The sequence below is a fragment of the Microbulbifer variabilis genome, assembly GCF_023716485.1.
In the GTDB taxonomy this organism is placed as follows: domain Bacteria; phylum Pseudomonadota; class Gammaproteobacteria; order Pseudomonadales; family Cellvibrionaceae; genus Microbulbifer; species Microbulbifer variabilis_B.
The window spans coordinates 4,076,887-4,538,259 of the sequence record NZ_CP092418.1; the positions used below are offsets into that span (position 1 = coordinate 4,076,887).

General features: G+C 49.1%; 353 protein-coding genes, 1 other RNA gene and 1 riboswitch (2 of these 355 cut by a window edge). Of the genes, 144 read left to right on the plus strand and 210 right to left on the minus strand.

Annotation, left to right across the window (positions count from 1 at the left end; all coding sequences use genetic code 11):
• A protein-coding gene (locus tag MJO52_RS18045; RefSeq protein WP_252083346.1) for an amidohydrolase family protein crosses the window boundary here: on the plus strand, positions 1-675 show its 3' portion. Its footprint begins 600 nt before the window's first position; 675 of the gene's 1,275 nt are visible here — the last part of the coding sequence; the start codon falls outside the window, past its left edge; it ends in the stop codon at positions 673-675.
• Between the two features lie 139 nt (positions 676-814).
• Here MJO52_RS18045 and ribA read toward each other — a convergent pair whose 3' ends face one another.
• From ribA to glyA, 11 genes are all read right to left on the minus strand, one after another.
• A complete protein-coding gene (ribA, locus tag MJO52_RS18050) occupies positions 815-1,432 on the minus strand; it encodes a GTP cyclohydrolase II (protein WP_252083347.1) in 618 nt (205 codons plus the stop codon).
• A 17-nt stretch (positions 1,433-1,449) separates the two neighbouring features.
• Complete coding sequence (locus MJO52_RS18055) at positions 1,450-2,085, minus strand: retropepsin-like aspartic protease family protein (RefSeq protein ID WP_252083348.1); 636 nt, start codon at positions 2,083-2,085, stop codon at positions 1,450-1,452.
• 16 nt (positions 2,086-2,101) lie between these two features.
• On the minus strand, positions 2,102-2,590 hold the full coding sequence (locus tag MJO52_RS18060) for a phosphatidylglycerophosphatase A family protein (RefSeq protein ID WP_252083349.1): 489 nt from the start codon (positions 2,588-2,590) through the stop codon (positions 2,102-2,104).
• A gap of 46 nt (positions 2,591-2,636) precedes the next feature.
• A complete protein-coding gene (gene thiL / locus MJO52_RS18065) occupies positions 2,637-3,584 on the minus strand; it encodes a thiamine-phosphate kinase (protein WP_252083350.1) in 948 nt (315 codons plus the stop codon).
• Between the two features lie 10 nt (positions 3,585-3,594).
• Positions 3,595-4,038 (minus strand): transcription antitermination factor NusB, encoded by a 444-nt coding sequence (gene nusB / locus MJO52_RS18070; RefSeq protein ID WP_152454909.1) that lies wholly within the window; start codon positions 4,036-4,038, stop codon positions 3,595-3,597.
• A gap of 65 nt (positions 4,039-4,103) precedes the next feature.
• Positions 4,104-4,574 (minus strand): 6,7-dimethyl-8-ribityllumazine synthase, encoded by a 471-nt coding sequence (gene ribH / locus MJO52_RS18075; RefSeq protein ID WP_152454910.1) that lies wholly within the window; start codon positions 4,572-4,574, stop codon positions 4,104-4,106.
• A 65-nt stretch (positions 4,575-4,639) separates the two neighbouring features.
• Complete coding sequence (gene ribBA, locus MJO52_RS18080) at positions 4,640-5,752, minus strand: bifunctional 3,4-dihydroxy-2-butanone-4-phosphate synthase/GTP cyclohydrolase II (protein ID WP_252083351.1); 1,113 nt, start codon at positions 5,750-5,752, stop codon at positions 4,640-4,642.
• Between the two features lie 99 nt (positions 5,753-5,851).
• Positions 5,852-6,514, minus strand: a complete 663-nt coding sequence (locus MJO52_RS18085) for a riboflavin synthase (RefSeq protein WP_252083352.1) — start codon at positions 6,512-6,514, stop codon at positions 5,852-5,854.
• Positions 6,514-7,659, minus strand: a complete 1,146-nt coding sequence (gene ribD / locus MJO52_RS18090) for a bifunctional diaminohydroxyphosphoribosylaminopyrimidine deaminase/5-amino-6-(5-phosphoribosylamino)uracil reductase RibD (protein ID WP_435583625.1) — start codon at positions 7,657-7,659, stop codon at positions 6,514-6,516. Before ribD ends, MJO52_RS18085 begins: the two co-directional genes overlap by 1 nt.
• Positions 7,656-8,123 (minus strand): transcriptional regulator NrdR, encoded by a 468-nt coding sequence (gene nrdR, locus MJO52_RS18095; protein WP_252083353.1) that lies wholly within the window; start codon positions 8,121-8,123, stop codon positions 7,656-7,658. Before nrdR ends, ribD begins: the two co-directional genes overlap by 4 nt.
• A 152-nt stretch (positions 8,124-8,275) precedes the next feature.
• Positions 8,276-9,544: a serine hydroxymethyltransferase gene (gene glyA, locus MJO52_RS18100; RefSeq protein WP_252083354.1), complete on the minus strand. Its 1,269-nt coding sequence runs from the start codon at positions 9,542-9,544 to the stop codon at positions 8,276-8,278.
• Positions 9,545-10,292: 748 nt separating this feature from the next.
• Between glyA and MJO52_RS18105 the strand changes: the two genes are divergently transcribed.
• Both MJO52_RS18105 and MJO52_RS18110 read left to right on the plus strand, forming a co-directional pair.
• Complete coding sequence (locus tag MJO52_RS18105) at positions 10,293-10,868, plus strand: hemerythrin domain-containing protein (RefSeq protein WP_252083355.1); 576 nt, start codon at positions 10,293-10,295, stop codon at positions 10,866-10,868.
• Positions 10,869-10,908: 40 nt separating this feature from the next.
• Positions 10,909-11,349, plus strand: coding sequence for an STAS/SEC14 domain-containing protein (locus MJO52_RS18110; protein ID WP_252083356.1), 441 nt, complete (start codon positions 10,909-10,911; stop codon positions 11,347-11,349).
• Between the two features lie 97 nt (positions 11,350-11,446).
• On the opposite strand, the gene fnr (MJO52_RS18115) is transcribed toward MJO52_RS18110, so the two are convergent.
• From fnr (MJO52_RS18115) to MJO52_RS18125, 3 genes are all read right to left on the minus strand, one after another.
• Positions 11,447-12,178, minus strand: a complete 732-nt coding sequence (gene fnr / locus MJO52_RS18115; protein WP_252083357.1) for a fumarate/nitrate reduction transcriptional regulator Fnr — start codon at positions 12,176-12,178, stop codon at positions 11,447-11,449.
• A 253-nt stretch (positions 12,179-12,431) separates the two neighbouring features.
• The gene (locus tag MJO52_RS18120) at positions 12,432-13,301 is read right to left on the minus strand and encodes an SDR family oxidoreductase (protein ID WP_252083358.1); all 870 of its coding nucleotides are present in this window, start codon (positions 13,299-13,301) and stop codon (positions 12,432-12,434) included.
• A 52-nt stretch (positions 13,302-13,353) separates the two neighbouring features.
• Positions 13,354-13,530: a hypothetical protein gene (locus MJO52_RS18125; RefSeq protein ID WP_252083359.1), complete on the minus strand. Its 177-nt coding sequence runs from the start codon at positions 13,528-13,530 to the stop codon at positions 13,354-13,356.
• A gap of 25 nt (positions 13,531-13,555) precedes the next feature.
• Between MJO52_RS18125 and MJO52_RS18130 the strand changes: the two genes are divergently transcribed.
• Positions 13,556-14,560 (plus strand): adenosine deaminase, encoded by a 1,005-nt coding sequence (locus MJO52_RS18130; protein WP_252083360.1) that lies wholly within the window; start codon positions 13,556-13,558, stop codon positions 14,558-14,560.
• Positions 14,561-14,670: 110 nt separating this feature from the next.
• Here MJO52_RS18130 and fnr (MJO52_RS18135) read toward each other — a convergent pair whose 3' ends face one another.
• From fnr (MJO52_RS18135) to MJO52_RS18155, 5 genes are all read right to left on the minus strand, one after another.
• Positions 14,671-15,399, minus strand: coding sequence for a fumarate/nitrate reduction transcriptional regulator Fnr (gene fnr, locus MJO52_RS18135; protein WP_252083361.1), 729 nt, complete (start codon positions 15,397-15,399; stop codon positions 14,671-14,673).
• 70 nt (positions 15,400-15,469) lie between these two features.
• Positions 15,470-16,852 carry an oxygen-independent coproporphyrinogen III oxidase gene (gene hemN / locus MJO52_RS18140; RefSeq protein WP_252083362.1) on the minus strand — a complete coding sequence of 461 codons (1,383 nt, stop codon included), beginning with the start codon at positions 16,850-16,852 and terminating at the stop codon, positions 15,470-15,472.
• Positions 16,853-16,976: 124 nt separating this feature from the next.
• Positions 16,977-17,672 carry an OmpW/AlkL family protein gene (locus tag MJO52_RS18145; RefSeq protein ID WP_252083363.1) on the minus strand — a complete coding sequence of 232 codons (696 nt, stop codon included), beginning with the start codon at positions 17,670-17,672 and terminating at the stop codon, positions 16,977-16,979.
• A 382-nt stretch (positions 17,673-18,054) separates the two neighbouring features.
• Positions 18,055-18,963 carry a 3-hydroxyisobutyrate dehydrogenase gene (gene mmsB / locus MJO52_RS18150; protein ID WP_252083364.1) on the minus strand — a complete coding sequence of 303 codons (909 nt, stop codon included), beginning with the start codon at positions 18,961-18,963 and terminating at the stop codon, positions 18,055-18,057.
• 57 nt (positions 18,964-19,020) lie between these two features.
• On the minus strand, positions 19,021-20,127 hold the full coding sequence (locus tag MJO52_RS18155; RefSeq protein ID WP_252083365.1) for an enoyl-CoA hydratase/isomerase family protein: 1,107 nt from the start codon (positions 20,125-20,127) through the stop codon (positions 19,021-19,023).
• A 181-nt stretch (positions 20,128-20,308) separates the two neighbouring features.
• Here MJO52_RS18155 and ettA point away from each other — a divergent pair, with 181 nt between their 5' ends.
• Entirely contained in the window at positions 20,309-21,973 is a 1,665-nt protein-coding gene (gene ettA, locus MJO52_RS18160) for an energy-dependent translational throttle protein EttA (RefSeq protein WP_252083366.1), read from the plus strand.
• A 2,372-nt stretch (positions 21,974-24,345) separates the two neighbouring features.
• Here ettA and MJO52_RS18165 read toward each other — a convergent pair.
• From MJO52_RS18165 to MJO52_RS18175, 3 genes are read right to left on the minus strand one after another with little or no spacing between them, the layout of a single operon-like run.
• Positions 24,346-26,484 carry an ATP-binding cassette domain-containing protein gene (locus tag MJO52_RS18165; RefSeq protein ID WP_252083367.1) on the minus strand — a complete coding sequence of 713 codons (2,139 nt, stop codon included), beginning with the start codon at positions 26,482-26,484 and terminating at the stop codon, positions 24,346-24,348.
• Positions 26,474-29,218 (minus strand): ATP-binding cassette domain-containing protein, encoded by a 2,745-nt coding sequence (locus tag MJO52_RS18170; protein ID WP_252083368.1) that lies wholly within the window; start codon positions 29,216-29,218, stop codon positions 26,474-26,476. The genes MJO52_RS18165 and MJO52_RS18170 overlap by 11 nt, the downstream gene beginning before the upstream one ends.
• Positions 29,218-30,405 carry an HlyD family secretion protein gene (locus MJO52_RS18175; RefSeq protein WP_252083369.1) on the minus strand — a complete coding sequence of 396 codons (1,188 nt, stop codon included), beginning with the start codon at positions 30,403-30,405 and terminating at the stop codon, positions 29,218-29,220. The genes MJO52_RS18170 and MJO52_RS18175 overlap by 1 nt, the downstream gene beginning before the upstream one ends.
• 1,123 nt (positions 30,406-31,528) lie before the next feature.
• Here MJO52_RS18175 and MJO52_RS18180 point away from each other — a divergent pair.
• The gene (locus MJO52_RS18180) at positions 31,529-31,849 is read left to right on the plus strand and encodes a hypothetical protein (RefSeq protein WP_252083370.1); all 321 of its coding nucleotides are present in this window, start codon (positions 31,529-31,531) and stop codon (positions 31,847-31,849) included.
• Between the two features lie 93 nt (positions 31,850-31,942).
• Here MJO52_RS18180 and MJO52_RS18185 read toward each other — a convergent pair whose 3' ends face one another.
• The 3 genes from MJO52_RS18185 to MJO52_RS18195 form a co-directional block, all read right to left on the minus strand.
• Positions 31,943-34,156, minus strand: a complete 2,214-nt coding sequence (locus MJO52_RS18185) for a TonB-dependent receptor domain-containing protein (RefSeq protein ID WP_252086027.1) — start codon at positions 34,154-34,156, stop codon at positions 31,943-31,945.
• Entirely contained in the window at positions 34,102-34,929 is an 828-nt protein-coding gene (locus tag MJO52_RS18190; RefSeq protein ID WP_252083371.1) for a carboxypeptidase-like regulatory domain-containing protein, read from the minus strand. Before MJO52_RS18190 ends, MJO52_RS18185 begins: the two co-directional genes overlap by 55 nt.
• Before the next feature lie 516 nt (positions 34,930-35,445).
• Complete coding sequence (locus MJO52_RS18195) at positions 35,446-36,147, minus strand: glutamine amidotransferase-related protein (RefSeq protein ID WP_252083372.1); 702 nt, start codon at positions 36,145-36,147, stop codon at positions 35,446-35,448.
• Positions 36,148-36,509: 362 nt separating this feature from the next.
• Here MJO52_RS18195 and MJO52_RS18200 point away from each other — a divergent pair, with 362 nt between their 5' ends.
• On the plus strand, positions 36,510-38,111 hold the full coding sequence (locus MJO52_RS18200) for an AbgT family transporter (protein WP_252083373.1): 1,602 nt from the start codon (positions 36,510-36,512) through the stop codon (positions 38,109-38,111).
• Between the two features lie 737 nt (positions 38,112-38,848).
• Positions 38,849-39,916 carry an AraC family transcriptional regulator gene (locus tag MJO52_RS18205; RefSeq protein WP_252083374.1) on the plus strand — a complete coding sequence of 356 codons (1,068 nt, stop codon included), beginning with the start codon at positions 38,849-38,851 and terminating at the stop codon, positions 39,914-39,916.
• Between the two features lie 101 nt (positions 39,917-40,017).
• On the opposite strand, the gene cobO is transcribed toward MJO52_RS18205, so the two are convergent.
• The 3 genes from cobO to MJO52_RS18220 all read right to left on the minus strand — a co-directional run bounded on the left by cobO (position 40,018) and on the right by MJO52_RS18220 (position 43,509).
• On the minus strand, positions 40,018-40,632 hold the full coding sequence (gene cobO, locus MJO52_RS18210; RefSeq protein WP_252083375.1) for a cob(I)yrinic acid a,c-diamide adenosyltransferase: 615 nt from the start codon (positions 40,630-40,632) through the stop codon (positions 40,018-40,020).
• 74 nt (positions 40,633-40,706) lie between these two features.
• Complete coding sequence (locus MJO52_RS18215; protein ID WP_252083376.1) at positions 40,707-41,525, minus strand: alpha/beta fold hydrolase; 819 nt, start codon at positions 41,523-41,525, stop codon at positions 40,707-40,709.
• Between the two features lie 124 nt (positions 41,526-41,649).
• Positions 41,650-43,509 carry a TonB-dependent receptor plug domain-containing protein gene (locus MJO52_RS18220; protein ID WP_252083377.1) on the minus strand — a complete coding sequence of 620 codons (1,860 nt, stop codon included), beginning with the start codon at positions 43,507-43,509 and terminating at the stop codon, positions 41,650-41,652.
• Positions 43,510-43,635: 126 nt separating this feature from the next.
• A riboswitch (cobalamin riboswitch) is annotated at positions 43,636-43,799 on the minus strand.
• 151 nt (positions 43,800-43,950) lie between these two features.
• On the opposite strand from MJO52_RS18220, the gene MJO52_RS18225 reads away from it, so the two are divergent.
• Positions 43,951-44,328: a hypothetical protein gene (locus MJO52_RS18225; RefSeq protein WP_252083378.1), complete on the plus strand. Its 378-nt coding sequence runs from the start codon at positions 43,951-43,953 to the stop codon at positions 44,326-44,328.
• Between the two features lie 42 nt (positions 44,329-44,370).
• Positions 44,371-45,468: a YHYH protein gene (locus MJO52_RS18230; protein WP_252083379.1), complete on the plus strand. Its 1,098-nt coding sequence runs from the start codon at positions 44,371-44,373 to the stop codon at positions 45,466-45,468.
• A gap of 11 nt (positions 45,469-45,479) precedes the next feature.
• On the opposite strand, the gene MJO52_RS18235 is transcribed toward MJO52_RS18230, so the two are convergent.
• From MJO52_RS18235 to radA, 4 genes are read right to left on the minus strand one after another with little or no spacing between them, the layout of a single operon-like run.
• Positions 45,480-46,268, minus strand: a complete 789-nt coding sequence (locus MJO52_RS18235) for an ABC transporter ATP-binding protein (protein WP_252083380.1) — start codon at positions 46,266-46,268, stop codon at positions 45,480-45,482.
• 2 nt (positions 46,269-46,270) lie between these two features.
• Positions 46,271-47,260 carry a FecCD family ABC transporter permease gene (locus MJO52_RS18240; protein ID WP_252083381.1) on the minus strand — a complete coding sequence of 330 codons (990 nt, stop codon included), beginning with the start codon at positions 47,258-47,260 and terminating at the stop codon, positions 46,271-46,273.
• Entirely contained in the window at positions 47,250-48,077 is an 828-nt protein-coding gene (locus MJO52_RS18245) for an ABC transporter substrate-binding protein (protein WP_252083382.1), read from the minus strand. Before MJO52_RS18245 ends, MJO52_RS18240 begins: the two co-directional genes overlap by 11 nt.
• Before the next feature lie 5 nt (positions 48,078-48,082).
• Positions 48,083-49,477, minus strand: coding sequence for a DNA repair protein RadA (gene radA / locus MJO52_RS18250; RefSeq protein ID WP_252083383.1), 1,395 nt, complete (start codon positions 49,475-49,477; stop codon positions 48,083-48,085).
• A 264-nt stretch (positions 49,478-49,741) separates the two neighbouring features.
• Here radA and MJO52_RS18255 point away from each other — a divergent pair, with 264 nt between their 5' ends.
• The 7 genes from MJO52_RS18255 (at position 49,742) to MJO52_RS18285 (ending at position 55,871) form a co-directional block, all read left to right on the plus strand.
• A complete protein-coding gene (locus MJO52_RS18255) occupies positions 49,742-50,185 on the plus strand; it encodes a pseudoazurin (RefSeq protein WP_252083384.1) in 444 nt (147 codons plus the stop codon).
• A 13-nt stretch (positions 50,186-50,198) separates the two neighbouring features.
• On the plus strand, positions 50,199-50,996 hold the full coding sequence (locus MJO52_RS18260) for an MBL fold metallo-hydrolase (protein WP_252083385.1): 798 nt from the start codon (positions 50,199-50,201) through the stop codon (positions 50,994-50,996).
• A 177-nt stretch (positions 50,997-51,173) separates the two neighbouring features.
• Positions 51,174-51,512 carry a hypothetical protein gene (locus MJO52_RS18265; protein WP_252083386.1) on the plus strand — a complete coding sequence of 113 codons (339 nt, stop codon included), beginning with the start codon at positions 51,174-51,176 and terminating at the stop codon, positions 51,510-51,512.
• Positions 51,513-51,627: 115 nt separating this feature from the next.
• Positions 51,628-52,119: a DUF411 domain-containing protein gene (locus MJO52_RS18270; RefSeq protein WP_252083387.1), complete on the plus strand. Its 492-nt coding sequence runs from the start codon at positions 51,628-51,630 to the stop codon at positions 52,117-52,119.
• 9 nt (positions 52,120-52,128) lie between these two features.
• Entirely contained in the window at positions 52,129-53,877 is a 1,749-nt protein-coding gene (locus MJO52_RS18275) for a copper resistance system multicopper oxidase (RefSeq protein WP_252083388.1), read from the plus strand.
• Positions 53,874-54,668: a copper resistance protein B gene (locus MJO52_RS18280; RefSeq protein WP_252083389.1), complete on the plus strand. Its 795-nt coding sequence runs from the start codon at positions 53,874-53,876 to the stop codon at positions 54,666-54,668. Before MJO52_RS18275 ends, MJO52_RS18280 begins: the two co-directional genes overlap by 4 nt.
• A gap of 291 nt (positions 54,669-54,959) precedes the next feature.
• Positions 54,960-55,871: a copper resistance protein B gene (locus MJO52_RS18285; RefSeq protein WP_252083390.1), complete on the plus strand. Its 912-nt coding sequence runs from the start codon at positions 54,960-54,962 to the stop codon at positions 55,869-55,871.
• A 170-nt stretch (positions 55,872-56,041) separates the two neighbouring features.
• Here MJO52_RS18285 and MJO52_RS18290 read toward each other — a convergent pair whose 3' ends face one another.
• The 3 genes from MJO52_RS18290 to MJO52_RS18300 form a co-directional block, all read right to left on the minus strand.
• Positions 56,042-56,881, minus strand: a complete 840-nt coding sequence (locus MJO52_RS18290) for an alpha/beta hydrolase (protein WP_252083391.1) — start codon at positions 56,879-56,881, stop codon at positions 56,042-56,044.
• Positions 56,882-57,470: 589 nt separating this feature from the next.
• On the minus strand, positions 57,471-58,265 hold the full coding sequence (locus MJO52_RS18295) for an SDR family NAD(P)-dependent oxidoreductase (protein ID WP_252083392.1): 795 nt from the start codon (positions 58,263-58,265) through the stop codon (positions 57,471-57,473).
• Between the two features lie 211 nt (positions 58,266-58,476).
• Positions 58,477-59,553, minus strand: a complete 1,077-nt coding sequence (locus MJO52_RS18300; protein WP_252083393.1) for an MBL fold metallo-hydrolase — start codon at positions 59,551-59,553, stop codon at positions 58,477-58,479.
• 138 nt (positions 59,554-59,691) lie between these two features.
• Between MJO52_RS18300 and MJO52_RS18305 the strand changes: the two genes are divergently transcribed.
• The 3 genes from MJO52_RS18305 (at position 59,692) to MJO52_RS18315 (ending at position 61,502) form a co-directional block, all read left to right on the plus strand.
• Positions 59,692-60,303 carry a TetR/AcrR family transcriptional regulator gene (locus tag MJO52_RS18305; RefSeq protein ID WP_252083394.1) on the plus strand — a complete coding sequence of 204 codons (612 nt, stop codon included), beginning with the start codon at positions 59,692-59,694 and terminating at the stop codon, positions 60,301-60,303.
• Positions 60,304-60,444: 141 nt separating this feature from the next.
• On the plus strand, positions 60,445-60,870 hold the full coding sequence (locus tag MJO52_RS18310; RefSeq protein ID WP_252083395.1) for an N-acetyltransferase: 426 nt from the start codon (positions 60,445-60,447) through the stop codon (positions 60,868-60,870).
• A 125-nt stretch (positions 60,871-60,995) separates the two neighbouring features.
• Positions 60,996-61,502 (plus strand): macro domain-containing protein, encoded by a 507-nt coding sequence (locus MJO52_RS18315; RefSeq protein WP_353505492.1) that lies wholly within the window; start codon positions 60,996-60,998, stop codon positions 61,500-61,502.
• 96 nt (positions 61,503-61,598) lie between these two features.
• On the opposite strand, the gene gbpA is transcribed toward MJO52_RS18315, so the two are convergent.
• The 4 genes from gbpA to MJO52_RS18335 form a co-directional block, all read right to left on the minus strand.
• On the minus strand, positions 61,599-63,110 hold the full coding sequence (gbpA, locus tag MJO52_RS18320; protein ID WP_286036986.1) for an N-acetylglucosamine-binding protein GbpA: 1,512 nt from the start codon (positions 63,108-63,110) through the stop codon (positions 61,599-61,601).
• Between the two features lie 667 nt (positions 63,111-63,777).
• Positions 63,778-64,632, minus strand: coding sequence for a DUF417 family protein (locus MJO52_RS18325; RefSeq protein ID WP_252083397.1), 855 nt, complete (start codon positions 64,630-64,632; stop codon positions 63,778-63,780).
• A 229-nt stretch (positions 64,633-64,861) separates the two neighbouring features.
• Entirely contained in the window at positions 64,862-65,230 is a 369-nt protein-coding gene (locus MJO52_RS18330; RefSeq protein WP_252083398.1) for a cupredoxin domain-containing protein, read from the minus strand.
• On the minus strand, positions 65,230-67,473 hold the full coding sequence (locus MJO52_RS18335) for a heavy metal translocating P-type ATPase (protein WP_252083399.1): 2,244 nt from the start codon (positions 67,471-67,473) through the stop codon (positions 65,230-65,232). The genes MJO52_RS18330 and MJO52_RS18335 overlap by 1 nt, the downstream gene beginning before the upstream one ends.
• A gap of 216 nt (positions 67,474-67,689) precedes the next feature.
• Between MJO52_RS18335 and MJO52_RS18340 the strand changes: the two genes are divergently transcribed.
• From MJO52_RS18340 to MJO52_RS18355, 4 genes are all read left to right on the plus strand, one after another.
• Positions 67,690-69,021: a DnaT-like ssDNA-binding domain-containing protein gene (locus MJO52_RS18340; protein ID WP_252083400.1), complete on the plus strand. Its 1,332-nt coding sequence runs from the start codon at positions 67,690-67,692 to the stop codon at positions 69,019-69,021.
• A complete protein-coding gene (locus tag MJO52_RS18345) occupies positions 68,933-69,598 on the plus strand; it encodes a replication protein P (RefSeq protein ID WP_252083401.1) in 666 nt (221 codons plus the stop codon). Before MJO52_RS18340 ends, MJO52_RS18345 begins: the two co-directional genes overlap by 89 nt.
• A 1,182-nt stretch (positions 69,599-70,780) precedes the next feature.
• Positions 70,781-71,884, plus strand: a complete 1,104-nt coding sequence (locus tag MJO52_RS18350) for an agmatine deiminase family protein (RefSeq protein WP_252083402.1) — start codon at positions 70,781-70,783, stop codon at positions 71,882-71,884.
• A 413-nt stretch (positions 71,885-72,297) separates the two neighbouring features.
• On the plus strand, positions 72,298-73,308 hold the full coding sequence (locus MJO52_RS18355; protein WP_252083403.1) for a serine hydrolase domain-containing protein: 1,011 nt from the start codon (positions 72,298-72,300) through the stop codon (positions 73,306-73,308).
• Positions 73,309-73,898: 590 nt separating this feature from the next.
• Here the strand turns inward: MJO52_RS18355 and MJO52_RS18360 are convergent.
• Positions 73,899-75,851 (minus strand): phytase, encoded by a 1,953-nt coding sequence (locus MJO52_RS18360; RefSeq protein ID WP_252083404.1) that lies wholly within the window; start codon positions 75,849-75,851, stop codon positions 73,899-73,901.
• Between the two features lie 101 nt (positions 75,852-75,952).
• Positions 75,953-78,583, minus strand: a complete 2,631-nt coding sequence (locus tag MJO52_RS18365; protein ID WP_252083405.1) for a TonB-dependent receptor — start codon at positions 78,581-78,583, stop codon at positions 75,953-75,955.
• Positions 78,584-78,846: 263 nt separating this feature from the next.
• Here MJO52_RS18365 and MJO52_RS18370 point away from each other — a divergent pair, with 263 nt between their 5' ends.
• Both MJO52_RS18370 and pstS read left to right on the plus strand, forming a co-directional pair.
• On the plus strand, positions 78,847-80,778 hold the full coding sequence (locus MJO52_RS18370) for a PhoX family protein (RefSeq protein ID WP_252083406.1): 1,932 nt from the start codon (positions 78,847-78,849) through the stop codon (positions 80,776-80,778).
• Between the two features lie 129 nt (positions 80,779-80,907).
• A complete protein-coding gene (gene pstS / locus MJO52_RS18375) occupies positions 80,908-81,993 on the plus strand; it encodes a phosphate ABC transporter substrate-binding protein PstS (RefSeq protein WP_252083407.1) in 1,086 nt (361 codons plus the stop codon).
• A gap of 1 nt (position 81,994) precedes the next feature.
• Here pstS and MJO52_RS18380 read toward each other — a convergent pair whose 3' ends face one another.
• The 4 genes from MJO52_RS18380 to MJO52_RS18395 form a co-directional block, all read right to left on the minus strand.
• A complete protein-coding gene (locus tag MJO52_RS18380) occupies positions 81,995-83,878 on the minus strand; it encodes a diguanylate cyclase (protein ID WP_252083408.1) in 1,884 nt (627 codons plus the stop codon).
• A gap of 315 nt (positions 83,879-84,193) precedes the next feature.
• Complete coding sequence (locus tag MJO52_RS18385) at positions 84,194-84,973, minus strand: sulfite exporter TauE/SafE family protein (RefSeq protein WP_286036988.1); 780 nt, start codon at positions 84,971-84,973, stop codon at positions 84,194-84,196.
• A gap of 138 nt (positions 84,974-85,111) precedes the next feature.
• Positions 85,112-86,077: a sulfotransferase family 2 domain-containing protein gene (locus tag MJO52_RS18390; RefSeq protein ID WP_252083410.1), complete on the minus strand. Its 966-nt coding sequence runs from the start codon at positions 86,075-86,077 to the stop codon at positions 85,112-85,114.
• Between the two features lie 522 nt (positions 86,078-86,599).
• Positions 86,600-87,208: a MarC family protein gene (locus tag MJO52_RS18395; RefSeq protein WP_252083411.1), complete on the minus strand. Its 609-nt coding sequence runs from the start codon at positions 87,206-87,208 to the stop codon at positions 86,600-86,602.
• A 166-nt stretch (positions 87,209-87,374) separates the two neighbouring features.
• Between MJO52_RS18395 and aceK the strand changes: the two genes are divergently transcribed.
• On the plus strand, positions 87,375-89,129 hold the full coding sequence (aceK, locus tag MJO52_RS18400) for a bifunctional isocitrate dehydrogenase kinase/phosphatase (RefSeq protein WP_252083412.1): 1,755 nt from the start codon (positions 87,375-87,377) through the stop codon (positions 89,127-89,129).
• Between the two features lie 56 nt (positions 89,130-89,185).
• Positions 89,186-89,686 (plus strand): hypothetical protein, encoded by a 501-nt coding sequence (locus MJO52_RS18405; protein ID WP_252083413.1) that lies wholly within the window; start codon positions 89,186-89,188, stop codon positions 89,684-89,686.
• Between the two features lie 65 nt (positions 89,687-89,751).
• On the opposite strand, the gene ppk1 is transcribed toward MJO52_RS18405, so the two are convergent.
• Positions 89,752-91,818, minus strand: coding sequence for a polyphosphate kinase 1 (gene ppk1 / locus MJO52_RS18410; RefSeq protein ID WP_252083414.1), 2,067 nt, complete (start codon positions 91,816-91,818; stop codon positions 89,752-89,754).
• A gap of 251 nt (positions 91,819-92,069) precedes the next feature.
• Between ppk1 and MJO52_RS18415 the strand changes: the two genes are divergently transcribed.
• The 3 genes from MJO52_RS18415 (at position 92,070) to MJO52_RS18425 (ending at position 95,666) form a co-directional block, all read left to right on the plus strand.
• Positions 92,070-93,542 (plus strand): Ppx/GppA phosphatase family protein, encoded by a 1,473-nt coding sequence (locus MJO52_RS18415; RefSeq protein ID WP_252083415.1) that lies wholly within the window; start codon positions 92,070-92,072, stop codon positions 93,540-93,542.
• 73 nt (positions 93,543-93,615) lie between these two features.
• Entirely contained in the window at positions 93,616-95,082 is a 1,467-nt protein-coding gene (locus tag MJO52_RS18420) for a protein adenylyltransferase SelO (RefSeq protein ID WP_252083416.1), read from the plus strand.
• 161 nt (positions 95,083-95,243) lie between these two features.
• Positions 95,244-95,666: a DUF2147 domain-containing protein gene (locus tag MJO52_RS18425; protein ID WP_252083417.1), complete on the plus strand. Its 423-nt coding sequence runs from the start codon at positions 95,244-95,246 to the stop codon at positions 95,664-95,666.
• A gap of 117 nt (positions 95,667-95,783) precedes the next feature.
• On the opposite strand, the gene MJO52_RS18430 is transcribed toward MJO52_RS18425, so the two are convergent.
• The 5 genes from MJO52_RS18430 to MJO52_RS18450 all read right to left on the minus strand — a co-directional run bounded on the left by MJO52_RS18430 (position 95,784) and on the right by MJO52_RS18450 (position 101,239).
• Positions 95,784-96,863 (minus strand): HlyD family secretion protein, encoded by a 1,080-nt coding sequence (locus tag MJO52_RS18430; protein ID WP_252083418.1) that lies wholly within the window; start codon positions 96,861-96,863, stop codon positions 95,784-95,786.
• Positions 96,856-97,311 (minus strand): MarR family winged helix-turn-helix transcriptional regulator, encoded by a 456-nt coding sequence (locus tag MJO52_RS18435; protein WP_252083419.1) that lies wholly within the window; start codon positions 97,309-97,311, stop codon positions 96,856-96,858. The genes MJO52_RS18430 and MJO52_RS18435 overlap by 8 nt, the downstream gene beginning before the upstream one ends.
• 144 nt (positions 97,312-97,455) lie before the next feature.
• The gene (gene parC, locus MJO52_RS18440) at positions 97,456-99,705 is read right to left on the minus strand and encodes a DNA topoisomerase IV subunit A (RefSeq protein WP_252083420.1); all 2,250 of its coding nucleotides are present in this window, start codon (positions 99,703-99,705) and stop codon (positions 97,456-97,458) included.
• Positions 99,706-100,386: 681 nt separating this feature from the next.
• Positions 100,387-101,004: a Fic/DOC family protein gene (locus MJO52_RS18445; RefSeq protein ID WP_252083421.1), complete on the minus strand. Its 618-nt coding sequence runs from the start codon at positions 101,002-101,004 to the stop codon at positions 100,387-100,389.
• A 34-nt stretch (positions 101,005-101,038) separates the two neighbouring features.
• A complete protein-coding gene (locus MJO52_RS18450; RefSeq protein ID WP_252083422.1) occupies positions 101,039-101,239 on the minus strand; it encodes an antitoxin VbhA family protein in 201 nt (66 codons plus the stop codon).
• 1,175 nt (positions 101,240-102,414) lie between these two features.
• Here MJO52_RS18450 and MJO52_RS18455 point away from each other — a divergent pair.
• Together MJO52_RS18455 and MJO52_RS18460 are read left to right on the plus strand one after the other, a co-directional pair.
• Positions 102,415-103,020 (plus strand): ABC transporter ATP-binding protein, encoded by a 606-nt coding sequence (locus tag MJO52_RS18455; RefSeq protein WP_252083423.1) that lies wholly within the window; start codon positions 102,415-102,417, stop codon positions 103,018-103,020.
• Positions 103,017-103,823, plus strand: coding sequence for an ABC transporter permease (locus MJO52_RS18460; protein WP_252083424.1), 807 nt, complete (start codon positions 103,017-103,019; stop codon positions 103,821-103,823). The genes MJO52_RS18455 and MJO52_RS18460 overlap by 4 nt, the downstream gene beginning before the upstream one ends.
• A gap of 448 nt (positions 103,824-104,271) precedes the next feature.
• On the opposite strand, the gene MJO52_RS18465 is transcribed toward MJO52_RS18460, so the two are convergent.
• The 6 genes from MJO52_RS18465 to MJO52_RS18490 all read right to left on the minus strand — a co-directional run bounded on the left by MJO52_RS18465 (position 104,272) and on the right by MJO52_RS18490 (position 126,572).
• Complete coding sequence (locus MJO52_RS18465; RefSeq protein WP_252083425.1) at positions 104,272-104,622, minus strand: hypothetical protein; 351 nt, start codon at positions 104,620-104,622, stop codon at positions 104,272-104,274.
• Positions 104,616-110,675, minus strand: coding sequence for a toxin TcdB middle/N-terminal domain-containing protein (locus tag MJO52_RS18470; protein WP_252083426.1), 6,060 nt, complete (start codon positions 110,673-110,675; stop codon positions 104,616-104,618). Before MJO52_RS18470 ends, MJO52_RS18465 begins: the two co-directional genes overlap by 7 nt.
• A 187-nt stretch (positions 110,676-110,862) precedes the next feature.
• Positions 110,863-115,515, minus strand: coding sequence for a fibronectin type III domain-containing protein (locus MJO52_RS18475; RefSeq protein ID WP_252083427.1), 4,653 nt, complete (start codon positions 115,513-115,515; stop codon positions 110,863-110,865).
• Positions 115,516-115,673: 158 nt separating this feature from the next.
• A complete protein-coding gene (locus tag MJO52_RS18480; protein ID WP_252083428.1) occupies positions 115,674-116,012 on the minus strand; it encodes a hypothetical protein in 339 nt (112 codons plus the stop codon).
• Between the two features lie 8 nt (positions 116,013-116,020).
• A complete protein-coding gene (locus MJO52_RS18485) occupies positions 116,021-122,116 on the minus strand; it encodes a toxin TcdB middle/N-terminal domain-containing protein (protein ID WP_252083429.1) in 6,096 nt (2,031 codons plus the stop codon).
• Between the two features lie 187 nt (positions 122,117-122,303).
• Positions 122,304-126,572 (minus strand): fibronectin type III domain-containing protein, encoded by a 4,269-nt coding sequence (locus tag MJO52_RS18490; RefSeq protein ID WP_252083430.1) that lies wholly within the window; start codon positions 126,570-126,572, stop codon positions 122,304-122,306.
• A 247-nt stretch (positions 126,573-126,819) separates the two neighbouring features.
• Here MJO52_RS18490 and MJO52_RS18495 point away from each other — a divergent pair, with 247 nt between their 5' ends.
• Positions 126,820-126,981 (plus strand): hypothetical protein, encoded by a 162-nt coding sequence (locus MJO52_RS18495; protein WP_252083431.1) that lies wholly within the window; start codon positions 126,820-126,822, stop codon positions 126,979-126,981.
• Positions 126,982-127,346: 365 nt separating this feature from the next.
• Here the strand turns inward: MJO52_RS18495 and MJO52_RS18500 are convergent, their stop codons facing one another.
• From MJO52_RS18500 to MJO52_RS18530, 7 genes are all read right to left on the minus strand, one after another.
• Positions 127,347-132,026: a fibronectin type III domain-containing protein gene (locus tag MJO52_RS18500; RefSeq protein ID WP_252083432.1), complete on the minus strand. Its 4,680-nt coding sequence runs from the start codon at positions 132,024-132,026 to the stop codon at positions 127,347-127,349.
• A gap of 151 nt (positions 132,027-132,177) precedes the next feature.
• Positions 132,178-136,845: a fibronectin type III domain-containing protein gene (locus tag MJO52_RS18505; protein ID WP_252083433.1), complete on the minus strand. Its 4,668-nt coding sequence runs from the start codon at positions 136,843-136,845 to the stop codon at positions 132,178-132,180.
• 151 nt (positions 136,846-136,996) lie between these two features.
• Positions 136,997-141,493 carry a fibronectin type III domain-containing protein gene (locus MJO52_RS18510; protein ID WP_252083434.1) on the minus strand — a complete coding sequence of 1,499 codons (4,497 nt, stop codon included), beginning with the start codon at positions 141,491-141,493 and terminating at the stop codon, positions 136,997-136,999.
• A 940-nt stretch (positions 141,494-142,433) separates the two neighbouring features.
• Positions 142,434-142,739, minus strand: coding sequence for a hypothetical protein (locus MJO52_RS18515; protein ID WP_252083435.1), 306 nt, complete (start codon positions 142,737-142,739; stop codon positions 142,434-142,436).
• A gap of 208 nt (positions 142,740-142,947) precedes the next feature.
• On the minus strand, positions 142,948-143,370 hold the full coding sequence (locus tag MJO52_RS18520) for a GFA family protein (RefSeq protein WP_252083436.1): 423 nt from the start codon (positions 143,368-143,370) through the stop codon (positions 142,948-142,950).
• Between the two features lie 64 nt (positions 143,371-143,434).
• Positions 143,435-143,800: a hypothetical protein gene (locus tag MJO52_RS18525; protein WP_252083437.1), complete on the minus strand. Its 366-nt coding sequence runs from the start codon at positions 143,798-143,800 to the stop codon at positions 143,435-143,437.
• A 391-nt stretch (positions 143,801-144,191) separates the two neighbouring features.
• The gene (locus MJO52_RS18530; RefSeq protein WP_252083438.1) at positions 144,192-149,369 is read right to left on the minus strand and encodes a DUF748 domain-containing protein; all 5,178 of its coding nucleotides are present in this window, start codon (positions 149,367-149,369) and stop codon (positions 144,192-144,194) included.
• 258 nt (positions 149,370-149,627) lie between these two features.
• Between MJO52_RS18530 and selD the strand changes: the two genes are divergently transcribed.
• From selD to cobB, 3 genes are all read left to right on the plus strand, one after another.
• Positions 149,628-151,913, plus strand: a complete 2,286-nt coding sequence (selD, locus tag MJO52_RS18535) for a selenide, water dikinase SelD (RefSeq protein WP_252083439.1) — start codon at positions 149,628-149,630, stop codon at positions 151,911-151,913.
• 170 nt (positions 151,914-152,083) lie between these two features.
• Positions 152,084-153,391, plus strand: a complete 1,308-nt coding sequence (locus tag MJO52_RS18540) for an NAD(P)/FAD-dependent oxidoreductase (protein ID WP_252083440.1) — start codon at positions 152,084-152,086, stop codon at positions 153,389-153,391.
• Positions 153,392-153,595: 204 nt separating this feature from the next.
• A complete protein-coding gene (cobB, locus tag MJO52_RS18545) occupies positions 153,596-154,300 on the plus strand; it encodes a Sir2 family NAD+-dependent deacetylase (RefSeq protein ID WP_252083441.1) in 705 nt (234 codons plus the stop codon).
• A gap of 19 nt (positions 154,301-154,319) precedes the next feature.
• On the opposite strand, the gene MJO52_RS18550 is transcribed toward cobB, so the two are convergent.
• Complete coding sequence (locus tag MJO52_RS18550; protein ID WP_252083442.1) at positions 154,320-154,913, minus strand: SixA phosphatase family protein; 594 nt, start codon at positions 154,911-154,913, stop codon at positions 154,320-154,322.
• 179 nt (positions 154,914-155,092) lie between these two features.
• Positions 155,093-155,572 (minus strand): DNA binding protein, encoded by a 480-nt coding sequence (locus MJO52_RS18555; protein WP_252083443.1) that lies wholly within the window; start codon positions 155,570-155,572, stop codon positions 155,093-155,095.
• A 545-nt stretch (positions 155,573-156,117) separates the two neighbouring features.
• On the opposite strand from MJO52_RS18555, the gene MJO52_RS18560 reads away from it, so the two are divergent.
• The gene (locus MJO52_RS18560; RefSeq protein WP_252083444.1) at positions 156,118-156,564 is read left to right on the plus strand and encodes a CBS domain-containing protein; all 447 of its coding nucleotides are present in this window, start codon (positions 156,118-156,120) and stop codon (positions 156,562-156,564) included.
• A gap of 2 nt (positions 156,565-156,566) precedes the next feature.
• Here MJO52_RS18560 and MJO52_RS18565 read toward each other — a convergent pair whose 3' ends face one another.
• Positions 156,567-158,417, minus strand: a complete 1,851-nt coding sequence (locus tag MJO52_RS18565; protein WP_252083445.1) for an SLC13 family permease — start codon at positions 158,415-158,417, stop codon at positions 156,567-156,569.
• 739 nt (positions 158,418-159,156) lie between these two features.
• Here MJO52_RS18565 and mnmH point away from each other — a divergent pair.
• The gene (gene mnmH, locus MJO52_RS18570) at positions 159,157-160,245 is read left to right on the plus strand and encodes a tRNA 2-selenouridine(34) synthase MnmH (RefSeq protein ID WP_252083446.1); all 1,089 of its coding nucleotides are present in this window, start codon (positions 159,157-159,159) and stop codon (positions 160,243-160,245) included.
• Positions 160,246-160,350: 105 nt separating this feature from the next.
• Here the strand turns inward: mnmH and MJO52_RS18575 are convergent, their stop codons facing one another.
• The 9 genes from MJO52_RS18575 to MJO52_RS18615 all read right to left on the minus strand — a co-directional run bounded on the left by MJO52_RS18575 (position 160,351) and on the right by MJO52_RS18615 (position 167,171).
• The gene (locus MJO52_RS18575) at positions 160,351-161,280 is read right to left on the minus strand and encodes an SDR family oxidoreductase (RefSeq protein WP_252083447.1); all 930 of its coding nucleotides are present in this window, start codon (positions 161,278-161,280) and stop codon (positions 160,351-160,353) included.
• 14 nt (positions 161,281-161,294) lie between these two features.
• Entirely contained in the window at positions 161,295-161,678 is a 384-nt protein-coding gene (locus MJO52_RS18580) for a VOC family protein (protein WP_252083448.1), read from the minus strand.
• A 54-nt stretch (positions 161,679-161,732) separates the two neighbouring features.
• Complete coding sequence (locus MJO52_RS18585; RefSeq protein ID WP_435583626.1) at positions 161,733-162,188, minus strand: DUF2750 domain-containing protein; 456 nt, start codon at positions 162,186-162,188, stop codon at positions 161,733-161,735.
• A 72-nt stretch (positions 162,189-162,260) separates the two neighbouring features.
• Positions 162,261-163,625 (minus strand): 23S rRNA (uracil(1939)-C(5))-methyltransferase RlmD, encoded by a 1,365-nt coding sequence (gene rlmD, locus MJO52_RS18590; RefSeq protein ID WP_252083449.1) that lies wholly within the window; start codon positions 163,623-163,625, stop codon positions 162,261-162,263.
• Positions 163,626-163,680: 55 nt separating this feature from the next.
• On the minus strand, positions 163,681-164,388 hold the full coding sequence (locus tag MJO52_RS18595; protein WP_252083450.1) for a M48 family metallopeptidase: 708 nt from the start codon (positions 164,386-164,388) through the stop codon (positions 163,681-163,683).
• 30 nt (positions 164,389-164,418) lie between these two features.
• Positions 164,419-164,850, minus strand: a complete 432-nt coding sequence (locus MJO52_RS18600; RefSeq protein ID WP_252083451.1) for a hotdog fold thioesterase — start codon at positions 164,848-164,850, stop codon at positions 164,419-164,421.
• A gap of 77 nt (positions 164,851-164,927) precedes the next feature.
• A complete protein-coding gene (locus tag MJO52_RS18605; protein WP_252083452.1) occupies positions 164,928-165,539 on the minus strand; it encodes a DUF2799 domain-containing protein in 612 nt (203 codons plus the stop codon).
• Positions 165,540-165,583: 44 nt separating this feature from the next.
• Complete coding sequence (locus MJO52_RS18610) at positions 165,584-166,234, minus strand: MBL fold metallo-hydrolase (RefSeq protein ID WP_286036991.1); 651 nt, start codon at positions 166,232-166,234, stop codon at positions 165,584-165,586.
• A gap of 43 nt (positions 166,235-166,277) precedes the next feature.
• On the minus strand, positions 166,278-167,171 hold the full coding sequence (locus MJO52_RS18615; RefSeq protein ID WP_252083453.1) for a hypothetical protein: 894 nt from the start codon (positions 167,169-167,171) through the stop codon (positions 166,278-166,280).
• A 493-nt stretch (positions 167,172-167,664) separates the two neighbouring features.
• On the opposite strand from MJO52_RS18615, the gene malT reads away from it, so the two are divergent.
• Positions 167,665-170,379 (plus strand): HTH-type transcriptional regulator MalT, encoded by a 2,715-nt coding sequence (gene malT, locus MJO52_RS18620; protein ID WP_252083454.1) that lies wholly within the window; start codon positions 167,665-167,667, stop codon positions 170,377-170,379.
• A gap of 234 nt (positions 170,380-170,613) precedes the next feature.
• On the plus strand, positions 170,614-172,251 hold the full coding sequence (locus tag MJO52_RS18625) for an alpha-amylase family glycosyl hydrolase (protein ID WP_252083455.1): 1,638 nt from the start codon (positions 170,614-170,616) through the stop codon (positions 172,249-172,251).
• 216 nt (positions 172,252-172,467) lie between these two features.
• Here the strand turns inward: MJO52_RS18625 and MJO52_RS18630 are convergent, their stop codons facing one another.
• Positions 172,468-173,055 (minus strand): FMN-dependent NADH-azoreductase, encoded by a 588-nt coding sequence (locus tag MJO52_RS18630; RefSeq protein WP_252083456.1) that lies wholly within the window; start codon positions 173,053-173,055, stop codon positions 172,468-172,470.
• 87 nt (positions 173,056-173,142) lie between these two features.
• Between MJO52_RS18630 and MJO52_RS18635 the strand changes: the two genes are divergently transcribed.
• From MJO52_RS18635 to MJO52_RS18645, 3 genes are all read left to right on the plus strand, one after another.
• Positions 173,143-174,024 (plus strand): LysR family transcriptional regulator, encoded by an 882-nt coding sequence (locus tag MJO52_RS18635; RefSeq protein WP_252083457.1) that lies wholly within the window; start codon positions 173,143-173,145, stop codon positions 174,022-174,024.
• A 177-nt stretch (positions 174,025-174,201) separates the two neighbouring features.
• Entirely contained in the window at positions 174,202-176,739 is a 2,538-nt protein-coding gene (locus tag MJO52_RS18640; RefSeq protein ID WP_252083458.1) for a plasma-membrane proton-efflux P-type ATPase, read from the plus strand.
• 49 nt (positions 176,740-176,788) lie between these two features.
• Complete coding sequence (locus MJO52_RS18645) at positions 176,789-177,664, plus strand: polyphosphate kinase 2 family protein (RefSeq protein ID WP_252083459.1); 876 nt, start codon at positions 176,789-176,791, stop codon at positions 177,662-177,664.
• A 65-nt stretch (positions 177,665-177,729) separates the two neighbouring features.
• Here the strand turns inward: MJO52_RS18645 and MJO52_RS18650 are convergent, their stop codons facing one another.
• From MJO52_RS18650 to MJO52_RS18665, 4 genes are all read right to left on the minus strand, one after another.
• Positions 177,730-178,554: an alpha/beta hydrolase gene (locus tag MJO52_RS18650; protein WP_353505446.1), complete on the minus strand. Its 825-nt coding sequence runs from the start codon at positions 178,552-178,554 to the stop codon at positions 177,730-177,732.
• A 185-nt stretch (positions 178,555-178,739) separates the two neighbouring features.
• Entirely contained in the window at positions 178,740-180,062 is a 1,323-nt protein-coding gene (locus tag MJO52_RS18655; RefSeq protein WP_252083460.1) for a phenylacetate--CoA ligase family protein, read from the minus strand.
• 16 nt (positions 180,063-180,078) lie between these two features.
• Complete coding sequence (locus tag MJO52_RS18660) at positions 180,079-180,939, minus strand: TauD/TfdA dioxygenase family protein (protein ID WP_252083461.1); 861 nt, start codon at positions 180,937-180,939, stop codon at positions 180,079-180,081.
• Positions 180,936-182,357: an aromatic amino acid ammonia-lyase gene (locus MJO52_RS18665; protein ID WP_252083462.1), complete on the minus strand. Its 1,422-nt coding sequence runs from the start codon at positions 182,355-182,357 to the stop codon at positions 180,936-180,938. The genes MJO52_RS18660 and MJO52_RS18665 overlap by 4 nt, the downstream gene beginning before the upstream one ends.
• Positions 182,358-182,536: 179 nt before the next feature.
• On the opposite strand from MJO52_RS18665, the gene MJO52_RS18670 reads away from it, so the two are divergent.
• The gene (locus tag MJO52_RS18670; protein WP_252083463.1) at positions 182,537-183,397 is read left to right on the plus strand and encodes a LysR family transcriptional regulator; all 861 of its coding nucleotides are present in this window, start codon (positions 182,537-182,539) and stop codon (positions 183,395-183,397) included.
• A gap of 54 nt (positions 183,398-183,451) precedes the next feature.
• Here MJO52_RS18670 and MJO52_RS18675 read toward each other — a convergent pair whose 3' ends face one another.
• Positions 183,452-183,769 carry a cupin domain-containing protein gene (locus MJO52_RS18675; protein WP_252083464.1) on the minus strand — a complete coding sequence of 106 codons (318 nt, stop codon included), beginning with the start codon at positions 183,767-183,769 and terminating at the stop codon, positions 183,452-183,454.
• A 2-nt stretch (positions 183,770-183,771) separates the two neighbouring features.
• The gene (locus tag MJO52_RS18680; RefSeq protein WP_252083465.1) at positions 183,772-184,653 is read right to left on the minus strand and encodes a LysR family transcriptional regulator; all 882 of its coding nucleotides are present in this window, start codon (positions 184,651-184,653) and stop codon (positions 183,772-183,774) included.
• Positions 184,654-184,767: 114 nt separating this feature from the next.
• Between MJO52_RS18680 and MJO52_RS18685 the strand changes: the two genes are divergently transcribed.
• The 3 genes from MJO52_RS18685 to MJO52_RS18695 all read left to right on the plus strand — a co-directional run bounded on the left by MJO52_RS18685 (position 184,768) and on the right by MJO52_RS18695 (position 186,356).
• Positions 184,768-185,442, plus strand: coding sequence for a type 1 glutamine amidotransferase domain-containing protein (locus MJO52_RS18685; RefSeq protein WP_252083466.1), 675 nt, complete (start codon positions 184,768-184,770; stop codon positions 185,440-185,442).
• 144 nt (positions 185,443-185,586) lie between these two features.
• Entirely contained in the window at positions 185,587-186,039 is a 453-nt protein-coding gene (locus MJO52_RS18690) for a DMT family transporter (protein WP_252083467.1), read from the plus strand.
• Positions 186,040-186,059: 20 nt separating this feature from the next.
• On the plus strand, positions 186,060-186,356 hold the full coding sequence (locus tag MJO52_RS18695) for a putative quinol monooxygenase (protein WP_252083468.1): 297 nt from the start codon (positions 186,060-186,062) through the stop codon (positions 186,354-186,356).
• Positions 186,357-186,560: 204 nt separating this feature from the next.
• On the opposite strand, the gene MJO52_RS18700 is transcribed toward MJO52_RS18695, so the two are convergent.
• Complete coding sequence (locus tag MJO52_RS18700) at positions 186,561-188,012, minus strand: aryl-sulfate sulfotransferase (RefSeq protein WP_252083469.1); 1,452 nt, start codon at positions 188,010-188,012, stop codon at positions 186,561-186,563.
• A 787-nt stretch (positions 188,013-188,799) separates the two neighbouring features.
• On the opposite strand from MJO52_RS18700, the gene MJO52_RS18705 reads away from it, so the two are divergent.
• Entirely contained in the window at positions 188,800-188,985 is a 186-nt protein-coding gene (locus MJO52_RS18705) for a hypothetical protein (RefSeq protein WP_252083470.1), read from the plus strand.
• A 65-nt stretch (positions 188,986-189,050) separates the two neighbouring features.
• Here MJO52_RS18705 and MJO52_RS18710 read toward each other — a convergent pair whose 3' ends face one another.
• Positions 189,051-189,305, minus strand: a complete 255-nt coding sequence (locus tag MJO52_RS18710) for a hypothetical protein (protein WP_252083471.1) — start codon at positions 189,303-189,305, stop codon at positions 189,051-189,053.
• Between the two features lie 320 nt (positions 189,306-189,625).
• On the opposite strand from MJO52_RS18710, the gene MJO52_RS18715 reads away from it, so the two are divergent.
• Together MJO52_RS18715 and MJO52_RS18720 are read left to right on the plus strand one after the other, a co-directional pair.
• Complete coding sequence (locus tag MJO52_RS18715) at positions 189,626-190,261, plus strand: outer membrane beta-barrel protein (RefSeq protein WP_252083472.1); 636 nt, start codon at positions 189,626-189,628, stop codon at positions 190,259-190,261.
• Positions 190,262-190,418: 157 nt separating this feature from the next.
• On the plus strand, positions 190,419-191,006 hold the full coding sequence (locus MJO52_RS18720; RefSeq protein ID WP_252083473.1) for an outer membrane beta-barrel protein: 588 nt from the start codon (positions 190,419-190,421) through the stop codon (positions 191,004-191,006).
• Between the two features lie 71 nt (positions 191,007-191,077).
• Here MJO52_RS18720 and MJO52_RS18725 read toward each other — a convergent pair whose 3' ends face one another.
• Complete coding sequence (locus MJO52_RS18725; RefSeq protein WP_252083474.1) at positions 191,078-191,302, minus strand: hypothetical protein; 225 nt, start codon at positions 191,300-191,302, stop codon at positions 191,078-191,080.
• Positions 191,303-191,642: 340 nt separating this feature from the next.
• Between MJO52_RS18725 and MJO52_RS18730 the strand changes: the two genes are divergently transcribed.
• A complete protein-coding gene (locus MJO52_RS18730) occupies positions 191,643-192,281 on the plus strand; it encodes an outer membrane beta-barrel protein (protein ID WP_252083475.1) in 639 nt (212 codons plus the stop codon).
• Between the two features lie 65 nt (positions 192,282-192,346).
• Here the strand turns inward: MJO52_RS18730 and MJO52_RS18735 are convergent, their stop codons facing one another.
• Together MJO52_RS18735 and MJO52_RS18740 are read right to left on the minus strand one after the other, a co-directional pair.
• Positions 192,347-193,249, minus strand: a complete 903-nt coding sequence (locus tag MJO52_RS18735) for a hypothetical protein (protein WP_252083476.1) — start codon at positions 193,247-193,249, stop codon at positions 192,347-192,349.
• A 135-nt stretch (positions 193,250-193,384) separates the two neighbouring features.
• Complete coding sequence (locus MJO52_RS18740) at positions 193,385-193,720, minus strand: gamma-glutamylcyclotransferase family protein (RefSeq protein ID WP_252083477.1); 336 nt, start codon at positions 193,718-193,720, stop codon at positions 193,385-193,387.
• A 628-nt stretch (positions 193,721-194,348) separates the two neighbouring features.
• Here MJO52_RS18740 and MJO52_RS18745 point away from each other — a divergent pair.
• Both MJO52_RS18745 and MJO52_RS18750 read left to right on the plus strand, forming a co-directional pair.
• Complete coding sequence (locus MJO52_RS18745; protein WP_252083478.1) at positions 194,349-194,588, plus strand: hypothetical protein; 240 nt, start codon at positions 194,349-194,351, stop codon at positions 194,586-194,588.
• Positions 194,585-194,992, plus strand: coding sequence for a L,D-transpeptidase family protein (locus MJO52_RS18750; protein ID WP_252083479.1), 408 nt, complete (start codon positions 194,585-194,587; stop codon positions 194,990-194,992). The genes MJO52_RS18745 and MJO52_RS18750 overlap by 4 nt, the downstream gene beginning before the upstream one ends.
• Positions 194,993-195,076: 84 nt before the next feature.
• Here the strand turns inward: MJO52_RS18750 and MJO52_RS18755 are convergent, their stop codons facing one another.
• A complete protein-coding gene (locus MJO52_RS18755) occupies positions 195,077-196,483 on the minus strand; it encodes an alanine/glycine:cation symporter family protein (RefSeq protein ID WP_252083480.1) in 1,407 nt (468 codons plus the stop codon).
• A 177-nt stretch (positions 196,484-196,660) separates the two neighbouring features.
• Positions 196,661-198,166, minus strand: a complete 1,506-nt coding sequence (locus MJO52_RS18760) for an MFS transporter (protein ID WP_252083481.1) — start codon at positions 198,164-198,166, stop codon at positions 196,661-196,663.
• Positions 198,167-198,351: 185 nt separating this feature from the next.
• Between MJO52_RS18760 and MJO52_RS18765 the strand changes: the two genes are divergently transcribed.
• Both MJO52_RS18765 and MJO52_RS18770 read left to right on the plus strand, forming a co-directional pair.
• Positions 198,352-200,793, plus strand: coding sequence for a TIM-barrel domain-containing protein (locus MJO52_RS18765; protein ID WP_252083482.1), 2,442 nt, complete (start codon positions 198,352-198,354; stop codon positions 200,791-200,793).
• 51 nt (positions 200,794-200,844) lie between these two features.
• Entirely contained in the window at positions 200,845-202,746 is a 1,902-nt protein-coding gene (locus tag MJO52_RS18770; RefSeq protein WP_252083483.1) for an alpha-amylase family protein, read from the plus strand.
• Positions 202,747-202,819: 73 nt separating this feature from the next.
• On the opposite strand, the gene MJO52_RS18775 is transcribed toward MJO52_RS18770, so the two are convergent.
• Positions 202,820-205,366, minus strand: coding sequence for an alpha amylase C-terminal domain-containing protein (locus MJO52_RS18775; protein WP_252083484.1), 2,547 nt, complete (start codon positions 205,364-205,366; stop codon positions 202,820-202,822).
• A 1,550-nt stretch (positions 205,367-206,916) separates the two neighbouring features.
• Between MJO52_RS18775 and MJO52_RS18780 the strand changes: the two genes are divergently transcribed.
• From MJO52_RS18780 to MJO52_RS18800, 5 genes are all read left to right on the plus strand, one after another.
• The gene (locus MJO52_RS18780; protein ID WP_252083485.1) at positions 206,917-207,216 is read left to right on the plus strand and encodes a hypothetical protein; all 300 of its coding nucleotides are present in this window, start codon (positions 206,917-206,919) and stop codon (positions 207,214-207,216) included.
• A 75-nt stretch (positions 207,217-207,291) separates the two neighbouring features.
• Positions 207,292-207,678 carry a Rid family hydrolase gene (locus MJO52_RS18785; protein WP_252083486.1) on the plus strand — a complete coding sequence of 129 codons (387 nt, stop codon included), beginning with the start codon at positions 207,292-207,294 and terminating at the stop codon, positions 207,676-207,678.
• Positions 207,679-207,773: 95 nt separating this feature from the next.
• Complete coding sequence (locus tag MJO52_RS18790) at positions 207,774-208,082, plus strand: hypothetical protein (RefSeq protein WP_252083487.1); 309 nt, start codon at positions 207,774-207,776, stop codon at positions 208,080-208,082.
• A gap of 441 nt (positions 208,083-208,523) precedes the next feature.
• Positions 208,524-208,973, plus strand: a complete 450-nt coding sequence (locus tag MJO52_RS18795) for a GNAT family N-acetyltransferase (RefSeq protein ID WP_252083488.1) — start codon at positions 208,524-208,526, stop codon at positions 208,971-208,973.
• Positions 208,974-209,168: 195 nt separating this feature from the next.
• The gene (locus MJO52_RS18800; RefSeq protein ID WP_252083489.1) at positions 209,169-209,660 is read left to right on the plus strand and encodes a hypothetical protein; all 492 of its coding nucleotides are present in this window, start codon (positions 209,169-209,171) and stop codon (positions 209,658-209,660) included.
• Positions 209,661-209,691: 31 nt separating this feature from the next.
• Here the strand turns inward: MJO52_RS18800 and MJO52_RS18805 are convergent, their stop codons facing one another.
• From MJO52_RS18805 to MJO52_RS18840, 8 genes are all read right to left on the minus strand, one after another.
• Positions 209,692-210,474 (minus strand): FTR1 family protein, encoded by a 783-nt coding sequence (locus tag MJO52_RS18805; protein WP_252083490.1) that lies wholly within the window; start codon positions 210,472-210,474, stop codon positions 209,692-209,694.
• Between the two features lie 10 nt (positions 210,475-210,484).
• Positions 210,485-210,871: a cupredoxin domain-containing protein gene (locus MJO52_RS18810; protein WP_286036992.1), complete on the minus strand. Its 387-nt coding sequence runs from the start codon at positions 210,869-210,871 to the stop codon at positions 210,485-210,487.
• Complete coding sequence (locus MJO52_RS18815; protein WP_252083492.1) at positions 210,864-212,207, minus strand: ATP-binding protein; 1,344 nt, start codon at positions 212,205-212,207, stop codon at positions 210,864-210,866. The genes MJO52_RS18810 and MJO52_RS18815 overlap by 8 nt, the downstream gene beginning before the upstream one ends.
• Entirely contained in the window at positions 212,204-212,872 is a 669-nt protein-coding gene (locus tag MJO52_RS18820; RefSeq protein ID WP_252083493.1) for a response regulator, read from the minus strand. Before MJO52_RS18820 ends, MJO52_RS18815 begins: the two co-directional genes overlap by 4 nt.
• Positions 212,873-213,019: 147 nt before the next feature.
• A complete protein-coding gene (locus MJO52_RS18825; protein WP_252083494.1) occupies positions 213,020-213,865 on the minus strand; it encodes an SDR family oxidoreductase in 846 nt (281 codons plus the stop codon).
• A gap of 1 nt (position 213,866) precedes the next feature.
• Positions 213,867-214,538, minus strand: coding sequence for a TenA family transcriptional regulator (locus MJO52_RS18830; RefSeq protein WP_252083495.1), 672 nt, complete (start codon positions 214,536-214,538; stop codon positions 213,867-213,869).
• The gene (locus MJO52_RS18835; protein WP_252083496.1) at positions 214,535-216,013 is read right to left on the minus strand and encodes an AMP-binding protein; all 1,479 of its coding nucleotides are present in this window, start codon (positions 216,011-216,013) and stop codon (positions 214,535-214,537) included. The genes MJO52_RS18830 and MJO52_RS18835 overlap by 4 nt, the downstream gene beginning before the upstream one ends.
• The gene (locus MJO52_RS18840) at positions 216,004-216,726 is read right to left on the minus strand and encodes a thermostable hemolysin (RefSeq protein WP_252083497.1); all 723 of its coding nucleotides are present in this window, start codon (positions 216,724-216,726) and stop codon (positions 216,004-216,006) included. Before MJO52_RS18840 ends, MJO52_RS18835 begins: the two co-directional genes overlap by 10 nt.
• A gap of 315 nt (positions 216,727-217,041) precedes the next feature.
• Here MJO52_RS18840 and MJO52_RS18845 point away from each other — a divergent pair, with 315 nt between their 5' ends.
• Positions 217,042-217,884, plus strand: a complete 843-nt coding sequence (locus MJO52_RS18845; RefSeq protein ID WP_252083498.1) for a universal stress protein — start codon at positions 217,042-217,044, stop codon at positions 217,882-217,884.
• A gap of 79 nt (positions 217,885-217,963) precedes the next feature.
• Here MJO52_RS18845 and MJO52_RS18850 read toward each other — a convergent pair whose 3' ends face one another.
• A complete protein-coding gene (locus MJO52_RS18850; protein WP_252083499.1) occupies positions 217,964-219,610 on the minus strand; it encodes an alpha-amylase family glycosyl hydrolase in 1,647 nt (548 codons plus the stop codon).
• A 280-nt stretch (positions 219,611-219,890) separates the two neighbouring features.
• Between MJO52_RS18850 and MJO52_RS18855 the strand changes: the two genes are divergently transcribed.
• The 5 genes from MJO52_RS18855 (at position 219,891) to MJO52_RS18875 (ending at position 227,812) form a co-directional block, all read left to right on the plus strand.
• Complete coding sequence (locus MJO52_RS18855; protein WP_252083500.1) at positions 219,891-220,745, plus strand: DUF3014 domain-containing protein; 855 nt, start codon at positions 219,891-219,893, stop codon at positions 220,743-220,745.
• Between the two features lie 323 nt (positions 220,746-221,068).
• Positions 221,069-223,066 (plus strand): DUF3857 domain-containing transglutaminase family protein, encoded by a 1,998-nt coding sequence (locus MJO52_RS18860; RefSeq protein WP_252083501.1) that lies wholly within the window; start codon positions 221,069-221,071, stop codon positions 223,064-223,066.
• A gap of 3 nt (positions 223,067-223,069) precedes the next feature.
• Entirely contained in the window at positions 223,070-225,253 is a 2,184-nt protein-coding gene (locus tag MJO52_RS18865; protein WP_252083502.1) for a hypothetical protein, read from the plus strand.
• A gap of 323 nt (positions 225,254-225,576) precedes the next feature.
• A complete protein-coding gene (locus MJO52_RS18870; RefSeq protein WP_252083503.1) occupies positions 225,577-227,457 on the plus strand; it encodes a VCBS domain-containing protein in 1,881 nt (626 codons plus the stop codon).
• 55 nt (positions 227,458-227,512) lie between these two features.
• Positions 227,513-227,812, plus strand: a complete 300-nt coding sequence (locus tag MJO52_RS18875) for a hypothetical protein (RefSeq protein WP_252083504.1) — start codon at positions 227,513-227,515, stop codon at positions 227,810-227,812.
• 151 nt (positions 227,813-227,963) lie between these two features.
• On the opposite strand, the gene MJO52_RS18880 is transcribed toward MJO52_RS18875, so the two are convergent.
• From MJO52_RS18880 to MJO52_RS18905, 6 genes are all read right to left on the minus strand, one after another.
• Complete coding sequence (locus MJO52_RS18880) at positions 227,964-229,484, minus strand: tryptophan halogenase family protein (protein WP_252083505.1); 1,521 nt, start codon at positions 229,482-229,484, stop codon at positions 227,964-227,966.
• Positions 229,485-229,605: 121 nt separating this feature from the next.
• Positions 229,606-232,470, minus strand: coding sequence for a TonB-dependent receptor (locus MJO52_RS18885; protein WP_252083506.1), 2,865 nt, complete (start codon positions 232,468-232,470; stop codon positions 229,606-229,608).
• Between the two features lie 313 nt (positions 232,471-232,783).
• Entirely contained in the window at positions 232,784-233,746 is a 963-nt protein-coding gene (gene glk, locus MJO52_RS18890) for a glucokinase (RefSeq protein WP_252083507.1), read from the minus strand.
• A gap of 227 nt (positions 233,747-233,973) precedes the next feature.
• Complete coding sequence (locus MJO52_RS18895; RefSeq protein ID WP_252083508.1) at positions 233,974-234,282, minus strand: DUF1272 domain-containing protein; 309 nt, start codon at positions 234,280-234,282, stop codon at positions 233,974-233,976.
• 410 nt (positions 234,283-234,692) lie between these two features.
• Positions 234,693-235,004: a cupin gene (locus MJO52_RS18900; RefSeq protein ID WP_252083509.1), complete on the minus strand. Its 312-nt coding sequence runs from the start codon at positions 235,002-235,004 to the stop codon at positions 234,693-234,695.
• Between the two features lie 59 nt (positions 235,005-235,063).
• Positions 235,064-235,360, minus strand: a complete 297-nt coding sequence (locus MJO52_RS18905; protein ID WP_252083510.1) for a hypothetical protein — start codon at positions 235,358-235,360, stop codon at positions 235,064-235,066.
• Between the two features lie 352 nt (positions 235,361-235,712).
• Here MJO52_RS18905 and MJO52_RS18910 point away from each other — a divergent pair, with 352 nt between their 5' ends.
• A complete protein-coding gene (locus MJO52_RS18910; RefSeq protein WP_252083511.1) occupies positions 235,713-236,306 on the plus strand; it encodes a TetR/AcrR family transcriptional regulator in 594 nt (197 codons plus the stop codon).
• A 69-nt stretch (positions 236,307-236,375) separates the two neighbouring features.
• On the opposite strand, the gene MJO52_RS18915 is transcribed toward MJO52_RS18910, so the two are convergent.
• The 3 genes from MJO52_RS18915 to MJO52_RS18925 are packed head-to-tail and all read right to left on the minus strand — an operon-like array spanning position 236,376 to position 240,725.
• Positions 236,376-237,560, minus strand: a complete 1,185-nt coding sequence (locus tag MJO52_RS18915; RefSeq protein WP_252083512.1) for a hypothetical protein — start codon at positions 237,558-237,560, stop codon at positions 236,376-236,378.
• Between the two features lie 11 nt (positions 237,561-237,571).
• A complete protein-coding gene (locus MJO52_RS18920) occupies positions 237,572-238,387 on the minus strand; it encodes an outer membrane lipoprotein-sorting protein (RefSeq protein WP_252083513.1) in 816 nt (271 codons plus the stop codon).
• Entirely contained in the window at positions 238,368-240,725 is a 2,358-nt protein-coding gene (locus tag MJO52_RS18925; RefSeq protein WP_252083514.1) for an efflux RND transporter permease subunit, read from the minus strand. Before MJO52_RS18925 ends, MJO52_RS18920 begins: the two co-directional genes overlap by 20 nt.
• 842 nt (positions 240,726-241,567) lie before the next feature.
• Here MJO52_RS18925 and MJO52_RS18930 point away from each other — a divergent pair.
• Positions 241,568-242,869, plus strand: coding sequence for an amidohydrolase (locus MJO52_RS18930; RefSeq protein WP_252083515.1), 1,302 nt, complete (start codon positions 241,568-241,570; stop codon positions 242,867-242,869).
• 49 nt (positions 242,870-242,918) lie between these two features.
• Here the strand turns inward: MJO52_RS18930 and MJO52_RS18935 are convergent, their stop codons facing one another.
• Positions 242,919-245,231 (minus strand): PKD domain-containing protein, encoded by a 2,313-nt coding sequence (locus tag MJO52_RS18935; protein ID WP_252083516.1) that lies wholly within the window; start codon positions 245,229-245,231, stop codon positions 242,919-242,921.
• Between the two features lie 318 nt (positions 245,232-245,549).
• Positions 245,550-247,016: a DEAD/DEAH box helicase gene (locus tag MJO52_RS18940; protein WP_252083517.1), complete on the minus strand. Its 1,467-nt coding sequence runs from the start codon at positions 247,014-247,016 to the stop codon at positions 245,550-245,552.
• Positions 247,017-247,462: 446 nt separating this feature from the next.
• Here MJO52_RS18940 and MJO52_RS18945 point away from each other — a divergent pair, with 446 nt between their 5' ends.
• Both MJO52_RS18945 and MJO52_RS18950 read left to right on the plus strand, forming a co-directional pair.
• Positions 247,463-248,065, plus strand: coding sequence for a GNAT family N-acetyltransferase (locus MJO52_RS18945; protein ID WP_252083518.1), 603 nt, complete (start codon positions 247,463-247,465; stop codon positions 248,063-248,065).
• Between the two features lie 384 nt (positions 248,066-248,449).
• Positions 248,450-249,454 (plus strand): alpha/beta hydrolase, encoded by a 1,005-nt coding sequence (locus MJO52_RS18950; RefSeq protein WP_252083519.1) that lies wholly within the window; start codon positions 248,450-248,452, stop codon positions 249,452-249,454.
• Positions 249,455-249,549: 95 nt separating this feature from the next.
• Here MJO52_RS18950 and MJO52_RS18955 read toward each other — a convergent pair whose 3' ends face one another.
• The gene (locus MJO52_RS18955; RefSeq protein WP_252083520.1) at positions 249,550-250,605 is read right to left on the minus strand and encodes a hypothetical protein; all 1,056 of its coding nucleotides are present in this window, start codon (positions 250,603-250,605) and stop codon (positions 249,550-249,552) included.
• A gap of 334 nt (positions 250,606-250,939) precedes the next feature.
• Here MJO52_RS18955 and MJO52_RS18960 point away from each other — a divergent pair, with 334 nt between their 5' ends.
• Both MJO52_RS18960 and mmsB (MJO52_RS18965) read left to right on the plus strand, forming a co-directional pair.
• Entirely contained in the window at positions 250,940-252,451 is a 1,512-nt protein-coding gene (locus MJO52_RS18960; protein WP_252083521.1) for a CoA-acylating methylmalonate-semialdehyde dehydrogenase, read from the plus strand.
• Positions 252,452-252,490: 39 nt separating this feature from the next.
• Positions 252,491-253,390: a 3-hydroxyisobutyrate dehydrogenase gene (gene mmsB, locus MJO52_RS18965; RefSeq protein ID WP_252083522.1), complete on the plus strand. Its 900-nt coding sequence runs from the start codon at positions 252,491-252,493 to the stop codon at positions 253,388-253,390.
• A 35-nt stretch (positions 253,391-253,425) separates the two neighbouring features.
• Here the strand turns inward: mmsB (MJO52_RS18965) and MJO52_RS18970 are convergent, their stop codons facing one another.
• Positions 253,426-254,148 (minus strand): SDR family oxidoreductase, encoded by a 723-nt coding sequence (locus MJO52_RS18970; RefSeq protein WP_252083523.1) that lies wholly within the window; start codon positions 254,146-254,148, stop codon positions 253,426-253,428.
• 121 nt (positions 254,149-254,269) lie between these two features.
• On the opposite strand from MJO52_RS18970, the gene MJO52_RS18975 reads away from it, so the two are divergent.
• Positions 254,270-255,187, plus strand: a complete 918-nt coding sequence (locus tag MJO52_RS18975) for a LysR family transcriptional regulator (protein ID WP_252083524.1) — start codon at positions 254,270-254,272, stop codon at positions 255,185-255,187.
• A gap of 46 nt (positions 255,188-255,233) precedes the next feature.
• On the opposite strand, the gene MJO52_RS18980 is transcribed toward MJO52_RS18975, so the two are convergent.
• The 23 genes from MJO52_RS18980 to MJO52_RS19090 all read right to left on the minus strand — a co-directional run bounded on the left by MJO52_RS18980 (position 255,234) and on the right by MJO52_RS19090 (position 287,722).
• Positions 255,234-255,542, minus strand: coding sequence for a hypothetical protein (locus tag MJO52_RS18980; protein WP_252083525.1), 309 nt, complete (start codon positions 255,540-255,542; stop codon positions 255,234-255,236).
• A 290-nt stretch (positions 255,543-255,832) separates the two neighbouring features.
• Positions 255,833-256,207 (minus strand): FAD-binding oxidoreductase, encoded by a 375-nt coding sequence (locus tag MJO52_RS18985; RefSeq protein WP_252083526.1) that lies wholly within the window; start codon positions 256,205-256,207, stop codon positions 255,833-255,835.
• Positions 256,204-256,692 (minus strand): hypothetical protein, encoded by a 489-nt coding sequence (locus MJO52_RS18990; RefSeq protein WP_252083527.1) that lies wholly within the window; start codon positions 256,690-256,692, stop codon positions 256,204-256,206. The genes MJO52_RS18985 and MJO52_RS18990 overlap by 4 nt, the downstream gene beginning before the upstream one ends.
• A gap of 529 nt (positions 256,693-257,221) precedes the next feature.
• Positions 257,222-257,992, minus strand: coding sequence for a hypothetical protein (locus MJO52_RS18995; RefSeq protein ID WP_252083528.1), 771 nt, complete (start codon positions 257,990-257,992; stop codon positions 257,222-257,224).
• A 377-nt stretch (positions 257,993-258,369) separates the two neighbouring features.
• A complete protein-coding gene (locus tag MJO52_RS19000) occupies positions 258,370-258,558 on the minus strand; it encodes a hypothetical protein (RefSeq protein ID WP_252083529.1) in 189 nt (62 codons plus the stop codon).
• 127 nt (positions 258,559-258,685) lie between these two features.
• On the minus strand, positions 258,686-259,147 hold the full coding sequence (locus tag MJO52_RS19005; RefSeq protein WP_252083530.1) for a hypothetical protein: 462 nt from the start codon (positions 259,145-259,147) through the stop codon (positions 258,686-258,688).
• A gap of 4 nt (positions 259,148-259,151) precedes the next feature.
• Entirely contained in the window at positions 259,152-260,078 is a 927-nt protein-coding gene (locus tag MJO52_RS19010; protein WP_252083531.1) for an RHS repeat domain-containing protein, read from the minus strand.
• 23 nt (positions 260,079-260,101) lie between these two features.
• Positions 260,102-260,998, minus strand: a complete 897-nt coding sequence (locus MJO52_RS19015; RefSeq protein WP_252083532.1) for a hypothetical protein — start codon at positions 260,996-260,998, stop codon at positions 260,102-260,104.
• 15 nt (positions 260,999-261,013) lie between these two features.
• On the minus strand, positions 261,014-261,994 hold the full coding sequence (locus MJO52_RS19020) for a dockerin type I repeat-containing protein (RefSeq protein ID WP_252083533.1): 981 nt from the start codon (positions 261,992-261,994) through the stop codon (positions 261,014-261,016).
• Positions 261,991-263,208 (minus strand): hypothetical protein, encoded by a 1,218-nt coding sequence (locus MJO52_RS19025; RefSeq protein WP_252083534.1) that lies wholly within the window; start codon positions 263,206-263,208, stop codon positions 261,991-261,993. The genes MJO52_RS19020 and MJO52_RS19025 overlap by 4 nt, the downstream gene beginning before the upstream one ends.
• Positions 263,208-272,792 (minus strand): PQQ-binding-like beta-propeller repeat protein, encoded by a 9,585-nt coding sequence (locus tag MJO52_RS19030; protein WP_252083535.1) that lies wholly within the window; start codon positions 272,790-272,792, stop codon positions 263,208-263,210. The genes MJO52_RS19025 and MJO52_RS19030 overlap by 1 nt, the downstream gene beginning before the upstream one ends.
• Positions 272,793-272,837: 45 nt before the next feature.
• Complete coding sequence (locus MJO52_RS19035; protein ID WP_252083536.1) at positions 272,838-273,224, minus strand: hypothetical protein; 387 nt, start codon at positions 273,222-273,224, stop codon at positions 272,838-272,840.
• Between the two features lie 1,277 nt (positions 273,225-274,501).
• On the minus strand, positions 274,502-275,680 hold the full coding sequence (locus MJO52_RS19040) for a TniQ family protein (protein WP_252083537.1): 1,179 nt from the start codon (positions 275,678-275,680) through the stop codon (positions 274,502-274,504).
• A gap of 425 nt (positions 275,681-276,105) precedes the next feature.
• Positions 276,106-277,578: a TniQ family protein gene (locus MJO52_RS19045; protein ID WP_252083538.1), complete on the minus strand. Its 1,473-nt coding sequence runs from the start codon at positions 277,576-277,578 to the stop codon at positions 276,106-276,108.
• 632 nt (positions 277,579-278,210) lie between these two features.
• The gene (locus tag MJO52_RS19050) at positions 278,211-279,212 is read right to left on the minus strand and encodes a TniB family NTP-binding protein (protein WP_252083539.1); all 1,002 of its coding nucleotides are present in this window, start codon (positions 279,210-279,212) and stop codon (positions 278,211-278,213) included.
• Positions 279,209-281,128 (minus strand): transposase family protein, encoded by a 1,920-nt coding sequence (locus MJO52_RS19055; protein ID WP_252083540.1) that lies wholly within the window; start codon positions 281,126-281,128, stop codon positions 279,209-279,211. Before MJO52_RS19055 ends, MJO52_RS19050 begins: the two co-directional genes overlap by 4 nt.
• On the minus strand, positions 281,118-281,750 hold the full coding sequence (locus MJO52_RS19060; protein WP_252083541.1) for a hypothetical protein: 633 nt from the start codon (positions 281,748-281,750) through the stop codon (positions 281,118-281,120). The genes MJO52_RS19055 and MJO52_RS19060 overlap by 11 nt, the downstream gene beginning before the upstream one ends.
• A gap of 115 nt (positions 281,751-281,865) precedes the next feature.
• Positions 281,866-283,752, minus strand: a complete 1,887-nt coding sequence (gene parE / locus MJO52_RS19065; protein WP_286036993.1) for a DNA topoisomerase IV subunit B — start codon at positions 283,750-283,752, stop codon at positions 281,866-281,868.
• Positions 283,753-283,764: 12 nt separating this feature from the next.
• A complete protein-coding gene (locus MJO52_RS19070) occupies positions 283,765-284,388 on the minus strand; it encodes a YqiA/YcfP family alpha/beta fold hydrolase (RefSeq protein WP_252083542.1) in 624 nt (207 codons plus the stop codon).
• 73 nt (positions 284,389-284,461) lie between these two features.
• Complete coding sequence (locus MJO52_RS19075) at positions 284,462-285,112, minus strand: hypothetical protein (protein WP_252083543.1); 651 nt, start codon at positions 285,110-285,112, stop codon at positions 284,462-284,464.
• Between the two features lie 438 nt (positions 285,113-285,550).
• Positions 285,551-286,375: a phosphodiesterase gene (locus tag MJO52_RS19080; protein WP_252083544.1), complete on the minus strand. Its 825-nt coding sequence runs from the start codon at positions 286,373-286,375 to the stop codon at positions 285,551-285,553.
• 41 nt (positions 286,376-286,416) lie between these two features.
• A complete protein-coding gene (locus MJO52_RS19085) occupies positions 286,417-286,938 on the minus strand; it encodes a DUF1249 domain-containing protein (RefSeq protein ID WP_252083545.1) in 522 nt (173 codons plus the stop codon).
• Between the two features lie 85 nt (positions 286,939-287,023).
• Positions 287,024-287,722 carry an NUDIX domain-containing protein gene (locus tag MJO52_RS19090; RefSeq protein ID WP_353505447.1) on the minus strand — a complete coding sequence of 233 codons (699 nt, stop codon included), beginning with the start codon at positions 287,720-287,722 and terminating at the stop codon, positions 287,024-287,026.
• Between the two features lie 116 nt (positions 287,723-287,838).
• Between MJO52_RS19090 and MJO52_RS19095 the strand changes: the two genes are divergently transcribed.
• Positions 287,839-288,879: a glycosyltransferase gene (locus tag MJO52_RS19095; RefSeq protein ID WP_252083546.1), complete on the plus strand. Its 1,041-nt coding sequence runs from the start codon at positions 287,839-287,841 to the stop codon at positions 288,877-288,879.
• A 38-nt stretch (positions 288,880-288,917) separates the two neighbouring features.
• The gene (locus tag MJO52_RS19100; protein ID WP_252083547.1) at positions 288,918-289,973 is read left to right on the plus strand and encodes a glycosyltransferase; all 1,056 of its coding nucleotides are present in this window, start codon (positions 288,918-288,920) and stop codon (positions 289,971-289,973) included.
• Positions 289,974-290,146: 173 nt separating this feature from the next.
• On the opposite strand, the gene MJO52_RS19105 is transcribed toward MJO52_RS19100, so the two are convergent.
• Genes MJO52_RS19105 through MJO52_RS19120 form a run of 4 tightly spaced genes read right to left on the minus strand, consistent with a single transcriptional unit; the run spans position 290,147 to position 294,421 of the window.
• Positions 290,147-290,695: a DUF4136 domain-containing protein gene (locus tag MJO52_RS19105; RefSeq protein ID WP_252083548.1), complete on the minus strand. Its 549-nt coding sequence runs from the start codon at positions 290,693-290,695 to the stop codon at positions 290,147-290,149.
• Between the two features lie 21 nt (positions 290,696-290,716).
• Positions 290,717-293,101 carry a PqiB family protein gene (locus MJO52_RS19110; RefSeq protein ID WP_252083549.1) on the minus strand — a complete coding sequence of 795 codons (2,385 nt, stop codon included), beginning with the start codon at positions 293,099-293,101 and terminating at the stop codon, positions 290,717-290,719.
• Positions 293,094-293,774, minus strand: a complete 681-nt coding sequence (locus tag MJO52_RS19115) for a paraquat-inducible protein A (protein ID WP_252083550.1) — start codon at positions 293,772-293,774, stop codon at positions 293,094-293,096. Before MJO52_RS19115 ends, MJO52_RS19110 begins: the two co-directional genes overlap by 8 nt.
• Positions 293,771-294,421 carry a paraquat-inducible protein A gene (locus tag MJO52_RS19120; RefSeq protein ID WP_252083551.1) on the minus strand — a complete coding sequence of 217 codons (651 nt, stop codon included), beginning with the start codon at positions 294,419-294,421 and terminating at the stop codon, positions 293,771-293,773. The genes MJO52_RS19115 and MJO52_RS19120 overlap by 4 nt, the downstream gene beginning before the upstream one ends.
• 355 nt (positions 294,422-294,776) lie before the next feature.
• Between MJO52_RS19120 and MJO52_RS19125 the strand changes: the two genes are divergently transcribed.
• Complete coding sequence (locus MJO52_RS19125) at positions 294,777-296,309, plus strand: TolC family outer membrane protein (RefSeq protein WP_252083552.1); 1,533 nt, start codon at positions 294,777-294,779, stop codon at positions 296,307-296,309.
• 49 nt (positions 296,310-296,358) lie between these two features.
• Here the strand turns inward: MJO52_RS19125 and waaA are convergent, their stop codons facing one another.
• On the minus strand, positions 296,359-297,657 hold the full coding sequence (gene waaA / locus MJO52_RS19130; RefSeq protein ID WP_286037027.1) for a lipid IV(A) 3-deoxy-D-manno-octulosonic acid transferase: 1,299 nt from the start codon (positions 297,655-297,657) through the stop codon (positions 296,359-296,361).
• Between the two features lie 174 nt (positions 297,658-297,831).
• On the opposite strand from waaA, the gene MJO52_RS19135 reads away from it, so the two are divergent.
• Together MJO52_RS19135 and MJO52_RS19140 are read left to right on the plus strand one after the other, a co-directional pair.
• Complete coding sequence (locus MJO52_RS19135) at positions 297,832-298,950, plus strand: glycosyltransferase family 4 protein (protein ID WP_252086034.1); 1,119 nt, start codon at positions 297,832-297,834, stop codon at positions 298,948-298,950.
• Positions 298,947-299,612: a YrbL family protein gene (locus tag MJO52_RS19140; RefSeq protein ID WP_252083554.1), complete on the plus strand. Its 666-nt coding sequence runs from the start codon at positions 298,947-298,949 to the stop codon at positions 299,610-299,612. The genes MJO52_RS19135 and MJO52_RS19140 overlap by 4 nt, the downstream gene beginning before the upstream one ends.
• On the opposite strand, the gene MJO52_RS19145 is transcribed toward MJO52_RS19140, so the two are convergent.
• Positions 299,609-300,499: an ELM1/GtrOC1 family putative glycosyltransferase gene (locus tag MJO52_RS19145; protein ID WP_252083555.1), complete on the minus strand. Its 891-nt coding sequence runs from the start codon at positions 300,497-300,499 to the stop codon at positions 299,609-299,611. The genes MJO52_RS19140 and MJO52_RS19145 overlap by 4 nt on opposite strands.
• Before the next feature lie 177 nt (positions 300,500-300,676).
• Between MJO52_RS19145 and MJO52_RS19150 the strand changes: the two genes are divergently transcribed.
• On the plus strand, positions 300,677-302,008 hold the full coding sequence (locus MJO52_RS19150) for a UDP-glucose dehydrogenase family protein (protein ID WP_252083556.1): 1,332 nt from the start codon (positions 300,677-300,679) through the stop codon (positions 302,006-302,008).
• Between the two features lie 44 nt (positions 302,009-302,052).
• On the opposite strand, the gene MJO52_RS19155 is transcribed toward MJO52_RS19150, so the two are convergent.
• From MJO52_RS19155 to MJO52_RS19170, 4 genes are all read right to left on the minus strand, one after another.
• The gene (locus tag MJO52_RS19155; RefSeq protein WP_252083557.1) at positions 302,053-303,426 is read right to left on the minus strand and encodes an O-antigen ligase family protein; all 1,374 of its coding nucleotides are present in this window, start codon (positions 303,424-303,426) and stop codon (positions 302,053-302,055) included.
• A 266-nt stretch (positions 303,427-303,692) separates the two neighbouring features.
• Positions 303,693-304,655, minus strand: coding sequence for a branched-chain amino acid transaminase (locus tag MJO52_RS19160; protein ID WP_252083558.1), 963 nt, complete (start codon positions 304,653-304,655; stop codon positions 303,693-303,695).
• 59 nt (positions 304,656-304,714) lie between these two features.
• Positions 304,715-307,558: a bifunctional [glutamate--ammonia ligase]-adenylyl-L-tyrosine phosphorylase/[glutamate--ammonia-ligase] adenylyltransferase gene (gene glnE, locus MJO52_RS19165; RefSeq protein ID WP_252083559.1), complete on the minus strand. Its 2,844-nt coding sequence runs from the start codon at positions 307,556-307,558 to the stop codon at positions 304,715-304,717.
• Positions 307,559-307,656: 98 nt separating this feature from the next.
• On the minus strand, positions 307,657-309,432 hold the full coding sequence (locus MJO52_RS19170; RefSeq protein WP_252083560.1) for a GspE/PulE family protein: 1,776 nt from the start codon (positions 309,430-309,432) through the stop codon (positions 307,657-307,659).
• Between the two features lie 144 nt (positions 309,433-309,576).
• Between MJO52_RS19170 and MJO52_RS19175 the strand changes: the two genes are divergently transcribed.
• The 7 genes from MJO52_RS19175 (at position 309,577) to ilvD (ending at position 318,990) form a co-directional block, all read left to right on the plus strand.
• Positions 309,577-310,254 (plus strand): TIGR00153 family protein, encoded by a 678-nt coding sequence (locus MJO52_RS19175; RefSeq protein WP_252083561.1) that lies wholly within the window; start codon positions 309,577-309,579, stop codon positions 310,252-310,254.
• 10 nt (positions 310,255-310,264) lie between these two features.
• On the plus strand, positions 310,265-311,539 hold the full coding sequence (locus MJO52_RS19180) for an inorganic phosphate transporter (RefSeq protein WP_252083562.1): 1,275 nt from the start codon (positions 310,265-310,267) through the stop codon (positions 311,537-311,539).
• A 196-nt stretch (positions 311,540-311,735) separates the two neighbouring features.
• Complete coding sequence (locus MJO52_RS19185) at positions 311,736-313,427, plus strand: thiamine pyrophosphate-binding protein (RefSeq protein ID WP_252083563.1); 1,692 nt, start codon at positions 311,736-311,738, stop codon at positions 313,425-313,427.
• Between the two features lie 176 nt (positions 313,428-313,603).
• On the plus strand, positions 313,604-314,482 hold the full coding sequence (locus MJO52_RS19190; protein ID WP_252083564.1) for a carboxylate/amino acid/amine transporter: 879 nt from the start codon (positions 313,604-313,606) through the stop codon (positions 314,480-314,482).
• On the plus strand, positions 314,460-315,623 hold the full coding sequence (gene argE / locus MJO52_RS19195) for an acetylornithine deacetylase (protein ID WP_252083565.1): 1,164 nt from the start codon (positions 314,460-314,462) through the stop codon (positions 315,621-315,623). The genes MJO52_RS19190 and argE overlap by 23 nt, the downstream gene beginning before the upstream one ends.
• Before the next feature lie 82 nt (positions 315,624-315,705).
• Complete coding sequence (argA, locus tag MJO52_RS19200) at positions 315,706-317,028, plus strand: amino-acid N-acetyltransferase (RefSeq protein ID WP_252083566.1); 1,323 nt, start codon at positions 315,706-315,708, stop codon at positions 317,026-317,028.
• A gap of 126 nt (positions 317,029-317,154) precedes the next feature.
• Positions 317,155-318,990 (plus strand): dihydroxy-acid dehydratase, encoded by a 1,836-nt coding sequence (gene ilvD / locus MJO52_RS19205; RefSeq protein ID WP_252083567.1) that lies wholly within the window; start codon positions 317,155-317,157, stop codon positions 318,988-318,990.
• Positions 318,991-319,034: 44 nt separating this feature from the next.
• Here ilvD and MJO52_RS19210 read toward each other — a convergent pair whose 3' ends face one another.
• From MJO52_RS19210 to lgt, 10 genes are all read right to left on the minus strand, one after another.
• Entirely contained in the window at positions 319,035-319,685 is a 651-nt protein-coding gene (locus MJO52_RS19210) for an energy transducer TonB (RefSeq protein ID WP_252083568.1), read from the minus strand.
• A 224-nt stretch (positions 319,686-319,909) separates the two neighbouring features.
• Positions 319,910-321,262, minus strand: a complete 1,353-nt coding sequence (locus MJO52_RS19215) for a tetratricopeptide repeat protein (protein ID WP_252083569.1) — start codon at positions 321,260-321,262, stop codon at positions 319,910-319,912.
• A 12-nt stretch (positions 321,263-321,274) separates the two neighbouring features.
• The gene (locus tag MJO52_RS19220) at positions 321,275-321,892 is read right to left on the minus strand and encodes an energy transducer TonB (RefSeq protein WP_252083570.1); all 618 of its coding nucleotides are present in this window, start codon (positions 321,890-321,892) and stop codon (positions 321,275-321,277) included.
• Between the two features lie 5 nt (positions 321,893-321,897).
• Complete coding sequence (locus tag MJO52_RS19225) at positions 321,898-322,299, minus strand: ExbD/TolR family protein (protein WP_252083571.1); 402 nt, start codon at positions 322,297-322,299, stop codon at positions 321,898-321,900.
• A gap of 116 nt (positions 322,300-322,415) precedes the next feature.
• Entirely contained in the window at positions 322,416-322,943 is a 528-nt protein-coding gene (locus tag MJO52_RS19230; RefSeq protein ID WP_152455321.1) for a MotA/TolQ/ExbB proton channel family protein, read from the minus strand.
• Positions 322,944-322,957: 14 nt separating this feature from the next.
• Positions 322,958-324,328, minus strand: coding sequence for a MotA/TolQ/ExbB proton channel family protein (locus MJO52_RS19235; protein ID WP_252083572.1), 1,371 nt, complete (start codon positions 324,326-324,328; stop codon positions 322,958-322,960).
• Complete coding sequence (locus MJO52_RS19240; RefSeq protein ID WP_252083573.1) at positions 324,325-325,107, minus strand: DUF3450 domain-containing protein; 783 nt, start codon at positions 325,105-325,107, stop codon at positions 324,325-324,327. Before MJO52_RS19240 ends, MJO52_RS19235 begins: the two co-directional genes overlap by 4 nt.
• 287 nt (positions 325,108-325,394) lie before the next feature.
• A complete protein-coding gene (locus MJO52_RS19245) occupies positions 325,395-325,904 on the minus strand; it encodes a dihydrofolate reductase (RefSeq protein ID WP_252083574.1) in 510 nt (169 codons plus the stop codon).
• A 14-nt stretch (positions 325,905-325,918) separates the two neighbouring features.
• Positions 325,919-326,752 (minus strand): thymidylate synthase, encoded by an 834-nt coding sequence (locus MJO52_RS19250; RefSeq protein WP_252083575.1) that lies wholly within the window; start codon positions 326,750-326,752, stop codon positions 325,919-325,921.
• 6 nt (positions 326,753-326,758) lie between these two features.
• A complete protein-coding gene (lgt, locus tag MJO52_RS19255) occupies positions 326,759-327,607 on the minus strand; it encodes a prolipoprotein diacylglyceryl transferase (protein ID WP_252083576.1) in 849 nt (282 codons plus the stop codon).
• Between the two features lie 95 nt (positions 327,608-327,702).
• On the opposite strand from lgt, the gene MJO52_RS19260 reads away from it, so the two are divergent.
• The 5 genes from MJO52_RS19260 (at position 327,703) to MJO52_RS19280 (ending at position 334,405) form a co-directional block, all read left to right on the plus strand.
• Complete coding sequence (locus tag MJO52_RS19260) at positions 327,703-328,539, plus strand: NRDE family protein (RefSeq protein WP_252083577.1); 837 nt, start codon at positions 327,703-327,705, stop codon at positions 328,537-328,539.
• A gap of 447 nt (positions 328,540-328,986) precedes the next feature.
• The gene (locus tag MJO52_RS19265) at positions 328,987-330,942 is read left to right on the plus strand and encodes a L,D-transpeptidase family protein (protein ID WP_252083578.1); all 1,956 of its coding nucleotides are present in this window, start codon (positions 328,987-328,989) and stop codon (positions 330,940-330,942) included.
• 183 nt (positions 330,943-331,125) lie between these two features.
• Positions 331,126-332,364, plus strand: a complete 1,239-nt coding sequence (locus MJO52_RS19270) for a L,D-transpeptidase family protein (RefSeq protein ID WP_252083579.1) — start codon at positions 331,126-331,128, stop codon at positions 332,362-332,364.
• Between the two features lie 27 nt (positions 332,365-332,391).
• A complete protein-coding gene (locus MJO52_RS19275) occupies positions 332,392-333,552 on the plus strand; it encodes a L,D-transpeptidase family protein (protein ID WP_252083580.1) in 1,161 nt (386 codons plus the stop codon).
• A 319-nt stretch (positions 333,553-333,871) separates the two neighbouring features.
• Entirely contained in the window at positions 333,872-334,405 is a 534-nt protein-coding gene (locus MJO52_RS19280; RefSeq protein WP_252083581.1) for a DUF882 domain-containing protein, read from the plus strand.
• Positions 334,406-334,459: 54 nt separating this feature from the next.
• Here the strand turns inward: MJO52_RS19280 and MJO52_RS19285 are convergent, their stop codons facing one another.
• On the minus strand, positions 334,460-335,641 hold the full coding sequence (locus tag MJO52_RS19285; RefSeq protein WP_252083582.1) for an imelysin family protein: 1,182 nt from the start codon (positions 335,639-335,641) through the stop codon (positions 334,460-334,462).
• 58 nt (positions 335,642-335,699) lie between these two features.
• Positions 335,700-336,365, minus strand: coding sequence for an HAD family hydrolase (locus MJO52_RS19290; RefSeq protein WP_252083583.1), 666 nt, complete (start codon positions 336,363-336,365; stop codon positions 335,700-335,702).
• 339 nt (positions 336,366-336,704) lie between these two features.
• Here MJO52_RS19290 and MJO52_RS19295 point away from each other — a divergent pair, with 339 nt between their 5' ends.
• The gene (locus MJO52_RS19295; RefSeq protein WP_252086035.1) at positions 336,705-337,211 is read left to right on the plus strand and encodes an RNA pyrophosphohydrolase; all 507 of its coding nucleotides are present in this window, start codon (positions 336,705-336,707) and stop codon (positions 337,209-337,211) included.
• A gap of 88 nt (positions 337,212-337,299) precedes the next feature.
• Positions 337,300-339,564, plus strand: coding sequence for a phosphoenolpyruvate--protein phosphotransferase (gene ptsP, locus MJO52_RS19300; RefSeq protein WP_252083584.1), 2,265 nt, complete (start codon positions 337,300-337,302; stop codon positions 339,562-339,564).
• Between the two features lie 66 nt (positions 339,565-339,630).
• On the opposite strand, the gene gcvH is transcribed toward ptsP, so the two are convergent.
• From gcvH to MJO52_RS19345, 9 genes are all read right to left on the minus strand, one after another.
• Positions 339,631-340,017, minus strand: coding sequence for a glycine cleavage system protein GcvH (gcvH, locus tag MJO52_RS19305; RefSeq protein ID WP_252083585.1), 387 nt, complete (start codon positions 340,015-340,017; stop codon positions 339,631-339,633).
• 67 nt (positions 340,018-340,084) lie between these two features.
• Entirely contained in the window at positions 340,085-341,173 is a 1,089-nt protein-coding gene (gene gcvT / locus MJO52_RS19310; RefSeq protein WP_252083586.1) for a glycine cleavage system aminomethyltransferase GcvT, read from the minus strand.
• A gap of 202 nt (positions 341,174-341,375) precedes the next feature.
• Entirely contained in the window at positions 341,376-342,500 is a 1,125-nt protein-coding gene (locus MJO52_RS19315; protein ID WP_252083587.1) for a CNNM domain-containing protein, read from the minus strand.
• A gap of 253 nt (positions 342,501-342,753) precedes the next feature.
• Entirely contained in the window at positions 342,754-344,805 is a 2,052-nt protein-coding gene (locus MJO52_RS19320; protein WP_252083588.1) for a S9 family peptidase, read from the minus strand.
• A gap of 428 nt (positions 344,806-345,233) precedes the next feature.
• Positions 345,234-346,199, minus strand: a complete 966-nt coding sequence (locus tag MJO52_RS19325) for a rhomboid family intramembrane serine protease (RefSeq protein WP_252083589.1) — start codon at positions 346,197-346,199, stop codon at positions 345,234-345,236.
• Between the two features lie 136 nt (positions 346,200-346,335).
• Positions 346,336-347,574: a UbiH/UbiF/VisC/COQ6 family ubiquinone biosynthesis hydroxylase gene (locus MJO52_RS19330; RefSeq protein ID WP_252083590.1), complete on the minus strand. Its 1,239-nt coding sequence runs from the start codon at positions 347,572-347,574 to the stop codon at positions 346,336-346,338.
• A gap of 80 nt (positions 347,575-347,654) precedes the next feature.
• Positions 347,655-348,896, minus strand: coding sequence for an FAD-dependent monooxygenase (locus MJO52_RS19335; protein WP_252083591.1), 1,242 nt, complete (start codon positions 348,894-348,896; stop codon positions 347,655-347,657).
• A gap of 66 nt (positions 348,897-348,962) precedes the next feature.
• On the minus strand, positions 348,963-350,291 hold the full coding sequence (locus MJO52_RS19340) for an aminopeptidase P N-terminal domain-containing protein (RefSeq protein ID WP_252086036.1): 1,329 nt from the start codon (positions 350,289-350,291) through the stop codon (positions 348,963-348,965).
• 26 nt (positions 350,292-350,317) lie between these two features.
• Positions 350,318-350,959: a UPF0149 family protein gene (locus tag MJO52_RS19345; RefSeq protein WP_252083592.1), complete on the minus strand. Its 642-nt coding sequence runs from the start codon at positions 350,957-350,959 to the stop codon at positions 350,318-350,320.
• Positions 350,960-351,079: 120 nt separating this feature from the next.
• Here MJO52_RS19345 and MJO52_RS19350 point away from each other — a divergent pair, with 120 nt between their 5' ends.
• The 4 genes from MJO52_RS19350 (at position 351,080) to MJO52_RS19365 (ending at position 352,472) form a co-directional block, all read left to right on the plus strand.
• The gene (locus MJO52_RS19350) at positions 351,080-351,283 is read left to right on the plus strand and encodes a TIGR02449 family protein (protein WP_152455364.1); all 204 of its coding nucleotides are present in this window, start codon (positions 351,080-351,082) and stop codon (positions 351,281-351,283) included.
• Positions 351,283-351,612 carry a cell division protein ZapA gene (locus tag MJO52_RS19355; RefSeq protein WP_252083593.1) on the plus strand — a complete coding sequence of 110 codons (330 nt, stop codon included), beginning with the start codon at positions 351,283-351,285 and terminating at the stop codon, positions 351,610-351,612. Before MJO52_RS19350 ends, MJO52_RS19355 begins: the two co-directional genes overlap by 1 nt.
• A gap of 73 nt (positions 351,613-351,685) precedes the next feature.
• Positions 351,686-351,866: non-coding RNA, 6S RNA (gene ssrS / locus MJO52_RS19360), on the plus strand.
• Positions 351,867-351,893: 27 nt separating this feature from the next.
• Positions 351,894-352,472 carry a 5-formyltetrahydrofolate cyclo-ligase gene (locus MJO52_RS19365; RefSeq protein ID WP_252083594.1) on the plus strand — a complete coding sequence of 193 codons (579 nt, stop codon included), beginning with the start codon at positions 351,894-351,896 and terminating at the stop codon, positions 352,470-352,472.
• Positions 352,473-352,640: 168 nt separating this feature from the next.
• Here the strand turns inward: MJO52_RS19365 and MJO52_RS19370 are convergent, their stop codons facing one another.
• Entirely contained in the window at positions 352,641-352,778 is a 138-nt protein-coding gene (locus tag MJO52_RS19370) for a hypothetical protein (protein WP_252083595.1), read from the minus strand.
• Between the two features lie 245 nt (positions 352,779-353,023).
• Positions 353,024-354,538 (minus strand): threonine ammonia-lyase, biosynthetic, encoded by a 1,515-nt coding sequence (gene ilvA / locus MJO52_RS19375; protein WP_252083596.1) that lies wholly within the window; start codon positions 354,536-354,538, stop codon positions 353,024-353,026.
• Between the two features lie 216 nt (positions 354,539-354,754).
• Here ilvA and rpiA point away from each other — a divergent pair, with 216 nt between their 5' ends.
• The 3 genes from rpiA (at position 354,755) to MJO52_RS19390 (ending at position 356,658) form a co-directional block, all read left to right on the plus strand.
• Positions 354,755-355,429: a ribose-5-phosphate isomerase RpiA gene (gene rpiA, locus MJO52_RS19380; protein WP_252083597.1), complete on the plus strand. Its 675-nt coding sequence runs from the start codon at positions 354,755-354,757 to the stop codon at positions 355,427-355,429.
• A 12-nt stretch (positions 355,430-355,441) separates the two neighbouring features.
• The gene (locus MJO52_RS19385; protein WP_252083598.1) at positions 355,442-356,065 is read left to right on the plus strand and encodes a transglycosylase SLT domain-containing protein; all 624 of its coding nucleotides are present in this window, start codon (positions 355,442-355,444) and stop codon (positions 356,063-356,065) included.
• Positions 356,066-356,277: 212 nt separating this feature from the next.
• Entirely contained in the window at positions 356,278-356,658 is a 381-nt protein-coding gene (locus MJO52_RS19390; protein ID WP_252083599.1) for a DUF4168 domain-containing protein, read from the plus strand.
• A gap of 178 nt (positions 356,659-356,836) precedes the next feature.
• Here MJO52_RS19390 and MJO52_RS19395 read toward each other — a convergent pair whose 3' ends face one another.
• Complete coding sequence (locus tag MJO52_RS19395) at positions 356,837-357,151, minus strand: helix-turn-helix domain-containing protein (protein WP_252083600.1); 315 nt, start codon at positions 357,149-357,151, stop codon at positions 356,837-356,839.
• A 452-nt stretch (positions 357,152-357,603) separates the two neighbouring features.
• On the opposite strand from MJO52_RS19395, the gene MJO52_RS19400 reads away from it, so the two are divergent.
• Complete coding sequence (locus MJO52_RS19400) at positions 357,604-358,638, plus strand: AraC family transcriptional regulator (RefSeq protein WP_252083601.1); 1,035 nt, start codon at positions 357,604-357,606, stop codon at positions 358,636-358,638.
• Positions 358,639-358,745: 107 nt separating this feature from the next.
• On the opposite strand, the gene MJO52_RS19405 is transcribed toward MJO52_RS19400, so the two are convergent.
• Complete coding sequence (locus MJO52_RS19405; RefSeq protein WP_252083602.1) at positions 358,746-359,987, minus strand: OmpA family protein; 1,242 nt, start codon at positions 359,985-359,987, stop codon at positions 358,746-358,748.
• A gap of 377 nt (positions 359,988-360,364) precedes the next feature.
• Between MJO52_RS19405 and MJO52_RS19410 the strand changes: the two genes are divergently transcribed.
• The 5 genes from MJO52_RS19410 to MJO52_RS19430 all read left to right on the plus strand — a co-directional run bounded on the left by MJO52_RS19410 (position 360,365) and on the right by MJO52_RS19430 (position 368,489).
• Positions 360,365-361,573 (plus strand): acetyl-CoA C-acetyltransferase, encoded by a 1,209-nt coding sequence (locus tag MJO52_RS19410; RefSeq protein WP_252083603.1) that lies wholly within the window; start codon positions 360,365-360,367, stop codon positions 361,571-361,573.
• Positions 361,574-361,582: 9 nt separating this feature from the next.
• Complete coding sequence (locus MJO52_RS19415) at positions 361,583-363,739, plus strand: 3-hydroxyacyl-CoA dehydrogenase NAD-binding domain-containing protein (RefSeq protein ID WP_252083604.1); 2,157 nt, start codon at positions 361,583-361,585, stop codon at positions 363,737-363,739.
• A 141-nt stretch (positions 363,740-363,880) separates the two neighbouring features.
• A complete protein-coding gene (locus MJO52_RS19420) occupies positions 363,881-365,029 on the plus strand; it encodes an acyl-CoA dehydrogenase family protein (protein WP_252083605.1) in 1,149 nt (382 codons plus the stop codon).
• Between the two features lie 242 nt (positions 365,030-365,271).
• Positions 365,272-366,465 carry a CaiB/BaiF CoA transferase family protein gene (locus MJO52_RS19425; RefSeq protein WP_252083606.1) on the plus strand — a complete coding sequence of 398 codons (1,194 nt, stop codon included), beginning with the start codon at positions 365,272-365,274 and terminating at the stop codon, positions 366,463-366,465.
• Between the two features lie 488 nt (positions 366,466-366,953).
• On the plus strand, positions 366,954-368,489 hold the full coding sequence (locus tag MJO52_RS19430; RefSeq protein WP_252083607.1) for a cryptochrome/photolyase family protein: 1,536 nt from the start codon (positions 366,954-366,956) through the stop codon (positions 368,487-368,489).
• Positions 368,490-368,731: 242 nt separating this feature from the next.
• Here the strand turns inward: MJO52_RS19430 and MJO52_RS19435 are convergent, their stop codons facing one another.
• The gene (locus tag MJO52_RS19435; RefSeq protein WP_226642070.1) at positions 368,732-369,148 is read right to left on the minus strand and encodes a VOC family protein; all 417 of its coding nucleotides are present in this window, start codon (positions 369,146-369,148) and stop codon (positions 368,732-368,734) included.
• Positions 369,149-370,075: 927 nt separating this feature from the next.
• Here MJO52_RS19435 and MJO52_RS19440 point away from each other — a divergent pair.
• The 8 genes from MJO52_RS19440 (at position 370,076) to MJO52_RS19475 (ending at position 379,630) form a co-directional block, all read left to right on the plus strand.
• Entirely contained in the window at positions 370,076-370,861 is a 786-nt protein-coding gene (locus MJO52_RS19440) for an outer membrane protein OmpK (RefSeq protein WP_252083608.1), read from the plus strand.
• Between the two features lies 1 nt (position 370,862).
• Positions 370,863-372,224 (plus strand): NCS2 family permease, encoded by a 1,362-nt coding sequence (locus MJO52_RS19445; protein ID WP_252083609.1) that lies wholly within the window; start codon positions 370,863-370,865, stop codon positions 372,222-372,224.
• 11 nt (positions 372,225-372,235) lie between these two features.
• The gene (locus MJO52_RS19450; RefSeq protein WP_252083610.1) at positions 372,236-372,799 is read left to right on the plus strand and encodes a phosphoribosyltransferase; all 564 of its coding nucleotides are present in this window, start codon (positions 372,236-372,238) and stop codon (positions 372,797-372,799) included.
• 335 nt (positions 372,800-373,134) lie between these two features.
• Positions 373,135-374,475, plus strand: a complete 1,341-nt coding sequence (locus MJO52_RS19455) for an aspartate aminotransferase family protein (RefSeq protein ID WP_252083611.1) — start codon at positions 373,135-373,137, stop codon at positions 374,473-374,475.
• Between the two features lie 264 nt (positions 374,476-374,739).
• Complete coding sequence (gene pepN, locus MJO52_RS19460) at positions 374,740-377,433, plus strand: aminopeptidase N (RefSeq protein ID WP_252083612.1); 2,694 nt, start codon at positions 374,740-374,742, stop codon at positions 377,431-377,433.
• 222 nt (positions 377,434-377,655) lie between these two features.
• Complete coding sequence (locus MJO52_RS19465; protein WP_252083613.1) at positions 377,656-378,123, plus strand: GNAT family N-acetyltransferase; 468 nt, start codon at positions 377,656-377,658, stop codon at positions 378,121-378,123.
• 39 nt (positions 378,124-378,162) lie between these two features.
• Positions 378,163-379,215 (plus strand): Kelch repeat-containing protein, encoded by a 1,053-nt coding sequence (locus tag MJO52_RS19470; RefSeq protein WP_252083614.1) that lies wholly within the window; start codon positions 378,163-378,165, stop codon positions 379,213-379,215.
• Between the two features lie 40 nt (positions 379,216-379,255).
• On the plus strand, positions 379,256-379,630 hold the full coding sequence (locus MJO52_RS19475; RefSeq protein ID WP_252083615.1) for a RidA family protein: 375 nt from the start codon (positions 379,256-379,258) through the stop codon (positions 379,628-379,630).
• Between the two features lie 17 nt (positions 379,631-379,647).
• On the opposite strand, the gene MJO52_RS19480 is transcribed toward MJO52_RS19475, so the two are convergent.
• Positions 379,648-381,813: a transporter substrate-binding domain-containing protein gene (locus MJO52_RS19480; RefSeq protein ID WP_252083616.1), complete on the minus strand. Its 2,166-nt coding sequence runs from the start codon at positions 381,811-381,813 to the stop codon at positions 379,648-379,650.
• 394 nt (positions 381,814-382,207) lie between these two features.
• Positions 382,208-383,710, minus strand: coding sequence for a hypothetical protein (locus MJO52_RS19485; RefSeq protein WP_252083617.1), 1,503 nt, complete (start codon positions 383,708-383,710; stop codon positions 382,208-382,210).
• A gap of 327 nt (positions 383,711-384,037) precedes the next feature.
• Here MJO52_RS19485 and MJO52_RS19490 point away from each other — a divergent pair, with 327 nt between their 5' ends.
• Together MJO52_RS19490 and MJO52_RS19495 are read left to right on the plus strand one after the other, a co-directional pair.
• A complete protein-coding gene (locus tag MJO52_RS19490) occupies positions 384,038-385,588 on the plus strand; it encodes a CocE/NonD family hydrolase (protein WP_252083618.1) in 1,551 nt (516 codons plus the stop codon).
• A 142-nt stretch (positions 385,589-385,730) separates the two neighbouring features.
• Entirely contained in the window at positions 385,731-388,466 is a 2,736-nt protein-coding gene (locus MJO52_RS19495) for a M1 family metallopeptidase (protein WP_252083619.1), read from the plus strand.
• Positions 388,467-388,594: 128 nt separating this feature from the next.
• Here the strand turns inward: MJO52_RS19495 and MJO52_RS19500 are convergent, their stop codons facing one another.
• On the minus strand, positions 388,595-389,176 hold the full coding sequence (locus MJO52_RS19500) for an HdeD family acid-resistance protein (protein WP_252083620.1): 582 nt from the start codon (positions 389,174-389,176) through the stop codon (positions 388,595-388,597).
• Positions 389,177-389,443: 267 nt separating this feature from the next.
• Between MJO52_RS19500 and MJO52_RS19505 the strand changes: the two genes are divergently transcribed.
• Positions 389,444-389,740, plus strand: a complete 297-nt coding sequence (locus MJO52_RS19505; RefSeq protein ID WP_252083621.1) for a helix-turn-helix domain-containing protein — start codon at positions 389,444-389,446, stop codon at positions 389,738-389,740.
• Positions 389,741-390,339: 599 nt separating this feature from the next.
• Here MJO52_RS19505 and MJO52_RS19510 read toward each other — a convergent pair.
• Positions 390,340-390,660, minus strand: coding sequence for an RHS repeat domain-containing protein (locus tag MJO52_RS19510; RefSeq protein WP_353505493.1), 321 nt, complete (start codon positions 390,658-390,660; stop codon positions 390,340-390,342).
• A gap of 369 nt (positions 390,661-391,029) precedes the next feature.
• Positions 391,030-392,292 carry a hypothetical protein gene (locus MJO52_RS19515; protein ID WP_252083623.1) on the minus strand — a complete coding sequence of 421 codons (1,263 nt, stop codon included), beginning with the start codon at positions 392,290-392,292 and terminating at the stop codon, positions 391,030-391,032.
• A gap of 117 nt (positions 392,293-392,409) precedes the next feature.
• Here MJO52_RS19515 and MJO52_RS19520 point away from each other — a divergent pair, with 117 nt between their 5' ends.
• Positions 392,410-392,577 carry a hypothetical protein gene (locus tag MJO52_RS19520; RefSeq protein ID WP_252083624.1) on the plus strand — a complete coding sequence of 56 codons (168 nt, stop codon included), beginning with the start codon at positions 392,410-392,412 and terminating at the stop codon, positions 392,575-392,577.
• Positions 392,578-392,640: 63 nt separating this feature from the next.
• Here MJO52_RS19520 and MJO52_RS19525 read toward each other — a convergent pair whose 3' ends face one another.
• The 7 genes from MJO52_RS19525 to MJO52_RS19555 form a co-directional block, all read right to left on the minus strand.
• The gene (locus MJO52_RS19525; protein ID WP_252083625.1) at positions 392,641-393,111 is read right to left on the minus strand and encodes a hypothetical protein; all 471 of its coding nucleotides are present in this window, start codon (positions 393,109-393,111) and stop codon (positions 392,641-392,643) included.
• A 1-nt stretch (position 393,112) separates the two neighbouring features.
• The gene (locus MJO52_RS19530; protein WP_252083626.1) at positions 393,113-393,544 is read right to left on the minus strand and encodes a hypothetical protein; all 432 of its coding nucleotides are present in this window, start codon (positions 393,542-393,544) and stop codon (positions 393,113-393,115) included.
• Positions 393,545-393,612: 68 nt separating this feature from the next.
• Positions 393,613-393,858, minus strand: a complete 246-nt coding sequence (locus MJO52_RS19535) for a hypothetical protein (protein WP_252083627.1) — start codon at positions 393,856-393,858, stop codon at positions 393,613-393,615.
• Positions 393,859-393,878: 20 nt separating this feature from the next.
• Positions 393,879-394,355, minus strand: coding sequence for a hypothetical protein (locus MJO52_RS19540; protein WP_252083628.1), 477 nt, complete (start codon positions 394,353-394,355; stop codon positions 393,879-393,881).
• On the minus strand, positions 394,352-403,927 hold the full coding sequence (locus tag MJO52_RS19545) for an RHS repeat-associated core domain-containing protein (protein WP_252083629.1): 9,576 nt from the start codon (positions 403,925-403,927) through the stop codon (positions 394,352-394,354). Before MJO52_RS19545 ends, MJO52_RS19540 begins: the two co-directional genes overlap by 4 nt.
• A gap of 2,246 nt (positions 403,928-406,173) precedes the next feature.
• Positions 406,174-407,487 carry an aminotransferase class III-fold pyridoxal phosphate-dependent enzyme gene (locus MJO52_RS19550; protein WP_252083630.1) on the minus strand — a complete coding sequence of 438 codons (1,314 nt, stop codon included), beginning with the start codon at positions 407,485-407,487 and terminating at the stop codon, positions 406,174-406,176.
• A 130-nt stretch (positions 407,488-407,617) separates the two neighbouring features.
• Complete coding sequence (locus MJO52_RS19555; RefSeq protein WP_286036994.1) at positions 407,618-409,063, minus strand: NAD-dependent succinate-semialdehyde dehydrogenase; 1,446 nt, start codon at positions 409,061-409,063, stop codon at positions 407,618-407,620.
• Positions 409,064-409,269: 206 nt separating this feature from the next.
• Here MJO52_RS19555 and MJO52_RS19560 point away from each other — a divergent pair, with 206 nt between their 5' ends.
• The 6 genes from MJO52_RS19560 to MJO52_RS19585 all read left to right on the plus strand — a co-directional run bounded on the left by MJO52_RS19560 (position 409,270) and on the right by MJO52_RS19585 (position 413,694).
• Entirely contained in the window at positions 409,270-410,190 is a 921-nt protein-coding gene (locus MJO52_RS19560; RefSeq protein WP_252083631.1) for a LysR family transcriptional regulator, read from the plus strand.
• A gap of 165 nt (positions 410,191-410,355) precedes the next feature.
• Entirely contained in the window at positions 410,356-410,733 is a 378-nt protein-coding gene (locus MJO52_RS19565) for a PH domain-containing protein (protein WP_252083632.1), read from the plus strand.
• Positions 410,734-410,829: 96 nt separating this feature from the next.
• Entirely contained in the window at positions 410,830-411,060 is a 231-nt protein-coding gene (locus tag MJO52_RS19570; protein ID WP_152455425.1) for a hexameric tyrosine-coordinated heme protein, read from the plus strand.
• A 333-nt stretch (positions 411,061-411,393) separates the two neighbouring features.
• Positions 411,394-411,912 carry a nuclear transport factor 2 family protein gene (locus tag MJO52_RS19575; RefSeq protein ID WP_252083633.1) on the plus strand — a complete coding sequence of 173 codons (519 nt, stop codon included), beginning with the start codon at positions 411,394-411,396 and terminating at the stop codon, positions 411,910-411,912.
• Between the two features lie 288 nt (positions 411,913-412,200).
• Entirely contained in the window at positions 412,201-412,662 is a 462-nt protein-coding gene (locus tag MJO52_RS19580) for a YccF domain-containing protein (RefSeq protein ID WP_252083634.1), read from the plus strand.
• Between the two features lie 204 nt (positions 412,663-412,866).
• Complete coding sequence (locus tag MJO52_RS19585) at positions 412,867-413,694, plus strand: DUF5694 domain-containing protein (RefSeq protein ID WP_252083635.1); 828 nt, start codon at positions 412,867-412,869, stop codon at positions 413,692-413,694.
• A 250-nt stretch (positions 413,695-413,944) separates the two neighbouring features.
• Here MJO52_RS19585 and MJO52_RS19590 read toward each other — a convergent pair whose 3' ends face one another.
• Positions 413,945-414,892: a DUF5996 family protein gene (locus MJO52_RS19590; RefSeq protein ID WP_252083636.1), complete on the minus strand. Its 948-nt coding sequence runs from the start codon at positions 414,890-414,892 to the stop codon at positions 413,945-413,947.
• 268 nt (positions 414,893-415,160) lie between these two features.
• On the opposite strand from MJO52_RS19590, the gene MJO52_RS19595 reads away from it, so the two are divergent.
• Both MJO52_RS19595 and MJO52_RS19600 read left to right on the plus strand, forming a co-directional pair.
• Entirely contained in the window at positions 415,161-415,757 is a 597-nt protein-coding gene (locus tag MJO52_RS19595; RefSeq protein ID WP_252083637.1) for an esterase/lipase family protein, read from the plus strand.
• A 76-nt stretch (positions 415,758-415,833) separates the two neighbouring features.
• Positions 415,834-416,289 (plus strand): phosphate-starvation-inducible PsiE family protein, encoded by a 456-nt coding sequence (locus MJO52_RS19600; RefSeq protein ID WP_252083638.1) that lies wholly within the window; start codon positions 415,834-415,836, stop codon positions 416,287-416,289.
• A 78-nt stretch (positions 416,290-416,367) separates the two neighbouring features.
• Here MJO52_RS19600 and MJO52_RS19605 read toward each other — a convergent pair whose 3' ends face one another.
• The 6 genes from MJO52_RS19605 to MJO52_RS19630 all read right to left on the minus strand — a co-directional run bounded on the left by MJO52_RS19605 (position 416,368) and on the right by MJO52_RS19630 (position 421,177).
• On the minus strand, positions 416,368-417,129 hold the full coding sequence (locus tag MJO52_RS19605; protein WP_252083639.1) for a TerC family protein: 762 nt from the start codon (positions 417,127-417,129) through the stop codon (positions 416,368-416,370).
• Between the two features lie 163 nt (positions 417,130-417,292).
• The gene (locus MJO52_RS19610; RefSeq protein WP_252083640.1) at positions 417,293-417,679 is read right to left on the minus strand and encodes an STAS/SEC14 domain-containing protein; all 387 of its coding nucleotides are present in this window, start codon (positions 417,677-417,679) and stop codon (positions 417,293-417,295) included.
• A 164-nt stretch (positions 417,680-417,843) separates the two neighbouring features.
• Entirely contained in the window at positions 417,844-418,158 is a 315-nt protein-coding gene (locus MJO52_RS19615) for a DUF2007 domain-containing protein (protein WP_252083641.1), read from the minus strand.
• Positions 418,159-418,227: 69 nt separating this feature from the next.
• The gene (locus MJO52_RS19620) at positions 418,228-418,626 is read right to left on the minus strand and encodes a hypothetical protein (RefSeq protein WP_252083642.1); all 399 of its coding nucleotides are present in this window, start codon (positions 418,624-418,626) and stop codon (positions 418,228-418,230) included.
• Positions 418,627-418,865: 239 nt separating this feature from the next.
• Positions 418,866-420,374 (minus strand): aldehyde dehydrogenase, encoded by a 1,509-nt coding sequence (locus tag MJO52_RS19625; RefSeq protein ID WP_252083643.1) that lies wholly within the window; start codon positions 420,372-420,374, stop codon positions 418,866-418,868.
• 140 nt (positions 420,375-420,514) lie between these two features.
• Positions 420,515-421,177, minus strand: coding sequence for a fumarylacetoacetate hydrolase family protein (locus tag MJO52_RS19630; protein ID WP_252083644.1), 663 nt, complete (start codon positions 421,175-421,177; stop codon positions 420,515-420,517).
• 150 nt (positions 421,178-421,327) lie between these two features.
• Here MJO52_RS19630 and serA point away from each other — a divergent pair, with 150 nt between their 5' ends.
• The 6 genes from serA (at position 421,328) to MJO52_RS19660 (ending at position 427,379) form a co-directional block, all read left to right on the plus strand.
• Positions 421,328-422,575: a phosphoglycerate dehydrogenase gene (serA, locus tag MJO52_RS19635; protein WP_252083645.1), complete on the plus strand. Its 1,248-nt coding sequence runs from the start codon at positions 421,328-421,330 to the stop codon at positions 422,573-422,575.
• Between the two features lie 204 nt (positions 422,576-422,779).
• Positions 422,780-423,688 (plus strand): EamA family transporter RarD, encoded by a 909-nt coding sequence (rarD, locus tag MJO52_RS19640; protein ID WP_252083646.1) that lies wholly within the window; start codon positions 422,780-422,782, stop codon positions 423,686-423,688.
• Between the two features lie 62 nt (positions 423,689-423,750).
• A complete protein-coding gene (locus MJO52_RS19645) occupies positions 423,751-424,830 on the plus strand; it encodes a sensor histidine kinase (RefSeq protein WP_252083647.1) in 1,080 nt (359 codons plus the stop codon).
• Entirely contained in the window at positions 424,827-425,609 is a 783-nt protein-coding gene (locus MJO52_RS19650) for a LytR/AlgR family response regulator transcription factor (protein WP_252083648.1), read from the plus strand. Before MJO52_RS19645 ends, MJO52_RS19650 begins: the two co-directional genes overlap by 4 nt.
• Before the next feature lie 143 nt (positions 425,610-425,752).
• The gene (locus MJO52_RS19655) at positions 425,753-426,904 is read left to right on the plus strand and encodes an MBL fold metallo-hydrolase (protein ID WP_252083649.1); all 1,152 of its coding nucleotides are present in this window, start codon (positions 425,753-425,755) and stop codon (positions 426,902-426,904) included.
• A gap of 25 nt (positions 426,905-426,929) precedes the next feature.
• Positions 426,930-427,379, plus strand: a complete 450-nt coding sequence (locus MJO52_RS19660; protein WP_252083650.1) for a cupin domain-containing protein — start codon at positions 426,930-426,932, stop codon at positions 427,377-427,379.
• A gap of 108 nt (positions 427,380-427,487) precedes the next feature.
• Here MJO52_RS19660 and MJO52_RS19665 read toward each other — a convergent pair whose 3' ends face one another.
• Positions 427,488-427,868 (minus strand): VOC family protein, encoded by a 381-nt coding sequence (locus MJO52_RS19665; protein WP_252083651.1) that lies wholly within the window; start codon positions 427,866-427,868, stop codon positions 427,488-427,490.
• Between the two features lie 545 nt (positions 427,869-428,413).
• Here MJO52_RS19665 and MJO52_RS19670 point away from each other — a divergent pair.
• Positions 428,414-428,854, plus strand: a complete 441-nt coding sequence (locus MJO52_RS19670) for a DUF6326 family protein (RefSeq protein WP_252083652.1) — start codon at positions 428,414-428,416, stop codon at positions 428,852-428,854.
• Positions 428,855-429,572: 718 nt separating this feature from the next.
• On the opposite strand, the gene MJO52_RS19675 is transcribed toward MJO52_RS19670, so the two are convergent.
• The 3 genes from MJO52_RS19675 to MJO52_RS19685 form a co-directional block, all read right to left on the minus strand.
• A complete protein-coding gene (locus MJO52_RS19675; RefSeq protein ID WP_252083653.1) occupies positions 429,573-430,553 on the minus strand; it encodes an alpha/beta hydrolase in 981 nt (326 codons plus the stop codon).
• 119 nt (positions 430,554-430,672) lie between these two features.
• Positions 430,673-431,737, minus strand: a complete 1,065-nt coding sequence (gene fba, locus MJO52_RS19680) for a class II fructose-bisphosphate aldolase (protein WP_252083654.1) — start codon at positions 431,735-431,737, stop codon at positions 430,673-430,675.
• A gap of 88 nt (positions 431,738-431,825) precedes the next feature.
• Entirely contained in the window at positions 431,826-432,989 is a 1,164-nt protein-coding gene (locus tag MJO52_RS19685) for a phosphoglycerate kinase (protein ID WP_252083655.1), read from the minus strand.
• 464 nt (positions 432,990-433,453) lie between these two features.
• Here MJO52_RS19685 and MJO52_RS19690 point away from each other — a divergent pair, with 464 nt between their 5' ends.
• The 3 genes from MJO52_RS19690 (at position 433,454) to MJO52_RS19700 (ending at position 438,827) form a co-directional block, all read left to right on the plus strand.
• Positions 433,454-433,852, plus strand: coding sequence for a globin (locus MJO52_RS19690; protein WP_252083656.1), 399 nt, complete (start codon positions 433,454-433,456; stop codon positions 433,850-433,852).
• Between the two features lie 332 nt (positions 433,853-434,184).
• Positions 434,185-437,004 (plus strand): M16 family metallopeptidase, encoded by a 2,820-nt coding sequence (locus MJO52_RS19695; protein WP_252083657.1) that lies wholly within the window; start codon positions 434,185-434,187, stop codon positions 437,002-437,004.
• A 320-nt stretch (positions 437,005-437,324) separates the two neighbouring features.
• Positions 437,325-438,827, plus strand: coding sequence for a S8 family serine peptidase (locus MJO52_RS19700; RefSeq protein ID WP_252083658.1), 1,503 nt, complete (start codon positions 437,325-437,327; stop codon positions 438,825-438,827).
• Between the two features lie 272 nt (positions 438,828-439,099).
• Here MJO52_RS19700 and MJO52_RS19705 read toward each other — a convergent pair whose 3' ends face one another.
• Complete coding sequence (locus tag MJO52_RS19705) at positions 439,100-439,987, minus strand: SPFH domain-containing protein (RefSeq protein WP_252083659.1); 888 nt, start codon at positions 439,985-439,987, stop codon at positions 439,100-439,102.
• A 124-nt stretch (positions 439,988-440,111) separates the two neighbouring features.
• Here MJO52_RS19705 and MJO52_RS19710 point away from each other — a divergent pair, with 124 nt between their 5' ends.
• Positions 440,112-440,342 carry a DUF350 domain-containing protein gene (locus MJO52_RS19710; protein ID WP_252083660.1) on the plus strand — a complete coding sequence of 77 codons (231 nt, stop codon included), beginning with the start codon at positions 440,112-440,114 and terminating at the stop codon, positions 440,340-440,342.
• 4 nt (positions 440,343-440,346) lie between these two features.
• A complete protein-coding gene (locus MJO52_RS19715; protein WP_252083661.1) occupies positions 440,347-441,171 on the plus strand; it encodes a transglutaminase-like domain-containing protein in 825 nt (274 codons plus the stop codon).
• A gap of 55 nt (positions 441,172-441,226) precedes the next feature.
• On the opposite strand, the gene MJO52_RS19720 is transcribed toward MJO52_RS19715, so the two are convergent.
• Positions 441,227-443,620 (minus strand): zinc-dependent metalloprotease, encoded by a 2,394-nt coding sequence (locus tag MJO52_RS19720; protein ID WP_252083662.1) that lies wholly within the window; start codon positions 443,618-443,620, stop codon positions 441,227-441,229.
• Positions 443,621-443,817: 197 nt separating this feature from the next.
• Between MJO52_RS19720 and MJO52_RS19725 the strand changes: the two genes are divergently transcribed.
• Entirely contained in the window at positions 443,818-444,594 is a 777-nt protein-coding gene (locus MJO52_RS19725) for a DUF2884 family protein (protein WP_252083663.1), read from the plus strand.
• Positions 444,595-444,910: 316 nt separating this feature from the next.
• On the opposite strand, the gene MJO52_RS19730 is transcribed toward MJO52_RS19725, so the two are convergent.
• The 7 genes from MJO52_RS19730 to MJO52_RS19760 all read right to left on the minus strand — a co-directional run bounded on the left by MJO52_RS19730 (position 444,911) and on the right by MJO52_RS19760 (position 452,681).
• Positions 444,911-446,752 carry a VCBS domain-containing protein gene (locus MJO52_RS19730; RefSeq protein ID WP_252083664.1) on the minus strand — a complete coding sequence of 614 codons (1,842 nt, stop codon included), beginning with the start codon at positions 446,750-446,752 and terminating at the stop codon, positions 444,911-444,913.
• A 709-nt stretch (positions 446,753-447,461) separates the two neighbouring features.
• Positions 447,462-447,758: a hypothetical protein gene (locus tag MJO52_RS19735; protein ID WP_252083665.1), complete on the minus strand. Its 297-nt coding sequence runs from the start codon at positions 447,756-447,758 to the stop codon at positions 447,462-447,464.
• A 377-nt stretch (positions 447,759-448,135) separates the two neighbouring features.
• Positions 448,136-449,071 (minus strand): alpha/beta fold hydrolase, encoded by a 936-nt coding sequence (locus MJO52_RS19740; protein WP_252086038.1) that lies wholly within the window; start codon positions 449,069-449,071, stop codon positions 448,136-448,138.
• Between the two features lie 65 nt (positions 449,072-449,136).
• Positions 449,137-449,478 carry a hypothetical protein gene (locus MJO52_RS19745; protein ID WP_252083666.1) on the minus strand — a complete coding sequence of 114 codons (342 nt, stop codon included), beginning with the start codon at positions 449,476-449,478 and terminating at the stop codon, positions 449,137-449,139.
• A gap of 186 nt (positions 449,479-449,664) precedes the next feature.
• Positions 449,665-451,056 carry a pyridoxal phosphate-dependent decarboxylase family protein gene (locus MJO52_RS19750; RefSeq protein WP_252083667.1) on the minus strand — a complete coding sequence of 464 codons (1,392 nt, stop codon included), beginning with the start codon at positions 451,054-451,056 and terminating at the stop codon, positions 449,665-449,667.
• Between the two features lie 141 nt (positions 451,057-451,197).
• Positions 451,198-451,821 (minus strand): GDSL-type esterase/lipase family protein, encoded by a 624-nt coding sequence (locus MJO52_RS19755; protein ID WP_252083668.1) that lies wholly within the window; start codon positions 451,819-451,821, stop codon positions 451,198-451,200.
• Positions 451,822-451,994: 173 nt separating this feature from the next.
• The gene (locus MJO52_RS19760; protein WP_252083669.1) at positions 451,995-452,681 is read right to left on the minus strand and encodes an ArsR/SmtB family transcription factor; all 687 of its coding nucleotides are present in this window, start codon (positions 452,679-452,681) and stop codon (positions 451,995-451,997) included.
• An 86-nt stretch (positions 452,682-452,767) separates the two neighbouring features.
• Between MJO52_RS19760 and MJO52_RS19765 the strand changes: the two genes are divergently transcribed.
• Entirely contained in the window at positions 452,768-453,100 is a 333-nt protein-coding gene (locus tag MJO52_RS19765) for an NIPSNAP family protein (RefSeq protein WP_252083670.1), read from the plus strand.
• A gap of 4 nt (positions 453,101-453,104) precedes the next feature.
• The gene (locus tag MJO52_RS19770) at positions 453,105-453,422 is read left to right on the plus strand and encodes an antibiotic biosynthesis monooxygenase family protein (protein ID WP_252083671.1); all 318 of its coding nucleotides are present in this window, start codon (positions 453,105-453,107) and stop codon (positions 453,420-453,422) included.
• Positions 453,423-453,498: 76 nt separating this feature from the next.
• Here MJO52_RS19770 and MJO52_RS19775 read toward each other — a convergent pair whose 3' ends face one another.
• The 6 genes from MJO52_RS19775 to MJO52_RS19800 are packed head-to-tail and all read right to left on the minus strand — an operon-like array spanning position 453,499 to position 459,513.
• Complete coding sequence (locus tag MJO52_RS19775; RefSeq protein ID WP_252083672.1) at positions 453,499-454,659, minus strand: DUF3570 domain-containing protein; 1,161 nt, start codon at positions 454,657-454,659, stop codon at positions 453,499-453,501.
• Positions 454,646-454,864, minus strand: a complete 219-nt coding sequence (locus tag MJO52_RS19780) for a DUF4266 domain-containing protein (RefSeq protein WP_020414172.1) — start codon at positions 454,862-454,864, stop codon at positions 454,646-454,648. The genes MJO52_RS19775 and MJO52_RS19780 overlap by 14 nt, the downstream gene beginning before the upstream one ends.
• A 4-nt stretch (positions 454,865-454,868) precedes the next feature.
• Positions 454,869-455,345: a TlpA family protein disulfide reductase gene (locus MJO52_RS19785; protein ID WP_252083673.1), complete on the minus strand. Its 477-nt coding sequence runs from the start codon at positions 455,343-455,345 to the stop codon at positions 454,869-454,871.
• 35 nt (positions 455,346-455,380) lie between these two features.
• A complete protein-coding gene (locus MJO52_RS19790) occupies positions 455,381-456,034 on the minus strand; it encodes an outer membrane beta-barrel domain-containing protein (RefSeq protein WP_252083674.1) in 654 nt (217 codons plus the stop codon).
• Positions 456,004-456,894, minus strand: coding sequence for an SH3 domain-containing protein (locus MJO52_RS19795; protein WP_252083675.1), 891 nt, complete (start codon positions 456,892-456,894; stop codon positions 456,004-456,006). Before MJO52_RS19795 ends, MJO52_RS19790 begins: the two co-directional genes overlap by 31 nt.
• 3 nt (positions 456,895-456,897) lie before the next feature.
• Complete coding sequence (locus MJO52_RS19800) at positions 456,898-459,513, minus strand: hypothetical protein (RefSeq protein WP_252083676.1); 2,616 nt, start codon at positions 459,511-459,513, stop codon at positions 456,898-456,900.
• A gap of 225 nt (positions 459,514-459,738) precedes the next feature.
• On the opposite strand from MJO52_RS19800, the gene MJO52_RS19805 reads away from it, so the two are divergent.
• Both MJO52_RS19805 and MJO52_RS19810 read left to right on the plus strand, forming a co-directional pair.
• Entirely contained in the window at positions 459,739-460,965 is a 1,227-nt protein-coding gene (locus MJO52_RS19805) for a hypothetical protein (RefSeq protein ID WP_252083677.1), read from the plus strand.
• A 5-nt stretch (positions 460,966-460,970) separates the two neighbouring features.
• On the plus strand, positions 460,971-461,373 hold the 5' end (the start) of the coding sequence (locus MJO52_RS19810; RefSeq protein ID WP_252083678.1) for a LamG domain-containing protein. Its footprint extends 2,081 nt past the window's final position; only the first 403 of its 2,484 coding nucleotides appear in the window; the start codon lies at positions 460,971-460,973; the stop codon falls past the right edge of the window.

Below are 461,373 nucleotides of genomic sequence, written 5' to 3' on the forward strand. Positions count from 1 at the left end.
GGCGCTGACTTTATCAAGATCACCTCTACCGGTGGCGTACTTACCGATCGCGCTACAGGTACCGGCCAGCAGATGGAAATCGATGAGCTAAAAGAAGTGGTCCTGGCAGCCCAGCGCATGGGGCGCAAGGTAGCCAGTCATGCGCATCAGGAAGAAGGAATTATCGCCGCACTGGAGGCCGGTGTAGACAGTATTGAGCACGGCACCTACGCAGGTCCCCGCGCCCATAAGCTATTTAAAGAAACCGGCGCTTACCTGGTTCCGACTCTTCTCGCCGGCGATACCGTGGTACAGCTGGCAAAAAATACCGATGTTTTATCTAAGGCTCAGAAGGAAAAAGCCATACGTGTTGGCACAGATATGCGCGGCAATTTCCGTAAAGCGGTCGATGCCGGAGTAAAAATTGCCTTCGGTACCGACTCAGGTGTATCCAAGCACGGCATCAATGCACGCGAGGCGGTCCTGATGAGTGAAGCCGGTATGGACAATATGGCCATCCTGCAGTCCGCTACCATTAACGCCGCAGACCTGATCGATATGAGCGATTCACTGGGCACCATTGAACCCGGTAAATACGCCGATATTATCGCCACCGATGGCTCGCCACTGGATAATATCGATGAGCTTTTAGATGTGGATTTTGTGATGAAAGGGGGCAAGGTCTTTAAAGATTAGAAGCCCAATATTTTAGGAGCCTCTGAATTATTCAAAGCCGAACTCCAAATACTCGAGCTCGGCTTTAATTAATTTCCACAAAAAAAAGGCCGGGATTATCCGGCCTTTTTTTGTGGGGGTGTCTGAAGGAGGTTAAAAGTTATTTTTCTTCTTTCCCTTCTTCATCCTCATTTTCAATCAAATGACCAAGCTTACCTTTCTTGGTGGACAAATACTTGGCATTGTGAGGATTGCGCCCGGACTGGTGCGGCAGACGCTCAGTCACATTTATACCTAAGTCCTCCAGCGCTTTTACTTTGCGCGGGTTATTAGTCATCAAGCGAATGGCATGAATACCCAGGTGGTCGATCATCGCTTTCAGAATTGAATAATCCCGCATATCGGCGCCAAAGCCGAGCTGCTCATTGGCCTCCACGGTATCCGCACCGCAATCCTGCAAATGGTAAGCACGGATCTTGTTTAAAAGACCTATGCCACGGCCCTCCTGGCGCAGGTAGAAAATAGCTCCACGCCCTTCCATGGCAATGCGGTGCATGGCATGTTGCAACTGGGCACCACAATCGCAACGCAGGGAAAACAGGGCATCACCGGTCAGGCATTCCGAGTGAATGCGGGCCAGTAGGGGCTCGTTGGTATCGAAGTCCCCCATGGTGAGCACCACATGCTCCTTGCCGGTCTCCACTTCCTCGAAGCCGTGCATTTCAAACATACCCCAGGAAGTGGGCAGCTTTGAGGATTCCACATAACGAATGGTCAACTTAATACCTCTTCACGTCAGTTGCGGGCGCGCAGTATCAGCACACCCCTCTGCTGTTCCATATCTAACCGGCCGAGAAAACTGTTTCCCAGAAGCACCACTTGGGGAAAGTTATCAGTGTGCACGGTAGCTTCTACATTGTGCAATTTAATGCCACCGATAGTGACACTGCTGAGATTGATCAAATAAGCACTGGTGATACCACTGGCGGTCGACACCGGTATGCGCTTGGCACCATTAAGATTTAAGCGCAGACGCTGGGCGGTGGGGTAATTGATTGCCAGAGCGGTCGCTCCGGTATCCACCATCACTGGAACCCGCATCCCATTAATCCAGGCATCGGTATTGAAATGGCCACGACTATCTCCCATCAAACGCACTTCGGCGCGCTCAGCCTGGGCATAACTTGCGGCGATGGGCGCATCCAGGGTGAGCTTCTGTTCGCGTCCATTCACGCGAACACGCGCATAACTGGTCGTCGATTCAATCAAGCCAACCCCTTCCGGTGACTGTTGGCCTGCCTTAAGAATGCGTTGGCGGCCATCGATTTCCAGCATGGCGCTATCGCCAAACAAACCCTTCAGCTGTACCTGTTGTGCCCAGGCTGTACAGGAAACCAGTAACCCCAGCAGAAGCCAAAATGCCTTGTGCATCGATAATCCCTATCCGCTAAGCCCCTACAAAAAACACGGTTATTTGCAATATTAAAGCCGCATAAACGGCGGCCAGTATATCGTCGAGCATAATTCCGACGCCACCCTGTACCCACCGATCTGCCCAACCGATGGGCGGTGGCTTGGCGATATCGAACAGGCGAAAAAGTACGAAACCGTAAAGTGCCCAAATCCAGCCAGCCGGGGCCATAAACATAGTGAGCCAGTAGCCCACCATCTCATCCCAAACGATGCCCCCATGGTCATGTACACCGAGCTTCTTTGCCGCAGCGCCACATAAATAACACCCCACTAAACCCGTCACCACTAGGATTCCCAGGTACCAAGATGGGGGGAGATCTTTCATCAGCCACCAAAAAGGTATGGCAACCAGAGTGCCAAAAGTACCCGGTGCCTTGGGTGCCAGCCCCGAACCAAAACCAAAAGCCAGCAGCAGAGTAGGATCGCGCAAAAGCTCGGAAAAACTGGGGTTATGTATTCTCATTGTCTTATTTCCAAAGCCACCACCGGCACTTCCGGGCCAATACCATTTAAAAATGCTGATAGCCAGTGACCGCTGGCGACCAAGGGTTGCCATTATGCCAGCAGCGCACCCCGGTACTGCCCTCAATGAGGGTGCCGATAGCAGTTACTTTCAGGCCCAGTTGGTCCAAATCTGCAACCCGCTGCTGGGGAACGGTAAAACAGAGTTGGTAATCATCGCCACCGCCTGTAGCCAGAGCCATTGCTTTCTCTGCGGCAAGAGTTTGCGCCAAGGGAGAAACGGCCAATCGCTCCAGATGAATATCAGCGCTGACACCGCTGGACTCACAAATATGTCCCAGGTCCGCGAGCAGACCATCGGAAATATCCAGAGCCGCACTGGCCAACTCGGCAATCGCCGCAGCCACAGGGAATTGGGGTTCTGGATAATAGAAGGCGCGTTCACACTGCAACTGCACATCGGCATTCACCCTCTGCTCTCCCAGCACCACCGGCAGAGCGGCGGCAGCAGCACCTAGAGGACCGCTGACATAAACGTGATCACCGGGACCGGCACGGTCTCGGCGCAGTGGCGATTCCGTGTGTCCGATCACCTGAATGGTGATCGACAAAGGGCCCGCAGTGGTATCACCCCCGACCAGAGAAACACCAAACTGTGCCGCGGTCTGCAGCAGGCCATCGGCAAATTTGCGCAACCAAACTGCATCACTGTCAGGCAGGGTCAGGGCCAGGGTAAACCAGAGCGGGCGCGCATTCATTGCCGCCAGGTCACTGAGATTAACCCTGAGTGCACGCGCGGCAATAGCAGCGGGGTCCGCATCAGCCGGAAAGTGGCGGCCTGCCACCAGGGTATCCATAGAGGTGGCCAGCTGCCCCGAGGCGGGTGCCTGCAATAGAGCGCAGTCATCACCTATACCCAAAGCAACCCCTTCGCCCACAGGAGCACTGGCGAAAAAATCGCGGATAATTTCAAATTCGCCCGGCGCAGTTCCCATCAGCGTGGCTTCAGGACTTCTTGTCTGCAGCCACTTCCGCAGCGCGCAGGTCTGCAGCAGTCTTATCCAGGATGCCGTTGATGAACTTGAAAGCGTCGGTGGGGCCAAATTTTTTCGCCAGTGCCACTGCTTCGTTAATCACTACTTTGTAGGGCACATCGATGCGGTTTTTCAGTTCATAAGTGGCCATGCGCAGCAGGGCGCGGGACACCGGGTCCAGATCTTCCACTTTGCGATCCAGATGGGAGGAGTAAGCGCCTTCTACTTCGTCGAGGTTTTTGGCAACCCCGTGGAAGATATCGCGGAAATATTCCACGTCGGCTTTGCTCATATCGTTGTCAGTATGGAACTCGGCTTCAATCGCATTGAGGCTGGCGCCGGCCATTTGCCATTGGTAGAGCGCCTGCATGGCGTAGTGGCGCGCCTTGCGGCGGGCAGATGCAGTTACGGTCATTGTCTTTTCCGGTAGATACTTCTCAGAATGGGCAGCGCCGGCGCAACTGGCCGGCGCTGTGGCAATTAGATTTTGCCGAGTAGGGAAACCATTTCCAGGGCGGTTTCGGCAGCTTCACAACCTTTGTTGCCAGCCTTGGTGCCGGAGCGCTCGATAGCTTGCTCAATGGAGTCCACAGTCAACACACCAAAGGTCACCGGAATACCGGTATTCAGGGATACCTGAGCCAGACCTTTGGTGCACTCACCAGCGACATATTCGAAGTGCGGAGTGCCGCCACGAATCACCGCGCCCAGTGCAATAATCGCATCAAATTTTTTGGTTTCCGCCAGCTTTTGCGCGGCCAGCGGGAATTCGAAGGCACCGGGGGCGTAGTAGATGGTGATATCCTCATCCTTGATGCCCTTGCGGCGCAAGGTATCGAGGGCGCCGTCTTTGAGGCTCTCAACCACAAAGCTGTTCCAACGGCTCACCAGCAGCGCGTACTTACCTGTACTGCCGACAAAATCCCCTTCAATCACTTGAATGTTGCTCATAATGTCCAATCCGTATTTCTTTCCATACCCGTGCCATTTCAAATGCGCCGGGAAACATTCTGTTATTACTCTTCGACGTTCAAGTACTCTTCCACTTCCAGTTCAAAACCGGAAATAGCGCTGAACTTAAACGGCGCACTCATCAGGCGCATCTTGCGCACCTTGAGATCACGCAGTATCTGCGAACCGGTACCCACCTGCTTGTACACCAAGTCCTGGCTGGGGCGCTGCTGCTTGCCGCTGATCAGCCAATCGATACTCTCCTCGATTTCCTCGGTGGTCTCGTTATGACAGATCAATACCACCACACCTTTGCCCTCTTTCTCGATGCGCTGCATGGCGCGGCGGAAAGTCCAGGGGACAAATTTTTCATCACCGCGCTGAATCGTGAGCACATCTCGCAGGGTGTTGCCCACATGTACGCGCACCAGGGTTGGCTCCTCTGGCGTAGGCTCGCCTTTGATAAAGGCGAAGTGGCGCTCGCGGCGGGCCTTATCGAGATAGGTGCGCAGTTTAAACTCGCCAAACTCGGTACGCACTTTGCGTTCGTTGACGCACTCCACGGTTTTCTCGTTGAGCGCGCGGTAAGTAATCAAGTCGGCAATGGTGCCGATCTTCAGGTTGTGCTCTTTCGCGAACTTTTCCAGATCCGGGCGGCGTGCCATGGTGCCATCGTCATTCATGATTTCAACGATTACCGCGGCCGCCTCGAAACCCGCCAAGCGGGAAAGATCACAGCCTGCTTCAGTGTGGCCGGCACGGCTCAGTACGCCACCGGGCTGGGCCATAATCGGGAAAATATGTCCGGGCTGAACGATATCGCTAGGTTTGGCATTTCTATTTACGGCGGCGCGCACGGTACGCGCACGGTCCGCAGCGGAAATACCGGTGGTTACCCCTTCGGCAGCTTCGATAGAGACGGTGAAGTTGGTGCTGAACTGGGCACCGTTATCCCGCGACATCAGCGGCAGGTCCAGCTGCTCACAGCGCTCCTTGGACATGGGCATACAGATCAGACCGCGGGCATGGGTAGCCATAAAGTTAATATCTTCGGCGCGCACCTGCTCCGCTGCCATCACCAGGTCACCCTCGTTTTCGCGATCCTCATCGTCCATCAGGATCACCATTTTGCCCTGGCGGATATCGTCGATCAGTTCTTCAACCGTATTTAATTCCATTGCTAACTCTGGATAAATTAATCAATTGCAAATTGAGCGGCTTTCCCTGCAGTTACACTCACCCGCCCTCACTGGCGCGGCATGCCGGGATAAAGCCAGCTAGCGCTTGTAAAACCCGTTCTGGGCGAGAAATTCGAGTGTCATACCACCGTCGCTGGATTTGGCCGCCTCCTCGCCAAGAAGCAGGCGCTCCAGGTAGCGTGCGATCAAGTCCACCTCAAGATTGACCCGGGTGCCAGCTGCGTAGCCCTGCATAATCGTTTCCTGCAGGGTATGCGGCACAATGGTGAGTTCAAACTCAGCGCCGTCCACCGCGTTCACAGTAAGACTGGTACCGTCGACAGTAATCGAGCCCTTGTGGGCAATATAACGAGCCAGATTATCCGGTGCGCGTAGGCGAAAACGCTCGGCACGGGCCTCAGATTTACGCCACACCACCTCGCCGATACCGTCCACATGGCCGCTGACAATATGGCCGCCAAGGCGGGTTTGTGGGGTCAATGCCTTCTCCAAATTGACCCTATCCCCGCGCTTCCAACTGCTGACACTGGTGACATCCAGCGTCTCCGCGGAAACATCCGCCCAATAGCCATCACCGGGCAGCTCCACTACGGTCAGACAGACCCCGTTTGTGGCGATACTATCGCCAAGCTGTACATCGGCGAGGTCCAGCTTGCCGCTCCTAACGCGCACGCGCAGATCACCACCGCGCGGCTGCAGATCGGCAATCTCGCCAACCGCTTCAATAATTCCAGTAAACATCAGCGCTCGATATCCGTGGTTGCGGTGATGCGCCAGTCGTGGCCGACCGCGCGCATATCGGTAATCGTAATCGGCAGCACCGAGCCCATACGCTCGATGGGCAATTCAAACAGCGGCCGCGCCGTGCTGCCGAGCAGCTTGGGCGCCAGATAGACAATCAATTCGTCTACGTGACCCCGGTAGAGAAACTCACCGGAAAGGATCGCACCGCTTTCTATCAATACTTCATTGCATTCGCGTCGGGCCAACTCTTTGAGCAGGGCAAGCAGGTCCACCCGACCGTCCTTGTCCTGAGGTAAAACGACAACTTCGGCACCCGCGTTTTCCAGTCGCTGACGGCGCTCTGGATCGGCGCGCTCAGTAGTGCATACCAGTGTGGGGGCGTCCCCCTGCAAAATAAAGGCCTTTGCCGGCGTGCGCAGCTGGCTGTCGACAATAACGCGCAGGGGCTGAACTTCTGCAGCCTGTTCCGCTTCGAGCAGCTCCAGCGCCATCTCATCGGCGCGCACATTGAGATTCGGGTTGTCGAATCGCACAGTCTCTACGCCAGTTACCACTGCACAGCTGCGCGCACGCAGACGCTGCACATCGGCGCGCGCAGCCGGGCCCGAAACCCATTTGGATTCACCGCTGGCCATGGCGGTGCGACCATCTAAACTCATCGCAGATTTGCTGCGCACCAGGGGTAACCCCAAGGTCATACGCTTGATAAAACCCGGGTTGAGCGCGCGGCAGCGCTCTTCCAGCACTGGCCCCTCTACCTCAATGCCCGCATCGCGCAGTTTCTGCAAACCGCTTCCGGCAACCCTGGGATTCGGGTCTTCCATACCGTATACCACGCGGGCGACACCGGCCTGCACCAGTGCCTCGGCACAGGGACCTGTGCGGCCACTGTGGCTACAGGGTTCAAGGGTCACATAGACGATGGCGCCGCGGGTTCGCTCGCCCGCATCGCGCAGGGCTTCTATTTCAGCGTGGGGTTCGCCAGCACGCTTATGCCAGCCCTCGGCAATTACTTTGCCATTAGCATCGGTGATCACACAGCCGACCCGGGGGTTCGGCATAGTGGTATAGAGACCGCGCTCCGCCAGCTGAATAGCACGGCCCATCAGTGCCTGGGCACTCTCTACAGCCATTTGACTCATTGCGTTTGGTTTTCCTTACTGGTCAGGCGCTCAATTTCTTCACTGAAGTCGCTGACATCTTCAAAGCGTCGATACACCGAGGCAAAGCGCACATAAGCGACCTCATCCAGCTCGCGCAACTGCTCCATAACCAGCTCGCCAATGGCCCTTGCGGGCAACTCGCGCTCACCCGTTGCGCGCAGTGCATGCTTGATTTGGGAGACTGCGGATTCCACCCGCTCGATACTGACCGGGCGCTTCTCTACCGCGCGCTGGATGCCCGCGCGCAATTTGTCTTCATTGAAGGGCTCGCGCTGGCCATTTTGTTTGATCACCCTGGGCAACAGCAGCTCTGCGCTTTCAAAGGTGGTGAAACGTTCATGGCATTCGAGGCACTCGCGCCGGCGGCGCACCTGATCGCCCTCCGCCACCAGGCGGGAATCAACTACTTTGGTTTCTTCTGCGCTGCAGAAAGGACAGTGCATGTGGGATCGTCCCCAGGGGAATGGAAAATGGGCCGCAGTTTATCACAGCCGTTGCCCCCTGTGACTGCACCACGCACCGCTGCGGTGCAGCACACCGTGATACAGCCATAAAAAAAGCGGCTCACCGAGCCGCTTTTTCCAGCAAAGCTAAATTAGGCTTTCTTGTACACAGGAAACTGTGCACAGATCTCCAGAACTTTTTGCTTCACATCGGCAATGGTGGCTTCAACATCGCCGCCTTCCAGTGCGTCCAGGATATCGCAGATCCAATGGGTCAGCTGCTGGGTTTCCTTCACGCCGAAACCGCGCGTGGTAATCGCCGGAGTACCGACACGCAGACCACTGGTAATGAAGGGGGAACGCGGGTCATTAGGCACCGCATTTTTATTCACCGTGATATTGGCATTGCCCAGGGCCTCATCGGCATCTTTACCGGTGTATTCCTTACCGATCAGGTCCACCAGCATCAGGTGGTCATCAGTGCCGCCAGAAACGATATTGATACCGCGGTCGAGGAAAGTCTCCGCCATAGCGCGGGCATTCTCTACCACCTTCTTCTGATAAGCCTTGTATTCTGGGCTCATGGCCTCCTTAAAGGAAACCGCCTTGGCCGCGATAACATGCATCAGCGGGCCACCCTGACCACCAGGGAATACCGCGGAGTTCAGTTTTTTCTCGATCTCTTCGTTGGCACGGGCCAGGATAATGCCACCGCGCGGTCCGCGCAGGGTCTTGTGAGTGGTGGAGGTCACCACATCGGCGTGGGGAATCGGCGATGGGTATTCACCAGCGGCAACCAGACCGGCTACGTGGGCCATATCTACAAACAGATAGGCACCCACTTTGTCGGCGATTTCGCGGAAACGCGCCCAATCCATGACTCGGCTATAGGCGGAAAAACCGGCCACGATCATCTTGGGCTTGTGCTCCAGAGCCAGACGTTCCACTTCCTCGTAATCCACCTCACCGGTTTCCGGGTTCAGGCCGTACTGCACCGCATTGTAGATTTTGCCAGAGAAGTTGACGCGGGCACCGTGGGTCAGGTGGCCGCCGTGAGCCAGGCTCATACCCAGCACGGTGTCGCCGGGGGCGCACAAGGCTTGATATACCGCTGAGTTGGCCTGGGAGCCAGAGTGAGGTTGTACATTGGCGTAATCCGCACCAAACAGAGCCTTGGCGCGCTCAATCGCCAGGGTTTCCACTTTATCCACATACTCACAGCCACCGTAGTAGCGTTTGCCCGGATAACCTTCTGCGTACTTATTCGTGAGGCTGCTGCCCTGGGCTTCCATGACTTGTGGGCTGGTGTAGTTCTCGGAGGCGATCAGCTCAATGTGGTCTTCCTGGCGAGAATCCTCTTCGCGGATAGCTTCCCAGATTTCGGGATCGTAAGAAGCGAGCGTGACAGATGAATCAAACATGGTGTTCCCTCGGTAATGCGGGCTGAGTAGAGACTGGTGTAACTCGGTACCACTGTGCTCAGGCCTTGCAACTTGGCCTCAGGCGCCAATAGGCCCCACTGACTACTCAAAGAATCCTGAGCATTTTAGAAAGGCGCGCATTGTACACCAAGGTCACAGGGATTGCGCGAAAACCAAAATCCGGCCAGTTAGCCGTGTTTTGGACTATTGATTGCCTTAGAAATGAGCAATTCAGGGGCCGGACTCATAAGCCACCTCTTTAAATGCTTGTTTTACTCAAATACCTTGTCACTGCTGGCCCTTAAGCTAAGCCAACACCAAAACCATACTAGGATCACCAGTCACTGCCTCATTCTCACACCAGTGACCTATACCCGCCACCAGCTTGTGTGGACCGGTAGAACACCAATAAAAATGTATGGCCTATCCTCCTATTGATTTAACCGTTGATCCCTGTGATAAGAGTGCACCACAGCACTCAGTCTACAAAATAAAAGTGATGACTTAATACTCAAACCCTGCGCGGCAATTAACATGACTTGAGCCCAATTTCATTATTTTACAGCCTTTGTATGACTCTAACTCGACAACTGGTTTTGGATAATTTTTAAAATGGTGCCCTTTAATTTCTTTACTGCGCCAAAATCCTCAGGTTGTACCACTTTTTTTTCGCTACTTGATCCACATCAATTCCTCTCTCGAGTCTGCTGGCAACAATAAGCTTCGAAACTGATCGCGGAGGTCTGGGATGAACAACATCTACCGACAACTCTGTTTAGACCATAAAAATATGCAGCAAATGCTCAATGCCTTTGAGCGCTTGCTACAGGACCTTTTTGGAACTCATGAGCGGGACCCTAACACCCTCTCTCTGATTCTTGACGCACTGGATTATTTTTCTGTTTACCCAGATAAATATCATCATCCGGTAGAAGACTTGATTCTTGCTCGCTTGCTGACCAAACCTGTGCATGACCGAAGTGCTATTTATGAAGCGCAGATGCAGCACGAAAAAATTGCTGCAACCACCAAGCATATGTGTGCACTTTTCTATGCCGTAGCCAATAACGCCATGGTTGAGAGGAGAGTGTTACAAGGAGCTAGTAATAGCTATTTGCAGTTACAGCGAAATCATATTGAGCTGGAAAATTCTGCGATTTTCCCTCAAATAGAGCAATATCTACAGGTAGAAGACTGGAAACAAATTTACAGACAGGTCAAGCAGTTAAAAGATCCTTTTTTCGATAAAAACACCAGAAATGTATATGAATCTTTACGCGAATATCTGACTCAACCAGAAACACCCTCACAAGTTTTTGCTTAAGATGACCGGGTCATTTCACAAACTATAAAAAGGAGGAGACATGAAAATCAAGCGTCACGGAATCTCCATTGGCATGGAAAGAATTGATGATGATTTCTTCCTGTATATCAAAGCTGTTGGGCAGTTGACCCATGAGGACTACGAATATATAACGCCTTTGCTAGAGTATGCTCTTGAGGGCGTTAAAAAACCACAGGTACAAATGCTGATTGACTTGCGGGATTTTGAGGGCTGGGGTCTGCACGCGATTTGGGATGAATTCAAGCTAACCCTTAAACATGGCAATGAATTCTGCCGCATTGCTGTACTTGGGGATGAAGGCTGGCAACAGCTGGCCACCAAAGTTGGAGGATGGTTTGTAAGTGGCGAAGTGCGTTACTTTGAGAAGCAGCACGAGGCCATGGACTGGCTGTCACAAGCACTGGAAGAAGTAGAGAAAAAAGGTGCAGAAAAGGAATTAGCTTTCTCCACACACTCCTGATAAGTAGTGGATTCCGGGGGCGTTTTCGCCCCCTTTTTTATTTTTTAATGCTCAAACCCTTATCCTTTCCAGAAAATTTTCGGCACTTCAAAGACTTCTAAACCTCGCCCTCATAACCACAGTGGGTTCCCGCTATTTCACTAAGCCCCAGTAAATTTTGAATCTGCACTACCCTGCCATTTACTTGGATAACCCCCTGCTTTTGAAAGCGAGTAAACAGACGACTCACCGTTTCTGCAGTTAATCCTAGGTAATTGGCAATATCTGTACGCGACATTGAAAGGATAAATTCATTGGGGGAATAACCGCGACAGGCATAGCGACTGGAAATATTCATAAGCAATGCGGCAAGGCGAGTATCTGCAGAACGCTTGCCAAGCAGCATTAAAATTTCATTCTCCTTGCGCAACTCTTCGGAAAAAATGCTGTAAATCTGTTGCTGCAGGGCCGGAACCTGTTGCGCCAGTACTTCCAGTTGAGCAAAAGGCAGGAGACAGACACTGCTGTCTTCTAACGCCTCGGCATAGCTAGAGTGAACACGGGTACTATAAGCATCGAGGCCAAGTAATTCTCCCGGCAGGGCAAAATGTGTTATCTGGGTATCACCATCTGCGGCAATTACTACATTTTTAAAACTGCCAGAGCGAATCGCGTAGAGATTTTGAAATGAATCGCCAGCCCGGTAGAGAGATTCCCCGGCCTTAATGACCTTCTTTTTTCCAGTGACCTGTTCGAGGCGATCAATCTCTGCCAGAGACAGGCCCGCAGGCAAACAGAGACGCCTGACAGAGCAATTACTGCAACTTACTGCCACTGGTGAATCAGCCATACCCAAATCGCCTTTTAACAATATAGGAAAATTGTAACGGCATTATTGAAAAGCGTCGCCACTCAGAAACAAAACACTAAATATTAAAAAATTAGTATCGAGGCTAACCATCTTTATAAAACAAGGGACCAATATATACTACGTTTACACAATTTCAGACATTACTCTTCTACATAAAAATAATGACTAGCGGGTGCTCCTGGGCTTATCTAAATAAACAAAGCCCTGCGAAAAAAATGAACTTTTCGGTAAATCATTGATTGGCAGATAACAGGGTATCTATCACCATTTTCTGCTGAGCTTTACCACTTGGATCTGCATGCGTTTTATAAGCACAAAATTCATTGGCCCAAGGAGAAGTACGGACCCGAACCGGTGGATCTTCACTTTCAACAACATCTAAAACTACCTGCGCCACCTGCCCGGCACTCTGATAAAGACGGGCCGTTTGTTCTGGTGTGCGCCTCTGGATACCACTCAGATATTGTTCGAATAAGCCCTGGTAATCTCCTTCTGGCACACCACCATCCACTTGCAGTTGAGATAAAACACTGTTGGCAAATTCAGAGTAAATGCCGCCAGGTTCAACCGCAGTGAATTGAATGTTAAAGCTGGGCTGGATATAGCTAGCCATAGCCTCTGTGTACCCCTCTACAGCAAACTTGGCAGCACAATAAAGTTCATTAAACGGCTGCCCCACTAACCCGCCCACAGAGGAAATGTTGATAATCCGACCGCTGCGTTCCTTTCGCATATGGGGGAGTACTGCCTTGGTGCAACGCACTACCCCGTGGAAGTTCACATCCATAACCCACTGTGTCTCTACCTCTGAGGCCATTTCGGTGGTTTTCACAAAGCCGGCACCGGCATTGTTAACCAAAATATCGATACGCCCCTGCTCCTCAATAATGGTATTCACAGCATGTTGAATACTTCCTGCATCCTGCACGTCTAGCGCTAAAACGTTGAGCTTGTGCCCAAGCCCGGCATCTTTCAGCAGTGGGCCCGCTTTGTCCAAATCCCTCATGGTGGCGTAGACAACATACCCCCGCTTCGCCATTTTGGTGGCCAAACTCTGTCCCAAACCTGTAGATGTTCCCGTAATCAGTACTACCTTGCCCATAGGTCCACTCCAACACTCAGAAAAAGTACACTGCCTGGTGTATGTTACACCTCTAACTCACAAAGTAAACCGCCTGGTTTACACAGCTGTAGTCTTGCGGCTTCACCAGCCATGCCCGGGCCGGCAGGTTAGCGAATGGCTTTTCAGCCATAAGGAAGAAGCTGTTACCATTACCGCCAATTTTTCCGGCTGTTGAATCGATGCCTCCGGCCCGGGTAACAGCTCCCACACTTATCTTCAATACAGTTATTACTATGAGCATCGCCGATCTGGATTTTATTAAGACTCTCCCCAAGGCAGAGCTGCATTTGCACATTGAAGGCTCGCTGGAGCCAGAACTAATGTTCGAGCTTAGCCGGCGCAATAAAATTGAAATCCCCTTTTCCAGTGTTGAGGAAATTAAGGCTGCCTATAAGTTTCACAACCTGCAGTCCTTCCTGGATATTTACTACCAGGGAGCCTCGGTCCTTATCCATGAACAGGACTTTTACGATCTAACCATGGCCTACTTGCTGCGCTGTCGTGAAGATAATGTTGTGCACACTGAAATTTTCTTCGACCCCCAAACCCATACAGAAAGGGGTATTGATATCGGTGTGGTTATTCGGGGCATCCACAGCGCTCTAAAAGATGCCGAATCTGAGTGGGGAATTAGTAGCCACCTGATTCTCTGCTTCCTGCGCCACCTGAGTGAGGAAGAGGCCATCACTACTCTAAAAGCCGCCAAACCTTACCTGGAATTTATTAAGGGTGTTGGCCTGGACTCCTCAGAACTGGGACACCCCCCCAGCAAATTCCAGCAAGTCTTTGCTATGGCTAAAGAATTAGGCCTGGAGAGGGTCGCTCATGCGGGGGAGGAAGGGCCAGCTGAATATATTAAAGAAGCCCTGGATTTACTCGATGTAAGCCGCATAGATCACGGCGTGCGTTGTGTGGAAGACGAGGCTCTGATTGAACGACTTATCGATCGGGAAATTCCCCTCACCGTATGCCCTCTGTCCAACACTGCACTATGTGTCTACGACGATATGAGCCAACATCCCATATTACAGTTATTGGAGCGTGGGCTCTGTGTCACAGTAAATGCGGATGATCCGGCCTATTTCGGCGGTTACGTTAACCGCAATTACCAAGCACTGAGTGAAAGTCTTGGTATGACCAAGAAACAGGCAAAAAAGCTGGCTATTAACAGCTTTAAAGCCAGCTATATTTCTCAAGCCCAACAACAAAAATGGGCGGAGGTTATCGCCGCTATTTAATTAATGCGACCCTAACGCAAATAATTTGAAAAATGTTATAGGGCCTGCTAATTATTTAGCCTGGGCCTTTTTAATCAACTAAGCTTATCAAACTTTGATAGAGTGCTTAATCAGTCTTCATCGTAACCGTAATGGGTTCCGGCCAGTTCACTGAGACTGATCATATCCATTATTTCCACCGCCCGACCACTTACCTTAATCAGTTTCTCTTTTTGAAAACGCGAAAATAATCGACTTACGGTTTCTGCAGTTAACCCAAGGTAGTTGGCAATATCTGTGCGCGGCATAGACAACACAAATTCACTGTGCGAATAACCGCGACGGGCATAGCGGCTGGAAATATTAATCAGTAAAGCCGCTAAGCGGGTATCAGCCGATCGCTTGCCCAACAGCATTAAAATATCATTTTCCTGGCGCAGCTCTTCAGAAAAAATACTATAAATCTGCTGCTGCAACGCGGTGACCTGATTAGCCAGTAATTCCAGCTGGGTAAAGGGCAACAGGCAGACACTACTGTCTTCCAGCGCCTCAGCGTAACTGGGGTGTACGCGGCTACTATAGGCATCCAGCCCCAACAACTCTCCTGGCAGGGCAAAATGAGTGACCTGCGTATCGCCATCCGCTGCGATAACCACAGTTTTAAAACTGCCTGAACGAATAGCGTAAAGGTTTGCAAAAGGATCACCGGAGCGATACAAGGTCTCACCGGCTTTTACAATTTTCTTACGGCGCGTAACCTGCTCTAGTCGATCGATATCTGCTTGAGATAACCCCGCAGGCAGGCATAAACGTCTAACCGAGCAGTTGCTGCAACTAACCGCTACTGAGGAATCCATCATACTAAACCAGTCGGTAAACTAATTTGCGGCTATTGTACCCGCTGTGAAGACAATCGTCTCCTGTAGAACATTAAAGAACACGAGAATATTGCGCATCAGTTTGCTGACTGTGTAAGTAAATATCAAAAGCCGAGGCAACATTGCGTACAAACCAGCGCCCCTGCTCCGTGACGGTGATCTTTTTTTCATCCTGATAAATAAGACCATCCTCAAACATGGGTTCCAGTCTTTTGAGCTCCTGGAAAAAGTATTGATTAAAAGGTACGCCAGTGCGACGCTCAACCTCAGTTTTATCCAGGCTTAACCGGCACATCAGTTCAGTAATAACCCACTGACGCAACTTATCTTCATCACTCATTAACCAGCCTCGACAGGAAGCATTACCCCGCTCAGTCACGGCCTGGGTATATTCTTTCAGACGGTGCAGGTTCTGCCAGAAACCATTACGGCTGTAGCTGATTGCCGAAGCCCCCAGTCCAACTAACGCATCGGCGGGCATTAATGTGTAGCCTTGGAAATTTCTCTGCAACATCCCTGCATGAGCAGCCTTGGCCAGCTCATCTCCCGGCCGGGCAAAATGGTCCATTCCCAGGAATTCATAACCGGCCTGGCCCAAGTGCTCTACCGCAGCCAGCTGCATTGCTACTTTTTCTGTGGCGGAGGGAATTAGTTCCGTATTGATAAGACGCTGGGCTTTAAAACGATGGGGTAAATGCGCATAGTGATAGAGGGCAATACGATCCGGCTGTAAATTTAGCACCTTGTCCAGGGTGCTGTGCAGACTGCTGAGGTTTTGTTTGGGCAAACCATAAATCAAATCATAGGAAATAGATTCGAAGCCCCGCTCACGCGCCGCAACCGTTAATTCAGTCACCTGGTCGGCACTGCAAATTCGGTTGATGGATCTCTGCACCTCGATATCAAAATCCTGCACGCCCAGGCTCAAGCGATTAAATCCGAGCTCTCTTAGGGTATCCAAGGTCTCCAGCTCCAAGGTGCGTGGATCGGCTTCAATGCTGTACTCCACTCCATCGCCCGGGCGTAAATCAAAAATCTCACCCAGTCCTTCCATCAAGCGGCGCATATCTCCATCGCTGAGAAATGTGGGTGTACCACCTCCCAAATGCAACTGGGTGACCGGTACCTGGGCCACCTTGTCCCGATACCAGCGAGCTTCCTGCAAGAGGTTATCCAGATAGCTGGAGGCGAGACCGTATTGGGAAGTAATTACCTTGTTGCAAGCACAGAAATAACAGAGAGAACGGCAAAAGGGGATATGCACATACAGGGATAAGCTGCGAATATTTTTAAGTGCATCCCAAGGTTTGATGCTGCCATCCAGAGGTTTAAATCTATCGGCTGTGGGATAAGAGGTGTAGCGCGGGCAGGGGCCACTGTATCGGGATAACAGTTGTTCTGATAGACCACCTATAGTGCTTTTAGTCTCTTGCATCATATTTCCACAACCTCAATCAATTGTTTGCGACAGCCTCCCGCACAAACTAAAAGGCAGTCGCCGAGCTCCCACGGGGAAAACCGCAACGACTGCCACACCCCAAAACTAGAGTGCTGCCACCTTAGAAGCGGTAGCCGAGACCCGCCATATAAACCAGCGGATCGATATCTACTTTAGCGGTGACATTACCCACACCAGGTACCTTTACAGTGGCGTCGGTATCAATATCCATCCAGAACACAGACATATTAAACAACCAGCGCTGATCTGCGCCGAAGGCGAAGTCGATACCCGCTTCAGCCGCCAGACCGAAGGAATTATCGAGAGATAGCTTTGCGTCGTCAGTAGCCCCTAGGGTTTCAAAGACCGCATTAGCAGTACTGCTGATTTCCTCATCGAAGAAAGCGGTGTAATTCACCCCCAAACCAATATAAGGCTGGATCGCGGACTGAGTATCCATGGGATACCACTGCACCAGCAAAGTAGGCGGCAGATGCTTGGTTTCACCCAGCTCAAAAGTTTCACCCAGACCTTCAGCTTGAATCTCATGCGTAAAAGGGGTGGCGGCTACTAGCTCAAGACCCCAGTGATCACGGAACATATACACACCGGTTAGGCCCAGAGCGGAGCCGTCATCCACATCTACCCCGGTGCCGTCTTGCTTAGCTCCACCAACATAAAGCGCGCTGGAACTGGTGTCGGGCGCTACTGTGGCCATACCACCGCGCAAAATAAAGCTGCCCTCTTCGTAGGCCAGTACCGGTGCAGAAAGTACGGCGGTCAGGGCGGCTGTCGCACAAGCAGTTATACGATTCATTAACTTCTCCATATAGCGATTTAGCATTTTTCCCGACTTTGGAAGGCCCCCTCCAGGCACAATCACAAGTCGCAGGCAGGTTAACCGCTGGCCGCAATCGTGAGCTTGATCCAAATCAAGCTGTAGAATTTCGCGGAATTAAAAGCAGCGTATTGCCCATAACGCTTGTCTGGCCAATCATCAGATGGCCTTCCGAGCGGGGCAGCGAAGATAGCGATAGGGGGGTAATGAAGGAACGGCTAGGGGGCTAGTAATTGGTACCTATTGCCAATTTTGCGAACTGGTCCAAATTTTTAACGTTAGGCGACACTGAAGCAAAGCTCCCTCTCCGGTACTGGCCAGAAACAATCAACTGAGGAGGGAGCGCGCGGAAGCTAGATATCTACCAGGTCAGACCACCTGCCGGGCGGCGGAACATATTCTGGATACTGGAGAAATCCAACTTCTGATTTTCATCGCTGGCTCCATGTAGCTGATAAAGGTTTTTTGCCAGAGCCCCCATAGGCGTGGAAGAGGCACTGGTAGCTGCAGCATCCATGGCGAGCCCCAGGTCTTTCAACATTAGCGCCACGGTGAAACCACCAGAGTAACCATTTGCCGCAGGTACATTCTCCATAGCACCTGGGTAGGGATTGTAATTGGACAGAGACCAATTGTTGCCAGAGCTCTGCATCATGATCTCGCTCAGGACCTTGGGGTCCAAGCCTTTGTCGACCCCCAACTGCAGGGCTTCGGCGGTACCGGTCATATGGATAGCCAGAAGCAGGTTGTTACAAATTTTTGCCACCTGCCCTGCCCCAGCCGAGCCGGCGTGAAAAATCTTGGCGCCCATCGCCTGTAACGGCTCCCGCGCAGCATCTACTGCCGCTTCTTCACCTCCACACATAAAACACAAGCTACCAGCCTGAGCTGCCGCGGTACCCCCTGAAACTGGCGCATCAATGGCGAGTAGGCCCCTCTCAGATGCGGCCTCATTTACCAGGCGGGCATCTTCCGCAGAGATGGTTGAGCAATCGATAACCAGAGTATTCTCAGCCAGGTGATTCAGCAGCCCCTCTTCTCCCAGGTAGAGGCTTTTTACCGCCGCACCACTGGGCAGCATTGAGACCACAATAGCGGCCCCCTCAGCCGCCTGCAGCGGGGACTCACAAGGCGTGCAACCATCTTTTTGCGCCTGCACCAGAGCCGTGGGATTGAGATCGAAAGCCGCCACGCTATACCCGGCCTTCACCAAGTTGGCCGCCATAGGGCCACCCATATTCCCCAGACCAAAAAAGGCTATCTTTTCCATAAAAGCCACTCCATATTTTGTTGTTGGTATCCCGTGCGTAAAGCGGCCCGGGTCGCTTTATAGATCCGCAAGCGGATGCGCTCCGCCCCAGGGCGCGCTAAAGCAGCTCTCCAGCTGTTGCGGGCTAATCTCCTCCAAGCTCTGAGGCTGCCACTTTGGCGTACGATCCTTATCGATCAATAGAGCCCGCACCCCCTCCTTCAAATGGCCACTGGCACAGAGGTTTACCGCGAGCGCCAACTCCATCCGAAACACATCGGCCAAAGAAAAGTGGCGCGCTCGACGCAACTGCTCCCATACCACCCAAGGGGTCAGTGGCGAACCACCGGCCAGGGTGGTGGCGGCGCGCTGCAACCATTTATCCACCCCTTGATAGGCGCTGATTGCCGCGCAAACCTCCGGCAGGCTGGCAAAGTCCGTGAGCTGTTGAATCTGGTCGTAGTGTTCGCGCAACTGAGACTCCGGCCGCTGCAAGGGAGAGAGCTCGCAACTCTTAAGGCAGTCACTAATTAGACGGTGGTTAATTGCGTTACCGGCTGAATAATCCAAGTCAGCCAGTGCCGCCAACACGGTCTCGCGTTGGTCCTGCGCAATAATTCGGTCGGCCATACCGGCAAACAGGGCATCGGCCCCATTAAACTGGGCCCCTGTCAGCCCCAAAAAAAGACCCAGGCGGCCCGGCATACGGTTCAGGAACCAGCTTCCACCTACATCGGGAAATAAGCCGATAGTGATTTCTGGCATCGCCATACGCGTGGTTTCAGTCACAATACGATGGCTGGCACCGGCCATAATGCCGATACCACCCCCCATCACAATACCGCCACCCCAGACCACGATTGGCTTGGTATAGGTGTGTATTTGGTAGTCCAGACGATATTCGCGCGAGAAGAATTCGGTCGTGTAACGATATTCCGGCGGCTCACCGTAGGCGGCCGATTGCTCGTACAGTGCCACCACATCGCCCCCGGCACAGAGGGCTTTATCACCACTGCCATCTATCCATACGGCGGCCACCGCATCGTCATCAGCCCATTGATCTAACTGGGCTGAGAGCAGATCAATCATCTGCAGGTTGAGCGCATTGAGCGCCTTAGGCAGGTTGAGGGTCGCGATCGCCAGTGCGCCGCGCCGAGAGAACAACACCGGGGAGTCCTGATCCATTGCTATCTGTCTTATTGCTCTTGTACTAATTAGCGTCGCAGTTAAGCACATATCAGATTCAACGTCAGCCACACGCGAGTACAGCGGCGACAGCCACAGGGGTGCAGTTGCACTTTTTACGCAAACTGATAAGTTGCGCGCAAAATCTGAGCGATTGCAACACCCAGTTACGGAACCCCAAATGGCTGAATACGTATACACCATGAACCGGGTGGGCAAAGTAGTGCCCCCCAAACGTGAAATTCTGAAGGACATTTCCCTTTCCTTCTTCCCCGGCGCCAAAATCGGCGTACTCGGTCTCAACGGCGCAGGTAAATCCACCCTGCTGCGCATTATGGCTGGGGTCGATCAGGACTTTAACGGCGAAGCCCGCGCAATGCCCGGCATCAAGGTCGGCTACCTGCCCCAGGAACCGCAACTCGATGCCAGTAAGAATGTGCGCGGCAACGTAGAGGATGGTGTACGCGAAGCCATTGACGCCCTCGCCGGCCTGGAACAGGTCTACGCCGATTATGCCGAGCCCGACGCGGACTTCGATGCCCTGGCTAAGAAACAGCAACAGTTCGAAGACATTATCCAGGCCTGGGACGCCCACAACCTGGAGCACCGCCTGGAAGTCGCCGCAGACGCACTGCGCCTGCCGCCCTGGGATGCGGACGTAAACAATCTGTCCGGCGGTGAAAAACGCCGTGTGGCCCTGTGCCGCCTGCTGCTGTCCCGCCCGGATATGCTGCTTCTCGACGAACCCACCAACCACCTGGATGCAGAATCCGTATTCTGGCTGGAGCGCTTCCTGCACGATTTCACCGGCACTGTGGTAGCCATCACCCACGATCGCTACTTCCTCGACAATGTTGCCGGCTGGATTCTGGAACTGGACCGCGGCCACGGCATCCCCTGGGAAGGCAACTACACCACTTGGCTGGAACAGAAAGAAAAGCGCCTGGAGCAAGAGCAGCGCGGCGAACAGGCCCGCGCAAAAGCTATGCAGAAGGAGCTCGAGTGGGCTCGCCAGAACCCCAAAGGCCGCCAGTCCAAGAACAAAGCCCGCCTGTCCCGTTTGGAAGAAATGCAATCCCAGGACTTCCAGGCCCGCAACGAGACCAACGAAATCTACATTCCGCCCGGTGAGCGCCTCGGCGACAATGTGATTGAGTTTAAAGAGGTGAGCAAAGGCTTCGGCGAACGCCTGTTGATCGACAACCTGACTTTCCGCGTACCCAAGGGCGCGATTGTCGGTATTGTCGGCGGTAACGGTGCCGGTAAATCCACCCTGTTCCGTATGATCAGTGGCACCGAGCAACCGGACTCTGGTGAAATCAAGATCGGTGAAACCGTCAAGGTCGCCTACGTTGAACAGGGCCGTGAGAACCTGGACGACAGCAAGACCGTCTGGGAGGCCATTTCAGACGGCCACGATATGCTCAAGATCAACAACTACGAAGTGGGCTCACGCAACTATGTAGGCCGCTTTAACTTCAAGGGCAGTGACCAGCAGAAGCGCGTAGGTGAGCTCTCCGGCGGTGAACGCGGACGCCTGCACCTGGCCTATACCCTCAAGCAGGGCGCCAACGTACTGTTGCTGGACGAACCCTCCAACGACCTGGATATCGAAACCCTGCGCGCCCTGGAAGAAGCCCTGCTCAACTTCCCCGGCTGTGCCCTGGTAATCTCGCACGATCGCTGGTTCCTGGACCGCGTTGCCACCCATATCCTCGCCTATGAGGGTGAGAGTGAAGCGGTCTTCTTTGAAGGTAACTACACCGAGTACCACGAAGACTTTGTGCAGCGTAAAGGCGAAGATGCCACACCGCATCGGATGCATTATAAGAAATTGAAGACCTGAGATTTACAAGTCGGTTTGACCAAAATTTCTATCAGTTAAGCTCTTTTGACTATATAGAAATAAAAACCGGAATCCCAAACAGGTATTCCGGTTTTTTCATTTAATCAATTACTAGTTACCATTCACTCAGAAACATTCCTAGCTAGTGTTAAAATATTCATTTTTAATTCCCATAGCTGATTTAAATTTCCCTACATGAGTCATGGATTTGATTTCATCAGCCTGGAAAAAAGCCTCATAGCAGGATTTTAGAAAGCTTAGAAAGTATGCCCGGCACTGGAGAGTTGAACAGATTTTTGCTAGGTAATTGGCACCGTTTGGGCGTTAATTGGGAATGCTATATATCCTATTATGCACCTTTTTTCTATATTGCATGGATGTTAATTATATTAAAAGAAGTAGTGAAATAGCTTATAGTAGATTACGCAACTCATTGAGTGTCAACATACTACTTCCAGGCGACAAAGAAGGTAACGGCTTTTGGGTCAGCAGCTATTATGAAAACTTTGGTAGTCCATTCACCTACTTGTTTTGTCTATGGCTTGCGGGTCGCTGCTTAGCGCCGGTAGCGTTAGAATACACCTTAACAACATGCTATTGAGGAATACCGGAGCTACCTGAAAATCGATTTCATGGGTTTACTGATGAACGGAGAAAAGATAATCCCATCTTTCTTTGTCCTATGACTGTTCCTCGTGAAGATGTTGTACCACTTTCCAAAATACTCAGGAAGGCCATGTCACTCACAATCGTGCTTGGCAAGTTCATAAATAGCGTTAATGATTTATATACTAGATATCTTTGCGGTTTCCATAAAAGCAAATTCCATCAAAATTGGTATTAACAGATCCTAGTATGAAACAAAAGTGCAAAACCCACCTTCACATTATTCGGCACAAAAAGTCAATTAGCCATCTTCAGGGCCGGCGCGCTTTGAAAATATAAGCGTGGAGATATGGTATTGACCAAGCAGGTTACCACCTCCCCCAAACATAATTAAAATTTTTAACATAACGTTTATATGCCAAATGGTAACATTTTTAACCAACAGCCTTTGAAGAAGCCTTATTTTTAGAGGTGATGGCATAGAATTGTTGTCAACACCACTACAAATCTCACTGAAATGGGCCAGAAAAGCACCCTATAAAACTATTAAAGCAGCCCTTCCCTGACCCAAATACTATTAAGCTAAGGCTAAAGCCGCAGGCGGGGGAGGCTCAACACCCCCTCTGGGACCTGCCTGAATATCAGTTTCGACTTGCATTATGTTTCTCCTTACAAGTTGTAGTTTATAAATGTGCTAACTATGCCTGGCCATCCAATAAAAGAACCAAGCACAACATAGCTTACCCCGACCACAGGCCGATAATCCAACAAAATCTTATTATTCTGAGGGAACAATCACAATTTACCAAGCCCGTTTACTTCATGCTCAGCATGCCTATGACACTTAGTTAGTACAAACCAAAAACATATACATCTGTACCATTTTCATAAACAGGCATCGTCCTATTGACACCCCCAGATTAAAAAAATAAAACAACCACATAGAACCTTAAACTACAACACCGAAAAATATAAAATAAGGCACCACAAAAAATCACCCCAAGCTCAAAAAATAAAAAAACACATCACTTTACACACAGAATACAGCCAAAGATATTTTGAGCTCACTAAAAAACACACAAAATTTATAATCAGCACACTCAGATCAAGTTAAGAACAATAAAAATCCTTCACTACAAAAACAAAAGATAAGACCACAGTAAACTACGACACCCAAGGCCACCTCAAAAAAATAATTCAGACACCTCACAGAAGGGATATTTTCGCCTTTAAAAAATTGATGCATACATTGCAATCAAACTTATAGAATTGCACCACCCACTAACTCCGAGGGAAAACATGGCTGAATTATGGTGATAACATAAAGATAACTTAGCCAAGACACCCACTACAAAAGAGCAAGAAAAACCGCAAAAAGCATAAATAAAACTTCTGAAGCAGCTTGACATGCAATTTCAACCAAACAGGAGGAGCCCTTTCCATGACAGCTTAGCAACAAGTACAATAGGAACTGAGATCTCGAAAAAAATGAGGCAATATTTTAAATTGAACTGCGATAATTGATCAAAAAAATGCCACGAAGGAGACATCCTTCACATGACATGTAAGTCAACAAAAATTCATTTGTTAACACATGAAAAGCCCAAAGGCTATATACCTCTCCAAGAGAGCTTAGCAGGATCATAAAATTGATCCTATTCATCACACACAGGAAAAATCCCTAAGATTGAAAACATTAAAACCCAAGGCAACAACACACTGAAAAATCATGAAGTGCACCAATTCATATGCTTTCAGAGCATAAGCTATGGGTGAGCGATTACAATTAAACTATTCGAATAGTTTTGCACACAATGAAACGATCGTCTTAAATTATCTGGATCCAAAGCTGCAAAACTCTCATCCAGTACCAACAACTCAGAATTCTGCAAAAGTGCCCGTGCAATAAACAAGCGGCTCATCTCACCATGAGATAATCTCCACCCCATTTCTCCCACCGTCTGTAACATCCCTGCAGGCATTTTTTTAATCAATGGGGTCAAACCTAATTCATCACAAATTTTATAGGCCCTACGAACACTTTCCATCTTTGGTGGCCATTCATCACCCATTAATAAATTAAATAAGAAAGAATCGCCAAGTACATGATTTTCATGAAATTGTGGCACTGATGCAATCAGTCTGCGCCAATGCTCAGCACCAATACTGGTTCTATCGTACCCATTGATAAGTAAGATGCCCTCTCTCTGCTTTTGGATGCCGGCAATCACATTTGCAAAAGTAGATTTACCTGAGCCAGAAGCCCCCTGTAAAATTACACGATCACCGGGATAAATACTCAGCTTACAGTTTTTTAAGACCGCCTTGTCTTGATTAGGGTAATTAAAACTTAAGTCACGGATATAGCACAATGGCTGCTTGGCCCCTTGTATGTCTGAATGAACTTTATCGGCCACTGAGATAGAGGTAGCGCCCCGCTTTAAAGCAGCTTCCAAGGAAAAAAGTTCACGTACTTTTTCCCAAGTCACCAGGGCGCTGAGTCCACTGGAATACCCTGTCATGCCTTTCAGTACTGCGCGATATCCAAGCAGTACCCCCCCCAAAGCCGCAGCAATTTGCCCACTCTCAGTATTGCTATTGACAAAAACAGGCACCAAGCCAGTTATACCCAATAGCAACCAGAAACGTGGCAAAAATGCAACTAGGCGAGTCATGTTGCCATCCATTACCGTAGAACTTCGCAAATACTCTTCCAGTTCCTGATCTTCCCCCCGGTGCCAATCCGAAGGTTTCTGCTGTGCCAATCGGGTCCGATGGCCAAGCATTTTCTCAATTAGACGGTGGGTCATACTCAAACGTTGACCAGTCCAGTATTGACGAGCCAAATACTGGGCACGCCCTAGAGCGATGGCTATAAGTAAAAATATGGTCAAAATCCCCAACGATATTGGAGTTCCAAGACTTAGCTGTAGCACCATGAAAGCCAATACCAGCTCTACACCACCGAGTAGTAGCATAAAGCTCGCCTGTAGCGCACTGGCTTCAATATTTTCTGCATCATAAACACGCCCAAGTATCTGTCCCGACCCCATATGGCGCACCTTGCCTGGATCTATTCGCAAAGCGCTGGCGAGTAAGCGCTGCTTCAACAGGGCACCGGTTTCTAGCGATATGGAACCTTGTAACCGAGCAGTTAAGAGTGAAAGGGGGATCTGTGTTATCAGTAATAATACCCAGGCTACCAGCCAGCCACTATCTACATGGCCATCAAGAACAGCTCGACCTATCAACCACCAGCTGGCTATAAACAAGAGTACTTGTATTGTGTGGCAGGTGATCATATTTAGAAAGCGCAAATGCTGGCGATGATGGCGCAGCTGCTGCCAAAAAGAGCGATGGGAAGGCTGCCGCAACAACCAGCAATCATCGATTTCTAGCCCTGCTAGATTTTCTCGTAATAATGCCTCGGTGGCTTTTTTACGTCGTCGTCCAGCTATTTCGGCACTGTCCAGTAAGCGTGCGATACGTTGACGCTGAGGTATTTCTTGTGCGCTTGTTAGTGCTCTCAACACTTGACTTGGACGCAGCTTTACGATTTGTTGTGATGGCGAAAGAAGATATAAAAAACGATGATTACCGCCACACAAAGCGATGAAATATTCCTCCTCCGCAAAGCGCAAACGCAGTATGGCTGGTGCGGCCCGGACCAGCATCTGCTCCAACTCCCCATATTTGCAGGTAACTCGCTCAATATTTAGATCGAAAGCTTCTGCCTGTAACTGTAAGCGCGCATCTGTATCCCCATACACTTGGGTATTGCTTTCGGGGTCAGGAACTGCAGGCTCAAGGCCGCTATGAAGAGCCAGGGCTTTCACTGCACCATCTAGCTGGACTGCAGGCCAACAGTGATGGCGCAGCTTGCTTATGGAAGCTTCAGGTTTCACTATGCACCTCTTGAGACTGCACAGTATCTCTATCTTGAGCCCGTTTTTTTATTGCAGATTGAAGCTCAGTAATTCGCCCTTGCTCCATACGCAGATGACGCCAGTCGGTACTTTGCCAACACTCTTGCCAGAGTCTCTTTTCCGCTGTGAGAAGTTGGGCATAACGAGATTCAGTTTGCGCTTCCAGATTTGTGGGTGCGTCATCCTCAATAATTTGCCCATCTTCTACCACCAATACGCGAGGAAAATCTTTGGTTTCTGAAATATCATGAGTGATGCAAATTAAGGTGGTGTCTTTCCATACTCGCCTCACACGAGCAAGTAAGCGCTGGCGTTGCCCGCGGTCTAGCCCGCGAAACGGCTCATCTAAAATGACACAAGCTGGAGACTCTCGGCCTAGAGCACGACCTAATCGCACACGCTGCCCCTCCCCTCCGCTGATAAGCGCACCACTTTCCCCCAAGGTGCTCTGTAAACCATTCGGCAAGGAGGCAACTAGGTTTAATAGATCGGCCTGTTGTAGTGTTGGGAACAAGGAGGAAGAGGAGTCATTACCGTAGTGTAGGTTATCCAGTAAACTGCTATTCCAAAGTTGTATTGCAGGGTCGACCCAAGCACAACTTAGACGAAAACGACACAGTAATTCACCCTGTAATTTCTCGCCATTTAGCAATAGGATTCCACTCTCAGGGTTATGCCAACCCAACAATAAACCGGCCAAGCTCGACTTGCCAGCACCAGATGAACCAACAATGGCGACATGCTCCCCAGAGGCAACATTCAGATTAATATTCTTAAGAATACTTCTACCACTGGCTTTAACACTGACATTATCAAAACGAAATGATACAGGCACCTTTAAAGGTTGAACCCCTTCATCATTAAAAGGCTCTTCACTAGCACCAACCGTAACCGCTTGCAGCGGCTCTAAAGCTCTCAACAAGGTATTCCTATGACGAGGGTAGCTCCGCATTAACTGTGCGATATCTTCCCCCAGTGGCGGCAGTGCCAATACCCAATAAATAAGCAGAAGTAAGTAGGGACTTGCCCCCAGGATCTGAACACAGTAAATCACCAGCACACAAGTAAGAACCCCATTCACAATCAACTGCACCGCTTGGCTATTAAGCTGGAAACGCAAAGAGGAATAGCCTGCTTTAATCCACTCGCTAAGCAAACTTTCATGTTCACGGCGAACAGACTCTCCAGCACCGTGTGTACGAATTGGTATTACTCCCAGCAAGGCATCCATATAAAATCTAGCCAGAGCGCCAGTATGGGTCTGGACACGCATATTATAATCACTAAGTACTGGCTGAAATAGCAGAGGAATAACTACCTGTAACCCCGTTATTAATAACACCAAAGGCGCGGTAGTGGGCGCTATCCAAACGATGCCAATAGCTGTTGCGAGCAGTGACAACCCTTTGAAGAGTATCCCTCCCCCCAGTAAAGGCAACTCTCTCAGAGCTGCTATACGATGACCTCTCTCTGCGGTATCTGAGGTTGGGCGGCTATGAAAGAAATGGTCTGGTATTTTCGGCAAGGCGGAAAGAAAGCGCATGCGAAAACGATTTTCCAAGTGCTTACCAATAATTAACTGCAGCTTGGTCATCGGCCATTGCACAAGTATGAGTGTCAACATAAATCCCAGTAATAAAATGACAGCGCCGATTCTCTGCACCTCCGTAGCTAGTTCCGAGTGGATATCGATCAAACCTCGAAATAGCAGTGCCTCAACCATCACACCAAGCACCGCAGCAAACATCGCAAGCATCACGATACTCGGGGCAAGCAAACCATCCTCTCGCAAAAACTCCCATAACTGACGGAGTGGGCTTATTGACTGTACTTGTAAAGCTTTGCTTAGAGCCTCCGATTTAGGTTTGATTTCTTTCCTTTCACGTACTCCCTTTACGCTGACTATTACGGCGCCGCTAAACTCCAACAGCTCTGGTTCAAGCTCAACTGTGTCAACTTCTTCAGTACCGGGAGAACTGGAAGGGCGTACACACCAATAGCTCTGTGGCACTAGTTGATAAGCGTTAATCGTGTCTTCTGAAAAGTCACTTATCAGCCTTTGCAACAATGCACTTGTTTCTGCCCCTCGTCGTACCGCACCAGAGCCAACGAGCGCTGCCAACATTCTTACACTGGCATCTAGAAAAGCCAGTGAGAGCCAGTCCCCTTTCTTCAAGGCTTGCTCACACATTACTTCGCTGATGGATTTAGAAATTCTCAGCTGTTCCATCCGCTCTTGCAGGGGATCGATAAAATCTTTTCCTCCAGCCCAACTTCTCCACCCTTGCGGCGGAACGCGCATAGTGTGGATATGCAACTCATCGAGAAAGTGTCGCGCACTGGGCCAACGCCTTCCCGAGGCTGGGTCCATAACCTGCATAATTCCCCGGTGATTACGCCAAGCCACAACAAAGTGAGTATTACCATTGGGCAAGCGCACCACCACCAGCCCCGGCAAGTAGCCAGCTGAACCTAACAGCAAGTGATCCTTAGGCACGACCATCTGTGCCGCATCCAACCCCAGCTCAACCGCAATTTTCTCTAGGGTATTAATAGAAGTGCCGTCTACATCAGTTTGACAGGCATCACGCAGGTGGCCGTAGTGTACATTTACACCAAAGCCTTCAAGCAAGCTTTTAAGGGATGCAGGGCCACAATCCATATTGGAAGTTTGCACAACTTCTGGAACCAACCAGCGAACTTGTCCCTTCACTACAGGGTCTCCAACGAATTTACGCTACTTTCTGCTTGCCCAGATAAGAAGTCGCCAGCACTTTGCAATAGCAACTGATATGGTGTCTTTACTCCAGTGGCAATCTCTACCCTTGCTGGTAGGTCATGCAATAGCGGCAACTGTGGGGGAATCTCTCCTCGGAGAGATAACTCAATGAGAATCTTTCCTTTTTGCACAGCACTAGCGACCCGCTCTACACGGGCCTGTAACTGACCATAACGCGCCCAGGAAAACCCATCTAATTTTACTCGCGCACTCTGCCCTGAACGAATATGTCCCAAAGCAAGGGCAGGAGAGAAAAACGCCTGTACGGTGATATTACCCTCAGCTTGTAGTGTGGCAATCTGTTGCCCTGCGACTAATACCTCCCCTTCCTGAATATCCGCCAGTGAAGCAAGCTTACCGGAGATAGGCGCACGCAGACGCTGTTCATCTACCGCCAAGGTGCTCTGCTGAATGCGAGTATCCACCTCCGCCAGCTGTCTTTGTAGATCTGCTCGACGCTGTTCCAATTCACTCATGGATAACTGGTACTCGCTAGCCAATTGCTCCCGGCGATCATGGGTTGCTCTTATTGCCGCTTTCGATGCGAGGGTGGCCATGGCCATTTGCTGATAGGTACGTTTAGCTGCAAGGTAATCAAGTTCAGAGCTTTGCTGTTTCTTCAGCAAGCGTTCATAGCGCTCCGCCACATCTGCCTGAATCTGCTGGTTGTTTATCTGAAGTTTATGCTGTTCTTGGAGTAGTTTCAGCTGATCACTTAAAGCCTTGTCGTCTTCAGTAAATTTTTTATCCCGTAAACGCCCCTCTCGCTCTATTCCCAGTAATTGATCCGAGAGGCTCTGAGATACTCGAAGATCACCATCTAGATCCAAATCAAATGCCCTGGTATCCAGCTCTATTAGCAAGTCTCCTTCTCTCAAGGTATCTCCTAGCGAGGCAGTAATAGCAACTACTCTTCCTGTACTCTGGGTGCTGACATGTACAGTATTCTGCTCTTGTTCAAGTCTCGCCTGGTCACTAACGCTATAAACTGTGATTTCTTTAAAAAAAAACCATATCCCCCAGCCCAGCAATAGAAATACCCCTAATGTGCTTATCAGCGCTAGAAAGTAGATTGAGTCGGAGTTGATCGCGCGGGAAGTTTGAATAAACGGTGTTGGCAATACGATTCACCCTGTTTGTACCAGTTAAGGCGAGAAAGATATTCATTGTATTTATGCGAAACCAGTGTGATCTGTGAGCCGCGGCGCCAAATCTAATTCTCTATTATCTGATAGTCAAATTCGAAGAAATTTTACTTACTGGAGAAGTTTCACATCCCGATCAAACCTGTGATAACAGCTCAAGCAGGCCTGGAAATACCTAAAAAGGCAAGGGCTGATAACTCACCCCTCTTTAGATATTTGAAATGTGAAATTAGGATATCAAGCAATACCTCTGGGGCCATCTGAGGACTTCTACGCTCTATACCGAATAGATAGACGATAAAATTACAGCCAATTACAAAAAGCCTAGTACTGATACACGGTCTGTTGCATAGTGGCTGGTACTGATCTAAAGTCAATCAAAGGCTCGCGCTGGGTCTTTAGCCTAACCCAAACAGGCCTAGGTGAGTGCCAACACCTCCTTTCCACTAAGGTGGGTATCAGTACTTTCTTTGACGATATAGTCAACCTGATAGCATGGGAGGATTTACAAGAAATACCGGTAGTGGGGCACCGCCTTGGTGGGATCACAGCCTCCGCTTTAGCTGATAAATTAAGAGACCGTATTCAGTACTTGATTTATCACAATGTTGCTATCGCTCAGGTGGGCCATTGCTTGTATGAATAGCTGCCATGAAAACAGGGCCCAGAGATTGGCTAGTAGCCTATTAGTTCGGGAAACCCAATGTTTTATGACTACCTCAGCCTCCAGTTTTGATATAAAAAATCCGAATGATATAGCTTAGGCAGAGAGCCACCTTACCCTATCCAGTTAAAACTTATCTAGACTCTGTAAATATATCGAAGTTTGTTGAATCAGGGTTAGATTGCACTTACATCGCATACAGTAAAATTCTACATCCCTCTCTTTAATTAAGCAGACAATGGCAAAGACCTAAAACAACAGAAAAATTAAATATACAGCAACAGGCACAGCGCCCCATTAATTATCCTGATATTGCTAGTGACCCCTAAAAGATTTGTAAAATTAGCAGCTTATTTTTTAACAGCTACACTAACTGTATATTAGCTGCACGAAGAAGCGAGAGCCTCTTCAATAGAGATACTAGGAATCCCGCATATGTCCAGCTGTAAAATATTTGTAGAAGTCTCGAAGATAATTCCTGACTCTGCAGCCAATATCTTTAATGAGATAGTGACCAAGCGCTTGGAAACAGAGGGAGAAAAAATTCCAGTTGTCGTGATCGAATCCAAGCAGGTTGAGCCGGCCGGTTGTTATATCGAAATTCTCTGTAATAGAACACCTCATCGCACTCATGAGGTGATACAAAGCATGGCCATTGAGCTTGACAATACGGCTAGAAGGATATTTCAGATTGACGAACCTATCGGAGTAAGGATTCAAATGGTAGATGATGATTTTTTATCCAGCATAAACTAGGCCTTGAGAGTAAACATGAACACTCTCGATAAAGGAGGCCTTCTTTTTATAGAAGACCTCCCGCAAAAAATATCAACTTACAATAAGTTTTAGCTAGAACCTAGCACTTGCCCCAAAGCGAAAATACCGAGGGACTTGATATTCTTGATTTACCCCCCAGCTTGGATCTAACACACCGGGACTTGACTCAGCAAACTCATAAACCTCTGTTTCAGCATCCGCATCAAGAAGGTTAAAGACCTCAGCTCTAAGCTCCACATCAGCCAAGCCAATGCGAGTACTATAGACAAGGGATAAATCTATCTGATTGACCCAGCTAGTTCGCCCTCTACTGCCTCGACTTGTCTTAATAAGATTTCCATTTGAGTCAGTCACATAATAAGTATCTCCATAAGCCGGGGTTCCATTGGGATGGCCAGCACCAAAGGAGTTAATTGGGCGCCCTGATTGCAAAAGAAAATTAGCCCCCAACAAAAGACTCTCCATCACCTGATAGTTCCCATAAATTTTTATTTTATGAGTACGATCATTTGGCAAATATCCGTTGGCTCCATCCATCAACTCAGGGAAATCAAAATCTTGGGTAATCCCAGCATCATCCTGGGCGTTGTCCGACTTAACGTACCCCTCACTATTCCCCTTACTCTGAGACCAGGTGTAACTCGCACTTAAACCCCAAATACCATCAAAGGCGCGCTTCGCGGAAAATTCTAACTCCTTATAAGTCCTTTTGGCCTCAGGATAGTTAAGCAGTTCAGCCGAAAATGTTGTCATTTCCAACTCACCCGTTCCATAACGATCGTAAGGTATGGTGATATCACTTCCCGGGTTTGCAAGCACATAACCATGGCCATCACCAGTGTGCTCATATCCCAAAGCATCTACCGCATGGTCAATACTCACATCATCAATATGTGATTTTAAATCACGATAGGTAGCTTTAATTCCCAATGTCCAGTCATCCGCAAAAAGCCTCTCATAACCAAGAATGAACTCATCCTGATACATAGGCTTGAGGTCTTTATCCGAGAGCTGAGCACTATCCGGCACATTACCATCTGAAGTTACCCTTGCAGAGCCAACTTCTTCAGATGTAGGAACACCATCGGCACCCACATTTGTAGGGGCATTTGTCTTCGGATCGTATTCGCCATCAAAAATGAAATACCTTTCAAATCCCAATTCACCGCCAGATAAGCGCACATTGGTATTGGAAGCGATAGGCATAAAGTAACGACCCCAATTGCCATATACTCTGGACTCGCCATCACCACCTGGATCCCAAGAGAAGCTTAACCGTGGCGCCCACTGATCATCAATTTCAATAAAAGTATCGCCCTCTCCATTAAAATTGGAGAAAGTTTCATTACGAATTCCTGCACTTAAAGTAAGTGTATCCGTAATATCCCAGGTATCTTCGATATAAAAAGCTTTTGACTCAACCTCAAAGTCCCCTTCTACATCGCCAACCCGATAAGAGACTATATGAACAAGAGAGCCATCTCCATTTACATTGTCAACCACCGTGCCATTGGGAAGCTCTTTACCAGGTTTATATGAATCATAAGTGTAAAACACTCCCCCATCTTCCCTAAAACCTGTTCCAGAATAAGTTTCTTTAGACGAAGAGGAGTTAGTTTCCTGATCGTAGCCGAAGCGTATTGTATGATCATTAATCACCCACTCAAAATCGATACGATCAGCTACCCTTTCATCACCCCCAGTTTGAACCCTAGAACTGGCTTGACAGCCAGGTCTGTCATCCGTATTTCCAGGTAAAGCACCGGTACTAAAGTCCCTTACATAAGGGCACTCCATATCAGTTGTACTAATCGTAGTAAGTGAGTATTCATTCTGGCCATGGAGCATAGAAACACTGAAATTATCTGTTATCTGACCATCATAACGAACCAGCCAGTTATCTCCGCCACGCTTATCCCACTTAGTGCCCGTATACTCTTTTTTATCTCTATTAAAATAGTCGTAATTGAATTGATCATTTTCCCTGGTGCGCTTGTCTGAAAACTGCATATAAGAGAGGATATGATTATCAGTTACATTCCAGGTTAAATTGACTCCCCAGAAATCATCATCAATACTTCTATCGTTGTATCTGCTTGGACTTCCTCTTGTGGTGAACTCTTCAACCGTTTCCTGCTGTTCGTAAAGGGCATAGAAAAATAATTTATCCGGAATGATAGGGCCACTAACATAATAATCTGTTGTGTACTTAGACTCCTCATTTTCCGAATTTAAGTCATAGAGAGTCCCATCTGCAGAGAGAGAGTCCGGTGCTTCTGAACGCAAGGCTGCCGGCTCATAATAGGCAACAACACCATATTCAAATTCGTTGGAGCCTTTCTTGGTAACGGCGTTGAACACTCCCCCCAAAGAGCGACCAAATTCAGCACTATACCCCCCGTTTTTATTTGGAACTGGTCATAAAATTCAAAAGGTACCGATGATCCACCCAACCCGTTGCGGAAATTAGTGACATTGAGGCCATCAATGTAATAGGCGTTTTCTCCTACGGAAGCCCCCCCAAACGATATAAGATCCTTATCTTCACCAAACCCAGAATCACCTAAAACAGTACCAGGAGCCAATAAAGCAACCGATTCAATATTACGAGCAACCGGTAACATCTCTATATCTGACAAGCCTATATTCAGTGCAGATTCTGCCGTGCCAGTGCGGATCTGGGGAATCGCCTCCCCCACTACAACCACTTCCTCCAGATCTCCCAATATCAACGGTATATCCAACTTGGTAGAGCTACCTATTGAAACGGCAACGGCTTCAACCACCGCGGGCTGGTAGCCATCTTTCTGAACTGTCACCTTATAGATGCCTGTGGGCAAATTCACACGGAAGTCACTATCCTCACCCGTGGACATAGTCCTTCTAAAGCCATTTTTATCATTTTCTATGATAATTGTAGCGCCACTCAGGTCGTTACCACTGCTACTAATAACTGTCCCATCAATAGACCCATTCACGTTGCCTGCTGCCAACGCTTGCCCCCCAATAACCGGCAAGCTAATAGATGCAGCCAGCAGCACTCGCTTGAAGTTCTTCATAAAGCCATCCTTTTGATTATCAATAAATTTATAATTTATTATTTACAAGCTTTACTTAAACCGATGATCGTCCCCCAGCGACCCCATTTTCAACTCTAATAAAATAGTGATTCAACCAGCTAAAATCGCCATATTATTCCCCTTCAAACAATTAACACAACAGGCATAAAAACTTATTTAGAATGAAAAATATTATTAACGCCAAAAAAATTGATTCTATATCCACCCCAACAAAAACAAATCAAAAAAATATTTAGAAAGCACTAAATGGGACGCAAATAAACACACAAACAAAACTTCAAAATCATCACGGGATAAAAAGAAAGGGAGGCAGAGGTAGTCCGTCTCAGGTCTAAATCAATAAACGAGGAGATTTTATTAAATCATCAGAAAGATGATCATCAATTCATCTTGTCAATTTAAGAATAAGAAGGAAGAAGGAAGAAGGAAGAAGGAAGAATATTGAAAACTAAATGGCGAACTCAAGGGGCAGTATTATCTACCCCTTGAATAAAGCTACTTGCGTAAAAACTCCAGCATCCATTTTGCAACCATATTCTCGTGAATATCGTTTTGCAGGGAGGCCTGGCCCTTTTCCACCACATCTGTACCAAAAGCTTCTCGACGTAACTCCATCAGGCTATTGGAATAAGGTTTGGTAAACTCCGGGTGGGCCTGGAAGGTGAGCATGTGGTCATCAACCTGGAGCATCGCCATTGGGCAGAATTCGCTGGAAGCCAGTACTCGACCGCCGGGAGGAAGGGTATCTACTTGGTCCTGGTGAGTAACCAACAGGTTGAAGCTATTCGTAGGCTCCGACATCCAGGAGGGGGTTTCCTGCATTTCATAGGAATGCACTCCCAACCCCCAGCCTTTATCGGATTTCCGAGCCCTACCACCCAATGCCTGAGCAATCAGCTGATGACCAAAGCAGATTCCAATAGTTGGTTTTTTTTGGTCATGCAGCTTGCGCACAAAGTCCATCAGTGGAGGAATCCATTCCTTGTCATCATAGACACCGGTTTTACTGCCGGTAATCAGGTAGGCATCCACCTCATCGACCTGGGCCGGGTACTGGCCGTGCTGCACTTCATAGGTGGAGAACTCCAGTGTGGGGTCCTGGCTGCGCAATAGATCTGCGAACATCTCCGGATATTCACCGTATTCGCCCACCAGCTCCTTGCGCACATCGTCGGTTTTTAAAACTCCAATCTTCATTATTTCACCGCTGGGTTGACTGCTGAGTTTTCGGATTATGGCATATTCAGGAATGCAAAGGCGGCTAGTCTGTCACTTGAACAAGTCATCTAAAACGTTAAATACCAGCTCTCAAGCTTCTATTCGCTACGCATAGGCGCTTTTCATTTCCCGCCGCCTGCCAATATAGCCCTCTTCCACGTAGGGCTTTTTACTTTCCGACTTTGCCGACCCGCTAACCAAGAACATTCCGGTGCGGGCATTCTTACCTAAAGGACTTTTGTGTATGATCGCGCACTTAGCACATTTTTCAGCCAATTATTGGGCTAACGGGTATCCCAGAGGCAATTAGGGCTACTCGCCAACTAAATTGAGGACACACAATGACCACAACGACCTCCCCCAGCGACCAGCAGGATAGCCCGCCCGGACGCAAAACGGCCTTTACCCGCTTCCTGGATGTGGTGGAATGGCTCGGCAACCTGCTCCCCCATCCCATTACGCTCTTTGCGCTCTTTGCTGTGGGTGTGGTGATTCTAAGCGGTATAGCCTCCTACTTTGGCCTTTCTGTAGCAGACCCACGCCCGGTGGGTGCTGCGGGACGCGATCCCGATGGGGTAATTGAGGTCTTCAATCTATTAAGTGGCGACGGCCTCCGGATGATCGTGACCGGTCTAGTGAATAACTTTACTGGCTTCGCACCACTGGGTACCGTTCTCGTAGCCCTTCTTGGAGTGGGTATCGCCGAGCACTCTGGATTGTTGAGTGCCGCCGTTCGCGGCTTGGTACTGCAAGCCTCCAAGCGCACAGTCACCGTGATCGTGGTATTCGCCGGCATCATCTCCAACACAGCCTCTGAACTTGGCTATGTAGTACTTATTCCTCTCGCCGCCATGATCTTCCACTCTCTTGGCCGCCACCCCCTTGCCGGTTTAGCTGCTGCCTTTGCCGGCGTATCTGGGGGCTACAGTGCTAACCTGCTACTGGGCACGGTGGACCCACTCCTATCGGGAATCACCGAATCTGCAGCCCATATGATTGACCCAACTTACAGCGTTGGCCCGGAAGTGAACTGGTTCTTTATGATCGTCAGTACCTTCCTGATCACCATTGTTGGCAGCTGGGTCACCATGGCCATCGTTGAACCCAAGCTGGGTAAGTACGATCCCAACGAGGCCTCCGTTGATCTCAGTCAGGACAAACTTGGTACCCTTACCGACGATGAAAAACGCGGCCTTAAGTACGCTGGTCTTGCGGTTCTGGCTGTCTCCGCGGTATTTGCCCTGACGGTTGTGCCCGAGTGGGGTGTGTTGCGCAACCCGGAAACTGGCCTGGTAGCCGGCTCGCCGTTCCTGAAAGGTATTGTGTCCCTTATCCTGGTGTTCTTCGCTATCCCCGGCTTTGTCTATGGCAAGGTGGTGGGCACCATGAAGAATGACCGTGATGTCATTGATGCCATGGCCAAAAGTATGAACAGCATGGGTATGTATATCGTGCTGGTATTTTTCGCCGCGCAGTTCGTCGCCTTCTTCAAGGTGACCAACCTGGGGACTATCTTCGCCGTACTGGGCGCCGATGCCCTGCAGAGCATCGGCCTGACAGGCCCGCTGCTATTCCTGTTCTTTATCATGATGTGCGGATTTGTGAATCTGATGCTGGGTAGTGCCTCAGCACAGTGGGCCGTTACCGCTCCAATCTTTGTGCCTATGTTGATGCTGCTGGGCTATGCGCCTGAGGTGATACAGGCTGCTTATCGAATTGGCGACTCGGTCACCAATGTCATTACCCCGATGATGAGCTACTTCGGTCTGATCATCACCTTCGCCGCCCGCTATAAAAAAGATCTGGGTATGGGAACACTGATCGCCACAATGATCCCCTACTCCATCTTCTTCTTTGTTGGCTGGACTGCATTGTTCTATATCTGGGTATTTGCCCTGGGCCTCCCCGTTGGTCCCGGTGCAGCAACTTATTATGGTGGCTAAAACCCACTTATTGAAAAGGCCCGCTTTTTAGCGGGCCTTTTCAATTGTGAAAGAAATATGCACATTTAAGCTCAATTCTGTAATTGAAAGATCTCGAGCGTCTCATCTAATCCTCCACGACCCCTGATATAATTGGTACCATTGAGCCAATATTAAATTTTTTATCCGTCCAGACTAAAAAATTTATATTCCCAGTGACGCAGTCGTCATAAAACAAAAAATACTTAAATTAAAAATTTAGGGATAAAATACCTAAAAAATAACAATAAAAAGACTTATTTCCCAAGGGGCTACTTCCGGGAAGTATCCCCAAGTTATCTTTGGCCTTTAAAACACCTAAATAAAACGAGTAACATTACGCAGTAATAACGTTTTGCGGAGATCGATACGCGGATTATCGCCAGCATAGACCTGCCCTGATCTAACTATCATTCATTTTTCCGCTCAGGACGAGCACCGTGGTTGTGCCCTACCTTGCCCTTTTGAAGGGTAAAGATTGCTATTGCCCTCCATTACCGACATTACAGGACGTCGACACAGAGCAGGCCCTGGCCAGAGAGACTGTCCTTTAAACCAGTCGAAAAGAAGCCTTCACTAGATAAACAGATTGAGCCATATGGCTCTTTTTTATCTTTGGCGTCCGCCCAGATCCGATCTATTCCGCTGGATTAACCCTTCTCCACCTGGGAAATGTATAAAAGTAATTTTTCCCAGGGGATTCACAGGATTTATAAAAATTGACTCAACAAATAAGAACGACCCTGTTAACAGGCTTTTACGAGTTGGTGAGCCAATTAAAAGGTAGCCCTGAAGCCCTGCTGATCAGCTCCCGTATTAACCCCCACCAGGTTGAGAGCCTTGATGGGTATCTGGCACTAGATCAAGTGGCTGAGCTGCTGAACAAGACCGCTAGCCAGTTGAACTGCGCCGACTTTGGACTGCGTCTTGCCTACAGTCAGGGCGCTGCCGCACTGGGTTCTCTTGGGGCTGCTGTACTACAGTCCCTTACTTTGGGTGAATTCCTTAACACAGCGATAAAACAGCTAGGCAATGCTCCCTATAATCTGCGAGTTGAACTCACAAAAAAGGGGAAACACACGCATCTAAGTTTTCTGTGTATCGATGACCTGGAAGCTCAGCTTGCCGAGGACGCTCCTCCCCCCCAGCAACAATCCCGCGAGTTTCTACTCGGTGTTTCATTGGTAGCTCTACAACACCTTTGTGGGAGTAATTTTCAGCTGGAAAGTGTTCACCTAAAAACCGAGCGCCCCGTACATAACCATTACGAAAACTTCTTTGGGGTTCCCGTACACTTCGGCAAGGAAACTGATGCATTTATCCTGAATAGCAGCTCCCTGCTGCAACCAACAGAGAAATGCAATCCCAGCCTGCGTCCACTATTGAAAACCTATATCGAAGAGCTTCTGCAAAAGGGGGAAGCCAGTTTGGTGGAACAGGTGCAGCAGCTGATTTATTGCCTGATGCCTTTAAAAAGGTGCAGCCTACAAGAAGTCGCCAATCAGCTGGGTATGCACAAGCGTACCCTACAGCGCAGGCTGAGGGACCGGGAATTGGTATTTGAGGATCTATTGGATCGCATTCGTCGGGAGCGTGCCGAGTATTATTTAAGCGGTAAACAACCCCCCATGTCCCAGATTTCGGATATGCTGGGCTATCGCGAACAGAGCTCTTTCAACCGCGCCTGTTATCGCTGGTTTGCCACCACCCCAATGCGAGTCAGACGCCAGCTGATGGCACAGATAGTAGCCCGCGAAGCCGCACAAGAGCTGGCTGAAGTCGAATAAGCACTGCTGACAAGAGGCTTTGGCTGCGTAAACCCTGCTTCAGCTTAAGTCTCTATTTAGCTCCTCTATTCAAAGCTTCTACTCATTGCACGACTTCACAATCACCACTCTATGCCTCTGCGAGCGGCAATACCGGTATTGAATGCGTGTTTTTCCGCACACATTTCGCTCACAGTATCGGCTACATCCTTGAGGTACTGCTTGGCCCCACGCCCGGTAATGACAACCGTCTGCTCCCTGGGCCGCTGCTGTATCGCTTGTACTACCTCTTCTTTGTCCAACCAGCGGTAATTCAGCGCGTAGGTGAGCTCATCCAAAACCACCAGATAAACTCGCTCATCCCGCAACGCCTCCCGCGCCTTCTCCCAAAGTGCCATTGCCGCAGCTTTATCGGCCTCAAAATCCTGGGTTTCCCAGGTGAAATCAGTGCCCATTTGATGCCACTGTAACGGGTGGGCGGCGCCCATTAGAAGATTCTTTTCTCCACACTCCCAGGTGCCCTTAATAAATTGAGTCACCACGGTAGAGTAACCGAAGCCCAGGGCACGGGTGACCGTGCCCATCGCCGCAGTGGTTTTACCCTTGCCATCGCCGGTATAGAGAATCACTATGCCGCGCTCCTCCAGCGCTTTAGAAACCGCCTCATCCACAATTTTTTTACGGTTCTGCATACGTGACTTATGTCGACTCTTTTTATCCTGTGATTCTGAACTCATAAAGACCATCAAACATTTAAAGTAAAGGGAGCGTGCAGATTGCACTCAAGTGTGCGTCGTTATTCAGAGGCTTCTCACTCTGTCATTGCTAAAAATGCAGAAATAAAATCCCAAATCAGATCATCCTGCCAGAGAACATTGTGGCCACCAGAAAAAATGCCCAAGCGCGAATTGGGAATCTGCCGAAATAAAGCCCGCTGATTTTCAACGGGAGCGACGCTATCGTAGCGCCCGGCACAGATCAGCGTCTCTACCTCCATAGTCGGTAGGCGAGCAAAAGTATCGTGGCCTTTTCTCGCCTGAAGCTGTCGAATACGGCACTGGGCTCCGTCAGGCTTGCTTGCCGCCAGTTCGCAGACTTGGCGATAATATTTACTTAAAAAAGCACAGAGTGCTGATTCAGAATGTATAACATCGGCACTTTGCAGGCGGCTATCACCCGCAGTCACCCATAGATTCACTTTTTCCTCGAGGCTCATAGCCTCAATATCGTACTGATGAAAAGGGAATGAAGCGCCTCCGCGGCCTCCGGAGCTGGTTACCAATAAAACCAGTTTTCGCACCAACTGGGGATATTGCAATGCAAATTCCTGAGCGACCATGCCACCAAATGATTCTCCCAGTAGATACGCATCCCGCCAATCGAGATGATCCATCAGTCGTTTAAGGTCTAGGGCGTAATCGGCCATATTGGGAGAATCGATGGGTGAATTAGACTGACCGATGCCACGGGGGTCAAAGGTTAAGATTTCAAACCGATTCGCCAACGGGGAGTCGAAAATAGTCGGGGCTACCCTGAGATCACTGAGGGTACCAGGGTGAAACACCAAGCGCGGGCCCCTTCCGCGAACTTCAAAATGCAATTCCACGCCATCATTACTAAATACCGCCACAAAATAGCTCCCGGAAAAAACTAGACGCTGCAATAGTAGCCGCCGGGAAGAGAAACACCGGGATTGAATCGTTAGAAGAGAGTGAACAGAGAGATAGCCCAAGGGGCTATCTCTCCAAACATTTTTATAGGCTAAATTCTATACCGGCATAAACTGCTGCGCCTGCTGTGTAATAACCCGCAACTTCGCGATAGTTCCGGTCCAACACATTTTCACCGCGTAGATTAACCCGCATATTAGGCGTGAGACGATACACTGCATTCAGGTCTAATTTGGAGTAATTTTCCAACGCAATTTCCCTAATGGAGCCATTGCTCTCCCTTATGCGATTAATACGATCTTCTACCCGTTGCCAATTAGCGCTTAACGTCAGCTTATCCTCCAACCATTGCTGGCTGAGGCCAAAGTTATAAACCCGCTGGGGAACGCCCTCACGCACAGCACCAGTGCTATTCTCTGTGTCGAGCCAAGTACCGCTAGCATGCCAATCTAAACCGTTATTCAAGCTACCATTCAGGGATAGTTCGATGCCTTCCGACTGGCTCTCGCCATCATCCTGCCTGTAGGCGCCCATAAAGCCTAGAGAGTCGTCATAAATGATCGCATCGGTGATTTCCTGGTCGAAATAGGTCAGCTCCGCCTGTAATAGCTGCGCCCACTGATATTCCAATCCCAACTCATAACCACGACTGGTCTCCGGACCCACTAATGCCACACCGGTAGAATTATTTAAACTGATTTCATTGGGGCTGGGCGCGCGATAGCCAGTTCCCAAGCTTGCGCGATACTTCACTTGCTGCTCTTCGCCAATAGCAATTGGGATAGCTGCGGATGCTCGCCAGCTGTTGTGGTCCTCAGTTTCCAGACTATCACGACGGTAACCCAGGGTGTAGAAAACTGTTTCGGCAAAATCACTGTGCCACTCGGTAAAAACACCAGTGCTTTCTAATACTTCTTTGGAAGGAGTAAAACTGCCGAATCGAGTGAAGAAGTCCGTTTGTTCGTATTCCCCACCCCAGAGTAACTTACCTGAAGCGAGTACTTTACTACCGATATAATTGGCTTCTCGAATTTCACCTTTCGTAGTGAACAACATTGCACCGGGACTGATGCCCTCAACCCGATCAATCTCCTGCTGCGACAGACTCAGCTGGTGATTCCAAGAATTTATTTGATAATTACCACTGAGACTAAACAGCTCCTGATCATAGCGGCTCAGGCAATCGTTGGGTGCCAATGAATAGCAGCCATCAAACTCTGTTTCGGCATCGGTTTTTCGATATTGTCCCTCCAGGGAAAGGGTGTCATTCACCTGATAGCCGAGGCGCGCACTTGCAGTAAAGTTTTCATAGCCATCCTCTTCCCCCGATGTATCCATTTCTCTCGCATTAAAACCATCGCTGGAAAAATCGGAGACACTCAGATCGTAATGCCAGGAGCCAGCACTGCCACCGAGGCTGGCACTTGTACGCTCGGTGCCGTAGCGGCCAGCCTCTACCCCAGCCGTTGCGCGTACCTCTCCGGTAGACTTCTTGGTGATAATATTGATCACGCCACCGGCACCTGCACCATAGAGCATACCCTGAGGGCCGCGCAGCATTTCAATACGCTCAATATCCGCAGCCTGCAGGTGTTGTAACTGGGCACCCACCTGCGGTGTGGTGGGATCGGCAATATTCACCCCATCCAGTAACACCAAGGTGCGGAAATTACTTTCCCCACGGATAAACAAGGAGCTGACCTTGCCCGCTCCGCCGCTATTGCTGACAGCAACACCTGGCAGAGTGCGCATCACATCCAGCAGGCTGGTATAACCCAATCGTTCAATATCGGCAGCATTAAGAATTGAAACAGAGACACCCAGCTGGCTCTTGGGCAGATCCAGACGGCTGGCAGTCACGGTGATTTCTTCCAGGTCCGCAGCCGCAGACAATAGCGGTTGCACCGCGGCAAAGACGGCAGCGGCTAATAAAGTTTTTTTCATTGTGGTTCCCCAATCTCGAACAGAAAAACGGATTGAGGGAGGGTGAGTACAATCGGTGCGCAACCCAGGCGGGCACACTGACCAGACAAAGCCCTCCGCTTTATCCTCGAGGCCAGATATAAAAACTCCGGCTTAGTGCCGAGGGCCGGTATCGGGCTTATCATTTTGCAAAGAAAAATGATTTACCGTTGCGGGGGCAGCGCCGGACTCTGTATACACATCACCGGACTTCCCGTTTACCCCAGCCAAGTGTAATTACACTGCTGGGCACCCAAAGCGGCGGCAAGTATAACAGCGTGGCTGGCGCTTCCCCAGCGAAAGTGAGACGTTAAATCCACGGGGTAATTTTCAATAAAAATCTGTTTTTCAAACACCACTCAGCCCTTACTCGCTTGCACACTTCTTTACCAAAAATCCACATTCCTTGCGCATTCCTGAACTATGTTGGCTATCAGCGGCTGGTTAAAAAACACCTCCCAGGAAGGGGGGATACTGGCCGCCGCTAATCTCCCGCGCCTGCTCTTCAGTGCAGGCGCTGTCCAGCTGCCTTCAATGGAGAGCACCATGTACAAGGTTTTATTATCTGTCGCCCTAATGGCCATGATTTCCTCTGCAAACGCACAGCCACGCAAACCTCCTCAGGAAGCCTTTGATGCCTGCAAGGCAATGTCGAAGGGTGATGCCTGCAAAGTGGAAACTCCGCACGGTACTCTGGAAGGCACTTGCCGCATGCCCCCTAGAGAAGAGCAACTGGTGTGTGTTCCCACAAAAATGGAAGGCCGCAGACCGGGCAAAGATCGGAAAGAAAATAACGAGTAAATCATTGGGGCCCTTGCGGGCCTCGCAGTTTGAGAATGCAGTATGAAAAAGTGGCTATTAGTGGGCCTCACTTGTGTCGCCCCGGCAGCTCTGGGACATCTGCCGGAAACAACCGTGGAAGCCTGCCAAGGGTTAACCTCCGGCTCCAGTTGTAGCATCGGTCACAGTAGCGGCCAATGCTTGCGCTTATCTGAAGATCAGGCTCCGGTCTGTGTGACGGGCACATTGGCTATTGCCAGAATCCCTTCTCAAGAGCGCGCTAACGGCAGACCAGCGGCACGCAGGCATCGGGTGGTGCAGTCGGAGGGATTACAATATAGGGTTCCCGCCAACCACAACCCAATCACCACCAGCCGCATTAAAGTCACAATCGAAGGGCCCTGGCGGGTGATTGAAGCCAACGGTATCTCCACGCATAAAACCGGTGCCTTCCCAAACTCCGGCAATCCCCACAAAATCGAAACCCAACGCTACAAATACCGAGTACCCGCAGCCCCCAAGTTGGCAAAAAAATCCACACCAGTAAGCCTGCAAAATTTTGGTATTGGCATTAACGGCGTGCCCTTTGATCCCAGCGCCGCAGAGTGGTACTTGGGTAATCGCGGCCTCTGGCGCTATGAGGCGCTCTCCGGTGCAGTTCCCCTCGGCGTTGACGACAACTACGCCCATGTACAGCCCAACGGGGCCTACCATTATCACGGTCTGCCCACCGGACTATTGGCAAGACTACAAGTTACCCCGCAGCAGCATTCACCACTGATTGGTTGGGCCGCAGATGGTTTTCCCATTTACGCACTATATGGTTATGGCGATGACATGAATGAGGAGACTGATGTAGTAAAAATGCACTCCAGCTATCGGGTGAAATCTGGACATCGGCCAACAAGTAACAAGCAACCTGGCGGCTATTACGACGGCACCTTTGTGGCGGACTACGAATATGTTGAAGGGGCGGGCTCCCTCGATGAGTGCAATGGCCGCTTTGTGCGCACCCCTGATTTTCCCCAGGGTATCTATGCCTATTTCCTTACTGAGGAGTGGCCAATAATTCCGCGCTGCTACAAAGGAACACCCTCCGAGGACTTCCGCCGCGGACCCGCAATGGGGCGGCCACAGCCCCCGCGCAGGCGATTTGGCTGAGACAGGAATTTCTAGCCACTGGATTTTCGCAACAAATCCAGTGGTACAAAGTCTGCGATACCGTCGCGCCAACGGAATTCACAACTCACCCCGTAGGCTTCGCCAATCAACGTTGGAGTCAGTACCTGTTGCGGTGTTCCCTGAGCTAACAATTCTCCATCCAGCATCAAGAGAATCCGATCGCAAAAGCGCGCCGCCAGGCTGAGGTCGTGCAGTGCCAACACCACGGTTTTGCCACTGTCGGCCAGGCTGCGGAAGTTCTGCATCAGCTGAAGTTGGTGACGGATATCCAACGCCGCAGTGGGCTCATCGGCGATCAGCAGCGGTGCCCGCCCCACTAACAGGCGGGCCAATTGCACGCGGCGCAGCTCGCCACCGGATAATTGAGTGACCGGGCGCTGGGCAAATTCCTGCGCATCCACCAATAACAACGCCTGCTGTACCCTTTGCTCCCGGTCTGGCAACCGTCCCCAGGGGAGTAGCCCCAACGCCACCATATCCGCCGCACTGAGAGACCAGGTCGGAGTTTCCGACTGCGGTAGGAAAGCCCCCAGCCTCGCACGCTGGGATGCCGGCAATTGCCCCGCATCAAGACCATTCAGCTCAACATGACCCGCATCGGGGGACAAGACTCCTGATAAACACTGCAACAGACTGCTCTTGCCGGCGCCATTGGGGCCCACCACGGCGGTCAGCTCGAAGGGCTTAAAAGCACAATGGATTCCCTGCAGGACACTCTTGCGCCCTCGCTGCAATTCCAGCGCAACGCAGGCGGCCTCAATAGTTTTCTCACTAGCCATATTCACAACCACTGCCCCCTGCGCGCCGTCAAAATCAGCCAGAAGAAAAAAGGTGCACCGATAAAAGCGGTGACCGCGCCAATGCGCAGCTCCTGCGCGCCGACAAAATTAATCACCAGAATGTCTGCCAGCAGCAACAGCAGCGCTCCAGCTAAAGCGCTGATCCACAGTAAACGGGCGGGGTCCTGGCGCACCAGAGGGCGCACCAGGTGCGGCACCACCAATCCGACAAAACCGATAGTGCCAGCTACTGCCACGGCACCCCCCACGGCACTGGCGATGCCCAGCAAAATAAGAAAGGGATAGGCGCGGCTCTGGAAACCCAAGGAAGCCGCACTGTCTTCACCCAAGGCCAGCGCGCGCAAATAATTGCGTGTGAAAAACAGGCACAGCACCCCCACGGCCAAAAAGGGCAATGCCAAAAACAGTTGGTCCCAGCCGCGATTGGCCAGCGAGCCCATCAACCAGAACACCACCTCCTGCATAGCGAACATGCTCGGCGCATAGTTAAGCGCCAGTGCAATCAGTGCCGATAGGAAAGCGTTAATGGCCACCCCCGCCAACACCAGCCGTCCGGCACTGGCGCCGCGCCCCGCCAACAACCACACCGCCGCCGCCGCGCTAAAGGCACCGCCAATAGCCAGAGCCTGCAACAACCAACCGGATTTCCAGGCCGCGCCGTAATAGAGAAACAGTACCGCCGCCAAAGCCGCACCGCTGGAAACACCGAGCAGCGCCGGCTCCGCCAGAGGGTTACGCAACATCCCCTGCATGGCGGCGCCGCCCATCCCCAAGGCAGCGCCCACCAGTATTGCCAACAGGGCACGGGGCAGTCGCAATTGCCACAGAATCACCGCATCGCTGCTCTGGCCACTCCAGCCCTCAGCCAGCGCATTGGAAAGGTCCACCGAAACCGGGCCACTACCCAGTGCCCCAAGCAAGGCCAGCGGCAGGGCCGCCAGTAATAACAAAACCGCGTTTTTATTGTACAAGCGCTTCCCTCTTATCCATCAACTGTTGCAGTGTATCCACCACCGCCAGTACCGGGCACAGGCTCAGCTGTTTCGGCAGGGTATAGGTGCGGCCGCTATCGATATAGCGCTGTAGTACCGGGTGGCGCGCGGCCAGGTAAGCCAGTGCGAAATGCTGTTCGCTGCCATAGAACACCAACAAATCCGGCTGCAGGGCAATCACCTCTTCCAGGCTGATCCGTGCCAGTCCCTGAGTGGTGGCGAGATTGTCAAAACCGGCGCGCTGCAGCAACTGGTGCTCCAGCATGCCGCTGCCGTAGGTGATGTTATTGGCGGAGAGAATCACCGCACTGGCGCGCTGTTTAGCAGCGGGCTGATCGAGTAGTTGTGCCAACGCGCGTTTCTGCTCTTGCAGCGGAGGAAGCGGGCCCAGTACGGCTTGTAAAGCACCGAGTTGTTGTTGCAACTGCTCCAGACTGTAGGCATCGGGGATGGTCACCACATTCATACCCAGTGCCTGCAGCCGCTCAGCCGCACGCTGGGCACCGTACTGCCCGGCAAGAACCAGATCTGGCTTTAATGGCAGCAGCTCCTCGGCGCGGGCGCGATTGAGCTGAACGTGTTCGGGAATCGGCAGGGAGCGATACTGTTCGGCGGCGGACAGCCAGGTCAGAGAGGCAATATCCGCAGGTTGTGCCCAGTTCAGCAGTACTTGGTCCAGACACAGGTTCAACGAAGCAATGCGCTCATAGGCCTGGACTTTCGCGGCCAGAATGAACACTGCACCGAGTAATAGTTGCCAGCAGAGAAGATGACGCCTGGACGTGCGGGTACTCATCCGACTCAGCTCATGTCAATCACGGCAAGGGCTTCCGCCAGGGTTTTTATCGAGTGCATCTCCATACCCTCGATATCGTTTTTCAGGCGATTGGCGGCGGGCACTATCGCTTTGCGAAAACCATGCTTAGCGGCTTCGCGCAGGCGCTCCTGGCCCGAGGGCACGGGGCGGATCTCACCGGAAAGTCCCACCTCACCGAAGACCACCAGATCCCGCGGCAACACCCGATTGCGAAAGCTGGAAACAACTGCCAGCAAAAGAGTCAGGTCGGCACTGGTTTCCATTACCTTGACGCCGCCTACCACATTGATAAACACATCCTGATCGCCGACCAAGACGCCGCCATGGCGGTGCAGCACCGCCAGCAGCATATTCAGGCGGTTCTGGTCGAGACCCACCGCTACCCGGCGCGGATTACCGAGGCTGCTGTCATCCACCAGTGCCTGCAGTTCCACCAGCAGCGGCCGGGTGCCCTCCCACACGGAAGTCACCACCGATCCCGCGGCGATCTCCTCGGCGCGCTGCAGGAAAATAGCGGAGGGATTAGAAACTTCTTTAAGGCCCTGCTCGGTCATGGCAAATACCCCCAGCTCATTCACCGCTCCAAAGCGGTTTTTATGGGCACGCAGGGTGCGGAAGCGGGAGTCGTGAGTACCTTCGAGCAATATGGAGCAATCAATAATATGTTCCAGCACCTTGGGGCCTGCCAAACTGCCGTCTTTGGTGACATGGCCCACTAAAATCAGCGCAGTACCAGTCTGCTTGGCGAAGCGGGTCAGGTAAGCAGCACTCTCACGCACCTGGGCCACCGAGCCCGGAGCGGACTGCACATCGCTCATATGCATCACCTGGATGGAGTCCACCACCATCACGCGTGGATTGACTTCTTTTGCCGCCAGGCAGATGCGCTCCACATCAGTTTCACTGAGGAGCTGCAGGGAATCAGTGGGCAGGCCCAGACGTTTGGCGCGCATAGCCACCTGCTGAAGAGATTCTTCACCGGTGATATACAGCGCCGGCATTGAAGTAGCGAGGTGGCACAGAGTTTGTAGCAATACCGTGGATTTACCAGCCCCAGGATGACCGCCGATCAGCACCACCGAACCCGGCACCAGGCCGCCCCCCAGCACCCGGTCGAGTTCCGAGGCGGAAGTGGGAATACGCGGCAGCTCACTCAGGTCGATTTCCGAGAGCTTCTGCACCTTGCCTGCACCGGCGGCGCCGGCATAGCCACTCTGGGCATCGGTGAAATTGGCCGCGCGGCTGTCTTTGTGCTCCGGCCCCAAACGCACTTCAGAGAGACTGTTCCAGGCACCACAAGCACTGCACTGCCCCGCCCACTTTGTATAGTCAGCGCCACATTCATTGCACACATAGGCAGTTTTGCGTTTAGCAGCCAAGGTTATTCCCCCAAAGCGTCACCCAGTCAAATTGGCACACAGTTTACCCCTTATCTCCCTTCAGAGGGCAGCGCTTAACAGACAGATATGACTCTCCTTTACCCAAGTGGTGTATTGGCACTTTTTCCCACTTTCTCTGGGATCTGCGCGATTGATCTAGATCAATTCTTCGTATTTTCACCGGGCTAATATCCGGCGCGTCTCGCCTCCTCCTATAGGCAGAGTCACTACAACATCACCGACTACTCAAAACAGGAAGTAAATATGTCGTCTACTACTCTTCGCAGTGCGCTTCTCGCACTCGTCATGGCCTCGACGTCCGCCCTGGCAGCAGATCACGAAGTTAAGATGCTGAACCAGGGCAAGGACGGCATGATGACTTTCGAACCCGCGTTCCTAAACGTTGCAGTGGGCGATACTGTCACCTTCCTGCCCACCGATATGGCACACAACAGCCGTTCCGTACTCTCCCCAGCCGAGGGCGACAGTTGGAATGGCAGCATGGGTGAGAAAGTCAGTGTGACCTTGAATAAGGAAGGCGTTTACCTGTACCAGTGCGATCCGCACCTGCCCTTGGGCATGGTCGGTGTAATTCAGGTAGGCCAGGCCGGCAACCTGGAAGATGCCAAGAAACACGCTCAAGGAATGAGTGAACGTATCGCCGTCAACAAGGAGCGCCTCAGCCAGTACCTTGACCTAATTAAATAAGAGAGGCCGCGGCGTGGACATTTTATTTGAGCAAGGCCCTCACCTGGTTGCGCGTTTCTGCGATCTGGTTAAAGAACAGAATGGCAGCGATGGAGTGCAGGCCAACCAGTTTGTGATTCGCCGCGGCACCCAAGGTGCGCTGATTGATCCCGGCGGTGATCTCACCTACACACCCCTAACCATTGAACTCAGCCGCCACCTGAACCTGAGCGATCTGGAATATATCCTGGCCTCGCACCAGGACCCGGACATCATTGCCTCACTGCCACGCTGGATGCTGCACTCGCGCTGCAAGGTAGCGGTATCCAAACTGTGGTCGCGCTTCCTGCCCCACCTAGTGTCTGGCTTTGTCGCCTCACGTGCCGGTAGTGAACGTTGGCAGGACCGTATCATTCCCATCAGTGACAAGGGCGAGGTGCTGCCTTTTGCCGACAGCGAAATCTGGGCCCTGCCCGCACACTTTATGCACTCCTGCGGCAACTTCAGTTTCTACGATCCAGTTAGCCGCATCCTGTTTTCCGGTGACGTGGGCGCCTCTCTCGGTGGAGAGGAGGGCGAAGTCATCGATTTTGATGCGCATATTCCATCCATGGAAGGTTTCCACCAGCGCTATATGGGAGGCAACTGGGCCTGCCGTCTGTGGGTGAAAATGGTGCGAGAACTGAACCCAGCCATGATTGTGCCTCAACACGGCGGGTATTTTGCCTCTGAGGAAGTTAAGGGAGGCTTCCTGAGCTGGTTGGAGCGATTGGAATGTGGACCCGATCTGCTGCGACATCAGGACTATCGCTTGCCGCTGAGGAAACCCTAAAGACCAGTCTAAAGGACAGTCTTTACAAGCGATAACCCTGTAGGCTCCGAATCAATACAGGCATAAAACCAAGGGAGAGCGGGACGCTTTCCCTTAACCTCCTCCACCCTCCCGCTGTGCTTGCACCCCCTGCTGCCCACACATACACTGACCGGCATACTTCTCCTGGGCTGCTTTATGTATATTGCCTACCTTCGCACCTTGCTGCTGATACTCCTGCTGGCCTTTGCCGGCCTGGCATCGGCCGTGCCCTGTGCGGAACCTGCAGATATGCTGAGCATGGAAAGCAGCGAACAGGGCCACTGCGAAGCGGATAAAGCCGATGATTGCCACAGTGAGCACCGCGGTGACTGTGGTATCGAATGCGGCTGCTGCCTGGGATTGAGCAATAGCCTCGCCGTAATCTCCGCCAATATCCCGAATTTTTCGCGGCCAATTTCCCTGGCAACTGCCCACACAGTATTTAAACCTTCCCCCGACCCGGAAAGCACCCTGCGGCCTCCTATTGCCACCTGAGCCTCGGCTCCAGCAGTAAACTTCGCCGATAAATCTTTTTTGCCCGCCACTAGCTGCACCTATGCTGCGCTGACGATGTGGTGGGTCAGTTGATATGAATGACAGGAGTAATTCCATGTACCGATCTTTTTTAGCCGCAATTGCCGCGCTTGTTACCACATTAGCCCTCAGTGCTTGTGCCGAACCCACCGAGCCCAAAGAACCTCAAGCGCAGAACTTAACGACCTATAAATCCGCTACCTGTGGCTGCTGCAAAGTTTGGGTGGACCACGCTCGCAACAGCGGCTTCAAAGTGGTGGCAAAGGATGTCGATGACCTCAACGGCGTCAAAAAACAGCACGGAATCGAACCCCGCTACCAGTCTTGCCACACCAGTGTGTCCAAGGAAGGCTATGTTTTCGAAGGGCATGTGCCAGCCAAGCTGATTCAGCAATTTTTGCAAAGTCCGCCTAAGGGTGCGCTGGGGCTGGCTGTGCCCGGTATGCCTCTCGGAAGCCCTGGCATGGAGATGGGCGATCGCTTTACCCCCTACCAGGTAATGCAGTTAAACAAGGACGGCAGCAGCGTGGTTTATACAGAAATCAACGCGGCCGGAGAACAGTTCTGAGGACTGTCGATGACAAAACCTCCGCGGTGCGGCTCGGTTTCGCGCCGCACCTTTGTAACCGGAATCAGCGCCGGCATGGCCCTCCTGGGCCTGCCCGGCTCCCCTACCCCCGCCAGGGCGCGAGTCCCGCCTCCCACGACTTTAACTGGCGAGAATTTCTCCCTGCAGGTAGACCAAAGGGCAGTCAACCTGACCGGACAACCCCGCAACGCAATTTCAGTTAACGATTCTATTCCCGGCCCAATCCTGCACTGGCACGAGGGGCAAACTGTCACTCTCAATGTCCTTAACCAATTAGATAAAAACACTTCGATTCACTGGTATGGCATCAGGGTGCCCAATCCTATGAATGGTGTACCAGGGCTCAATTTCTCCGGTATTAGGCCCGGGGAAAATTTTCGATACCGCTTTAAAGTCACACAAAGCGGAACTTACTGGTATCACAGTCACTCCGGCTTCCAGAGGCAGCAGGGACTCTACGGTGCTATCGTCATCAATCCAGCTGGGGGAGAGCCGGTGACCTATGACCGGGACTATGTAGTGTTGCTCTCCGATTGGAGCGATGAATCCCCCCAGCGGATTTATTCAAACCTGAAGAAAGATGGCCACTATTACAACCGGCGCCGCCACCGCACCACCACAGATCTCTGGCGAGATGTACGCGCGAAAGGCATAGAGCAAACCTGGCGTGAACGACACCCATGGAACTTCGCAGGCATGTCTGATCGAGATGTGTCTGATGTCACAGGCTACACCTACAGCTACCTGATCAATGGACAAACTCCGGAAGACAATTGGACTGCCCTATTTACCCCAGGTGAGATAGTACGGCTGCGTTTTATCAACGCCTCTGCCATGACAATCTTCGACCTACGCATTCCCGATCTGGATATGACCGTGGTGACTGCTGATGGCCAGAATATTCAGCCGGTGAGAGTAGATGAATTCCGCCTAGGTACTGGGGAAACCTACGATGTGGTAGTTAGGCCCAGTGGCGACAGAGCCTACACCCTTTTTGCCCAGGCGATCGATCGCGGCGGTTACGCTCGCGGTACCTTAACGCCCGCTCAGAGTCTTTCTGCCGAAGTTCCCCCCATGGATCCAATCCCTATTCTCGATAAGCGCGATATGGGATTCACCCGTGCCAGTGGTGCTAGAGCTGCTGATAGACAGTCCACTGCAGAAGAAGGCAATGCCAAACTGGCCCCCGCTGGCCTGGGAAGCCATAGCCCCATCATCCACCAGCCAACAGAAAAAGGCCATGGCGTAGCCCTGCGCGCGCTCGCGCCCCAAAATGGAATGGATGATCCCGGTGTTGGACTCCGTGAACACCAGCAGCGCTACAACCGCCGCATCCTAACCTACAGGGATCTTCGCAGTCTCACACCATCATTAGACCAGCGCCAACCGCAGCGAGAACTACAACTACATCTCACCGGTAATCCAGCTCGTTACCTATGGTCCATTGACGGTGTTAAATATAAAAACGCCACACCAATATTATTGGCTTATGGCGAGCGTCTACGTATCACTCTGGTGAACGACACCCTACTCACCCAGCCCATGCACCTGCACGGTTTATGGAGTGAGTTGGAAACTGGTGACGGACAGTATCTACCACGCAAGCACACGGTGATGGTGCAGCCCGGTGCCAAGATCAGTTACCTGGTAAATGCCGATAACCGGGGGCGCTGGGCATTACACTGCCAAATGCTTTATCGCACATACGGTATTTTCCGAGAGGTGCGCGTGGTATGAGGCGCACCCTCTGTACCAAAGCGGCAGTGATAATAGTTGTTACCCTGTGCTTGCAACTGGGTTTTCAAGCAGCTAAAGCGCAAAATCGGGAAGACCAGCACCACAGCTTCCAAGCCCCCTCAGAAGGTTCAGTCGCTGGAGAGGACAATGGTATGGCCGGGGAGGGGGACAAGCCGGTAGCCAAACTCAGCCTTGACCAATTCGAACGGCGCGGTATGAACGGCGCGGCAATCGAAGGCGATTTCAGTTATGGAGATGACGTCAATAAAGTAGTGCTGGAAGTAGACTTTGAGCGGGGAGGAGGAGAAACGGAAAAAAATGAGCGATGGCTGGTCTACAGCCGATCCATTTCCAAAGATTGGAATTTCCTCGCCGGCTTCCGACACGACCTACAGCGGGAAACTACCAGCCGCAATTGGCTGGCGATTGGGCTGGTTGGAGAAACCCCTTACTCATTAGAAATGGATGCAGTGCTATTTCTGGGAAGGAACGGCAGTACAGCTTTTCGTCTGGAAGGGGAATATGATGCAAAGCTCGCAGAAAAAGTGAGCCTTATTCCGCGCCTGGAGCTGAATTTCTTTGGCCAAAATGATGAAATCGCTGGCAGTGGCAGCGGATTGTCTCAAATAGAAATAGGCTTGCGCCTACTCTACGAAATTCACCCTAAATTTTCCCCCTATATCGGCGTTCACCATGAACGAGTTGTGGGCAATGCCGCAGATTTTGCCCGTGAAGAAGGGGAAAAGGTATATAGCACCGTATGGGTTGTCGGTTTTCGCGCCTGGTTTTAGCTCCCGGTTCTATAAAAAATTCTGTTCACAACAAACTATCCGCCAATTAAATGCAGCAGGAAACCAGAATTTTTCTTGGCTTACATTCGTAATTCACACTTTTTCTTAGGGTTCATTAATAGAGAGATTTTATCAAATTTGAAAGATTAGAAAGGCAATATGCTTATACTGGTAAACATTCCTTACAACAAGCAAACTCAAAATTTTTTAAAATGGCAGAATACAGAAACAACTTCTATTAAGTGTATGAAATTATTACATCAGGAAAAAATGGTATAGAAAGGGCAAAAAGTGTCGTACATAAACACTTCAGCTCTTGACTTTATTCACTCACCATATCTGCAGCAAGATTTCTCCTCATTGAACCTCATAGGTCGCACCAAGCCTATATGGGGTAAACGGGAGTCCAGACGATACGCAAGTGAAATTCTTCTACGTAAAGTATCAATAACTCCAGCGATTACTATTTCCTTACTAATGGGGATGCTGGCTATCGAAGGACAATCCCAAGAGGATTTACATCATGGCCTTCAGTATCACTCCACATCTGGAAGTAACAATGATGCAACCCTAGGAGAAGACAAACCCATCGCCAAGCTCAGCCTTGATCAATTTGAATTACAAGGTAATAACGGAGCCACCATTGAGGGGGACATCAGCTATGGTACAGACCAAAGCAAGCTATCCGCAGAAGTAGACTACGAGCGCTCCAACGGGGAGACCGAGGAGAATGAGCTATGGGGCATTTACAGCCACGCAGTTTCTGCTAATTGGAATATTCTCGCAGGAATTCGTCATGATTTTTACCTGGAGAATACCAGCCGCAATTGGTTTGCAATTGGTATTATTGGCGAGACCCCCTACTCATTTGAAATGGACGCTGTATTTTTCCTTGGTAGAAGCGGCAGCACTGCCCTTCGCATAGAAGGAGTTTATACATTTAAACTCTCAGAAAAGTTCAGTTTAGCACCCCGTGCAGAATTTGATTTTTTTGGGCAAAATGACAAAAATTCAGACGGAGGATCTGGTCTATCTGAAATAGAAATTGGCATACGTTTACGCTATGAACTTCATCCGAAATTCTCCCCTTATATTGGCATACATCAATATCGCAATATCGGAAAAACTGCAGACTTTGAACGCGAAGAGGGAGAAAAAGTATACGATACCGTGTGGGTTCTGGGGTTTCGAGCTTGGTTATAAACCAAAGATCACTCCCCCTTAGCGAACATTGGCACTATTAAAATAGCGGCACCTCTGAAAATTTACCATTTTCACCCTATGAACCTTAAATCTTTATGTGCCCAACATCAAACAAGATGGCAAGAATAATTCGCAGAGGTGCAAAAAAGGTCAGCCAAGCAGCTAAAGCGTTAATCTTCTTTAAATATTTCCCTAATTCCGAAATTGTAACCCACCACTGGAACCGTTAGGTGATTCTCCCCCTTAAATACTTTTTTCGACAATTTAAGGCTAGGATAATTGCGCGAATCTAACCTGCGCACAAGTTGTTTCATGTCCTTCACCATAAACCCTTCTTCCTTACCGACAAACATGAATATATGCTTATCCATATCTGTATTATATCCCGCATAATATCGTTCCTTGGCAAGGATCACTTTATCATCCCACCAGACACTAGGGCTTGCTATGATGTAACGATGAAAGCTATCTGGCTGAGTAAACAAAGTATGAAGAGCAAACAATCCCCCTAAAGAATGCCCCATAAAGGTCTGATCCTGTTGATCAGCAGGGAAAGTATTGTTAATAAAGGGCTTTAACTCTTTGTTAATAAACTCAAGAAACTGATTCGCACCACCCCCCTGAACTTCCCCATCCATATCCACAGCAGTTGGCGTCAAATCGAGACGCCGCAACTTTCCCAAACTATCATCAACATAATCAATGCCCACAAAAATAAAAGCCGGAATCTTTCCTGTTACACTCTGCTTGAAGAAATTTGGAGCCATCATTGGAAAATCGAGATAACCATCCACCATATAAACAACTGGATATTGAACGGTATCGTTCTCGGGATCGTACTCTTTAGGCAATAGCACATCAATTTGATACTGACGCGCCAAGAGGTCTGACTGGTAATGAAAAGACAATATTTCGCCACGAGTAAAAGAGACTGGCTCGGCAGTTCCTGCAGACACCGCCCTCACAGAAACGACAAGTATAAAAACAATCGTTGACAATAATATTCGCATAAACTTTCCCTAGCTGGATGAAATTACTATCACCAATGCAATCAGCGACACCCCAGTTTTTAATTCAGAGCAAACCATAATGTCAACTTAGACACAAAAATTAATAGCCATGTAAATAGATAGGCATAAAACTCACATTTATTTAAAAACAAAAAACTCGCGGAGTGTAGCCTTTCATAGCTTCAAGCAAAGCTAAACCAATACAACATCCTGCAATTTTGCAAAATAAGACGTCATTGTATCTTTTAAGACAACTTACCCAGGATCCACTCTAATCTTTATCCTATGAGTTGAATGTGGCGACACACTCGATTCTCAAATAGCCTAAATTCAATACCCAAAGCTACTGCTACCAGCTACCAGCTACCAGCTACCAGCTACCAGCTACCAGCTACCAGAAAATATTGAACCACCATTTTAACCCCAGAAATTTATGCAACCTTTACTAACTGAAGCGTAAAAATACCACTCAGCGGCAACCCAGTATTCTGACTCTCCAGAGTCAGCAGGAATACAATCCTCCCAGATTATCAATAAGGCCCACAGCAAGGCCAAGTGGATAATTCAGCTCTAGTGAAATAGAGGAATTTTATGTCTTTTCATTACTTACAATACGCTTAAATACTTTCCCCGATAGACGCAGCAGTTGCGCTCGACTCAGAAGTCGAGAAAGTAAAACCAGTGCCCACTTTTGCTTACCTGACAATACATAACTTTTTTGAGACAAGAATCCTTCTAACCCTACTTGAGCAACATACTCAGCAGTTTCGTAGATACTTTCATCCACCTTGACTTGATTATTCGCCACCTCGGCAAAATTTGTCTTGGTTCCACCGGGGCAAAGGCAGGTTACTGTTACACCGGTTCCTTGTAGTTCATTGTGCAGAGCTTCCGAAAAATTCAGTACGTAACTTTTGGATGCAGAGTAGACTCCAGCATAAGGTACCGGCATCAGGGCTGCTCCAGAGGCAACATTAATGATACCGCCTGTTTTTTTAAGTCTCATCTCTGGTAGAAATAAGTAACACAGCTCTGTAAGGGTGTTAATATTGAGCTGCAACATATCCCTATAGGTTTCAAGAGTGAAGCTTTCAAAGCTTCCCCACTTGCCAAAACCTGCGTTATTAATGAGAATTTCAACTTCAATACCCATCTCTTTAGTTTTATCAAAGAGCTTTTGCGCAGATCCTTCTACGCTTAAATCCATAGGAATAAAGTTTGTATCTACTGGGTATAATTCATTAATTTTTGTTGCGATATTCGATAAGGAGTCTTCAGATCGAGCAACCAAAATTAGGTTTGCACCCCTTTTAGCACATTCATACGCAAATGCTTCGCCGATTCCCGAAGAAGCTCCCGTAACTAAAACAGTCTTTGATTTCATTTACTACTATCCCAATACAACTCAAATCCTATTTATTTAGGTCGCCCATTCGATCCCGACATCGGGCAGGTGTGCAGACAAAATCCTTTATAGCCAGTGCTCAGGCAGAGCCCTTGCCCATATCCAACGAAGCTCCGGTTATCAATATAAATTGTTTATCCATCTGCATTTCCCTCTCGAAAGATACTCAACTGAGTTGGCAAGACCGTCTTTATGGTTGAGTAGCCAGCTCAACCTGTTCCTCTACAGTAAACTTCCTCCACCAGGCCTGTGTCGGGGCGGGCGTAAGCACATTCACCGGAGCACCGATAACAGGCGTAAGAACTGTTGCCCCATGAGCTTCTGCGGCCATTGACGCGCGCTCTAGGGGTTCAAACCAATCGTGCAGGGCAAGATCAAAGGTACTGTTGTGGATAGGAACCATGGCACGGCCACGCAAATCCAAATGAGCCTGCACACTCTCCTCCGGTAGCATATGGACTTCACTCCACAGATCGTTGTAAGCACCGGTTTCTATCAGGGTTAGATCAAAGGGCCCGAAGCGCTCCCCGATTTCCCGAAAGCCACCGAAATAACCACTATCACCGCTAAAGAAGATTCGTGCCTCGTGCCCTGCAATTACCCAGCTGGCCCATAAAGTTTTATCCCTATCAGTTAGGCCGCGCCCGGAAAAATGTTGCGCCGGAGTGGCCGTAAATTGCAGACTCCCTATTGAAAAGGACTGCCACCAGGCCAGTTCGATAATCTTGCCTGAAGCGACCCCCCATCCCCGTAAGTAATCGCCTACCCCTGTAGGAACAATAAAGCGTTCAACTTTCTTATCCAGGGTGCGCACGCTGGTTTTATCCAGGTGATCGTAGTGATCATGACTGATTATTACGGCTTTTAACGCCGGCAGATCTTGTAGAGACAAAGGTAGCGGATGGAAACGTTTCGGCCCCATCCACTGTACTGGTGAAGCCCTCTCACTGAATACCGGGTCAGTAAGCACAAACTCCCCATCAAGATGGATCAAAACGGATGAGTGCCCCAGGCGATAGATCGTGGGCTGACCCTCATTATTTGTGAGTATTTCCTTTGTGATCGTCTGTAGCGGAAGAGGTGCTCTAGGTACCGGTGCCGCCCTCTCAGCACGGGCATAGGCTGCAATGATGCCCACCATCTTACCCAGCCCCGCTTTATAAACGGTCTCCGTGTTTTGAAACTTTTGCGGCTGTGTAGCACAGCTATTAAATAGACCAACGGACATACCTATCACTCCTAGCAATAACCACCAGCGCTTCTTCATAGATGCCACCAAGTAAACTATACAGTGCAGTTTATTGTCGACAGAAGAAAAAGTAAACCAGTTAGTGTAAAATTAATCACTTAGACTAATTCCCCGCCAGGTAGCTTTCCTGACGCAAGCAGAGATATCGAGAGTCACATGAGTGAAAAGAAGCCGACCAGAAGCGAAATTAAGCGCCAGGCCATTATTGATGCCGCTAAGCAGGCCTTTCAGGAACTGGGCGTTCAGGGAACCAGTATGGATGAGCTGGCAGCACGTGCCCAGGTGTCCAAGCGCACGGTATATAACCACTTTGCCAGCAAGGAAGCCTTGATAATGTTTTTGATTGGCGAGCTCTGGCAGCAGGCAACCCAGTCCCCAGGCTGTGACTACAACCCGGATAGCGACCTTTATGCTCAACTACACACGCTTTTGGCGCTGGAAATTAAAACTATCTGCAACCCGCAGTATATTGAACTAAACCGTATGGCCTTCGACTACTTCTTCCACCAGCCGGAAGCCCTGCGTCAGGAAATGGAAAAATACAAAGCCCATGAAACCGGCGTACAACGCTGGATTAAAGCCGCCGCAGCCGATGGCCGACTGAAGCCACTGGACCCAGAAATCGCCAGCGGGCAGATACACAACTTAATTAAGGGAAGCTGTTTTTGGCCACAGATGTTACAACTCTCCGGCCCGCCTAGCTCAACCGAACAAGCCGCACTGGCGGAGCGTACTGCGGAGATGTTTTTGAGTCATTATCAGGTTTAATACTCTGATTGGCAGCTCTAAATAGCAATCAGGATTCCCCAGGAAACTCAACTGCAAAAATGAATCAGGTATGTCAATATCGTATTAATCTTCCCTTAGGCTATTGAGCCTAGGTTTAATGGCTCAGGATATATACTGACAATGATTAGAAGCTACAACCCAAACGACATAGAGCCCATCTTAAATATTTGGCTAAAAGCCTCCATTAGGGCACATAATTTTATCGCAGCTGACTTCTGGGAGTCTCAAATAGATAATATGCGCGATATCTATATACCAAACTCAGAAACCTATATCTATGATATACACTCAAAGATATATGGCTTTTACTCTCTAGCTGACAATACTTTAGCCGCGCTTTTTGTGGATCCAGAATTCCAAGGCCAGGGCATTGGGAAACGGCTTATAGCACACGCTAAATCACAGAGAAACCCGTTAAACCTAACGGTTTACAAAGAGAATGTTAATAGCTATCAGTTTTACCTATCTCAAGGCTTTCACTCACAAAAAGAGCAAGTAGATAATCATACGGGACATATTGAGTGCTTGATGAGCACAAAGATATAAAGTGCCTACCCCCAAAATATAAGTAAAAGACAATGCTCCCTGACAAGATATATTTAATCGACAAATCAAAAGAGCTGACTCAAGCATAGCACCAGGTTTTTAGTGATATTGAGATTTTTGAAATTATTGAGGGTGATTATTTCTCAAAACCTGCCGATGCAATGGTAAGCCCAGCAAACAGTTTTGGAATTATGGATGGAGGCCTCGACCTGCCGATTAGAAATGAATTAGGGTTTGAGGTGGAAGATCAGTTACAAAAGCGAATTAAATCTGATTTTCATGGTGAGCTGCCCATTGGATCAGCAATAGTGATTTCAACCTCGAATGCCAATTGGCCTTACATGATTTCTGCCCCCACTATGCGTATTCCTGAGGACATATCAAATACCATGAATGCCTACTATGCTTTCAGGGCCATTTTAAACTCAGTAAAACTATTCAATAAGTCAGACCCCACGAAGAAGATAAACTCCATAGTTTGCCCAGGCTTGGGCACTGGCATTGGGAATTTACCGGCTAGGCGTTGTGCTGGCCATATGCGAGCAGCCTACAATTACTTATCCAAACCTCCTAGAATTCCCAGCTTTAAAGAAATTCATGAAACCCATAGAAAACTGCAAATCACATACTAAATAGAGCCAATGCCCTATTGGAGTAGCTCAACGTAAGTAAAGCACATCGTAAAATACAAAAAGGCCCCTAGTGGGGCCTTGTTTGATTAGTTGGATTTATAATTTTTCCCAGGCCATCTGCCAGTAGCTACCTCTGCCAGGTTCATACTGGTTTGCACTTCTGCTCCACTGGACACAGTAGCCAGAATTAGGGAAGGGCTTACATTGATAAATATTCCCATCACTGCCCATTACTTTAGTTCCTGCCGTATAGGATTTTAGACCTTCGGGGAAAACAAAGTCGTAGTCACCTGCTGGCGGTGGAGAAGTTTCGTCTTCCATCAAGTGGAAATCTTGTGTAGTTTGATCAATCAAATTTCCATCAATATCTTTTGTCACAATAACGAGCATATGATGGCCAGGTTCAGACTTTGAAAGTGTCAAAGTCCTATCTAATCTCTGACCGTCACTCATATTGACTTCATAATTAGCCAGTGTTTCACGAGCATGGTTCAAGACTTTCAGCTCAGCCCTGATATTTCCTTTTGCGGTGAGAGCAAGCTGTAGTGAGAGTGGATCGTCAGATATTGTGTACATATCCTCAAGTCCTGACACATTTAAATCATAATCTGGTGTTGGGCTGTTGATTTCATAATTAATTTCAACACGCTCTAAACCGCTGCCATCCTGTAAATATATTGGATTTGAGCCAAAGACAGGGCTAAATTGATCTTCGCCATTAAACTGGCCTGCGCGAATACTGGTCTGTTCTTGATTGATTTTGGTTGCAAGATCATGTGCCCAGTTATTAGCCATACCCTGCTCATCAGTAGCAATTTCCAGCACTGTTGCATAAGCTGGCTCTTCATTACTGCTACTATAAACACGTGTGGAAACTTTATCGCCAACTTTTAAGTTTTGTGTTGGATTAATTGTTCCACCTTGATTCCATTCTGATTCGGGCACTCCATCGCCATCAAATTCTACGTCGATAACATTGTAAAAGGCCGCGGCTGTATCAGCCACATCCCACACAGCAAGGATAACTTGGTACCCATCTCGCTCAGGAACCACGCATTCGTGATACATATCAATGGGTGGCTTTTGATTATTTCCATCAATAGTACAGAATGGATTTAAATCAAATGAAGCTCGGGATAATGGTTGATTGGGGTTCCAATCCGGTTTGGTAATATAATATTTCCAGTCACGAGCTACGTGATTCGCGGTAAAGTGCCACTTAAAAGTTTGTTTACCAGCAGTTATGGGAGTTTTCAGCCAGCGGTCAGCAGTTTGTTCATTTAATGGTGACCATACATTACTACCGGCACTAGCGATCATGCCATCAGCCGGGCCACTCTCTGGAAACCCTTCGGGCCCTTCAACACTTTGCGGCTCCCATTGAACGGCTCCACAATTTATGTTTTTTTGACCTGTAGAGGCTAGAGGGTATTTACATAAAGTACCCCGCGCAGATGCCGCACCTCCATCATATTCTTCCACGTAGCCATGGCCAATTGTATTAGAGCTGACCCCCACCAGAATCATCGCCAATAGAGTTTTGTTTAATGCAGGTTTCTTCAGTGACGAAACCGCTTTTTTCATTCGTAAAGTCATATCAACAGCCATTATTTATGCATGTGCGATTTCCTTCCTGGGTTTATTTACTTCCTTATTTTTGCCCGACCAAGTAAACATCGCTTTATTTAAAAAATACTTGTGAGGCGTTATTGTCAGGTTAATGGACTTTGACCTTTAGATACGGTTCCAAATAATTTCGCAATTATGCAAACATAGTGAAAAATTGTCACCAAAAGCCATACTGCCATTTTAAGAAAGGAATAAATTATTCATGCAAGGGAATTTCTATTTAAGCTTACTGTCTTGAAAAAAGAAAAATAAAACCACGTATAAATATTTAGAAAGATCTAGACATATAGGCAACGGGAAGCAACTACCTAGACAGCAAGAAAATCTCTCTGAATATATGACTAAAAATTATGAATTGTTCTTAAAAAAATAATCAAGACTAGAAGACCAATAAACACCTCATTTTTATTTAGTAGTCACAAAGCTACACATCCCTGTGTTACCTAGACATATTCACTCAGTAGACGAGTCTTCTAAAAACTGGCTAAAGGGCAAAAAGATTAAATCATCCATATGTTATGCCGCCATAAAAGGTCTACTGAGAGGCAGGGGCAGAAGGAAATGAAACCCTCAAGGCCCAACAGCCAAAGTAGTGATTTATGCTCAAAAATAAAAAATACTATTCTTTACGCCTCAATATCTACGATTAGACGCAACCCTGTTGCTTACCGGTAACTGAGTGACTTAGATGTTTACGGATATCGATCATTATTAGCAGATTGGCGATAAACCAAAGATCTTTAATAATAAATATGCCACTAGAGGCCAAAACTCCAGGGCTTTGCCAGCTTCCGGGATAGCTGAACAGAAAAGTCTGAGTTGTCACAAACACCGCACCACAGAGCAGTATTCCCGGCCAAAACAGGGACCGGATAACTAACCCCAAAGCCAAAATGATCAGAGCGATCAAGTCATAGATGCCAATCAGATTGGAGGCCTGTTGTACATTGAAGAAACTATAGAGCCATGCCATCAAGGGTGAACTACTCACCAGGCCCTCAATACCCTGAGCTTCTATTGCAGTGAACTTCATTCCGCCAATCCACAACAGAACCAACCCCACCGGTAAATAGTTCAGCCAGATATAGCGCATTGACTGACAGGCACTGCAGCTCAACAGTGTCAGACCAATCGCGGTGAGAGCAAAGTACTTGATCACGCCCTGCCCGGAGCCAATAGCGGGAAACCCACCAAGGCTATCGATCCAATGCGCACTTCCGAAGAGACTTAATAGAGGGACCAAGGATATACATATAATCAGGAGTGCCAGGGGGCGAATATATTGTGGTTTTAACAGTGATAGCAGGGCTATAACCGCAGCTACCGCAAAGAGTAGCGCTACGGCAATTCTTACAATGTGCAAACCCGCCTCACTATTAACGCCATAAAATCCGAAAATGGAGGCCAGGCCCCCATTCTGGCCAAGAAGCAAGGCAGCAGCGATCAATGTAAATGAAAGGCCCAACAGGGCCCTAGAAGTTTTTTGCAAAAAGGTGTTCATTATTTAGGGACCAAATCGTAAATAGCACTTCTGGAAAACCTAGTGGCTTCCCTCTGTCTCCTCCGGGCACTTCCCTATGCTCCGATGACCCATTAAGTGTTCTAAGTCGGGTTAGCTGTGAAGGAAGTGCCTGAAGGCCTATTAATTTTGTCGGTCCTGACTGGAAATAATTACACCTTAATTGACTTGTTCGCAGAAAATAAACTGACCTCTTCCGGTTGAGTTCACTTTATTCCAGGGTAAGCGTCCCACGATACATCTGCATCTGGCAGCTAAAGGGATATTTTCCCGGTTTGGCCGCAGGGATTTCTACCGTGGTTTCTTTATTGAGCGCTAGCTCAGCACTGATTTCGAGATCGGGGAAAATCACCCACTCGGAGCAAGGGCTGGGATCTTCCCGTAAAAAATGCAGGGTGGCGGCATGACCCGAAGGCAGGCGAATATGATCCGGCTCATAAACCCCATCTTTGACCACTATTTGCAGTTGTTCACTGACCGCCACTGTCTTTGCCGCACCGCGCCTTGGACCCAGCCAGAACCACCAGATGATGGCAATAATTAGCAGTACTCCGATGGTATTTACCAGGGTCGCAATCATTAGTGCACCTCCGAGGGCTTAAAGAAGCGTAGACGGTTGGCATTGCTCACCACGGTGAGCGAGGAAAGTGCCATAGCGGCACCTGCTACGATCGGGCTCAGCAACATGCCGGTGAGCGGAAATAGTACCCCTGCGGCGATGGGTATACCTAGGGTGTTATAAATAAAGGCTCCAAAAAGGTTCTGTTTGATATTGCCGAGAGTCGCCCGCGATAATTCCACCGCATTGGCGACTCCATGTAGGGAGGAACGCATCAGGGTGACATCGGCACTTTCGATAGCGACATCGGTACCGGCACCGATCGCAAAGCCCACATCAGCGCGAGCCAGTGCTGGGGCATCATTGATACCATCTCCCACCATGCCCACACGCGCACCGTCTTTCTGCAGTTGCGCCACTATGCGCTCTTTGTCTTCCGGCAATAACTCAGCGTGTACTTTATCGATTTTAAGATGGCGGGCAACGGCCTCGGCACTGGCTTGGTTATCACCAGTCAGCATCTCCAAGCGCAGGCCCAACTTACGCAAACGGGCTATGGCCGCTGCGGCATCATCCCTAATCGGATCAGCCACAGCGATAATTCCCTGCATTACACCATCCACTGCCGCATACATCACCGTACGCCCTGCCTCCGCCAGATTGTTGGCGCGGGCCTTCCAGTCACCCAGGGGAATATTTTCCCGCTGCATTAACTTACTGTTACCGAGCAGTATCTTTTTACCGGAAATAACCCCCATCACCCCATGTGCGGTAATGGCTTCGAAATCACTGGGCTTTTGTAGATCAAGCTTTTTCTCATGGGCCGCAGTCACAACCGCCTCAGCCAGCGGATGCTCCGAGCCCTGTTCCAGGCTCGCCAGTAAACGCAGTAACTCATCGCTATCGCCTTCGCTCTCGATATCGGTGAGGCGTGGTGAGCCCTCGGTGAGCGTGCCGGTCTTATCCACAACCAGCACATCCAGATTGCAGGACTGCTGCAACGCCTTGCCGTTGCGCACCAGCACACCGTACTCCGCACCCTTACCCACGCCCACCATCACCGACATGGGCGTAGCCAGCCCCAGGGCGCAGGGGCAGGCAATAATCAGCACCGAGGTAAGAACCACCAGCATATGGGCGGCGCGCGGATCCGGTCCCAGGTTGAACCAGACCAGTGCCGCCACCACAGCGATGATCATCACCACCGGCACAAAAATGGCCGAGATTTTGTCTGCCAGGCGCGCAATGGGCACCCGAGAGCCCTGGGCGTTTTTGACCATCTCAATAATTTGTGCCAGGCGGGTGTCCGCCCCCACTTTTTCCGCCCGGAACAGCAAGCTGCCGTTCTTGTTCAGGGTGCCGGCAGCCAGATTGTCCCCCTCGCCCTTCTTCACCGGCACCGGCTCGCCGGTGAGCATGGATTCATCCACCAGGCTACCACCCTCCAGCACCATGCCATCCACCGGGATCTTTTCACCGGGGCGCACGCGCAACTGGTCACCGGCCTGAACCTGCTCAATCGGCAGATCCACTTCTTTACCGTCGCGCAGAACCCGCGCCGAGGTGTCCTGCAGCTCCAACAGTTTCTCCACCGCCGCACTGGTGCGCCCGCGAGCGCGCACTTCCAGTGCCTGGCCCAGGCTGATCAGGCCGATAATCATAGCGCTGGCCTCAAAGTACACATGGCGGGCTGCCTCCGGCAGCAGGTGGGGCACCAACACCACCAACATGGAAAAAAGCCAGGCCGTGCCGGTACCCAGGGCCACCAGGGTATCCATAGTGGCGCTGTGGTGGCGTAGCGCTTTCCAGGCCCCACTGAAAAATTGACCACCACAGAACACCAGAATCGCCAGGGTAATAAGCCCCATGACGCCCCAAGCCAGCTGATCTGCGAAGCTGTTGACGGACATCTTATCGGTGATCAGGCCCCAGGCCATCAACGGCAGGCCCACACCCAGGGCAATAGCGGAGCGCCACAGCAACTGGTGATAGTGGCGCTCTTCCTGGGCACGCTGCTCTTCGCGCCGCTGGCGCTCGCTACTCTTGGCCACCTCGGCGTCATAACCCGCCTGGCGCACCGCCTCGATGCAACTTTGCGGCGCCGCCGCGCCCTGCACCTTAAGGGTTTTATCGGCCAGGTTTATGCGGGCATCCTGCACCCCCGCAACACCCTGCACGGCGCTTTCAATCTTATTCACACAGCCGGCACAGCTCACGCCACTGAGGCGGAATAGTGTCTGCGCTGCTTGCTGTTCTCTCGCCATAATGCTCTCCCGCAATACCGTTTCTGGCGACAAAGTTACAACCTTACCCCAAGGGTAAGGCAACGGGTTACAGCCATAATTTTCCCTGCCCTATTTCCGGGTCGCCATTATTCAGCTTAGCGGCTGGACTGGCGCGCCTTGCTCTGGCAAAAGCAGGCTATAAAGAGCCACTGTAAAGGCCGCGCAAGCCCCACGCCGGAGTGTTATTATCGCGCCATGAAACACCCCCTGCTCCCCGAAAGACCCCTGAGTATCTCCCCGACTCTGGCCTCAACTGTTGGCCTGGAGGAAGCGGTATTGCTCACCGCCCTGGGCGACCTGATACCTTTCCTGCCCGCGGAGCCCTACGCTGGGCGGGACTGGTTTACCGCCACCGGCGAGCAACTTTATCTGCTTCTGCCGTTCTGGCAGGCAGCAGATATCCAGCGGGTAGCCACCAGCCTGCGCAATCAGGGCGCCCTGATGCTGGGCGCAGCTCCTTTCGGTAGCAGTGAAGTCCTCAAGTTCACCCTGCCCAGTGAACACCGCCGCCCTACAGCCCTGGCTCAAACCCCGGCACCGAGCCGCACCCCGGCACCAGCCAATCGCAGTGCCAACACCATTGCCCCCAGCTGGCAGCCAGATGCCGAAACTATGGCGCGCATCAGCCAGCTCGGTATCCCGGAACACTTTGTGCGGGAGCAGTTACCGGAGTTTGTCACCTACTGGCGCGAACGGGCCGAGCCACGCCACTCCTTTGGCTCACTGTTCCTGCGCCAGGTAAAGAGCAAATGGGAAGCCTTTCGTGCTACTGCCCAGCGCAAGCAGGCCCTGCCGGATAACTGGCAACCGAACAACGACACCCTGCGCAAACTGGCCGACGAGGGGGTACCCAGTACATTTGTCAGCCGCGGCCTACAGCGCTTCCTCGACTACCACCGTTCCAGCGGCAAGCAATCCATTTCTTGGGATCTGGAATTCAATGACTGGATCATGGAAGACTGGGAGAAACAGGAAACTCCATTTATTGAAAAGCGCAAACCCACTGCTATGACGCGCGACTGGCAACCCAGTGAACATACCTGGGAACAACTACAGCGCCTGGCAATCAACCCGCGCTTTGCCGCCGAACTGCTGCCGGAATTTATTTACAAGTGGACAGAGCGCGGTGGCCACAGCGCGCGCTGGGGCGAGCTGTTTATTGAGTACGCTCGCGAGGAATGGGCCTACTACTGCCAGGGTATTGAGAAAAACCCGGTAGCCAAACCCATAGCGCGCAACTGGCAGCCCGGCGGCGACTGCCTGAGCCACCTGGTGAACCAGTGCGAGATAGAGCGTGACTTCGCCCTATCACTGGTGCCGGAATTTATTATTTACTGGCGCGGCCAAAACGCCGCGCGCAAAAGCTGGGACGCCGTATTTGTGCGTCACGCTCGCCATCAATGGGCAGAGCGCAACAAGTTGGCAATAGGAAACTCTTATGGCAATCCACAAGACGCCCACAACAGCGCAAACCAGCGCACCCGCGACCGCTCAATCGGCGACATACTCACAGACACAAACTGGTAATGCACAAGATCAGGAACTACTGAACGAAAAAAAGCGCGCGATTAACGAAGTCTTCGCGTTGTTTAAACTGAATTACCACAACCAGTTCAGTGCCGCATTTCCGGATACCGAAACCCTGCATCACGCAAAACGCCTGTGGCTCGAAGCGCTGGCCGCTTTTGAAGCCCAGGATATTATGCAGGGCGCAAAGCGCGCGATACTGCAGAGCGAATACCTGCCCACAGTTCACAAAATGCTGCAGCTCTGTGCCGCCGGCGAAAGCGGCCTGCCAGAAGCCCGCTCCGCCTACCGCGAAGCCTGCAATGCGCCCAGCCCCAAAACCAATCACAATTGGAGTCACCCAGCGGTTTACCATGCTGGGCGTGAATCCAACTGGTATTTTCTCTCCAACAACCCAGAATCTATCGCCTACCCGGTATTTGCAGAGCACTACCGCAAGCTTTGTGCGCGCGTACTGGAAGGAGAAAAACTCGGTGCCCCGGAACAGTTAAAGCTGGAAGAAGACCCCGGTACTCCACTCTCCAAAGAAGAAAATGCGCAAAAGATGGCAGCCCTTCGGGCTGAATTAGGTATTTAAATTTACTTTGTCCGGCGCTTAGGAATACCCTGAGCGCCCTCCTCTAAACTCTCCCCACATACTCTCCTAAAATAGAACCGAATCTACTGGCCAGGCCGATCGTTTTTTATCGAGCCATGCTCAAAAGTAGAACATCCTCAAGAATTTAAATTATCTTAAAACTATTCGCTATCATGAGTTCGATTTAAATAATCACCTCTCTGACATGCATGATCGAACCATTTAGATAAAAAATTGATTCAATGTTGTTTTAGGGGAGTTGATACTAAATTAATCCCTTAGTGGCGGACTGGATACTCATTGTCTAGCTGATCACTATATAAAGATTATTTCAACTAAGTTTGTGAATGATGATACAGAGCTGCTTTTCATTGAAAATGATTAAATCTATTTATTAACTCATGGCAGTGCCCACAGAGGTGTGGATGCTGAATAAATGTAGAGTTTGGCTTGATTCAGAAGAAAAATTGTAGGAATTAGCTCCCTAAAAAAAACCTTGATAATACTGACTTCATAGCCTGCACAACCCATCGGCTACAGTTCTTTACCTCAAGTCTCAAGGAAAAATATTGTTGAGCATATTAAAGAAATTTAGAAAAAACGATAGAATGTTTTGCTTCTGGGTAGGAACTCCAACGGCAATTTACAATAATACTTTTGACATCAGTTGTAAAAAAAACATTAGAACAGAAATTAAATCTAATATTTAATGATACTCAGCAAGAACTTTGCTGCTCACATGATTGCTCATGGAATGACTTAGGAAAACCATATAATCTATTAAAACCGATATTAGACAAAAGAAGAACTAAAAAATCGAGTATTCAGAGGCATTTATTCCACTAGATATTGAGTATCAAAAGTTGAAATTAAATATATTCAATACAAAATTTCTGAAGGTTAGTTCACACCCACAATTAAGTCACGATACTGAGTTACTTGGTAAAAAACGTCACTGGCCAACACTTTCAAACACAGATGATTCTGAATTGCGTATTTTAAGAAGCAATGAATCACTTTTTTATGATGATTGTGAACTTTATACTTATTGTAAATTATTGGTAGCCATAAAAGAGGCTAATATACATGGATTACTGCTATGGGTTAGTTAACCTGATATCCTTTTAATCAACTTATCTTCTTCGGTAGCATCATTTATATTTAAGAAAGGGAGGTCACTTTATGACCAATCGTCGTAATTTCGTTAAGGTTCTAGGTACTTTTACTGCAGCCTCTCTACTGAATGGCACCAAGGAGTCATTTGCAGTAATGAATAGTAAAAGTACTTGGTACATGCCAGATGAGGGTGAGCCTCACCTGCGTACTTGGATGGCCTTTGGTGCAAGCCGCAAAATTTGGGGACGGAAACTCCTTAGGGAAGTCCAGCAGAATTTGGCAACAATTGCGCTGACGATTGCGGAGTACGAGCCCGTTTCAATGCTGGTTCGACAAGCAGATCTCCCACTTGCCCGGCGACTAATGGGAGATAAGATCGAACTAGTTGTTTGCCCTCTAGATGACTTGTGGATACGTGATACAGGCCCCGTTTTTATTGTAAATGAAAACGGTGATAAAGCGGCTATTGACTTCAACTTCAATGGTTGGGGAGAAAAGCAGGATTTTGATAATGATGCAGAAGTTGCTGCATTCACTGCTCAGTCGGCCGGTGTACCCAGTATCCAAACTAACCTGATACTCGAAGGCGGCGGGATAGAGGTTGATGGGTATGGTACCGCGATCATAACCGAGAGTTGTGTGCTCAACGATAACCGTAACCCAGGTGTTAGTAAGCAACAATGCGAACGGGAATTAAAGCAGCTTCTTGGTCTAGAGAAAATTATCTGGTTACCTGGCATTAAAGATATGGATATCACTGACGGACATACAGATTTTTATGCCCGTTTCGTACACCCAGGTGTAGTTGTTGCCGGCTTTGATCCCGATCCCAACTCTTTCGATCACGCCGTAACAAAGCGGCATCTTGAGATTCTACGCTCTGTAACGGATGCCAGTGGCCGCGAACTAGAAGTTATTGTATTAGAGGCACCTTCAATAATTCGAGAGCGGTTTGACAACAGGGATTTCGCCGCTGGATATATTAACTTCTATGTTTGCAATGGCGCGGTCATAGCACCTGAGTTCGGCGATCACTATGCAGATGCCTCAGCCAAGCGAAAATTACAAAGAGCATTTCCTAATCGCGATATTATACAAATCAATATTGATGGCATAGCAGCCGGTGGTGGAGGTATACATTGTACAACCCAACAGGAACCGGAAATTTAACTGCTCTTAACTTAAAGTGATTAACGGAGATTTAATATATCTAAATACTTGCTACCTTAGATATTCGCCATAAAGAAGTGTGTATTTATTTTGAGTATATTTGAGCAGCAATAATTTTGCCTATAAATACATTGACTGCATAAATATCCATGAAAAATAGAAATTACAAATAATTACATTTCTATAGTAAAACATCCTTCTTTCAAGAATCTATAGCAAGATAACAGTCTTACCATAATGATTGATCATATTCTTTATAAAAGAGACAATTCAGCTATAAAGCTCCCCCAAGATTGGAAAACAATAAGGATATATTGTTTATGAATTATACGCTTCGATTACTAACTAGACTACGCTTAACAATTCTAGCTGTTGTTATGATATCCTTCAGCTTTCCAGCATATGCAGACTCTGTGGATAAGCTGATCAAAAGCATCATGGATAAGCGCCAAATCCCTGGTCTCCAATTGGCCATCGTTAAAAACGGTGAAATAATCAAACTTGGAAATTATGGGTTATCTAATTTACAAGACAATGTGCCGGTAAGATCCAACACTGTATTTCCAATTAACTCAATGACTAAGGCGTTTACGGGTGTTGCATTGCTACAGCTCGCAGAGCAAGGACGCCTTTCCTTAGATGATGAGATTGGCAAACACCTTACTGACTTACCTGCCAACTGGAAGTCAATAAAGATAAAACATTTAATGGCACACACTTCTGGGCTGCCCAATATTTTCAGTGGTTACCTTGCTGATTTGGTTGTTCGTGGCAATCCAGATGCTGCATGGAACAAAGTAAAAGAGTTACCTTTAAAATCTGAAGTAAACACACAGTTTAGTTATAATCAGACGGGTTATGTTATTATCGGTAAAATAATCGATAAATACGTACAAGGCGGCTTCCCAAAATTTATTATCGATAATCAGCTTAAAATCGCCAATATGAAATTAACAGCTGATGCCGGCTTTGAACACATGACGCGTCCTATTAGCAATCATGCAAGGCAATATCTCTACGATTCCGATAAGGGCCAGCACAAAAATAACTACGTTGAATTCCCTTACATATTACAAAGTGCAGCTGGCATGAATTCAACAGCAACAGAAATTGCGCAATATCTTATTGCCTTGCAGTCTAAAAAGCTGCTCAAAAACCTCCATTCTCTTTGGACACCGATCACTTTAAAGAATGGCCAAACTGCTGGGTTTAATCATGTAGAGAATGGTTATGCTATTGGATGGCAAGTTATCGATCGGGAACATCACCGTGCAGTTAGTGCGAGCGGCGGAAATGCGGCAACTATGATTCACTATCCGGAGGATAAACTATCCATAGTTGTTCTTACAAATTTAATTGGCGGATTGCCAATCCAGTTTGTAGATAAAATTGCAGCTGAATATATTCCTGAATTTAAGCTTTAAAGTCGCAGGGGCAGTTAGTAGCTGGGATTTTAAAGAGCTGGTTAATAAGCAAACATATCACCTATACAAAACCTGTCCCAACAATTAATCCATTAATAAGTCAAAAATCATTATCGGGGATGCAGCGGAGCCTCTAAATAATTCCTTAATGCCTCTGCGAGCCTTAGGGATTACAGAGGTTAGCCGCGGATAGTACTAACCCTCTGTAAGAGCTGGAACGTGGCAGATATGGCCTGCCCCTCAAGGGTTTCAGAGCGATTTACATTTGGTATTGCAACTTCTTGGAAATTCTAGGTATTCCTGCAAAGCAGCATTTTGATTGAAAACTACTCTGAAGGCCAGAGGAATCGCGGAATTATTCAGAGATCCCCTAGATTTAATCTTTCACCAAATTTTGTTTTTTTGGCTCAGATGGAAAATTTAATCAAAATCACTATAACCAATAACGCTAGATCATAGCTTGGAGCAGGAAATATAAAAAACAATTTTTATTATGTATATCAGGTTTATAGCAAAGACGAACCCCGATATTTTTCATAGCAATTCTATAGAAAATTCCAACAGAGTTTTGTCACAATAAATATAAATGGTTAATTTTTAACAAAGACCGACAAATCCAATGCCTCACTCACCGTATACCAATCAATCAATTTAAAATTCTGCTTGGCATTGGGCAGACGATTCCTGCCATCTTGGACAACAAGCAAACCCATTGGATATTCCGGCCCAAGATACAGGCTGGTAACATCCAGGCCATCGGTTTCAGAACTTCCATCGATACCTGAGCGCACATTCATTGTTACCCTAAAATGACCAACAAAGTCATTACCATCACGTGTGAATAACGCATAACTGTCATTACCCTGGCTAGAGGCGATCAGGTAACCACTATCCTCTGTTAGGTAGAGGGCGAGCCCTTCCACATCATCCACCAGGGTCTGACCATCCACTTCAGCAACCAATTTAGCCTGGTATTCACTATTCTGTTGCTTTTTAAGGCCCAGTGACCAAATCCCCCGATCCTCCTCGGCAAAAAAGAGCCTCTGCCACTTATCATCGACGACACAGCCTTCAACCTGGCTATTTACGACTATTTCTGTATGCTTTTTTAACGAAAATTCTGTGGGATTCTCGCCGAGATCAATTTCAAACTGGTGCAAGGCAGCATCTTTATCCGATACCCAAGCAAATAGCTGATTATTGGTTTTCTGCAAACATAGGCCATAAGGATCTTGCAAATTTATAGCGCGTAGCCCCAGGTGCTCGACATGCCCCTCAGCCGTGATGGCAAAGAGGTTCACCCCGGCGGTCGAGCGGTTAGATGCTGCCGCTAATGCACTATAATGAGGATGTTCAATACTGCGGATATCCACATTGTTAACACGTCCCACAGCAAAATGTTCGAGCAGCTTTCCCGATAAATTGTAAATATTCAGGCCACTTTTTTTGTCCGTTGCCAAAATCAGGCTATTCTGTGGCTGGGATTTATTGGCCCAGATAGCAGGATCATCAGCAGCATCACCAAATGACTCTACCGGGTCCGTCTGATTGCGAGCAAATACACTGACGATTGAATCACCGCTCTCGGGATCAAATCCTGTAGACTCAGTTTCTAAGTAATCATTTTCCACATCATCAAAAACCAACAGCTGATCCCGACCAACATCCAGGGCCCAGAGCTGACCATTTAAGAAAACTGGGGAGACTGCTGAGTGGTTCTCGTTAATATGAAGGTGCCACTCTGGCTCCTCTGAGGAAAAAGGCAGTCGGTAGCGATGTATCTGATCACCTGCGCTCAGCCACAGACTTTCACTACGAGCATCAAACCATAGATTGCCGAAGTCTTCACCAAGCCAATGAGCACTAAGGAATAATTTACGCTGCTCATCCTTTTCCGCGTTTGTATTTAAGCTCAGGATTCCAATGGGTGGTTGAGATACTAGTAGGCGTTGGGAGCGTGGGCTTACTGCGCAAGCATTAACTTGCTCACCAAAATAGAGTGGACGTACTTCTTGCATCTGCCACTGTTGTTGGGCTGGGAATAATAAATATTCACGACCTATTCCATCTTCACCAATGCTAAACAAATGAGTGCGCTGTTCTTGTTGGGAAAAGCACAGGGCACTCTGTAGCGTTGGCATTTTCTGGCTACCCAGTAGCCTAAAATTTACGTTATTTGAAGCATCACTGTGGCGTATTTCATGTAAATTTATTTGCGCCAGGCGCTCATCGAAGGAGGCCACCAGTAAAGTTTCATTAGGCAGAGCTTGTACGGCTAGGCGTTCCACCCTTCCCTCTTGGGAGGCGAGTATTTCTCCGTAGGAATTTATTACAAGCAAACCGCGACGCTCGCTGGCAAGCAATAAATATTGCTCAGCCCCAACCCGTATTGGCAGAATCTGTTCTGCGTCTATCGCACCCAAGGGAATTGCCCGTTGCGGCAAGGCCTTTTTAATGCGTAAAACAGAATCCACATCGTGACCACAGCTAACGAGTAGCGCAGCGGCGAGCATGATCGCAATAATAAAATGCAGTTTTTTCATGGAAAGCCATTCAATTCCGGAGAAAGAGCCCCACCTGTGTGAGGCTCCTTGCAGTGCATAAACACCGTAATTTTATTAAAAATGTTTTAGATGTTGTCCCGCTAGAAAGTGCTGTAACTCAGGCCCAGGGCATAAGTCGACCCGTACTCTTCATATTGACCGTTGAAACCAGAGTTATGCACATAATAAGGCTCATCGGTCAAATTCACTCCGGTGAATGTCAGTAGTAAACCGTTGTTCAAGTGGTAGCGCACAGAGAGATCCAATTGTAAGTGATCCTCTTCATAACGATCACGGGATGCATCCTCCATATCTACCTCCAGCAATCGCTCGCTGCGAAAAGCAGCAGACAAGCGCAGGCTAAAAGCATCTCGCTCATAACCGACAATAAAATTTCCCACCAGATCTGCTTGGGATGACATAGAAATTTTGTCGCTGCGTTGACGACCCGGCCCCAATCCTAGACTGGCTTCAGAGTCTGTGAAGGTTGCGTTAGCACGCAGTAGGAAACCATTATCGAAGCCCTGTGTCCAAGCCAGTTCCGCACCGTTAATCCGTGCCCTTTTACCATTGATAGGTTGAAGTATTTCGGCCTCTTCCACTATCAGGTTACCGATATACTGAGTAAAGTCCGCGCTACTGGAAACATCGGACATCACTATAAAATTATCGATAGACTTGTGGAACAATCCCAGCGATAGCATACCCAGATGATCCGCGTAGTATTCTGCGGAGAAATCCAGGTTGCGAGATTCATAAGGTTGCAGAGCTGGATTGCCGGCTTCCACTTCTAGCTCACCATCGTCGTACTCAATTTGCGCCGGCGAGGGATTCAGATGGCCAAACGAGGGGCGCGACAGGGACTCGGTGTAGGCCGCACGCAGCACAATATTATCGCTGTAATCAAGCTTGAAGTTTACACTAGGGAAGAAGTGATCGTAATCGCGCTGATAATTGACCGCACTTGCATAGACCTCATCGGCAATGAAATCGGCACCGGGTACTGGCTCTTCGGATTCAATCACACGCATTCCTTTGGCACTGAAATCGGTGCGTTCATAGCGTACTCCAAAGACCCATTGAGCGCGATCAAGTTCGATGGTGTTCATTACGTAGAGCGCACTGATGTCTTCCTGCATCTGGTAATCACGCGCAGAAGAGAGGGCGGTTTCAGTTTCATCCATCTCAAAACTAGCAATCTTGCGATTAATAAATCGATTGAGATTGCCTGGATTAACTCCCGGTCCGAAGGTATCGAGACGGTAATTAATATCGTTACGAACAAAATCTGCCAAGGTATAGTCACCGGCAAAACCATCATAAACGCTGGCATTCAGATCACCACGTTTTTCCCTCTGGCGTTCGTGCAGGCCAAATTGCACAGTTGAGTCATAGCTGCCCCAGTTTATCTCCCTGGTAAAATCCAGACGTAAACTCAACTCTTCATCCTCGGTGAAATTATCCTCAATAACCAACTCGTCCAGTTGATAATTGGCGGGATCTAATATTTTTTCAGCGTCGCTACTGTCCACTGCCATACGCGGAGTTTTACCCGCTTCCACATAACCCAGGCGCAGCGGTTCAAGGACAAAGTCGGTATCGCGTCGATGTGGCTCAGATTCCTCCGCGTAAGAATAACCCAGCACGTAGGCAAGACCCCATTGTTCGAAATTATGCTCTCCACCCAATACTGTTGAAATAATCTCCTGTTCTTCCAGACGATCTTTCAAGGATTTTTCCAGTGCCGCCTCTTCCCAAATGGCGCTATGTCTGGAAATCGTCTCTGGCTCATCGCGCTCTGTATCCAGTTTCCAGGAATTGCGTTGACGGATCTCCTGATCTGAGAAGTCGGAATAGAGATTATGCAGATAGATTCGTGCACCACTACTCAATTTCAGGTCGAAATTCGCGGCCATACCGGTGCGCTCACGAGTAATGGTGTAATCCCGCTGTTCTATTTCAGTTGCCCCAATCCCCTCACTACCGTCCTCGGCCACAAGCGCTTCCCAGCTACCATCGGTTTCAATATTTTCAGAACCGAAATCTCGCTGCTGATGACTGACTGCCAGAGCGACACCAAAGCGCCTGTTGCCATCAAGATCGAAAACATTGGTCATGGTGGCTGCATATTTTGGACTGTGCTCCTCTTGCAGTTCGCTATAACTGTTTTCAACACTGAATTTATAGCGACTGCCATCGTAGTCCAGCGCGTTAATACTCTTGATTTCTATGGCCCCGCCGATGGAGTCTGCACTCATATCCGGTGTAAGGGTTTTGAATACTTCTAAGCTGGCAAGTAGGTCTGAGGGGATGACATCCAGAGCCACAGCGCGACTGCCAATTTCTGGTGCGGGCAGACTGACGCCATTGATGCTGGCGGCATTCAAGTTGGGATCAATACCGCGCACCCCCACAAAACGTCCCTCACCCTGGTCGCGGGCAATAAAGACTCCAGGCATCCGCTGCAGGGCCTCTGTTACATTGGCATCCGGCAACTCACCAATGGCATCAGAAGTTTGTACTGCCACCAGCTTGTTGGAGTCACGCTGACGATCCAGGTCGCTGCGCGCATTGTTGGCCTGAGCAGTAACCGTCACCGTTTCCATGGTGCGGGCCTGGCTCTCTTGTGCATAAGCATTGGCACTCAAGCCGTTATTAGCACAAAAAACTGCTATGGCAAGCGCGGTAACGGGGGTGTTGGGCGTTTGAAAATTGATGGTTGTGCTTTTCATGGCGTCCCACTCCAATTAGTCCCGGCGGCGTATTTATTGGGGCGCAGACTAGTAGGCGACTATGAACTTTACATGACGGTTTTTTTAAGCTGTCATCAAGCTTTCAGAAATAGCTGGAAAAATTCCCAGATAAATTAAATATTCTTATTTATCGCTTTTTATTAACCTCTTTTAATTAATCGATAGCGGAAAAGATATGTCATCGATTTAATTAGGTCAGGTTAATTTAATTTTATTAGGTTCCCCGCAACGGAGCAGCAGCAATGAAAGATTCCCCTAAAAACCCTGACCGTAGAAAGCTATTGAAGGCCATTGGTGGTGCCACGGCTGCGGGCGCCGCAACCAGCTTTATGTCTGGCTGCGGATCGGAGCATCATCGGGAGAATCTCTCATTTCAGGAAGTTCCCCACAGCTTGGACTTCAATCATCATTTACCGCAGGGTTACAGCGCCGATATCCTGCTACGGTGGGGCGACCCCATTGTCGCTAACCTCAAAGAATTTGAGCCGAAACAATTGACGGCGAAGGGACAATCTCAACGCTTTGGCTATAACAACGACTTTATCGCCTTTATGCCATTGGCGGAGAATACCCCTGCCGGGCACGGAGATATCCACTGCCAGAGTGGTAACAGCGATCGCGGCCTACTATGTGTAAATCACGAGTACACCCAACCACACCTGATGTTCTCTGGTTACAACGATGAGTACAGTGCCACGCGGGGAGTCAGTGCCGAGCATGTAGCCATAGAACTAGCCGCCTGTGGCCACTCGGTAATAGAAATTACACGTACCGACAAAGGCTGGCAGCCGGTTCTGGAGAGCCCCTACAATCGCCGCATCACCGCGACCACGCCGATGCAAATTAGTGGCCCCGCCTCCGGAGACAAACGCTTGCAAACAACCGCAGATCCCTCTGGCACCCAGGTGCTCGGTACCATTGGCAACTGCGCCGGTGGCAAGACTCCCTGGGGCACGGTATTGGTGGCCGAGGAGGGATTTGGTGGCGCCTTCCAAGGAGATCCCAACAAAATCGAGGATACTCGCGAGGCGCGCAATCACCTTGACTTCGGCGTAAGGCCCCACAATCGCAACTTAGGTGATTACGACCCGCGCTTCGATATACAGCAAGAACCCAACGAACCCAATCGTTTTGGTTGGATGGTGGAATACGACCCCTACGACCCGCAATCTATACCGCGCAAGCTGACCACCCTGGGCCGCTTTGAACACGAGGGCTTTACCCTGGTCTGTAAGCCGGGCCAACCGGTGGTGGCATATGGCGGCGATGACGACGAACACCAATTCGTTTACCGCTATGTCTCCAAAGAGGCTTATCTGCCCAAAGATCCAACCCACAATCGCAATTTACTGACCGAAGGCACCCTCTATGCGGCACGCTTTGATGCGGATGGAAGTGGGAAATGGTTGCCACTAGTTTTTGGGCAGGGCCCTCTAAACAGCAACAACGGTTTTCATAATCAAGCAGATGTCTTGATTGACGCACGCCAGGCCGCTGCACTGCTGGGCGCCACTCCCATGGACCGCCCGGAGGATGTAGAGACCAATCCCCACAACGACTGCACCTATGTGATGCTAACCAAGAATAAAAGCCGCGCCGAAGACGGTGTGGATGCGGCTAATCCCCGTCACCAAAATACTGCCGGGCATATTTTGGAAATTGTGCCCCCCATCAAGCCTGGTAAAAAAACCGGCCGAGATCACACCAGTGACCAATTCCGCTGGCAACAGTTTTTACTTGGCGGCAACCCCAATGCGGAGAACCCCAAGGAGCGCGGCGCTTACGGGCAGCAATCCACTTACAATATTTCTAATCACGGCTGGTTTACCAACCCGGACAATGTCGCCTTCGATCCTCATGGCAACATGTGGGTGGCCACTGACGGCTGCGAGCGTTTCGGCTTCCACGACGGCCTCTGGGCCATGGCCACCGAGGGGCCAATGCGCGCCGCGCCCAAACACTTCTTTGGATGCCCGCAGGGCGCTGAGGTGTGCGGCCCCGAGTTTACTCCCGATGGCACAACTCTGTTTATCGCAGTGCAACACCCTGCCGACGCCCTCAACTCTACTTACGACCACCCCTTACACCGCTGGCCGGATAACAACCCGGAACTGCCACCGCGCCCCTCGGTATTGGCCATCTATAGGGACGATGGCGGTGAAGTGGGCAGCTAGTCATCCCAGAACGGCGCACTTTCACACGAAGCCGCCGGTCCTGCTAGAATTTTTTAATCGAAGCCTATTTTTGGCGGCTCGTCGTTGGTCTCCAATAAGAGACCGGTGACCCTTCAGTTGAGGTAACCCATGTTATCGAGGTACACCGCGGTACTACGCCGCCTTGCAGCCATACTGGCGGTGACCGCTGGCATTTCACTCTTCGGCCTACAAGTGCAAGCCCAGGTGCCAGAAAACCCCGTTAATCTGCGGGGCAGTGGCGCCAGTTTCCCCTATCCGATTTATGTGGAGTGGTTTCGCCAGTTTACCCACCGCGAGAACAATATTTTTATTTTTTATGAAATGAGTAATAGCGGGGACGGCATCCGCGATTTCCTCGGCCATACAGTAAATTTTGCCGCCTCAGATGCGGCCATAGAAGTCGATCAACTCAAGAAACTCAAAGAGGGAGGTGTTGTATTACCCGTCACTGCCGGGCAAGTAGTGTTAGTGTTTAATTTACCGGGTATCAATAGACTGAAACTATCGCGGGAAGCCTATGTGGGCATTTTTATGGGCAAGATCCGCCATTGGGACGATCCAATCATCGCCGCCAGTAATCCAGATATTAAATTACCACGCACAGATATTTCAGTGGTTACCCGCTCTGAGAGCTCCGGAACTTCCTATATTTTTTCCGGCCACCTCAGCGCCGTTAGTGAAGAGTTCCGTGAGAATATTGGCCTGGACCGAACACCCGACTGGCCCCGACTGTCGACTTTTAAAATCGCACCAGGTAACCAGGGTGTAGCGGCCAAAGTACGAGAAATACCCGGTGCCATCGGTTATGTGGAGCACGGCTTTGCCAACATCGTCAATTTACCGGTAGCAATCCTGGAAAACCGCGCCGGTCAATTTATCGAAGCCAATGCCAAGAGCGGAGTAGCTGCATTAGAAGAAGTGGAATTTCCCGATAGCAAACTGCCCGTGAGTGGCGCGCCCAACCTGATCGCCTGGGTCTGGGACCCCAAAGGTAAAGATGCCTACCCGATTACTAGCTTTTCCTGGTTGCTGCTCTACGCCAATCAGAAAGATGATGTTGCCCAGGCTCTAAGACAGATGCTGGTCTTTATGTTGAGCCAAAATTCCCAGTCGGAAGCCGGCAATATCGGTCTGGTACCTCTACCGGAAAATGTGCGTATCAGGGTGCTCAACGCAGTGACCTATGTGCAGTAGCTCAGCCCTCCGCCACTGCATACTCTAAGACACGATTGCGACCTGTCCTTTTGGCCCGGTAAAGAGCGCTGTCGGCATGCTGCAATAATTCCAGCACGTCTCTCTCTCCCTGCAGCTGGGCCACGCCAATGCTAGCGGTAAACTGCACCGGCCCCAGAGCGGACTTGATCATAATTTTGGCGATATCTTCATGGATACGCTTGGCAACAGCCAGCGTACCTGGGCCATCGGCACTAACCAGTAGTGCAAATTCCTCACCGCCTATACGCCCAAACACATCCACCTCACGCACATGCTGGGCTATTACCCGGGCAGTGGCACACAAGGCCTGATCACCGATCAGGTGGCCATGGCAATCATTGATTGATTTAAAGCGGTCTATATCCAACATCAATATACCCAGGGGAATTTGCTTGCGTTGAGCCAATTTGAGCAAAAGATTGGACTCTTCAAAAAAACTGCGGCGATTGTGAATGCCGGTAAGTGGATCGGTACGTGCCTCCAATTCCGCCCTGGCCTTGGCAGCCTCCAACTCCCGAGTGCGTGACTGCACCAACTCCTCAAGATCAATCTTGGATACTTCCAGCTGTTGCAGGTATTTTTTTTCCGCCCGATCCTTCTGTAACCGCAGGCGCTGCACCATTAAACCGATCGCTGCCATAATCGCCAGCATCTCCACAAAAGAGGCCACCGGCGGCCAATAGTAGTTGACCGGGTTGTGCACCACATAACCGAGATCACGCATTGCCTGCACCAGTAGCCCCAGCACTAGGGTGGCCCACCCCAGGGCAAACACTCCTGCAGCATTCTCTCCCTGGCGCCAGCGAATCATCGCGATCGGCACGACCAGGGGATAACAAAGCAACGCGATGATCATGGATATTTGGGAAAGGGCCTTCAGCTCTAAAAACACGCAACCAATCAGGAAAGCACCGTTGAGTAACATCAGCTGTAAGAGGAAGTCCAACTTTGGCGTGTACTGACGGGTTTCGAGAAATGTCCGTGCAAAGACAAGCCCGGCCATAATTGCCACAGCCCCACTAAGAGAGCCGTATCCCCAGTGGAAGCTGCCGGTCATCAGGTATTGATGGGTATATCCAAGCACCGTACCCCACACCAGGATTTTGCTGGCGCAGTAAAAAGAATAGATATAGAGAATCTTTTCTTTGATTGCGATCGCTCCCACCAGGGCAAAGACCGCCATTAGAAAGTAGCCTCCAAACAGAAAAGCGATTAGGCTCGTCTCACCCTTACTATTTTGTTGCAATGCCTGGGGGCTCCAGATACGCAGACTGGGAAAGACCACACCCAATTCGCCAGAATCAAACCTTACCATTAGCTCCTGAGTGGCCTCCGGTGCGATGGTCACTGGAAAAACAAAACGGTTATGCGCCACCTGCCGACGGGTAAAAGGCTCATAAATAGAAAGGTTGCTCACCTCGCGGAAGAGATCACCACTGCCCGCCTTCCGACTAAAAGCTTGCAAACCGACCAGCTGGTGATCGACATACTCAATATTTAGGGTTAGCGGGTGGCTGTCGCGATTGCGCAACGTAAAGTGAGACCAGAAAACACCGGCGCTTAGACCGGTGGAACCCGCTGTTTCCAGAATGCGAAACTCTCCCAACTCATGAGCTTGTCGTGCACTATAAATATCGCTCTCTCCACCCTTGTCGTGCCATATCGCATGGAGTCCGGTGGAATTTTCCCCCTGCTCATTGGTGTTCACGTCCAGGGGAGTATGCGCCCATACCGGAACCTTGGACAGGAAAAGGGCATAGAAGGTTAATAGTAGAAAAACATAGAAAGAGGGACGAATGTACCAACATTTAAAAATAGAACGCCGCAGATCCAGTAACCGCAGTCTTATTATTCTGTCTTTCATAGTCTTGGCGCGCGGGGATAACACTTACCCCTTATAATGCCTTCCTCCAGAGCAGTAAATGACAGCCTCTCACTTAACGCGAGACATTCTGGCTAGCTAACGCTTTCACAGTGATCAATCCGCCCCCTCAATAAAGTTTTGCATATCTTTTGGCTCTCAATCGGAGCACCATAGGTACTAGCAACCACTAAAGTTCGAATTTACACAAAAGACACAACATTGCAGCAATTCCCTTATTAATTACTAATCCTTGATCACAGAGATTACTCCACTGTCTCAATGCTTATCCGTATACGCTCGTTTTGCGACAAGTATCTAACTGAGTAAGGTGATATCAGAAAAAATATCGGGTCTTAATTGAGCAATTTGTGTCAAAGATCGTGATGCGAGAAACACTCCACAAATAAACATTAGAGCGAGCATATAGTAATGAAAGCGCTGTGTACTCATACGCAAGATGCGATGCTTAGCAAGGTAAACTCCAATAATCCCTCCAATACCAATAGCAACGCCATAACTTGCCAAATTCATGGTGATAGCACCAAAGCTAAGGTAAGTCATTATTTTGGTGGCCTGTAAGACCATGGTGTTCAACGCCTTGGTTGCAATCAAATTTTCCTTATCAACGCCGTAATTGATAAAGAAGGGATTCTGCACCGGGCCAATAGCACCAATAATCCCAGAGAGAAATGCGACTACTACACCTAGGAAGAAAAAGTAGGGCAAACGCATTGGAAAAGAAGATTGTTTTCTACCGAGCCGATATTGAACTAAAGTGGACATCAAGAAGATGCCCACAAGGAGTTGAAGCCATATTGGGTGCATTTGACTATAAATATAGGCACCAACCATCGCCCCCAGAATACTACCGGGTAGCATCCAGCAAATAACGCTCCAGTTAATATATGGCCAAAAGAACAACACGCGGGAAGGTGCGGCAATAACACTGCCAATCGTAATCGTAGGAGCCACCAAATGTGGCCCAATCAAGAGACCGACTAGTGGAATCATCAGCATGGCCCCACCACCGGCAGCGAGGGTGCAGATATACCAGGAGAGGGTCCCAAAGATTAGTAAAACTGGGATTAGTATCATGCTCTTATCCGCAGCACAAAGATGCCTCTGTTAGGCAGGCAATAAATTTGCAGGCGATTGATAGCCCGAAGAGTCAGTCAATATAGACCATAGAAAGATCGGTAGAAATAACGAAGAAAAGTCACTTCTCCAATAGACTTAATCTTCACCGCGAATTACCCAGGGAGAATTTACTAGCGGTTGCCCCGTCTCAGCCACCTCACACTCCAGAATTGCGCCCTTTGCAAAGCCAGAGATATCTATAGAAAAACCGACGAAACCACCACGGCCTGCACCATTTGCGCGTAGATCAGCACGATATTCATTCGCTAGAACTTCGCCCTTATAGGCCCCATCAACTTTCACACGCAGTACAACCGCATCATCGCTTTGCTCGGGAATAGCACACCCTAGAATATGTTCCTTGGCCTGACCGCTAAGCAAGCCGGCCACAAATTTCATGCCGTTCTTGAAAAGTGAGACTCTCCATTCAAATTGTGACACTGCCTTATCATATAGATCAATTTCACGAGCATTCCTAATACACGTTTCATCTAATTGGTCCTGAGGAATATCATATTTCCCCTTAAGATCCTCACGCCCTAAGTTCATTGTTAAATACGGAATTTCTATTCCATATTTATTATTAAGCAACTGTAGGGATTCATCATACCTCTCAGTCAAACCAACAAAACCGAAAAGTGGCCAGGAAAACCTACGGAAAATTTTTAGCTGCCGATTGGTGAATGATGACTTTCTATAAAAAGACTTAAAACTGTCTTTATACCCATTATGTCGAGAATAGTGTTTATATTCTGACACCAACCTCTGTATTGGATCTCGCAAAATTGTTACTGTATTTTCCAGGCCAAATATTGGAAGATAACGTACTGAATTTGAATGACCTGCAAGCATTTTAACATTTTTGTATTTCATCTTCTGAAAAAATACCCATAGATCAGGATTATCACCCATCCAAGCTTTCACAATATCGCTGGTATGCTTCGATCCTGGGCCGTAATCAAGACAAATACTACCATCGCCAAAATATGTTGATGCGCCAAACCGAAAGCTTGTTCCTGCAGTTTTTGGAACATGAATAAATAAAAGTGGGTTCACCACCATAAAAATCCCTTAAGAATGGTGTGTAATATGTTCCCGATGCTCCCAAAATGACAACAAAAATACAGAAGGGGAACACATCAAGAAAATGATAAAGAATTGTCTTTTGAATATCTTATCTCTTAGCCAATTCGTTTCTTGTAAAACAATTACTTATCATTATGCATCACTTAATCATAGTTAGGTTTAGTGATGTGAACAACCATCTGACTATTTCCTAACAAACAAAGGGCATAACTGTGACTACAGTCTTCTTTTGGCAATTAGTTAATGATATTTAGACAACAAAACAATAAGTCATAGAATATTGCTCAGGTGTATTTTGACTGTACTGGCACAATAAAGCCACAGTGAAAGCATGCTTCACCACAGTACAACACAGTAATCAGTAGCATCTCGTTATTGAGTAAAACGCATCGTTCATGGGGGAATCGAAACACGGAATAATCGAAACGAGTCGACGAGAAAACTTGTGCAGACACCCCAACTGACGTTCGGGGTGCCTGTTCATTCTGACTGGGCAGCTTAGATGGAGAAGAACTGCTGTATACCCAGCAGTACATTGGTGGTGGCTACCGAGGCGAGTATCAGCCCCATCACCCGGCTGACGATACTGGCGCCAGCATCCCCTATAAACCGATAGATCCAATTTGCGGTTAGTAACAGTGCAATCACAATCCCCAATACCGCCAGCATCGCCGTGGCAGTGTTGAGTTGATGCATCATATCAAAGCGATGATTATCGGTAAGTACCACTGCCGCCAGCATGGCGCCCGGCGAGGCTATTGAGGGCACCGCCAGCGGGAATATCGCGGTCTCATGGCCCTCGCGGACAATCTCCATCTCCTGCTCAGGTTTACTATCACCAAATATCATGGTGAGGGCAAACAGGAACAACACTACGCCACCTGCCACCTGAAAAGCTGACAGCGGTACACCTATTGCCTCCAACAGGAATTGACCGACCAATAAAAAGAACAGCAAGATGCCAGCGGCTACCAATACGGCCAGCCAGGCGATTTTGCGTTTTTGCCATTCGGCGTGACGGGAAGTGACCGCAATAAATACCGGCAGAGTGCCCACCGGATCGATCACCGCAAAGAAAAAGACAAAACTACTGATCCAATCGTTCAACTGGTACTCCGGCGTGCCGTGCTACTATCCGCTTATTCCCTGCCGCGGGGAGATCGGCAAGCGCCGGGGCGGTGGAATCTGGTAAGGCGCGGGTTAACCCCGTCAGCCACCCCAAATGCTCCCCAGGCAGATGCTTAACCTGAAACTCAAAAACCAAGTCTAGTGCATGACCAATCACTCACCGACCGCCCGCCGCATCGCGAAGACCATCCTGAATGGTTTTGATGCGTATTTCGCAGACTATCAGAACATCACTCTGGGCGCCAAGGCGCGCTTTGAGACCGCTTCCTGGCAGGCCGCACATGAGGCCAACAAGGAACGCATCGACCTGTACAAAACCAAGGTCAACCAAGTGCTCAAACTGGTGCACTCAGTTACCAGTAAAGATACCAGTCAACTGGAACTGTGGCGGGATGCCCGCGCCACCTACGCACAACTAATCGCCAATCACAGCAACTACGAGATTGCCGAAACTTTCTTCAACTCTGTCTTTTGCAGCCAATTTCGACACGCGGATATTCACGACAAAAATATTTTCGTCAAACCCTCTCGCGCACCAGACGACAAACCGCTGCGGGATTACAGCATTTATATCAGCTATAGCGGGCGTGATGGACTCGAATATATGATCGAGGACATCCTCAAAGACTTCAGCTTTTCCGCCCCTTGGGAAAATATGCAGCGGGATATCGAAAATATCTGTGCACTTTTACGCGAGGCGCCGCTGGCCAAGCTGGAGAATGAAAAACAGCTGCGTGTAGATATGCTGGAGTCTGTGTTCTACCGCAACAAGGCCGCCTATTTAGTGGGTCGCATGATTTTTAATGGCGAAGTGGTACCTATTATTCTGCCCTGCTTGAATAACGGCCGTGGTGGTATTTTTGTGGATACCCTGCTGCACAGCAATGATTCCGCTAGTATTATCTTCAGCTTCACCCGCTCCTATTTTATGGTGGATGCGCCCATTCCTTCGCGTTTCGTGCGCTTTCTCTCCACTATTATGCCGCTCAAGGAAAAGTCGGAACTGTACAACTCCATCGGCTTCCACAAGCACGGCAAGACCGAATTCTACCGCCATATCCTTGCTCATATGAAGGTGAGCAACGACCAGTTTGTAATAGCACCCGGCATCAAGGGCATGGTAATGAGCGTATTTACCCTGCCCTCCTATCCAGTGGTATTCAAAGTCATTAAGGATCGCTTCGATCGCCCAAAAACCGTCACCGAAGAAATTGTGCGGGAGAAATATAAATTTGTATCCCGCTCAGACCGCGTTGGGCGTATGGCCGATACCCAGGAATACACCAATTTCATCTTCTATCGCAATCGCTTTAGTGAAGAACTACTGCGTGAGCTACAGGAGGTAGCACCCTCCAAACTGGTCATTAATGAGAAGTGGGTAATTATCCGGCACCTCTATGTAGAACGGCGCATGGAACCCCTCAATCTCTATTTACAAACCTCCAACGAAGAGGAAACTCGAGAAGCGATGGAGGAATATGGCAATGCCATCAAGCAGCTAGCAGCAGCCAATATCTTCCCCGGCGATATGCTTCTTAAGAACTTTGGTGTGACCCGTCACGGCCGCGTGGTCTTCTACGATTACGACGAGCTGTGCCCGCTGACGGAGTGCAATTTCCGCAAGATTCCCGAAGCGCAAACACCCGAGCAGGAACTGGCAGACAAACCTTGGTACACCGTGGATGAAGCGGACGTCTTCCCAGAGGAGTTCCGCCTGTTCTTCTCCGGTAATCCCACCGCGCGCTCAGCTTTTGAGAGGTTGCACAGCGACCTCTACGATTATCGATACTGGAGGCGCCTGCAAGACCGTATCCGCGCCGGGCATGTGGAGAGCGCCTTCCCCTACCGGCGTAAGTGGCGCTTCCATCGCCGTGCTCCGGCCATCGCCCGCAACAAATAAGCACTCAATCTATGGCTATATTGGTAGGAGGCCCCCACAATTCGAATAGGTGATCAGTGCGCATACTTGCATGGGCCGCAACTCTAGCGGCCCTGGCTCTATTAACAGCCAGTGGCTGCGGTTATCTGCCCAGTGAAATGACCATTCCCGGCAAGGAAAAGGCGCCGCCTCCTCACGCCCGTATCACTGGAAAACCCCAAGTAGTCAGCTGCGCAACTCCAGCACAGGGATTTCGCCCAATTCCATTCGACAACCTCTACACCTTCACCGGCAGTGAACCCCAGCCTTTTCAGGAAAAGGCCAGTGTGCCAATGCAATACGATGTACTGGCCTATGTTTGGGGTAGCGAGCCCTGCGCACCCAGCGCCTTTTGCAAAAGAGGGGATTACTATTGGCTGATCGGGCGAGGACCTGGCAATGATTTCCAGACCTGGGTAGTTACCCCACAGTTTCCACGTATGATTATCCAGTCGACTTGCTATGAATGGCTGCAAATCGGACAACGCTATCGCTTTTCATTCAGTCGAGGAAAGTTGGTGGGGTTCAGCCGGGACTAAGTGAGCCAAATTACTGTGAGTGCTTTTAAAGCTTGCAAACCAGTTCTTGTCGAAACCAACTAAGTTCAAGCGTCAGACTGCTTCTTCAAATAGCGGTATATAGCATCCTGGGAACGACAGTTTTTTTTGCCAGAGTTGGCAATTTTAGTATTACTCTGACTCGCATCCACAATCCGAGCTTTTTGATTATCACTCCATTGCAGCTCCAAAATTTTTCGAATCGTCTCACGGTGATCAGTATTCATAATTGGAAAAGTCACTTCCACCCGGTGATCTAAATTACGAGTCATAAGATCTGCTGAAGAGAGCCACATTACCTCCTCTCCACCGTTATAAAATATATAAACACGCGCATGCTCCAGAAATTTATCCACCAAACTGACAACATGAATATTATCAGAAAGACCCGCTGTCTCACACACTAAGGTGCACATACTTCGTACAATAATTCTTACTTTTACTCCTGCGGCACTTGCACTGTAAAGCCGATCCACTACCTGGCTATCCACCAAGTTATTACACTTAAAAAACAACTCAGCTCTATCGCCCCTTTGGGCGGCCTCAATTTCTCGATCTATTGCCCCCAAAAGCGCAGCACGGTTTGTCAGGGGTGAAACTGCGATATGCTGAAACACCGGACGACGTCGAGTACGCCGAATAAATTCGAAAACATTGTAGACATCCTGGCCCAACTCCTGATTATTAGTTAACAAACTAAAATCACAGTAAATTCGCGCAGTACTTTCATTAAAATTACCTGTCCCCAAATGACTGTAAAACCTATCTTTACCCTGTTCTCGACGAAGAATAGAAATCAATTTACAATGAACTTTCAATCCTGGAACACCATAAATAACCTCTACCCCCGCATCGAAAAGCTCCTTCGACCAGTGGATATTTGCCAACTCATCGAATCGCGCGCGTAACTCAACAACAGCAATGACTTTTTTATTATTCCGCACGGCATTGATCAAAGCAGCCACCACCCGTGAATTCTTTGAAACCCGGTAGAGATTGATCCGAATTTCTCGCACCTGTGGATCAATTGCTGCAGATGCGAGCAAATTGGTGATTACGCGAAAATCATGATAAGGGTAATAATAAAGCCGATCGGCACTGCGAATATGTGCAAAGGCGCCCCCCTTACCAGGTAACGTTGGCAGCGGTAATAGTGGCTTATAGATATAACTCCCAGAATCTGCGGGGAACTTCATCAGATCTTTGGAGTTGTGGTAGCGCCCACCGGGTGTATAAGTATCATAGCGCCCCATTTTTAACTTTTTCTTCACCATATTTAGGAGCACTTCAGGCATTTCTGCATCGTAAGCAAGGCGCACTGGATCGGCGCGCTTACGCCTCTTGAGAGATTTCTCCATACGGTCCACGAGGTTTTGGGTTATCTGCTCACCCAATTCAAGCTCAGCATCACGGCTAATCTTGAACATATACGCTTTGGCCGAGCGAATCGGCAAAACCTGGCGAAACACCTCCACCAAACAGGCCCGTATAATATTGTCGAGAACAATATATACTTTTTCACGCATTCCCTCACGGGGTGGAATCACAACAAAACGCGATAAAGTATTGGTGGGAATTTCCATTGCCGCATAACGCTGGATACCATCTTTTAAACGCAGAAAAATGGCAAAATAGATACTCGCCTCATTAAGCAGCGGCATAGTATCAAGGTCATCAATAAAAAAAGGCTCCAGCTCTGGCAACACTTCCCGATGGAAATATTCTTCGACAAAGGTGCGTTGGTGCTCAGTTAGCGTGGTTTCCCTAACTACATGGATATTGTGTTTATCGAGATCTGCCAGTGCTTTAGCGTAAGCTCGTGCATAACGTCGTTGCAGGCGCAGTACACGCTCATTAATTTGCCCGAGTAGTTTGGCAAAATGTCTTTTCTCCTGTTCAGCCCCTGCGAACGCGGCAAGACGGCGCACATCTGCTACACGTACACGGAAAAATTCATCGAGATTGTTAGAGAAAATTCCCAGGAAACGCACCCGATCAATAATGGGTACAGTTTCGTCTTCAACTTCCTGTAGCACTCGCTCATTGAAGGACAACCAGCTCAACTCTTTTGGGTATAGAGGGATATCGTTAGGTATTGAAGGTTTGTAATACATATTCAACCGGAGTGAATTTCCCTGCCCCAAGAATTCGATGCCAATTTAGGGGAAGTACATATCGAACAACTTATAGGGGCACAGGCATCAACCTATGACGAGCTATTCTCGCGAAAGGAAGATTTACGCGCATTTTCGTCACAACCAGGGGGAAGACCCCGCCAGATTGAAATAATCAACATGAGCACAAGGTTATACAGTTAATAGTAGAGTAGCTTGCCGTCTTAACTAACACGGGCCTAAGGATGTCGATGCAATCACCAAGTGAGCGCTACGTTGCGCTCGACCTCGGCTCCAACAGCTTCCACCTGTTGTTAGCGGAATTTCGCGATCAACGCATGGTACGCCTGCATACCGACCGCGCCATGGTGAGACTGGCAGAGGGGCTGGACGCCCACCGCCACCTAAACCCCGTGGTATCGGAGCGCGCCCTGACCGCTCTCACTCGCTTTCAACCTGTACTACAAAAACTACCAGTCGATCATATTCGCGTCGTCGGTACCAATACCCTGCGCGCCGCCGCGGCTAATGCCGATGGTTTTCTCGAAGAGGCCGAATCCATTCTCGGCGTGCCCGTGGAAATTATTAGCGGTATTGAGGAGGCACGCCTGATTTACAGTGGCGTAATGGCCGCCGCCGACGGCCCACCACGGCTTCGCTGCATTATCGACATCGGCGGTGGCTCCACCGAACTGGTGCGCGGCAGCGAATCCCCCCAACAGTTACAAAGCCTGGAAATGGGTTGCGTTTCCTACAGTAGACGCTTTTTTGCCGATGGCCTGATCAGTGAAAATACCGTCAACCATTTTAAGCGCGCACAGCGCGCCGCCCGCGCCGAGTTGCAAGGGTTACAACACATTGCCGCCGAGGCGGAAGTTATCGGCTGCTCTGGCAGCGTGAAGGCGGTTTCACGGGTACTGAATGGAGGAGAGGTGGCGGATATCGTGCACGAGGATATCGACCGTCTCGCCAAAGAAGTTGCCAAGGTGGAGCATATCGCCGAACTGGAGCTGCCCGATCTCGACGAGGAGCGGCACCCGGTATTCGCCGCCGGCCTGGCAATCCTGCACGCCATCTTCTGTGAATTGGATATCCAGCGCATGGAGGTTTCGCCCTATGCCATTCGCGAGGGCATAGTGCATGACCTGGCGGGGCGGCTGCACGGTGGCGATCGCCGTGCCAGTACTGTAGACGCTGTGGTACAGCACTGGCAGATTGACCAGAACCAAGTGCGTCGAGTGAACGACACCGCCCTCAAACTATTGCAGCAATTGCGCCCCGAATACCCGCTGGAAGGAAGGCAACGACTGCGCTGGGCCATCCAGCTACATGAAGTGGGGCTGGCACTCACCCACAGCAGCTTTCGCAAGCTCGGTGCTTATATGATCAAGCATGCAGATATGGCTGGATTCTCCAACGGCGAACAGGAGCACCTGGCCTACCTAGTGCGCAACCAGCGCGGTCCAATCAAAGCACCAAAAGAGCACTACGGTTTCCACCCAAGCCCAGATTTACTGCTGTGTCTGCGCCTTGCCAGCATTATTCATCGCGACCGCACAGAGCGCACTTTGCGGGGAATCAACTTGGCAGACCAGGGAGATGCCTATCGCTTGCAAATTGAGCGTGAATGGCTGGATAGCAGCCCGGCGATAGAGGAATTGCTTTACCAGGAGGAGCAGCACTGGCAATCACAGACACGCCCTCTACGCCTACTTGCGGTATAAGCGTCCCTGCGAATAGCGATTAATGCCGGTAACATGCCTGGCAACATTTATTTTTAGCCCAAACCCAAAATCTATGAAACTCAGCGAAGTTACCCTCAGCCACCGCTACGCCGATATGGGCGATGCCTTTGGCCGCCGCATCAACCCCACTCCCTTCAAGCATCCACAGCTTATCGATATCAATCCCGCTGTGCTGCAGCTGCTGGGTATCAATGCCGCTGAGGCGAGCAATCCCGACTGGGCCCAACTGGGGTGTGGTGCCAAATTGTTTCACGGCAGCCGACCCTTTGCCATGAAGTACACAGGCCATCAATTCGGCGTCTACAACCCGGATCTGGGCGACGGCCGCGCCCTGCTGTTGGGGGAAGTTGAACACCAAGGCAAAAGCTGGGAATTACATCTGAAAGGCGCCGGCCAAACCCCCTATTCCCGCTTTGGCGACGGCCGCGCAGTGTTGCGCTCCACCATTCGCGAATATCTCGCCGGCGAAGCCCTAAGTGGCCTGGGCATCCGCTCTACCCGCGCGTTGAGTATCGTCGGTAGTGACGAGCCGGTAACCCGCGAGCAAATTGAAAAGGGCGCCATGTTGATCCGCGTGGCCGAAAGCCATGTACGCTTCGGTCACTTCGAATACCTGTTTTACACCAAGCAGCTGCAAGCCCAACAACAGCTTATCGGCGAGATCTGTCGGCGTTTTCTCCCCGACTCCCAAGAACTCAGTATTGGTGAACAGGCAGAGGCCATGCTGCGCTTTACCACCAGACGCAGTGCTGAACTGGTGGCGGGCTGGCAGGCGGTGGGTTTCGCCCACGGCGTATTGAATACCGACAATATGTCGATTATTGGAGACACCTTCGACTACGGCCCCTATGCCTTTCTCGATGACTACGATCCCACTTTTATCTGCAACCATTCAGACCATACCGGCCGCTACGCCTTCGAGCAGCAGCCCGGTGTAGTACTTTGGAACCTGAATGCCCTGGCCCACTCTCTCTCCGGCTTTGTCAGTGTAGAGGCACTGCGAGACTGCCTGGAGCAGTTCCAACCCCAGGTGACCGATGCCTTTGCTGCGAGGATGCGCGCCAAATTGGGGCTCACCACCGAGGAGGAGGGCGATCAGGCACTCTGCGCAGATCTACTGCAGTTGTTACAACAGGGGGAGGCAGACTATACCCTCTTCTTCCGCGCCCTATCCCGCTACCGCGGAGAGCGTCCCGCCCAAGGACTTCAGGAATGTCTCGCCGAGGCTCAGCACAGCGCCCTTGAGCAGTGGCTGGGGCACTACGATCGACGCCTGGCGCGTGAGCACAGTGATTCCTGCGCCCGCAACCGAGCCATGCTGGCGACAAACCCCAAATACCTATTGCGCAACTACTTGGCACAGAAGGTTATTGAGACCGCCGAAACCGGTGATTACCAACCCTTGCATACCCTGCGCCAGCTACTGCAGAGCCCATTTGACGAGCACTCTCAACACGAAGTCTGGGCCAGCGCTCCCCCAGAATCCGGCAAGCGTATCCCGTTGAGCTGTAGCTCTTAATAGGGCCAAATTGGTACAACTTGCGAACAAATTGCCGGTATTTGCGGTCAAATGTCGTCTGTATGCGGTTATTTTTTTACCCGATGATGACTTATGCGGTGTCGCTGCAAGTGACTTGCTGTAAGATCTGGGTCACCCACTGAATAGAGGAAAACCTACAGATGATCAGAAACCTGCTCCTGGCCACATTCGGCCTGTTGTTCGCCCTGCAGGCCAATGCCGCAGATGTTGTAGGCAAGTGGCGCACTATTGATGACGAATCCGGCAAGCCCAGATCCATCGTGGAAATTTATGAAAAGGACGGTAAGTACTTCGGCAAGATCGTCCAGCTATTGCTGAAGCCCAATGACACCATTTGTGAAAACTGCCCAGGTGACCTAAAGGGCAAGCCTCTTGTAGGAATGGACGTGATCACCAATATGGTGCAGAAAGGCAAGAAATACGAAGGCGGGGAAATTATGGACCCGGTGAAAGGCAAGGTGTACGACTGCAAGTTCTGGTTGGAAAACGACAACACCCTGAAAGTGCGTGGGTACCTCGGTTTTCTCTACCGCACCCAGACCTGGCACAGAGTCGAAGAGTAAATTACAGGGCCCGCATTGCGGGCCTTTTTTTTGGCCGGCTGCCACTGGTTAGTCAGATTCTGACAGCCAAATCGACCGCTCCATCGCACAGCGCAAATCCCAGCCACTGAAGTGCTTCTAGAGAACCACCCTGCCACTCTCATCGGTAGAGGCGCGTGCGGATACTACCTTGGCATCCTCACTGGTATCGATACGCACTTTAGCGCTCATACCCGCACGGAGCGGCGGCGCATCCTTGAGGGGGTAGAGGCGCAAGCGCACCGGTACCCGCTGTACCACCTTGTGCCATTCGCCGCTGGCATTCTGCGGCGGAGTAGGTGAAAACTCACTACCACTGGCCGGACTCATGCTGTCCACCTGGGCCTGCCATTCAAAGTCCGGGTAGGCATCGAGGGTCACCTCCGCCTGCTGGCCCGTGCGCACCCTGGCCAGCTCGGTTTCTTTAAGGTTGGCCTCTACCCACAAGCCGCTGGTGCCCACCATAAACAGAAGGCTCTCGCCGACGGTGGCCATCTCTCCGACTTGTGGCAGGGTATTGGCGATCACGCCATCCATAGGTGCAATAATACGGGTACGCGACAGTTGATAATTGGCCTTGTCCAACTGCGCCTGGGCCACCTTGAGGTCGGCCTGCTCTTCCAGGGCCACACTGGGGTCGCCGCCCAGCTCGGCACGCAGGCTGGAGAGCTTTTCCGCATTAATGGTGATCTGCGCGCGGGCCCGCTCCAGCTGCTGGCGGGCGCTATCCAACTCCGCTTCAGAGAAGGCCACCTTGCCCAGTTTTTCATTGCGCTCCAGTTGGCGTCGGTAGAAGTCTGCATCTTTACGCGCCTGCTGCAGGGCGGCATCCGCCTCGGCATATTCGGCGCGGCGCGCCAGCAGATCATTGCGCACCTGAGCCAGGCGCGCCTCAGCTTCGGTCACCGCCAGCTCATAAGCCGTGCGGTCAATTTGAATCAACAACTGGCCCTTAAAAACCGGCTCATTGGCACTGACCAACACCTTGGTCACCACACCATGAACTTCTGGTGCCAGGGAAACTTTATCCGCCTTTACATAGGCGTTTTGCGTCTCGACGATATCGCCGCCGCCATACAGGCTCCAGCCGGCCGCCAGGGCGACAAACGCCAATCCCAGGGCGGCCCCCAGCTTGCGCATCGCACTCGGCTTTAGCTTCAGGTGCAGCTTGTCAGTCACATTCAATCTCTTCGCCTACCAGATTCTTGCGCAGCCGCCCGAGCAGCGTCTGCAGTTGTCCTATTTCCGCCGCAGTAAAGCCATCCAAGGCGTGACTGCGGGTCTCCTCCGCCAGGTCTCCCAGCAGCGCCATAGCCGGCTGTGCCCGATCGGTCGGATAAATCCTAAAACAGCGCCGATCCTCTGGATCGGGCCGTCGCTCCACCAGCCCTTCGCCCTGCAACTTGTCGAGCAGGCGCGCCAGGCTGATCGGTGCCATCTCCAGGCGTCCCGCAAGGGCTGTTTGCTTCAGTCCCTGCTCCCGTGTCAGATGCCAGAGCACCTGCCAGCGGGCATCGCTGAGGCCGTGATCCCGTGCTCGGCGGTCAAAGTTACGCCGCAACAGGCGCGCCGCGCTATGCAGCGCAAAGCTCATCTCGGTTGCGCTGTCTTTTCCGGACCCGCCCATCCCTGACATAGTCTCCCCCCTTTTTGAGGGCGCTCATTATAAGCCTGCTTATTATTTCATCAATGCGCGGCTTATCAATACTAAAAACTGGCAATAAAAAAGCGGTCGCAATGACCGCTTTTACCGTGCCACATTAGTAAAGGCTTATTTTTCCAGCACCTCGATGCTATCGACCTTCTGAAAGCCCCGTGGCAGCTTGTTGCCCCGTCGGCCACGCTCACCGCGGTAGTGCTCCATTTCCGAGATTTTGATCTTGGTATGGCGCTTACCGGCATGCACGACCAGCTGGTTTTTACCCTCCAACACGGCGATTCCCACCACCACTTCCTCGCGGCTAGCAGCGCGCGCGGCAGTGATATTGATAATCTTATTGCCCTTGCCTTTCGATAATTCCGGCAGCTCTGTAACGGGGAACACCAACATGCGTCCCTCCGAGGTTACCGCCGCCAACAATGCCTCTTCGGGACTGTCTAACAACTGCGGCGGCAAAACCTGGGCACCTTTAGGCAGGGTCAGCATGGCCTTGCCCGACTTGTTGCGCGACTGCAGGTCGGCGAGCTTGGCGATAAAACCATAGCCCGCATCGGAGGCCAACAGAACCCGCTGGTCGTCCGACCCCATGAGCAGCCCCTCAAATGTGGCACCGGAAGGCGGGTTGATACGGCCACTCAATGGCTCGCCCTGGCCCCGCGCTGATGGCAAGGTATGGGAGGCGATGGAATAACTGCGCCCGGTGCTGTCGAGCAACAGCGCCGGCTGGTTACTCTTGCCGTGCGCGGCAAAACCGAGATTGTCACCGGCCTTATAACTCAGTGCCGCCGCATCGATCTCATGACCTTTAGCGGCACGAATCCAGCCTTTCTCAGAAACCACCACGGTGATGGGGTCGGAAGATAGCAGCTCCGATTCGCTAAATGCCTTGGCTTCCTCACGGGCCACGATGGGCGAACGGCGTTCATCGCCGAACTCCTTAGCTGCAGCCAGTAATTCTTTCTTGATCAAGGTTTTAAGGCGGCGCTCACTGTCCAGAGTCTTGGTCAGGGTATCGCGCTCTTTCTCAAGCTCCGCCTGCTCACCGCGAATTTTCATCTCTTCCAGGCGCGCCAACTGGCGCAGCTTGGTATCGAGGATGTAATCCGCCTGTATATCCGTCAGCTCGAAGCGGTCCATCAGCTCCTGCTTGGGCTCGTCGCTGGTACGGATAATCTCGATTACTTCATCGATATTGAGGAAGGCTACCAACAAGCCGGCCAACAGGTGCAGGCGCTTCTCTACTTTATCAAGGCGGAACTGCAAGCGGCGGCGCGTGGTAGTGGCGCGGAAGGTTAGCCACTCGCGCAGGATCTTATCGAGGGACTTCACCTGCGGGCGGCCATCGATACCGATCATATTCATATTGACCCGGTAGTTGCGCTCCAGGTCGGTGGTAGCGAACAGGTGATTCATCACCGACTCCATCTCCACCCGGTTGGACTTAGGCACAATCACCAGGCGGGTGGGATTTTCGTGATCCGACTCATCGCGCAGGTCGCTCACCATCGGCAGCTTCTTCGCCTGCATCTGCTGGGCGATCTGCTCCAGCACCTTGGCGCCACTCACCTGGTGGGGAAGCGCGGTAATCACAATATCGCCGTCTTCCTTACCCCACAGGGCGCGCATTTTGATAGAGCCGCGACCACTGGTGTAAATCTTACGAATGTCTTCGCGCGGGGTAATAATCTCCGCCTCGGTGGGCATATCCGGACCGAGAATATGCTCACACAGTTCTTCCACTGTGGCCTTGGGGTTTTCCAGCAGTGCCACCGTTGCGTTAACCACTTCGCGCAAATTGTGCGGCGGAATATCGGTGGCCATACCCACGGCAATACCGGTGGTACCGTTTAACAGGATATTCGGCACCCGCGCTGGCAGCACACAGGGCTCATCCATGGTGCCATCAAAGTTTGGCTGCCAATCCACTGTGCCCTGGCCCAGTTCCGACAGCAGCACTTCAGAATATTTGCCCATGCGCGACTCGGTGTAACGCATAGCCGCGAAGGACTTGGGATCATCCGGCGAGCCCCAGTTGCCCTGGCCATCAATCAACGGGTAACGGTAGCTGAACGGCTGTGCCATTAACACCATCGCTTCATACACGGCACTATCGCCATGGGGATGGTACTTACCGATCACATCGCCAACCGTGCGCGCAGACTTCTTATACTTGGCAGTATTCTTCAGGCCCAGCTCGCTCATGGCGTAGACAATTCGCCGCTGTACAGGCTTCAGGCCGTCACCGATATTCGGCAGGGCGCGATCCAGGATCACATACATGGAGTAATCCAAGTACGCCTTCTCGGTGTACTCCTTTAACGGCAGGCGCTCTGTGGCCTCATAGACAGAGGTGTCGGTCATACAGCACTCGTTATTCGATTCGGAAGGAGCGGATTATGGCGGACTGGGGCGGGAGGTTCAAAGGGGGTTAAGTTACTATTGCTAGGCCAATATCTCTAGATTGGGAAGAACCTCGACATCAGTAAGCTTGAAAAGCAAAAATTATTTCACCCGGCTACCCGACTATAGACTGCTGCAACTTGCATCTACTGGGATTGCCAGACCCAAGCCTGAACCTGGTTACCTGTCCACAGCAAAACTTATAAGAAGTAGATCAAGCTTATTAGCTCTGCAACACTTTCATCTCTGGCAAAAGCTTCTACTTACAAGCTTAAAGCCTTTTAACTATCCATAAATCGCTTATTATTAATTTTTTACAAAGTAAATTTTTTCTTGTTTTAAAGCAACAACTACTATCTTTTATATGCCGAGTAAACAACATCAAGATCTTCAAAAAACTTCATACTTGGCAAAGCAATCCTGATTACCTACTTTTCACTCAACTCTTGATTACATATATACCGTAGGGAGCTCTAAAAAATGAGGCTTTTGTTTAGAGCTCCCTAAAAGCAGAGTGAACGCTCGGCGAACTTGATTGAAAGGGTAAGGTGTGAAGAGCAACGAACCCCTTCATCATGCTGGACTATTTGAAGAGCCTGCTAGAACCGCCAAGCTTGCTTTTCTACGAGCCGCTCGTCTTCACTACCAAACTTTCCTAACAACATTCAGCCCGATCAGCCTAGAAAGCTCTTTAGCTTCGGGGTCTACCGACCTTGCCGCTCGACTAGCATCAGCCATGGCTTGCCCACTTATCGCGGACCACTCCACAAAGTAACCGTTCTGACTGGCCAACTGATCTACAAATACCCGCTGCGAACGCCCATTGCCCTCACGAAAAGCATGGATCTTGTTGATCCAACCTAAATAGAAACCCGCTCTCTGGCCAAATGCTCTTGGATCGAGGCCCTGCAGATATCCTTCAGAGGCCAGCTGTTGGAAGCACTTGCTGCTCTCTTTCTCAATCAAGCTATAAGGGAGAAAAAGCTTATTACCTTTACTAATCTCTACTTTTCTTGTTTTCCCCGCGAATGGGTACACATGTCGAAATAAGCGTCGATGGATTTCACATAGATGTACAAGATCAAAGGTGGGAGTCACGGGAGAGGCTATCAGATCTGCCAATGTGCGCTGAGTGATCACCCTTTCCGCTTCGTTAAGAGATGACGTATCAGTAAATCCTAACAAGTTCTTTAGGCATTCTGAATTGTGCAACAAGTACGGGTCGTACTCAGAAATATCATACTGGGCGTAGGCATCCATGTCTAAAACTCTAATGGTCTAAAAGCTAATAAATTTATTCTTTCGTTTTGGTATTTTGGGCTTTGAAGGCATCCACTATTTTCTGAATATCTTCTTCCGCATCAACTTTTCCAGAAATGATATCTCTCATTCGCTCTTCCTCTTCAGGAGTCACCTTGAGGCCTTCTATTCGGCATGAACCCGCAGCCTGAGCAGCGAGGAATTCAGCGGTGATACGCTTATCCTGCGTTTTCATAAAATCCTCCCGTATTCTGGGGAAATACTGTTTTGGTCGTTCAATCTATTGTAAGGCTTACCTAGGACCTCTGCCCCTTCCTGTCTATCAGGTGGTTTGAGGTATATTTTATGATGACTAACACTCATTGCGCCACTATCAAATCCTAGACTAACTGGTTCTCAGGTAAGTCTTCATAAAGCATTGAGCCCCAAAGTCTCATCAGTAGTTTCCCACTTAGTCCATGTCTGACCGCGGCCTAACTGCCTTATCAGTCAATCTCCCTTTACCCAACTAGCCATATACACTGGATATGCTATCCAGAAGTACATTACATCCCTCTTTTCTTCCACCTAAGAACCCGTCTTGTGTCAACCCATTTCACTAATTCTAAGATTAACCTAAAAATTACATATCAAACTTGACTTAACTGAAAAGACAGCCGAAAGATTGATATATCCAAGCATTTTTAAGAAACTTATTTCTTGACCTAGAAAAGCAGCCAACTAGGTGAAAAAACCAATTAAACTAACTCATATTTATAGTTACATTAAGTAAATAAAAAGCAAAAACCTACACAAGCATGCATCTACCCCCTCAACAACACTAATTCAATATACTCACCGGACTCGACAACATTCAATTTGACACTTATTTTTTTACCTTTAAAACAAAGCAACAATTAAATTTTTTAGCAACAAAAAGCTTCTTCTACCCAAAGCAAACAGGATCATAAAGTTTTTTTACAATATATCTTCAAAACTTTCTCAAGCACCCTCAACCAACCACTTAAATAAATATTTTCAAAGCAGCACTAGATTCAGCCGCTTTTTATAGGCAGACCCCCGCACAATTCCCTACTGAGAGATTTTCACCTAACACTTTTTCGAGCTTGCTATTCTTTATCAGAGTTCATGCATACCAAAAGAAGATAGGCCTCCAGTGAGGCTCATAAATCCTGCCCCTATCAACCCATTCTGAAATCACATTAACAACTGACACAGATAGCAGCCACTAAAAATATTAGCATGAAAAATTTAACCAATTAATATGGCATTTAGCTTCCAAATTACTTCATCAGGGAAATTAATATTCTGGTTATAATATCGAAGCAGGTTTATTTATAGAGAACAGGGGCATCCCTCAGCCCTTAAGAAGCCTAGAAACCCAATAAATAGAAGTAAGCAGCAAGAGTCATGTCTAAACTACATATAGAAAATCTGAGTAACGATTTACTTCAGAAAGTAGATCTAGCTATAGCACCAGGCGAAGTTGTTTGCTTATCTGGCCCCTCAGGATCTGGTAAAAGCCGCTTACTACGTGCCATCGCCGATGTCGATCCTCACAACGGCCAGATCTCTCTTGGCAATAATTTACAAGAGGCTATGCCTGGTCACCAGTGGCGCCGCCAGGTTATGTTGGTACCGGCACAAAGTGCCTGGTGGTACGAGACGGTAGGCGAACACTTTAATCAGCCGATGGGGCAAACGTTAAAAATATTGGGGTTTCCCGAGGAGGCAACAAAGTGGCAGGTAAGCCGGCTCTCTTCTGGGGAGAAACAGCGTTTAGCGCTTATTCGTGCGCTTTCCTACACTCCACAGGCACTTTTACTGGATGAACCTACTGCCAATCTGGATGCCGATACTACGAGTAAAGTAGAAGCATGGCTTAAGGATGAAATCAGCAAGCAACAATACCCTGTCATCTGGGTGGCGCATAATAGAGAGCAAATCCAACGAGTAGCCAGCAGGCATATTGAAATTCAAGGCAGCTGTCTTGTGGAGCGGGAACTATCTAAATGAGTATGATCGATCTTTCCTGGTGGCAGTTATCGCTGGCTGCGGCGCTGGTAGTTGCCCTGGCAATTTGCACCCATATTGCCCGATTACAGCTCGGTAAACCGCTGATTATTGCGGCGGTGCGCACGGCGATACAGCTGGCGCTTGTAGGAGTCATACTGGAAGCGCTATTCGCCGTAGGCACCCTGTTATGGGTCAGCCTGTTAGGGCTGGCGATGTTATTGTTTGCCGGGCAACAAGTCGTCTCTCGGCAAAAATATCGCCTGCGCGGAGGCTGGAGTTTTGCCATTGGCACTTTATCCATGCTGGTTTCCGCATTTAGCGTCACAATACTGAGTCTAGTGGTGCTAATCGGCCCCCAGCCCTGGTACCAACCGCAATACTCTATTCCATTATTAGGCATGCTTCTGGGAAACACCATGACCGGCGTTGCCCTAGGCCTGGATCGACTAACAGAAAGTATGCGGCGCTCAAGTGATATTATTGAAAACCGCCTAATGCTGGGGGAGACCTGGCGGCAAGCCAGTATTGAATTTCGCCGGGATGCCATGCGCGCGGGGTTGATGCCAACGATCAATATGATGGCTGCAGCCGGTATTGTCTTTCTACCCGGTATGATGACCGGGCAGATACTAGCCGGTACCGCGCCTACTATTGCGGTTAAATATCAGATTTTGATTATGTTTACGATTGCTGCAGGTACGGGGTTTGGTACTTTTGTGGCAGTCGCATTGTGTGCGAAATATTTATTTGATGATCGTGAGAGGCTTTGCCTAAGTAGATTAAAAATAGAGAATAACAGCTAATTGAGACATTGAGTGCTGCCATCTTTTTAAGAAGGCTTATAGGTTCATATTAAGAAGAACAAACCCTAATTCAAACAGAAACATATGAGACATGAAGAAAAAACAAAAAATAAAAGTTTAATTATTCCCCCAAAAACCTACCCAAGCACCCAAGCACCCAAGCACCCAAGCACCCAAGCACCCAAGCACCCAAGCACCCAAGCACCCAAGCACCCAAGCACCCAAGCACCCAAGCACCCAAGCACCCAAGCACCCAAGCACCCAAGCACCCAAGCACCCAAGCACCCAAGCACCCAAGCACCCAGAAAATGTAATCACTGAGTACCTGGAAGCCTAATAAAAAAATGAGCAAGTAAGTTAGATCGGACCTTATCTCACACAGAAGTTTCACTAACTTCAGCCACTATCTGCACTATAAAAAGTCAACACGCTAACGTTTACCAAACCTCTATTTCTTATATGTTTTTTTCAACATTTCATGTTGTTTTAACCAAGTCTTATCTTGAGATTTTTTCGTAACACTTACAAGAAAATCTAAATTAGAGTACAAGTCACAGGAAATCTTCAAATTTGACTGACCTAGTGCCTCCACATCCTTCCCATAATATTTAAGGATCATCATAAGATTATCTCGAGTCTCTGCACTTAAATCTTCAGATCCCAGCTCATAAGGGTTCTCCCCAGGTTTTACATTCATAAAAACCGGACGAAACTCACACTCAAGATCTTTTGCGCACACCTCGATACCAGCCACCAAGAGTGCAAAAGCTATACTGCTCTTAATAATTGAACTTACCATTTCACGTTCTCCGTCCACTCTGATTGCATATCAAATTCCTTCGCCCTTCCACCTTCTACCAATTTATTTCCTGACTCATCGCCGACTCTTCCAAAAATTGGGACTGTCGCACTCAAACCATCGTGCCAATCATAGCGATCATACCAAACATGTCGAATAGTACCTGTAATGGTTACTGTCCCATCTCCCCCTGCTTCGAGATTGAAATATCCATATGATGTAAGAGTCGAGGTTCCGCTAGCATAATAAAACTCAGAAAATAAATCTGCCTTGACTAGCTTATCCCAATAATCAACATGCCAAGCTGACTCTCCGGATTTTAACAAATCGGCTTTTTTCATTACATCATCGTAAAAAAATTGTTTATTTATTTCTATCCCTTCTTTTATTGATGGTTGCTGAAGAAGCCATTCTGAAGGTATTTCAAAAGGATCCTTTTCTTGGCTCATAAAGTTTTCTAATACACCAGCAGCGATATCCCAACCTTTCCTCTTGGCTCCGACAATCATAGTTTTATACCTAGCTTCGATTGCTAGCAGTTCCGCTTTATTAGCTACCTTCCCTCTTCCATCATTTAGCTTAATGGCAGCTTCGCCATTGGGATCCACATAATTAATTGGATTATTCCGCGCATAGCGATAAGGCGTCCAACGCTGTGGATCCGTAAAACGTCCCGAGTGATTTAGCACCGGATCCGGGCTGATAAAGGTACCAAAGTCAGACTGCAGGTAACGTCGTTCGAAGTAACCTAAACCCGTGGACTCATCCAGCTCTTTGCCCGCATAGCGGTAAGGTGCTGCGGTACTATCACCGAAGACATTTTCCAGCTCGCCGTAAGACTTATAGGTAAAGGCATTAATGATCTTGCCAGCCTTATCCAGAGTCAGGTCGGTAGAACCTACGTGCGTGTGCAGGTAATACTCAGTCGGCGTGAACACTTCTCCACTCTGGTCACTGCGGGCAATACGTTTCTGGCCAACACTGATGTACTTCAGTAATTTGCCATCACGTACTTCACTATCTCCGTCGATATACAGAGTGACGCTGCGAGCTCCGCCTGTACGTTCGGTGATTTTAAAGCGGCGCTGGTGTTTAAAGTCATAACCGTACTGGTCAGCAGCTTGCTTATTACCGGCATAAGTCAGGCGCTGGTCGTGGTCCCAGTGGTAGGTCTGGTCGCCGGCTTGCGTACGATTACCGTTGTCATCGTATTCAATCAGGCCTTCAGCCCAGCTCAACGCTTGGGGTCCGGGCAGGCTGCCACGGCTGCTGCGGTTGGAGGCGCCAGTGTTGCCATTGTCATGGCTGCCGCCGTAACGCAGATCTGTGATCTGGGTATTTCCAGCGGTGGCCATATCTGCCAGGTCGACACTCGCGCGACCCACTTGCAGCAGGTTGCCGATTTTGTCGTAGCTGTAATAAACCTGCTCGATATCGTCGGCAACGCCGGTCAGGCGATAGACATCGTCGTAGCTGTAGACAATATTTTTTGCCAGGGAGGCTGCCTGGGCACTGGTTGCGCCGAGTTCGGCAGCCATTGCGGCGAGAGCGTCGCTGGGGCGTTTGTCGTCGATACCGAGTACATTGGAGACGGCATCAAAACGGTAATCCCACTGTTGCAGTGGCAGGGCGTCCCCGCTGCGCTGGGTGCGCAAGCCAGCCAGTCGCTGGCGCTCGTCAAAGCCCCAATCAGTTTCAACACCATTGGCCAGCCCTTGGTGCTGCAAAACCCCATTGGCGGTATAGTCCAGGCGTTCCACCACTCCCGGGATGCGCTCGAGTAAACCGCGGGTGTTGTATTCGAAGTTCACCCGGCTATTGTCGGGGTAGAACTGCTGTGTCATACGCCCGGCGCTGTCATAGGCGAAGCGCGTGGTGTAGAGGGGGCTATTAATTTGCGGGCCGATGATCTTGCGCTGGCGCTGTACCACTCGGCCGCGTGCGTCATAAACCCATTGCTCGAAGCCGGCTTGGTCGGTCACTTTGGCCAGGCGCCCAAGTAGGAAGGCACCGCCCTCTTCGCCGCGCTGATCGTACTGGTAGCTGACTACCGGTGAGGTGGAGCCCAGCTGCAAGCCCGGTTGCCAATTTGCGCCGCTGGGAGCTTCTCCTCGCGGCGATAATTGATACTCGGCAAAGAGACGGTTGGCGCCGTCGTAGCGATAGTGCCGCTCCTGCCCCAGGGCATCGCGGGTGGCCAGCAGGTTGCCGGCATCGTCAAAGTACTGCCAGCGCTGTCCGCGGTTGGGGTCGTCCAAGAAGCGCATGCGCCCCAGGTCGTCGTAGTGCATGGTGCGCACATTATTTTGTGCATCCTGCAGGCGGGTAAAATTACCATTGAGGTCGTAGTCGTAATAGGTGGACCAGGTGGCACCACCGATGCCGCCCTGGGTATTGGCTCCAACAATTTCATCCACTTGCCTCAGGCGGTATTCACCCTGCGCCGTTTGCAGGCCATCAAACACCAGTTTTTTGGCGGCGCCATGGTGAACACTGTTCGCACGAGTTTGCTCTTCATCTTCCAGCACCTGTGCCATGGGCAAATAGGTGATGCGATTGAAGACACTTTCCCCACTTTGCGCGGTATAGGGCTGATAAACCTCCTGGGTACGCCCTTGGGCGTCGTAAAGATATTGTCGGTGGTGCTGGCCTTTATCATTAGCGCGATAGGCGAGCCCCTGGGCAAAGTAAGGCAGTGCGGTCTGCACTACTTGGCCGCGCGCATTAAAGTTACTGTGATCGCTGACCACAACCTGTCCCGGTTGCTCGGCTTCACTGCGCACCATCAGGGTGCGGCCCAGACCGTCGTAAAAACGGCGGCTGTCGATGGTACCGCTAGCACCACTCCGCTCGCGCTGGCGAGTCTCTACCCAGCTGATACGGTGACCATCCACCATCTGCGCCAGTTGGTAATCGTACTCAACCGTGGGGAGTTGCAGGCTGTCCCCTGGCTTGGCCATGGCAGTGAGGCGCCCGTGGCTGTCGTAACCATATTGGGTCTGCTGTCCGTTAAAGTCGGTGTAGTCGGTAAGTACACCCAGACCTTTGTCGTAACCCGCACGAGCGGTGAGCCAGCGGCTGCCGGTATGCAAACCCACTTCTGTTGGGAAGGTATGATATTGCGAGTCGTAAGTGACTTTGGTTTGGTGGCCTGTGTTGGCGTCCCACAAGGGGTCATAACTTTGAATGCGGTTGCCGAAGGCATCGTAGCGGTGGCGCTCTGCGGCAACATAGGCATCTGCACTCTCAGCATCGTGCCAGAGTCGACGCAGGGTCAGGTTGCCCTTGGAGACCGCGCCTAAATTACCAGCGGAGAAACTTTCATCATCGTAGAACCACTGCTCTTTGGCCACAGCGCGGCCCGATAGGTCGGTAACCTTGCGCTCTAGCGGTAGGTGCAGGAACCAGTGGCCCTGTGCAGAGGCGGATTCCGCACTGAAGCGCAATTGGGTAATACGCTCGTCCTGCCAGTTGCCATCGGTACGGCCCAGCTCTTTGATATAAGTGGTATTGCCGTAATTATCGTAGTCATACTCCCAGGCAAGGGTCACTGGGGTACCGCTGCCTCGCTCCAGCATATGCTGCTGGCGTTCGGTCATAGCCGCAAACTCGACTTTGCGGCTTTCCTCGGCATAACCGGACAGCAGTTGGCGCAACTCCCACTGATTTTCCTCTCGCCAGAAAATTCCGCCGAAGGCATCGCGGGTTTCTATTTGTTTGATCTTGCCCTGTAGGGCTTCCTGTTCGGTGCCATCGGCTTTTTGGCCCAGGTGGAATTCGTAGCGGGTTGCCAGTGTCGGGGTACTGGCATCGCCCACGCGACGCTCTTCACTGTGTGCAAAGCCCTGGAATTCTTTATCGGCAGCATCGTAAAAGCCGTCCCAGTAATCCATCTCGGTGGTTTGCTGTTCACCACCGCGGCCATCATCCACAACAACGCGCTTAAGTACCTGCATTGCCACAGGGATACCCTGCGACCAGGGGCTGTTACCCTCGCGGTCTCTCACCATCTCCTCGACAACAGAGCCGTACTCCAGGGTCGTCAATGCACCCAGGCCATTGTCGATCGTTTTTAGCTGATTCGGTTGCTCATTGGGGAATAGCTCTGCGAAATAAAAAGTATTAGCACCGCGACCGGGGCTGTACCAAACAATATCCGTAGAGCCGTTACCATTAATATCGACTAGGCGCACCTCTTCGGGAGCCACATTGCCTTGGGCTTGAATTAATTGTGGCTGACTAAACTTTGCCAGCTGATGTTGCTTGGTATCCAGGCCCTGGTTCAACCATAGCGATACCTGAGTGCCATTGAGGTAAATTAGATCCGCACGGCCGTCGGCATTGATATCCGTAACACGAACATTCTTGAGGTTGTGTAACGTATCAGGACTATTGGCAAACACTACTGCGGGAGCAAAACCCTGCAGGCCACGGTTAGCATAGTAAGCCGCGTAGCCATTGCTGACCCAAACCAGATCAGGCAGACCATCTCCGTTCATATCCCGGAGAAAGACATTGGGATCACCCAAACGCATAGCTGCGGTGCCTGTGGGCATCGGCAATTGAATAGGCTGTGACCAGCCATCGGGGTGGTTCAGCTGCACCACATGGGATAAAACCTTACCGCTGCTATTGGTTATCGTCGCAAAGACATCGATACGTTTGTCATTGTTGATGTCCAGCATATCCACATGGGGACTATCGAGAGGAATATAGAGTCCATCTATAGCACCGCTATACTGCCAACTATAGTTATCATCAAGATGAAAGTAATGGGTACTACCAGAGCTATACTGCAATAGATTCACATCACCAGCGCCATCAATATCAGCCCAGGTGACCGAGTCACTGGAAATACGGCTGGTAGTGAAAGTATTCATTTCACGATAACTCTGCCATTGCGGCAGGCCATCTTTATCAGGACCTAAATTAAGCCAGTAAACGTCTTTATTCGGTGCCGTGTTAACAACATCTGGCAAACCATCCCGGTTAATATCCAAGAAGGCGACGTCGGGGTTATTCAGTGGTACCTGACTCGCAGCCGGCATCGGTGACATAAACACCTGATCCTGCTGATAGTGGGTGTAGCCATAGCGTACTGGTGGCAGGGTTACCGTAGATTCGCCCTCGCCTGCACTGGAATGGACTTCCTGTAACAAGGAGAGGCTTTGCCATTCCGTTAGCGGCTGATAGGAAAATTCGTATTTACGTAAGTGGCGCCCGGCAAATTGTGTTTCCACGCGCTGCAAGCGATAAGCGGTTTTAATCTCAAAACCCGCTTTATAATTTGTTAGGACGTCAGGGCGGTCTTCATAGTGAAACTGCACCGCCATATCGCCATTCGTATTATATTGAATCCTGTCCAGATAAATCTGAACGCCATCATCCAACTTGCGATATTGATAGTCGATACGATTGCCATGGGTATCTTCTACCGCCTCTAGATACCAGGAGAATACCGATGTGCCGTTGTTGCCACTGACTCGGCTATTAGAGTCTTGCCCCAAATACCAACGCAGGCCGTTGGATTGAGTCACCAGCCAACCCTTCGACAGACGCTCGTAGCGAGCAAAATCGCTGGCATTTTTGGTGCGATAAACACCGTCTTCCACCAGAACTAATTCTTCGCCCAGGTGATTGATAAACGTATCAAACTCATCAAACTCATCGGTGCGACCATCGCGGTCGTTATCCTGCCGATCAGCCTGACCCCACTCTGAATAATTAGGCAGGCCCTTGTCGGTTTGACGCTGGATATAGGGAATAACCAGTTTATGCCCCAGTCCTAATAGCCCGTTACCAAACCCGCTGTTGTATTCCAGTGATACATCCGGAGCCAGTCCATTGCGCCCAGGGGGCACAGCCAAGTTCACTAGACGTGAACTGGTGCCGGTATTTAAATTAGGGGTAAAAGCCTCACCGAGCCCGGAGATACTGCCCGGACCTGTCGGCAGATTGAGAACGGGTGCTTGCAAAGCGGTGTGTTCATTGGCGGCAACAGCAGCCGTAGATGACACAACCATGCAGCAAGAAAGCAATAAATTGCGTAGCATAAGCATCCTTGTTTTTAAAATCAGTGTTTCCTCAAAAAACACTTTAAAGACTCGTAGTATTTATCGATAGACTCCAGCGTGAGTCATGCTGTAAAAAATAATCTTCAATAAAGACGGCAACCCAGCAGTATGATTACTGCTCGGTTGCCGAATTAATACTCTAATTATTAGGCATTAAAAAAGAGAGTTAATGGACTACCGGCTCGCGCAGTAGTAACAGTGGACCAATATCATCATCACCACAGCTATCAACATTTCTCGGCTTGAAACGATGGTTAAAGATCAACTCAACATCCTTAACCGCATTGAGATCTACCAATGAGCCATAGCGATCTGCCAGCTTGAGTGACAAGCGCCAGCCAGTAGCGGCGACACTGCGTTCTTTAAACGCACTGGTAATCGTGGAATTTGAACCAGTGCCACTATTAAGCACATCCAAGTTCGCAGACATAGAAACACGGTAGCTATTTCTGAACGCCAGCCCAGTTCCCTCAACGGCATCCCAGAATCGAGTGCTATGAGTTATAAACTCGTCCTGAATACCGACTCCATCCGCATTTTCCACCAGAGTTCCCGGAGTTTTACTACGCAGGAAACTAGTGCCCCCATAAGTCAAAAATGCAGGCGTTTCGGTTTCACCACTAACGCTATATGCAAGGGGGATATTAAGACCAACGGTTTCAATTTTATCCAGGTAATTACCACCAGTTGCCAAGCAAGACAAATCACCGTTGTCGGCAATAACTGGCCCCAGGAAGAAGTTACTGCGCGGTAATTCTTTCACCGTACTAAATTCCACAGTTACCCAGGTATCACTGCCGTATTTACGCGACAACAGGCGCAGCTTTTCCTGCAAGGCTTGCTGCGGGCTTAAGCGCGGACCGCCTTGTTGAGCCGGATCCGGATGGACGTAGGTCTGTGCAATACCGTTGATATTATCTACATAGCCAAACACATCATCCTTCAGAGAGAAGGTGTCCGTCGCCTGCTCTATGCTTCCAAGCTTATGGAGTTGATCGAAAGCCAAAAGCTCACTATAGAAATCTCTAAGCTCCTGCCCATTACGCAAACGGAAAATACTTTCCTTTCTGAAGCCAGTGACTGAACCCACAAAAGATTCCTGCCACTTGTATTCCAGGGCACTGGCCGTGTAGAACAACCACTTCTGTGCTTCTTCAAAGTAACGCTCCGCACGCAGTACTTCAGTCGTCAGGCGGCTGGCATGGATCGGATCGGCAAAATAACGCTCAGCCAGATTGGCATTAGTAGTGAACATCTGGTTCATAACCCGCTGTGCCTGATTCAGCATGCCAGTCAAACGTTCCACTTCCTGCTCAACCGTAGCTTCCGCTTGGGCAATATCCAGCGCAATGGTATTTGCTTCCAGCCACATAGTGCGCACGCGAGCCTTACTCTCCACACCCAGTAGTCTATTTGAGCTGTCGTTTAAGGTCGCGCGCTCTTCCGCCGCTAGGCGGGCGCTCTCTGCCTCCAATTTACCAATATCTTTAATCGTTTTTATATTGCGGTTGTGCTCAGCAACGGTTTCTGCGGTTTCTTTTACCGTTTGCGCTAGTTGAGCCCAATTTTGACTCACGATAGCTGCTACCGACTTCACAATCCCTTTAAACAGGCTACCCCGCTTTCTAGACTGTTCCGCCTTTTTGCGAATTTTGGCAATCTGCTGCTTAATTGAAACCTGCTTGGAGCCGTAATCCAGGATGATCTTCGACATGCCGTCGACGATTCCCTCTTCCTCCGCACGTCGCTCGATTTCGATTTCAATCGCACTCAGCAGGTCTTCCATACGCTGCAGGTTGTTGCTCAGTGCAATTTCCGCAATATCGATATTGTTCGCCTGCAGAGAAATTTCACTACCGTTCTGCGCATCCTCCGTGACAATCACACAGTCCTCGGCAAAGCAGTTGCTCGGAAACTCCAGACCCAACAGGCTGTACAGCCAGTTGCCCAACTGCTGGTGGCGGTCGGTATATTCCGTGGCCAGCTTGTCGGCACTGTGGCGGTAGTTCTCGTAGCTGGTTCTTGCGGCGGCGAGACTATTCTGTGCGGTGGCAATAGGGCCACTGCTGTCATTACCGAGGAAGTCACTCAGTGCATTGAAGGAATCAAACACTGTGTTGCCATCAATACCGTAACCCTGTACCAGCAACACTGAGTCCTGCGGCAGGCCCAGAATGTTGGTTTCGCCCGTGAGCCAGCTCACGGAGTTTTCCAAATCACTGAGATGGGTTTGCCATGCATACACCGCTTCGGGCAGACCAGAGAAACCTTGCACCTGGGTGAAGTCGGTATTCGGGAAGATCGTACGCAATGATTGCTCTTTAGCAATCAACTCACTGCGCAGCGTATTCATCTCGTCAACCATTTGTGCCAGCAGGGTGGTATTGGTCTGTCCGGCAACGACGGCCAGACGCGCTTGCTGCACTTTAGTAGAAGCCAATTTGCTCATCAGCTGATAGAGCATGGTGACATCTTTGTAACCGGTGAACAGTAATTCTGCTGGGGTTACATCTTTTTGTGCCAGGTCGTTGGGGTCGTAGTAGCGGGGGCTAATTTGACCACGGGAGGGACCCCATTGTGCTAAAAACTCCGGTGCATAGATCAGCAGGGAGTTGTACTGCTCCAGGGCATCCTTCAACAACTGGTGTGCAGTTTCTATATGGCCAACTTCGACCTCTACCGCTTCGTTACGCAGGCGGCTAATACGGGCATTATCCAGGGCTTCATTAGCCAGGATCATTTCCGCTACCGCGCGATCGTAGTAAACATCCAGCGTGAAACGTTGCAGGTTTTCATTGTTGGGATGATGAGTGAGCTGCTCAAAAATAAACGCTTCCACATCTGTGGCACGATTACGCTCGGCAGTGTCATACAGGCTGGAAAACTCAACCGTGGCTTCACCACTGGCGTAAGGGTTAATCACCGTATTGGTGTTGGTATCAACGATATACATCAGATCCAGGTAGCGGAAGGCCGCTCTATCCCGGGAGAAAATACCCTGGGCAGGATTTTCCTGGGCCGCAGGTACCTGATCGGCTTCGTTGTAGTACAGCTGCTTGCGAATCTGTACCGTGGGATCCAGCTCCATCGTTACCGTGAAGGTATTACTAAAGTCGGAAGAGCCCGCTTTGTTCACGGCCTGTACACGATAATCGTGCGTACCGAATACTAATGGAGAGGCATTGTATTTATAGCTATTGCCAGCACCGTTATACACGGTTTTCCAGCTGCCATTATTCATACGTTGCTGCAGCAGATAACTATCAGTTTCGGCAACTGATGGCCAGCTCACAGTATAAGCTTCACCGGTAGAGGAAGGCACAGTGATATAGCTCGGCGCTGCTGGCGCTTGTAGTAAATCTACGGTGGCACAGGCTTCCGGTGAATAGTTGGACTGATCGGTTGAGGTCAGTGCACGTACCCGGTAGCAGTGGCGCCCGTCTTGCAAGTTACTCAGCTGGTAGCTGCGTGCAGTGCCGCGATAAAGCTGCTTATTTGCACTGTCTACCACTTGATATTCAACGGTAAGACCGCCTTTTTTAACTTCGCTCCAGCTAAGCTTGACCTTGCCATCCCAGCTGTTGGTTGGCGAAGCTGAGGCTACGGGCACACCAACAGCGCGATCGACTTTAACCGTTACTAACGAGGAGTAGTTGGAGCAAGTGCCCTTGGCATTACAAGCGCGAACCTTATAGCTATAAGAGCCATTGCTAACACCAGAGAAACTCTTACTTAAACCAGAACCATTGTACAGAGTGGAGCCACTGCCATCGACCAACTGATAACTGGTGGCAAACTGCTTGGTATTCCAGCTGACAGTATATTTACCATCGAGGCTGGTGGTGGTATTTAATTTAGGTGTTGGTACGCCAGGACGGAAATAGACTTCTAAATCTTTACTTTCTCGATAGCCAGAGCAAGTGCTATTACAGGCCCGCACTCTAAAGCGGTAAGTACTACCATGGCTCAGGGAAGAAACCGTTGTACTGGTGGATGAACCAGAATAAATATTGCCGGACCAATTGCCGTTATCCTTGCGCTGTTGTACCTCGTAGCGAGTAGCCCCGCTGCTGGCAGCCCAGCTGATGCTAACGCTACTAGAGGAGGTATAACTGGGAACAGTGATAGAGGTTGGGGTTGATGGAGTCAGCTCTACCTTTATGGTTCCGCCGTTCTTATAAGCACCACATAAATTCTTTGCGGTGTTACAGGCTCGTACACGATATTGGTAGTTACCACTAGAGCGGCCACTTTCATCAAAGCTAGTTTTAGAACCGTTATAAACCCTGCTCCAGGAGCCACTATTTACCCTACGGTAGAGCTCATACCGGCCTGCACCAGTACTGGAAGACCAGCTAACCTTGTAAGCCCCATCACTATCGAAAGTGCCGTAATTGATACTGGAGGGCGCTGCTGGTTGAAATATAACGTTAACGGTATGAGTGCCTAACTTAACCCTATTGAATCGGGAAGCAGGGCAAGATGTAACTTTATCTTCCCAATCATCAGGGGAGATAATATCTGGAGTACAGTGTTCATGCCAATACTCATAAAAGTATTTACCGGCAGAAGAAACGGTTACAGATTTAGTAGAGTTTGAACTGGAAAACCCATAGTCTAATGAAATATTCCGAGTAAAAGTTCCATTTTTATACTCTTTTAGATATACACCCATTATCCCAAGTGGCGCTACAGACTTATATGACAAGGAATATTTCCCATCAGTATCTGTGCTCGGCCCGCTCAGGGCAGACCCATAAGCAATAGCACTGGCACTTAAAACCTGCAGCACAAAAAAGTTACGAACAAGAGTCAACATTTTAAAAACCAAATTACTATGATTTACATAGACACAAAGCCAATAAGCTTTGACAACGTATAACAACTAAACAATAACTACGAAAAGGTCAAAAACCTCCAAAGCCATAAGCGCCAATTATTTTTAATCAGCGCCTACAGCTAAGCCCAAATATTTAATCAAAGCCCACCAATAAAATCCTTTTTACAACCTTTACTTATCACACCACAAAAAACAGATAAGCAAAAAACAAACAAACCAATATTATATCCATACATATATATCACCCACACAATTGGACTACCCGACAATGGCTTCTTGTACCCCAAATCAATAGACTCAATCTCAGGTAAATAAAACCTTAAGCCAACTGAAATAGACAGTAAAAAAGCACCTAGCAAGCCTGTCACTGAGAAACGGTTTAATGACTTCCGAACCCAATACCCCCCCCCAAGTAGAATTATCAACACCGTTAATAGGTGCGAAGCTAAACTAATTTTTTCTAAGAAAAACCACATAAAACCCCCTACTGAACTTTTTGGTTAGCCCGCAACTCTTCCACAAAGTCAGATGGCTTCACACCAAAATATTCCTCCAAAAATCCAGGCGAAGGATCCACTGTGAAAGATTTCAATCCTGTAGCATGAGTAGAAAGATCACCACTTCTTGTAACAGTTGTTTCTAAGACGGCACCGTATACATTCTTACCACCGCTTGGAGCATGAAATGAACACTGTCCTCCACTATTAGAGCAAGTATATAAAGCAATTTTTCTGCCGTCTTTTGTATAACCTGTCCCTGGCCATCTAGGATGATCAGGCGGAGTTGTTGCGCCACCTGTTCCATTTGCTTTACACGTGACGACGCCTGCTCCACACTGTTTAGGACGAGTGATCTGTTTTTTTTCTACTTCTTTTGGTCCCATTTCCAAATTCTCATGTAGCCCCTTTTCACTAGCCTCTTGCCCTACTTTCAAATTTTTATGCAACCCATTTCCTAAATTTTGAGAATTATTTTTCAAAGCCCCATGTGTACCTTTGCTTCCTCCCCCGCTTGAACCATCACGGGCAACTCCATTACCACTGGAATAACTAACCGACATACCACTACTTACTTGTGCTGAGGAGTTATTGCTTTGGTTATACTGCCTAATAGCCGTTTCACCATTGGGATCCACATAATTAATTGGATTATTCCGCGCATAGCGATAAGGCGTCCAACGCTGTGGATCCGTAAAACGTCCCGAGTGATTTAGCACCGGATCCGGGCTGATAAAGGTACCAAAGTCAGACTGCAGGTAACGTCGTTCGAAGTAACCTAAACCCGTGGACTCATCCAGCTCTTTGCCCGCATAGCGGTAAGGTGCTGCGGTACTATCACCGAAGACATTTTCCAGCTCGCCGTAAGACTTATAGGTAAAGGCATTAATGATCTTGCCAGCCTTATCCAGAGTCAGGTCGGTAGAACCTACGTGCGTGTGCAGGTAATACTCAGTCGGCGTGAACACTTCTCCACTCTGGTCACTGCGGGCAATACGTTTCTGGCCAACACTGATGTACTTCAGTAATTTGCCATCACGTACTTCACTATCTCCGTCGATATACAGAGTGACGCTGCGAGCTCCGCCTGTACGTTCGGTGATTTTAAAGCGGCGCTGGTGTTTAAAGTCATAACCGTACTGGTCAGCAGCTTGCTTATTACCGGCATAAGTCAGGCGCTGGTCGTGGTCCCAGTGGTAGGTCTGGTCGCCGGCTTGCGTACGATTACCGTTGTCATCGTATTCAATCAGGCCTTCAGCCCAGCTCAACGCTTGGGGTCCGGGCAGGCTGCCACGGCTGCTGCGGTTGGAGGCGCCAGTGTTGCCATTGTCATGGCTGCCGCCGTAACGCAGATCTGTGATCTGGGTATTTCCAGCGGTGGCCATATCTGCCAGGTCGACACTCGCGCGACCCACTTGCAGCAGGTTGCCGATTTTGTCGTAGCTGTAATAAACCTGCTCGATATCGTCGGCAACGCCGGTCAGGCGATAGACATCGTCGTAGCTGTAGACAATATTTTTTGCCAGGGAGGCTGCCTGGGCACTGGTTGCGCCGAGTTCGGCAGCCATTGCGGCGAGAGCGTCGCTGGGGCGTTTGTCGTCGATACCGAGTACATTGGAGACGGCATCAAAACGGTAATCCCACTGTTGCAGTGGCAGGGCGTCCCCGCTGCGCTGGGTGCGCAAGCCAGCCAGTCGCTGGCGCTCGTCAAAGCCCCAATCAGTTTCAACACCATTGGCCAGCCCTTGGTGCTGCAAAACCCCATTGGCGGTATAGTCCAGGCGTTCCACCACTCCCGGGATGCGCTCGAGTAAACCGCGGGTGTTGTATTCGAAGTTCACCCGGCTATTGTCGGGGTAGAACTGCTGTGTCATACGCCCGGCGCTGTCATAGGCGAAGCGCGTGGTGTAGAGGGGGCTATTAATTTGCGGGCCGATGATCTTGCGCTGGCGCTGTACCACTCGGCCGCGTGCGTCATAAACCCATTGCTCGAAGCCGGCTTGGTCGGTCACTTTGGCCAGGCGCCCAAGTAGGAAGGCACCGCCCTCTTCGCCGCGCTGATCGTACTGGTAGCTGACTACCGGTGAGGTGGAGCCCAGCTGCAAGCCCGGTTGCCAATTTGCGCCGCTGGGAGCTTCTCCTCGCGGCGATAATTGATACTCGGCAAAGAGACGGTTGGCGCCGTCGTAGCGATAGTGCCGCTCCTGCCCCAGGGCATCGCGGGTGGCCAGCAGGTTGCCGGCATCGTCAAAGTACTGCCAGCGCTGTCCGCGGTTGGGGTCGTCCAAGAAGCGCATGCGCCCCAGGTCGTCGTAGTGCATGGTGCGCACATTATTTTGTGCATCCTGCAGGCGGGTAAAATTACCATTGAGGTCGTAGTCGTAATAGGTGGACCAGGTGGCACCACCGATGCCGCCCTGGGTATTGGCTCCAACAATTTCATCCACTTGCCTCAGGCGGTATTCACCCTGCGCCGTTTGCAGGCCATCAAACACCAGTTTTTTGGCGGCGCCATGGTGAACACTGTTCGCACGAGTTTGCTCTTCATCTTCCAGCACCTGTGCCATGGGCAAATAGGTGATGCGATTGAAGACACTTTCCCCACTTTGCGCGGTATAGGGCTGATAAACCTCCTGGGTACGCCCTTGGGCGTCGTAAAGATATTGTCGGTGGTGCTGGCCTTTATCATTAGCGCGATAGGCGAGCCCCTGGGCAAAGTAAGGCAGTGCGGTCTGCACTACTTGGCCGCGCGCATTAAAGTTACTGTGATCGCTGACCACAACCTGTCCCGGTTGCTCGGCTTCACTGCGCACCATCAGGGTGCGGCCCAGACCGTCGTAAAAACGGCGGCTGTCGATGGTACCGCTAGCACCACTCCGCTCGCGCTGGCGAGTCTCTACCCAGCTGATACGGTGACCATCCACCATCTGCGCCAGTTGGTAATCGTACTCAACCGTGGGGAGTTGCAGGCTGTCCCCTGGCTTGGCCATGGCAGTGAGGCGCCCGTGGCTGTCGTAACCATATTGGGTCTGCTGTCCGTTAAAGTCGGTGTAGTCGGTAAGTACACCCAGACCTTTGTCGTAACCCGCACGAGCGGTGAGCCAGCGGCTGCCGGTATGCAAACCCACTTCTGTTGGGAAGGTATGATATTGCGAGTCGTAAGTGACTTTGGTTTGGTGGCCTGTGTTGGCGTCCCACAAGGGGTCATAACTTTGAATGCGGTTGCCGAAGGCATCGTAGCGGTGGCGCTCTGCGGCAACATAGGCATCTGCACTCTCAGCATCGTGCCAGAGTCGACGCAGGGTCAGGTTGCCCTTGGAGACCGCGCCTAAATTACCAGCGGAGAAACTTTCATCATCGTAGAACCACTGCTCTTTGGCCACAGCGCGGCCCGATAGGTCGGTAACCTTGCGCTCTAGCGGTAGGTGCAGGAACCAGTGGCCCTGTGCAGAGGCGGATTCCGCACTGAAGCGCAATTGGGTAATACGCTCGTCCTGCCAGTTGCCATCGGTACGGCCCAGCTCTTTGATATAAGTGGTATTGCCGTAATTATCGTAGTCATACTCCCAGGCAAGGGTCACTGGGGTACCGCTGCCTCGCTCCAGCATATGCTGCTGGCGTTCGGTCATAGCCGCAAACTCGACTTTGCGGCTTTCCTCGGCATAACCGGACAGCAGTTGGCGCAACTCCCACTGATTTTCCTCGCGCCAGAAAATTCCGCCGAAGGCATCGCGGGTTTCTATTTGTTTGATCTTGCCCTGTAGGGCTTCCTGTTCGGTGCCATCGGCTTTTTGGCCCAGGTGGAATTCGTAGCGGGTTGCCAGTGTCGGGGTACTGGCATCGCCCACGCGGCGCTCTTCACTGTGTGCAAAGCCCTGGAATTCTTTATCGGCAGCATCGTAAAAGCCGTCCCAGTAATCCATCTCGGTGGTTTGCTGTTCACCACCGCGGCCATCATCCACAATAACGCGCTTAAGTACCTGCATTGCCACAGGGATACCTTGCGACCAGGGGCTGTTACCCTCGCGGTCTCTCACCATCTCCTCGACAACAGAGCCGTACTCCAGGGTCGTCAATGCACCCAGGCCATTGTCGATCGTTTTTAGCTGATTCGGTTGCTCATTGGGGAATAGCTCTGCGAAATAAAAAGTATTAGCACCGCGACCGGGGCTGTACCAAACAATATCCGTAGAGCCGTTACCATTGATATCGACCAGGCGCACCTCTTCGGGAGCAACATTGCCTTGGGCCTGGATCAGTTGTGGCTGGCTAAATTGGGCTAATTGATGTTGGTTGCTGTTCAGGCCCTGGTTAAGCCAGATGGATACATGGGTTCCATTCAGATACACCAGGTCAGCGCGGCCGTCGGCATTGATATCAGTAACACGAACATTCTTGAGGTTGTGTAACGTATCGGGACTATTGGCAAACACTACTGCGGGAGCAAAACCCTGCAGGCCACGGTTAGCGTAGTAAGCCGCGTAGCCATTGCTAACCCAAACCAGATCAGGCAGACCATCTCCGTTCATATCCCGAAGAAAGACATTGGGATCACCCAAACGCATAGCTGCGGTGCCTGTGGGCATCGGCAATTGAATAGGCTGTGACCAGCCATCGGGGTGGTTCAGCTGCACCACATGGGATAAAACCTTACCGCTGCTATTGGTTATCGTCGCAAAGACATCGATACGTTTGTCATTGTTGATGTCCAGCATATCCACATGGGGACTATCGAGAGGAATATAGAGTCCATCTATAGCACCGCTATACTGCCAACTATAGTTATCATCAAGATGAAAGTAATGGGTACTACCAGAGCTATACTGCAATAGATTCACATCACCAGCGCCATCAATATCAGCCCAGGTGACCGAGTCACTGGAAATACGGCTGGTAGTGAAAGTATTCATTTCACGATAACTCTGCCATTGCGGCAGGCCATCTTTATCAGGACCTAAATTAAGCCAGTAAACGTCTTTATTCGGTGCCGTGTTAACAACATCTGGCAAACCATCCCGGTTAATATCCAAGAAGGCGACGTCGGGGTTATTCAGTGGTACCTGACTCGCAGCCGGCATCGGTGACATAAACACCTGATCCTGCTGATAGTGGGTGTAGCCATAGCGTACTGGTGGCAGGGTTACCGTAGATTCGCCCTCGCCTGCACTGGAATGGACTTCCTGTAACAAGGAGAGGCTTTGCCATTCCGTTAGCGGCTGATAGGAAAATTCGTATTTACGTAAGTGGCGCCCGGCAAATTGTGTTTCCACGCGCTGCAAGCGATAAGCGGTTTTAATCTCAAAACCCGCTTTATAATTTGTTAGGACGTCAGGGCGGTCTTCATAGTGAAACTGCACCGCCATATCGCCATTCGTATTATATTGAATCCTGTCCAGATAAATCTGAACGCCATCATCCAACTTGCGATATTGATAGTCGATACGATTGCCATGGGTATCTTCTACCGCCTCTAGATACCAGGAGAATACCGATGTGCCGTTGTTGCCACTGACTCGGCTATTAGAGTCTTGCCCCAAATACCAACGCAGGCCGTTGGATTGAGTCACCAGCCAACCCTTCGACAGACGCTCGTAGCGAGCAAAATCGCTGGCATTTTTGGTGCGATAAACACCGTCTTCCACCAGAACTAATTCTTCGCCCAGGTGATTGATAAACGTATCAAACTCATCAAACTCATCGGTGCGACCATCGCGGTCGTTATCCTGCCGATCAGCCTGACCCCACTCTGAATAATTAGGCAGGCCCTTGTCGGTTTGACGCTGGATATAGGGAATAACCAGTTTATGCCCCAGTCCTAATAGCCCGTTACCAAACCCGCTGTTGTATTCCAGTGATACATCCGGAGCCAGTCCATTGCGCCCAGGGGGCACAGCCAAGTTCACTAGACGTGAACTGGTGCCGGTATTTAAATTAGGGGTAAAAGCCTCACCGAGCCCGGAGATACTGCCCGGACCTGTCGGCAGATTGAGAACGGGTGCTTGCAAAGCGGTGTGTTCATTGGCGGCAACAGCAGCCGTAGATGACACAACCATGCAGCAAGAAAGCAATAAATTGCGCAGCATAAGCATCCTTGTTTTTAAAATCAGTGTTTCCTCAAAAAACACTTTAAAGACTCGTAGTATTTATCGATAGACTCCAGCGTGAGTCATGCTGTAAAAAATAATCTTCAATAAAGACGGCAACCCAGCAGTATGATTACTGCTCGGTTGCCGAATTAATACTCTAATTATTAGGCATTAAAAAAGAGAGTTAATGGACTACCGGCTCGCGCAGTAGTAACAATGGGCCAGTATCGCCATCGTCATCACAGGTATCTATATTTCTCGATTTGAAACGATGGTTAAAGATCAGCTCAACATCTTTAACCGCGTCAAGATCCACCAGCGAACCAAAGCGATCTGCCAATTTAATTGACAAGCGCCAGCCAGTAGCGGCGACACTACGCTCTTTAAAGACGCTAGTCATTGAAGAGCTGGAACCTGTGCCACTATTAAACGCATCCAAGTTCGCAGTCATAGAGACACGGTAGCTACTGCGGAAGGCCAGATTAGTTCTATCAGTAGTATCCCAGAATCGAGGTGTATGGGTGATAAATTCGTCCTGAATACCAACACTGTCCCCATTTTCCACCAGGGTTCCAGGAGTTTTACTGCGCAAGAAGCTGGTACCACCATAAGTTAGGTAGGCCGGAGTTTCTGTTTCACCACTGACGCTGTGTAGCAGAGGAATATTAAGTCCTACAGTTTCGATTTTATCCAGGTAATTACCGCCGGCTGCCAAGCAGGCGAGATCTCCATTACCCGCAATAACCGGCCCCAGGAAGAAGTTACTGCGCGGTAATTCTTTCACAGTACTAAATTCCACGGTTACCCAGGTATCACTGCCATATTTACGCGACAACAGGCGCAGCTTTTCCTGCAAAGCTTGCTGCGGGCTTAAACGAGGACCACCTTGTTGAGCAGGATCCGGATGGACGTAGGTCTGTGCAATACCGTTGATATCATCTACATAACCAAACACATCATCTTTCAGTGAGAAGGTATCCGTCGCCTGCTGAGTCCCGTTAAGGCTACCTAACTGATCAAAAGCCAGCATTTCACTGTAGAAATCCCTCAGTTCCTGGGCATTGCGTAATCGGAAGATATCTTCCTTTCTAGAACCAGTCACTGAACCCACAAATAACTCCTGCCACTTGTATTCCAGCGCACTAGCTGCATAGAACAACCACTTCTGCGCTTCTTCAAAGTGACGCTCCGCACGCAACATTTCCGTAGTCAGGCGGCTGGCATGGATCGGGTCAGCAAAATAACGTTCGGCCAGATTGGCATTAGTAGTGAACATCTGGTTCATAACCCGCTGTGCCTGATTCAGCATGCCGACTAAACGTTCTACTTCCTGCTCAACCGTAGCTTCCGCTTGGGCAATATCCAGCGCGATGGTATTTGCTTCCAGCCACATGGTACGCACGCGCGCTCGGCTTTCGACATCCAACAATTTATTGCTGCTGTCATTCAGTTCAGCTCGCTCTTCAGCGCCCAAGCGAATGCTCATTGCTTCCAGCTTACCAATTTCTTTAATACTTCTGAGATTGATATGACTAGAAACCACCTGATCAATACCTTGCTCCAACAGGCCTGAATCCTTTAGGTAGAATGCTTTGATTGCACCGCCTATTACTTTCAGGAAACCATCGCGTTTTCTGGATTTCTCCGCTTCTTTACGAATCTTGGTGATTTGCTTAGAAATGGATTCCTGCTTGGAGCCGTAATCCAGGATGATCTTCGACATGCCGTCGACGATACCTTCCTCCTCCGCACGTCGCTCGATTTCGATTTCAATCGCACTCAGCAGGTCATCCATGCGCTGCAAGTTATTGCTCAGTGCAATTTGCGCAAGCTCAATATTGTTTGCCTGCAAGGCAATTTCACTACCCTGCTGTGCAGACTCTTCAACAATAATGCAGTCTTTGCTAAAGCAGTTACTCGGAAAATCCAGGCCCAACAGGCTGTACAGCCAGTTGCCCAACTGCTGGTGGCGGTCGGTATATTCCGTGGCCAGCTTGTCGGCACTGTGGCGGTAGTTCTCGTAGCTGGTTCTTGCGGCGGCGAGACTATTCTGTGCGGTGGCAATAGGGCCACTGCTGTCATTACCGAGGAAGTCACTCAGTGCATTGAAGGAATCAAACACTGTGTTGCCATCAATACCGTAACCCTGTACCAGCAACACTGAGTCCTGCGGCAGGCCCAGAATGTTGGTTTCGCCCGTGAGCCAGCTCACGGAGTTTTCCAAATCACTGAGATGGGTTTGCCATGCATACACCGCTTCGGGCAGACCAGAGAAACCTTGCACCTGGGTGAAGTCGGTATTCGGGAAGATCGTACGCAATGATTGCTCTTTAGCAATCAACTCACTGCGCAGCGTATTCATCTCGTCAACCATTTGTGCCAGCAGGGTGGTATTGGTCTGTCCGGCAACGACGGCCAGACGCGCTTGCTGCACTTTAGTAGAAGCCAATTTGCTCATCAGCTGATAGAGCATGGTGACATCTTTGTAACCGGTGAACAGTAATTCTGCTGGGGTTACATCTTTTTGTGCCAGGTCGTTGGGGTCGTAGTAGCGGGGGCTAATTTGACCACGGGAGGGACCCCATTGTGCTAAAAACTCCGGTGCATAGATCAGCAGGGAGTTGTACTGCTCCAGGGCATCCTTCAACAACTGGTGTGCAGTTTCTATATGGCCAACTTCGACCTCTACCGCTTCGTTACGCAGGCGGCTAATACGGGCATTATCCAGGGCTTCATTAGCCAGGATCATTTCCGCTACCGCGCGATCGTAGTAAACATCCAGCGTGAAACGTTGCAGGTTTTCATTGTTGGGATGATGAGTGAGCTGCTCAAAAATAAACGCTTCCACATCTGTGGCACGGTTACGCTCGGCAGTGTCATATAGGCTGGAAAACTCAACCGTGGCTTCACCACTGGCATAGGGGTTGATCACCGTATTGGTGTTGGTATCAACGATATACATCAGGTCCAGGTAGCGGAAGGCGGCTCTATCCCGGGAGAAAATACCCTGGGCAGGATTTTCCTGGGCCGCAGGTACCTGATCGGCTTCATTGTAGTACAGCTGCTTGCGAATCTGTACCGTGGGATCCAGCTCCATCGTTACCGTGAAGGTATTACTAAAGTCGGAAGAGCCCGCTTTGTTCGCGGCCTGTACACGATAATCGTGCGTACCGAATACCAATGGAGATGCATTGTATTTATAGCTGTTGCCAGCACCGTTATACACGGTTTTCCAGCTGCCATTATTAATACGTTGCTGCAGCAGATAACTATCAGTTTCGGCAACTGATGGCCAGCTTACGGTATACGCTTCGCCAGTAGAGGAAGGTACGGTGATATAACTAGGCGCTACAGGTGGCTTCAGCAACGCTACGGTGGCGCAAGCTTCCGGTGAATAGTTGGACTGATCTGTTGAGGTCAGTGCACGTACCCGGTAGCAGTGGCGCCCGTCTTGCAAGTTACTCAGCTGGTAGCTACGTGCAGTGCCGCGATAAAGCTGCTTATTTGCACTGTCTACCACTTGATATTCAACGGTAAGACCGCCTTTATTAATTTCTGTCCAGCTTAATTTTACTTTGCCATCCCAGCTACTAGTGGGTGCTGCAGACAGCACAGGTATACCAACAATACGATCCACTATAACGCTGACCGGTGAAGAGTAAACGGAGCAGGTGCCTTTAACATTACAAGCGCGCACCTTGTAGCTGTAGGTACCATTGCTAATGTCAGTAAAACTCTTGCTCAGGTCAGAACCATTGTAAACAGAGGAGCCATTGCCATCTACAACCTGGTAGCTGGTGGCAAACTGCTCAGCGTCCCAACTAAGCTCATATTTACCATCGAGGCTGGTGCCCGGATTTAATTTTGGCGACGGTTCGCCTGGGCGAATATAAACTTGCAAGTTGCCACTTTCGACATAGCTAGAGCACGTGGTATTACAGGCGCGTACTCTGTATCGATAGGTACTGCCATGAACCAAGAAGGAATCAGTTTTACTGGTTGCAGGGCCTGAGTAAACGCCTGACCAACTGCCGTTATCCCTGCTCTGTTGCAGTTCATACCGTGTAGCTGTGCTGCTGGCAGCCCAGCTGATGTTAACGCTGCTAGAGGAGGTATAACTGGGAACAGTGATAGAAGATGGGGTTGATGGCGTTTTCTCTACTTTGAGGGTCCCACCGGTTTTATAATCACTGCACATATTGGATGTACAGGCTCTTACGCGATATCGGTAGCTTCCATTGGATTTACCAGTTTCATTAAACTGGGTGCCAGATGAATTATAAATTCTACTCCAAGAACCCCCATTTATACTGCGCTCAAGCTCATAACGACTGGCTGCAGAACTTGATGACCAACTAATGGAATATGAGCCATCACTATCAAAAGTCGGATAATTTATAGTAGAAGGCGCAGAGGTAACAGATACATCACGGCACACCTCTTTTGTACCCACACGTGCTGGTCGGTTAGTGCTAACCGTACCCGTTACACCCTCTGCTTTAAAGCAAAGAGAATAATTGCCATCGGCAGTTAAGCTGACTACTCTCGAACCGGATAATGGAGGAGATTTATCGATTATAGTCTCTTTTCCGTTGAGAACCTGAATAATAGAATAGACTTCCTGCCGTCTATACAACGTGGAAGGACCGAGATCATACTCTTTCCAATTAAGTGTAGCCTTTCGATTTGAGTAGCTGAGCGTGAAGCTTTTTGGTAACTCAAGAACACAAGCTTCTAAAAGGTTTGTACCCGGCTCAAATAGCTTCTCACATGAAGCCAGAACCTCTCCTGAAAAACCTGCAAGAGAAAAAAATCCCAAAGCAAACAACGAGCGAGAAAATTTTGATGATTTTGTCATATGAACATAAAACTCCCTTTACATCGATAATTTAAATTTATCATCACAAAATTATGCAATTACTAGATAACTGCCTCACTTTAAGGAAACTTTCAATGCCAACAACTAAAGCGGAAAGGCAGCAACTTATGAAAACATTTTCAATATAAATAATGAATAGAACAATACACATGGTTATTTTCAAACCTTACTCCTAAAAATAGCTTGGAGGTTAATTACACTATGGCTGTGAATTATAAATTGACTCTTACCCTTATTTCTCAGATCACACTAAGAAAAGTTAATTTTTCAAAAGAATGGCAACTCAGTAACACTATTGATACTGGGTTGCCAAAAAAGCGCTCTAGTTATTAGACATTAAAAAAAGAATTAGTGGACTACCGGCTTGTGCAGTAGCAGTAGAGGACCAGTATCACCATCGTCACCACAAGTATCTATATTTCTCGACTTGAAGCGATGATTGAAGATCAACTCAACATCTTTAACGGCATTGAGATCTACTAATGAGCCATAACGATCTGCCAACTTGAAAGATAAGCGCCAACCACTGGCGGCAACACTGCGCTCTTTAAAAGCACTGGTCACTGTAGAAACGGAAGCTGCACCGCTATTAAACACATCGAGATTTGCAGCCATTGGCACTCGAAAACTGTTGCGGAATGATAGATTTGCTCCATCAACGGTATCCCAGAAACGCGGGGTATGGGTAATAAATTCATTCTGGATACCTACACTATCCGCACTCTCCATCAAGGTTCCCGGCGTTTTACTGCGCAGGAAGCTAGTGCCACCATAGGTTAGGTAGGCCGGAGTTTCTGTTTCAGCACTAACACTGTGCAGCAAGGGAATATTGAGCCCAATAGTCTCAATTTTATCCAGATAAGACCCACCTGCAGCTAAACAACTCAGATCGTTATTACCTGCAATAACCGGCCCCAGGAAGAAGTTACTGCGCGGTAATTCTTTCACAGTACTAAATTCCACAGTTACCCAGGTATCACTGCCATATTTACGCGATAACAGGCGCAGCTTTTCCTGCAAGGCTTGCTGCGGGCTTAAGCGCGGGCCACCTTGTTGGGCAGGATCCGGATGAACGTAGGTCTGTGCAATACCATTGATATTATCCACATAGCCAAACACATCGTCCTTTAGAGAGAAGGTGTCCGTCGCCTGTTGAGTGCCACTGAGATTACGTAACTGATCAAAAGACAACATTTCACTATAAAAATCCCTCAGTTCTTGCGCATTGCGCAAACGGAAAATACTTTCCTTTCTGAAGCCAGTGACTGATCCCACAAAAGATTCCTGCCACTTGTATTCCAGTGCACTGGCCGCGTAGAACAACCACTTCTGTGCTTCTTCAAAGTAACGCTCCGCACGCAGTACTTCAGTCGTCAGGCGGCTGGCATGGATCGGATCGGCAAAATAACGCTCAGCCAGATTGGCATTAGTAGTGAACATCTGGTTCATAACCCGTTGTGCCTGATTCAGCATGCCGGTCAAACGTTCCACTTCCTGCTCAACTGTAGCTTCCGCTTGGGCAATATCCAGCGCAATGGTATTTGCTTCCAGCCACATAGTGCGCACGCGAGCCTTACTCTCCACACCCAGTAGTCTATTTGAGCTGTCGTTTAAGGTCGCGCGTTCTTCCGCCGCTAGGCGGGCGCTCTCTGCCTCCAATTTACCAATATCTTTAATCGTTTTTATATTGCGGTTGTGCTCAGCAACGGTTTCTGCGGTTTCTTTTACCGTTTGCGCTAGTTGAGCCCAATTTTGACTCACGATAGCTGCTACCGACTTCACAATCCCTTTAAACAGGCTACCCCGCTTTCTAGACTGTTCCGCCTTTTTGCGAATTTTAGCAATCTGCTGCTTAATTGAAACCTGCTTGGAGCCGTAATCCAGGATGATCTTCGACATGCCGTCGACGATACCCTCTTCCTCCGCGCGTCGTTCGATTTCGATTTCAATCGCACTCAGCAGGTCTTCCATACGCTGCAGGTTGTTGCTCAGTGCAATTTCCGCAATATCGATATTGTTCGCCTGCAGAGAAATTTCACTACCGTTCTGCGCATCCTCCGTGACAATCACACAGTCCTCGGCAAAGCAGTTACTTGGGAACTCCAAGCCCAACAGGCTGTACAGCCAGTTGCCCAACTGCTGGTGGCGGTCGGTATATTCCGTGGCCAGCTTGTCGGCACTGTGGCGGTAGTTCTCGTAGCTGGTTTTTGCGGCGGCGAGACTATTCTGTGCGGTGGCAATAGGGCCACTGCTGTCATTACCGAGGAAGTCACTCAGTGCATTGAAGGAATCAAACACGGTGTTGCCATCAATACCGTAACCCTGTACCAGCAACACTGAGTCCTGTGGCAGGCCCAGAATATTGGTTTCGCCCGTGAGCCAGCTCACGGAGTTTTCCAAATCGCTGAGATGGGTTTGCCATGCATACACCGCTTCGGGCAGACCAGAGAAACCTTGCACCTGGGTAAAGTCGGTATTCGGGAAGATCGCACGCAATGATTGCTCTTTAGCAATCAACTCACTGCGCAGCGTATTCATCTCGTCAACCATTTGTGCCAGCAGGGTGGTATTGGTCTGTCCGGCAACGACGGCCAGGCGCGCTTGCTGCACTTTAGTAGAAGCCAATTTGCTCATCAGCTGATAGAGCATGGTGACATCTTTGTAACCGGTGAACAGTAATTCTGCTGGGGTTACATCTTTTTGTGCCAGGTCGTTGGGGTCGTAGTAGCGGGGGCTAATTTGACCACGGGAGGGACCCCATTGTGCTAAAAACTCCGGTGCATAGGTCAGCAGGGAGTTGTACTGCTCCAGGGCATCCTTCAACAACTGGTGTGCAGTTTCTATATGGCCAACTTCGACCTCTACCGCTTCGTTACGCAGGCGGCTAATACGGGCATTATCCAGGGCTTCATTAGCCAGGATCATTTCCGCTACCGCGCGATCGTAGTAAACATCCAGCGTGAAACGTTGCAGGTTTTCATTGTTGGGATGATGAGTGAGCTGCTCAAAAATAAACGCTTCCACATCTGTGGCACGGTTACGTTCGGCAGTGTCATATAGGCTGGAAAATTCAACCGTGGCTTCACCACTGGCATAAGGGTTAATCACCGTATTGGTGTTGGTATCAACGATATACATCAGATCCAGGTAGCGGAAGGCCGCTCTATCCCGGGAGAAAATACCCTGGGCAGGATTTTCCTGGGCCGCAGGTACCTGATCGGCTTCGTTGTAGTACAGCTGCTTGCGAATCTGTACCGTGGGATCCAGCTCCATCGTTACCGTGAAGGTATTACTAAAGTCGGAAGAGCCCGCTTTGTTCGCGGCCTGTACACGATAATCGTGCGTACCGAATACTAATGGAGAGGCATTGTATTTATAGCTGTTGCCAGCACCGTTATACACGGTTTTCCAGCTGCCATTATTCATACGTTGCTGCAGCAGATAACTATCAGTTTCGGCAACTGATGGCCAGCTTACGGTATACGCTTCGCCAGTAGAGGAAGGTACGGTGATATAACTAGGTGCTACGGGTGGCTTCAGCAACGCTACGGTGGCGCAGGCTTCCGGTGAATAGTTGGACTGATCTGTTGAGGTCAGTGCACGCACCCGGTAGCAGTGGCGCCCGTCTTGCAAGTTACTCAGCTGGTAGCTGCGTGCAGTGCCGCGATAAAGCTGCTTATTTGCACTGTCTACCACTTGATATTCAACGGTAAGACCGCCTTTTTTAACTTCGCTCCAGCTAAGCTTGACCTTGCCATCCCAGCTGTTGGTTGGCGAAGCTGAGGCTACGGGCACACCAACAGCGCGATCGACTTTAACCGTTACTAACGAGGAGTAGTTGGAGCAAGTGCCCTTGGCATTACAAGCGCGAACCTTATAGCTATAAGAGCCATTGCTAACACCAGAGAAACTCTTACTTAAACCAGAACCATTGTACAGAGTGGAGCCACTGCCATCGACCAACTGATAACTGGTGGCAAACTGCTTGGTATTCCAGCTGACAGTATATTTACCATCGAGGCTGGTGGTGGTATTTAATTTAGGTGTTGGTACGCCAGGACGGAAATAGACTTCTAAATCTTTACTTTCTCGATAGCCAGAACAAGTGGTATTACAGGCCCGCACTCTAAAGCGGTAAGTACTACCATGGCTCAGGGAGGAAACCGTTGTACTGGTAGATGAACCAGAATAAATATTGCCGGACCAACTGCCGTTATCCTTGCGTTGTTGTACCTCGTAGCGAGTAGCCCCGCTGCTGGCAGCCCAGCTGATATTAACGCTGCTAGAGGAGGTATAACTGGGAACAGTGATAGAGGATGGGGTTGATGGGGTTTTCTCTACTTTGAGGGTCCCACCGGTTTTATAATCACTGCACATATTGGATGTACAGGCTCTTACGCGATATCGGTAGCTTCCATTGGATTTACCAGTTTCATTAAACTTGGTGCCAGATGAATTATAAATTCTACTCCAAGAACCCCCATTTATACTGCGATATAGCTCATAGCGGTTAGCTGCAGAACTTGATGACCAACTAATGGAATATGAGCCATCACTATCAAAAGTCGGATAATTTATAGTAGAAGGCGTAGAGGTAACAGTTACCTCACGGCAGGTTTCTCTGGTCATTGGGCGCCCAATAAACCCAGGCCCAACCAAGCCCGCCTCCCCTTCCGCTTTATAACAAAAAGAATAAGTACCATTGGCTGTTAAATTAACAACACGAGAACCAGTTGAAGGCGGATAGTGATCTAAAACTGTCTCTTTGCCATTAAATGTTTGAATAAGAGAGTAATCTTCATGTCTGGTTTCTCCGCTGGTGAGCGTATACTCTTTCCAGGCTAATGTCGCCTTACGATTTGAATAGCTGAGTGTGAAGCTAGATGGCAATTGAACAAAACAGTCGTAAACAACCTGCCCCCTAGATCCACCTATAGAATGCTCACCATCAATCCTACACCCGGCCTGAGCATGTTGTGGCAAGAAACTAAAAGACACAAACCCAACGGCAAATAGTGGGCCTGTCAATTTGAATATCTTTATCATGCTAAATATTAAATACTCTATTCATAAAATAACCTAACAAGCACAACGAAATATGCACAAAAACTTAAGCACAAGAAGGTTAAGATGATTAACGATGCACCTCACACAATGTGAGATGCACCTATTTATGAGATTAATGAACTACAGGCTTACGTAGTAGCAACAATGGACCAGGGCCATCATCGCCACCACAGCTATCTATATTTCTTGATTTGAAGCGGTGATTAAAGATCAATTCAACATCTTTAACCGCATTGAGGTCTACCAGTGAGCCATAGCGATCTGCCAGCTTGAGCGACAAGCGCCAGCCAGTGGCGGCGACACTACGTTCTTTAAATACATTAGTCACCGTAGAACTAGAACCTGCACCACTATTAAGTACATCTAAATTAGCGGCCATAGGAACCCGATAACTATTACGGAAAGCCAAGTTGGCTCCATCAACAGTATCCCAGAATCGAGTGCTATGGGTAATAAACTCATCCTGAATACCGACGCCATCCTCACTCTCCACCAGAGTTCCTGGTGTTTTACTACGTAAAAAGCTGGTACCGCCATAAGTTAGGTAGGCTGGAGTTTCGGTTTCACCACTAACGCTATAGGCAAGGGGGATATTGAGCCCAATAGTCTCAATTTTATCCAGGTAAGATCCACCTGCAGCTAAACAACTCAGATCGTTATTGTCTGCAATAACTGGCCCCAGGAAGAAGTTACTGCGCGGTAATTCTTTCACAGTACTAAATTCCACGGTTACCCAGGTATCACTGCCGTATTTACGCGACAACAGGCGCAGCTTTTCCTGCAGTGCTTGCTGCGGACTTAAACGAGGACCACCTTGTTGGGCAGGGTCTGGATGTTGGTAGGTCTGTGCAATACCGTTGATATCATCTACATAGCCAAACACATCATCTTTCAAAGAGAAAGTATCCGTCGCCTGCTGAGTGCCACTGAGATTGCGCAACTGATCGAAGGACAACATTTCACTATAGAAATCCCTCAGTTCCTGGGCATTGCGCACTTGGAAAATATCTTCCTTTCTGGAGCCAGTCACTGAACCCACAAATGATTCTTGCCACTTGTATTCCAGGGCACTGGCCGCGTAGAACAACCACTTCTGCGCTTCCTCAAAGTGACGCTCTGCACGCAACATTTCCGTAGTCAGGCGGCTGGCATGGATCGGGTCAGCAAAATAACGTTCGGCCAGATTGGCATTAGTAGTGAACATCTGGTTCATAACCCGCTGTGCCTGATTCAGCATGCCGACTAAACGTTCAACTTCTTGCTCAACCGTGGCTTCCGCTTGGGCAATATCCAGCGCGATGGTATTTGCCTCCAGCCACATGGTGCGCACGCGCGCTCGGCTTTCGACATCCAACAGTTTATTGCTGCTGTCATTCAGCTTCGCTCGCTCTTCTGCACCCAAGCGAATACTCATTGCTTCTAGCTTGCCAATATCTTTAATACTCTTGAGATTGATATGACTAGAAACCACCTGATCGATACCTTGCTCTAGCGTGCTTGTATCTCCGGTGTAGTAGGCTTTAATTGCACCACCCACTACTTTCAGGAAGCCATCGCGTTTTCTGGATTTCTCCGCTTCTTTACGAATCTTGGTGATTTGCTTAGAAATGGATTCCTGCTTGGAGCCGTAATCCAGGATGATCTTCGACATGCCGTCGACGATACCTTCTTCCTCCGCACGTCGCTCGATTTCGATTTCAATCGCACTCAGCAGGTCTTCCATACGCTGTAGATTGTTGCTCAGTGCGATTTGCGCGATATCAATATTGTTTGCCTGCAAGGCAATTTCACTACCTTGCTGTGCAGACTCTTCAACAATAATGCAGTCTTTGCTGAAGCAGTTACTTGGGAACTCCAGGCCCAACAGGCTGTACAGCCAGTTGCCCAACTGCTGGTGGCGGTCGGTATATTCCGTGGCCAGCTTGTCGGCACTGTGGCGGTAGTTCTCGTAGCTGGTTTTTGCGGCGGCGAGACTATTCTGTGCGGTGGCAATAGGGCCACTGCTGTCATTACCGAGGAAGTCACTCAGTGCATTGAAGGAATCAAACACGGTGTTGCCATCAATACCGTAACCCTGTACCAGCAACACTGAGTCCTGTGGCAGGCCCAGAATATTGGTTTCGCCCGTGAGCCAGCTCACGGAGTTTTCCAAATCGCTGAGATGGGTTTGCCATGCATACACCGCTTCGGGCAGACCAGAGAAACCTTGCACCTGGGTAAAGTCGGTATTCGGGAAGATCGCACGCAATGATTGCTCTTTAGCAATCAACTCACTGCGCAGCGTATTCATCTCGTCAACCATTTGTGCCAGCAGGGTGGTATTGGTCTGTCCGGCAACGACGGCCAGACGCGCTTGCTGCACTTTAGTAGAAGCCAATTTGCTCATCAGCTGATAGAGCATGGTGACATCTTTGTAACCGGTGAACAGTAATTCTGCTGGGGTTACATCTTTTTGTGCCAGGTCGTTGGGGTCGTAGTAGCGGGGGCTAATTTGACCACGGGAGGGACCCCATTGTGCTAAAAACTCCGGCGCATAGGTCAGCAGGGAGTTGTACTGCTCCAGGGCATCCTTCAACAACTGGTGTGCAGTTTCTATATGACCAACTTCGACCTCTACCGCTTCGTTACGCAGGCGGCTAATACGGGCATTATCCAGGGCTTCATTAGCCAGGATCATTTCCGCTACCGCGCGATCGTAGTAAACATCCAGCGTGAAACGTTGCAGGTTTTCATTGTTGGGGTGATGAGTGAGCTGCTCGAAAATAAACGCTTCTACCTCTGTAGCGCGGTTACGCTCAGCAGTGTCATATAGGCTGGAAAACTCAACCGTGGCTTCACCACTGGCATAGGGGTTGATCACCGTATTGGTGTTGGTATCGACGATATACATCAGGTCCAGGTAGCGGAAGGCCGCTCTATCCCGGGAGAAAATACCCTGGGCAGGATTTTCCTGGGCCGCAGGTACCTGATCGGCTTCGTTGTAGTACAGCTGTTTGCGGATCTGTACCGTGGGATCCAGCTCCATCGTTACCGTGAAGGTATTACTAAAGTCGGAAGAGCCCGCTTTGTTCGCGGCCTGTACACGATAATCGTGCGTACCGAATACTAATGGAGAGGCATTGTATTTATAGCTATTGCCAGCACCGTTATACACGGTTTTCCAGCTGCCATTATTCATACGCTGCTGTAGCAGGTAGCTATCTGCTTTATCCACCGATGGCCAACTTACGGTATAAGCTTCGCCAGTAGAGGAAGGCACGGTGATATAGCTAGGCGCTACGGGTGGCTTCAGCAACGCTACGGTGGCGCAGGCTTCCGGTGAATAGTTGGACTGATCTGTTGAGGTCAGTGCACGTACCCGGTAGCAGTGGCGCCCGTCTTGCAAGTTGCTCAGCTGGTAGCTGCGTGCAGTGCCGCGATAAAGCTGCTTATTTGCACTGTCTACCACTTGATATTCAACGGTGAGACCACCTTTTTTAACTTCGCTCCAGCTAAGCTTGACCTTGCCATCCCAGCTGTTGGTTGGCGAAGCTGAGGCTACGGGCACACCAACGGCTCGATCGACTTTAACTGTTACTAACGAGGAGTAGTTGGAGCAAGTGCCCTTGGCATTACAAGCGCGAACCTTATAACTATAAGAGCCATTGCTAACACCAGAGAAACTCTTACTTAAACCAGAACCATTGTACAGAGTGGAGCCACTGCCATCGACCAACTGATAACTGGTGGCAAACTGCTTGGTATTCCAGCTGACAGTATATTTACCATCGAGGCTGGTGGTGGTATTTAATTTAGGTGTTGGTACGCCAGGACGGAAATAGACTTCTAAATCTTTACTTTCTCGATAGCCAGAACAAGTGGTATTACAGGCCCGCACTCTAAAGCGGTAAGTACTACCATGGCTCAGGGAGGAAACCGTTGTACTGGTAGATGAACCAGAATAAATATTGCCGGACCAACTGCCGTTATCCTTGCGTTGTTGTACCTCGTAGCGAGTAGCCCCGCTGCTGGCAGCCCAGCTGATATTAACGCTGCTAGAGGAGGTATAACTGGGAACAGTGATAGAGGATGGGGTTGATGGGGTTTTCTCTACTTTGAGGGTCCCACCGGTTTTATAATCACTGCACATATTGGATGTACAGGCTCTTACGCGATATCGGTAGCTTCCATTGGATTTACCAGTTTCATTAAACTTGGTGCCAGATGAATTATAAATTCTACTCCAAGAACCCCCATTTATACTGCGATATAGCTCATAGCGGTTAGCTGCAGAACTTGATGACCAACTAATGGAATATGAGCCATCACTATCAAAAGTTGGATAATTTATAGTAGAAGGCGTAGAGGTAACAGTTACCTCACGGCAGGTTTCTCTGGTCATTGGGCGCCCAATAAACCCAGGCCCAACCAAGCCCGCCTCCCCTTCCGCTTTATAACAAAAAGAATAAGTACCATTGGCTGTTAAATTAACAACACGAGAACCAGTTGAAGGCGGATAGTGATCTAAAACTGTCTCTTTGCCATTAAATGTTTGAATAAGAGAGTAATCTTCATGTCTGGTTTCTCCGCTGGTGAGCGTATACTCTTTCCAGGCTAATGTCGCCTTACGATTTGAATAGCTGAGTGTGAAGCTAGATGGCAATTGAACAAAACAGTCGTAAACAACCTGCCCCCTAGATCCACCTATAGAATGCTCACCATCAATCCTACACCCGGCCTGGGCATGTTGTGGCAAGAAACTAAAAGACACAAACCCAACGGCAAATAGTGGGCCTGTCAATTTGAATATCTTTATCATGCTAAATATTAAATACTCTATTCATAAAATAACCTAACAAGCACAGCGAGATATGCACAAAAACTTAAGCACAAGAAGGTTAAGATAATTAACGATGCACCTCACATAATGTGAGATGCATCTATTTATAAGATTAATGAACTACAGGTTTACGCAGTAGCAACAATGGACCAGTGCCATCATCGCCACCACAGCTATCAACATTTCTCGGTTTAAAACGATGGTTAAAGATCAACTCAACATCTTTAACCGCATTGAGGTCTACCAGTGAACCATAACGGTCTGCCAACTTGAGCGACAAGCGCCAGCCAGTGGCGGCGACACTGCGTTCTTTAAACGCACTGGTAATCGTGGAATTTGAACCAGTGCCACTATTAAGCACATCCAAGTTCGCAGACATAGAAACACGGTAGCTATTTCTGAACGCCAGCCCAGTTCCCTCAACGGCATCCCAGAATCGAGTGCTATGAGTTATAAACTCGTCCTGAATACCAACTCCATCCGCATTTTCCACCAGAGTTCCCGGAGTTTTACTACGCAGGAAACTAGTGCCCCCATAAGTCAAAAATGCAGGCGTTTCGGTTTCACCACTAACGCTATAGGCAAGGGGGATATTAAGACCAACGGTTTCAATTTTATCCAGGTAATTACCACCAGTTGCCAAGCAAGACAAATCACCGTTGTCGGCAATAACCGGCCCCAGGAAGAAGTTACTGCGCGGTAATTCTTTCACAGTACTAAATTCCACGGTTACCCAGGTATCACTGCCGTATTTACGCGACAACAGGCGCAGCTTTTCCTGCAAGGCTTGCTGCGGGCTCAGCCGCGGACCATCTTGTTGAGCGGGGTCCGGATGTGCATAGGTTTGTGAAATACCATTGATTTTATCCACATAGCCGAACACATCATCCTTCAGAGAGAAGGTGTCCGTCGCCTGCTCTATACTTCCAAGCTTATGAAGTTGATCGAAGGTCAAAAGCTCACTATAGAAATCCCTCAGCTCCTGGGCATTGCGCACTTGGAAAATATCTTCCTTTCTGGAGCCAGTCACTGAACCCACAAATGATTCTTGCCACTTGTATTCCAGGGCACTGGCCGCGTAGAACAACCACTTCTGCGCTTCCTCAAAGTGACGCTCTGCACGCAACATTTCCGTAGTCAGGCGGCTGGCATGGATCGGGTCAGCAAAATAACGCTCAGCCAGATTGGCATTAGTAGTGAACATTTGGTTCATAACCCGCTGTGCCTGATTCAGCATGCCGACTAAACGTTCAACTTCTTGCTCAACCGTAGCTTCCGCTTGGGCAATATCCAGCGCGATGGTATTTGCCTCCAGCCACATGGTGCGTACACGCGCTCGGCTTTCGACATCCAACAGTTTATTGCTGCTGTCATTCAGCTTCGCTCGCTCTTCTGCACCCAAGCGAATGCTCATTGCTTCTAGCTTGCCAATATCTTTAATGCTCTTGAGATTGATATGACTAGAAACCACCTGATCGATACCTTGCTCTAGCGTGCTTGTATCTCCGGTGTAGTAGGCTTTAATTGCACCACCCACTACTTTCAGGAAGCCATCGCGTTTTCTGGATTTCTCCGCTTCTTTACGAATCTTGGTGATTTGCTTAGAAATGGATTCCTGCTTGGAGCCGTAATCCAGGATGATCTTCGACATGCCGTCGACGATACCTTCTTCCTCCGCACGTCGCTCGATTTCGATTTCAATCGCACTCAGCAGGTCTTCCATACGCTGTAGATTGTTGCTCAGTGCGATTTGCACGATATCAATATTGTTTGCCTGCAAGGCAATTTCACTACCTTGCTGTGCAGACTCTTCAACAATAATGCAGTCTTTGCTGAAGCAGTTACTTGGGAACTCCAGGCCCAACAGGCTGTACAACCAGTTGCCCAACTGCTGGTGGCGGTCGGTATATTCCGTGGCCAGCTTGTCGGCACTGTGGCGGTAGTTCTCGTAGCTGGTTTTTGCGGCGGCGAGACTATTCTGTGCGGTGGCAATAGGGCCACTGCTGTCATTACCGAGGAAGTCACTCAGTGCATTGAAGGAATCAAACACGGTGTTGCCATCAATACCGTAACCCTGTACCAGCAACACTGAGTCCTGTGGCAGGCCCAGAATATTGGTTTCGCCCGTGAGCCAGCTCACGGAGTTTTCCAAATCGCTGAGATGGGTTTGCCATGCATACACCGCTTCGGGCAGACCAGAGAAACCTTGCACCTGGGTAAAGTCGGTATTCGGGAAGATCGCACGCAATGATTGCTCTTTAGCAATCAACTCACTGCGCAGCGTATTCATCTCGTCAACCATTTGTGCCAGCAGGGTGGTATTGGTCTGTCCGGCAACGACGGCCAGACGCGCTTGCTGCACTTTAGTAGAAGCCAATTTGCTCATCAGCTGATAGAGCATGGTGACATCTTTGTAACCGGTGAACAGTAATTCTGCTGGGGTTACATCTTTTTGTGCCAGGTCGTTGGGGTCGTAGTAGCGGGGGCTAATTTGACCACGGGAGGGACCCCATTGTGCTAAAAACTCCGGCGCATAGGTCAGCAGGGAGTTGTACTGCTCCAGGGCATCCTTCAACAACTGGTGTGCAGTTTCTATATGACCAACTTCGACCTCTACCGCTTCGTTACGCAGGCGGCTAATACGGGCATTATCCAGGGCTTCATTAGCCAGGATCATTTCCGCTACCGCGCGATCGTAGTAAACATCCAGCGTGAAACGTTGCAGGTTTTCATTGTTGGGGTGATGAGTGAGCTGCTCGAAAATAAACGCTTCTACCTCTGTAGCGCGGTTACGCTCAGCAGTGTCATATAGGCTGGAAAACTCAACCGTGGCTTCACCACTGGCATAGGGGTTGATCACCGTATTGGTGTTGGTATCGACGATATACATCAGGTCCAGGTAGCGGAAGGCCGCTCTATCCCGGGAGAAAATACCCTGGGCAGGATTTTCCTGGGCCGCAGGTACCTGATCGGCTTCGTTGTAGTACAGCTGTTTGCGGATCTGTACCGTGGGATCCAGCTCCATCGTTACCGTGAAGGTATTACTAAAGTCGGAAGAGCCCGCTTTGTTCGCAGCCTGGACACGATAATCGTGCGTACCGAATACTAATGGAGAGGCATTGTATTTATAGCTATTGCCAGCACCGTTATACACGGTTTTCCAGCTGCCATTATTCATACGCTGCTGTAGCAGGTAGCTATCTGCTTTATCCACCGATGGCCAACTTACGGTATAAGCTTCGCCAGTAGAGGAAGGCACGGTGATATAGCTAGGCGCTACGGGTGGCTTCAGCAACGCTACGGTGGCGCAGGCTTCCGGTGAATAGTTGGACTGATCTGTTGAGGTCAGTGCACGTACCCGGTAGCAGTGGCGCCCGTCTTGCAAGTTGCTCAGCTGGTAGCTGCGTGCAGTGCCGCGATAAAGCTGCTTATTTGCACTGTCTACCACTTGATATTCAACGGTGAGACCACCTTTTTTAACTTCGCTCCAGCTAAGCTTGACCTTGCCATCCCAGCTGTTGGTTGGCGAAGCTGAGGCTACGGGCACACCAACGGCTCGATCGACTTTAACTGTTACTAACGAGGAGTAGTTGGAGCAAGTGCCCTTGGCATTACAAGCGCGAACCTTATAACTATAAGAGCCATTGCTAACACCAGAGAAACTCTTACTTAAACCAGAACCATTGTACAGAGTAGAGCCACTGCCATCGACCAACTGATAACTGGTGGCAAACTGCTTGGTATTCCAGCTGACAGTATATTTACCATCGAGGCTGGTGGTGGTATTTAATTTAGGTGTTGGTACGCCAGGACGGAAATAGACTTCTATATTTTGACTTTCTCGATAGCCAGAGCAAGTGGTATTACAGGCCCGTACTCTAAATCGGTAAGTACTACCATGACTCAGGGAAGCAATCGTTGTACTGGTGGAGGAACCAGAATAAACACCTAACCAATTGCCGTTATCCTTGCGCTGTTGTACCTCGTAGCGAGTAGCCCCGCTGCTGGCAGCCCAGCTGATGCTAAAGCTGCTAGAGGAGGTATAACTGGGAACAGTGATAGAGGTTGGGGTTGATGGCGTCAGCTCTACCTTTATGGTTCCGCCGTTCTTATAAGCACCACATAAATTCTTTGCGGTGTTACAGGCTCGTACACGATATTGGTAGTTACCACTAGAGCGGCCACTTTCATCAAAGCTAGTTTTAGAACCGTTATAAACCCTGCTCCAGGAGCCACTATTTACCCTACGGTAGAGCTCATACCGGCCTGCACCAGTACTGGAAGACCAGCTAACCTTGTAAGCCCCATCACTATCGAAAGTGCCGTAATTGATACTGGAGGGCGCTGCTGGTTGAAATATAACGTTAACGGTATGAGTGCCTAACTTAACCCTATTGAATCGGGAAGCAGGGCAAGATGTAACTTTATCTTCCCAATCATCAGGGGAGATAACATCAGGAGTACAGTGTTCATGCCAATACTCATAAAAGTATTTACCGGCAGAAGAAACGGTTATAGATTTAGTAGGGTTTGAACTGGAAAATCCATAGTCTAAGGGAATATTCCGAGTAAAAGTTCCATTTTTATACTCCTTTAAATATACACCCATTATCCCAATTGGCGCTACAGAATTATATGACAAGGAATATTTCCCATCAGTATCTGTGCTCGGCCCGCTCAAGGCAGACCCATAAGCAATAGTACTGGCACTTAAAACCTGCAGCACAAAAAAGTTACGAACAAAAGTCAACATGTCAAAAAACCAAACGACAGAGATCTAAATAGATCGAAAAATAAAAACCTCAACCTCAAAAACAACAGCAAATAGAAAGCTCTTCACCTTTAAAGAGCCCAAAAGCAACTACTAAAAATAACAACACATGTGACTTTCCTCCCTTAAGCACCAACAATCCCTTTAAAGACAATTTATTGCGGAATCCCCAACAATAAAATACACGCCGAATTCTATCGACGAGCATAGATCTCTTTCAAGAAAAATACGCCAATTATTTTATTTATTTTTATTTCCACACACAGAAAAAGGACATTAACAACCTCAAAATGGTACAAATATCCTATTTAAAAACTTAAAAATTGATTTTTTTCCGCTAACCCAAAAGACAGGCAAGCTTAGCAAAAGCTTTTACAAAAAAAACGAACAAAATTAAAAACTCAGAAAACATTGAACAAATTCAATAAGAACAATTAAACACCCCACTCAAACCGACACCAAAACTTAAGAGGTTCCCGCAATTTAAAAAAACCACAATACAAAAATAATTAACCCGAACAAAAAAACTTATATTTTCAACACCCTAAAAACATAGCAACATCAAAAAATCATATATAGAACCTTTAAGTACGGAGCAGGCATCAGCACTTAAGTTAATCACACTCAACCTTAAAGATTAAAAATGTAATTTCATAAATCCTGCAATTAAAGCAGCCTGCAATAGCAAAGAAATGTAGTAGAGAAATGTAACAGGGAAATATAGTAGGGAAATACTTCGGGAGAGATACGCGCTACTTAAAAGTAACGCGTAATAAATCTAGCGACCTAAAAATAAAACCAAAACAGCAATAACCAAACCGAGCAACAACACCCAAACACCCCGCAACATCAAAGAGCGAGCATATTCCGCCTCTTTATAACGGAGTGCATAGGGAATCCCAGTAATAGGGCCAAGAAATATAGTGACAATCCCCCAAACCCAGTGCTTATTACCCAAGGCAGTCAATGCAGCCATTAGGCCCCCAAACCAACACAGGGTCACACCTATGACACATACTACCAAGGCGACTATGGACCACCACTGATTGGCCAGGAAAATTTCTACTATCTGTGTTTCTGTCATGGCACTCTGCCACTCCCTATTACTACTTGATCATTGCAAATTTTCAGGCCCTTTTCACAGCTTGATAATGCTGCTTCCAGATAGCCCAATTACCCACGATTTGCTATGGGCACAGCCGCTTTCAAACCGATAGCGCTGTTAGCGAACAATAGTAACCTTAAAGGGCGACAAATGGTCCCCCCAAAAGTAATCAGGAGTGTGTGATCACTTACTCTCCGGAAAATTCAGTGACCAGCTCCAGGCCGGTTATGTTTCTGGTCTCATTGGCAAAGCTATAGTATGTGGGCTTTTCATCAATAAATATCTGATGGGTCATTGTCACTTCTGGGGGAAGTTCGAAGATACCCGCAGGAACTGAATACTGCTGAGTTTCCTTTAATCGGTAGAAGAGATGGGAGCCACAATTGGAACAGAAACCGCGTTCAGCCCAGTCCGAAGAGTCAAATACAGATACATGCTCCTCACCAGAGATTTCCACACTGGTCTGGCAGTCCACCGCCAACAGTGGACCACCGCTCCACTTTTTGCACATGCTACAATGACAGACTCCAAGGTCAGAAGAAGGCAGCTCGGCCTTGATGGTCACAGAACCACACAGGCAGCTTCCCTGTACTGGATTAGTATCACTCATTTTTTCCTCTCTCTTCTGTAAAGCTATAGAAGCGTACACTTACTAACTGTTGCCACAGGGCAATCTAAGACTCATAAAACTTACAACGGCGCTTGAACCAGTTAATTCTTTTAGTGTGATTCTCTGGGCAATTTTCCATACACTGGCTGCCAAGTGCTTTCAGGGTGATTGCCTCTGGGTAATTTGCCACTACTTCCCCCGCAACGATATGACGAAAACCTGGTTCGTCTGCCGTAATAAGAAAGTGGTTTTCTTTATTACCAATTAAGATTTTCTCTCTGGCCATAGCATAAACCTGGAATTCCCACATCCCCCAGGAGCTCCACTTATTCATAACCAGGCATGTAGACATGGTTTTTAGAGGCTGCTGCTGCTCAATAGCAAATGAAGAACTTGAGAACAGCAGTAGGAAAAATATAATTATTCTCATATTCAATCCCTGAATACTTATAGCAGTAAATAAGTTGATAGATAGTCGCAATATTAGTAGTAAATAGCACTACCCAAAGAGAGGTATACTCATCCCAACTATGTCACAAAAATGAGAAGCACTTCAAGCTATGGTAATATGATTTACCTTTTGGGCATTTATAACCCAAACTTCACTGAAAAAACATAGAAATATCTTGCAGATTTTATTGATAAATAAAGCAAGCTAGAATATAGGAAGTATTTCATTTATTAATAACATATCTCCACACTGATAAATATAGCCACTTACACTTCCACAAAACACTCATCCAAGAGGATGATATATCTCCAGCATAGAGAATAAGGCACCCCATTAAATATCAACTTTTCTTAGAAATATATCACTGATATTAATTAGAAAATTCAACTCTTGGATCGCCAAAGTCTCGCCCCATATAATCCGGTGCGCAAGGAATAAGCTCAGCAGCTGGGATACCTGCATCAATCAAATAGCGCTCAACTTTTCGACTGCGCTCTAAGGCTAGCTTCTCAAATTCTTCACGCAAGAAAATCGGCGGCCTACGGTAGAAATTTGATAAAAATCTGCGACTGCCACGTAGACCAATTGTTGAATTTGGATACATTGTATTCCAATCCCTGGCATTGGCAATACCACAAACACCAGGACGGGCATCTGGATGTTTATGTAACACTGCAACCATTTGCTGAAGTTGTGCCAGCGCCAATCCACTTAACTCCGCACTGCCGGGAGCAAAATCAATAGAATCAAAAGACTTCGCCATAAATCGCCCCCAGGCCAATTTAGCCAAAAGATAAATACCATAGGGGGTGAAGTAACTAAACAAAGCATCCATAATGGCTTTATGTAATAACTCGCTGAAGACATACTCCATAGAAAACTTTGGATCGCGGATATTGCCGGTTACGGGCATACCAAATTTCACATTCCCCTTACCATCTTTTAATAACCAAAGGGCAAGGTTCAGAGGGATAAACCTCTTCTTAACTGGTAATTGATCATCTTTTCGTACACGCCGAACCTTTATTTTTTCCAACACCACATCGGCAAAGGCATTTAATTGATTTTCATAGACATGGATATTCACCACCGCATCCATCTGCCCCTGCAGTATCTTGAAACCGAGTAGCTTGGCCATATAAGGCGTAGCCGGTATCAGATTTACATTAGCCAGATAACCGGTCAGATCCGCATTCCATTTTTTTTGTCCCAAGTAGTCTATTGTCCCCCCTAATTGAATATCGCCAAATCCACCGGGGCGGCCATTCGCGACAATCACAGCTGGAGGATGCTCCCCCACATTACTGATATCGCTGAGATTAAGATTGATATCGCGTACTGGCAGCCGTGCGCGAAACTCATGTTTTCGATCCACCCAGGTAAAAGTACCATGGCGCAGGTGGATATCACCAATATGGTATAAGAGTGGAGGTCGGTGTTTTTTCTTCCTATGCAGATATTGATTAATCGGTATCCCTCGCAGTTCGGCAATCTCCCAGGTTACCGGAAACTGACCCTGCTCATCCCTCAACAAGATAAAACGTGGGCGCAGGAAATCGATAAAATCAATCGTCAATAACTCCATACGCTTATGGAAACTCAAGCCTTTAATATGCAACAGTCTAAAGTCCCCAATGGTACTGTGGCGTTCAAACTCGGGAACACCAGGATCCCGGTTGAAGAAATGGAAATGTACGGCCTCCCCCCAGGCGAAGTACCATTCTTCTGAATTCAGAGAAAAGTGGGAAATTTCAATACTTTCCCCCTCTACTAATAATTCGCCTCGAGGTGAAAAAAGATCAATATTCTCAACCTTAAACAGTGGAAGAGTTAGCCCGTGTACGCCATTGAAGTTACCATCCAACTCAACGGCTCCGAGTTTGAAGCAATGAATCCCTTGATCAAAATAACCGGCAGGAATACAGCTGGCGATACTCAGAAGCCGTAGTTGTTGTACTCCTAGAGATCGTCCCTCCAAACGCAATTGCTCCACTTGCAATCTCTGCGTCTTCAACAACGGGAAAGACAATGCTTGCGTAAAGCCCTTCTCATGCATTTGTATTTCCGCCACACTGATGTCCCTGAGCAGAAAAATCCTTCCGGTCGCCTCTTGTAGACTTTCCATACCTCCCAAGCGTAATTGGCTCAACTGATAACAAGGGGCAATATTTTTGTCTTTCAAAAGTCCGGCGGGTAAACAGCCACTAGCACCCTGCACCCGTACCAGTGCCTCCCCCTCAAAAGAGATATTATCCAGCTGAAATTTGGGTATTTTAATTGGCTCAGTATTTTTGCGTGGAATAGAGAGACCAGCTAAATGTAAGGAGCCCTCAAGAGTAAAAGGCCGACTTAGGGATACGCGCTGCAAACCTGGCATATACAGCTCATCGACGCCATAACAGCTCCGCGTATCTCCAGCTCTGGATCGCTCAAGCCTTTCTATCGTTACAATCTTGCCGGAGTCTGGCAGGCACACCCGGGTATTGAGAATCTTTAAGTCGGCAACAGAAAAGTCCTTCCCACCATTCCAGTTGACTCCCCGCCAACTCAACTGTTGCAGGCCTGCCTGCAGGAAATCTCTACCTTTTTGCCAAAAAGCGATTGGACCAGTGTAAACAGCGCCAGAACTAATCCGATCAATGCTACTTTCAAAGCCGATACTAATTGGGTTACCCGTAAATTTTATCTGTGGTGTTTCAATACAGTCAGCCAGGTTTGCCCTATCGATTTCACTAGGGAACAGGCGCTGTAAACCACAAACTAAGATATTGTCGATCGTTAAATCGTAGAGATCGATGGAGCCGGGGGAAAAATAAATCCGAGGAATGTCAAGTTTTGCAAACTGCCAAATGGGCTCGGCAGAGGCAGCACGGGTAAATTCCGTCATTCCCAGTGACACCCCACTGCTATTGATAGAGTGCAAGTCCCGACTGTATATACAATGGGGGAGTTTTCCCATTATGCCCTGTCGCTGTGGTAGACAAGCCAATAGGGACTCTGCAGACAGCTTGTCAAACTTTATTTCTGAAGTGGCAGCACCATTGCGGGACCAGAGAAATTCTAATTCTGGCAGAGAAAGCTGTTGAATATCCAGTGCAGCTATTCCGTCCATCTCCAGCAGTTGAATCTGAGCAATGCTGGAGTCATTCAAATTGGCCGATGCTTGCTGTCGACCAAACTCCAAGTGGAAGGCTTCGCCTAAATGCAATTTCTGAAGGTCCATACAGCGAATGTGAATATCAGAAAGTACCGCGATATCCGGTAGGCAAATATCCAGTATTTCCAGTGCACTTTCAGGCAATGCAATATAAGTGCTGAGCGCCGCAGACGGTAAATAACGGATTCTAACTAATGGGAAATTCAGGTCTTCAATATTTAGCAGGGAGCGATTTTGTGTCGTGTGTGCCAGAGCACGCTCGATAGAAAATTCTGCAGTGGCAATATCAAAGCCTCCGCGCCAAGCAATGCGAAGAGGCTGTTGTTGGCGCAAGTCACGAAAGTCAAAGCAAGTGGGCATTTTCTCAAGCGGCAGGGAATCCCGGTAAATTAACCGTGCCCAAGAATCTGGTAAGCAACCATCTAAGCGCTGCAAACTGGCATTTTCCAATTTGAAGTTTGGCGCATTGACACTGGCCATTTGGTTACTGGCTTGAGGCCCCTGTTCCTCTAGATTGCCCTTCTCCGTACCATAATCCGCCTCTATCGGGCCGATACTTGATGCCATGGCGCTGGCAGCCCAGGGATCTTCAACGGCTTCGCGGCGAAAATATCCGCTGCCGTTGGCCATTTTCTGTAGTAAAAGCCCTTTATTACCGCTGGGACTATCTCCCAACATAAGTCGTTGCACCCTCAATTTGCCAAAAATGGCATACCCATCCTCACCTGGTTGCCAGGCAAAATTACCTCGTCCCTTAAGACTGCTGAGCTGGGCACACAAGGGCCCCAAGCCCTCAGGCAGCAAGCCACGCGATAAGCAGCCAGACAAGGATTCCAGGGAAAAATCCTGAATTGAGTAAGGTGTATCCGATGCTAAAGTGTCGATACCCTCCCACTTTAATTGACGCAGTCGCAGCCTCTCTTCTGCCAATCCCTCTAGCTGCATCTGTCCCAGATACATTGGCCCACTAGCAGCTCCCCATGGAATCGACTTTGACTGCGAACCAAAACGCAGCGCCACTTTTTCCTCTCCACGCAAGCCCACCAAGCGCACGCAGTGATCGGGTTTACCCCACAATTCACCGGGCACACAGCCGCTGGCACTATTCACCGACAAACTGCCCACTGAGAGAATTCGGCTGGCCTTATCAAACTCCAGTGGACCCAGCCGGGCTTGCTGTGCTGTCAGAGGCTGCCTGTGGGGCTGAGCGACATCCACATAGCGCACCTGTTGGGCGCGACTGGGACCGGTAACTATTTTGAGCGGTTGATTCCAGTCAAACTTGGTAGGACCGGGGAGATTCAGGGTGGTGGCTCGCACACAAAAGTGGTGTTTGGCATCGCGCAAGTACTGTGGACACCAATCGAAGGCGGTAGCGCCTGCACGACGCCAGCGCAACCGTTTAATCGGGCGAACATAATCAAAATCGCGGATAGTAATGGTTTCTGCGCGCCAGTCCTGCCAACGCTGATCGCTGCGCCGTAATATAACGCCTTCGCCATTGGCACGGCGCCACTGCGCCATAGCGACACGACCAAAATCAAACTTTAAATCCCCTGCAGCTTTCAAACGGCGCGCTGCGGCGCAGTGACCGATCAGGCGCTGTAATCCGTGAATCGCATCGGCCCACTGTTGTGGCGGGCAACTGGAAAAAAATTCGGCGTGGAAGGCATCCGCTTCGGTGCGCAAACTAGGCCAACGAAAATCCCCTGACTTCATCTGCAGATGCGCCAAAGTCGTGTTATATCGCGCAGACTTTCTCTCTCTGGCTAATAATTCGTGTAATTCAATCCCAGCAGCGGCAATATCAACTTTTAGGGGAACGTTTCCTTTGCGCCACAGCCCCAGGGTGAAATCCCGCGCTCTTATATCGCCAATGTAAACGCAGGAGGCTGTAGACCAGATGGGCTTGTGTAAATAGCAGAGTTCGCTATTACGAATTCGTGCTCGCTCGATTGCCAGCTTAAAATCCCTATCCTTGCGCTCAACCTGTGCCAAATCCCAGCCGCCCACCTCCCATTCTCTGCGCCATTCTCCCGGCACAGATTGCAGATCCATATAGGCGCCACTAATAGAGACTCGAGGCAGATTGGCGCGACCACGCAGCAACTGCCACCAACTGTAATCCAGCAGAATTTCCTGGGCGGAAAACCCTCTCCCTTCGCGGTTGATTGCACGCGCATCCACAAGCAACAAGCTTAAATCCAGCAGAGACACTCGAAAGTGTTGCGCCTGAAAATCCAGTCCGCGTTCGGCCATCCATGTACTGGCCTTATCGCGTACCAAACCGGAAAGCACGAATGAAAAGCCTTCCAGCAATAATAATCCGCCAATCAACCACCACAGCAGGTGATGAAAGCGGGCATTATGACGGGCAGGCTCTGTTGGCATTGGAAAAATCGCGCCGCGAAATGAGTTGAACGCAAGCTGCAACGACAGCCAAGCCCATAAAGTAAAGACCAGCCCCACAGTTTTTTTTACCCTGGCGTCGCGATTCGCGATAATGAAGGCTGACGTCGTGTGATCAGTCTCGCCCCAACTCACGCTGTCTAAAATTTATCCAGAAGTGAATTTGCACGGCGGGAGAATTTGGCTGGCGGGCAATGGCTTTACCCCAGCAACTGTTGCAGAAATCAGTAGTGAGCAAAAATGCAGGAGCATCCTAACTACCAGGATATCGTTCTGGTCGGCGGTGGCCACACCCATGCCATTGTGTTGCAAATGTGGGCAATGAACCCGCTGCCGGGTGCGCGCCTGACATTGGTTTCTCCACAAATCCAAACCGCCTATTCCGGCATGTTGCCGGGGATGGTAGCGGGCCACTATTCACTGGATGACACCCATATCGATCTGGCGCGCCTGTGTCGCGCTGCAGGCGCTCGTTTTATTCAGGCCTGTGCCCACCATATCGACGTAAAGGCGCACACGGTATCCCTGCTCGGGCGTCCACCATTAGAGTACGACCTCTTGTCCCTGGATGTCGGTGCCACCCCGGTGCGTGAGCTGCCCGGCTCAGAATTGGCAATCCCCATCAAGCCTATCGGACATTTTTACAACTTCTGGCAAAAACTGCAGAGACATGTACAGAAAAATCGCACATCTCTGCGTCTGGGTATTGTCGGCGGCGGTGCCGGTGGTTGCGAACTGGCCATGGCAATGGCTCATAGCCTGGAGGAGCAGATCTATTCCGGGCGCGTACAAATACACCTGATACACGGAGCTGATGAAATCCCCCAAGGCTATCCTTTCCTCGCGCGAAAACTAGTGGCCCGTGAGCTCGATAGCCTCGGCGTAGAGATACATCACAACTGGCCGGTATCAGAAATTACTGAGCAGGGCGTACGCAGCAACAATGGCGAGTTACTCAACCTGGATCAGGTGCTGCTCTCAACCAACGCCTGTGCTCCCCCCTGGCTGGCGGATTCCCAGCTAGCTCTGGACGATAAAGGCTTCGTAGTAGTAGACCGTAAACTGCGTGCCCAGGGACATCAGGAAATCTTTGCCGCCGGTGACGTGGCCAGTTTTTCCGCCGGGCCACTGCCCAAGGCTGGTGTCTACGCAGTGCGGCAAGGGCCGGTGCTGTTTCACAATCTGCGCGCCACTCTCACCGGACAGCTATTGAAAAATTACCGACCGCAAAAGCGCTTTCTGAGCCTGTTGGCCTGTGGCGGCAAGCGCGCGGTTGCGGTGCGCAATGGACTTGCCGCAGTGGGAGCCCCCCTGTGGCGCTGGAAAGACCATATTGATCGCAACTTTATGCAGCGCTTTAGCGATCTGTCCATCAGCATGGAAGAGATGCCGAGCGCCCAACCTCGCGAGATACTCAACCAGCGCCAGGGCATCTCTCTGGCGAGCATGCGCTGCAATGGCTGCGGTGCCAAGGTAGGCCCTGAAGTACTACGCGGCGCCCTGGCCAAGCTTCCCATACAGCAATCTGAGTACCTACTGCGCGGACTTGGAGATGATGCCGCCGTGATGGACCTGCCCGCCTCGCAATTATTGGTGCAGAGTTCCGACCAACTGCGCGCCCCGGTTGCAGACCCCTGGCTGTTCGGGCGACTTGCCGCTTTGCACGCACTCTCTGACCTGTTCGCTATGCATGCCCGCCCGGTGAGTGCACAGGTATTGGCCACCCTGCCCACCGCGGCAGAAGAAATCACCCAACGGGACTTACAACAGCTGCTCGCCGGTACGATTTACGAACTCAACCGCCACCATTGCGTACTCTCCGGTGGCCACACTGCCGAAGGAGCGGAGATGCAGTTGGGCCTCACTGTGAACGGCCTGGCTGAGCGCGAGCAACTGCTGGAAAAATGTGGGGCTCACACAGGAGACTGTCTGATATTGAGTAAACCCTTGGGCATCGGCACCATTCTCGCCGCCGAGGGGATGGGGGAAGCCAAAGGTCGCTGGCTGCAAAAGGCATTGGAGACCATGCTGCACAGCAATGCCGCCGCTTCCGGGGTTTTCGCCCAGCACGGCGCCCACGCTCTCACTGATGTCACGGGCTTTGGTTTACTCGGCCACTTATTGGAAATGCTGAAACCCGATGGGCTCAGTGCCACTCTAATCGCCGAGCCGCTGCCACTGATTCCCGGCGCCCGTCAGTGCATTGAGCGCGGCTGGTTATCCAGCCTACAACCGCAGAACGCCAGTGCCTATTCCTTTGTGGAAAACCCCCGGGAGTGGCAATCCCTACCACACTGGGCGCTACTCACTGATCCACAGACCTGTGGTGGCCTGCTCGCCGCTGTTCCTGCCAGTAAGGCTGAAGCCTGCGTTCGCGCCCTACTACAGAGTGGCTGCAGCCAGGCCGCCATCATCGGAGTGATCAACACTAGGGGCAACCCCCAGCCAAAGATACGCCTGCGTCGGGATGGCCACTGGCGGCAGTTAATCACTCACAATAGCGAGGCGGAACACAGCCAAGTGTAATCATTCCGCTTTTATTTCTATTTATCATCACTTGTTCGGGCCTGTTGATATCACTGCCAATGCGGAGGATACTGGCAGCAAAACAAGCGCCGCTAACCATGTATTGCGGCGATAGGTCTTCACAGATTGGGGAGTCGGCTTATTAGTAATCGACAGGAAGACCACCCACCATGAAAAAAATTGTGATCATCGGCGGCGGCGCTAGTGGGCTACATCTAGCCACGCGGCTCGGGCACTATTTCAGTTTTACCCCGTTCATGGGAAAAAGACGCAACTCTCCCACAGCACAAATTACTCTGGTCGATAAGAATCGTACCCATATCTGGAAGCCCCTCCTCCATCAAGTTGCCGCTGGCGCATTAGACGCCAATATGGACGCCCTTAACTATCAAGTACACGCCCGCGCTAACGGCTATGAATTCCAGCTCGGCGCGCTACAGTCTCTCGACAGAAAGCGTCGAGTTGTCACTTTGGGGGCGGTGTTGGATGACGAGGGCCATGAGTTGGTGGCTTCTCGCGAACTGGAATACGATTATTTAGTTCTCTGTATCGGCAGCAAGAGCAACGATTTCCACACTCACGGCGTACGTGATCATTGCGTCTTTCTCGACAGCAGTGAGCAGGCACAGAAATTCCACCAGCAGCTTCTCAATCATTTTTTGCGCCTGGAAACCCACACTAAGAACAGCTTGCAGATTGCTATAGTTGGTGGCGGCGCTACCGGAGTGGAGTTGTCGGCAGAGCTGGTGGATGCAAGCAAGCAGATGGGCAACTATGGGCGAATCAGCTCGGACGCTATTGATATCACCGTAGTAGAAGCCGGACCGCACCTGCTGCCGGCCCTGCCGGCGCGCTTGGGCAATAACGCCGAGCGCGAACTGAGTAAAATGGGAGTGCGCGTACTCACCGGTTGCAGTATCGCGAGTGCCAATCCCACGGGTCTCACCACCGGTGACGGCATGGAAATTCCCGCAGCGATTCGCGTCTGGGCCGCTGGGGTCAAGGCTCCCGATTTTCTCAACCGTCTCGATGGGCTCGCCACTAATCGCCTCAATCAAATAGAGGTGAAAACCACACTGCAAACTCAAACTGATCCAAGTATTTTTGCCATGGGAGATTGTGCCAGTTGCGTCGATGGTGATGATCAGCGGGTACCGCCGCGCGCTCAAGCAGCACAACAGATGGCCAAACTCACCGCCTCCAATTTGATCGCTTTGATTGAGAACAAACCCCTGGAACATTTTTACTATCGGGATCGAGGCTCCCTGGTTTCACTGAGTAAATACACTGCGGTAGGAAATTTGATGGGCACCCTGGTAAAAGGCAGTCTCACCATAGAAGGGCGTATTGCAGGTTTTGCCTACCGCTCACTCTATCGCATGCACCTGGCGGCAATCCACGGCTGGCCAAAGGCGATGTTGCTTTATCTCATTGGACAGGCCAACCGCGCGGTGAGCCCTCGTCTTAAATTACACTGAGGAAACCAAAAAAGTTATCTCAATAAATTAAGCGGTCAATCTTGGCCGCTTTAACTTGGCCATCTGATTTATGCCTATCAACCGTAATATTTTTCTTGCTCTACATAACTAAAGCTTTCAGGCTTTCGATAGAATATTGATCTCCGTAAACTGTCGAATATATTTCTATGCCCTAATCACAGCAGCTTGGCGAAATTATTTCCTATGCAATATCAACGTATCGTGGTGCTGACCGGCGCCGGTATCTCCGCAGAATCTGGTATCCGTACTTTTCGCGGGGCCGACGGCCTATGGGAAAACCAACGTATCGAAGATGTCGCTACCCCCGAAGCTTTTGAGCGCAATCCCCAGCTGGTACAGCGTTTTTACAACGAACGTCGTCAACATCTAATATCTGGAGATGTAGTACCCAACGCAGCTCATCAGGCTTTGGCCGCACTGGAAAAAGAATTCACTGGGGAGTTTTTGTTGGTTACCCAAAATATCGATGACCTCCATGAGCGCGCCGGCAGTCATCATCTGATCCATATGCATGGCGAACTGCTCAAAGCGCGCTGCAGCAGCAGCGGCCAGCTGTTTTCCCTGCGGGAGGATCTGTTGGTTAGCGATCACTGCAACTGTTGTGGACTATCAGGTACCTTGCGCCCCCATGTGGTGTGGTTTGGGGAAATGCCGCTGCAAATGGAGACGATTTACGAAGCCCTGAGCCAGTGCGACCTGTTTATCAGTATTGGCACCTCCGGCAATGTCTATCCGGCTGCCGGATTTGTAGAATGTGCCAACCTGGCGGGAGCACACAGTGTGGAATTAAATTTAGAACCCAGCAGTGTGGGTGATGCTTTCACCGAGCACCGCTACGGACCGGCCTCGGCGATTGTTGGAGATTTTGTGCGCGAGCTGCTCGACTAGCGTATACACAACTAAGCGGCTACTGCGTTTGCGAAAGTTCAGCTACGTGATGTTGTCTGCTGTCCTTACCGTAGCGTTGTAACAGAGTGGTTACCTGGCCTCGATCACGAATAACAATATAGAGGCGATCGTATTCATTGGATTCTCTAATTGGAGCACCTTGTTCCCCTCCGAGAAGGGCCACCATTTCCGGCGTAGTATTACTATGCCCAACGACCAAGATTCGATCGCCGGCCTGGTCCAAATCCACGGCAAACTCTTTTAATTTACGGTAATCATAGCTTTGTACCGGCAAACCTCGCTGTTCAGCCAATGGGCGGGCAGTTTCCCTGGTGCGAGTAAAATCGGTGCTGTATACCGCATCAATTTCCACACCTTTGAGTATCCGCGCCAACTGCTCGGCACGGGCCTTGCCAGCTTTTGCTAGTTGTGGATCTTTGCCAGCATTAGGCCCCAGCTCCTTTTCCCCATGGCGCACCAAATAAATAACCTGGCTATTGGTCTGGCTATTGGTCTGGCTATTGGTATTTGATGTCGCGCTTTCCGCCCAAGTATTGACCCAAGGCGAACTTATAAAGCCAATGATTAGCAGACTGGTAATTCGGGTAAACACAAGAAGATACTCTCAATCCAATAGTGGTTGGAGGTTATGCAAAGGATATAGGGGCAGTAAACCCATATTCGATGAAATACAGGAGAATGCGTTTAAATTTTTAAGAAATGTAAAGAATACCCTGGTGGAGATTATCCAGCACCGGTATTACCGATGCTGGATAGGAAACCTGAGCAGAATTAGATCTTCCACTCTTTAACGGTTTCCAGACCGTATTCATCGATCCACTGGCTCAGCGCTTTAGGGTTGCGCTTTTTCTTCTCTACAGTGGCACCGGTATACGGATTACGGTAGTGACCGGTTTCCAGCTTGGGCTCTGCAGACTTGCTCGCAGTAGCTGCAGCACGGCGGCCGCGACGGGGGCTATCACCCTCTTTTTTCAGGTGACGGGCAACGCGAGACTTAAGAGTCTGTACGTAGTCAGGAGCGTCTTCATCATTCAGCTGGTCTACCAGCCACTCAACGACCTGGCGGCCACGTGCAACGAAGAATTCCTCTTCTTCCATCTGATATTCGGCAGCCAGATTAACCAGTGCCTTATCAAACGCGATAACGCCATCTTTTTTGCGTTCTGCCTGAGCCATTTGCTCCTGCAGTTCTTCGATTCTTGCCTGATGCTCGGCAATTTGCTGTTCGAGTTGTTCGTATTCCTGGAACATTCAATAAACCTCAACGACGGTTATTAAAAATACAGAGAAAACACTGTGGCGGAGGCCGACACAGAGTCGAGTCCGGTTATTCGAAATATCAAAATTGTTAACAGCACCACTAGCCGATTACTGGCGGTTAAGTGATGTTATATTCGGCATATTACGAATTAGCCGAATGAAAAACGAGATACCCTTGCACCGGTCGACTCCAGCGCTAGATATATTCGGCAAATGCATTATTAAAAGCTAGCCGACTTCAGCCTTTTCCGGTATTGAAACCGAAACACTGATTATATTTCTCGACTGAGGTCGCGAATAATAATCTTTCGCCAACAAATATCAACCGTTTACGCTCTATCATTTGAATATAATAGGAATCTTCGCGGTTATTGCTAACAAAATGTAACAAAGGCGGGGATATTCGCCTGAACAAAAGGATATTCAAACATCCCTATTTTGGCTATATTGTAACCGCAGTCGCCAATTGCAAATTATTGCGCTGACTTTTGTTATAGCGCTCATTGCCAAAAACCATTGGATACCTGACGCTCGCTATGTCCAATACCCATAATATTCATCACATGCCCACTTTAGCGGCTCTGATGACGCCGTTTCCCTATCACATCGATATTGATGCCACCGTTGAGGACGCCCTTGCGCTAATGGAAGAGCACAAGGTGCGCCATCTACCAGTAACCCGTGCCGGAGACCTGGAAACGGTCATCTCCAAGGGAGATATCGAAAGGGCCAACGCCCCCGGGCACCGACTGGAAGAGCAACAACTCTATGTCCACGACCTGTGCGCGCGCCGGCCCTTTATTGCCGATATCCACGATCCGTTGGATAAAATCCTAATGGCTATGGCCGATACGGGTATCGGCTCGGTACTGGTCATGCGCGAAGGAGAACTGGTGGGTATCGTCACAGTGACCGATATACTGCGCTTTTGTAGCAACTATCTTGCGGAATTAGCGCAGCCTGTGGACGACTCCATCGCCTGAGCTTAGAGCGGCCATACCCACAGCAACATGGGGATACTCACAAGCACCACCAGTATCTCCAGGGGCAGCCCCATGCGCCAATAATCACCAAAATCGAACCCCCCCGGCCCCAGAATCAAGGTATTGTTCTGGTGGCCCACCGGGGTTAGAAAAGCGCAGGATGATCCGATGGCCACAGCCATTAGAAAGCTGTCCGGATTCACCGCTAGTTGTTCAGCGGTACTAATGGCAATTGAACACATCACCGCTGCAGTGGCCACATTGTTCATAAAGTCCGACAATGTCATGGTAACGATCAATATCAACACCAGAGCCAATACCGAACTACCCTGAGCCAAACTATCCAGCAGCACCTGTGCCACCAAGTCCGCCGCCCCTGTACTTTCCATCACCTCGGCCACAGCAATCAATGTGCCCAACAAAACAATCACAGAGCCATCCAGGGCCTCGTAAATGTTTCGCAGCGGCACAACCTTGAGTGCCATAAAAGCCAGCACACAGGTAGCAAATGAGACCGCTGCGGGGACCAGGCCAAAGGCTGCACCCGCAACGCCCAATGCCATAGCAAGCAGGGCAATGACTGCCTTCTCCTTGTTCGGCATGCCGATATCCCGCTGAGCCAGAGGCACGCAGCCCTGTTCCCGGGCAAACCTATTGAGATGGTTATCGGGCCCCATCATCAGCAGGGCATCGCCCGCCTGTAACGGCGTAGAACGCAGGCGCTTCACCGATCGGCGTCCGCGCCGGGAGAGGGCCAGCAGATTAATCTGATAGTTGGTCGAAAGGTGTAAAAACTGAGTCGAGCGCCCCACCAAAATAGAATTGGGCATTACAACCAGTTCGCGCAACTGCATCTCCTCACCGGCGGGGACGCTCTTTTCCTTACTCTTATCGCGAGAATCCTCATCCTGCAGCGGCTTTGCCCCTCCCAGCTGTACAACCACTTTCTTGTCTTTTTCTGTCTCAGCCCCACCAACCATGGTGAGTCCAAGCCTGGTAAGACTCGCTGCTAAGGATGCGGGTTCTGCCTCGATTACCAGAATGTCCCCGCTTTGCACCCGCTGCCAGGGCGCTACTGCCGCTACCCGAGCATCGCTTTGTACCAACCCGACTACCTGTGCATCCTCAGCCCCCAATACTTTGCCAATTTCACCCAGGCTCTTACCCACTGCCGCGCTCTTTTCCCCAACCAGTGCCTCGGTGAGGTAGGTCCCGGTATCGAAACTGGACGCACCCGCTTGGCCGCGACCTGGCACCAGGCGCCAGCCAAGCAGACCGATAAAGAGCAGGCCAACCAGGGTCACTGCCAAGCCCACCGGGGTGAAATCGAACATGCCGTAACTGCCCGCCCCGGCGCTGTCGCGGAAACCCGAGACCACCAGGTTTGGCGGCGTGCCAATCAGGGTGGTCATGCCACCGAGTATCGTGGCGAAAGACAAGGGCATTAGCACCTTACCCGGAGCCAGGCCCTGTTTTTCCGCCATATCCGCCGCTACCGGCATCAACAGCGCCAAAGCCCCCACATTGTTCATAAACCCTGATAGAAGAGCACCGAGCCCAGTCAGGAGTAACATTGATACTGTGATATTGCCGCTTCGAGGCACTACCCGCTGGGCCAGGGCTCCCATAGCTCCGGTATTCTGCAGGCCACGACTGAGGATCAGCACGCAGGCCACAGTGACCACTGCCGGATGACCAAATCCAGCAAATGCTTTTTCAGGGGAAATTAATCCAAAAAAAACACAAGCGAGCAGGGAAGAGAGCGCCACCATGTCGTGGCGCCAAGGCCCCCAGATAAACAGCGCTATCGTAATCGCGATAATGATTAGAATAAGCAACTGATCTAGGGTCATAAATACGTATTTCCTGAATGAAGCACTCGTGAAGAATTCCACGGGGCAGCTCATTCAGGGTATACAAGGATAAGGTATTGACGGGAATAAAGGCGCCGGAAGACCACTCTTCACTGATCGTTTAGAGACATAATTTGCGCCAGCCAAGTTCAATAGCTCGATCTCAATGGAAATCGAGAGCAATCTTCCAGTAGTTTTATGGGCTAATAGGAAATCTATATTTCTTATTACGATTAAGGGAAATTTTAATTGGACTTATGCTAATACAGCAAAGTATAAAATTAGATAAAAATATTGGAATATCCGGAGATATTTTCTGCCCAGGTATTTTAGTGGCGTCAAATTTCACCAAAAATTATGATATCCAAACCATAACGGATACCAAATTATTAATAACTGCTCCCTATTGAAGTTCTCACCCTATTACTAACCATATCTTTTCTTCTTATTTATTAATTGAGCATAAAGGGCCCTGCCCTAAATTAACCCAAAGCGTTACATACACCTTCAGCTAATTAGCCACAAGTATTCGCGGCTAATGCTCTACTAGCTCCTCAATTATTGGTGGTGACATACCCTGGAGCCATTTTATTCGGTTAACCGCTAAAGTGGATTGGCGTACAAACAAGCAAAAGCCTTACAATCGACCAAAGTTTCTTTGATTAACTCTATAAGAGCCTCAGAGTGGTCAGCCCTCATTAATGAGTGAAGCTCTCCACAGCAATATTGGAGACCCTCCTTGCGCAAAAATACTACGAATTACCGTGATCTATTCCTACACGATATTCCGCTGATGGATGTACGAGCACCGGTGGAGTTTCAGCGCGGAGCATTTCCCCATGCAGAAAACTACCCGTTATTAGACGACCAACAACGGGAGTTAATTGGTACCGAGTACAAACAGCAGGGGCAACAGGCTGCTATTGATTTGGGATGGCAACTAGCCACGGATAAAGTCGTAGAGCATAGGCTCAACGCTTGGAGTACATTTATTCATCGCCACCCTCAGGGTTACCTTTACTGTTTTCGTGGCGGCCTGCGCTCGCGCACTACACAGCAATTATTGCGAGATATGGGAATTGATTATCCACTGATTAATGGTGGCTACAAGGCTATGCGCACCTATCTGCTCAGCCAGCTGGAAGGCCTGAGCCAGGAGCTGCCGCTGATCGTTATTGCCGGTCACACCGGCAGTGGTAAGACAGAGTTAATTCAGGGTGCAGAACGGGCACTCGACCTGGAGGGGATTGCCAGGCACCGCGGCTCCAGCTTTGGCCGTACGGGTTGTGATCAGCCTTCTCAAATCGATTTTGAAAACCAAGTGGGTATCGATTTACTCAAGCTGTCGCAAGCTACCGGACCAGTTTTTATCGAGGATGAAAGCCGGCTTATTGGCCGCTGTGCCCTGCCCCCAACATTACAAAATGCCATGAAAAACGCTCCCAGAGTCCTGGTGGAGGAGCCGCTGGAGCAACGAGCCCGGCGTATTGTGCAAGATTATGTTTGCGAGGCCCTGCCGCGCTTTAAAACTGCTGACAACTCCTCCGCAGCAACATTGGGAGAAGAACTGCGCAACAACCTGAGTAAAATCCGCAAGCGCCTCGGTGGATTACGCCATCAAATATTGGATGCACAACTTATGGATGCAAATCGAGAATTACAACAGAGTGGAAACAGTGGGGCCTATATTCCACTGGTGATGTGTTTATTGCGAGAATATTACGATGGTGGTTACAACCACCTGATGGAAAAGCGTGACAGCCCTATCCTATTTCGCGGTAGTTTTTCAGAAGTGAAGGACTGGCTGAATCACAGGCGCGACTGTTAGTTAATGCGTAAAAATTTTAAGTGGATAATTTCCAGTAATGCATCGAGCAGAAAAGTAATTAATCACTCAAATGAAAAACACCGGGGAGGCAGCCCTAAGCCTCTCTTATACCTTGTGCGCCAAACGGTTTAACTTGAAACGGCGCAATAAAATCCAGTCCCGCAATTTATGCGGTAACCAGCGCGCAAGCCAGGGCAACAGGCGGCTGCGATTGCCGATACGCACCAGTGTGCGCGGCCGTTTACGTAGTAGTTCACGTACTAACTTACGTGCCAAAGAACTGGCCAGGGTGGCATTTTGTTGAGATTCCTGTGCTCGGGCGCGTACCACCTCTTCCTGGCGCTTATACATTGAATCTGGGGGCAAGAGACCGCGCAATGATACTTCCGCGTGGCGGCCGAACTCCGAGGCAATAGCCCCAGGCTGTACCGTCATAACGCGAATCCCAAAAGGTTTTAGTTCCAGGCGCAAGACTTCCGAGAGTGTGTGCAGGGCCACTTTGGAAGCGCAGTAGGCCCCAGAGAAAGGGGTAGCCAAAACACCGGATACGGAACCGATATTACAAATTACAGCCCCTTTGCCCGAGCGCATTAACGGCACGCTAGCGCGCGCCAGTGCCAGTGGGGCAAATACATTGGTGCGAAATTGATTTTCCAGGGAACGGGTATCCAGCTCCATCAGTGGGCCCATCTGCCCGTAACCGGCGTTGTTGATCAATATATCCAGGCGACCGTAAGCGGCCTTGAGAGCGTGTAGCACCCGGTTAATATCTGCCTGGCTATTAACATCCAAAGCTTCGGTAGCGATCCCCAGGTCCGCCAGTTCCTGCAGGCTTTCCGGGCGTCGCGCGGTAGCGATAACAATAGTACCGCGGCGATGCAAGGCCAGGGCCAGCTCGCGACCAATACCACTGGAACATCCCGTAATCAGAGCGACTCTGTCTGGCGCCACATAGCCACGGCCAATTTGGGCAAGGCTCTCTGCGGCAAAGCTATCAGGAGATTTTCGAAAACTGGAAACTGGTGGTTTGTTCACGGGGACTGCTCCGTTTACTGGTTCGAATCCTCCGACACGGCCTGGGAATGCTCAATCAGGCCAATAATATTGCCGTAAGGATCGAGAAAACTCGCCATCAGTACGCCCTCGCCAACATCCACCACATCGCTGTGTTGTCGCGCACCCATGGCTCCAAGACGCTCGACCTGTGCGGCCATATCCGCAACCGCCCAGTAGGCGATCACCCCATCCGCGCGGCTGATCGCGCTGCGCGCATCCGGATTCAGGCCCAGTTCACAATGGCCGAGATGAAAACCCACATAGCAATCGCTATCGAAATAGGGTTCTTTCTGCAGCAGCTGCGCATACCAGGCACGGGCCTCTGCAATATCTGTTACACCGTAAATTACTGTACTCAGGCCGAGAAACTGCTCCATTAAGACACCCCGTTGTTTAATTTTTATCCGCTGGGTGGGGCACTATGGCGCAGCTTATTGCAGCTCCTGCTCCAATTGCTCCAGCAGGTCGATGGGTTCCAGCTCCACACCTTCCAGCTCATTGTTCCAGTTCAGCCCCACCAGCAGTACATCCTCGTGCATACCGGTGAGCCAGTCATCCATAAATTCTTCCAGGTCGATAGCTACCGCTTGGTATTCCGCCCAATCGCCCTCACAGTGTGCCTGGGCAAATTCCCGCTGGGACCAAAAGGGCATCACTTCAGTCTGTGGGCGCTTTTCGGATTCGCACAACGCAAAGCCCTCTTCCCCCTGCAGCGCCCAGACGCAGCCCTGTTCGGCAGCCTCTGGCAAAAAACGTGCGCAGTTTTCTTCAAAATCATCAGTTAAGGGTTCGCTTTGCATAACATCTTCGCTTGATAAGTTTGCCAGCAGTTTACGCCAGTTTGCCCCCCGCACCAACGCACAGGCCACTGCTCTGGCATCAGGCAAAACTGCTTTACCTCCGCTCCTCAGGACTTTTTAAATGACACACAGAGACGGAAAAAAATTGAATAAATGGCTTTAGGAATCCAGCTCAAATACCGCCATGGATTCCACATGGGCTGTTTGCGGAAACATATCCATAACACAGGCCTGCTTAAGACGGTAACCCAGCTGCGTCAATTCTCCCGCATCCCGCGCCAGAGTCGCCGGGTTACAAGACACGTAAACAATTTTCTGCGCCTTGAAACGGGCAATACCACGCACCGCCTGCAGGGCGCCATCGCGCGGTGGGTCCAGCAAAATTTTATCGAAGCCGTCGCTGGCCCAGGCCTTTTTCACCATTTCCTCGTTCAGGTCGGCAGTGTGAAAGCGCACATTGTTCAGCCCATTAAGTTCGGCATTATCCTTGCCCCTTTGAGTGAGAGCACCCAGGCCTTCAATACCGATGACCTCCCCGGCGCGACGTGCCAATGGCAAGGTGAAATTTCCCAATCCGCAGAAAAGATCCAACACCCTCTCGCCGGGTTGCGGGTCCAATAACTGCACAGTACGACTCACCATCTGTCGGTTGACCTCGAAATTCACCTGGAAGAAATCCATCGGCTGGAAGTGCAGGCTCAGGTCAAATTCCGGCAGACGATAACTGAGGGAATTCTCGCCATTCTCTGGCCACAGAGGCTGAATCGAAGCCGCATCACCAGGTTGTATATACATGTGTATACCTGATGATTTAGCGAAGTCTTGCCAGCGCTGTCGATCCCCTTCCGATAAAGGCTGCAGGTGTCGTAACACTAAGGCCGCCATATCATCACCGACCGCCACTTCCAACTGGGAAAAGTGCGCGCGCCCCTCGCTCTCCGCCACCAGTAGCTTCAGCGCGGGAATATGTTGAGCGATGGAGGGGTGCAAAACATGGCACTCATTGATATCGGTCAAATCGTTGCTGCGCTTTTTGCGAAAACCAAAAACGAGTTTTTTACCTTTTGCCGATTTCACCAGGCGAATACCGATACGTGCCTTGCGCCGGTAACCGTAAGGTTCTGCTAGCAATGGAGGTAAAATTTCCTCAGGTTTAATACCACCAAAACGGGCCAGCTGATCCAACAGGATTTTTTGTTTTTCGACAATTTGCGCATCGACCTGCAGGTGTTGCAGGGAGCAGCCCCCGCACAGGGACACATGGGGGCAGCGCGGTTCACAGCGCAGTGGCGAAGCCTGAATTATCTCACTGGTAACACCCTCATCGAAGCGAGCCCGATGAGCGCTATAACGAAAACGCACTTCTTCACCAGGCAGGGTGTTATCGATAAATACTGTTTTTTTACCCACACGGGCAAGACCGCGCATATCGTGGCTGAATTTTTCCACGCAGGCTTCTGCCTGGGTGGGCAAAGATTTTTTTACCGTCTTACGCGGAGTGATAAAACGCGGTTTTCTGCTCATAGGAAATTACTGAATATTCAAAACATCTGAAATCAATGGGACCTGTCGGTAAAGTCTATACCGTGAGGCGGTGGCCGTTATCACGCAGCCAGCGGCGCAGCTCTTTATAGCGGGGGCAAACACTTTGAACCAGCAGCCAAAAATCGCGGCCGTGGTTATGGTGGCGCAAATGGCTGACCTCATGGGCCACCAGATAATCCACCACCGGTTCCGGTGCCAGGCATACCAGCCAGTTGTATTGCAGGTCTCCACGAATACTGCAGTGCCCCCACTTACTCTTGGTGCGGCGAATTCGCAGTGTGGAAAACTGCAAGTCCAGTTGTTCGGCCAAGCACTGGGACTTTTCTGTTAATAGGGCCAACGCCTCGCGCTGGTAGAGGCGCTGTAGGGCCCCCTGTAATTGCTGCGCTGTGGGGGTTGGCGATAAGGTATAGAGATGAATGGCCTCTTCGGTGATTGCGGCACCACCCCGATTAGACGCGCGCTCCAAGGGGCGCATTTTACCCAGCCAAGGAAAGTGCTCACCAAACTCAAAACGATATTGTGGCACTTGTGCCGCACGCTGGTTGGCAGCGAGCAATTGGGCGCGTACCCACTGGATATTTTCCTGCAAAAACTGATGGCCGTGGCGGGCAGCGCAGCGCTGAGGAATACGTACTTCCACGCCGGATTGAGCCAATACCAAACCCAGGCGCTTGCGCCTTGCCGAACGCACCAGGCGGTAGGGAAGATCTTCAAAAAAATATTCCCGCACTTCACTCATAAAAACCGCCTCAATAAAACCCGGTAAAGTTTACCCAACGGCATGAGCCACAACTGCCATGGTAATTCGGGAGATACAACTCAGTTTGCCATTGGGGGCGTAAATCAGAATTTCCCACACCTGGCTAGTGCGCCCGATATGTACCGGCTTGGCCCGGCCAGTAACTTCACCCTCCGGCACAGGACGCAGATGATTGGCATTAATCTCCTGGCCAACGCAGTAAAACTTACTGTTATCCACCAGCAGATTGGCACCGATAGATCCCAGGGTTTCCGCCAACACCACATTGGCACCGCCATGTAGAATACCGAACGGCTGGCGAGTGCGATGATCCACCGGCAACTTGCCCTCCAGGTAATCCTCACCGATTGCGGTAATCTCCAGGCCCAGATACCCGGGCATACACTGGGCGGTGCCCCGGTTAATCTCTTCCAGGGTGGGAGTAACGTGCCAAATTGCCATGGGAATAACTCTCTTGAAAATCCAAACTGGGGTCGGGGGAAATGACTGAATTGACTTGCCATATCAGCCCACTAAATTCACCAGTAAAAAAAACCGGATGAAAAAAAGCTGCGCGGATAAAAACCCGGCGTGAAATAGTCTGGGCCGAAAAGGCCATAGCGGTGCAGTTCTAAATCCAACATGCGCAACTCCCATTCGAGTCGGCTGTGCTGGAAGTAAAGCGCACGCCTCTGGTTGTCGCTATCACTGTGCCTAAGGGCGCGATGTAGGGAGTAAAGCTCACGTTCTAAATTATCCCGGCGCCACAATAAATCGCGATACTGCTGCGCTACGCGATAGTCGGCCAGGCCACGCTGGTAATTCTGCAAAAAAATATCTGCGGTGGGCCCAGTGCATACGCCCTCATATTTTCGCCCCTGACGTCCCTGAGCGTAGCCATTTTCAGCAGTACAAAATTGTTCCACGCCCTCTTCGTGGCCCCGGAGCCAGGCCTCGCTGTCCACATAGATTTCGTAACTTTGGCATTCCTTGGCGATATCGTACACCAGCGCCTGGGAGCGCCCGCGGGCGCCGTCATGTAGGCCGCGCTCATACCAGAGCCCACTGCGGCAATCCGCCTCGGAAATAACAGCGCAACCACTAATAGCAGTAGCCAGAATCAACAGGAAAACACTTAGCTTTACAGGCATGGGAAAGGGCTTCCGATAGATTATTGTTTTGCCGGTACCACCTATCAGCCGAAACGTTTATCGGCGACGAACGGATTGGTCTGACGCTCCTGACCAAAAGTGGACATAGGACCGTGACCCGGGACAAAGCGTACATCGTCACCCAGTGGCCACAGGCGTTCGGTGATCGAACGAATCAAAGTGTCGTGATCCCCCTGGGGGAAATCGGTGCGGCCAATAGAACCAGCAAACAGCACATCGCCCACCAGTGCCAACTTGCTCGGACGATGGAAAAAGATCACATGTCCCGGGGTATGGCCAGGGCAGTGATGCACCTCCAACTCCTGGTCGCCGACAGTCACGGTATCGCCCTGCTGCAACCAGCGATCCGGGGTGAACACCTCCACTGAGGGAAAACCGAACATCTGCGCCTGCACCGGCAGCTGCTCGATCCAGAAACCATCGCCCTCGTGGGGTCCCTCAATCGGCAACTGCAATTGTTTAGAGAGCGCCGCAGTGCCACCCACGTGATCCAGGTGACCGTGGGTAAGTAGGATTTTCTCAAGTTTGAGCCCGCGCTCTTGCGCCGCCACCAGAATTTTGTCCAGGTCGCCACCCGGATCCACCACTGCGGCACGCTTGCTATCTTCGCACCAGAGCAAGGTGCAATTCTGCTGAAAAGGAGTGACCGGGACCGAGTGAAATTGCAGCGACATGGTAAAACCCATCCTTATTCGGGAGTAGTAGCTAGTGCCGCGATTATACCGCGACTGCCCGCCGAGATCGCTGTGCGGATGCGTCTGCCTTCGGCTTGGTGTTTTGCAGAAGAGTGCTCAGGTCCTTGCTGAGCTGCTCCCACACCAATTCATTGCGCCAGTAATCCTCCGGTGGCAGTAGCTGTGGACCGGCCAGGGCATTATCTGGATCGGACAGTGGCCTTGTCGCGTAATCCCGAAATACCGCTTGGTTGTAACTGGGGCTGAGAGGCTTAAGAGGCCAGCCGAGCAGATCATTCGGATGATAGAAATTTTTCCAGCGGAATTGATACCCGCGGGAGGCCGTAGCCACCGCCTGGATCTGATCGCGCTGCTTGGCCCCAAACCACAGCGGCGTGCCGGCCCCGAGGGTATACCAATGGCTGAGCGTTTTCAGGCGCAAAAAGCGCTCCCGCGCGGAGCCCTTGCGCACCTCGGCTGGCCCGCCATCGCGCCAGACACCGTGGTTAACGCTGGGCCGCTGGGCATCCCACAAATAGTTGGACAAGCTAATACAGCTGGCCGAATGACTGATAAGCAACACCGGAGCGCAATCGCCAGCGGCGGCTGCAGCCTTTTGTAGAGTTTGATAAATGGCTGTCTGGGTCCTCTCGTAGAGACCACTACGGCTATGGATATCCCCCAATTGCGCCGAGTTCTCAGCCAGGGTGTTGAGCAGGAATTTGCGCGCGCGCAGACTATCCACCTCGCACTTGCGCATATCTTCAAATACTCGCTGGGTATTACCTGGCAGTGCTTCCACAGTAGGAAAAGTATCGCAATGAAGGCGCGCCCAGTCGTCATCCAGGGTTTCCCTGAGCATGGAAAACAAGTGCTTTACACAGTTCCTGTGTGCGGCATCCACAGCCGGCGCTGCCAAAACCACAATATCGGCCATAACTCCCTCTTTTTTATTATTGTTGTCGAAGCCGCACCTACTTCCCTGACGGCATCAGTTATTCACCAAATTTTTTTCGGAAATAACTCTGTTTTTTCATAATCCAGTGATCCAAGAATCCCCCACTGCGTACAAACGTTGGTGTATTACGACAATGAATGTCAGCCGGGAAAGCAGATAACGCTGTCGGGTAGCTCTACGCCGGTCTCGGTGAACACAGGGATGTGTTCCTGACACCGGACACCGGACACCGCAAGCCAAAAACTGGCCGCAGGGTCTCTTTCTGATTGTTTTGTCTCTTTGGGCTGGATCGGTAAGACTGATTGGATCCGCCAATCAATATACCGTCATAAGCAAAGCCACTTCTAGTATTAGCCAAAGAGAATCCAGCAAGTCGTCCTATCCTCAGCGCAAATCTGTCACAAAAGCGCTCCGCTAGTGCATAATACCTCTGTATAAAAATCAGACATTTAAAACAATCCTGCCCGCAGCGATGCTTTTAACTTCCAAATACAGCCTGCCGGACTGCTCCGAGCATACCCTGGTGCGCCCGCGCTTACTGGCACTGCTCGACGACAGCGACAGCGACCAGCTGCTGCTTGTGACGGCACCGGCGGGCTACGGTAAAACCACGCTGGTCACTTCCTGGGCCTCGGCGCAGGAAAATCCAATGGCCTGGTATACCCTTGATGCCAGCGACAATGAACCGAGCCAGTTTTGTCGTTATCTGGTAGAAAGCGTGCATCGCGCTACCGGCAAAGGCGTACCGCAAACCTGTCGCTTATTGGCGGCGCCACAAAGTCCGGATCCAACAACTGTCATCAGTCATCTGCTGGGTGAACTGCGCAGCTTGCCCAGCGAACTGCGCATAGTGCTCGACGACTACCACCATATCGACAACCAGGCGGTGCACAGCGTCACTCGCTTCCTGTTGCGCCACGCACCACCAGGCGTCGGGGTCCTTCTCACCAGCCGCAGCCAGCCGCCCCTGGGACTGGCCACCCTGCGCGTACAAGGCCGCCTATTAGAGCTGGGCAGCGATCAACTGGCCCTGAATACCGAAGAGATCGCACGTCTGCTGAAGCAGCGCTTGCCATTTAATCTCGATGGCGACCGCGCCGCTCAACTGCACCACCTGAGCGAGGGCTGGCCACCGGCGGTACAACTGTTCGCCCTGTCGGTGCGCGATCGCCAAGAAGTAGACCGCTACCTGACGGAACTGGAGCAGGGCCACAGCCATATCCTCGACTATCTGGCCGAAGAAGTGCTGGAAAGGCTGGAGCCAGAGCTGCGCGAGTTACTCGCTCGCACTTCGATCCTCACCCGTGTCAATGCCCAGCTGGCGGAACGCCTGAGTGGCCGCAACGATGGCCAAAAACTGCTGGAAGAGGCGGCGCGACGCGGACTCTTCCTGCAGGCTCAGGACTCCAGCCGCCAGTGGTTCCGCTTCCACCCAGTCTTCGCCCGCTTCCTGCAGCGCCAGCTCACCAATCGAGAGCAGCTGTTGCACCTGCACGCTCTCGCTTGTGATTCCTGGCAGGAAATGGAACAGCCATTGGAAGCCCTGCGCCATGCCCTCGCCGGCAGTGACCGCGAGCGCCTGTGTCAGCTGCTCGATAGCCAGGGAGAAATACTGCTGCGCGGCGGGCAGTCGCGCTTGTTGCGTGATTGCCTGGAATGGCTCGGCAGTGAGGCGTTGCAGCAGAGTGCGCGCTTCACCCTGCTCTCGGCAAAAATGGCGCGGGAGAATTTTGAATACGACCAGTGCGAGAAAATGCTCGCCACCGCCGAGAGCTGGCTGCAGCGGCAGGACCCACAGCAATGGCGTCAGTTTGAAGGGGCCTTCGCCACCATGCGCGCCCAAGTGGCCATCGCCCGCGGCCAGACCCTGCAGGCCAAAGAGTATGCCGAAGAGGCCCTGGGGCTATTACAACCCAACCAACTAGGCGAGCGGATTTCGGCACTGCTTGTCACCGGTGAGACCAGTTTTTGCCTGGGCGCATTAGAGCCCGCCGCGACCCATATGTTGGAGGTGGAGGCCCTGGCTATCGCCGAGGGAGATATTCCCAGCGCCGCCTGGGCCATCTGCCAACAGAGTGAGATCGCCTTCGCCCAGGGGCTTCTACAAAAATCTGCCTCACTGCAGAAAAAGGTGTCCAACCTGGTGCAGAAACACCACCTCTCCACCCTGCCCATCGCTGAGTTTGTCTGCCGCCTGCTCGGACAGCTGCAGTGGGAAAAGGGGGATTTGGAGAGCGCCGAGCACTCGGCCCGGCGGGGAATGCAGATCAACCGCAAAGTGGGTGAACACTGGCTACTGCCGGAATACACGCTGCTCCTGAAACTCGCCCAGGCGCGCGGAGAAAAAGAGGAGTCGCTGGAGTGGCTGGCCCGCATCGACCGCTTACTCTCAGATGGGCGCTATCACCGCGATTGGGTTGCCAATGCCGATGCTGCACGTATTCGCACCTGGCGCGCCCTGGACAACCAACAAGCCATTGCCAGCTGGCTGGAGCAAGCTGCGCCAGTTGCAGACAGGCCCAGTAATCACTTTGAACAGTGTCACGGCCGCAACCATGTGCGCGCACTGATTGAACTGCACCGCTGGTCCGACGCCAATCGCCTGCTCAGCCGCCTGCAACAGGTCGCTGAAGAGTGTCATTTAGTCACCGATCGCCTGCGCAACCGTGTGCTGGAGTCCCACCTGTTGTGGCTGCGCGAACAGCACGGTGAAGCCGTGGAAGCCATTAGCGAGGCGCTACTGCTGGCCGCAGGCAGAGGATTTCGCGCCAGCTTTCTACAAATTGGCAAACCCCTGATTGTGATTCTCAAGGCTGCGCTGGAACGGGGCTTGGATGAGGCACCCACCGACAAGGCCCAAGTACTGATTAAACTCGCCCAGCAGCAACCTGAGTTGGACGGTGGCATTCGTATTGAGCTAGACGACACTATTATTCGCGAGATTCTCGCCAGCGACGCGGTACCGGATTTTCTGCGTCACTCTCCACTCACTCCAAGGGAGTGGCAGGTTTTAAACGCTATTCATTCAGGCCTTTCGAACGAGCGTATCGCCAGACATTTCAAAGTGGCGCCGAGTACCATCAAAACCCACATCCGCAGCCTCTACCAAAAGCTGGATGTCAAAGACCGCCAGGAAGCGATTACCCTGGCCGAACAAATGCTGCGCTCGGTGCAGGACCGCCCATAGGAGTAACTGCGAGTCGGGGCACAGGGATGTGCGCAAAGCTCCACCACAGGATTTCTCTACATCTCTATTTAAACAGTTACCGAAACTTGTTACTCCCGCTCTAAATCCCCCCGGTCAGCCCCTCCCCCCCTCTATGGGGAGGAGGAACGCGGCTCCGCCCTTCGCCATACTCACCCTATCCTTTCCTGAGTGGGCCCGCCCCACCCTTCGAATAATGAGACAAGGCAGTAATCCATGAACGGCAACAGCACCGAGTGGTGGCGCAACAGCGTTATTTACCAGATTTACCCCCGCAGTTTCTGCGACGCCAACGGCGATGGTATCGGCGACCTGCCAGGTATCACCCAGAAGCTGGATTACGTGAAATCCCTCGGTGTGGACGCTATTTGGATATCCCCCTTCTTTAAATCCCCCATGGTAGATTTTGGGTATGACGTGGCGGACTACCGCGATGTGGACCCGATTTTCGGCAATCTGCAGGATTTCGACTGCTTAATTGAGGCCGCCCATGCCCGCGGCCTGAAAGTTATTATCGATCAGATTCTGAGCCACACCTCAGATCAGCACCCCTGGTTCGAGGAGAGCCGCTGCAGCCGCGACAACCCCAAAGCCGACTGGTATGTGTGGCAGGACCCTAAGGCCGATGGCAACCCGCCCAATAACTGGGTATCTGTTTTCGGTGGTGGCTCCTGGCGTTGGTGTACCCGCCGCCGCCAATACTACCTGGCCAACTTCCTCAAAGAGCAACCGGATCTCAATGTGCACAACCCCGAGGTGCAGGCGCAGTTGCTGGCGGATATGAAATTCTGGCTGGATCGCGGTGTGGATGGTTTCCGCCTGGATGCGGTGAATTTTATCTTCCACCAACAGGCCCTCAGCGATAATCCTCCCCGCCCGCTTAAGCTGGATAAGAAAGGACTGCCGCCGGTCAATCACTACGATTACCAATGGCACAAGAACGACAAATCCCAGCCAGAAAACCTGGTGTTTTTACAGCGTGTGCGCCAGCTGATGGATCAATACCCGGGTACCGTTACCGTGGGCGAAGTGGGTGACGATAATACCCATAAGATCATGGCGGACTACACCACGGAGCAGCGCCTACATATGGCCTATTCCTTCGATTTATTAACCGAGGATTGCAGCGCGCAATTCCTGCGCGAAACCCTGGAAAAGAACCGCGCGGTAATTGAAAAAGGATGGCCCTGCTGGTCCATTAGCAATCACGATGTGCCGCGCTCTATCACCCGCTGGAACCACGGCCTTAGTCTGGAGCTAGCGCAAAAGCGCGCGCCCCTGTTCCTACTGATGCAACTTGTACTGCGCGGTAGCGTATGCCTATATCAGGGAGAAGAACTGGGTCTGGCGGAAGCGGATATCGCCTTTGAGGATTTGGTGGACCCCTACGGTATTAACCTTTGGCCCGAGTTCAAAGGTCGCGATGGCTGCCGCACGCCTATGCCCTGGACCGATAGCGCTGATCAAGCCGGCTTCACCAGCGGGAAACCCTGGTTACCGATTTCCCAGAGTCACCGGAACTTAGCCGTGAATCTGCAGCAAGACAGCCAGCACTCCATGCTCAACCAGTTCCGTGCATTGATCGAATGGCACCGGCAACTGCCCCAAAGTCTGGCAACCGCACAACAGGAAGTTCTCGATACCGGCAATGATTTATTGGTGTTCGTGCGCCGCGCAGATAAGGAAGTATACCTGGTCGCCCTGAATCTAGGCACCACTGAGGAAAGCTACGCTCTGCCACAAGAGTTTTTTGGGGCCGAGGATATTACTCCAGGCCTGTTTGCAATGGAGCTGAGAGAAAACACGCTGGTTTTGCCCGCCGCTGGCGCCGGTGTATTGCGAAACAGTAATTAATTTCAGGCTTTAACAGCCCGTCAAAAAATTTTACCAGCTGGTGGCAACAACCACCGGCTGCCAATTTCAGAAAAACTGCAGCATCTCTCCCTGGGCTATAAGTTGGTTTTTCTGTCTCTCTGCAACGTCATTTATCCTTTCGACGTCTGCTTCTCCGCCGGCCCAAAGCCGGCTTTTTTAACTTTGCTCTACTTACTTTGCTGTGCGCCTCATAGATCAGATCGCTTCCAGAGCTACCTTAGCCTGAGTTAAGGCACTCTCTTTGTGGTCATCCCCCATATTCAGCCCTTCGGCATAAATGACCGTGACATCGTCAATGCCAATAAATGAGAGAAAATGCTTGATGTAGGGCTCATGAAAATCAATAACAGAATCTTTATAGAAACCCCCAGATGTCGTGACCAAGACCACTTTGGTATCTCTAATCAAACCCTCTGGCCCATTTTCTGTGTACGTAAAAGTCACTCCGGCCCGCGCTAATTGATCAAACCAAGCTTTCAGAGTAGATGGGCTACCAAAGTTATACATGGGTGCTGCAATCAGTACCGTATCTGCATTTTTGACCTGTTCAATAAGATTGTTCGAATACTCCGTTAGCTCTTTCTGGGCTGCACTTTTCTGTTCCTCAGGGGTGAAGAAGGCACTTACCATTTCACCGCTCAAATGCGGAACTGGGTTAAGACTTAAATCCAACTCGGTGACTTCAGTGGCAGCCTGTCGTGACAGCCAGTGCTTAGCCAGTGACCTGGAAGTCGAATGGTCCCCTAAGGCAGAGGCATAAACGGCAAGAATTTTGTGACTCATAGTCTCTCCAGCTAGTGAACATCAATGATGCGGAGACTATAATCTCTGCAAATTGGCAACTAAATTATCAATTTATGCAATTTATAATTGCATAAATGCAAAATGATGGACTGGAACGATCTTCGATACCTGATAGCCGTGGCAGATCACGGCTCCCTACAGAGTGCAGCCAAAGCCTTGGGGGTAAACCATTCCACCGCCTGGAGACGTCTACAGGCCTTGGAAAAAGATCTTGGCTGCCAGCTTTTCGTGGTAGACAGGCAGGGCTATTTCCTCACAGACGAAGGGAATGCGGCTTTAGAACACGCCAGAAAAGCCGCCGAGAATATCAATGCCATTGCCTTGAATACCGGCATTAAAAACCTGGAAATGGAAGGCATTATCCGTATTACCTCAATCGGCTCTTACTCTTATGAGGTGATCCCAAAACTCTGTGCCGCCTTTCGCACACACCACCCCAAAGTTGAATTTGAACTCATAGACTCGGCGGAACACCTATCACTGGAGAAGAGGGAGGCGGACATTGCCTTTCGTGGATCACCTAGCGCTCCGGATAACCTCATTGCCAAGAAGCTCTTTGATATCAACTGGCATATTTTTGCCCATCCAGACTTGGTTAGCGGTCCAATGACACTGGATGAGATTAAGCAGCAGAATATTATTGGTTATCGCGGCTTGAGTTTGCCGATTGGTCGCTGGAGTGAAAAAATATTTAAGAATAGCCGCAAAGTAATTTACTGTAATTCGGTAATGGCGGCGGCAGGTGCAGCCAATGCAAAACTGGGTTTTGCCATTTTGCCCGAAGGGGACCAAAAAATGGTGCAACCTTACAAACTAAAGAAAGTATTCGAGCTTAAAGAGTTCCAAAGCCATTTCTGGTTACTTTCTCATCCTCAAATGCGCAATTCAGCACGCGTTAAAGCCTTTTGGGACTTCAGCCTGGACACCTTTAAAAAAGGATGTCTTTAAGCTGATCAAGCTGAAAATTATTAGCTACGGGTGTCCATCAGATCACAGCCTATAATGTTCAATTAATATGGATACACCGCCCAATCATTCAATAATGATTAGCCGTATTTAACCCCAACTGTCGTTAACAGGCGGACCATTCGACGGGAAATTATTTTCAACAGGCGGAGTCGATCCGTGCCAATACCCGGGCCAAAATCCGAAAGCGGAAACGCCAGTAAAGCCGACTTAAAAGGCTCCCAGGTTGACCTGCAGAAAGCCGATTTACCCTCCATTTACCAGGCACTCAACACCTCACCTCAGGGGTTAAGCCAGGCCGAGGCCGAGACACGTCTACAACGCTATGGCCCCAATAGCATCCAGGAGAAAGAACAAAGCGCACTACTCAAGTTTCTGCGTTTTTTTTGGGGGCCCATCCCCTGGATGATCGAAGCCGCCGCCCTGCTATCGGCACTTATCGGTCACTGGCCAGATTTCGCCATTATTATGGCGCTACTACTTTACAATGCGGTGGCGGGATTTTGGCAGGAGCACAAGGCCTCCAATGCTCTGGCCGCGCTCAAGGCCAGCATGGCGCCACAGGCGGAGGTGTTGCGCGATGGTAGTTTTCATACCATTGACGCCGCCGATGTGGTTCCCGGGGATATTGTACGAATCAAGCTCGGCCAAGTGGTGCCCGCAGATGTGCGCTTTGTCGACGGCAAATCCATCAGTATCGATCAGGCTGCACTTACGGGTGAGTCATTGCCGGTCAGCAAAAAAATAGGAGACATCGGTTATTCCAGTAGTATCGCCAAGCGCGGCGAAATGACCGCCGTTACAATTGGCACCGGGCGTAATACTTTTTTTGGCCGCACCGCAAAGTTGGTAGCCGGTGCCGGCCAAGGCGCCTCTCACTCGCAAAAAGCCGTTACTCATATTGGCGATTTCCTGATAGTGCTGTGCCTGGTGCTGGCTTTGTTACTGGTAGGTACCCAGCTCTATCGGGATATCGTGGTGGCCCCCAGCTGGCACTGGTCGGACATTATTAATATTTTACGCACAGTCCTGGTGCTATTAATTGCCTCGATTCCCGTGGCAATGCCCTCCGTAATCACTGTCACTAACGCACTCGGTGCCCTGGCGCTATCCCGAAAAAAAGCCATAGTCTCGCGACTGGAGTCTATAGAGGAGCTTGCCGGGGTCGATATTCTCTGCTCCGATAAAACCGGAACGCTCACCAAGAACCAACTAAGCCTGCACGACCCCAAATTATTTGTCGCCAAGAGCCCGGAACAGTTAATTCTCGCCGCGGCACTCGCCTCGGAAAAAGGTTCTAGTGATCCGATCGATCAGGCAATTTTTGCCGGCCTCAAAGATAAGAAAGCACTGAATAATTACCAGCTTAAAGAATTCACTCCTTTCGACCCAGTAATCAAGCGTGCCCAGGCCCAAGTAGTCGATGACAGTGGAAATTCTTTGTTTTATTGCAAAGGTGCGCCCCAAGCGGTGATGCAATTGTGCAAGCTCAGTGGTGATAATGAAAAGAAAGCCTCAGACTGCGTGCAGGAACTCGCCGCACGGGGTTTACGCTCCCTGGGTGTGGCGAGTTCCAATGATGGGAAAAGATGGAGCTTTCTTGGCATCCTCTCTTTAGAAGATCCGCCTCGGGATGATTCCAAACAAACCATCAGCCGGGCCCGGGAGCATGGGCTGCAGGTAAAAATGATTACTGGCGACGACGTCGCTATCGGCAAAGAAATCGCTGCTCAGGTGGGGATTGGGCAGAATATTTACGCCGCCGCCGATGTTTTTACAGACTCGGAGAATATGGACCACTTATCCAAGCAGGTGGTCGATTGTGTTGAGCGCGCCGATGGCTTTGGCCGTGTTTTCCCCGAACATAAGTACGCAATCGTAAAAGCCTTACAAGAGAGAGGGCACCAGGTGGCAATGACCGGAGACGGTGTCAACGATGCGCCAGCCCTAAAACAAGCTGATTGCGGAATTGCCGTTAGTGGCGCCACCGATGCGGCCCGTGCCGCAGCGGCGATTATTCTCACCGCTCCGGGCCTCTCCACTGTAGTGGATGCAATTGACGAAGCACGCAAGATCTTTGAGCGCATTATTAATTATGTGCTCTTTCGGGTATCCATGACCCTGGATATTATGGTGGTGGTGGTGTTTGCCACTATCCTCTTCGGTTTTTCTCCCCTCACCCCAGTCATGATCGTATTAGTGGCACTGCTTGACGATATTCCCATTATGACTATTGCCTACGACAACACCCTGCTGCCGAAAGAGCCGGTGCATTGGGAAATGCGCGATTTATTATTGGGTTCAACCATTATCGGCATTTTTTCTATCGCACAAACCATGGGGCTGCTTTTGATTGGTATGGAATGGCTACAAAACAGTCAATGGCAATCCTGGATACCCCTGGATAAGTCTCAGATCCAAACGATTATTTTTTTACAAATTGTTGCCGGCGGCCATTTACTACTTTTTGTCGTGCGATCTCGCTCTGCCTTCTTCGCAAAGCCACTGCCCGCAATGAAGTTATTTATCGCTATTGTTGGTACTCAGGCGCTCACGGTTTTGATGTGTGGATTTGGTTGGCTGGTACCTGCTATTCCCTGGCGTATTATCGGGCTCGTTTGGCTCTATATGATTTTGTGGATGTTTATTCTGGATCTGGTGAAGAAGCTACTCTATCAACGTCTGCAGGATATTTAATCCAACCTGCATGGACAAATCATTTAACTTACCATGAAGAAATAAAACTATGAATTGCTTCGAGGCATTCCAGGTAAAATCCGGCAGCAAGGTACAGTTAGATAAGATCGATGCCAGTTTTAAAGATTGCTATAAAAATCGCGAAGAGGCCCAGCCTGTCATTGATAAATTGGATGAAAGAATTCGCGCACAGCAATATCTTATGTATGCCGAGCACAAGCGCTCCCTATTGATCTGCCTGCAGGGTCGGGATGCCTCCGGTAAAGATGGCACTATTAATCATGTGCTTGGAGCAATGAATCCCCAAGGCTGTACAGTAACCAGCTTCAAGCAGCCATCTAAAGAAGAAGCCGCCCATGATTTCCTGTGGAGGTGTCACAAAGTCACCCCTGCACAGGGACATGTGGCGATTTTTAACCGATCCCACTATGAAGATGTATTAATTCAACGGGTGCATAATATGGTACCAGAGAGCATCTGGTCCAAGCGCTACGATCATATCAACCACTTCGAACAATTATTAGCCGACCACAACACCCTAGTATTAAAATTTTTCCTGCATATTGATGCAGATGAACAACTGAAACGCTTTAAACAGCGTATTGATGACCCAAGCAAACACTGGAAAATCAGCGAGAGCGATTATACAGAGGCAAGCTACTGGGATGCCTACACCCAGGCTTTTGAGGATATCCTAAAAAAATGCAGCTACTCTCATGCTCCATGGTTTGTCATTCCCGCAAACCACAAATGGTTTAGGAATCTTGCGATTGCCTCCATAGTGGCAGATGCAATGGAGTCCTTAAAAATGACTTTTCCCAAGCCCAGCGTGGACATCAATGAAATCAAGAGGAAATATCACCAGCTGGACAAAAAGGAACTACAGGAAGGGCTAATAAATACCCTCCCTTCAAAAAACAAATGATCTTAAAATACAGAACCACTTGATCAACAAATCAGGACATAATACTACTGCCTACTTGCACCCAATTAATCCTTTTTATCACCTAAATATTTAGTATTAAAAATTTTATCAAATGCATCATATACAGCAAGATGCAGCGTATCGCCATGATCCAGCTGTTCAAAATAACCGAAGTGTATATTATTTTTATTATTATCTAACTTATTGAATAAAGTTCTTGCCAGCCGTTCCATGACCTCCCCTTCTTTCCCCACACCTACATAGACCGACTTATCATCACAGCAATCTTTAGGAACTTTCTTCAAAAGAGACTCTCCGCTCCACCACAAGCTTGGACTAATAATGATGTAATTATCGAAGAGATCTGCACGTTTAAATAGAATTTCTGTAGCCAAAAGCCCCCCAAGGGACTGGCCAATCAAAGTAGAATCCCCGTTTACACGATAATTATTTTCAATTAGAGGCTGAACTTCTCCATCAAGAAAACCTATAAAATTATCCGAACCACCAGAGGTTGGAAACTCTTGCCTATCCAGCTTCTTAGCCGAGGGGAATGTAAAATCCCGTTTCCTGTCTACATTTACGACTCCAACAAGAATCGATTCCGGTAGCATATTAATCCAGGAAAAGGACCCAAATTGCAACAAACCAGCTATATGAACAAAATCTTCATTCATAGAACCATCTAAAAGATAGATTACCGGGTAACTTCTTTTAGTATCGCGTTGATAACTCGCTGGTAGGTAAACATTCAACGTGCGCTTTTCATCTAAGATTGCGGATGAAAAGCTTATCGAATCGCCAACTATCAAGGGTGACTTGTCAACCTCTACCCCCAAAGAGAAAGAGGACATCAAAAATAAATACGTAAAAATCCAACACCTGAGCATGAGCTCACCCCATATGAAATTTAATTTTTATTAATAAAAAAGTAAGGCTTACCCAAATACACACCTATCAAACCAACAATTTTTAACTTTAAACCAGCCTCAACCTTACTCGATATACTACATCTATACGGGGGAACACTTAACCACAAAAACAACAAACTGAAAAGCTATTGATGATGCATAAATCATCTTCTATCTATGATTTTTTTAATCTTCCCTGATTTCTGACTAATTATACCAGGCTGCAGGATATCTATATTTAGTCTTGAAGCAGACTCAAGCCCAAGGAATATCATACGAAGCGTTAGATCAAAACTAGTCAACTCTCTATAAAACTCACCCGCCAAATACTCTTTCTCCTGATCATCAACATTATCTTTAGCTTCAATTTTAAATGATAATTGATCGTGCCCATCAATCTTATCAATAATGCAATGGTAAAAGGAGCTGAGTCCAGGAATGGCTGTAACAATATTTTCCAACACAATTGGATATATATTTCCCCCATTGATTGTGAACATATTATCGCGACGCCCTCTGATGGGGCCCAAATAGGCTCCAGTTTGGCCACACTCACATGGCTCCTTATACATTTCAGCCAAATCGTGTGTGTTATAACGAATCAAAGGAAGAGCTTCACGTTTCAGCGCTGTTATTACTAATTCCCCTGTAACGCCATCTTCACATAACTTGCCAGTATCTGGATCAATAACCTCTACATGAAAAAAATCTTCCCAGACATGTAAGTTATGATATTGGCATTCACTCGCTATTAGCCCAAATTCCGTATTTGCATACATGTTAATTAACTTGGCGTTGAATACCCCCTCATAGTGACTCCGAAAAGTCTCTGAAAACAATTCACCCACTACGAATATTTTCCTAACACTCAAAGACGCGGGCGATATATTTTTTTCCAGACAGTAACGCTCTAGCCTTGGTAACAATGAAGGTAAGCAAACCATATAATTCAGCTTATCTTTTTGTAGACTCTGTAGCTGATGATCAATTCCTAGAAAAGAATCTGCTGGAATAGTGAGACCAAAAATTTCACTGGCAGCATGACAGATCATCCCACTAGGCCAGGGACCATAAGTCATTGCACATAAACACTTTTCGAATGGTTCTACACCTGCAAGCAAATAGCTTCGAGCCTGAGAAATTATTGCCAGCTCAATATCTTTACGTGTATAAGGCACGCGCTTGGGTGCACCGGTACTGCCTGAAGTATGACAATAGCGAACAATATTGTCATAATTCATACTAACTTCTGACATAGAAGTTGAAAATACTTCCGAACTTATAATCGGTAGCTTATATAAATCTTCACAACTTCTTATTTCCTCTATGTCAATGTTATTATTTATAATTAGCTTGCGATAATAATCAGATTTTTCAAAGGATTCTCGCAATAATCGCCTCACCTGTTCATCTTTTAAACTCTGCCTTTCAATTTCAGGCTGACTATTGACATCTAAAAACTCAGCTCGCAGCTCATAATAATTCATAAAATCCACCAATTAATCACTTATAGTACTTAATCGGTTTTTCAGCAGAAAAATGTACACGATGTAATTCTCGTCGTTGATTGTAATCATTGACGGCATAGTGTAAGACTTGGTGATTATTCCAAATAACCAAGGTCCCAGGACACCATTGCACTCGACAATTGAATTCTGGTTTTTCTATATGCTGAAATAAATAATTTAAAAGCCCCATACTCTCATCGCATGTCATTCCCTCAAATTGCGAGGTGGTAGTTCGGTTTAAGTAGAGAAAAGGCTTACCGGTTACAGAATTTTTACAGACTGCTGGATGTATAGCAGATTCTAGTGGCATCAATTTTAGTGCTCGTTCTATACTTGAATCATCTCCATCTTTACCTTCTACTGATTTCTTCAGCGGCTGTTTTTTAAGCATCAACTCTGTCGTGTGTATCACATTGAGTGAACCGACTAACTGTTGCATTACAGTTGACAGACTCCCATAAGCAAGCGTTGAACTTGTAAAGAGGGTATCACCACCCTTAGAAGGAATATCAATACCGTACAATGCGATACCTTTTACCGGGTTGGAGTAATAGCCCTGATCGTGATGCCATATTCCTCCTGTATTTTTCTTTTCACCAGGCTCTTTAATAATTTTAGCAACTTGTGGATAACCCTCTGAGTGACCTTGAAAGAAGAAATAGTTCTGCTGAAGCTCCCCAAACAAGCTGCAGAACCTAACAAATGCCTGAGTATCCAGGTCCATATCTCGGATAACTAAAAGTTCATGTTCATGCCATAAATTTTTTAATGTTTGCTCAGTGTCCAGATCTAATTCAGAAATTTCTTTAGCGGAAATCTCAATACCAAAATTTCCTGTTAAATAGTTAAAATTCATAGAATGCTCTCTAATTGAGATGTTGTATATTGCGGCCAATTCACTAATTTTAATGCTTCTGGCAAATCGCCACTTGAACGCATTAGTGCTGCCCTAGCTGAGCAAAAAGTCGCTGCTCGAATAATTTCCCTTAAGCTATCCAGTTGGTCGCTGACATTATTGAGAGCTGTCATTCCGCAGGGAACCAAGTCCTGATTGTTTCCTTCACACGAGAAACTCATCTGACGCACAGGTGTCGATCTAGCTTTTATTTCCTGGAACAGAGCCGACGATAACTGATGAATTCCTTTACAGTGGTTAAACGATTCAGCATTTAAATTATCCGGCAGCCCTCCATTCAAGCGATGATCCATCAAAATCAATATTTGTCGATCAAGCATTTCGGCTAAGCGATGGATAATTTCCTGCATAAATTCTGCAGAAGCTGCCAATCCAATCGCATAAAACAATCCGCCATGCCATGGGCCTGATTCAAGAATTAGAGGGTTATCTGCAACAGCAGTGGCTTCGGAACGAATTTTTGCCTCTGAATAATCCAATAGATCAAGGCAGTGGCCTAATATCTGGGGAGCACAGCGAACAGAATATCGGGCTTGTAATAAGCTTTTTTCACCCTCAATAACTCTTGAGGAGCGCAGGTAATCACGTCGTAACTGGGTAAGTAATTGGCCAGCACGAGCATAACTGCCGTGCACCTCTCCGTAGCTCAACCCTTCGGAGAAGTGTTCATCTCCCGCCCCTATGGCCATGGAGGTTAATGCCACAGATTTGAAACAATCTCTTAATAGCTTTCTTAGCTGATAATCATGTTCAATAGCCCAGGAAGCCATCATAGCATTGGTGTTTACAAGCCCAATGACATCACGGGGGCCTCTTGGCCCTTGTTCAAACAGTGGTGAAATAGCATGGGCCATGGAAATCAAATCACCACTGGCTCCAAGGCTCCCTTTTCGAGGCACTCTCGGAAGCGTTTCACTGTTGGCCAGCTTAAGAAGCGCTTGATAAGTGGAAGGATGGATACCAGATAAGCCGTGCGCTGTTTTTAGAGCCTGTAACTTTAATGCACGCCTGACTACCGATTTCGGTAATGGCGCACCAACACCAACTCTTAAGTACTCCAGAAGATTGACTTGTGTCTCTTTCCACTGACTTGGATCTAAGCGATTGCGTTCATTCTCTCCATAACTTGTGTGCAAACCGTAGATAGGGTTTCCATCATCTCCAAGCTGTTCCTGCAGTAATGCATAGGAGTGTTTAACTCTAGAAAGGTCTATGTCACTCGCAGTAATTGGATTATGTAAGTATCCCCACTCATACCAAGCATGTAGAGGAAAAGTTAAAACTGAATTGAAATTAGTTTCATAAGTTACCGCACTACCATTCGCTACCGCCGGATAGCTTAGAGATGATGTAGACACCCTGACTCCAGAAATAATTTGAATACTAGGAAGGCGAAGAAATTAGCATGGGAGTTGAAACTTGAAAAATAGATGTCGTCGCTGGTTGCCATAGGCAATATCTATGGCAACAAAATAAATGTCGATGTAGACTCAACTTAAACACACTAGCTTTTTAAGTGGCTAAATAAGTTATACCTATGTTTCCACACGCTGATGAACTCAATTATTTTATTGAAGTTGCTAAAACAAAAAATATCTCAAGAGCTGCAGAGAGATTAGGGATTCGGCAGCCGAGTTTAAGCGCGGCTATCAAGAGGCTGGAAAGACAGCTTGGTACAGAAGTTATCATACGAGAAAAAACTGGTGTGCAATTGTCTCGTGCAGGGTTAAGACTATTAAAAAGTGCTCAACAGTTACTTGATGATTGGGATGAGGTAAAGTACTCAGCGCTGCGCGAAAACAAAGAAGCCGTTGGTCACTTCACTATCGGGTGTCACAGCTCCATTTCTCTACATATGCTGCCTGAAAGGCTAGCCGGATTCATTGCTCAAAATCCAGGTATCGAATTAAGCTTCCAACACGCGCTTTCTCGGGAAATTGTCGAATCAGTGATCAGCTGGAAAATTGATATCGGCATTGTGGTAAATCCCGTGTCCCATCCTGATTTGATAATAAAGCACCTCTGTCATGATATGGTGAGTTTTTGGCATAACCCTGAAAAAATACAATCTAGGGACGTATTAATTTATGACCCAGCGCTGATGCAAACAGACTGGCTGCTAAAAAACATGGAAAAAAATAACAAATATAAACAATATATTACTTCCTCTAGCCACGAACTGATCACAAATATGACACTTGAGGGAGTCGGGGTCGGTATTATTCCTGGCCGAGTTGCTCAAACAATTGGAAGAAATCAGCTTCAATGGGTTAGTAAAGACCAACCAGGCTTCAAAGATGAAATCTGCTTGGTGTATCGAAGGGAAATAACCCATAGCTTAGGTGCAGAGAAACTAATTAAAGAATTTAAACTTACAAATTACAAAAATTTTGATTAACAGAAGATATATTCAAACTACAAAATTCAATTATTTTTGAACTTTATTTTAAGTTTATTCACGATAAAATATTGCCAGCCATACCGTCGCCTCATCAGAGGATGTCTCAATCACCCGGTGCTTTCTTCCAGCCTTTATCAATAAGCAATCACCAGACTTCAGCTGGCATATCTCCCCGCAGTCAAACTCCACCACACCATAACCACTCAGTACAAGCACCCACTCGTGTTCACTCTGATCATACCAACCTTCCTCCGGTGAAGACTGGCCGTATGAAACAATTCTTTCAATTCGTATAGCATCACTTTTTATGATGTCCTGGAAGTGCTCAACCTCAGTGTTTTTCGGGAGGTTTTCTAGAATATTTATCATATTTACTCCTGCCAGCTAGAAAAGTGATCCATTAGATAATCAATGGCCATTCTCGCTCGTATTGGTAAAAAGCGGCGATTCTGATACACAATCCAGCTACTGGCTCCGCGCCCCCAAAAAGGCTCCAGTACGGGCTCTAATAGTTGTGACTCTATAGAGCGGTTAAAACTGCTTTTTGGCATATAGGCAATACCTAGGCCTTTTTCACATGCGTTAACCACTGTATGGGCATTATTACTTCTCCAGCGTCCATTAACGCGAATAGACTCCTCGGTGCCTTCTATATCAAATATCCAGTTCTCATTATTCGCAACAATACAACTGTGCGATTTTAAATCCTGTGGGTGGATTGGCCTGCCGAATTGATCAAGATATTCCGTGCTGGCAACTGCCATCATCTGGCGGCCAGCCAGCTTGCGAGCCACCAGCCCAGAGTCCTCAAGGCGGCCATAACGGATCGCAAAGTCGATACCATCCTCTACAAAATTGGCCATTCGGCTGTTGAAATCGATATCGATCTTTAAGTCAGGGTGTTGTAAGGCGAAATTCATCAGTGCTGGAGCCACATACTGTTCAGCAAATAAACCAGCGCAGCTCACGCGCAACGTGCCACTCAGCTCATACTGCTGCAGGCTTAGCTGTTCATTGGCCTGTTGCAGACCCACAACCAGCTCTTTACAGCGCTGGTAATAAACAGCCCCAGCCTGAGTCAGGCTGACCAAGCGCGTTGTTCTAGCCAGAAGAGCACTCCCCAGGCGCTCCTCCAAGCGAGCCACCTGCCGGCTCACATGGCTGGTACTACACCCCAACTGTTTGGCGGCAGCAGAGAAACCCTGGCATTCAGCTACAGCAACAAATTCGACTACACCGTCAAATGTATCCACACTTCACCATTATTGCTATTTAGCAAAAGTATTTCACAGAAATCTCATATTATCATCTTATCAGGGACAACCTAGAATCCTCCCCACTGAATGCTTAACACAGAGGACAGATTCATGAAGAAAGTACTTATTCCCGTAACCAACCATGCAACCCTCGGGGAAACCGACCAAGCTAATGGCACCTACTCCCCTGAGCTGACTCATGTCGTGCATGTACTTAAAGAAAATGGCATTGATTACGATATTGCCTCTATTAAAGGTGGCAAAGCACCACTCTACGGTACAGATATTGAAGGAGATGAGGTCAACAGCCAGGTATTGGCCGATGAAGACTTCCAGAACCGTGTCAACAACACTATTCCAGTAAACCAGCTGAATACTGCTAGTTACGATGCGGTGTTCTATCCAGGTGGGTTTGGTCTACTTTCCGACTTAGCAAGCAACGAGGACTTTGCCAAGTTATCTGCAGAGCATTATGAAAATGGCGGCGTACTTGCTGCCGTGTGCCACGGACCAGCTGGCCTGCTGCCTATCACTTTGAGCAATGGTGAAAGCTTACTGGCAACTAAGTCTGTGACTGCATTTACCCGAGAAGAAGAAATCGATTTTGGCACCATTGAAGATATCCCCTTTCTGCTTGAAGAAGCTATCAGCAGAAAATCTGCTCGATTTAACAAAGTGCAACCCTGGCAGGAATTTGTCATCGAGGATGGCCGTGTAATTACTGGACAAAACCCAGCCAGTGCACATGCTGTTGGTAAAGCGATCGTTAAACAGTTAATAAACTAGCCGTTAATAACGCATCAATAATGCTGGCGCAAACTGATGTCCCTGCGCCAGCTTTCCATAACCCTTCAGCTTCCATTGTGGGCCAACACAACTCATCTACATGAGCAGTTATAGCCTTAAAACCCCTTCAGTGAGGTTCCAGCAGTGCCTAGCTCAATTCTTTATCCGTCGCTAATGTTAATTGCCGGAATCGGCATCCCGGTGATGGCCACGTTAAATAGCGGTCTAGGTGTGAAGCTTGGCAGCTCTGCTCTCGCTACGACGATTTTGTTTTTTGTCGGACTGACCATTTCTATTATTTACTTATTTAAAACTGAAGGTTTCCAAGTAGCCGGTTTTCACAAAGATATCTCCTGGCACCTTTATCTCGGTGGGATATTAGTTGCTTTTTACGTACTCAGCGTCACCTGGGTTTCACCAAAATACGGCGTTGGCAATACTATATCCTTTGTGTTACTCGGCCAGCTGTTTGCTATGGCCACCATCGACCATTTTGGCCTCTTTGGCGCACAACAAACCAGCCTGGACCCCAAACGAATTATTGGATTTATTCTAATGATTACAGGCATCTTACTAGTGGTAAAACGCAATTCATAAATATATCTGGAGATCAGACAATGTCCATTCTATATGTAATGGCAAAAGTAAAGTCTAAACTTGGAGAAACACAGAAAGCTAAGAACATTCTGACAAGACTGGCAGCGAACTCTGAAAAGGAGAGCGGATGTTTGAGTTATCAGATTTTATATTCGAGTGAGGAAACAGATACCTTTATGACGTTAGAGGTATGGGATTCAAAAAAAAGTGAAAGAAAACACTGGGATGAGCCCCATTTAAAAGAATCATTAAAAGAGTTAGAACCAATTTTAGCTAAGGAACCAAGAATCGAAAAATATCAGCATACTTCCGATTAAAAACATACGATTTTCTCCAGCAGAGTAAATAATTATAGGCCCACAACAAAATTAGTGTGGGCCAAGGAGAATATTCAGAAAGTAACAGGAGACACTTGAATCATAAAAAGGCAGTACATTTATAAGGTTCATCAGTAGTGAAAAAAATCTATTCACCCTGAATTAAAAAACTATAAGGACCACGCCCTCTAAACGCTTGTGTCATTACTCAGGAAAATTAAAAACAGGATTGGTGGTCAACATTTCCGACCAACTAACACGCTCTGCTCGGTAAATCGTGCTATCGTACACTTTTAATTCCCACGCAGTTTCCGCTGGACTAGTCGATGTTACCTCTATCAAGTGAGCATTGCGATCACTCCCCGTACTGATATCCGATGGGCCACCGGCACATAGTAATATATTTCCACCGGCAAGCTCATCAACATCACCCAATGATTGAGTATACTTAGGCGCTATGTATTCCCAGGTTTGCTCAGCACTCATTGTCGATGTATTGAGCAGATACTTTACTGCACGGCTATTGTAGATATTGCCACTCAACTCAGCTTCATTTCTGTTGTCGTAAATCAGAATTTCATGATTACTTGTCAACATTGGCGCATGCTGCGAAGCCATCCAGGAACCAGTATGTAGTGTAAAGAATTTATCCTTCAAATCGCTCTCAATATCTGAGTCCCTCCCCATTATCCAATTTACCCCACCAGACTGATGATCAATACTGACCACCCAACTCTGAGAGCGGCTAGAAAGTAAAATGGAATTATCCTGAGGAACATAATGCAGTGCATTAGAGTGGCTCCAGTCAAGGGCTCCATTATCCAAAACCCTACTGGCCAAAGCACCGGGGAAACGGCTGGTATCCAAGTGATCAAATGCCGACCATTCCCACACAGTGTTCCCATTAGTATCAATTTCTAATATGGCATCTCCTTGTAAAAAATGCTCACCAAACTGGCCCGTTTCATTGGTTAACACCAACAGATTGCCATTCTCCAGCAAATGAACATCGTGGTGATAACTCGGCAATTCGAAAGAGGACAACACCTCTCCAGAGAAGGAGATTACTCGGGCCTCTCCACTGAGTAATAAAAGTAAACGCCCATCCTGTAGGTTTCTCGCTACTGGGGCACCAGTTAATGGAGCATCACCGTGCAGATACCAAACAACCTCTCCCTCTTCATCAAACCCCCAGAAAGTACTATCCCTCTCCGCTGATGGCGCGAAGATAGTGATGCCCCCCTCGGACTTAACCGTTTTATTCAAAAGCTCAACAGCGGGGACCCCCTCAGGCACCGATCCTGTTTTAAACTCTACGATTTCACTGTGAACAACCTCACCACTATCTAAAAGTGCAACCGCAGTAAATCGATAGGTAGTATCAGCGCGCAGGCCGACGACAGTTACTTCGTGGTCTGTGCCTGACTCACTATAAGCTGTACGTCGTCGGCTGGTATCTGCAGATTTAAACCTTATTGCCACTCTCGCCGCTTCCGCAGTAATCACGCTGGCATTCACCATTAGATGGTTCTCTGGGTGAGCACTGAGTACTAATTGAACAGCATCATCTTCCTGCGCAAAAACCTTAGGGACAATACCTGTTAAAAACAGTAAGAATACTGATTGAAAAACAGCCAACCTAATATATTTAATCATAGAGGGTCTCACAGTTTGTTATGAATACAACTGTTTAACGCAACCATTGCACCCATGGTTTACAAAGATGTTTATTTTTTTATAGGCTGCAATTAACCGTAATTAATAATTGTCGACTAAACGTGTTTGATTCTGCAACTCGCACCAAAAATGAGAACTGGCACACATTTATCAGATGTTAGAAAAATTCACTGCAGAAACTAATCCTTCACCTCTCTGCCAATTTACCTCCCCAAGTTACTCGCCCTGCCTACTTATCCAGGTAGGTGATTTTTATATTGATGTAAGGATATCCTTTGAAAAGATTTACTCTCAGCTCCGTAATCATTCTTTCCACATTCAATACTATGGCAATAGAAAACAGCTTCTACCTTAAGTCATCTTACGGATAGTTAGATATAGATATCTCTACTCATACTCAGTAAAGTGAAGAGTATTTTGAAACAAATCTGTCCAGCCAGAGAGATTGGACAGTAACTTTAGGATACTGCCTAAATAATTTTTTTGCTATTGAGGGGGGGGGTATGCCGACTTTGGTGATACAGAAGGAAAAATTAGGGAAAGTGATTCTATCACTTACAGTGAGTACGCATCAGGCAACTATGATTACAACTACAAAATTAATATTGGCGCTAAGACAAAGATGCTTGGCATATCCCTAACATCCGATATTACAAAAAGATTCTATACAGGAGTTCGTGTAGGCTCTCATTTGTGGGAAACCGAATATGAAGAAAAGGAAAACTATATCTGGAATTATGAGCGCGTCGACTTTGAAGGAAGAGAAGTGAGCTCTTTTTCCGATAATATCAGTGATTCAGATAAAGGTGAGAATGATGGTAGTAATCTTTACTACGGAGTTTTCATTGGCTGGAACTACAACAACTGGAGCCTAAGCCTGGAACACACTATTTTCGAAATGGACGAGCAAAAGCCCAGCTTCTCCTCCCTAGCGCTGACTTACAATTTCTAAAGACTGCTCTTACTTTTTTCAGCAGCCAAATCGGCTGCTGAATTTATCCTTAAAAAACTCTAAAGCTACTTTATCCCCGCAAACAATACCTCAAACCAGCGCAAGTCCTCCGGCCCCAATTGAGCCTTTTTGGCCAGTCTCTTATCTCGATACACATCCTTATATACATGATAAACCGCTCGCTCGGTCAACTCGCACCAGTGTTCGCTATTTAGCTCAGGGATTGAGCCATCAGCTAAATTGGGATCGGTCAATGGGTCGTGCTGGGCTTCAGTGGTTCTCAGCGCTAATTCCAATTCTTGTAGGATCGGGTTGATCACCTTGAGGGCATTGGGTTCGAAGAATTGCTTGGCACTACCTCCCCAGCCTTGCGAAGCATTTTTAACTCTTTAATTCCGATCACTTTTCTACGAATGGCTTCAAGCAGTTGTAATTTGCTGTAATAGATAGCTGTTGACAGTCTCTCCCAGAGGTTGCAACATGCGCGAAATTTGGGGAAGTATCACTGGCAAATCAATAGTCACATCAGTACATGATTTATACCGCACATACTTGAGCACATATAACTTCTTCTCTACCGGATTTTCAAACCTCACGATAAACAAACACTACTCATCATTTAATTGATTAAGGATGTCCCTTGAAAAGGTTTATTCTGGCTACAGCGATCGCCTTGACAGCTTCAAATACCATAGCACTGGAAAATAACTTTTACCTTAAATCCACTTATGGGGCGGTAGATACAGATATTTCAACCCAAGAAGCATTGGAGAGATTTGAAACTAAGCTATCTGACCCTAGTGGGTGGTCTATTACCCTAGGATATCACCTCAATAACCATATTGCATTCGAAGGTGGGTTTATAGACCTGGGAGATGCTAAAGGGAGTTATCGACATGAAGAATCGAGCATTGGCGACTGGGGCGGTACGAACTACGAGCGTCATATCTATGATTACACCCTCAGCACAGAAGCAACAATACTAGGTCTATTTTTTACTACCGATATTACTAAAGATTTTTATGCTGGAATACGCATCGGCTATCAATTCTGGGATGAGCACCTTCAAGAAAAAGATGACGTCTTCTTTTGGGACTGGGATGAATATGAAGACATAATAACCACTCACAAAACCAATGACGGCAGTGATCTTTATTACGGCATTTCAGTTGGCTGGAACTACAATAAATGGAGTTTGAACCTGGAACACACCACTTTTGAGATGGAAAAGAGAGAACCAAGGCTTTCCTCTTTGGCACTGACTTACAATTTTTGAATCAGTAAAAAATAGACTCACTCTTCTGCCGAGCAGGCTGCAGCGCAGGAGAATCAATGACTAATTTTCTACCATATTTATAATTCCAAAGAAAAGCAATTATCATTCACCACCCAACCAGTTAGCTGGTTTCTGTATATTTAATTAAGGATACCCTTTGAAACAAATAATCCTTGCTTCCGCCATCCTCCTCTCCACATCAAGTACTCTGGCAATGGAAAATACCTGGTATCTAAAATCTACTTACGGAAAATTAGACACAGATATCTCAACAGATCTATCTGATCCCAATGCCTGGTCTTTTACATTGGGATATCGCTTTAATAAATTTCTTTCTATAGAAGGTGGCCATGTAGATCTGGGGGAGGCGAAAGATAAAAAAACCTATTATGGGAGATTTTCTACTAGCATCGACAATCGTACGGTTAGCACAAAAGCAACAACACTTGGTCTGTTTTTAACCACCGATATCACCAAAGATTTTTACATTGGGTTACGCACAGGGTTTCAACGTTGGGATGAGCATTATGAGAATAATGCAACCTATTCCTATCACGGCGATTACAGAGATCACTACACCAAAGAATGGAAACATTGTAATACCAATGATGAGAACGATCTTTATTATGGTGTTTCCGCCGGCTGGAACTACAACAATTGGAGCTTGAGTCTAGAGCACACCAGTTTTGAAATGGACGAAAGAAAACCCAGCCTCTCCTCACTGGGACTGACTTACAACTTTTAAAGACTGCCGCTTATTAATTAATTTTTCAGCAGCCAAATCGGCTGCTGAATTTCTCTCGAAAAATTCTAAAGTTACTTTATCCCAGCAAACAATACCTCAAACCAACGCAAGTCCTCCGGCCCCAACTGAGTATTTTTGGCCAGTTTCTTATTCAGATACACGTCATTATATACATGATAAACTGCTCGCTCGGTCAACTCGCGCCAGTGTTGGCTATTTAGCTCAGGAATTGAGCCACCGGCTAAATTGGGATCGGTCAATGGGTCGTGCTGGGCTTCAGTGGTTCTCAGGGCCAATTCCAATTCTTGTAGGATCGGATGGATCACTTTGAGGATATTAGATTCGAAGAGTTGCTTCGCACTGCCTCCCCAGCCTTGCGAAGCATTTTTAACTCTTTAATTCCCTTTACTTTTCTACGAATGGCTTCAATCAGTTGTAATAGATAGCTATTGACAGTCTCTCCCAGAGGTTGCAACATGCGTGAAATTTGGGGAAGTATAACTGGCAAATCAACAGTCACATCAGTACATGATTTATACCGCACATACTTGAGCACATATAACTTCTTCTCTACCAGAATTTCAAACCTCACGATAAACAAACACTACTCACCATTTAATTGATTAAGGATATCCCTTGAAAAGGTTTATTCTGGCTACAGCGATCGCCTTGTCAGCTTCAAATACCATAGCACTGGAAAATAACTTTTACCTTAAATCCACTTATGGGTCTGTAGACACAAATATCTCCTCGAAAGATGCGCTCGAGAGCTTTAAAACCAAGCTATCTGACTCTAGTGGATGGTCTATTACTCTGGGATATCGCCTCAATAAATTTATTGCTCTCGAAGGTGGATTTGCAGACCTGGGAGATACCGAAGGGAGTTATCGGCATGAAGAGTGGAGCTTTAGCCAATGGGGCGACGAGATGTCCGAAATCAGTACTATTGATTATAAGATCAGTACAGATACAAAAATACTAGGTCTATTTCTCACCACAGATATTACTAAAGATTTTTACGCTGGAGCACGCGTAGGATATCAATTATGGGATGAACAATTTCAAAAGAGACATGAATTTTCTGCAAGGTGGGATTGGGGTGACTATCATGGCATTAATACTACCGATGAGACCAATGATGGAAGTGACCCTTATTACGGTATTTCTGTTGGCTGGAACAATAACAACTGGAGCTTGAGCTTGGAGCATACCATTTTTGAGATGAAAGACAGAAAACCCAGCCTCTCCTCCCTGGGACTGACTTACAATTTCTAAAGACCGCTCTTACTTTTTTCAGCAGCCATATTGGCTGCTGAATTTCTCTCTTAAAAATTCTAAAGCTACTTTATCCCAGAAAACAATACCTCGAACCAGCGCAAATCCTCCGGCCCCAATTGAGCCTTTTTGGCCAGTTTCTTATCTCGATACACACCCTTATATACATAATAAACTGCTCGCTCGGTCAACTCGCGCCAGTGTTGGCTATTTAGCTCAGGGATTGAGCCATCGGCTAAATTGGGATCGGTCAATGGGTCGTGCTGGGCTTCAGTGGTTCTCAGCGCTAATTCCAATTCTTGCAGAATCGGATTGATCACCTTGAGGGTATTAGATTCAGAAAACTGCTTGGCAACATCTTCCACTGCCTGACGAAGCATTTTTTTGCTCTGTAATTCCGATAGCTTTTCTCCGGCTGGGCGCAAGCCGAATTTATTGACCAGGCCACTCATACCGGGCAGCACCGCCTTGGCTGCCAGCCCGGCACCGATCAGGGGATTAAACACTGCGGCAACACCCCCAACTAACAGCATACCAACGGTCAATTTTCTATCGAGTTTATCGATATCATCCGCCAGTCTTTCGAGAGAACTCTTTCCCGAATTTCCCCTTTCCAGGGATAACTCTACGGCGCTCTCCACCATAAATTTACGTAAACTCCCCTCATAATAGGAGTTGGGAAAGTGAAATATTCGGCGTTTGGGTAGATCATTTACCTCTGGGGCATCATCAGGCAAACAACGCATTGTGTGCAGAGTAAAGCCAGTTTGTGAGAGCTTATAGGGAATTACAAAGTAATGTTTTTCATCGTATCTCTGCACAAAATTCTCACTGCGCTCCGCAGAAGAAAATATTGGCAGTCCAGCAACTACTTCTTGAAAAACTTTTAAACTGCCGGTGATTTCAGCTGGCACTTTACGGGAAAGGTCAACCAGGCCCTTCTTGCCTTTATCGAAATATTGTTTCATATCTATTGATTCACAGAGAAATCGAGAAAAAGCTGGCCTGATCTGCAGTATCCGCATCCCCTCGGCCATCCCCCCTTGTGAAACACCTCCCTATGCCCTCTAATAAAAGCATAACTACCTTAGGAAATGACGTCTTTAGTTTGCCTCAGCATAAATCCAGGCTTCTATACCAGATTTCAATTTGGCGGCAACCCGCTGATAGGCATCCACTTCATAGGCATCAGACTGAGCAAGCTCTTCGGCAGAAATTTCAAAGACCATACCCTCAACCGTATCAGAAGAACGCCCTGTGTACTTCAGTATGGGGTGAAACTCCTTGCCGCTAGTTTGCACAACTTGTGGATCAATAATTCTTATTTCAGAAAGCTGGTAACCAATTAAAGTATCCTCAGATCCTTGTAACTTACGGCCAAAAGTCTCCAGTTGTACATTCTCTTGCTGAAGAGTGCCGTAGGAAAATAAACGCTCCATAAATTAACCCCTGATCCCGCTAATGAATAGTTCACTAATGTGGCAAATCCGCTGGTACTTTATCGGCTAAAGACCCCGCTAAAGAAATCTCTTTAAGATAATTCCTCAGATTGGAGCCCTAACGCCTATCAACCCCTTCGCAAACCATTCTTGCAAATGTATGTGAGATTAATAACCAGCAATTCACTTATTCCTTTTTGATGTGACTGGCCCAAGACACGGACCTTACCATCCCTTGGACCTGCATTGGTGAAAACCTGTGCTAACCCATCCCGCAGCTGAGGCCGAGTATACGGGGAGCTGCTTTGGGGAAATCTCTGACCTGCGCCGTGCTCCTGATTGGGTGCTAGGGATATCGCACCCTGGCAGGCAATGGTTAGGCTCTAAATCCATGGTTGTTTACACGGCCCACTGGCAATAGAGAGGTGTGTAATGCATAACCGACCTTCGCTGCAAAACCATCAAACTATACCTACACGACAGAAATCATCCCTACAAAAAGTACAAGGAGCTCTACGTAAAAACGCTTCGTTCGCCGCTGCGCTAATGGTTGTTGGATCGGCAATATTGGCCCCCCTGGCCTATGCTGCGGATTATTCCAATCCCTATTCCCGCCAGGGCTCAAGGTATGTCGCTCATCAGGGGCATGGAGGGCATTATGACCGGCACTCCAGATATAGCAGGGATTACAGGTACCGGAGAGAGTATAGGGGACACTCCCGATACAATAGGAATCAAAGGAGCTACTCTCGATACAGCAGGAACCAAAGGGCATATTCTCGATACGGCAGATACCAACAAGCTCAACCACAAAATAGCCGGCATATGTGGTTTAAAGGCCATGTACAAGGTACACCGCGTATTGTGATCGACTTAAGTGACCAGATGGCCTACTTCTATAAGGGAGGACGTCTCGCCGGTATGTCCCCGGTCTCTACCGGTAAACCAGGCCACCGAACTCCTACTGGTAACTTTCGTATTTCACAGAAGAAATACAGCCACCGCTCCAACCTGTACGGTCACTATATAAGCTCTCGTGGCCAAGTACTGCGCAGTAATGTGGATGTACGCCGCCATCGCAAGCCTGCCGGGTCTCGCTTCCGCGGAGCCTCAATGGATTACATGATGCGGATTAATGGCCCAGTCACCATGCATGCCGGTTATGTACCCGGTTACCCGGCCTCCCATGGCTGTATCCGCATCCCCTGGCATATGGCGAAGATTTTCTACCGCCACGCCAGAGTCGGCACAAAGGTATCTGTTGTGCCTTAGGTAAAATCTAGACACGTGTGAAAAGGCACCATAAAAAAGGCGGACTATTAAGTCCGCCTTTTTCTTTGCCTGGAAAAACATCTGCTATTGAGAGGCCTCTGCCCCCTCCCGCTTTGCGACTTCCATACGGGTGAAATACGCATGCGCTGCACGGTTTACATGCCGTGCCAGCAGTAATGTGGAAACCATAGTGGGCACAGCCATTACGGCGTACATGCCAATAATAATGCTGTTGACCGCGCTCAGAGAAGCCACCGCACCCAATACAATCAGTATCATATAGAGCCAGGTATAAAGGCCCTGCCAGCGGCCGCCAAAAAGAAAAACATAGCACTTCATACCGTAATACCAGCAGGTGACGATGGTGCTAAAAGCCAGTGGTAGGACCATTAGCAGTAGCAAAATTGGACCAAACTGCCCAAATACCTGAGAAAATGCCTGTGCAGTCAGGGTAACGCCGGCAATATCCCCTTCCTGCTGCCAAGCGCCAGTCAGTAGTATCACCAGGGCAGTGCAAGTGCAGATAACCAGTGTGTCTACAATGGGGCCCAGCATGGCAACCACGCCTTCTCGAACGGGCTCACGGGTTTTCGCTGCACCATGGGCTAAAGACTCTGTGCCTATACCCGCCTCATTAGAAAATGCGCCCCGGCTCACCCCTACTGTGATTACCGAACCCAGAGTACCTCCAGCAATAGCTTGACCGCTGAAAGCATCGGAGAAAATTAGCGCAAATGCTGCCGGTACCTGCTCCCAGAAGCTGGCAATTACCACAAGGGTCATGCCCAAATAAAGCAGCACCATGCCCGGCACTACTCTTGCGGAGAATTTACCAATACGCTGGATACGCCCGGCAATAACGTAGGCCGATGCAACAGCAATTAATAAGCCAATAACAAAATCAAAAGTGAGTGAACCTCCGGGTGCTACCCAACCCAAGGGCTCAGCAAAAGACTCGCGCAGTAGCTGCGTGGTTTGATTGGACTGAAACACCGGCAACATACCGCAGAGTCCCGCCACGGCAAACAGTACTGCCAGCGGCATCCAACGCTGGCCCAACCCCTCACGAATAACATACATGGGGCCACCTTGCAGTTCCCCAGAGGCATCGCAACCGCGAAACATCACCGCCAGCGTCGCTGTATAGAACTTGGTAGCTACCCCCACCAGGGCAGTTATCCACATCCAGAAAATCGCCCCAGGCCCACCAATCGTAATTGCGATGGCAACCCCGGAAATATTGCCCAACCCCAAGGTTCCCGACAGCGCTGTGGAGAGTGCTTGGCTATGATTCACTTGGCCAGGGTCATTGGGGTCATCATATCGGCCACTTAAAAGCCCAATACTGTGCCCAAGATGGCGATAGGGACGGCCACGAGAATAGATTAATAGCGCGAGGCCGCCACCAACGAGTAGTACTAATAAGGGGGGCCCCCAGACAAAACTGGCAAAAGCCTCTAATGCCTGATCAATTGCAGGGAATATCGACATAATTTAATTCATTTCCGGTGAGATCCGCCCAGTCTAGGTACGCTCACACCAGACTGTCAAAATGCCACCATAAAACTTCGTAGCCCCATAAATGCGAAAACTTTGGGAAAACCTGGAATCCCGGCAATAAAAAAGCCCCTAACAGGGGCTTTTCTAACAATCTTTTACAACTTTTTATCAAGCTGTAGTAGTTGCCTTTAATGCGGGCTCGGGTTCAGAACTCTCCCTCACAAGCGCCACCGATATAGCTCCAAGCAACATACACACCCCCGCCAAAACAATGATGTAAATTGCCTGGTTTTCGAAAACTGTTTTCAATATCAAGCCAGCTACCAGGGCGGAAACAATCTGCGGGGCTGCGATAGTGAAATTAAAAATCCCCATATAAACACCAGTCTTATCCGCCGGCAGCGAGTCAGAGAGGATCGCATAGGGCATCGCCAGAATAGCGGCCCAGGCAATGCCCACACCCACCATCGGTAGCAATAATCCCAGGGCGCCACTGGGTACGGAAACTTCTGTAATCAACAGATTCACCTGTGTGGGATCGCCCCCCTGGAAGAACAGGAAGCTGATGTATCCAAAACCGCCCAGTGCCAACGATAGGGAATAAGTGAGCTTACGACCCAACACCTGAGACAAACGGGCCAGGACAATAGAGAAGATCGCTGCGAACAGAGAGTAAGCAGCAAAAATAATTCCTACCCAGTCACCGGCAGCACCCTTAGCGGCAGCGATATGTGCGGGAATTTCTTTGACGCTTTCCAGATAGGCGGGATCAAACCACTTGGCTTCCACTCCCCAAACGTGCTGAGTGATCGCAGGCGTGGTGTAAACCCACATAATAAACAGGGCAAACCAGGAGAAGAATTGCACTAGGGCCAGCTGGCGCATGGTTCGCGGCATTTTAATTAGCAGCTGGAAAAAACCGATCAAGCGCTTTGCCAGTGGGGCTTTTTGCTGTCTCTCCCGCTCCAGTTGCGCGGAGTCGAGACCTTTATAGGCATTGTACTGCTCCGGCGGATACTCCTTGGTACGAAGCACAGTCCATAACACACTGCCCAGAAGCACTGTGGCGCCGATATAGAAAGCCCATATAACGGAGGGCGCCACCTCTCCCGCACTGGCAGTATTTTCCAGACCGATCACATTAGTCAGGATGAATGGCAACATGGAGCCGAAGATGGCGCCAATGTTAATCAGCAAAGACTGTATCGAGTACCCCAGGGTGCGCTGCTCTGATGGCACCATGTCGGACACCAGCGCGCGGAAAGGCTGCATGGTCACGTTAAAGGCCGCGTCCATCAGGGCCAACATAACGCCGCCGAAAATAATTGGGGCCACTATCGCCACCACAATCCCGGCATTGGGCATAAACGCCATCCCCAGGGCTGCGGCGATGGCACCAAAAAGGATAAAGGGGTTGCGGCGACCGAAGCGACTCCAGGTTCGATCCGAGGCCGAACCCACGATCGGCTGTACGATCAGTCCCATGAGCGGCGCTACTATCCAGAACAGGGATAGAGAATGAAGGTCCGCTCCCAGATCTGAAAGAATCCGACTGGCATTGGCATTTTGCAGGGAAAAGCCAAACTGCACACCGAGAAAGCCGAGACTGACATTCCATACCTGCCAGAAGGGCAGACGGGGCTGTTGAATAGGATTGGGCTCTGATTGGCTCATAGGGTCACCGCATCTCTCGTTATGCTTATTTTGCCATTCTGACACGCCCACCACAGACCTCCATCCTCCCCCCAGCGGGGAGGATGCGGGCCAGATTCTGCGCTTTAGGATAAACTCAGGCCCAGCGTACGCGTCGGGCCAACACGAAACTGTGAACCCTAATCAAGCAACTGAAGTCCCGCGCGATGACCCTAAAACTCCCACTCCTGCGCCTGGTGTGCCTCGCAGCTACACTCTGCCTGAGCGCTCAATCCCTGGCCGCTGAACAGCGCAACTACCGCGATCACACCATGAGCGAAGACTCACTAACTGTACAGACGAGTGAGGGCGAGGTCACCCTCACCCCGGTTGGTCCGTCAGCGCTATCGGTGCACTATCGCCGCGAAGGCCTGAAACAGTTGCCCTCATTTGCGTTGGCCACCAATTCTGCCGGCCGATCCGAGGCGACGCTGGAGCAACAAGGGGACAAGCTCGTTTACCGCACTGGCTCGCTTACTGCAGTCATCCACAAGTCTCCCTTCCGAATCGAGTACTTGCGCGGTAGCGAACAAATCCTGAGTGAAGAGAGTGGCTTCTTTGCCACCGAGACGATGCGCGGATTCCGTTTCGCACTGTCGCCAGAGGAAAAACTGCTGGGCGGCGGAGAGCGGGTTATGGGGATGGACCGTCGCGGTCAACGCCTCCCTCTGTATAACCGTGCCCATTACGGATACACTACCGAATCCAACCAGATGTATTTTTCCCTGCCAGCAGTACTGTCCAGCAACAAATACATTCTGTTGTTCGACAACTCTGCCACCGGCACCCTGGATCTGGGCGCAAACGAAGAAGATATCCTGCAATTTGAAGCCGTAGCCGGGCGCACCGCTTACATCGTGGTAGCCGGTGAGACTTATCCACAGTTGCTGGAAAATTATGTATCCACAACTGGCAAACAGCCCCTGCCACCCCGTTGGGTCCTGGGTAACTTCGCCTCGCGCTTTGGCTATCACAGCGAAGCTGAAGTCCGCGCAACCGTGGATAAGTTTGCCGAAGAAGATTTCCCCCTGGACGCTCTGGTGTTGGACCTCTACTGGTTTGGCCCAGATATCAAAGGCCATATGGGCAACCTGGCTTGGGACAAGGAAGCCTTTCCCGAACCAGAAAAGATGATGGCCGACCTTAAAAAACGCGGCATCAATACCATCCTGGTAACCGAGCCTTTTGTCCTCTCCACCTCCGAGCGCTGGCAGGAAGCCGTGGCGAATAATGCCCTGGCCAAAAACCTGGCCGAAGAACCCAAGCGTTTTGATTTCTACTTCGGCAATACCGGCCTGATCGATGTCTTCTCCGAAGATGGCCGCGACTGGTTCTGGAATATTTACGACGGGTTATTGGAACAGGGCGTAGCCGGCTGGTGGGGCGACTTGGGTGAACCGGAAGTTCACCCCTCCGATACCGTTCACGCAATCGGTATGGCCGATGAAATCCACAACGCCTTCGGCCACGCCTGGGCGCAATTACTGCACGAGCGCCAAACGGCAAAGCACCCTGAGCGTCGCCCCTTTATTATGATGCGCGCCGGTTTTGCCGGCTCCCAGCGCTACGGAATGATCCCCTGGACCGGCGACGTCGCTCGGGAATGGGGTGGCTTACAGCCCCAGGTGGAATTGGCTCTGAGTATGGGCTTGCTGGGCTTTGGCTACACTCATTCAGACCTGGGAGGCTTTGCCGGCGGCGAGAAATTTGACCGCGAACTCTACATCCGCTGGTTACAGTACGGCGTATTCCAACCGGTTTACCGCCCTCATGCCCAGGAGCATATTGCTTCTGAACCGGTTTTCCACGATCGCCGCACCCGCGATATCCTGCGCGAGTATGTAAAACTGCGCTATCGCCTGCTGCCCTACAACTACACCCTCGCCTTTGAAAACAGCCAGACCGGCATGCCACTGATGCGCCCACTCTTTTTCGAAAATGAAAGTGACCTGTCTCTCCTGGACTACAAGGATGCCTACCTGTGGGGTCAGGATTTCCTCGTTGCCCCGGTCGTAGAAGAAGATGTGGATGAGGTCGCGGTAAAGCTGCCCGGCGGCACCTGGTTCGATTACTGGACTGATGAACAATATTCTGGCGATCAGGCCCTGGTAGAAGTGAACCTGAAAACGATTCCTGTGCTGGTGCGGGCCGGCGCCATTATTCCCACCATTGACGATGTCCACAGCAGTCGTGATTACTCCAGTAAAAACCTGACCCTGGACTACTACGCGCACCCATCAGCAGCAAAGTCCGAGCGCTATGTTTATGAAGATGATGGCGCTACTGCGCAGGCTTTTGAAAAAGGCAAATACGAGAAACTGCATTTCTCAGCTGACAACAAACAGCAGGGTTTAGCCTTCGTCTTTAATCGCGAAGGAGCCGGTTATACCGGTATGCCGGAATCTCGCACGGTCACTTTAAAGATCCACAACTGGCAACAAGTGCCCGTGCAGCTCGATATTAGCGGCGAATCCCTGCCTATTTTCGACAGTGAAAAAGACTTTGCTCAGGCACCCCGTGGGGCCTGGTACAACAAGCGCAAGCAACAACTGCTGGTTAAATTTGACTGGCACAAAGAACCGCTGGATTTAGTGCTCAAAAATCAATAATTCAGCAAACCGCTGTTCACTGACAAAAAAATTTAAAGTCATCAGAAAACAATGAAGAAGTTACATTCCCTGTTTATTGCCAAACTCCTTTCGGCTTCCCTACTAGGTGCTGCTCTATTCGGCACTGCCGGCTGCAGCCAGGAGAGCAGCCCGGAAGAAATACAGCCCGCTGAAAAAATTGCGGAGAAAAAAGCTGTTATCTACCAAGTGCTACCGCGCTTATTTGGCAACACTAACAGTACCAACAAACCCTGGGGCACACTCGAAGAGAATGGTGTGGGCAAGTTCTCCGACTTTACCCCAAAAGCATTGAATGAAATCCACGCGCTGGGCGCCACCCATATCTGGTACACCGGCGCCCTGCACCACGCGCTCGTTGGCGACTATACGGAATACGGTATCAGTAACGATGATCCAGATGTGGTCAAAGGCCGCGCCGGCTCTCCCTATGCCATCAAGGATTACTACAGCGTAAACCCAGACCTGGCCAATAACCCAGCAGAGCGATTACAGGAATTCCGCGCACTGGTGGAACGCAGCCACGCGGCCGGCCTGAAAGTAATTATCGATATAGTGCCTAACCATGTAGCCCGCGCCTATCATTCTCTCGATAAACCCCAAGGCGTGCAGGATTTTGGAGCTGGCGACAACACCCAGGTCACCTACGCCCGCAACAACAATTTCTACTATGTGGTGGGCGAAGACTTCCGCGTGCCCGTTGCAGAAGACAGTTATCAGCCACTCAATGGCGAAGCCAATGATCTTGTCGATGGGCAGTTTGTAGAGAGTCCAGCTAAATGGACCGGTAATGGCGCGCGCAGTGCACAACCTGCCATGCACGACTGGTATGAAACCGTCAAAATTAATTTTGGCGTTCGCCCCGATAACAGCAAGAACTTTTCTGAGCTACCCCAGGAGTATGCCGAGCGCGACTACCGGGCCCACGCCCAGTTTTGGGCAGACAAGAAAGTCCCGGATACCTGGAAAAAATTCCGCGATATCGCCCACTACTGGCTGGACTTTGGCGTTGACGGCTTCCGCTACGATATGGCCGGTATGGTGCCGGTAGAATTCTGGAGTTACCTGAATTCCTCCATCAAAATGCGCAACCCCAACACACTGTTACTTGCCGAAATCTATACTCCAGAGCGCTATCGGGATTATCTGCATCTGGGCAAAATGGATTATCTCTACGATAAAGTCGGTACTTACGACGCTATTCGTGCGGTCATAGAGAACAAGGGCAGCACAGATAAAATCGCAGAGGTGCAGGCAAGCCTGGTAGATATCTCCTCTCATATGTTGCGCTTTATGGAGAACCACGACGAGCAGCGTATTGCCAGCCCACAATTTTCTGGCAACCCAGAGGCAGGTAAACCTGCAATGCTGGTGTCTGCCGCGCTCTCTCCAGCCCCTACTTTGGTTTACTTTGGCCAGGAGTTGGGAGAACCCGCCATCAAAGATGCCGGCTTCGGCAAAGCCAGCCGCACCACCATTTTCGACTACTGGTCAGTACCCAGTGTGAGCCGCTGGAACAATGAGGGCGCTTTTGACACTGCACTGCTGACAAAAGAAGAAAAAGAGCTGCGCAGCTTCTACCAGCGCCTGCTTAATTTCTCCAAACAGAGCCCGGCCCTGCTTGGCGATTATCTGGACTTGCACAGCTACAACCGCAAACAGGATAGCGGCTATGGGGAAAAACAATTTTCTTTTGCGCGCTGGAATAAAACGGAAAAACTCTTGATCGTTGCAAATTTTGATCGAGAGGCCAGCAAATTCGAACTGCTGATCCCCAATGAGCTACTTAAACAGTGGAAACTGAAAGACGGCAGCTATGCATTAGAAGGGCAGATCAGCAATGCGAAGCAACAGCTGGTTATCCAAAATGGCCAGGGGCGAATAACACTTAATCTTCCCCCCTTTGAAGGCCATATCTTCAAGCTTGACAATTGACTAGCAAATACAGTCTTTTATTACAGAAAACCCGGCTCGAAGCCGGGTTTTCTGTATCAATACTAGATAATATTCACTGGGCTACCAGACTATAAATCAAGGTCTGATCATTCATCTGCACCTTATAGTTCCCTGTAACGGAGGTGTAAATATCAGAACCACCCTGCTCCAAAGTTCCATTAGAGTCACTATCACCATAGTTTTCACTCCAATCGCCACTCACATCAAACTTAAAACGTTGCTGGGATTGACCATCGAAGTTAACCGAAATTTCCCAAAGGTTGTCCGCCACTAACTGCATAGCCTCAGCTCCCCAGTTATTTGGCGTTCCACGAAAGTGTAGAGAGGCAAAATTAGAGGTATGGCTGCCGCAATCCACACAAGTCAGGGTATAACTGAGTGTTTTATCATTCACTTCAACAAGATAAGTACCAGACACATTGGTATAAATATCATTGCCCCCCTGCTCCAGAGAACCATCGGCATTGTTGTCCCCGTAATTTTCATCCCAGTTAGTGCTTACATCAAATTTAAAACGCTGGTTGCTACTGCCATCAAATACAACCGTAGTACGCCAGATATTATCTGCTATCAGAGTCATGGCCTGGGTGCCCCAGCTATTGGGCGTTCCCCGAAAATGCAGTGCCGTGAAGTTCTGTGCATAGCCTCCGCTGGGATCAGTCACAGTAATGGCCGCAGTGGCACTATCAGTCAAGCCATCGTTATCCGTTACCGTTACGGTTTCTACATAGGTTCCAGCGTTGGCAAAACTCAGGGAAGTACTAGCGTTGCTGCCACCACTACTCCAGCTATAAGACACTACACTGCCATCGGTATCGTTAGAAGCGCTGGCATCCAACGTGATACTTTCATTGACCCCAACGGTAACTGCTGAGGGAGTGACAACCGCAACCGGTGCCTGCTGTGAGGAAACTTCAGTTAGGCTGTAGCTCAGGCTCTGGTCGTTGACTTCGATTCGGTAATTACCGCTCACAGAGGTATAAATATCTGCACCGGTCTTATCCAAAGTACCATCGGCACCATCATCACCGTAGTTCTCTGTCCAATCACCATAAATATCCAGCTTAAAGCGCTGGTCCGCCTGACCATCAAAGTTCACAACTAATTGCCAGGTATTTTCACCCACTTGTTCGAATGCTGTACTACCCCAGTTGTTGGCGGTACCGCGAAAGTAAAGGCTGGGGAAGCCAGGTTCAGCACAATCGCCACAAGGCGTCGCCAATTGCCCACCATGAATTGCCGCGGCAGAGTTAGCAGTGACATTAAAGGTGGCATAGCCGCTACCATCTACAGTAATCACATCGCCACTGCACTCGTTATCGCCCGCCAACACATTGCAATAATCCCCTGCAGGCATGCCGGTGTAGAGCGTCTGGTTCAGAGAGCCCCCCTCATTATTGATCACCACAAATCCTTTGTTGCCACGGCCAAAGGCAATCTGGTTGTTGTCATTGTCCCACCAATTATTCATGGCAGTGCCATTGGTATAGTTACGAAAACCTACCATGTTGGCGATATTGCCCCAGCGATGCTGGCAGACCCAGGCACCATTTTGACAGTTATTCGGGCCACTGTTGGGAGGGCCAATGTCGGTATCGGTAAAGTTATACCCGGACATTACCTTGGGGTAGCCATAGGGATGAGCCAGCATAAAGACATTGGCCAGATTATATTTGGCTCCATCGTGATAAGTCAGATTCCCACCGCCACCATGGCCCCGCTCGCGATCGTGGTTATCAATAAAATGAACGGCATCACTGGAGGAGAGCAGTCCCCAGCTTTCACCAATAGTGGCAAGATTTTTAATCTGACCGTTAAAGTTGCTGGCTACATCGGTGCCATATTTAAATTCAGTAACCCGGCCTAGAAAGGTATAATTGTAAGGCTGGATTTCTGAGGCCTCACCGGCAGCACCAATAACCTCTGAAAAGACCCAGGGGTTGCCAGCTTGATTCACAATTGCCTGTAAATCACCGGGGGACATGTGCTTGACGGCATCAATACGGAAGCCATCAACTCCCATGCCTTTTAATTTACTCAGGTAACCAGCGAGTTTTCCCTGCACATAACTGGAGCCAGTATCCAAATCTGGCAAACCACTCAACCGACAGCTCCACACATGATTGGCATCATTGTAGTTATTAATGGTGCAATCGGAGTGATAGTCGTTATCTGAAAACTCCGGATGGTCCAGCAAGGTCCACTGAGTGCCTCCCCAACCGGTGCCACCGCCGTTCCAGGCCGCCGTATGGTTAATTACCGCATCGGCGTAGACTTTTACACCTGCTGCATGACAACGATTGATCATGCCTTGCAGTTCCTGCTCAGTACCGCTGCGACTGGTTAAGTTGGTATAAGTCACTGGCTGGTAGCGCGCCCACCAGGTGGACAGGCTGATATGCTCATTGGGTGGAGATATTTGCACCGCATCAAAACCCTTAGGCCCGAGAAAGTTCTCACACTCACTGGCGATATCATTCCAGCTCCACTCGAATAAATGTACAAAAGCGGTACCGGCATTAACGTGGGCACTAGATAGTGTACCAAGTACAAGGCCTGTACTGGCCAGTAGCCTTTTTAGGGGAAATGGACTGTTCATTATTGCTTTCTCTTAGTCATCTTTTCGCTATTATTTTTTAAAAGCCAGGTATCTGAGCCCTCAATCACACAAACAGCGGATCAAGGGGACTAGATTTCCTGAATTTGAATACCAAAGTCACCGATTGAGAAACAGCAAGCTCTGAAGCTGAGAAAGGTTCTTCCAACAAAGATAAAAGATGCCAAGGGCACAACAGTCAATATGAGGTTCAAATTGCCAGGCATTCACGGCTAGGCTCAGCAGCCGGATACATCCAAGCGAAAAGCTGGTATCCGTATGAGCAAATGACTGCCAGAGAATGACGGGCAAGGAAATAGATCAACCTAGTTATTGTTGTTATACCTAACTCAAAGAGTGCTTCTAACCTAGCAACTCTGACACAAGTGCCCACCCTCTCTGGGGTGTGACCTATTGCAGAGTAAAGAAATGGTACTAACGCACACATCCCCCTTCAGGGGGGCGTAGTTGTTTTATCTGCAGGGATTTGAACTTAGTGACATGAGAAGCAGTGCGGTGCTCAAAAAAGCAACAGGATTGATTTTTAGTGGCCGCCAGTAAGTTAAGATGAATTAGTGAGGATGGAGAGCTTAAAACCCAGCATTTAAATCAAGTGACTTAAGCTCGTAGAAATCAACTTATGATAAACAAAGCAATTTTAGCCCTAATTACACAAGGTTTGTTGTAGTCTCAAGCAGTATAGGGTTCTAACCTACCGCTTGTAGACAGCCCTCAAAATTATTAATTCTCTTTTTTTCAAGGCCACCCTTCCTGCTTAATAATAACCATTGCTGTAGCACCTGAATAACTCAGATCCTTTTTACACAAGTAATCAATTTGACCAAAATTTTTAGCTCTTTGTGACTGTTATTTCTGGATCAAGCCTGATACAAGATAAAATAATTGAGGTCAATATCTTAAGCCAACAAGTAATTATTAGGGTAGTGGTCACCATGACTACCACTTCAAATATGACATTAGTACCAAATCAATATAAGCTACTGATTTAGCTTACTTTTCAGAAAATTGATGTGAAATTGCCTCCGGAATAAAAATCAGGATAATAGTGGTCGTGATTATCACTATATAAATCTTAAATTTCATTATGGTTATATTCGCTGTTACAAGAAAAGGCTACTTAGAATTAGAGCCGATAATTAAATCAGCCCTATATCCAGTATGGGTAGGGGGTGATGTGCTGAATGAACAGGAGCTAGATTCGCTACGTTCAAGTAATATTGATCTAACCAACTTCAGTTACACGATTGCCCCTTGCGATGATAGAGCTCTAGATGAGGCATTAATCACGATTGCAGAGCATCATCCGAATGAGCGGGTTTGGCTAGAGTATTTGCCTAAAATTTAAAAAGCGGTTGAAGTCTCTGCATAATACGAGGCTGGCATAGCTTACGCTATGCTCCAGCCGCCCCTAACCCGAACGCCATAAATCATGAACAGGCTCAGTACACAAGACACATAGAAATCTAACAAGTAATAGTGTAATCATGATCACTTATAAAGTCGCACCTCTACTTTAAGGGATATGATGCACGATGAGTAAATTCAAGTCGACTACCATCGCGATTTATGGCGGTGCTTTAGCGTTGGTAATTGGGCTCATTGCATTTGCGCTAAATTGGAATGTCTGGGGCGGCGGTATGCCTGGGTACAAGATATTTCTATTTCCAGGAAACTTGACTCTTGTATATGTTTGGCACCCACTGCTAACTGAAGAAATAGATTTCTGGCCGAAACTCTTTCTCCATTCGCTAGGTCAATTTACAGTAGCATCTGTTATTGTTTGGTTAAATACTGTTACGATAAGAAAACTACTCGCTATTCGTTCCTTGTAATGTGCAGAAGTAACTTCGATCTTACAGGCCTGTACTCACTACGTTACAGTGGGTGTTTTACTCAAGTAGGGAAACATGAGAAAACTAATCTCCTCAGGTTCTCACCTGGAAGAGCCGATAGGCTTTTCAAGAGCGTGCCGAGTTGGAAACCTAATTTCTGTTTCTGGTACGGCACCTATCAAGGATAGCCAGACAGCTTACATTGGTGATGTGTATGCTCAAACGAAGTACTGTCTGGAGCTTTCGATGAAGGCCATACTAGAAGCAGGTGGAAAACCGACGGGTATCATCAGAACCCCTATCATGCTTACCGATATATCCCGCTGGGAAGAAGCAGCAAAAGCACATGGAGAGCTATTTTCTACAATAAAGCCTGCTTGCACATTTGTTGAGGTAAGTCGCTTTATAGATCTGGCGTGGCTTGTGGAAACAGAAATGGATTGTGTATTGGGCCAGATATAAAAATTCGCTGAAGTACGCTCCACCCGTCAATGAACAAGTTTACGACGCGTTAATATTACCCGAACCGTCACCTTACCCCTGTATTAAGATTTTATATGAACTGGAAAGCACTAATAGAATTCGGAGCCCCTAGGCAATCTCATCAGCCGCCAATTATCAACTTGCTGATAGCTTCAGGTATATTTTTAGGGCTAATTCCTTGGCTTGTGCTGGATGGAAAATTCCTCCTAACAAAGGGAAATTTCCGTCCAGAAGAAATTCTTTTAACAGTCAAAGATCAACCTGTCTTTTTTTGGATTCTAGCCTTCTTCGCCTTCATTTGCGGTGTTGTGTGCTTGCTGTCTAGCGTCGGAGATTACCAACTGAATGTTAGAGCACAAAAACTTAATAATCGCAGGCAGTAAATTGGAGTTCTTACTGGCTCCTTGAGGACTGCTCAGGCAGCACCAGCGGTGAAAATTATAATGAGGAATGGAACTCTTGTATTAATTTGTTTGGCTCCACTTATAATAGTAGCCTCATATGTATTTTATGAGACAAATGACTGTATCTCTGAATCAAAGGCTGAAACCATCTATAATCTTGCACTGTAAAAGAAAGCCAAGGAAATTATCGCGAAGCCTATTACCTATTCAAACAAATTGACATACATGCTTGTGATAACTACGAGTTGAGAAGTAAAGTTTTCGATAAAGCCAAGTGCCTAAGAATGTATTTAGACCATAGAACGGCAGCTAGTGATTCAAGTAAATCTCGAGTGTAGAAAAGAGGCACTCACTGCTCTGTGCTCCATTTCTATAAATTAATATTATCCTCCCCATTGTTTATAAAAAGGATTTATATCATTGAACATTAACTTACGGGAAATAACAAAAGATAACTGGGTCGATATGATTGACCTTGACATCACAAAAGAGCAGGAAAACTATGTAGCTCTTCCATCAGAAGCTATTGCTGCATCCAAGTTTTATGATCATTATATCAATCGAGGCGTTTATCTTGGAGACAAGCCAATTGGCTTTATCCAATATTATCCAAATCATAGGGATGGCAAACCAAAGGAAATCTTTATAGATCAATTATTGATTGACATCAGCTTTCAAGGTCAAGGCTATGGTTCAGAAGCCGTGAAACTCGTATTAGCAGAAATAAAGAAACTTGAAGGCTTTGATTCTATATCCATTTGTTATGTTGAGGGACATGACATCATGAAACCTTTTTTTGAGCGTTTTGGATTTAAAATCGTAGATCAGGATGAATTCGATGAAACGATTATGGAGCTCCATTATACTTAAGGACACTTCTTCGATATATATTTCAGATAGCGGCAGGGTTCATATTTAGCAGGTTAAACTGCTTAATGATTTTATTAACTGTTAAGGTATGGTGGCTGGCCTAGTAGTGTCAGCTACATATTTTTATTTATAAAATATACGATAAAACCACTATGTAGAAGACTTCATATTTAAAATTCTAGTTGTTAGTGGACCATGAATTTATCCAAAAAATGTATCATCACTGATGGCACAGTAACTATTAAGAGAAACTCTTACTGTGTTATCTTTATTGTTTTAGCAGGATTAAGCTTGCTAACTTTATATATCGCTAATATCACGCTGGATCTTGGTCCTGAGTGGGTTGTTCTCTGTGTATCTCCTATATTGCTCTCCACCTTAATTGGCCTAAGGGGACAGCTCTTCCCTGTGCAGACAAAAATAGATTTTAATAGAGAGATAGTGTTCATGAGAGAACTAATCCAATGGAAATGGAAGCCTATGTGCAGATTAAAATGGGGACTAAAAGACCTATATATTTCAAGCTATATTATGAACACTAAGCACACACCAGCCGCAAAATTTAATACACTCTGTCTCAAAGCAGGATTGCGCGAATATATGTTATTTGAAAGCATGGATGATTCGGCCATAAGAATGAAAGACTATATTTACGAGAATTCCCTCAATAAGAAAAGGCGTAAATAAACCCACATAGAATAACTTATCTGCCCACTAGTTAATCTCTGGAACACCTATAATAAACACCCCCTAGCACGCACAGCATAAGAAAAATACTACCTGCGTAGACCATTACTTCCAGAGGGGTTGGTGTTGCTTCGTAACCAGCTATAGCAAAGAGTAGCTGCCCGGGGATTGAGTCCTCCCTTAATAGTTGGGAGCTATCCCAGAGGGGCTCTTGCCCAGGCAGTAAATTTGCTTGAATGAATAATTGCGTGGCCTGAAGAATCATTCCGGCTGCCAATATGGTGAGTAATATACAGGAGGTCATCAAAGTATATTTGGGTGATAGACTACATAAAAAGTAATAAAATAATGCACCTAAGCTATAGCCGATACCGGCACCTAGCAATGCACCGATTATTACGGAAGGTAAGAGTGGTGGGTGCAGCCAAAAGGAAGTAAGGTAAACATAAACTTCTGACCCCTCACGCATAATTGCGAGTGTGACTGCCAGTAGCATAGCCCCCTGTATGATGGGTAAATGATATTGCTGCTTACGCCAGTTAAGTAACAACAAGGTGGTGACTATTGCTAATAATATATAGATTGTGATTAATATTCCGGCATTCACCAGCTCCTGACCTGTACCATTTAGCGCCTGGGAGACCCTCACAAGGTTTTCACCATAGACGATTGCAGCCAATCCACCGAGTAATAGCGCGATATAAAACCAGCGGGCGCGAAGATCCAGCATTCGGGTAGTCGCCAATAGCACACTGAGCAGCAGCGCCACTTCCAACACTTCCCGCAGTACTACCATTACAGAGGTTAACAACATAAGCCTTTCGCTACTGTGCGATAATTTTTCCCTGAGCCGTTATGGGATGGAATTCACCAAAAAACAGATATTCTCCCGCGGGCAAAGGGCCAATAAATAGCACTGCCTTGCTATTGCCCATGATCACTTTTTTTCTGTTGAGCTGGTAACTCTCAAATTCTTCTGGAGAGGCATCTCGATTGTAGATCACCAGTTTAATCTCCGTATCAGCGGGTACTATCAGCTCTGAAGGGTTAAAAAGATGGTTGTGGATTTCTAATTTCACAGTGTGTTTCTTGGTATCTGGAGCGCAGGCACTGAATAAAATTGAAACAAAAATCCAAATGCCAGCAGCCAAGGCACCACTCTTTTTCTGCTTGTTATAGTTTTTTTTTCGCCCTTGTAAGCAACTAAGCATCCTTGCTCTCCTTTGCTTTTTTAAAACGCACGGTTATTGAAAGCCCATGGCCAAAATGTGACAGGCCGAGTTCGATTGAAGCTCCGTGAAGGCGTGCAATATGCTGCACAATGGAAAGGCCCAATCCGCAACCGGGGGCAGTGCTCTGGTGGCGGTCGCCACCAACCCGATAGAACCGTTCAAAAACCCTAGGGTACTCTTTCTCTGGAATCCCCGGCCCGGAATCCTCCACTTGTAGAAGAATATCCCCTTTGATTAACCGGGTACTCACTTGTACATGGCCCTCCTCAGGAGTGTATTTCGCCGCATTGCGCAGGAGATTTTTTAAAAGAATAGTCAGTGCGAAGCGGTCGCCACGCAGAAATACCCTACCGCCCAGCAGTTCTACCTGTTGCTTTCTCTGGGCAAAGATCGGGTATTCCTCTGCCAACACCTCTCGGGCCAGGGCATGAAGATTGAGTATTTCAAAGCGCGCCGGGTAGTGTTCCGGTGTAGTGCGGAATAAATCCAGCATTTGCTCTACCAGGTGCGCCATACGCTGAACACTATCTTCCAGCTTGACCAGACTCTGGGGCATTACTGTTTGCCCTGCCCCCTCAAAATCACTCTCCAGATTATGCGCGTGTACCTGTATGGCGGCGATGGGCGTGCGCAGTTCGTGGGCAGCATCGGCGGAAAAACGTCGCTCGCGCTCAAAAGAGGCCTGCAGGCGCGCGAGTAACGCATTAATGGATTGCACCACCGGGAGCAGTTCCTGTGGGGGGCTACCCTCTGACAGTGGTGTCAGGTCTTCGGCGCGTTTGCTATGCAGGTCTTCGGCGAGTTTGCGCAAACTGGAAAGGCCGCGCCCCACTACAAACCAAATCAGCAACCCGGCAATCGGTAGGCCCAACAGTATCGGTAGTACTGCGGCAATCGCCAATTTTTCTGCCAGTTGGTAACGCAGGTCAGATCTCTCGGCAACGATAATCCAGTGGCCATTATCGGGAAAGTATTCTGCGAGACTGCGCCAACGATAGCCCGAGAAATTTATTTCCTTAAAGCCAACGGCAAATTCACTGAGGGGTTGCTTCGGGGCATCGGCGGAGCGCACCAGTAATTTCTTATCCTCAGACCACACCTGCATCACCATAGCCTCGGGCTGGGCCACCACCCGCTCGGCCCCTGTTGCCACCGGCATATCTGCCAATAACCTGGCGGAGGCGCTTAATTGGCGGTCAAACAGACGCTGCGCTTCCGCCATGGTATCGCGGTAGCCGTGCAGCGCCGAGACAAAATTGACCAGCATGATGATGCTGAGCAACGCGATCAGCAGAAAAATACGAATAGATTTCATGCGCCGCCAGCCGCTTCCAGTTTGTAGCCAACGCCGCGAATGGTCTGAATAAACTCTGGATAGATTTTTTTGCGTAAATTGTGGATATGCACATCCACAGTATTGCTGGAAACCTCCTCGCCCCAGCTGTACAGCTTATCTTCCAGCTGTTCGCGACTGAGAATATGGCCCGGGCGCTCGGCCAAGGCACGCAGCAGGCTGAATTCCCGCCGCGACAGTTTTATTTCCTGCCCAGCCCTGGCCACGGTATGGCTGGATAAATTAATGGCCACATCGCCAATCAGGATTTCCGCACTGAGACCGCTGCCACCGCGTCTTTCCAGAGCACGCAGGCGCGCCAGTAGCTCATCTACCGCAAAGGGCTTGGTTAAATAGTCATCGGCACCGGCATCCAGGCCCTGCACTTTAGAGGGGAGATCATCGCGGGCGGTGAGAATCAATACCGGCGAGCGAATCGATTTTGCCCGCAACCGTTTCAACACCTCCACACCATCCAGGTCGGGCAGGCCCAGATCGAGAATAATCACATCCGGTATCGCCGCCTGTGCCAGAGCAATGCCCTCACTGCCGCGGGCCGCGTGATCAACGGCATAGCCCCCTCTCTGCAGGGCGGTGACCATCCCCTCGGCCAGGGATTGGTTATCTTCGATCAGCAGGATGCGCATTGGCCTGGGCTCTTCAGCAATGAAAACAGGTAAGGAGAGCGCGGTGCAACGCCCTCCCCCACCGCCAGAGCATAGTGCCTTTGCCGGGGCAGTGGGTGGCGTGGGAGCGGTTGTTGAATTGGTTGTTGAATGAAAAGGCTGGCGCGCTCAAAGCGCGCTGGGAGCCGTCTTATCCTGTACTGTTGGCGGAGTTTCCCCGCGGGCAAATTGACGAACCAGGGGCAGTTTCTTTGCCAGCGCGCTATCTACCAGAGAGGGCAGGAACGCATTGACCTTGATAAACAGGCGTTCAGGCCAGCCGATAAAACGCCTGCGGCCGTGTTTACTCTGTAGCAGACGCAGGCATTGGGCGGCGACAAATTGTGGCGAGTCGGACTTGTTACCGAGTGCCCGATTCAAGTCGTTGACCGCGTCACTGTTGAGAGGGGTATCCACCGCCCTGGGCGCCAGGTAGTGCACACGTACCTTACTGTCCGCCAACTCCCGGCGCAGGGTTTCGGTAAAGCCGTGCAACCCCGCTTTACTGGCACCATAGGCTCCAAAGCCCGGATGACCGATATGACCAAAGGCCGAGCCGATATTAATAATCGCGGCGCCTTCGCTGCGCTGCAGTGTTGGCAGCAGGTCGCGGGTCAGCGCCATGGGCGCGATCAGGTTGGTGTGTAACAACCTGCCCAGCTCGGCATCCCTAATGTCGCTGAGCAGGGAAAAAGAAGCGATGCCGGCGTTGTTGACCAGCACATCCACACCGCCAGGCAATTGCTCGCAGCTACGCACCAGCTCGGCGCGAGCGGCCCGATCACACAGATCGGCCACCAGTATCTGATGCCTGTCACTGTGAGGTAGCTCCGCTTTTATCTGCTGCAGGCGCGCGGCATTGCGCCCCTGCAGTAGCAGCCGGTGGCCCTGCTCGGCTAGCAGACGACTGATGGCACCACCAATTCCGCCGCTGGCGCCGGTGACCAGCACCGTGAGCGTTTCTTTTGCTGTCATATCAAGCGGCCTCCTGCACGTTAAAGGGGTTGTCCAGTTCGCGGAAAATATCCCCATACAGGCGGTACATAACCCGCGAGCAGTGCAGGATTGCGGCCTGGTCATCGGGATTATCGATGCGATTCATCAGCCCCTTGAAGAAGTCCACATGGCCGATATCCAGATCGCCGTGAGAGAGCAGATAGCTGAACGCTTTGTTTGGCAGCCCGTGGGTTTTCTGAATGGCGCGCGCGGCTTTAGTGGCCACGGCGGTACTGGTGCCTTCAAGCACATGCACCATGCCGAAAAAGCTGAGAGGGTTGCCGCGGGCGATATTGTCATAGGCGTAGGACACCATCAGTTCGGTACTCAGGTTGGGGCGGCCGTTGCGCACCGCTTCCGCATCGCCGCCACAGGCGGCAATATCGTTGAGCACCCATTCCTGGTGACCGGTTTCCTCCTCGATATATTCCGCAACCGCCTCGCGCAACCATTCCTGTTGCTGAGTCAGGCGACTACCACAGGCCATCAGCAGAGGCACCGTGTGCTTGACGTGGTGATAGGCCTGAGTGAGGAAGGCCACATATTCCTGCAAGGCAATCTCACCCCGTGCGGCACGCTGGATAAAAGGTACCTCCATCAGAGACTGGCGGGCGTCGGCAGTTTGCTGTTCAAGAAGATTGTAAAAACTCATGAGGAGATACCTCCATAAAGGCTATCGATAGAATTTTGGAACTGCGCGGCGATACGATCGCGGCGCGGGCGGCCGTTGGCGGTGAGCAGGCCATCGGCAAACGTTAATGGCGCCGGTAGCGCGGTCCAGGTGCGCACCTGGGCGTAATCCGGCAATTTGCGATTCACCGCCTGCAACCAGCTGTCTAGCTGCTCGCGACTGCTGCCGGGACGTGCAAAAATCAGGGCGGCACAGTGGGGGCGAGCATCGCCGACCACCACGCACTGTTGCACTATCGGCTCCAACAGTACTTCGCTCTCAATCCACTCCGGCGAGATATTGCGCCCAAAAGCGCTGATCAGGATGTTCTTGCGACGGCCGATGATGTGCAGAAACCCTTCTGCGTCTAACTCACCCAAATCACCGGTGGCGAGCCACTGGCTTTCACCACCCTCGGCACTATCCAGGTACCCCAGATAGCGGGGACCACGCACCATCACCTCGCCATCGCGAATGGCGATATCACAGTGAGACAAGGGCCTCCCCACGCTGCCTGGGCGATCGGCGCCGGGCACATTCAGCGCAACCACCGAGCCACATTCGGACAAGCCGTAGCCTTCATAAACCGGCAGGCCAATACTGCGCGCCTGCAACAACAGCCGGTCCGAGACCTTACCGCCGCCCACGGCGACAAAGCGCAGTGAGCTCGGTGGCTGCCAGCCGTTGTGCTCACTGTGTTCCAGCAGCGCTTTCAGCATCTGTGGCAGCAGGATCACGCTGTGGGGACGATACTCATCGATACAGCTCGCCAGCTGGGCTACATCCAGACCCGAGCTGCCACTGAGGCCCAGGCGCGCCGTAGTCGGCACCACCACCTCACCACCACGCAGCCAGCTACTGTAAGCCCCGGCCACGTTTTCCAGCAGGGTGGCCAGAGGCAGCAGGCACAGGTGCACACGATTGCCCTGAGGCTGAAGTTGCCGTGCCAGTACATTGGCTGTGGTGAACTGGGTTCGGGCTGACAAACAGACACCGCGCGGCGTGCCGGTAGAGCCAGAGGTAAAAGTAATTTTGGCGGTGTGTTCCGGCAGCGCCGCTGTCGCTTCCGCATAGATATCGATCAGGGCCATACCGGCCAACTCAGCCCGCGCCTGCCCCACCATTTCTAGCGCGGTAAAGCGTTCGCAGCTATCGCTCAACAGGGCCTGCATGCCACTCACGCGCAGGGTATGTGTCAGCTGCTGCTGGGAAAAGAAAACCGGCAGCGGTACCAATGTGATCTGCGCTATCTGGCAGGCCAGATCTACCAACAACCAATTGGGACCATTGTCGGCGTAGAGCCCCAGCACGCGGATATCACGCGCCTGCAGGTCCTCGGCGATTTCCTCGGCGGCCGCCAGCAGCTGCCCATAGCTGAATGTGCACTCCTCGCCCCGCAGTGCCAGCTGTTCGGGGTGATTCGCAGCCTGCTGGCGAATTTGCTCAATCAATTGCATAGATTGGCACCTCCCGCCGAGGATGTGAGTACAGGCGACATGGCCTGTGCCGAAGGGCGACAGGCCAGCAGAGTCTCGCGGGTGCGAGGATTTGCCAGCAGGGCGCGGTGCTCGGCGACCATATCGATGGCGGTCACCGCCGGAGCCGACTCGTAATAACGACCCCACTCGTCCAGGTTATCCCCCAGACGCCGGCCGTCGGCTTCACATAAAACCGTCTGCCGACCCACTAATTTCTGCAATAGGCCACGCACTTCCGCGGTTGCGGTATAAATGGCCCAATGCACACCGGCCGCGGCAAATAATTCAAACAACATCAGGAACAGCATCTGGCTGCCACCGCGGCTGGTGGAGATCAAATTGCCGATTTCGACAATCTCCGTGCGTTTTACCGAGCCCCCACTGAAGGCGGCAATCTCCTGTTCCACCGGATGGTCGAGATACTGTTCCAGGAATAGAGATCCGCTGTCGGCGCGGCGCAGCCCGAGGGCACTACTGAACGCGCTCTCCTGCCAGGCGGATAACAATAGCGGGGCAAACTGGTTCACCTGCGCACCATAGGTATCGGCAAACTTCTGCGCGATAAATCCCTGCACCCGGCTGTGGCCTGCCTGCCCTATACGGGTCAGATCGAAATCCAGTTTGCACCGCCGCAGCTTGCGCTTGGGCAACGCGCTCTGGTCCAGGTATTGATAATGTCTTTGTAGCGCCATTGAAAACCCTCTTTGGGAGTGTCACGGCGAGAGTCTACGGAGACAAAATTAAGGCAAACTTAAGAAACGCTGGAAAAACTCGCCATGTATCCCTCCCCCAGTCAGTGCTTGCCAAACCGGCGGCAGGTCTTGATCTGGCTCAATACGGACTTTCTCCTTTACTTCATGATGCGCCGCTAGCAAGGCCTATCTGGCGCGCTTTTCCTCGTATTGAGACGACAAATTCCCCGCGCCAGAGCCTCTCCGTGATAACTTAGACCCAGGAGTCAACTGCATAAGGCAGGGACCAGAAAGACCCATTGATCTGGAGGAAAGATGGAGCAGCAAAACACCGTATTCGTGGTCGTGGACCCCAACGATGACAGACATGTGGCCCTGGAACGCGCCCTGACCACTTCCCGCGGGCGCAAGCCCCAGCCGCGTTTGGCAGTGTTTGTCGCGGTGGATGGCGAAGCAGTAGATACCCGCGCGGTGAACGACCACCTATTCCGCGATGAATCCTGGTTCCGCGAGCAGATCCGCGAACCTATCTCCGAGGCCGGTCTCTCCTGCGAGATTACTGTGTGCTGGTCCAGCGACTGGCAGGCGGCCATTGTGCAGGAGGCCAAGCGCTGCGATGCGGAAATGATCTACCTGCCAGTGCACAAGAAATCCAGCCGCCGCTTTACCTTCGCTGAATCCAAATGGCGAGTGCTGAAAACCGCACGCTGCCCGGTGGTACTGATTCGCCCCGGCGCCAAGGCCGAGCGCAAAGTGGTGCTGGCCACCGTCAACTATCAGGCGAAGACCCTGGAACAGCGCCAGCTAAACCGCCAGATCAGTGAGCGCGCCACCTATATTGCCGGCCATTACGGCGCCGAGCTGCACCTGGTAAATGCCTATCTGGACTCCATGCGCTACCCAGATCGCGGCGCCCTGGCCAAGCTCGCCGATAAAACCGGCGTACCCACGCACCGCATTCATGTGAAGCAGGGCTATACCAGCGATGTAGTGGAAGCGGTGGCGAAGGAAGTTGATGCGGATCTGGTGGTAATGGGCACTCTCAACCAGTTCGGTGAAACCGGCTCGCTGTTGCGCGGCAATACCGCCGAGCGGGTGATCGGCCAGTTGGACGTGGATGTGATGGTGTGCAACCAATTCACCAACACGGAAGTGTAAATCCAGTTCGAAACTTCTGCGAAAAGCCCGGCAATCATTTGCCGGGCTTTTTCTTTCTTGGGCCGGTTAAAAACCAGGGCTACTTTGATTTAGCTGAAAGCAGCAACAGATCCCCACCGGTATTAAAAGTCACACTGCCACCCTCAACTTTTGCATGCTCACCGGAATAGTAATCTGTTAACACCGTACCATCGGTAAACACACCTTTTACAGAAATGCGTTTCTCCCCACGGGGCAGCTCCATTGCCACCACCACCGGCTGCTCCCCGGCTAAAGTGCGTGCAAAGGTGTAGGGGTTATCGGCGAGTTTCTTGTGTTCACCGGCACCCACGGCGGGGTGTGCTCGGCGGAACTGACCGAGCTTCTGCCAATGGGTGAGCAGTGCACGAGTTTCAGCTTTTTTCAGGCCCCCCCAATTCATGGGGCTGCGCATGGCCGCATCGCCAAAAGCGCGAGCATCGGTCATGGGGCGCGCCAGCTCATCGCCGTAATAAATTTGCACCGCCCCCGGTGCCAGCATCAGTTTACTGGCGGCAATTCGGGTCTGTTGGCGCTCGCGATCGAAGGAGTGGTGGTCGTCGTGAGAGCCCAGATAATTGAGCACCCCCAAGCCCTTTAACGCGCCAGAATTCAATGCGCTGGAATAACTGGAGAAAATTTTCTCCGCGGGCTCGCCGGCCACCTGGGCAAAATCGAAGTTGATCAAACTATCGAAACCATACTGGTAAAAATCCACTTGTTGATCGCTGTAATCGTAAACACGGCCAACGGTGGGACCATAGTTATTCACACCAAAGTGATAAACCTCACCCAGCATAAAGAAATCGCGATCATCGAGTTTTTGCTGTGGATGTTTTGCTTTCCACTCAGCCAGAGCCAGATCCGCCTCTTTTTTCAGAATTGCCCAAGCTTCGGGCTCGACATGTTTTACCGTGTCCACACGAAAGCCATCCACACCGTATTCCCGCACCCAATCGGTCAGCCACTTGATCAGGTAATACTTGGGCGCGCGCGGATAGCCGGTACGTGCGAAAAATGCATCCAGCTCGCTCAGCTCCTGCTGCAGGCGGCCCTCGCGCTGCCACTTATCCACAAGCTGCGGCGGCAGTGCCACGGGCTTATCGCTCTCGGTGAGGATATCGGTGAGGTTGGCGTGGATCGCGCACTCCACATTGCCGGCGTAATCAGACCAATCGCACTGCGTGCCTTTGCGCAACCAGCTAGCGGGCCACTCCGGGTCCTTTGCGGTTATCGGGCCGGTGTGGTTGAGAATCACATCAAGTAACACACGAATACCGCGCTTATGCGCGGCCTCTATCAGCTCCGCTAACTCGGCCTCAGTGCCAAAGTTGGCATCCACTGCGGTCCAGTCTTTGGGCCAGTAGCCGTGGAAGGCATAGGTGCGCTTGTCAGAGTCATTGTGACCGTGGATATTCTCAATGACCGGAGACATCCAGATAGCATCTACTCCCAGATCGTTGAAATAGCCCGCCTTAATTTTTTCGATCACCCCGCGCAGATCGCCACCGGCGAATCCGCGCAGATGGGCCCCGTCATCCTTGCGCCCGTAGGGAAAGTCATTGCCCTTATCGCCGTTATAAAAGCGGTCCGGCAACATAAAATAGATGGTAGCGTTACGCCAAAAGGGATCAATTGGCCCCTCGGCCGCCGCTGCCTGAACAGCTCCCAGAAACAGACCTATTAATAAGCTGGTAAATTTAACCATTGCTCTCTCACTTATTCGCCGCGCACATTTTCACCAGCCAACTCTAATCGGCAATGGGATTCCTACATCCTCCCAAGTGGGGGCGTAGCCAGTACTTGTTTTCGTCACTTTCGCAAACAGCAGACGCACAGGATTTTCGCAATAGGCAAAAAGCGAAGCAAATCCCCTTTGCGACCGGCTGCGGCGGAGAGTAAGGTAAAACCCAGACACCACGGAGAAACCGAAGGGCTTTGCCGTGGTCAAAGGGTCACATTCTGATAGCAGCAAAAGGAGGCAGGGAATGTCGGAACAACAGTCTAGGCATGGGTGGATCATCGGAATTATTGTGGTGATCGTCGTCGCCGCGGCAGCCTATTGGCTGTGGACTGGCGAGGAAAAAAAGAAAGAAGTTCCCCCTACCAAAATTATTGAAGAACCCCAAAGCACCCCGGAGCCAGAAACTCTGGAGCAACCCCAGGAACAGGCCACCACGCCTGAACCTCAGGAACCCGCTCCGGTGGAAGAGCCCAGCAGGGAACCACCGCCTCCACTCAATGAGAGCGACAAGGCCGCTTATGGCGACCTGATGAGCCTGGCCCCAGACAACGCCCTGTCGCGCTGGTTGGTAAACGATGAGGTGATTCGCAAATGGGTGGCTGCGGTCAACTCCGGTGCGCGAGGAAACCTGATCCACAAGCACCGCCCACTGAAAACCATACGCGGCCCTATTGTTGTTACCGGCTCCTCGATAGAGGGCTACCAATTGTCGCCGGACAATTACCGTCGCTACGATAAGCCTGTGCGACTGTTCGCCTCAATGGATACCGATACCGCAGTGGGCCTTTACCAGTACTGGTATCCGCGCTTGGCGCAGGCCTATGGCGAGTTGGGCATGCGCAATAAAACCTTTCACCAGGTGGTGATTGAAGCCATCGATAAGGTACTGGCAGCCCCTGAAGTTGAAGGTCCTATCAAGCTGGTGCGCCCATCGGTCTACTTTAAGTTTGCCGATCCCAAGCTTGAAAAACTGCCCGGTGTACAAAAATTAATGATTCGCATGGGCCCGGATAATGCCGCGCGAGTGAAGGAAAAACTCAAGGAACTGAGGCAAAAATTGGAGGCCATGCCGGTTCAGCAGCCAGAACAGTCCCAATAATCTCTCAAAGATCACCGGGCCTTTACAGAGAAGGGCTCGGTGATACCGACTCTTCCACTTCGTCGTTTATACCCCCACACAGATCAACCTCTTACTCAATATATTCTGTCTCGGGCATAGGGTATATTTACCGGCACACTTGGCGGTTAACGGAGTACCGTCACCCAGCGCTGTTCCAAGATTTACAGGCAGCGCTCGAGAAGCTCAGGAGGAGCTACCGGTTTGCTGGGGCCAACCGGTAATTACCTGCATTTCAGCTTTAGCTCCCTCGGTATCCTAATCAGGGCTTATTAGCGCCCATTGCAAAACTATTGAGGCTCACCTTGAAATATCGCTTCCCCGGCCAACTGCTGGCCGCCGCACTCATCCTTGTCACCTCACTCGCACAGGCAGCCCCAGAACTCTTATTCAGTACTACTCCCGAGTGGGTGGAAATATTAGAACCAGTAGAGTCAAAACGCCCATCGCAAGGCAGTGTGCGGGTGCACCTATCCAACTCCCAGCTTCGCCACAGGGGAAAAGAGCAACAGTATTACTTTCAGATCGTGGTCGAACCCCTGAATCAGCAGGGGGTCAGTGAAATTGCCGAGCTGAACTTCAGTTTCTATCCGGCCTTCCAAAGGCTGCAGGTGCACGATATCAGTGTACAGCGTAACGGTGAGCATCTAGATCGCTTGCAAAAGGATGGTTTCAAGCTTTTCCAGTCTGAGCAGGAACTCTCCAATAAACTCTACTCCGAACAATGGAACGCGCTGTATATACTGGAAGATATTCGCCCCGGCGATATTATCAGCTACGCCTATACCATTGAGGGCAGCAACCCGATTTTTGCCCGTAGTGATTTTGGCCGTTTGTACCTCTCCTGGCCTCAGGCAGTAGATCGTCGTTTTGTAAAAATTAGCAGCGACAAGAAGCTCAATTACCGATTTAACAAGCGCGAATATTCTGTCCAGCAAAGTCACCTGCAGGACAATCACACCTATACCATCGATCTGCGCGATGTGGCCGGAGTGCCGATGGAAAGTGAATATCCATATTGGCACGATCCGCTCAATTATTTCCAATACTCCAGCTATGACAACTGGGGACAGGTTAATGACTGGGCCCAGAACCTTTATCAGATCGATCGCACACTACCGGAGTCATTAAAAAACAAACTGGATAACTGGCGAGCGCAGCTGGGGTTGGAGGCGGCAGTCAGCAAGGCGATCCAGTATGTACAGGAAGATATTCGCTATTTTGGCATTGAACTGGGTATCAATTCCCACCAACCCAGAACACCCCAGGAAACTCTGGAGAAACGCTACGGGGACTGTAAAGATAAGGCCCTACTGCTGACCAGTATGCTCGCCCACCTGGGGATACAATCCTATCCCGCCCTCGTGTCTTCCTCCCGCGGGCGGGATATCGGCAAGGATATTCCCTCCCCGGAGACTTTTAACCATGTGATAAACCTGATCGAACTGAATAACCGGGAATACTGGGTGGATGCCACGGCTTCAGGTCAGGGGATTGATATAGAGAACAAAGGCTTTTTCGACTACGAATTGGCACTCCCTATTACTAAGCAAACCAACGCGCTAAAAGCCGTAAACCCAAGCTCAGAAAGTGTTGCCAATCTAAGTGCTCGTATCGAAGAACAATACGATATCAATGCGGCAGAAAATCTTGCGGAGCTCCGCGTAAACTCCCGCTTCTCTCACCGTAAAGCAGAGCAGGTGCGCCAGTTCTTCCTCTCTGCAGACACAGAGCAAATCAAAAATAGCTACACCAATTTTATCGCCGGATATTATCCGGGGGTGAACACCAGCCCCGAGATCACCTACAACGACAGCCTACAGGAAAACCAACTGGTGGTATCCGAGCACTATCAAATTGGTGACTTTGCCCAGATAAGTTCCGCACGTAAGATATTTTCCCTGTATGGTTCCGCCTTGGTACCCTATTTATCCAAGCCCCAGCACCCCATTCGTCAGAGCCCGCTGACCCTGACACATCCTGTTGATATTCAGCAGAGTGCAAGGGTGAATATTCAAGGGGAGTTGCTTTGGCAGGAAGAATTGGGCACAACCACGATCGATAATTCCTGGTTCAACTTCACTCGCAGCGCCAAACTGGAGAATAGTGCCCTCCAGGTAGTCTACAATTTTAAATCCAAAGTCGATCATGTAGAGCCACAGGAGGTGCCTGAATATTTAGCCGAGTTCAATAAGCTCGACAGAGCGCTGCAATATAAATTCTGGGCCAAAGGGGAAGCTTCTTCCAAACGCAATAAGAGCCAGGAAATGAAAAACCTGATTAAATCTTTGATCAGGAAGTAAGCCATGAAGAAGCTGCTTTTTGTTCTCACTCTATTACTGCTGGCCTCCTGTGCCTCGCAATCAACAATACATACACCGGTCGATCCCTTACAGGACTTGACCCGACAAGTGGTACTCGCACCCGAATCTGTGCAATACCCCATTTATTGGAGCGAGTACCTAAAGTCTCCTCAATCTCTCAATTCACTAGAAGCGCAGGGGCGTTACCAGGCAGAAATGACTGCGCTAGAGACAGGCAAAAAAAGCTGTGCAGAGGTAAATTGGCAAGAAGTTACCCAGCTCAATAGTATTTCTCTGCTGCCGCACCTGAGTGCCACAGAGTGCTATGAGTCCATTGGTAATGACGAACTCGCCAGCTACCACCAAAATATTTTTAATTTTATTGCCAGAGGAATACTGTCAACGCGCAGAGGTGATACTTTCTATAGCGCTTATGAAGTGGCCAGCTGGGGCGATGCCGAAGACCTGCTCAATATTTCCGGTTTTGAAATACTCGATAGCTATTTTGAATTTGCCGCGAGTCGCAGTGGTCTATACCGGGTTTACAATGTACGAGACCCCAATAACGGAAAAGTCCGAAAAATTTATTTTGACAATAACCGTTTTCTACATCGCCTGCTCGATATCCAATACCCATTCGCGGGTCTCTCCGATGCCCTATATAAAAATATACTGCTACCTCTGGCAGATTCTGACTACTCTGCTCTACACGCTGTAGGCCAGGTTCAAGAAGCCGAAGGGAATTTCCAGCAGGCCGAACACACCTACTTGAAAGCCATTGGCATGGGCTCGCTCACTGCCAATATCAGCCTTGGTAATTTGTGCCTTGAGGGTAACAGTACAAAGTTCGCAGTGGATGAATGCGCACAACTCTTTGTTGCCGCCGCAGACCTGGGGCTGCAGGAAGGCAAAATTATGCTTGCCTATATCACTACCATCGGCCTGGGAATAGAAGTAGACACGGAGTTGACCAGCCAGTTATTGGCAAGCGCAGCGGAAACCCTACAACGGGGCGAAGCCGAGTACGCAATGGCCTTGCTATTAGCATCTGATCAATACGATATGCCAAGAGCTGACTTGGCAGCACATTACCTGCAGCTTTCCGCAAAGCAAGGCTATGCCCCGGCACTACTAGAGCAGGCGGGCACCCACCTAAAAGATAAGCCTGGGCAACAGAAAATTTTCACAAACCTGATCAGCCAGGCGGCTAAAGAAAACTATCCTCCAGCGCAGTATTACTATGGCAAGTACTTGCTTGAAGTGGCAGACGAAAATCAAAGCCATCAAGGCATGTATTTTCTACAACAATCCGCAGAGGCCGGCTTTCCCGCAGCCTTATATCTAAGGGGAAAAATTAAAGAAAATGGTCTCTACCAACAACCACAAGATGCACTTTCTGCGCTGAAAGACTTCGAAGCAGCAGCCCTTCGTTGGCACTTGCCTGCACAATTACGTATGGGTCTATTCAACTCCAGAGGAAAAATTGTACGAACCGATCACGATCGTGCCTATGGCTGGTATGCCCTCTGTGCAAAAGTAAACAATCTCGATTGTGTAACCAACCTAGGTTATGCCTCCGCTCTAGGTGTGGGTGTTAAACAGGATTACCAGCGCGCAGCTAAAATCTACCAATATGCCGCAAGCCAGGGATCCACAAGAGCCAGCTACAATCTTGGTTTACTCTACCAAAATGGTCAGGGAGTGGGCCAAGATCTACAGCAGGCTAAGACTTACCTGACGCAAGCCGCCGAAGCAGGTTCTGTCGATGCAATGAATGCCCTCGGGCTTTTATATCTTTCTCAAGATACGGATCAGCTGAATTATGCTGAAGCACTAGCATGGTTTGAGCGCGCCTCTAAACATAACTCTAAGTATGGTTTCTATAATCAGGGGCGCATGTATGAGAAAGGACTAGGCGTAGCCGCCAACAGTGAACGAGCCCTAAGTCATTACCGAAGCGCTTCCGAGCTTGGGCATACCGGCGCCTCCCTAAAACTGGCCAAAGCATATAGTGCGGGAGAGATCACAAATTATAACCTTAAAATGGCCCTGCATTATTTAAAATTGGCCACAGAACAAAGTGGCAACAAAACCATAAAAACGACTTTGCAAAAGTGTCAGAAATCACAATATTGCAATCAGATAGAAGTCGCAGAGTTAATAAGTCTCTTATCTACCGAAGAATAGTCACTCAAAACACATCTAGAATAAGTGACCAAAAAGAGTTTGGTCACTTTACTCCCCTCTTAGAACATTATTGACACTCAAGTGAAGCATTGCATATTTCTTGCACACAAATTCAATTAAATGCATGAGTACAGACTCAGAACAAAATTTTATTTCGCGGAGTAATATGTGTTTTATTCATACTATGGATATCCAGAATTTACCCGTGTCATAGCTTTCCGTAGAAACCTCAAATATTTATCTGACTTCACAGAATAATAAGCTGGCCTCCCTATAATTCGGTCCGAATTATACCAAATGTAATCGAATCGATCGGGACAGACATGAACGAGCCATTAAAGTTACTTACAGCCATAAGTTTATCCGCTTTTCTTACAGCCTGTGGAGGGGGAGGGGGAGGCTCCGATAATGACAGTAACAATGGTGGCAACCCAGTAAGTGGAGATACAAGTACAGACACTGATACAGACACAGACACAGACACAGACACAGACACAGACAGTGATAAGGATTCACCAGGGGTGATCACTGGCGGTGAAGGGATTGTCACTGAAGATATAAAAACCTCAGCTTCCGGCCAGTTGAGTGATAGCTCTAAAGCCAATCAAAATTTTGAGGAATCAAATCTTCAGGGAAAGTATGGCAGCCTCAAAGTTTCCTCAGATGGCAGTTGGAACTACTCTCTAAATAGTAAACTTGCTAATCCACTAAGTGCTAATGAAATTGCCACAGAAAAGTTCACAGTTGGTTTTGGCAGTAACGAAGAAACCACAATCATAACCATATCCATAACTGGAACTGATGATCCCTATACATTTGATCCAGGTTCACCTCTCGCAAAAATGGTTGTGGATAGTAGGGAGCACGCTCAAGGAATTATGATAATAGAGGATATCGATGGCGATACTCCGAAATTTGTCGAAGGTACCTTCTCTGGCAATTATGGTGAATTTAAAGTTTCCAATAACGGAGGCTGGGATTACACTCTTAACAACAACACTAATAACTTGAAAGAAGGTGAAACAGTAGAAGATACCATCAAATTCCACTTAACGGATGGTATAGAGCAGTCGGTTACGTTTACTGTAGCTACTATAGATCCGACAGAGAGCAGCATTGTATTTATTCTAATGAACTTCTCCGATGGGGCTGCAACAGACCAAGGAGATCTTACTCATATAGCTAACACTGTATTCAATGATGTAGATTCACTCGATAACGCTTATAGAGAAAATTCTTTCGGACAACTCAAGTTCCTTCGCCATCGTGTCAAGGATAAGTCATTACAGCACTATTGTTACGGTGAGCAAGGCAAGGAAGAAACTTCACTGGATTGCATTGTCTTCGACATTCCCGATAGTGAAAATGGCGGAATCTTGAGTATAGAAAATGCTGTTGCCCGAGCACAGGCCGGCCAAGAAGGGGAGTATACAGATGGTGGCTTTGAATGGCGTGATAAGGCTTATCAATGGGCAACAGACAATCTTTTTGATGAGAATGGCCAACCCCTAAATCTGCGCAACTGGCGTCATCAAGTTTTTATTTACCCAAATGCATCTTACAGAGCAGGTCTTGTCGGTGCAGGCATCGCCAGTGTCGGAGGTGGTATGAGCCTGGTCGCTTCCTTCTCTGATCAAAATGTTATGGGACATGAATTAGGTCACAATATTGGCCTAAGCCATGCAGGCCTCGACAGTAATAATGATGGAGACACTTACGACAGTGGTGATAGCGAATACGGTACTGATGGCTCCCTCATGGGCAACCGATCCCAATCAAGATTATTTGGCAGTGCTCACCGAGAGTATATGAAATGGTATGACCTCTTTCCTGAGTACACCAAAACTGTTGAGCAAGTTGTCCCCTCCTCCCAGGATTTAGAATTAGAAGCCATTGAATTAACAGCCGGAGAGCTTTCCGGATCTCTGCCTCAACAGCTAAAGATAGAAAGTGCTGGCAGCCAAAATGGCGGAAATCATTATTACGTCAACTATCACATAGCTCACGATATACTTAACCCACGATCACAATTTGAAGGTTCAGTAACCGTTCATTATCTTAATGGTAGAACATCCAACCATGTTGCTGTACTTGAACAACCAGGTGACAGCTTTACCGACTCAAAAATTGGGCTCTCAATTACATATAAATCTAAGAACTCTTCCAGTAAATCAGCTGTTGTTAATGTAAGCTATGGACAATAGTTTCTGAGCAACTTGACCTATTCCAATCAGAATGGTTATTAAAAGGATAAATATTATGCTAAGAATTTTTACACTGATCGCGGGGTTGACTTTCACTTTCTTTGTTCAAGCAGAAGAGGTTGTAACTGGAACCCTGGAGGAAATCATCTCTGAAGATTTTGAGACTGGGAAAGTAGAAAGACGCTTCGCCTTGAAAGATGAGCAAAGTGGCCACTACTATTTTATTGAAGCAGATGAATTAAAACGCAAGGGCATGAAATCTGGAGACCGAATAAAGATTCGCGGTGAGCGTGGTGAAAGACGTATGCTACACATCCGGGAAACACAAAAGCTTAAAGCCGCAGGAGAGGAATAATCCGGATGGCTTACCCTAACAGCAAACCAGCGCTTGAGTTTCTTTTGCAAATTATTTTTAGATCGTGAAAGTGGAATTGTAAACCTAAGCACTTACTTCTTATCGATTTTTAGCCCTGCCTATTGCAGGGCATTTTACACTTCCCATTAATTCATCCACCATCTCCCAACGACAATAAATGAAGCTGCTGTAAATGAGATTTAAAATTAAGGGCGCAACGGCGATTAAAATCCTTGATCTCCTCAATTTTATACTTATGTGCGAGTTCATTCCCCGATCGTAATTGCTCCTGGCTCGGATAAACACCCTTCCCAGTCAACAGGCAATTCCAGGATACATTCGGAAAATAGACATCCAGTTTTTGATCCAGTAATTCATCAGTAATATTCTTGCCTGCCATCCAGGACATCAAGATTGAACGCAGGGAGGGAGATATCTTTTCATTAGTGCCATTGGCAATCCAATAATCCGTATCTGCTCTCGAACTAATACGGTAGTGACAGACGATATAGTCCCGTACCGCATCAAAACGAGCGCTGATACGATTATTAAAGTCATCCCTATACTTATCTGTATGATCACCATTGTTATAGGCCTCTATAAAGCGCACCACGGTTTCCTGAACCATATCAAGCGCCGTTGCCTCCAAAGGCTCAATAAAGCCTTGGGAGAGCCCCACCGCCAGGCAGTTCTTGGCCCAGTGTTGAGCAACCCGTCCAACCTTAAACTTTAATCTACGCGCTTCGACATCACTGTCCAACAACCCCAAGTGAGCGCGAAATTCCGTTTCCGCCTTGTCATCGTCGACAAAGCGAGAGCTGTAAACATAGCCGTTGCCATTGCGATTGGTCAGCGGGATTTGCCAGGCCCAGCCATATTTCATCGCAGTAGAAATAGTGTGCGGTGCATACTCCCTTTCCTGGTCTGTAGCAAATACAACCGCAGAGTCGTTAAACAGACTCTCAGCGCTACTAATAAATGGAACCTTCAGAGATTGTTGTATAAGATTTCCACGAAAGCCGGAACTGTCCACATACAGATCCGCTTTGAGAGCCTCACCATCAGTAGTTTTCAGGTGATCAATATTCCCCTGTGCATCGAGCATGGCGCCAGCCACTGTCGCCACCTTATAGCGAACCCCTTTTTTTTCGGCAACACGACGCAGGAACTGGCCCAATAAACCAGAATCAAAATGGTAGCCATAGGCAATTTCAAAAGGGAAGTTTTCCGGCGCGACTGGAGATAATTTTTGCCGGATCATCTCAGTGGCCAGAAAGAAGTGGTCCGGGTGTCCCTCCAAGTCAACACCTTTCCTGCGCAGGTAACTATTATGAAAAAATGCCGGAATAGTAAATTGGTCCGGCTGGCCGACAAAGGGATGAACATACTCGGTAAAGCCCGGTTTAACGGACCAATCCCTAAAGGTAATACCCACTTTGTAAGTAGCGTTACAGGCAGGCATCCACTCCGATTCGCTAACCCCTATAGTCTCCATAAAACCTTTTAGCGGCGGAGTTGATCCCTCCCCCACACCGATAATCCCAATATCCGGTGATTCCACCAGGGTGATATCAAACCCTTTATTCTGCCAATGGGTCGCCATCAGATTGGCGGTTATCCAGCCAGCGGTACCCCCGCCAAGAATAATTATTTTTTTGCGTTGATTGCTCATGGCGACTCTCAAAAATTCAGCACCGCACTTATTGTCGGGCCTTTTAACCGCCCGGCAAGCGTAGCTCAGCGGGCGGTTTCTTATCACACCTTCAGTTTTACACCAAAAGAATCAGCGGCACTTAGTAGCTATAGTTCAAGCCGAGGTAGAACTGACGCCCAAACTCAGTGTATTCACCGAGAACACCATCTACTCCGTAGGATTTCACATCAGCCTCATCAGTAAGATTGTTCGCTGAGAAAACCACATCGATACCATTATCGAATGCATAGGATATCTGAGCATCAACGGTAGTGTACGCCTGAGCTAAGGCCGGAGTAGAGCCTCCCGGTATCGGCATAATCAGGATAAACTCATCCCGATAGCGAACATTGACGTGGGAGCTGAAATTACCGATGTCCCAGAATACTGTAGTGCTCCAGACATTTTCAGAGAGGCCCGGCAACGGCAGGTTTTCACCATAAAGGTTACCGCCACTCACTTCGGTTTCACTCTCAGTATATGAATAGCTGGCGGTCATACCCAAGCCAGCCCAAATACCCGGCAGCTGATCAAAGGTTTTGGTACCCGCAAGCTCGATGCCTCGAATATAACCACCCTTGTCGTTGTTCACGTAAGTTTCGAAAGCGCCGGCTTCCAGACCAACGGGAATTTCAATGCCCAGGGAATCAAACAGCGCCGTTCGATCTGCCTGGCTGTCCAGGTAGATATACTGCTTTTCTACCAGGCTTTCGATATCTTTCCAGAAAATAGCTGCAGTTACCGCACCGCCATCTTCAAAATAGTGCTCATAAGCCAGGTCAAACTGGTTTGCACGGAAAGGATCGAGGTAGGGAGAACCTTTGGTCCATACATTGTATTCAGTATCGTTCGTTTCGTTATTAACGCTGTTCCAGGAACCAGCGCCGCCCTTCAGCTGCCCAACCGGTGGACGACCCATCACTTTAGCTGCAGCAAAGCGAATATAGTCCTGCTCGGTCAGCTCAAAGTTCAAGTTAAGGGAAGGCAGGGTGTCTGTGTATTCGGGGCCGTACTCAACATAGTCGAAGCTATCTGAAGTTACACCCACGTCATCAGTAATTTCGATACCATTACCGGCACCCACATTTTGGATACCGCTGGACTTCACATCGGTTTCAACAACCCGTACACCGAAATTACCAGTTACTGGAATACTACCCAGCTGGGTTTCGATATTGGCCATCAAGTAGTAGGCAAAGACTTCCTCTTTCATCGTCCCGGACTCAACGAAAGTCCAGTCCTGGCTAAATGCCTTTTTACCTTCGTAATTACCGGCACCAAAAATACTGGAGGCCAGGGCATCCATATCGTTGACTACGAACTGTGGTATCCCGCTGGTGGATTCAACACTGACATAGCCGTCCAGTAGTTGCGGCTCACAATCAATGTCGGACAGGTTATCCGCACAGTAGCCATTGAATTGGCCATCGCGGCTACCGTAAAGGAAAGCTCCACGTTCAGAGTCAAAAGTGCGCTCAGAGACACGGAATCCTGCCTCAATAGAGGCAATGGCTCGCCACTCCACATCGAACTTGTAATCGAACTTGAAGGCTTCAACCTTATCGGTGTACTCGTGGGGGTATTCTTCGTAGCGCGACAAACGCATGGTATCCAGATCGGTGAAATCTACACCGGAGAAAACGCCTGAGGGAATACCGTCGCCATTGAGGGAATAGGCAAAGCTCTGCCCAGCAGCTTCCTCCCAGGTCTCTAAGTTACCATCGTCATCGTAGGTCAGGTCGTAAGCGTGCATGGACACAATCTGGTCCTTGCGCGTCTTGGTGCCTTTACTGTAGGAGTAGTCAACGGCCAGGGTGTGGCGATCACCTAAATTCCACTCCAGGTTCAGACCAATACTGTCGCTGTCCGCCTGAGTGGATTGATCCTCAGAGCGGGATTCAAACCAGGGGCTGGAATGATCAACTGTTTTTGGGTCGGTAATAATTACCGTACCATCGGTAACCACACCGCCATTCACTTCGGTATCGGAAAGGGTATAAAAGTTTGTATTGGCCAGACCACCAACCGTAATACCGTGGCGAGTATCCACACGCTCAAAGTCAGACTTAAAATAATCTAACTGGGCCTTGAAACCATCGGTAGGCTCAAAAACGACGCTGGCCAGGTAACCATTACGAGTATCGGTACCATCACCGGATTGCCACTGGAACGCTCGCGGTAAAACATCTTCACTACCATCACCATCGAAATCATTCCCCGGCTCATAACCGATTTGGTCATCTGCACCCGTGCGGGACTTTACAAAGCTGTTCGGCTGCTCAAGGTGAGAATAACCCAGGGCTACGCCCACCTTGTCATCCATAAATTTACCCATGTACGACAGCGTGACGCGCTCACCGAATTCGTCGGCACCGACGTCATCTGCTGCGTCGTTAAACGACATACGCACATTGGCATTAAAGTTGTGTTCTTTGTCGGCGTCGAGAGGATTGGCTGTTTTCAGCTCTACAGAGCCCGCCACGCCACCTTCGATATGAGAGGCTTTCGGAGTCTTGTAAACCGCCGCCTGATTAATCAGCTCAGCTGGGTACTGGTCAAAAGACATCCAGCGAGTACTTTCGGTATAACCACTGGTAGAGGCCTGCTCACGACCATTCAGGGTGGTCTGCAGGAAGTCGCCGTTCATACCGCGGATATTTAGCTGTGAGGACTGACCGTTGGATCGCACGGTGGTTACACCGGGCAGGCGGCCCAGGGCATCGGCGATTGATTGGTCGGGAAGAGATGACAGAGCGCCCGCATCTACTACATCGGCCACAACATCAGCGGCGCGCTTGGCTTCAACGGAGTCCAAAACGCTGGTGCGAATACCGGTAACTGTTACTTCTTCCAGTGTTTCCTGCTCCTGCGCATAGACACCAACCGAGGTGGACACGGAGGCCGCGATGGCAGCAGATAGCAAAGTGGGTCTGAGCGCCCCTTTACCTTTATTGGATAGACTCATCATCTTCTCCCTGGACTTATCGTTATGTTGAGACCCTGCATCCTAGGGCGGCCCCTAATCCATAACATCCTCCCCTGAGGGGGAGGAGGTGGGAGAAACTGTGACTGCTGTCACGCAGCTATGCCGCTTAATTGTACGCGATAGAGTTAACGTAAAAGATACCTGACAGGAAAGGCGAAAAAGGGATTTATAGCTTCAACACTGTGAAACCTCCTGGAGGCCAGGGGTAAGGAGGCCCTGAGTATCCTCTCAACTATTTTTGTAGCGCCCCCAAAATGGTTGACCTCCTCTTTTCAGGGGCAAAATAGGCAAATCAGCCTTCTAACTGCACCGCAGCACCGATTAGAGCTTGGTAACCGGCATTCAAAGCATATACCGGCACGGCTTCCAGCCACGGTGCAACCCGCCCCTTGTTAAGGAAGCGCTGTTCGAACTCACTTTCTGGCAGTAGCTCAGCGATCCGAGGCAGGATGCCCCCTCCCAGGAAAACACCACCGCGAGCCCCCATATACAGCGCAGCATCTCCCGCGGCACTGCCAAGGAAATTGAGGAAATCCAGCAGGGTTTCACGACACATAGGATCGGTATTATCCAGGCCACGGGCGCTCACATCCGGCGGTGTCAGTGCCTCAGGAGTGCGGCCATTTAACTCACACACGGCACGGTAAAGGTTCACCAATCCGCTACCAGAAAGAACCCACTCATTAAAAACCGGACACCGACTCTTCATCAGGATCTGTAGCAGTTGCAGTTCGCGTTCAGTGGATACTGTCAGGTTGGCATGGCCACCCTCGCCTGCAAGCACATGATAGCGGCCATCTGCCTCGGCTAGGCCTGCTACGCCAAGGCCGGTTCCCGGACCCAGTACTACCATGGGCGCACCCTGTGGACGAGGCACATCCCTCAGCACGGTATAATCGCTACTGGACAGGCGCGGTAGTGACTGAGCCAGCGCGGCAAAATCATTAATCAGCTCCAGATGGGGGAACTGAAATTCCTCGGCCAGGGCCGTTGCATCAATGCTCCAGCCCAGGTTGGTCATATAAACGCGCTTTCCAGAGGGAGTCTTCTCCAGCGGGCCTGCAGCAGCAATACACACTTTCTCTGGCCTGGGCTGATCGAGGCTATCGAGCCAATGCTGCAACGCAGCATCAAATCCTTCAAAGCGTTTGCAGTCCACTACTTTCAGCCCCTCTAGCTGATAGCCCTCTGCAATTGGCTTGGCTATCGCAAAACGGGCGTTGGTGCCGCCGATATCCGCTACGATACTCGTCATAGTTATCCCTGTTCAGATCCCCAAAAAAAAGGAATATAAGTTACGGTGTCAGAGAAGATATTGCCAGTCCCAAAAGTATTCCTACCGGACCATTCAACCCAAAAAGAAACCGGTTAACCCAGAGAGCCTCTGACATATTTGCAGTAAAATACCGAGTAACCACAATAATTAGACTGCAAGCTTTTGATTGGTCACAGGAAAGAGCTTATTTAAGTTTAAGCAAAACTTTAGCGCGTCTCTGGGGCTAGCGCCTTCAGCGATGCAGCAAAGTCTCGCATCTCCTCTTTACTGTAGCGACTCAAAACCCGCTTTTGCGATGCGGGCTGAAATTGAATCCCCACCCCTTGGCGTCTCGCCACTTGCGGCCGTACCGGACGAGGGCAAAATCCCCCTCCACAATTGGGACAGACATTGCTCAAAATCTCCTCAACACAGGACTTGCAAAAGGTACACTCATAAGTACAAATCATCGCCTCTACAGAATTAGGGGGGAGATCTTTATCGCAACTCTCACAATTCGGTCTTAATTCCAGCATTCTAGACTCCCTTTTATTGGCTAGAAATTTTTTGACAATAATCGTTTTTATTACTTGCTGTTTATGTGGATAAATTTACAATCCGAAAGCTGCAGGTAATTCATATTCCGTTATATCAGGCAAAGAAAAAACCACCCTTTTTTGAAAATTCACAGACTGTTTTTCCAACCGGTACAAATAAGAACATTCAAACAAAACCACCAATATTATCGCAGTTTTTGTAAAAATAATGGTATAAAAATGACAATAAGTCGTCATAATCCGTCATCTACGTCCGTAACGGAATACACAGCAAAAAAATCTTTCACTCCCGACCTAGGCAATCAGCTTCGCAAGGGCTAATCACAGTCGCACATAATCAAGAATAATTTCTGGTAAAATGTGTTTTTTCCAGAAATAAAAAGATTTACCTAAACACTACCTTCAGATTCCACAACCAGAATACGAGCCTCACCAACAGGATGAGCTACATGTTCCGTGCCCTCGGAAGCGTGGAATATATCACCAGGCCCAAGAAGTTCCGATTCGGTTCTACCTGCCACTTTGTAAAACATTTCTACACGACCATCGAGAACAGCAAAGACTTCCTGGCCATCATTGATATGCCAAATATAAGGTTTATTAGTCCAATGCAGTTTAGTGGTAATCCCGTTCATATTTGCGATCAGTTGCGATTCCCAGGGCTTACTACCGGTAAAATCTCTGCTGCGCACTATTCTCATAATGTTTATTCCAATATCGCTTTATAAAATTTCCGGCATCGTCATTTAGAGAGTGGTAACTATATGGCGGGTTCTTCAGGCGCAGGTGAAGTCATGACACCATTTTCATCAGCTTTTTTTTCTGCCAGCTCATCAACTCGCCTCACCCCAAAAGTCACCGTTGGTGGAATTCCCATCCCCAGATCGATATCCGCAACACGGTAATTGCATCCCCTGGCTTTGAGAATGGCATTCACCTTCTCCTGTTTCTCAACCGCTTTGATAACGGTATTGGCTATTACTTCATCACTGCTAAAAGCGGTTACGGACTCATTGACCCTTTCACCGAGTTCCTTGGCTTTATCAAAAATACCCATAATTTCCTATTCCTTCTCTATTCATTCGCGGCCGAAATCATAGGTTAAATATCTATTTTTAGGAACCGCAAGCAGGTAGCCCTGACTCCACCTCGGGGCAACAACAATCAAAGGTTAAGACGAGCTGGTCACTTACAGCAGAGGCTTTGAGTACCCAGTTAAAAGGGGCCCATTAGTCAGCACCAGGCCTTTGTACAAAATAAGCTGACCACCTATTCATGAAGCGGCAAATCCGCTGGATTATTCATGCCAAAACCTATTTACCCCTATAATTTCGAGACTCTCCCCCTCTCGTCTTGCCCACCCCAGATTGATGTGTCACTATCATTTTTTTGAGGTTTGGTAACGATAAATGAGTGGGCGCAAGCAGTTCGATGAGTCACAAGTACTAGACAAGGCCATGCGCGTTTTCTGGGAAAAAGGCTACAAAGCAACTTCCTTGTCGGATCTTGAATCGGCCATGGGACTGAATAAATCCAGTATCTACAACACCTTCCAAAGCAAGGAAGGGTTGTATGGCCGCTGTCTGGAACATTTCCACACCCAATATGCCTGCGATGCTATGGATACCTTGAACCACCCGGACTTCCGCACAGCTATGGACGGCTTCCTGGAAATGCTTCAGTCTGGTATGGAGAGCTCTGAAACTCCTGAAGGCTGTATCGCTACTATGGCAGCTATGGAGGTGGGTGCCAGTGAAGGATTTCTCGCTGACCTGGTAGCAAAGGGTACCAATGATATGCTGAACCGGATCGAAACCCGTATGCAGAAGGCTATTGACGATGGCCAATTGCAGGCCGGTGTCGATTGTGCCGCCCTCGCCGCGATGGTTATGGCGGTAAGCCGAGGCGTAGTGGCTCTGAATAAAGGCACGGGCAGTACCACAGCAGGCAAAAACAGTTACCAACAGCTATCCACAATTCTGGACCAGTATACACTTCCCTAAAAAAAGCCCACCCCAAAACTTCTTGCCTCTTTGGGGTGGGAATGGGGGTATTCCTGTGAGAATTAACTTTTAAAAATAGCGACGTAATTCCAACTGAAGATAGTCGTCGTTGCGCAAATTGTAGGTAGGGTCTTCTTCATCGGCATTACCGAAAAATCGCGCTTCCGCTTCCATTAACCAGCGGTCATTTAGTCGGTGGCTCAGTTCCAAATTGGAAAAACGACTACCGTTATCCAAATCGGTACTTACGGCAAATAAAAGCTCCGTATCCTGAGTATTATTTAGAGCGTATCGCGCCCCTATCGCAATGTCATTTTGACTGGCCGTAGACCAAGGTCCGGTACGTTCATCAAATTGATACTCCATTAATACCCCAAGATCTGAGACCGTTTCGCCAATACCATAAAATGTATATTCGAAACCGCCGACAGCCGCTGTCTGGCGCCCTTCACCGCGAGGTTTAAATGAAATAGCTTCAAACTTCCACAACCAATCTCCACGGGTAGTTTGGATGTCCACACCCGTCTGATCGATCTGTGCATAGTAAGGCGCAAGTAAGCCATCTTCCGTAAGCAATAATAATGGATCCCGATTAGTGCCGGAAAAATGGCTGAGGCCCAGGTCCCAATCTCCAAGTACATGGCTGTAACGCAAGGCCCAATCTATGTGCTTCTCCTCCCGGTCAGATTGATAGGCCGCAGCATCCTCATCCACCGGCAGCGGAGCACGCAATCGTCCTTCCTGGCCAGCAAACTGACGCTCACGAAAACCCAGTAAACCGTACACTTCCAGTGTTCCCCAGTCACGCTCCATCAGGAGGTTAATCATGGGTTGGCCCAGCTTGTCTTCACCGTCGATATTTTCCAGTGCATCATCCTGGTTAATCACATCCACCAAGTGCACGGTTTCAGTAACTCCCCAAAATACTTTACGCACCCCGGCGTAAAGCTCGAAACTATCGTAAGCTTTCCACCAGTAAAGCTCGCCGAGATCCGCGTGATTGCGATCGTTATCCTCACTGTCCCAGCGCCCAAAAACACTGGCCACAACACGCTGGTTTCCATCGTCAAAATCCCGGTAGTACTCGAGATTTAAAGACGCAGAAAGACCGGCATCACTTTGTGCTGAATCCAAAGGGTCTGCGGTGAATGCGCGGGCCTCCAGGCCCGCATAACCGCTCAACTCATTTGCTCCAGTCGTATGACTCAATGCCGCTAATAGTGGCAACAAAATGAGTATTTTTCGGTTAACCATGGGCGCAATCCCTATTTCGCCCTGGAGAGACTATTTTTGGTGAAGTCGCGATCGGTAAAACCATTGCCAAATACCCAGTCGCCATACAACAACTCCGTGGATTTACCGGTCTGGTGATTAACCATTTCCATTTTATTGGCTCGCCAGTATTGATCGCCGTACTGGTTGTAGTCGGAAATCGTAAGGGTCTTCATCAGGTCCCCTTTTCGATCATAGTAATCCGTTCTCCATGCGCGGTACTCCTCTGTATCAACCCAAAGGTGTTGAATGGAATAACCAGATTTAGGATCAACCGGGTCCAACTCCAGAACAAAGTGATCACGTCCATCGAAAGATTCGTTGCGCAAATATTTGTAGGTGTATTTCTCCACCTCCTGTGAGGCAATATCTTCATAGGAGAATTCACTACCCATAAATGGTCCAGACTTGTTACTGGAGGAAATACGCTTTACTCGCTTTAAAGCAGGTAAATAGAGCCACTGGTCATCGGAGCCCACTTTATGAGTAAAGGACAAAAATGCTGTGCCCTTTACATCCCGAGGGTTGTCAAAAATCACCAGAGATTTATCTCCATCATTTTCCTGCTCCAGGGTTTTGGTGCGCATAGCCCGCACACTCTCCTCACCATATTTATTGCGCAGGGTCATTGTTAAGCTGTTACTGAGATCACCGAATCCCAAGTCGCGACGATCCGCCTCCTTGGCGATTTCCAGGCCTTTTTCTGCATTCAAGTCCAGTTCACTGGCAGAAATAGAGAAAGCTGCCAGAGCCAGGGCACCTGCTAGGGCCCGTGTCAAAAACTGTTTTTTAGAGCGGCTGGGTTGCATAGTTTTGCTCCTTATTTTCAATAGAGGTAATAGCGGGGTCGTATGCCTTGGCATCAAGCTTCATCAAGAGAATCGGAAGAAGTAGGAAATCCGCTAGCAAAGCCATCAAAATGCAAATTGCAGTCAGAAGTGCCATGGAGGAATTCATACCGAAGGAGGACTGGGCCAAAACCATAAATCCGGCAATCAGAATGACTGAAGTCACAACTATCGCTACACCCACTGAAGAGAAGGCGTAACGCAGTCCGTCCTCTACGTTGTAGCCTGCACGGCGCTGGCGCAGGTATTTACTGAGGAAGTGCACTGTGTCATCTACCACAATACCCAGTGCCATACCGGTCACCATAGTGACAGCCACATTAACTTCAGCTACCAGTGCACCCCAAAGGCCAAATGCCAGACCGGCCGGCAACAAGTTAGGAATTAAGCTTAAGAAACCGAGTTTGACACTGCGCAGGGCAATACCAATCAGTGCAGAAATTAACACCAGCGCAACCAGAGTGCCCACCAACATGCCCTCCATATTGCGCTCGGCAATATTGGCAAACATGATCGCCGGACCTACGCCATAGGTAGTTACACCAATATTTTTCTCCAGCCAATTACTGCCGGCATCCGCCACCGTTTTGAGTTCTTTCGACTTGAGATTATCGAGAGTTACAATAATCTGCGTCGACGACTTAGCCACATTCAGCTGATTATTTAAATCCAAGCCATAGGGGAGAGACAGCTCGTACAGTAACAAATACTGGGCTGCCAATTCCTGGTCTTCAGGCAACATGTAGTAGGCCGGATCGTCAGCATGCAGATTTTTGTTCAAGCGCTTGAAAGTATCGCCAATGGTATTGACATGGCGCACGCCGGGCTGGGCCTGCATCCACTCAGTGAAACCCTCCAGATTGACAAGAAACTCCGGATTGCTGACACCATTGCTGTCACCGGATTCGATCGAGTAAATCAGCTGGTAAATACCAGAGAGGTTGTCATTGATATAATCTGAATCGGTTCGGAACTCCACAGATTCATCAAAGTAACCAACAAAATCATCATTAATCTCATTATTTGGAATCATTGCCAACAATCCCAACGAGACAATAACGCCCGCCAGTAATATCGGGCGCTGACGGCGAATCACAAAATCTCCCAGAGTATCCATGGAGCGTCCAATTTTGGATTCACTGGCGCGACTCTTGGCCGGCAGTATCGCCATCAATGCAGGCAGTAAGGTAACCGATAAGAAGAAGGCCACCATCACACCCATAGCAGTAATATTACCCAGATCGTGGAAGGGAGGCGCATCGGAAAAGTTCATCGACAGGAAGCCAATGGCGGTAGTGATCGAGGTTAAGAACACAGGCCCCATATTGAGCTGCAAGCTCTCTTTAATTGCATCGTGCTTGCTGAGGCCACGGCGCATTGCAGCGAACAAACTCACCAATATATGTATCGAATCCGCCACTGCGAGAGTCATAATAATGGTGGGCGCAGAAGCGGAGGGCGGTGTCAATTTAACACCTATAAAACCGGCCAAACCCATGCCTGCGGCCATGGAGAAGACGATAACCAACAGCGCGGCAAAAGTCGCACTGAGGCTCCGCACCAACAAAAATACAACCGCAATAATCACCAGGTACATGAGCGGAACTAAAGTGCTCATATCTGACTGAGAGGCCTCAAAAAATGCATTACTCAGTAAAATAATACCGGTCGCATAGACCTCTACATCGTATTTTGCCTCAATCTCTTCCATCAATGCCTGTGCAGCTTCAGCCGCTTCGGGGGTTTCATGCATCGATTTTTGTGGAAGCTGAAAGGTGATATTTATCCCTGTAACGGAACCATCACTATTTACCAGGCGCTCCTTCAAGGTGGGATCTGCCAGCGCTACAGCCTTGATAGAGGCCAAGGTTTCTGCATCTAAATTGCTGGCATTTTCCACCAAGTCCTGTACCAGGAGGTCATCTTCCTCGGCAATGGTGTGCTGGAAGTTAGTGATTGAATCCACCCGCAGCGCATAGGGTAACAACCAGGATTTCTCCGTCATCTCCTCTACGGCTGCCAGGGCATCATTGGAAAAGGCATTGCCATCTTTAGGCACTACCGCAAACAGAATATTGTCATTCTTGGTGTAAGTGCGCTGGATTTGCTCATAAGCTTGTAGTTGAGGATTAGCTTCACTGAAGAATGCCCGGTAATCATTGTTGAAACCCAGGAATCTTGCTCCGCTTACCGCAAAGAAGGCTAACAGTAGTGCGCCAATGGCTACCAGCCATCGATATCGAATAAGCCAATCCGCATAACGGCTGACCCAATTCGAAGGTAATTGGGGGGATGACATTAAATCAGCTCCTTCAAACAACTTGATAGAAAAATAATTAATCAACAACCTAAGAAAATGGGTATTTACTTACGGCCACAGAATCCCGTAATAGCCAATATAAGATCAGCTACAAAATTTGATAAAAAGGCACACTAATGCTGTCAGACAAGCCGTAAATATGGCCGAGACATCAATAAGAAATCATCGCTTTATACGCTATAAGAACCACTTATTTGTAATTAGTGGTAATCAATCATTAAGCAGAGCTTACTCTCACCAATACAGAGGCGATTGCCGGAGAACCGCAGAGTTAAGAAAATATCTAATTTACGACGACGTAAATCTAACAACAAATAGAATAATTATTTAAATATACCTAAGACATACAGATATATTAGCAACCTGCCTATTATTAGCACTATAAATTAACTTGTTAATTATCCTCTAAGAAATAATTAGAAGGCTCTACAAGTTAAGCATTACTGATTTTTTCATCACGCATTAACACCCAAAGTGATTGGTCAGCAATACCAATGGTCTTGGACCTCACAGATATATTCTCAGCATTCCATTGGGCCTAATGAAACAAAGCACAACAGTTTGCCCAACCTATGACCAATCAGTATCACCTTCTGTGTCACCCAGTCTTGTAAAGACTATGAGAACCCCCCTGCTACTGTGCTCATTGTTCTGTGGTTATAGCTCTTTCCGCAATCTATGCAGAACATCTTGAACCGTTCGGTTCATCATGTCAACACTGGAATTTCAAAATATATAAAGGCGGGCCAGCGCGAGCGAGCCTGTTACGCAAAATCTGGGTTAGAATCGGCCGACGATAATGAGAATGAAGGAATTGTGCTGTGAAAAAACTGCTCCTGCCTATCGCAATCGGTGCATCGCTGCTAGCTACCCATGCTTCTGCAAACGACCCCAAGCCTCAGCAATTGCTGGAAAATACTGAGTCCAAAGTGATCGAGTGGCGTCGCCACCTGCACCAAAACCCAGAACTGGGCAATCGCGAATTTGAAACAGCCAAATATATTGAAAAACACTTACGTGCACTGGGCCTTGAAGTTGAAACCGGCATTGCTCATACGGGCCTTGTAGGCTTTTTGAGAGGCGGCAAACCCGGGCCAACCGTTGCCTTACGCGCGGACATGGACGCTTTGCCAGTCACCGAGAGAACTGATGTCCCCTTCGCTTCCAAAGCGAGAACCACTTACCAGGGTAAAGATGTTGGCGTGATGCATGCCTGTGGCCACGATACCCATGTGGCCATGCTGATGGGCGCTGCCGAGGTCCTGGCGGGCCTTCGCGATGAGCTGGCTGGTAACGTCTTGTTTATATTCCAGCCCGCAGAAGAAGGCGCACCGGACAATGAAGAAGGTGGCGCGGAGCTAATGCTCAAAGAGGGCATCTTCAAGAAGTACAAGCCAGACGTGGCCTTTGGCCAGCATGTCACTTCCTCGCTACCCACCGGCGTCATCGGCTATCGCTCGGGCCCGCTTATGGCCGCTGCCGATGAGTTCCGTATTACTATCAACGGCCGCCAAACCCATGGTTCACGCCCCTGGAGTGGAGTGGACCCTATTGTCGCCGCCGCACAAGTCGTAATGGGCACTCAAGCCATTGTCAGCCGCCAGATCGATATCACTAAAGAGCCCGCAGTCGTTTCCTTCGGACGTATTGACGGTGGTGTCCGCAACAATATCATTCCCGACAGTGTCTATCTGAACGGCACCATCCGTAATTTTGATATGGATAACCGTGCAGAAATTTTCAAACGCTTAAAAACCACTGCTAAGTTAATTGCTGAAAGCTCCGGGGCAAGCGCGGATGTGGAGATTCTGGAGGGCTATCCGGTAACAATAAATAATGCAGAGCTGACAGAAATGGCCCTGCCTATTTTGAGGTCTGTTGTTGGCGAAAAGAACGTAATCGAAATCCCGAAAATTACTGGAGCAGAGGATTTCTCCTACTACGCTAATGAAATCCCAGGCTTATTCTATTTCCTGGGGGTAACTCCAAGAGATCAGGATGCCAGCCAAGCCCCAAGCAATCACTCACCGCTTTTCTATGTGGATGAAGATGCTTTGCGTAAGGGTACTGAAGCGCTGACCCTGTTAACTTTGGATTATATGGCAAACTATAAAAAACAATAAAATAAAAAGGGCCTCTTTCGAGGCCCACAACAACAATTGTTCTTAAATTTTATTCAACCAGAAGCATAATTATACTTCTATTAATATCTCCCTGGTCATCCGTGACCGTCAACTGAAATGCTAAAGAAGTATATTCCTCATCACTTTTGTTAGGAGCAATAAATGTTGTTATCGCTGCACTAGCATTTTCTAGTGAAACCTCTGGCCCACCAACTTGCTGCCATTGGTAACTAATTATAGTTCCATCTTCATCTATGGAATTAGATCCATCCAGGGTGACAAGACTATTTTGTTTTACATTTAGTGGGGTAACGATTTGCGCCTTAGGGCTAGAATTACCAACTATTCGGATCGCTAAAAACCCCACCCCGGTATAACCATCATCATCTTTCACACTAAGAGTTACCATTATCACTCTCTGTGTATCAGCAGCAATCTCAGGAGCAATAAAGCTGGCGGTTCCGTCTGGATTATTATTTATCTCCAAGCCTGACGCGCTCCAATTGTAACTTACGATTTTACCGTCTGAGTCATAGGATTCTCGACCATCCAATTGAACTAACTTCCCAGGCTTGACCTCTTGAGGCTCCCCAGGCACAACTATGGGAGCCTTCAAACCCTCCGCTATAAAAGCGATTGTTCTTTTTGATTTCTGCCCACCATTATCTTCTACTTCAACCTCAAATACATAACCTTTCAGTAACCCTAATGGCCCACCAAAGACAGGAACGGTAAAAGTAGCAACCCCACGTTCAAGTTGCATTAACTCAACAGGATCACCACTCAACTGAGCCCAGCGGGCACTTACAATTTCCCCATCCATATCAAAGGATTCACTGGCGTCCAGCCTGACACTTTGCCCAGCTTTTATCGTTCCGATATTCTCAACCACAATAACCGGTGCCAAGTTAGTTCCCACACGTACTGTGCTTTGATCGGTACTGACAATACCATGATCGTCCTCAACCTCAAGCTCAAAAACCAACTCTTGCACTATGCCTTTTTGCTCAGCTGGAGCAATAAAGTTCACCACCCCATCCCCCGAGTCCATCAAGCTTACAGGCGCTCCAGAAAGTTGCTTCCAATGATATGCAACAATATTTCCATCAGGATCTGAAGACTGGCTACCGTCGAGCACAACCAGGGAGCCTCCACCAACAGATTGATCACCTCCAGCAATGGCTTGAGGCGGCTGATTTAATACTGCCAAACTCCCCTTTAGAGTTATTAGTCCCTGTTGAGGATTAGCGATAACAATATCAACGGCCCCATCACTATTTATATCTCCCGTAGCTATACTTTGTGGATTGGAATAGTTACCAACAGGAATATTTATCTCGTATTTAGAAGCCTCCAAATCCTGGATAAAATCTCCATAAGTGGTCAGAGAAAATCCCTCCTTGGGCAGCATTAATACCCTAGCGGATTCTTTATCTTGCAATAATGTAGTTAAAATTGGTCCAGGATTATTTTGTGTGGAGAAAAAAACAGGGATTTGCAACTTACGTTCACTATCCTGAAAAAAAACTGCCAAACCGGCTCCTGTAGCGCTATCCCCAAGAGAAACAACCACATCATCGAACCCATCGCCATTGATATCTCCTGTCGAAATACCATTAGCCTGAACCTTACTACCAAAATCATAATAGGCAATTTGGCTGCTAAACGGATTAGACTCCATTACCGCCAACTTTGTACTCAGCGGTTGCTCACTGAGCATCACAATATCATCGATATAATCCCTGTTGACATCCCCCAGAGTCAGTAAAGCGGATTCATGGCCCATCACAAAACTCAGACTTCTTACCTGACCAAAGGGCTGGGGTGCCTGGCGAATACTCTCAACACCATCGCTGGTTTTACTGACTCCAACAATCTCATTGACTCCATCTCCCTTTAGGTCTCCAATAGCAATATTGGTAGCATAGCTGGAAGGGTAAGTTTCTCCGGCTATCAAACTTCCATCTTCAGCTTGTAAAAAAATTTCAATTTTTTCACCTGCAAACCCAATAGCAACATCCTTCCGACCATCACTATTGATATCACCCACTGCGAGCGACTTCGGTAAGCTCTCTGTCTCACTGGACAGAGGGTAATTTACTGCGTCTTGTAACTGTCCAGCCTGATTCTGAAGAAAGACTTTTAATTGGAAGTCATTGTCTGGATCAAAAGCCTGTGAGGTAATAATAGCCACATCATCTAGACCATCATTATTCAAGTCAGCTACGGTAACAGCTTCAGCTCTGGAACCTATTGAGTAAATTTCGGCAGGCTGGAATTGAGTCTCACCACTTGCATTACTGGCCAGTAGTAACACAGCTGAAGGAAGGATGAAAAATTTTGAGAGTAACTTCAGTTGCACAACATCTCCTTATGTAAATTTTCTTAAATAAGCAAATTTAACTTAACACAAATTTCTGAGAGCAAATGTGATCAATTATGGAATTGATATATCCAAATTAGCCCAAAATAAGCAGACACTGGTTCCAGTTATTAGTATGGATAATACAAATCACAATAATTATATAAGAATAAAAATAACAACTTCACTCACAAAAAAAAGATAAATTTTTCTCAAGCATCGCTGCTGAATAAAACGATAAAAGTAAACAGACAGTGAAAGAAAATAAAGGCGAAAAAAAGCGGCCTAGGCCGCTTTTTTTACCAACAACTCAAAATGCTAAGCGCTTTCCGAACGCCCTCTACTGGGGCGGCGTCTCGGAGCTCTCTGTGGTTTTTGGCCATCACTGCGACCCGATTCAGCGCTGCGAGCCCTGCCAGAACCGCCGGAGCGATTTCCATTGCTTCCTTTACCTGCGGTGGCATTGCTATTGCGACCACCGGTTCCACGTCCTTCTGATTTACCGCGACCACTTCCGCGATTACCACGGCGCTCATCGCTATTGCCACGAGCATCTCGTCCGCCCTCATTATTTCGGGAACCTACAGGGCGTTTACTGGCGCCAGGTTTTTGCTGGCCGCCACGCTTGGGGTTGCCAGAGGCTGGCAACTGATGATCTGGCTCAAAGTCCTCGATTTCCTCGCGGGGAATTGGCTTGCCAATTAAGCGCTCAATATCGCGAAGCTGCTTAATTTCATCGGCACTAACAAGGGACACGGCTTGCCCCTGGGCGCCCGCACGTCCTGTGCGACCGATACGGTGAACATAATCTTCAGGAACATTGGGCAAGTCGAAATTTACCACCTGGGGTAATTGATCGATATCAATACCCCGTGCAGCAATGTCTGTCGCAACGAGGATCTGCACCTTACCGGCTTTAAAATCTGCCAGAGCCCGGGTTCTGGCATTTTGGCTCTTATTACCGTGAATAGCCGCTGCCAGGATGCCATCTCCTTCCAGCTGTTTCACCAGCCGATTGGCCCCATGTTTGGTACGGCTAAATACCAGTGCCTGATGCCAGCCATTCTCTCGAATCAGGTGACTTAACAGTTTTGTTTTTCGAGCCTTATCCACAGGGTGGAGCTTCTGTCGTACTGTTTTGGTAGTGGAGTTTCGCGGGCTAACATCAATCTCCAGCGGGTCCTTTACCAGACCTTTGGCGAGCTGGCGAATCTCAGGAGAAAAGGTTGCCGAGAAGAGTAGATTCTGACGCTTGGCCGGTAAGATCTTCAGCACTCTCTTAATGTCATGGATAAAGCCCATATCCAACATGCGGTCTGCTTCATCCAAGACCAAGGCTTCCAAGCGATCAAAGCGGATTGCCCCTTGATTGTGCAGGTCCAATAGACGACCAGGGGTCGCTACTAGAATATCGGCACCGCCTCGCAGTCGGGAAATCTGGGGATTGATCTTCACGCCACCAAAAACTACCGCATGACGCATTGGCAGGTACTGGCTATAGCTCTGCACATTATCAAACACCTGTGCGGCCAGCTCGCGGGTTGGGGTGAGTACCAATGCGCGCACCTGCCCTTTTCTGGCACGCTCTCCCTGGCTCAAGCGGTGCAACAGCGGCAATGTAAAACCGGCGGTCTTACCCGTGCCCGTCTGGGCTGCAGCCATAATATCACTGCCCTTCATTACCGCCGGAATGGCCTGGGCCTGGATTGGCGTGGGCTCAGTATAGCCCTGCTCTGCAACGGCACGGGCAATCTCCTGGGCAAGGCCCAGATCTTCAAACAACATAAATAACCTCAAACTGCGCCCTGGGCGCAATCAAACACATTCGCACCACGAAGGAGCAAATAGAAAAATCGGAGTTGGCATCCAGAGCAAGTGAGGCTCGATGCACACAGCCGTCAATTCACCGGCCAGCCGGCGCGCGGCATTCAGTAGAGGGTTCCGGGAAGAATTTAGAAAAGTTCACGGGGGGATACCGGTAGATCACCGGCCTACAAATGACGCAGCTGAGAAAAATCAGCTGCAGCACTATACCATAATGAAACTGACTGTATAGTTCTCTCGGCTAAAACTGCTCTTCATAGGCATAGACAAAGGGGTTGTTGGGGACCCAGCCCAAGCGAGCGTAACATAGTTCCACGTTCGCAACTTGAGCGTCTATCTTTGTGATATCCAACCCCCGTTGCGAACCAAAGATGATGCAGCCAGGTGCTGCCGGGATACTCACAGCCATGTCAGAAAATAGCAATGTCAGTAATGAGCACCAGATAGAACTAATTACTCTCGGTAATGGGCGCAGGGTATCAATACGCCCCATCTGCCGCAGTGATAGCCAACTGGAGAAAGAACTGATAGAAGACTTATCTCCAGAAACCCGGCGAGACCGCTTTATCGGCGGCAGCTGTAAAGCCAGCCAAAAGCTGATTGAGCTACTCACCGATAACGACCATCAAGTTCATGAGGCCTTTATTGCACTCTGCACCAGCGACCATGCGCAAAAGGCCGTTGCTACCGCACATTACGCCGTAGATTCAGACGGGCTAGCCTGCGAGTGCGCAGTTGTGGTCCGCGATGATTGGCAGGGATTGGGGCTAGGTCGATTAATGTTAAAGCGCCTGATCGACTGCGCAAAAGAACAGGGCTTACAGCGAATTTATTCCATTGAGTCCGCCGACAATAAACGCGTGCAGATATTTGCCCGTTCGATGGGATTTATTTGTAAAGCCGATCCGAAAGACTACACCCTATTAACTTATACACTCGATTTGCAGGCTGGCCGACAAGCCAACGGCTTTGATACGGCCTCCAGGGAGGCCGGAATTAACCTAAATTAAATACACTCTTAATATTCATGGCGGTTTGCAAAGGTTATTTGGCTGCCGCCATCCTCTCAAAGCCGAACAATTTCCTTTTGCGAGTTCACAATCTCCCCTTACCTTATCAACTTCACCCAAATGTGACCATCCGGTCAGCATATTCATAGATCTATTTAACTACAGGCATAGCCGATCAGGCACAACGCCAGCTGTAAAAGCTTTAAACTCTCCTAAAGCAATCAAAGAAAAAGTGAAACTTTGCTTACATAAATTTTAGAGAAATGAGCAATTGCCAAAAATTGAATCCATTTAGCCTAACCACATGTAGTGCGCCGCTACTGATACAACCGTAATTCATGGCACTTTATTTTTTTGATTAACACTAGATTTTAATGACAATTTATGCCTATTAAAATGCAATCAATAAAACTGCTTCTGACCATATCAATTTGTTTACTTATATCATCTTGCGCAGTGAACATTAGAGATTATATTGCAAGTTCAAAAAGCTTCCCTTACGATCATATAGTTTCAAATGAGCAGATAAAATCATGGGGATTTCATAAAAATAATTACTGTGACAAGCTAAGAAACTTATGCATTAGCTATTTCTTTGCTGCCCCCCTTGAAAAAGGTAAAATTAAATACTCCATAGAAACTGACTCTGGCGATCAAACCAGCCAAGTTAATCTATCTATAAATAAAGAAGCCCTAAACAAACATTATTCTGGGACCATCATTCTTTTACATGGATTCAGAATTTCAAAAGAATTCATGCTTCACTCAGCATTATATTTTCGCCTCCTTGGATTTCAGGTAGTTATTCCAGACCTACTTGGCCATGGTGAATCTGAAGGCCGTAAGGAATATGGCGTTGGTGATAGCGAAGTGATTAACAGGCTAATTGACGAGCTTATCCATAAAGACCTGATAGAAAGTAAAAACATTTATCTTCTTGGAAATTCCATGGGGAGCCTTACTGCGGCGAGAATCACTCAATCTCGACAAGATATCAGCGGCCTAATATTACAAGCTCCCATGTTGGAATTTGACCAGGCTGTTTATAATTATGCCCAAGAGAATTTTCCCCTACTTAGTAGAGCATTCTCTGAAAAAGAAATAAAAATAGGAGCGTCAATGGCGCTAGAGGAAGCCAATATAAGCCTACTGGAAACACAAATTGAACCTTTACTAACCAACACTCCTGTGCCCGTGCTTTTATTTGCTTCCAATACTGACCCGATTTCACCCTATGATCACTTTCAAAACCTGCATCAGGACCATATCAAAATAGTGCTCCTGAAAGATAGAAATCACCCGAGTATGGCGGTTATTGGGGAAATTGAGCATAGCGCTCTACAGGATTGGCTTCCCAAGGCAAGTAATATCACTATTCAATACCATTAAACCTGCTGGCCTAGTATAGGAAGTAGCAAGGCGAAACTCACTAGTTCGGCCTTGCTAAAAAAGACGATTAGCTATTCCTTGAAAAATATCACATTTCAGTTGAAGAAATCTTCACAAGCTAATGGGCCGCTAAACTCTAGAAGCCCCTGAGGCATTGTAATCTTTTCAACTAGGTTCCCTTTTTTATAGAGAGAGAAGGTTACGTTAGCCTGCATAGATTTCATATATACTTGGCCTCTACCAAAAATTACATCAGAGGGGAAGTCTTGAGAATAGAAACTATCAGGGTCAGCCTTCGCCTCAACGACTAACTTATAGTTAATTTTATTAAACTCAACATTGGCATATCCCTCGCAAGCATTAGATTCCCGTTTAACAGACAGGCCATTAAATGCAGGATAAAAAATTAGATCGTAATCACTACTAATATAACGACCTATCCACATTTCGATATTAGTATCATTAACCTTTCCTCCTGTAAACATAAAATATAACTCTTCAGACAAGCCCATTGTGTAAACGATGCCAGAGCTCGACTCTTTATCAAACCAACCTTTATCAAGCTGTGCAAATCCCAGGCCCATTAATGCAACATTTCCATTAGAGAAACTATATTGGATTGGTGTACCCATAGTATAAACAAACCATTCAGGACCAAAGTTGATAATTTCCTTTAGAATTCCCAATGGTGACCGACCAGGATTATTACTATGCCAATAGTAATGGTGATCTCCATTCCAACGCATAGTGAAGTCGAAATAATCATAATTAATATCTATATGATTTTCATCAGCAACTATTAACCCAGGAACTTCGTAATAAAACTTATCCGGATTATTAGGATCCACCAAAATAACCTCATCATGGAATATATCATACTTAACAGTTGACCCGTTTATCGGAGAGAAAGCCAGGTGTATATAAGCTTTAGGTTTTGGAACCTCAAAGTCTGGTGCAATATATGTCTGCAAGCTTACTTTGAAATAGCCAACATCCGGCACCGCAATATTGTAAAACCATTGTTCTGCCCAGGTTTTATCTGACGTAGGTGTATGGGCCCGGAGATCCTCCAAAGTGGTTGCCGATAGTAAGGAACTGAAAGATCCAAAAAGAAATAAAACGAATACCTGAAATATGTTTCTATAAGACACCGTCTACCCTCTTTCTTAAAATAAATGAATAGAAAACCTCACAAAATCACTACAAACCTACAGAGAGGGCATACTAACAGCATGATTACGGACAAAGCTTAAAAACAAACAGGCTATTTTTCAGGTTGAGAAGGTGCGCACAAAAATTCAATATTGCAAACAAAAGCTAGAAGCTCATCAGATAAAACCCTTATCGATATTCACCCCGAAATACACCATAAAACAAGGCCGATATTCTTCCTCTCAAGAAGCGGCGTAAAACACCTCTTTTTTCACTCAGGCAACGCCTAAACTGTTTGGCAATTTCCCACCGGTTACTGGTAAGGCAAATAATATGAATAAATCCATCCCTTCACGCCTTCCTCTATTCATTGATGGCGACTGGGTGCAGTCTACTACCAAGGAGTGGCTGGATGTGACAAACCCCGCCACAGGTGAGGTTTTAACCCAAGCCCCCTATACCACTGAGGCCGAGCAACTCCAGGCAATCGCCGCCGCCAAGCAGGCATTCATTTCTTGGCGGAACACCCCAGTCCCTACTCGAGCACGTATTATGCTCAAGTACCAAGCTCTCCTGAAAGAGCACCAAGAGGCCCTGGCCGAGATTCTCGCAGAGGAAACCGGTAAAACATTTGAAGACGCCAAGGGGGATGTTTGGCGAGGCATTGAGGTGGTTGAGCATGCCGCAAATATTGCTACCCTGCTAATGGGGGAAACCGTTGAAAACGTTGCCAGTGCTATAGATTGCTATTCCTATATTCAACCCATTGGCGTCTGCGCCGGTATTACGCCATTCAACTTTCCCGCAATGATACCGTTATGGATGTTTCCGCTAGCGATTGCCTGTGGCAATACCTTTATTCTTAAACCTTCTGAACAGGACCCCATTACACCTTGCAAACTGGCTGAATTATTTGAGCAGGCAGGAGCACCCAAAGGGGTTCTACAAGTTATCCATGGTGATCGCGAGCAGGTAGATTTCTTACTAAAAGACCCAGATATTAAAGCTATATCTTTTGTCGGTTCCGTGCCAGTTGGGCGCCATATCTATCAAACAGGCACTCAATATTTAAAAAGAGTACAGGCCTTTGCCGGGGCAAAAAACCACATGGTAGTGATGCCTGATGCAAATAAAAATGCCACTATTAACAATATCATCGGCTCTTCTGTAGGGGCTGCCGGTCAGCGATGCATGGCTATTTCGGTTGTGGTATTAGTGGGTGAAGCGCAAAGTTGGATTCCTGATATACAGGATGCGATGGCAAAGATAATACCCGGGCATTGGAAGAATCCACAATCCGACTACGGCCCCTTAATTTCACCTGCTGCAAAGGAACGTGTGCTGGGTTATATCGAGACGGGCAAAAAAGAAGGGGCGGATTGCCTTCTGGATGGTTCAAAAATTACAGTGGATGGATATCCCCATGGTAACTGGGTTGGCCCTACATTATTTGCCAATGTTACTACCGAGATGTCAATTTACACTGATGAAATTTTTGGGCCAGTGTTATGTCTGGTGAATGTAGATCACTTAGATGATGCAATAAAACTGGTGAATGACTGCCCTTACGGCAATGGGACCTCCATATTCACTGCCAGCGGTGCAGCCGCACGTAAATATCAGCATGAAATTCTTGTGGGCCAGGTAGGAATCAATGTGCCTATCCCGGTTCCATTACCTTTCTTTAGCTTTACTGGCTGGCGCAGTTCATTTTATGGGGATCTCCACGCTTATGGTAAGCAGGCCGTGCGTTTTTATACCGAAACAAAAACCATCACAGCCCGCTGGTTCGATTCAGATATTGAACATGCCGAACAGGCAAATATGACGATACAGTTAAAGTAACTGCACATACCAATAAAATTTAATTTTTTGGATACTGCCATGAATAAAATCACAGCCTTCCTTGGTCTGGGGCATATGGGTGCCCCAATGGCTTTTAACTTAATCAAAGCTGGATTCCGTGTAAGAGGTTTCGATCCAGTAGAGGAGTTGCTTCAGAAATCTGTAGAACAGGGAGTTGAAAAATGTTCATCAGCAACAGAAGCGGTGAAGGGAGCAGATTTTGTTATTAGTATGTTACCCAGCAGTGCTGCGGTAGAGAGCCTTTATATTGAAAAAGATCATCTGCTGGAAGCTATCGAAGAGAGATCCTTAATTATTGATTGCTCCACAATTTCAGCAAGCAGCTCAAAACGCCTACTTAACGCCGCACGAAATAAAGGCCTTCATGCAATAGAGGCTCCTGTTTCTGGCGGAGTCAAAGGGGCAGCTGCCGCAACTCTCAGCTTTATGTGTGGCGGTGAGCACGAGGATGTAGAGCGAGCCAAAACAGTTCTACAGCATATGGGGGCCAATGTTTTTTTTGCAGGCCCTGCCGGAGCTGGGCAAACGGCAAAGATCTGCAACAATATGTTGCTGGCTATTCATATGATTGGCACCGCCGAGGCACTCCAATTGGGGGTGGATAACGGCCTTGATCCCAAAGTGCTAACTGAAATCATGGCGAAAAGCTCGGGCGCCAACTGGTCCCTACAAACTTATAATCCTTATCCCGGTGTTATGGATAGTGTGCCCGCTAGCAATCAGTATCGTGGAGGCTTTAAAGTGGGGTTGATGTGTAAGGATCTGGGGCTTGCTCAGCAAGCCGCCGACAATAGCAAAAGCTACACACCGCTCGGCTCACTAGCCAGAAATCTATTTGGCTTACACAGTCTGAAGGGCAATGAAGAACTGGATTTCTCCAGTATCCAAACAATTTTCAGGAAGGAGGCCGACCAATAGCTAGATTGTTCACCCTCTTTCCCGATCTAACTCATCTATCGATCCTGGCCTGTAGCGGCTATTTGCACTTCGCGGATATTCACATTCTGGGGCTGGCTGTACATAAACAACGCCGTACGAGCGATGTCCTCTGCATTAATGGCGCCACCTATGGAGGCCTTCCACTCTTCGTAAGCTTTGATAATCTCTTCAGAAGTGGTATGACTCAGTAGCTCTGTCTCCACAGCTCCTGGGCATAGGGCCATAATACGTACTCCGCTTGCGGCAACCTCTTCACGCACGGTTTCGCTAATCGCCGACACTGCGTACTTGGTTCCGCAATAGGCAGCATGATTGATAAATGTCTTCACGCCGGCAATCGAGCTGATGTTGAGGATAGTACCGCGACCACGAGACTTCATATCGGCCAAAACAGCCTGCATGGAGTTCATCAAGGCGAGCACGTTGACATCAAACATCTCCCGCCACTCTTCAGCACTCTGGGTCTCTATGTTCCCCAACAACATCTTACCGGCATTGTTCACCAAACAATCTACAGGCCCATAAAGAGTCTCAGCCTCCTGAATTGCTGCAGATAACGCAGCAGGATCGGTGACATCGACCTGTCTGCAGAGGGTGTTCGGTAAATTCATCGCTTCTAATTTTTCCAAACGACGCGCCAATAGCAACAACGGATGCCCGGCATCCGACATATGCTGAGCTATTGATGCTCCAATTCCAGAGCTGGCACCTGTTATTACAATCAATGGCTTAGACATACTGACTCTCTCTTCTGCAATCAATGATTAAAGACTACGGGATAACCCTTTTGTATCGGCAGTATAGAATTTAGAATTAGGTCTATTAACTCAACTAATGTGAAATCATTGTTTGGAATTAATGAACAATATCTCTTGGCGAGCCATACGCGCCTTTATTACTGTGGCTGAGCGGGGCAGTTTTACTGCTGCTGCGGATCATACAGGTTTCTCCAAAGCTACACTCAGCCAACAAGTCTCCGAATTAGAGTCCACCCTGGGTGTTCAACTGTTACACCGTACCACCCGTAAGCTGCGGCTTACTGAGGTCGGTGAAGGCTATTACCAGCGATGCAAGCAGGCAATACAGCAACTAGATAGTGCCGCAGAGTGGGCAACACATGCCAAAGAGGAAATAAAGGGGAAAATTCGTATCAATGCGGTGGGTGGGATTATCGGCGAGGAGATCATTGCCCCCCTAGTCATTAAGTTCCAGAAAACTTATCCCGAAATACAAATACAGCTGGATTTTTCCAGTGTGCGTGTCGATCTCATTGAGGATCGTTACGATTTAGTAATACGTATGGGGCAGCTGCCAGATTCCACCCTCGTAGTACGCAAACTGCACAGTATCAAAACCCGCTATGTTGCGAGTCCGGATTTTATCAAAATGCGTGGCCCAATTCTAAAGCCCATGGACCTCTCGAAAGTACCCCTAATTTACGGCAGTGTTGACCAGTGGGTGCTAACGCGTGGTAAGACCAGGCATAAGATTGAGGTGGAACAGGGTATCAAACTGATCAGCGGCCGGGCGATGCACCTTGCAGCACTGGCAGGACTTGGTGTAACTCGCCTGGCAGACATCTACGTCCAAGCAGATATCGAAAAAGGTAAATTACAGGAAATTTTGCCTGGATGGTCAGAGTCCACCCAGCTCTCTATGGTTTGCCCCCCGCTGCGCCATCAATTAGTTCGCGTACGTAGCCTGATGCAATGGCTAAAAAACCACTTCTCCAAAGAGTATGGACAGCTACTGAAAAGGGAACCAGCAGAAGACTAATAAACAATAAAAGATATGAACCTATATACAGTAATGCTTACAAACACTAAGCAATTTCATCCGTCCTTTCCTGCTCTTTTTTCAAAATGTCTGCGGGGCTTTCAGCGCTGCTACTATACTCAGGTTCTACCACTTCTTGCCTTTCAGTATTAATGAACGGGTAAATACAAAAGACCAGTGCCAGGAGTACCCAAAAAGCCGTTGCCTGTGCCATAGGCACAGTTAAATAAAGCCAAAATACCTTTTCACCTTTTAGCGCTGCATTAATATAGACCGCTGAGCCACCAAACCCTACCAATACGGGGCTTATATAGGGAATAAAGTTGATCCAGTACCCCTTTAAATCCTTGGCCATACGCTCACACCAGCGAACCATAAAAGGCAAAGGAAAATTAGCAAGAATGATTCCCAGTAAAACTTCAAGAAGCCCAACATTCCAGCCCAAGAGGAAGGCCAGATAAGCAAAGACCAGTATATTCAGGGTAATGCAGAACCATAAAACACCACGAAAATAAGCCACGCTATAAATCCCTTTTAAGAAACCTTCTGATTATTGATCATATCACCATTAGCTCCCAGTATCCTTGAGAGAGCAAAAACCATAGAGTTAATCTTATATATTGAATAAAAATATTATTAGACTATCTAAAACGACCCAGGTAAAGATCCTTGCAGCTGTTCAATAGCATCCAGCTCTTCTTCTGTTAAGGCTTTATAACCCCGCAAATAGGGCCAACCATAGCCCCAACGGAATGAGGTTGGCAAGAATAGCGTCTCGTCAACTCTAACCCCTACCAGCATCAACAACGCAACTTCCCTCTCCCCAGTTTTGGCAACACAAACTTCTAGGTCACGATCAGCCTCTTGCCGCTGCGAATTGCTTCCCCCCTTCCAATAGGCATGATCATGGGCATAGCAGCAATCAAGCCATAATTCACTCTGTTCAAGAGTGCCATCAGGAAAGATACTGCAACCATCGGAATGAAACTCCTGTATCTCCACAGCGGACAAGGGAATCACTTTTTACTGACTGCATTGGGTAAAACTAAATCTACTGGCTTTCTAGAATTTACATAATCACGGAATTCAGGAGCTACATATTCAGATCGCAACTCCCATATCCTCTTAAAGGGAATCATCGATAAATATGCAGTATATTGACGAGTCATTGAGTCCCAGATAGTAAAATCCAGCCTGTTTGCCTTATATTGAAAATAGGCCTCCTCCCAAATTTTAAAAAAACGATATACAAAACCAATGATTCTCAAAGTGTCAGCACTAGATAACGAATCAAAATCCTTCATCGCCTTCGCAAAAACATCTGCCATCGGACCTTCACAAATTGCCGCCACAGCTTCTCGATGAGCAATAGATATCTCATGCATAGAAGCAATTTTGGATTCTTTATTCTGAACTCTTATTAAAGCAGCAAGATAGACTAAGGACGCGACAACTGCGAAGGCTCCAACAAGCTCGCCCACAGCACTTAATGTATCCCACACCATAATCCGACTCTACCCCATCGAATAAGACGGTAATTTAAATAACTTTAGAATCAACTCTTAGCTTTTACAGGTATACCAACAGATAACGCTCTACGACCAAAAGTATATAATCGCCTAACTTAGAACGTTTATTTCCTCTTTATAGGCGTCTGGAAGACTGGCGACCTTTAAGAAAACAAGAAGATGGTTAACGCATCCAAAACTCTAATATTGTTGTCATCTAACAGGTCTCACCAATCAGAAACAATTACTTATACGCCTGAGCACCCTATATACAACCAGCCAACGACATAACCTTTAAATAAAAGCAAAAATAGTCCCTCTGCCATTAAATTTCAGAGAGTTCAAATTAGTAAGTAAAAGTATCCACCAAGGATAAAGTGAGAAGGAAGAGGTGAAATATATCATCCTAAAAAAATCGCGGCATATTTGTTAAACATATTTCTATGCCGACAGAAAAAACAAGAGAGGAGAATGAAAGATGAGTTGTGAGCGAAATGACAAAGGCATCTCGCTCAGTTGCAGCTACCTAGCCGAGAATTTTCTTCACGTGTCTTCTAATTTTTCTGTGTACATTTCTATCATCAGCGATAGAACTCAGGAATTCCTTGTACTCACTTTTATTAACCGTACCTAGAGCTTTGCAGTACCAGGCAAGTGTATCGATATGTAGTTTGTCTACAGGCTGCCTAACATCCTTTTCTACTGCCTTATAAAACCACTCCTGAATTACGGTTTCAGCAGCTCCATCGCGGACAACTTCCTCAGCGGCAAACCGCTGCATGATCATATCGTTACTATTGAGCAAATTTAGTAAGCGTGTAGTATGCAAGCTATTAGTAGCTACATGGCCTTCCATATTTTGCATCAATGCATTGCGCTTTTGATAAAAACTAAACTTGGTCAGCACATGCTTCGCTCGATTTCTAATCGCACGATTACCACTTTCACGCATTATCTTATTGATAGTGGGTGAATATTTTGTATTTCCAGATGATGAAAGTGTACGTAATAAATTGACGATTTCACTAATCACTTGCTCATCGCGTTGAGCAACTGTCATATTCGCCTGGTGTTTTTCTAGGAGAACCTGTTCAGCCACATCAAATAAACGTTCATCACTTAATCCAGATCCTGTTATACGATTAGCAGCTTTGGATAAGGCTAAGTTATCTTCGCCTTTTAGTTCTGCTATAAAACTATCTATCTCCAGATTAAGTAAAGACTGAATATCTTTTGCCAACCCGGCTAAAGGAGAAACGAAAAAAATAAAAAAGATAAATAAATGGCTTAATTTCACAAAATACCTTCCATAGCGCTTTAAATTGTTGCCCTAGTAAACTAAGGCAACCTAAGAAAAATAGATCAGCGATTAATTAGGGCTTTGTGCATTGTAGGAAAACATTATAAAAAAACCTTTCACACTTACCTGAAACTGATGCTTTCTATCAGAAGTTTATAACTATTTTTCTAGGAAAAGATTATAAAATTTTCCTCGTAACTAATATTGAGCTGATTACTGCCTAACAACTGGCACAGATCAAGTGAATACTCTAAAAACTTACCGTGTAACTTCCTTTAAATTTGTCGCATAAAGATAATTATCAATTCTATGACTCAAAAAACAAGTAATAAATGAGTCATAGATACCAATTCTATGACTCATCACTAGTCAGCCTAGGCGTTGGCGGCGTCGATCTGGGAGATCAGGGCAATATTAAACTCGGACAGTTGTGCTTCGCTGAGGCCCTCTACTGCGGTCAGGTAAACCTGAACTTCCGTGGCTCCGGATTCAGTCGCGGTAGTGGTGACATTGAGGTTAACCATTTCCTGTCCGGGCAGCTTTTTCACCAGGGCGGCTTTCAATGCAGTGCTGCTATCAATATCCAGTGTGTCGCTGTGGGGGATGGTGAACTGGTGCTGTACGGCGGCGAGCAGGTGCCCTTCCAGACTACCGGTAACCGTAGCCAGCCCCCACGAGATTTAAATCAATTTATATCCGACAAACCGAAAATTTTACATGCTCAAGCGGCAATAACAATTCCTCTCCAGCTTTATCGGCAAGCAGATAGTCTAAAGGGGCGTTGTAGCCATAGCGCTCCCCATCCCAAGAAACAAATCTATCAAAAATTATTTGCCCTTCATCAGGCTTGACAATAGAATTGTCCTTTAAAAGGTTGTGCGAATATTTTTCAATAAGAACTATAATTTTATGGGTTGGCTGAGCATCTGGCAACCAAACTCGACTACTTGCAACATTACAATCTGCTCCCTCTCCATAAACTTCAAGAAATTCTTTTCCTTGAAAACAAATCTGAGATTCAACTAAAATCTCCCAATTAGACTGAAGCCAGTCATTAATAAGTTCATCCTCCATAAAGTCACAAAGATTAGAGAGGTTTCTCTCTAGAAACAATCTGAAGAAATTCAGCAAATTATTAATATCAACACGCACTATTCTAATCTCCAAATTTCTCTAACAAACCTAACTCCTTCTGCGTAGGCAGCCTCTTTTTTCCTTTTGTGCCTGGAATAGCATTCTCGAACTTAGCCGGTTTAAAGCCCTTCTTTGCTCGTGGCTCAGGCAAGTCAATCTTCACCCTATCAGCAGAAATAATTTTAATACTGCCATCGCCTTGATTGATTTTTAGCTGAGGGTTTCCAGCTCGATTATGACCAGCGGTTATATTTGAAGTTTGATTAAGTGGGCCAAAGTCTCCTTCTGTATCATAGGAACCATTACCGCCCCTTCTCGTTGCAGCAACCCCCCTCTTAAACAATCCTTTAATCCCTGGAAGCTCCACGCCGGTAGCCTGCGAGATCACTTCGGATACTATCTCACGTGGCCCCAAAAATATAATGGCCCCTGCCGCAGCAGCTCCTCCGATAGCCCCTACCTGCTGAGCCTTGGAGGCTGCAACTTGTTGATTAATATTTCCCCCGCCAACAGGGAAAAAAGCTGTAATTGCCTGCCGACCATCCGGATCAATAAACTTATAAGGATTTCCATTGGCATAAGCATACCGATTGAACATCATCGGATTGCTTTCTACATTATCCAGTACTCCCGCCGGGTCCATTTGCAGGAAGCGGCCCAGCGCCGGGTCATAGTAGCGGGCCCCCATATAGGTAAGGCCGGTGTCGTCATCCTGGACATGGCCGGTATAGCCTACAGCCGGGTTCTTGGCCTGCCCATTCTCGTGAATGGCGCCGTAGGGCATATAGGCTTTGCGCCACAACAGATCGCCGTCCTCATCAGAGGCGGCAACCACTGAGCCGAGGGCATCGGTGTGCAGGTAGGTGACGGTCACCTCCGCCTGCGATGTTACCGAAAAGGCCAGTAGGACAACGGCAGCCAGCAGGGTTCTAATTAATTGTTGCATCATGTTTTTCTCGCCTGTCTTCCCTGCTAGCGGATTGCGGAGACCTGGGTGCTCAGTGAGAGCGTATTGCCTTCGGTATCAAAATATTGGCTGCCACTGTAGTGCTGGCTCCAGTAGTCAGCCTGGGCGTTGGCGGCGTCGATCTGGGAGATCAGGGCAATATTAAACTCGGACAGTTGTGCTTCGTTGAGGCCCTCTACTGCGGTCAGGTAAACCTGAACTTCCGTGGCTCCGGATTCAGTCGCAGTAGTGGTGACATTGAGGTTAACCATTTCCTGTCCGGGCAGCTTTTTCACCAGGGCGGCTTTCAATGCAGTGCCGCTATCAATATCCAGTGTGTCGCTGTGGGGGATGGTGAATTGATGCTGTACGGCGGCAAGCAGGTGGCCTTCCAGGCTGCCGGTAACCGTAGCCAGTGCTTGGGGCGCCGGCTCAATGGATTCAGCACCGAGGCTCAAATCGCCGAAGGTTTTTGGCGTACCGAGGCCAGCGACTACTTCGAGCGTCACCACCTTATCGGTATCGAAGTAGCCCGGGGCGGATAGGGTCAACTCGGCGCTGCCACTGGCCAGTGTGGGGGCGGAAGCTGAAAGCGGGTCAACCAAGTCAATAGCCGCAAGCCAGAGGCCTGCGTTATCCAGCCGCTGCACTTCACTGGTGGGATCGGCATAAACCCGGAACACTTGGCGTACCCGTACGCTGTGCTCCGTATTAGCTGCATCAGTGAGGGAAGCGCTCAGTTGCTCCGCGCGCAGGATGGCACTACCGCTGGTGTTTCCACTTTCCCTCAGGTCGTCGGCAGACAGGGAGACAATCACGGTGTCTCCGGTACGCACCGTGGCTGTGAGTGCTTCTTCCTTACATCCGGTTAGCAGGGTGAGTAAGGCCGATACGACAAAAAATTTCGCAATTAGAGTTTTCATTTCCGTTCCCTTTCCCTACTTCTTATTGGTTTTCTGGGCGCCCATGGCGAGGCGCTCAATAACAATGACGTCGCCAAGATCGATGCTGCCGTTGGCATTGACATCACCGTGTCCGGCTTTTAGTTGATCTTCGCTGGCCTGCTCCAGCCCCATGGCGATACGTTTCACGGTGATGACATCCACCAGATCCACCGTGCCATCATTGTTGAGGTCGCCATGCAGGTAATTGGGGTCTGTTCCCCGGGCAAACTCTTCCAGGTTACTCATACCATCGCCGTCGCTATCGAGGCTGGCATCAGCAGCACTGTTGGGGTTCAGTTTATGGGCAAGCTCGAAGGCATCGGGCATGCCGTCGTTGTCGGCATCACCGGAGTTGGTCATTAGGGTTTGTGCAGATGCTGACATCGCTTCTGTAGTATCGGTGACTGTGATCACGCCATTGGTAACCGTGTGTGGGATCGTTTCACCACCGATAATGCCATCCGGTGTTGTTGCCAATGTGCTGATTACATCCAGGGCGGTCACTTCCAGGGTGACCTCCCCAGAATCCGCCAGCAAAACAAAGGGGATATTGGCAATGTTCACAAGACCCGTGGGGGTTGCCTCAGCAGTTTGCGAGGCGGTGATGACTAGCTTTTTAGTTACTTCCAGTCCTTCCACATAGGCGGAGTGCACCCGCGCAAATTCCGTGCTGTCCCCGGCGGGCACGGTGAAAGAGTCCACAATAGGCACCACTTGACTGGAGTTGTAGGCGATCTCCACACGGATAGCGCCGAGCGCGGCATCCACTGCGAGATTGTCTTTGTCTATTGCCATTACACCACTGAGGTCAACCTGTAACGGCATCGATACTATCGTCTGTGAAACAGCATTCTGGTTGTTGCCGAGGTTGACTGAGGCACTCCCACTAAATGGAGATTGTTGCGCGATAGACGCAGCGCTTAGGGAAAGGCCCAGGCATGCACCCAGTAATTGATTCCTTGTAACAGCTCTCATTGAACAGGCTCCTCCGGCAGTTCATCTGTGGTCTTGCTACCTACCAAGAATTCCTTCAAGCGGGTCAGGTCCTCTTCGTTAATTTCTGGCGCCATGGATAAACTTTCGATACCGCCCTCTTTATATAAGTCACACAAGGCGGGGTGGAAGGCGATTTTCCGTTGCAACTCCGCTAGTGGGCCGTTATCCACCACCCAGTTGAGTAGTAGCTGGTCGTACCCATTCACGGTGCCGCTCAAGTTACAGTCTCCGAGTGCAGATTTATTCAGGGGTACTGCTTGGCCTTTGCCACTATTGATCCCAATACCACGATAGAGCGTATTGACCCCTTCAATCCCCTGGTAGAGGCGCACTTGAGCCGCCTCGCCAAAATCACCACGCTGGCCATCAGGCATTGAGCCCTCAATACGCAATAGGGTGTTATCTGATTCTGAATAAAGATTATTGAGGTCGGCAATTGCCCTTGGAGCCTCGATACCATCACCAACAAAAGCACTCAGTGGATAGCGGGCACCCTCAACGGCAATAATTACGAGATCACCGATATTACCTTGTTCAGTATCGATGATGATTTGATCATTAAGATACATTTGGGTATTGCCACTGGAAATATCCAGCTCAGCATGCACTCCCCCTTTAGCTGTCTCAATGATCAGTGGCACTTCTTCAACTCCCTGGCAATCATCGAAATCGGTATCGGGGCAAGCTGTTTCTTCATCGGAACTCTCAGAAGTTGCGCTCGGCCTCAGGTAAAAAATTCTTGGACAATAATCGGAGCCAGCATCGGGGCAGACCGTTTCCTCACCAGAACTCTCAGAGGTTACACTTGGCTTCAAGTAATAATTGGTCTCAGGCTCTAACCCCTGAACTTCCAGCTTCACAATAAAGCGACTCTTAGCTCCATTGACAATATTGGCGATGGAATATGGGCGGAATTGACCACTGATTGCCGGGTCCCCGGTATGCACTGGGAACTGCACAACTTCTATATTCGTAGCGGGTGCCGTAGCACCCTCATCGGTGAATACCGCCAGTGCCGGTGAAGCCTTTTCAGACGTAGTAAATATAATCGACAGCGAGCGGTCAGTGACATCCGCTATCACTAGATCTGATATTTCTGTAGTTGCTGCATATCCAATCATTGGTGCCAATAAGCTGGTAACAAAAAGACCCCGGGCTTTAAGCAGACGCAGAATAGACTTTTTCCTTTTCATTATTCTGTTACCTCAACTTTGAGCACTCGGGATTCCTCGAGAATTGTTTGGCCATTCCCATCCAAAAAGGTGTGGGTAATCGTTAATTCATAATCTCCTGGGCTTGTTGATGGTGAAACAGATACATCAAATCCAACTACCCAGCTCAACTCCCCTTGAATAGGGGTTACTGTAAAGTTATTCGGAGTAATCGCAGCATTACTCCCACCCACACTGAACTGATATCCGCGCACCTCATAAAAACTAATCGGGTCAAACTGAAAAGATTCAGAGGTTGCAACCGTATCGCCCGCAGGGATAACCAGGCCACCACCAGAGGACTGGGAACTCAGGTTTATCGTAATTTCATCTCTGGATTTCAGCCCACCTTCACCAGTGGCTTCTACAGCAATCTGATTGGCGCCGTCCTCCAGAGTGATATCTGCACTGAAAGTACCTTCACTGCCATGAGTCTGTTCAACTATTGCGAATTGGCCATTGACTAGTACCGCTGCATTGAAGTCAGCAACCGTACCGCTAATCGTCACCTGTGGAGTAGTCACAACTTCGCCATTGTTATGGGAGTCAATCACTACCGTCGGAGGACCTGCCTGGGGCAGCACAACATTGATGTCAATATTTCGAACAACACTGTATAGCTCTGAGGAGTCAGCACTCAGGAATTTCATGGTTACAGGCACTGAATAGCTCCCAGGCACAGCATCGGGTGAGGCATACACATCAAAATAAATTTCCGCAGTAGAATCACTGGAATTCAAATAATAATGGGTAAAATTCACTCCAACACCAGTAGGTAAGGAGCTGGGAGTGAACTCAAAAGTATCGATTGAATTCATTATTACAGAATCAATAGACAGTAATTCCTTGCCGTCAATAGAAGTACCTAGCTCCAATATATTTTCGTCAGAAACAGTCAGATCAACAGTGACGCTTTCAAACACCTTAAGTTTGTCATCTTCATCTTCAAACAACATAGATATTGGGAAGGAATATACCCCTGGACTCATATTATTTATAAGAGCCATTTCAACAGTAAAAACAAAGCGCCCATCGGAAAGAGATTCGTGACTCCACCAAGGATTTTGCTCCAGGCCTGATGGAGTTTCATCTCCCATATGAACTGAAAGCGTCGAGTGTCCACTCCTTATCTCAGCGGGAACAGTAAATTCATGACGGAAATAGGTTTTCCCGCCTTGAGAAAGAGTGATCTGCCTAGGTGCTTCATTACTTTGATTAACTAAGTTGAAGCTATGTACCGTCTCCTTCCCGTGCGTACCAGGACCTTTTGCCACAATTTCGATCGTATTGTTACCTTCCTGTAGGTCCCAATAGGGCACAGTGAAGTCTTCACCGTCCAGCTTCACGTCCATACCATTAATAGTCAAACTTCCAACAGGATTTTTAATGGTTCCTCTAAGAGCTATTGGTAGGGCAGTCACAACCTCTCCCTCTGTATGAGAAGTGATGGTTATTACTGGTGCAGATGGTGGTGTCAAATTAATTGTGCGCGTTGCAACCGGCTGTAAATATCCCGGAGCATAAAACTCCATAAAGTTACTACCTTCATTCATGGCAAGGCCGTCCCAGGAATAAGTAGCCCCATTCTTTGTCGGATAATAGATTTGATCATTCATATACATGACCAACTTATTAATTTCGGCTGGTGCCTGGATGACAATAACAGGCTCTGTATTAACAACTTCTCCCTCTGTGTGGGATGTTACTTCCACTGAGGGCGCATCGACAGAGTCAACAGTTAATGTATAGGTTTTATTAGTGGTCAAACCATTTAATCCGAGTACCTCCACATTGATCGTATTAGAACCTTCATTGAGGTCGACAATGGCGGAATAGGTATGATCCATAAAAGGAACATTGCGAATTTGTTCCATTTTTGCCAAAACACCATTTACTTTAACGGTAGCTGCAGAATCATTGCTCACACGAATAGAAATACCTGCCCTTGATTCAGGTATAACATCTCCATCTTTATGTGAATACAATGCGACATCTGGAGCCCCCCTGCTCTCAAATACCGTCATCTTGACCGGGATAAGCATATATGGCTTGAACCCCCCGACATCTACACCCCAATCAATATAGAACTCATAGACCCCAGAAACAATTGGCTTGGATGAAAACTTATTGAGAGTCAATCCATATTTATGCTTTAAAGTTTTATACGGATGGGTATTAGAAATAACAATCGACATGCTATTCGTATGCGTATCAATAAACGATGGAGCACCAATTAAGCGAACATCCCCGGCAAAAATGCTTCCTATTTCTCTACTACTGGGGAAATTTAAAGTTTCAATTACCTCACCTTGATATACCTCACCTGAGGCTAGCGTAACCTCAGTAACATGAGGGGTAAAACTTATCGTCTTTGTGGTTGTGAGATCCGGATTCTCTGCAATAGCTTCAACAGTAATTGAACCGGAGGATAAATCTGTATTATGTGAATAATACCCACCCTCAAAGTGAACAGCACTCTCGCCATTAACAAGAATTTCTTTAACAGATTGATTATAGCTGCCTGATACTAAACCAAATGAATAGAGAATATCCTCACTTTCTACTGGGGAATCAATCGTAAATTCTGGTGCAACTGTAGAAACAGGCACCTCATAGTCAAGCAAGATATCAACAGCGTATACCGAAGAACCATCTCCTGCAGTTAGGACAACAGTAGCAATGCTTTCATAATTTCCAGTTAATCCGCTAACAATATCAACATCAATAGATACGCCAAATTTATTTTCATCAATGATAGGTTCAGGGTCAGAGCTTGTAATATTACTTTCTAACCCATCAATTAGATTAGATTCGTAGTTTACGTCATACGATTTTATATACTCAACCAGTTCATTAGGTACTAATATTGGCCCTAATGCATGCTTAGTAACTCCTGGGTTTAACGTAGAGACCTTCAACCTTTGAACATCTAGATTTATAATCTTTGTAGCGATTAACTCACCTTGAGTAAAGGCCTCAATCTTAATACTTTGAGTTCCGACATCCAGAGCCAAACGCTCTTTATGTTGACTCCAATCACAATGAGAACCGGATATATTATTATCAGGTTTGCAATAATAACCATACCTAAACGTCCCATTATCTAATACTGAGGGTTTACCATTCACCAACAGTTCATCAATAATTGGGTCAACTTCACCAAAGATAATTGGATTACTTTGGTTAATAACTTGATTGTCATTATGGGAGTTAACCTTAAATGCAACTGGCTGCTGTACATCCAAAGTAATGAAAGAAGTACTTTTTAAGTTATCTCTATTAATAACAACAATTTCTACATCATGTAAGCCTACTGGCAATAGAACTTTTGCAGAAAACACTCCATTTACAACAACAGCTTTTACACCATTAACCCAAACAGTTGCAAAATTATCATCTATAGTGCCACTAACGGTCACTAGAGCTTGCATCTCTCCATTAATTTTTACAGGACTTCCCATCGCCTTACCACCATGACTATGTGAAGTAACAATAGAAAGAGAGTAATTAGTAGGTGAATTTACAATTTCTACTGGTTCATTGGCATAAACAATATAAGACTCAGTATTATTTAGGTCAAAATCTACTCCTGAAGGAGCACCATTTTTCCAGCTAGCAGACTCATACCTACCTGATTCACTATTGAAGCGCTGAACACTGCTAACAGTAGTTTCTCCACCAAGGTGTAGAAGCAGATCGTAAGCGCTAAAATCTCCAGCAATACATGAAAAGCCAATAAGATTAAATCCTGAATTTAGATTGGAATCTGTACATATAACTTCACCTCTAAAGTCTATTGATGTCTCATCTAGCACGTGAAGAATATAGCCCTCACCTGGCTTAATTAAGAAATCCTCTCCTTGCAATACACTTGATATATACTCTGCAGCAACAAATGTATCGTTTTCTGAATTGTATTTCTCAATCTTTTGGACGACCTTATTTCCCCCAAGGCTTTCCAGGAAATAATAAGCAGAAATATCCGTATTACCTGTAAAGGGATAGTGGAAATAGTTAATACCCTTTCTTAAACGACGCTCACTCAAAAAGGGGTTAGAACCACCTATAACTTCTTTACCATTACTAACACCATCGAAGTCATAATCCTCATCTCCATCTAGAATTCCATCCCCGTCCGTGTCAGGAGTAAGTACTCCAGTACCTAAGAGCTCTTCATGGTTATCATTAATTCCATCACCATCGGTATCAGCAAGAACAGGAGAGGTCGCTGCTAAGTATTCATCTAGGTTACTGATGGTATCCCCATCACTATCTAGCAAAGCATCAGAACCGTCGTTTTGATTTAGACCAAAAACAAACTCTGTACAATCGGGTATACCATCAGAGTCTGAATCCAAAATAGGGCTATATATGATACCTTCAGCTCTACATTGGTTACCTGAGCTGAATCGATCTTTGGCAAACATGGGCCAGGATGAGTCCGATAGTCCGCCATTACTTTCTACAAACGCCTTTAACCTACTGCTGGTATCTCCAATGTAAATGGTTCCATCAATATCAATTATTGGGGGTGCAATATATAAATAACCAAGAGTATGCTTCCACTTTTCAGTACCTGTGCTATTTAGTGCATATAAATAGCCATTGGTGGTGCCAAAATAGAGAGTTCCATCCTTACTAATCACCGGTGTGTAGGGCACACCCAATGGATCAAATGCCCATTGAAATTGTCCTGCTCTATTTAAAGCAAGAACTTCTCCCTTGACAGTACTTGAGTAGACAGAATCCTTCTCGCCAAGGACAACAGACCAGTATTGTGAATAACCAGTACTCTTTCCCGAATCGTACTTCCACCGTAAGGAGCCACCTTTAGTTAGTGAATATATAAATCCATCATTGGCATAAAAATAAATATCTCCATTCTGACCTATGGCAGGGGATGAATTGACACGACCACCCGTCTCATAGCGCCACTTTATGTCACCACTTTCAGAAATAGCACTTAGGTAAGATTGTCCTGAAAATTCCTCGCCAATATAAATTGTCCCACCTGATGAAATTGCAGGTGAAGATGAAAACCCTGGAGTTCCGAAGCTTTCAGGAGAAACATAGCTCCATCGTAGAGAGCCACCCTCATTTAACGCATATAGGGTGCGATCAGCAGATGCTACATAAATAGTTCCATCAGAGCCGATACTTGGTGAGGTTTGTATGTCTCCATAAGTTTTATACTTCCACTTTTCGGTTCCATCTGGGTTAATTGCGTATATTCGATTATCATTCGACCCAACGTACACAGTTCCATCTAAAGCGATCGTTGGAGTGGATAAGACGGCCTGGCTGGTTTTAAATTTCCAGCGTACTTCACCGTTAGGGTATATTGAATAAACATCCCCTTCGCGGGTTCCTACATATAGATTACCAGACAAGTCAACACTCACCGCTCCCTGTATAGAACCGGATGTTTCCGTATACCAAGCTAATGCCCCTTTATCAGGATTACTTGAATAGGTGCCTAAATCTGATCCAATAGCGCTCTCTTGACGGTTACTAAATCCATCGGCATCCAGGTCAAGAGATCCATCTTTAGGGTCTAGAGCATTAAGACCGAAGGCTTCTTCATCACTATCATCGACGCCATCTCTATCTGTATCAAACAATTTTGGGTCAAGGCCAATAGTTAATTCAGCATTATCATTTAATCCATCACCATCGGTATCAGATGCAAGAGGATTTAGGCCATGCTGATTAATTTCATCTTTATCAGAAACACCATCTCCATCACTATCAGCAATGGATATAAATGCGTTATTCTTGATTTCATAGATATTACTTAAACCATCATTATCATTGTCCTGATCTGCATCTATAGGATCATTTGGATTTAATCCAAGCTGAATCTCTAAGCAATCAGAAATTGAATCGGAATCTGAGTCTAACCCTATAGGAACGACTTGATCTTCAGATTGGGCAATGAGTTTTCCATCTAAATAAATGTAGCTGGTAGTAGAACACTCTGAGAAATCCTCCTCAAATAGTAGGCTTCCAGAACTCACATATATACTAAATTTATTATCATAGACTTCGCTTCCGCGCTCTTGATATCTCCGCCCATTACCATCATAGAAATAATCTTTTTCTTTTCCGGCTGTAATACTTTGCGTTAGCCTAGATGCATTATCGAACTTGAAGTTACTACTCTCAGATGAAACTACATAACCATCATGGTCTAAACCATAGCGTGTTTTCTTGGTTATATTTCCAAGTCTATCATAATCGAATTTATTGAGCGCACTCGATTCTTCAGCCTTTGTTAATAAGCCATTATTGTAGTAGTAATTTACAACTGAATTATTTATCTGTTTAGCGGCAATATCACCATACGCGGTGTGAGTAAAGAATGCACTACCCCAGCGACCTTGTGCCGAACGTAGCCTATGAATATCATCATAATTAGCAACAATATCATTCGAGCTATTTAAAGTATCCGTGATAGATAGAACATTGCCTACAGTATCATAATCGTAAGTTAGATCTACCAATCCATCAATAGAGATGGATTCTAGGTATAGGCGTTCATTTAATTGGGTCTCAGCTACCTTCCCATTTCCATAAGTAATAGACTTTAGCTGACCCGTAGGATGGTACTCCACATCTTTAGCATAACTACCCGCTTTGGTAGGCCTACCGAAGGCATTCGGTAAGTAATCTACAACCATAGCGTTTGGATATCTAATCTGGCTAAGGTTATCAAGACTATCGTATTCGTAGTTAAAAACGTAGCTTTTGGGGATGCCGTAATTTATTAAAAAATCTTCCTGCTTCAAGTTCCCATTTTCATCATAAGAATAAGTCCATGATGAGCCACCCGAAACTAATGTCTTTATATTGCCGTCTTTATAATATGTGAAAGATGTATCATCAGTTCCCATTGGTTGATCAATTAATGTCACTCGATATAGATTGTCGTATTTGTAGTACGTAACATCACCATCCGGAGCCTTTACCGATTCAATATTACCAACAGAATCATAAGTATATTTGGTAATACCAATTTCTGGGTCATACTTACTTTCAAGAAGGAATCTGTCATTGTAGGAATAGGTTCTTTTAAGCTCAATAATGTTCGACTTTTTCTGAGCGATATCAATTGGCTGGTTAAATAGGTTCCTCTTAAAAGTTGTGTACATGTAATCTGACTGACTAATAGTGTAAATTGAAGAGTCAGTTAGCCCAATGTTTCTATAAAGATAAATTGTCTCTTTTCCCTTTTCATCTGTAATCGTGACAACCTCATCCTTATAAGAATATGATTTGTAGCTTTCATCTGAGTTAGTTTCCTTAACAATCCTACCTAAATTGTCATATTCGAAACTTATTCCACCCTTTTCCTTTTCTGTAAATGGATAAGATTGGTAAATCTTCCTACCTAACTCATCAACCATGTACGTTACAGATATAGTCTCCCCAGAAGAAATATCGGTACGATCTGTTCTTACTAGCCTACCCAGCTCATCAAAGTAATCTAATTGCTCAAAGTTTCCACGTTGGAGTTTCCTGGTATTGTAGGGAATCAATTCTGAAGTATCGGGATCAACAGTTGTCCATCGAGCTTGATAGGTAATGATGAGATCATTATTAATTGGATAATCAATGCTCTTTAACCTGTTCATATTATCATATGTATAAGAGGTAGTGCGTCCTTCTGGATCAGTAGATGAACTTATCGTTCCTGAATCATTTACAACCCTACTAATGATAATATCTTCCGGGTGTTCTTCTTTTTGAGCAATACCGCGTTTGTAATCAGAAAACCTTTTAACGTTATTATTAGCATCTTCAATACTAGAAACATCACCGCTAGAATGATAATTATATTTAGTAATAACACCATTATTATTTTCTTCCTCTAGACTGCCCAAGTCGTCATATATCTTTATTATTATTGACTTTTCGTCACCCTTGCTTACCTCTTCTCTTATTACATTTCCCAAAATCCATTTTGTAGTATCATTTGAATATTCTAACTCTGTTATCCTATCCTGCTGTCCACGAATGTTACTAAATTCTCTTACGATTCTGGGATTTCCATATGCATCATGTGATTTATATTCAACGAAGCGGGAATATTCATTTATTGAAATATTAAAAGTTTCTGCGTCATAAGCAACATACTCTCCTGCCAGCATAGGTGCATAAGTGCCTATCTCAATCCAAAAATCTCCGCTTCCTCCATGCCACATATTTTCATCTGAAATCTTCCTAAGTTCCCATTGATTATTTTTTTGGAAAATTAATACACCAGATTTATCATATCTTTTTTCAACATAAAGAAGACCAATTGATGATCGCTTAAAAAATTTATACTCATGGTCATTAATATTGCTAATATCTTTGCCGGCAAAGAAATACTCAGTTTTTCCAAAAGGACTCGTCACTGTTGTCTTATCAAATTTAAGACCTGTACTTGTACTGAAACGACTGTGAGTTTTAAAACTATACTCCCATTTAGAACTGCCTGTATTCGTCGCTCCCGATTGCCCTTCAGTTCTTGATGTAATACCCGAAAGTGTTTTTGTTTTTATTGCCGTAAAGGCTTGGCCATCACCTTTATCGATGTTAACCCTCTGATAGGTATAATTAATTTTGGCACCATCTGGATACTCCATAGATTCGAGTGCAAAACTGCCGATACCAATAAGTCCATCAGCAGGGTCTTCATCATGAATCTCACCAAAATATGAATATTCCCAAGATTTATTATCAGGTCTTTCCACTTTGACCAATTGATATGCAGTTGGATTAAAACCACTTATTGGTTCAAATTCATATTTCCATTTTGCTCCATTCGCCTCAATAAAATCTAAAAGCCATAGCGTAGAAGAAGTAGTGTCATACTCGAAAGTTACGACAGGATAACTATTTCCCTCTTCACTCCTATAAATCTCCTTGATGTAGCTTCGCCCTAAGCTATCTTTTACATATTCGATGCGTATCCAATTTCCATAAACATCCTCAATTTTACTGGTATACCAACTAGGGCCATCTAGTAGAAAATCATAATGATCCATAGTGTATTTAGTGCCATCCGGCGTCGTCACTATCATTCCGGATGTGCCTTCCTCGCAATGAGCGCGCCAGTTACTTTTTGTAATAAGGCTTCCGTCATTTTGGATAGAGTTAAGAACAAGTAACTCACGTCCGCCATCAGGATGCTCAAGAGAAGGGTTGTCTTTCGTGCTTATCGACCATATATCCTGCAAACAAATTTTATCCGCATTATTTGAGGAGGCTACTATTCGACCAAAGTGCATTGTCCAGCCATAACCATAGCCGTTTCGAATAGGTATCTCTAAATTACTTGGACTGGTATATGTGCGATTAATATTAATATCCATGCCTCCATTTCCTGGAATATGGATATCGGTGTATTTTAACTGCAGAATTCCTGAAAATGGATCTATATGCTCACCAAAATGGTTGTTTATTGTTTCCTTATAAGGGTTTAAACCCGGCTCATTATAATAATCTCTGATTTCTGCAGCATTAATTTTAGCGGAGATAAAAATCAAAGCAAAAAACAAAAAGTGAAAACTATTCTTCATAAAAACTCTACTGCCCTGATACACACATAAGAACAACATCCTTATTTATTTACTTTCTTTACCTTCTTTATTTGCCTTGTAATAACCTATCAAATTATTTTTCAGCTCAACTTTTGCCATTCTCGTGATAGATGCATTGTCTACTTTTTCACTTTGCTCTGTTCTTCCAGTCCCTGGGCTAATCGTTGAAAAATATTGTTCATTTTCAGACAGCTCTCTCTGTATATTCATATCAATTAGAGCTCCTTTAGAACCCGTAAATTCTTGTGTTTTCTCATTAGCATTTCTTTTCTGCTTAACTGAAACACTCGCACCATTTTGGAGTTTTTCATCTGGCTTCTCTTCTAAATTCGCGTTCCTATAAGAAGAAAGTTGTACAGCAACAGCCAGCCCAGCGCACAAAACAAATAAAAACGCAATTTTTCTCTTCATTTATTTTAAATCTCAATAACCTATAATATTTTATTAACTAGCCTATAAATGGAAATTGAAATTTCTGATTAGGCTATATTTTATAAATTCAATACTAAAATTTTCTAATATGCTTATGGCATTTTTTTTGGCAGTAAAGATGTGATCTAGAGCACAAAATAAATTAAATTATGAAGAATGAGTTAGATAGAGGGGAGCTTTCTAAGTCAGCTGTCAGCAAACTTCAGTAACTGTCATTAACAACCAAAAAATTAAGTATCCGATCATCATACTTATTAGCAATATATTTTTGAATATACATACTTAAATTAGTAAAAATGTACTACTTTCAATGAGTTAGCAAGATCGTTATTCTACTTGTTAAGCTTTCAAGCTCAATTAAAATGATGGGTGGAATCACTAAAGGCTGAGGAGATAGCTCTAATTTATTATGAAATACATTAGATAAAATTCACCTTCACGATGACATAATTGCTAAAAATTTATTTTAAGGTTATAGATTAAGCATAACGGTAATTTTAAGTTGGTGGACTAGCCAGCCTTATAAAAGAGTTTGCCAGTCTTTGTTGATTCAAATAGATGTTGATCTACCAAAGTCCTGAGATCTTATGAAACTATATAAATAATTTCGAAAACTAGTAAAATTAACATCAGATGATGTCTAATTTTTATAGAAAATGATCAATTGTTTATTGATAACTATAAAGCGATTAACGATTTCGGCATGGGTACTAGGCCAACTCCAAGCTATTTGAGGTAAGGCTCACGGAGGAATGAAGGAAATATTTGCAAGTAGGTATGATAACATCAATATTACCTGTGTACTCAGTTAGTCCACTTATACCTTTCCTTTTAATATTTTACAAAAATACATATTCGGAAGAAAATTAGTAATCATCAGAAGTATCTCAGCATTTCTATTAATGGCTGGCACTAAAGAAGAATCTTTCTTTTTTATCTCGTGCTTGGTTTAAATTACATAATAGAAAAAGAAAACCAACTTTAATAAATTAGCAAACGTGTAGGTTCTATTTCTAATGAATCACCTGAAGTGAGTCAAGGTTATAGGACATAAAATAAATTATTTAAGGAATCACAAGACGATTTACTTAAAGCATAATAATTTCAATTATTATTTAAAGACAAACTCCAACTCAAACAGTAAAATAAATAAAACAATTAACAAACTTAGGTCACTATGCTTTAACATTTGCATTAGACAGCTCAACACCCATTCATCTGTACTGCTTCAAACTCTAGTGACTAGGATTCTAGAACTAGATTAAATTTCCACGCTTTATTGGCTGAACCTCAAATACATTTTGATCCGCATAATCTATATATTCATCATAATCATAGTACTGATTGCCAATTCTGCCTCTAGGATCTGAACAACCCGTGCTATATTTCATCCCGTCTCCATGAAGCATTTTTATTTCATCAGGTGTGAAGATTTCCGACTCAAGAATAAACTTACATAACTGCCTATCGGAAAAACCACAGAAGGAAATTGAACAAACAATTCCTCTATCAGAGATTTTATTTTTAGCAAATAGATGACTTCTTACACCTTTAACATAGAAATATAAAACTGGATTTATAGAGTATGACTCAGAAATTACCCAAGTCGATACAGATGAACAAATGTTTATTAACAAATTCCCCCTAAGAATTTGAAGTATCAAGACAACTCTTAGTAGCTTTTCTTGAAGTTTATTCTCGTAATGCAGCTTACTGATGATTCTCTCTAATCTGACAGTTATAGACAAACCAGATAACTCCTGAATATCAAGATGACATTCAAGATCCACCTCCCATAAAAATCTATCCTTCATAAATAACCGCACTCTATGCCACAACTTCCTTTCATCTTCTGCAACAGCTCTTTCAAAATTCAGATCAGATAGAGAACAACCAGTGTCTATATGAGAATCCAAAATCGCTTTAGTAACTCCGCAGTTATAATTAAATTTATTTAAATGAATTTTTCCAGCTAGGCTAGAGGATGAAGTTCCGTATGGTATATCTTTAATTTTCACTAATTTTTCATCGTGCAGGTGACATACACTGTATAGACGGTCTCTCCAGTAAAATCTTACATATGGATTATCATCCCAACATTTACAGCAAAGTTTACTTTCATACAGCCAACTTTTAGGGGGTTTTTCATACAGATTAAGTTCAGATAAAATAAAGTATCTTCTGAGAATAAACTCCAATGCAATTCGGATTTTATGCCATTTTAAATTGTGGTATTTATACTCAACATTAATATTACTTAGCCTAGCTCTTTCTCTCTCAGAAATATCACTTCCAACCAGTAGGCTGGAATATGTTTTAATCAGTAAAGAAATCAGAACTTTAGAATTTCTATAACCATTCCAATAAGCTAATCGTCCCACATAATCAGATAAGCTTTCATCAACAAACTTCTTCTCTCTATATAAAAAATTCATATTTTTCCTAAACTATCCTACCCAACCAATAAATAATTTTCCCTTACTACAATTCCTGGCAGGGTGTCATTGATACCAACCAAGACATTTTTTACCATAAACGAAAACTTCAACCAGAATACCCAATGATCTACTTAAGCTCTCTCTGTTCTAGAAGCAACTGGAGTGATTATATATTTATAGAGAATGCTCTAACTCTCAATATATCAAAGAAACATACTCTATTTACAGTTTTGAGTTTCATATTAGAAATAAAACAAAAATTGCAGATTAAATTATCAATGCTTATAGATTCTAAAATGGTAGCAATAAAAATTTTTATTGCGATAGAAATGTAATCTGCTTTTACACCCTCCTGAAAAGAATAGGAAATTAATTTTAACAATTAGTGTTAGCCAGCAATAACACCTAGAACTGCCACTATATTAGTTTATTTTATTGACTTTAAAGGCTATAAACTGTTTCAAACTTGTGTGGTTCTTTACTTCAGAAGATACACTATATTCAACATCCCCCCGCTGCATAGCAAAAATAAGCTCAACAATTGAATATCCTATTCGCTGAATACCCCCCATAGATGTAGTACCTAAAGGAGGCTCTGTCTGACGAGATTTTTTCTTTAAATCCTCAACAAAGGAGATACATTGTGACTTATTAATTACCCAATCACGGTTCAAACTTCCTGGCTTCTGAAGCACAGGTATAATACCCGCATCTAAGAGTTGTTTTAATTGATACCGTGTTAATTCAAGCGCTTTACAAGCCTCGACCATGGTCCAGTTTGATGACACTTCGCTCGCAAGCGATTCAACTTGGTTTCTCTTATAATACACCTTACCTTGGAAAAATACCTGCATCAAACGACCTTGCTGAACAAGTTTATCGATCCTTACTATTCGGGACCCAAGAATATTAGCGGCTTCTTTTTTTGAGATGATATTACGAGTTCTAGAACTCAGTTTAATCCTTGTAATTCGCTCAGGATCCAATGCATAAGGCCAATACTCCTCAATAAAGTTGTCGAATTCTGCTTTGATTCTTGCGATGCCCTGATTCTCTTTCTGCCTATGTAAGCGCTCGTATAAGTCTCGAAAGTGCTTATTTAACCCACTTTGACCTTTATCACTCATTGGCCGGTCAATATACTGTTCCAGCATCGCATAAAAGCTATCTGGCCATGCTTTGAGTGTGTCCCAAACGCCTTTATAAAGCTGACCTAGCTCTTGATTTTTCATTGCTAAAGGTTGAAATGAATTACCAACTAAACGGACTTGGTAATGAGCAATAAAGTGAATCAAGCTCAATACTTCCCTTAATGACATCCCTCGTAATACTACTGGAATTGATCTATTTGACTGTACTCCAGAAATCAACGACTCAATATAAACAGATTGTTCTATTAGACTTGGTTTCACACTACTAGCGTTAGGTTTTATACAATTGACTTCGCCATCAAACCTATTCAATTGATGACGGTACCAGCTCAAGCGCTTGCCCGAAGTAGAACTCACGTCTACCAACATTTTTTGGTGTTTAGAACAGACCACTACCGGAAGCAATGCCCATTGATACTTGCAATACCCCAATTCTTCCAAGCAGTCTGGGCACACCTTGGGCAACTTTACAATGACACTGGAGGTATCAATGATTTTACGAAAGGAACTATATATCGGGGTCAGCTTCGACTGGCATTCTGACAATCCTAGATCAATTAGCAATGACGATACATTAAATTTGCCTGTTAAAACCTGATATATAGGAGCGCGATTGTTTTTCCACTTAAGTCCAGCATAATGCAAAAAATTGCCAACGTGATTGAAGCCATTTTGTTCTGACAAGCGAACCAAGTAACTGACCAAGCATTCTTCTGGCTGGATGAAAGGTCTTGATAGTAACATCGCCTTTCCTGTATGTACGTTAGGTCATATATCCCTACTTTCACCATCATTAATCGAATCAGGAAAAAATCATAAAAACTACAAGACCTGGAATGCTGCCCTGCGAATTGACTTTGAATATTTCTAAAAGCGGAGGGAGATTGAAGCACTTAATTCTATGATTATAGTATCAGGAGCATTCATTTCACGATAAACGATTAATAAAAACACCACCCATCTATCCATATCCTTTAAAACCCTCAATTCATTTCTATAACTCAATAAAATTAAGATCTAAAAAGATAGAATAGCAACCATCTTGCAATAACCAACCCCGCACACGTGAGGAGAAAAATTTGGAAGAATTCCTCTTTTATTAATTAGAGCAAATAAATTTATAACCCTAATTGAAAACTCATAAGCCCCTATGTCATTTGCCAGTATCTCAGTAATAGATTGCACACGCTCAGATACAAACTTCACCAAAAACTATCCTGAGGGCCAAGCTATTCCAAGCCCATCAATGGCAGACATCACTTACTCACCAAATAAAATAACTTGTAATTTTCATTAGTATATTTGATCCAAGAATGACCTAGAAAAATCATTAATAGTTTTTTAGACGATACCATAGACCTATTATATGACAATCCTTAAGCAGCTCCCTCAATCATATAAAGTCTTTTATTAGGAGCAATGCCGTATATAGCATACTCAGCATCCACGATAGAGTTCTTATTTACTCGATAACCAAAATGCCAATCAGAGTGAACAATCAGCTCTCTTAGTTCTAACTTATCTATAGACAATAAAAATGGGTTAATATTATCCGCCACGCCGTATTCCCCCATAACATCTGCAAATAATTTTAGATCGAAAGACCTACTCTCCAACTTGGAAAGAATGTAAGCATCACCAATCAAGTTTGCTGTCGCTCGCAAATTCCCATCTGTTGCAGCAAACACTCTATAAGTAATTGCAATATCCTCTAGCTTAATTCCACTTGAAATACCATAAGCATCAGATAATAGTTTCAGGAGGCGTCTATAGTTATCTCGCTCAGTTTTTTGACTTATTCGAAATGGCGGGACAATATGACGGTATGCGATACGTCCTTTAAGTTGGCGGTTTGAATCTACAAGATACTTGCTCCAAGGCATCCCCATAAATACAATTGGTACTTTCGTATCTTTTATTAGATCTTTGAATATATCAGCAATACCAGTTACTACTTTTGCACTACGGCGCTCAATAATTACCTGAATCTCATCAAGAATAAGAAGTTCTACACCAACCACACGTATCAAAGTAATTAACCGTTCATAAAGCTCGCCTTGATTTCTTGCTCCCATCCCCTGCTGAGGGTCACCTATAGCGACCAGTAATGATCTCAAGAATTCTAAGGGAGTGGAAATAGCCTTTAATTCAAAATGAAGAACTGGAATATACGTTCTCTCATCCTGCTCGACTATGGGGTTCTTATTGACATAGTATTCCGCTAATGCACTTTTTCCACTTCCAGACTCTCCCGTCAACAGTAAGCAAGAAGCAACATCAAACTGTTGCTTCTTAAGTCGAAGAGTATCAAATAGTTTGAGCATCTCTGTAATGAACGGACTTTTTATAAATGGACGGATAGCATTTACTCTCTTCACTTATCCATGCTCCAGCCGTCCATATCGAGATCATCATCTTCAGAAGCACAATCAATATCGATAACCTGCTTAGTGTTGTCGACCACCAATTTCATATCGCTAACACCAATTTTTTCAGAACGTGCAGCCTTAGAAGCCGTTAACTGCGTTTTGCGCCTGGAATTTCTTGCATGTAATTTTTCACGTTCCTTCGACAGCTTAACTCTTGCCCGCTGAAGATCTAAATCATCTAATTTTGATTTACCCACAGCTTTTACCTTCGCTCTAATTTTGTCATGTTCAAAAGCTGACAATCCCGATGCATATTCAAATTTTTCACATTCGACCTTCAGAAAAATTTTATTTACATCATCACGAACTAGGATATATCCAATATCAAAAGGATTGTACCGAACATTTACGGTCCCAGGTCCATCTCTTCGATAAAAATCCCTAAGTTGATTTGAGTTATAATCCAGTGAAAAAATTCGAATTCCACCTTTCCTAAGCTCCCTAGTACTTGAAGCCATGAGGAGGGGGATCAAATCCATTTCCTCCTCAACAGGCACAGGAAACTGTTGCTCTGAATTAACCCATAACTCATTTGGTGTCATTCCAAGCTGTGTAATTGGCTCGTTGTGATAAACTTCGATAAGCCATTTCACAAAATAACTTTTGAACTCAGAAAATGTAATTTTAGCTTCCTGCCTTCCATCGTATGTATCACCACATTTCCCAGCCTTTCGTACTACACCTGGCAAATCATCCAGTACCATTGAATTTACTGTGCCAAAAAATCGTTCAACTTGACTTTTATAGTTCGCTTTCCGTATCGGGCAGTATTGAAATACTGATCCAATTTCATCTGCGACAGCACAAAAATTCTTCCCCCAGAATTCATTACCATTATCAGTAACTACTGTTGTCGGTATTCCATGAGCTGGCCAGGATGCATCGCTGCCAATCGACTCCAAGAATTCAGTCTTTGGTAAAAATGCATTGATGCAAGCAATAGAAACTGAGGCATAAGATGGCTTTTCAAATGAAAGCTGAAAGCCGAGTACCATATGTGAGTAGTGATCTATTAGGACTGTAATGTTGGGTCTACCAAGTAAGGTCTTATGATCATCATGGAGAACGTGGATATCTAAGAGAGTATGATCTATTTCTACTCGCTCTAAGACTCTTGTAGTTTTTATTCCGCTTTCGGATCCAGCTAATTCAGCTTGTAAAGCTCTAACTCCTTGTCTTGCCTTCTGCTTATTTTGATAAGAAACCTCTAAAACTCGGGACTTTACCGTATGATAATTTGGCACTTTTAATCGTTCATTAGGGAAGTCTAAATTATGCGAGAGTATTTTCTCTTCAACATTGCGATAAATTGAAGCCATTGATGGCTGACTTGGGGAAAAATACCGTTTCGCTGCAGAACGAATTATATCTAGGACTCTTCGGTCTATTTTAGGTTCTCGATCCCCTTTAAATCGATGTCTTGGATACAAGCCTCGCATTTTATTGCCAGACTCTACAAATCTTTTGTACCAACTTCTAACAGACTGCCAATGGGGGGGCTTCTCGCCAATCTTCTCTGCAACTTCGCGTATTGTTGTTCCTGCATTTTTTTCGGTAATTTTATTTATACCGTACTCTCTAAGCCTTTTAATGTACTGATATTTTCTATTTGTTTCCTGCTGCTCTTTTTCAGTAAGATCTAAAAACTTTAAGTCACCAAAGTCTCGTGTCTCAGCGAGTAGTTTCAACCCTCCAGATGAATAGATTTCATTTAACTCCGCTTTAGGTATTCTTGAGATTCGGTCAGTTGCTATATCAGCGAGTACGATTTCACTACTGCCTACAGACCTGATCATCGCTCGTTTACACGGAACTTCATCTCTAAATTCAATGATGACACCTTCTACCCACAGTTCAACAGACATCGAATGTCACCTCCGTTGTCTCTTTTAGGTGTTCGGAGCTTATATCAAACTTTAAATACCCCAATGCCAGCCAGGAATAGATTTCCCTCAAGCTGGCTTTACCCTTTAGCTTCGTAATCATGCGAGAAAGGAGCATTGTATTGCCAACACTTTCAGCGCACTGATACAAGTTACGCATATCTTGTATGGGGCGCTTTCTATACTGATAGAGCTTTTCATAATTTGATAGCAAAGGCTGACGAGTAATCTCCATCTCATCAACCAAAAGAAAACTTATATTCGGATTTTCAAGTGAAGCTTCAAAACTACTGAAAAGTTTTTGATACCATTCTCCTTGAGAATGCTCTAAAGGCTTAACTTCAACATATTTACAAGCGCCTGATACATAGTGCACTTCGAAATCTGGTGTGTATTTTCGTTCTTCACCATCTATGAATACACTAAATGTTCGCGGCTGAGGGAAGTAGGTTTTAACTCTCGAATCAAATTCGAGATGGAGACAATACTTTGATTCCAAAATGGACTCAACGAGGATTGATTTTCCGCTGCCCGACTTAATTGCCGGAAATCGAACGATGTTCTTAACAGCGGATTTTTTCAGCTTTCGGGCAGGAGATCGCATTTTTTACATATATCCTGAACTTTCATGCTCAAATTATATGGTTTTTATAGCTTTCTCCTAAAAACTTTATAGAATATTCCTATAAATTTATAAACTTTCCCTACAATTTACAGGCTTAACCCACTTCAGCCAGATTCCCTTTACTTTCCAGCCACTGCTTGCGATCCCCGGCACGCTTTTTAGCCAAGAGCATATCCAAAAGCTGATTGCTGTCATCGCCGGCATCAATATACAGTTGCACCAGGCGACGGGTATTGGGGTCCATGGTGGTTTCACGCAACTGCATGGGGTTCATTTCACCCAGACCTTTAAAGCGAGTCACCTGTATTTTGCCCTTTTTCTTTTCTGCGCTTATACGATCGAGGATACCCTGCTTCTCTGATTCATCCAGCGCATAGTAAACATCTTTACCGATGTCTATGCGGAACAGTGGCGGCATGGCGACATAGACATGACCGTTAGTTACCAGCGGACGGAAGTGACGTAAGAACAGAGCGCAGAGTAGTGTGGCGATGTGTAGGCCATCGGAGTCGGCATCGGCGAGGATACAGATTTTGTTGTAGCGCAGCCCTTCCAGATTGTCACTGCCTGGATCAACACCCAGCGCCACTGCAATATCGTGCACTTCCTGGCTGGCGAGAATCTCTGCGGAGTCCACTTCCCAAGTATTCAGGATTTTACCGCGCAGCGGCATGATGGCCTGGAACTCGCGATCCCGCGCTTGCTTGGCGGAACCACCAGCGGAGTCCCCCTCCACCAGAAAGAGTTCGGAGCGGGAGGTATCGGCACTGGAACAGTCCGCCAACTTGCCCGGCAGCGCGGGCCCCTGAGTGACTTTCTTACGCGCGACTTTTTTTGCTGAGCGCATTCGTTTTTGTGCATTACCAATGCACAACTCGGCAAGCTTATCACCCTCTTCCGTATGTTGGTTCAGCCACAGGCTGAACGCATCCTTGGCCACGCCAGAAATAAACGCGGTGGCCTCACGGGAGGAGAGGCGTTCTTTTGTCTGCCCGGAGAACTGCGGGTCTGCCAGTTTGGCGGAGAGTACGTAAGAGCATTGCCCCCAGATATCCTCAGGGCCCAACTTAATACCACGGGGTAATAAATTGCGGATCTCGCAGTACTCACGCATGGCATCCAGAAGGCCCGCGCGCAGCCCATTCACGTGGGTACCGCCCTGGGCGGTGGGGATCAGGTTAACGTAGGATTCGGCGGTAATCTCACCGCCCTCCGGCAGCCATTGCACTGCCCAGTCTGCCGCTTCGGTAGAAGCGGCAAAGCTACCCACAAAGGGCTCGACCGGCAAGATTTCCCAGCCTTGATTGGCAGCGGCGAGGTAGTCTTTGAGACCGTCCTCGTAGTACCACTCGTCTGATTCACCGTCCTGCTCATTAATAAAAGTGACCGTCAGGCCGGGGCACAATACCGCCTTGGCGCGCAGTAGGTGACGCAGTCGCACCACGGAGAATTTTGCGGAATCAAAATACTTGGGGTCGGGCAGAAAGCGTACACTGGTGCCTGTGGTGCGCTTTGCACAATTACCGACAACCTCAAGATCCGAGGCCTTTTCCCCATCTTTGAAACCGATTCGGTGCACCTTACCATCCCGCTGGATGGTCACTTCCAACACTTTGGAAAGAGCGTTTACTACAGAAACACCCACACCGTGTAGACCACCGGAAAACTGGTAATTTTTGTTGGAGAACTTACCACCAGCGTGCAGGGTGGAAAGAATCACTTCAACACCAGGGCGCCCCTGTTCCGGGTGAATATCCACCGGCATACCGCGACCGTTATCGCTAACCGAGAGCGATTGGTCTTTGTGCAATACCACTTCAATTTTTTTCGCGTGCCCGGCAAGCGCTTCGTCGACACTGTTGTCAATCACTTCCTGGGCGAGGTGGTTGGGGCGGGTGGTATCTGTGTACATGCCCGGGCGCTTTCGCACCGGGTCCAGCCCTGTGAGTACCTCAATATCTTCGGCGGAATAATTGGCCATAATGGTTATAAATTACTGCTGGTTAAATAGAAATTCGACAATGGGATCGCAGTAACGCGCGAAGCCCTGAAAGCTGTGATCGCCCCCCTCCTCGACAGTTTGACGCTGCCCTTGATAGAAAGACTCTGCATCGCGGTAATCGAGGGTTTCATCGCCTCGCTGTGCCAAAAGCCAATAGCGGCTCAGCAGTGGACTGGGTATCTCTGCTTCCAATTGCGCCATGGTATCAACGTCCGCACCGCTTAGGCGATACTCCTGCGACTCACCACTGTAGGGTTGTAACACCTGGCCGACGTAGGCCGGCATAAAGCGGGATGGGCGAACGGCCGGATTGATCAACACCGCTGGCAAATGGTAACGCTCGCCTAGGTAGGTACACCAGAATCCCCCCATAGAGCTACCAACCAACCCTATTGGGCCGCAGTTGTCTGAGTCAAAGAAGCCATCCAATAGGCGCAGCAATGATTGCTGAGCACTTCCTGGATAGGGGGAGACTTGTGGCGCACAGAAAATGATCTGTGGGTGATTGGCAGCCAACCGGTCCCGCATCAGCTGGCATTTAAAGGACTGAGGCGATGAAAGAAAGCCGTGCAGATAGATCAGCAGTGGCCTTCCGTTGAGATTTTGTGTTTGCATAGTCGGGGATTATAGCGCCCCACGGCAGCAATGGGGCTGGCCTCCTCACAGTTCCTGCTCTTCCAGAGACCGATTACAGCAGCGATCTGTTCAAGCTAGCAAAAGCCCGGCGAATATCCACACGCATATCTGACCAAAAGGTAACACTGGTGAAACGTTCCAGCCGTCCACCCGGCCCAGAGGAACCGAAATTCTCACCAATATCCCGCCGATCGCGAAAATGTATTACTGCGCTGCCGTTACGATCGTACAAAGTACCTACCAGCTGTGCGTAGGCGCTCTGCTCTGTATAGACACGCCAAGTCCAGGGAGATGGATCTAGCGGTGCAGCCAGGGAAAAATCTTGCAGTGACAGGGATAGGGTGTAGTCGGCTTCCGCCTGCTCCGACACTTGCTGGGCATTGCGCGGTTTTAGCAGCTTATTACTAAAGCTCTGCGCCAACAGTGTATTCAAACGCTGTAGATCCCTATGGTCCAGCTCGTAATCTTTTTCCCGATATTGGCGCCTGGGTAGGGAGGAGAATCGCTTGGTGTAGTCAATTTGAACCGGTGCGATATAAACCTTAGCACCACTGAGATCCAAGGCGAAAGCTGCCGCGACTTCATCGAGCTGGCTGGGGCGTGCTTCCAGACCATCACTACGATCCTGTAAAGTGGACTGCTGACTACAAGCCGTAATCAATAATAAAATTGCGAGGAGAGGTATAGAAAATAATTGTTGCATTTACAAGCTCCTGAATTTCCGAAAAATATCTATTCGGCGAGAGGCTCCAATCACATTATCTATCACCGTTAGGCTTCAAACCTCGGCAATTCTAGAAACCACACTTGAATACTTTATTGGCTCACCTTTCACCACGCTTTTCCCATATTCAAAAAGCACCGCTCAATACAGGTAATCTCATTGTACGGGGAGGATAGGGGAAAAACACAGGGGATTGGTTAAGAATGGTTTTATTTGGTTTTTTTGCTGAAAAAGAGAGGGGAAAATACATTGTGCTCAGGTCGCGCAAAATAGGAATGGTTGTTACCAATAGGCAGTGACCTGTTTGCTGCCTATTCCGAAAACATTGCATTCTTTACTGGGGAGCCAATAGCAAGGAGGAAGACTTGAGAGCTTTAGTGAAAGTACCGCTGCGAATTCGCAGCGGTTTGACTTAAATCAATAACCGGATGAGGCGAGATCGACACAATACTTGGAGATAGCCACCCGCTCCACACCGGTTTCGTAGGAGCCATCGCTATACAGTTCAAACCAGCGGTAGCCGGGCATCTCTTCGTCGACAGCGAAGGGGCCACTGCCGGGAGTAAACTGTACCGAAGTAGAGGGAGTGGCATGCAGACCGAGATGGCCTCGGTTGCTGTCAAACTGCTGGTGTACATGCCCCCAAACCAAGGCTTTTACCTGGGGGGCCTGATCAACTATTTGCAAAAATGTCTCACAGCCTTCGCGCAGCATATGGCCATCAATCCACTTACTCCCCACAGGGACCGGCTGGTGATGCATCATAATAATCACCGGGTGATCGCGAGTCTCCCAAAGGAGCAACTGAAGGCGCTCCAGTTTCGCGCTGTCCAAGCCACCACAAATCTGCCCTGTCACACTGGTATCCAACAGCAGCAGGCGCCAATCCCCCAAGGAGACCAAATCGATACAGCGATTGGGGGCCAGTTTTTTCATGCGGGCACTCACATCGTGATTGCCGGGCAGCCAGTACCAGGGCATGGAAAGTATGCGGGTCTTTTCTAAGAACCGGCAGTAGGATGCCTCAGAACCATTGGCGCTGATATCGCCAGTGGCGACCAGAGCCCGGGCATGGGGCTGCCTGCTTTGGAGAGAGGTCAAAACTTCATCGAGGGTGTGGCCGGTATCCAGACCCAATAATTGATAATCGGGCCTGCTGCCGATATGTGGATCTGTGATCTGGATAAGACGGTGCGAAGTCACCCCCAGGGGTGAATCCGACTTGTTGTGCTCGCGAATCACTTGCTCACCTTGTGTTCACATCCGTGTGTTCTGCAGCAGAATTAAAATCTCTGGCCATCCAACACCAGTTCAAATTCTGCACGACCATTTGCAAGACAGTACTCCAACCATTCACCAAGGAAGCGATTGGCTTGGGGTCTCTCATCTGCATGCTGCATACGGGGATTGGGATAGGCGGTATCCACTCCTTTACCACCCACCGGCCCGCGACCATTGGCTTTAATCACCTCCGCCATACACGCATCGTGGTAGAGGCGTACAGTCAAGTCGGGAGGTTCCAGCCATTGGCACTCGTTAAGATTTACCTCCGCCACCAGAGACACCTCCGTGGTATATCTGGAGCGCTCCACTACTCTCAACACCAGAGTGCCGCCGGGCAACTGGTAGCGCCAAAGCGCTCTTTGTGAAAGCTCAGGCAACAATTTGCTCAAGCGCAGGTAGTTGGCGTCACAATCGGCATGATAAGACGGTAGATCGACTCGATACACCGCCCTAGCGTTGCCATTTGGCGACATTTTCAACTTCCTTTGCTGCCGCGCCTTCGCTTCTCCCAGTAGAGCCATTATCAACACTCCAATTCATTGGCCGCCGTGACTCAGATCTCAGTTTGCTCTATACGCAGGTAACATTGCGTAACGCAAGTGACGGTCAGGCAGTTGGCCTGTGTTTTGTTAATTTTGCCCGGTTTAACTGCAGCCACTGCATACAAATAATGGTGGCCGAATTATCGATAGGGTTCTCTCCTGGAGCATAGTCCCCCGCCATGGCGGCGAGTACCGAATCCCTGGAAAACACCCGCAAGCGGATATCTTCGTTTTCCTGCTCCAAACCAAAGTAACCTTCCGCACAGTTCAAGTCCACCAGCGCACAGTACAGGTGTAGCCGTTCGGAGCTCCCGCCAACACTGGGCATATAACTGTGGATAAAGTGCAATTCCTGCACTTTGAGCCCCGCTTCCTCCAATACTTCACGCCGAGCTACATCTTTTAGGTCTTCCCCGGCTTCCACCATGCCGGCCACCACTTCCAGACACCAGGGGCCTGCCGGCCGCTCTAGGGCGCCAATACGAAACTGCTCGGTAAGCGCAACAAGGTCTCGCTCAGGGTCGTAGAGCAATACCCCTACTGCCGGACCGCGTACAAACAGCTCCCGAGTAAAGATTTCACTCCAGCCACCACGAAAAAGGCGATGGCGCAGCCGTAGCCGCAACATGGAAAAAAATCCCTTATAAACCGTTTCCCTGGAAACAACTTCTACAGAATCTGCGGAAAACTCTGGGGACAACCCCTTTTGACTCTTCATTTTTGACATTAGTTCGCTGACCTTCTGCGCGACTGGGGTCTGCATACTCGAACACTATATGACCGGGATGCAGCTGTTATACTCTGCGCCCACCGTACCAGCCCCTCTAGCAAGCGGCCATACGTAATATCTTCCTGGATTTTTTTAGAGACCGCACCACCATGAGAGTGCTCAATATCGCCTACCAGCAACTGCGCCGTTACGGTAAGACGCGGGTTAGCTGGGCACAGAAACTGACTTTTGGCCTGATCAAAAACGATCACTACACACAGGTGTTCAGCGACCGGGATGTGGCCGCCTTCGAAGCGCCCTTCGGAATCCGCGACCTAGGGGTGAGCAAAGCCAATCGCCGCCTGTTAGAAACGGTTGAAGCATTTGAGCCCGACCTGATCATCGCCGGCCACTGCGACATGATCAGTAACGACACCCTAAAGGCGATCAAGCAACAACAGCCCAATTGCCTAATCGCACACTGCAATAACGATCCACTGTTCGTGCTCAGCAATGTTGAGCGTATCAAACACCGCGCCGAAGTGGCCGATGCCATCTTCGTCTCCACCGGCCGTCGCGAGCTGAGTATTTTTGAGGGCATTAACGCCCGGGTTTACCATATGCCCAACCCGGTCGAACCCTCTATCGAAAACCTCAATAATGCCGAACGCACTGATCTGTCTATTGATCTGCTGTTTTGTAGCAACAGCAATGATTTCACCAAGCGCTTGCAAATGGTGAAAAATCTCAAGGATACCCTGGGAGATTCACTGAACTTCAAAACCTACGGCAGCTTTGGTGAAGCGCCAGTATGGGGACGAGACTACGATCGCGCACTCGCGCAAACTAAAATGGGACTGAATTTTAATCGCCAAGACACCCATTACTGGTACTCTTCTGCGCGAATGGCCCAGCTTGCCGGTAATGGTATTTTGCAATTCACCAGTGACAAGCTGCACTTCGACGAGCTATTGCCCCCAGAGAGCGTGGTTTACTTTTCTGATGAGCAGGACCTGTTGGAAAAAATCCGCGAGTTCCATAGCGACGATGCCAAGCGCCGTGCTTGGGCAGCTAAAGCCCGGGAATTTTTCCACACCCAAATGAACTCGAAGCTTTACGCCCAATACATTGTTGAGGCCACCAGCCTGCAACCCTTTAGTCACGACTACGCCTGGGCCCGTGATGTCAATCTGGATGGCACACTGAAATAACGGGTCACCGAAAGAATTACACAGAATACGTTGGATTTATGAGTAGCAAACCAATTCGAGTGGCACAGGTCCTCGCCGGTGCCGAACACGGCGGTGCAGAAAATTTTTTCGTACGTTTGGTAAGCGGTTTGAACCCGCGCAATGAGATTAATGAGAAAGCCTTTATCCGCAACCACGATCACCGCGTGCAAGCGCTGCGCAAAAATGGGGTTGAAACCGAGGGTTTTAAGTTTGGCGGCAAACTGGATTTTCTAGGCCGCAGAATCTACCGCGAGGCACTGAATAACTGGCAGCCAGACATCGTTATGACCTGGATGGGGCGTGCCACCATTATCACCCCCAACTCTAAAAACTACCTGCTGGTCAGTCGACTCGGCCACTACTACAACCTGAAGTACTACCGGCACGCGGATTATTGGATCGGTATCAGCAAGGGTATTTGCCAGCATATGATTGATGGTGGCATTCCCAGGGAGCGGATTTTTCATATCCCCAATTTTGCCGATGAAACTCCAGTAGAACCGCTGCCACGCAACAGTTTCGATACACCGGAGGACAAGCCCCTCATCCTCGCTGCAGGCCGTCTGCACATCAACAAGGGCTTCGAAGTCCTGCTGCACTCTCTGGCGCAAATACCCAATGCCACCCTGTGGCTCGCCGGCGTAGGTCCCGAAGAGGCCAACCTGAAAGCCCTGTGCCATAAACTCGGTCTGGACCAGCGCGTGCGCTTCCTCGGTTGGCGCAACGACGTCACTACCCTGATGCGCACCGCAGATTTGTTCGTATGCCCATCACGGCACGAGGGGCTGGGTTCAATTGTGATGGAGTCCTGGGCACACCGATGCCCAATCGTAGCCACCAATTCCCAAGGCCCGGGGGAAGTCATCAGCGATGGTCATAGCGGCCTAATCACTCCTATCGACGATGCCGATGCCCTGGCCAAGGCCATCCGCTCCGTACTGGATAATCCAGAATTGCGCCAGAGCCTGATCGAGAATGCTGCGGAGGTGTATGCAAAAGGCTATTCGAAGCAGTTTATTGTGGATTCCTATATTGAACTCTACGAAACCCTGATGCGACGTGGGCCCCCCTAACTCATTAAATTTTAATAAACTCGTTAAGTATTTTTCACGGCCCAGCCTGTATGGGCCGTGAAAAGAAAAAAACAATAACTGCTAACTTTCTGATATTTGAGGAATTTCGCCGACCAACAGCCGGCGGTGGGATATAAGCTAGAGGGGTTTATAAAGAGCGATGATACTTCGGCTCACTGATAGGCCTGAGGCAAATCCCTCAACAATTCATACACGCCCCGTGAGATCAGACGCTGACGCTGCTCAATACTGTCTGGGCGAGTTAGGAGTTCACTGGCCCTGCCCCCCCAAATTATCGCGCCGTCGGGGCGACCAATCCCCACGCTCATAATCACCAGCGGAGCATCGGTGAGCGGCGGCAGCTCCACGACATCCTGGGGTGCATTGCTATCAAACTGCTTGTCCCAGCTTGGATCTCGGGTATCGCCAGAAAAAAATTCATCAACCACAGCCACCTGATAATCCACGACCATGTCTGCATTCTGGTCCTGGGCCACCTCTCGGTAACCGCGCTGCTGTAATTGCGCCGCCACTGAGTTGCGCATCTCCTCGTCTAGCTCTACCAATTGTGCTGAGGCATCCGCATCATTGAGTGGCGTCACTCCCCATTTATAGGTAGAAAAAGCCACCGGTTGGGCCCCCGTACTCACCCGCTCCACTTGCATTTCCTGGCACCCGGCCAAGAACAGCAGAGTCATTAATCCCATGGTTATATAACGCATAAATGCTCCTTACCTTGTTATTTATTTGACCGGTTCCGAATAATTATAAAGCTCTATTTTGGGGCTCCACTTATACCACTTGGGTTCCGCCCGTGGGTAGAGTGGAAAGTGGCTACCGGATTCCACTTCGAACCCCATAAATGGCGGCTCGGGCGTGGCGAAAGCAATGCCCCCTTTAATTAGAGCCTGAGCAGACTCGGTATTAACATTAAGACCACTTTTCAGCCCAAAATTCACATCCACACCACTGGCGTTCCAAAAAACCGTATGCTCACGCACCAACGGGCGATATTCTGGCTCGATGTGCACAAAGATATATACCCGGTCCGCCCACTCTCCCAGCTCAAAGCCAGTAACCTCCCCCACTTGCACCTGCCGATAATAAACGGGGCTACCGGCCACCAGAGAACCGCGCCTGGCTGCATCGAGTATTACCGTCAGGCCGGGTCGGCTCATAGTTTCGGCAAGATCCTCCTTCGGGGCCTGAAGCTCGGCGTAGAACTCTGTCTCCGGCGGCCCGCCGCCGGGCTCCAGGGCGAGGTAGCGACCGGTAATCAACGTGTCCAGGTGCGCGACTTTACTGATACCAATCTGCGGGGACACCACCCAGATACGGGTGCCGGCACGGGCAAAATTGCCACCGCGATGGTAGAGCTTTGCTCGTGCCTGAACTTCACCGAGATCCCTGCCGAGGCGCAAGCGGGTTATTTCTCCAATTTGCACACCTCTGTAACGCAACGGAGCCCCTTCCCTAAGCCCCTCAGCGCTGGGTAAATTAATACTTATTTCAATGCCTTCTTCCATCGCCGCTTCGCGACTGCGATACAGAGGAAACTGATCGCCATTTTGCGCAGGTCCACCCTTTTCGTATTCCCCACCCCGGATGCCAAAAGCAACACCACCACGCAACAAAGACATCAACGAATCCGCCTGTATTTTGATGCCACTGCTCAGGCTCGCACTAGCGCGCAATCCACTGATATTCCAAAAGCGGGCACCTGGCCTAACCAGGTGTGCATAGCGCGGTTCAATCACCACATACACTTCTACGCCTTCGCCATCTCTGCGCAATTCCATCCCCTGTACCTTGCCCACTTCGATACGGCGAAAATATACGGGGGCTCCGCGCTGCAGTGAGCCCGGGTTGCGGGAGGTGAGGCGTAAATGCAGTCCAGGGACCCTAGGGTCCATTTGTGGTGCCGAAGCGCGCGCGGAAAAAGTGCGCTGAGAACGCTTCCCCCGACGCAGATCTACCTCGATACGGTTACCCTGAATTAATTCATTCAAGCCGCCGCTAAAATCAAAAGTGGGCGGCGCCAACCAGAAGCGAGTATTTTCACTGAGCAGGTCATCGGTCGCCGGGTCCATCAGGACACGTACTTCCATTCCATTCATACTCTTGTTGGCTTTAGCCCGACTGACTTCACCCACTTTGATGCCCTGGTAATACACTTTGGTACTACCGGGTGTCACATCGACACCTCGGTCAAAATTTAAAGTGACGGCAATACCCGCATCTGCGGCAGCGAAGTTTTTATATAACTTAAATTCTGTGCCATTGACCGCCAATGGCGACTGGCGCTGGGATTCCGGCGTGTAAAAACTGACACCACCGGCAAAAAGAGCGGCGAGAGATTCCAGGTTGATACTAATACCGCTGATCCCTCCTTCAATCGAAATCCCGGAGCTGTTCCAAAAGCGACTGCCACGATGCACCAAATAGCCGTACTCGCGCCGGATAAATAATTCGATACTGACTTCTCTACCATTTTCGTCGAGACTGTAATCGGCCACCTGCCCCACACGTAACTGACGGTAGTACACCGGTGAGCCCCGGCTGAGGGAGCCGAGCCGGCGGGATTTCAGTACCACGCGTAAACCGTCGCCGCGTATAAATGCCGGTGGACGATCCAGAGCGACAAACTCCCGCTTACGCTTGCCACTGCCGGACTCCACCGCAATGTAATTACCCGATAGCAAAGTCTCCAATCCGCTGATACCGGTAATGGAGAGTTCCGGCTTCACTACCCAAAACTCGGTGCCCTCAACCAGCAGGTACTCGGCACTGCGGTTAAGACTGACTTCAGCCAAAACACCGTCGGCACCATTCAATTCTTTGGCATTGGGTACCAGCCGCACATCCTGCACTATGCCGATATCCACACCGGAATATTTCACCACCGTTTTGCCTTTCACCAGACCATCGCCGGAGTGAAACAGGATGCTCGCGTGCACATCTCCCTCAGCCATATCCTGGTAAAGTAACCAGGCGGCAATCAAACCCGCTACCAGTGGTAATATCCACACAAGCGGCAGGCCACGACTCCTGCGCACTTGTCCCCGCTGAGGGCCTTCATAGGCGCTGGGTTCTATGGTGTCATTATCCACTGGCGTATTGTCAGCCATTCTCCGCCGCACTCCTGTGAGCCGTTTCCGGCTCTACTGCGGTTGCATACAGATCGCCATCATGGGCATCCCATATTAGGCGCGGATCGAAAGAACGCGCCGCCATCATGGTGACCACCACCACCGAGGCAAAAGCGGTACTGCCCGGCCCTGCTTCCACTCGGGCGATAAATCCCATGTCCACCAGCGCCGCCAGAATAGAAATCATAAACAGGTCCAGCAGCGACCAACGCCCGATTCCGGAAACCACCCGATATATTTTCATTGCTTGAGAGGGCACAAAATGCAATCGCAATTGGATCTGTACCAAGAGCAGTACCAATCCCAGTAGCTTCATTACCGGCACGGCGATACTGGCCACAAAGACAATGAGAGCGATGCCCCACATACCGCTGTTATACAGTTGCATAACACCGCTGATAATTGTGCTGGGTTCACCGGCGCCAAGGTAAACAACACTCATAATCGGCAGGATATTTGCTGGCAGTAACAACAAGGCACCGGTGATTGTCAGTGCCCAGGTAAGCATCAAACTGCCATCAATGCGTCCATAAACACTCGCACCACAACGAGGGCAGCGGCAACGCCCTCCCCGGGCCGGTAAAATAATCAGCTGGTGACAGCTCAAACAGCTGCTCATTCCATTTTGGAGGGCTTTCTGCGGGGCACTCATGTGGCCGCCTCACGCAGGACACGCCGCAGCGCAATTCGCTGCCAAATGGCATTTTGGTCGAAACTAAGAGAGGAGAGGTTTGCCACTAACATCATGGCACCAAAGCAGTAGAGCCCCGGCTCCACATCCATTTTGCCCAGGTCTCTCAATTTAATTAATGCCACCAGAATACCCAGCATATAGACATCCAGCATGCCCCACTCTTTGATGTGTTGATACCAGCGTACGGCAAAGGCAACCGCTCGATCCAAAAGCCTCCAGGCACTGCCACAGCAAATAAATAACAACAACAGAAATTTGCCCAGGGGCGCCAGCACGCTGCAAAACAAAACCAGAGACGCCAGCCAGATAAATCCTGCTTTGTAGAGGGAGTGAACCCCGTTCAATAGGGTATTATCGGCACCAAAAGAGAAAATTGAGAATTTGAGTAATGGCAGGCTGGCAGAGGGAATAAATAACAACAGCCCGGTGAGACTCAGGGCAATAGTGTAATAGACACTGTGATTGCTATTGCGGTGCAACGTGCAGCGACACCGGGGACAAACCAGCTTTTGACCGGGCGGTGCCACACTGCCGGTCAATAACAGGTCGCACTCGTGGCAGGCACGCTGCCAGGGTATTGGCTCTTTGATGCGCAGCTGATCCATGTGCCAGAGGTCCTTGCCTTATTCTGCACAATTTTTGCCGCATCCAAATACTTCCATGGCGCGTCTATTGCAATGTAGGGGCATTGCCCTATTCAATGCTGCCCTGATACTGCCAGGCAGATACCGGTAAACGCACATTCGCGTCGGTTTAACGAAGATATACCAAAAAGCCGAAAGCGTCGCCTCGACGCTTAGACTGGCCGCGGGTACACTCTCGCGACTGCTAATTGGGGAGACTGGCAGCAACATCGGACCATGCGAGCCAAGGGAACCCACCGAGAACCAAAACTCGAGTGCCGCTCCAGAGAACTGACAGAAGCTTGAAGACCGCACCCGCCACAGGAAGTTGAAACAGATGAAAAGAAGTAACCGCAAAGCGCCGAAAGGCCGCCAGTTGCGTCCACTGAAGAAACTAATCGCCGCCACCCTGCTGGGCTTCGGCGCCATGCAGGCCCAGGCCGACACCCTGTGGGATATTTATATGCAGGCGCTGGATAACGATCCCCAGCTGGCTGCAGACCGCGCCGCCTACCATGCTGGAATTGAGGCAAAAAACCAGCTGCGTGCACCTTTGTTACCGCAGGTGAACGCTCAAATCCAGGCGGCGAGAAATCACGAGTATTATCAATCAGGTCAAGCAGAACCCGTTAATGACGATGTAGATGACGTTGAGAATGTTGAACTCATTGATTTTCTTCAAAAAGACACAGGCACCTTTGACGATAGGATTTACAATGCCACCCTGAGCCAAGCGATATTTGATGCCCCCGCCTGGTTTGGCTATCAGCAAGGTAAGAAACTAACTGAACGGGCCACAGCAGAGTACAGCGCCAACCAGCAGGATATGATGATCCGCGTAGCGACTGCCTACTTCGATGTATTACGCGCCTATGATGTGCTGGAAGCGGCCGTCTCTGAGGAAAAGGCTCTGGCCAAGCAGCTGGAACAGACCCAGCAGCGCTTCGAGGTGGGGCTGACGGCAATCACCGACGTTTATGATTCTCAAGCGGCTTTCGATAGCTCGGTTGCCCGCCGCTTAACGGAACAGGATAACTTACTCTCTTCCTTTGACGCCCTCTCTGTATTAACTGGCGGCTATCACGATGAGGTTGCTCCGTTAATAGAGAGTTTCCAGGTAGCGCCGCCGGTCCCGGCGGATCGTGCCGACTGGGTCGACTTTGCCCTGGCCAATAATTTCGACCTCAAAGCTGCGCGATTGAATGCCGAGGCAGCTCGCTACAGCGCCCGCTCAGCCGCGAGTCAACATCTGCCTACGCTTACTGGCTTTGTCTCATACAATAAAGCTACCTCCGAAGGTGACCAAACAAGGAGGGCAATTTTTGATGGAGAATTTCGAACCCGAAACCGAAGTACGACATTTCCTCGCGATCAAGATTTCCGCGACACTACCGTATCAATTAGCTTAGATATTCCCATTTACACCGGTGGCCTACTTAGCGCCAATCGCCGCGAGGCACGTAACCTGTCCTTCCAGGCCCAGGATCTGCGCAATCTAACCGAACGCAACACTATTCAATCGACCCGCACCCTGCACCGTGCGGTAGTAACCGACGTCTCCCGTGTGGCGGCGCGGCAACAGGCGGTAGTCTCCGCCAAGAGCGCACTGGATGCCACCCAAGCGGGTTACGAGGTAGGCACGCGTAATATCGTCGATGTGTTATTGGCCCAGCGGACCCTGTTTCAGTCTCAGACGGATTATGCCAATGCCCTCTACGACTACATCATCAACACCCTGAATCTCAAGTTGGTGGCGGGGCTATTGTCACCAAAGGATCTGCAAGAATTGGATAGTATGCTGAACCCAGCAAACAATGTATTCCGCGTGGGCGAGTCCAGTCCTCCCGGCACACCAGCGCCTTCTAAATAAGCGCATATTTTTCAGTAGTACCTCTATCAGTGAGTGGACTCCGAGCCACTCACTGATCTTTCAAATCAGGCATCAGACTCTCAATTTCATCCAGCAGACGTCGTAAAGCGCCACTATTTTCCTGTGCCACCACTCTGGCATTCTGCCCTGCAGCCATACGTTGGCGATCATTTTTCAACCAAAGACCCAGCTGTTCAGCTATGCTCGCTGCATCTTCGGCAATCACCATGCCGCCAGCATCCTTTAGCAATTGGGCAACTGTGGAAAAGTTATGCAGGAAAGGCCCGCATACCACCGGGACCCCCCAGGCTGCTGGCTCAATCATATTGTGTCCGCCCACAGGAACCAGGCTGCCACCCACAAAGGCCATATCACTAGCGCCAAAGAAGCGCAGCAGCTCTCCCATCGTATCCCCCAGGAGTATTTGATCACAGACAGATGGCGCCCGCCCTTCACTGCGCCTAACCACCTGGAAGCCCCTTTCCTGACAGAGCCGTGCAACACTTTCAAAGCGCTGTGGGTGTCGGGGAACCAACACCAGCAGTAAATTTTCACTGGTCTTTAGCAATGCCCGGTAGGCATCCAGAATAATTTCATCCTCACCGGCATGGGTACTGGCAGCCAGCCACACCTTGCGCTCCTCAGGCCCACGCCACTGGTGAGCCAGGGCCTGGGCCTCACTAACCAACCCTAAACCGATATCCAGATCGAACTTGATATTGCCACTGGCCAGCACCCGCGGCGCCGGCAAGCCCAACTCTACAAAGCGTTGAGCATCCACATCATACTGAGCGACGACCTTATCCAGATTTGCCAGCATTGATTGGGTAAATCTTGGAAACTTTCCATAGCCGCGCGCAGATTTCTCGCTGAGCCGAGCGTTGGCCAGCAGCGTCGGTATATTGCGCTTTCTGCAAAAGTGCAGGAGATTCGGCCACAATTCAGTTTCCACAATGACAAGCATATTCGGACGTAAAGCCTGCAGGAATGGCGTCAGACACTCTGGCAGGTCGTAAGGCAGGTAGTAATGCAGTAAACGGCCGCCAAGAATAGGGCGCAGCGCCTCAGTCACCCGCTCAGAACCTGTGGGGGTGCTCGTCGTCACCAGCCACTGCCACTGAGGGTAGCGAGCCGCCAGCTGGGTAATCACCGGTATCGCCGCCAGCGTTTCCCCCACAGACACTGAGTGCACCCAGAGTAAAGGCGCAGAACTAAGGCGCTTCGGCACTTTTCCCAGGCGCTCAGCCAGGCGCAGCCGATACTCGGGCTGGCTGCGGCCACGCCACCACAGACGCAGCAAAATAAGTGGCATCGCCGCTCGAAAAATAACGTTGTACAGAACTCGCATCGACAAAAGTGCTTCACGGGGAGAAAACAAATACTGGTAAGGCGTACCACCAGCTGTACTGGTTCAGGCTTCACTGCATATAATGAGATCCCTGCCAGGAAGCCAAAACCTGGCCATCATATCATTGGCAGAACATTTTCTTCTTGGTCACTCGGAGCTGGTCACTTGAAAGTTGTGCAACTACTGCCCGCCTTAAACTCGGGCGGAGTTGAGCGGGGAACCCTGGATTTTGCCCGTGCACTGGTCCATGCCGGCCATGAATCCATTGTCATTTCCAATGGCGGCCGTATGGTGGAGCAGCTACTGCATGAAGGCTCACAGCATATCACCCTGCCAATCCATAAAAAGTCCCTCACCAGCCTGCTACAAGTGCGTCCTTTGCGTAATCTGCTGCAGAAATTAAATGCAGATATCTTGCACGTTCGCTCCCGGGTGCCCGCCTGGCTTACTTACCTGGCCTGGAAAAAAATGCCCGTGGACAAACGTCCCCGGCTGCTGAGCACAGCGCACGGGCTCTACTCGACCAACCGCTACAGTGCGATCATGGCAAAAACCGAGCAGGTTATCGCTATCTCACAGTGCGTAAACGATTACCTGCTGGAGAACTACCCTAATGACCTACAGAGGCCCCCTCAAATTGTCTATCGCGGGGTCGATACCAAAGAGTTTCACCCACAAATTTGTCTCCCAGCTGAATGGGTGGAGCGGACATGTATGGAGTTTCCACAGCTCCAAGGGAAACGCTGGTTGTTATTGCCGGGACGCTTGACCCGCTGGAAAGGTCAGGAAGATTTTATTGAGCTAATTGCTAAACTCGCCCCCTTAGACCCCCATATTCATGGAGTAATCCTCGGTGGCAGCGAAGCGAATAAAGCCCATTACGAAGAAGAACTAAAAGAAAAAGTACGAAATCTGGGGATAGGGGATCGTGTCAGCTTTGTTGGGCATCGCTCTGATATTCGCTACTGGTACAAGCAGTCCGATTTGGTTTTCAATCTCTCACAACGCCCGGAGCCATTTGGCCGCACCGTTATCGAGGCCGCCGCAATAGGCACACCGATTATTGGTTATGATATCGGCGGCCCGGCGGAATCCCTGCAGGCCTGCTTCCCACAGGGTCTGGTCAATAAAGGGGACAGGCAAATGCTCCTCAAGAAGACCCTGGAGATACTAGACACTCCTCAACAAAGACCCCAACTCACAGAAGCCTTTACCTTAGAGCGACAAGCCGCCCACACCATGGAAATCTATCGCACTATGCTTAACAACAATAAGAGAAATATGGCGCCATGATAGATTTGAACAATCGTGAACCCTTCGCCAGTGGAGGTAATCGCTTTTGCTATCAGCATCCGCAGGAGCCTCACTTGTGCGTCAAAGTGATGCGCCCTGGGCGCACTCAAATACTATTGGATAGGGCCCCCTGGTATAAGCGTGGACGCGGCCTGGATAGCTTTGACGATAACTTGCGTGAGCAGGAGGGCTATAGCCAAAGTGCCCTTCAACGGGATAGCGCCGGACTGTGGCAGCACCTACCCCGCTGGTATGGGATCCAGCAGACCAGCCTCGGCCCCGCCGCAGTGACCGATATGATCTTAGATGAGAGCGGAACTCCGGCACCCACCCTACGCCAATATTTAAACAAACACGGCCTGGATGAAGAGGTGCGTATTGCACTACAAGAGTTTGCCAGCTGGCTCTTGGAATACGGTGTACTGACCAAAAACCTGATCGCGCACAACCTAGTCTTACGCCGAGAAAACGGGCGTTTGCAGATTTACCTTATCGATGGCTTGGGCTGCGCCTCGTTCCTGCCACTACCGAAATTTTCCAGTTTCTTTGCCAGGCGTTATATCCACCGCCGTATCCAACGTATGTGGTTGCGCGTGGAATGGGAAGTCTCTGACAAGAAGATACCCTGGCGAAAGTTTGAAGCCCGCGGCCTGAAAGGCTAATTGGCCAATAGTCCACAACGGCGCAATAGTGCCCTGGCACATAAAAGATACTGATCCAGAGGCTGGCGAGGCGGCTGCGCTAAGACTTCTTCCAGGTGTTCACTGACGACCCCCTGATCGATCAACCTCTGCACCGCAGCTCGGACCTTATTGGACTTATCCCGGCCGGGAACCCGAATTACCCCCACCCTCGCGCGGCTCTGTAAGGACTCAAACAGCATGGAAACACTATCTTCGCTCACCCAAATCTGCTCAGTCGTGGCCATCTGCTCTTGAATCCAACCGGGAGGACATGAGCGCCAATCGATAAAGCGGGCCTTGCCCTCGGACAAGGCTTCCAATGTACCACCTGGCGTTCGGCGGCTATTGGAAATCTGCCAATCAAGGGGTTGTCTTATCAATGGCTCTATCTGTGCCCGGATAGCCTGAAGATCCCAGGAGTAGTGTTTACTCGGTCCACCGAGCAAAATTAACCCCTTTCCAGCCTGAGGACCAATATCGGGTAGAGGCTCCGTTAGGGCACCCTGGCTTAGGATAATGTTCTCCAGAGGTGGTGGCCGATCGTGCTCCGGCACAATCGCAAAATCAAACCAGCCAAAAGGTAGCTGCGGACGATTTATCGACACTGCGCGACCACCGTAACGGCGGCGCGCGGCCAACATCGGCATACGGCTCTTGCGGCCGGTTCCAATTAGGAAATCCGGTTTAGGCAGCTGATCGAGTTGTTGTGCCCGTCCCAGGAAAATGCGCGAAGCGCTCAACTCTGCAGGGATATCAAAACTCTGTACCTGCCCAGCAAAACTTTTACCCAGGCCACAAACCAGCGCCGCACTCTGTTTCTCATGCGCCCGGTTACCATCGAGAAAACGCCATACCTTCAGCTGCAAAGCCAATGAACCCCTGCCAGTAAAAGGCCGCAAGCATAGCTTATTGCCCACTTGTCGGCGAATATGAGAACACGGGATATGCCAATTGCGCCCCAAGGCCTAGAGGCAATATCTGGTACACTAGCGCGCATATTTTTGGGCGGCACAGCCCCTCCAGTGACAGGTAATGGGATACTCATGAATGTAACGGTATTTGGCAGCGGTTACGTCGGCTTGGTTCAGGCCGCAGTTTTGGCTGAAGTTGGCCACAATATTTTGTGCATTGATATCGATGAGAAGAAAGTCGAAGATCTGAAAAAAGGGATCATCCCCATCTATGAACCTGGCCTATCCCCACTGATTGAGCGCAACTTAAAAAATAGAACGCTGAATTTCAGCACTGATGCGTCACAGGGCGTAGAGCACGGGGAAGTCATCTTTATCGCCGTCGGAACCCCTCCTGACGAAGACGGCTCAGCCGACCTTCGCCATGTGCTGGCAGTGGCCGAATCTATCGCCATTTATATGAGCGAAACCAAGGTGATCGTCAATAAATCTACAGTTCCCGTGGGTACTGCAGATTTAGTTAGTAGGGCCATTGCTGATCGACTGGCTACACGTAATGCCGAAGATATCCCTTTCGAAGTCGTTTCAAACCCAGAATTCCTTAAAGAAGGCTCTGCAGTGAGCGATTGCATGCGACCAGATCGCATCATTATTGGTACTCGCAGCACCTCCGCAGAGAATGCACTGCGTCAGCTCTATGCGCCATTTAACCGAAACCATGAAAAAATCATCACCATGGATGTTCGCAGTGCGGAGCTGGCCAAATACGCCGCTAACTGCATGCTGGCCACCAAAATCAGTTTTATGAATGAGATGGCACAAATCGCCGATCATGTGGGCGCAGACATCGAGCAGGTACGCCAGGGTATTGGCTCTGACCCCCGCATTGGCTACCAGTTTATCTACGCCGGTATCGGTTACGGCGGTTCATGCTTTCCGAAAGATGTGAAAGCATTGATTTCTACAGCAACTCAAATGGGGGTATCCCCGGGTATTTTGAATGCTGTGGAGGAGCGTAACCAAACCCAGAAAAGCTACCTGCTACAAAAAATCACAGAGCATTTTGGCGAGGACCTGAAAGGAAAAACCTTTGCTTTGTGGGGGCTTGCCTTTAAACCCAATACCGATGACATGCGCGAAGCGCCCAGCCGTACCTTGATGGAACAACTCTGGCAGCTCGGTGCAAAGGTTCAAGCCTTTGATCCTCAGGCAATGGAGGAGTGCCAACGGATATACGGTGTGCGCGAAGACATGCAACTCTGTGGCACTAAGGAAGTTGCGTTATCTGGGGCAGATGCCCTGATTATCGCTACCGAGTGGCAGCAATTTAAGGCCATTGATGCTAAGGCCGTTATCAAGGCGTTAACTAATCCGGTTATTTTTGATGGCCGTAACCTCTATGAACCCCAACACATGGCTGAGAGCGGCATGGACTATTATTGTGTGGGACGCCCAAAAGTATAAGTGCCCTACAAGACATTGAGGGGCTTAGCCCCTCAGGTTCTCACTTAGAGATTCCGGCCAGGTTCAGGCCTAAATTCACTCCTGCAGCGAAAAATATGGGTAGCAATACCAGCAACCACTATGCCAAAAATAAAATGGCCACTGGAGTAAAAAAGATAGGATTCAAAGCAATTCGCAATCAGCCAGAGAATCATAAAACCGATATAAAATAAGAAGAAGTCGCCAGGTAAAACACCCCTGCGCCAGCTTTTATAAGCCAATATGAATACCCAGCAATTGAGGACTCCCCATACCAACGCGCCCAGAACTCCATAGTTCACCAGTAAATCAAGATAACTATTGTGTAGATGCCCAATAGTATTTTTGAACTCCGATGGCATACCTTGCAGATTTTGAATAACGAGACGTCGACCTTTACCGCCCCAGCCAAGCAATGGGCGCTCAGCTATCCAATTCATCGCAGCATGCCAGCTATGGATCCTGACACCGATACTAGAATAGGGAATCGAATCAAGATTACCTGAAAGCAAAGCATCAACGGTGTTCCTCTCGAGCCCGAGGCGCTTGCTCACCACATCCCCAACTTTCACCCAAAGGGCGACCATGGCCACACCGATGACCGTCCCCCAAGCTATTAAACGCAACCAAACTCCCTTACCCTGCTTGCGAAGAACTATAAACACACAAACGATTAAGAGAGTGAAGAGAGATACGGCCAAAGCAAACCAAATCGCACGAGTCTGTGAATAAAGCACGGCCAGAGCACATATACCAACAGCAACAGCCCAGGCTAAGCTCGATATGGATAACAGTCCTGTATACCTAAATAAGCGACGAGAGAAAACGGCTAGGCCCAACAGTGCAACACCAAAAAGAATGGCGGTATGCTGGGCATTATGGAAACCAAATTCGACTCGCTGCCCCCTAGCTCCATCTATCCACTCAGCAAATCCCCCTCCCGCTACCCAGGGTGCCAAAAGCAGAGCAAGTAGTGCCGTCAACCAGAGAATTAAAGTATTGCGAGTACTGCCGCCCAACCAGCAGGCTATGGCAGCGAATACAAACCACTGCCCCAGGCGGTGGAATTTCGGGGAAGACTCGGTCCATTCTGGGTATGCCATTAACATACCAGCCCAGGACAACATCTGAACTAATAAAGCAGCAGCGAAGAACCATCCGACTGGTGAGTTGAGCCAGTTTCTTCCACGGGTAAAAAGTACCCAAAAAGTAAGAACAATAAATAGAGTTTTAGCGGTATCTGCAAAATCGCTCCCCAAAGGAAATAGTGCTGCATATAAAAGCAGCAGAGCGCCTCCTAGCATTTGCAAGTTTGTAGATACATCGATCAGCTCATTGCGCTGCCAAAATTGAGCAAAAATGCCTTTCCAATCCTTCGCAAGGTTTTTAATTGGTAACACCAATAACTCCCACAGCCCTTAATGACTTATTTACCAACACCCCATTAAACAGGGGTAAAGATTGAATTCGCTATGCAATGCTTTCGATTCACACCAAGTCTGCAATGGGCAGACACCTATTGAGTACAGAGGGATAATTTACTTGAGCATTCTACGAGAACAACAGGCAGGGTACTACTTTCCCCTGGAGACTGGTCAGGGAAGGCACTCTAAAGTGCCCTCCACCTGAAATTGGGAGGATCTGAACTTAGCCCAAATCTGGTGAGTTAGGCTACAGCAATATGGCTTGTGTCATGAAGGCCGGTGTCATCTACATCACTCAGCCAACCCCGGTGCGCGGTACTGCGACCATGCACTACATCAAAATAAAGTCCCTGCAAGCGACCGGTGATTGGGCCGCGGCGACCACTGCCGATGGAGCGGCCATCGAGCATACTGATAGGCAGCACCTCTGCGGCAGTACCTGTAAAAAAGGCCTCATCGGCGATATAAACCTCATCGCGAGTGATACGCTTCTCCACCAACCTGTAGCCACACTCCCTGGCCAATTCAATCACCGTATCCCGGGTAATGCCATCCAGGCAGGAGGTCAGCTCCGGGGTATAAATAATCCCATCCCTGACGATGAAAAAGTTTTCCCCACTGCCCTCGGCCACATAGCCCTCTGGATCGAGCAATAACGCCTCTTCGCAACCGTTGCGAATCGCCTCCTGCAGGGCCAGCATTGAGTTGATGTAATTACCGTTGGCCTTCGCCTTGCACATGCTGATGTTGACGTGGTGACGAGTATAAGAGGACGTATTGACCTTGATGCCACGCTCCAATGCCTCTGGGCTCATATAGCTGGGCCACTCCCAGGAGGCGACGATTACGTGGGTACTAAGCCCCTCTGCACGCAACCCCATCCCCTCAGAGCCGTAAAACACCATTGGGCGCAAATAGGCGTGCTGGAGATTATTTTCCCTGACTACAAGACGCTGAGCCTCATTCAGCTCATCCGCTTGATAGGGCATAGGGATATTCATGATCTTCGCAGAGCGAAATAAACGACGGGTATGATCCTGCAGGCGAAAGATACTGGCTCCGCGATCGGTCTCATAAGCGCGCACCCCCTCAAAAACACCCATGCCGTAGTGCAGGGTATGGGTTAGGACGTGCACGCGCGCATCGCGCCAGGGAACCAACTCACCGTCAAACCAGATAACGCCATCACGGTCGGCAAAAGACATAGGGCAACTCCCACTAATCCTGAAAAACAGTTTAATCGGGCAGCAGGACCAAGCCGGTTTTAACCGAGTAATTGCTGCCAGTTTGTTAGAACGGTCTTTCTTTCCGCTGTGAAACGGTCATCGCTCACTGTCCCTGGCAGTTGTTGTAGTGCCAGGCGATGACCTTCAGATCGGTAGGCTTTGTAGGCGTCGATCAGATGCTCGACCTGTTTGGCCGGCATCAGGCCCGCGTCATTCAGACTTTCGAGAATGCGAATGTTATCGGTGTATCGCACGATCGAGGGCGCAGTTTGCGCCCAGGCCAGAGCAGCATATTGAACCAAAAATTCAATATCGACAATACCGCCCGGGCCGTGCTTGAGGTCGAAATTTTGATCATTGCTTTTATCCAGGTGAGAGCGCATTTTATCGCGCATTCCAACCACTTCCTCGCGCAATTTCCCCTCATTTCTGGGCTCGCAAAGCAATTTCAGGCGTAGAGCCTCAAAGTCCTTGCAGAGCTGTTCGCTACCCGCAACTGGGCGGGCGCGCACCAACGCTTGATGCTCCCAGGTCCAAGCACTCTCGCGCTGGTATTTTTCAAAGGCTTTCATTGAGGTGACCAACAGGCCCGAATTGCCCGAAGGGCGCAAACGAGTATCCACCTCATACAGCGGTCCGCTCAGGGTACGGGTTTGCAGGATATGAATCAGGCGCTGCGCCAGGCGGGTATAGAAGCGCAAATTGTCGATACTGGTTGCGCCGTCGGTAGCAAGCTGGGGGTCCGCATCGTGCACAAAAACAATATCCAAATCGGAGCCGTGGGATAATTCCAGCCCCCCAAGCTTACCGTAGGCGACAATGGCAAAGTGCATATCTTCAGCTGTGGCGCCGGCCGGCTGTCCATATTTATCCACCATTTGCGCCCAGGCTACGCTGAGTGACTGCTGCAATATGCCTTCCGCCAGCCAGGTGAGAGAGTCGCTTACCTTCATCAGCGGTAATGCCCCGCTGACCTCTTGAGCGGCAATACGCAGACTCTGGCTCTGCTTGAAATAGCGCAGTGTTTCCATCTGCAGCTCCAGATCTGCTGGATCGACACGCAACAGTTCGCGGCGAAGCTCATCGGCAATATCTTCAGCCGTGGCCGGTGCCAGCAGGCGGCGAGAATCCAGTAGTTCATCCAACAGGATGGGGTGACGCGCCAGCTGCTCGGCGATTCGTGGGCTGGCACTGCACAGTTGTACCAGCTGGCTGAGTACTGGGGGGTTCTCATTGATAAGCACCAGGTAAGCGCTGCGGCGCAACACTGAGCGCACCAGGGGGAGTACCCGACCGAGCACCAACAATGGTCTTTCCTGCAAACTGGCTGCGGCCAGCAACAAGGGCATAAAGTGATCCAGGCGCTCACGCGAAGATGCTGGCAGTGCCACTACCATTGGAGAGTGATTGAGATCCCGCAGCAACTCCAGAGCCTCCGGCGCCGGACTGAAACCTGCATTCTCCAGGGTCTGCAGATTGATCTCTTCACTACTCTCATCGCCACAGCTACTCCACAATCCCTGCCACTCTTCCGCCACATGGGGCTCGGCAATCTCCTCCGGCGGTGCAATAACCGTGTCGAACTCTCGCTCCACCACATTGCGAACGGCAGCCAATTCCCTGGACAACTGATCCCAGTTGTCGCGACCTAGGGCGAATGCGAGCCGCTCGCGTTCTGCTGGGTCCTGCGGCAGCGCTTGGGTCTGCTGGTCTTTATAAGCCTGCAAGGCGTGCTCCACCCGACGCAGCAGCAGGTAGCAGTTGCCCAACTCATCGGCGACACCAGGTTCCACATGGCCGTCAGCTTCCAGCAAAGGCAGGATTGTTAACAAATTGCGCTCTCGCAACGCCGGCACACGTCCACCGCGGATCAACTGGAAAGCCTGCACGATAAACTCCAGTTCGCGAATACCTCCGCGCCCCAGCTTGATATTGTCAATCAACCCACGGGCGCGTACCTGTCGCTGAATCAGCGCTTTCATCTCGCGCAAGGCATCAATAGCACTGAAATCAATATAGCGACGGTAAGTGAATGGCCGCAACAGCTCCATCAACTCGGCGGCAACGCTTTGATCGCCGGCCACCGGACGCGCCTTGACCATGGCGTAACGCTCCCACTCGCGCCCCTGGGTCTGATAATAATCTTCCAGAGCGGCAAAATGGCTCACCAATGGGCCGCTGTCACCATAGGGGCGCAAGCGCATATCCACACGAAACACGAAGCCCTCCGCCGTGATGGCATCCAGGGATTTAATCAGACGCTGACCCAAGCGCTGGAAAAACTTCTGGTTTTCCACACATTGATCGCCATCGGTATGACCGGGGTCGGGATAGGCGAAGATCAGATCGATATCCGAGGAGAGATTCAGCTCGCGCGCGCCCAGCTTACCCATACCCAGCACCACCAAAGACTGAGCCCTCCCGCTTTTATCCCGGGGCTCACCATAACGCTGTGCCAGCTGGCGGTGGTGCCACTGCAAAGCCGTGCTAATAGCGAGCTCTGCCAGCTCGCTGAGACGCAGGCAGGCCCTGGGAATATCCCACTGGCCGGCAAAGTCTCGGAAAATAACCTCGGCGGTTGCTCGATTACGCAGCTGACGCAGAGCCAGATCTAAAGTTTCATCGCTATCAAAGCAAGGCAATTGCAGGCCCAGATCATCCTGTTGCAGTAGTTCCAAGAGGAAATCCGGTTGGCGGCAGCACTGTCGATAAAGGAATTCAGAACCGATAAAACTGCGTGCCAGTGCCAACCCAAGCGCTTTCTCTTGTAGCAACGCCTCTGCCTCAGCCGCCAATGCCGGGCCCGCCGCCTCGCGCCAGTCTTGCCACAGGCTCTGCAGTTGCGGGCGCAGGGGTTCGGGGCAGATGGCGCTATCAATCATGGGAAATCGATCCTTATTTCCAAATGTGGAATTCTGCAGGGGCAGCTCTCCCGCCCCACAATTTTTAAACTCAAACTACTTGGGGAATTTGGGCCCAATTAAAAAGCGATATCCGGCGGCGGTGCCACACGCAATACTTCCGCCACCGTAGTCAGGCCAGTAGCCACCTTCTTGGCCCCCGACAGACGCAGACTGTTCATACCCTCGCGCATAGCCTGGCGACGCAGCTGTTGTAGGTCGCAATCGGGGGTGACGATGGTCTGCACCGCTTCGCTAAACGGTAGGATTTCATAGATCCCCTGGCGGCCCTTGTAGCCAGTGTTACGACATTCCAGGCAGCCCTCGGGGGCATACACTTTTTCGGGTAGAGGCGCTTTCCAGGGACGAACCAGAGAATGCCAGTCTGCCTCATTGATGGTGTCTTCACGTTTGCACGAAGGACAGAGAGTCCGCACCAGGCGCTGGGCCATAACACCGAGGATGGTGGACTTAAGCAGGTAGTGAGGCAATCCCAAATCTAACAGACGAGTAACCGCCGTGGGAGCATCGTTGGTGTGTAGAGTGGAGATCACCAAATGGCCGGTGAGCGCTGCCTGTACCGCCATCTGCGCGGTTTCCAGATCGCGAATCTCCCCCACCATGATGATATCCGGGTCCTGGCGCATCAGGGTACGGATGCCCGCGGCAAAATCGAAGCCGATAGAATGGTGGACCTGAGTCTGATTAAAACTCTCCTCCACCATCTCGATAGGATCTTCCACGGTAGAGACATTCACTGCACTGGTGGCGAGCTGCTTGAGGCCGGTATATAGGGTAGTGGTCTTACCCGAGCCGGTAGGGCCCGTAACCAGCACAATGCCGTTGGGCCGCGCCAGCATCGTCTGCCAGCGGGCCAAATCGGTGCCGGAGAGCCCCAGGTCACTGTAAGAGCGCGCCAGTACCTCGGGATCGAAAATACGCATCACCAGCTTCTCGCCAAAGGCGGTGGGCAGAGTGGAGAGGCGAAGCTCCACCTCGCTGCCATCGGGCCGTTTGGTTTTTATGCGGCCGTCCTGAGGTTTGCGCTTCTCCGCCACATTCATTCGTCCAAGGATTTTTAGACGACTGGTTACCGCCGCATTGACCTGATCGGGCAGTTCATGGATCGGATGAAGTACCCCATCGATACGAAAACGAATACGCCCCACCTGACGCCGCGGCTCGATGTGAATATCACTGGCGCGCTGATCGAAAGCGTGCTGTAACAACCAGTCGACGATATTAACGATATGCTGGTCATTGGCCTCCGGGTCTTTAAGGCTGCCCAACTCCAGCAGCTGCTCAAAATTATTCGCTGCAGAGGTACCCTGCAGCCCACTGGCGCCGGAAATGGAATTCGCCAGGGAGTAAAACTCCACACAGTAACGCTTGATATCTGCAGGATCTGCCACCACCCGCCGCACCCGACGCCCACTAGTATGTTCCAGCTGCTCCTCCCAGCCGTGGGTGAAGGGTTGGGCCGTGGCAACGGTTAACTCTTCTGCACCAGCCTCGACACACAAAATCTGGTGACGCTTGGCGAACTGGAAACTCATTACCTCGGTTACCGCGCTCACATTCACTTTGAGCGGGTCGATATGATAGAGGGGGTGGTCCGCACACTCCGCCAGCCAGGCACTGAGTAGCTCGTCGCCCAGTAAAGTGCCTGGGCTCTTCTGGCTGGCCAGATCGCAACTGGCGATATAGCTGAGCGGATGCATCTGTGCCTGCTCCGCAGTGCGCGGAGTACCCACAATACGGTTCGCATCCAGCCTGCTCACGTAGCCCTGGGCAACGAGGTCCTCCAGTAATCCACGTAAATCCAGCAACCTGTCCGCCGCTCTACTCTCTGTCATCGGCATGCCCCCTTATTCTCATATGACGACGCATTGTAGCCCTATCAATCAAAGCCGACAGTGCATCGTTAACGCACTAATACCGAAGTGGCTCCGATTGGGGTACCATGCCGCCGTTTCGCACCCTGAGCAATGGAGCTAACCATGGCCCTGTCGAATATTGCCAATTTGTTTGGCCGCTCACCGATCAAGCCGATCGAGAAGCATATGGCTACGGCCCACGAGGCTTCAGCCGACCTGATCCCCTTCTTCGACGCCCTCATCAAAGGCGACCTGAAAGAAGCGGAGCAGATTCAATTGCGTATCTCTGCAGCAGAGAATCGCGCCGATGACATCAAGAGAGACCTGCGTCTGCACCTGCCAGACAGCCTGTTTATGCCTGTCTCCCGCTCCGACCTGCTAGAGCTGCTGCACGCCCAAGACGAAGTGGCCAACACAGCGCAGGATATTGCCGGGCTGGCGGTCGGTAGAAAAATGCAGATCCCTGAGAGTCTGCAGTCTCTGATGACCACTTTTGTAGAGAGCGCCGTGGCCACTTCCGCCCAGGCCCTGCGCGCGATCAATGAACTGGATGAGTTGCTGGAGAGCGGCTTTGCCGGGCGCGAGGTGACCATCGCCAAGCGTATGACCGAAGAGCTGGATGAACTGGAGCGTAAGTCGGATAAATTGGAAGTCGAAATTCGCGCCTCGCTGTTCACTATTGAAAAAGACCTACCACCGGTGGATGTGATGTTCCTCTACCGGGTAATTGAATGGATCGGCGAACTGGCCGATCGCGCCCACAGCGTGGGTAACCGTTTGCAGTTGTTGTTGGCACGTTAGGGGGTTCAACGTGGAAATTCTTAGTCAATATGGCCATATTCTGTTGATATTGGCCTGTGTCGCGGGCTTTTTTATGGCCTGGGGTGTTGGTGCCAACGATGTCGCCAACGCCATGGGCACTTCAGTCGGCTCGCGAGCACTGACTATCAAACAGGCGATTGTCATCGCCATGATTTTCGAGTTTGCGGGCGCCTATTTAGCCGGTGGTGAGGTAACCGCCACAATCCGCAAAGGCATTATCGATTCTGAAATCTTTGCCTCGCAGCCCGAACTGCTCGTCTACGGCATGTTGTCCGCCCTGCTCGCCGCCGGCACCTGGCTACTGGTGGCCAGTATCCTAGGCTGGCCGGTATCCACCACCCACTCCATTGTCGGCGCTATTGTCGGTTTTTCCGCAGTGGGTATCTCCCCCGATGCGGTGGCTTGGGGCAAGGTGGGTAGCATTGTAGCGAGCTGGGTAGTCTCCCCTCTGCTGGCAGGTACTATTTCCTTCCTGCTGTTCCGCAGCGTGCAACGCCTGATCCTCGATACCGAGGATCCATTTGCCAACGCCAAGCGCTACATTCCTTTTTATATGTTCGCCGTGGGCTGGATGATCGCTATGGTGACCCTGACCAAGGGTCTGAAGCACGTTCTCAAAGACGCAGATATCAAGCTCAGTTTCCTGCAGGACGCCGGTATTGCCGCGATTGTAGGTCTGTTGGTCGCAGGCGTTGGCGTCACCATGCTCAAGCGTATCAAGCGTGACACCTCCATCGAAGCAGAAAACCGCTTTGCCAATGTGGAGCGTGTCTTCGCTATCCTGATGATTTTCACCGCCTGTGCCATGGCCTTCGCCCATGGTTCTAACGACGTGGCGAATGCCGTTGGTCCACTGGCGGCGGTAGTCAACACCATCCAAGTGGGTGCGGTAACCGCCAAGGCAACCATGCCTTCATGGATTCTGTTGCTTGGGGGCCTGGGTATTGTGGTGGGCCTCGCCACCTATGGCTTTAAAGTAATGGCGACTATTGGTCGTAAAATTACTGAGCTAACGCCCAGCCGCGGCTTTGCTGCAGAACTCGGCGCCGCTGCTACCGTGGTTATGGCCTCCGGCACCGGCCTGCCCATCTCCACCACCCATACCCTGGTGGGCGCGGTACTGGGTGTTGGCCTGGCCCGTGGCATCGGTGCGCTGAACCTGCGTATGATTACCACCATCGCCGCTTCCTGGGTAGTTACCCTGCCCGCTGGCGCTGGAATTGCAATCCTGTTCTTCTACTTCTTCAAGGGATTGTTTGGCTAATTGCGGCTGTGCAATATCCATCAAAAAAGGGAAGCTCAGCTTCCCTTTTTTATTTCAAGCGAACCGCTCTTGTCCTGCTGCCTAGCCAGAGCCCTCCTCATCACCCTCTCAAAAACTGAACTAAGCTGTCCCAGATCTACCCGAAACCGTCCCGCCTGCCGAGTAGCGATCACCGGCTGAGAATGAATATCGCCACATGACGACACGTGACACTACACATTGGACTGTTGGCACCTACCTGGCACAGCGCTTGAAGGATGTGGGTATCCGCCACTATTTTGCCCTGCCTGGCGATTACAATCTGGTATTGCTCGACCAGCTACTGCTGGAGCCAGACCTGAAGATGATCAGTTGCTGCAATGAGCTGAATGCAGGTTATGCCGCTGACGGCTACGCTCGGGCAACCCAGGGACCCGCCGCAGCCGTGGTCACATTTTCTGTTGGCGGGCTCAGCATGATCAACGCAGTCGCAGGGGCCTATGCCGAGGATCTCCCTCTGATTGCCATTTCCGGGGGCCCAAATACCAATTCGGAAGCCGAGTGGGAGTACCTGCACCACACTCTGGGCGAAGTGAACTACAGCTACCAGCGCGAGATGTACTCTTACGTCACCGCCGAGACCGTAATCATCCACCACCCCAAACTGGCACCGGCCGCTATAGATCGCGCACTGGATACCGCCATGTTGCGGCGCAAACCAGTATATATAGAGGTCGCCGCCAATGCCCCAACCTCGGCGCCAATTCCGCGCGGCTTTGCCCGACGCCCTACCAGCGATCCCGACTCCCTCGCCGCCGCTGTGAAGCATATCGTCGATTTCTTAAATGGTGCCGAGCGCCCAGTTTTAATTGCTGGCAGCAGGGTGCGTGCAGCCAGTGCGCAAAAAGCCCTGTGCGATCTGGCCCATAGCTGTAAATATGGTCTCGCCTCTATGCCCGATGCCAAGGGTCTACTTCCCGAGACCCTTGAGAGCTTTATGGGTATCTATTGGGGCCCTGTGAGCACCCCTGGATGCAGTGAGATTGTGGATACAGCAGATGCTCTATTATTTGCCGGTCCCCTGTTTACCGATTACACAACAACCGGCCATCAGCTGTGCTTTCAGGGTGATAAAGCCATCCTGGTGCAACCTACTTCTGTTCAACTGGGGGACACCTGCTACAGCAATGTGCATATGAGGGATCTGCTAAATGCCCTTGTAGGACAACTAAGTGCAAACGATGGGGCCTTGAAGGCCTACCATAGGGTGAGCAGCCCTAAACATATCCCCAAACCCGGTAAACCCGACACACCACTCACCAGTAGACAACTGTTCGCACGAATACAGAAGCTGCTCGATCGCAAAAGTACCTTGCTGGTGGAGACTGGGGACTCCTGGTTTAACGGTATGGAGCTTTCATTGCCCGAGGGAGCACAGTTTGAGATTCAGATGCAATATGGAAGCATCGGCTGGTCTGTGGGAGCCAGCCTCGGCTACGCCCTTGGGATGAGCAAAGGGCGCCTGATCTCCTGCATTGGCGACGGCTCCTTCCAGCTCACTGCCCAGGAAATATCCACCATGATTCGCTACGGGGTTAGCCCAATTATTTTCCTGATCAACAATGGTGGTTATACCATTGAGGTGGAGATCCACGATGGCCCCTATAACACGATTAAGAATTGGGATTACGCCAAGCTGATCGAGACTTTTAGTGCAGGGGAAGGCAACGCCTGGGGGTGTAGGGTCACCACCCAGGGCGAGCTGGATCAGGCAATCACTGAGGCCAAGAAGCGTAGTGGCCTGTGCCTGATCGAAGTGCTGATCGACCGCAACGACTGCAATGTAAACCTACTGCGTTGGGGCAACCAAGTTGCCCGCAATAACAGCCGGGCGCATCGTAGTATATGACAGCACTCCAAACGGTGAGGGCAATGTTTTTGCCCCTCATTTTCGATTGAGCAAGCTTCATTGAACGCTACTCATCGCAGTAAGTGGCAACCACTTCCATTTATTCTTCGCCCGCGCAATACTCACCAGCCACTAGCTATTTGCCGCATATCATCCGTTCCCGAGAAAGCATTCCCATGCCTTTATTGATCCTTGTCACCCTGCTCTGGGCCTTTTCTTTCAGCCTGATCGGAGTTTACCTCGCCGGTCAGGTCGACAGTTATTTCTCGGCGATGACTCGGGTTTTATTGGCCGCTCTGGTATTTCTGCCCCTGTTACAGTGGCGACGCTCTAGTGCTCGCGACGCCATTGTTCTAATGGCCATTGGTGCCGTACAGCTGGGGGCCATGTACCTTTTTTACTATCAGTCATTCCTGCTGCTGAGTGTGCCTGAGGTACTGCTGTTTACCATATTTACCCCTCTATACATTGCACTGCTTTATGATCTGATTGAGCGACGCCTATCAGTGTGGAATTTGGCCATCGCACTCCTGGCAGTCTGCGGGGCGGCCATTATCCGCTGGGACTCCCCCAGTGGCGATTACTGGTTAGGCTTTGCCGTGGTTCAGGGGGCCAACCTGTGTTTTGCCGTCGGCCAGGTTGCTTACAAGCAATTTATGCAGCGGGATCAATCTCTCCCGCCCAGGCAGACATTTGGCTGGTTTTTTCTAGGTGCAGCAGTCATTACGGTATGCGCATGGGCTTTTTTGGGCGAGCCCAGGTATCCACAAACCCTAACCCAATGGGGAGTATTGTTTTGGCTCGGCCTTGTGGCCTCCGGCCTCGGTTATTTCCTCTGGAATAAGGGCGCCACCCTAGTCTCCGCGGCGACTCTCGCGGCTATGAACAATGCCCTGGTACCCGCCGGCCTACTGGTAAACCTGTTAATCTGGAACCGCGATGCGGATATTCCCAGACTCGCTCTGGGTGGATGCGCAATCGCACTGGCGGTTATCCTCAACGAGCGACGCAACAAAATAGGGGAAAATTCCCATGGCGCCTATCGCAGTACCTGAGTTAAAGACCCAGCTTCGACAATTAATCGCCTGCCCCAGTGTCAGCGCCACCGATCCAGCGCTGGACATGGGCAATCGCCCGGTGGTGGAGAAACTCGCAGACTGGCTCGATACCCTAGGGTTCACCGTGGAATTGATGCCCCTGCCAGACAGCACGAATAAAGCCAACTTGATTGCCACCCTTGGCGCACATGAGGGCGCTGAAGGCGGCCTGATCCTTTCCGGACACACCGACACGGTTCCCTTCGACGATGGGCGCTGGCATTCAGACCCGTTCAGCCTGCAGGAGCGCGACAATCGCCTCTATGGCTTGGGCACCAGTGATATGAAAAGCTTTTTCCCACTGGCCATCGAAGCCGCCCGTAGCTTTATCGATAAACCTCTGCGCCAGCCCCTGACCATTCTCGCTACCGCCGATGAAGAGACCTCAATGACCGGCGCCAGAGAGTTGGTCAAAGCAGGGCGACCGCAAGGACGCTACGCGGTAATTGGCGAGCCGACTGGCTTGCGCCCGGTTCGCATGCACAAAGGTGTGATGATGGAGGCCGTGCGCATCACAGGACAATCGGGGCACTCCTCCAATCCTAGCCTCGGCGCCAACGCCCTGGAGGCCATGCACTTGGTTATTGGGGAGTTATTACGTCTGCGCGGGGAGTGGCAGGAAAAGTACAATAACCCCGGATTTGTCGTCCCCGTACCCACCCTCAACCTTGGCTGTATCCATGGTGGTGACAACCCCAACCGAATTTGCGGCCATGCGGAGTTACAGTTTGACGTACGCCCACTACCCGGTATGTCACTGCAGGAATTGCGCCGTGAGTTAAATACAAGGCTGCAGGCATGTATCGACAACAGTAGAATTCATCTCGATATGGTTTCTCTGTTTCCCGGTACCGAACCCTTCGAACAGGATCCTAATTCTGAGTTGGTCAAGGTTGCAGAAAAGCTCACCGGTTACAGCGCCCAGAGTGTCGCCTTCGGCACTGAAGCCCCCTACTTGAAGAGCATGAATATTGACACTATCGTGCTTGGCGCCGGTGATATAGATCAGGCTCACCAACCGGATGAATACCTGGAGCTCGATCGTATAGAGCCGATGGTAAAAATATTGCGCAACCTGATCGGACGCTTCTGCCTCTAAACCATTCAGGCCGGCCTGGCTTCAGTTAAATTTTTATCCGCCCCTTACACAAGCAAATATATCGACAGACGGAAAGGTATTAGTGACCGACGAGAACGCCTCCCTCAACTGGTTCCGCCATGCGGCGCCCTATATCAATGACCTGCGCGGTCGCACTCTGGTAGTCGGCATTCCCGGCGACGGGCTCGAACACAGCAACTTTCGCAACCTGGTCCACGATCTAGCGCTGCTGGCCAGCCTTGGAGTCCGCCTGGTAGTGGTGCATGGCTGCCGTGCACAAGTCAACCGCGCCCTGCAAGAGCGTGGCATTGAGGGCCGTTTTCACGGCAACAAGCGTGTTACCGACCGGGAAAGCTTGGAAGTGATAAAAGCCGCAGTGGGCAGATTGCGCTTCGATATCGAAGCGGCCTTTTCCCAGGGGCTCCCCGACTCCCCCATGGCGCGCTCAGCGCTGAAGGTAATCTCTGGAAATCTGGTTACTGCACGCCCATGCGGCGTTCTGGATGGTGTCGACCTGGGCTGGACCGGCACAGTGAGGCGCATGGAAGTCAACACTATTGAACAGGCACTAGACCAGGGCGCACTGGTGCTACTATCCCCCCTGGGGACCTCTTTGACCGGCGAACTGTTCAATATTAATTACCTGGACCTAGCCGCAGAGGCCGCTAGAGTCCTGCGAGCCGAGAAACTGGTGCTGTTCCGCGAGCCGGCGCAATTAATGCTTGATGGTAATCCGATCAACGAGCTCAGTATTGTGCAGGCCGAGCAATCCGCCACCCGAATACAGAGCAAAACCCTGCAGTGTGCCATTCAGGCCTGCAATTCAGGTATAGCCCGGGTCCACCTGCTCAGTTACTGCCAGAATGGTTCTCTGATCCAGGAGCTTTTTCGCCGTGAAGGCGCCGGTACCATGATCTACCGGGATAGTTATGAAGTGGTACGCCGGGCGCGAATCACCGATGTAGGGGGGATTCTCGGTCTGATTCGCCCACTGGAGAAGCAAGGCGTTTTGGTAAGACGCTCACGGGAAAAGCTCGAAGCCGAGATAGATCATTTCACCCTGGTGGAGGTCGATGGTACACCCGTAGCCTGTGCCGCACTCTACCCTATTGGAGACGACAGCGACGATACTTCTGCCGCAGAGATTGCCTGCGTGGCAAGCCACCCAGATTTTCGTGGCGGTGGGCGCGGCGCCAAGCTGATGCGCCACCTCGAACGCCAAGCCCGAGCGGTCAATATCCGCGAGCTCTATGTGCTCACCACCCAAACCGAACACTGGTTTATCGAACAGGGGTTTGATCAGGTCGGGGTGAGTGATCTGCCAGCCTCACGTAAATCCCTGTACAACATCCAGCGCAATTCACGCATTCTGCGCAAACAGCTCGGCCAGGACGGTATGTCTTAACTCTCTCCTATCGCAATACCTATCCTAGTAAGTAGCGCAGTGGATCCGCACTGCGCGAAAACATCCCAGATATAGGCTTTTTTTGCTAAGCTGACGCTCTAATTTACACAGCCGGATGCTTGTACCATGCCCAGATATCGTTCCCGTACCTCCACCGCCGGACGCAATATGGCCGGCGCCCGTGCCCTGTGGCGTGCCACAGGTATGACCGATGCGGATTTCCACAAGCCGATTATCGCCATCGCCAATTCATTCACTCAGTTTGTACCCGGGCACGTACACCTCAAAGATATGGGGCAGCTGGTGGCAAGGGAGATCGAGCGAGCCGGCGGTGTCGCCAAGGAATTCAATACCATCGCCGTAGACGATGGTATCGCCATGGGCCACGATGGCATGCTCTACAGCCTGCCCAGCCGTGAGATTATCGCCGACTCGGTGGAATACATGGTCAACGCCCACTGCGCTGATGCCCTGGTATGTATATCCAACTGTGACAAGATCACTCCGGGCATGCTGATGGCTGCCCTGCGCCTGAATATCCCGGTTATTTTTGTATCCGGCGGACCAATGGAGGCTGGCAAGACCAAACTGGCCGACCACAAGCTCGATCTGGTGGATGCCATGGTGATCGCCGCCACAGATACAGCCTCTGACGAAGAGGTTGCGGAGTACGAGCGCTCTGCCTGCCCCACCTGCGGTTCCTGCTCCGGCATGTTCACCGCCAACTCCATGAACTGTCTGACTGAGGCGTTGGGCCTCTCACTGCCAGGCAACGGCACCCTGTTGGCCACCCATGCGGACCGCAAAGAATTGTTCCTGCGCGCCGGACGAGAAATCGTCTCGCTGACCAAGCGTTACTACGAAGAAAATGACGAGAGCGCCCTGCCTCGCAATATCGCCAACCGCGCAGCCTTTATGAATGCCATGGCTCTCGATATCGCCATGGGCGGCTCGACCAACACGATATTGCATCTACTCGCCGCAGCCGAGGAGGGCGATATCGACTTCAACTTACAGGATATCGATCGACTCTCACGCGAGGTGCCGCAACTGTGCAAAGTCGCACCTAACACAGAGAAGTACCATGTGGAGGACGTCCACCGAGCCGGTGGGGTAATGGCGATTCTCGGCGAATTGGAATCTGCTGGGTTAATTGATGCCTCCCTGCCCACCGCCTACGGTGGCTCATTAGCGGATGCACTAAGGCAATGGGATATTTCTCGCACCGATCAGCAATCGGTGCATGACTTCTACCGGGCTGGTCCCGCAGGTATTCCCACACAGACCGCATTTAGCCAGGCCTGTCGCTGGCCAACTCTGGATGCCGATCGTCAGCAAGGGTGCATTCGCTCAGCCGAGCACGCTTATTCTGCTGAGGGCGGGCTGGCAGTTTTATTCGGCAACCTGGCCCCTAATGGCTGTGTAGTAAAAACCTCTGGTGTGGACGAGACACTGTGGCAATTTGAGGGCCCGGCCCATGTTGTCGAGAGCCAGGAAGAGGCGGTTGCCCATATTCTCGAAGGTAAAGTACAGAAAGGCCAGGCGGTAATTGTTCGCTATGAGGGCCCTAAAGGCGGGCCTGGTATGCAGGAAATGCTGTACCCCACCAGCTACCTAAAATCCAAGGGCCTTGGGGAACACTGTGCCCTGATTACCGATGGACGTTTTTCCGGGGGCACCTCTGGCCTCTCTATCGGCCACGTTTCTCCAGAGGCTGCATCTGGAGGAAATATCGCCCTGGTGCAGGATGGCGATCCAATCCGAATCGATATACCGGCGCGCAAAATTGAGATTGCCCTCAGTGAAGAGGAGCTTGAGAATCGCCGCCAGGAAATGGAAGGGCTCGGCCAGCAGGGCTGGAAACCCCAAAACGAGCGCCCCCGCAAAGTCAGCAAGGCCCTAAAAGCCTATGCATTACTCGCCACCAGCGCTGATCGCGGTGCGGTAAGGGAAATTGATTAAGCAGATATACAGAAATTAGAAAACGGCCCAAACGGGCCGTTTTTTTATTGTGCAAGTTTATAGGTGATCCGATTGCGAACACCATACCGCTCGACGGTGTGGCCATCTTCCACTTGTGGCTGATATTTAAACCGCTCTGCCGCAGCCTGTGCCGAACGATTAAATACATTGGTTGGATTGCCGGCGCTGTCATAGCCAGCAATAACACGCACATCGCGCACCGCACCGGTTTTGGTTATCGTAAACTCCACAACTACATAACCTTCTATACCTCTGCGCATAGCCGTGCTCGGGTAACGCGGTGTAGCCTTATAAACAGGCACAGGCTCTCTCGATACGATAGCTGGATTATTACCAGATTCAGTAACCGGAGGAGTAATCGTTGGGATGGTATTTATAGTCTCCACTTCTCTAATCACCTCAGTACGCTCTAGCGGTGGCGGAAGATCCTGAGGGCTCGGCGGAGCCTGATACTCTTGCTGGGTAACCACTTTCTTGTCGGTCATATCTATAGGTTGAATCGTCGGTAACGGCTTGGCCACCGGCTCCACAAAATTTGTGGAGATCAACTGACTCATTGCAAAAATCAAACCGAGAGTAATCAGAGCAGCGTAAGCCAAGCCTTTGGCATAACCAGTAAGCAAATGGGTAGGGAAAAAATCGGGGCTGGAAAATGGCGTGCAAGCTCTATCCATAACACCTCTCCTATTGTTATTAGGGCGCGTAAAAGGCATCTGAATGCCGAAATGGAAAAAGCTGATCAGCTGACTTTAATCATTAGCCAATTCACGAAAAAATGCAAATAGTTCGTAAATACAGGTTATAGCAGCATTTAATATTACTGAAAGAGAAAACCGGGGCATAAAAAAAGCCGCACATCTCTGTACGGCTTTTCTGGGATTGAAAAGTAACTAAGCGATTAAATTGCCAATTGCTTTTCCCTCTCCTGCTCACCCTTCACAAATTCCATCCACTGCTTGGCAAACTTCTCAGAGCGCTCATCTTTCGAGGCTTCTCTAAGACTTTTTATTGCCGCGTCATAGCGCTTCAGGTTGGCATTAGCCATACCTAACACAATATGTAGAGTGTCGACACGCTTGATCTTGCCCTTTGCCAGAGCTTTTTTGCCCATGGAAACGGCCTTCTCATTCTGGTCCAGATCCAGGTAGATCCCGGCCAGGCGCGAGTAGATTTCACCCTTATCAGACAATTGAGCTGCAGCTTCCAGCTGGGGAATCGCTTTTTGCAGCTCCTGAGCCATCTGATACGCCTGAGCAAGCGTTTCCAGGTTCTTGGCTGTACGAGGGATCTTCTTCTCTTGGATACCTTTGGCAATCACCTTGGCACCTTTATAAGGCATTTCGTGCCCCATAAAGAGATAACCCATATTCAACAGGTCCCGATCCTTCTCCAGCGCACCTGCCAGATAAGCGGCTTCCATCATATGCAGCTGATCTTTATCGCGCTTCAGCTCGCCATACATAGCCGCCAGTGTTTTGTAGTACACAGGCTTGGGATAGTGCTGTACCAGCTTCTCAAGAACACCAGCTACTTTTTTGTAGTCGTTGCGCTCGAAGTACACGTACTGCTGAAGACCGTACCAACCTTCCTTGGGCACCTTGCCTTCTTTCTCATACATGGATACCGCAATATTGATATCCGCCAGCGCTTTGCTCTGATTACCAACCTGGTTATAAGCCTGGGCACGTAATGCATAAGAGTCGGCAGTTATACGATCAGAGACCTTGAACCATTTATTCAGGTAATTAATCGCCTGCTTGTAATCCTCGGTAACAAAGTAGAGCTGCGCGAGGGTAAACAAGGTTCCCACTTCAAGTGCAACCGGCAGGTTTTTTTCGCCCTGGTTTAGCACTTTCTTAAAGTAGGGGATGGCCTCTTTGTAGCGCTCGGTACTGTAGTAAACCACACCGAAGAAATTGTACATCTGAGCTATCTCATAGCCGTTGTACCGTTTCTTACTCGCATCCATCTCTTGAAGTGCAACCAAAGCGCCCGCCCAGTCTTCTGCATCAGCAGCTTCCTGGGCTTTCTCCAACTTTTTATACGCGGCTTCGCGCATAGCCGGTACTTTGCGGCTCTTCTGGTTGCTGGGCTTTTTTTGCTCCTGGGCCTGGGCAGAGGCGAAAGGTGCGGAAACACCCGCTGCTTCGAGCACGGTAACACTGAGTGCTGGTGCCAAGACCAGGGGCAATGCTACTGAGGTGCGCAGCGCGAGCTTGGACAAACTTTTGCTAATGCTTGTCAACTTCATAGTGCTTCCTCCTTAGTCCTTAGCCATATTAAAGCTGATCTTAGTCCGCACATTCGGGACTTCGGTCGGCTTGCCATCAACTACCCGCGGCTTGTATTTATACTTCAGCGCGGACTTGAGTGCGGCCCTGTTAAAAACAGAGGTGGGCTTGCCATCCAGGGTAAAGGCTTCGATCACAATAGGATCGCGCACAGAACCATTGGTGGTCACTGTATACTCTACGATTACATAGCCTTCCATACCCCGCTGAAGTGCACGGCGTGGATACTGGGGCTGAACCTTAACGATGGGCAGGTAGTCACCCTCACCAAAGCTAAAACCAGACAGCTTGACACCGCCAGACGCCTTGGGCGCAGAGATACTGATACCGCCATCAATGTCCGGCTCCTCAAACTCCGGCTCAGGCATTTCCGGCGGCGGAGTTTCAGGATCCTCCGGTTTCACCGGCTTGGTCGTGTCGTATTGTGTTTCGATCTTCTGCTCAGGCATCACCACATCGGCAACTTTGAACTGCTCCTTTTCCTCTGGAGCGCCCATATTTGCCTGAATCAGCTGATGCATGGTGAAGATGAGGCCAAAGGTTGTGGCTACTGCCAGCGTACCTGCCCCAAGAAGTCTTACCGGATTCATAGCTGTTAACTCTTTTCTGTCGCGACCGAAACTTTCTTGATACCAATCTTCCTGGCTGCTTCCGCAATCAGGGCGATCTTTTCAATACTCGCTTCCTTATCGGGCTGAATCACCAACCACCCTTTCGGGTTTTCCGAGTAGAGGCGCTCCAGGACAATTCTTACCTGGCGCTCATCAACTTTCTCTTTGGCAATCCAGATCTCATCACTATCGTTGATCGCTACCAGAATAGAGGTGGCTTTGAGTTCTGCGGTTGTCGCTTCCGGCTTAACAACATCAGCACCCGGTTCCTTAATAAAGGTCGCAGTGACGATAAAGAAGATCAGCATGATGAACACCACGTCCAGCATGGGCGTGAGGTCAATAGCGCCGGCTTCTTCTTCTGCCGTATTTTGTCTTTTGCTCATAGCAACTCTCTTAGCGAACTTTCTCGTCGGGGGCCCTCAGGGAGCGCCCCTGGCGAAAATTTCTGGCTTGGCTAAACCTTCACAGCAAATAAGCTGGCCTATTCGCTGATGTGTGCTTAGTGATCCATGGTCAGATGATCTTCCAACAACTGGGTCTCACGCTCGGCCTTACGGGCGAGGTAGGTGTTGGCGAATACTCCGGAGAGGGCCGCAACCATACCCGCCATCGTCGGGATAGTTGCCATGGATACACCACTGGCCATCTGCTTAGCGTCACCGCCACCGGTAATTGCGAGAACATCGAACACGTTGATCATGCCCCAAACCGTGCCCAGCAACCCGAACAGGGGTGCTAGGGCAACACAGGCCTGGATCATGTCCATATTGTCCTGAATCTTCTCAGAAACCCGGGAGATCATCGCGTAGCGGATCTGGTGGGAGGCCCAGGATTTGCGCTCACTGCGCTCTTCCCACTGGTCTACCGCACCCTGAACGTCACTCTTTAACGCTTTGTTAAAGTAGAAAACACGTTCAAAAATCAGCGTCCACATAAAGAAGGTCAGGCCGGCGATCAGGAACAGTACTGGCCCGCCCGACGCCATAAAGGCGTTGACGGCGGCCCATGCGTCGATTAATGCGTGCATGTTGCCGCCTCCTCTTATTTACGCTCGGCGTTTTCCGCCACGATACCAGCGCTCTGCTCTTCAAGAATATGCAGAACGCGCTTGGCACGAGCATTGACAATGGTGTGCATCAGTACAGTGGGGATAGCCACACACAGACCGAGAACGGTGGTGATCAAGGCAGAAGAAATACCACCAGCCATTGCTTTAGGATCACCAGCACCAAAGATGGTAATTGCCTGGAAGGTTACGATCATACCGGTAACGGTACCCAACAGACCCAGCAGCGGAGCTACCATGGCAATAATCTTCAGCAGGTTGAGACCGGACTCGATGGCCGGACGTTCTTTCAGGACCGCCTCTTCCATCTTCAGCTCGAGAGTCTCACCGTCGACACCTTTGTTCTCTTCCGCAACAGCCAGTACACGACCCAGCGGGTTATTGGTGTTCGGGGTAGAAGAGCGCAGCTGAGCATTTACCTTGGCACTCACGCCAGTCAGTACGATCAGGCGGAAGATAGCTAGCAGCATGGCGAATACACCAACAGCAGTGATGATGTAACCAACGATGTCACCCTGGTGCCAGCGCTCAACAATATCGGGGCTGTTGATCATGGCTTTCAGGTAGGAGCCGCCGGTAGGACCAGTCGGGTCAACACCGAAAGCACTGAAGCCAGCGGTAGAGGCCTGTAAGCCTTCCGCCATCTTCTGGAAGCTGGCATCTGGCTGGCGAATCAGCTCGGCCAGCTGGTAGGCGTCGTTCATTTCCAGGTATTTGCCGTTGGAAACCAAGTTGAAGTTACCAACACGGACAACTTCCTGTTGAGCCTGCTCACCGTTGGGCTTGATCACGGTAGCGTTGAACTTAACTACTTTGCCGGATTCCAGAGTTTCACGTTGAACTTCAAACCACAGGCGCTCGATTTCCTCGATTGTCGGCAGCTTGGTAGCGCTGTTCATCTTGGCCAGCAGACCGTCGATAAATTCGGTACGGTTGGGATATTGGGCGGAAACCAGGGAGGAACCAATGTTCGAGCGTAGATCTGCCGCAGTGGAAGACATATGGCCGAACAGCTCTTTCAGAGAGCCCAGGCGCTCGTCCAATTGCTGGCGCTTCTGATCTACAGCAACTTCCTGCTCCTGGTATTTCTTTTCCAGTTCAGCAGAGCGCTTTTCTTCTGCAGTGCGAGTGTCTTTAGCCTTTTTCAGCAAAGATTGCTGATTGGCCTTTTGGCGACGGAACTCAGCTTCACGCTGCTTATGCTCTTTGGATTCAGCAACCTTGGACTGTTGAACCATTTTCAGCAGGTCATCGAGAGAAGCTGCTTTTTCCTGGGCGACAGCAGAGAAGCTGATCAGGCCAGCCGCTGCTGCAACTAGTACGCGTTTGGCGATAGAGGATTTCATTGCGCTGCCTCCGGAGCCGCGATCGGCATAGTCATGATATCGATAGTGGCCTGCTTCTTGGCGATCTTAAGGCCGTTCATGAGGGCGCGGCGGTATTCGCCAGCATCGATCTCAACCCAGGCTTTCTGGCCTTTGTCATAGGCGAGGGAGATCGAGGAGTCGGTGGTCTGAGCCAGCAGGGCGATACGACCGATCTGCAGCACGTTCACCTGGCGCTCTTGGCCATTTACGTTCAGGGTATCGCCGTAAGTGTCGATCTTACGCGCGTATTCCGCTTCGAAATTGTACAGCTCCAGTACCTGGCGGAATTTCTCCGCAACAGTGATATCGGAACGATCCATATTGTTCTTAACGCCTTCGAGGTTGGCCATACGCTCGTCCAGCTTGAACGGTGCGTCCAGTTCGATGAACTGCTCCAGGCCGTCCAGCATACGCAAAATCAGCGGCTGGATCTGACGTTCGATTACAGTAACGTTGGCAATGGACTCGTCCAGCTCATTGATCACTTCGAGCTGGTTGGCCAGCTGCTTTTCCAGCTGACGGTTGTACACTCGCAGACCATCGATTTCTTTATTGACCACCTTGAAGTCCTGCAGCAGGCTGCTGGTTTCTTCGGCAATCTTGTCGATGCGTTTTTGCGATGCCTGGGCCGCAGTAGTTTTCTGCTGGCCGACGGCGAGTACGTTATCGAGAGTATCCGCAGTGGCTACGCTGCCGTAGAGCGCGCCGGCAGACAGCGCAGTGGTCAGCGCCACAGCCATGAATCGCTTGGTTTTCATTAGACCCCCCAGTGGGTTCAATATTTCACAACATGGTCGCGATGAGATAGCTGCCACAACGCGGTGTCCTTTTGTTTTAAAAACATTGGTTAGAAGACAGCTAAGAGCCGCACATTGTAAACAGCCGATTTGATTATTCAAATGCCGATTGCCAGCATCGGCCCGCGTGGGTAGCAAAGTAACAACCGGGTAACAAGACCGGGTCGCTTGCACACATTGACGGCGCTATTCCCTGTGTTGGCTGCCGCAGAATTTAACAGATTGATCAACTTTTAATCAAATTGTTTTTATTTAAATCTGTCGTACTGAACTAATGCGTAGTTATACTCATTCTTGTCGCAAGCAGGGTAACACTCTCGTGCAACTTCGACCCATGAGTCATTAACTTCAGGAAAAAATGCATCTCCCGCCACTTCAGCATCTACTTCGGTAACATAGAGCCGCGCGGCATAGGGCATACTGAGGCGATAAATCTGTGCCCCGCCGATCACCATCAGCTCGCCGGCCCCTGCTTCCTGTGCGTGCTTATCGGCAAGTTCCAGTGCGGCTTCCAAGGTGCATGCCACCTCAACACCGTCGGCCTGCCAATCAGGGTTGCGGGTAATCACGATATTGACACGTCCAGGTAGCGGGCGGCCAATCGACTCAAAGGTCTTACGTCCCATCACCACAGGCTTGCCCATAGTAGTGCGCTTGAAGAACTGCAAGTCGCCAGAAAGACGCCAGGGCAACTCGTTATCTCTGCCAATGGCACCGTTACGGGCCACAGCCGCGATTAAGGCAATCGGGGTATCCACAGTGTCTCTCCTATTCAAACCGCAACTGGAGCCGGAATATGTGGATACGCCTGGTAATCCTGCAGATCGAAATCCTCGAAACGGAAGGCGAACAGGTCTTTGACATCCGGATTGAGATGCATTGTCGGTAGGGGGTGTGGTTCCCGTTGCAGCTGCAGATCAACCTGCTCCAGATGATTGGAGTAGAGGTGGGCATCGCCAAAGGTATGAATAAACTCCCCTGGCTCAAGGTTACACACTTGAGCCAGCATCAACGTTAGCAAGCTATAGGAGGCAATATTGAAAGGCACACCAAGGAAGATATCCGCACTGCGCTGGTACAATTGGCAGGACAACTTGCCATCCGCCACATAAAACTGGAACAAGGCGTGGCAAGGGGCCAGCGCCATGCGCCCTTCACGGGCATTTTCCGCAGGGGAGACGCCCTCATCGGGCAGGTCCGCCGGATTCCAGGCACTGATCATCAGACGGCGGGAATCTGGACGGGTTTTCAACTGCTGCACCAGCTCTTCCACCTGGTCAATTTTACGACCATCAGGCGTGGGCCAAGAGCGCCACTGGTGGCCGTAAACTGGCCCCAAATCCCCATCCTCGGTAGCCCATTCATCCCAGATTCGCACCTTGTTTTCCTGCAGGTAGCGAATGTTGGTGTCTCCCTGCAAAAACCACAGCAGCTCGTGAATGATGGAGCGCAAATGACACTTCTTTGTAGTGATTAAGGGGAAACCCTCTGCCAAGTTAAAGCGCATCTGGTGGCCAAATACGCTCAGGGTGCCGGTGCCGGTACGATCCCCTTTTACCGTGCCGTTTTCGCGCACATGGCGCATTAGATCGAGGTACTGCTTCATTTCTAACTAGGCTCCGCCATTTACTTGAGAACGGTTTTCTTTGTTTCCACCCTTACCTCGCCCTTCGGGCAGCGGCTGGGTACGATAGCTCCAAACCAATAGAGCGATACCGGCAATAATCATCGGCAGACTCAAAAGCTGGCCGCGAGTCATCCAGCCGAACAAGTCGAAGCCGATATGACCATCTGGCTCCCTGACAAATTCCACCAAGAAACGGAAAATACCGTAGAGCAACACAAACATACCGCCAACGGCGAGGCGCGGGCGCGGCTTGCTGGAGAACCACCAGAGCACCGCGAAGAGCACTAGCCCTTCCAGGAAGGCCTGGTATAACTGCGACGGATGCCTGGCCAACAGCTCCGGGTCCTTGGGAAAGACCATTCCCCAGGGCCCTTCTGTTGGGCGGCCCCAGAGCTCCTGACCGATAAAGTTACCCAGACGCCCCAGTCCCAGGCCGATAGGTACCAGTGGGGCGACAAAATCAATCAGCGCGGGGAAAGTTGAGCCAATTTTTCGGGCATAAATGACGGTGGCTAACATTACGCCAACCAGACCACCATGGAAACTCATGCCCCCTTCCCAGACTTTGAACAGAGAGAGCGGATTCTCCATCAACTGCGGCAAGTTGTAGAAGAACATGTAGCCGAGGCGCCCACCGACCACCACACCGATAGCGCAGTAGAGAATCAAGTCCTCCACTTCCGATTTAATAACTGGAGACCAGGGCCGAGTGCTACGCCGCAGTGCCAACCACCAGGCAGCAACGAAACCGAACAGGTACATCAGCCCGTACCAATGTACTTTTAAAGGGCCTATAGCAATGGCCACCGGATTGATTTCTGGATAAGTCAGCATGGGGGAATCGAGATTGTTGGCGAAGAGCGTATTATGGTCGCAAAGCGCCCCCCAGCGAAAGAGGCGCGCTAAAAGCCCACCTTCAGGAAAACACTATGTGTCTACTGTTGTTTGCCTACCGTTGCCATCCCGACTACCCGCTGCTACTTATCGCTAATAGAGATGAATTTTACGTCAGGAAGAGTGCCCCCGCCGAACCCTGGAAGAATGGGCCAGAGGGGAGACAAATAGTCGCTGGACGCGACCTGCAGGCTGGCGGAACCTGGGCAGGGATCTCTGCGCGGCGGGTGGCCGCAGTGACCAATATCCGCGAGCCCGGAAGGGCAGAGCCCGAAAATGCCCTATCTCGCGGGGAAATTCCTTGTAAATTCCTAACCGGCGATGATTCCCCCGAGCAGTTCGCAGGGGAACTCGAAGGACAGCACTATCGGGGCTTTAATGCGCTGCTATTCGCACTGGATAAAGCCCCCCCCCTCTACTGCGCGGGCAATAGGCATAAGCCCTTCGCTTTCTCTGCCGGAGTACACGGTATCTCCAATGGCGCACCCGATGCTCCCTGGCCCAAGGTGGAAAAGGGCAAGGCGGGGCTAGCACAAATTACACGGCAAATTGAAGGCCCCATTGGCCGGGAGAACTTTATTGAACCGGCCTTCAACCTTCTGCAGGACAGGGCCTCTGCTGCAGATGCGGAGCTGCCAGATACCGGCGTGGGTTTGTCAATGGAGCGCGCCCTGTCGCCAATATTTGTGCAGATATCCCAGAGAAAGAATCAACTGCCAAGCAGGCAAGATTTAAGCGACACTCAGCAAGGCTATGGCACTCGTGCCAGCACCCTCATAGCAGTTCACCGGGATGGCCAGACCCAGTTATGGGAACAGAGCTTTTCCCAGGGCAATCCGTATGGGCCCATTCGCCACTTTTCCATCCCCTGAATCCTTTATCCCAAGCCCCTGAAATCTGTAGGGTTTTTAGGGCTTAATGAAAAAATTGGCCGTATCTAATCGCCCAAGCCCCGAAGCCATAGCAGACAAATTTCTGTCAATAACAGAACCATATCGCGGTAAGGGCTAAGATTTGCGTGCCTTCATCACAGATTACCAAGCCTCATATCCTCAGAGGAAAGAAACGCCAAGCAAATTCCGCATTTATTGCCATACTTAGTTTCACAGGCTGAGATTGGTTGAGTTTCGCGCAAGCGTGACGCCAATTGTGGTCTTACATTAGAGGAAGTCGCGCGGGACGCATGACAAGTGCGAGTCAACGCTAGACACCTAACAGTCTCTGGATGGGCTCGCCACAGGTTCGGAAGGTATGAACGATCTGGCGTCCGGCATTATCCACAAGACAACACCGGGCCCCTGCAGTATCGCTGAGGTACCATGTCTTACTTCAACCCAGAGCAGCGCAAACGCAAATCATTACTGCCCCTGCTGGTGCTAGGCAGTCTCTGTGTCTCCATCCTCTATTACGCCTTTTCCGCTAACCAGAAAACGGTGCCAGTATTGCCTGAGAATGCAGTACGCCCACATTTGGTGCATTGGCTGGAGGAAAACCCAGACGCATGGCCGGCCCAAGATCCCATTTTCAACCCGGCGGCAGTGCGCAGGATTTACCAGCGTACTAATTATCGCCTGCTGTGGTTTGATAATTACAACCTGAGTGACAGCGCCAATGACCTCCTCAAGCAGCTAACAGCTGCCAGCTCTGGCAATCCAAGCAGCATGGTGGATTATCGTTACCACCTGGGGTACTTCGACCGCACTTTGCGGGACACTCCCCAGCGCCTGCAAATGGCCGCAGTACTGGATATTCTGCTGACAGACGCCTTCGTCTCTTACGCACAAGATACCCAGCTCGACAGAATCACCCCCAAAAGCCGTCCGCGCCGAGGAATTACACCGGTTCTGCGGGAGCACCAAGGATTTCGCATGGTAGCCTTCGGCAATGCCCCACAGCAGGCATCCAACGAGCCCAGCGGACGCAAGTACTTTCGCGGCTATGATCGGGCGCGCATGATCGGCAGTAAACCACGCAGTCGCTACTACTCCCGCGACTACAACACTGACAACCAACGCAGCTCTTCAAGGCCTTCCGACACTCGTCGCTATCGCACGCGCTACAACACCTCCAGTGACAGTGGTTCCTCTGGAACGACGAGAGGCGGCAGCAGGGTTTACTACAATCAGGGCCGCAATAGTCATCCCCAGGAAAGAACCAGGGCAGCTCGCTCAGAAAACAGTGAGGGGCCCTATTTCGAAGAAAACACGCCTTACGGTAGCGACGTCTATGCCCTGCGAAACGAGCTGGAACGCCTGCGCAGAATCTCCGACAGTGGCCGTTGGCGTCCGATACCTCCGGGACCGGTGATGACGATGGGTGCTCGCCACCCCCATGTGGCCCGCCTGAGAGAATTGCTCACCCTCTACGGGGACTATCAGAGCCGCTATAGCTATGGCGGAGGTGACCCCAACCGCTTTGACCGGGGCCTGCATGAAGCGCTATTGCGCTTCCAGAAGCGCCACGGCCTCAAGCCAGACGGAATTGTGGGCCGCGGCACACGCAAGCGACTCAACCTATCCCCCTCAGCGCGAGCAAAAATTGTTGAGATGAATATCCTGCGCAGGGAAGAGCTTCCCGCCAGCCTTGGGGATCGCTTTATCCAGGTGAATATACCCGCGTACCGCCTCCAGTATGTGGAGAACAACCGGGTAAAACTGGCCATGAATGTGGTCGTGGGCAAGAAGAAACACGCTACTCCCGAAATCACCACCCGGGTCAGCAAGGTGGTATTCAACCCCACCTGGACAGTGCCACGCAGTATCCTGGTGAATGAAATTCTGCCCAAGGCACGCAAGAATCCTGCGGGCATGGAGAACATGGGTTATCGAGTCGTCAATGGCAGAGGGGAACACCTGCCGCTGACCGCTAGTAACTTGTCAGCCGCCGGTGCTGGGTCTTTCCTTATGCGCCAGATGGGTGGAGAGGAAAATATTTTGGGGCGAGTGAAATTCGAAATTCCCAATAAACACGATATTTACCTGCACGATACTCGCGCCCGCACTCTCTTCTCTCTCACAGACAGGGATTACAGCCATGGCTGTATCCGCCTGGAAAAACCCCGCCACCTGGCTGAGGCCCTTCTTCGCCCTCAGGGTGACTGGGACCAGTGGCGCATCGACCAGCTCACTGTCGGAGAGAAGACCACCGAGGTCGACTTAGTCCGCTTGGTTAAGGTCTATATCACCTACTGGACTGCCTGGGTGGACGGAAAGGGCCGGCTGAATTTTCGCCCCGATATCTATCGCAAGGATGGTTTGAGCGACAATCAATTTTGAGCAAGTATGGGGCGGCCTTCGGGGCCGTCCCTTAGCCTCCAATAATAACCCCCCATAGTCTTTTTCCTCGGCGCATAGCCCGGATCCATTCCTCAAAATTATTTAGGGCTCAAGAGTCACAAGTTACCAATGTGAGCAGGGTGATCAGTCTCTCTGATCCGATTTCGCTTACTGGGGTGACTTATGGGTGCTGACTATCTCTCCTCCTTGCAGAGCAAATCAATCCACAGTGGCACCATGGCTTTTATATTGGCCCTTGTGCTGGGGTTTGATGGCTCCCCGTCCTTGGCGAGCGCAGGGGCAGACCTTGATTTGCCTGTGCCAGGGAGAGATCCCTTTTCCCCCTATGGCAGACAGTACACTCTCCTCAGTGAGGAACTGGCTCGCTACCAGACACTGGCCGAGGGGGATCATTGGCAACCGCTGGATGGCGGACAGCCAATCACTCCGGGAAGCCGGGGACCGAGAGTAGCTCAGTTGCGCAGTTTATTAATGCTCTACGGCGATTTCCGCCCCAGGGATTTTCCCAGCAAAGGCTCCAAAGAAACACTTACAGGTGACGTCTACGACAAGCCCCTCCAAGAGGCTGTGCGCCGATTCCAGCGCCGCCACGGCCTAAAAGGGGATGCCCTGGTGGATGAGCGCACCCGCAGTCGCCTCAACACTAACCCGGATAAGCTGGTTCGGATTCTGGCAGCCAATATTAAACGCTGGGAAAACCTCCCAAAGGATTTAGGGCCCCGTTATATCGTCGTTAATGTTCCCGAGTTCAACTTGCGCTTGATCGACGACGAGCGCGAGCAATTCCGTATGAAAGTGGTGGTGGGCAAGCCCAAGCACAAGACCCCACAGTTGACCACGCGCATGACACGCCTGGAATTCAATCCAGTTTGGCGAGTCCCCCCCAATATCGCCTTACGGGAACTTCTGCCAAAGGGCAGTTCGGCGCTGAGTGCCAAGGGCTACCGCTTAATCAACCATCGCGGCCGGGCAGTACCTTTCACCCGTGGAAATGTCGCCGCAGTGCGCCGGGGCCAGGTAACCCTGCAGCAAAAAGGAGGGCCGGGAAATGCGCTGGGACGGGTCAAATTTGTGATACCCAACCGTCACGCCATTTACCTGCACGATACCAACAGCAAGCATCTGTTCAAGAAATCTCAGCGTGCTTTCAGCCACGGCTGCATACGCCTGGAAAAACCTCTGAAATTTGCCCGCATGATGCTCGCCCAACAAAATCGCTGGAACAACGCCCGCATTGAGCGAGCGCTGATGAGCGGTCGTACCCATGGCGTAGCGCTGAAAAACCCTTTACCGGTATACATCGCCTACTGGACTGCCTGGGTGGATGAAAACGGCCAACTGCAGTTCCGCCCGGATATCTATCAACGGGACAAAGCCGGAAAAGGAGCCAATCGTGGCTGAGTATCATCAATCTGGTGGGAGTTCACTATGGCTTGGTATCCCCGCCATCTAGGGTTAGCTGCTCTCCTGACAGTGGCCATTGCCTCGGCCGCCTCAATAAGCGGTGGCCAGTCTTCCAAGGGTGCTGCAGCTCTGGATATTGCCCTTATGGGAGACCAGCTGCGCAGCGAAGCCCTGCATTACAGAAACCTAGCCAAACATTGGCGCCCTATCCCCCAGGGTGGCCCCCTGCAAGCCGGGGATAAGAACGAGCGGGTGCTGCAATTGCGCAAACTGCTCGAACTATACGGCGATTATCGTGGACAACCCGGTCCGATATCTTCTCCACAGAAGGACCCTATGCGCTTCGACAGCGCATTGCAGTCGGCACTTGAGCGCTTCCAGCGCCGCCACGGCTTGGTGCCAAGTGGTGTTGCCGAGGGAGAAACCCTCACGGCCCTGTCGGTTTCCCCCATCGAGAGAGCAGAACAGATGGTTAGAAATGCACAGCGCTGGGACAAGCTCCCCTCTCAGAAAGAAGGACGCTATGTGCTGGTAAATGTGCCCAACTACCGCCTGCAATTGGTGGAAGATGGACGTATCAAGCTGGATATGAAAACCGTGGTGGGCAAGAACAGCAGCCGCACACCCAATTTACACACCCGCATTACCAGTGTGGTATTCAACCCCACCTGGACAGTGCCGCGCAGTATCCTCATCACAGAGTTACTCCCCAAAGCACGGCACAACCCTGCAGCCATGCACCGCCGCGGTTATCGGGTCATCCAGTATCGCGGTGGCAAAACTTCCCCGATCACCGATGAAAGCTTGCAGAGGGCCGCAGGTGGCCACGCCACCATGCGCCAGGTCAGCGGGCCAGATAACACCCTAGGTAAAGTGAAGTTCGTTATTCCCAATAAGCAGGCCATATTCCTACACGACACCCAGGCGCAAAGCCTGTTCACGGAGCACCATAGAGCTTTTAGTCACGGCTGTGTGCGCCTGCATCAACCCGAGGAATTGGCCTATAACCTGCTAGAAACCCAGGGGTGGGACAGGACCCGCATCGCCGAGGCCGCAACCGGGGACGAACCTCTAAAAGTAGCCATCAAACCCGCCCCTAAACTCTTTATCGTTTATATGACAGCTTGGATAGACGCCGAAGGGCGCCCTCAATTCCGCCGGGATATTTATCACAGGGATAAATAGGTCAATGCCCCAGGCGCCCCCCAAAAAAGTGCCCCTGCTTTAGGAAAAAACTGAATAGTCGCAAAAAAAATGATTTTTTAAGCTTGCCCACTGAATGACAACGCTGTCTCCTGTTTCTAATGCTAATTCCCCCGCCAGCAGCTACGAGAACGCAATGGGAGTAGCATCCGTAAAAAAATTTACCAGCGAAAGCCTTCAAATATTTCCTAATTAGCAGGTCACAATTTGTAACAAATGGTTATTTTTTGTACATTTTCCGCCGTACCCGGATGCGCTCAATCAAGAGCACACCGAAGAGATTTAACGACGAGGCGGAATTATGAAGAATCCATCCAGACGTCGATTCCTGGCAGTGACCTGCGCAACTGCGGCGGCGGTCAGCGCCGGACCGACTTTCGCGAAAGTAGGTAGCTCCCGCACCCTGAAGATGCGCAACCTGCACACAGGGGAGAAGCTGGAGGCCGCCTACTGGAGCAACGGAAACTACAGCAACGGTGGTTTGAAACAGTTCAATAAGCTGCTGCGGGACCACCGAGCTAACGAAGTGACCCGCATGGACCCGAAACTATTTGATATCGTGTATAAGCTGAAGGAAAAGTTCAATTACACCGGTACCATCGAGATTATCTCCGGTTACCGTTCGCCCAAGACCAATGCGAAGTTACGCGCTGCGGGTCGGGGCGTGGCCAAGCGCAGCTACCATACCCGCGGTATGGCCTTGGATATCCGCATGCCCGGTGTACCCCTGTCAAAACTGAGGCAAGCGGCGCTGAACCTAAAGGCAGGTGGTGTCGGCTATTACCCGAAGAGTAACTTCGTGCACGTGGACACAGGCCCTGTACGTCGCTGGTAAGCTTATAGACATCTCACAAAAAACCCCGGCTATTGCCGGGGTTTTTTATTTCCTTTAGCCCTCAACGGCCGGTAAAGACACCGGCATCACATCCTTCTCCGATACTGGCACCTCTGTGGTACCAGTCATCAAACCTGCCATCCGCTCCAGCAACTTGCGCGCTTTGGCCAACTGCCCAAGCTCTGCCAACTCGAATGGATCCTCCATCTTTAACAATAGGGCCTCAAAATCTGAAAAGGCCTCCTCCAAAGCATTGACCTGATGACGGTCAAGAAGCACCTCGGCCAGACCACCACCTCCGGAGGGGATCCAGTTAGACTGCAAGGTCGCCATAATTGCCAGTAGCGCCTGCTTCGAGTCTGCCGCGCGGCCACTTTCTACATCACTCTCCGAGCCCTCGGGGAGACGGCGCAAAAGCTGCTCATCAATCACCTGGGTATGTGCTGCGCGAATCTGCTGCAATCGCGCTACCGGTCCTAGGGCTAGGTACTCACGGGATAGGTTATTGGCTGAAGTGGGCCAGCGACGTGCCAGCCCGGCCATATCTTCTTCAATCCCCTTGGCAATCAGACTGGTTAGTTCACGGCGACGATTGGCCGCCAGAGCCTCCGGCCTCTCCCCTTCGCTAACTGCCACAAAGTCTTCCGCCATGCGCTCACTTGTGGGGCCCCAGAGCATCACTTCAAGTGCGTGAAAGCCGGTGCTCGCCTCTTCATGTGCAGTGAGGCGATGTTGTTTGCGCAGGTTTGTCAAAGTCAGTTCGATAGCGGTGTCGTTGACGATGCCGCTATCAGAATAACCCGGCACGGTATCCAGATAACCAGGCTGGGCGGGCCAGCTATCGAGTGCCAATAAGAGCTTGCGACCTTGACTGCGCAGGTCCGAGGGCGAAAAAGCCAGTTGGATATAGGGCAAAGTTGCTGCGAACTCGCGGTGCGCATCCAGCCAGGCGAGCCTAGCTTCCTCCAATTGCTCCTCATCGGGCTGGGCAAGCAAGGCATCGACAGCTCTCCGCAACGTTTCCACGGAGGCATGAGCGTGCAATACCTGAGCCTGTCCCGCCTGCCAGATTGCCAGCGAGAGATCCGAGGCCACCTTTTCATCAACCTGTTGGGCCTCTGGGGCACGCTTCTGTTCCTTTAAAGGCTGAGAGGTTCGCTGTTCGCAGCCAACTACGATAACCAGTACTCCCAGCAATAGGGCTGTGGCCAGAGACCGAAGGCAATATCCGTTCACTCACTTCCTCTTTTCATGTTTTCCAAGGCCGCACTTTTCTCTTGGCCAAAATCGCCATTTAGCCCTGATCGCGCAAGCTGATAATTGGCCATCCACGCACTTGCGCCTCTGCTCGCAGTTGGGCATCTGGGTCGACCGCCACCGGATGCTCCACTTCCGTGAGCAGAGGTAAATCGTTGATGGAATCGCTGTAGAACCATTTCTCCCTACCCGTGTATTCAGGGTTTTGCGCCAGCCATTGGCGCAGGCGCAACACCTTGCCAGCCTGATAGCAGGGCTCTCCCACGACACGGCCGGTGAAGTGACCCTCGTGCTCTTCAGGCTCAGTCGCCAACAGGGTATCCACCCCCAGACGGGCGGCAATCGGCTCCACCACAAAGCGGTTAGTGGCGGTAATAATCATGATGTGGTGTCCCTTGCGACGATGTTCACCGATTAGCTCTTGCGCTGCCGGTAGCCACAACTCGCTGATCACCTCCTGCATAAATTCACTTTGCAGATTCTCCAGTTGACCCCGAGAAATTTGTGACAGCGGCTCCAAGGCAAACTCCAGGTAGGCAAAGATATCCAACTCACCCCGCTGGTAGTCCTGATAGAAGCGATCGTTGCTCAAACGATAGCGTTCGCTATCCACATGCTCGCGCTCCACCAGAAACTCACCCCAGGCATGATCGCTGTCTCCGCCGATCAGCGTGTTGTCGAGATCAAAAATTGCCAAGTGCATCGCCAACTCCCCCGTAAACTATAGATTCGCAAAGGCTATTTCACCGCCAGGGTAAAGCAACCACCACTAGAGTGGCGGTCGATTTTACCGCGCACTCGCCCCTATCACACGGACTGCGTCACTGAATTGCTGTAAACCCACCTCTGTGGAACAATGCGGGACAAGTAAGTGCAGCGCACGGCCGCACACAAAAGTATTGAGGACGGTATTTTGGGCGACGGCAAACCGGCACCTGCCGGGCGAAGAAACCGCCGTAAGCCTGCCAAGCAGTCAAATCGCAGCGACAACCCCAGTAGCAACAATCGCAACCGGGGACAGGGTGGCGACAACAGCAGCAATATAGACTCAGAGGGCTTTCGCCCCAATGTCGGTATCATTGTGCTGAATGCCCGCGGTCAGGCACTGTGGGCTCGGCGGGTAGGTGGCAAGGACGCCTGGCAATTTCCCCAGGGCGGTATAAATCCGGGCGAAACTCCCGAACAGGCACTATATAGGGAGCTATACGAAGAAGTAGGGCTTACACGCGATCAGGTCAGTCTTATCACCTGCACCCGCGGCTGGCTGCGCTATCGCCTGCCGCAGCGCCTGATCCGCCGGCGCTCTGAACCCCTGTGCATTGGCCAGAAACAAAAGTGGTTCTTACTGAAGTTAGAAGCCGAAGAGTCTTGCATCAGCTTCGACAACGGCTATAAGCCCGAATTTGACCACTGGCGCTGGGTGAGCTACTGGCACCCACTCAGTAAAGTGGTGACCTTCAAGCGCGAGGTTTACCGGCGCGCGCTGGCCGAACTGGCCCCACAACAAATTCAGCTGGAAAGGCGCTGGTTGCGCGAGCGGGGCGAGTAACTCCGTAGCATCAGCTGCGCTCCAGCACCACCAAGCCCAGGCTCTCCTGGGCCTAATTCATTCTCCGTTGACTGGCGAGGAAAGGCCATTGCTCGGATCTTTGCGCAGTATCGTTCAGGAAGTTAACTCCGCCAGGGACCTGCCGGCGGTGCTTGAAATCATTGTGCGGCGAGTGCGCGAAGTGATGCACACCCGTGTCTGCTCTGTTTACCTTCGCGACAAAGAAACCGGCAACTATGTCCTAATGGCCACCGATGGCCTGCTACCAAGTGCCGTGGGCCAGGTGCAATTAGCACCCGATGAGGGCCTGGTTGGTAATGTGGTCACCCGCGAAGAGCCCATCAATCTAGAAAAGGCCGAGGCACATCCCTCCTACCAATATTTTCCCTCGACCGGTGAGGAGCGATTTAGCGCTTTCCTGGGCACACCGATAATCCACCACCGCGCAGTGCTCGGTGTCCTAGTAGTCCAGCAGGAAGAGCAGCGACGCTTCGATGAAGGTGAAGAAGCTTTTCTCGTCACCCTCTCTGCCCAGCTTGCCGGGGTGATTGCCCACGCCGAAGCCACTGGCATGTTGGCTACCATCCGCCGGCAGCGCCAGGAAACCCACTTCTCCGGTATTCCCGCCTCGCCAGGTGTGGCCATAGGTCGTGCCCATATCGTCACCCCCAGGGCCAACTTGGCCACCGTGCCCTACTCCCTGTGCCTGGACATCGAAGAGGAATTGATTTTGTTCCGGCAAGCGCTCACCTCCGCCAGAGAGGAGATTCGCGAAGTGGGAGAGCGCCTCAAAGACGAACTCAACCGCGAAGAGCGCGCACTTTTCGATGCCTATATCAGTATGCTCGACGACGACTCACTCGCCGTAGAGGTTTGCGATCGTATCCAACAACAGCTGAGCGCTCCCAGGGCCTGGGCCGAAGTCATGCTCGAACACGTGCGCCGTTTTGAGGCCATGTCCGATTCCTATTTCCGCGACCGCGCCGCCGACGTGCGAGACCTGGGAGCCCGTGTCCTCACCCACTTACACCAGCAACAGCAGAGCGAGCGCGATTATCCAGACAACACCATTCTGGTTGGGGAAGAGCTCACTGCCGCGGTGCTGGCCGAAGTGCCGCGGGAGAAGCTGATCGGTGCTGTTTCCGTAAAAGGCTCCTCCAACAGCCATATGGCCATCATTGCCCGCGCTATGGGGCTGCCGGCGATTATGGGCGTGCAAGACCTGCCCTATGAAACTATCGACGATGTGGATATGGTGGTGGATGGCTACCGCGGCGACCTGCACATTCATCCTGGCGTAGAGCTCAAACGCCGTTACGACGAGATCGTCGCCGAAGAGCAACAGCTCGCCCACAGTCTGGATCACCTGGCAGAACTACCTGCTGAAACTGCCGATGGACACCGGGTTCACTTGCTGGTCAACACCGGCCTGATGGCTGATGTCACTCGCTCCCTAGAACGCGGGGCCGAGGGTGTCGGCCTGTTCCGCACCGAGGTCCCCTTCCTTCTGCGCGACCGCTTTCCCTCCGAGGAGGAACAGCGGGAAATCTACCGGGAACAACTCGAAGCCTTTGCCCCCATGCCGGTAACCATGCGCACCCTCGATGTAGGCGGCGACAAAGCACTGGCCTACTTTCCCATTGAAGAAACCAACCCATTCCTGGGGTGGCGCGGCATTCGCGTAACCCTCGACCACCCGGAAATTTTCCTGGCGCAGGTGCGCGCCATGATGAAGGCCAGCCAAGGGCTCAACAACCTGCGTATCATGCTGCCCATGATCAGTGGGCTCAATGAACTCGAAGCCGCACGCAAACTGATCGAACGAGCCTACCGGGAACTTCTGGAAGAAGATTATGAAATTGAGATGCCGCCGCTCGGGGTCATGGTGGAGGTGCCCTCGGCGATCTATCAGATTCGCGAATTAGCCGAGCGCGCTGATTTCATCTCAGTGGGCAGCAATGATCTGACTCAGTACTTACTGGCTGTGGATCGCAATAACAGTCGCGTAGCCAATATCTACCACGCCTTACACCCCGCAGTGTTGCGTGCTCTGCAAGAGATTGTCAGCACAGCGCACGCTGAGGGCACCAGAGTCGGCATCTGCGGAGAATTAGCAGGAGAACCCGGGGGCGCCCTATTGTTGGTGGCCATGGGCTACGACATGCTGTCGATGAACGCCACCAATCTACCGCGAGTAAAGGCAACTCTGCGCGCGGTACGCCAAGCAGATACCAAGTTACTACTGCAACAAGTGATCCAAATGGATTGTGCTGAGGAAATCGAGCACACCGTCGGCGCATTCCTACATAAAATAGGTCTGAAAGGCATCCTTCACCCGGCAAGTACCGAATAAACACCATCTATAAACAAAAAACCGCTGCCAATAGCAGCGGTTTTTGCACTCAGTGAACGTGAGGAATTAGTCCTCAGACTCCGAACGATAGGTATCGGCATCCAGCATATTGTCCAGCTCTTTCACATCGCTGGGCTTGATACGGAAAAACCAACCGTCATCGTAAGGAGAGGAGTTTACAGTCTCCGGGGACTCTTCCAGAGTTTCATTCACCTCTACGACCTCACCGGATACCGGAGAGTAGATATCACTAGCGGCCTTAACAGACTCAACTACACCGGCCTCGTCGCCGGCAGCCAGAGTGCTGCCCACTTCGGGGGTTTCAACATATACCACATCACCCAGAGCGTCCTGGGCATGGTCACTGATGCCGATAGTAACTGTGCCATCCTCTTCCAATCGCGCCCACTCGTGGCTGGAGAGGTATTTTAATTCATTGCGGATTTCGCTCATGCTGTGATCCCTTGATTAAGCATCTGTATATATTGTCTGAATGGCGCTGACACCTGTGGTGCGGCGCTTAAATAACCGATTTGCCGTTGCGCACAAAGCAGGGCTTAACCACCTTGACCGGCTGCAGTTTCTTGCGGATTTCCACTTCGGCGGTATCGCCGACGCTGGCCGGTACCCGCGCCAGGGCGATGGAGTAACCCAGGGTAGGCGAGAAGGTTCCGCTGGTGATGATACCGCGCTCTTCGCTACCGTCCACCATCACATACTGGCCCCCACGCAGAACACCGCGTTCCTCGAGAACCAGCCCGACCAGCTTGTGTTCGATGCCCTTAGCCTTTTCCTCTTCCAGCACTGCGCGGCCGATAAAATTGCGGCTCTCCGGTGCCCAGGCGACGGTCCAGGACATATTGGCGATCAGTGGAGAGGTTTCCTCATCCATTTCATGGCCATACAGGTTCATACCCGCTTCGAGGCGCAGAGTATCCCGCGCACCCAAGCCACAGGGGGCAACGCCAGCCTCGGCCAAAGCACGCCAGAAACCACTGGCATCTTCACCGGGCAGCATGATTTCCAGGCCATCTTCACCGGTATAGCCGGTACGCGCCACAAACCACTCGCCGCGGGCCACGCTTTGGAACACTTTCAGCGCATCAATCGCCGCAGTCCAGTCGATGCCCAAAACTTCTTTCGTCTTGCTGAGAGCGTTAGGGCCCTGGATGGCGATCATCGCCAACTGAGGCCTCTCAGTGAGAGTGACCTCAAAAGATTCCGCCTGCTTGTTCATCCAAGCCAGGTCTTTTTCGCGGGTTGCGCAGTTTACCACCACGCGATAACCGGGGTCGCGCAGGTAGACGATCAGGTCGTCAATCACGCCGCCCTTTTCATTCAGCATGCCGGTGTAAAGTGCCTTGCCGGGATTGCCATCGAGCTTGGCCACATCGTTGGCCAGCAGGTAGCGCAAGTAGTCGCGGGCGTCAGCGCCATCGACATCGACCACGGTCATGTGGGAGACATCAAACATCCCCGCATCGGTGCGCACCTTGTTGTGCTCATCCAGCTGCGAACCGTAGTGCAGCGGCATATCCCATCCACCGAAATCCACTATTTTGCCGCCCATAGCGACATGTGTGTCATACAGAGGCGTTCTGTTTCCCATTTTAAAATCTCAGTCCGTCAGGTTCCGAAGCGGCGTATTCTAGCGGCTTGGGTACAGACCTTGCCAGCAGGCAATGGCCTGCGACATATCTGCACAGAAGCCTAGCAGCCATCGGAATCAAAACCTGTAGAGCCCGCCGGAGGCCGTCAAAGATTCCGTCGGGGCCACCGGCAGGGAAAGCACAAGCTATCAGGTGTAGAAATTAGCTATCGCGCCCCTCTCGGCCATCACGACCTTCACCAGCCTCCTCAGTATCCTGCTCCTGCTGCGCAGATTCGTCCACCTTGAGACCGTGTCTCTTTGAGCGCCAGCGCCACAGACGCTTGGCCAGCTCCTGGCGATCCGGAGTTTTATCCGCTTCATCGACAATCTCTTCACCGAGCAGAGTCTCGAGAAGATCTTCAAGGGTAACCACCCCTTCCAGGCTGCCGTATTCATCCAATACCGCACTGATCTGCACCCGGCGCGACAGCATTTTCTGGAAGGCCTGATATATAGTGGCGGTTTCCGGTAGCATCAACATTTCGCGGCGGAACTCGGACAATTTACGTTCGCCCTCACCCTTGGCATAGGCGAGCAGTAGTTCCTGTTTAAGTACAAACCCCACCACACAGTCCTGATCGCGGTTTTCATATACCGGGATACGGGAGAAGCGCCCCCTTTCCACCTCCTCGTAGACCTCAGCCAGAGTGGCGTCCTCGGGCAGGGAAAATACCACAGTGCGCGGCGTCATCACCTCGCGTACAGAATGGTCGCGCAGGGTAAAAAACAGGTTGCGCAGAATACTGGACTCACGCTGCTCCAGCTGGCCCTCGGCCTCCCCGATCTCCGCCATAATCGCAAACTCATCGCGGCTGAAGCCCGTAAGGGTGGGTCCGTGCGATAAGCCCCGTGTGAGCCACTCGGACATTTTCACAAAGGGGTAGAGCAACCACACCAGTCCGCGCAACGCGTAGGCAGTAAATGGAGCCAGCTGACGCCAGTAAACCGCCCCTAGGGTTTTAGGGATAATTTCGGAGAACACCAGAATCAACAAGGTGAGGATTGCGGAGGCAATACCCAGATACTGGTTGCCAAAAACCGCTGCAGCCTGGGCACCAGCACCAGCGGCACCAGCAGTGTGGGCAATGGTATTCAGGGTAAGGATCGCGGCCAGGGGCGCATTGATATCCCCTTTCAGCTTGCGCAACAGAGGCCCCGCTTTGTGCCCTTCCCTCTCAAGAAGTCTCACATAGGGCGTGGTGACGCTGAGAATGACCGACTCGGCAATCGAGCACAAAAAGGAAAAGCCGAGAGCGATAAAAATATAGGTAATTAAGAGAAACATATATCCCTGGTTACAGCAGAATTAGAGCTGAATTCTTGCGCACTGTCCGTGACACAACAAGCCCAGAAAGCATCAAAGCCGCAATAAAAATGAATTTAACCGGCCAATTTTCCCTTGAGAGTAAGGTATTGGCTAGAAAAGCGTTTTATCCAGGACTTATTGCGTATACCTGGAGCCTCATGCCGCTACCGACAGAGGCTCCAGGACAAACCAAGTGGAGAGAAAGCCAACTCTCTCCAGTTGCCAACGAGCTTTACTTCGTTACACTGGCAGAGGCTTCGGTGCCTCTATTAGGTGCGGCAAAGCGCTCAACCCACTCACGCACCTGTCCGTACCAGTGCAACGAATTATTCGGTTTTAGTACCCAATGGTTTTCATCGGGATAGTAAATCAGGCGCGATTCAACACCGCGCTCTTGCAAAGTGCGAAACAACTCGAAGGATTGGCCAACCGGCACTCTCAGATCGTTTTGACCGTGAATAACCAAGCTCGGCGTCTTGAATTGAGCCGCATAAGTATGCGGTGAAATTGAGGGGTAAATCTCCGGGCTCTGCCAATATTCGCCAAAGCGAACCCCGTGTACCGAATAATCTGCTGCCAGCATGGAGTAGAGGTTATACACCGGAGCATGAATTACCAGGGCATTAAATGGATGTTCGCGACCCAATAGAATACTCGCCAAATAGCCACCGTAACTGCCTCCCGCTGCCACTAATTGATCCTTGTCTATCCAACTCTGCGATTTAAACCAATCGGCTGCAGCGATGGTGTCGGTATACGGCCGACTGAGCCAGTCTGGATTGATGGAATCTGCAAATGCCTGACCAAACCCGGAGGAGCCATGGAAATTAAACCAGGCGGTAACATAGCCCCAAGAGGCAAAGGTTTGCGCATTCCAGCGAAAATGAAAGGTATCGGTGACGGCATTGTGTGGCCCACCGTGGAGTAACAGCATTAATGGATACTTCTGATTACGATCAAAGCCCGGTGGATAATGCACCCACATCTGTATATCGGCACCTTCCGCTCCGGTAAATGTCACCGACTCGTAAGTTCCCAGATCGACATTGGCAAATAAATCATCATTAAAGCTATCCAGCCGCTCCACTCCCCCATTTCTTGCATCAATACTGACCACCCTTGGCGGATAGAGAAAGCTCTGGTTAATACCTACCAGAGTGCCATCACTGGCAACAGACAAATTACTAAAGTCGGTCGAATCGGTGATTACTCTTGGGTCGCCATTACCGACGGGCAGATAGTAAATTCGCCGAGTGCCCTGGTCGTCGACTGCGGCATAGAGACCACCCCCACTGGGTGCCCAAACCATACCATCCGTGGATCTATCCCATTCCTCATGTAAAACAGTGTTCTGCCTAGAGCGCAACCTGTGTACCACCAGGCGGCGCGTATCACCATAAAAACCCGATATCAGCTGGCGATTAAAGGCTAACAAACGGCCATCCGGTGAAAACTTTGGATTGAAGTCTGGCGCCTCATTGGCCAAGGTCAAATTTCTGGCTTTAGGGGAACCGGGCTCCAGCAGAAACACATCGAAGTCTGGGCGAGTACCACTTTTCTTGGAATCGGCCACAATAGCGAGGTGTGACTCGTCGGGCGATACGTCATAACTTTCTGCCCCCTGGATCCAGTTGGGAAGCTTTAAACCCGTCCTCAAAGTGAGATTTTCTACCGCACCGCCTTTGGCTGGGATTCTGAATACATGCGCCTGCCGCTGCTCATCTATCCAGTTATCCCAAAAAGAAAAAGGCAATGCATTCCAGACATAGGCAGACACCTTTTTCTCTTTTTCTTCCTTAACTCGGCCAGCCATTTCTTCCGGCGCTTTATCCGGCCAAATACGCGAGATAAAATAAAGGTGGTCCCCCACCCACTTTATCGATGAGACACCAGTCGGTACCTCACTCAAACGCACCGCCTCTCCGGGAGCAGCCATAGGCAATATCAAAATTTGCTTGATATCGTCATCACTTCGTTTGCCAATAAAAGCCAAATGTTTACCATCTGGGGAAAATACCGGCTCCGAAACACTGAGCCCAACAGCCGTTAATGGCCTTTGGATATCACCATCAGTAGAGAGCAACCACAAGCGGGTTTCCCCCTTATCCTGTTCAAGATCAAAAGTTGTCACAGGGGCTACTACCTGATCACCAGAGGGAGAAATCACTGGAGTGCCCACGCGCTTTATTTTCCAAAGCACTTCGGCTGACAAGCGCTGAGCCTCTTTAGCTCCAGCAGCCATTGTTAGTAAAAGCGAGGATATCAGTACGAAAATACATCTCATAAGAGTTCCTTCCTGGATTTATTGATATTTTCGGAGGTATATGGGGAACGCTTAGGGCAAGGCGGCGAGAGAGAAAATACCGACTCTTAATCTCAACATTAACAGTCCATGCCTAATGCTGAGTAACAATACAGAGAGATATTTTATGCCTTTTATGTCAAACGCACCCTGGGGAGGATAGAGTACGCAATTATCCACTGGCCCACTATTCCAACCAGCTCTCAGGCCACTCAGCTCGTCTCAATCAATAAGGAAATAAAGGCTGAATCAGACCAATTCATTGGAACAAAGATTGGGTACTTTTTGTTAATTTTTCCATCCTGAGCCTGAATTCAGATAAACATTAACGATCCTTATAAGACATTTCGATAACCATAAGAGATCGCACTACGCGATAATGGATTATCATCTCGCTATATTTAAACTCTCTACGCGGAGGCAAATCGTCGCGGACCTCCTAATGCGCTGTACACAAGAGCAATTATTAAGCCACTGAGTAACCCACCGATATGAGCGGCGTTAGCTATCCCAACTCCAGTTAATAGAGTCACAACACCCAGAGCGCACAATAACAGCCACACCAGGGCTACAGTGAGAATTCCTGCAGGTATATCCCGCCACAGAGGCTGAAAACGCTGTAAAACCAAGGCGAAACCGACCAAGGCATAAACGACGCCAGACATACCTCCAAAACGAATCCCAGGCTGCCAAAAATACTGGGCCAGATTGGAGGCGGCGGCGCCGAGTAGCACCAATACAACAAATAAAATACTGCCACCACGGGCCTCTATTGGCCTGCCCAGAATCCAGATTCCCAGGGCATTAAACAGTGCATGGGGTAGGGAGAAGTGCACAACTGCTGGTGTGAATATTCTCCACCATTGCCCCCGCTCCAAATGCCAGGCCAGTGAGGATTGTGAAAAAGAGTCCGCAGCATTTGGATCGGGGTAAATTAATAAGCCACTGGATAAATTATTAACCTGTAAAAACCAGCCGAAAAAACACAGCGCAATTAATAAAAGGCTGAGTGGAGTCCTGTCCAACGGAAAACTTGGCAGGACAGAGACCGCATCACTGTGTTTTTTACCGGGATTATCCCCTGTATTTCCAAGCTGGCTGTCAGTTTCAGCCGCAGAGGTTTGCCCCCCTTCACTGCCAGACTCTCGCTCCTCTGCCCTCTGCATTTGTACCTGATCGAGATCCAGCTCACCAGAATCCCAACGCTGCAGTAGAGGCTTAAGCATTTCTGCCAAACTAGCATCAGGGCAGAGTAGTAACTGCTGATTTTTTTCCTCGGTGATACGCAAAGGTAACTGGTGGCGCTGGATAAACCGCGCCAGCGCACCAAGATCCTTGGAGAGGGGGAAACTGTAAACAAAAATCCACTGACTCAATTCGGGAAACCCTTAATTCCGGCTTGTGCTACGGAGGTAAATTATCAGCTGGCAGGCAGGCTGCTCTAACGGTTTTATTGATATACCCATCGGCCAGCTTTGGTCTGGCCGATGGGTAATTTAAGACAGATCCGATTTAAACCGCCATAGCCCGCAGGATAATACGCTTCTTTAGCATGGGACTGGCGTCCACCATACTCAAGCCGGTATTACGCAGCCAGCGCCAGTGCAAATCTCCAGCACCAAACAGGGATTTAAAGGCGCTCATGGCCTTTAATGTCGAGGCATTATCTCCACGGCGGCGGCGTTCATAGCGCGCCAATACCGAGGTATGTGCCGGCTCCAGGCCGCGTGACAAAGCGCGATCTATTTCATCGGTGAGTACGCGTACGTCTTGGAAGCCCAGGTTAACCCCCTGCCCCGCAAGTGGGTGAATACTGTGAGCGGCATCCCCAACCAGCACCGCACCGGGTCCGTGGTAGCGCTCTGCATGGCGCGCGCGCAGGGGGAAAGAGAAACGCTCACTGACGGATTCCACTTTACCGAGGCGGCTCTCAATGGCCTTTTCAAGATTGAGGGCAAACGCCTGGTCATCCAGCATCAGTAATTCACGCGCGAGAGAATCATCCGCCGACCAAACCACGGCACAGTGGTTGTCGTCTCCGAGACCGGCCATCGGCAAGAAGGCCAAAGGGCCGCTTTGCATGAAGCGTTGCCAGGCGGTGTGTCGGTGGGACTTCTCACAGCGGGCTACACAGACCAGAGCGGTCTGGTGGTAATCGGTTTCCTGGCAGCGGATGCGCAATAAATCACGGACCTTGGAACGAGCCCCATCAGCGCCGATCAGCAGGCGTGTTTGCACTATCTCAGCCTGCTCGCGCAAACCTTCGACCCCATCATCAGACTGCTCGCCCCGCGGCTGTAAATGCCAGAGTCCACAGTCGCGCCACCAGCTCTCCAAGCGGAAGCTGTTAACCAGCTCAACATTGGGCAGGGCCTCTAGCCGCGCGCGTAAAGCGGCGACGATAATATTGTTCTCGACGATATGTCCCAGATTGGGCAATTGCACATCGCGGCTGTTAAAGCGCACCGAACCAGTACCATCAGCATCCCAAACGCGCATCTCCACGTAGGGGCAGGCCCGTTGCGCGGAGATATCCTCCCAGGCTCCAACCTCTTCGAGCAACTCACGTGACGCCTGGGTAAGCGCCACAACCCTCGGCTCGTAGCTATCGGATTGCTGCACAGTGGTCTCTGGAGAAGCCTCCAACAGTGCCAAGCGCATATTTGGGTGGCGCACAGCGAGCAGCGCCGCCTGAGCCATACCCACCATTCCCGCGCCGACAATGGCAAAGTCCAAACGGTGTCTATTCATATCTAGCCAATTCCACTGTTGTGCCAAATTTAGCGCCCATCGCGGTGCAACGCTTGAAATCCCGCCATTTTGGCTTGGGGTTAAAGCCCAAATCCTGCCGCCTGCCCGGCAAACTGCTGCCGCAGTGGCGGTACCAGTGTAAGGCCAAGCATCCCCAGTTGGCGTACTACTTGCTGGAAAGGGTTAGCCGAGGAAAACAATGCCGGGATTCGGTCACTGAAACCTACGGTTAACTGCTGGTCGAGCCTTCGGTTTTCCCCATAGGCCGCCAGCCACTCCAGCTGCCCCACTGCGCCACTCTGCACTTGCGACCGCACCAGTGACTGGGCCAGGGCATAACAATCGCGCAGGGTCAGGTTAAACCCCTGACCCGCCACCGGGTGCAAGAAGTGGGCACAATTACCCAACAAAACCAGGTTACGACGCCACTGTTCACGAGCCAAAGAAAGACTGAGAGGATACCCTTGTAGGGCCCCAGCTCTGATAAATCGACCGGCTCGCCACCCAAATTGCTGTTGCAAGCGCTGCAAGCGCTGCTGCTCTGGCAGCGCACAAACTACATCGGCCTCCTCTTCGGCACAGGCCCAAACCACAGCGGCGCGGTGTACTCCCTCACGACGAGGTAGAGGCAACAGCGCCATGGGGCCGGATGCAGTGAAGCGCTCATAGGCAACGCCATCGTGATCCCGTTGTAGAGCAACAGTAGTGACCAACGCCCTCTGTTGGTACTTTACTGTGTCAATTTCCATGCCCAGCTGCTTGCACAGCGGTGAATCGACACCGTCAGCAACAACCAACAGGTCACATTTCATTACATGTTCCGAACCGCCATCCACGGCTGTCCAACGCAAGTTAGCGCCCTCATTATCCATCTGCACCGAAGTTACCCGAGCTGGGGAGATAAGCCTGACCGCAGTGTCATTTAGAGCATTGTGCAGGATGGGCCCCAGCGCCGCATTTTCGATGACTGCTCCCAGCATTCCAGCAAAACTGGCCTGCTTCTGTGCGCCTGCAGAGAGGGCCGCGCCAAAGGCATGGCCGCGATCACTCACCTGGATACGTTTGATTGGAGCACTGTACTCCCGCAGTGCCGGCCAGAGACCCAGCTGCTCAAACAGCTGCAGACTGCCGGCAGCAATCGCTGTGGCGCGGGTATCAAAGCTGGGCAATTGCACACTAGCTGAGGCATTGTGCAGAGACCTCTGCTCCAATAACTGGACGCTGAGGTGAGGACAGAAATGTGCCAGCATCAGTGCCAGACTGGCGCCGGCCATACCACCACCAACAATGGCCACATCTACCCGCTCTAGCGGCTCACTCATGGAAACCTCCCCTTACCCAGTGGTCTGAATAGCTCTGCCCACTGAATAATAAAATCTCAAATTAAATTAGCGGGTCAGTAAATCCCGCCCATGGCGCATGGTGTACTCAATGTCTGCCACGGCTTTTGGAGCACCCTCAGACAAAACCCTCACACCTTCGGCAGTGAGCGCGACATCGTCTTCAATACGAATCCCCATACCGCGAAATTCCAGAGGTATGCGATCATCGTTTGCCGGAATATAAATACCGGGCTCTATAGTCATCACCATGCCCGCTTCCAATTGCCGCCAAGCGCCCTGTACCCGATAGTCGCCCACATCGTGGACATCCATACCCAACCAGTGCCCAACACGGTGCATATAAAAACGCTGATAGGCACCCGAATCTATCAGTTCACGAAAGTCTCCTTGCAACAGCCCCAAGTCCAGCAAGCCGCGTGTGATTACCTCAACACTGGCACCATGAGGCTGATCCCAGTGGTTGCCGACACAAACCTGCTCCATTGCTGCCGCCTGCGCCGCCAAGACGATTTCATACACTGCTTTTTGCGCATCACTAAAACGGCCATTGACCGGATAGGTTCGGGTAATATCGGCGACGTACCCCCGGTATTCACAACCCGCATCGACCAATACCAAGTCGCCATCGCGCATCCGTGCCTTATTGCTGCAATAGTGCATAATCAGGGCATTGCGACCGCTGCCGACTATTGTCGGGTAGGCAGTTTCCCGGGCACCAGCATCCATAAAGCTATGTAAGAGAGCCGCCTCCAACTGGTATTCGTAAAGTCCCGGCTGGCAGCGCAGCATGGCGCAGTGATGTGCAGCAGCGCTAATTTCCCCTGCACGGGCCATCAAATCCAATTCTCGTTCGCTCTTGAGCAGGCGCAGCTCACGCAACTGATAATCCAGGTCGAGCATTTCCGGCACTCCCTTGCTGGAGGGCGCCTCCTGTATCACCTGTAGATAAGCGCGCAGCCGTCGATCCAAATGGGCATAGCGCCCCATAGGGAAGTAAATACGCTCTCGCCCTTCCATTAATCCGGGCAGAATATCGTCGAGGTCGCCGATGGGAAAAGCATCCGAAAGACCAAATTGAGCTACTGCGCGTTCTGGTCCCAGACGTGGCCCATCCCAAAGTTCCTTTTCTTTATCGCGCTCGCGACAAAACAGCAACGTGTCTCCCTGACTGCGGCCGGGTAGAAGCACCAGTAATGATTCCGGCTCATCGAATCCGGTTAAGTAGAGAAAGTCGCTGTCCTGTCGAAAAGGAAAGTAGGTATCACGGGAGCGCAGCTGTTCCCCAGCCGATGAGATGATCGCCAGGCTATCCGGGGCCAACCCCGCCATAAGCCGGGCGCGTCGCAGGGCATATTCCGCCCCGCTAATCAGCAGATCTTTTGCACTTTCGCTGCCGCTCATCAGTGGACGGTGGGGCCGCTGCCGGAGTGGCTGCCGCGCACTTCGGTAAATATGTTGAGCACCGCAACCCGCACATACTCCTGCAACTCAATTAATTGCTGTTCAGCTTCTTCACTCTCTTCAACGTGATCGGCATCCACTTGGGAGATAGCTCCAATATCTTTTAGCGCCTCTTCACTGGTGGGCTGCATCTTTACTTCTGCCCCACCGATGCCAAACCCGTGTAAAAAACCCTCACACCAGTGCCCCAGGGCCAGAGTGCGGCTGACAATATCTTCATCGTCGCAGAGGAGCAGCTGAAAAGAGAAATCCGATCCACCTAGCTGCTTGCTGCTTTCCTCCGCCAATTGCAATAAGTCCCGATCCAGATCTGCGGGTACCGCCTCAAGGTCGAGCAACTCCGCCAGTTCTTTTTGCCAGCGTCTTTTATCCGGTTCAGCGCCGGCAGCCAACACGCCACAGGTAAAGCCGTGTAACTCACTCGGGTCCACCTGACCACCCGCGGAGAGAATGGCATTGGCGAGTTGCTCAAATCGGTTGTTTTCTGAAGTCATGATTACCGCACAGTTTTTCTTAATCGGGATGGATTCGATGCGCTGCGGTGGCAGCAGCAGGCATGAGAATCGGGGTTCTAAGGACAATTTTGTGATTGTCCACGCAGGTGGAGCGATTGACCCACCATTTCGCCGGCAATATAGTAGCGGAATCCCTCGCAGTCTGTCGTGTTGCGAACTCAGACGTAGACCTCAAACGCAGGAAATATGGATAAGCTGCAAGCGTTAGAAAGCACCGTGGATTCACTGATCGCCCGCTGCCAACAGCTGGCTAATGACAATCGTGAACTGCGCCGGCAGGAAGCCGACTGGCTGCGCGAACGCCAGCGCTTAATTAAAAATAATGAGGCCGCCCGTTCGCGGGTTGAAGCCATGATTAATCGTCTCAAAGGGCTTACGCAAGAATCCTGATGGCAGACTCTGCATTAACTTCTGAAACCGTCACCGTTTCCATTCTCGGCAAAGAGTACCGCGTTGCCTGTGCCGACGGCGAGCGTGCGGGACTACAGGCTTCCGCTCAATTACTTAATGAGCGCATGTCTCGAATCCGAACCACCGGCACCGTTATTGGCGTAGAGCGTATTGCCGTGATGGCCGCGCTCAATATTGCCCACGAACTTATCCAAGCGAAAGCGGAATTAAGCAGTATTCCCCTGCAGAAAGAAATCCTGGAACGGCTTCAAAATAAGATGCAAAACGCCCTGGGGGATACCGACCCAGAAAGCGAGGCCCAGTCATAACTTTTGCCAGCAGTGCCGCAAAACATCCCAATTTGCGGTTAACAGCCCCCCTTTCAACAAGTTATAATTAGTACATACCCTGGGGTGTTGGCCAGCAGACTATGTCCTTGAGCCGATAATCTTACCCTGGTGGTTTCCAGCGGGTGCTGGTGTGCAGGTCCGCCATGCAGCGGAAAGCCTTATGTACCCCGGAGACTGCCACCTTGAACCTTACGGTTCAAGGCTCCGTCTACAGCCGCACACTCGGGGTTTCCATTTCTTTTTCTATACTCCCCCAATTCATGAGCGAAAATAAAACGCAGCTGCGATGGCGTATGCGTGCGGGGCGGAGGCAGCTTAGTGCCTACCAACAGCGTCTGCATGGCCGCTCTGCCATCACTTTGCTGAACCGAATTCCGCAGATGAAGCGCGCCCTCCATATTGGTATTTACTGGCCAATGGATGGTGAGTTAGATGTTCGCCCTCTATTGCAACGCTTTCCCAAGAAGCACTTCTACCTGCCAATACTACCGGTGGAACCACACCCACACCTGGGCTTCAAGCAGTGGAATGGCAGCCCGCTACCTTTTCGAAACCGTTTCGATATTCCTGAGCCAGTGCGAAGCCCCAGCCGGGCCGCAGGCATATTAGACCTAGTGCTGGTACCACTGGTAGCTTTCGATCCCAATGGCGCCCGTCTGGGGATGGGCGCGGGTTTTTATGATCGTACCTTTGAACACAAACAACTGCTGCCCGGTAGTGGGCCACTGCTAATTGGCGCCGCCCACCAATTGCAATGTGTGGATCAGCTGCCAACGGATAACTGGGATATTCCTCTCGATATGGTGGTGACAGAGAAGCGTATCTATCGTTGCCGGTAATTCGTGAGCAGCAACTCTCTGACAAACATCACATAATGCCAAAGTTTTTGAGCACTCAACGGCCTATAAAAAACTAGCTAGGCGCAAAAGCACAAACAAAAAAGGCCGGACACCATAGGTATCCGGCCTTTTTTGTTGTGCTTGGGCAGAGCGCCCCCCGGCATCAGCCTAACGGGTAACCACTCCCTCTTGCAGAGCAGCAGGCGGCTCTTTTTCCGAGGCAAATACCTCGGTCAAACCACTAGTACTCAGCAGAACGCCCGCGACAAAGACAACCACGGCGATTGTCAGCGCATCGGCTTTCATTGGGACCATCCTGTACGATCAATTTTTTTGTTATATGCGTTTCACCCCGCTTATGACCTAAGCCATAGCAAAAGTTCCACGACAAAAGAAGATACTGAACAATCGTCGGAATAGTAACCGTTTATTGAATAATTTCTGCGTTTTTTGTCGCATTTTTGCTCAAGGGGGTTCGACAAAACTTAAACCCTGGTCTACTCGAGAAGAAAGTGAAGAGATACCTTTCTCGCCATGCCCCCAAATTGGGATCAGCTACCCAGAAAGAAGCTGTAAGCGGGATTTTCAGTTTCATCCCAAAAGGGAAACTGCAGTTGCTCCAACAGATCCAATAACTCCTCGCGCTCAGAGGGCTCAACCTGCATACCCGCTAGAACCCGGCCGTAAGCGGCACCGTGATTCCGGTAGTGAAACAGGGTGATATTCCAACGGCCCGCTAATTGCTCGAGAAATTTCCGCAGCGCACCGGGGCGCTCCGGAAACTCAAAGCGGTAGACCACCTCGTGGCACAAGCCCGGAACTCTCCCACCGACTAAATGGCGGATATGTAATTTGGCCATTTCATTATCGGTGAGATCTGTCACGCTATAACCTTTGCGCTCCAACTCTTCTACCAACTGGCTGCGGTCGCTGCCGGCAGAAACCTGCAAGCCGACAAAAATATGCGCCTCACCATCGCCTGCATAACGGTAATTAAACTCGGTGATAGCACGGTCCCCAAGATCGCGACAAAAGCGTAGGTAGCTGCCCGGTCGCTCTTCAATACGCACGGCCAGCACCGCTTCGCGTTTCTCACCAATTTCTGTGCGCTCACTGATATAGCGCAGCCGGTCAAAATTAATATTGGCGCCACTACACACCGTCGCCAGAGCCACATTGCGGCCACCACTCTGCTCTGCATATTTTTTTAAGCCGGCCAAGCCTACTGCCCCGGCCGGTTCGGCAATTGAGCGAGTGTCTTCAAAAATATCCTTGATCGCCGCGCAAATTTCATCGGTACTAACCGTGATCACGTCATCCACTGTTTCGCGCAACACACGGAAGGTCTCCTCGCCAATTTGTGCCACCGCAACGCCATCGGCAAACAACCCTACCTGCGGCAAGCGGACACGCTCACCACTCTTCAGGGCCGCTTTAAGACAAGCCGCCTCCTCTGGCTCCACCGCATAGACACGGGTCTCCGGCCTCACATATTTAATGTAAGCCGCCATGCCCGCAGCAAGCCCGCCGCCGCCTACCGGGATAAAAACCGCCTCGAGATTACCCGAATGCTGGCGCAATAACTCCATGGCTACGGTGCCCTGTCCGGCGATCACATCCGGATCGTCATAAGGGTGTACAAATACCAAGTCGCGTTCATTCACCAGCTGGCGGGCACGGCTGGCCGCCTCATCAAAAGTATCCCCGTACAGCACCACCTCAGCACCGCGCATACGAACGGCACTGACCTTAATTTGCGGGGTGGTCTTTGGCATCACAATAGTCGCGCGCACCCCCAATTGTGCAGCACCCATCGCCAACCCCTGGGCATGATTACCCGCAGAGGCGGCAATTACTCCGCGCGCTCGTTGCTCCGGGGGCAGTTGCAGTAACTTGTTATAGGCGCCGCGAATCTTGAAAGAAAAAACCGGCTGTAGGTCTTCCCGCTTGAGCAAAATTCGGTTGCCCAGACGGTGGGACAACTGGCGCATTGGCTCCAAAGGCGTCTCAATGGCGACATCGTAAATGCGCGCGTCTAAAATGCGCTTGATATAGGACTTGGGCATGGCGTGTATCAACTGCCGTTGCGGTTAATTTCTGTGTGCGACTCAGGCAAGCGTAGTAGCAGGAGTGGGCGGTCATGGAGCCGCCGCAAGCGCAACACCGGCAGGCCAGTCTAAGCCTTGATCAGCATAATTGCCATTTTTTTAGATTTATTGCGCTTTTTTTTATCGAAAGAAACAGATAAAGCAGAAATAATTGCACAGGAAACTATCCAGCGTATGACCCAGGATGAACTGAAGCAGGCTACTGCTCGCGCCGCCATCGACTATATCTCCCCGCGCCTGGAGGCCGATTCCATCGTCGGCGTTGGCACCGGCTCCACAGCCAATTTCTTTATCGACTACCTGGCAGAGATCAAAGGCCAATTTGACGGCACCGTCGCCAGCTCTGAAGCTTCCGCACAGAGACTCAAGGCCCACGGTATCCCAGTCTATGAACTGAATAGCGTGGATGGCATGCAGTTTTATGTGGATGGTGCCGATGAGACTAATCCCGCCCTGGAGCTGATCAAAGGTGGCGGTGCGGCCCTGACCCGCGAGAAAATTGTCGCCGCCTGTGCTGAGGAATTTGTTTGTATTGCCGATGACAGTAAGTGGGTAGAGACTTTGGGCGACTTTCCCCTGCCGGTGGAAGTCATTCCCATGGCCCGTTCGCTGGTAGCCCGCGAGCTGGTAAAGCTGGGGGGAGACCCGGTCTATCGCCAGGGTGTGATTACCGATAATGGCAATGCCATCTTAGATGTGTATAACTTGAAGATCGAGCAACCCAAGGACCTGGAAGACGCAATCAACAATATCACTGGCGTTGTCACTAACGGAATCTTTGCCAAGCGCCCAGCGGATGTGCTGCTGCTCGGCACCAGCTCTGGAGTGAAAACCATCACCGCTGGATAATCTAGAGACATTATGGGAAACAAGAATAAGAAACTGCTGGCGGCACTGTTGGGTGCCGTGACACTGAGCGCGGGCTGTGCCACAAGCCCGCCGAGCAACCTCGATAATATCTGCTCTATTTTTCGTGAGAAGAAGAGCTGGTACCGGGAAGCCAAGGCTGCCGAGGAGAAATGGGGATCACCTGTGGCTGTTATGATGGCCATTCTGCACCAAGAGTCGCGCTTTGTGCATGATGCGCGCCCCCCGCGCACCAAGATCCTCGGCTTTATTCCCGGTCCTCGGCCCTCGGATGCCTATGGCTACGCCCAGGCACTCGGCAACACTTGGCGCGGATATCAACGTTCCAGCTTTAACTATGGCGCCGATCGAGATGATTTTGGCGACGCTATCGATTTTGTTGGCTGGTATAACAATACCAGTGCGCGCCGCTGCCAAATCCGCACTCGCGACGCTTACCACCTCTACCTGGCTTACCACGAGGGGCACGGCGGCTTTAATCGGCGTAGTTTTAAAAATAAAGCCTGGCTCAAGAAGGTTTCCCACAAGGTTTCGGCAAAAGCGCAGCGCTACCAGCAACAACTCAACAGCTGTGAGCAGTCTCTGCCAAAACGCAGGAAGTTCCTCGGCCTGTTTTAGCCCTGAGCCACCGCCGATAAAAATTGCTGCGGTGGCGGGGAATGGCGCCACAGCCGCTCTGAAACTGACTACCCTGAAACTAATGTCTCAGAGTTGATTGCCAACGCTTTCAATTACCGATGGATTCCGCAGCAACACCCAGGCATTTGAGCAGTGTGACTGGGTATTGCTCTGTAGAAGCAAAAGCGCCCCCCAACTTTCAGGAGTGCCCAATGAAATTCCCTTTTAAATATCTCGCTCTTTTCGCCTTGTTGCTCACAGTGCCCTTTGCGACCGCCCAGACAGCAACTTCACAGGCCGAGGCCCCAAAAGTCTCCTTCAGTGAACCTCAGCTCAAGCAGTTTGCTGATGCCTATCGCTCAATCGTGATGTTGAGCCGGGAGTATGCCCCCAAGCTCAAGGCCGCTGCAGATATCAAAGAGGCTGAAGCCCTCAACAAGGAGGCACAGGGCAAGATGGTCGCAGCTATAGAAAAGGCAGGGTTATCAAAGAGTAAATATCAGGAAATTGCCAGCAGTATTAAATCTAATCCTGCCCTACTGGAAAAGGTCAATAAAATACTGCAACAGGGACATAACCAAAAACCGCAGTAATTCCGACACAATATCTCACTGCACCGCCAATCTGCTCAATTAACAAATAATTGGATTTCGTCGCCGGCCACTGGTCGGCGCAACTTTTCAATTGTGCCTACGTGTTTGTGCTAATTCCGGTCAGCTGGTTTTCAGAATAAATAAAATGCTTTATTGGTGAGTATCCGCGAAGAAAAGGCTATTCGATGCTGACTCCCAGCACCCGACAGATCACCGATAAGTTGCTTGTTACCCAATTGCGGTCGAATGAGCCCCAGTCGTGAAGCCGGTAATAGCCATCATTATGGCGTACCCCCTCCTGAATAAACTCCACCTGTGTGCCGTGGCCTGGTAATCCCTTGGCAATAATGTCCTGAACCGTGCGTCGCGGCCACCCGGTTGCCTCTTCCAGGGCTGGATTGTTGGGGCGGGGAATCTGTTCAATCAGATAGGCGATCAACATACGCCGACAAATTGTCGGATTCAGCTGGCTTTCGACGGATGCTGACGGCATCGGGCCACTCCCTCATTGGCATGTTTAGGTTATTCTTATCTTATCTGACTTTTCAGTCTAATTTATAGCTACCCTACGAGACGCTTTATCCAAAAGCTGATCATTGGGTTTATTGGACCATTTATACTCCCTACGCCTGGAGAAAAACATAGTCAAATGATGGAGGACTTGCTCCTCACGCAAAGAGCGAAGAAAAGTGATATTGCTACGACCACTTACACTCTATCTGATAAGTGGTGGCGATAAATCAATGAACATACGCCTAACTTCGTGGAAAAAGCTGCAATAGCTACAGTTTTCATTAGCGCTCCTTTACCGTGCAGCTCGCCTGAGTTGCCCTTTTCTTACACCCGCTGGGGATAAACCTGACTTTCACGCTCGCTTTGCGCATAATCTCTGCTTGCACGTAAAAATTACACCCAGCAAACAAGATCACGTTGAGGGCTGAGACAGTGGAAAGCGAGACTCCCAAACTCCGCGATGCGGACCCAGGTATCCTCGCCGCAGTAGTTCGCGCCCAGCTGGTGGGCGCCCAGGCAGCGGGGCTGGATTGCCAACAGTTGCTGCGGGACAGCGGGATAGATCACGCCCATCTTGAAGATTCCGACAGCCGCATCGGCCGTGAGCAGATGGCCAGTCTACTGCGCCTTGAGTGGGATTTATTGAATGATGAGTCAGGCGGGTTTTTAGCCCGCCCCTGGCTACCGGGTACTTTTGCCATGATGGGCCACGCCTGCATCAGCTGCCCCAACCTGCGGCGAGCTCTATTGCGCTCAGCACGCTTTATCAGCATGGTCAGCGACGACCTGCATATCAAGCTGGTAGAGGATGGCGAAGAGGCCAGGCTGATCATTCATCACAGCAACGAAAAACAGTTGCCTAATCAGATTTTCGTAGAGTCCATTGCCGTTATCTGGCTGCGCTTTTTCAGTTGGCTGATCGATCGCACCATTTTGCTCGAACGGGTGTTATTGGCCTTCCCGCCACCGGATTACAATGAGGACTACTGCGATATGTTCCCGTGCCGGCATTACTTCAACCAGGCTGAAACCTGCCTGGTTTTTAATACTCGCTATTTACAAATGCCGCTGGTGCGGGATGAGCAGCAACTGGCAGACTTTTTATCCAGAGCACCGGAGTGCCTGCTCACCCAATATAAATCTGACCACAGCTTTACCGGTCGTATACGCCGTATGCTGCAACAACAGAACAGTATTGAAAATCTCTCCCTCGACGATGTGGCTGCACGCCTGTTCACCTCCCCGCAAACGCTGCGCCGGCGCCTAAAAGACGAGGGCAACAGCTGGCAGGACATCAAAGACTCTGTACGCCGCGATATGGCCGTGTACCAACTAAAACAGCAGGAAACCGCAGTGGCAGAAATCGCCGAACGACTCGGCTTTTCTGAACCCAGTGCTTTCAATCGCGCATTTAAAAAATGGACCGGCCTCGCCCCCGGCGCCTACCGCGAGAAATTTCGCAGTTGATTGCCAGCATTAAATTTCCAACATTAATGGGCGTTTTTTATCGCTTCACAAAATAAATAGCCCCACAGAAATGTAGGGCTATTTGCTTGCCAAGATTGTGAAAATATCTATTCGGTATTAACCACTCGTACACTAATACGCTCATTGTTCATCGGCTGCGGTGTTGTTTGCCCTGTCTCACTTTCCTGCACAGGTTTAGCGGATCCCATACCGGTGGCCGTCATACGATTAGCCGCAATTCCCTTTTGCAGCAACAGCTCCCGCACAACATCCGCTCTCTCTTGCGAAATTTCCTGCTCTTTAATTTCATTGCCCTCCCCTTGTACATGCCCTTCAATAGCAACCGTAAGCTGTGGGTTTTCCTGCATAATTTGTGCAAGTGCATCAATATCTGCAGACTGGGGATCAAGAATTTTTGCCGTGCCCTTTTCAAACTTCACTCGCAGAATAAATTCCTGGTTCGGGTCCCGATCAAAGCTCTTCAAGTAATCCCGCAGGTTACTAGAGAATTTATCCGGGCCCAACTGAGCCTGGGCGCTATTTTCATTGGGAGGAGTATCGCCAGCAGGCTGTGAGGGCGCTTCCATAAAAGCCTGTTCCTGTGGAGTCTCAAAAGGCTGGCCTGCCGCTTCCTCCTGCCTACCCTTGTCCATGCACATATTTAAGGCATAGAGGGCAATTAGTACCACTAATAACGGAAAAAACCAGCTGCTAAAACTTACGGGCTTTTTCTTTTCCACATGGCCATGCAGGGCTTGTTCCCGAGGTTCCTGAGGCTTGGCATGGCCATGGGTAACCAGGGCGGCCCCCAGATTATCAAACCCTTTTACATCAAGAGCATCCAGGAGTGCATCAGGGACCTTGTTGCGTAAAAACTCTCTCTGACCAATTAAAAATGAAGCCAAGTCAGAGACGTCCATTTTGTTGGCTCTTACCTGAGCGCCTAGCAGGGCCATCACCAGTGGCAGCACCAACTTTAATAGGTGGCCACCTTCATTACCCGGCAGTTCTGTAGTGGCTACTTTGCTCACTTCTTCGACCCGGGTACCAAATACTTTTTGCAGCATGGCATCACCGACTGGCAGTGAGGCTTCCAACTTTGCCTTATCTGCAAACCGCTGCAAAACACTGGGGAGATCCGCAACTTCAGTGTCCGTAACCATATTGAACAAGTAAGCCATACCAGTTTTACTACTGGCTTTATTCAGCATGCCTGCAAGAACAAATGCAATTCCAGTATCCAGTGCTGACTGACCTTTCTCTGCCGGAAGGTTTAGTGCAGATGCCAGGGTACCGATACCCGAGGTGCCCAGTTGGCTCGCCGCCAGTTCCAGTAGATTCTCTGCCATAGTCGATCCTCACTGCCAGACAACCGCAAGCTAAAGCCAGTCTTTAAATGGTGTTGGTGATGAATCAACCCAGATAAAGGCTTTTTCCTGTGAGCCAAAACCCACAACTAAATTTTTCGGTGGGGCTATTGCGGCTTAAATACAATCTAATCGGCTGCTATTCGCTGGCCGAAAATAAAAAATAAAGCGCCTTATTTGAGTGTACGGCACACCACTCATCGAGTTAGTTTGATTTGGAATAAGTAAAGTAAAAAGATTCGCTGCATTAATTATCTGAGCTGACAACCACGTCACCCCCCCTGGCGTCTTTCATCATTGCGCCGAAACCCCACACAACTATGGTTGTACCCACAATCAAAAATAAAGAGGCCATAACCGTGCCCAGTGAAGCCTATATCTACGATGCAATCCGCACCCCGCGTGGCAAAGGAAAACCCAGCGGCGCGCTGCACGAAGTCAAACCCATCACCCTGCTCTCCAACCTGCTGCGCGAATTGCAACAGCGCAGCCAACTGGATACGGCCAGGGTCGATGATGTGGTAATTGGGTGCGTAACACCTGTCGGTGAGCAGGGCGCTGACATCGCCAAGGTCGCCACACTCGGTGCCGGTTGGGACTGGGATATTGGCGGCGTCACCTTAAACCGTTTTTGTGCCTCCGGTGCCGAAGCTGTTAATTTAGCCGCCGCCAAGGTCCGCTCTGGCTGGGAACAGCTTGTAGTGGCCGGTGGCGTTGAGTCTATGTCGCGGGTGCCCATGGGCAGTGACGGCGGTGCCTGGGCTATGGACCCACAAACCGCCATAGAAACAGGCTTCGCACCCCAGGGCATCGGAGCCGACCTAATTGCCACGCTGGGGGGCTTTTCCAGGGAAGATGTGGATAACTTTGCTCTGCACTCCCAGCGCAAGGCTGCAAGTGCCTGGCAACGTGGTGCCTTCAACAAATCCGTAATCCCCGTGCGGGACCAGAACGGCCTGTTACTTCTCGATCGCGATCAGTTGGTGCGCCCAGAAACCTCCATGGAGGGGCTTGCCAATCTCTCCCCATCTTTTACTGCCATGGGCGACCTCTGCTTCGATAGCGTAGCGATTTCCCGCTACCCCCAGGTGGAAGCTATCGAACACGTACATACCGCAGGAAACTCCTCAGGCATTGTGGACGGCGCCGCCGCCATTCTTATCGGCAGTGAGCAGGCCGGAAAAGACCTGGGCCTGACACCCCGGGCACGTATCGTCTCCGCCGCAGTCGTCGGCACCGAGCCCACCATCATGCTGACTGGACCCGCTCCCTCCGCTCGCAAAGCCCTCAGGGCTGCGGGCCTAAGTGCCCATGACATAGACCTGTACGAAGTCAACGAAGCCTTCGCTGCAGTAGTGCTGCGCTTCCAACATGAAATGGATATCGACCCGCAGAAAATCAATGTCAACGGCGGAGCTATCGCTATGGGCCATCCTCTCGGCGCCACTGGTGCCATGTTAATTGGCACCGTGCTTGATGAATTAGAGCAACGTCAGTTGCGCTATGGCTTGGTCACCCTATGTGTAGGTGGCGGTATGGGCGTGGCAACTATTATCGAAAGAGTCTAGGGGGAAAATATGAAATCTATACGCTTGGAAAGAGACAGCGATAACATTGTCCACCTGATTATGGATAACCCCAATGCCTCCGCCAATGTAATGGATCGGGATTTTACAGACTCACTACAGGCCGCGGTGGAGGAGATAAAACAGTGGGACTATGCGGGGATTATTGTTCGCTCCACTAAAAAAACATTTTTCGCCGGCGGCGATCTCAAGTCCCTCTATGCCGCAAAGAAAAGTGAGGCTCAGGAGTTTTTTAACTCTTGTGAGGCCCTTAAGGCAAACTTGCGCTGGCTAGAAACTCAGGGCAAACCTGTTGTAGCGGCAATCAATGGTGCCGCTCTCGGCGGCGGCTGGGAAATTGCCCTCAGCTGCCATCATAGGATCGCCTTGGAAGACAACTCAGTAAAAATAGGGCTACCGGAAGTCACTCTTGGGCTGCTGCCTGGTGGTGGAGGCTGTGTACGTATGCCCCGCTTGCTAGGTATTCAAAATGCACTGCCCTTCCTGCTGGAAGGTAAGCAGGTAAAAGCCAAGCAAGCATTGGCAAGTGGTTTAATTCATGAGACAGCCCAAAATGCCGGAGAGCTGCTCAATAAGGCTCGGGACCATATCCTCAGCAACAGTGAACAACCGAGCCTACAGCCCTGGGATCAACCCGGTTACCGTATGCCCGGCGGTGACGCCAAAAATCCTAAAAATGCCCAGCTGCTGATGATTGCCCCCGCCATGCTGGAAAAGAAAACCCACGGCTGTATGCCCGCTCCTGAAGCGATACTGGCGACGGTTATCGAGGGCGCCCAAGTGGATTTCGACACCGCCACGCGTATCGAATCGCGTTACTTTGTCGACCTCACTTGCGGTCAAGTAGCAAAAAATATGATCGGTACCTTCTGGTTTGCTCTTAACGCGCTGAAGGCCGGCACCTCTCTCCCACCAGCCGCTCGCGAATCGAAAACCACAGCTATCAAAAAGATCGGCATACTCGGAGCCGGAATGATGGGTGCCGGTATTGCCTATGCCTGTGCCAGCAAGGGCATTGAGGTGGTGCTGAAAGACATTTCCACCGAGGCAGCCTTAAAAGGTAAAAACTATGCAGAAAAGGCACTGCAAAAACGTCTGGAGCGCGGCCGAACAGACGAGGCACACGTACAGACTATCCTGTCTCATATTCACCCAACAAATAATGCCGCCGACTTGAGCGGTTGTGAGTTGATCATTGAAGCAGTGTTCGAGGACCGAGAGTTAAAAGCCGAAGTTACCCGCGAGGCAGAAGCCCAACTGGATAACAGTGCTGTCTTCGCCTCTAACACCTCCACACTACCAATTACCGGCCTGGCTCAGGCCTCTGCTCGGCCAGATAACTTTATCGGCCTGCATTTTTTCTCCCCGGCAGACAAAATGCCGCTGGTGGAAATCATCTGTGGTAAGCAAACCAGTGAAGAGACTTTGGCCCAGGCTTTCGCCTTCGTTTTACAAATCGGCAAGACGCCGATTGTTGTTAACGATAGCCGAGGCTTCTTCACCTCTCGGGTCTTTGGCTGCTTTACCAATGAGGGAATTGGCATGCTTGGCGAAGGGATAAATCCCGCCACGATTGAAAATGCAGCATCCCTGACCGGATTCCCAGTAGGGCCTCTAGCTGTGAGTGATGAGGTCTCTCTCACCTTAATGGGAAAGATTCGCCAACAGACGATTAACGACCTGCAGAAGGAGGGTAAAAGTGTCCCCACACATCCTGCAGAATCTGTAATTGATCATATGCTGGAACTTGGCCGCGCCGGCAAGTTGGCGGGTGGCGGTTTTTACAGCTATCCAGAAGGGGGTAAGAAACACCTTTGGCAAGGCCTGCAACAGGAGTTTCCAGCGGCCAAACAACCCCCTGTTGAGGATATCAAGGAGCGCCTGTTATTTATCATGGCCATAGAGACACTGCGCTGCTACGAAGAGAAAGTGCTACGCAGCGTGCGAGAGGCCAATATAGGCTCAATTTTTGGTATTGGTTTTCCTCCCTGGACCGGCGGAGCCCTGCAATATATTAACCAATATGGCGTTGAAGCTTTTGTACAGCGCGCCCAAAAACTTGCCGAAACCTACGGGGACAGATTTTCTCCCCCGGAAACATTAATAGCACTCGCCGAGTCCAGAGAGGAGCTGAAGGATACCCATTAGTCACATAAAGACTACGAAGTCGCTGATGAGCGAGAAGACTCAGCAGTATTAACGGGGCTGCCACGGCCGGGCAGTCCCGCAATTGCACAAATGCGAAGAGTCTACAATTCCAGATAATAAAAACGAATGTTGGAGTTCAGAATGATACCGAGAACCGTTTACAACGAAGACCACGAGCATTTTCGCGATACCGTGCGAAAGTTCCTCGAAAACGAGGCCATCCCCTTTCACAGTCAGTGGGAGAAAGATGGGCAGGTCGATCGTGCTCTTTGGAATAAGGCTGGTGAAATGGGCTTTCTCTGCCCTCAAATCTCCGAATCCTACGGCGGCCTTGGGCTGGACTACGGCTATAACTCTATTATCGATGAGGAAATCGCCCGTGCAGGTCTTTCTGGCATCGGCTGGGGGCTGCACTCCAATATTGCCGTACCCTACATTATTAATTACGGCAGTGAAGAGCAAAAAAAGGAGTACTTACCTAAATGTATCAGCGGTGAAATTGTAACGGCCATCGCTATGACAGAGCCCGGCGCGGGTTCCGATCTGCAAGGAGTAAAAACAACCGCAATCAAGCGTGGCGATCACTATCTACTCAATGGTTCCAAGACATTTATAACCAATGGCCAGCACGCCGATCTAGTTATCGTTGTTGCAAAAACAGACCCCAGTGAAGGGGCTTCCGGAGTAAGCCTGTTATTGGTTGATGCCAAATCGGAAGGATTCAAAAGAGGCAATAATCTGGAAAAAATCGGCATGAAAGCTCAGGATACCTCCGAGCTTTTCTTTGATGATGTCAGAGTACCCCAGGAGAATTTACTGGGAGCTGAAGGCCAAGGTTTTGTCTACCTAATGCAGGAATTACCACAGGAAAGACTCAGTGTGGCTATTTTTGCCATTGCCAATGCGGAAGCGGCATTAGGGTGGACTATTGACTATGTACGAGACCGCAAAGCCTTTGGAAAACCTATAGCCGCATTTCAAAATACACAGTTCAAACTGGCAGAACTGGATAGTGAACTCTCTTCCCTCAGAGTCTTTGTGGATCGTTGCCTGGAACTCCATTACGAGAAAAAGCTTGATGTAGCCACTGCAGCAAAAGCCAAATTACTCGCTACCGACTTCCAATGTAAGATGCTGGATGAGTGTGTTCAGCTCCATGGTGGATTCGGCTATATGTGGGAGTATCCTATTGCCCGCTCCTGGGCTGACGCCAGGGTACAACGTATTTATGCAGGAACGAATGAAATAATGAAACTCATTATTTCCCGTGAAATTCTCCGTGATAACTAAGTGCAATAACCCGGCGGTCTACACTATCGCCGGGTTCACCCTGCCACTGTATTAATAAGAGAACAATTAATCGCCGATCCAATTTACGATTTCAGCTACACCAACCTCTATTTGCCATCAACTAATAAATATAACTTTTCCACACAATTCGTTCATACTTGTCATACAAAAGATTAATTACATGTTTAACTTCTGAAAATTCCTTTACGTAAACCTCCAAATAATAATATATAAAATAAGTAATGAATAAATCTATCACCCCCCTGCAAGGCCTACGTATACTCGATTTCACCACCCTGCTTCCAGGTCCATACGCCACTATGTTATTAGCGGACATGGGTGCGGAGGTTCTACGTATAGAGTCGCCGAATCGTCCGGATATGCTTAGGGGGCTTCCTCCTATGATCGACAGTGAAGATCCCGTTTCCGCAGCTCATGCAACAATTAATCGCAACAAAAAATCTTTGGCTTTAGATTTAAAAAGCCATGAAGCAAAGAAAATTATTGAAAAACTACTCTCTGAATACGACATTGTTATTGAACAATTCCGCCCAGGAGTCATGGATAAGCTTGGTTTTGGCTATGAAGACCTCAGTGATATACGCACAGATATTATCTATTGTTCAATCACCGGATACGGACAAGATGGCCCTCTTAAAATGCGTGCTGGGCATGATATCAATTATCTTGCACTCTCAGGGCTCGCCAGCTATTCCGGTCGGCAGAGCAGCGGACCCAATCTGAGTGGTATGCAAGTTGCCGATATTGCCGGTGGATCCCACCATGCAGCCATGGCAATTCTTGCCGCCGTGTATCACCGCCAACAAACAGGCAGCGGCGGCTATATCGATATCAGTATGACCGACTGTGCCTATGCTTTGAATGCCATATGTGGTGCCAGTGCTCTCGCAAATGGTGGAGATCCTAAGGTGGAAATGGAACTGCTTAACGGTGGAAGTTACTATGATTATTACCGTACAGCTGATGACCGCTATCTATCCGTTGGTAGCCTTGAACCTCAGTTTGCCGAAGCTTTCTTTCAAGGAATTGGGCATCCGGATTGGATGGTTCGGGTACTAGAGAGCGATCAGCAAGAGAGCTTGAAACAAGATATCTCCGAGGTTATACAACAACGTAAGCTGAGTGAATGGATTAATATTTTCTCTGATCTCGACGCCTGCGTTGAGCCTGTTCTCAACTTTAGTGAAGCAACAGAAAGTAAATTGTTCAAAGAACGGCAAATGGTTGTAAACGCAAAGACCAAAAGTGACAGCCCTCTCCTACAGATCAACACGCCCTTCAAGTTTAATGGAAAGAAAAATATACAACACCAAGCAGGCTCCAAACTGGGTGCCGATAGCCGATCCCTACTGAGTTCACTAGGATTTAACACTGAGGACATTGACCGACTAATTGCTCAAAAAGTTATCGTTTAGATCAACTCAAAAAACTGCCAGAGGAATAACTTGATCCAGAATCGCCCGAACATTCAGATGCATAAGAAATATTTGAAGTAAAGCAGTCTTAGGTACTCTCTGAAAAATCGCTAAGCCTACAATTCAAGTCGTATTTACATCCTTCGGAGGTTTTGAGGTTTTGAGGTTTTGAGGTTTTGAGGTTTTGATCAATTGTAAATGGTAGCAGTCAACTTTAAGGACTCTTAGGGTTTATGCCCCTATGCTATTTCTCACTTAAATAGCGTCAATCAATAGGCAAAATAAAGCAGCTATAACAATCCTAAACAATGAACACATACAGTGCACTATAATCATAAAATCAATGACTTTGGCGTAAAAGCGTAACTTCAATCTGCGATGAACTACTAAACTTTAGAAGTTATGAGACCTGAAAAGCATACAAGTAGCTTTACTCTTAACCAAATATAACCTTTTGACAAAAACTGTATTCCAAAAAGGCTTTCCTTTTGAAAACGCTACGATTAATACTCGGCGACCAGCTCAACCATAAGCACTCTTGGTATAAATCAAGCAGTCCAGATATTTTCTACCATATTGCCGAGATACGACAGGAGACAGATTACGCCATTCATCATATTCAAAAAGTGGTTGCCTTTTTTGAATCCATGCAAACGTTTGCCGAGTGGCTGAAATCACATGGCCATCAAGTCATTTACTATCAGATTGACTGCAAAGAAAATCGACAAAATCTTAAAGAAAATATTCGACAAATAGTTGCTCAGCTAGATATTCAGAGATTTGAATATCAACTACCTGATGAGTATCGTCTTGAAGAGCAACTAAATACAATAGTTCAAGAATTGCAGATAGAGTATAAAGCCTATGACACAGAACATTTTCTAACCACCAGAAACCACTTGAAGGATTTCTTTAAGGGAAAGAAAACTCTCTTAATGGAAAGCTTCTATCGCCATATGCGCAGGGAAAACAATATACTTGTCGATAAAAAGGGGAATCCTGAAGGAAACCAGTGGAATTTTGATAAAGGGAATCGAAAAAAATGGAGTGAAGACCCTCAAGTTCCCCGACAATACCTATTTCGAAAGAATGTGGAAAAAACACTTAAACGTATCCAAGCCGCAAAAATAAAAACCATTGGTTCTATTAACGCCAAGCATTTTACCTGGCCAACAAGTAGAGAAGATAGCCTCAAAGTCCTTAACCATTTTTGTAAATATCTTTTACCACACTTCGGCGATTACCAGGATGCGATGGACCCCAACGAGGCCTACCTTTTTCATAGCCGCCTGAGTTTTTCTCTTAACTGCAAATTACTATCTCCCAGTGAAGTTATCTATCGCACTATTGATCATTGGAATTCCAACAAGAAGGAAATTCATATGAATCAAATAGAAGGATTTGTCCGGCAAATTCTTGGCTGGCGGGAGTATATGCGCGGCATTTATTGGCAAGAGATGCCAAACTATACGAAAATCAACAAACTACAAAATCATAATTCGCTGCCCAATTTCTATTGGACAGCGCAAACGGATATGTACTGCCTTAAAAGCGCTATCAAAAACAGCCTTGAGCATGCCTATGCCCACCACATTCAGCGTTTAATGATAACTGGTAACTTTGCTCTTTTAACACAAACCGACCCAGACCAGGTAGATGCATGGTATTTAGGGATATATATCGATGCTATTCAGTGGGTAGAGTTACCGAACACTCGCGGTATGAGTCAATATGCCGATGGCGGACTGGTCGCAACAAAGCCTTATATAAGCAGTGGCTCGTATATCAATAAAATGAGCAACTATTGTGATAACTGCCGATACGATGTAAAGAAGAGAGTTGGTGAAGGTGCATGTCCCTTCAATAGTCTTTATTGGAATTTTCTCTTAGAAAAGCGCGACTATTTTAAGAAAAACCCAAGAATGTCTATGATGCTCAGCCTCTTAGATAAATTGACAACGAAGGAAAAAAAAGACATCCAAGCTCAAGCCAATAGTTTCATAAATTCTTTAAGCTGCAATTAGAAAATTCACTCTTCTGCTCCAGCCAAAAGGCTTAAATAAAATAACCTCGCAACCATCAACTCTTCAGGCAGTACTTTCACTTATAAGATAGTTTTCAAAAACAGCTAAACAATAAAGGCAGGGAAAGAAAGGAAAAAAATAATAGGAGGTAAAAAATTTAAATTAACCCAAGATACAATACAAAAGACCATACGTATGGTACCTCGGGCTAACTCAATGTGTGCTAACTGTGGTCCATAGCGCTATTTAAACATCAGCTCTGGATTCACCATAGTTTTCATTTCCAGCACATTACCGTTCGGATCTTCGATAAAGAAGGTTTCCTGTTCGTACTCACTGCCAACGAAGCGACGATATGGCTTATCCAAGTACTCCAGGCCAGCAGCTTCGATACGAGCTTTCAGGGCTTGGAATTCATCATCCGGCAGGTGAATACCGAAATGGGGAACAGCTACCGCTCCCATATCAACCTTATGGCGTACGTTCGGCAGCTTCTCTTCACTCTGATGCAAAGTAAGTTCATTGCCCCAGAAATCGATATCTACCCAGCGCCCTTCTTCACTGTTTCCAGTTTTACAGCCAAAAACGCCACAGTAAAATTTCTTGGCTACCTCAAGATCCCCTGCGGGGATTGCAAGGTGCAAGCAATTGGATTTCATAAAACCTCCCACTCCCGGCCGCTCTTCTTCATCCCGCTGATTGACATATAATCACAAGCCAACACCCTGGGGGATAGATTTCTCAAGCAACCAATTGGTACATACGGGGTATAGCGACCCCAATTTATTATTTACGCCACCAGGGCCGATCAAGGGCTTCCCAGATGACATCCGGATAACAAGGCAGCTGCCAGAGCCCCGAGAGACACATATTGCACCTATTTATAGGGCGGTTCGTGAGTCTCTCCCACTAAGTGCTCAAAAAAACAACAACAGGCGTAATCAGGTCACTACTAACCGGCAAGCCTTGAAATATCCTCCTAATTGAGTGCGGTACTTTAACACATGTGTTGCTGTGAAGAACTGACTCTGATTAATAACGAAGTTACTCACAAGTCACTCCTTCATCAGGGCTCACTATTAAAAGAAAGCCTTACATAGAATCTGCACGATGCACCTCAATGGTGCATGCTAGTAGGATGACCCGTGCACAAGGTGTACTCAGCTCCGCTTAATACAGTTCCCTCCAGGTCTTTCCACAACGCTTTGCCTTACAAACTCTTGCAGCTTATTAGTGCTCCCTGTACAACCTGGCGCCCTATTTGCAGGCAGCAAGTAATGGTCCACAACCTTTCCTTATTAAAAGTATCGGTTCAACGTAACCAAAAATCAGGCCAGCCCTTCAATAGGCCTTTTTCCCGGATGTAGGCTTACCCAACCGCTAAAAGGTATTTAGTTTTTATTTTTAAAAATTTATTAGTACTTCATTGCTTTAAGGCTGCTCACCTAGAGGCTATTGCTGAAAAAAAATACTGGAAAACACTCGGTAAACTCGGGTATATTCCGCGACTATTTTTTAACCAACTGCCGACCCAAGTGTCGGCCGCCAGTGCGGTTTCCGCCTGTCGCTGTAACAGAGGTAATACAATGAAACCAACCAAGCCCCTGCTACTACTGGCCTCCGGGCTGTTGTCTGTAGCTGCCCAAGCAGAAATGACTTGGAGCGATAACAGCCTCAGCCTGTTGTATGGCCGCGACTATGAAATGAACTACAGCCTGACCACCGATGATTCAGAGCGCTCTGTAGTGACCTTTGAACACGCCAGTGGCCACAGCTGGGGAGACCTGTTTATCTTTGCCGACTATCTGCATTCAGAAGATGGTTCAAAGGAGCTCTATTCAGAAATTTCTCCGCGTCTGAGCCTGGGGAAGCTCAGCGATCGTGAACTGGCTTGGGGGCCGGTAACCGACGTATTAGTGGCAACCACTGTAGAGCTGGGCAATATGGATGACCCCGATCACCTCACAGCCACAGGCCCGCATTTCACCAACGTTCTGACAGGTCTCGGTTTCGACCTTGCAGTTCCGGGTTTTTCCTTTGTCCAAGTAAACGCCTACCGCCGCGATAACGATGACAAGGCCAGCAACGAGCAGCTGACCCTGGTTTGGGCGATGCCATTTGCCCTGGGCGACGCCAGCTTCGTATACGATGGCTTTATCGATTGGACCAGCGCCTCCGAAGATGCACACCCAAGCATGAACTTTACCTCCCAACTCAAGTGGGATGTGGGCGCCAATTGGGGTGAGCCGAAAGCCCTGTATGCCGGTATTGAATACGTACATTGGAATGACAAATTTGGGTTCAAAGATGGAACCTTTAATACCGACTCCAACGAGCGCAATGTTAACCTGCTAGTAAAGTACCACTTCTGATATGAAACCCTCTGATATCCAAACATCAGCGACCCCAGGGTCTGGTATTCCCCAGGCGGGCGGCGACGCCTCTTTATTGGAAAAGCTGTTCAAGCTGTCTGAGCGTCAGACAAATGTTCGCCGGGAAGTGATTGCCGGTGTAACCACTTTCCTGACCATGGCTTACATCATTTTTGTAAACCCCAACATCCTGGCGGCGGCTGGTATGGATAAGGGCGCCGTGTTTATGGCGACCTGTCTTGCTGCTGCGATCGGCTGTCTAATTATGGGGCTGTACGCCAACTACCCCATCGCACTGGCGCCGGGAATGGGCCTCAACGCCTTCTTCGCCTATGTAGTGGTGGGCGAAATGGGCTATAGCTGGCAGGTTGCCCTGGGTGCAGTGTTTATATCAGGGGTAGTGTTCCTACTGCTTAGTATCTTTAAGTTGCGGGAATGGATAATCGACAGTATTCCCACCTCCCTGAGGCAGTCCCTGGCAGCCGGTATTGGACTGTTCCTGGCGATTATCGCCCTGAAGAGCTCAGGGATCGTGGTTGCCAGCCCCGCCACCCTGGTGACCCTGGGGGACCTTAAGTCTGTTGAAGCTATGCTGGCTGCTCTGGGCTTCTTTATTATTGTGGCTTTGTCCTACCGCCGTATGCTCGGCTCGGTAATGATTGGCATTCTCGCAGTTACCGTTATTGCACTGGCTATTGGTAAAGTAGAGTTCACCGGCCTGGTCTCCGCACCACCGAGCCTGGCGCCCACCTACCTCGAACTGGATATCGCCGGGGCATTTGAAGTGGGTATGATCAGTGTAATCTTCGCCTTCCTGTTCGTAGACCTGTTCGATACTGCCGGCACTCTGCTGAGTGTCTCCGACCGCGCCAAGCTTCTCGATGAAAACGGTAAGTTGCCGGGCATGGGCAAAGCCCTGATGGCAGACAGCTCCGCTTCTGTAGTCGGTTCTGTTCTGGGTTCGTCCACCACTACTTGTTACGTTGAGAGCACCGCGGGTATTACCGCAGGCGGACGCACCGGTCTGACTGCAGTGGTCTGCGCTGGCCTGTTCTTGCTGGCCACCTTCTTTTCCCCGCTGATCGGGATGATTCCCGCTTATGCGACTGCCGGAGCTCTGCTGTATGTCGGCGTCCTGATGACCTCCGGTCTGTCTTCCATCGACTGGGATGACATCACCGAAGCCGCTCCGGCGGTGATTGCGGCAGTAATGATGCCGTTATCATTCTCTATCGCTCACGGTATTGCTCTGGGCTTTATTGCCTACGCAGTCATCAAAACACTGAGCGGGCGCAGTAAAGACGTCAGCATCAGTGTCTACGTGTTAGCGGCTCTCTTTATTGCCAAGTTCGCCTTTTTCTGAGGGGTACACAGATGAAAAAGCATTTTATCAGCGCACAGCAACTGCTGATTGATTCCTACGCGCTTGCCGAACAAATCTATCAGAGCGGCTTCCGCCCTAATTACATCGTTGGTGTATGGCGTGGCGGCGCTCCGGTAGGTATCGCGGTACAAGAATTGCTTCATGTGATGGGTGTGGATGCGGACCATATCGCAATCCGAACTTCCTCCTACCTCGGTATCGGCGAGCGCGACAAGAAAGTCCGAGTGCATGGCCTGAACTATCTGATTAAGCGCCTTGAGTCCCACGACTCCCTACTGATCGTTGACGATGTGCACGATTCCGGCCTTAGTATTGAACAAACAATTGAAGACCTGCGCGCAGCCTGTAAAAAGAACACGCCAGAGATTCGTATCGCAACGCCTTACTACAAGCCGAAAAACAACAAAGCGAAGCGCGAGCCGGATTACTTTATCCACAAGACTGAAGAGTGGCTGGTATTCCCTCATGAGATCGACGGCCTCACTCGGGAAGAAATCCTGGAGAACAAGCCTGAACTCGCCCCTTACGTTGACCGGATTGCTACCGCAGTCTGATCCTCTTTGTTACCGGGGACTCAAGTCCCCGGAACTTCCCCTTCTTTATCGTTGAGTTGTCAGTATCCTTACGACTCCTCTCGCTCCACCTCTTCCGGTCTAAAAACTACGCTAGAACCGATAAGCTACAATCAAGCCCCATACTTCAAACCTTTCTCAAAAGCCCCCACTTATGCAACTAAAGTTAGTTTTAGGCAATTTATTAAATAGAAAAGTTGGTCCAGAATTGGGAGGGCCTTAAATAAATTCACAATGTAGCTTTAGGGCTTCAAGTGGTAACAACGAACTATTTAAAGATTGTCTAAGATAACTGTCCCAATTGTCGGAAAATAAAAATGAACGACAAGCTCGCAGGGCTCAGCCAAACACAACTCGATGCACACTGGATGCCCTACACCGGTAACCGGCAGTTCAAACGAGACCCACGAATGATTACAGCCGCTGATGGGTGCTATTTCACCAGTGCTGATGGTCGCCAGATATTCGATGGCCTTTCAGGCCTGTGGACCTGTGGCGCGGGTCATAATCGAAAAGAAATCGCCAAAGCCATTAACCAGCAGTTGGAGACTCTAGACTTCGCCCCCTCCTTTCAGTTTGGCCACCCCGGCTCCTTCAAGTTGGCGGAACGAATCACTCGCTTAATGCCGGAGGGCCTCAATCGGGTATTTTTCACCAATTCCGGCTCTGAAGCAGTGGAGACCTCGCTGAAGATTGCCCGTGCCTATTGGCGCAAAAGAGGACTGGCCAGCAAGACCAAACTGATTGGTCGAAGTAAGGGATATCACGGAGTGAATTTTGGTGGAGTTAGTGTCGGCGGCATCGGAGCCAACCGAGCCATCTATGGTCCGGCACTCTCCACCGCTCACCTTCCCCATACACTACTGCCGGAAAATCGCTTTAGTCGCGGACAGCCTGAATATGGGGCACACCTTGCCGAATCACTATTAGAAATTATTGAGCTACACGATGCTAGCAATATTGCCGCTGTCATCGTTGAGCCAATGGCTGGCTCCGCGGGTATTTTACCCCCACCAGAAGGCTACCTACAGCGACTTAGAGATATTTGCGAGCAACACCAAATCCTACTGATTTTCGACGAAGTAATCACCGCATTTGGCAGACTGGGCACTGCCACAGGTGCAGAGCTTTTTGGCGTAGTTCCAGATATTATCAACATCGCCAAGCAACTCACTAACGGAGTCATCCCCATGGGAGCCACGGTGGTGCAGCAAACGATCTATGAGACGTTTATGCAGCAAGGAGGAGCCGACTACCAGTTGGAGCTGCCCCATGGATACACTTATTCAGCACACCCAGTAGCCTGTGCAGCAGCACTTGCTACCTTAGAACTTCTAGAGAGAGATAACCTTTTTAAGCACTCAGCAGAGCTTGCCTATCTTCTGGAAGAATATATACATCAGCTGAGCAACTTGCCTCTGGTTTACGATATCCGCAACTGTGGCCTAGCCGCTGCGCTAACGATTGAGAGAGCCCCAGGGGAGCCCTTATTACACCCATTCCGCATTGCTTTAAAGATGTGGGAGAAAGGCTTTTATGTTCGCTATAGCGGAGACACCATTCAATTGGGCATGCCATTTATTACACGCCGTGAAGAGATTGATGGACTGGTAAACGCCCTCGCTGAGTCTGTTCTTGAAGTTGCTAACGGTCAATAGCGTTTTTATTCTGTTAGCGGCTTCCCCCATTGCTAAACAGCAATTCACCCCATAAGAACAACCCCTTAACGCTCAAGCCCTGTTAATAAAATAATCCCGAATCTACATGGGATATAATTTTGAAGACTAACCCACTTTAACCGCTTTTTATTTGGGCCATTTCATCTATTTATTGTATAGCACCAATAGTAAGATTCTCGGTGCATAAATTGCGGACAAATATAGAATCATAGCAATAACAACTAACCGATCGGTGAGACCACCATGATCAATCAAACCAAGATTAAAAGATTAAGACTTATTACCACTCTCTTGTGCAGTATCATGTTCGCTGCCTGTGAGCAAAACCCAGGTAGTACAGAAGCCGCACAAACTTCTACAACAAAACCTGTAACAAGAGCGGAGATCGCGGGGCTATCTGAGAAATATGCAAAGCTGAGAAAACAGCAAATTGCAGAGGTAGATTACCAACTGAGTATTCATCTTGATCGCAACGGAGACAGTTTTTCCGGCACAGTTGTAACTGAAATTGAATTCAACAACCCCTTACAACAGCCTCTAACTGTCGATTTCTCTGGAGGTACTGTTGAAACTGTACAGGTGGATAACCAAAAGACTCCTTTCAGTTACAATGGACATTTTATTCGTATTGATAATACACAGCTACCCAATAAGAAGCATACAATTACAATAAATTATCGACATCCTTATTCAAATAATGGGTCGGGCCTATACCGATTTAAAGACGCTGTAGATGGTAGAGTCTATTTATACACTGATTTTCAACCCTATGACGCCAACCGCCTTTTTCCACATTTTGACCAACCGAACCTTAAAGCTCGCTATACACTAGATGTCACAGCGCCAAAAGAGTGGATAGTAATCAGTGCGGAGCGGGAACATAGAGTAGAGCACGAGGGTGAAATAAAGCATTGGTTTTTTCCACAAACTCCAAAGTTCTCATCCTACATATTCTCATTACACGCCGGACCCTACCATATTTGGGAGGATAACGCCAAAGGTATCCCTCTACGCCTGATGGCCCGCCAGAGCCTGGCACAATATGTTAAAACCGAAGACTGGTTTACCTTCACCAAGCAGTCCTTTGCATTTTTCCAACCCTATTTTGGAATAGATTACCCCTTTAATAAGTATGATCAGATCCTGGTACCCGACTTCAATGCCGGTGCCATGGAAAATGTGGGGGCAGTCACTTTTAATGATGCCTACGTATCTCGTGGAGAAAAAACCCAGGCCCAGCGTATGCGCTTGGCCAATGTTATTGCTCACGAATTGGCACATCAGTGGTTTGGCAATCTAGTGACCATGAACTGGTGGGACGATCTTTGGCTAAATGAAAGTTTTGCCACTTATATGGCCAACCTATCTTTAGCAGAGAACAGTGAATTTTCCAATGCCTGGGAAAATTTTTATCTTGGTACTAAACAGTGGGCTTATTACTCCGATCAAAGGCCCACTACTCATGCCATCCAGCTACCAGTAAAAAATACCGAAGAAGCTTTTAGCAATTTTGATGGTATTACCTACGGCAAAGGGGGCTCTATACTCAAACAATTACCCTATTTCCTCGGTAAAGAAAAATTTCGTCAAGGTGTTAGCAGTTACCTGAAAGAGTTTTCTTACAAAAACTCTACACTTGATGATTTTATTAATCATCTGGGCAAGGCCGCCAGCATCAATCTGGAGGAATGGCAACAACAATGGCTTTATCAAGCCGGTCTTAACACTATTGAAGCAAGTTTCGAATGTGAAAATGATCGGATTACCGGCCTTAGTCTGACACAGACAGCTCCAGATGATTACCCGACGCTACGCGAACAACGCACTCAGCTCGGTTTCTATCGCATAAATGAAGGGGTTATGAAACGTTATGCCACCCTGCCGGTAATTTATAGCGGTGAATTAACCAAAGTAGAGAGCGCTAAAGGGTTATCCTGCCCTCAAATTCTCTATCCTAACGAGGAAGATTGGGCTTTTGCCAAGGTAACTCTTGACTCAATCACCCTGAAAAATATAGCTCAATACCTCCATGCCATTGAAAATCCTTTCACCCGTCTTATGCTGTGGCAAAGCCTATTCGACAGCGCCTATGATGCAAAGCTCCCCCTTGATGAATACATCAGTTTTATTATTAATAATGGTGTCGCCGAACAAGATATCAGTGCTATTCGACTCAATGCGCGCTATTTAAATTATGTCCATAGTTATCTAAACCAAGTTCCTATTGATCAACGGCGCCGTAGTAAAATTCTAAAAACCATGGAGGATTTTGTGTGGGAGCGGCTACAGCAGGCACCTGCAGGCAGCGATCAACAAAAGACTTGGTTTGAGCTATTTACCGAAATAGCTCATTCGAACAGCGCGCTTAACAATGCCAAACTATTACTGATGGGTGAACTCTCAGTTAAAGGACTGATCTTAGATCCGGATATGCGCTGGGATTTAATTCACCTGCAAAATCGCTATTTATATTCTGATTATGAACAAGCTATTGTCCGTGAACTAAGCAAAGATAGCTCAGACAGATCAAAACTGAATGCCATTGCTGCCGAAGTAGTAAGACCTTTACCAGAAATCAAACAAAAATGGTTAGAAAACCTAATTCAGCACAGGGATAACTTCAAGTTAAGTGAACTGCGCAAGGCCTCTTATTCTCTATTTAAAGATGAACAAATCTCCCTATTTAATAATAACAGCGAAAAAATCCTTTACGCACTGGAGCAAATTAATAATGAGGATTCCTCAGAGCTAATCAGTAGCTACACCAATATTTTTCCCCTAATGTGCTCAGATGAGGGCGCTCAAAAAATAAGCACGACCCTTGAAGAAAACCCTCAATTTAAGCCCACACTGGTTAAAGCATTAAAAAATCACCTCTACACCAGTGAACGATGCATCAAAATGGGGCAAGCTTTACTCATCAAGAATAATGGATAATATCGGATTCTATTTTTATAGATGACCTGTAGAGCGCACAAAAAAATAAAAGAATCAATACCACAAGAATATTTAAGGGCCACTGGGCCCTTATTTATTGATCTCGCCTTCCAATGGATAAATACATATAAATCAATGAAAACAATTACTACCCAACATAATTGAGATCTGCATAAATCAAACTTCACTGGCATCTATACTTAAAATAACTAAGGCATCTCTATGTATATAGCGGTTCAAAAAGACGACCTATCAGATGGTACCGTCGTAGAGTTATTGGCGCAGCACCTAAAAGAAATGCAACAGCACTCCCCCCCTGAAAGTGTGCACGCCCTCAAACCAGAAGAGTTAGTTGATCCTAAAATCACCTTCTGGAGCGCAAAGATCAATGGCGTTCTAGCAGGCTGTGGCGCCCTCAAGGAAGTCTCCTCTACTCTGGGAGAAATCAAGTCAATGAAAACCAGCCAATCTTTCCTACGCAAAGGTGTCGCTAAAGCAGTATTACAGGAGATAATAAATGAAGCCAGAAGACGGGGTTACAGTGAGGTAAAGCTTGAAACTGGTAACAGGTTAAATTTTGCTCCAGCAATAGCACTTTACTATCAAAATGGCTTTAAATCCTGCGGGCCATTTTCCAACTATAGAGAGGATCCACACAGTCTATTTTTTACAAAAAAACTTAGGCTGTAAGCAAGCTTTACCATTTAATTTAAGGGAAGATACAAACATATGCCTTACTCTAGAAGAGATTTTTTAAAAATTATCGGAGCGGCACCATTTATACTAGGTGGAATGGAGGGGAAAGCTGGAACATGGCAATCTGCCCATAAACCACAATTCATTAAACTACCAGACTTAAAAACAGCCGTTCAGGAAATATACCCCTCTGTATTCTTTGGAGAAATCTATATTTCAGGTGGTTTTATTCCATCATCTAATTCCATATTTTACGGTCTAGCCCCTACAGATCGCACCTATATATTCTCACCCCAAACCAAAACTTGGCGAGATGGTCCACCACTTCCAGAAGCTATACACCATCTAGGTATGGCTGCAAACTCCAAATATCTTTATGGCATTGGAGGTTTCAATGGAGTAAAAAATAATGCTTGGCAGGCCAAGGCTACTGTTTATAAGCTGTCCAACAGTGAAGATATCTGGACCTCTGGGCCCCGCTTGCCCGCTCCCATGGCCGAAAGCATCTATGCCAACACATCAAAAGGCATCCATGTTATCGGTGGAAAAACACCTAATGACCAACTTAAAAATAGCGATACGAAAAATCATTATATATTGATAGACAATGCCAACTGGGAAACTGCAGCTCCGGCGACTATCAGCCGAAATTCCGCAGCAGGTGCGGCATTAAACAATAGAATCTATGCTATTGGTGGGCGCCAAGCTAGCAATGGAAATAATAAGGCTAGGAATCTCTCCTACGCGGAAGTCTATGATCCCAGCTTGGACAAGTGGAATAAAATACGACCGCTACCCCAATCACTTGCCGGGCTAACTGCCACACCATTAAAGGGAAAGATAATAGTTACCGGTGGAGAAGCCTTTGGCCCCAACGGTTACTGGAAAACAGGCTCTGCATTTAACTCGATCTGGTCATACAACCCAATTAGTGATCAGTGGAGAAAAGAAATCTCTCTCCCTATGGCTCGCCATGGACACGGTGCTGTTACAATTAACGATTCCATTTATATTATTGGCGGAGCCGCTAAAGTTGGTCCACAAGAGACCTTAGCGTCGACTATAAAAATGAACTGGAAACCATAACCCCTAGATTTGTAATTTTCCGTATAAGCTTGGATTAATTATGCTTAAAAAAAGAGAATATCCCTTTCTACCGTCACAAAAAGGCCCTTATGTACATTCTGTTATCCATGAAAATACGCTCTACATTTCGGGCTTGACCGCACAGGAAACCACTTCTCAGAAAAAAGAATTTTTAGATCAAGCCCAAGAGGTACTCTCTCAGATAGATAATATCCTGGAATACGAGGGGCGGAACAAGTCTGATCTCATTAAGTTAACAATCTTCATAAAGGACATCGAACAGACCAGTAACCTGCGCAAAGCGTTATTTCAGTTTTATGACGGAAACTTGCCAGCCTGTTCACTAGTCGAAGTTTCTAATCTGATTCACCCTGACCTAAAACTAGAGATTGAGGCAATAGCGGCTATGGTATAAGGCCATCAGGGCTAGAATCACCATTCGCCTCCCCTAGGAGGCCCATTACGCTCTACACCGAGATAGCCTATATATCTATCCCGTATCTCCCGCACATACTTAACCGGCTCCCGACCCCGTACATAGCCAAAGCGACTCTGGCGATAGTATTCAGGCTTGGATAACAACAGCATGGCCTGTTCTACATGGCCAAACCATTGATTGGGATCTAATTCCATGCGCTGGGCAAGGGCTATAGCATCACGTACATGGCCATGGCCGGCATTATAAGCAGCCAAAGTAAAGTATATTTTTTGCTCCTGCGAAAGCATCTGTGGGAAGCGTTGATCCAGCCAATCTAGATAGGAGACTCCCGCACGGATGCCATTCTCAGGCTCATAAAGATTATCAACCCCTAATTGGCGAGCAGTACGCGGGAGCACCTGCATCAGACCTTGAGCCCCGGCAAAGGAACGGGCGCGGGGATTGAACTGGCTTTCTTGGTACATCTGAGCAACCACCATGCGCCAGTCACGATCCGTTTTATCCGTATATTTATGGACTATAGGATCGTAGGGTGAAAGTGAATCACTACTACTGCGCAGGCGATTTTCCTGATGGCGAAGAATACGCTTTTTCTCTTTAAAGTACTTATTGTAAGTAACATTAAAAAACAAATCGCGATCGTGTTTATTTAAAAAGTTATTTAATTTTCCCAGCAGTTGGCTTTGATCTGCACGCACAGCCCAGGCTATTTCTCTGACACTGGGCAATTCAGCCACCACCCTAAAATCATCGCGATAAGTGCTCTCGATCGCAACCAGATGAGAATCTGCAATCGTATAGGGAAATAACCCCTGAGCAACGGCATCGATTAAATATTCGGTTGTTGCACCTAGCTGCTCAGATATCTGAAGTGGGGCGATTCCCTGCTCCTGCTGCAATACCACCATCTCTGAGAGACTCTCACGGTAGCTGGTTTGCGGGTTTACAGCCACCATCTTTCCCGACAGCATTTGCTCTAAGGGCACATCTCCTTGCAGGGAGATATCTTTGCTGGGAGCAATCAGCTGTTCAGTCACCTCAAGGTAGGGGCGTGTAAAAACGAGCCCCTGCTTACGGCGCATCTCGGTAATCGTCAGTGACGAGGCGATCATATCGCCCATACCTGCCTGCAGGGCATCTGCTAAATCCATATCCGCATCGGGCACGACCATACTGAGGCGAAGCTTATGGTCACGAGCAAATTTTTTCAGCAGGTCATAGTCGAACCCCATCAATTCCCCACGCCAAATAAAGTAAGAAGCTGGATGATTACGGGTCAGTACTCGTAGAGTGCCATCCGCTAAAATACCCTTCCAATCCCGCATCATTTTATTGGAGTTTTGCCCGGCCAATACCAGTTCTGCAGTCAGGAATTCATTGAGCTCACGTCGTAGCTCTGTGGCATTGAGACGCACTGCCCAGGCAATATCTCTGCTGGATTCCAGCTGATCGCTGGCAGCGAGCTGCGGATAATCGGGCAAAAGCGCATCAGCCAAATTACTGTCCATCACGGTTGCCTGATACTTACCTGCGACAACAGCATCTAACAATGCGCTGTTTGCCACCGCACCATCCAGGAGCGTGACCTTATAGGCCTGATCTGTATCTTCACTCAAGGTTTCGGCATAGGCACTGCCACGGCGTACGGCTACCTCCTGTAGCGGGCTATTCAAATCACGAAGCGTAATTACTAGTTCATTCACCGTTTGTAGCGGCCGTGTGAACGCCACCTGCGAGCGTCTTTTGGCCGTGCGGGAAAAATTAGTGGCGATCACATCACCTCGGCCTTCTGCCAAAGCGGGGACCAAACCGGAAAAGTTATCCACATAAACCCACTGGGGCCTTAGGTTGCGGCTGTAGGCAAATTTCTCTGCAAGCTCCCGCCACTCTCCCTGCGGCAAGCCAGAACGCGGCAGGGCATCCTCCTCAGGGCCTCGGGTGGCAAGTAAGCGCAAGATGCCTCGCTCCTGTAAGGCGGGTAGGTCTCCGAGTTCCGGGTAGTTCGCAAAAACAATTTCAGGTTCTTTAGTGGGTTCAGCGACGACCTGTTGGGGTTCAACCTGCTGTGATTCTACTTGTTGCGAAGAGCGCTTTTCACAGCTTACTGAACACATAAGAGCGACAATCAGAAAAGTTATCGCGACTATTTTTTTATGCACAGTTCAACCTTATTTCAGCGAAATTGTTATTGTTATCCATCCACTTTTGGACTAACTAGCGAATTAGTGCAGCGTAGAGTATTACTGTCGCCGCAAGGCATCGGCGTCTATAGGTATTTAAAAACAAATTCTGACTTCTGTTCGATGTCTTTCAATAGTTAAAAAGCACCGGGTAAGGCGTCATCATTATAATGTTAGTAGTTAAGTAGTACTCCCCTTTATCAGGAAGAAACCCAACATCAGTAACAATAAGCCAAATCGTACCAGTTTTCCGCAGCCGCAATAAAAAAAGCCCGGCAAACCAAATTGCCGGGCAAATATACGTTGGCGACTATGGGTTGTCTCTTACATCAAGTGACAGCCCCTCTATTATTCTGTGAGCATCTTATTGTTATTAGCTGGATTTAGGCTTGCCCTGTAGCTCCGCCAATCTCATTTTTATTTGTCGGTTCTCCTCCTCACCCGGGAGTTCGAACATCAGCGGCTTTGCCACCCGGGCAAAGTATTCCGCATTTTTCTGTTGATAGAGTTCTTCTGCCAGCCACTGAGCAATATGGAGCTCCCGCGGTGCGCGCTTATAAGCTTCTTCAAGCTTGGATAGATATTCCTCACGGGGATAGCTCAACATTTCCATAGCCATGGCCAGACCAAACCAGTGAGAAGCATTCTGAGGCTCTTTATTCACCAGGTAGTCGAACTCTTCACGGGCCTTTTTCAGGCTGCGTAAATCGCGGGCATCGTTGGGCACCGTGGCCTGTTGATTCACCGTCAGCCAGGCGTGGGCACTCAGGTACCAGGGTTGCCGGCGATCCTTTTTTGGTACACTGGCAAGCAAATGACTAGCCTGCGGAAAATCCCCTATACGCAGATCCGCACTCGCCTTAATGGCAGCCAGCTCAGTGCTGTAGATCCCTGTATGGTAGGAATAGGTAATCAGATCGTCGAGGGCTTGTAGGTTGTAACCAGACTGGGCAATAAAGTTCGCCAGTACATTTACTGCTTCCCGCTTTTGCAGGCGCTTCACTCGAGGTGTTACCTCTTTAAAATCAGCAGGGATATCACCACTGACCACCTCATATTCCCCTGAGTCAAATGCGGCTACATATACTTTTTCAAGCTCTTTTACCGACATTCCCAGGGCTTTCTCCAGTGATTTCACCGGATCTGCACCATCGTTGTAGTCTTTGACAAACTGCTTAAATTCTTCCGCCTTATCGCCCTCCATCATCAACCAGTGGGACAGCAACCAACCGCTGGCATAGATATCGGCTTTCTCCTCGGGGTCGGTATCGTACACCGTTGCACGCAGCAGCCGGTCGAGCGGCATCAAGCCGGCATACATCAGAGTCTGAGCGCGCTCCTGGGGAATTTCGCCCAGTTCATAACGTCCCTTTTTAGGGAAGGACATAGTCGCCATAAATTCGGCAAAGCCCTCGCTATACCAGTAGGGGAAATGCGTGGTATTGCCGTTATAGCTAAGGAAATGGGTATATTCGTGAAAGAGAAATTCACGGGCCTTAAGCTGTTTTTTTACACTGCGGCCATCCAGGTTCACCAGGGCATAACTGCCCTCGGCGGAGGTATCAAACAGGCCGTTGGTCATCTCCGCCAACTCAGCCCCAACCAGACCCGCATAGGTTTTGCGGTCCCCGGCTGCATAAATTGTGAGCTTAGGGACGCTGGGGTCTACCTCCAACAGCTCTATGGCCACGGCGCGATAGCGCTCCAGATCGGCCACCAGGGTTTTTACCGCTTTGGGATCGCCATCGGTAATAACCCGAAAGTTTTTACTGTCTACCTGATACCAGATCTCCTCGCCGAGATAGCGGGATGCAGCATTGGCAGACAGTGAGAAAACGAAAAAAAGTACTAAGAAAACAGCTGAGCGAGAAACCATAGTTCAGGCCACCGAGTCATTGTTGCCGAAGCCCTCCGTGGCCAAATCGTAGAAGCACACATTACCGGTTTTTATTGATCAAAAAAAGATCAACATGAATAAGAAATGAACTTTTTAGGCGGTTTTTATGTGACCATCTGGACAAAGTGAATTTAAAAAAGTCGATATAAAAACCTAATGGGGGCAGCGACAAACTACGAGACAAGCGTCTCATTTTTTAATCAAACAGCATACAAATACGCGGCCGGGTTCTATATATTGCGCTCCTGACCAATGTATTAATCATGGTCAAAAAATAAAAATAATTTACTTTGATGAGAGAAAAAAATGAAAACTACACCACTACTGGCGCTGCTTGGCGGCGCTATGATGTCAGCGCATGCCTGGTCGGCCCCTGAATATATTTCCGACCTGGATATTACCTCTTTCGACGGAACGGTACTCGATGCCAACCTGTTTGTGCCGGAAACCCCGGCACCAGCGGAGGGCTACCCTACCGTGATCTTCACCAACAGCTGGGGCTTGGAAAAACGCCAATACCACTTCCAGGCCAAGGAGCTGGCTGAAAATGGATACCTGGTTTTGAGTTACTCCACCCGCGGCTTTGGCCACTCCGGTGGACTGGTGGACGTGGCCGGAGAGAACAGCATTGCCGATGTGGGTGTGCTGATTGATTGGCTCGAATCCAATTACTCCGTGGGCAAACTGGGAATGGCTGGTATTTCTTATGGTGGCGGTATTTCCCTACTAAGCGCCGCGCAAGACTCCCGTATTGATGCGGTTGCTGCACTGTCCGGCTGGGCCGATGTAGTTGAAGCGCTTTACCCCAATGAAACCGTTAACTTGGTCTGGGGTAGCTTACTTGTCACTACCGCCTTCGATAAAGAAGCTGAACTTGAGCAAGTCTGGGATGACCTGCGCAGCGGCCAGAACATGGAGCAAGTTATAGAGTTCGGCGCCAAACGCTCGGCAATAAGCTATGTCGATCAACTAAATGAAAATGGCACTGCAGTACTAGTATCGAATAACTTTGCCGATTATCTTTTCAAGCCCAACAGCATGACAGACTTCTTCTCCCTACTTGAGGGGCCCAAGAAGCTGATGCTAAACCCTGGTACCCACGCCATTACCGAGACACTCTCTGGCAACGATGGACACATTTGGTCTACCAGCTTCCGCTGGTTCGATCACCACCTGAAGGGCAAAGACAACGGAATCAACCGCGAACCTAAAGTGGACATGACCGTGCGTATCAGCAACAAGCTAGAGCACTATGAGGACTACCCAGTAACCCAAGAGAGCACCACCTGGTATCTACAACCACGCTTTACCATGTTCAATAGCGGCAGTATGGAGAGCGGTAAATATGATGGCTGGAGCTGGAGTAATGAATTCCACGGGGGCTGGGATACCTTTGCTGGTACCGGTATCCCATTGGTTTCCGATGCCTTAGAAGGTTTCGGCATTCCGGTGTACGCACCTATGATGGCAATCAACGGTTACTATGCCATCGAATACAAGTCACCAAGGCAGTCTGAGACCCTGAAAGTCCGCGGCGCACCAAAGCTAGAGATGTGGATCGAGCCCAGTAAGAGCGAGGTTCAAATGAATGTACATCTCTACGATGTCAATTTCTTTGGCCTTGGCCGCCTGATCACCCACGCACCAATTACTGTGCGCACTGAACAGCCAGGTAAGAAGCAAAAAGTGGAGGTTGAACTGTTCACCACCAGCTACGATGTGCCTGCCGGTCACCGAGTAGTTATGGCTATTGATACTCAAGGCCCTATTTACAAGAAGCCACAAGATACCAACTACACCATCACTGTGCCCTATAGCAGCAGCAAGGTTTCCAGTTTAACTGTCCCACACCTGTAAACTTTCACAGCCATCACCATGCCCGGCACTCAATCGCCGGGCATGGCATTCCCCCTGGATCTATCTCAACGCCCACAGCCCCACGTAATTTTCCGCCAAAGCGGTACAATGGCCTTTTTTTGGCCAAGTACCCCATCGCTCTATGAACAAGAAGATACCGCTCGCCCTGCTGAGCGCGGCGCTGTTATCAGTAACAGTCGCCGGGTGTAACCCGGCGGAAAAGGCCCCGCAGAAAATCGACCAGGAATCCAGCGCTCAAATGACAGCCCTGGATATCAGAGAAGCCCCTGAGGGCAAGCTTCCCCAAGGAGTAAAGCCCAGCGCCTACTACCTGGACCTGACTCTCGATCCTCGCAAAGATACTTTCAGTGGCCGTGTCGCTATCGACATTCAGCTGGACCAGGCCGGCAACCATATCTGGTTGCACGGCAAGAACCTGTCGGTAACCAAAGCCAATGCACAGTTGGCAGACGGGCGTGAAGTGACAGCCTCCTACCGAGAGTTCCTCGACAGCGGCGTCGCCATAGTGGAGTTCGACGAGTCGCTGCCGGCCGGCAGCTTCACCCTGCAGCTGGATTACGCCGCAGATTTCGATCGCAACCTAGCCGGCCTGTTTAAAGTGGAAGAGCAGGGCAATGCCTATGCCCTGGCCAAATCTGAGTCCATCCAGGCGCGTAAATACTTGCCGGGTTTCGATGAGCCCGGCCTCAAGGCGCCTTTCTCCATCAGCCTCACTGTGCCCGAGGGCTACGCCGCTATCAGTAATGGGCCGGAATTAAAACGCGAGACTGTGCCGGGCGGCATGGAGAAAGTGACTTTTGCCACCACTCCCCCCATGTCCACTTATCTGCTGTCCCTCTCGGTAGGCCCCTTCGATGTGGTTGAGCGCGCGGCTATTCCACCGAGTAAGTACCGCAAGGACCCTATCCCCCTGCGCGGTTTTGCGCGTCAGGGGCGCGGTGGCGATATGAATTACATCCTCGATATCACCCCCAAAATGGTGGAGACCTTCGAGAATCAACTGCAGCGCCCCTACCCCTTTAAAAAGCTCGATATTATCGCCGCGCCCCAGTGGCCCAGCGGTGCCACCGAGCTGTCTGCAGCCATCACTTATCGCGAACAACGCATTCTGGTGGGCGATAACCCCGCTCCCGGGGCGCGCCTGGCTCTGGTAGAGGTACACGCCCATGAGATCGCGCATATGTGGTTTGGCAATCAGGTGACTCCCCCCTGGTGGGACGACCTATGGCTAAAAGAGGGCTTCGCCACCTGGGGCGAACCACTGGCCCTGCGTATTATGGAACCCGAGGGCGGACACGACCTAAACGCCGCCACCTACGCAATCGGCGCTATGCAGTTGGACTCCCTCGCCAGCACCCGCGCCATTCGCGAGCCTGTTAGCGACAACAACAATATCCGCAACGCCTACGACTCCATCACCTATTCCAAGAGCCTGGGCGTTATCAATATGGTGGATAGCTACTTCGGCGCGGAGAAATTCCGTCCGGCCCTGGGCCGCTATCTGGAAACTTTTAACGGTGGTGAGGCAGACTCCCCTTCTTTCTACAAAGTGATCGGGAGGGAAACCAATACCCCGGAACTGACAGAAACTTTCCGCAGTTTTGTCGAGCAAAAAGGTGTACCGCAACTGGAGCTGACCCTGGACTGCAGTAATCCGGCCCAGGCCAAACTGCATGTCACCCAGAGCCGCTACAAACCCCTTGGCTCCCCTATTGCTACAACCGCACAGCAGTGGAGTATCCCCTTCTGCTTTAGCAGCGACAGCGGAACCCAGCAGTGTCAGATACTGACCGGTAAAGAAGAGACCTTGGAACTCGCTGCAGGCAGCTGCCCCAGCTGGGTAATGCCCAACGCACAGGGCAGCGGCTATTACCGCTGGAACCTGCCCGAGCCCCAGTGGCAGGCCCTTACCGAGCGCTTCACCCAGTTCGCCCCTACGGAGCAACTCTCGATTATCGACAGCGCCTTCGCTGCCTTCGAAGCCGGTAAGCTACCTGCTCCCCGCTTGCTCGACGTTGTGCGCCAGTCAGCGAAAGCAGACAAGCGCCAGGTAATTACCATGCCTCTGCGCTACCTGCGCAAGTATCGCGATAATTATCTCGACGATGCCGAGCGCTTGGCTTTCCTAAACTTTGCCCAGAACCTGTATCTGCCACTATTGAGCAACAGCGCGAGCAGCGAAGATGCCGACCAGCAAATGCTACACAGCGCCCTGCTCGGTTTTATGGCACTGGTGGCAGAAGACCCGGATACCCGCAAACAGTTAATGGAAAAGGCTACAGCCTTTACCGGCTTTAACACCGAGCGCGATCCCCAGGCATTGAACTCCGACCTGTACGAAGCCGCCCTGACCGTGGCTATCCAGGATGCCGGTGAGGACTTCCTCGCACACCTGATTCAAGTGCGCACCGAGCTGGATGATCCACGCTTTGAAAACGCCAGTGCCAACGCCATCGGCAGCAGTAATAGCCCCAAGCAAATAGAGACTATCCAAAAGTTAGCACTCAGCGAACAGATGGGTCCGCGGGAGTCTTTTGCGCTGATTCGCTACGCCCTGGCGCAGCCGCTGGTGCAGGAGCAACACTGGGCTTGGCTGCGCAATAATTTTGTCCAGGTTGTGGATAAAATCCCCGCGCAGATCCGCCGCCATACACCCGCATTTGCCAATGCCTTCTGCGATAAAAAACAATTGGATGAATTGCAGCAGCTATTCGCCCAGCACGGCAAGCTGACGCCCGGCTACCAGCGCAGCCTGGCGCAGACTGAAGAGCGTATTCAGTTGTGTATGGCATTGCAGGAAAAAGGCCAGTCGCTGATGGAGGCTCTACCAAAATCGGTAGAGCTGGCAAATAAATAAACCGCTATATTTTGTTATTTGTCCCGTACAGGGTGAGGAGATTTCCCCACCCCGTACACGCTAAGCCTTCCAATCAATAACCTGTGCAGACACCCGAATATTGCACCGGTACCCTTCGATAGTTTTTTTCAGCTCTCGCTTTTACTGTGCTTGCGCAAGCGGAATGCCAGCCAGATCATGGGCAGGCCAAAGATAATGGCATAAGCCCCGATTACCCATACCAGTGCCAGGGCTCCGGCTCCAGGGCTGACCAATATTGCCAGGCCAAAAATTACCGAGAGTACACCGATCGCAATCAACAACCACTCGTTGTCGATTTCCTTGCGCAGTCGGATCGCTCCAACAATTTCAAATATTCCCCGCACCAATGCCCAGGCACCGATAAAAATCACCAGTACCAAAGCGGTTACCTGGGGAAACATAAAAGTCACAATGCCCGCAGCCAGGCTGATCAGGCCGGACACAATCAGCCACCAAAGAGGAGTGCTCGCATGCCGCCCCATAACTGCCGCCACCAAAGAAAAAATACCATCGAGCAGGGCATAGATACCAAAGAGAAAAACCAGAGTGAGTAGTGACAACCCCGGCCAGATAAATGTCAGCACACCGAAGATTACCGCGATAACACCGCGCAACAGCAGTAACCACCAGTTGGCGGAGAGCACCTTCAATATGGGGCCGGCGGGGATAGGAGAAGTATCAGTGGACATAAGCAGTCCCCGGGTTACAGATCAGCATTGAGTGAAGCGCCAGGCTGTGAAGCCTTGCAGAGCCGAACATATTTTCCCTGGAACCAGCAAAAATAAGGGAGCGGCGGCCCACGGCCGCGACCAAATAGTCGACTCTGCAAAGACTATGATCGCGCCGCAGGCCGCTAATTTCAGTGTAGCCCTTAACGACAAATAGGCGCAGAAATCTTGTAAAAGTGAAGGCCAGGTAAGAAGCTGGCTTAGGCCCTTATTGGTTGATAGGGGAATATGGGTCGCTTCAACAGCCTCTGGACCTATCGCCGGATGAGCATCCAACAGAGACTTAGTAACCCGTGTCGTGAGCGCGAGCTGACCCAGCAACAGATGACCGACGCCATTGGGGTGCATGTCAATCAGATTCAGCGCTATGAAGCCGGGGCAACACAGCCTTCCCCGGAAGCGCTAAAGACGATTGCTGTCGCCATGAGTATCACCTTTGGCTCACTGGTACTCGATGAAAACGAGCGCGGACCGGACAAGCAGCTAAGGCTGCAATTTGAAGCTATCAACCAACTGCCAATGTAGGAGAAAGAGGTCGTTAAGGAGTTGCTGGAAGGAATGAGCATCCAATATCAATCCCGGTGCTGGGATACCAAGCGGCAGACCAGTTAAATAAAAAGCCCACCGGGATTATCAGTGGGACTTTTTAAAAGTTAATTATTTTCACTTTTTTTCATTAAGCGTAAAAAACGATTTGAAGACAGCGCACCTAAAAATAGAAATAATACCCATAAAAAATATCTATGACACAACTATAAAAATTTATCCCCACTTCATAAAAAAATAAATACTAGCCACTAACATTAATTACCAAAGTAAATATAGGTATCAGTAACCCAGCTAAAATTACATTATCCACCAGAGCACTTTAACAAAACTTGAAGATCTAAACGTTCCTCAAAATGGAGCCCCGTGCCATATAGACCACTCGATGCATTAATCACCCCTGACGAAGCCATCGAAGCAGCAGCCGTCGAAGACATAAAGTCGTATACATATTTGGGCACCTAATAAGCCATTAAAAAAACAATAACAGCTTCCCCCAAATAGACTTGGTTGCACCGATAGCTTCGAAGTTTTCGCAGTGGTAAAGGAAATCACCGCAACCTAAATGCCCGCAAGTTCTAAGCTCCATAGCATTTTACATAGATCGTGTAAGACACTACACAAGGCACCAGGTTCATACAGGCATAATTCTTGGCTACCCGCTGTATAATCTGCGAAAGGTTTTCACCAAGCGAACAGTAAACCGTGAGATCGGTAAGGGCCATGGGATTGTCGCGTACATAGCTGTAGCGATTTGTAGCCCTGACTCCATCGATTTGAGGATCGGCCTGCATAAAGCGGCCTAATACTGGGTTGTAGATACGACCTTTCATAGGGATCAGGCCCGCTTGATCAAAGTGCTCCTGCCTGGTGAAGCTGCGCGCCGCGATTTCCAGGATATTATTGAGGGGATTTCAATCCATGGCACTCCGCCAGCCCCCGCATTGTGCCGTTGGCCCCAGAGCTTAGAGCTCAACTGCTCGATAACTTACTAATCTATGGGTACCCTGAATTTATCTCTGCTGATTTTGACCTAACTTCGCCCTACTATTCCCTCGGTTTTTTCTAAAACTACTGTTTTGAAACCGAAGCATAATCATTCTTTGTGCCATCACTTCTTAGTGCTAAACCAAAAAGGAATAGTTGCTAAAGCAAGGGTCAGCAACGTTACTGACCCTCCTCTCTAATCTGTAGGTATCTTGAATGTTCACTTTGAGCGAACTAGTTTATGATTTTTGACAGATCCCTTCACCCCTATTACCCTGATGTTACGGATTTGCTATATGCCGCCAGTCCAGGTAGAGAGCAGAAGCCGGATACCAATTATTTATATAAGATATCAATAATGACTCGCGCCCTATAGAAAGTCGCTCTCTCCGCCTGCCTTTATTCTCATACAACAAGCAACGAAAGTTATCTGGCTCCACCTCTTCTATTCGTGCTGTTAACGAGGCATCCTTACATACTGTACCTTCAAGCTCCGCAGAGATCATTGCCGAGAGTTCTTCGACGCCCTCTTGCAAGGCAGCCTTCAATTTTCCACTATCACTATCTGTCCACAAGTTCTTAAGGCTTTGCTCTTCTCCAACGAGTTCTAATCTTTTATCCAACCTCTGCACTTCTTTTCTAATTTTACTGGAAAGCTGCACCCTTTCAGTAACTCCAGAAGCCGAACCAAGATCATACTTATTTTTAATTTTACCTATGATTTTGGAACGACTATCACTTGTTATAGGAACGAGGTGGCGACCATACACATTTGAAAAATATACAGCCTTTCCCTGACGAAGTAACTTACCAGTTAGCGTTTCATATAAGTAATATTCAGAAACCAACTCTACAGCTGCAGTGTCATTTGTCATATAAAAACCGGTATCTACTACTATAAGAAAATCTTCTTTAATTTTTTTTACATTACCCTTGAGCTGTTTTCCGTATCTAAAATCAGCAGTTCGGAAATCCATCTTTCCAAATAAACTTTTCGTGGAGAGATAAGATTTCAAAGTTTTATGCATTACTTCACCCCCTAAAAATTCAGGAAGATTCTTTTCAATAAAGGATATATCTGCACGATTCTTAGAATATATTTGAATCCACTTCTGTCTAGATTTGACGTATTCATCAAGAGCCCCCTCAAACAAAAGGCTTTCCGCAAGATACAGTGGATGAGCAGGAAAGTAACTAAAAGCCGCTAAAGATACAATAGATTCACCTTTTATTAAGTTAGTGTTTGACTGAAATTTAGGCGCACCCATATATAAGAAGGCATCACCAAGCTCGCCCTTTAAAGATGCATCATAGTTTTCCTTATTTGGGGGAATATGATCAAAATAAGCAAATAAAGGATAGTGATCTGGAGCGTTACGCTGCACTTGAATTTCTCGATTCATAACACCAGAAATTACACGAACCGATGACCCCTGCATCAGATCCTTATCTATTTCCCTCACTCCATTTCCGGCACAACTTGCAAGTGTAATCAGGCCAAACAAACCAGCGACCACACTATAAAAATTTTTCTTTCTTACCATAAAAATCTCCAACAAAAAAACTATTTTACGAATATTATCATGGTCAGCCAGGAACCATTAGTATAAAAAATTCAGTCATATTGTCATAGGAATACAAAGGGCAAACACTATAAATAAATGATTCATACCCTTGCCGACTTATCGCAGGGTGCGCAGCTAAGGCTGCAATTTGAAGCGATCAGCCAACTGCCAACAGAAGAGAAAGAGATCGTCAAGGAGTTGCTAAACGGGATGATTATTAAGTATCAATCCCGGCGCTGGGATACCAAGCGGCAAGTCGGTTAAACAAAAAGTTCCGCTGGGGTCACCAGTGGGGCTTTTTAAGAGGGGCCAGAAACAGGCTTCAGATTAAGGGAGCCTGTAAATAGTAGACTTAGTAGTGCGACTTAAACTCTTAAATACAACCGTAAAGCAAGTATCTTCTACCAAAGAACTATCTACAAAAAAGTACGCCTCACCCACCGGCAGAAGTGCTTCCCGTTTATTAGTACTCAGAGAGACATTTATTTTTTTAGCATAAATAAATGATGTTTCTCGCTGCTCACCATTCAAACACCTAAGCAATTCCACCTTAAGCACCCCTCCCTCTTCAGGGAGGACTTCTAGCGTTTTTTTGTCAAAATCGAATTCAACAATTGAAATTGAAACAGACTGCCTAACATTAAAAGGTAATCTTTGATCGTCAGGAATTAGTTTTTTTGCTTCTAAGCGATCAATTTTTTCCATACGAATGTTTGATAGTTCAATTTGTTTTTCACCACAACCTACCATAGGATAAACTACAACCAAAACCACTAGACAATGAATAACTAATTTCATACTAAGGCCTACAATACTGGAAGCATATTTCCACATGATCTTTATTAATTGGAATATGAGCATCTGCATACCATTCCGGCTTATGCCCATACCAACCACCAGCTCTAGCGACAAGGTTATTCCTATTCATACCGCCACCAGTAGCCACGTAATTTGTCCATGTTTCCGAGTATAGAGCTACATTCGTAAAATTAGGTTTAAATCGACCAACAGGATCAGCTGTAATTAGGTGATCTACACGATGGCCAGCAGCGATTACTCTTGCGGCAGAATTACCACCATAACTATGACCAATTACTGTTAGCGAATATTCAGAATTATTTTCATCAATCCAAGCAGCTAATTCTTTCTTCTGATGATGCTCGAAATATATATCTCCTTCTTTGCCATAAGCTTCATACATGCTTTTAACAAATTCATTTTTATCATCCATAAAACCGCCAACATAAGCGGTCCTAGATCCCTTTTGTGCAAAGACATCACCCCGAGGCCAGTCGTACCTTAACTTTCCATTTTCCCTAGCACAATCAGCGAGTTAGCAACCATTTTTCCCGGCGCCGCTGGCTCTTCCTCATTTTTTTGCCCCGACGCGGGTTTTACCTTAGCCGGATGTTTTTCCAGAGGCAACGGTCCCTTCTGTTTAGCCACCAAAAAAAATAAACCCCAGCAAATAAGCTCTGCCGAGGCTTTAAACTTATGATGATAGCGAGTCAGGGAAGCGAAATATCGTTTCAACTTTTCACTCAAACTTCAAACACACACCATTCCTATATTTTACATTCAACATAGGAATCAGGGTGCAGTTTTAGAGGCTTCTCACTTCCTCCTATATCACCATTAATATTTTCATTTTTAAACATTAAATACGCACGTGAGTACCCAACCCCAACCTCTAGAATATTGTAGGGTTCAGTAAAAAGCTTATCCTTCCTATCAGTCTTAATAACTAATTGCACATTTCTCTCTATGATCCCCAGGTCATTAAGAGCTGTCTTAAACGGAATATCAAGCTCCTCTACATTGAATACAACTCCTGCAGTTTTTTTGAGGCCATGCCGAACTCTAGGCTGATTAAAATATCTAGACAACTCTAACCTAACCATCTCATTCAGTTCATCATCACTTGATATATTTTCTAGCACCCTACATGAGTTAGCCAGACGATAATCACCATATAAAAATACCAAACCCATTACTATAAATGCAGAAATAGCCGAATAATAAATTATTTTATTCTTCATCATTTTTGCTGCTGCTTATAATATTCATGCCCATAACCACCCCAATAAGCCCCAGAGAACATTTGCCCATAATTATGAAGCCCTTCTCCAAGCATTAGCTGCCGCGAGTTCCACATTGTGGATTGAAATGCAACCATCCCTAGAGAATGTCCGTAATGTGCCGCCATCATGCCCACTGAAATATAATTAAAGTCTCCGCCATTAACTGGGCCAACCCCTTCCAAAATAAAAGTACTAGTAGCTAAGCCATCTTCATATATAAATGTATCTGCATTGATAAAATCGCCTAAATATGATGACAGCGATTTATCAGTATTTAACGCCTGCATAAACTCAAAAGCCAAAATAGCTTCCTGATCTAACTTACTCAGGTAGATCGAGCCATTTGGATTTGAAACTGCAGAACCATGAACCTTTCGCCTAACTGCTGAATGATTTGCAATAATTTGCTTTCGATCAAGTGTATCCTTTTGTGCATCCTCATGGTCCCCATCCCAATTCATCGCATACTGCATCGCCGCAGTAATCGCTCCATTTGCAAACTTGCCTCCACTTAACTCCGAAGTGGTGCCACCAACCATCATACTGGCAAAGATCTGCATGGATTTCGGCAACTTGCCGATCGCCGGTGATAACCCTTTGGTGAGGGCCGCAGAGACAAATCCGTGTCCAAACTTACCGCCCTGTAATTTCTCAGCAATACCGCCCACCAGGCCATGCGCCACCACCATAGTGGCATAGACCTCCTTAGAGACCCACACCTTCTTACCAACCTGCACCGCCCCAGCGGTATTAGCCCCTACCCCATTGGCCGCGCCATAATTGCCGATCGCTTCATAAGCTTTCGCTGAGGCGAAGGAGATTGCGGCAGCCTTGACCCCTTGCATCAATGCTTGCTGAGTTGAAGCTCCAGAACCTTTGGCATAGATCGCGGTGGCTGCACCGTAGGCAGCGGGATGGATGCAAGCAGCAGCAATTGCTGCTGCTTGCATAATCTGCGGAAGGTTTTCCCGAAATGACCAGTAGCCGGTAGGATCGGTAAAGGCCATGGGATTGTTGCGTACATAGCTGTAGCGATTGTACCCCTGGCTGTTGGTGGCCCCATCGATTTGCGGGTCGGCCTGCACAAAGCGGCCTAATACCGGGTCGTAAATACGACCGTTCATATGGATCAGGCCCACCTCATCGAGGGATTCGTGCCCGGTAAAGCCGCGCGGCGTGATTGCCAGGATATTGCTGAGGGCGTCGCCGTCCAGGGCACTCTGCCAGTCCTGGGCATTACGCCGCTGGCCCCAGGGGTCAAAGCTCAACTGCTCGACAACCAGCCCGGCTTCATCCGTCACTGCATCCAGCGAGCCCAGGTGGTCCCTGAGCAGGTAGCGGTTTTTGGTTGTGCTCAGGTAATCCGTTGCATGCTCGCCTTCGCGATTGCCGGCGAACCTGTCCGCCTGCCACTGGCGCAAGTCGGTGTCGTACTTTTCCGTGGTCAGGACAAACCCTGCAATCGTGCGGCGGATCTCGGTGGAGCCGTTTTTATAGACTTTTTCCACATTGCCCAGGTACAGGGTCTCCGTCACTGCGCCGTTGGCATCATCAATGCGCTTCCAGCGCTCGCGCCCGGGGCCGTAGCGGAATTGGGTTCTGTGGTTGCCTTTATCGATACTGAGCGGCTTGTTAAACACGCTGTAACGCAGGGATCGGCCCGTGCTATCCGCAATCAGGTTACCGTTGTTGTCGTAGTGGTAGCTGGTGGTGACACTGCCATTATCGGTTTCACAGACCGCGTGGGGGCCGTAGCTGCTCGCGCACTGGGCGCCGTAGCGATAGTTGCCCACACCGGTTTTGCTGAGAATATTGCCGCTGGTGGAATAGCCGACTCCTACTTGACTGCTACCATCGGCACTTTTCAGCGATACTCCAGTAAGGCGGTTGAGGCCGTCATAGCTAAAGTCCTCGCGCAGGGCCTTTTCCGCACCGGCTTCACCAGAGTAATCCTCGCGATAGTCCAGGTTGCCGTTAGCCAGCCAGTTAAACTGAAGCTTCTGCACATTGCCCAGCCCAGGCATTAGGCCGCTGTCGATACCCTGCAGGCGGTTACTGACAGGATCATAATTCTGCACAACCGTGAGACCATTACCCAGTAGGGTTTGGGTACTGTTACCGCGAGCATCCATACCCTGAAGTTGGTAATAACGCTGGCCTGTGCTGCCTGCGATATAGTCGGGGCTGGTCACTTCGGTAATATAGCCCCACTGCGGATGGTAGTGATTCCAGATGCCCTTGGTATAGGAGGCATCGATCGCTGCCATCTCGTTAGCAGTGTCATAGCTGAGCTTCACCCGACCAAAGCTGTCGTACTCCAGCTTCTGCCAGTGATCGCCGTCCGCACCGGCATCCCCCAAGATGGTGATGGTTTCTTCCGGTCGCGCATAAAAGTCGTAGCCAAGCATTCGGGCGTAGCTGAGCTGGTCAAAGTCTACGGTACAGTTACTGGCAATAGGCGCACTGCTCTCGGCGACAAACACCAGCTTGCCCGCAGCATAGGATACTTTACTGCAGTCCGGGTCGCGGTCGTAATACCAGCGCGTGGCCTTTTCCAGGGCGCCACCAGCTTTGCGATCCTCCCGGTAAATCATGCGACCTAGGGCGTCGTAGTGCATCTCCTGGTAATTGCCTTCGGCATCGGTCTGCCGCTGCAACTCGCCAAATCCGGTATAGATGTAATCCCAGCGCCCCTTGTCGGGATCAACCATGTAGTCTTTGCGCCCGAGCGCATCGTAATGGAGCTGGATTGTAATATTGGCCCCCTGCTCCATATCCACAGTGGTGGTATGGGTCAGATTGCCCTGGATATCGTACTGGTAGGTGACAGTATTGCCGGCATTGTCCGTCACCTTCAGCAATTCACCCAGCACATTGCGATCCTGGTACTTGGTCTGGTTACAGCCGCTGCCACCGGAAGTTGTCGTACTGGTGCGTGCTGTGCCGTCACTTTGCAGCTGGTCGTAAGTGACCGTGATATCACACTGATTGCCGGGCACATCGGTATGCTCAGTGCGCCCGAGCAAGTCGTAATCAAACTTGGTCCAAGCGGCCGTATCACCAGAAAAGTAAGGCAGGCTCTGGCGATCAACATGGCCTAGTTCATCGTACTCCTTGTCTTCAAAAATCCAGCGACCAGCAAATCCGGTGCGGCTACTGCGCAGCTGCCGCCCCAGCTTGTCAAAATACTCAACTGTAGTGCTGCTATTGAAGGTTGTGGTGGTGATTTTATAAGCCGCGCCCGCAGGGCCATTGCTACAGCCTGCGATAGCACAATCCGCTGCCAGGGTTTTGTTAAAAGCTCCTGTCTCAACCCATTTAAAGTAAGATTTACCAAAATCGGAGTAAGCGGTACCCGCGAGTACACCATTAATATCGGCGACGACCTGCGCCTTACCATAATGAGTAAAGCTGGAGGCAAAGGATGTTACCTGCCCGAGGGCATTCTCTTCTGCAACCAGGTAGCGACCTGCGGTGTCATAGTGCCACTTGGTAGTACGATCCTGCTCTCCCTGAGCGCTTGATGTCGCTGATACTTTATTACCAAATTTGTCATACCCATAAGCAGTAGTTACCGAGAGAGCCGGGTTATCCGGTTCTATGGTTTCGCTCTTGAGCAGACCACTGTCAGGATCGTAGGTAAAGGCCGATATACGGGTTTCCGCGGGTAATCCAGTCAATGGCTTAGTGGTAGTCACCTCCGTACGAGTCAAACGTCCCAGATGCCAGAGCCCAGCATTGTTGTCATAGGTATTCTGAGTGGCTTTTCTGGATAGAAGCCGATCTAGGCCATCATAATTTTCAATCTGCAATGAAGAGATATTGCCGAATTTACGATCATCACCTGAGTTGTAGGTCGTTGTGGTAACCGTCTTCTGTGCTTTTTCCAGGTTCAGAGTAAAACTGGTTTCGGTGGCGGTACGCACATAAGGTAAAACGGTTCCCGGTACCGGTACAAAACTATCCAGCGTATTCACCGCTGTAGAGATCAGCTTTGAAGACGGATCATCAATCTCACAGCTCACCAGCTTCGTAGGCTCCAGGCACTTGGCTGTACTCGCCGGCATGCCGACAAACGGATAATCCTGGCGATACACGGTGGTAGTTACCACCCCTGTTTGCTCATCAATAGAGGAAACTTTCTCGAAACCGAGATGACCGCGTCCACCAGCCTGGATTCGGGCCGCCTCATATTTATAAGACACTGCAACCTGATGACTGGTATCGGCTGCAATCGGCGCCGTACTCTCAACTCGGGAGACCAAAAAGCTCGGAGCAATCAGATCTACAATACCGGAGCCACTGCCAAACTCCAGGGCTGCAGCGCCGGTACCCTTGATGTAAGTGTGCTTTGCCGAAGCCCCCGGTAAATTCATTCTACGGTAGTGAATATCAGTCACCGAACCCAGACCATGGGTAATCTTGGTGATTTCGTCCGTGGGCTCCAGGTTGTTAGCGGAATCATGATAAGCCACGATGTCGCTATGCTCTCCGCTATTGCTATATCTCAGCTGCATATGACTAGCGAACCCATCCCCCTCCAGATCCAGAAAGAAGTGCGCATAATTACGATCAGCTTGAGGAGAAAAATCATATCCAGGTGCGGCGAACAGTTCCTCACGCTCAAAGCGGTCTCCATCCCAATAGTGGCGTACCATCTTAGGGGTGCTCAGGGTAGTGTCGACAGCCATCATGTCGAGCACCCCATCGCCATCGTAATCGGTGAAAGCTATAGGTTGGCCAGCGGGAATCGTATGATTACTAGCAATAAATCTTAAGCCAGTATTGATATTCGCATACCAATTTCCCTGTGCTTTGCTTTTATATAAATAATCGGTTAAACCATCGCCGTTGATATCTGCAGGCAATAATTCTGAACCACTGGGATCAGCAGAATAAGCTATCTCGTAATCGCCCCAACTGGTTTCAACAAAACTTCCACCTTCCGTATGGAGAAGCATCCATAGGTGTGTGTCGTTGGTGGAATCACAGACCCCGTCTATCCGTCCAACTGGTGTACACTTCCAATGAATTCTCGCATACAGGTCGACACGGCCGTCGCCATTAAAGTCGGCTAAGCGGGTGCCGGCCAGGCTAATATCTGGCCAGAAGTCTCCACTCTCAATATCACCCAATTTCTCCAGGGAATCCCCAAACACCAGTGGGAACGTCTTCTCTTTTGGATTGAATCGGTACCCACCGGCACCGTCACGCTGCATAGAATGAATAACCAGCTTGGGCAAATCCCCTCCGGGCACTCCAGCAACAAGACGCACCAAATCTGGGAGACCGTCACCATCAATATCTTGTAAAAGGGAATTGCTTGTACCCTTGGCTGGTATCCCAGTATCGATCGGCGTGCTGGAAAAACCTGCTCCTGAATAACGGTGTACTTTCCAGTTGCTATCGGTAGCAACAATGAGGTCCAACTTCCCTGTGCCAAAGTAATCCGCCAAGTGCCAAGACATAGGCTGATCAACGTGGTTTTTGGGCAATTTTATATCCCCCGCATCCACATAATTAAGGCGATAGTTGCCAAGATAGCTTTCTGCAGTTGCTACGCTAACGAAGTAATCACTGCCACTACTATTTCGACGCACCCAAGTCAGATCCTCGTGTCCATCACCGTCCACATCGGCTGAGCGCGGGGAGTAGAAGCTAGCGGTTAAATCTTGATTACCGCTAGTGAAATCTTCAGATTTATCGCCATAGCCAATATTTGGTTGACTCCAATTAAAGGTGGTCGGAGCCAGGCAATTTGCCCCCACGCACTCCTGAATAGATTCAAGTAAGGATCGCCCCGTACTCGCACTGGCGATATAGCCAAGCTTGTAAGTGCGAAGCTCTTTGTTCTCAGAGTAAGAGGTTATGGTAGCCAGGCGCTTGGTTTGAGAGGTGACAGTGCCAAGCCAATAACCGGAAGAAGTATCGGCTCTGCTATCACTGTAGTGAAATTCAATACGGTTTGAGGCAGCCACCCCATCGTTGCTCGCATACTCTATGCGATTAATCAGGTGCTCCCCTTTTGCTACATCTTTTTGGTAGTGATAAGAAATCGTGTTACCGACACTGTCACTGAAAGTCGACTGGGCCCACATCAACTTCACTGCACTATTCCTGCCAACACCAGTCAAATAGCTGTCAGTCGTTACACCATAATAGGAGATTGAGCCATCCTTACGGCGCACCTCAAAATAGTCCGGGCCATTACGGTCTCCGAACTGTGTTACCAGTGTGAATGAGTCCACCGCTGTTCGATATTCGGTGCCAGCTTCACCGTAAGCCCCAGAGGTTGCCACCAGTCGCTGGCCATCCAGACAAAAGCGGTCTCCCAATCCAAGCGAAAGGTCATTATCAAACCCATCTTGTTCCCGCGTCATTCGGCAGCGAATAATGGTTGAAAGGCCCGAGATACCCCAGCCTACACCAGCAGGTCCATTACCACCCGATCCCGCGTAACTGAGCGCAATTTTCGGAGCAACATCACCGGAAGCTGGCCCGGTAAGAATCGGTATTGAATAGGATGGCGTTCCCGATTCTGTCACTCTGAATTGCCCGGCGGTTTCACCCACCAAGTCAGAAGCCACCACCTCTGAACTCGCTGCTGAAGGGATATTGATTGCTGACGGTGCCTCCCCCGATGGAAGGGGGCTTGGGTTCTGGTTATTAACAACCTTCACCGGTTGCGATTCGGTCGGACCATTACAAACTTCGAAATCGCCCTGTTTATTACAGGCCCAAACCCGGAATTTATATTGGCCGTTCTCAAGACCGGCGATGGCGGTCGTATTACCGGCGCCTCGGTAGCTGAGAATAGCTTGGTCTAAAACCTGAGGATCAACCTGCTGACCGCTGGATATACTATCGTTCGTCCAGGCAGTTTGCCCTGAATCTACATCGTAACTGCCCTGCTCCAGATAAAACTGTACGACTCTATTAGCTGGATTACTCCAGATCACTTCCACTTTGCCATCGTAGATCACCGCTGGGGTCGCACTAATGGACTCTATAGATCCCGGCCTATGGGCCACGTGTAGTGATTCGGCCGAGGAATAGCCGGAACAGGCTCTAGGGTTACAAGCTTCAACCTGGTAACTGTGAGTGCCATCATCCTTGCCGTTAACCGTATAGGTCGTCGAGGAGGAGTCACCGTCCTCTCCCAGAACAACCTTGCCATTTTCCTTGAGCACAAAGGTTCCATGGGGAGCATCCAGGTACTGACCCACTTGATAGCGCCAGGAAACGCTGTAGTTGCCCGAAGTACTATTTTCAAGTGGTTCAATTGTTGGGGCACTCGGTAGTGGCACATGCCACACCTGAACTTTTACGGTATCACTCCAGGCGCTCAAATCGCAGTCAAAATAGCTATTACAGCCGCGAACACGATAGTAATAGGTTCCATCCTCTTTTCCGCTAAATGATGCCCCAAGGGTCTGGGTCACGGCGCTGTTAAAGTCGCCCGTGGCAGACTCCTGATATTCCCAGTATTCAATAAAGTCCCCTGGGTTTTCGGCAATCTGAAAAGAGTAATTTCCGTCCCAATCATATCCTTTATAGTCAGTCTCTCCGTGTTCAAGGCTAACTATCGCTTTAACCGGAGGATAGATAATCCTACCGTAGACACGCTCTTCGCCTCCAAGAGGCAGTGATACCCACTCCGAATTTTCATTAGCCTGGGCATGGGCAGCTTCAAGGTGGAAAGAAATTTGTCCTGGTTTTAAAAAAGGGCCAACCTGACATCCACCTTCAGCGCCCTCGCACATGTAGTTAGAGCCATTTTTTACTTGGCTGGATACCACTCGAACCTTGGCCGTACCGCCGCCAAAACTCCAACTGAGGCTGAACTTACCATCGGTAGAAATACTCGGAGAAAGGAACAACAGTGGGTGCTGGTAAGTCAACGAGGTACGCCAACCACTGCATGCCCTCCCCGCAGGCTCCACATTGCATGACTTGACTCTAAAGACGTAACGGCCTGCACTAACGCCTGCGACTGTCGCCGTTAAAGCACTTCCGCGATACTGTTCTTCCCAGGCACCATCAGCCGTTTCTAATTCGAGTACAAACTCGTCGTTGTTACCCTCTCCCGCTTCCCAGTAAACCGAGATTTCATCCGCGCTAGAGCCAGCCTCGACTTCAATAGTGCGCGGAACAGCAGGTGCTAGTATCACGTCTACGAAGGATGTAACCCCCGCGGTAGAACAATCGCCACTGATACAGCCTCGCACCTGGTACCCATAACGGCCAGACTCTGATTGAGTCACGGTAACGCTATTGGTATTGATATCCTGCCAAGGGCCAGCGTTAACCCGGTATTGGTAGTGATCAATCGTAAACGGCGCGGGATCCCAAGAGACGGCATATTGGCCATTCGTACTGACTTCGGGATTGATAGCGGCTGTGCGAGCATTCAAGCGCTTGACAACTTTACTGCCCAGAGTCCCGGTGCAACCATAAATTATTGCTCCATCGCTATGGCAGTGCTCCAGTAGATATTGATACTCTCCCTCTCCTCGATCTTCAATCGGGCCACCGATCGACTCCTGGGTTGGCAACCTGAGATAAGCACGATAAGCCGTTTCCCCCGGCCCCCGTTCACTGATGCGCACAGAGTCCGCTAAATTTGTCCAGAACAATGTGTAATCTGTCGCTAAAACAGGGCCAGAAATACTGGAGTTCGAAGCGCCTCCATCATAAACAATCTCTGCAGAGGCTGAGTAAGCTGAGCAGGCAAAATCATTACACGCTCTCACTTGGTAATACCAAGTACCAGTCCTTAAATCACTATCAGGATAAAAAGTCTTATTGGCGGAATACACCAGCTCCCAAGGACCATCAAAAACCTTTCTTCTTAACTGGTAGGCACTAATCGCTCCAGCAGGCTGGCTCCAGCTAACGACGTTTGACCCACCACTACTCATCGTTGGAATTCCAGGGGTGCCCGGAGGTGTTCGTACTTTCAGCTCTTTACTTTCAGAGCTCGTGTTACAAGACCAATCGTATCCATTACAGGCAAGCACTCTAAACTTCCACTCGCCATCAGTTAAACCCTTAACAGACTCACTGAGATCCGTTTGTGAGGTCCCAATACGCAACCAGGAGCCACTATTTTGCTTTTCTTTTTCGAGATAATAATAAGTGGCATTACCTGAAGGCTTAGCCCAAGTAAGGTTGACTTCGCCATTGCTACTCTGCGTTGAGGAAAGCGTGGGGGCTTGAGCACTGCCCGGCACCTTGCGATAGAGCATCACATTACTGGCGCTACTGTAATTACCACAGTTATATTCTGGAGAGGCGCCACCGCCTTCACTGAACACCATGCAGGATTTTAAAGAGTATGTGTACTGCCCATCACTCGACGGAGCACTAATCTCTATACGAGTAGTCGGCCCTTTTACCTCCCAGGTGCGCCCACTTTGGTTCTCCTTCAAAAAGAAGGCATTACCGACCCGGGATGACCAAGTGATTGCAACCTTTGAAGCGGCGTGTGTTGAGGGGGCTGTCGGTGCAGTACCTGCTGAAGGGTAGTTCACAGCTGTCTGTTTCTGTCCACCCGTTGTACAAGACCAACTATAGGTGTTACAGGCTCTTACTTTATATAAATAAGTGCCCTGGCCCTTATCTTTTACCGAGAAGCTGCGCGAGGTGCCGGTGTTATGACTTGTCCAACTGGAACCATTGTTACTACTCTCAAGCAGCTCATAATAGGAAACTGTGCCGGAAGCCGCTGACCAGCTAATACTATAATAACCATTCAGGCTAGTTGTTGGGTTGTTTGGTGTTCCTGGTGTGCCAGGCCTTCGTCTTACCGTAAGGGTATTCCCACCATATCTCCAACCACCGCATCCTGAAGCGTTACAGGCCCTAACAGCATAGTTATAAACAGCATCAGTCCGTCCACTTAGCCACTTGCTCCTTGCTCCTTGCTCCTTGCTGTACCAGAATAAACTGCCACGTATGAGCCTGAGTTTTTCTTTTCTCTCAATTCATATCGAGAAACAATGCCACTAGCAGTACCCCAGGAAATTGTAAACTCACCATTATTATCGGTTTTGGGTATTGAAACTGAACTGGGAATACCAGGCACAGGTACCTTTACTGTTACGCTAACATCACCTAGCGATGACAGCCCACCAGCTACCCACTCCTGGATAATTGGGTTCCAAACTTCGCTATAAACTGCGGTAACTGAGTAAGTGTATGTTCCATTTTCTGTATGAGAGAAGGTCCTACTAGTAACGTTTGATACATGATAGGTACCAATTAGTGTCGATCCCCTTCGGACATTGATCGAATAGTATTCAGCTGATGAGTTATAGGACCAACTAATCTTATGTGTGCCTGTAGAGCTGGTTGTGCTTGTATAAACTGCTGCATTAGCGGAACCTCCCCCCAAAAAGAAAAAAATCAGAATTACCACAGAAGCAACTATTGTTGCTCGCATTGGCTTAATACCAGTAGAGGCAGACGGACCAGCTACCTTCTGTATAGGACTTTTCGCCTCACTGAACAGATAAAAACCCAAATACGGCAGGAGCAAACAAAGGCTTAGAAACATCAAAGAAATACTCAACATGAGATCAAGAAAACGAAACGGAATAGGTTTGGTCTATTGCTCTACAAGGAAATACATCCATACGGAGGGCTAGCAGTAAATAATATAAAGTACGTCTTCATATTTTAATTCACTGCATGCACTATCTTCCATCCACATATGTAAACAAAAGAAAAGATATACATCTTAGGCTGGCAGGACAGGTAGATACTTTGTGTTACTTGAGTGATCTAATATCTCGATAAAAGAAGAAATAGAATATAAACAGACATGTAAAAACCGCACTCTCACTCTCAAAATGTTGAGAGCACGATAATCTTAAAATACCAACCAGGCCCCTTATCTCCCTCAAAAAACTGCCCCGAAATGTCTTTAACTCCAATGTACACGGCAACCCCCTGATAAAAACCAGCTTCAGTCAGTCCTCATCACGCTTATTTTCTTTAGGCTTTCCAAAGCCAGTGAAACAAATTTTTATAGCAACGCGCCATTAAGAAAAATTAACCAGCACTAGGAGCAACTTCAAAATAATAAGGAGTAGTGAAGTTTTTCCTCCGGAAACAATAATTTAAAAAGAGAACGTCATCGACACCTTACAAGACTATTTTACAAGCACGGCTAATTCAGCATCGCTTTATATCCCAACTACAGATCAATGGGAGCAGCGGATAAAACGAAGGTCCAAATATAGAATCCAACAAGCAGAATTTTCGAAGAACAGTACAAACCTTAGGACCTGGGAGTAAAGGGGTAACAATTTGGGGAGGCCAGATTGGGCAGGCTAAAGTGAGTTCTCGGCCTTCTCTCTTCGGATACCGATAAAACCTTTAGTGTCCGTTGGTGGGCTTTATACCAGCTTCCAGCCTAAAAGAGCTTTTCATATAAAACCGGTGAGTCAGAGTGGGCTAAACTTGCTTGGTGTCAATGCCAGTTACTGTAACGCCCTTCACCACTTCAAGCACAATCAGTCTTCTAGTGATAGTGCTTTGTCATTGGCAGCAGCCTTATGAAACCCTCCTTCCGAGTGTTCTGCCAATGTCCGCTTGCGACCCTTGCCCATAAAGGCCCCATCATACGTCGGTCAAACGTAGTTTGGAGATAGTTACGATAGCGGAGAGAACCAGTGAATTTAACCGATGTTACTGACAGGTTAGTACTCTTTGAGTTTTCTAGACATAAATGAAGACAACCGGCAGCCCTAAGGCTGCCGGCGGAGGGTATGGGTCAGGCCAACTCGCCGATCACACCGCGCAGTTTATCCACAATCGCATCGATCTCGTGTTTTTCGATAATCAGCGGTGGGGACATACACAGGGCATCGCCGATACCACGCGCCATTACCCCAGATTCCCAGGCCATAAGGGAAGCCTTGCCTCCGAACTTACCTTTGAGGTTTTCAGGGGCACGTAGCTCGATAGCACCAACCAGGCCGTAGTTACGCACATCGATCACATTGTCCATATCCGCCAGGCTGTGCAGGGCATTTTCCCAGTGCTGCCCGATTTCACCAGACGCACGCGTGAGCAGACCTTCGCGCTCGTAAATATCCAGAGTCGCCATACCCGCAGCACAGGCCACTGGATGTGCGGAATAGGTGTAACCGTGGAAAAATTCCACCATACCTTCGGCGGCTGCATTCATAACAGTGTTATGAATTTCGTCTTTTACAAACACCGCACTCAAAGGCACCGCCGCATTGGTAATACCTTTCGCGGAGGTGATCATATCTGGAGTCACATCGAACTCGATAGAAGCGAAAGCGGAACCGGTGCGGCCCCAACCGGAAATCACCTCATCGAAAATCAGCAGCAGATCGTGCTTGTCACAGATCTCGCGCAGGCGCTTCAGGTAACCTTTGGGTGGCAGTACTACACCACCAGCACCGGCAAACGGCTCGACAATGACCGCAGCAATTTGATCGGCACCGTGGAAAGCCACTAGGCGTTCCAGGTCTTCCGCCAGCTCTATACCATGCTCCGGCAAACCGCGACTAAAGGCGTTGCGCTCAATATCCAGAGTGTGACGCATATGGTTCGCTTTCACCGGCTGACCAAAGCCCTGGTAATTGGGAGCGATACCGCCCACGGAAATACCGCCAAAGTTCACCCCGTGGTAGCCCTTTTCGCGACCGATAAACATGGTGCGAGTGCCCTTGCCACGCGCACGCTGGTATTGCAGAGCAATTTTCAGCGCGGTCTCTACGGCCTCGGAACCGGAGTTACCGAAAAATACATGGTCCAGGCCATCGGGAGTGTGCTTCACCAAGCGCTCGGAGTATTCAAAGCCCAACTCGTGACCAAAATTGAAGATGGAGCTGTAATCCAGGGTTTTCGCTTGGTGATAAATAGCTTCGGCAATTTCTGTGCGGCCGTGACCGGCATTGCTGCACCAGAGACCGGCGGTGGCATCAATAATCTGGCGACCACCTTTTTCGGTGAGGTAGATACCCTCGGCGCGCTCAACAATCCGCGGGGCAGATTTAAAGGTGCGGTTGGGGGTAAAGGGCATCCAGAAAGCGTTGGTTGGCATTTCAGACATAAACTGTATCTCCGCAAGTTCCCTGAAACTTCAAAATATTTACGTTGGGGAGCCAGCGACTCCCACGAATTTTTTCAGGCGCTTGTGCAATCTCAGACAAGCGCACGGCACTGCCGTTCGAAACTAAAAATCAGGCGCCGAAGCAGCAGTATTTGGTTTCGTAGAATTCGGCCATGCCTTCGACACCGCCCTCGCGGCCAATACCGGATTCTTTGTTGCCGCCAAAAGGCGCTACGGTGGTGGAGAATACCCCGGTGTTACAGGCAATCATGCCGTAATCCAGCGCTTCCACCACACGGTTCGCGCGGCGAATGTTCTCGCTCATCACATAGGCAGCCAAACCGTAAGGGGTATCGTTAGCACGGCGGATCACATCGGCTTCATCGGTAAACTTCTGTACTGCGGCGATGGGACCAAAGTTCTCCTCCTGAGCCACCCGCATAGCATCCGTGACATCGGTCAGCAGGGTGGGAGCGAAATAGTTTTCTCCATTGGGCAGCTGCTCACCGCCAATCTCGATTTTCGCCCCGGCTTCTACCGCATCCTGTACTAGGTCCTGTACCCGATCCACCGCGCGACGATAAATCATCGGCCCCATGCTGACACCTTCTTCGGAGCCATGGCCGATTTTCAGTGCGGCCACTTCGGCACGCAGCTTTTCCACAAACTCATCGTGTACCGAATCGTGCACATAAATGCGATTGGTGGCCACACACACCTGGCCAGCGTTGCGGAATTTGGTCGCCACGCAGGCCTGCACCGCCGTCTCCATATCTGCATCGTCGAATACGATAAAAGGCGCATTGCCACCTAGTTCCATGGACATCTTCTTCACGGTGCTGGCGCACTGCGCCATCAGCAGCTTGCCCACGGCGGTGGAGCCGGTGAAGGTAAATTTGGCCACGCGCGGGTCCTGGGTCAGTACCTTGCCGATGCCCGGTGAGTCACTGCCGGTCACCACATTGATGGTGCCCTTGGGAAGACCCGCTTCCTCTGCCAGCTGGCACAACGCCAATGCGGACAGCGGGGTCTCCAGTGCCGGCTTGATCACCACAGTACAGCCGGCTGCCAGCGCCGGTGCCGCCTTACGGGTAATCATGGCGTTGGGGAAGTTCCATGGGGTGATGCAGGTCACCACACCCACCGGCTGGCGGATGGTGCTCAGGCGCATCGCTGGATTGTGGGTAGGGATCGTCTGGCCGTAGGCTCGGCGACACTCTTCAGCAAACCACTCGATAAAAGAGGCGCCATAAATAATTTCCCCCTTGGCCTCCGCCAGCGGCTTGCCCTGCTCGAAAGTGAGGAGACGCGCTAAATCATCGCTGTTATCCATAATCAACTGGTACCAGCGCTTGAGGATGGCGGCACGTTCGCCGGCGGTGCGGCGGCTCCACTCCGGGAATGCGGCGCTCGCAGCTGCTACCGCCGCCTCTGCATCCTCCGCTGAACCATCGGCCACTAAGCCCAGTACTTCGCCATTGGCCGGATCGCGCACCTCTGCGGTGCCCGCAGCATCCCGCCACTCTCCATCGATATAGTTCTGAGACTTCAACAGGTTTGGATTCGCCAGTTCCACCGGAAAACTCCTGATAATTTACTGTTATTAATGGTATTGCGGCGATTCTGGCCGCAGCAGCCCAGGGAGAATAGTAGTATTTTTCGAACTAAAGTTTATATTTATCAAACTTAAGGGTGAAGTGGCTTGTCCACTCCAATCCCCACTCCGCGGGCAGTGCCTAAGCTACGGCAAACTAACTCAAATAACACGGGATAAATCAGCAGATGGGCAAGACAAAAAGCGCCTTGGGCGGGCGCCTCAGCGATATAGACCTTCGCCTGTTACGCGTTTTCCGTGAAGTGGTGCGCGCCGGTGGCCTGGCGCCTGCAGAGGTAGCGCTCAATATCGGCCGCTCCACCATTAGCGTACATATTTCCGACCTGGAAGCCCGCCTGGGTATGCAATTGTGCCTGCGCTCCCGCGGTCGTGCCGACTTCAAACTGACACCTGAGGGGGAGTCACTCTTCGAGGCCATCCTCGAATTGGATGGCCATCTGGAAGCCTTTAAAAGCCAGGTGAATGCCATTCAGTCTCACCTCACCGGAAATCTGCGTCTGGTGATGCCAGACGATGTGCTGGAGATACCACAACTGGATTTGCCGGCAACCATTGCCCACCTTCGCCAACAGGCCCCCCAGCTACACCTGGAGGTACAACTTGCCGCACCCCAGGAACTGGAGCTGGAGATACTCGCCGGCCGCGCCGATGTGGGGATTAACCCCCTGCACACACGTCGACCAGGCTTGGAATACCAGCCGCTATTCCACCACCAATCCACACTCTACTGTGGCGCCCAACACCCATGTGCCCAAGCGGATCAGGTCAGCGAGGAATTACTTACTCAGCAGGAACTGGCAGCCCCCAGTCATGCAGTGCTCTCTGGCGCGGCTCACCTTTACCGATTATTTCCCAACCGTTCCACCGCTAACCATATGGCCGCGAGGCTAGCGATGATTCTATCCGGCTGTTTTGTGGGCTTTCTACCGGATTATCTCGCACAAAAATATGTGGCGTGCGGCAAACTGAAGCCGCTATTGGCCGAGCGTTTTCACTACCGCATTCAGAATGCTGCAACTTTTAAAAAGAATGCAGCAGACCACCCGGCTGTGCAGCTATTTTTGCGGGCTTTAGTAATTAAAAACTAACTATCGGCAAAGCCACAGTAGCCTAAATTGGTCTAGGTTACTGCTTCCCAGACGAAAGACCTATAAGCCATTAATGACTGGCAATAAACCCTAAGGTTTGCACTGTTATAAAAATGCAGCATATATACAATAACTGCGTGTCAAAATGAATCACATGGAAGCTTTATGATCGACTTTGAAAGTTCACCCATATTCAAACTGAAGCCTATTGATATCTCCGAGGCTAGAGATGATTTCAATAAATTTTTAATTGAAGGTGAATCTATCTTCGCAGGGTTCAAAACCATTCGCGATCAGGTGGTTTTTACCAACAAAAGAATTATCGCAGCCAACGTCCAGGGAATTACCGGCTCCAAGGTCGATTACACATCACTGCCCTACAGTAAAATACAGGCGTTTTCTGTAGAAAGCTCTGGCACCTTTGACCTGGACTGTGAAATCGTGGTGTATCTCAGCGAGGTGGGAAAGGTCAAATTTGAAATCAAAGGGTCTTTTGATCTTATCCAATTTAATCAATATATCAGTAAGTATGTACTGGCTTAACAATATTGAAGGACGTCACAATTTAGGCCTTCATTTTTAATGTTAAGTCGGTATATTTAAGCCACCACAGATTTTATACACAAGAGAGGGAAGTTCATGTCACACATGTGGTTAGAAAGTTTGATTACCGAAAATGCACAGCAAGGGTTTGAATTGGCCATGAAACTATCCAGAATGGGAGTGAAATACACCCAACCTTCGGATGAGGTCAGAGGCAAGTTGAGAGCTTCCTACGAGGAAAACGCAGATAGCTTGATCGCCTCATCCCAGGTAGTTGCCATCAACTTTCAGACAGTAGCTGCCGCCAATAACTACTGGCGCGGTTAAGAGATTTCAGCGCTTTACATTGAATTTGAAAATTAGCTAAAAGTTCTGTAAAGCGCCTCTACCCCTCCCTCACCATAAATATCCAGTCAAGCTTTACCTAAATAAAACCAGTCTCCCTGGCTGATATTCAACAGAATTCACTATAAACATCAAGAAACACCAGCATCCCCAATTTTTCAATCTATATTGCAACTATTCTTTCTTTTGGATGCCCGTGGCAGAGAAACCTTGATCTAGACATTGGTAGAGATATCGATAAAAGTAAGGCTCAATTGAGCGGATCACATTGCCATTGGTACCTATCTCCTTTTGGAATATGGAGTGGTAATAAACATGAGTGAGCAAGAAGAGCGACTTGTTACGGTCTGGGAAACCCATACAGCAGCCGAGTTTGAGCTAAAGGATGCTGATGCTGCTATCGCCACTATGACCGACAACCCTGTTTTAATTCACGTCCCGGTAAACACAGGTGCAACCGGAAAGGAACCCCTGAGGAACTTCTATCGGGATATTTTTATACCGCAGATGCCGGCCGATGTTAGTCTGGAGCTACTGACTCGCACAGTAGGAAAACACAGAGTTATCGATGAGTTTATCCTGCATTTGACACACTCCCTGCGTATGGATTGGTTCGCTCCAGGTATCGAAGCCACGGGAAGGAAACTGTCTGTTCCCCATGTTGCAGTAATTGACTTTGACGGCGATAAGATCAGCTCAGAACATATCTATTGGGATCAAGCTTCTGTACTTAAACAAATGGGATTTTTGGATAACCAACTGCCAATTATTGGCAAGAGTCAATGCGAGCGGCTACTGAATGCCAATGCCCCAGCCAACGAACTCATCCCATAAAGTATAAAAGCTAATAAACGGTAATCCTTAGCAGTATTGGGCTTTCTTCTAGTGCGCTCACCTCTCTTTCGCCAGCCGGTGAGATTGACCACTCTATGCCAGCCATTGTGCTTCATTCAAATTTTTGCCCTAATGCATCTATAGAAGCTCTCTACCGCGTCAGAGTGGTATGGGCATATCAAAAGGGGGTAGATATCGCCTTTCTAGGTGCCGCCTGGCAAGGTTTTAGCCCTGGTACCTGAACAGCAACTGCATTAAGTCCCCACAATAACTCTCGAGGAAGTAAGTGTGCGAACCCTGGGCAATTTCTTATGGTTTATTCTTGGCGGAGTCTTTATGGGACTTTGCTGGTGGTTTTTTGCACTAATCGCCTTTGTCAGCATTATCGGTATTCCCTGGGGTAGGGCCTGCTTTGTAATGGGCAAGTTCTCATTCTTTCCCTTTGGACGTGAGGCTATTTCACGCAAGGAGCTGACCCTAAACGAAGATATTGGGACCAGTGGACTTGGCTTGATCGGCAATATCATCTGGTTCCTATTTGCCGGAATTTGGCTGGCGATTGGTCATTTGGTACATGCTATTGCCTGCTTTGTAACCATCATTGGTATCCCTTTCGCCATTCAACACTTAAAGCTTGCAGGTATATCCTTATCACCAATTGGAAAAACGATTGTAGTGACAGAAGTAGCCCAAGCTGCAAGGATGAAAAATGCTGAGACGATAGTTTCAAGAATGAGAGGAAACATCTAGCCATTTAAGAATAAGGCCTTTCTGTTAAATGGTTTCAATGAGACAGGGTGATCAATGGACCTTTAAGCCATTAGTACCAGATAGCTTTATTTAAATAGCAGATAATAAATTTATTAATACTGCATCTCCCTGTGATTCTACAGCGTCTTACCGTGAGTGACATAACAACCGTCACTCATTTTAATGAACACAGGGAGTATAACAATGAGAAAGCTTACCTTAATTTTAGCTAGTACATTTGCTTTAGCTGCCAACTCTATTGGCTACGCCACTGAAAAACCCGTAATACCAGAACAGGACACACCAGCAGCCCAAGTAATGCTATTTGGTGTTTTTCATTTTCATAATCCTGGATTGGATTCAGTAAAGTCAGAGGTAATCAACGTACTTACTCCCAATAACCAGCGCTATTTGGAGCAACTTACTAGCAAGCTTGCAGATGAGGGGCCCACCCACGTATTAATTGAATGCCCGCCGACATATCAAAAAACAATAAATCGCAAGTTCAATTCTTATAAAAATGGCAACCATGACCTCAGCGTAAATGAGAATCAGCAACTGGGATTTCGTATAGCGGAAAAAGCGGGACTGGACAAGGTACTTTGTTATGACGAAAGAAATGTTCATTGGAAAGGTGCTGAACTAAGAGATTATATGATCAAAGAAACACCGGAGAGAAAAAGAACTCATGACAAACTTATAGAGAAGATCGGCAAGGATACATCTCTCAGGCACAGCACTTTATCTTTAGGTCAATTACTGCAATTCCATAATAGCTCAAAGGAAGATCTAGATAATATGAATCTCTATATTATGGAAAATGATATAGGTGCAGGTAAAGGTTTTATTGGGGCCGATGCAGCAGCAAGCTGGTGGCACCGTAATTTCCGGATGTACGCTAATATACAGGCCAAAGCCCAGCCAGGAACTAAAGTAATTGCTATCGGTGGCTCAGGTCATACTGCTATCCTAAAGACCCTTCTAGAGGTTGATAAAAGTCGCCGGGCGTGGGATATCAATAATTACCTCTAGAATTCCTACCCGGCTTATTTATCACTAACAATTGAGAGTAATACTCATTCCAATCCATACCCTTGGATATCACACTACTTATAGTGCGATATCCAAGCTTAGCAAAAAATAAACACACAAGAAATTTTAACTTTAGCTTTCCCTCCCTAACTACGTGTAAGATAGTTTATTTTCAGCTCAGGAATTACCATACAAAAACAAGATTACATCCACCTTAATAATCATACCTATGATTTTGCTATCAATATTTCTATCTAGCTTTTGGAATAAATTCTTTCTCTAGAGCACTCCGATCCCACCCTCCAGTGCTCGCTGCAGCTTCATAGGTACTCTGCAGAAAAGCCAATAATGTTTCATCTGGTGCCGTAGACTTCCTCACCTCATCATAAGGAAGGATAAATTCAGACAGCTCCTTTGAATAAAACGCAGAATCCGGACTAACCTCTTGACCCGAAAATTTATCAGATGCAGGATACGTATAAGAATAAAATGCAGCATCTTTATAACCTCCTCCGCCGGGCCAAAACCCAGCACTACTGACTTCATGAGAGTATGCCTCTTGAGCAGCCCAGTCAGGGAAATTTGGAACACCTCCAGGATGCAGAGGTGCCTCTCTGCCAGAGAAACGTGTAACCGCTAAATCAAAACTTCCCCAGAAAAAATGCACAGGACTGCATTTCCCTATAAAACGGGAACGAAACTCTTTAAAAACTCTATCTATTTGCACTAGCACCTGCCAAAAACGGGTTGCAAACCTTGAGTCATAATGACAATGATTCCTATCCTCTTCAAAGGGGATACTATTGGCAATCTCACTAGGTGTGGTATAGATTTCAACTGAAAGACCAAGATCCCTCATTACATTTATAACCGCCATATAGAAATCGGCAACGCACATTGGCGTTAACGGTATGATACGCCTGCCACCATCACTGACCAATATTGAAAGTTGATGCTCAAGAAGATCAAATTCAATAGAAAAAGCTCTTCCATCATAGGGGATCAGAGAAGTATTCAATCCCCTTGCTGATATATAAAAAGGCACATGCCAGGAGTGGTTTGTCCAAGGTGTCTGAACCAAGCGAATCTTACCAATGATCTGTGTCCACAGATGTAATGTGGCCACTGTGTCTGACCAATCTTGAAAGTGAAGTTCAGGCCAATCTGAATTCTTAGAACGATTTGAAGGCATCTTCATATTTCACTCCGATCACTCACAACAAATAAAATAAAAGGCTACTGCCTCAGCAAAAAAATAAGCAGCATTCGGAAAAATCCACAACAGCAACATTATCGACACCAAATGATTCTCTACATGCCAACATAACTTACAAATACATTATTAGTGTCACCAAGCAAATTCCTACGCCTTTGACTTGCAAACTACACTCTTCAGTCGAGAAACTAATAAGTTAATCGTGTTACCCCAAACATACCAACTCTAAACAACTGAATACCTGTCACGCATGAGCCGCAAAAGCCATACTGTTCTATTAGTCCCCGGGATTTTTGACCGGGGTACTTCTCTGTTAAAAATGCAACGTATACTTTCTGAAGCAGGCTATAACACACATTACATTCACTTGCGTTACAACTCAGGTTGGCACGGTATGGAGCATTTATCCGCTCAATTAATGGCAAAGATGGAGAATATACTTAAGGGAGAGGAGACTTGTACGTTGATAGGGTTTAGCATGGGGGGAATTGTCGCGCGCTATTACCTACAAGCCATGAGCGGTATTGATAAGGTGCATAAATTTATCTCTATTGCCTCTCCACACCATGGTAGCTATTGGGCAAATTTTCTGCCATATAAAGGAGGGAAACAGCTACGCGTGGGTAGTGACTTCTTAAAATCTTTAAACAAGTCAATACACCTCTTGGAACAAACCCAACCTGTCTCAATTTGGACTAAATACGACATCACCATAATGCCACACAGCAGTGCCCAGCTGGGAATTGGTGTATCTTATGAGGTTCCGGTTATCTTACATAGATTAATGCCAATGAGTACTAAAGTTATTTCATTGATGAAAAATGAAGTCATAACAGGTATGGAGTAAATATATTTTATGAATAGCCTCATTAAGAAATTCTAAATGCTTAATATGCCTAGCCTACTTTCACAGGCAATTAACTATGAGTAATTCAGATAAAGAGACCGCCAAGCCAGAAAGTGCCATCCAGAATTATTACCGTAAATTCGAAAGCTTTATTGCTCTACTTCTCACCTTTATCATTATTGTAATTGTTATTATCGCCATTAGTCGTCTTGCCTATTCTGTATACTCCATGCTATTGATCGGCATGAAAGATCCTCTTGATCACAAAGTATTCCAGACTATTTTCGGTGAGATTATTACCTTACTGATTGCACTGGAGTTCAGCCACACTCTGCAATATGTGGTAACCAAGCAGCAGAGTATTATTCAAACTACCGTTGTAGTCTTAATTGCTATACTGGCGCTTGCGCGTAAGTTTATAATTCTGGATCTGGATAAAGTCAGTGCGGGAGAATTAATCGGGCTGGCAGCTGCAACTCTAGCACTAGGATTAACCTACCTAATACTGAGAAACAAAAGAAGTAATTACTAATTTTTACAGTATATTAGTCACTTTAAATTGGGCGAAGTGCTGATTCACCATTCGCCCAATTAAGACTGGATTTATATACTAGTTATCACTCTCACGTAATGCATGATGTAACCGCACCGGCTTTGTTTTGCGCTCTTTCTTACTACGTAGGCGCAAATTAAGCATCTCCACTGCCATCGAGAATGCCATGGCAAAATAGATATACCCCTTGGGTACATGCACATCAAAACCTTCTACCACCAGGGTAAGTCCAACCATAATCAAAAACGCCAGCGCGAGAATTTTAACCGTGGGATGACGATCGACGAAGTCACCTATTGGTTTGGCTGCTATCAGCATAACCATTACCGCAAGAACAATAGCGACAGCCATAATGGAGATTTCATCCACCAGACCTACGGCAGTAATCACAGAATCGAGTGAAAATACGATGTCGAGAATGGCAATTTGCAGAAGCACCATGCCAAAGCCGGCGGTCCCCAGTGAGGCCGAATCAGTCTCAGCACCCTCCAAGCTGTTGTGTATTTCATGTGTGGCTTTAGCGATCAGGAACAAGCCGCCTCCCACTAAAATGATATCGCGACCAGATATCTCCATTGAAAAAATACTAAACAGCGGCTCTACCAGCCCCATAATCCAGACGATGGAAAACAATAATGCTAAGCGCATTACCATAGCAAGGGTCAGGCCAATAAAACGAGCCGGTTCGCGCTGATGGGGCGGAAGGCGCCCAACGAGAATAGAAATAAAAATAATATTATCGATACCCAGAACTATTTCCAGCGCTGCCAATGTAGCCAGAGCAACCCAAGCTTCTGGGCTGGCTATCCACTCGAACATAAAAATTCCTTATCTATTAATTATTCTGAAATGTTCTTCCCGTAACTAGGGGAGGCCAATATGGCACAGTCAGCGCCAAACTTTATCTTTTGTAGTCACCTGACTTCTCTACTAACTCAGAGTTCAGAAGAGAGTGTCAGGGAGTAGGCCATATTAAGCTACTCTATTCGTCTTGACGCAACCAAATCATGGCCTTATCTTCAGAATCAAATACTTTATACTCACCGCTGATAAACCAGCTCCCCACTTTACTAGCTATTTTCATCCAGCGCTTATCAGAGATTACCGCAATCCGATTAAACTCACGGCCATGAGATAACCCTAATTTTAAATCGTCCCAAGCAGCGCGCGGCTCCCAACCCTGTAACTCCTTGGCATCCATTAGACAATCAATCTTGGGGTTTTCTACACCGGCAATAGCGGAGTTGAGCATGGGTACCATGGTCTGGTAATCCTCATGCGTCAGTTTTCCGCGAGCTCGCAGAGTCAAAAAGAAGTGATTGCCTTGTTGCTCCAAACCGATAGAAACACCGTGAGGTTGATCGCTCATAGGTCACCCTTAACTGACGTTTTCTACACAGGATAAGTTAGCTTTCAATACACACTCTAAATAAACACTTAGAAGTCGTTGCGCCAAAAATTAATGCTTTATTTTTATCAGGCTAAGAACATTACTTCTGCTTGAAGGAATACAATTTGGACACATGAAAATAGCTATTCTTCACAGGCTACCGGCCGTGATTTTCCGCATTGCCAACAATAGTCAAAGGCCGCCCCGTTCTCTTCACCACAGCTGGGGCAGGTCCAGCCTCTCTGTTCAGCTTCGGCATCCTGTAATAGCTGACAGGCCCGCTCATAATCTCGGTCTCGCTCCAACCAAAGTTCCGCCCAAGCTTGGTTCGGGGCCAGCTCTCCAGATGCACCCTGGGCAAATTCATTTTTCAGTTTGACCGCTATACCGGCAACTTCCAGGCGACTTTTAACCAGCTCCACCAAGAGGCGGTTTTCATGGGTATAAATGAGTTTCATGAGGTAAGAGGCCCTGTTCCAGAACCCCCAGAATACTCACAACCAGTAGATGAACCCGATAGATCAGCTCTATTCCTCTGTTGCAGCTGTGCAATCTACATGTCGACAATATTCTTCATGGGGTACCGTGATGATTTCCAGAACACTTTCTACGGTATTCAGTGCTGCCCGGCTATTAATAAGTACCCGCCCGGAACGACTGGCAATATATTCCAACACAGCCCTCCCCCTAGTACTTTTGTAAACCGCCAAAAGTTGCCCCTTTTCCACCGCATCGCCATGCCGGACAAATACTTCCATCCAATTGCCAATCAAACTGTGGACCTGTGTGGTGCGCATTGCCTGGGCATATATTCGCTCCACACTGACTAGCCCCGCAATCTCTCCAAACCTGGGGGCCTCCGCTGCCCGTAGAGGTGTTATTCCGCTGACAGCCAGGATAACGACAAACAGGCAGATTTTTCTCAAGCCAATTCTCCTCAAGCTGGTTTTTCCACAGACTCCAGCCCAGTTTATGGGCCATGTCGCCGAAGGCATTTTTAAAAGGCGATAACTTAGGTATAGCTGACTAAATAATTCACGCCAGATTGAATAGCTAGGTGACAGGAAAATAAAAGGGGTGATAAATAAACTAGCGAGGCAAAGAAAGGGCCACTATTCGTGGCCCTTTTGTAAATTTATGCTACTAAGATGCAGGAAGAGTGAATCTAGCTGAGATCTATCCAGGTGGATTTTAATTCACAGTACTTATCCAAGGCGTGCAGGGACTTATCCCGGCCGTTACCCGACTGTTTAAAGCCACCAAATGGGACAGTGATATCTCCGCCAAAGTAGTTATTGACCCACACAGAGCCCGCATAGATATCGCGGGCCATCCGATGGGCGCGGCCCAAGTTGTTGGTCCAGATACCTGCCGCCAGCCCGTAGATGGAATCATTGGCTATGGCGAGCGCCTCCTCCTCTGTTTCAAATTCGATCACCGACAGTACCGGGCCGAAAATCTCTTCGCGGGCGATGGTCATTTCGCCAGTCACATTGCGAAATACGGTCGGCTCATAATAGTAGCCACCGGCCACCTCATCCACCGGCTGACCACCACATACCAGCTGCGCGCCCTGCTCCAGGCCCTTGGCCACGTAGAATTCAACCGTATCGAACTGACTGCGATCGATCAGCGCACCCATTGCGGTATTGGGATCTTGTGGGTGGCCGGGCTTAAAGCGCTCGGCAGCCTTGCTTACCTTTTGAATAAACTCATCAGCGATGCTCTTTTCTACCAGCAGGCGTGAACCCGCAGTACAAGTTTCCCCCTGGTTATAGAAAATGGCCAGTGCTGCTGCATCGGCGGCCTTATCCAAGTCGGCATCAGCAAAGACAATATTCGGGCTCTTTCCACCCAACTCCAGGAAAGTGCGCTTCAAGTTTGACTGACCGGAATACTCGGTGAGGGTCTTGCCTACTTCGGTGGAACCGGTGAAGGTGAGGCAGTCGATATCCATATGCAGGCCCAGCGCCTTACCCAAGCTACTACCTGGTCCCGGCAATACATTCAGTACGCCATCGGGCAGACCTGCTTTCTTGGCCAAACCAGCCAATTTAATCGCTGTCAGCGGGGTATTGGAGGCCGGCTTTAGAATCACACTATTGCCAGTGGCCAACGCCGGCCCCAACTTCCAAGCGGTGGTGGACAATGGGAAATTCCAGGGCACGATTGCCGCCACCACCCCCAGCGGCATGCGGGTTACCAGACCAAGCTCACCCGGGCCTGTAGGAGCAACTTCATCGTAGATCTTGTCGATGGCCTCACCACTCCAACGAATAGTGGTGGCTGCCCCGGGAACATCCACGGCCATGGTATCGCCAATGGGCTTACCCGCATCCAGGCTCTCCAACAGGGCAATTTCCACTAAGTGTTCTTCGATCAGTTCGGCAAATCGCACCAGGATTTTTTTGCGCTGCATCGGCGGCATTTTCGACCAGACACCGGACTCAAAAGTCTCGCGTGCCACATTGACTGCCAAATCGGCATCCTGTGGACCGCAGCTGGCGATCTGCGCCAATTCTTCACCATTGGCGGGGTTATAGGTGGCACGAGTTTCCCCAGATAGAGCATCTACATACTCGCCATTGATAAAGGCTCGGCCTTCAATCTTGAGTGAGGCCGCCAGAGCCTGCCACTCCTGCAGGTTTTGCGGGATATTATTTTCTTCTTTCATGGCACACCTCGTCTGAGACTATTAGTTTTTTCAGGTTATATCGAAAATGTGATCACAAATCAAAGGGGTTGCTGGCATCCGGCTTATTGTGGCTTGGCAAGTACATTAAGGGGCCCCAAGAGGCAGGCCCCTAAGTAGAATTACACGACCTCAGTCTCCACCTGTAACCAATCATCCTGTAACTGCATCATCAGCTTGTCGCCGTGATGCAGCTCACCGACGCCCGCTGGGGTGCCAGTCAATACCACGTCGCCGGGTTCAAGAGTAAAGTAACTGCTGATATAGGCCACCAAATCGAGTATTGGGGTGAGCATATGCTCAGTTTTACCACACTGGCGTTGCTCGCCGTTTAGCCACAGCGAATAACTAAGCTTGTCCCAATCCGGCAACCAGTCCAATTTGACGAAAGAAGAAAGGGGGCAGGAATTATCAAAGCCCTTGGCCTTTTCCCAGGGGTGCCCGGCTTGCTTAAGTTGTGACTGTAAATCACGCAAAGTGAGATCCAGCGAGAGACCCAGCCCAGCAATTGCCGGGGGAACTTCTGTCGCATTGGCATCGGTCAATTTCTTATCGATCAGCAGTGCCAACTCACCCTCGAAGTGACAGCTGCCACGTCCCGTGGGCAGGTGAATAGGTTTGGCCATGTCTACTGCCGCAGTAGCCGGTTTGATAAACAGCAACGGCTCCTCAGGTACCGGATTATTCAACTCGGCGGCGTGGTCGGCATAGTTTCGCCCCACACAGATAATCTTGCCTAGCTTGTAAGGAACTTCACTGCCACAGGTAAATTGGTGTTGGTACATAAATAAATAAGATAGTTAGGATAGGAATTTCGAATAAAGCGATATAACCAGCATGTGCTATGATCGCGCCTTCGCCTGACTTCGGCACCTCTTAGAAGTGGCAAAGCACTTTTTACATCGCGTTACCCGCACTCAGTGAAGAGATAGTTTATGGCTCCGCACAATTCCGATCAAAGAAAGTCCCTGCAAAAAGACAAGATTCGCATCCTGCTGCTGGAAGGTGTACACCAGTCGGCTATTGATCTGTTGGCCTCCCGTGGCTACACCAACGTAGAGTTTCTAAAAACTTCCCTGCCCGAAGATCGGTTGATCGAGAAGATCACGGATGCCCATTTTATCGGTATTCGCTCCCGCACCCAGCTGACCCGCAAGGTGCTAGAAAATGCCCCGAAACTGGTTGCCGTTGGCTGTTTCTGTATCGGAACCAACCAAGTGGACCTGCAAGCGGCCACTGAGCTCGGTGTTGCCGTATTTAACGCGCCTTATTCCAATACCCGCAGCGTGGCGGAGCTGATTATCGCCGAGACCATCTTCATGCTGCGCGGTATCCCAGAGAAAAATGCCGTGTGCCATCGCGGTGGCTGGCTCAAATCCGCAGTGGGCTCCTTCGAAGCCCGCGGTAAAACCCTGGGGATTATCGGTTACGGTGCTATTGGCTCGCAGGTATCAGTCATGGCTGAGGCCATCGGTATGCGGGTGAAATTTTATGATGTCATCACCAAGCTACCGTTGGGCAACGCCAGCCAGGTAGGCTCCTTGCAGGAGTTACTGCGCGAGTCCGATGTCGTTTCCCTGCATGTACCCGAGCTGCCCTCTACCAAAATGATGATGGGTGCCGAAGAAATCGCACAAATGAAGCCCGGCGCCATATTGCTAAACGCCTCCCGTGGCACCGTGGTGAATATTGAAGCCCTGGCAGAAGCCCTCAATAGTAAGCACCTGGCCGGTGCCGCTATCGATGTATTCCCGGTAGAGCCACGCGGCAATGACGATGAATTTCTCTCCCCACTGCGCGGCATCGACAACGCCCTGCTGACTCCCCACGTGGGCGGCTCCACCATGGAAGCCCAGGAAAATATCGGCACCGAGGTGGCGGAAAAACTGGCGCACTACTCCGATAACGGTACCACCACCAGCTCTGTGAATTTCCCCGAGGTGGCACTGCCAGGACACGCCGGTACCCATCGCCTGCTGCATATCCACAAAAATGTCCCCGGTGTATTGAGTGCCATTAACCAGGTGTTCTCAGATAATGCCATCAACATCTCTGCCCAATACCTGCAGACTAACGAGACAGTGGGTTATGTGGTGATTGATGTGGATGCGGCTTACTCGGACCTAGCGCTGGAAAAACTGAAGAATATCCCCGGCACCCTGCGCTGCCGCGTGTTGTTCTAGCTCCCTAGAAAGCCCTCTATGGACGGGTGTGCAACTCCTCTGCCACCCGTCTTTCTGCGCCCTCAGCTGATCGATAAAAGGATTGATCCACCATGGCGCTCACTTCTACAATAGCAGCTCCTATTCTGTTGGTTCAGTCCCACACGCACCCTCTCGCGTGACCGGGCCCAAGCCAACATCGCATTTTCCATAGCAGGTGTTCCCTTGCGCAACAACGATACCGCCACTACCGGCTTTCTCGCCGGCGTTGCCGCCTTCCTTATTTGGGGGCTGGCCCCAATTTACTTTAATCAGCTACAAGGCATTCCCGCAGCTGAGATCCTCGCCCACCGCAGTATCTGGTCCTTCGCGCTGGCGCTGCTGATTATGTTACTGCTGGGCAAATTGCCCGATCTTATCCGCACTCTGCGCGACCACAAGAAAATGCGGGTGTTGACCCTTACTACCGCACTGATTGGCGGTAACTGGCTGGTATTTATTTGGGCTATTAACAATGGCCATCTGCTGGAAAGTAGTCTCGGCTACTACATCAACCCATTAATCAATATTGTCCTGGGGGTTTTATTCCTAGGAGAAAAATTGCGGCGCCTACAATGGTTGGCGGTGGCGCTTGCCGCCATGGGTATTGTCCACGAACTCTGGCAGTTCGGCCGTGTGCCGGTCATCGCCCTATTCCTGGCTGGGTCTTTCGCCCTCTATGGGCTTGCGCGCAAACGTGCGCCGGTGGAAAGCCTTACCGGGCTGGCCATAGAGACTCTGTATATGTTGCCGGTAGCCTTGATCTACCTGCTTTGGAGCGCCAGCCCCACCAGTAACTTATTGAACAACGGCTGGGAACTAAACAGTCTGTTGGTATTGGCCGGCCCCGTCACCCTAGTGCCACTGCTGTTATTCACAATTGCTGCGCGCAGGCTGAACTTATCCACGGTGGGATTCCTGCAGTACATCGGGCCCTCACTAATGCTGGTGGTCGCCACCCAAATGCTTGGTGAGCCATTTAGCGAGGGCAAACTCACTACCTTTATGTTTGTATGGATGGGTCTAGCGCTCTACTCAATGGATGCCCTGGCACAAAGACGCAAACTCCATTTGCAGGGCAAGGCCTCACTTTAAGGATAAGCTTCGCCAGCCCAGTGTGTGAAAATGGCGGCTACGGATAAGGATTAAGTACCGCCATGCACCAACCCCCTCAACTTTCAATCGATAAGTTGCCGCTTCCCGGCCGGCAGCAGTTACTTACGGTGCTAATCGCCATACTGGCTTGGACCCTGCTCCTAGGACTTTACTGGAAAGGTACTTATCCAGAACTGCTGGTGCGCACCAGCAGTTCCGCACTGGCCGCGCTGCTGTCTTACAGACTGTTGGAACATTGGCCCCAAAAGTTACCGCAATCATTACCGCGCTGGGCCCTTCAAGTTGTTGGGGTAGCTCTATCCATACCCTTGGCCTTACTGACCGTCTACATGGGCACAGCAGAAGAAGGTGGACCCTCATTTTGGCAAAACCACGACCAGCACCTGGGCTTTCTTGCCATTATGGTAACCGGTGTATTGTTTGCCCCCTGGATCGCCATGTCCGCCCTATTGCGCCAGCGAGATGAAATAGTACGCGAGCAGGCCAGACAATTTGAACGTGCGCGGGGCGCACTGGAGCGGCAGGCACTGGATAGTCGCTTGCGATTGTTACAGTCCCAGGTAACGCCACACTTCCTTTTTAATACGCTCGCCAATGTGCGCGAGTTGGTGGATTCCGCCTCTCCACAGGCACCAGCACTACTGGACAGCCTGATCACCTATCTGCGTGCAACCATTCCACAGTTGGATTCAAGCCAGAGCACTCTTGGCCAAGAACTGTCCCTGGTCAAAGCTTACCTGTCCCTGATGAAAATGCGCATGCCCGATCGCCTGCATTTTTCTATCAATGCCGATGAAGAGGTTCACTCACTACCCTGCCCTTCTTTGGCCTTATTGACCCTTGTTGAAAATGCCGTTCGCCATGGCATAGATCCCAGCGAAAGCGGCGGTGAAATAAAAATACGTGTACTCCTACATAAAGGTATGTGCAGGGTAAAAGTTCAAGATACCGGGGTGGGCATGCAAGGTAAAACCAGCGGAATGGGGACAGGACTTTCAACATTGCGAGAACGTTTACGCCTTACTTTTGGGGAAACGGCTTCGCTGGAATTATCGGCCCTACAACCTCGGGGAATGCTCGCAGAAATCCACTACCCTATCGCCAGGAAACAACACCTATGACACTGTGCACTGCTACCGCCCTGGTCGCCGATGATGAGCCCCTACTGCGTCAAGCCCTTATTCGCAAACTTGCCGCCCAATGGCCCGAATTGGAAGTTGTGGCGGAGGCGCGCAATGGCCGAGAAGCCATAGAGTTATTTGAGCTCCACCAGCCGGATATTTGCTTTCTCGATATCCAAATGCCGGGTATTTCCGGCGTTGAGGCAGCACAGGAAATTGGCCGCCGCGCCCATTTGGTCTTTATTACCGCCTACGATCAATATGCCGTGAAGGCCTTCCAGCAAGAAGCCCTGGATTATCTGGTTAAGCCTGTGGAAAACGACCGACTAGCCAACACCGTGTCTCGTCTGCAAGAACGCCTGCAAATGACAAGCTCAGTAAAAAACAGCCTTCAGTCGTTGGAACAAATTACCGAGCAGTTTCAAAAGACGCAACCAAGCAATTATTTGCGCTGGATTAAAGCCTCTATTGGAAACACCCTGCGTTTAATCGCGGTAGAGGATATCCACTATTTACGTTCCGATGAAAAATATACGCTAATAGCCTGGAGTGAATCACATGGGAAGACATCTGAAGCACTGATTAAAACACCTCTAAAAGACCTTTCTGCCCAGCTGGACCCACAACATTTCGTACAAGTACATCGCTCAGTAGTCGTTAACTTTAAAGCCATTCAACATGTCATCCGAGACGGAGATACAGCTCAAATACATTTAAAATATTGCCAGGAAGTTTTGCCTGTCAGCAGACGCTATATGCACTTATTTAAGCAAATGTAACCAAAGCAAAGACTGGTTTTATACCTCGGTAATTAAAAGAACTTAAAAAGATAAGATCTGAAGTCTAGGGATGAACAAAATGGAAGTTTTATAGATCCGGGCTTACTCTTGGTTTATCTCCAAGATCAACGATTGGCAAAAAAATGCTGAAAGTTTTCGCCAAACTTTTCCTGGCCATTCTACTCTTCTCAATTCTGTCTTCTCATTCGACAGCCAAACAACCTGAATCCCTTCGTCACTATCCTCCCTATGTGGAAGACGATGGCAAGATGCATATTTACTTCTGTGGCACCGGAACCCCGGACCCGGCCTATCAATGGCTGCGCCATCCTGCCTGTGTAGCAATACGCAGTAGTGGAAAATTATTCCTAGTTGATGCGGGTGAAGGTACGACAGCGCGTATCGGCCAGCTGGATCTTAACTTGGCTCAAGTGGACCCTATATTTATTACTCACTGGCACTCCGATCATTTTGGGGGGCTGGCAATGGTGATTAATGAATCCTGGTTTGTAGGCGCCAGCAAACCGATCAACGTTTATGGGCCCTATGGTATTTTCAACATTATGGAGGGGATCAGGAAGAGTTTTGGACCCGATATTCTCTTTAGATCAGCAAATAGACAAGGGATACTCGATCCCGTTTTAGCTGTTGCCACTCCACACCTAATAAATATTGCCGGAGATCAATCGGAAGTTATTCAGGAAGTCTGGCACCATGGAAACACTACGGTTTCTGTCTTTGCCGTGCATCATGAACCCGTATTTCCAGCATTTGGCTATGAGATACGTTTCGGTCCTTGTAAAGTCATTATCACCGGAGATACCCATGTATTCGATGGCCTGGAAAATATTGAACGTGACGCGGATTTATTAATTTCTGAAGCCCTCAGCTATGCTCAATACATTAGTAAACTCAAGCAAACGGGGAACAATCGCAGGGCACGACTTCGCTATGAAAAAGCGGATCAAATCATTCATTATCACTCTAACACCCTGGATATTGCCAAAATGGCAACTAAAGCTGGAGTAAAATCTGTAGCTTTGACTCATCTTATTCCACCCCCGGTAACGGAAGCCGATAAAAAGGAATTTATTGCCGGCATGAGCAACTATTACACGGGCCCTATCAGAGTAATGGATGACTTAGATAAAATAACACTTGCAGATAGTGGACGCGGACAATGTAGGGTGGAGTATCCATCAGACAGCAAGAACAATAAAGCAAGTAAAAAACCCACAAATAAGCAAGACATACAACATAAGCAATCAACAGAAAATAGCGGCTCTAAACTCTAACCTGAAAATCATATGGAAACTCCTTATGAAGTCTCTTCAAACTATGATTCTTGTATCTGCTTGCCTAACACTTCCCTTAAGTGCTAAGGGAGAGGCAGATATTGGTGGTGTAACGTTCGAAAAATTAGTGGCTTCAAGCAAAGACTGGGAGGGGCATAAACTCCCTGAAATGAAACCGGGTCAACAAGAGCTAACTATTGTTCGCGTAAAAATCCCCCCAGGAAAGCAAATGCCAGTACACAAACATCCTGTTTTAAACGGTGTGTATATTGAGAAAGGCACGTTGACTATTGTTCTTCCTGGACAAAAAGAAACACTAACTCTCGGAGAGGGAAAAGCTTTTATTGAGGTCACCAATAAATGGCATTATGGTCGCAACGATGGTAGTGAACCAGTAACTATCATTCTTTTCTACTCTGGCCCTGAAGGGGAACCAACAACCATTTTCAAAAATCCAGAAGAAAAAATAAATTAAGGCAACATAAAAAATAAAATTTAATGGCTACTCACATTAGCCTGTCTCGTTAGCGCACCAAGAATCGCCAGCACAATTAAGGCTGGCGATTCTATCAAATCAGAAACTTTACCCCACCCGATGTAAGGCACAAATTTTATTTCCTGCAGGATCACGCAAATAGGCAATATACAATTTGCCAGCTACACCCTCACGTATTCCAGGAGGATCTTCACAAGCAACCCCGCCATTAGCAAGACCTGCTTGATGCCAAGCATCAGCTTCTTCAGTACTCTTTGCACTAAAACCTATAGTACCGCCATTGGCATGAGAAGCTACTTCCCCATCAATAGGCTTGGAAATAGCAAAGACACCGGTTTTAGTGAAGTAAAAGCAGCGACCTTTTTCATCAATAACACCTGGCTCATACCCCAGAGCACCTAAAACAGCATCATAAAATGCTTTAGACCGCTGAACATCATTAGCACCAACCATGATATGACTAAACATTACACCCTCCTGTTCAATAGTAAATGACAAGACAACCTGTAAGGTTATCTAGGTAGTAATAACTGAGTTCCTCTTACTCCACGTCTTCTCCAGTATGACTATCATCTACCCCGACTAAAAATTGGTCAACACTTTATCGCTGCATACTGCCATTCAACGCTCTCATTCAGCATTCCGTCAATCTCCAGATAGCAACACTAATAGCCTAAACATAAACTCTCGAACAAAAGGAGGCATAGAGGATAAATATTAATCAACTATCAGAAGATGAAGTTTAGATTAAATGCAAGAAGGGAAAAGTCGATATCAGCTGTTATAGGCAACATGAAATCATATAGGGCAAGCGAAGACGAAGAATATGTGGGCTAATCTGAAAACACAATGTTAATGGCACCATCTAATAATATCCTTATTGCATGATAATGCTCTATGTATAGGACTCAAATAACGTTTTTTAGGAAAACAAAATGACTCAAATAAAGTATGCCAAGAATTGAAACCAACTCAAATAAAGAAGCAGTCGTACATAAAGTCTAGAGGACATCATGAGTAACAAAAAAGAAACACGAAAAACCACAGTCAGTTTATCTGAACCTTATGTAAATGTGAAAATTAAAATATCTGCTTTGTGGGCATCAGTATTATTTTGTTATATATATGGAGATTTCTTTGGACTGTTCAAGATAGGAAAAATTGAGAGAATTATAGAGGGATTTGGCCCATTCGGTGCAGTTACTCAAGGTTCACTGCTTTCAGTGGCGATAATAGTATCAATACCATGCATTATGGTTGCACTAACCTTAATGCTAAAGCCGAAGATTTGCCAATGGCTTAATATAATTGTTGCCACAATATTTATTATATTCTTGGGTGCCACAATGCTCATGTCATCATGGTACTTCTATTTTTATCTAGGCTTTATTGAAATCACTCTTAAGTTAGTAATTATTTGGCTGGCTTGGCAGTGGCCTAAAGAAGAAACATGATAATAAGCAGAATAATCAATAAGAACGCAAGATAGAAAATATAATTCCACCTCAAACCTTTCATACCTTGATTTCAACATGCTTGACCTGGACCAAAAATATCGATCCAGGTCAAGTGGGCAGAACCTTCATACAACCGCCATCAACAAGCACTTTAACTATCACCAATATAGTTGTTTTTCTCAAAAACAGGGTATTTCTTCAACCTTATATTTCACTTCAGATATTATAGGTCTTACTAAATTTTTTAGTGCAACTCCAAAAAAATTACTTTCTAAAAATTAACAACCCATTCAATTTTTTTCAGAATTAAAATACATCTACAACGGGCCTTTCTGTTTAAGACACAAGCTCCCAACAACAATCCATCATAATTTTTCAGCCATGGAATAGTGTCAGTAGACTGCTGACACCGCACAGGATTGTAAATACTTATGATTTTTTCTTAGGGGCTAAAAAAAGTACATATTACTTGAGAAAGAAATTTGCCTCTCTAGACACCCCCCCCTCAATCATTTTCTTACCCTTGTTCACCTCCCTAATTACCGGAGAAATCCTTTGGTAAGAATCTCCCTCTCACTTTGAAAAACATGAAACATATGATGAAAGGCTCAATCAATAGAATTACCGAGCCCAATAAAGCCTCTCAATTTAATAATATGAGAAGATCAGTGGAAAATTAGCATAGATAAAATTGGGGAATGAGAGGCTTTTTAGCCTATCTATTTAACCAGTCATCCATAGCAGCCAGTATCTGATGCCTATAGGGCTGGGTTTCATTGATCATTTGGTGGCGGGCACCGCGAATTAATACTCGGTGGCAATGCGGAAAACGATCGCGAATTGCGCGCATATCATAGCGCCAATCCACCGTGCCATCACCGGTGCCCTGTACCACCAAGATCTTGCGTGGATTTCGTGCGCTTTTGGGGAAAGTCTTGATCCAATCCACCATGGCGCCGAGCCAACACATGGAAATTACCCTGGATTGCAGGGGGTCGCGCAGGGCCTGGCGCCGGGAGAATTCGGCATCGTGGGTATTAATCGTGAACTCTCGACTGGGTTCACTAATAAACAAGCGTCCAAGATAGTACTTCCATTTCACCAGAAGCCAATTGGCCGGGCGCACCAGAGGAGCCAACAGAAAAACCTTATCTAGTGGCTGTTTACGACTGTATTGCAAGTGCGCTAATAAGGCAGCACCACCAGTACTTTGCCCCAGGGCGTGCCAAGGCTTGGGTAGTTTCCCTTCGGCAACCGATAAAAGACGATCAAATACCTGGCGGTATTGCAGGAAAGTCTGAATAGCCACCCGCTCGCCGCTGGAGAGGCCGTGGCCAGGAAAATCGAAAATCACCACATTGAGATTGCGCTCGAGGCCAAAACGAATCGCTGGTCCATAAATACCGGTGTGATCGAAATAACCATGGCAGATAAACAAGGTACCGCGTGGTTTTTCAACCAGCCAATATTGGGACACCAGCTCAAAGCCCGCCGCAGTAAAAGTGCCGACACCGGTTTTATAGGAGAGAGGAAAATGTAAGTCGTAAAAATTTCGGTAATCTTGCATCTCAGTCAGCAGCGGTGCCGTATCATTGGCAAAGTCCAGCTGCGGCAGCTTTTGCCGCAAAGCCGAGTAGTCCGGGCGCTGAATTACCGGGCTACTTTCGTAGGTGTTGATGTCTTGCAAGGTTTCCATTGAACCAATGGTACTGCATTTTCACTGGGTGGGAAGAGACAGGCTGAGTGAATAGTGACTTAAATATGAAAAAGGCGGACACAATGTCCGCCTTTCTTCACTGCAAGATAAGTAAGCGCTTACTTGATTTGCGGTTCCAAATCGCCAGCGGCATAACGCTCACTCATGGCATCAAGGCTGAGCGGACGAATCTTGCTGGCCTGACCGGCTGTACCGAAGGCTTCGTAACGCGCAACACAAATTTCCTTCATAGCTTGCATAGCAGCCTTGTAGAATTTGCGTGGATCAAATTCTGACGGGTTCTCGGCCAGGAAACGACGGGTGGCGCCGGTGGAGGCGAGACGCAGGTCAGTATCAATATTGACCTTACGCACACCGTGCTTGATGCCCTCGCAAATCTGCTCTACCGGCACACCGTAAGTTTCGGGGATTTCACCACCGAACTCATTGATTACCGCCAGCCACTCCTGAGGCACAGAGGAAGAACCGTGCATCACCAAGTGGGTGCCTGGGATACGCGCGTGGATTTCCTTGATACGGTCAATAGCAAGGATGTCACCAGTAGGCGGGCGGGTAAATTTATAGGCACCGTGGCTTGTACCACAGGCGATTGCCAGGGCATCCACCTTAGTTTTTTGTACAAAGTCCGCAGCCTCTTCCGGGTCAGTCAGCAGCTGATCATGGGATAGCTTGCCCTCAGCACCAACACCGTCCTCTTCACCGGCCATACCGGTTTCCAGGGAACCCAGGCAACCCAGTTCACCCTCAACAGAAACACCACAGGCATGTGCCATATCTACTGCGCGCTGAGTAACATCAACGTTGTATTCGTAGGAAGCCGGGGTTTTGCCGTCCTCACGCAGGGAGCCGTCCATCATCACGGAGCTGAAACCCAGTTGGATAGAACGCTGGCACACTGCCGGACTGGTGCCGTGGTCCTGGTGCATTACCACTGGAATTTCCGGGAATTCCTCAATGGCGGCCAGGATCAGATGACGCAGGAAGGGCGCACCGGCGTATTTACGCGCACCGGCGGAGGCCTGCACGATTACTGGGGAGTCGGTTTCCTTGGCCGCCTCCATAATCGCGCGCATCTGTTCCAAATTGTTTACGTTGAAGGCCGGTACGCCGTAACCATGCTCGGCAGCGTGGTCCAGCAATTGGCGTAGGCTGATAAGAGCCATATTAAATTCCTTTCTCGTCTACTCGTCGTATTTGTAATTTTTTGCTTTTATTGCCTTCCACATTTAAGAGGAGGGCATTATTGGGTACTCAGTCTTCGCCGCGGGACTCCAGGATGGCTACCGCGGGCAGCTTCTTGCCTTCAACATATTCTAAGAAGGCACCACCACCCGTGGAAATATAAGATACCTTATCGGCAATACCATATTTATCCACAGCCGCAAGGGTGTCGCCACCGCCGGCAATAGAAAAGGCATCACTATCGGCAATGGCCTTAGACAGATGTTCAGTGCCAGCGCCAAACTGATCGAATTCGAATACGCCTACAGGACCATTCCAAATAATGGTTTTCGCGCCCTTAAGAATCTCCGCCAACATTGCGGAAGATTGTGGACCAATATCAAAAATCATATCGTCCTCAGCCACAGCATCGGCGGCCTTGGTTTCCGCTACAGCTGTTTCGCTGAATTCCTTACCGGTCACGACATCAACGGGCACAGGAATATCGCACTTCTGCATCAAACTCTTGGCGGTATCCACCAAGTCGTGCTCACAGAGAGACTTGCCCACCGGCTTGCCGCTAGCGGCGAGGAAAGTATTGGCGATACCACCACCCACAATCAGCTGGTCTACTTTATCCGCCAGACTCTCCAACACTGTGAGCTTGGTAGACACTTTAGAACCACCCACAATCGCAACCAATGGACGGGCTGGCTCAGCCAGTGCCTTCTCCAGAGCATCCAGTTCGGCTGCTAGTAATGGACCGGCGCAAGCGACTGGAGCAAACTTGGCCACACCGTGTGTGGAAGCCTGGGCGCGGTGTGCAGTGCCAAAGGCATCCATTACAAAAATATCGCAGAGTGACGCGTAAGCTTTAGCCAGCTCTTCGCTGTCTTTTTTCTCGCCGGCATTGAAGCGCACGTTCTCCAGCAACGCCACCTCGCCCTCAGCCAGCTCGACGCCATCACGCCACTCTTTGATCAGGGCCACTTCGCGACCGAGTAGTTCACTTAAATGCGCAGCTACCGGAGCCAGGGAGAATTCATCCGCATACTCCCCCTCTGTAGGACGGCCCAGGTGGGACATCAGCAGTACTTTGGCACCAGCATCAATGGCGGCCTGGATAGTGGGAAGCGCCGCGCGAATACGGGCGTCAGAAGTTACCCGACCATCTTTCACCGGTACATTCAGGTCCTCGCGAATTAGTAGGCGCTTACCCGCAAGCTCCAGATCTGTCATCAATTTGACCGCCATTCGCCAATCCTCTTCTACTTCGATTAACTGAAAATGTGGGCGCGGAGTATATCAACTGCGCCGCACCACTGCCGACAGTTAAACAAGGAAAAACATGGCAGTTTTAATGTCAGAGCCAGAAAAGATCGAAATTCACTCTAAGCCTGTTTGGCAGAAGCACCTGCAGGCACCTAATGCCAAACTTATAGCCGCGCTCATATAAACTCCTAACTCCATACGCGAGCTAGGTATTTGGCTGAGAAGCTGCACGAAAGACTCAACTAGAATCTATGGCTTGAGAGATTCAGCCTCACCCTTACGACTCGCGTTCTCCTTCCTCTCTGCTCTGTAACCCATTGATGCAAAAGTTCTTTTCGCTGAAAAGCCACACCGCTAGAATCGCCGACCCCATCGAATAAGCACTACTACACAAGACCCGGCGTATACCACGGTAGCGGCGGGGCACATATGGAGATTTCTTACCTATGGAACAATCCGACAGCGATATAGTCTTTCAAAGTTACGGACGCTGCTGCAACAATGAGGAATTCTTTAAGGACTTTTACGATCGCTTTATGGGCAGCTCCGCGGATATTCGCAATCTGTTTGCCAATACAGATATGAAGGCCCAGCGGCATTTGTTGCGTAACGGCATTATGCAATTAGTGCTTTACTCCCGTGGTATGTCTGACACCAAGCTGCGCGCCCTGGGTAAAAGCCACGACCGCACTGGCTATAATATTCGCCCAGAATGGTACCGCCTGTGGCTGGATGCCCTGATAGCCACCCTACGCCAACATGACAGTGCGTTCTCCCCTGAGATCGAAGCGGCATGGAACCGTGCCATCACACCAGGAATCGATATCATTCGCCAAGCCTACTAAGTCATTAGGCTTTTTATTGGGAGCCACCTACGCGTAAAGCAGCGTATTTGCCAGGTGCTCCCTCGCCCGCTATAAGAACTCAGTAATAAAGCTCAATTCATCGTGCATCAATATAGGTCTACAGCAGACCCACTAACTCTTTAGATCGTATTGCACAGGTAACTCCTCCATGAACTAGTGTCGTATTCATGGAGAAAGCAGCAAACAATTAGCCAATCTGTTTTCAGAAAAAATTTTATAATAAGAAACTCATAAGAGACTCAGCGTTAATTGCCTGCCACTCAAAAGCGCCCCCAATACCGATTATTAGGATTATTCGACAAGGAAATACTATGAAAATTGTACGAAAGTACAGTGTACCCCTGACACTGATTCTGGCTATATCTGCCTGCGGAAAAGCACCAGAAAATAATAATCACGAACAAAACTCTCTCAGCTCAGCATTAACCTCCACAGCAAGTGCCACAGCTCCGCTTTCCATCAATTTCGAGAAATTTACCCTGCCGAATGGCCTGCGCGTTATCGTTCATGAAGATCGCAAAGCTCCCATTGTTTCCGTGGGAGTCTGGTATCACGTTGGTTCCAAGGATGAAAAACCTGGACGCACAGGTTTTGCCCATTTATTTGAGCACTTGATGTTCAGCGGCTCAGAAAATTACAACGATGAGTATTTCAAACCTTTTGAGCAGGCCGGTGCCACAGGAATGAACGGCACTACCTGGCTAGACCGTACCAATTACTTTGAAACTGTACCGACCAACGCACTGGACATGGCCCTTTGGATGGAATCCGATCGAATGGGCCACTTACTGGGAGTGATTACCCAGGAAAAGCTCGATGAGCAACGCGGGGTGGTACAGAATGAAAAGCGCCAAGGGCAAAACCAACCCTACGGCAAAGTTTGGGAGCGTATGCAAAAAGCGATCTTTCCCGCCAATCATCCCTACTCCTGGACCACCATCGGCTCGATGGAAGACCTCAATGCCGCAACCCTTGAGGATGTGCATGAATGGTTCAAACAATACTATGGTGCAGCTAATACCGTATTGGTCCTAGCTGGCGATATCGACGTGGAAACGGCCAAGGCTAAAGTGAGCCACTACTTTGGCGATATCCCCGCCGGCCCTCCCCTAATAAAGAAAAAGGCCTGGATTGCAAAACGGGATCAATCCAGCCGCGAGCAAATGTTCGACCGCGTAGCCCAGCCCCGCCTGTATAAAGTCTGGAATACCCCCAACCTCACCCATGAAGACGCCAATGCTATTGCTCTGGCCGCAGCAGTGCTCGGTGACGGCAAGAATTCACGCCTGTATAAGCGTCTGGTTTACAAGGACCAAATCGCCACCAATATCAGCGTTGGCCTGCATGAATTCGAACTTTCCTCCATCTTCCCTATTACCGCAGACGTCAAGCCCGGTGTAGCGCCTGCTAAGGTGGAGGCCGCCATTGAGGAAGAGCTGGAGAAATTCCTTGCCGCAGGGCCAACCGAGGAGGAGCTGGCCAGGGTAAATATGAGCGAATACGCCTCAATGGTGCGCAGCCTCGAGCAAGTCGGAGGCTGGAGCGGTAAAGGGGTACTCCTTGCCCGTGGCGAGCTCTATAAAAACAGCCCCAATGCCTATCTGGATGCACTGAGTGAGAAACAAAAAATCACCCCACAAAAGGTTCGTGAAGCTGCACAGAAATGGTTGTCCAGTGGTGATTACAATCTTGAGGTTCTGCCCTTCCCCGAATACAAAGCAACCAAAAGCGGGGCTGACCGCAGCAAACTACCTGAGACGGGCAATTTCCCCAGTGTACCCTTCCCCAAGCTACAAACAGCCGAGCTTTCTAACGGACTTAAAGTAGTCCTGGCTGAACGAAACTCTGTACCTGTCGTGGATCTACGCCTGCAGTTTGATGCCGGATATGCCGCAGATCAAGGCAACAAATTGGGCACATCCAGCTATGCGATGTCCATGCTGAAAGAGGGCACCAGCAAACTGGATGCACTGCAGATCAGTGCGAGAGAGGAAATACTGGGTGCACATATTGGCGCAGGAGCCGACATCGACACTTCTACCGTGCGCCTAAATGCCTTGAAAACCAACTTAGATGACTCCCTAGCGCTATTCGCCGACATTGTTATGCACCCGGCTTTCTCAGAAGAGGAAATTGAACGTAAACGGTCGCGCTGGATCGCTGCTATTCAACAAGAAAAAACTCGTCCAGTACAAATGGCGTTACGCAGCTTACCGCCATTACTTTATGGAGAGGACCATGCCTACGGCGTACCATTTACCGGTTCCGGTACAGAGACTTCTATAGAGTCATTAAATCGTGATGACTTGGTGGACTACCATAAAACTTGGCTGCGTCCAGACAATGCCACCCTAGTTGCTGTTGGTGATATCACCCTCGAGGTATTAACACAGAAATTGGAACAGCATTTTGCCGATTGGAGCGCACCAGAAAGTCCCCTGCCCCAGAAAAACCTTACACGAGTAGCACATCCTCAAAAAGCCAGTGTCTATCTAATTAACAAGCCTGACGCAGAACAAAGTATTATTATTGGCGGCTTGCTGGCGCCCTCCGAAAAGATTGCTGAGCGCGATGCGATGCATATGATGAATGATATTTTTGGAGGCACATTCACCGCTCGCCTAAATATGAACCTGCGCGAAGATAAGCATTGGGCTTATGGAGCTTATTCCTTTTTAACGGGAGCGAAAGGCCAGCAGCCATTAATGATCTATGCACCGGTACAAACAGATAAAACCAGAGAATCCCTGCTAGAACTGCAGACTGAGTTGCGCAGTTATATCAGCAACAAACCAGCTCAGGAAGAGGAGTTGCAAAAAGTAAAAAATAAAAGTGTCAATGAGTTACCAGGTAGCTTTGAAACCATTAAAGCTGTTTCCAGTGCAGTTTCGAGTATAATCACTTATGACCGCCCTCTGGATTATATGGATAGCTATGCAGAAAAAATCCGCAATGTAAACCTTCAGGCAATACACAAATTGGCCCAAGACACTATCAAGCCAGATCAATTTATCTGGGTGATTGTTGGTGATAAAAGCAAAATAGAAAACGGTATTCTTGAACTTAACATTGGTCAGATTATTGAACTCGACACCAATGGCAATCCGATAGAAAAAACAACCCTGAACTAGCCCCCTAATACTGACCAGGCATACAAAAGTGTGCCTGGCTTCTAATTCACACACCTTTAAAACTAAATTTAAATACTTAAGTATTATTTTTTATTTTTATACCCGCCGTAAAGAAACGTTTTCAAATGAAAACCTTTCAATGAAAAAACCGCCAATTTTTAACCAGCTATTAAAAATATATTTTTTTAAATAAAAAGCACGTTTTTGATTCCTCAAAAACTAAAAGGTTGTTATTTTTCATGACGGGGAAAGGCGGGATTTGCTTCCCGTAAGGATTTCCTTCCCCCAAAAATAAAATAATATCTGTTAAGGAGTAACTCATGAAAAAGGCCCTTTCGATATTTGCCAGCGGCGCCCTGGCATTAAGCCTAGCGACATCTGCCACTGCCGAAGACAAGCGCTATATCGTTACATTCAAAGAAGGCAAGGGGGAGTCCGTCAGGTCTCTGGTTCAGCAAAACGGCGGCCGTAAAGCGCTTGACGTTCGCAACCATAATGCTATGGCTGCACACCTGCCGGCAAAAGCATTAATGGCACTACGCAGGAACCCCAATGTCGCCTTTATTGAAGAGGATCTGAAACGTTATCCACTATCTCAGGAAGTACCTTACGGTATCCCTATGGTACAGGCAGACCAACTCAGCGATTTACAAGCTGGCAACCGTACCGTATGTATCATTGATTCCGGTTACGACCTGGCCCACGAAGACCTGTCAGGCAATGCCGTTACTGGTAGCAACGATCCAGAGGGTACTGGCAACTGGTATGAAGATCAAAATGGCCATGGTACCCATGTAGCCGGCACTATTGCCGCCATGAATAATAACGCTGGCGTTGTGGGGGTAATGCCTAACAGCAATATCAATCTGCACATCGTCAAAGTATTTGGTGCTGATGGCTGGGCTTACTCTTCATCCCTGATTGCCGCTGCAGAAGATTGTGCAGCGAATGGTGCAAATGTAATTAATATGAGCCTCGGTGGTGACAGAGCTAGCTTCTTTGAGAGACGCGGTTTCGATAATCTCAATAAACGCGGCATTCTCTCAATTGCCGCCGCTGGTAATGATGGCAATACCCGCCATAGTTACCCGGCCTCTTACAACTCCGTTGTCTCCGTAGCAGCGATTGACAGCGGCAAAAACATCGCAGGTTTCTCCCAGCAAACCAACCAGGTTGAACTCGCCGGGCCTGGCGTGCAGGTATTGTCCTCCATCCCCACTGGCAGCGGCCAGGCAGCCACCCTGGAAGTAGCAGGGGCTGAAGTCGAAGCCGCAGCTATGACTGGTACTCCCATTGGGACGATTACCGGAGCCTTGGAAGATTGTGGTACCGCTGAATCTGCCTGCGTAAGCGCAGCAGGTAAAATCTGTTTAATTCAACGTGGCAATATCAGCTTTGCTGATAAAGTTCTGAACTGTGAAGCCGGTGGTGGTGTTGGAGCGATCATCTACAACAACGTACCCGGAATGCTTTACGGTACCCATGGTGGCGTGGAGACTCATATTCCTTCCGTAGGTATTTCCGATGCGGATGGCAGCGCTTTATTAACCCAGCTGGGTGCCAGTGCCACTATCGAGACCGAAGCACAGGATTACGCCTACTTTAATGGCACCTCCATGGCGACCCCACATGTCGCTGGTGTAGCTGCTCTAGTTTGGAGCCACTACCCGAACTGTAGCAATAGCGAAATTCGCACAGCCCTGCATGTTACCGCAGAGGACCTGGGTGATGCTGGCCGTGACAATGCCTATGGTTATGGCTTGGTTCAGGCCAAAGCCGCATTTGATTACCTGGCGGCCAATGGTTGCACCGGCTCCATGTAATTCTGATCAAACCTTCTCAGATGGGGGAGCTTATTGCTCCTCCTTTGGGAAGGATTCATCCTCTGATTAGAATTAGCAGTCAGCAGCTGAAATAATATGGCCTGTTATTGCAGGAACAGCCAAGTGTGCTCTGAGCTATAGCTTTCCAGAAATAGAAGCTCTAAATACTTACATAATGTTTAATATTTTATAAGTATCCAATTTCCCCAACAAAAATCTGCTCGCCAGGTTATAAAAGGCCAGAAGTTGCTTCTAGCCTTTATCTACAAACACTATTTACCAGCCACCTGCTTTACTTGATCATTAAGAACCGCGTGTTGCATGCCGATGGTCCCCAATGCCTCTACAGGCAAAAATACCTTGTTGTTTGACTCAGCCATTTTATCTAGGACTTCCAAGGTTCTATAAGCCAGATATTTATCCGTCACCGATTTGGCAAGCAGATCATTGACCTCTTTCTGTCCAATCGCTTTTTCACGGGCAATGGCACGATTCATTTTTTCCCTCTCCAAATCGCGCTCCATCTGTATCTTCTGAATCTGAAATTGAGCTTTTTCCTGCTCTATGAGTTCACGGCGCTCGGCCGCACGCTCTTTAGCCTGAGTAATGACCTTAGGAAATTGTATATCCGCCAGTCCCAAACGCTTAATCTCTATGGGTGTGCCTTTTAGGGCTTTGGATACCTCATTAAACAGCTCGTGGCTCAGTGACTCTCGGCTTGAAGCAATCTCATTGATGGAGTACTTGGCTACAACACGGCGTACCACATCTCTAATTACCGGCTGTGCATAAGTACCATAAACGCGATTTACCGAAATATTGTCATTGTCAGGCGGAATACGATCGAAAACACTATCGATAGCCTCTCTACTGATGGCACCGGTCATACGTACATCAAAGCTCATATTAAGCTGATCTTTGGGCATAAAGACTTTAAATTTTTCCAAATGACCAAAGTCTGCAATTGTCATTGTGACCAACTTGTCACAATAAAACATACACATATCCAAGCGAAACTTGGAAGGCGGTACCACTTCGGGCTTGTAGCCACTCTCCGTTAACACCTTGCCAACATGTGCAGGCGGCACTTCTACCCGCTCACCACAAGCGGACAACATAAAAAGGGAAGCCGCCAGGCCCGCAACTGAAACAAAACGCATTTTCAACACCAATCAATAAAAAAAATAAGATATTGCATTTACTCACATACAACAAGACAGAGCAATTAAGTGAAAGATGTTACAATCGATAAAAATTTAAATATGATTTATCGAAATAAAAAATATGCAATTAGAATTTATAACCGCAACACTATTTAATCTCGGCATCAACCTAATCTACACAGTTTTGGCTCTTTTTATTGGAATAATCGCCTTAATAACAATCGACAAAAAACTGCTACGTACAGTAGACATCGAAGGTGAATTGAAAAATGGCAATATCGCAGTTTCTATCTTTGCGTCCACAATTCTGATTTTTGTTGCCATCATTATTTCTTTCGGATTGAAAGGGTAAAAACGTGTATAAATGGATTGTCCCCTTGCTTATTTTCTCTGTGCTGTTAACACTGCCAGAAATTCTACGCAATACAATTCAAGAGCCTGAATTAAAACCTTCGTCGAAGCAGCCCCTCAATTCAGCAAGTAGGGCCTATGGTTCTACTAACGCTGACACCATAGATCGCCAAAATGGGGTGGTAAGAGTAGTGGGTACCAGCTATCCACTATCGGAAGAAACAATCCAACAGGTAGTGGCCAAGCGTTCTCTTGAGGAGAGCGCACAGGTTGCCATCTGGAACTGGCAAGGGCTGGAGGCAGTCACAGCTACTGCAAGAGGGCTGGATAAACAGCACCATTTTGCCAATAGCTACCTGGTGGGCTTCAAGCCTTTCCAAACCCGCGAGCTTTGGGTACCGCTATATACTTTGGCGATGCAAAAGGAGTATCAGTACGACCATCTGCAATATGCCGGACTTTCCGATATCTGGCAGACATCCCGTCAGGCTTATTATCAAAAGCGCGGCGACTGCGAAGATCATGCCATCTTACTGGCCGACTGGCTGATTGAGCTGGGCGTGGACGCGCGAGTAGCACTGGGGACACACAAAGGCCAGGGACACGCCTGGGTAGTTGCCATCTTGGATGGCCAGGAGTACCTACTGGAAGCCACCAGCAAGCGGCGTCAGACCAGCTGGCAAGCGATGCCATTGGCAGCCCTGGCAGAAGGTTATGAAGTAGAGTTCCAGTTTAACCGCCATTTCTTCTGGGCAAAACGCAATTCCGCCTCTACGAGAAAGTATCGCGGCAGTCACTGGATAAAAAAATCTCAGTTCATTCGCAGCTGATCTTGCCTGGGATCACCCGGTAATTATTCCGGGTGAATCTCAAACGTGACAAGACTCAGATTGGTGAGCCCGGTGGCATCGCTTTAATATCCCCGGCTTTTACTTCAAGTTCACCGCGCATAAAAGATTCAATGCGTTTGGCTTGGAAATAATAATGGGCATTGTATCCCTGCGAATCATCACCAAATAATTTTTTCTGTCCAAGCGCCAGTTGGAATTTTGCCAGCTGCAGTTGTGCTTTGGCTCGTACCGATTCGGCAGCTGCACGATCACCAGCAAGCAGCATCAGCTTCTGGATGTATACATGGTTGATACGCTGGTGAATTGTCGCGTGTAAACCGGAATACTGTTCATTATCCAGAGCTCCCGTGGTAAGCCGCTCTAATAAACTATCGAATGCGGGAATTTCACTACTACGTGCATTCTGCTGATCCATACGTGCCGCCCGCTGTGGGTCCATCAGGATCGACAGGGTGTGACCCGCTGCTGCTTCGGCCAAAGCCACTGCGTCGAAGGCGACTCCGGTGTGAGAGGGGAAACTCTCCCTGGTGCGTTCATAACCATAGGATTTGGGGGGAATTAGCTGAAGAACCTGTTCTGACAATGCCAGAAATTCTGGCGACAGAGTTTCAACTAGCGCATCCATGGCTTGCTGTTGGCGCTCAGCCGGTACTAGCGTGTAGCTATTCTGCTCAGCGCCGTTATATAAGTAATCGTAATCCAGCCCACCAATCAACTTGCCCACAGCTTCGGCCTGATAGCGATGCCCGTAGTAAACTGGCACCAGGGTCTCCTCCAGATCAGAGCGAGGCGCGGATTTGGGATTTGCCGCGCGAGAGAAATTATCCAGAGCATGGCGGCGCAGCTCGGTCAAACGGCTGAACTCTTCCAGGGGATCCCTACCGTTATCCCATAAATGAGAGGCTGCATGAGCATTGTTTATCGCGCGGGAATCGGGGTCAGAAATAAAGCGCAGCTTTTGCTTCTCTGCTTCTTCCATGATGCTATCCAGATAGGACTGTTCCTCCCCGCTGTTTCCGTATCCATAGCGAATTGCTAACTTATCCCAATCGCCAATACCAGTGGCATATGCCTCGGAGAAATCCAGCTCGGTGCCCAACAGAGCAATCAACGGCGCCGGATAATCCATCACGGAAGCGCGCTCTACGGCACTCGCGGCAAAATTATGCGCAAGACCCAGGGTATGCCCCACTTCGTGAGCAGACAGCTGACGAATTCGAGCTAACGCCATCGCCTGCAAGGCCTGGGTATTAGCAGATATATCGGAATAGGGCTGCAAAAGCCCTTGGGCGATTAGAAAGTCCTGGCGTACACGCAGGGAGCCCAGAGTTACATTACCCTTGAGGATCTCGCCGGTACGGGGGTCAAAAACAGAATATCCATAGGACCAACCGCGGGTGGAGCGGTGTACCCAATTGATCACGTTGTAACGCACATCCAGCGGGTCTACACCTTCCGGCAAGATTTCCACGCGGAAGGCATCCTTATAACCGGCTGCAGTAAAAGCCTGGTTCCACCAACCGGCTCCCTCTACCAACGCGCTGCGCACGGGTTCTGGCACACCGGAGTCCACGTAATAAACAATAGGCTCAACCACTTCATCACTACCCGGTTTTTTCTCCAGGCGGTGCCGGTAGATAAGGCGCTGATCCAGAGGCTGGTCAATTGCCGTAGCGTAATCACGGAAAGTGAAGGGGAAATAACCGCTGCGGCTGTGAAATACCCGCGGCTGGTACTGTTTATCAGGAAGCTCTATTAGAGAGATATGCTGACGCAGCGAAACCAGAGTGGGAGTTGGCACCACTTCACGTAAATACTTACCAGGCTTGCTACCAGAAAAAGTCAGTTGAGCCTCAAATTCACTGTTCTTGGGGAAATTTTTGGTGCGAGGCAAGTAGATTGCGGACTTGGGCTTATCCACAGAGTAATTTCCTTGCTCCGCCTGTTTCAAGCGAGCACTAATACCGTGCTGATCGCTGAGCAGGAAAGGGGTAAAGTCCACCAGGGCAACGCCATCCTCCTGTGCCAAGGTTTCAAAACCCCAGAGCACAGAAGAGGCAAAAGCCTCCTCCACCGCGCGGCGTTCTGCCAGGTTTTCTGATTCAGCGCGATAGTTGGCGTTCACTTGGTGCATTAGCACCTTGTTACCCACACGTTGGAACTTAACCAAACGGCTCTCGCCTATCTGATTGCGGTCCAGACCCACAGGGTTGGATCCAAGCCCCTGGGCCAGACCGGTGAGAAGCAGCAGTTCACGCTCAAACTCATTAATCTGCAACAGCACCCGACCGCTGTTTTCATCCCAATAGAAATCGTGATAACCACTGTACTTGCGCATATCCGCCGTGTACTCGGCGATATCCCCAGACCGAGCCACTGTGCTTAACAACACTAAGCACAGAGCCATCAACTGCCTGCTGAATGACATTTGCCATCCCCCAATTCTTAATTATTTAGAGCCAATACCCTGCAGCACCATCACCGCATTGGACCGCGGCCTAGGGTAGCACTTAGAGAAGTCCCGATCTGTATAAAAAATAACCTGCAATTTTTTTCCTATTCTCTGCATCTATTCACAGCCCCTACCTCGTCTCAATGGGAAAGGTACAATACAGAGATATAAATATGTGGAAGCCACTTGCGATATCAGCCCTGATCAGCCTGGGTGGAGCCAGCCAAGTTATGGCGCTTGAGTCCATTCATATCGATACTGACAACTGTGAGTCCACCCTGGATTACACCGTAAAAGTGGGGTCCGATTTTTTCGAAATACACGAGGATAGCGATAAGCAGCAGTTGGTGTCTTTTCACTCACCTGCACAGCTTATAGTAAATGGAGACATGATCACCCTGGATGATCAACAACAAGAGCTGTTACAGGAATATCGCCAAGAACTGCATGTAGCCGGCCGTGATACCTTGCTAGTCACTTTAGAGGCTGTAGATATCGCTATGGATGGCTTATCTATTGCTATTAGCGCCCTGGCCGGGCCAGATCATCCAGAAAATCAGGAGCTTAAGCAGTTCTCTGCAGATTTAATCCAGCGCACCGAAGATCGTCTCAATCGCGAGGGAGAAATCTACTATCTCGGCGATACTGAGATTGGTAACTTTATCGACGAGACGATTTCCAAAGAATTTGAGCCCCGCATCGAACGCTTGGCCAAGGATGCCGCAGGAACTATTGCCTGGCACGCACTCAAGGCAGCCTTCACTGGCGGTCAGAGTATTGAGGAGCGTGTTACCGAGGAAGCGGAAGAACTACTGGAACAACGCGCTGAGCAAATTGAACACACTGCGGAGCAGCTATGTGCCTCCCTGCAATCCATCAACCGTCTGGAATCACAAATTCACCTGACAGTGCCCGCATTGGGTGATTACGACTTGGTTAAAATAAAATAATTCTACCTCTTTTATCCCCCCAAACCTGGCCGCTATGCGGCCCTTTTTTATCTAAGAAAAATTCCCTCGATTTGCTTTAGGAGGTAAAGCCGTTCCTCATCTAATGATAAAGCACTTGAAAATATTCTGTAGGTAAATCCAACTTGAACATCCCATTAAAATTATTTTTTATGCAATAACCAGTCAACACTCAACAGTAAAAACATAAAAGTAATATTAGGCCAGTAAAATTTTTAAGCAATTATGAATTGAGAGCTTGAACTCCACCATATATTGGCTTCCCCCGCCCTCAAATCATATTAACTTTTACTCTTCATTAATTTGAATTAGTACTTACATCCAAATAAGCAGGCAAGCCTTCCTGACCAGCATGGTCTACCGCAATGATTTTATATCGATAAGTAGCATCCTGCTCCACATCAGAATCCCTATAGGATAATTGACGTGTTTTATCTATAAGTTCCTCTCCACGAAAGATCTTATAATGATGCACACCACCATTCCTGATGGTTTCATTCCAGGACAAATCTACCTGCCAATCAGAGACCGTATATTTGAACCCCGTAACTTGAGCGGGTGGAGGATGGTTACCATAATTACAGGGTACTATATCCCTACCTAAGCCATCGGTACATTGATCAATATTCTTATTTTTCTTCTCAGAAGCATTCCAGTTTTTGGCTATTCCTCCGGTACACATATTGTCTACACAGAAAGGGAGGTCATAATTAAGACACGTCCTGCAAGTTTTAAATCCATATCCATCAGTGAAAGGAATATCACCTTTATTCAACGAAGGAAAGTAATTACAGACCAGTACATGTGCGCCATCGTTGTAGGCAGAATTATTAGAACCAACAATACCATCGCATTCCGCTACAGCACAGCCTACATAGCGGGTTTCTCCATGGCATACCTGAGCCCAATGTCCGCATGTTTCATCATGACAAAATTTCATATCCCAATCATAAGAATTACTTTCAGCGTACCAGGATTCAACTGAACCAGCCCATGTTTCAGCGCTATATTGCGATGCCGGCGGATTAAAAATATTGATTGAAACATTCTCTCCAATTTCAATATTACCTGCAGGCAACACAAAGGAAACTTCATCTTTAACTTTATCGAAAGATTGCCTAATTCCCTCCGCTTCATTGAAGTGTCCAAAATAACACGCAGAAGCTCTCTCCTTCGCCATCTTGGCCAAAGCCTCATCCCAGAAAAGTGTCTGCATATTACCGGAACTCTCTGGGCCGTTACCCTCACCAGCTTCTCCCATAGCACACCTTTGGCGATACTCATTGTGGGTATCCAGCATTACGCGCTTTTGTTCCAATGAGAGCTCAAAGGATCCATTGCCATTAGGGTCAACAGTAACAACAGAAAAATTAACAGATTTTTCTGCACCATCAGTTAATGTGAAAGTGACGGTATCTGTGACCGCATCCCCTGAACTGAGACTCTGCGCTGCGTCATTCAAGGTATATTTCCAGTCACCGACGTCGGTAATACTAAAATCACCATAATTCCCAGCAATGCTACTCTCAACAAATCCTGGGGTATTGCTGTCGACATCTATGATTTTCAGAGTACCCTTGGCTTCTTCACTGCTCCCCACGAGTAAAGTAGCAAGAGGGGATTCGGGGCTAAAAGTGTAAGCATCATCCGCACCTGTCACCTGAATAGTAATTAATGTGATGTCATCACCTATTCCAACACCAACCATAAATTCATCAATTGCCAATTCATCAGCGCTCAAGGGGTCAGCCAGGCCCGCATCCAGGGTATAGCTCCAGGTACCATCAAGAGAAACATCAAGCAGACCGTATTTTCCCCATTCATTAAGCTTTCCAAAAGTTTGCTCGGCATCAACGCTATCAATCAACTTGCCAGAGGTAGAAGTCTCATTATCCTCGCTAACGCTACCTTCACCGCCACTAATAGTATCGGGACTAGGGTCGGGATCGGGATCGGGATCGGGATCGGGATCAGGATCAGGATCAGGATCAGGATCAGGATCAGAGGTCCCACCGCCATTATTATCAATAACCCCAGGATTATTAACTTTCTCACTATTAGAGCTGCCTCCGCCCCCTCCACAGGCAACCAGAAATGCGGATAAAGAAATAGCTGTGATCAGCTTAAATAGCTCACTCATATCAGTCTCGGTGAATATAGTTGTGCTTGGTATAAATCCCGGCGGATTATATTAATGATGGCCCTCTATTCTGTGAAATCTATTAGATATTATTGTTTCAATATTGGCTTAACTTTGCTTCCAATTAACGAACAATAGAAAAAGATAAATCACATGAACGAGAAAAAAGAACGCTACTTAATAGAGATCCCACCCACACACCTTACTCATCAAATGCACACTTTTAAAAAAACCAAATATAAATAGATAGAAAACTTTTAGCTTTTAATTAACCCCTTCAATTTATAAACTCATTTGGAAAACAGATATCATATAAGTTTCAAAGAGCTTTCACTTTCAAAAAGAAAACAAAAATGATACACACTCACATTATAAAGAAAGCTTAGACCTCATAAAAAATTGGCACTTATTTACCTTTAACTTACTTAATCTAAGGCAAGCACTTTCTCAATTTATTCAGGGAGCATATCCAGACAACCAGAAGGCCTCTCTTATCCAGCATGGTCTACAGCAATTATTCTATAGCGACAGTTTGTATTATTTCGCTTCTAAATCACTGTAACTTAGACGGCGAGTTCTGCCAGGAAATCCTCATCACGAAATATCTTATAGTGATGCACACCACTATTCTTGATATATTAAATCCAGGGTACATTATCTTGTTGTCAGTTAAACTATATTTAAATTCAGTCACTTGTAGTGATGATCTTCAAGGGTTATAAACAATCCAAGGTACAATACCTCCATCCAAACCATCGCCACATTGATCTACAAACTTATTTTTTTCTGAAATATTGCAATCTCTGACTCTCCCCTGTATACATATTGTCAACGCAAGAGCAAACAGCATAATTGTGGCAGGATTTACAATCTTCATATCTCCAGCCATTAGCGAATGGGATACAATGTTTTTATCTAATAAGGGAAAATAATTACATACCACAACATGTGCGCCATCGTTATAGGCAGAATCACTAGAAACAATAATATTATCGCCTTCCGCCACAGTATAGCCCGCATAGCGAATTCCCCCATGACAAAGCGGGACCTAATGACCACGCGTCTCCGCATGACAAAATTCACTATCCCAAACATATCCATAGCTTTCATAGCACCAATACTTTACTGAGCCAATCCAAGTCTTGGGCCATATTGCGATGGGGAAAAATTAATAGGATTAACTGAAGAACTTTCTCCAATTCCAACATTGCCAGCATCTAGTACAAATATATTTCACCTTTAACTTTTTATTTATTCTTATCAAAAACTGAACTTCAGCAGGCAAACAATCCAAGTGGATATTTAATCTACCATTAAAATAAATATAAATTCCAGGTAGGCACCCACTAAATTTTTTGTTGTTTTTCACTTTAGCAAAAATCACTACAACCCTTTGATAAATTTAATTGCATCATCGGCACTGGTTTTTGCATTTTCAACATGAACCATATGCCCAATATTTTCATAAGCTATCAATTGACTGCCAGATATTTTACCTGAAAAATAGCGACCCACCTCCAAGGGAATAATGTGGTCATCCGCACCCCAAATAAACAGAGTGGGAGTCTTGATATTTTCAAGACCGTTAAGTGGTTGAAAATTTACAGTGGCATTAGCCACCAAATTAAGAACTGTTCCCCGGTTTTTTTTATAACGGGAGAGGAGGTAGATACGTTCCACCATTTTTTCAGGCAGCGCCGCTGGGTTGTAGAAAAACCGTGCTTTTAACATTCTTCTAAGCAACCCACGGCTACCCAGATGAGAGACAAAGCGTCGCCCCCAGTGACTAAGTACAAATCGTGCCATAGTCGGAGGCATTTCCAACCCCTTGCCACATTGGTAACCACCCGGTGCAATCAAGATGGCAGCCTCTGCAGCATCGGGATGTTCAATCAGGTATCGCAATACTGCGTTGCCTCCAAAGGAATGGCCAACCAACACAAACTTTTCTAAGCCCATTGCCTCAATGAAGCGCCCAATAAAATCCGCCAGGTGTTTGGGGGTATAGGTGCCCCCCGGCAAGGGATCTGTGAGCCCATGGCCAGGGAGATCCACCAATATCAGGTGGTAATCCCTAGCCAAAACTTTTGCCCACTCCCCCCAACCCCCTAAGGAATCACCACCACCGTGAAAGCATAACAGCAACGGACGCCCCTCCCTGCCAACTTCCCGATAATTCACCGAGAAACCATCGGCAAAAGCCAACTGGTTGTAGGAAAAATTGGACAATTCATTACGGTTCAGATTTGGGCTAAAAAAAGCGATCCCCAGTAACCAGACAAAAATCAGTAAAAGTATTAAAACAATCCAGAATGTCATACTCACGACAGGGTCTCCCTGGCCCGTGCTGCTTGTCTATAAAAACGGTGTGATCTGATAAAGGATCAATTCATCGAAGTGAAAGTCAGTCCTTTAAGACTGGTCGAAGCAACAGCCACATAAAAGTGCATCAATAAAATCATAAATAGGCCGCCGGCCAACGTAAGCCAAAACCGGTTATAGCCCAGACGACGCATAGACAGAAACCAGGCGCCAAGATTTAATAACTGCAATACTGCAGATAAGCCAGCCAGCAGTGCCGCTTCGGTATAGGCCAACCAATTGAGATTAAATGCAAGAGAGGGAGCCTGAATAATCACCGCTGCGGCCCCCAGCAAGGCTGCAGCCAAGCCAACATTGCGCACCGAATCGAAGGTGATTTCCAGTGCTCTAGGGTAATCGCTCATCTGCTCCATGCGCCAATGTTCTCAGTTCAGCCCACTTTAAAATTCATGGGCCAACCAGAAGGATAGACTGCATTCAGCAGTGGAGTTCTGAATCCTCTAGGGAAAACGAGCACAGCGCTTAGTCAGTATTGCCACCGCACAGAGTGGCAACGCCCAAAAGTTGATCTCTCCAAGCGGGAATTAGAATCACTTGGCCTCAAGCACCTGTTCCATTGCTCGGCGAATAGAATCCAGTGACAAAGCAATATCCTCTGCCGAAGTTGCCCAGGACGAGACACTGAGACGTAACGCCACTCTACCCTGCCACACAGTAGTACCAAACCAGCACACACCCTCCTCCTGCACTATACGCACAATCTGTTGCAAAGCGGATTCATCATTGATACTGGCCACTACCTGATTCAGCACGACCTCATTGAGAATTTCAAAGCCTAATTTGGCCAGTCCATCAGCAAACTGACGGGCAAATCCACAGCACCGCTCCACCAGAGCGGCCACCCCCTCGCTGCCCATCTCCTGAATTGCCGCCCAGACCTCAACACCTCGGGCACGGCGGGAAAATTCGGGAACCATATCCTTCGGTGGCACCTGAACCCCAGCCTGTAAATATGGCGCCTGAGTAGTCATAACACGATGTACCATCTGGGCTTCACTACAAATAGCAACACCACAGTCGTAGGGTGTATTTAGCCATTTGTGCCCATCCACCGCCCAGGAGTCCGCTAACGCCACTCCCGCAGTCAGGTGCCGCTGTTTGGGTGATGCCGCCGCCCACAAGCCAAAGGCGCCATCTACATGTACCCAGGCTCCAGCCGCCCTGGCCATCGGGATAATTTCTTTAAAGGGGTCGAAATGACCAGAGTTCACGTTACCTGCCTGCAAGCACACGATGGTGGTTTCATCCAGCTCGGGAAAAGTGTCCACCCGCACACGGCCCTGATTGTCACAAGGAGCCTTCACCAATTGATCCTTGCCAATACCGAGAATCGAAAGGGCTTTATGCACTGTGACATGTGATTCTGCAGAGACGACAATCCTCAGCGGTGGGGCTCCCGCGAGCCCCGTTCTCGCCAAATCAATATCCATTCTCTCATATTGACGGTTGCGCGCTGCAGCCAAACACACCATGTTTGCCATAGAGGAACCAGTGGTAAATCCAACACTACTTTCTTCTGGCAACTCTAATAATTGCAGCAGCCACTGGGCGGCTATTCGCTCCAAGTAAATGGCCGATGGTGCCGATGATTCGAGTACCGCTACCTGATCCCAGGCCGCATTCAAAATAGAGGCCCCCATTGCCGCAGGTGTGGAACCTCCAACCACCAAACCAAAATAGCGACCACCGGTACTCGCCACAGTGGCGGGGGAGGCGTAATGATGGAGATCTGCAATCACTTGCTGAGCATCCTGCCCCTTGTTAGGCAGGGAGGAGTTTAATCTTTCCAACTCAGCCAACTCCAAAGATGATGGGCTGACTCTTTGTTCTCGAATACCAGAAATATACTCCTCAGCACACCGCGCTGCCTCAGATAGAGCTTTCAACGATTCTAAATTACTAGTGACTTTATTGTTTCCCATCTATCCACCTCATACTTCCTTTTATCAAATTTCTTCAACATTCTTAGGCGACAATGGAAATTTCGCAACAAAAATTAAAAATATCGATCAGATATAAACCGTTGAAAGAACTTCAACGCATATCTAATCAAAGTAGACGTTCTATAAATAATTTCTCGAAATAAAATCCCAGGTTTGCTCACAAAGTAACTGATGCCCAGCCGGGTTAGCATGGAGACCATCCTCAGAAAGCAGTGGAATAATCTCAAGTGCGCACCATAAACTTTCAAAATCCAGCACAGGGACTCCCTCATTAAAGGCAACTTCTCTCACCACCTGACTATAAAGCTGTGCATCTTTACGAAAGAAATAACTATCACTGTCACGATAAGGCGTTGTTCTCTGCTCATCGAAAGGAATACCCGTTATTACAAAGCTGGGGGCAATCGAATTAGATGCTTGCAGTAGCTCTAACATCGCTTGACGAAAAAAATCTAGAGTTACCGTATTCTGTGCTTCTGCCCCACCAATGCGACAAATATCATTAAAACCGGGGTAAAGCCCTATTAAATGTGGCCTTCTCACAGAAAGTTCCAATGATACCCGCTGAGTAAGCGATACAACATTTTCACCAAATATTCCCAGGGCGTAGACTAGGTTTTTGGGATTCAAAGGTTCGAAGCGGAAACGAATCCTTTGCACGAAACCGCCCAACTCGGTATCACCTCGACCATAGATAGAACTGGAACCAATAAAAGCGATTTTTTTGGGTACTCTTCTATTCACAGGAATAACCTATAAGGTAAATTAACTTATATATTCGCTAGAGGCCATCACCAATAAAAAATAGAGCTCCAACAATATATGAAACAAGGTCTTAAAGAGCCGCCATTCAAAATAGCATTAAATTTATAATTTAACAGGCGGTTAATATACCCTCTTACCGCCTGCACCAAGATTCAACAATCAAATGATATTCGATAGTTATGCAGGAATTTCTTAAGCCCAAGGCTGGAGAAATCGATCACACGAGAATCCACCCTCCTTCGTGCCCATTTTTTTCGAAATGCATCCTCTAATATCCATTGACCCAGGGTGCCAGCCAGATGATTGCGCCTCTCACTCCAGTCTAGACAAGACTTGCATAATGGACGCCGAGTATTTTTCAATCCACCAATATCAACACCTAGATTACGGAAAAATTTCTTGCCGTTTTCAGTCAATTTCGTACTCTGAAATTCTTCGATGATGACACTTTCTGCCACTAGAGAGTCGTATAGGGCTACGCCGAGACTTCCTGCCAGGTGATCGTAACAAATTCGAGCTTTCCTAACATCGGGGTCTTTAGGACCGGTATCAATACTTCCTTGCATCGGAGTACTACCGATATTAAGTAGTTTCTCTAGTAACTCTGCTACCTCATAATCGCGCAATTGAAAATACTTATGACGCCCTTGTTTACGCACCACCAGTAAACCCCCTTCGGTGAGTTTGGATAAATGCGTACTCGCTGTCTGAGCACTGATATCAGCTTCACAGGCCAACTCAGTTGCCGTCAGGGCTTTGCCACCCATCAGTGCCATTAGCATTTTCGAGCGAGTCTTATCACCAATCAAACCCGCCACCAGAGATATATCAGGCTCCATAGACACACCAGATAGTTCGTTGTAGATCGAAGCATAAAAAAATTAGTGTCATAGAATGCAATGAATTCCAAACAGAGGCAAAACCTATGACGATCACCTGTTTTATCGAGTATCGTATTAATCCCTATCAGCTCGATGAATTTAGACAGTATGCGGAGAACTGGGGCAAAATTATCCCTGAATGTGGAGGAGAGCTAATAGGCTATTTTCTACCCTATGAAGGCACCAATAACCGTGCATTTGGCCTGATTAGTTTCGATAGTCTGGCGAGCTATGAGAAATATAGAATACGACTGAAATCATCGGAAGGTGGCCATGACAATTTTCTATTTGCTCAAAATCAACAATATATCCTGGAGGAAAAGCGCTCATTCCTCACAGCAGTTCCATCTACTTATATACGCTTGAGGGGAGGATAAACTGGTGATCGCGGTAATTTTTGAAGTTAAACCTAAAAATGACAGCAAAGAAGTCTACTGTTCCAAGGCCCGGGAACTGAGAAAGTATCTCAAAAATATAAATGGATTTATCTCGGTGGAGAGATTCCAGAGCCTCAACAACCCAGATAACTTTCTTTCACTTTCTTTTTGGCGGGACGAGCAAGCCGTACAATCCTGGAAGCGCCAGAACCAACATCGGGAAGCTCAGAAATTGGGTAGAGTCAGTTTCTTTGATCACTACCGGATACAGATTGCCACAGTAATAAAGGATTACGATATTCATCGAGCCGATGATCAGTAATTGGCTCTTTTCTTCCAAATTCAACCACTATCCTCAATGGGGGAGCATACTCTCCCATTGAGGGGGTTTTAAAATATCAAATGCGCACAGTCCAGAAGAGACGAATAACATTCGCAGAGAAACTATAGGCAGGTTCACTTCCCGGAGTAATAGCCGTACTATCACCATGCACCGTAACATCGAGGAAATCCTCGTAGTCAAATAGAATATGATCCCAGTAGAAACTGATGTTATTCTTTCGATTGAATAAAGACCAACGCTGCGGTAGCTCATAGGAAACCCCCAAACCAAAGGCCAAGGTGGTAAAGTTACTCATCTCCTTATCTCGCGCGCGAAAATTAGTGGCGTTCAGATAGGGAAATAAGTCGCTATAAAAATCGGCACTGGTTTGTTGGTAATAGCGTATCTTACCTTCAAAAATCCATTCATCACGCTCTTTCAGTGGGTGGGTGTAACGGAACTCGACATTATCCGCCGTTATTCCCCAGCTATCCGCATAGCGGCGATATTCCCCTTTTAATGATGCACGGTAAGGCAGCCGATATTTAGCCCGGATAGAAACGGCATCACTGTTGCGTGTTCTTGGGTAGAGTTCAGGCTGGTAACTAAACCCAGTACCAGAAGCTGGGTCCAAGTAGCGTACACTGCGGTAAGGGTTATTGAGAAATCCCTCGTCGGAGACCGTCTCAACGCCCACTTCAGCAATCAACTTTTGTGAAAGTATCTGGTTCCAACTGAGAGCATAGCGACGATGTTCTGCTTCATCAGCAAAATTTTCATCACCGTTTCGATATACATCATCGCTACCATAGCTAATACGAAGATCAATAGTACTTAGGTCGCCAAAGAATCCCTGGCTGATACCAAAAGCAACTGTTTCTGCTTCATAATCATTCTCCGAGCTATTGGTATAACCAACACTAATTGTTGTTTTATCTACCAAGTAGTCTGCACCGAGGGAATATTGATCTCGTTGCTCAGAATATTCACTTGCGGTTGCCTCCACATCAATAGAGGCCCCAGAAATCATATCCACATAGTAATTAGCAGAAAAGGAAACATTGTTGCCGATATTCTTTCGAATTAACACTGAAGGGCCATCAATGGTTACCCCTCCACCACTATAGGCATGATACAGATTATCAGCTCGCTCCTCAGGTAACACGGCAGCAAAAGCGTAAGTAGTCAAAAATAACCCTACTGTAAAGAAATAACGTAACAACTTAGTTACAACCACATCCGCCTCCACTACCACCTTCGGCTCCCCTGGCCGCTTCGCGGGCTTCATAAACATGGTTCATATAGCTGGCGGCAACTGGATCTCTCTCAAAACCCATAATCGGGTCCGCCAGATATTGACGCTCATAAGGAGCCACCCAGGGCGTTACTGTGCAGCCACTGAATAGCGATACCGCCAACAGCGGCAACAAGTAGCGCAACATTCAATTACTCCCGGATTAATTCCTTAATGATTTTCTTATAAGCTGCCTCATCACCATCGCGATAGCCTTTATGGATATGGCGAACATTGCCATCTCTGTCGATAAAAACAGTACTCGGCATAGCATCAATACCGTACATTTTGCTCACCTCACTGTTGCTATCGAATAAGATGGGGAAGTCCACCGGTATTTTTCCCAGTAATTTCTCTGCATCAGATCGATGTGCATCTACGTTTACGCCCCAAACCTGGAATCCAGCAGCGGAATAACGCTCGTGCAACTGATCTAGTAAAGGCATTTCCTGGCGGCATGGCCCACACCAGGAAGCCCAGAAATTTAGCATAATTACTTCACCGCGCTGCTCCGCCAGGCGCAGGTTCGCGCCTTGGTTAGAAGCCAGCGTAAAATCTTTGGAGGGTTCTGCGGCACTAATACCTATCGACGATATTAGTAATATAAAAGCAGCAACAAGTCGTAACATATTAAAAATCCTTATTGACTATTTTTTTAAAAAAACTAGAAAAATACAGTAAAACCTAATTGGGTAGACAAATTATGAGTGGATTGTGCCTCACCAAATAATTCATGTTCAAATACGTGATCACGTACATCGAAGCGTAATGCCAACCAATCATTGGCCAACAAGCGCACTCCAGCACCAAAGTTGTAGGTAAAATGCTCTTCATCTGCAAAAGAGGTATTGCCGGCACCGCTCACCAGATAAAAATCCGTATTGAATGCCCAATCATCTGAAATGAAGTACTCTCCTTGAAAAATATTCCAACCCAGAGAGAAATTGTAATAGCTAAGTTCCCTTTGCTCATCGGTCAACAGAGGAGCAGCACCACTTAAACGCTCAAAGCTGGATTCACCCAACTCAGTTTGCGCATAGGTGCCTTCCATAAAGATATCTTCAGTAATATGGTAGGAAACAGAGGTGCCATAGAGGGCATTAGATCCAAAGTCTTCTACATTGATGACTCCGGCAAAGATGCCCAATTCAATATTTTCACTGTCGATCAGTGCATCACGTACCTCTCGGCGCTCCAAGTCTGAGACGACAATATCTGCAATAACGTCTTCACCTTGCTGGGCGACACAGGCCTGAGCACTAAACAGCGCGGATAGGGTTGCAGTGCCTACAGATATACGTCGAAACCAAGTTTCCACTCGACTATCTCCTGATTATTTTCCCGCGAGGTGAGCAGGTAGTGGTTTGTGTATTCCGCTTTTATGGCAAAGCGGCGCGATAGATACGTTTTTATGCCTATGCCTGCCAGCATTACTGTGTCCTGACGATCTTCCGTAGCAATAATGGTTGCGTTAGGTGATGTGATATTTAGACCAGCACCAAGTAGAAAATAGGGGGATAATCGCCAACGCGGGAACGGCTGATGCAGTATTGCCATTTGATAAACCTGGCTATCTGAAAATTCACCAACTGCCTGAGTAGCACGCAATTCGGTAGCTAAATTAGCGGTAAATTGGTAACCGATTCTTGTCGCCAAGGAATTAGCTCCGGCAAAATCGCCATAGGATAAGCCCAGATAAAAGAAACCCGCTTGCACATTTCTAAAATCGGGAAGGGAAACCCGCACCAGCTCACCCTCCTCACCATAAATGTTTTGCAAATCCGCAACTCGTACCCAGCCAGTCTTATTGTGCGCAGTCAATACCTTTACCCAATCGGTGCGGCGTTTAAGCAGCCAAATTTTTTCACCATATTCAGCCACATGAAAAATCGGATAACCGCGGCCAGGGCCTCGATACATATTGATAAATGCATTACCAACGGTAACTTGCTCTGCGTCATCCGGTATCTTGCTCACCACATTAATCGCAGTTGGAATTACCGCTTCTGATTTTTCCTCTACCGTGAGAAATTCCTCTGAGATATCTCCCGAAGATTCACCGACTTTCAGACTCTCGATCGATTGTGTTTCGCCAACTTCCTCTGCAAATACAAAGGAAGAAAGGAAGTTGACTCCAAACAGCAGGAAAATAAAAAGATAATTCTTTAAAATAGACATGGATCAGTCAGCCGGTGCCGCAAAAGGATCGTTATAGTACTGAGCGCCGATATCCAGCCACTCTGCAATTAAACGTAGTTCAGCCGGATTTAAGAGTCCCGTATGCGCACCACCGGTCGAAAAGATAGGAAAAAAAGCACTTTCTACAGCAGTTTCAGCCATGACAGAAGAAGTAGTTACAACGATCATCACCGGTATAGGATTTCCATTGGCATCGAGAATCAAGTTACCATCTTCATCGGTTTCAAATACCGGGTTGCCCTGGTTATCCGTCTCCTGCCTCAGCCGTGGAGTTAAAATTCCACCGACAAGATCCAATATCGGGCTATCAACTAGTAGTTCAGCATAGGAGGTAAACCAAGCATCGTTCACAGAAGACGCGCTTGCGGTCAGATCCAGCTGCGCGGCGGGAACTCGTGTAGCACCAGCGGCATCTACTGGTGAATGACAGGCAGTACAGGTATTATCACTAATTACCGTACCGGCATTATCCACAACTTGACGTGGCAGTTCCCAGATTGGCTGAATGTGCTGCTCGTAATGAATAACACTGCGGCAACTGCTCCCCCAATTGTCCAGGCAGGCTAATGGAGCGGGGATTTCAGTCAATAAATCAGCGTAAGCCAGAGAAATATCAGTGTCTTTAACGCGAACTGCTGGATCGGTCCAGACATCAGAAAAGTGTATATCCCCTTTTAATCCAGCTTCTCCAACAATCCGAGCCAATAACTGCGCCATGGTTTCACCCATTTCCGCCAGTAATGCAGGCTCGGTATTTACAAATGGCGCCGCTGAAGTAGGAGACCCACTCCAGGCAGATTCCAGCTCCATATCAACGCGACCATGAGCCACTTCACTCTCACTGGTATGGCAGCCCACACAGCTGCGTACCTCACCGGGTCGTAACTGCAACCAGTTATTGTGTTGTTCAAAAACTCTCTTACCCTCGGCATCTATCACTGATATTGCAAAGGGAGTATCGGCAGGTATTTTGACCCGTACCGAACCATCCGGTTGAATAGGCGTATAGCCCAGGATTTCACGCATACCCTGACTGCGATTGCGACCAAAAGCCGAACCGTCAAAGTCCAGGGTGTCGTCATCTGGGATCGCTACAGCTTTTACAATACGGAGAAAACGTGCGGGACGCTCATCGGCAGTAGTCATAGCAGGATCAGCGAGAGTTTCTATTCCCGCTATATCCTCACCATCAAAATCGTAGACGCTACGGATATCCAAAATACCCACAGATTCCTGCACTAGATCGCCATCTACGTCTATTCCAGGAATTGGGTCGGGAATATAAGCCGGCTCAGTGCGGGGCTCCAGTGTCACCCCCTCGGAAATCATTTCACCCTCTTCCGCGACGATAATAGGTAGTTGAGTACCTGCCACGTAGTCATAAATCCACAGGCCGTAAAGAGGATCAGCTAATACCGGTTCCTCTTCTTCCCCTAAGGTTTCTGGGCAGGGTCGTAGCAGTTCCGTCTCTTCCTCCACAATGCGGCATTCACTCCAAGATACCAACAACCTGCTGGTACCATCGTAGAAAGGCCAAGCAGTGGAGAATGTGCCATGGGGAGAGAGGGTTCCATCAGTTGTGACCTCAGCAAAGGCGATAGAGGCCTGACCAACCAGATCCCCCTCACCGCCGGCTTCACTATAGGCTTCGCTGTAATTGATTCCATCAATAGCCACCAGATCGCCGCCATAACTTACTCCCGAAGGCGAACGTAGGTTGACCAGTAAACGGCCATCAGGCATTTCACGCGGCCTGGAGAAAGTGGCTAGTGAATTTTCAGTGCCGGTCTCTTGGCTGTGATAACCATAATGAAAAGATAAGTCACTACCATCCGGTTTAATGGTATATAGGCTTAAGCGGTCTACACCGGCGGCATTATCCCAACGATTAAACAGGATACGTCCATTATTCAGTACTGTGGGATTGAGATCGTGGCTCTGATTGAAAGAGATCTGACGAATATCACTGCCATCCGCCTCCATCACATGTAAAACAAAAGCGGGCTCATCCTGATCATCTGTCAGGGCAGAAAACTGTGGCTTATTATCATCCAATAACAAAGCGCGGGCACGACGCTGGCGACTAGAGGAAAATACAATACGCCCATCAGGCAAAAATGCCGGGGCAACATCCTGCCCTTCCTCCGCAATCAGATCGGACTGTATGACTCTTTTCAGCTCTTTGGTTTCAAGATCATATAACCAAATATTCCAGGTAGGCTGTTCATCGTCATCAACATTTTCTAATTCTGGTGCGCGCATGGCAAATACCAAACGCTGTCCATCTGCGGAGGTATTGAGATCTTTAACATCGTAATCACCGGTAAAAATTTCTGCGGTAATTACTGTCTCTGCAGCACTTGCTGTAGCACGATCTTTCAGAATCAGTTCAGCACCGGGGAAAAAATCCTGGGGCTGGTATTGGTTATCTTGCTCTAGGGCTCCTTCATCATCCTTATTAAGCTGGCGACGCACGAAGGCAATAGGGTAATCCACCACTACAGGATCTTCCGCCTGCTCCCCACTACTAGAGGAACTGCCACCACCACTACAAGCAGCCACCAACAGTAGTAGTGGCACTGCACGCAAAGATTTCATTATTTTTTCTACCCAGCATAGGCACCAGCAACATGCCGGTAATATTTGCAGAAGGCCCTTCATTATTTCTGTGTGCGGTTTTTGCCGCCGAGGGTAATTCTCGCAAGTTGCGCACAAAAAGTTTGCCAACTGGGACGCAAATATTAAAAGTCATTCTGACAGTCCTGAAATTCGCTTTTAGTATGCCTTGACATACCCCACTGACCCCATCGACAAAATAAACCAATGAAAAATAATTCGTCTCGAGCGCGTGTGATCCAGCTCACAGTGGTAGGCGCAATAATCGGGGCCGGCCTTTGGAGTGCCCCAGCCCTTGCGGCCCCTCAGGATCAGGCTCTGCAAATTCACAGCCGTATCACCGGCACAATTCCCTCTGAAAGTGTATTGCTGGATATGGCCGAGGACATCGCCAATGGCGATCCTGCCAGTGCTGCTTATACGGCAATGCAACACGATGACTTTTACAATGTGACCCTGAAAAATCTGGCCACACCTTGGACTAATGAGGAACAGGATGTGTTTGCGCCGTTAAATGATTACAGCGCAACCGTTATCGGTATGGTCCGGGACGATATGGATTTTCGCCAATTACTGTCAGCAAATATTCTGTATACCGGAAATGTCTCCGGGCTGCCAAGTTACAGTACCAGCAACAATAATCACTACGAAGCTCTGGAAGCTGGTGGTTATTCCCTGAAAGAAAATCTCACCAGACAAAGTCAGTCTTCCCTTAATGGGCTTCCGGCCGATGCTACTGCCGGTGTGATTACCAGTCGTGCCGCAGCAAAGGCCTTTTTTAGTGCTGGCACCAACCGCGCCATGTTCCGTTTTACCATGCTCAACCATATGTGCCGGGATATGGAGCAGGTGCAAGACAGCACACGTTCACCGGATCGAATTCGCCAGGATGTCAGTCGCAGTCCAGGGGGGGATAGCCGGGTATTTCAAAACAACTGCGTCAGCTGTCACAGCGGTATGGACCCTATGGCCCAAGCCTTCGCCTATTACGATTATGTCTACGATGCAGACAATGACCCAGAGGGCAACAACGGGGCACTCGACTATAACGGTGCAGGAGATACAGATCCGGAAACCGGCAGTCGCGTGAAAGCTAAAAACCACATTAATGCGGCAAACTTTCCCCACGGATACCAGCTTCCCGACGATCGCTGGGACAACTATTGGCGTGAGGGCCCCAACCTACATCTTGGATGGAATAGTGCCCTATCCGGTAGCGGTAATGGGGCAAAGTCTCTCGGTGAGGAGTTGGCCAACAGTCGTGCTTTCGCCAGCTGCCAAGTCACTAAAGTATTTCGCCAGGTGTGTTTGCGTGATCCTGAAGATGCCAATGATCGTGCACGTATAGAAGCCATCACTAACAACTTCAGCAGCTCCGGTTACAAACTGAAGCAGGTATACGCCGATACTGCGGTTTATTGCGCGGGAGATTAATAACAATGAAAATTTTTAAGAACCTGCAAATATCTACCCTTTTATGTACAGCAGCATTCCTTGCCGCCTGTAGTGGCGGCAGTGGCAAAGATACAGAAGAGCAGCCAAATACGAACCAATCCAATAACGGCACCAGCTATTCAGGCCCAGCACCGGAAACTGAAGATGTCAAACAGTACAAGCGCTATATCTGGGATAACCTGGCCGAACAGAATCGCTGTGGTAGTTGCCACGTAGAGGGCGCGCAGAGCCCCCATTTCGTACGCGGTGACGATATTAATGCAGCTTACGATGAAGGTCGTGAACTGGTAAACCTAAGCCTCCCGGAAGAGTCACGCCTGGTAACCAAGGTGGGCGGCGGGCACAACTGTTGGCTCTCCAGCGACGATGCCTGCGCTGAAATTATTA

Bases quoted from the DNA above. Each gene is read 5' to 3' on its own strand.
- MJO52_RS18055 (WP_252083348.1), bottom strand. From the start codon at position 2,085: ATGCACAAGGCATTTTGGCTTCTGCTGGGGTTACTGGTTTCCTGTACA.
- MJO52_RS18060 (WP_252083349.1), bottom strand. From the start codon at position 2,590: ATGAGAATACATAACCCCAGTTTTTCCGAGCTTTTGCGCGATCCTACT.
- thiL (WP_252083350.1), bottom strand. From the start codon at position 3,584: ATGGGAACTGCGCCGGGCGAATTTGAAATTATCCGCGATTTTTTCGCC.
- nusB (WP_152454909.1), bottom strand. From the start codon at position 4,038: ATGACCGTAACTGCATCTGCCCGCCGCAAGGCGCGCCACTACGCCATG.
- ribH (WP_152454910.1), bottom strand. From the start codon at position 4,574: ATGAGCAACATTCAAGTGATTGAAGGGGATTTTGTCGGCAGTACAGGT.
- ribBA (WP_252083351.1), bottom strand. From the start codon at position 5,752: ATGGAATTAAATACGGTTGAAGAACTGATCGACGATATCCGCCAGGGC.
- MJO52_RS18085 (WP_252083352.1), bottom strand. From the start codon at position 6,514: ATGTTTACTGGAATTATTGAAGCGGTTGGCGAGATTGCCGATCTGCAG.
- ribD (WP_435583625.1), bottom strand. From the start codon at position 7,659: ATGAGTCAAATGGCTGTAGAGAGTGCCCAGGCACTGATGGGCCGTGCT.
- nrdR (WP_252083353.1), bottom strand. From the start codon at position 8,123: ATGCACTGTCCTTTCTGCAGCGCAGAAGAAACCAAAGTAGTTGATTCC.
- glyA (WP_252083354.1), bottom strand. From the start codon at position 9,544: ATGTTTGATTCATCTGTCACGCTCGCTTCTTACGATCCCGAAATCTGG.
- MJO52_RS18105 (WP_252083355.1), top strand. From the start codon at position 10,293: ATGAACAACATCTACCGACAACTCTGTTTAGACCATAAAAATATGCAG.
- MJO52_RS18110 (WP_252083356.1), top strand. From the start codon at position 10,909: ATGAAAATCAAGCGTCACGGAATCTCCATTGGCATGGAAAGAATTGAT.
- fnr (WP_252083357.1), bottom strand. From the start codon at position 12,178: ATGGCTGATTCACCAGTGGCAGTAAGTTGCAGTAATTGCTCTGTCAGG.
- MJO52_RS18120 (WP_252083358.1), bottom strand. From the start codon at position 13,301: ATGGGCAAGGTAGTACTGATTACGGGAACATCTACAGGTTTGGGACAG.
- MJO52_RS18130 (WP_252083360.1), top strand. From the start codon at position 13,556: ATGAGCATCGCCGATCTGGATTTTATTAAGACTCTCCCCAAGGCAGAG.
- fnr (WP_252083361.1), bottom strand. From the start codon at position 15,399: ATGATGGATTCCTCAGTAGCGGTTAGTTGCAGCAACTGCTCGGTTAGA.
- hemN (WP_252083362.1), bottom strand. From the start codon at position 16,852: ATGCAAGAGACTAAAAGCACTATAGGTGGTCTATCAGAACAACTGTTA.
- MJO52_RS18145 (WP_252083363.1), bottom strand. From the start codon at position 17,672: ATGAATCGTATAACTGCTTGTGCGACAGCCGCCCTGACCGCCGTACTT.
- mmsB (WP_252083364.1), bottom strand. From the start codon at position 18,963: ATGGAAAAGATAGCCTTTTTTGGTCTGGGGAATATGGGTGGCCCTATG.
- MJO52_RS18155 (WP_252083365.1), bottom strand. From the start codon at position 20,127: ATGGATCAGGACTCCCCGGTGTTGTTCTCTCGGCGCGGCGCACTGGCG.
- ettA (WP_252083366.1), top strand. From the start codon at position 20,309: ATGGCTGAATACGTATACACCATGAACCGGGTGGGCAAAGTAGTGCCC.
- MJO52_RS18180 (WP_252083370.1), top strand. From the start codon at position 31,529: ATGTCCAGCTGTAAAATATTTGTAGAAGTCTCGAAGATAATTCCTGAC.
- MJO52_RS18190 (WP_252083371.1), bottom strand. From the start codon at position 34,929: ATGAAGAACTTCAAGCGAGTGCTGCTGGCTGCATCTATTAGCTTGCCG.
- MJO52_RS18195 (WP_252083372.1), bottom strand. From the start codon at position 36,147: ATGAAGATTGGAGTTTTAAAAACCGACGATGTGCGCAAGGAGCTGGTG.
- MJO52_RS18200 (WP_252083373.1), top strand. From the start codon at position 36,510: ATGACCACAACGACCTCCCCCAGCGACCAGCAGGATAGCCCGCCCGGA.
- cobO (WP_252083375.1), bottom strand. From the start codon at position 40,632: ATGAGTTCAGAATCACAGGATAAAAAGAGTCGACATAAGTCACGTATG.
- MJO52_RS18220 (WP_252083377.1), bottom strand. From the start codon at position 43,509: ATGAAAAAAACTTTATTAGCCGCTGCCGTCTTTGCCGCGGTGCAACCG.
- MJO52_RS18225 (WP_252083378.1), top strand. From the start codon at position 43,951: ATGTTGGCTATCAGCGGCTGGTTAAAAAACACCTCCCAGGAAGGGGGG.
- MJO52_RS18230 (WP_252083379.1), top strand. From the start codon at position 44,371: ATGAAAAAGTGGCTATTAGTGGGCCTCACTTGTGTCGCCCCGGCAGCT.
- MJO52_RS18235 (WP_252083380.1), bottom strand. From the start codon at position 46,268: ATGGCTAGTGAGAAAACTATTGAGGCCGCCTGCGTTGCGCTGGAATTG.
- MJO52_RS18245 (WP_252083382.1), bottom strand. From the start codon at position 48,077: ATGAGTACCCGCACGTCCAGGCGTCATCTTCTCTGCTGGCAACTATTA.
- MJO52_RS18255 (WP_252083384.1), top strand. From the start codon at position 49,742: ATGTCGTCTACTACTCTTCGCAGTGCGCTTCTCGCACTCGTCATGGCC.
- MJO52_RS18265 (WP_252083386.1), top strand. From the start codon at position 51,174: ATGTATATTGCCTACCTTCGCACCTTGCTGCTGATACTCCTGCTGGCC.
- MJO52_RS18270 (WP_252083387.1), top strand. From the start codon at position 51,628: ATGTACCGATCTTTTTTAGCCGCAATTGCCGCGCTTGTTACCACATTA.
- MJO52_RS18275 (WP_252083388.1), top strand. From the start codon at position 52,129: ATGACAAAACCTCCGCGGTGCGGCTCGGTTTCGCGCCGCACCTTTGTA.
- MJO52_RS18280 (WP_252083389.1), top strand. From the start codon at position 53,874: ATGAGGCGCACCCTCTGTACCAAAGCGGCAGTGATAATAGTTGTTACC.
- MJO52_RS18290 (WP_252083391.1), bottom strand. From the start codon at position 56,881: ATGCGAATATTATTGTCAACGATTGTTTTTATACTTGTCGTTTCTGTG.
- MJO52_RS18295 (WP_252083392.1), bottom strand. From the start codon at position 58,265: ATGAAATCAAAGACTGTTTTAGTTACGGGAGCTTCTTCGGGAATCGGC.
- MJO52_RS18300 (WP_252083393.1), bottom strand. From the start codon at position 59,553: ATGAAGAAGCGCTGGTGGTTATTGCTAGGAGTGATAGGTATGTCCGTT.
- MJO52_RS18305 (WP_252083394.1), top strand. From the start codon at position 59,692: ATGAGTGAAAAGAAGCCGACCAGAAGCGAAATTAAGCGCCAGGCCATT.
- MJO52_RS18310 (WP_252083395.1), top strand. From the start codon at position 60,445: ATGATTAGAAGCTACAACCCAAACGACATAGAGCCCATCTTAAATATT.
- gbpA (WP_286036986.1), bottom strand. From the start codon at position 63,110: ATGGCTGTTGATATGACTTTACGAATGAAAAAAGCGGTTTCGTCACTG.
- MJO52_RS18325 (WP_252083397.1), bottom strand. From the start codon at position 64,632: ATGAACACCTTTTTGCAAAAAACTTCTAGGGCCCTGTTGGGCCTTTCA.
- MJO52_RS18330 (WP_252083398.1), bottom strand. From the start codon at position 65,230: ATGATTGCGACCCTGGTAAATACCATCGGAGTACTGCTAATTATTGCC.
- MJO52_RS18335 (WP_252083399.1), bottom strand. From the start codon at position 67,473: ATGGCGAGAGAACAGCAAGCAGCGCAGACACTATTCCGCCTCAGTGGC.
- MJO52_RS18340 (WP_252083400.1), top strand. From the start codon at position 67,690: ATGAAACACCCCCTGCTCCCCGAAAGACCCCTGAGTATCTCCCCGACT.
- MJO52_RS18345 (WP_252083401.1), top strand. From the start codon at position 68,933: ATGGCAATCCACAAGACGCCCACAACAGCGCAAACCAGCGCACCCGCG.
- MJO52_RS18350 (WP_252083402.1), top strand. From the start codon at position 70,781: ATGACCAATCGTCGTAATTTCGTTAAGGTTCTAGGTACTTTTACTGCA.
- MJO52_RS18360 (WP_252083404.1), bottom strand. From the start codon at position 75,851: ATGAAAAAACTGCATTTTATTATTGCGATCATGCTCGCCGCTGCGCTA.
- MJO52_RS18365 (WP_252083405.1), bottom strand. From the start codon at position 78,583: ATGAAAAGCACAACCATCAATTTTCAAACGCCCAACACCCCCGTTACC.
- MJO52_RS18370 (WP_252083406.1), top strand. From the start codon at position 78,847: ATGAAAGATTCCCCTAAAAACCCTGACCGTAGAAAGCTATTGAAGGCC.
- pstS (WP_252083407.1), top strand. From the start codon at position 80,908: ATGTTATCGAGGTACACCGCGGTACTACGCCGCCTTGCAGCCATACTG.
- MJO52_RS18380 (WP_252083408.1), bottom strand. From the start codon at position 83,878: ATGAAAGACAGAATAATAAGACTGCGGTTACTGGATCTGCGGCGTTCT.
- MJO52_RS18385 (WP_286036988.1), bottom strand. From the start codon at position 84,973: ATGATACTAATCCCAGTTTTACTAATCTTTGGGACCCTCTCCTGGTAT.
- MJO52_RS18390 (WP_252083410.1), bottom strand. From the start codon at position 86,077: ATGGTGGTGAACCCACTTTTATTTATTCATGTTCCAAAAACTGCAGGA.
- aceK (WP_252083412.1), top strand. From the start codon at position 87,375: ATGACCAATCACTCACCGACCGCCCGCCGCATCGCGAAGACCATCCTG.
- ppk1 (WP_252083414.1), bottom strand. From the start codon at position 91,818: ATGTATTACAAACCTTCAATACCTAACGATATCCCTCTATACCCAAAA.
- MJO52_RS18415 (WP_252083415.1), top strand. From the start codon at position 92,070: ATGCAATCACCAAGTGAGCGCTACGTTGCGCTCGACCTCGGCTCCAAC.
- MJO52_RS18420 (WP_252083416.1), top strand. From the start codon at position 93,616: ATGAAACTCAGCGAAGTTACCCTCAGCCACCGCTACGCCGATATGGGC.
- MJO52_RS18425 (WP_252083417.1), top strand. From the start codon at position 95,244: ATGATCAGAAACCTGCTCCTGGCCACATTCGGCCTGTTGTTCGCCCTG.
- MJO52_RS18435 (WP_252083419.1), bottom strand. From the start codon at position 97,311: ATGGGCGGGTCCGGAAAAGACAGCGCAACCGAGATGAGCTTTGCGCTG.
- parC (WP_252083420.1), bottom strand. From the start codon at position 99,705: ATGACCGACACCTCTGTCTATGAGGCCACAGAGCGCCTGCCGTTAAAG.
- MJO52_RS18445 (WP_252083421.1), bottom strand. From the start codon at position 101,004: ATGGATGCCTACGCCCAGTATGATATTTCTGAGTACGACCCGTACTTG.
- MJO52_RS18450 (WP_252083422.1), bottom strand. From the start codon at position 101,239: ATGAAAACGCAGGATAAGCGTATCACCGCTGAATTCCTCGCTGCTCAG.
- MJO52_RS18455 (WP_252083423.1), top strand. From the start codon at position 102,415: ATGTCTAAACTACATATAGAAAATCTGAGTAACGATTTACTTCAGAAA.
- MJO52_RS18460 (WP_252083424.1), top strand. From the start codon at position 103,017: ATGAGTATGATCGATCTTTCCTGGTGGCAGTTATCGCTGGCTGCGGCG.
- MJO52_RS18465 (WP_252083425.1), bottom strand. From the start codon at position 104,622: ATGGTAAGTTCAATTATTAAGAGCAGTATAGCTTTTGCACTCTTGGTG.
- MJO52_RS18470 (WP_252083426.1), bottom strand. From the start codon at position 110,675: ATGCTACGCAATTTATTGCTTTCTTGCTGCATGGTTGTGTCATCTACG.
- MJO52_RS18475 (WP_252083427.1), bottom strand. From the start codon at position 115,515: ATGTTGACTCTTGTTCGTAACTTTTTTGTGCTGCAGGTTTTAAGTGCC.
- MJO52_RS18480 (WP_252083428.1), bottom strand. From the start codon at position 116,012: ATGTGGTTTTTCTTAGAAAAAATTAGTTTAGCTTCGCACCTATTAACG.
- MJO52_RS18485 (WP_252083429.1), bottom strand. From the start codon at position 122,116: ATGCTGCGCAATTTATTGCTTTCTTGCTGCATGGTTGTGTCATCTACG.
- MJO52_RS18510 (WP_252083434.1), bottom strand. From the start codon at position 141,493: ATGGGTGTATATTTAAAGGAGTATAAAAATGGAACTTTTACTCGGAAT.
- MJO52_RS18515 (WP_252083435.1), bottom strand. From the start codon at position 142,739: ATGACAGAAACACAGATAGTAGAAATTTTCCTGGCCAATCAGTGGTGG.
- MJO52_RS18520 (WP_252083436.1), bottom strand. From the start codon at position 143,370: ATGAGTGATACTAATCCAGTACAGGGAAGCTGCCTGTGTGGTTCTGTG.
- MJO52_RS18525 (WP_252083437.1), bottom strand. From the start codon at position 143,800: ATGAGAATAATTATATTTTTCCTACTGCTGTTCTCAAGTTCTTCATTT.
- MJO52_RS18530 (WP_252083438.1), bottom strand. From the start codon at position 149,369: ATGCCAACAGAGCCTGCCCGTCATAATGCCCGCTTTCATCACCTGCTG.
- selD (WP_252083439.1), top strand. From the start codon at position 149,628: ATGCAGGAGCATCCTAACTACCAGGATATCGTTCTGGTCGGCGGTGGC.
- MJO52_RS18540 (WP_252083440.1), top strand. From the start codon at position 152,084: ATGAAAAAAATTGTGATCATCGGCGGCGGCGCTAGTGGGCTACATCTA.
- cobB (WP_252083441.1), top strand. From the start codon at position 153,596: ATGCAATATCAACGTATCGTGGTGCTGACCGGCGCCGGTATCTCCGCA.
- MJO52_RS18555 (WP_252083443.1), bottom strand. From the start codon at position 155,572: ATGTTCCAGGAATACGAACAACTCGAACAGCAAATTGCCGAGCATCAG.
- MJO52_RS18560 (WP_252083444.1), top strand. From the start codon at position 156,118: ATGTCCAATACCCATAATATTCATCACATGCCCACTTTAGCGGCTCTG.
- MJO52_RS18565 (WP_252083445.1), bottom strand. From the start codon at position 158,417: ATGACCCTAGATCAGTTGCTTATTCTAATCATTATCGCGATTACGATA.
- MJO52_RS18580 (WP_252083448.1), bottom strand. From the start codon at position 161,678: ATGGAGCAGTTTCTCGGCCTGAGTACAGTAATTTACGGTGTAACAGAT.
- rlmD (WP_252083449.1), bottom strand. From the start codon at position 163,625: ATGAGCAGAAAACCGCGTTTTATCACTCCGCGTAAGACGGTAAAAAAA.
- MJO52_RS18595 (WP_252083450.1), bottom strand. From the start codon at position 164,388: ATGAGTGAAGTGCGGGAATATTTTTTTGAAGATCTTCCCTACCGCCTG.
- MJO52_RS18600 (WP_252083451.1), bottom strand. From the start codon at position 164,850: ATGGCAATTTGGCACGTTACTCCCACCCTGGAAGAGATTAACCGGGGC.
- MJO52_RS18605 (WP_252083452.1), bottom strand. From the start codon at position 165,539: ATGCCTGTAAAGCTAAGTGTTTTCCTGTTGATTCTGGCTACTGCTATT.
- MJO52_RS18610 (WP_286036991.1), bottom strand. From the start codon at position 166,234: ATGTCGCTGCAATTTCACTCGGTCCCGGTCACTCCTTTTCAGCAGAAT.
- MJO52_RS18615 (WP_252083453.1), bottom strand. From the start codon at position 167,171: ATGGCCGATATTGTGGTTTTGGCAGCGCCGGCTGTGGATGCCGCACAC.
- malT (WP_252083454.1), top strand. From the start codon at position 167,665: ATGCTTTTAACTTCCAAATACAGCCTGCCGGACTGCTCCGAGCATACC.
- MJO52_RS18625 (WP_252083455.1), top strand. From the start codon at position 170,614: ATGAACGGCAACAGCACCGAGTGGTGGCGCAACAGCGTTATTTACCAG.
- MJO52_RS18630 (WP_252083456.1), bottom strand. From the start codon at position 173,055: ATGAGTCACAAAATTCTTGCCGTTTATGCCTCTGCCTTAGGGGACCAT.
- MJO52_RS18645 (WP_252083459.1), top strand. From the start codon at position 176,789: ATGAATTGCTTCGAGGCATTCCAGGTAAAATCCGGCAGCAAGGTACAG.
- MJO52_RS18650 (WP_353505446.1), bottom strand. From the start codon at position 178,554: ATGCTCAGGTGTTGGATTTTTACGTATTTATTTTTGATGTCCTCTTTC.
- MJO52_RS18655 (WP_252083460.1), bottom strand. From the start codon at position 180,062: ATGAATTATTATGAGCTGCGAGCTGAGTTTTTAGATGTCAATAGTCAG.
- MJO52_RS18660 (WP_252083461.1), bottom strand. From the start codon at position 180,939: ATGAATTTTAACTATTTAACAGGAAATTTTGGTATTGAGATTTCCGCT.
- MJO52_RS18670 (WP_252083463.1), top strand. From the start codon at position 182,537: ATGTTTCCACACGCTGATGAACTCAATTATTTTATTGAAGTTGCTAAA.
- MJO52_RS18675 (WP_252083464.1), bottom strand. From the start codon at position 183,769: ATGATAAATATTCTAGAAAACCTCCCGAAAAACACTGAGGTTGAGCAC.
- MJO52_RS18685 (WP_252083466.1), top strand. From the start codon at position 184,768: ATGAAGAAAGTACTTATTCCCGTAACCAACCATGCAACCCTCGGGGAA.
- MJO52_RS18695 (WP_252083468.1), top strand. From the start codon at position 186,060: ATGTCCATTCTATATGTAATGGCAAAAGTAAAGTCTAAACTTGGAGAA.
- MJO52_RS18700 (WP_252083469.1), bottom strand. From the start codon at position 188,012: ATGATTAAATATATTAGGTTGGCTGTTTTTCAATCAGTATTCTTACTG.
- MJO52_RS18735 (WP_252083476.1), bottom strand. From the start codon at position 193,249: ATGAAACAATATTTCGATAAAGGCAAGAAGGGCCTGGTTGACCTTTCC.
- MJO52_RS18740 (WP_252083477.1), bottom strand. From the start codon at position 193,720: ATGGAGCGTTTATTTTCCTACGGCACTCTTCAGCAAGAGAATGTACAA.
- MJO52_RS18745 (WP_252083478.1), top strand. From the start codon at position 194,349: ATGTCGCTCATCAGGGGCATGGAGGGCATTATGACCGGCACTCCAGAT.
- MJO52_RS18755 (WP_252083480.1), bottom strand. From the start codon at position 196,483: ATGTCGATATTCCCTGCAATTGATCAGGCATTAGAGGCTTTTGCCAGT.
- MJO52_RS18760 (WP_252083481.1), bottom strand. From the start codon at position 198,166: ATGAGCCAATCAGAGCCCAATCCTATTCAACAGCCCCGTCTGCCCTTC.
- MJO52_RS18765 (WP_252083482.1), top strand. From the start codon at position 198,352: ATGACCCTAAAACTCCCACTCCTGCGCCTGGTGTGCCTCGCAGCTACA.
- MJO52_RS18770 (WP_252083483.1), top strand. From the start codon at position 200,845: ATGAAGAAGTTACATTCCCTGTTTATTGCCAAACTCCTTTCGGCTTCC.
- MJO52_RS18775 (WP_252083484.1), bottom strand. From the start codon at position 205,366: ATGAACAGTCCATTTCCCCTAAAAAGGCTACTGGCCAGTACAGGCCTT.
- MJO52_RS18780 (WP_252083485.1), top strand. From the start codon at position 206,917: ATGAGTAAATTCAAGTCGACTACCATCGCGATTTATGGCGGTGCTTTA.
- MJO52_RS18785 (WP_252083486.1), top strand. From the start codon at position 207,292: ATGAGAAAACTAATCTCCTCAGGTTCTCACCTGGAAGAGCCGATAGGC.
- MJO52_RS18790 (WP_252083487.1), top strand. From the start codon at position 207,774: ATGAACTGGAAAGCACTAATAGAATTCGGAGCCCCTAGGCAATCTCAT.
- MJO52_RS18800 (WP_252083489.1), top strand. From the start codon at position 209,169: ATGAATTTATCCAAAAAATGTATCATCACTGATGGCACAGTAACTATT.
- MJO52_RS18805 (WP_252083490.1), bottom strand. From the start codon at position 210,474: ATGTTGTTAACCTCTGTAATGGTAGTACTGCGGGAAGTGTTGGAAGTG.
- MJO52_RS18810 (WP_286036992.1), bottom strand. From the start codon at position 210,871: ATGCTTAGTTGCTTACAAGGGCGAAAAAAAAACTATAACAAGCAGAAA.
- MJO52_RS18815 (WP_252083492.1), bottom strand. From the start codon at position 212,207: ATGAAATCTATTCGTATTTTTCTGCTGATCGCGTTGCTCAGCATCATC.
- MJO52_RS18820 (WP_252083493.1), bottom strand. From the start codon at position 212,872: ATGCGCATCCTGCTGATCGAAGATAACCAATCCCTGGCCGAGGGGATG.
- MJO52_RS18825 (WP_252083494.1), bottom strand. From the start codon at position 213,865: ATGACAGCAAAAGAAACGCTCACGGTGCTGGTCACCGGCGCCAGCGGC.
- MJO52_RS18830 (WP_252083495.1), bottom strand. From the start codon at position 214,538: ATGAGTTTTTACAATCTTCTTGAACAGCAAACTGCCGACGCCCGCCAG.
- MJO52_RS18835 (WP_252083496.1), bottom strand. From the start codon at position 216,013: ATGCAATTGATTGAGCAAATTCGCCAGCAGGCTGCGAATCACCCCGAA.
- MJO52_RS18840 (WP_252083497.1), bottom strand. From the start codon at position 216,726: ATGGCGCTACAAAGACATTATCAATACCTGGACCAGAGCGCGTTGCCC.
- MJO52_RS18845 (WP_252083498.1), top strand. From the start codon at position 217,042: ATGGAGCAGCAAAACACCGTATTCGTGGTCGTGGACCCCAACGATGAC.
- MJO52_RS18850 (WP_252083499.1), bottom strand. From the start codon at position 219,610: ATGGTTAAATTTACCAGCTTATTAATAGGTCTGTTTCTGGGAGCTGTT.
- MJO52_RS18855 (WP_252083500.1), top strand. From the start codon at position 219,891: ATGTCGGAACAACAGTCTAGGCATGGGTGGATCATCGGAATTATTGTG.
- MJO52_RS18865 (WP_252083502.1), top strand. From the start codon at position 223,070: ATGAAGAAGCTGCTTTTTGTTCTCACTCTATTACTGCTGGCCTCCTGT.
- MJO52_RS18870 (WP_252083503.1), top strand. From the start codon at position 225,577: ATGAACGAGCCATTAAAGTTACTTACAGCCATAAGTTTATCCGCTTTT.
- MJO52_RS18875 (WP_252083504.1), top strand. From the start codon at position 227,513: ATGCTAAGAATTTTTACACTGATCGCGGGGTTGACTTTCACTTTCTTT.
- MJO52_RS18880 (WP_252083505.1), bottom strand. From the start codon at position 229,484: ATGAGCAATCAACGCAAAAAAATAATTATTCTTGGCGGGGGTACCGCT.
- MJO52_RS18885 (WP_252083506.1), bottom strand. From the start codon at position 232,470: ATGAGTCTATCCAATAAAGGTAAAGGGGCGCTCAGACCCACTTTGCTA.
- glk (WP_252083507.1), bottom strand. From the start codon at position 233,746: ATGACGAGTATCGTAGCGGATATCGGCGGCACCAACGCCCGTTTTGCG.
- MJO52_RS18895 (WP_252083508.1), bottom strand. From the start codon at position 234,282: ATGCTGGAATTAAGACCGAATTGTGAGAGTTGCGATAAAGATCTCCCC.
- MJO52_RS18900 (WP_252083509.1), bottom strand. From the start codon at position 235,004: ATGAGAATAGTGCGCAGCAGAGATTTTACCGGTAGTAAGCCCTGGGAA.
- MJO52_RS18905 (WP_252083510.1), bottom strand. From the start codon at position 235,360: ATGGGTATTTTTGATAAAGCCAAGGAACTCGGTGAAAGGGTCAATGAG.
- MJO52_RS18910 (WP_252083511.1), top strand. From the start codon at position 235,713: ATGAGTGGGCGCAAGCAGTTCGATGAGTCACAAGTACTAGACAAGGCC.
- MJO52_RS18915 (WP_252083512.1), bottom strand. From the start codon at position 237,560: ATGGTTAACCGAAAAATACTCATTTTGTTGCCACTATTAGCGGCATTG.
- MJO52_RS18920 (WP_252083513.1), bottom strand. From the start codon at position 238,387: ATGCAACCCAGCCGCTCTAAAAAACAGTTTTTGACACGGGCCCTAGCA.
- MJO52_RS18925 (WP_252083514.1), bottom strand. From the start codon at position 240,725: ATGTCATCCCCCCAATTACCTTCGAATTGGGTCAGCCGTTATGCGGAT.
- MJO52_RS18940 (WP_252083517.1), bottom strand. From the start codon at position 247,016: ATGTTGTTTGAAGATCTGGGCCTTGCCCAGGAGATTGCCCGTGCCGTT.
- MJO52_RS18945 (WP_252083518.1), top strand. From the start codon at position 247,463: ATGTCAGAAAATAGCAATGTCAGTAATGAGCACCAGATAGAACTAATT.
- MJO52_RS18950 (WP_252083519.1), top strand. From the start codon at position 248,450: ATGCCTATTAAAATGCAATCAATAAAACTGCTTCTGACCATATCAATT.
- MJO52_RS18960 (WP_252083521.1), top strand. From the start codon at position 250,940: ATGAATAAATCCATCCCTTCACGCCTTCCTCTATTCATTGATGGCGAC.
- mmsB (WP_252083522.1), top strand. From the start codon at position 252,491: ATGAATAAAATCACAGCCTTCCTTGGTCTGGGGCATATGGGTGCCCCA.
- MJO52_RS18970 (WP_252083523.1), bottom strand. From the start codon at position 254,148: ATGTCTAAGCCATTGATTGTAATAACAGGTGCCAGCTCTGGAATTGGA.
- MJO52_RS18975 (WP_252083524.1), top strand. From the start codon at position 254,270: ATGAACAATATCTCTTGGCGAGCCATACGCGCCTTTATTACTGTGGCT.
- MJO52_RS18980 (WP_252083525.1), bottom strand. From the start codon at position 255,542: ATGGCCAAGGATTTAAAGGGGTACTGGATCAACTTTATTCCCTATATA.
- MJO52_RS18990 (WP_252083527.1), bottom strand. From the start codon at position 256,692: ATGGTGTGGGATACATTAAGTGCTGTGGGCGAGCTTGTTGGAGCCTTC.
- MJO52_RS19010 (WP_252083531.1), bottom strand. From the start codon at position 260,078: ATGATGCAACAATTAATTAGAACCCTGCTGGCTGCCGTTGTCCTACTG.
- MJO52_RS19015 (WP_252083532.1), bottom strand. From the start codon at position 260,998: ATGAAAACTCTAATTGCGAAATTTTTTGTCGTATCGGCCTTACTCACC.
- MJO52_RS19020 (WP_252083533.1), bottom strand. From the start codon at position 261,994: ATGAGAGCTGTTACAAGGAATCAATTACTGGGTGCATGCCTGGGCCTT.
- MJO52_RS19025 (WP_252083534.1), bottom strand. From the start codon at position 263,208: ATGAAAAGGAAAAAGTCTATTCTGCGTCTGCTTAAAGCCCGGGGTCTT.
- MJO52_RS19030 (WP_252083535.1), bottom strand. From the start codon at position 272,792: ATGAAGAATAGTTTTCACTTTTTGTTTTTTGCTTTGATTTTTATCTCC.
- MJO52_RS19035 (WP_252083536.1), bottom strand. From the start codon at position 273,224: ATGAAGAGAAAAATTGCGTTTTTATTTGTTTTGTGCGCTGGGCTGGCT.
- MJO52_RS19040 (WP_252083537.1), bottom strand. From the start codon at position 275,680: ATGAATTTTTTATATAGAGAGAAGAAGTTTGTTGATGAAAGCTTATCT.
- MJO52_RS19045 (WP_252083538.1), bottom strand. From the start codon at position 277,578: ATGTTACTATCAAGACCTTTCATCCAGCCAGAAGAATGCTTGGTCAGT.
- MJO52_RS19055 (WP_252083540.1), bottom strand. From the start codon at position 281,128: ATGTCTGTTGAACTGTGGGTAGAAGGTGTCATCATTGAATTTAGAGAT.
- MJO52_RS19060 (WP_252083541.1), bottom strand. From the start codon at position 281,750: ATGCGATCTCCTGCCCGAAAGCTGAAAAAATCCGCTGTTAAGAACATC.
- parE (WP_286036993.1), bottom strand. From the start codon at position 283,752: ATGGCCAATTATTCCGCCGAAGATATTGAGGTACTCACAGGGCTGGAC.
- MJO52_RS19070 (WP_252083542.1), bottom strand. From the start codon at position 284,388: ATGCAAACACAAAATCTCAACGGAAGGCCACTGCTGATCTATCTGCAC.
- MJO52_RS19075 (WP_252083543.1), bottom strand. From the start codon at position 285,112: ATGCAACAATTATTTTCTATACCTCTCCTCGCAATTTTATTATTGATT.
- MJO52_RS19085 (WP_252083545.1), bottom strand. From the start codon at position 286,938: ATGGCTCTACTGGGAGAAGCGAAGGCGCGGCAGCAAAGGAAGTTGAAA.
- MJO52_RS19090 (WP_353505447.1), bottom strand. From the start codon at position 287,722: ATGCAGACCCCAGTCGCGCAGAAGGTCAGCGAACTAATGTCAAAAATG.
- MJO52_RS19095 (WP_252083546.1), top strand. From the start codon at position 287,839: ATGAGAGTGCTCAATATCGCCTACCAGCAACTGCGCCGTTACGGTAAG.
- MJO52_RS19100 (WP_252083547.1), top strand. From the start codon at position 288,918: ATGAGTAGCAAACCAATTCGAGTGGCACAGGTCCTCGCCGGTGCCGAA.
- MJO52_RS19105 (WP_252083548.1), bottom strand. From the start codon at position 290,695: ATGCGTTATATAACCATGGGATTAATGACTCTGCTGTTCTTGGCCGGG.
- MJO52_RS19110 (WP_252083549.1), bottom strand. From the start codon at position 293,101: ATGGCTGACAATACGCCAGTGGATAATGACACCATAGAACCCAGCGCC.
- MJO52_RS19115 (WP_252083550.1), bottom strand. From the start codon at position 293,774: ATGAGTGCCCCGCAGAAAGCCCTCCAAAATGGAATGAGCAGCTGTTTG.
- MJO52_RS19120 (WP_252083551.1), bottom strand. From the start codon at position 294,421: ATGGATCAGCTGCGCATCAAAGAGCCAATACCCTGGCAGCGTGCCTGC.
- MJO52_RS19125 (WP_252083552.1), top strand. From the start codon at position 294,777: ATGAAAAGAAGTAACCGCAAAGCGCCGAAAGGCCGCCAGTTGCGTCCA.
- waaA (WP_286037027.1), bottom strand. From the start codon at position 297,657: ATGCGAGTTCTGTACAACGTTATTTTTCGAGCGGCGATGCCACTTATT.
- MJO52_RS19140 (WP_252083554.1), top strand. From the start codon at position 298,947: ATGATAGATTTGAACAATCGTGAACCCTTCGCCAGTGGAGGTAATCGC.
- MJO52_RS19150 (WP_252083556.1), top strand. From the start codon at position 300,677: ATGAATGTAACGGTATTTGGCAGCGGTTACGTCGGCTTGGTTCAGGCC.
- MJO52_RS19160 (WP_252083558.1), bottom strand. From the start codon at position 304,655: ATGTCTTTTGCCGACCGTGATGGCGTTATCTGGTTTGACGGTGAGTTG.
- glnE (WP_252083559.1), bottom strand. From the start codon at position 307,558: ATGATTGATAGCGCCATCTGCCCCGAACCCCTGCGCCCGCAACTGCAG.
- MJO52_RS19170 (WP_252083560.1), bottom strand. From the start codon at position 309,432: ATGACAGAGAGTAGAGCGGCGGACAGGTTGCTGGATTTACGTGGATTA.
- MJO52_RS19175 (WP_252083561.1), top strand. From the start codon at position 309,577: ATGGCCCTGTCGAATATTGCCAATTTGTTTGGCCGCTCACCGATCAAG.
- MJO52_RS19185 (WP_252083563.1), top strand. From the start codon at position 311,736: ATGACGACACGTGACACTACACATTGGACTGTTGGCACCTACCTGGCA.
- MJO52_RS19190 (WP_252083564.1), top strand. From the start codon at position 313,604: ATGCCTTTATTGATCCTTGTCACCCTGCTCTGGGCCTTTTCTTTCAGC.
- argE (WP_252083565.1), top strand. From the start codon at position 314,460: ATGGCGCCTATCGCAGTACCTGAGTTAAAGACCCAGCTTCGACAATTA.
- ilvD (WP_252083567.1), top strand. From the start codon at position 317,155: ATGCCCAGATATCGTTCCCGTACCTCCACCGCCGGACGCAATATGGCC.
- MJO52_RS19210 (WP_252083568.1), bottom strand. From the start codon at position 319,685: ATGGATAGAGCTTGCACGCCATTTTCCAGCCCCGATTTTTTCCCTACC.
- MJO52_RS19215 (WP_252083569.1), bottom strand. From the start codon at position 321,262: ATGAAGTTGACAAGCATTAGCAAAAGTTTGTCCAAGCTCGCGCTGCGC.
- MJO52_RS19220 (WP_252083570.1), bottom strand. From the start codon at position 321,892: ATGAATCCGGTAAGACTTCTTGGGGCAGGTACGCTGGCAGTAGCCACA.
- MJO52_RS19225 (WP_252083571.1), bottom strand. From the start codon at position 322,299: ATGAGCAAAAGACAAAATACGGCAGAAGAAGAAGCCGGCGCTATTGAC.
- MJO52_RS19230 (WP_152455321.1), bottom strand. From the start codon at position 322,943: ATGCACGCATTAATCGACGCATGGGCCGCCGTCAACGCCTTTATGGCG.
- MJO52_RS19235 (WP_252083572.1), bottom strand. From the start codon at position 324,328: ATGAAATCCTCTATCGCCAAACGCGTACTAGTTGCAGCAGCGGCTGGC.
- MJO52_RS19240 (WP_252083573.1), bottom strand. From the start codon at position 325,107: ATGAAAACCAAGCGATTCATGGCTGTGGCGCTGACCACTGCGCTGTCT.
- MJO52_RS19250 (WP_252083575.1), bottom strand. From the start codon at position 326,752: ATGAAGCAGTACCTCGATCTAATGCGCCATGTGCGCGAAAACGGCACG.
- lgt (WP_252083576.1), bottom strand. From the start codon at position 327,607: ATGCTGACTTATCCAGAAATCAATCCGGTGGCCATTGCTATAGGCCCT.
- MJO52_RS19260 (WP_252083577.1), top strand. From the start codon at position 327,703: ATGTGTCTACTGTTGTTTGCCTACCGTTGCCATCCCGACTACCCGCTG.
- MJO52_RS19265 (WP_252083578.1), top strand. From the start codon at position 328,987: ATGTCTTACTTCAACCCAGAGCAGCGCAAACGCAAATCATTACTGCCC.
- MJO52_RS19270 (WP_252083579.1), top strand. From the start codon at position 331,126: ATGGGTGCTGACTATCTCTCCTCCTTGCAGAGCAAATCAATCCACAGT.
- MJO52_RS19275 (WP_252083580.1), top strand. From the start codon at position 332,392: ATGGCTTGGTATCCCCGCCATCTAGGGTTAGCTGCTCTCCTGACAGTG.
- MJO52_RS19280 (WP_252083581.1), top strand. From the start codon at position 333,872: ATGAAGAATCCATCCAGACGTCGATTCCTGGCAGTGACCTGCGCAACT.
- MJO52_RS19290 (WP_252083583.1), bottom strand. From the start codon at position 336,365: ATGCACTTGGCAATTTTTGATCTCGACAACACGCTGATCGGCGGAGAC.
- gcvH (WP_252083585.1), bottom strand. From the start codon at position 340,017: ATGAGCGAAATCCGCAATGAATTAAAATACCTCTCCAGCCACGAGTGG.
- gcvT (WP_252083586.1), bottom strand. From the start codon at position 341,173: ATGGGAAACAGAACGCCTCTGTATGACACACATGTCGCTATGGGCGGC.
- MJO52_RS19315 (WP_252083587.1), bottom strand. From the start codon at position 342,500: ATGTTTCTCTTAATTACCTATATTTTTATCGCTCTCGGCTTTTCCTTT.
- MJO52_RS19320 (WP_252083588.1), bottom strand. From the start codon at position 344,805: ATGAGATGTATTTTCGTACTGATATCCTCGCTTTTACTAACAATGGCT.
- MJO52_RS19330 (WP_252083590.1), bottom strand. From the start codon at position 347,574: ATGAATAGACACCGTTTGGACTTTGCCATTGTCGGCGCGGGAATGGTG.
- MJO52_RS19335 (WP_252083591.1), bottom strand. From the start codon at position 348,896: ATGAGTGAGCCGCTAGAGCGGGTAGATGTGGCCATTGTTGGTGGTGGT.
- MJO52_RS19350 (WP_152455364.1), top strand. From the start codon at position 351,080: ATGGATAAGCTGCAAGCGTTAGAAAGCACCGTGGATTCACTGATCGCC.
- MJO52_RS19355 (WP_252083593.1), top strand. From the start codon at position 351,283: ATGGCAGACTCTGCATTAACTTCTGAAACCGTCACCGTTTCCATTCTC.
- MJO52_RS19365 (WP_252083594.1), top strand. From the start codon at position 351,894: ATGAGCGAAAATAAAACGCAGCTGCGATGGCGTATGCGTGCGGGGCGG.
- MJO52_RS19370 (WP_252083595.1), bottom strand. From the start codon at position 352,778: ATGAAAGCCGATGCGCTGACAATCGCCGTGGTTGTCTTTGTCGCGGGC.
- ilvA (WP_252083596.1), bottom strand. From the start codon at position 354,538: ATGCCCAAGTCCTATATCAAGCGCATTTTAGACGCGCGCATTTACGAT.
- rpiA (WP_252083597.1), top strand. From the start codon at position 354,755: ATGACCCAGGATGAACTGAAGCAGGCTACTGCTCGCGCCGCCATCGAC.
- MJO52_RS19385 (WP_252083598.1), top strand. From the start codon at position 355,442: ATGGGAAACAAGAATAAGAAACTGCTGGCGGCACTGTTGGGTGCCGTG.
- MJO52_RS19390 (WP_252083599.1), top strand. From the start codon at position 356,278: ATGAAATTCCCTTTTAAATATCTCGCTCTTTTCGCCTTGTTGCTCACA.
- MJO52_RS19395 (WP_252083600.1), bottom strand. From the start codon at position 357,151: ATGCCGTCAGCATCCGTCGAAAGCCAGCTGAATCCGACAATTTGTCGG.
- MJO52_RS19405 (WP_252083602.1), bottom strand. From the start codon at position 359,987: ATGGCAGAGAATCTACTGGAACTGGCGGCGAGCCAACTGGGCACCTCG.
- MJO52_RS19415 (WP_252083604.1), top strand. From the start codon at position 361,583: ATGAAATCTATACGCTTGGAAAGAGACAGCGATAACATTGTCCACCTG.
- MJO52_RS19420 (WP_252083605.1), top strand. From the start codon at position 363,881: ATGATACCGAGAACCGTTTACAACGAAGACCACGAGCATTTTCGCGAT.
- MJO52_RS19425 (WP_252083606.1), top strand. From the start codon at position 365,272: ATGAATAAATCTATCACCCCCCTGCAAGGCCTACGTATACTCGATTTC.
- MJO52_RS19435 (WP_226642070.1), bottom strand. From the start codon at position 369,148: ATGAAATCCAATTGCTTGCACCTTGCAATCCCCGCAGGGGATCTTGAG.
- MJO52_RS19440 (WP_252083608.1), top strand. From the start codon at position 370,076: ATGAAACCAACCAAGCCCCTGCTACTACTGGCCTCCGGGCTGTTGTCT.
- MJO52_RS19445 (WP_252083609.1), top strand. From the start codon at position 370,863: ATGAAACCCTCTGATATCCAAACATCAGCGACCCCAGGGTCTGGTATT.
- MJO52_RS19450 (WP_252083610.1), top strand. From the start codon at position 372,236: ATGAAAAAGCATTTTATCAGCGCACAGCAACTGCTGATTGATTCCTAC.
- MJO52_RS19455 (WP_252083611.1), top strand. From the start codon at position 373,135: ATGAACGACAAGCTCGCAGGGCTCAGCCAAACACAACTCGATGCACAC.
- pepN (WP_252083612.1), top strand. From the start codon at position 374,740: ATGATCAATCAAACCAAGATTAAAAGATTAAGACTTATTACCACTCTC.
- MJO52_RS19465 (WP_252083613.1), top strand. From the start codon at position 377,656: ATGTATATAGCGGTTCAAAAAGACGACCTATCAGATGGTACCGTCGTA.
- MJO52_RS19470 (WP_252083614.1), top strand. From the start codon at position 378,163: ATGCCTTACTCTAGAAGAGATTTTTTAAAAATTATCGGAGCGGCACCA.
- MJO52_RS19475 (WP_252083615.1), top strand. From the start codon at position 379,256: ATGCTTAAAAAAAGAGAATATCCCTTTCTACCGTCACAAAAAGGCCCT.
- MJO52_RS19485 (WP_252083617.1), bottom strand. From the start codon at position 383,710: ATGGTTTCTCGCTCAGCTGTTTTCTTAGTACTTTTTTTCGTTTTCTCA.
- MJO52_RS19490 (WP_252083618.1), top strand. From the start codon at position 384,038: ATGAAAACTACACCACTACTGGCGCTGCTTGGCGGCGCTATGATGTCA.
- MJO52_RS19495 (WP_252083619.1), top strand. From the start codon at position 385,731: ATGAACAAGAAGATACCGCTCGCCCTGCTGAGCGCGGCGCTGTTATCA.
- MJO52_RS19500 (WP_252083620.1), bottom strand. From the start codon at position 389,176: ATGTCCACTGATACTTCTCCTATCCCCGCCGGCCCCATATTGAAGGTG.
- MJO52_RS19505 (WP_252083621.1), top strand. From the start codon at position 389,444: ATGGGTCGCTTCAACAGCCTCTGGACCTATCGCCGGATGAGCATCCAA.
- MJO52_RS19515 (WP_252083623.1), bottom strand. From the start codon at position 392,292: ATGGTAAGAAAGAAAAATTTTTATAGTGTGGTCGCTGGTTTGTTTGGC.
- MJO52_RS19520 (WP_252083624.1), top strand. From the start codon at position 392,410: ATGATTCATACCCTTGCCGACTTATCGCAGGGTGCGCAGCTAAGGCTG.
- MJO52_RS19525 (WP_252083625.1), bottom strand. From the start codon at position 393,111: ATGAAATTAGTTATTCATTGTCTAGTGGTTTTGGTTGTAGTTTATCCT.
- MJO52_RS19530 (WP_252083626.1), bottom strand. From the start codon at position 393,544: ATGGATGATAAAAATGAATTTGTTAAAAGCATGTATGAAGCTTATGGC.
- MJO52_RS19540 (WP_252083628.1), bottom strand. From the start codon at position 394,355: ATGATGAAGAATAAAATAATTTATTATTCGGCTATTTCTGCATTTATA.
- MJO52_RS19550 (WP_252083630.1), bottom strand. From the start codon at position 407,487: ATGTCTGAAATGCCAACCAACGCTTTCTGGATGCCCTTTACCCCCAAC.
- MJO52_RS19560 (WP_252083631.1), top strand. From the start codon at position 409,270: ATGGGCAAGACAAAAAGCGCCTTGGGCGGGCGCCTCAGCGATATAGAC.
- MJO52_RS19565 (WP_252083632.1), top strand. From the start codon at position 410,356: ATGATCGACTTTGAAAGTTCACCCATATTCAAACTGAAGCCTATTGAT.
- MJO52_RS19570 (WP_152455425.1), top strand. From the start codon at position 410,830: ATGTCACACATGTGGTTAGAAAGTTTGATTACCGAAAATGCACAGCAA.
- MJO52_RS19575 (WP_252083633.1), top strand. From the start codon at position 411,394: ATGAGTGAGCAAGAAGAGCGACTTGTTACGGTCTGGGAAACCCATACA.
- MJO52_RS19585 (WP_252083635.1), top strand. From the start codon at position 412,867: ATGAGAAAGCTTACCTTAATTTTAGCTAGTACATTTGCTTTAGCTGCC.
- MJO52_RS19590 (WP_252083636.1), bottom strand. From the start codon at position 414,892: ATGAAGATGCCTTCAAATCGTTCTAAGAATTCAGATTGGCCTGAACTT.
- MJO52_RS19595 (WP_252083637.1), top strand. From the start codon at position 415,161: ATGAGCCGCAAAAGCCATACTGTTCTATTAGTCCCCGGGATTTTTGAC.
- MJO52_RS19600 (WP_252083638.1), top strand. From the start codon at position 415,834: ATGAGTAATTCAGATAAAGAGACCGCCAAGCCAGAAAGTGCCATCCAG.
- MJO52_RS19605 (WP_252083639.1), bottom strand. From the start codon at position 417,129: ATGTTCGAGTGGATAGCCAGCCCAGAAGCTTGGGTTGCTCTGGCTACA.
- MJO52_RS19610 (WP_252083640.1), bottom strand. From the start codon at position 417,679: ATGAGCGATCAACCTCACGGTGTTTCTATCGGTTTGGAGCAACAAGGC.
- MJO52_RS19615 (WP_252083641.1), bottom strand. From the start codon at position 418,158: ATGAAACTCATTTATACCCATGAAAACCGCCTCTTGGTGGAGCTGGTT.
- MJO52_RS19625 (WP_252083643.1), bottom strand. From the start codon at position 420,374: ATGAAAGAAGAAAATAATATCCCGCAAAACCTGCAGGAGTGGCAGGCT.
- MJO52_RS19630 (WP_252083644.1), bottom strand. From the start codon at position 421,177: ATGTACCAACACCAATTTACCTGTGGCAGTGAAGTTCCTTACAAGCTA.
- serA (WP_252083645.1), top strand. From the start codon at position 421,328: ATGGCTCCGCACAATTCCGATCAAAGAAAGTCCCTGCAAAAAGACAAG.
- MJO52_RS19645 (WP_252083647.1), top strand. From the start codon at position 423,751: ATGCACCAACCCCCTCAACTTTCAATCGATAAGTTGCCGCTTCCCGGC.
- MJO52_RS19650 (WP_252083648.1), top strand. From the start codon at position 424,827: ATGACACTGTGCACTGCTACCGCCCTGGTCGCCGATGATGAGCCCCTA.
- MJO52_RS19655 (WP_252083649.1), top strand. From the start codon at position 425,753: ATGCTGAAAGTTTTCGCCAAACTTTTCCTGGCCATTCTACTCTTCTCA.
- MJO52_RS19660 (WP_252083650.1), top strand. From the start codon at position 426,930: ATGAAGTCTCTTCAAACTATGATTCTTGTATCTGCTTGCCTAACACTT.
- MJO52_RS19665 (WP_252083651.1), bottom strand. From the start codon at position 427,868: ATGTTTAGTCATATCATGGTTGGTGCTAATGATGTTCAGCGGTCTAAA.
- MJO52_RS19670 (WP_252083652.1), top strand. From the start codon at position 428,414: ATGAGTAACAAAAAAGAAACACGAAAAACCACAGTCAGTTTATCTGAA.
- MJO52_RS19675 (WP_252083653.1), bottom strand. From the start codon at position 430,553: ATGGAAACCTTGCAAGACATCAACACCTACGAAAGTAGCCCGGTAATT.
- fba (WP_252083654.1), bottom strand. From the start codon at position 431,737: ATGGCTCTTATCAGCCTACGCCAATTGCTGGACCACGCTGCCGAGCAT.
- MJO52_RS19685 (WP_252083655.1), bottom strand. From the start codon at position 432,989: ATGGCGGTCAAATTGATGACAGATCTGGAGCTTGCGGGTAAGCGCCTA.
- MJO52_RS19690 (WP_252083656.1), top strand. From the start codon at position 433,454: ATGGAACAATCCGACAGCGATATAGTCTTTCAAAGTTACGGACGCTGC.
- MJO52_RS19695 (WP_252083657.1), top strand. From the start codon at position 434,185: ATGAAAATTGTACGAAAGTACAGTGTACCCCTGACACTGATTCTGGCT.
- MJO52_RS19700 (WP_252083658.1), top strand. From the start codon at position 437,325: ATGAAAAAGGCCCTTTCGATATTTGCCAGCGGCGCCCTGGCATTAAGC.
- MJO52_RS19705 (WP_252083659.1), bottom strand. From the start codon at position 439,987: ATGCGTTTTGTTTCAGTTGCGGGCCTGGCGGCTTCCCTTTTTATGTTG.
- MJO52_RS19710 (WP_252083660.1), top strand. From the start codon at position 440,112: ATGCAATTAGAATTTATAACCGCAACACTATTTAATCTCGGCATCAAC.
- MJO52_RS19720 (WP_252083662.1), bottom strand. From the start codon at position 443,620: ATGTCATTCAGCAGGCAGTTGATGGCTCTGTGCTTAGTGTTGTTAAGC.
- MJO52_RS19725 (WP_252083663.1), top strand. From the start codon at position 443,818: ATGTGGAAGCCACTTGCGATATCAGCCCTGATCAGCCTGGGTGGAGCC.
- MJO52_RS19730 (WP_252083664.1), bottom strand. From the start codon at position 446,752: ATGAGTGAGCTATTTAAGCTGATCACAGCTATTTCTTTATCCGCATTT.
- MJO52_RS19740 (WP_252086038.1), bottom strand. From the start codon at position 449,071: ATGACATTCTGGATTGTTTTAATACTTTTACTGATTTTTGTCTGGTTA.
- MJO52_RS19745 (WP_252083666.1), bottom strand. From the start codon at position 449,478: ATGAGCGATTACCCTAGAGCACTGGAAATCACCTTCGATTCGGTGCGC.
- MJO52_RS19750 (WP_252083667.1), bottom strand. From the start codon at position 451,056: ATGGGAAACAATAAAGTCACTAGTAATTTAGAATCGTTGAAAGCTCTA.
- MJO52_RS19760 (WP_252083669.1), bottom strand. From the start codon at position 452,681: ATGGAGCCTGATATATCTCTGGTGGCGGGTTTGATTGGTGATAAGACT.
- MJO52_RS19765 (WP_252083670.1), top strand. From the start codon at position 452,768: ATGACGATCACCTGTTTTATCGAGTATCGTATTAATCCCTATCAGCTC.
- MJO52_RS19780 (WP_020414172.1), bottom strand. From the start codon at position 454,864: ATGTTGCGCTACTTGTTGCCGCTGTTGGCGGTATCGCTATTCAGTGGC.
- MJO52_RS19785 (WP_252083673.1), bottom strand. From the start codon at position 455,345: ATGTTACGACTTGTTGCTGCTTTTATATTACTAATATCGTCGATAGGT.
- MJO52_RS19795 (WP_252083675.1), bottom strand. From the start codon at position 456,894: ATGTCTATTTTAAAGAATTATCTTTTTATTTTCCTGCTGTTTGGAGTC.
- MJO52_RS19800 (WP_252083676.1), bottom strand. From the start codon at position 459,513: ATGAAATCTTTGCGTGCAGTGCCACTACTACTGTTGGTGGCTGCTTGT.
- MJO52_RS19805 (WP_252083677.1), top strand. From the start codon at position 459,739: ATGAAAAATAATTCGTCTCGAGCGCGTGTGATCCAGCTCACAGTGGTA.